The organism is Limnohabitans sp. TEGF004 (assembly GCF_027924965.1).
In the GTDB taxonomy this organism is placed as follows: Bacteria; Pseudomonadota; Gammaproteobacteria; order Burkholderiales; family Burkholderiaceae_C; genus Limnohabitans.
In genome coordinates this window covers 1,188,672-1,650,044 of sequence record NZ_AP027056.1, presented here as the reverse complement: position 1 = coordinate 1,650,044, position 461,373 = coordinate 1,188,672, and the positions used below count along the sequence as shown (strand labels likewise).

General features: G+C 56.0%; 362 protein-coding genes, 11 tRNA genes, 1 other RNA gene, 4 pseudogenes and 1 riboswitch (2 of these 379 running past the window's edge). Of the genes and pseudogenes, 199 read left to right on the top strand and 179 right to left on the bottom strand.

Annotation, left to right across the window (positions count from 1 at the left end; translation table 11 throughout):
- A protein-coding gene (locus LINBF2_RS07825) for a DUF349 domain-containing protein (protein WP_281887981.1) crosses the window boundary here: on the top strand, window positions 1-72 show its 3' end. It extends 2,763 nt beyond the left edge of the window; only the last 72 of its 2,835 coding nucleotides appear in the window; its start codon lies beyond the left edge, outside the window; it ends in the stop codon at window positions 70-72.
- On the opposite strand, the gene LINBF2_RS07820 is transcribed toward LINBF2_RS07825, so the two are convergent.
- The 4 genes from LINBF2_RS07820 to LINBF2_RS07805 are packed head-to-tail and all read right to left on the bottom strand — an operon-like array spanning window position 69 to window position 2,696.
- Entirely contained in the window at window positions 69-905 is an 837-nt protein-coding gene (locus LINBF2_RS07820; protein ID WP_281887979.1) for a UDP-2,3-diacylglucosamine diphosphatase, read from the bottom strand. The two genes, LINBF2_RS07825 and LINBF2_RS07820, sit on opposite strands and share 4 nt — an antisense overlap.
- A gap of 9 nt (window positions 906-914) precedes the next feature.
- Complete coding sequence (locus tag LINBF2_RS07815) at window positions 915-1,421, bottom strand: peptidylprolyl isomerase (protein WP_281887977.1); 507 nt, start codon at window positions 1,419-1,421, stop codon at window positions 915-917.
- 40 nt (window positions 1,422-1,461) lie between these two features.
- Window positions 1,462-2,034: a peptidylprolyl isomerase gene (locus tag LINBF2_RS07810; RefSeq protein ID WP_281887975.1), complete on the bottom strand. Its 573-nt coding sequence runs from the start codon at window positions 2,032-2,034 to the stop codon at window positions 1,462-1,464.
- An 11-nt stretch (window positions 2,035-2,045) separates the two neighbouring features.
- Window positions 2,046-2,696, bottom strand: coding sequence for a tetratricopeptide repeat protein (locus tag LINBF2_RS07805; protein ID WP_281887973.1), 651 nt, complete (start codon window positions 2,694-2,696; stop codon window positions 2,046-2,048).
- Window positions 2,697-2,798: 102 nt separating this feature from the next.
- On the opposite strand from LINBF2_RS07805, the gene cysS reads away from it, so the two are divergent.
- The 6 genes from cysS (at window position 2,799) to LINBF2_RS07775 (ending at window position 8,167) form a co-directional block, all read left to right on the top strand.
- Window positions 2,799-4,172, top strand: coding sequence for a cysteine--tRNA ligase (cysS, locus tag LINBF2_RS07800; RefSeq protein ID WP_281887972.1), 1,374 nt, complete (start codon window positions 2,799-2,801; stop codon window positions 4,170-4,172).
- Between the two features lie 3 nt (window positions 4,173-4,175).
- Window positions 4,176-4,820 carry a DNA-3-methyladenine glycosylase 2 family protein gene (locus LINBF2_RS07795; protein WP_281887970.1) on the top strand — a complete coding sequence of 215 codons (645 nt, stop codon included), beginning with the start codon at window positions 4,176-4,178 and terminating at the stop codon, window positions 4,818-4,820.
- Between the two features lie 21 nt (window positions 4,821-4,841).
- A complete protein-coding gene (locus tag LINBF2_RS07790; protein WP_281887968.1) occupies window positions 4,842-5,816 on the top strand; it encodes an acetyl-CoA carboxylase carboxyltransferase subunit alpha in 975 nt (324 codons plus the stop codon).
- A complete protein-coding gene (tilS, locus tag LINBF2_RS07785; protein ID WP_281887966.1) occupies window positions 5,782-6,747 on the top strand; it encodes a tRNA lysidine(34) synthetase TilS in 966 nt (321 codons plus the stop codon). Before LINBF2_RS07790 ends, tilS begins: the two co-directional genes overlap by 35 nt.
- A 35-nt stretch (window positions 6,748-6,782) precedes the next feature.
- Complete coding sequence (locus LINBF2_RS07780; protein WP_281887964.1) at window positions 6,783-8,051, top strand: aspartate kinase; 1,269 nt, start codon at window positions 6,783-6,785, stop codon at window positions 8,049-8,051.
- Window positions 8,052-8,074: 23 nt separating this feature from the next.
- A tRNA-Ser gene (locus tag LINBF2_RS07775) sits at window positions 8,075-8,167 on the top strand.
- A gap of 226 nt (window positions 8,168-8,393) precedes the next feature.
- Here LINBF2_RS07775 and LINBF2_RS07770 read toward each other — a convergent pair.
- Window positions 8,394-8,933: a hypothetical protein gene (locus LINBF2_RS07770; protein ID WP_281887962.1), complete on the bottom strand. Its 540-nt coding sequence runs from the start codon at window positions 8,931-8,933 to the stop codon at window positions 8,394-8,396.
- 146 nt (window positions 8,934-9,079) lie between these two features.
- Between LINBF2_RS07770 and LINBF2_RS07765 the strand changes: the two genes are divergently transcribed.
- Window positions 9,080-9,646, top strand: a complete 567-nt coding sequence (locus LINBF2_RS07765; RefSeq protein WP_281887960.1) for a TetR/AcrR family transcriptional regulator — start codon at window positions 9,080-9,082, stop codon at window positions 9,644-9,646.
- A 47-nt stretch (window positions 9,647-9,693) separates the two neighbouring features.
- On the opposite strand, the gene LINBF2_RS07760 is transcribed toward LINBF2_RS07765, so the two are convergent.
- Entirely contained in the window at window positions 9,694-10,617 is a 924-nt protein-coding gene (locus tag LINBF2_RS07760) for a spermidine synthase (protein ID WP_281887958.1), read from the bottom strand.
- Window positions 10,618-10,952: 335 nt separating this feature from the next.
- Between LINBF2_RS07760 and LINBF2_RS07755 the strand changes: the two genes are divergently transcribed.
- On the top strand, window positions 10,953-11,996 hold the full coding sequence (locus LINBF2_RS07755) for a S8 family serine peptidase (protein ID WP_281891304.1): 1,044 nt from the start codon (window positions 10,953-10,955) through the stop codon (window positions 11,994-11,996).
- Between the two features lie 130 nt (window positions 11,997-12,126).
- Window positions 12,127-13,521 (top strand): EAL domain-containing protein, encoded by a 1,395-nt coding sequence (locus LINBF2_RS07750; RefSeq protein ID WP_281887956.1) that lies wholly within the window; start codon window positions 12,127-12,129, stop codon window positions 13,519-13,521.
- 1 nt (window position 13,522) lies between these two features.
- On the opposite strand, the gene LINBF2_RS07745 is transcribed toward LINBF2_RS07750, so the two are convergent.
- The 7 genes from LINBF2_RS07745 to LINBF2_RS07715 form a co-directional block, all read right to left on the bottom strand.
- On the bottom strand, window positions 13,523-13,984 hold the full coding sequence (locus tag LINBF2_RS07745) for a hypothetical protein (RefSeq protein WP_146100158.1): 462 nt from the start codon (window positions 13,982-13,984) through the stop codon (window positions 13,523-13,525).
- Window positions 13,981-14,904, bottom strand: a complete 924-nt coding sequence (locus tag LINBF2_RS07740; protein ID WP_281887954.1) for a S8 family serine peptidase — start codon at window positions 14,902-14,904, stop codon at window positions 13,981-13,983. Before LINBF2_RS07740 ends, LINBF2_RS07745 begins: the two co-directional genes overlap by 4 nt.
- A 143-nt stretch (window positions 14,905-15,047) precedes the next feature.
- The gene (locus tag LINBF2_RS07735; protein WP_146100159.1) at window positions 15,048-15,530 is read right to left on the bottom strand and encodes a hypothetical protein; all 483 of its coding nucleotides are present in this window, start codon (window positions 15,528-15,530) and stop codon (window positions 15,048-15,050) included.
- A 60-nt stretch (window positions 15,531-15,590) separates the two neighbouring features.
- Window positions 15,591-17,807, bottom strand: a complete 2,217-nt coding sequence (locus LINBF2_RS07730; protein ID WP_281887951.1) for a CHASE2 and HATPase_c domain-containing protein — start codon at window positions 17,805-17,807, stop codon at window positions 15,591-15,593.
- Window positions 17,804-19,156, bottom strand: a complete 1,353-nt coding sequence (locus LINBF2_RS07725; RefSeq protein ID WP_281887949.1) for a FecR domain-containing protein — start codon at window positions 19,154-19,156, stop codon at window positions 17,804-17,806. The genes LINBF2_RS07730 and LINBF2_RS07725 overlap by 4 nt, the downstream gene beginning before the upstream one ends.
- Window positions 19,134-19,844: a response regulator transcription factor gene (locus LINBF2_RS07720; RefSeq protein ID WP_281887947.1), complete on the bottom strand. Its 711-nt coding sequence runs from the start codon at window positions 19,842-19,844 to the stop codon at window positions 19,134-19,136. The genes LINBF2_RS07725 and LINBF2_RS07720 overlap by 23 nt, the downstream gene beginning before the upstream one ends.
- A gap of 9 nt (window positions 19,845-19,853) precedes the next feature.
- Window positions 19,854-20,690, bottom strand: a complete 837-nt coding sequence (locus LINBF2_RS07715) for a shikimate dehydrogenase (protein ID WP_281887945.1) — start codon at window positions 20,688-20,690, stop codon at window positions 19,854-19,856.
- A 270-nt stretch (window positions 20,691-20,960) separates the two neighbouring features.
- On the opposite strand from LINBF2_RS07715, the gene LINBF2_RS07710 reads away from it, so the two are divergent.
- The 4 genes from LINBF2_RS07710 to LINBF2_RS07695 are packed head-to-tail and all read left to right on the top strand — an operon-like array spanning window position 20,961 to window position 23,590.
- A complete protein-coding gene (locus LINBF2_RS07710) occupies window positions 20,961-21,329 on the top strand; it encodes a polymer-forming cytoskeletal protein (RefSeq protein WP_104801171.1) in 369 nt (122 codons plus the stop codon).
- Window positions 21,330-21,343: 14 nt separating this feature from the next.
- Window positions 21,344-22,387 carry a M23 family metallopeptidase gene (locus LINBF2_RS07705; protein WP_104801172.1) on the top strand — a complete coding sequence of 348 codons (1,044 nt, stop codon included), beginning with the start codon at window positions 21,344-21,346 and terminating at the stop codon, window positions 22,385-22,387.
- Window positions 22,356-22,850 (top strand): polymer-forming cytoskeletal protein, encoded by a 495-nt coding sequence (locus tag LINBF2_RS07700; RefSeq protein WP_281887941.1) that lies wholly within the window; start codon window positions 22,356-22,358, stop codon window positions 22,848-22,850. Before LINBF2_RS07705 ends, LINBF2_RS07700 begins: the two co-directional genes overlap by 32 nt.
- A gap of 35 nt (window positions 22,851-22,885) precedes the next feature.
- Window positions 22,886-23,590, top strand: coding sequence for a transcriptional regulator (locus tag LINBF2_RS07695; RefSeq protein ID WP_281887939.1), 705 nt, complete (start codon window positions 22,886-22,888; stop codon window positions 23,588-23,590).
- 45 nt (window positions 23,591-23,635) lie between these two features.
- Here the strand turns inward: LINBF2_RS07695 and hemH are convergent, their stop codons facing one another.
- On the bottom strand, window positions 23,636-24,733 hold the full coding sequence (hemH, locus tag LINBF2_RS07690) for a ferrochelatase (protein WP_281887937.1): 1,098 nt from the start codon (window positions 24,731-24,733) through the stop codon (window positions 23,636-23,638).
- A gap of 21 nt (window positions 24,734-24,754) precedes the next feature.
- Between hemH and LINBF2_RS07685 the strand changes: the two genes are divergently transcribed.
- Window positions 24,755-25,450 (top strand): HAD-IA family hydrolase, encoded by a 696-nt coding sequence (locus LINBF2_RS07685; RefSeq protein WP_104801176.1) that lies wholly within the window; start codon window positions 24,755-24,757, stop codon window positions 25,448-25,450.
- On the opposite strand, the gene hpnE is transcribed toward LINBF2_RS07685, so the two are convergent.
- The 3 genes from hpnE to LINBF2_RS07670 are packed head-to-tail and all read right to left on the bottom strand — an operon-like array spanning window position 25,403 to window position 28,368.
- Complete coding sequence (hpnE, locus tag LINBF2_RS07680) at window positions 25,403-26,677, bottom strand: hydroxysqualene dehydroxylase HpnE (protein ID WP_281887934.1); 1,275 nt, start codon at window positions 26,675-26,677, stop codon at window positions 25,403-25,405. The two genes, LINBF2_RS07685 and hpnE, sit on opposite strands and share 48 nt — an antisense overlap.
- A gap of 17 nt (window positions 26,678-26,694) precedes the next feature.
- Complete coding sequence (gene hpnD, locus LINBF2_RS07675; RefSeq protein ID WP_281887932.1) at window positions 26,695-27,534, bottom strand: presqualene diphosphate synthase HpnD; 840 nt, start codon at window positions 27,532-27,534, stop codon at window positions 26,695-26,697.
- 45 nt (window positions 27,535-27,579) lie between these two features.
- The gene (locus LINBF2_RS07670) at window positions 27,580-28,368 is read right to left on the bottom strand and encodes a squalene/phytoene synthase family protein (RefSeq protein ID WP_281887930.1); all 789 of its coding nucleotides are present in this window, start codon (window positions 28,366-28,368) and stop codon (window positions 27,580-27,582) included.
- An 87-nt stretch (window positions 28,369-28,455) separates the two neighbouring features.
- Here LINBF2_RS07670 and LINBF2_RS07665 point away from each other — a divergent pair, with 87 nt between their 5' ends.
- The 9 genes from LINBF2_RS07665 (at window position 28,456) to LINBF2_RS07625 (ending at window position 38,855) form a co-directional block, all read left to right on the top strand.
- Entirely contained in the window at window positions 28,456-29,547 is a 1,092-nt protein-coding gene (locus LINBF2_RS07665) for an efflux RND transporter periplasmic adaptor subunit (RefSeq protein ID WP_281887928.1), read from the top strand.
- 7 nt (window positions 29,548-29,554) lie between these two features.
- Complete coding sequence (locus tag LINBF2_RS07660; protein WP_281887927.1) at window positions 29,555-32,674, top strand: efflux RND transporter permease subunit; 3,120 nt, start codon at window positions 29,555-29,557, stop codon at window positions 32,672-32,674.
- Between the two features lie 52 nt (window positions 32,675-32,726).
- Window positions 32,727-32,813 (top strand) — tRNA-Leu (locus LINBF2_RS07655).
- Window positions 32,814-32,875: 62 nt separating this feature from the next.
- Window positions 32,876-34,189, top strand: a complete 1,314-nt coding sequence (tig, locus tag LINBF2_RS07650) for a trigger factor (protein WP_104801182.1) — start codon at window positions 32,876-32,878, stop codon at window positions 34,187-34,189.
- A 20-nt stretch (window positions 34,190-34,209) separates the two neighbouring features.
- A complete protein-coding gene (gene clpP, locus LINBF2_RS07645) occupies window positions 34,210-34,818 on the top strand; it encodes an ATP-dependent Clp endopeptidase proteolytic subunit ClpP (protein ID WP_104801183.1) in 609 nt (202 codons plus the stop codon).
- Window positions 34,819-34,852: 34 nt separating this feature from the next.
- Window positions 34,853-36,124, top strand: coding sequence for an ATP-dependent Clp protease ATP-binding subunit ClpX (gene clpX / locus LINBF2_RS07640; protein WP_104801184.1), 1,272 nt, complete (start codon window positions 34,853-34,855; stop codon window positions 36,122-36,124).
- 57 nt (window positions 36,125-36,181) lie between these two features.
- Entirely contained in the window at window positions 36,182-38,599 is a 2,418-nt protein-coding gene (gene lon, locus LINBF2_RS07635) for an endopeptidase La (RefSeq protein WP_281887921.1), read from the top strand.
- Window positions 38,600-38,656: 57 nt separating this feature from the next.
- Window positions 38,657-38,732, top strand: a tRNA-Gly gene (locus tag LINBF2_RS07630).
- Between the two features lie 49 nt (window positions 38,733-38,781).
- Window positions 38,782-38,855, top strand: a tRNA-Cys gene (locus LINBF2_RS07625).
- Window positions 38,856-38,921: 66 nt separating this feature from the next.
- On the opposite strand, the gene LINBF2_RS07620 is transcribed toward LINBF2_RS07625, so the two are convergent.
- The 3 genes from LINBF2_RS07620 to LINBF2_RS07610 are packed head-to-tail and all read right to left on the bottom strand — an operon-like array spanning window position 38,922 to window position 39,879.
- Window positions 38,922-39,323 carry a hypothetical protein gene (locus tag LINBF2_RS07620; RefSeq protein ID WP_281887919.1) on the bottom strand — a complete coding sequence of 134 codons (402 nt, stop codon included), beginning with the start codon at window positions 39,321-39,323 and terminating at the stop codon, window positions 38,922-38,924.
- Complete coding sequence (locus LINBF2_RS07615) at window positions 39,320-39,616, bottom strand: DUF1330 domain-containing protein (RefSeq protein WP_281887917.1); 297 nt, start codon at window positions 39,614-39,616, stop codon at window positions 39,320-39,322. Before LINBF2_RS07615 ends, LINBF2_RS07620 begins: the two co-directional genes overlap by 4 nt.
- Window positions 39,617-39,627: 11 nt before the next feature.
- Complete coding sequence (locus tag LINBF2_RS07610; protein ID WP_104797795.1) at window positions 39,628-39,879, bottom strand: DUF3297 family protein; 252 nt, start codon at window positions 39,877-39,879, stop codon at window positions 39,628-39,630.
- 80 nt (window positions 39,880-39,959) lie between these two features.
- Between LINBF2_RS07610 and LINBF2_RS07605 the strand changes: the two genes are divergently transcribed.
- Window positions 39,960-40,415, top strand: a complete 456-nt coding sequence (locus LINBF2_RS07605; protein WP_281887914.1) for a hypothetical protein — start codon at window positions 39,960-39,962, stop codon at window positions 40,413-40,415.
- Window positions 40,416-40,548: 133 nt separating this feature from the next.
- Here LINBF2_RS07605 and LINBF2_RS07600 read toward each other — a convergent pair whose 3' ends face one another.
- Window positions 40,549-41,118, bottom strand: coding sequence for a twin-arginine translocation signal domain-containing protein (locus tag LINBF2_RS07600; RefSeq protein ID WP_281891303.1), 570 nt, complete (start codon window positions 41,116-41,118; stop codon window positions 40,549-40,551).
- 224 nt (window positions 41,119-41,342) lie between these two features.
- On the opposite strand from LINBF2_RS07600, the gene LINBF2_RS07595 reads away from it, so the two are divergent.
- On the top strand, window positions 41,343-43,214 hold the full coding sequence (locus tag LINBF2_RS07595; protein WP_281887912.1) for a radical SAM protein: 1,872 nt from the start codon (window positions 41,343-41,345) through the stop codon (window positions 43,212-43,214).
- Between the two features lie 74 nt (window positions 43,215-43,288).
- Window positions 43,289-43,364: transfer RNA gene (locus tag LINBF2_RS07590), tRNA-Gly, on the top strand.
- A gap of 49 nt (window positions 43,365-43,413) precedes the next feature.
- Here the strand turns inward: LINBF2_RS07590 and LINBF2_RS07585 are convergent.
- Entirely contained in the window at window positions 43,414-43,776 is a 363-nt protein-coding gene (locus LINBF2_RS07585; RefSeq protein ID WP_281887910.1) for a hypothetical protein, read from the bottom strand.
- 153 nt (window positions 43,777-43,929) lie between these two features.
- On the opposite strand from LINBF2_RS07585, the gene LINBF2_RS07580 reads away from it, so the two are divergent.
- Window positions 43,930-44,019 (top strand) — tRNA-Leu (locus LINBF2_RS07580).
- 29 nt (window positions 44,020-44,048) lie between these two features.
- Entirely contained in the window at window positions 44,049-44,678 is a 630-nt protein-coding gene (locus LINBF2_RS07575; RefSeq protein WP_104797185.1) for a DUF6806 family protein, read from the top strand.
- Between the two features lie 58 nt (window positions 44,679-44,736).
- Here LINBF2_RS07575 and LINBF2_RS07570 read toward each other — a convergent pair whose 3' ends face one another.
- On the bottom strand, window positions 44,737-46,287 hold the full coding sequence (locus tag LINBF2_RS07570; protein ID WP_281887908.1) for a fumarate hydratase: 1,551 nt from the start codon (window positions 46,285-46,287) through the stop codon (window positions 44,737-44,739).
- Window positions 46,288-46,370: 83 nt separating this feature from the next.
- Entirely contained in the window at window positions 46,371-46,682 is a 312-nt protein-coding gene (locus LINBF2_RS07565) for a c-type cytochrome (RefSeq protein WP_104797187.1), read from the bottom strand.
- A 170-nt stretch (window positions 46,683-46,852) separates the two neighbouring features.
- Here LINBF2_RS07565 and ilvD point away from each other — a divergent pair, with 170 nt between their 5' ends.
- From ilvD to LINBF2_RS07535, 6 genes are all read left to right on the top strand, one after another.
- On the top strand, window positions 46,853-48,709 hold the full coding sequence (gene ilvD / locus LINBF2_RS07560) for a dihydroxy-acid dehydratase (protein WP_281887905.1): 1,857 nt from the start codon (window positions 46,853-46,855) through the stop codon (window positions 48,707-48,709).
- An 18-nt stretch (window positions 48,710-48,727) separates the two neighbouring features.
- The gene (gene lgt / locus LINBF2_RS07555) at window positions 48,728-49,543 is read left to right on the top strand and encodes a prolipoprotein diacylglyceryl transferase (protein ID WP_281887903.1); all 816 of its coding nucleotides are present in this window, start codon (window positions 48,728-48,730) and stop codon (window positions 49,541-49,543) included.
- Window positions 49,544-49,665: 122 nt separating this feature from the next.
- Entirely contained in the window at window positions 49,666-50,334 is a 669-nt protein-coding gene (locus LINBF2_RS07550) for a GntR family transcriptional regulator (RefSeq protein ID WP_281887901.1), read from the top strand.
- A gap of 19 nt (window positions 50,335-50,353) precedes the next feature.
- Window positions 50,354-51,790, top strand: a complete 1,437-nt coding sequence (locus LINBF2_RS07545) for a malonyl-CoA decarboxylase (RefSeq protein WP_281887899.1) — start codon at window positions 50,354-50,356, stop codon at window positions 51,788-51,790.
- Window positions 51,791-51,821: 31 nt separating this feature from the next.
- Window positions 51,822-52,814, top strand: a complete 993-nt coding sequence (locus LINBF2_RS07540) for a tripartite tricarboxylate transporter substrate binding protein (protein WP_281887897.1) — start codon at window positions 51,822-51,824, stop codon at window positions 52,812-52,814.
- A gap of 13 nt (window positions 52,815-52,827) precedes the next feature.
- Window positions 52,828-54,363 (top strand): malonyl-CoA synthase, encoded by a 1,536-nt coding sequence (locus LINBF2_RS07535; RefSeq protein ID WP_281887895.1) that lies wholly within the window; start codon window positions 52,828-52,830, stop codon window positions 54,361-54,363.
- Window positions 54,364-54,504: 141 nt separating this feature from the next.
- Here LINBF2_RS07535 and cphA (LINBF2_RS07530) read toward each other — a convergent pair whose 3' ends face one another.
- Window positions 54,505-57,087 carry a cyanophycin synthetase gene (cphA, locus tag LINBF2_RS07530; RefSeq protein WP_281887893.1) on the bottom strand — a complete coding sequence of 861 codons (2,583 nt, stop codon included), beginning with the start codon at window positions 57,085-57,087 and terminating at the stop codon, window positions 54,505-54,507.
- Window positions 57,087-59,300 (bottom strand): cyanophycin synthetase, encoded by a 2,214-nt coding sequence (cphA, locus tag LINBF2_RS07525; protein WP_281887891.1) that lies wholly within the window; start codon window positions 59,298-59,300, stop codon window positions 57,087-57,089. The genes cphA (LINBF2_RS07530) and cphA (LINBF2_RS07525) overlap by 1 nt, the downstream gene beginning before the upstream one ends.
- A 196-nt stretch (window positions 59,301-59,496) precedes the next feature.
- Between cphA (LINBF2_RS07525) and LINBF2_RS07520 the strand changes: the two genes are divergently transcribed.
- Together LINBF2_RS07520 and LINBF2_RS07515 are read left to right on the top strand one after the other, a co-directional pair.
- Entirely contained in the window at window positions 59,497-61,782 is a 2,286-nt protein-coding gene (locus LINBF2_RS07520; RefSeq protein ID WP_281887889.1) for an ABC transporter ATP-binding protein, read from the top strand.
- Complete coding sequence (locus tag LINBF2_RS07515; RefSeq protein WP_104797197.1) at window positions 61,779-62,258, top strand: DUF1854 domain-containing protein; 480 nt, start codon at window positions 61,779-61,781, stop codon at window positions 62,256-62,258. The genes LINBF2_RS07520 and LINBF2_RS07515 overlap by 4 nt, the downstream gene beginning before the upstream one ends.
- 15 nt (window positions 62,259-62,273) lie before the next feature.
- Here the strand turns inward: LINBF2_RS07515 and LINBF2_RS07510 are convergent, their stop codons facing one another.
- The 6 genes from LINBF2_RS07510 to LINBF2_RS07485 all read right to left on the bottom strand — a co-directional run bounded on the left by LINBF2_RS07510 (window position 62,274) and on the right by LINBF2_RS07485 (window position 69,690).
- Entirely contained in the window at window positions 62,274-63,923 is a 1,650-nt protein-coding gene (locus LINBF2_RS07510) for a phosphoethanolamine--lipid A transferase (RefSeq protein ID WP_281887887.1), read from the bottom strand.
- Between the two features lie 31 nt (window positions 63,924-63,954).
- Window positions 63,955-65,319, bottom strand: a complete 1,365-nt coding sequence (locus tag LINBF2_RS07505) for an MBL fold metallo-hydrolase (protein WP_104797198.1) — start codon at window positions 65,317-65,319, stop codon at window positions 63,955-63,957.
- A 44-nt stretch (window positions 65,320-65,363) separates the two neighbouring features.
- The gene (gene dnaJ / locus LINBF2_RS07500) at window positions 65,364-66,503 is read right to left on the bottom strand and encodes a molecular chaperone DnaJ (RefSeq protein WP_104797798.1); all 1,140 of its coding nucleotides are present in this window, start codon (window positions 66,501-66,503) and stop codon (window positions 65,364-65,366) included.
- Window positions 66,504-66,604: 101 nt separating this feature from the next.
- Window positions 66,605-68,527, bottom strand: coding sequence for a molecular chaperone DnaK (dnaK, locus tag LINBF2_RS07495; RefSeq protein WP_281887884.1), 1,923 nt, complete (start codon window positions 68,525-68,527; stop codon window positions 66,605-66,607).
- A gap of 70 nt (window positions 68,528-68,597) precedes the next feature.
- Window positions 68,598-69,188: a nucleotide exchange factor GrpE gene (gene grpE, locus LINBF2_RS07490; RefSeq protein ID WP_348773704.1), complete on the bottom strand. Its 591-nt coding sequence runs from the start codon at window positions 69,186-69,188 to the stop codon at window positions 68,598-68,600.
- Window positions 69,189-69,339: 151 nt separating this feature from the next.
- The gene (locus LINBF2_RS07485) at window positions 69,340-69,690 is read right to left on the bottom strand and encodes an FKBP-type peptidyl-prolyl cis-trans isomerase (protein ID WP_281887882.1); all 351 of its coding nucleotides are present in this window, start codon (window positions 69,688-69,690) and stop codon (window positions 69,340-69,342) included.
- Between the two features lie 197 nt (window positions 69,691-69,887).
- Here LINBF2_RS07485 and LINBF2_RS07480 point away from each other — a divergent pair, with 197 nt between their 5' ends.
- The 3 genes from LINBF2_RS07480 to arfB are packed head-to-tail and all read left to right on the top strand — an operon-like array spanning window position 69,888 to window position 72,175.
- Window positions 69,888-70,814, top strand: coding sequence for a tripartite tricarboxylate transporter substrate binding protein (locus LINBF2_RS07480; protein WP_104797201.1), 927 nt, complete (start codon window positions 69,888-69,890; stop codon window positions 70,812-70,814).
- A gap of 13 nt (window positions 70,815-70,827) precedes the next feature.
- Entirely contained in the window at window positions 70,828-71,778 is a 951-nt protein-coding gene (locus tag LINBF2_RS07475; RefSeq protein ID WP_281887880.1) for an AEC family transporter, read from the top strand.
- Between the two features lie 7 nt (window positions 71,779-71,785).
- The gene (arfB, locus tag LINBF2_RS07470) at window positions 71,786-72,175 is read left to right on the top strand and encodes an alternative ribosome rescue aminoacyl-tRNA hydrolase ArfB (protein ID WP_104797800.1); all 390 of its coding nucleotides are present in this window, start codon (window positions 71,786-71,788) and stop codon (window positions 72,173-72,175) included.
- A 13-nt stretch (window positions 72,176-72,188) separates the two neighbouring features.
- Here the strand turns inward: arfB and LINBF2_RS07465 are convergent, their stop codons facing one another.
- Together LINBF2_RS07465 and selD are read right to left on the bottom strand one after the other, a co-directional pair.
- On the bottom strand, window positions 72,189-72,530 hold the full coding sequence (locus tag LINBF2_RS07465; protein ID WP_104797203.1) for a zinc ribbon domain-containing protein YjdM: 342 nt from the start codon (window positions 72,528-72,530) through the stop codon (window positions 72,189-72,191).
- A gap of 55 nt (window positions 72,531-72,585) precedes the next feature.
- Entirely contained in the window at window positions 72,586-73,653 is a 1,068-nt protein-coding gene (selD, locus tag LINBF2_RS07460; RefSeq protein ID WP_104797204.1) for a selenide, water dikinase SelD, read from the bottom strand.
- 112 nt (window positions 73,654-73,765) lie between these two features.
- Between selD and LINBF2_RS07455 the strand changes: the two genes are divergently transcribed.
- Window positions 73,766-74,173, top strand: a complete 408-nt coding sequence (locus tag LINBF2_RS07455) for a hypothetical protein (RefSeq protein ID WP_281887877.1) — start codon at window positions 73,766-73,768, stop codon at window positions 74,171-74,173.
- Window positions 74,170-75,138: a CapA family protein gene (locus LINBF2_RS07450; protein ID WP_281887876.1), complete on the top strand. Its 969-nt coding sequence runs from the start codon at window positions 74,170-74,172 to the stop codon at window positions 75,136-75,138. Before LINBF2_RS07455 ends, LINBF2_RS07450 begins: the two co-directional genes overlap by 4 nt.
- On the opposite strand, the gene LINBF2_RS07445 is transcribed toward LINBF2_RS07450, so the two are convergent.
- Window positions 75,114-75,455, bottom strand: coding sequence for a hypothetical protein (locus LINBF2_RS07445; RefSeq protein ID WP_281887875.1), 342 nt, complete (start codon window positions 75,453-75,455; stop codon window positions 75,114-75,116). The genes LINBF2_RS07450 and LINBF2_RS07445 overlap by 25 nt on opposite strands.
- Before the next feature lie 254 nt (window positions 75,456-75,709).
- Between LINBF2_RS07445 and LINBF2_RS07440 the strand changes: the two genes are divergently transcribed.
- Both LINBF2_RS07440 and LINBF2_RS07435 read left to right on the top strand, forming a co-directional pair.
- Window positions 75,710-77,623: a 7TM-DISM domain-containing protein gene (locus LINBF2_RS07440; protein ID WP_281887873.1), complete on the top strand. Its 1,914-nt coding sequence runs from the start codon at window positions 75,710-75,712 to the stop codon at window positions 77,621-77,623.
- Window positions 77,608-78,285, top strand: a complete 678-nt coding sequence (locus LINBF2_RS07435) for a response regulator transcription factor (RefSeq protein WP_104797208.1) — start codon at window positions 77,608-77,610, stop codon at window positions 78,283-78,285. Before LINBF2_RS07440 ends, LINBF2_RS07435 begins: the two co-directional genes overlap by 16 nt.
- A gap of 596 nt (window positions 78,286-78,881) precedes the next feature.
- Here the strand turns inward: LINBF2_RS07435 and LINBF2_RS07430 are convergent.
- Both LINBF2_RS07430 and LINBF2_RS07425 read right to left on the bottom strand, forming a co-directional pair.
- Window positions 78,882-79,127, bottom strand: a pseudogene (locus tag LINBF2_RS07430) (transposase); the annotation flags it as partial.
- A gap of 186 nt (window positions 79,128-79,313) precedes the next feature.
- Complete coding sequence (locus tag LINBF2_RS07425) at window positions 79,314-79,634, bottom strand: hypothetical protein (protein ID WP_281887871.1); 321 nt, start codon at window positions 79,632-79,634, stop codon at window positions 79,314-79,316.
- Between the two features lie 242 nt (window positions 79,635-79,876).
- On the opposite strand from LINBF2_RS07425, the gene LINBF2_RS07420 reads away from it, so the two are divergent.
- Window positions 79,877-80,296 carry a hypothetical protein gene (locus LINBF2_RS07420; protein WP_281887869.1) on the top strand — a complete coding sequence of 140 codons (420 nt, stop codon included), beginning with the start codon at window positions 79,877-79,879 and terminating at the stop codon, window positions 80,294-80,296.
- 17 nt (window positions 80,297-80,313) lie between these two features.
- Complete coding sequence (locus tag LINBF2_RS07415) at window positions 80,314-80,781, top strand: hypothetical protein (protein WP_281887867.1); 468 nt, start codon at window positions 80,314-80,316, stop codon at window positions 80,779-80,781.
- 95 nt (window positions 80,782-80,876) lie between these two features.
- Here LINBF2_RS07415 and LINBF2_RS07410 read toward each other — a convergent pair.
- The 11 genes from LINBF2_RS07410 to LINBF2_RS07360 form a co-directional block, all read right to left on the bottom strand.
- Window positions 80,877-80,952, bottom strand: a tRNA-Asn gene (locus LINBF2_RS07410).
- A 35-nt stretch (window positions 80,953-80,987) separates the two neighbouring features.
- Complete coding sequence (locus LINBF2_RS07405) at window positions 80,988-83,165, bottom strand: TonB-dependent siderophore receptor (RefSeq protein ID WP_281887865.1); 2,178 nt, start codon at window positions 83,163-83,165, stop codon at window positions 80,988-80,990.
- A gap of 21 nt (window positions 83,166-83,186) precedes the next feature.
- Window positions 83,187-85,322: a TonB-dependent siderophore receptor gene (locus LINBF2_RS07400; protein WP_281887863.1), complete on the bottom strand. Its 2,136-nt coding sequence runs from the start codon at window positions 85,320-85,322 to the stop codon at window positions 83,187-83,189.
- A gap of 72 nt (window positions 85,323-85,394) precedes the next feature.
- Window positions 85,395-85,497, bottom strand: a riboswitch (TPP riboswitch).
- A gap of 23 nt (window positions 85,498-85,520) precedes the next feature.
- On the bottom strand, window positions 85,521-86,561 hold the full coding sequence (locus LINBF2_RS07395) for an NAD(P)/FAD-dependent oxidoreductase (protein WP_281887861.1): 1,041 nt from the start codon (window positions 86,559-86,561) through the stop codon (window positions 85,521-85,523).
- 23 nt (window positions 86,562-86,584) lie between these two features.
- The gene (fdxA, locus tag LINBF2_RS07390) at window positions 86,585-86,911 is read right to left on the bottom strand and encodes a ferredoxin FdxA (protein WP_104797227.1); all 327 of its coding nucleotides are present in this window, start codon (window positions 86,909-86,911) and stop codon (window positions 86,585-86,587) included.
- 97 nt (window positions 86,912-87,008) lie between these two features.
- Window positions 87,009-88,307: a GTP-binding protein gene (locus LINBF2_RS07385; RefSeq protein WP_281887858.1), complete on the bottom strand. Its 1,299-nt coding sequence runs from the start codon at window positions 88,305-88,307 to the stop codon at window positions 87,009-87,011.
- 13 nt (window positions 88,308-88,320) lie between these two features.
- Window positions 88,321-89,250, bottom strand: coding sequence for a sulfate adenylyltransferase subunit CysD (gene cysD, locus LINBF2_RS07380; RefSeq protein ID WP_281887856.1), 930 nt, complete (start codon window positions 89,248-89,250; stop codon window positions 88,321-88,323).
- Between the two features lie 22 nt (window positions 89,251-89,272).
- Complete coding sequence (locus tag LINBF2_RS07375; RefSeq protein ID WP_281887854.1) at window positions 89,273-90,028, bottom strand: phosphoadenylyl-sulfate reductase; 756 nt, start codon at window positions 90,026-90,028, stop codon at window positions 89,273-89,275.
- 46 nt (window positions 90,029-90,074) lie between these two features.
- Window positions 90,075-90,446: a DUF934 domain-containing protein gene (locus LINBF2_RS07370; RefSeq protein ID WP_281887852.1), complete on the bottom strand. Its 372-nt coding sequence runs from the start codon at window positions 90,444-90,446 to the stop codon at window positions 90,075-90,077.
- A 38-nt stretch (window positions 90,447-90,484) separates the two neighbouring features.
- Complete coding sequence (locus tag LINBF2_RS07365) at window positions 90,485-92,269, bottom strand: nitrite/sulfite reductase (protein WP_281887850.1); 1,785 nt, start codon at window positions 92,267-92,269, stop codon at window positions 90,485-90,487.
- A gap of 21 nt (window positions 92,270-92,290) precedes the next feature.
- Window positions 92,291-93,082: a sulfite exporter TauE/SafE family protein gene (locus LINBF2_RS07360; protein WP_104797233.1), complete on the bottom strand. Its 792-nt coding sequence runs from the start codon at window positions 93,080-93,082 to the stop codon at window positions 92,291-92,293.
- A 230-nt stretch (window positions 93,083-93,312) separates the two neighbouring features.
- Between LINBF2_RS07360 and LINBF2_RS07355 the strand changes: the two genes are divergently transcribed.
- Complete coding sequence (locus LINBF2_RS07355) at window positions 93,313-95,544, top strand: NADP-dependent isocitrate dehydrogenase (protein WP_281887847.1); 2,232 nt, start codon at window positions 93,313-93,315, stop codon at window positions 95,542-95,544.
- A gap of 134 nt (window positions 95,545-95,678) precedes the next feature.
- Here LINBF2_RS07355 and LINBF2_RS07350 read toward each other — a convergent pair whose 3' ends face one another.
- Genes LINBF2_RS07350 through LINBF2_RS07320 form a run of 7 tightly spaced genes read right to left on the bottom strand, consistent with a single transcriptional unit; the run spans window position 95,679 to window position 101,788 of the window.
- On the bottom strand, window positions 95,679-97,223 hold the full coding sequence (locus LINBF2_RS07350) for a cryptochrome/photolyase family protein (RefSeq protein WP_281887845.1): 1,545 nt from the start codon (window positions 97,221-97,223) through the stop codon (window positions 95,679-95,681).
- A gap of 9 nt (window positions 97,224-97,232) precedes the next feature.
- The gene (locus LINBF2_RS07345; RefSeq protein WP_281887843.1) at window positions 97,233-98,894 is read right to left on the bottom strand and encodes an FAD-binding domain-containing protein; all 1,662 of its coding nucleotides are present in this window, start codon (window positions 98,892-98,894) and stop codon (window positions 97,233-97,235) included.
- Complete coding sequence (locus LINBF2_RS07340; RefSeq protein WP_281887841.1) at window positions 98,891-99,058, bottom strand: DUF2256 domain-containing protein; 168 nt, start codon at window positions 99,056-99,058, stop codon at window positions 98,891-98,893. Before LINBF2_RS07340 ends, LINBF2_RS07345 begins: the two co-directional genes overlap by 4 nt.
- Window positions 99,030-99,377, bottom strand: a complete 348-nt coding sequence (locus tag LINBF2_RS07335; protein ID WP_104797238.1) for a hypothetical protein — start codon at window positions 99,375-99,377, stop codon at window positions 99,030-99,032. The genes LINBF2_RS07340 and LINBF2_RS07335 overlap by 29 nt, the downstream gene beginning before the upstream one ends.
- The gene (locus tag LINBF2_RS07330; protein WP_281887837.1) at window positions 99,374-100,063 is read right to left on the bottom strand and encodes a 4a-hydroxytetrahydrobiopterin dehydratase; all 690 of its coding nucleotides are present in this window, start codon (window positions 100,061-100,063) and stop codon (window positions 99,374-99,376) included. The genes LINBF2_RS07335 and LINBF2_RS07330 overlap by 4 nt, the downstream gene beginning before the upstream one ends.
- Entirely contained in the window at window positions 100,054-100,416 is a 363-nt protein-coding gene (locus LINBF2_RS07325; protein WP_281887835.1) for a DUF2237 domain-containing protein, read from the bottom strand. The genes LINBF2_RS07330 and LINBF2_RS07325 overlap by 10 nt, the downstream gene beginning before the upstream one ends.
- 31 nt (window positions 100,417-100,447) lie before the next feature.
- Window positions 100,448-101,788, bottom strand: a complete 1,341-nt coding sequence (locus tag LINBF2_RS07320; RefSeq protein WP_281887834.1) for a DASH family cryptochrome — start codon at window positions 101,786-101,788, stop codon at window positions 100,448-100,450.
- Window positions 101,789-101,907: 119 nt separating this feature from the next.
- Between LINBF2_RS07320 and LINBF2_RS07315 the strand changes: the two genes are divergently transcribed.
- A complete protein-coding gene (locus LINBF2_RS07315; RefSeq protein WP_281887832.1) occupies window positions 101,908-102,666 on the top strand; it encodes a hypothetical protein in 759 nt (252 codons plus the stop codon).
- Here LINBF2_RS07315 and LINBF2_RS07310 read toward each other — a convergent pair.
- Window positions 102,663-103,655: a MerR family transcriptional regulator gene (locus LINBF2_RS07310; RefSeq protein WP_281887830.1), complete on the bottom strand. Its 993-nt coding sequence runs from the start codon at window positions 103,653-103,655 to the stop codon at window positions 102,663-102,665. The two genes, LINBF2_RS07315 and LINBF2_RS07310, sit on opposite strands and share 4 nt — an antisense overlap.
- A gap of 118 nt (window positions 103,656-103,773) precedes the next feature.
- On the opposite strand from LINBF2_RS07310, the gene LINBF2_RS07305 reads away from it, so the two are divergent.
- The 5 genes from LINBF2_RS07305 to LINBF2_RS07285 are packed head-to-tail and all read left to right on the top strand — an operon-like array spanning window position 103,774 to window position 105,959.
- Window positions 103,774-104,298, top strand: coding sequence for an Rrf2 family transcriptional regulator (locus LINBF2_RS07305; RefSeq protein WP_104797244.1), 525 nt, complete (start codon window positions 103,774-103,776; stop codon window positions 104,296-104,298).
- Complete coding sequence (locus LINBF2_RS07300) at window positions 104,298-104,585, top strand: TIGR03643 family protein (protein WP_281887827.1); 288 nt, start codon at window positions 104,298-104,300, stop codon at window positions 104,583-104,585. Before LINBF2_RS07305 ends, LINBF2_RS07300 begins: the two co-directional genes overlap by 1 nt.
- A gap of 16 nt (window positions 104,586-104,601) precedes the next feature.
- Entirely contained in the window at window positions 104,602-104,799 is a 198-nt protein-coding gene (locus tag LINBF2_RS07295) for a hypothetical protein (RefSeq protein WP_281887825.1), read from the top strand.
- Between the two features lie 19 nt (window positions 104,800-104,818).
- Window positions 104,819-105,196 carry a hypothetical protein gene (locus LINBF2_RS07290; RefSeq protein ID WP_281887823.1) on the top strand — a complete coding sequence of 126 codons (378 nt, stop codon included), beginning with the start codon at window positions 104,819-104,821 and terminating at the stop codon, window positions 105,194-105,196.
- Window positions 105,189-105,959, top strand: coding sequence for a winged helix-turn-helix domain-containing protein (locus LINBF2_RS07285; protein WP_281887822.1), 771 nt, complete (start codon window positions 105,189-105,191; stop codon window positions 105,957-105,959). The genes LINBF2_RS07290 and LINBF2_RS07285 overlap by 8 nt, the downstream gene beginning before the upstream one ends.
- On the opposite strand, the gene LINBF2_RS07280 is transcribed toward LINBF2_RS07285, so the two are convergent.
- The 7 genes from LINBF2_RS07280 to LINBF2_RS07250 form a co-directional block, all read right to left on the bottom strand.
- Complete coding sequence (locus tag LINBF2_RS07280; protein WP_281887821.1) at window positions 105,912-106,373, bottom strand: histidine phosphatase family protein; 462 nt, start codon at window positions 106,371-106,373, stop codon at window positions 105,912-105,914. The genes LINBF2_RS07285 and LINBF2_RS07280 overlap by 48 nt on opposite strands.
- A gap of 136 nt (window positions 106,374-106,509) precedes the next feature.
- Window positions 106,510-107,052, bottom strand: coding sequence for a DUF3833 domain-containing protein (locus LINBF2_RS07275; protein ID WP_104797803.1), 543 nt, complete (start codon window positions 107,050-107,052; stop codon window positions 106,510-106,512).
- A complete protein-coding gene (locus LINBF2_RS07270) occupies window positions 107,052-107,603 on the bottom strand; it encodes a DUF2878 domain-containing protein (RefSeq protein ID WP_104797249.1) in 552 nt (183 codons plus the stop codon). Before LINBF2_RS07270 ends, LINBF2_RS07275 begins: the two co-directional genes overlap by 1 nt.
- 46 nt (window positions 107,604-107,649) lie before the next feature.
- On the bottom strand, window positions 107,650-108,672 hold the full coding sequence (gene arsB, locus LINBF2_RS07265) for an ACR3 family arsenite efflux transporter (RefSeq protein ID WP_104797250.1): 1,023 nt from the start codon (window positions 108,670-108,672) through the stop codon (window positions 107,650-107,652).
- On the bottom strand, window positions 108,669-109,181 hold the full coding sequence (locus LINBF2_RS07260) for an arsenate reductase ArsC (protein ID WP_281887820.1): 513 nt from the start codon (window positions 109,179-109,181) through the stop codon (window positions 108,669-108,671). The genes arsB and LINBF2_RS07260 overlap by 4 nt, the downstream gene beginning before the upstream one ends.
- A 63-nt stretch (window positions 109,182-109,244) precedes the next feature.
- Window positions 109,245-109,760, bottom strand: coding sequence for a DUF6428 family protein (locus LINBF2_RS07255; RefSeq protein ID WP_281887819.1), 516 nt, complete (start codon window positions 109,758-109,760; stop codon window positions 109,245-109,247).
- A 19-nt stretch (window positions 109,761-109,779) separates the two neighbouring features.
- Window positions 109,780-110,106: a helix-turn-helix domain-containing protein gene (locus LINBF2_RS07250; RefSeq protein WP_104797804.1), complete on the bottom strand. Its 327-nt coding sequence runs from the start codon at window positions 110,104-110,106 to the stop codon at window positions 109,780-109,782.
- Window positions 110,107-110,240: 134 nt separating this feature from the next.
- On the opposite strand from LINBF2_RS07250, the gene pstS reads away from it, so the two are divergent.
- From pstS to phoR, 7 genes are all read left to right on the top strand, one after another.
- On the top strand, window positions 110,241-111,272 hold the full coding sequence (gene pstS, locus LINBF2_RS07245) for a phosphate ABC transporter substrate-binding protein PstS (RefSeq protein WP_281887818.1): 1,032 nt from the start codon (window positions 110,241-110,243) through the stop codon (window positions 111,270-111,272).
- A gap of 99 nt (window positions 111,273-111,371) precedes the next feature.
- A complete protein-coding gene (gene pstC / locus LINBF2_RS07240; RefSeq protein ID WP_236657738.1) occupies window positions 111,372-112,364 on the top strand; it encodes a phosphate ABC transporter permease subunit PstC in 993 nt (330 codons plus the stop codon).
- A 9-nt stretch (window positions 112,365-112,373) separates the two neighbouring features.
- Complete coding sequence (pstA, locus tag LINBF2_RS07235) at window positions 112,374-113,228, top strand: phosphate ABC transporter permease PstA (RefSeq protein WP_104797254.1); 855 nt, start codon at window positions 112,374-112,376, stop codon at window positions 113,226-113,228.
- Between the two features lie 18 nt (window positions 113,229-113,246).
- Window positions 113,247-114,023: a phosphate ABC transporter ATP-binding protein PstB gene (pstB, locus tag LINBF2_RS07230; protein WP_104797255.1), complete on the top strand. Its 777-nt coding sequence runs from the start codon at window positions 113,247-113,249 to the stop codon at window positions 114,021-114,023.
- Between the two features lie 13 nt (window positions 114,024-114,036).
- A complete protein-coding gene (gene phoU / locus LINBF2_RS07225; protein ID WP_104797256.1) occupies window positions 114,037-114,738 on the top strand; it encodes a phosphate signaling complex protein PhoU in 702 nt (233 codons plus the stop codon).
- A 17-nt stretch (window positions 114,739-114,755) separates the two neighbouring features.
- Window positions 114,756-115,442, top strand: coding sequence for a phosphate regulon transcriptional regulator PhoB (phoB, locus tag LINBF2_RS07220; protein WP_281887817.1), 687 nt, complete (start codon window positions 114,756-114,758; stop codon window positions 115,440-115,442).
- An 89-nt stretch (window positions 115,443-115,531) separates the two neighbouring features.
- Entirely contained in the window at window positions 115,532-116,809 is a 1,278-nt protein-coding gene (phoR, locus tag LINBF2_RS07215) for a phosphate regulon sensor histidine kinase PhoR (protein WP_281887816.1), read from the top strand.
- Here the strand turns inward: phoR and LINBF2_RS07210 are convergent.
- Genes LINBF2_RS07210 through ppk2 form a run of 4 tightly spaced genes read right to left on the bottom strand, consistent with a single transcriptional unit; the run spans window position 116,806 to window position 119,724 of the window.
- The gene (locus LINBF2_RS07210) at window positions 116,806-117,039 is read right to left on the bottom strand and encodes a hypothetical protein (RefSeq protein WP_281887815.1); all 234 of its coding nucleotides are present in this window, start codon (window positions 117,037-117,039) and stop codon (window positions 116,806-116,808) included. The two genes, phoR and LINBF2_RS07210, sit on opposite strands and share 4 nt — an antisense overlap.
- The gene (locus LINBF2_RS07205; protein WP_281887814.1) at window positions 117,039-118,505 is read right to left on the bottom strand and encodes a CorA family divalent cation transporter; all 1,467 of its coding nucleotides are present in this window, start codon (window positions 118,503-118,505) and stop codon (window positions 117,039-117,041) included. Before LINBF2_RS07205 ends, LINBF2_RS07210 begins: the two co-directional genes overlap by 1 nt.
- Entirely contained in the window at window positions 118,451-118,843 is a 393-nt protein-coding gene (locus tag LINBF2_RS07200) for a diacylglycerol kinase (protein WP_281887813.1), read from the bottom strand. Before LINBF2_RS07200 ends, LINBF2_RS07205 begins: the two co-directional genes overlap by 55 nt.
- Complete coding sequence (gene ppk2, locus LINBF2_RS07195; RefSeq protein WP_281887812.1) at window positions 118,840-119,724, bottom strand: polyphosphate kinase 2; 885 nt, start codon at window positions 119,722-119,724, stop codon at window positions 118,840-118,842. The genes LINBF2_RS07200 and ppk2 overlap by 4 nt, the downstream gene beginning before the upstream one ends.
- A gap of 156 nt (window positions 119,725-119,880) precedes the next feature.
- Here ppk2 and LINBF2_RS07190 point away from each other — a divergent pair, with 156 nt between their 5' ends.
- From LINBF2_RS07190 to LINBF2_RS07180, 3 genes are read left to right on the top strand one after another with little or no spacing between them, the layout of a single operon-like run.
- Window positions 119,881-120,732 (top strand): TRAP transporter TatT component family protein, encoded by an 852-nt coding sequence (locus LINBF2_RS07190; RefSeq protein WP_281887811.1) that lies wholly within the window; start codon window positions 119,881-119,883, stop codon window positions 120,730-120,732.
- A 9-nt stretch (window positions 120,733-120,741) separates the two neighbouring features.
- A complete protein-coding gene (dctP, locus tag LINBF2_RS07185; protein ID WP_281887810.1) occupies window positions 120,742-121,767 on the top strand; it encodes a TRAP transporter substrate-binding protein DctP in 1,026 nt (341 codons plus the stop codon).
- On the top strand, window positions 121,767-123,569 hold the full coding sequence (locus LINBF2_RS07180) for a TRAP transporter large permease subunit (RefSeq protein WP_281887809.1): 1,803 nt from the start codon (window positions 121,767-121,769) through the stop codon (window positions 123,567-123,569). Before dctP ends, LINBF2_RS07180 begins: the two co-directional genes overlap by 1 nt.
- On the opposite strand, the gene LINBF2_RS07175 is transcribed toward LINBF2_RS07180, so the two are convergent.
- Window positions 123,559-124,302: a lysophospholipid acyltransferase family protein gene (locus LINBF2_RS07175; protein WP_281887808.1), complete on the bottom strand. Its 744-nt coding sequence runs from the start codon at window positions 124,300-124,302 to the stop codon at window positions 123,559-123,561. The genes LINBF2_RS07180 and LINBF2_RS07175 overlap by 11 nt on opposite strands.
- Window positions 124,303-124,444: 142 nt before the next feature.
- Here LINBF2_RS07175 and LINBF2_RS07170 point away from each other — a divergent pair, with 142 nt between their 5' ends.
- From LINBF2_RS07170 to lplT, 6 genes are all read left to right on the top strand, one after another.
- Window positions 124,445-125,293, top strand: coding sequence for a GNAT family N-acyltransferase (locus LINBF2_RS07170; RefSeq protein ID WP_281887807.1), 849 nt, complete (start codon window positions 124,445-124,447; stop codon window positions 125,291-125,293).
- Window positions 125,293-126,063: a UDP-2,3-diacylglucosamine diphosphatase gene (locus LINBF2_RS07165; protein WP_281887806.1), complete on the top strand. Its 771-nt coding sequence runs from the start codon at window positions 125,293-125,295 to the stop codon at window positions 126,061-126,063. Before LINBF2_RS07170 ends, LINBF2_RS07165 begins: the two co-directional genes overlap by 1 nt.
- The gene (locus LINBF2_RS07160; RefSeq protein ID WP_281887805.1) at window positions 126,060-127,127 is read left to right on the top strand and encodes a glycosyltransferase family 1 protein; all 1,068 of its coding nucleotides are present in this window, start codon (window positions 126,060-126,062) and stop codon (window positions 127,125-127,127) included. Before LINBF2_RS07165 ends, LINBF2_RS07160 begins: the two co-directional genes overlap by 4 nt.
- Entirely contained in the window at window positions 127,124-127,507 is a 384-nt protein-coding gene (locus tag LINBF2_RS07155) for a hypothetical protein (RefSeq protein ID WP_281887804.1), read from the top strand. The genes LINBF2_RS07160 and LINBF2_RS07155 overlap by 4 nt, the downstream gene beginning before the upstream one ends.
- Window positions 127,508-127,635: 128 nt before the next feature.
- Window positions 127,636-129,057 (top strand): UDP-glucose/GDP-mannose dehydrogenase family protein, encoded by a 1,422-nt coding sequence (locus LINBF2_RS07150; RefSeq protein ID WP_281887803.1) that lies wholly within the window; start codon window positions 127,636-127,638, stop codon window positions 129,055-129,057.
- The gene (gene lplT / locus LINBF2_RS07145; protein ID WP_281887802.1) at window positions 129,050-130,255 is read left to right on the top strand and encodes a lysophospholipid transporter LplT; all 1,206 of its coding nucleotides are present in this window, start codon (window positions 129,050-129,052) and stop codon (window positions 130,253-130,255) included. The genes LINBF2_RS07150 and lplT overlap by 8 nt, the downstream gene beginning before the upstream one ends.
- On the opposite strand, the gene LINBF2_RS07140 is transcribed toward lplT, so the two are convergent.
- On the bottom strand, window positions 130,256-131,449 hold the full coding sequence (locus LINBF2_RS07140; protein WP_281887801.1) for a glycosyltransferase family 1 protein: 1,194 nt from the start codon (window positions 131,447-131,449) through the stop codon (window positions 130,256-130,258). It lies immediately after the preceding gene.
- A gap of 152 nt (window positions 131,450-131,601) precedes the next feature.
- Between LINBF2_RS07140 and LINBF2_RS07135 the strand changes: the two genes are divergently transcribed.
- Window positions 131,602-132,210: a hypothetical protein gene (locus LINBF2_RS07135; protein ID WP_281887800.1), complete on the top strand. Its 609-nt coding sequence runs from the start codon at window positions 131,602-131,604 to the stop codon at window positions 132,208-132,210.
- A 56-nt stretch (window positions 132,211-132,266) separates the two neighbouring features.
- Here the strand turns inward: LINBF2_RS07135 and LINBF2_RS07130 are convergent, their stop codons facing one another.
- Window positions 132,267-133,913 (bottom strand): aminotransferase class III-fold pyridoxal phosphate-dependent enzyme, encoded by a 1,647-nt coding sequence (locus LINBF2_RS07130; RefSeq protein ID WP_281887799.1) that lies wholly within the window; start codon window positions 133,911-133,913, stop codon window positions 132,267-132,269.
- A gap of 89 nt (window positions 133,914-134,002) precedes the next feature.
- On the opposite strand from LINBF2_RS07130, the gene asd reads away from it, so the two are divergent.
- On the top strand, window positions 134,003-134,845 hold the full coding sequence (gene asd, locus LINBF2_RS07125; RefSeq protein ID WP_281887798.1) for an archaetidylserine decarboxylase: 843 nt from the start codon (window positions 134,003-134,005) through the stop codon (window positions 134,843-134,845).
- 3 nt (window positions 134,846-134,848) lie between these two features.
- Here the strand turns inward: asd and LINBF2_RS07120 are convergent, their stop codons facing one another.
- Window positions 134,849-136,081, bottom strand: coding sequence for a DUF4010 domain-containing protein (locus LINBF2_RS07120; RefSeq protein ID WP_281887797.1), 1,233 nt, complete (start codon window positions 136,079-136,081; stop codon window positions 134,849-134,851).
- Window positions 136,082-136,193: 112 nt separating this feature from the next.
- On the opposite strand from LINBF2_RS07120, the gene ppk1 reads away from it, so the two are divergent.
- Complete coding sequence (ppk1, locus tag LINBF2_RS07115) at window positions 136,194-138,323, top strand: polyphosphate kinase 1 (RefSeq protein WP_281887796.1); 2,130 nt, start codon at window positions 136,194-136,196, stop codon at window positions 138,321-138,323.
- A 22-nt stretch (window positions 138,324-138,345) separates the two neighbouring features.
- Entirely contained in the window at window positions 138,346-138,846 is a 501-nt protein-coding gene (locus LINBF2_RS07110; RefSeq protein ID WP_104797805.1) for a histidine phosphatase family protein, read from the top strand.
- Here the strand turns inward: LINBF2_RS07110 and LINBF2_RS07105 are convergent.
- Together LINBF2_RS07105 and ppx are read right to left on the bottom strand one after the other, a co-directional pair.
- On the bottom strand, window positions 138,815-139,252 hold the full coding sequence (locus tag LINBF2_RS07105; protein ID WP_236657739.1) for a hypothetical protein: 438 nt from the start codon (window positions 139,250-139,252) through the stop codon (window positions 138,815-138,817). The genes LINBF2_RS07110 and LINBF2_RS07105 overlap by 32 nt on opposite strands.
- Before the next feature lie 72 nt (window positions 139,253-139,324).
- Window positions 139,325-140,833: an exopolyphosphatase gene (ppx, locus tag LINBF2_RS07100; protein ID WP_281887792.1), complete on the bottom strand. Its 1,509-nt coding sequence runs from the start codon at window positions 140,831-140,833 to the stop codon at window positions 139,325-139,327.
- Between the two features lie 96 nt (window positions 140,834-140,929).
- On the opposite strand from ppx, the gene LINBF2_RS07095 reads away from it, so the two are divergent.
- Window positions 140,930-142,828 (top strand): PhoX family phosphatase, encoded by a 1,899-nt coding sequence (locus tag LINBF2_RS07095; protein ID WP_281887790.1) that lies wholly within the window; start codon window positions 140,930-140,932, stop codon window positions 142,826-142,828.
- Between the two features lie 13 nt (window positions 142,829-142,841).
- Here LINBF2_RS07095 and LINBF2_RS07090 read toward each other — a convergent pair whose 3' ends face one another.
- From LINBF2_RS07090 to LINBF2_RS07065, 6 genes and pseudogenes are all read right to left on the bottom strand, one after another.
- A complete protein-coding gene (locus LINBF2_RS07090) occupies window positions 142,842-144,206 on the bottom strand; it encodes a leucine-rich repeat-containing protein kinase family protein (protein ID WP_281887788.1) in 1,365 nt (454 codons plus the stop codon).
- A gap of 3 nt (window positions 144,207-144,209) precedes the next feature.
- Window positions 144,210-145,514, bottom strand: a complete 1,305-nt coding sequence (gene chrA, locus LINBF2_RS07085; RefSeq protein WP_348773716.1) for a chromate efflux transporter — start codon at window positions 145,512-145,514, stop codon at window positions 144,210-144,212.
- Between the two features lie 113 nt (window positions 145,515-145,627).
- Window positions 145,628-147,271, bottom strand: a complete 1,644-nt coding sequence (mnmC, locus tag LINBF2_RS07080) for an FAD-dependent 5-carboxymethylaminomethyl-2-thiouridine(34) oxidoreductase MnmC (RefSeq protein WP_281887785.1) — start codon at window positions 147,269-147,271, stop codon at window positions 145,628-145,630.
- A 26-nt stretch (window positions 147,272-147,297) separates the two neighbouring features.
- Window positions 147,298-147,570, bottom strand: a complete 273-nt coding sequence (locus LINBF2_RS07075) for an oxidative damage protection protein (protein ID WP_104797267.1) — start codon at window positions 147,568-147,570, stop codon at window positions 147,298-147,300.
- Between the two features lie 56 nt (window positions 147,571-147,626).
- Window positions 147,627-149,201 carry a rhodanese-like domain-containing protein gene (locus LINBF2_RS07070; protein ID WP_281891301.1) on the bottom strand — a complete coding sequence of 525 codons (1,575 nt, stop codon included), beginning with the start codon at window positions 149,199-149,201 and terminating at the stop codon, window positions 147,627-147,629.
- 135 nt (window positions 149,202-149,336) lie between these two features.
- Window positions 149,337-149,819, bottom strand: a pseudogene (locus tag LINBF2_RS07065) (cysteine dioxygenase); the annotation flags it as partial.
- An 85-nt stretch (window positions 149,820-149,904) separates the two neighbouring features.
- Between LINBF2_RS07065 and LINBF2_RS07060 the strand changes: the two are divergent.
- Window positions 149,905-150,465: a disulfide bond formation protein B gene (locus LINBF2_RS07060; RefSeq protein WP_281887783.1), complete on the top strand. Its 561-nt coding sequence runs from the start codon at window positions 149,905-149,907 to the stop codon at window positions 150,463-150,465.
- A gap of 37 nt (window positions 150,466-150,502) precedes the next feature.
- On the opposite strand, the gene argA is transcribed toward LINBF2_RS07060, so the two are convergent.
- Window positions 150,503-151,852 (bottom strand): amino-acid N-acetyltransferase, encoded by a 1,350-nt coding sequence (argA, locus tag LINBF2_RS07055; RefSeq protein WP_281887781.1) that lies wholly within the window; start codon window positions 151,850-151,852, stop codon window positions 150,503-150,505.
- Between the two features lie 68 nt (window positions 151,853-151,920).
- Between argA and hrpA the strand changes: the two genes are divergently transcribed.
- Entirely contained in the window at window positions 151,921-155,991 is a 4,071-nt protein-coding gene (hrpA, locus tag LINBF2_RS07050; protein ID WP_348773703.1) for an ATP-dependent RNA helicase HrpA, read from the top strand.
- 19 nt (window positions 155,992-156,010) lie between these two features.
- Here hrpA and LINBF2_RS07045 read toward each other — a convergent pair whose 3' ends face one another.
- The 10 genes from LINBF2_RS07045 to lptF form a co-directional block, all read right to left on the bottom strand.
- A complete protein-coding gene (locus LINBF2_RS07045; protein ID WP_281887779.1) occupies window positions 156,011-156,655 on the bottom strand; it encodes a nuclease-related domain-containing protein in 645 nt (214 codons plus the stop codon).
- Window positions 156,656-156,692: 37 nt separating this feature from the next.
- Window positions 156,693-157,028: a helix-turn-helix domain-containing protein gene (locus LINBF2_RS07040; RefSeq protein ID WP_281887777.1), complete on the bottom strand. Its 336-nt coding sequence runs from the start codon at window positions 157,026-157,028 to the stop codon at window positions 156,693-156,695.
- On the bottom strand, window positions 157,003-157,284 hold the full coding sequence (locus tag LINBF2_RS07035) for a BrnT family toxin (protein WP_281887775.1): 282 nt from the start codon (window positions 157,282-157,284) through the stop codon (window positions 157,003-157,005). Before LINBF2_RS07035 ends, LINBF2_RS07040 begins: the two co-directional genes overlap by 26 nt.
- Before the next feature lie 176 nt (window positions 157,285-157,460).
- Entirely contained in the window at window positions 157,461-158,417 is a 957-nt protein-coding gene (locus LINBF2_RS07030; protein ID WP_104797278.1) for a cyanophycinase, read from the bottom strand.
- The gene (gene senB, locus LINBF2_RS07025) at window positions 158,414-159,421 is read right to left on the bottom strand and encodes a selenoneine biosynthesis selenosugar synthase SenB (protein WP_104797279.1); all 1,008 of its coding nucleotides are present in this window, start codon (window positions 159,419-159,421) and stop codon (window positions 158,414-158,416) included. The genes LINBF2_RS07030 and senB overlap by 4 nt, the downstream gene beginning before the upstream one ends.
- 7 nt (window positions 159,422-159,428) lie before the next feature.
- Window positions 159,429-160,592, bottom strand: a complete 1,164-nt coding sequence (locus LINBF2_RS07020) for a pyridoxal phosphate-dependent aminotransferase (protein ID WP_281887771.1) — start codon at window positions 160,590-160,592, stop codon at window positions 159,429-159,431.
- Window positions 160,593-160,602: 10 nt separating this feature from the next.
- Window positions 160,603-161,544 carry a CysB family HTH-type transcriptional regulator gene (locus LINBF2_RS07015; RefSeq protein ID WP_281887769.1) on the bottom strand — a complete coding sequence of 314 codons (942 nt, stop codon included), beginning with the start codon at window positions 161,542-161,544 and terminating at the stop codon, window positions 160,603-160,605.
- Between the two features lie 112 nt (window positions 161,545-161,656).
- On the bottom strand, window positions 161,657-162,031 hold the full coding sequence (locus tag LINBF2_RS07010) for a CbiX/SirB N-terminal domain-containing protein (RefSeq protein WP_281887767.1): 375 nt from the start codon (window positions 162,029-162,031) through the stop codon (window positions 161,657-161,659).
- Between the two features lie 6 nt (window positions 162,032-162,037).
- Complete coding sequence (lptG, locus tag LINBF2_RS07005; RefSeq protein WP_104797282.1) at window positions 162,038-163,141, bottom strand: LPS export ABC transporter permease LptG; 1,104 nt, start codon at window positions 163,139-163,141, stop codon at window positions 162,038-162,040.
- Complete coding sequence (lptF, locus tag LINBF2_RS07000) at window positions 163,138-164,244, bottom strand: LPS export ABC transporter permease LptF (protein WP_281887765.1); 1,107 nt, start codon at window positions 164,242-164,244, stop codon at window positions 163,138-163,140. Before lptF ends, lptG begins: the two co-directional genes overlap by 4 nt.
- 24 nt (window positions 164,245-164,268) lie before the next feature.
- Here lptF and LINBF2_RS06995 point away from each other — a divergent pair, with 24 nt between their 5' ends.
- From LINBF2_RS06995 to LINBF2_RS06985, 3 genes are all read left to right on the top strand, one after another.
- A complete protein-coding gene (locus tag LINBF2_RS06995; RefSeq protein WP_281887763.1) occupies window positions 164,269-165,720 on the top strand; it encodes a leucyl aminopeptidase in 1,452 nt (483 codons plus the stop codon).
- Window positions 165,717-166,154, top strand: coding sequence for a DNA polymerase III subunit chi (locus LINBF2_RS06990; RefSeq protein WP_281887761.1), 438 nt, complete (start codon window positions 165,717-165,719; stop codon window positions 166,152-166,154). Before LINBF2_RS06995 ends, LINBF2_RS06990 begins: the two co-directional genes overlap by 4 nt.
- 123 nt (window positions 166,155-166,277) lie before the next feature.
- Window positions 166,278-167,360 (top strand): branched-chain amino acid ABC transporter substrate-binding protein, encoded by a 1,083-nt coding sequence (locus LINBF2_RS06985; protein WP_281891299.1) that lies wholly within the window; start codon window positions 166,278-166,280, stop codon window positions 167,358-167,360.
- 45 nt (window positions 167,361-167,405) lie between these two features.
- On the opposite strand, the gene LINBF2_RS06980 is transcribed toward LINBF2_RS06985, so the two are convergent.
- Window positions 167,406-168,986: a glycosyltransferase family 39 protein gene (locus tag LINBF2_RS06980; RefSeq protein ID WP_281887759.1), complete on the bottom strand. Its 1,581-nt coding sequence runs from the start codon at window positions 168,984-168,986 to the stop codon at window positions 167,406-167,408.
- A 138-nt stretch (window positions 168,987-169,124) separates the two neighbouring features.
- Between LINBF2_RS06980 and LINBF2_RS06975 the strand changes: the two genes are divergently transcribed.
- From LINBF2_RS06975 to LINBF2_RS06945, 7 genes are all read left to right on the top strand, one after another.
- Window positions 169,125-169,316: a hypothetical protein gene (locus LINBF2_RS06975; protein ID WP_146100035.1), complete on the top strand. Its 192-nt coding sequence runs from the start codon at window positions 169,125-169,127 to the stop codon at window positions 169,314-169,316.
- 163 nt (window positions 169,317-169,479) lie between these two features.
- Window positions 169,480-170,523: a rod shape-determining protein gene (locus tag LINBF2_RS06970; RefSeq protein WP_281887755.1), complete on the top strand. Its 1,044-nt coding sequence runs from the start codon at window positions 169,480-169,482 to the stop codon at window positions 170,521-170,523.
- Entirely contained in the window at window positions 170,523-171,158 is a 636-nt protein-coding gene (locus tag LINBF2_RS06965; RefSeq protein WP_281887753.1) for a hypothetical protein, read from the top strand. The genes LINBF2_RS06970 and LINBF2_RS06965 overlap by 1 nt, the downstream gene beginning before the upstream one ends.
- A gap of 104 nt (window positions 171,159-171,262) precedes the next feature.
- A complete protein-coding gene (locus tag LINBF2_RS06960; protein ID WP_281887751.1) occupies window positions 171,263-171,643 on the top strand; it encodes a hypothetical protein in 381 nt (126 codons plus the stop codon).
- Window positions 171,644-171,706: 63 nt separating this feature from the next.
- Entirely contained in the window at window positions 171,707-172,825 is a 1,119-nt protein-coding gene (locus LINBF2_RS06955; protein WP_281887749.1) for an efflux RND transporter periplasmic adaptor subunit, read from the top strand.
- Window positions 172,825-175,929, top strand: coding sequence for a CusA/CzcA family heavy metal efflux RND transporter (locus LINBF2_RS06950; RefSeq protein ID WP_281887747.1), 3,105 nt, complete (start codon window positions 172,825-172,827; stop codon window positions 175,927-175,929). The genes LINBF2_RS06955 and LINBF2_RS06950 overlap by 1 nt, the downstream gene beginning before the upstream one ends.
- On the top strand, window positions 175,926-177,290 hold the full coding sequence (locus LINBF2_RS06945; protein WP_281887746.1) for a TolC family protein: 1,365 nt from the start codon (window positions 175,926-175,928) through the stop codon (window positions 177,288-177,290). The genes LINBF2_RS06950 and LINBF2_RS06945 overlap by 4 nt, the downstream gene beginning before the upstream one ends.
- A 21-nt stretch (window positions 177,291-177,311) precedes the next feature.
- Here LINBF2_RS06945 and LINBF2_RS06940 read toward each other — a convergent pair whose 3' ends face one another.
- The 4 genes from LINBF2_RS06940 to LINBF2_RS06925 all read right to left on the bottom strand — a co-directional run bounded on the left by LINBF2_RS06940 (window position 177,312) and on the right by LINBF2_RS06925 (window position 185,155).
- The gene (locus LINBF2_RS06940; protein WP_104797294.1) at window positions 177,312-177,767 is read right to left on the bottom strand and encodes a RidA family protein; all 456 of its coding nucleotides are present in this window, start codon (window positions 177,765-177,767) and stop codon (window positions 177,312-177,314) included.
- A 58-nt stretch (window positions 177,768-177,825) separates the two neighbouring features.
- Window positions 177,826-178,878 carry a transglutaminase family protein gene (locus LINBF2_RS06935; RefSeq protein ID WP_281887743.1) on the bottom strand — a complete coding sequence of 351 codons (1,053 nt, stop codon included), beginning with the start codon at window positions 178,876-178,878 and terminating at the stop codon, window positions 177,826-177,828.
- A 3-nt stretch (window positions 178,879-178,881) separates the two neighbouring features.
- The gene (locus tag LINBF2_RS06930) at window positions 178,882-181,551 is read right to left on the bottom strand and encodes a circularly permuted type 2 ATP-grasp protein (protein WP_281891298.1); all 2,670 of its coding nucleotides are present in this window, start codon (window positions 181,549-181,551) and stop codon (window positions 178,882-178,884) included.
- A gap of 121 nt (window positions 181,552-181,672) precedes the next feature.
- Complete coding sequence (locus tag LINBF2_RS06925) at window positions 181,673-185,155, bottom strand: transglutaminase family protein (RefSeq protein ID WP_281887741.1); 3,483 nt, start codon at window positions 185,153-185,155, stop codon at window positions 181,673-181,675.
- Between the two features lie 280 nt (window positions 185,156-185,435).
- On the opposite strand from LINBF2_RS06925, the gene LINBF2_RS06920 reads away from it, so the two are divergent.
- The 10 genes from LINBF2_RS06920 (at window position 185,436) to LINBF2_RS06875 (ending at window position 203,945) form a co-directional block, all read left to right on the top strand.
- A complete protein-coding gene (locus LINBF2_RS06920) occupies window positions 185,436-187,142 on the top strand; it encodes a ShlB/FhaC/HecB family hemolysin secretion/activation protein (protein ID WP_348773702.1) in 1,707 nt (568 codons plus the stop codon).
- A gap of 9 nt (window positions 187,143-187,151) precedes the next feature.
- Window positions 187,152-187,718 (top strand): toxin-activating lysine-acyltransferase, encoded by a 567-nt coding sequence (locus LINBF2_RS06915; RefSeq protein WP_104797298.1) that lies wholly within the window; start codon window positions 187,152-187,154, stop codon window positions 187,716-187,718.
- 66 nt (window positions 187,719-187,784) lie between these two features.
- The gene (locus tag LINBF2_RS06910; RefSeq protein ID WP_161499654.1) at window positions 187,785-188,318 is read left to right on the top strand and encodes a porin family protein; all 534 of its coding nucleotides are present in this window, start codon (window positions 187,785-187,787) and stop codon (window positions 188,316-188,318) included.
- A gap of 84 nt (window positions 188,319-188,402) precedes the next feature.
- Complete coding sequence (locus LINBF2_RS06905) at window positions 188,403-195,599, top strand: hemagglutinin repeat-containing protein (protein ID WP_281887736.1); 7,197 nt, start codon at window positions 188,403-188,405, stop codon at window positions 195,597-195,599.
- A complete protein-coding gene (locus LINBF2_RS06900) occupies window positions 195,596-196,171 on the top strand; it encodes a hypothetical protein (RefSeq protein ID WP_281887735.1) in 576 nt (191 codons plus the stop codon). The genes LINBF2_RS06905 and LINBF2_RS06900 overlap by 4 nt, the downstream gene beginning before the upstream one ends.
- Window positions 196,168-197,655, top strand: coding sequence for a hypothetical protein (locus LINBF2_RS06895; protein WP_281887733.1), 1,488 nt, complete (start codon window positions 196,168-196,170; stop codon window positions 197,653-197,655). The genes LINBF2_RS06900 and LINBF2_RS06895 overlap by 4 nt, the downstream gene beginning before the upstream one ends.
- Before the next feature lie 758 nt (window positions 197,656-198,413).
- A complete protein-coding gene (locus tag LINBF2_RS06890; protein WP_161499655.1) occupies window positions 198,414-198,845 on the top strand; it encodes a surface-adhesin E family protein in 432 nt (143 codons plus the stop codon).
- A gap of 110 nt (window positions 198,846-198,955) precedes the next feature.
- Window positions 198,956-201,499 carry a DNA internalization-related competence protein ComEC/Rec2 gene (locus tag LINBF2_RS06885; RefSeq protein ID WP_281887730.1) on the top strand — a complete coding sequence of 848 codons (2,544 nt, stop codon included), beginning with the start codon at window positions 198,956-198,958 and terminating at the stop codon, window positions 201,497-201,499.
- 44 nt (window positions 201,500-201,543) lie between these two features.
- Window positions 201,544-202,989: a circularly permuted type 2 ATP-grasp protein gene (locus LINBF2_RS06880; RefSeq protein ID WP_281887728.1), complete on the top strand. Its 1,446-nt coding sequence runs from the start codon at window positions 201,544-201,546 to the stop codon at window positions 202,987-202,989.
- A gap of 2 nt (window positions 202,990-202,991) precedes the next feature.
- Window positions 202,992-203,945, top strand: coding sequence for an alpha-E domain-containing protein (locus LINBF2_RS06875; protein ID WP_281887726.1), 954 nt, complete (start codon window positions 202,992-202,994; stop codon window positions 203,943-203,945).
- A gap of 73 nt (window positions 203,946-204,018) precedes the next feature.
- Here the strand turns inward: LINBF2_RS06875 and rho are convergent, their stop codons facing one another.
- Together rho and trxA are read right to left on the bottom strand one after the other, a co-directional pair.
- On the bottom strand, window positions 204,019-205,281 hold the full coding sequence (gene rho / locus LINBF2_RS06870; RefSeq protein ID WP_281887724.1) for a transcription termination factor Rho: 1,263 nt from the start codon (window positions 205,279-205,281) through the stop codon (window positions 204,019-204,021).
- Window positions 205,282-205,490: 209 nt separating this feature from the next.
- The gene (trxA, locus tag LINBF2_RS06865) at window positions 205,491-205,823 is read right to left on the bottom strand and encodes a thioredoxin TrxA (protein ID WP_104797308.1); all 333 of its coding nucleotides are present in this window, start codon (window positions 205,821-205,823) and stop codon (window positions 205,491-205,493) included.
- Between the two features lie 70 nt (window positions 205,824-205,893).
- Here trxA and LINBF2_RS06860 point away from each other — a divergent pair, with 70 nt between their 5' ends.
- On the top strand, window positions 205,894-206,547 hold the full coding sequence (locus LINBF2_RS06860; RefSeq protein WP_281887722.1) for a DsbA family oxidoreductase: 654 nt from the start codon (window positions 205,894-205,896) through the stop codon (window positions 206,545-206,547).
- On the opposite strand, the gene LINBF2_RS06855 is transcribed toward LINBF2_RS06860, so the two are convergent.
- On the bottom strand, window positions 206,544-207,416 hold the full coding sequence (locus LINBF2_RS06855) for a formate/nitrite transporter family protein (protein WP_281887720.1): 873 nt from the start codon (window positions 207,414-207,416) through the stop codon (window positions 206,544-206,546). The two genes, LINBF2_RS06860 and LINBF2_RS06855, sit on opposite strands and share 4 nt — an antisense overlap.
- 85 nt (window positions 207,417-207,501) lie before the next feature.
- Here LINBF2_RS06855 and LINBF2_RS06850 point away from each other — a divergent pair, with 85 nt between their 5' ends.
- The gene (locus tag LINBF2_RS06850) at window positions 207,502-207,792 is read left to right on the top strand and encodes a hypothetical protein (protein WP_281887718.1); all 291 of its coding nucleotides are present in this window, start codon (window positions 207,502-207,504) and stop codon (window positions 207,790-207,792) included.
- Here LINBF2_RS06850 and LINBF2_RS06845 read toward each other — a convergent pair.
- Window positions 207,782-208,321, bottom strand: coding sequence for a hypothetical protein (locus tag LINBF2_RS06845; protein ID WP_281887717.1), 540 nt, complete (start codon window positions 208,319-208,321; stop codon window positions 207,782-207,784). The two genes, LINBF2_RS06850 and LINBF2_RS06845, sit on opposite strands and share 11 nt — an antisense overlap.
- Window positions 208,322-208,379: 58 nt before the next feature.
- An RNA gene (ffs, locus tag LINBF2_RS06840) (signal recognition particle sRNA small type) lies at window positions 208,380-208,476 on the bottom strand.
- 35 nt (window positions 208,477-208,511) lie between these two features.
- Here ffs and dnaX point away from each other — a divergent pair.
- From dnaX to recR, 3 genes are read left to right on the top strand one after another with little or no spacing between them, the layout of a single operon-like run.
- Window positions 208,512-210,377, top strand: a complete 1,866-nt coding sequence (gene dnaX / locus LINBF2_RS06835) for a DNA polymerase III subunit gamma/tau (protein WP_281887715.1) — start codon at window positions 208,512-208,514, stop codon at window positions 210,375-210,377.
- 46 nt (window positions 210,378-210,423) lie between these two features.
- On the top strand, window positions 210,424-210,747 hold the full coding sequence (locus LINBF2_RS06830) for a YbaB/EbfC family nucleoid-associated protein (RefSeq protein ID WP_104797314.1): 324 nt from the start codon (window positions 210,424-210,426) through the stop codon (window positions 210,745-210,747).
- Between the two features lie 11 nt (window positions 210,748-210,758).
- Window positions 210,759-211,355 carry a recombination mediator RecR gene (recR, locus tag LINBF2_RS06825; protein WP_104797315.1) on the top strand — a complete coding sequence of 199 codons (597 nt, stop codon included), beginning with the start codon at window positions 210,759-210,761 and terminating at the stop codon, window positions 211,353-211,355.
- A 6-nt stretch (window positions 211,356-211,361) separates the two neighbouring features.
- Here recR and LINBF2_RS06820 read toward each other — a convergent pair whose 3' ends face one another.
- Both LINBF2_RS06820 and gloB read right to left on the bottom strand, forming a co-directional pair.
- Window positions 211,362-212,693 (bottom strand): transglycosylase SLT domain-containing protein, encoded by a 1,332-nt coding sequence (locus tag LINBF2_RS06820; protein WP_281887711.1) that lies wholly within the window; start codon window positions 212,691-212,693, stop codon window positions 211,362-211,364.
- Window positions 212,690-213,472, bottom strand: coding sequence for a hydroxyacylglutathione hydrolase (gene gloB / locus LINBF2_RS06815; protein WP_281887709.1), 783 nt, complete (start codon window positions 213,470-213,472; stop codon window positions 212,690-212,692). Before gloB ends, LINBF2_RS06820 begins: the two co-directional genes overlap by 4 nt.
- Here gloB and LINBF2_RS06810 point away from each other — a divergent pair.
- From LINBF2_RS06810 to LINBF2_RS06795, 4 genes are all read left to right on the top strand, one after another.
- Window positions 213,471-214,259: a methyltransferase domain-containing protein gene (locus LINBF2_RS06810; RefSeq protein ID WP_281887707.1), complete on the top strand. Its 789-nt coding sequence runs from the start codon at window positions 213,471-213,473 to the stop codon at window positions 214,257-214,259. The two genes, gloB and LINBF2_RS06810, sit on opposite strands and share 2 nt — an antisense overlap.
- A complete protein-coding gene (gene rnhA, locus LINBF2_RS06805) occupies window positions 214,256-214,708 on the top strand; it encodes a ribonuclease HI (RefSeq protein WP_281887705.1) in 453 nt (150 codons plus the stop codon). The genes LINBF2_RS06810 and rnhA overlap by 4 nt, the downstream gene beginning before the upstream one ends.
- 96 nt (window positions 214,709-214,804) lie before the next feature.
- Window positions 214,805-216,265, top strand: a complete 1,461-nt coding sequence (locus LINBF2_RS06800) for an efflux RND transporter periplasmic adaptor subunit (protein ID WP_281887703.1) — start codon at window positions 214,805-214,807, stop codon at window positions 216,263-216,265.
- A 20-nt stretch (window positions 216,266-216,285) separates the two neighbouring features.
- Window positions 216,286-219,387, top strand: a complete 3,102-nt coding sequence (locus LINBF2_RS06795; RefSeq protein WP_281887701.1) for an efflux RND transporter permease subunit — start codon at window positions 216,286-216,288, stop codon at window positions 219,385-219,387.
- Here LINBF2_RS06795 and glp read toward each other — a convergent pair whose 3' ends face one another.
- The 3 genes from glp to moaA are packed head-to-tail and all read right to left on the bottom strand — an operon-like array spanning window position 219,388 to window position 222,511.
- On the bottom strand, window positions 219,388-220,671 hold the full coding sequence (gene glp / locus LINBF2_RS06790; RefSeq protein ID WP_281887699.1) for a gephyrin-like molybdotransferase Glp: 1,284 nt from the start codon (window positions 220,669-220,671) through the stop codon (window positions 219,388-219,390).
- Window positions 220,668-221,306: a molybdenum cofactor guanylyltransferase MobA gene (gene mobA / locus LINBF2_RS06785; RefSeq protein ID WP_281887697.1), complete on the bottom strand. Its 639-nt coding sequence runs from the start codon at window positions 221,304-221,306 to the stop codon at window positions 220,668-220,670. Before mobA ends, glp begins: the two co-directional genes overlap by 4 nt.
- A 29-nt stretch (window positions 221,307-221,335) precedes the next feature.
- On the bottom strand, window positions 221,336-222,511 hold the full coding sequence (moaA, locus tag LINBF2_RS06780) for a GTP 3',8-cyclase MoaA (RefSeq protein ID WP_281887695.1): 1,176 nt from the start codon (window positions 222,509-222,511) through the stop codon (window positions 221,336-221,338).
- Window positions 222,512-222,620: 109 nt separating this feature from the next.
- Between moaA and LINBF2_RS06775 the strand changes: the two genes are divergently transcribed.
- Both LINBF2_RS06775 and ppa read left to right on the top strand, forming a co-directional pair.
- Complete coding sequence (locus tag LINBF2_RS06775; protein ID WP_104797323.1) at window positions 222,621-222,764, top strand: DUF3149 domain-containing protein; 144 nt, start codon at window positions 222,621-222,623, stop codon at window positions 222,762-222,764.
- A gap of 94 nt (window positions 222,765-222,858) precedes the next feature.
- Complete coding sequence (gene ppa / locus LINBF2_RS06770; protein WP_281887692.1) at window positions 222,859-223,386, top strand: inorganic diphosphatase; 528 nt, start codon at window positions 222,859-222,861, stop codon at window positions 223,384-223,386.
- Between the two features lie 55 nt (window positions 223,387-223,441).
- On the opposite strand, the gene LINBF2_RS06765 is transcribed toward ppa, so the two are convergent.
- Entirely contained in the window at window positions 223,442-224,617 is a 1,176-nt protein-coding gene (locus tag LINBF2_RS06765; RefSeq protein WP_281887690.1) for a GNAT family N-acetyltransferase, read from the bottom strand.
- Window positions 224,618-224,661: 44 nt separating this feature from the next.
- On the opposite strand from LINBF2_RS06765, the gene LINBF2_RS06760 reads away from it, so the two are divergent.
- A complete protein-coding gene (locus LINBF2_RS06760; protein ID WP_281887688.1) occupies window positions 224,662-226,338 on the top strand; it encodes an NAD+ synthase in 1,677 nt (558 codons plus the stop codon).
- A gap of 37 nt (window positions 226,339-226,375) precedes the next feature.
- The gene (locus tag LINBF2_RS06755; protein WP_104797326.1) at window positions 226,376-226,714 is read left to right on the top strand and encodes a P-II family nitrogen regulator; all 339 of its coding nucleotides are present in this window, start codon (window positions 226,376-226,378) and stop codon (window positions 226,712-226,714) included.
- A gap of 69 nt (window positions 226,715-226,783) precedes the next feature.
- Here the strand turns inward: LINBF2_RS06755 and LINBF2_RS06750 are convergent, their stop codons facing one another.
- From LINBF2_RS06750 to LINBF2_RS06725, 6 genes are read right to left on the bottom strand one after another with little or no spacing between them, the layout of a single operon-like run.
- The gene (locus LINBF2_RS06750; RefSeq protein ID WP_104797815.1) at window positions 226,784-227,371 is read right to left on the bottom strand and encodes a TIGR00730 family Rossman fold protein; all 588 of its coding nucleotides are present in this window, start codon (window positions 227,369-227,371) and stop codon (window positions 226,784-226,786) included.
- Between the two features lie 8 nt (window positions 227,372-227,379).
- The gene (locus tag LINBF2_RS06745; protein ID WP_104797327.1) at window positions 227,380-227,760 is read right to left on the bottom strand and encodes a diacylglycerol kinase; all 381 of its coding nucleotides are present in this window, start codon (window positions 227,758-227,760) and stop codon (window positions 227,380-227,382) included.
- 16 nt (window positions 227,761-227,776) lie between these two features.
- A complete protein-coding gene (locus LINBF2_RS06740; protein WP_281887685.1) occupies window positions 227,777-228,286 on the bottom strand; it encodes an RDD family protein in 510 nt (169 codons plus the stop codon).
- A complete protein-coding gene (locus LINBF2_RS06735; RefSeq protein WP_281887684.1) occupies window positions 228,283-228,942 on the bottom strand; it encodes a DUF3106 domain-containing protein in 660 nt (219 codons plus the stop codon). The genes LINBF2_RS06740 and LINBF2_RS06735 overlap by 4 nt, the downstream gene beginning before the upstream one ends.
- A 6-nt stretch (window positions 228,943-228,948) precedes the next feature.
- The gene (locus tag LINBF2_RS06730; protein ID WP_104797330.1) at window positions 228,949-229,389 is read right to left on the bottom strand and encodes a DUF3619 family protein; all 441 of its coding nucleotides are present in this window, start codon (window positions 229,387-229,389) and stop codon (window positions 228,949-228,951) included.
- On the bottom strand, window positions 229,386-229,952 hold the full coding sequence (locus LINBF2_RS06725; RefSeq protein WP_104797331.1) for an RNA polymerase sigma factor: 567 nt from the start codon (window positions 229,950-229,952) through the stop codon (window positions 229,386-229,388). Before LINBF2_RS06725 ends, LINBF2_RS06730 begins: the two co-directional genes overlap by 4 nt.
- A gap of 262 nt (window positions 229,953-230,214) precedes the next feature.
- Here LINBF2_RS06725 and LINBF2_RS06720 point away from each other — a divergent pair, with 262 nt between their 5' ends.
- The 6 genes from LINBF2_RS06720 (at window position 230,215) to LINBF2_RS06695 (ending at window position 237,298) form a co-directional block, all read left to right on the top strand.
- A complete protein-coding gene (locus tag LINBF2_RS06720; protein ID WP_281887681.1) occupies window positions 230,215-231,987 on the top strand; it encodes an acetolactate synthase 3 catalytic subunit in 1,773 nt (590 codons plus the stop codon).
- A 17-nt stretch (window positions 231,988-232,004) separates the two neighbouring features.
- Window positions 232,005-232,496 (top strand): acetolactate synthase small subunit, encoded by a 492-nt coding sequence (ilvN, locus tag LINBF2_RS06715; protein WP_104797333.1) that lies wholly within the window; start codon window positions 232,005-232,007, stop codon window positions 232,494-232,496.
- A gap of 37 nt (window positions 232,497-232,533) precedes the next feature.
- Window positions 232,534-233,550 (top strand): ketol-acid reductoisomerase, encoded by a 1,017-nt coding sequence (gene ilvC / locus LINBF2_RS06710; protein ID WP_281887679.1) that lies wholly within the window; start codon window positions 232,534-232,536, stop codon window positions 233,548-233,550.
- A 106-nt stretch (window positions 233,551-233,656) separates the two neighbouring features.
- Window positions 233,657-234,460 carry a CDP-diacylglycerol--serine O-phosphatidyltransferase gene (gene pssA, locus LINBF2_RS06705; protein ID WP_104797335.1) on the top strand — a complete coding sequence of 268 codons (804 nt, stop codon included), beginning with the start codon at window positions 233,657-233,659 and terminating at the stop codon, window positions 234,458-234,460.
- A 207-nt stretch (window positions 234,461-234,667) separates the two neighbouring features.
- Complete coding sequence (locus tag LINBF2_RS06700; protein ID WP_281887677.1) at window positions 234,668-236,206, top strand: 2-isopropylmalate synthase; 1,539 nt, start codon at window positions 234,668-234,670, stop codon at window positions 236,204-236,206.
- A gap of 174 nt (window positions 236,207-236,380) precedes the next feature.
- Window positions 236,381-237,298 carry a serine hydrolase gene (locus tag LINBF2_RS06695; RefSeq protein WP_104797816.1) on the top strand — a complete coding sequence of 306 codons (918 nt, stop codon included), beginning with the start codon at window positions 236,381-236,383 and terminating at the stop codon, window positions 237,296-237,298.
- A gap of 47 nt (window positions 237,299-237,345) precedes the next feature.
- Here LINBF2_RS06695 and LINBF2_RS06690 read toward each other — a convergent pair whose 3' ends face one another.
- From LINBF2_RS06690 to aat, 3 genes are read right to left on the bottom strand one after another with little or no spacing between them, the layout of a single operon-like run.
- Window positions 237,346-238,125, bottom strand: a complete 780-nt coding sequence (locus tag LINBF2_RS06690) for an IclR family transcriptional regulator (protein ID WP_104797337.1) — start codon at window positions 238,123-238,125, stop codon at window positions 237,346-237,348.
- Window positions 238,126-238,137: 12 nt separating this feature from the next.
- Window positions 238,138-238,881, bottom strand: a complete 744-nt coding sequence (locus LINBF2_RS06685; RefSeq protein ID WP_104797338.1) for an arginyltransferase — start codon at window positions 238,879-238,881, stop codon at window positions 238,138-238,140.
- Entirely contained in the window at window positions 238,878-239,624 is a 747-nt protein-coding gene (gene aat / locus LINBF2_RS06680) for a leucyl/phenylalanyl-tRNA--protein transferase (RefSeq protein ID WP_104797339.1), read from the bottom strand. Before aat ends, LINBF2_RS06685 begins: the two co-directional genes overlap by 4 nt.
- 286 nt (window positions 239,625-239,910) lie before the next feature.
- Between aat and LINBF2_RS06675 the strand changes: the two genes are divergently transcribed.
- Window positions 239,911-240,774, top strand: a complete 864-nt coding sequence (locus LINBF2_RS06675) for a M23 family metallopeptidase (RefSeq protein WP_161499657.1) — start codon at window positions 239,911-239,913, stop codon at window positions 240,772-240,774.
- Between the two features lie 27 nt (window positions 240,775-240,801).
- Window positions 240,802-241,245, top strand: a complete 444-nt coding sequence (locus tag LINBF2_RS06670; protein WP_104797341.1) for a polymer-forming cytoskeletal protein — start codon at window positions 240,802-240,804, stop codon at window positions 241,243-241,245.
- 63 nt (window positions 241,246-241,308) lie between these two features.
- Here the strand turns inward: LINBF2_RS06670 and LINBF2_RS06665 are convergent.
- Window positions 241,309-241,399, bottom strand: a tRNA-Ser gene (locus tag LINBF2_RS06665).
- 79 nt (window positions 241,400-241,478) lie between these two features.
- Here LINBF2_RS06665 and LINBF2_RS06660 point away from each other — a divergent pair.
- Complete coding sequence (locus tag LINBF2_RS06660; protein WP_104797342.1) at window positions 241,479-243,743, top strand: arginine/lysine/ornithine decarboxylase; 2,265 nt, start codon at window positions 241,479-241,481, stop codon at window positions 243,741-243,743.
- 15 nt (window positions 243,744-243,758) lie between these two features.
- Here LINBF2_RS06660 and LINBF2_RS06655 read toward each other — a convergent pair whose 3' ends face one another.
- Window positions 243,759-244,616 (bottom strand): DNA ligase, encoded by an 858-nt coding sequence (locus LINBF2_RS06655; protein ID WP_104797343.1) that lies wholly within the window; start codon window positions 244,614-244,616, stop codon window positions 243,759-243,761.
- Between the two features lie 62 nt (window positions 244,617-244,678).
- Window positions 244,679-245,491 (bottom strand): enoyl-ACP reductase FabI, encoded by an 813-nt coding sequence (fabI, locus tag LINBF2_RS06650; protein WP_281887668.1) that lies wholly within the window; start codon window positions 245,489-245,491, stop codon window positions 244,679-244,681.
- A 36-nt stretch (window positions 245,492-245,527) separates the two neighbouring features.
- On the opposite strand from fabI, the gene LINBF2_RS06645 reads away from it, so the two are divergent.
- From LINBF2_RS06645 to LINBF2_RS06595, 11 genes are all read left to right on the top strand, one after another.
- The gene (locus LINBF2_RS06645; RefSeq protein ID WP_281887666.1) at window positions 245,528-247,390 is read left to right on the top strand and encodes an extracellular solute-binding protein; all 1,863 of its coding nucleotides are present in this window, start codon (window positions 245,528-245,530) and stop codon (window positions 247,388-247,390) included.
- On the top strand, window positions 247,387-248,421 hold the full coding sequence (locus LINBF2_RS06640; RefSeq protein WP_104797346.1) for an ABC transporter permease subunit: 1,035 nt from the start codon (window positions 247,387-247,389) through the stop codon (window positions 248,419-248,421). Before LINBF2_RS06645 ends, LINBF2_RS06640 begins: the two co-directional genes overlap by 4 nt.
- Complete coding sequence (locus tag LINBF2_RS06635; RefSeq protein WP_281891297.1) at window positions 248,387-249,448, top strand: ABC transporter permease; 1,062 nt, start codon at window positions 248,387-248,389, stop codon at window positions 249,446-249,448. The genes LINBF2_RS06640 and LINBF2_RS06635 overlap by 35 nt, the downstream gene beginning before the upstream one ends.
- A complete protein-coding gene (locus LINBF2_RS06630) occupies window positions 249,445-251,079 on the top strand; it encodes a dipeptide ABC transporter ATP-binding protein (protein WP_281887663.1) in 1,635 nt (544 codons plus the stop codon). The genes LINBF2_RS06635 and LINBF2_RS06630 overlap by 4 nt, the downstream gene beginning before the upstream one ends.
- 138 nt (window positions 251,080-251,217) lie before the next feature.
- Window positions 251,218-251,778 carry a ribosome maturation factor RimP gene (gene rimP / locus LINBF2_RS06625; RefSeq protein WP_104797349.1) on the top strand — a complete coding sequence of 187 codons (561 nt, stop codon included), beginning with the start codon at window positions 251,218-251,220 and terminating at the stop codon, window positions 251,776-251,778.
- A gap of 28 nt (window positions 251,779-251,806) precedes the next feature.
- Window positions 251,807-253,291, top strand: coding sequence for a transcription termination factor NusA (gene nusA, locus LINBF2_RS06620; RefSeq protein ID WP_281887660.1), 1,485 nt, complete (start codon window positions 251,807-251,809; stop codon window positions 253,289-253,291).
- Between the two features lie 24 nt (window positions 253,292-253,315).
- The gene (infB, locus tag LINBF2_RS06615) at window positions 253,316-256,150 is read left to right on the top strand and encodes a translation initiation factor IF-2 (RefSeq protein WP_281887657.1); all 2,835 of its coding nucleotides are present in this window, start codon (window positions 253,316-253,318) and stop codon (window positions 256,148-256,150) included.
- A 19-nt stretch (window positions 256,151-256,169) separates the two neighbouring features.
- Window positions 256,170-256,541 carry a 30S ribosome-binding factor RbfA gene (rbfA, locus tag LINBF2_RS06610; protein WP_104797352.1) on the top strand — a complete coding sequence of 124 codons (372 nt, stop codon included), beginning with the start codon at window positions 256,170-256,172 and terminating at the stop codon, window positions 256,539-256,541.
- 55 nt (window positions 256,542-256,596) lie between these two features.
- Window positions 256,597-257,571: a tRNA pseudouridine(55) synthase TruB gene (gene truB / locus LINBF2_RS06605; protein WP_104797817.1), complete on the top strand. Its 975-nt coding sequence runs from the start codon at window positions 256,597-256,599 to the stop codon at window positions 257,569-257,571.
- Window positions 257,572-257,585: 14 nt separating this feature from the next.
- Window positions 257,586-259,403 carry a translational GTPase TypA gene (typA, locus tag LINBF2_RS06600; RefSeq protein WP_104797353.1) on the top strand — a complete coding sequence of 606 codons (1,818 nt, stop codon included), beginning with the start codon at window positions 257,586-257,588 and terminating at the stop codon, window positions 259,401-259,403.
- A gap of 146 nt (window positions 259,404-259,549) precedes the next feature.
- Complete coding sequence (locus tag LINBF2_RS06595) at window positions 259,550-260,683, top strand: enoyl-CoA hydratase/isomerase family protein (RefSeq protein ID WP_281887653.1); 1,134 nt, start codon at window positions 259,550-259,552, stop codon at window positions 260,681-260,683.
- Window positions 260,684-260,733: 50 nt separating this feature from the next.
- On the opposite strand, the gene LINBF2_RS06590 is transcribed toward LINBF2_RS06595, so the two are convergent.
- From LINBF2_RS06590 to LINBF2_RS06565, 6 genes are all read right to left on the bottom strand, one after another.
- Window positions 260,734-261,651: a CoA transferase gene (locus tag LINBF2_RS06590; protein ID WP_281887652.1), complete on the bottom strand. Its 918-nt coding sequence runs from the start codon at window positions 261,649-261,651 to the stop codon at window positions 260,734-260,736.
- A gap of 7 nt (window positions 261,652-261,658) precedes the next feature.
- Window positions 261,659-262,453 (bottom strand): molybdate ABC transporter substrate-binding protein, encoded by a 795-nt coding sequence (modA, locus tag LINBF2_RS06585; protein ID WP_281887650.1) that lies wholly within the window; start codon window positions 262,451-262,453, stop codon window positions 261,659-261,661.
- A 25-nt stretch (window positions 262,454-262,478) separates the two neighbouring features.
- Window positions 262,479-263,453 (bottom strand): tripartite tricarboxylate transporter substrate binding protein, encoded by a 975-nt coding sequence (locus LINBF2_RS06580; protein WP_281887648.1) that lies wholly within the window; start codon window positions 263,451-263,453, stop codon window positions 262,479-262,481.
- A gap of 16 nt (window positions 263,454-263,469) precedes the next feature.
- A complete protein-coding gene (gene tcuB / locus LINBF2_RS06575) occupies window positions 263,470-264,642 on the bottom strand; it encodes a tricarballylate utilization 4Fe-4S protein TcuB (RefSeq protein ID WP_281887646.1) in 1,173 nt (390 codons plus the stop codon).
- On the bottom strand, window positions 264,629-266,032 hold the full coding sequence (gene tcuA / locus LINBF2_RS06570) for an FAD-dependent tricarballylate dehydrogenase TcuA (RefSeq protein ID WP_281887644.1): 1,404 nt from the start codon (window positions 266,030-266,032) through the stop codon (window positions 264,629-264,631). Before tcuA ends, tcuB begins: the two co-directional genes overlap by 14 nt.
- Window positions 266,033-266,107: 75 nt before the next feature.
- The gene (locus LINBF2_RS06565) at window positions 266,108-267,037 is read right to left on the bottom strand and encodes a LysR family transcriptional regulator (RefSeq protein ID WP_281887642.1); all 930 of its coding nucleotides are present in this window, start codon (window positions 267,035-267,037) and stop codon (window positions 266,108-266,110) included.
- Window positions 267,038-267,123: 86 nt separating this feature from the next.
- Between LINBF2_RS06565 and LINBF2_RS06560 the strand changes: the two genes are divergently transcribed.
- Together LINBF2_RS06560 and LINBF2_RS06555 are read left to right on the top strand one after the other, a co-directional pair.
- Window positions 267,124-267,200: transfer RNA gene (locus tag LINBF2_RS06560), tRNA-Pro, on the top strand.
- Window positions 267,201-267,243: 43 nt separating this feature from the next.
- A tRNA-Arg gene (locus tag LINBF2_RS06555) sits at window positions 267,244-267,320 on the top strand.
- A 16-nt stretch (window positions 267,321-267,336) separates the two neighbouring features.
- Here LINBF2_RS06555 and LINBF2_RS06550 read toward each other — a convergent pair.
- On the bottom strand, window positions 267,337-268,206 hold the full coding sequence (locus LINBF2_RS06550; RefSeq protein WP_281887640.1) for a hypothetical protein: 870 nt from the start codon (window positions 268,204-268,206) through the stop codon (window positions 267,337-267,339).
- Between the two features lie 111 nt (window positions 268,207-268,317).
- The gene (locus LINBF2_RS06545) at window positions 268,318-268,857 is read right to left on the bottom strand and encodes a hypothetical protein (RefSeq protein ID WP_281887638.1); all 540 of its coding nucleotides are present in this window, start codon (window positions 268,855-268,857) and stop codon (window positions 268,318-268,320) included.
- Between the two features lie 124 nt (window positions 268,858-268,981).
- On the opposite strand from LINBF2_RS06545, the gene LINBF2_RS06540 reads away from it, so the two are divergent.
- Window positions 268,982-269,905, top strand: a complete 924-nt coding sequence (locus LINBF2_RS06540; protein ID WP_281887636.1) for a hypothetical protein — start codon at window positions 268,982-268,984, stop codon at window positions 269,903-269,905.
- A 10-nt stretch (window positions 269,906-269,915) separates the two neighbouring features.
- Here LINBF2_RS06540 and LINBF2_RS06535 read toward each other — a convergent pair whose 3' ends face one another.
- The 5 genes and pseudogenes from LINBF2_RS06535 to LINBF2_RS06515 form a co-directional block, all read right to left on the bottom strand.
- The gene (locus tag LINBF2_RS06535; protein WP_281887634.1) at window positions 269,916-270,620 is read right to left on the bottom strand and encodes a glutathione binding-like protein; all 705 of its coding nucleotides are present in this window, start codon (window positions 270,618-270,620) and stop codon (window positions 269,916-269,918) included.
- Window positions 270,621-270,629: 9 nt separating this feature from the next.
- Window positions 270,630-271,892, bottom strand: a complete 1,263-nt coding sequence (locus LINBF2_RS06530; protein WP_281887632.1) for an acyl-CoA dehydrogenase family protein — start codon at window positions 271,890-271,892, stop codon at window positions 270,630-270,632.
- Window positions 271,893-271,918: 26 nt separating this feature from the next.
- Window positions 271,919-273,001 carry a phosphotransferase gene (locus tag LINBF2_RS06525; protein WP_281887630.1) on the bottom strand — a complete coding sequence of 361 codons (1,083 nt, stop codon included), beginning with the start codon at window positions 272,999-273,001 and terminating at the stop codon, window positions 271,919-271,921.
- 13 nt (window positions 273,002-273,014) lie between these two features.
- Complete coding sequence (locus tag LINBF2_RS06520; protein ID WP_281887628.1) at window positions 273,015-273,734, bottom strand: Crp/Fnr family transcriptional regulator; 720 nt, start codon at window positions 273,732-273,734, stop codon at window positions 273,015-273,017.
- An 89-nt stretch (window positions 273,735-273,823) separates the two neighbouring features.
- Window positions 273,824-274,747, bottom strand: a pseudogene (locus LINBF2_RS06515) (3-hydroxyacyl-CoA dehydrogenase family protein); the annotation flags it as partial.
- 174 nt (window positions 274,748-274,921) lie between these two features.
- Between LINBF2_RS06515 and LINBF2_RS06510 the strand changes: the two are divergent.
- Window positions 274,922-275,587, top strand: coding sequence for a glutathione S-transferase (locus LINBF2_RS06510; RefSeq protein ID WP_281887626.1), 666 nt, complete (start codon window positions 274,922-274,924; stop codon window positions 275,585-275,587).
- Window positions 275,588-275,593: 6 nt separating this feature from the next.
- On the opposite strand, the gene LINBF2_RS06505 is transcribed toward LINBF2_RS06510, so the two are convergent.
- The 3 genes from LINBF2_RS06505 to lexA all read right to left on the bottom strand — a co-directional run bounded on the left by LINBF2_RS06505 (window position 275,594) and on the right by lexA (window position 277,569).
- Entirely contained in the window at window positions 275,594-276,601 is a 1,008-nt protein-coding gene (locus LINBF2_RS06505) for a D-2-hydroxyacid dehydrogenase family protein (protein WP_104797365.1), read from the bottom strand.
- Between the two features lie 61 nt (window positions 276,602-276,662).
- On the bottom strand, window positions 276,663-276,899 hold the full coding sequence (locus tag LINBF2_RS06500; RefSeq protein WP_108283855.1) for a hypothetical protein: 237 nt from the start codon (window positions 276,897-276,899) through the stop codon (window positions 276,663-276,665).
- A gap of 13 nt (window positions 276,900-276,912) precedes the next feature.
- A complete protein-coding gene (lexA, locus tag LINBF2_RS06495; protein WP_104797367.1) occupies window positions 276,913-277,569 on the bottom strand; it encodes a transcriptional repressor LexA in 657 nt (218 codons plus the stop codon).
- 95 nt (window positions 277,570-277,664) lie between these two features.
- On the opposite strand from lexA, the gene LINBF2_RS06490 reads away from it, so the two are divergent.
- The gene (locus LINBF2_RS06490) at window positions 277,665-278,570 is read left to right on the top strand and encodes an asparaginase (RefSeq protein ID WP_281887622.1); all 906 of its coding nucleotides are present in this window, start codon (window positions 277,665-277,667) and stop codon (window positions 278,568-278,570) included.
- A gap of 73 nt (window positions 278,571-278,643) precedes the next feature.
- Here the strand turns inward: LINBF2_RS06490 and adk are convergent, their stop codons facing one another.
- The 6 genes from adk to LINBF2_RS06460 all read right to left on the bottom strand — a co-directional run bounded on the left by adk (window position 278,644) and on the right by LINBF2_RS06460 (window position 282,483).
- Entirely contained in the window at window positions 278,644-279,300 is a 657-nt protein-coding gene (adk, locus tag LINBF2_RS06485) for an adenylate kinase (protein ID WP_281887621.1), read from the bottom strand.
- Between the two features lie 66 nt (window positions 279,301-279,366).
- A complete protein-coding gene (gene kdsB, locus LINBF2_RS06480; RefSeq protein ID WP_281887619.1) occupies window positions 279,367-280,128 on the bottom strand; it encodes a 3-deoxy-manno-octulosonate cytidylyltransferase in 762 nt (253 codons plus the stop codon).
- Complete coding sequence (locus tag LINBF2_RS06475) at window positions 280,129-280,311, bottom strand: Trm112 family protein (RefSeq protein ID WP_104797371.1); 183 nt, start codon at window positions 280,309-280,311, stop codon at window positions 280,129-280,131.
- Complete coding sequence (gene lpxK / locus LINBF2_RS06470) at window positions 280,292-281,329, bottom strand: tetraacyldisaccharide 4'-kinase (RefSeq protein ID WP_281887616.1); 1,038 nt, start codon at window positions 281,327-281,329, stop codon at window positions 280,292-280,294. The genes LINBF2_RS06475 and lpxK overlap by 20 nt, the downstream gene beginning before the upstream one ends.
- Window positions 281,330-281,411: 82 nt before the next feature.
- Window positions 281,412-281,837 carry a biopolymer transporter ExbD gene (locus LINBF2_RS06465; RefSeq protein ID WP_281887614.1) on the bottom strand — a complete coding sequence of 142 codons (426 nt, stop codon included), beginning with the start codon at window positions 281,835-281,837 and terminating at the stop codon, window positions 281,412-281,414.
- A gap of 19 nt (window positions 281,838-281,856) precedes the next feature.
- Complete coding sequence (locus LINBF2_RS06460) at window positions 281,857-282,483, bottom strand: MotA/TolQ/ExbB proton channel family protein (protein ID WP_281887612.1); 627 nt, start codon at window positions 282,481-282,483, stop codon at window positions 281,857-281,859.
- Between the two features lie 252 nt (window positions 282,484-282,735).
- Here LINBF2_RS06460 and xseA point away from each other — a divergent pair, with 252 nt between their 5' ends.
- Together xseA and LINBF2_RS06450 are read left to right on the top strand one after the other, a co-directional pair.
- On the top strand, window positions 282,736-284,019 hold the full coding sequence (gene xseA / locus LINBF2_RS06455; protein WP_281887610.1) for an exodeoxyribonuclease VII large subunit: 1,284 nt from the start codon (window positions 282,736-282,738) through the stop codon (window positions 284,017-284,019).
- A gap of 35 nt (window positions 284,020-284,054) precedes the next feature.
- Complete coding sequence (locus tag LINBF2_RS06450; RefSeq protein ID WP_104797373.1) at window positions 284,055-284,636, top strand: Fe-Mn family superoxide dismutase; 582 nt, start codon at window positions 284,055-284,057, stop codon at window positions 284,634-284,636.
- A gap of 88 nt (window positions 284,637-284,724) precedes the next feature.
- On the opposite strand, the gene LINBF2_RS06445 is transcribed toward LINBF2_RS06450, so the two are convergent.
- Window positions 284,725-285,168: a DUF192 domain-containing protein gene (locus LINBF2_RS06445; RefSeq protein ID WP_281891296.1), complete on the bottom strand. Its 444-nt coding sequence runs from the start codon at window positions 285,166-285,168 to the stop codon at window positions 284,725-284,727.
- Between the two features lie 55 nt (window positions 285,169-285,223).
- Here LINBF2_RS06445 and clpS point away from each other — a divergent pair, with 55 nt between their 5' ends.
- Complete coding sequence (clpS, locus tag LINBF2_RS06440; RefSeq protein ID WP_104797375.1) at window positions 285,224-285,571, top strand: ATP-dependent Clp protease adapter ClpS; 348 nt, start codon at window positions 285,224-285,226, stop codon at window positions 285,569-285,571.
- A gap of 114 nt (window positions 285,572-285,685) precedes the next feature.
- On the top strand, window positions 285,686-288,019 hold the full coding sequence (gene clpA, locus LINBF2_RS06435) for an ATP-dependent Clp protease ATP-binding subunit ClpA (protein ID WP_281887606.1): 2,334 nt from the start codon (window positions 285,686-285,688) through the stop codon (window positions 288,017-288,019).
- Window positions 288,020-288,111: 92 nt separating this feature from the next.
- Here clpA and LINBF2_RS06430 read toward each other — a convergent pair whose 3' ends face one another.
- Window positions 288,112-289,659, bottom strand: coding sequence for a helicase HerA-like domain-containing protein (locus LINBF2_RS06430; RefSeq protein WP_281887604.1), 1,548 nt, complete (start codon window positions 289,657-289,659; stop codon window positions 288,112-288,114).
- 68 nt (window positions 289,660-289,727) lie between these two features.
- Here LINBF2_RS06430 and LINBF2_RS06425 point away from each other — a divergent pair, with 68 nt between their 5' ends.
- From LINBF2_RS06425 to rng, 9 genes are read left to right on the top strand one after another with little or no spacing between them, the layout of a single operon-like run.
- On the top strand, window positions 289,728-290,447 hold the full coding sequence (locus LINBF2_RS06425) for a YebC/PmpR family DNA-binding transcriptional regulator (RefSeq protein WP_108282700.1): 720 nt from the start codon (window positions 289,728-289,730) through the stop codon (window positions 290,445-290,447).
- Entirely contained in the window at window positions 290,444-291,736 is a 1,293-nt protein-coding gene (purD, locus tag LINBF2_RS06420; RefSeq protein ID WP_281887601.1) for a phosphoribosylamine--glycine ligase, read from the top strand. Before LINBF2_RS06425 ends, purD begins: the two co-directional genes overlap by 4 nt.
- 55 nt (window positions 291,737-291,791) lie before the next feature.
- Window positions 291,792-292,439: a 1-acyl-sn-glycerol-3-phosphate acyltransferase gene (locus LINBF2_RS06415; protein WP_281887598.1), complete on the top strand. Its 648-nt coding sequence runs from the start codon at window positions 291,792-291,794 to the stop codon at window positions 292,437-292,439.
- Between the two features lie 12 nt (window positions 292,440-292,451).
- Window positions 292,452-293,396 (top strand): oxygen-dependent coproporphyrinogen oxidase, encoded by a 945-nt coding sequence (gene hemF / locus LINBF2_RS06410; RefSeq protein ID WP_281887596.1) that lies wholly within the window; start codon window positions 292,452-292,454, stop codon window positions 293,394-293,396.
- Window positions 293,393-294,004, top strand: a complete 612-nt coding sequence (gene nadD, locus LINBF2_RS06405) for a nicotinate (nicotinamide) nucleotide adenylyltransferase (protein WP_281887594.1) — start codon at window positions 293,393-293,395, stop codon at window positions 294,002-294,004. The genes hemF and nadD overlap by 4 nt, the downstream gene beginning before the upstream one ends.
- Before the next feature lie 5 nt (window positions 294,005-294,009).
- The gene (gene rsfS, locus LINBF2_RS06400) at window positions 294,010-294,813 is read left to right on the top strand and encodes a ribosome silencing factor (protein ID WP_281887592.1); all 804 of its coding nucleotides are present in this window, start codon (window positions 294,010-294,012) and stop codon (window positions 294,811-294,813) included.
- Complete coding sequence (gene rlmH / locus LINBF2_RS06395; protein ID WP_104797383.1) at window positions 294,810-295,277, top strand: 23S rRNA (pseudouridine(1915)-N(3))-methyltransferase RlmH; 468 nt, start codon at window positions 294,810-294,812, stop codon at window positions 295,275-295,277. The genes rsfS and rlmH overlap by 4 nt, the downstream gene beginning before the upstream one ends.
- Before the next feature lie 17 nt (window positions 295,278-295,294).
- The gene (locus LINBF2_RS06390; protein ID WP_281887589.1) at window positions 295,295-295,921 is read left to right on the top strand and encodes a Maf family protein; all 627 of its coding nucleotides are present in this window, start codon (window positions 295,295-295,297) and stop codon (window positions 295,919-295,921) included.
- 24 nt (window positions 295,922-295,945) lie between these two features.
- Window positions 295,946-297,445, top strand: a complete 1,500-nt coding sequence (rng, locus tag LINBF2_RS06385) for a ribonuclease G (RefSeq protein WP_104797385.1) — start codon at window positions 295,946-295,948, stop codon at window positions 297,443-297,445.
- A 9-nt stretch (window positions 297,446-297,454) separates the two neighbouring features.
- On the opposite strand, the gene LINBF2_RS06380 is transcribed toward rng, so the two are convergent.
- Complete coding sequence (locus tag LINBF2_RS06380) at window positions 297,455-298,327, bottom strand: glycosyltransferase (RefSeq protein ID WP_281887587.1); 873 nt, start codon at window positions 298,325-298,327, stop codon at window positions 297,455-297,457.
- Between the two features lie 12 nt (window positions 298,328-298,339).
- Window positions 298,340-300,136, bottom strand: a complete 1,797-nt coding sequence (msbA, locus tag LINBF2_RS06375; RefSeq protein ID WP_281887585.1) for a lipid A export permease/ATP-binding protein MsbA — start codon at window positions 300,134-300,136, stop codon at window positions 298,340-298,342.
- A 93-nt stretch (window positions 300,137-300,229) separates the two neighbouring features.
- On the opposite strand from msbA, the gene tolB reads away from it, so the two are divergent.
- The 6 genes from tolB (at window position 300,230) to LINBF2_RS06345 (ending at window position 304,782) form a co-directional block, all read left to right on the top strand.
- On the top strand, window positions 300,230-301,513 hold the full coding sequence (tolB, locus tag LINBF2_RS06370) for a Tol-Pal system beta propeller repeat protein TolB (RefSeq protein ID WP_281887583.1): 1,284 nt from the start codon (window positions 300,230-300,232) through the stop codon (window positions 301,511-301,513).
- A gap of 30 nt (window positions 301,514-301,543) precedes the next feature.
- Window positions 301,544-302,053: a peptidoglycan-associated lipoprotein Pal gene (gene pal / locus LINBF2_RS06365; RefSeq protein ID WP_281887581.1), complete on the top strand. Its 510-nt coding sequence runs from the start codon at window positions 301,544-301,546 to the stop codon at window positions 302,051-302,053.
- The gene (ybgF, locus tag LINBF2_RS06360) at window positions 302,050-302,781 is read left to right on the top strand and encodes a tol-pal system protein YbgF (protein ID WP_281887579.1); all 732 of its coding nucleotides are present in this window, start codon (window positions 302,050-302,052) and stop codon (window positions 302,779-302,781) included. Before pal ends, ybgF begins: the two co-directional genes overlap by 4 nt.
- A complete protein-coding gene (locus LINBF2_RS06355) occupies window positions 302,778-303,860 on the top strand; it encodes a YeeE/YedE family protein (RefSeq protein ID WP_281887577.1) in 1,083 nt (360 codons plus the stop codon). The genes ybgF and LINBF2_RS06355 overlap by 4 nt, the downstream gene beginning before the upstream one ends.
- 25 nt (window positions 303,861-303,885) lie before the next feature.
- Window positions 303,886-304,644 carry a tRNA threonylcarbamoyladenosine dehydratase gene (locus LINBF2_RS06350; protein ID WP_104797391.1) on the top strand — a complete coding sequence of 253 codons (759 nt, stop codon included), beginning with the start codon at window positions 303,886-303,888 and terminating at the stop codon, window positions 304,642-304,644.
- Window positions 304,645-304,706: 62 nt separating this feature from the next.
- A tRNA-Lys gene (locus tag LINBF2_RS06345) sits at window positions 304,707-304,782 on the top strand.
- Window positions 304,783-304,935: 153 nt separating this feature from the next.
- Here the strand turns inward: LINBF2_RS06345 and LINBF2_RS06340 are convergent.
- Window positions 304,936-305,217 (bottom strand): tetratricopeptide repeat protein, encoded by a 282-nt coding sequence (locus LINBF2_RS06340; protein ID WP_281887575.1) that lies wholly within the window; start codon window positions 305,215-305,217, stop codon window positions 304,936-304,938.
- Between the two features lie 361 nt (window positions 305,218-305,578).
- Here LINBF2_RS06340 and LINBF2_RS06335 point away from each other — a divergent pair, with 361 nt between their 5' ends.
- The 13 genes from LINBF2_RS06335 (at window position 305,579) to LINBF2_RS06275 (ending at window position 383,646) form a co-directional block, all read left to right on the top strand.
- A complete protein-coding gene (locus tag LINBF2_RS06335; protein ID WP_281887573.1) occupies window positions 305,579-337,390 on the top strand; it encodes an Ig-like domain-containing protein in 31,812 nt (10,603 codons plus the stop codon).
- Between the two features lie 3 nt (window positions 337,391-337,393).
- Window positions 337,394-339,364 (top strand): ATP-binding cassette domain-containing protein, encoded by a 1,971-nt coding sequence (locus tag LINBF2_RS06330; RefSeq protein ID WP_281891248.1) that lies wholly within the window; start codon window positions 337,394-337,396, stop codon window positions 339,362-339,364.
- Window position 339,365: 1 nt separating this feature from the next.
- Complete coding sequence (locus LINBF2_RS06325) at window positions 339,366-340,673, top strand: HlyD family type I secretion periplasmic adaptor subunit (protein ID WP_281891247.1); 1,308 nt, start codon at window positions 339,366-339,368, stop codon at window positions 340,671-340,673.
- A gap of 10 nt (window positions 340,674-340,683) precedes the next feature.
- A complete protein-coding gene (locus LINBF2_RS06320; RefSeq protein WP_281891246.1) occupies window positions 340,684-342,060 on the top strand; it encodes a TolC family protein in 1,377 nt (458 codons plus the stop codon).
- Window positions 342,057-343,298, top strand: coding sequence for a glycosyltransferase (locus LINBF2_RS06315; RefSeq protein WP_281891245.1), 1,242 nt, complete (start codon window positions 342,057-342,059; stop codon window positions 343,296-343,298). Before LINBF2_RS06320 ends, LINBF2_RS06315 begins: the two co-directional genes overlap by 4 nt.
- A gap of 3 nt (window positions 343,299-343,301) precedes the next feature.
- Entirely contained in the window at window positions 343,302-343,739 is a 438-nt protein-coding gene (locus LINBF2_RS06310) for a POTRA domain-containing protein (protein WP_281891244.1), read from the top strand.
- 96 nt (window positions 343,740-343,835) lie between these two features.
- Window positions 343,836-345,677, top strand: a complete 1,842-nt coding sequence (locus LINBF2_RS06305; protein WP_281891243.1) for a ShlB/FhaC/HecB family hemolysin secretion/activation protein — start codon at window positions 343,836-343,838, stop codon at window positions 345,675-345,677.
- Window positions 345,678-345,707: 30 nt separating this feature from the next.
- Window positions 345,708-346,178: a hypothetical protein gene (locus tag LINBF2_RS06300; protein WP_281891242.1), complete on the top strand. Its 471-nt coding sequence runs from the start codon at window positions 345,708-345,710 to the stop codon at window positions 346,176-346,178.
- A 9-nt stretch (window positions 346,179-346,187) separates the two neighbouring features.
- A complete protein-coding gene (locus LINBF2_RS06295) occupies window positions 346,188-346,631 on the top strand; it encodes a POTRA domain-containing protein (RefSeq protein ID WP_281891241.1) in 444 nt (147 codons plus the stop codon).
- A gap of 141 nt (window positions 346,632-346,772) precedes the next feature.
- Window positions 346,773-348,497 carry a ShlB/FhaC/HecB family hemolysin secretion/activation protein gene (locus LINBF2_RS06290; RefSeq protein WP_281891240.1) on the top strand — a complete coding sequence of 575 codons (1,725 nt, stop codon included), beginning with the start codon at window positions 346,773-346,775 and terminating at the stop codon, window positions 348,495-348,497.
- A gap of 51 nt (window positions 348,498-348,548) precedes the next feature.
- Window positions 348,549-382,247, top strand: coding sequence for a YDG domain-containing protein (locus LINBF2_RS06285; protein ID WP_281891239.1), 33,699 nt, complete (start codon window positions 348,549-348,551; stop codon window positions 382,245-382,247).
- Window positions 382,248-382,279: 32 nt separating this feature from the next.
- Window positions 382,280-382,798, top strand: coding sequence for a hypothetical protein (locus LINBF2_RS06280; protein WP_281891238.1), 519 nt, complete (start codon window positions 382,280-382,282; stop codon window positions 382,796-382,798).
- Window positions 382,792-383,646, top strand: a complete 855-nt coding sequence (locus LINBF2_RS06275) for a hypothetical protein (RefSeq protein WP_281891237.1) — start codon at window positions 382,792-382,794, stop codon at window positions 383,644-383,646. Before LINBF2_RS06280 ends, LINBF2_RS06275 begins: the two co-directional genes overlap by 7 nt.
- A 41-nt stretch (window positions 383,647-383,687) precedes the next feature.
- Here the strand turns inward: LINBF2_RS06275 and LINBF2_RS06270 are convergent, their stop codons facing one another.
- Genes LINBF2_RS06270 through dapC form a run of 5 tightly spaced genes read right to left on the bottom strand, consistent with a single transcriptional unit; the run spans window position 383,688 to window position 389,836 of the window.
- Window positions 383,688-385,670, bottom strand: coding sequence for an ATP-binding cassette domain-containing protein (locus tag LINBF2_RS06270; protein ID WP_281891236.1), 1,983 nt, complete (start codon window positions 385,668-385,670; stop codon window positions 383,688-383,690).
- Window positions 385,667-386,575, bottom strand: coding sequence for a 50S ribosomal protein L3 N(5)-glutamine methyltransferase (gene prmB / locus LINBF2_RS06265; protein WP_281891235.1), 909 nt, complete (start codon window positions 386,573-386,575; stop codon window positions 385,667-385,669). The genes LINBF2_RS06270 and prmB overlap by 4 nt, the downstream gene beginning before the upstream one ends.
- Entirely contained in the window at window positions 386,572-387,750 is a 1,179-nt protein-coding gene (gene dapE / locus LINBF2_RS06260) for a succinyl-diaminopimelate desuccinylase (protein ID WP_281891234.1), read from the bottom strand. Before dapE ends, prmB begins: the two co-directional genes overlap by 4 nt.
- A 21-nt stretch (window positions 387,751-387,771) precedes the next feature.
- Complete coding sequence (gene dapD / locus LINBF2_RS06255) at window positions 387,772-388,608, bottom strand: 2,3,4,5-tetrahydropyridine-2,6-dicarboxylate N-succinyltransferase (RefSeq protein ID WP_281810231.1); 837 nt, start codon at window positions 388,606-388,608, stop codon at window positions 387,772-387,774.
- 34 nt (window positions 388,609-388,642) lie between these two features.
- On the bottom strand, window positions 388,643-389,836 hold the full coding sequence (gene dapC / locus LINBF2_RS06250) for a succinyldiaminopimelate transaminase (RefSeq protein ID WP_281891233.1): 1,194 nt from the start codon (window positions 389,834-389,836) through the stop codon (window positions 388,643-388,645).
- 41 nt (window positions 389,837-389,877) lie between these two features.
- Here dapC and LINBF2_RS06245 point away from each other — a divergent pair, with 41 nt between their 5' ends.
- Genes LINBF2_RS06245 through def form a run of 5 tightly spaced genes read left to right on the top strand, consistent with a single transcriptional unit; the run spans window position 389,878 to window position 397,803 of the window.
- Window positions 389,878-390,225, top strand: a complete 348-nt coding sequence (locus tag LINBF2_RS06245) for an Hpt domain-containing protein (protein ID WP_281891232.1) — start codon at window positions 389,878-389,880, stop codon at window positions 390,223-390,225.
- Between the two features lie 28 nt (window positions 390,226-390,253).
- Entirely contained in the window at window positions 390,254-393,766 is a 3,513-nt protein-coding gene (smc, locus tag LINBF2_RS06240) for a chromosome segregation protein SMC (protein ID WP_281891231.1), read from the top strand.
- Window positions 393,767-393,781: 15 nt separating this feature from the next.
- Window positions 393,782-395,104, top strand: coding sequence for a cell division protein ZipA C-terminal FtsZ-binding domain-containing protein (locus tag LINBF2_RS06235; protein ID WP_281891230.1), 1,323 nt, complete (start codon window positions 393,782-393,784; stop codon window positions 395,102-395,104).
- A 17-nt stretch (window positions 395,105-395,121) separates the two neighbouring features.
- Window positions 395,122-397,257 (top strand): NAD-dependent DNA ligase LigA, encoded by a 2,136-nt coding sequence (gene ligA / locus LINBF2_RS06230; RefSeq protein WP_281891229.1) that lies wholly within the window; start codon window positions 395,122-395,124, stop codon window positions 397,255-397,257.
- Between the two features lie 9 nt (window positions 397,258-397,266).
- Entirely contained in the window at window positions 397,267-397,803 is a 537-nt protein-coding gene (gene def, locus LINBF2_RS06225) for a peptide deformylase (RefSeq protein WP_281891228.1), read from the top strand.
- Here def and LINBF2_RS06220 read toward each other — a convergent pair.
- Complete coding sequence (locus tag LINBF2_RS06220; protein WP_281891227.1) at window positions 397,800-400,412, bottom strand: [protein-PII] uridylyltransferase; 2,613 nt, start codon at window positions 400,410-400,412, stop codon at window positions 397,800-397,802. The genes def and LINBF2_RS06220 overlap by 4 nt on opposite strands.
- A gap of 12 nt (window positions 400,413-400,424) precedes the next feature.
- The gene (gene map, locus LINBF2_RS06215; RefSeq protein ID WP_108282663.1) at window positions 400,425-401,237 is read right to left on the bottom strand and encodes a type I methionyl aminopeptidase; all 813 of its coding nucleotides are present in this window, start codon (window positions 401,235-401,237) and stop codon (window positions 400,425-400,427) included.
- Between the two features lie 157 nt (window positions 401,238-401,394).
- Here map and purL point away from each other — a divergent pair, with 157 nt between their 5' ends.
- Entirely contained in the window at window positions 401,395-405,414 is a 4,020-nt protein-coding gene (gene purL / locus LINBF2_RS06210; RefSeq protein WP_281891226.1) for a phosphoribosylformylglycinamidine synthase, read from the top strand.
- Between the two features lie 42 nt (window positions 405,415-405,456).
- Here the strand turns inward: purL and LINBF2_RS06205 are convergent, their stop codons facing one another.
- The 7 genes from LINBF2_RS06205 to LINBF2_RS06175 form a co-directional block, all read right to left on the bottom strand.
- Window positions 405,457-406,104, bottom strand: a complete 648-nt coding sequence (locus LINBF2_RS06205) for an MOSC domain-containing protein (RefSeq protein WP_281891225.1) — start codon at window positions 406,102-406,104, stop codon at window positions 405,457-405,459.
- 15 nt (window positions 406,105-406,119) lie between these two features.
- Window positions 406,120-408,117: a U32 family peptidase gene (locus LINBF2_RS06200; protein WP_281891224.1), complete on the bottom strand. Its 1,998-nt coding sequence runs from the start codon at window positions 408,115-408,117 to the stop codon at window positions 406,120-406,122.
- 67 nt (window positions 408,118-408,184) lie between these two features.
- Window positions 408,185-408,967 carry a peptidylprolyl isomerase gene (locus tag LINBF2_RS06195; protein ID WP_281891223.1) on the bottom strand — a complete coding sequence of 261 codons (783 nt, stop codon included), beginning with the start codon at window positions 408,965-408,967 and terminating at the stop codon, window positions 408,185-408,187.
- Between the two features lie 8 nt (window positions 408,968-408,975).
- Complete coding sequence (locus LINBF2_RS06190; RefSeq protein WP_281891222.1) at window positions 408,976-409,245, bottom strand: BolA family protein; 270 nt, start codon at window positions 409,243-409,245, stop codon at window positions 408,976-408,978.
- Window positions 409,242-409,787: a septation protein A gene (locus LINBF2_RS06185; RefSeq protein WP_104797414.1), complete on the bottom strand. Its 546-nt coding sequence runs from the start codon at window positions 409,785-409,787 to the stop codon at window positions 409,242-409,244. The genes LINBF2_RS06190 and LINBF2_RS06185 overlap by 4 nt, the downstream gene beginning before the upstream one ends.
- 7 nt (window positions 409,788-409,794) lie before the next feature.
- On the bottom strand, window positions 409,795-410,202 hold the full coding sequence (gene msrB, locus LINBF2_RS06180) for a peptide-methionine (R)-S-oxide reductase MsrB (RefSeq protein WP_104797415.1): 408 nt from the start codon (window positions 410,200-410,202) through the stop codon (window positions 409,795-409,797).
- Window positions 410,199-411,701, bottom strand: coding sequence for a protein adenylyltransferase SelO (locus LINBF2_RS06175; protein ID WP_281891221.1), 1,503 nt, complete (start codon window positions 411,699-411,701; stop codon window positions 410,199-410,201). Before LINBF2_RS06175 ends, msrB begins: the two co-directional genes overlap by 4 nt.
- A 125-nt stretch (window positions 411,702-411,826) precedes the next feature.
- Between LINBF2_RS06175 and LINBF2_RS06170 the strand changes: the two genes are divergently transcribed.
- The 7 genes from LINBF2_RS06170 (at window position 411,827) to LINBF2_RS06140 (ending at window position 421,330) form a co-directional block, all read left to right on the top strand.
- Complete coding sequence (locus tag LINBF2_RS06170; protein ID WP_281891220.1) at window positions 411,827-413,467, top strand: 3-(methylthio)propionyl-CoA ligase; 1,641 nt, start codon at window positions 411,827-411,829, stop codon at window positions 413,465-413,467.
- Window positions 413,468-413,498: 31 nt separating this feature from the next.
- Window positions 413,499-415,598: a 3-hydroxyacyl-CoA dehydrogenase NAD-binding domain-containing protein gene (locus LINBF2_RS06165; protein WP_281891219.1), complete on the top strand. Its 2,100-nt coding sequence runs from the start codon at window positions 413,499-413,501 to the stop codon at window positions 415,596-415,598.
- Between the two features lie 21 nt (window positions 415,599-415,619).
- On the top strand, window positions 415,620-416,795 hold the full coding sequence (locus tag LINBF2_RS06160) for an acetyl-CoA C-acyltransferase (RefSeq protein ID WP_104797418.1): 1,176 nt from the start codon (window positions 415,620-415,622) through the stop codon (window positions 416,793-416,795).
- A gap of 18 nt (window positions 416,796-416,813) precedes the next feature.
- Window positions 416,814-417,236 carry a PaaI family thioesterase gene (locus LINBF2_RS06155; RefSeq protein WP_104797419.1) on the top strand — a complete coding sequence of 141 codons (423 nt, stop codon included), beginning with the start codon at window positions 416,814-416,816 and terminating at the stop codon, window positions 417,234-417,236.
- A gap of 273 nt (window positions 417,237-417,509) precedes the next feature.
- Window positions 417,510-419,882: a Tex family protein gene (locus LINBF2_RS06150; RefSeq protein ID WP_281891218.1), complete on the top strand. Its 2,373-nt coding sequence runs from the start codon at window positions 417,510-417,512 to the stop codon at window positions 419,880-419,882.
- 15 nt (window positions 419,883-419,897) lie between these two features.
- Window positions 419,898-420,956, top strand: coding sequence for a phospholipase (locus LINBF2_RS06145; RefSeq protein ID WP_281891217.1), 1,059 nt, complete (start codon window positions 419,898-419,900; stop codon window positions 420,954-420,956).
- The gene (locus tag LINBF2_RS06140; protein ID WP_281891216.1) at window positions 420,953-421,330 is read left to right on the top strand and encodes a TfoX/Sxy family protein; all 378 of its coding nucleotides are present in this window, start codon (window positions 420,953-420,955) and stop codon (window positions 421,328-421,330) included. The genes LINBF2_RS06145 and LINBF2_RS06140 overlap by 4 nt, the downstream gene beginning before the upstream one ends.
- A 17-nt stretch (window positions 421,331-421,347) precedes the next feature.
- Here the strand turns inward: LINBF2_RS06140 and LINBF2_RS06135 are convergent, their stop codons facing one another.
- The gene (locus tag LINBF2_RS06135) at window positions 421,348-422,505 is read right to left on the bottom strand and encodes an iron-containing alcohol dehydrogenase (protein ID WP_281891215.1); all 1,158 of its coding nucleotides are present in this window, start codon (window positions 422,503-422,505) and stop codon (window positions 421,348-421,350) included.
- Window positions 422,506-422,544: 39 nt separating this feature from the next.
- On the opposite strand from LINBF2_RS06135, the gene LINBF2_RS06130 reads away from it, so the two are divergent.
- Window positions 422,545-423,495 (top strand): alpha/beta hydrolase, encoded by a 951-nt coding sequence (locus tag LINBF2_RS06130; protein ID WP_281891214.1) that lies wholly within the window; start codon window positions 422,545-422,547, stop codon window positions 423,493-423,495.
- Window positions 423,496-423,506: 11 nt separating this feature from the next.
- Here the strand turns inward: LINBF2_RS06130 and glpK are convergent.
- Window positions 423,507-424,997 (bottom strand): annotated as a pseudogene (gene glpK, locus LINBF2_RS06125) (glycerol kinase GlpK).
- A gap of 29 nt (window positions 424,998-425,026) precedes the next feature.
- Complete coding sequence (locus tag LINBF2_RS06120; protein ID WP_281891213.1) at window positions 425,027-425,791, bottom strand: DeoR/GlpR family DNA-binding transcription regulator; 765 nt, start codon at window positions 425,789-425,791, stop codon at window positions 425,027-425,029.
- 165 nt (window positions 425,792-425,956) lie between these two features.
- Between LINBF2_RS06120 and LINBF2_RS06115 the strand changes: the two genes are divergently transcribed.
- The 9 genes from LINBF2_RS06115 to LINBF2_RS06075 all read left to right on the top strand — a co-directional run bounded on the left by LINBF2_RS06115 (window position 425,957) and on the right by LINBF2_RS06075 (window position 434,839).
- Window positions 425,957-427,030: an ABC transporter ATP-binding protein gene (locus tag LINBF2_RS06115; RefSeq protein ID WP_281891212.1), complete on the top strand. Its 1,074-nt coding sequence runs from the start codon at window positions 425,957-425,959 to the stop codon at window positions 427,028-427,030.
- A 1-nt stretch (window position 427,031) separates the two neighbouring features.
- Window positions 427,032-428,102 carry an ABC transporter ATP-binding protein gene (locus LINBF2_RS06110; RefSeq protein WP_281891211.1) on the top strand — a complete coding sequence of 357 codons (1,071 nt, stop codon included), beginning with the start codon at window positions 427,032-427,034 and terminating at the stop codon, window positions 428,100-428,102.
- On the top strand, window positions 428,099-428,992 hold the full coding sequence (locus tag LINBF2_RS06105) for a sugar ABC transporter permease (protein WP_104797429.1): 894 nt from the start codon (window positions 428,099-428,101) through the stop codon (window positions 428,990-428,992). Before LINBF2_RS06110 ends, LINBF2_RS06105 begins: the two co-directional genes overlap by 4 nt.
- Window positions 428,985-429,797, top strand: coding sequence for a carbohydrate ABC transporter permease (locus LINBF2_RS06100; RefSeq protein ID WP_281891210.1), 813 nt, complete (start codon window positions 428,985-428,987; stop codon window positions 429,795-429,797). The genes LINBF2_RS06105 and LINBF2_RS06100 overlap by 8 nt, the downstream gene beginning before the upstream one ends.
- Window positions 429,798-429,821: 24 nt before the next feature.
- Window positions 429,822-430,130, top strand: a complete 309-nt coding sequence (locus LINBF2_RS06095; RefSeq protein WP_281891209.1) for a DUF2160 domain-containing protein — start codon at window positions 429,822-429,824, stop codon at window positions 430,128-430,130.
- An 88-nt stretch (window positions 430,131-430,218) separates the two neighbouring features.
- Complete coding sequence (locus tag LINBF2_RS06090) at window positions 430,219-431,949, top strand: ABC transporter substrate-binding protein (RefSeq protein WP_104797431.1); 1,731 nt, start codon at window positions 430,219-430,221, stop codon at window positions 431,947-431,949.
- A gap of 76 nt (window positions 431,950-432,025) precedes the next feature.
- Window positions 432,026-433,600 carry a glycerol-3-phosphate dehydrogenase/oxidase gene (locus tag LINBF2_RS06085; RefSeq protein WP_281891208.1) on the top strand — a complete coding sequence of 525 codons (1,575 nt, stop codon included), beginning with the start codon at window positions 432,026-432,028 and terminating at the stop codon, window positions 433,598-433,600.
- 15 nt (window positions 433,601-433,615) lie between these two features.
- A complete protein-coding gene (locus LINBF2_RS06080) occupies window positions 433,616-434,059 on the top strand; it encodes a GNAT family N-acetyltransferase (protein WP_161499661.1) in 444 nt (147 codons plus the stop codon).
- Window positions 434,060-434,116: 57 nt separating this feature from the next.
- Window positions 434,117-434,839 carry a hypothetical protein gene (locus LINBF2_RS06075; protein ID WP_104797434.1) on the top strand — a complete coding sequence of 241 codons (723 nt, stop codon included), beginning with the start codon at window positions 434,117-434,119 and terminating at the stop codon, window positions 434,837-434,839.
- 12 nt (window positions 434,840-434,851) lie between these two features.
- Here the strand turns inward: LINBF2_RS06075 and LINBF2_RS06070 are convergent, their stop codons facing one another.
- Window positions 434,852-435,790, bottom strand: coding sequence for a folate-binding protein (locus LINBF2_RS06070; RefSeq protein ID WP_281891207.1), 939 nt, complete (start codon window positions 435,788-435,790; stop codon window positions 434,852-434,854).
- Between the two features lie 51 nt (window positions 435,791-435,841).
- Between LINBF2_RS06070 and mltG the strand changes: the two genes are divergently transcribed.
- The 5 genes from mltG (at window position 435,842) to LINBF2_RS06045 (ending at window position 440,048) form a co-directional block, all read left to right on the top strand.
- Window positions 435,842-436,843, top strand: coding sequence for an endolytic transglycosylase MltG (mltG, locus tag LINBF2_RS06065; protein ID WP_281891206.1), 1,002 nt, complete (start codon window positions 435,842-435,844; stop codon window positions 436,841-436,843).
- Between the two features lie 25 nt (window positions 436,844-436,868).
- The gene (gene tmk, locus LINBF2_RS06060) at window positions 436,869-437,534 is read left to right on the top strand and encodes a dTMP kinase (protein ID WP_281891205.1); all 666 of its coding nucleotides are present in this window, start codon (window positions 436,869-436,871) and stop codon (window positions 437,532-437,534) included.
- Window positions 437,535-437,547: 13 nt separating this feature from the next.
- Window positions 437,548-438,567, top strand: coding sequence for a DNA polymerase III subunit delta' (locus tag LINBF2_RS06055; protein WP_281891204.1), 1,020 nt, complete (start codon window positions 437,548-437,550; stop codon window positions 438,565-438,567).
- A gap of 9 nt (window positions 438,568-438,576) precedes the next feature.
- A complete protein-coding gene (locus LINBF2_RS06050; protein ID WP_281891203.1) occupies window positions 438,577-439,371 on the top strand; it encodes a TatD family hydrolase in 795 nt (264 codons plus the stop codon).
- A gap of 89 nt (window positions 439,372-439,460) precedes the next feature.
- The gene (locus LINBF2_RS06045; protein WP_236657747.1) at window positions 439,461-440,048 is read left to right on the top strand and encodes an ankyrin repeat domain-containing protein; all 588 of its coding nucleotides are present in this window, start codon (window positions 439,461-439,463) and stop codon (window positions 440,046-440,048) included.
- A gap of 85 nt (window positions 440,049-440,133) precedes the next feature.
- On the opposite strand, the gene LINBF2_RS06040 is transcribed toward LINBF2_RS06045, so the two are convergent.
- From LINBF2_RS06040 to guaB, 8 genes are all read right to left on the bottom strand, one after another.
- Window positions 440,134-441,063: an LD-carboxypeptidase gene (locus tag LINBF2_RS06040; RefSeq protein ID WP_281891202.1), complete on the bottom strand. Its 930-nt coding sequence runs from the start codon at window positions 441,061-441,063 to the stop codon at window positions 440,134-440,136.
- Between the two features lie 36 nt (window positions 441,064-441,099).
- Window positions 441,100-441,516 (bottom strand): hypothetical protein, encoded by a 417-nt coding sequence (locus LINBF2_RS06035; RefSeq protein WP_104797442.1) that lies wholly within the window; start codon window positions 441,514-441,516, stop codon window positions 441,100-441,102.
- 81 nt (window positions 441,517-441,597) lie between these two features.
- Entirely contained in the window at window positions 441,598-442,629 is a 1,032-nt protein-coding gene (gene tadA, locus LINBF2_RS06030; RefSeq protein ID WP_281891201.1) for a tRNA adenosine(34) deaminase TadA, read from the bottom strand.
- Window positions 442,626-443,246 (bottom strand): FMN-binding negative transcriptional regulator, encoded by a 621-nt coding sequence (locus LINBF2_RS06025; protein WP_281891200.1) that lies wholly within the window; start codon window positions 443,244-443,246, stop codon window positions 442,626-442,628. Before LINBF2_RS06025 ends, tadA begins: the two co-directional genes overlap by 4 nt.
- Before the next feature lie 25 nt (window positions 443,247-443,271).
- A complete protein-coding gene (infA, locus tag LINBF2_RS06020; protein WP_104797445.1) occupies window positions 443,272-443,529 on the bottom strand; it encodes a translation initiation factor IF-1 in 258 nt (85 codons plus the stop codon).
- Window positions 443,530-443,616: 87 nt separating this feature from the next.
- Entirely contained in the window at window positions 443,617-444,015 is a 399-nt protein-coding gene (locus LINBF2_RS06015; RefSeq protein WP_281891199.1) for a nuclear transport factor 2 family protein, read from the bottom strand.
- 20 nt (window positions 444,016-444,035) lie between these two features.
- Window positions 444,036-445,652 (bottom strand): glutamine-hydrolyzing GMP synthase, encoded by a 1,617-nt coding sequence (gene guaA, locus LINBF2_RS06010; RefSeq protein ID WP_281891197.1) that lies wholly within the window; start codon window positions 445,650-445,652, stop codon window positions 444,036-444,038.
- Between the two features lie 103 nt (window positions 445,653-445,755).
- Window positions 445,756-447,225 carry an IMP dehydrogenase gene (gene guaB / locus LINBF2_RS06005; protein WP_104797448.1) on the bottom strand — a complete coding sequence of 490 codons (1,470 nt, stop codon included), beginning with the start codon at window positions 447,223-447,225 and terminating at the stop codon, window positions 445,756-445,758.
- Window positions 447,226-447,376: 151 nt separating this feature from the next.
- On the opposite strand from guaB, the gene LINBF2_RS06000 reads away from it, so the two are divergent.
- The 4 genes from LINBF2_RS06000 to LINBF2_RS05985 are packed head-to-tail and all read left to right on the top strand — an operon-like array spanning window position 447,377 to window position 453,283.
- Entirely contained in the window at window positions 447,377-448,627 is a 1,251-nt protein-coding gene (locus LINBF2_RS06000) for a TolC family protein (protein WP_281891194.1), read from the top strand.
- Between the two features lie 16 nt (window positions 448,628-448,643).
- On the top strand, window positions 448,644-449,810 hold the full coding sequence (locus LINBF2_RS05995) for an efflux RND transporter periplasmic adaptor subunit (RefSeq protein WP_281891192.1): 1,167 nt from the start codon (window positions 448,644-448,646) through the stop codon (window positions 449,808-449,810).
- Window positions 449,811-449,815: 5 nt separating this feature from the next.
- Window positions 449,816-452,926, top strand: coding sequence for an efflux RND transporter permease subunit (locus LINBF2_RS05990; RefSeq protein WP_281891190.1), 3,111 nt, complete (start codon window positions 449,816-449,818; stop codon window positions 452,924-452,926).
- Window positions 452,927-452,941: 15 nt separating this feature from the next.
- The gene (locus LINBF2_RS05985; protein ID WP_281891188.1) at window positions 452,942-453,283 is read left to right on the top strand and encodes a P-II family nitrogen regulator; all 342 of its coding nucleotides are present in this window, start codon (window positions 452,942-452,944) and stop codon (window positions 453,281-453,283) included.
- 33 nt (window positions 453,284-453,316) lie between these two features.
- Here LINBF2_RS05985 and LINBF2_RS05980 read toward each other — a convergent pair whose 3' ends face one another.
- From LINBF2_RS05980 to LINBF2_RS05970, 3 genes are read right to left on the bottom strand one after another with little or no spacing between them, the layout of a single operon-like run.
- A complete protein-coding gene (locus LINBF2_RS05980) occupies window positions 453,317-454,336 on the bottom strand; it encodes a DUF6352 family protein (RefSeq protein ID WP_281891186.1) in 1,020 nt (339 codons plus the stop codon).
- Between the two features lie 26 nt (window positions 454,337-454,362).
- The gene (locus LINBF2_RS05975; RefSeq protein WP_281891184.1) at window positions 454,363-454,728 is read right to left on the bottom strand and encodes an RnfH family protein; all 366 of its coding nucleotides are present in this window, start codon (window positions 454,726-454,728) and stop codon (window positions 454,363-454,365) included.
- Window positions 454,725-455,177 (bottom strand): type II toxin-antitoxin system RatA family toxin, encoded by a 453-nt coding sequence (locus tag LINBF2_RS05970; RefSeq protein ID WP_281891182.1) that lies wholly within the window; start codon window positions 455,175-455,177, stop codon window positions 454,725-454,727. Before LINBF2_RS05970 ends, LINBF2_RS05975 begins: the two co-directional genes overlap by 4 nt.
- Before the next feature lie 47 nt (window positions 455,178-455,224).
- Between LINBF2_RS05970 and smpB the strand changes: the two genes are divergently transcribed.
- A complete protein-coding gene (smpB, locus tag LINBF2_RS05965; RefSeq protein ID WP_281891180.1) occupies window positions 455,225-455,701 on the top strand; it encodes an SsrA-binding protein SmpB in 477 nt (158 codons plus the stop codon).
- A 39-nt stretch (window positions 455,702-455,740) separates the two neighbouring features.
- Here the strand turns inward: smpB and LINBF2_RS05960 are convergent, their stop codons facing one another.
- From LINBF2_RS05960 to LINBF2_RS05940, 5 genes are all read right to left on the bottom strand, one after another.
- Window positions 455,741-458,056, bottom strand: coding sequence for a YgiQ family radical SAM protein (locus LINBF2_RS05960; RefSeq protein WP_281891178.1), 2,316 nt, complete (start codon window positions 458,054-458,056; stop codon window positions 455,741-455,743).
- Window positions 458,057-458,120: 64 nt separating this feature from the next.
- Window positions 458,121-458,945: a glutamate racemase gene (gene murI / locus LINBF2_RS05955; RefSeq protein ID WP_281891176.1), complete on the bottom strand. Its 825-nt coding sequence runs from the start codon at window positions 458,943-458,945 to the stop codon at window positions 458,121-458,123.
- A 73-nt stretch (window positions 458,946-459,018) separates the two neighbouring features.
- Window positions 459,019-459,966: a PfkB family carbohydrate kinase gene (locus tag LINBF2_RS05950; RefSeq protein WP_281891174.1), complete on the bottom strand. Its 948-nt coding sequence runs from the start codon at window positions 459,964-459,966 to the stop codon at window positions 459,019-459,021.
- Complete coding sequence (locus LINBF2_RS05945) at window positions 459,963-460,757, bottom strand: ATP-binding cassette domain-containing protein (RefSeq protein WP_108358600.1); 795 nt, start codon at window positions 460,755-460,757, stop codon at window positions 459,963-459,965. The genes LINBF2_RS05950 and LINBF2_RS05945 overlap by 4 nt, the downstream gene beginning before the upstream one ends.
- A 2-nt stretch (window positions 460,758-460,759) precedes the next feature.
- A protein-coding gene (locus LINBF2_RS05940) for an ABC transporter permease (RefSeq protein ID WP_281891172.1) crosses the window boundary here: on the bottom strand, window positions 460,760-461,373 show its 3' portion. Its footprint extends 346 nt past the window's final position; the window shows 614 of its 960 coding nt (coding positions 347-960); the start codon falls outside the window, past its right edge — the gene reads right to left on this strand; its stop codon occupies window positions 460,760-460,762.

The window sequence follows — 461,373 nt, the reverse complement described above, 5'->3', positions numbered from 1 at the left end:
TTGGGTGGTGCATATGACGAAGCTGCAGCGCGTCGTTTGCAAGCTGCGCTGAAGGTGTTGCTCAAGCGTTAAACAACGCTGAGCGGCAACCGACAAAGCCCCCTAGTGGGGCTTTGTTCGTTTTGGCGCAGCCAGCTCAGCACTTCAAGTCGCGGCGGTTGGCTGTCTGCATGCCAATCACTCAGCACCCAACGGCTCAAACCATCGCCTAGGTCGTGTGCCGCAGGCTTGTGAGTGTGGCCATGCAGCAGCACTTGAGCGTCAGCTCCTTTGAGCCACGCGATGGCGGCTTGGCTGTCTACATCGGCATAGTCAGTGAAATCTGCTTGCGTGGTGTGACTGCGTTTGAGTGCTTCGCTTTTGTTTCGCACGTCGCGCGCATAGGCTTGGCGTTCTGTCAAAGGTTTGGCTAAAAAAGCGGCTTGCCATTCGGGCTGGCGCACTTGAGCGCGAAAGGCCAAATAGTCGTGGTCGTCTAAGCACAAGGCATCGCCGTGGCTGAGCAAGATGCGCGTGGGTTGGGCGTTGCCAGTGGCGCCAAGGTCTAACACCGTTGGGTCGCTCAATCCTTGCATGCCGCTGGCTTTGAGTAGGTCTGCGCCCACCAAAAAATCGCGGTTGCCGCACATGAAGTACACGGGCAAGCGTTGCGCCGTGGCCTTGAGCACAGCGATGCACTGCAAGGCGAAGGGGTCTGGGTTGTCGTCGCCCACCCACACCTCAAACAAATCACCCAAGATGAAGAGGGCGTCTGCGGGGGTGTGCGCCATGTGCTGTGCCCACGCATCAAACGTGGCACGCTCATGGGCGTCTAGGTGCAGGTCAGAGATGAAGTCCACACGTTGCCAATGCTGCGGCGCTTGTACGCTAGGCACAGGCTGTGGCAGCAGAGGGGCGGTTGACATGGAAGAGGCTTAGAGCGCCACTGCTTTTTCGATGACCACGTCTTCTTTTGGCACGTCGTCATGGAAGCCTTTGCGGGCTGTTTTGACGGCAGCGATTTTGTCGACCACGTCATTGCCACTCACCACTTTGCCAAACACGGCATAGCCCCAGCCTTGCATGCTGGGTGCTTTGTGGTTCAAAAATTCGTTGTCAGCCACGTTGATGAAGAACTGAGCGGTGGCTGAGTGTGGGTCAGACGTGCGGGCCATGGCCAGTGTGTAGTGGTTGTTCTTGAGGCCGTTGTTGGCTTCGTTTTCGATGGGCTCGTCGCAATCTTTTTGTGTCATGCCGGGCTCAAAGCCGCCGCCTTGCACCATGAAGCCTGGAATCACGCGGTGAAAAATGGTTTTGTCGTAGTGACCTTTGTTCACGTAGTGCAAGAAATTTTCGGTGCACTTCGGCGCTTTTTCAGCGTCGAGTTCGATGGTGATGACGCCGTGGTCCAAGATGTGCAGTTCGACTTGAGGGTTGCTCATGGTGTGTTTCCTTAAATGAAATGAGAGGGCCAAGACTTGCTTAGAGCAGGTTGGCCGATTGGATGATGATGGGGGTGCGTGGCACATCAGACGGGAAGGGGCCGCCAAAGCCAGTCTGTACGCTTTTGATTTTTGTGATGGTGTCCATGCCCGAGACCACTTTGCCAAACACGGTGTAGCCGGGTTGTTGTGGTGTTGGGTCAAGGAAGGCGTTGTCCATCACATTGATGAAAAACTGTGCGGTGGCCGAGTTGGGCACATTGGTGCGCGCCATGGCAATGGTGCCCACGGTGTTACGTGGACCACCTTTGGCCAAGGCTTCACGGCCTTCGTGCTCCACAGGTGGGCGTGTGCGGCGCTCGATGTAGCGTTGGTCATAGCCACCACCTTGCACCATGAAGTTACCAATCACTCGGTGAAAGATGGTGCCGTCATAGTGCTTGTCGCGCACGTATTGCAAAAAGTTGTCGACAGTCTTGGGTGCTTTGTCTGGGTAGATCTCGACCACAAATTCGCCCGCATTGGTGACGAACTTCACGCGGGGGGCGTCTTGCGCGATGGCTGTTTGGGCCAAGCCAATGAAGGCGAGGGCACATAAGACGCGACGTGTCATGTGAACAAATGTCATGGTTTGCCTTGGGTAATTGCGAGAACAGGTGTGAGTCGTTCGATTTTCTGAGTTAAACCGCGTTGTTTGGCATCAATCGCCAAAGACTGTTCGTACGACTGACGCGCCATATTGACTAAGAGATCGCCCATGTTTTCGTGGGCTGCTGCGTAATTGGGATTGGCCCGCAAGGCTGCATCCAGTGAAGCCTTGGCGTTGGGGTAGTCGCCCTTGGCTGCATAAAGCACACCTAGGTTGTTGTGCGGCTCGGCCAGCTCTGGGTAATCTTGAGTCAGGCCCAAATACACCTGTTGCCCCATGTCTGATTGCCCTAGTTGCTCAAAGATGAACCCTTGCCAAAATCGCATTTGCGGATCACGCGGGTTGTTGACCAAACCTTTGTTGACCAGTAGCAAGGCTTGTGGGTACTTGGCTTGGCGCAGCAGCTTGCGGACATCGTTGTGCGGTGTGCTGATCACCATGGGCATCATGGATTGGCCCGGTTGCCAGTCCAATGCTTCCACGCTTTGAGCCTGCGCATTGAATGAACCAAAACCTACAACCCACCCCAGGACCCATGCAGCCACCCATCGGGCTTGTGCGAAGGTTTGACGAGCTGTGGGCGATGCCAAAGACTTGGTTAGGGAGGGAGCGTGAGGGTTTGTCATGTGCTTTGTATACTCATGGCATTGTAAAACAGAGGGTCTCAAGGACTCTTTGGCTTTCACCTCATTACCGACCCTTCTTTGCGGTCATCTCTCGATTCACTCATGACGCTTCGCATTCACAACACGCTCACGCGTGCGCTGGAGAACTTTTCGCCGCTCGAACCTGGCCATGTGCGCATGTACGTGTGTGGCATGACCGTGTACGACCTGTGTCATTTGGGCCATGCCCGTTCGATGGTGGCGTTCGATGTGGTGCAGCGTTGGCTCAAGGCAAGCGGCTATCGTGTGACCTATGTGCGCAACATCACCGACATTGACGACAAGATCATCAAACGCTCGCTAGAAAACGGCGAAACCGTGCGCGGCTTGACCGACCGCATGATTGACGCTTTGCATCAAGACGCCGACGCGTTGGGCATCGAGCGCCCCACGCACGAGCCCCGCGCTATGGACTATGTGCCGCAAATGCTTGCCATGATTGGCACTTTGCAAGACAAAGGCTTGGCCTACCAAGCCAGCAATGGCGATGTGAATTACGCCGTGCGTAAGTTTCCAGGCTACGGCAAGTTGTCCGGCAAGTCGCTGGACGAGTTGCAAGCCGGCGAGCGCGTGGCCGTCGACGATGGCAAGCAAGACCCACTGGACTTTGTGTTGTGGAAGTCTGCCAAAGAGAGCGAACCTGACGAAGTGAAATGGGCCAGCCCCTTTGGTGCAGGCCGCCCCGGCTGGCACATCGAGTGCTCAGCTATGAGTTGCGAGATGCTGGGCCAGAGTTTTGACATTCATGGCGGTGGCGCTGACTTGCAGTTCCCACACCACGAGAACGAAATCGCCCAAAGCGAAGGCGCGAATGGCCAAAAAATGGCCAGCGTCTGGATGCACAACGGCTTCATCAATGTGGACAACGAAAAAATGTCCAAGAGCTTGGGTAACTTCTTCACCATCCGTGATGTGTTGAAAGAGTTTGATGCGGAGACAGTGCGCTTCTTTGTCGTGCGCAGCCATTACCGCAGCCAGCTCAACTACAGCGACGTGCATTTGAACGACGCCCGTGGCGCGTTGAAACGCCTCTACACAGCGTTGGGAACAGTGACGCCTGATGAAGTGACGATCGATTGGGCTGAGCCCCATGCTGCGCGCTTCAAAGCAGCGATGGACGAAGACTTTGGCACGCCTGAGGCGGTGGCTGTGTTGTTTGAACTCGCCAGCGAGCTCAACCGCACACAGTCGGCACAGGCCGCTGGCTTGCTCAAAGCCTTGGGCGGCGTGTTGGGCTTGTTGCAAGACGACCCCAAAGCCTTTGCCCAAGCGGGCGCAGGTGTGGACGAAGACGCCATTCAAGCCCAAATCGCTGCACGTGCAGCAGCCAAAGCGGCCAAGAACTTTGCCGAGGCCGACCGCATTCGCCAAGCCTTGGCCGCCGAGGGCATTGTGCTCAAAGACTCGCCCGTAGGCACCACTTGGGAGCGTGGCTAATTGATGGTCGCCCAAGACAAAATCACCATCGCCACACCCGAGTACTGGGCTGAGGCGTGCAAACACTTGGTCAAAAAAGATCGGGTGATGAAACGCCTCATCCCTCAGTTTGGCGAGGCCTCGTTGCAGTCGCGCGGTGATGCGTTTGTCACGCTGGCGCGCAGCATTGTGGGCCAGCAGGTGTCGGTCAAGGCCGCTCAAACCGTGTGGGACCGCTTTGCTTTGTTGCCTCGCAAAATCACGCCCGCCAATGTGCTCAAGCTCAAGGTGGATGACATGCGCGCCGCAGGCTTGTCAGTCCGCAAGGTCGAATACATCGTCGACTTGGCGCTGCACTTTGACAACGGTGCTTTGCATGTGAAGAAGTGGTCTGAGATGACGGATGACGCCATCATCGAAGAGCTGGTGGCCATTCGCGGCATTGGCCGCTGGACCGCTGAGATGTTTTTGATGTTCCACCTCATGCGGCCCAATGTGTTGCCGCTTGACGATGTGGGCTTGATCAACGGGATTAGCCACAACTATTTCTCGGGCGAGGCGGTCAGCCGCAGCGAAGCCCGAGAAGTGGCTGCGGCGTGGGCGCCATACTGCAGTGTGGCGACTTGGTATATTTGGCGATCGCTAGATCCGCTGCCAGTGTCTTACTGAGCGCTCAAGGAGTAATTAATTTTGGCTAAACGAACTTTCCTCGACTTTGAACAACCGATTGCTGAGCTAGAAGGCAAGATCGAAGAACTGCGCTATGTGCAAAGCGAGTCTGCGGTGGACATTTCTGACGAGATTGACCAGCTCAGCAAGAAAAGCATGCAGCTGACCAAAGACATTTACAGCGACCTCACACCTTGGCAAATCACCAAGATTGCCCGTCATGCCGAGCGTCCCTACACGCTGGACTACATCAACGAGATCTTCACCGACTTCGTAGAAATGCATGGCGACCGCCACTTTGCCGATGACTTGAGCATCGTGGGTGGCTTGGCCCGTTTCAATGGCAATGCGTGTATGGTCTTGGGTCAGCAAAAAGGCCGCGACACCAAAGAGCGCGCTGCGCGTAACTTTGGCATGAGTCGCCCTGAGGGCTACCGCAAAGCTTTGCGTTTGATGAAGACGGCCGAGAAGTTCAAGTTGCCTGTGTTCACCTTTGTGGACACACCCGGCGCTTACCCCGGCATCGACGCAGAAGAGCGCAGCCAATCCGAAGCGATTGGTCGCAATATTTTTGAAATGGCCCAACTCGAAGTGCCGATCATCACCACCATCATTGGTGAAGGTGGCTCGGGTGGCGCGTTGGCCATCAGCGTGGCAGATCAAGTGTTGATGCTGCAGTACTCGGTGTACTCGGTCATCAGCCCAGAAGGTTGCGCCTCGATTTTGTGGAAAACCTCTGACCGTGCCGAAGATGCTGCGGAGCAACTGGGCATCACCGCCCATCGCCTGAAAGCTTTAGGCCTGGTCGACAAAATCGTGAATGAGCCAGTGGGTGGCGCACACCGTGACCCCAAGCAAATGGCGGCTCAACTCAAGCGCGGCTTGAACGACGCGTGGCGCCAAGTGACCGACATGAAGGTCAAAGAGTTGCTCGACAAGCGTTACGAGCGTCTGCAAAGCTATGGCCGCTTCACCGACACCAAAGCTGAACGCTAATTTCCCCACGCTGGACGCGTTCCAGCACTTAGGTCCATTCGCCGTTGCACTCAGCGGCGGGGCCGATTCCACCGCCTTACTCTTTGCTTGTGCCAAACGCTGGCCGGGCAGGGTGCATGCTGTCCATGTGCATCATGGCTTGCAAGCGGCTGCTGATGGTTTTGAAGCACATTGCGTGGCGTTGTGTGAAGGCCTTCATGTTCCACTGGTGGTGCAACGGGTCAACGCAGCTCACGCAGTGGGTGAAAGCCCAGAAGATGCAGCTCGTCAAGCCCGTTATCGAGCGCTGGCTGAGGCACTGAAAAACAACTGGGGTGGACAAATCAAAGACATGGCCTTGGCTCAGCATGCTGATGACCAAGTGGAGACCTTGCTGCTGGCGCTCTCACGTGGTGCAGGCTTGCCTGGTCTGGCATGCATGCCAGCAGTGGCTGAGCGTCATGGTGTGACTTATCACCGTCCTTGGTTGGATGTGCCTGGGGAAGCCTTGCGTGAGGCTCTTAGGGCTGCAGGGCAAGCTTGGGTGGAAGATCCCACCAATACAGACACGCGCTACACACGTAACCGTATCCGTGCTGAGTTGCTGCCAGTGATTGAGCAGGCGTTTCCAGCTTTTAGGCAAACCTTTGCGCGTAGTGCTTCACATGCGGCCCAAGCGCAAACCCTGCTTCAAGAGGTGGCTGAACAAGATTTGCAAATCGTGGGTAATCCACCTGCCATCAAAGCTTTGCAGCAACTCAGTGAGGCTCGGCAATCGAACGTTTTGCGCCTTTGGCTGGCGCTGGAACACTCTCAAGCCAGTGCAGCTCAACTGCAGGCGTTGCTGGTGCAAGTCAAGGCTTGCACCACACGCGGCCACAACATCGATATCAAGGTGGGGCGTGGGTTTGTGCGCCGAGATAGGGCTGTATTGCGTTGCTACAATCTGTAGGTTTTTTGCCCATAACACAACAGTTTTAAAGAAATATGGCATTGATTGTTCATAAATACGGCGGCACGTCGATGGGCTCGACAGAGCGCATTCGCAACGTCGCCAAGCGCGTGGCCAAGTGGGCCCGTGCGGGTCACCAAATGGTGGTGGTTCCTTCCGCGATGAGCGGCGAGACCAACCGTTTGCTAGGCCTTGCCAAAGAATTGGCCCCTTCCAAAGCCGACTCGGCCTACAACCGCGAACTCGACATGCTGGCCTCTACGGGCGAGCAAGCGTCTTCTGCGTTGTTGGCCATTGCTTTGCAAGCCGAAGGCCAGCCCTCAGTTAGCTACGCTGGATGGCAAGTACCGATTCGCACCAATAACGCCTACACCAAGGCCCGCATTGAGTCGATTGACGATGTGCGCGTTCGTGCCGATTTGGACGCTGGCAAAGTGGTCATCATCACGGGCTTCCAAGGCAAAGACGAACACGACAACATCACCACCTTAGGCCGTGGCGGCTCTGACACCTCGGCTGTGGCCGTGGCAGCAGCGCTCAAAGCCAAAGAGTGTTTGATTTATACCGACGTGGATGGTGTGTACACCACAGACCCACGTGTGGTGCCTGAAGCCCGTCGCTTAGAAACACTGTGTTTCGAAGAGATGCTGGAGATGGCATCTTTGGGTAGCAAAGTTTTGCAAATTCGCTCAGTTGAGTTTGCAGGTAAATACAAGGTGCCGCTGCGCGTGTTGTCCAGCTTCACCGCGTGGGACATTGACATCAACGAAGAAGCCAAATCAGGTACGTTGATCACCTTTGAGGAAGACGAAAAAATGGAACAAGCAATCGTATCGGGCATCGCATTCAACCGTGACGAAGCCAAAATCTCTGTGGTCGGCGTGCCAGACAAGCCAGGTATCGCTTACCAAATCTTGGGCGCTGTGGCTGAAGCCAACATTGAAGTGGACATGATCATCCAAAACATCAGCAAGGATGGCAAAACCGACTTCAGCTTCACCGTGCACCGCAACGATTACGCTCGCACAACAGATTTGTTGAAAGACAAAGTGTTGCCAGCCTTGGGCGCATCTGATGTGCAAGGCGACACCAAGATTTGCAAAGTCTCTATCGTCGGTATCGGCATGCGCAGCCACGTGGGTGTGGCCAGCAAGATGTTCCGCTCATTGAGCGAAGAGGGCATCAACATCCAAATGATCTCGACATCTGAAATTAAGACCTCCGTTGTGATCGACGAAAAATACATGGAACTCGCTGTGCGCGCGTTGCACAAAGCTTTCGATTTGGACCAGCCTTCTGCTTAAGTTCAGGCATAATATGCCCTGCTGGAAACGTGACCGAGTGGCCGAAGGTGCTCCCCTGCTAAGGGAGTATGGGGTGTAGAGCCTCATCGAGGGTTCGAATCCCTCCGTTTCCGCCAGCACACCCTAAAAAGCCGTTGTATATCAACGGCTTTTTTATTTTGAAGATACATTCCGACACGATGAGCTGGTGCTTGCGTGGGTGATAGGCATCACTGACTTCCGTAAACACCAAGGTTGACTGCAGTTGACGGTTGTGCAAAATGGCATGACTCAATTTCTTCAGTCACTCAAGGGGCGAACAGATCAGGAGTCTGGTTTCAGGTAATCCCAAGCTCATTAGTATTAAGGAATTCGAACGGTTCGTAACAGCATTTGAAGTGCTCCTAGAACCACCATCGTGCCAAATAAGTCGCCCAAGAACATGACGACAAGTGTGTCCAAGAACTGCTCGTTTGTTCCAATCCAGAAATACCAAAGTTGGTGAATGACTGCGCTTATGAATGCGAAGAAGACAGCTAACTTAAACAGCCCAACGGAGCTGAGATTCGTCATTTCTTTATTTAGTTTCAGGAACACAGAAGCGAACCGCCATGCTATGTAAGGTCCAATACCAGCCAGAGAGCCTGAGATCAGAAGTTTCAGGTAGTTACCGTCAAAATACTGCTGGTACGTTATGAATATTGACGCAATCGCAATACCTAAAGCACCATCCAGCAAAAATATCAGTACAAACGCAAGACGAAGGCCGCTAGGCAGAAAAATCCAATCCACACGATGTGCGTAATTGAGCGATGAACCAATCAAGAGAAAGTTCAATTGGTAGCAAAGAAAATACGCAAGCCCAGTGACAGCTATTATTGAAATTCTGCTTTGAAGTGTCATTTGTAAACTCGTTTACAGCATGATAAATAACTGAAAAACACTGTGTGTATACATTTATTGATGATTGGCAGAGCTCCGGCTGAATTGGTTTACTAACGTATTAGCAAGCTACATTAAAAAATTTTTCAGAGTTTGAAGCTAGGCAAATGAATAGACAAAGTCAGTTTGTAAAAGTTGCTTGGGAGCTTTTTGAACAAAAAGGTTATGCCGAGGTGGGAATGCGTGAAATCGCTGCTCAAGCTGGCTTCACCCCTGTCCAAGCGTATCGCTTAGGTCTTACCAAGGTGGACTTACTCGCCGAAATCAGCATCGCTTTGAGTGATGAGCAGATCAACAAGGTCGCTAAAAAGGCTCGCGTGAAGCCTAGCGAGGACCTTAATGCGTTTGTTTTTCGATACCTCTTGGCGCTTTATGTCTTCGATATTAAGCACATCAAAGTTCGACGTCAGAGTGCTGCTTACGGATGGATGTGGTCTAAGGCATACGAGGAGCGCATTCGCAATCAGGTGACTGAGCTGCTTGGTCCCATTATTGCGGTGTTGACAGAGGCGAAACACCCAGATGTTCCAGCATGCTGCCTTGCTATTTGGGCGCTTTATTACGTTGGCTACCGTAATGCTGTTGTGAACGGCAGCAAGCCAAAGCAGTGCCTTGAATCTATTGCTCCAAGTTTGAAGTTGTTGCTAGTTCACGCAGAGGGCAAGCTGAACTAAACCTCATCAACCCACCGTCTGTTGAAGATTTTTCGCAGCTTACTGCCTCATGTGCAGGAGTCGTGTGATGCCATGGCGTAGGGCGTGAGCGCTTTCAGCCACTTTGTTGCAGGCAAGGGCCAACGTTCTTCGATGGCCTGCGCTTGCAAGCGCAGTGCTTGCTTGTCCTGTGTGCGTGGCGTGCAAAAGGCCAACACAATGGTGTTGCCTGCAGGGGTTGGTTTGAAGGCCCACAGGGCATCTTTGCCAAATGAGGGAGCCAGTTTGTTCATGCTTTGCTTGAAGTGCATGTGGCGCCCAAATAAATTCACAACCAAGCAGCCTTGCGGCGTGAGCAATTGTCTGCAATTGGCATAAAACGCTTCGCTGTCATGCACAGGCCTATCTGCTTCTTGGTCGTAGAGGTCGATTTGTAATACATCGACTTTGTCAAACCATTGTGGTTGGGTCACTGCTTCAGCTGCATCACCGATGGTGACTTGCAGTTTCGAATCATCTGGAGGTAAATGGAACCACTGTCTGCATGTGGTGATCACTTGCGGGTTTAACTCAATGGCTGTGGTTTGCATGTCCAAGTGGTGATGGCAAAACTTGGTCAATGATGCAGCGCCCAAACCCAATTGCATGGCGTGTAAATTTTGAACGTTGTTCAAGTCAGTAAAGAGCAACCAACCCATCATGCGTTGTACATACTCAAGATGAATATCAAAAGGTTTGCTCAGTTTCATCGAGCCTTGTACTGAGGGCGTGCCTAAATGCAAGAAGCGCATATCGCCATAGTCGACGAAGGTGACCGTTGGCAAATCTTCTTGGTGTGGTGCGGTGGTGCTTGTTGTCTTGTGCTTCGGTGTGGAAAAAGCACGGGCTTGTTTTTTAGCAAGAACAGTCCCTATCAACACCGACAAAATGCAGGCCACTAAGCCGTAAATTATTTCAAGCGATGTGAAGGGCAACTCAAAATCTGAAGTCATTCGATTACATAAATCCATGTTCAATGTCCTATTCCACCTTCAGTTGGTGTGGAGAAACAGATCCTTAATGTTTGTTAATCAAGAAAACCATCACTTTTTTCGTGAGTTTCAGTTTCAAAAAATACACAGTTTGCAATCGATATGCTTCACTCTGGATGGGTGAGTGTTCAAAATGGAAACAAGTGTTGTGTAAATTAACCCTATTGATGGAATTGCTGATTTAAACCGCCAAATCTAACATCCTTTCATAAAACATCTTTTTGATGTGTTGAAAGGCGATTCTGGTGTTTGTATGCGTGCGTTTTATTTTTCAAGGTGTCGTCTTCGTGGCTTTTATGGCCGCGAGCACGGTATCCATCGCACAAGATTTGCCTTGGCACTTAGGCGCTTTGAATCCTGCGACACCCGTGGCGCCATCAGCCATCAATACGGCAGGCATCAAACCTGGTCCGCATGAGGTGGTTGTTGCGGTGATTGACAGTGGGGTTTTGTCCAATCACCCTAGCCTTGAAGGTCGTTTGCTGCCTGGGTACGACATGTTGTCACCTCCTTTGAATTTGCGTGGCGCGCGTTCTGCCGATTACGCCCCAGATGCACGTGATGCCAAATGCGGAGAGCGTGTGACCTCTACAACGTTTCGTACCCACGGGACCGAGGTCTCTAGCTTGATTGCAGGGAATGGCAAAGATGGTGTGCGCGGTGTGAATCCCAACGCAAAGATTTTGCCAATTCGTTTGTTTGGGTCATGCCCGATGACACGTGCTGATTTGCTCGATGCCATGGCATGGGCTGGGGGCTTGCCTGTGGCAGGTGTTCCGCAAAATGCCAATCCCGCACGAATCATCAATTTGAGTTTTTCTGGCGGTAAACGCGTGTGTGGTCCAGATTTACAAAATTTGGTAGACCGGTTGGCGAAGAAAAATATCTTTGTGGTGGCGGCTGTGGGGAATACCTTTGGCAAAAAATTGGCAGAGCCAGCCAATTGCGAAGGGGTGATTTCTGTGGGCGCAGTTGATGCAGAGAACAACATCGAGAGCTATTCGGCACTGGATACACGCACTGTGATTTATGCACCTGGCGGCGGTAAAGACTTAAATGGCCATGCACCTTGGCACAACAACAAGTTGAAGGTGGCCTCGTTTGATGTGGATTTCAAGGGTGATGAAACCCATTTAGGGGCTTACCGTGGCGTTGGAACAAGCTATGCCGCACCCCTGGTATCTGGGTTTTTGTCTTTGCTCTTGTCTTCTCGCTTGGATATGAGCCCCGCAGACTTTATGAACGAGTTGCCAAAATTTTCTCGCCCTGTGAATCCGACAGATAAATGCATGGATTGCACGCCCAAGGGCTTGGCGATGCCCCCTGCTGCTTCTAAATAAACTTTTTTGCTCAATATATTTTATGTAAAATAATGTATTCTTTTTTGTTATTTTGACTTAACAAGATTTATCATTGTTCTTACAAATTGATTTCTAAAATTCTTCGAAATCGATTCGAACGGAGAAGGTTATGAGCAAAAAAATCATTAAGTTGGCAGTTCTGGTACCTGCTGCACTTGGCGCTTTGGCGTTAGCTGGCGTTTTGATTTTCAATGCCACTCGACATTTCATTGTTGAGCACAACGAGGCTTTGGTTCACTCTGTCGCGCAAAGTATCTTGCCGGCTTTGCTGGTCAATGACACCCAACAAGTCGATGCTGTGTTGAAAGCCTTGGAAAATTATCCAGGCATCGAGTCGGCTGAACTGGTGAGTGCGCAGGGAGCGTCTATTGCCAGTTATGCAAGGTCGGGAAACGTGTTGGATCCCATGTCTGCTTCGTTTGAGCTGGCTTCAGCGAATGACGACCCCAATCAAATGCATGTCATGGCCCCTATTACGTTCGATAGCTTGATTGTTGCCAATCTGCATATCGGGGTAAATCTGTGGCCCACTTATTTACGTATCATCACTTGGCTGGGTATTTTGTTGATTGTCCCCAGTGTGATTTATGTATTGATTAAGCAGTTGCGTATCAAAGTTCGTTTTGAAAGAGTTGCTGCGGATGATGACGCTGATCGCGGGGGCTCTTCATTTGATGTAGCACATGCCGTGAATGCGGCGATGCAGGATGCAGATCTATCAATCGACTATCAACCGATTCAGCGCATGAGTGATGACGGTGTATTTGGTATGGAGGTGGTGGTGTGTTGGCGCCATCCTTCAGGTCAAACATTGCATGTGTCGCCCTCTGATTTTGTTGGAATGGCGGAGAAAAACAAAATTTGTTTGCCATTTGACGATTGGTTATTGCGTTCCGCATGCACGCAAGCGGTCGCATGGCAGCATCAGTATGGGCCATTGATTTTGGCGATCAATATCACAGAGGCTCAATTCAAAGAGCCAAGTTTTGCGCAGAAAATTCGTGATGTATGTCGTGACACTCAGTACCCCCATCAATTGTTAGAGCTAGAGGTGAACGAGTCCGTCGTGGCCACTAATCCAAAGAAAGCTGCGGCTCACATAGCGGCATTTGCAGAGCAAGGACTGAGTGTCACGATTGACCGATTCGGTTTGAGTGCTCACTCACAAGCGCTACTTGAGGTTTTGCCTGTACACAAAGTGAAGATAGACGGCAAGCTGGTTCAGCGTCTGAACAACGACGCACAAGTCAAAGAATGGGTGAATGCAACCATTCAACATGCATTAGCGCATGATGTTCAAGTTATGACTGATGGACTTGATTTTGGTTGGCAACAGGCGGAGCTACAAAGCATGGGCTGTATCTTGGGGCAGGGCGCCTATTTTTATTCCCCAATGACGGCGGTGGCGTTTGAAAGTCTCTTGTCCAAACGTTCGTTCCGTGTAACGCGTATGCCGAACCTGAGAGAGGCACCTTCTGATTCTGGTGAGTACTCTGCGGCTTAGTTTAGAAGCAGGGCTGGACAGACACCGTGTCATGAGGTTCATCCAAATACCCAACGGCAGGGAAATGCTGGGAGATGCATGACAGCATTTGAACGTCATTGGTGACCAAGTAAAGATGGCTGTGAATGATGGTGCTTTTTCTTGCCAGCGCTTGAATGGTGGATGCTTGCAATCCTAACGATGCCAATGTTGTCGATGTCAGTTTTTCATTGTTTGGCATGAAGCATGCGGATAGTGGGAGCCCTCCTACGCGAACGGTGACGCCAGAGTAAACATCGATCAAATCGCTGATAGACACGCCGATTATTTCGGTCGATGTGCCGAAGGATGCAATTGAAAACTGATTTTCTCTTACATGGGGTACTGCCGTTTTTTCAACTTCAGTGTTTCGTGAGCAATGCCACACCGGATCAGCGACGGTTGAGCAACTTATCAAGACAGAGAAAAGTAAAGGCCATTTCATGGCTGGGTGATTCCTGCATTGGCGGCTAAGCCTTTCGGGGTGCATTCTGCACATTTTTCGATGGGATCAACTTGGCGCAAAAATTTTGGTAGGTCACGCGATAAATCAGAGGGCTGCTTTTGGGGTTGATGCGATAGCCACAAAGAGATGAATCCTGCAACGATGGGAGCCGCAAAACTAGTGCCCACTCCTCGCTCTAAGGCAGCAGATCGTTCAGAACCTAAAAAATCTAAATCATAGGTGGCCACCATCAATTTGTTAATTGCCCAATAGGCGTCAGATGGCAAACGTTTCCCACCTCCAGGGGCATACAAAATGGTGCGAGGGTCCAGGGCTGAATATGTTTCTATCCGATTTTCAGCGTCCACTGCGCCGACGGAAATGACCCCATTGCAATTGGCGGGTTCTGGCAACGGCTTGTGAAAGTTATTGCCTGCCGCAGCCACGACGAAGACGCCTTTTTCGATCACGCGATTGAGCAGACGTTGTAAATCTGCGCCGCATACAGTGAGCCCGCCCGCAATGCTCATGTTGATGACCTTTGCAGGTGTTGGATTGTCTGGAACACCTGCGACAGGAAGCCCAGCGGCCCATGCAATGGCATCTAACAGGTCAGAGCGTGACATGCTGCATGCACCAAATAATCGAATCGGCAAAATTTTTGCCGTCGGATTGACGCCATAGACACCGTCTGTGCCATTTGCGGCAATCAAACTCGCAACCTCTGTGCCGTGCGTTCTAAATGCCCCCGAGATGAGACGTTGGCCGCAACGCGCATCACGTTCATCGGGTCCAAAGTCGGTCGACCGCCCGCCTCGCAAATTATTGGGAGCCGATAGCATGTCATAGCCTGGTAGAAGTTGGCCTTTTAAACTGGGATGCGCTGCGATGACGCCACTGTCAATCACCGCGACCACCACGCGGTGAGGTCCAGGTTTGAGGGCGCTGGTGTTAATGGCTGCTGGCGCTGATGCGCTTTGATTTGCTGCGCCTAAGTGCCAAGGATGGTCGATAGCTGCTGCATTGAATATCGCAGCGAAAGTGAGTGCAGCGAATACAGGCCTTAGAAGCACGGCCCCACAGCCTCTGTGTGGCTGGCCTGAGATAAGTAGCCAATTGCTGGGTGGTGTTTGGTGATGCAAGCGAGCATGGACGATTCGTCAGGCACGGCATGAATGTGACTTTTCATGAGTGCATTGGCGCCCGTCAGTGCTTTGATGGTTGCGGGTTGTGCGCCAATACTTTTCAGGGCTGTGTGGGTCAAGTTTGAGTTAGTGCCTTCAATGACACATGCGGATAGTGGAAGGCCGCCACTCATTTTGATGGGGGTTCCTTGATACACAGCATACAAATCTCTCAAGGACAAACGAATGACCTCTCGTTCAAGTGCCAAGGATGCGAGCGCGAAGTCATCCGATGCATTTGCAATTTGAATTTCGCTTCGAGAACAATGCCAAACTGGATCTGCAAAAGCCAGTTGGCAAGCGAATACGGCCCCAACGGCTCCAATCACCCATTTCTTAAGAATGCAAAGTTGACGCTTCATAGTGCCAAATTGTACAACTTAAGAATTTAAATTTATTGGTTTAATTTGTAAATTGATCACTTAAAGAGCGATTTGTGAGATTTCACAAGGAAGTGTGATTACAACGGTGGCAACGCCGTGCGCAGGGATATGTCGTTCAATGGTTCCTTGATGCTTGTGAATGACGGTGTCCACAAAGTCCAACCCGAGGCCAAATCCTTGCAGGGTTTGCGTTATGTCAATTTCAGAACACACGGCACTGACCAAGTTTGAAAGTACGAGCGTGACTTGAGTGCTTGAGGTTTCTGAGCTTTCGACGTGAAGCGATTGAATCTGAATCGTGCTTTGTGATGGCGAAAATTTGATGGCGTTGAACAATAAGTTGACAAATGCACGTACCAATAAGCGGGTGTTTGCCATAACGAAGAGATGGGAGGTGTGACTTTCATCACTGAGGCAAATGTTTTTGGCGTGCGCCAAATCAGCCACCTGTTCCAAGCTGTCGTTGATCAGGTTATCTAGAGATTCAGATTGAACCTTGTATTGAGTCGCTTCTGATGAGATGGTGAGGATGAAGTCATCCATCATCTGCAATAAAGACTGGGCATGTTGGGTAATTTTTTCGTTTGAGCGGTCTTGTGAGGGGAGCAGTGACAGAATCGATGCGACCGGTGTACGCATGTCGTGTGACAAAAGCTGTAAAGCTCGGTCTCGTTGCTTTTGTGATTGCCGCAATTCTGTGATGTCCATCAACAAGAGCAGCCGCAAACTGCGACCCAGGGGGGCGTTAAGCGACGCTGTTTTGAGGACGAAATCACGTGTCCCGAGTTTGGTTGCGAGTGGTATTAGAACTTGTTGCGGACTATTTTCTGTTTGATTTATGAGGTTTTCAAATGTGTCAGCTGGAAAGTTCAAAAGATTTGTCAATGCCATCAAATGGCAACCGTGACTGAGCTCTGCGTCGAATAGTTGCTGGGTTTTTTGATTGCTCAATAGCAATGCATCGTTCGCATCAAAAATCAATACAACCTCTGGCATCTCGTCGACGATGCTTGACAAAAAATCCAATTCTGAGCGTGCTGATGCCACGGCATGGTCTAGTAATTTGGCATGCTGTAAAACCACTTCGCGTGACGGGTGGGTCGGCGCATTGTTTCGTTCCAGGGGGTGAAGCTCTCGAAAGTCTGCGGCTTTGCCTTGAATCAAGTGAACGATTGCTTCTAACCGGCGCCATGCCCATAAAGGTTGAATTGATAGCGCAATCAACATGAATGGTGTTGGATCAACCCAATAGTCCATGAAGGTGAGTAAGAGATAACTGCCCAGCAAGCTGCCAAACACCATGACCAAAGCCAACCCCAGCGATTCGCGAGGGCTGAGCATGACGAGGCTTTGGAGCATGAGCAGTAATGGCACAAGCGTCAAACCGAAGGTGATCCAAGGCGACGCTTCGTCAATCAGCGTGTGGTTGATGGAGGCATTGAGAACACTGGCCAAAATGGCAACGCCTGGCGTGCTGGCGTTGTTTTTCCCAGAATGCAGTGTGGGGTATCTATCTCCTAGGCTAGGCGCAGTGACACCGATCAAGATGTATTTGTCTTTGAGCAATGTTCGGCTGATGTTGCTGTGGATGGCATCTGTCAAAGAAATAACAGGAAAGCCAACACGTGGATCGACCATTCGAAAGCGTCTGTAATCTGAGTCATGCTTGGATGTTTCGATTGCTTGTGCACCTTTGGCATGGACTGCTAAAGAGAAGTGTGGCCATGTTTGGATGTTGGGTTGAAAACCACGAATCACACCATCCGTGTCAAACGATAAGTTGATATGCCCTAGCGTGGCCACCTCAGCCAGTGGTGAAACGGGGAGCGTGGCCTGCAATGCAGATGGATTAGCCTCGTTCACTTTGAATGCAAGAGGCAACACCACGTTGAACTGTCGCTTGACTTGTTCGGTGAGAGCCGCGTCATCGATTGTTTTGTCTAACAAGAGCAAATCAAATCCAACGGCTTTGGGCCTACAGCAGCTGTCATCGAGTCGGTCCAATAGTTTCACGTACTCTGCACGCTTGAGGGGCCAGCCACCAAGTTCTTGCAGTGAACGGTCGTCAATCGCCACAATCACAATGTTTTGTGTCGATCTAAAACCTTCCCAACGCATGAAGTGGTCGTAGACCACATTGCCTAGGGGCCGCGCCATATCGGCAAATATCAGCAGAGCCAATAAGCCTAATGCAACCACTGTCGTGAATGTCCATTCACGACGCAAGCGTGCTTTACGTTGGCGATGTGCGTTCAAGGTAGATTGGTTTTCAGAGCAATCAGATCAAAGTATCCGGATTGCTTGGTGAGTGTCGATTCGTGGTTGGTATTGCCAGGTGATGAGGTCAGGTAAGACATGTTCCAGGTGTAATGTCCGGCAGGTAAGCCTTCAATCACGAAACGTCCGTTACGAGCTTGTAGCTTTTGGGTAGATACCAATTCTTGTGTGGTACCGAGTGCATGTTTGATGAGGGAAAACGTGATCAAAGCCCCATCTGCCAGTGGCGCATCAAATCTTGCTCGGCAACGTCCAAATTTAATATCACCTGTGACGCTGCAAAAACCATATTGTCGCGAGGGTCCGATGAGGCCGCTTGGAGAGACTGAGGCGAATTGATAAAAAACAGCGTCTTGACTGAGGTTGGTCGCCAACACCTCTGCTGTTGTGATTGTTTGTGAGGTTTGCTCCCCCAATAGATTTGCACTTTTTGTGTTGAGCACCACATAGTGTTTTGCGCTGGGATTTGGTGCGAGTTTGATCGCATGGGTCGGTGGTGTTGCATGAGTCGCTTCTGCGCGTTCGAACACGGGGGCATCGAGCAAATTCTCAATGGCCATTGCCTTTCCCGAACGGTCAAAGGGTAGTCCCTGTCCTTTGGAAACGGGTTGGGATTGGCTATCGCTTATCCCTGTCGCTGCAACTATTCCGCGAACCACTTCGACTTGGCCGACTTGTTCCGTAGGGGCGTAACCCACACGAAATTCGGTGCCTCGTACGCCAGTGACCGATAGCGGGGTTCGCACATCAAATGGTGTTGTGCGTGAGCGGTTTTTGTTCACATCAAGTTCAATGCGACCCCGCACCAATTCGAGTTCAACTTGTGGGCTGGATTCGAGCGCGTTCTTGCGTAGGACAGAGAATTTAACCGCGGCGCTGGAGGGCAGTCGAATGACCGAGCTGTCCTCTAAAAGCATTGACACCTGACATTCAGCAGGTACATCAATGATGGTGCCTTCTGCGAGCACTGAACCAACAGAGAGTGCTTTGGGTGGCGAGCCTGCACGAATCATTCGCGTGCATGAAATGCTAATGATGGTGGCTTGTGATGGGCTTTGTTTGACAAATTCCCTAGGTATTTTGAGGTGCTTTCCCGAGGGTAACAAGTCAATGTGGCGCAAGTGGTTCAAGCTACGAATGACTTCGAGGTTTGCTGCGTCGACGAAAAAGCGTGCTGAAAGTTGCGACAGCGTATCGCCTGCTTGAACTTTATAAATAATCAACGGACGTTGAGCCGCGTTGTCTGCTTGCTGCGCATGAATGGTTGAGAGATAAATTGCACTCAACCCAAGCGCCCACCATTTTTTAAACATCGTTTGTTGTTCCATTCAAGGCCATCAAACGGTACCCAAATCCATAAATAGGTTTGAGTCGCAAGTGGGGGGCTGTTGCTGCGAGGTTTAACTTTTTGCGCAACCAAGAAATATGAACATCAAGCGAACGGGAAAGGGCATCGCCTTCGCCACCCCAAACTTCTTGCATCAAACGTTCTCTGGAGATGGCTCGCTCATGGTTATCGAAAAGAAACAAAGCGAGCTTGAATTCTTTTTCAGACAACGTGATTTGCTGATTTTCAAACCCAACCGAGTTGTCAAGCTTGTTGAATGCATAACCCAATAAGGTGCGAGTGGTGTCGCGGTTGTTGTGCTCAGGGTAGGTGCGCCGTAGCAATGCCGTGATGCGTGCCAAGAGTTCTTGGGGGCGTACAGGCTTGGTGCAGTAATCATCTGCACCTGCATTCAACGCTTCAACGATGTCTTGTTCATCCGTGCGACTCGTCAAAAATAGAACGGGTTCTTTCAGCCCTCGCACATTTCGAATGTGTTTGAGTACTTCAAGTCCAGACATGCGCGGCACTCTCCAATCGAGTATGAACAAGTCAATCGTGTCGCGTCCAACCGCTTTGACCATGTCTGCGCCATTGTTGAAAAGGCTGGTGGTGTGACCTGCTGTTTCAAGGATGGCGCAGACATGTTGCGCAAGATGCGGTTCGTCTTCTAGAAGCCCGATGTACATGTATTCGTTTTAAAAAGTTGCAATGATGAGTTTGCGTAGTTCGGGAGTGACTTCAGGCGTCACGCCAAACCAAGCTTGAAATGCTGGACTGGCTTGATGCAACAGCATCCCGAGTCCGTTGACGGTGGTGTTGCCGCGCAAGCGTGCCGCTTGAAGCAACGGTGTTTCAAGCGGTATGTAAATTGCATCTGAAACCAGCGCATTTGTGGGCAATTGGTCTAAAGAAAGGTCAAGTGGTGCTTCGCCATGCATGCCTTGATTGGTTGTGTTGACGAGCAGGGCCGCACCTGCCAAGGCTTCATGACGCTCAGACCAGTCAAACGATGTGACAGGCGTCCCAAACTCTTGCGCGAGCGCTTGCGCCTTATGGTGTGTGCGATTAAGAAGTCGAATTTCTGTTGCGCCAGCGTCAATCAAACTGACAACAATCGCCCGGGCTGCGCCGCCGGCCCCCACGATGACAATGGGACCTAGGTCGGCGCGCCAGTTGGGCTGCGCATCACGCAAGCTCTGGAGGAAACCAAAGCCATCGTTGTTGAACCCATGAAGTGCGCCATCTGCTTGCACCACGATGGTGTTGATGGCGCCCATGCGTTGGGCGAGCGGGTCAACCCAGTCCATATAGGCCATCGCTTCAACTTTGTGTGGAATGGTGAGGTTGCAGCCCGCCAGTCCTAAGGCTTGAATGCCTCGAATGGCAGCTTCAAGATGGGTTGGAGGAACCGGGAACAAGCCATAAGCGCCATTGAGGTGATGCTTGCGAATCCAGTGGTTATGAATAGCAGGTGAGCGAGAGTGAGCCACAGGCCAACCCATGACCCCCGCCATGGTGAATGTATTGTTCATGATGAGAGAAAAAAGCAGATGCTGAATGGTAGCCAATGCATGGCTGTCTTTTGTTTACATTCACGATGCCGTTGCGTGGTCGTGGATCAGCACTCTGGATGAGAGGAGTAGCTATAGAAGGTTTATCACCTTCGAGGGTTAGGAAGCACATTCAAAAAATACGCTAAGTGGTTGCATTCAATGAATTTTTTTCTACAAATAAACAACAATAAAACTCCAAATATGTAGTTTTTGATAGTTTGTTTGTTAAAATTTGCTCAAGGAGACCATATGTCTAATCAATCTGATTCGCTCGAAAGTGTTGTTATCGGTGACGGTGTCATCGTTAAGGGTACGTTCACTGTTCCCTCAAAAGCCATTATTAATGGCGTGATTGAGGGGGATTTAACTGCAGAAGAAGTCTTGATCGGGCCAACAGGCAAGATCACCGGCCGCGTGTCCGCCAAAGTGATCGATGTGCGTGGCCAGCTCCACAACACCATCATTTCAGAGAAGAGCTTGATCGTTCGCTCAACCGGCAAGATCGCCGGCAAAGTTCAATACTCAGAAATTGAGATTGAAAAAGGTGGCGAGATCGAAGGTACTTTGAGTCAAGATGCCAACGGTCCAGTGGTTCAAGTCGGTGGTTCTGCCGCCTAATTTTTAGCTAAACCATGATGCTGCGCCGGTTCGTTACTGCTGCTCGATTGCTTCCTGGACTTGTGTCTGGTGGCTGGACGCGTCAGTATGAAGATGCGCGCATCATCTTGGAGCAAAACGGTGATCTCCACTACCTGAACATCAGTGGTCGGATGCAACGCATTTTGGTGCGTGGTGGCATTTTGGCGACAGGTGCGATGTTGGCAGCTATCACGGTTTTGTTTGTCACCAGCCTCAGTTTGATGCTGAGTCGTGCCAAGCTAGAACGATCTCATGAAGAGGTGTATCGTGCCTTGCTTAGTAGCGCTTCTGATTCGGAGGGGGCTGAGGTTCTGACCATGAGCGATGAGCAAATGGTTTCTTTGGCTCAAACGATTCGTGACCGCGACATGAGTATTCGTCGCTTTGTTGATACGTCGATGGTGGCGGTTTCGCAAGAAAACGTGACGATGAAGTCTCAGCTTGAGGCGTCTGGTTTGACCGAAAAAATCGTCAAAATCATTCAGCAGAATGCGGCAAACGGTGGCTTTAATTTAGAAGACGATGTCAAAAGCAACCCCTTGCTTCGCGGCAAAGTCGCTGATGAATTGTCGACCAATCGTGGTTTGCGTGAAGTTCTGTATGCGCTGCCTAGCGTTATGCCAGTGCCGAATTACAGCGTGACCTCTGATTTCGGTGTTCGTCGTCACCCGATTTCTGGACAGACGCACTTTCACACAGGTCTGGATATGCTGAGCCAAACGGGAGATGAAAAGGTTCACCCCGTTAAGCCTGGTGTGGTGGTCTTGGCGCAGTTCCATACGCAATATGGCAACACTGTGGTCGTTCGTCATACGAATGGCGTTGAGTCGCTCTACGCGCATTTGGCAAATATCGAAGTGAAATTGGGTGACAAAGTCACTAACGAATCTGTGCTGGGTAACATCGGCAGCACGGGTTCTTCGTCAACAGGTAAGCACCTGCATTTGGAAATCTTGATTGGCGGATACCCAGTCAACCCACAAAAAGTTATACGGACGGCACAATATGTTCAACAAATCCAAAACCAACAACGTTAATCTTTCTCAAGAAAACGCTTCTATGCCAGACATGGAAGAAGAGCAAGTAGAAGCTGTTGCTGAAGAAGAGGTGTCGACGCAACCTGCCGTCGCTGCACCAGCCCAACCAACCAACCAACGTACCAGCATGATGGACATGATCTCAACTGCCGCCACCAAACCTTCGATTTTGAGTGAAGGTTTTTCTTTCCGTGGTGAGATTGCTGCCAAAGGCGCCATCCACGTAGAAGGTGCATTGAACGGCCAAATTCAAGTGGATGAACTCACCATTGGTGCACGTGGTCAAGTCGAGGGTGTTGTGACTTGCAGCAGCTTGCACATCAAGGGTAAGTTCTCTGGCACTGCCACTTGCAATGAGTTGATCGTGACTTCTTCGGCGTCTGTGGATGGCCATGTGGTTTACCAAACTCTGTCCGTTCAAAAGGGAGCCTCTATCAAGGGCGAACTTTTGTTGGTCAAATAAATTACTAATACAGCGTTGCACTTCCTCGTGTGTTTATGAGTCAAGACGAGCTCTCTATCAACGGCGATTTGCTGCGCCTTCGTCGTGAAGCTCGTGGTTGGGCTTTGAGTGACATGGCAATCCGAGCCTGCATGTCCGTCAAGCAAATTCGCCAGTTGGAAGAAGGCGGTATGAGCTCCTTTTACAGCCCTGCGGTTAAAGCAACGGCTGCAAAAAAAGTAGGTGGCTTGCTTGGCATCTCAGTAGATGAGGTTTTCGGTCATGCGTCCCAAGAAGCGTACGTTGAAAGCGTGCCTCAAGACTCAACAACGCCAGTTGAGCCTGTTTCGGCTGTTCAAGATGTGATGATTGAGCTCTCAGAAACAGCGTCTGCGCCAGATGAAGAACCGGTTGTTTTGACGCAATCTGAAGAAAAAAAATCGAAGACGTCACTTTGGGTGATTGCAGGGCTATTTGCTGCTGCGTTGGCTGTTGCTGCTTACATGCAACCGCAAGAAGAGCCAGCTGCGGAACCAGCGCCGCCTTTACAAACCGTACCTTCGGACGCTGTTGACGCCGCCAGTATTGCCGAGTTGCCTGCATCTAATGCATCCTCTGTGGAGGTTAGCGTTTCAACTCCCCAGAAATCTGCATCAGGTTTGACGGCGTCTGCAGCTCCTGTGGCATCGGCTGTTCGCCCTGCTAGTGTGTCGAGTGCCTCTGCTGGACCTGTCGCGCCAGCCAGTAAAGCGGCACCTTAATTGGCCACTGATTTGCAATTAAAAAATCCGCTTTCCAGCGGCTTTTTAGTTTTTGGCGCCTAGCGATAAAGCCTCCTGACGACTGATCGCTAGTTGCCCTGCGTCAGCCGTTTGCATTGGCCATCCAGCCATGTGGGTCACGCTCAGTTCATACATGCCTTGCACCCATGCAGCGCTGTCATTGAGGCATGGGATGTAATGAAACACCTCACCACCTGCATGCAAATAAGCCTCTTGCGCTTCTTGGGAAATTTCTTCTAAGGTTTCTAGGCAGTCACTGGTGAAACCGGGGCAAATCAAATCGACGCGTTTGACACCTTGCTGTGCCAGTGCAATCAGGGTTGGCTCGGTGTAGGGTTCAAGCCACTTCGCTTTGCCAAAGCGCGATTGGAAGGTCACCATGTACTGGGCTTTGGTCAAGCCCAAGGACTCGCCGAGCAAGCGTGCCGTTTTGTAGCACTCGCAGTGGTAAGGGTCACCTAAGTGTAGAGTGCGTTCAGGTACGCCGTGAAAACTCATCACCAAGCGTTCAGCTTGGCCGTGTTCGGCCCAATGCGCGCGTACGCGCTCAGCCAGTGCTTGGATGTAAGCAGGGTGGTCGTGGTAGTGGTTGATGAAACGGAACTCGGGCAGCACACGGCTGCGCAGTCCCCAGTGGTACACCGCATCAAACACGCTGGCTGTGGTGGTGCCTGAGTACTGTGGGTAAGCCGGCAATATCAAGACACGCGTGAAGCCTTCTGCTTTGAGCGCATCAAGTTGGCTGGCAATCGATGGGTTGCCGTAACGCATGGCATAGCGCACAGTCACAGCCTCGCCGTGGGCGTTGAAAACTTCTTGCAAAGCAAGTGCTTGTTTGTTTGTCCAGATCTTGAGCGGCGAGCCTTCGTCTGTCCAAATGGTGGCGTACTTGGCGGCAGATTTGGCCGGGCGCACACGCAAGATGATGCCGTGCAGGATGGCCATCCACACCAAGCGGGGGATTTCCACCACACGGTGGTCGCCTAAAAATTCGGCCAAGTAGCGGCGCACAGCCGGTGCTGTGGGTTCGTCAGGCGTTCCTAGGTTGCACAGCAAAACGGCGGTGCGTGGCGCTTGTCCATGGGTGAATGGCGGTTCGGGATTGAAGGCAGGTTTGAACATGATGAGGTATTCTCGCCCAGCATGCTGAACCTTTCCAAAATACAAGCCATAACCTTAGACCTTGACGACACTTTGTGGCCCGTCTGGCCCACCATCGCCCGCGCCGAGGTGGTTTTGCAAGCGTGGTTGGCGGTTCACGCCCCGCAAACCGCACAGCTTTGTGCAGATGCCGAAGTCAAAAAACGCATCCGAATCGAGGTGAACCAACGCCATGCAGACAAGGCGCACGACTTGAGTTTTTTGCGTCGCGAGTCCATCCGTGAAAGCTTGCTGCGAGCAGGTGATGCGCCGCATTTGGCGGAGGCAGCGTTTGACGTGTTCTTTGCCGAACGTCAAAACGTCACCCTTTATGACGGGGTGCAAGACGCGCTGGCGCGGTTGTCTGCACGCTATCCGTTGGTGGGTTTGTCCAACGGCAATGCCGATGTGTTTCTCACCGAGGCTGCCCCGTATTTCAAGGCGTCTGTGAGTGCCCGTTTGTTTGGTGTGGCCAAGCCTGATGCACGTATTTTTCATGCAGCCGCAGCACAGTTGGATTTGCCTGTTGATGCCGTGTTGCATTTAGGGGATGACGCCACCACCGATGTGTTGGGCGCAATGAATGCAGGAATGCAAACCGCATGGGTTAACACCCAAGGCCATGACTGGCCACACGAGGCCATTCAGCCTTTAACGGTGCGCCACTTGGCTGAGTTGTGCGACCACGTGTTGACCTGAGCGCACGGCCCCTTCAAGGGTGGATGGGTAGGGGCCGCGGATGTAGTCGCCGCAAGCCCATAGGCCATCCGCGATAAAAGGCTCTGGCCTATCCAGCATGGGTGTGCAGGCCAGCGTGGCGCGTTTTTCGACCACGGTTTGCACGATTTCTAAATGGCTGAGCTCTAGCTGTTCGCTGACTTGATCGTGCACCTGCTCGGTGAGCTCATCGCGCTCGGTGTGGCATGCGCTGACCACCGCAGCCAGTAAGCCTTGCTGTTCAGACAGCGCCCCTTTGTCAAACACAAACTGTGCCGGCGCTTGCGCGTCACAGTGCAACGCCACCATGGGCTGCGATAAGCCTTTGAACCCTGGATCTTTGCAATGCAAATACACCGTGGCAATTACGGTGTGCGGCAGCTCAGCACATTGGTAAGCCCACTTCGGAGCAATGTCTGCCGTTAGGCGTGCAGCTTCCCAAGCAGGACATGCCAGAAGTACCGCATTGTCGGGGGATGCCGTGTGTTGCAGCGTTTCAATGTGTGCGGCAGACACACGCGTGCTCAGAAGGATGTCCGCACCACGGGCGCTGAGCCATTGCAAACAAGCATCTGGCAGCAAAGCACCTAAATCCACGCGAGGCACCAGCAGGTCTGAGCTGCCCGTACCTCCTAATAGCGCATCATGCAGCACACGCAAAAACACGGTCGCGCTGGATTCATCCACGGGGGTGTTGAGCGCTGATAAGCAGAGTGGCTCGATGAGTTGCATCATCACACGTTCACTCAAGCGCGAGGCATCGCCTAACTGAGCCACGGTCCATGTGGGGTCGCATTCAAACTGCGCGCGTTGCCATCCCCATGCGGCTTGAATGAGACTGGCTTTGTCTTTGAGAGACCAGCCTTGTGCACGGCCAATACCTGCCATCAGGTTGAGGGGCATGGGCCAATCAGGAAGGCTCAGGCCTTGGCCATCGGCGTAGCGCAAATCAAGCGGTAGGCGCTGCAACAAAGCGCTTGGGTTCAAGCCCACGGTGCGCATCAGTGCCAGCGTGTCGCGGTAGGCTCCAATGAGTACGTGTTGGCCGTTGTCCAAAGGCTTGCCTGCAAAACTTTGTTGCAAACTGCGGGCACGGCCACCTGCGGTTTTTGCGGCTTCAAACAGCTGCACATGCCAGCCTGCTTGCGTTGCGGCTATAGAAGCAGCCAAACCCGCCCAGCCTGCGCCCACGATGGTCAGTTGCTTCATGCTGCCGCCAATGAAGCTTAGAAGCGGCCCAAGGCTTGCATCTTCCAAGCCAGCCAGAGTTTGTGTAGCGGAGTCAGGGCCACACGTTGGGTGAGCACCGGAAACTTTTTGGCTTCGATTTCGCGCAACAAGGTGCGGTAAATGCTGGCCATCATCAGGCCTGGTTTTTGGTGTTTCCAGTCGTTGGCGGGTAAAAGCGCCAAGGCTTCGTCATACAGCGCATGGGCGCGTGCGGCTTGGAATTGCATGAGGGCTTGAAAACGGTCTGAGTCCAAGCGGTTCAAAATTTCGTGGGCTTTCACATCGAACTGTTGCAACTCAGTGACGGGCAAGTAAATGCGGCCACGTAGGGCGTCTTCACCCACATCGCGAATGATGTTGGTGAGCTGAAATGCTTGGCCCAATTTGTGGGCATAGGCGGTCGTCGCTGCATCGGTCTGACCAAAAATCTTGGCTGACACTTCGCCCACCACGCCAGCCACCAAGTGGCAGTAGCGCCTGAGGTTGGGGTAGTCGAGGTACCGCGTTTGCGTGAGGTCCATCTCGCAACCCTCAATCACCGATTGCAGTGAGGCTTCTTCAATGCCGAACTCCGCCACCAAAGGCATGAGTGCTTGTGTCACAGGGTGATTCGGTTTGCCCGCAAAAGCTTGGTGCACCTCGTTGTGCCACCAAGCCAGTTTGCTGGCGGCCACGCCGGGGTCGGTCACCTCATCCACCACATCGTCTACCTCACGGCAGAACGCATAAAACGCGGTGATGGCGGCGCGGCGTTGGGGCGGAAGAAACAGGAAGGCGTAATAAAAGCTGCTGCCCGAGGCAGATGCTTTTTGCTGAACGTAGTCTTGAGGTGTCATGTGTGCCTGATTATCGGGCACGCCTGACCCCTCTTAGTCGCGATTTCACATCCGGATGCAGCGCCAGAAGATGCGAATGAAGTCCGTCTTGTTCAGCGTGGGGCGAGCGAGCTGTGTGTGGTCTTGTGCGTCACCCCGTGCATCCAGCTTGTCCAACATGCGCAAGCCACCTTGCACCACCGCACGCAGCTCCCAGCCTGCAAGCCCCTTGACGCGATGTACCAAGGGCGCTCCCTGCATCATGATCTCGCGTGCAAAACGCAGCTCATTGGGCAAGGTGTGGCCCTCTGGTAAATAGTTGCGACCACGCCTCAAGTCTTCCGCGCGGTCTTGCCATAGGTTAATGAGTTGCAGGGCTGTGCAGATGGCGTCGCTTTGTGCGAGCGATGTTGCGTCGTTCACGCCATACAAATGCAGCATCAAGCGCCCCACGGGATTGGCCGAACGGCGGCAGTAGTCCAGCAGTTCTGCGCGGTTTCGGTAGCCTTGGCCTACGCTGGTGTAGACCACATCTTGCTCGAACGCATCGAGCAGGTCGAACAAGGGTTGTGCGGGGAGTTGGTATTGCTGGACAGCCTGCTGTAGTGGGCCAAACACCGTGGGCCAGCGGATGCTCTGTGTGTTGGCTTGTTTCAGGCAGTTTTGCAGGTCTGCGCGGTATTCACCCAAGGCGTCTAGTCGGTGGTGTGCGGGCTCAAAACCTTCGTCGGCCAAATCGTCGGCTGTGCGTGCAAATTGGTACAACGCAAGGACAGCAGGGCGCAAACGGGCAGGGCACAGCCAAGAGGCGACGGGGAAGTTTTCGTAATGGTCGATGCTTGACATAAGTTCCATCGATTGTCGTTCAGCCTTGTAAATACAAGTTGAACCAAGATCGGCTACATTAATAACCAATCAGTCATTAACGTAAATAAGTACTTTATGGTGTATTCATTTTTACCGGCAGCGCGCTTGGCGCTTGCCGTAGCAGTTCTCGCGACTTTGACCGCTTGCGGCAAAGGTCAGGCGCCTCAAGAGCCTGTGCGTGCCGTGAAGGTCTTGACGGTGGGCGCGTCAGGCTCGGCCGTGGATTTGGAATTTTCAGGCGAGGTGCGTGCGCGTATCGAATCCAACCTGGGCTTTCGCGTGGCTGGCAAAGTGCTGAGCCGTCCGGCTGAAATCGGTCAGCGTGTGAAATCGGGTCAGTTGTTGGCGCAAATTGATCCACAAGACTACCGCATCACCGCTGACGCTGCCGCTGCGCAGCTGGTAGCAGCGCAAACCAACCGCGATGTGGCAGGCGCAGATTTCAAGCGTTACCAAGATTTACATGCACAAGGCTTCATCAGCGCCGCAGAATTGCAACGCCGCGAAGCGACCTATATTTCGGCTCAAGCCCAGTGGAAGCAAGCCCAAGCGCAAAGCTCGGTGCAGGGCAACCAATCGGGGTACACCCGTTTGTTGGCCGATGGTGCGGGCATCGTGACTTCAGTGGATGCCAGTGCGGGACAAGTGGTGGCTGCGGGGCAGCCCGTGGTGCGTTTGGCTTTGGATGGTCCACGTGATGTGGTGTTCTCAGTGCCTGAAGACAAGCTGGGCTTGCTGAAAACGGGGGACAAGGTCAAGGTGCGCCAGTGGGTGGACGGCAAGGTGCTCGAAGCTGTGGTGCGCGATGTGTCCGCCAGTGCTGATTCGGTGACGCGTACGTTTGTGGCCAAAGCGGCTTTGCACAAAGACGCCAACCCCGTGTTGGGCTCCACCGTGACGGTGAGTTTGGTGCTGGGTGTTGAACTGACCCCTAAAACCATCAAGTTGCCCACCAGCGCTTTGCGTCTAGAGGCAGGCGCAACATCGGTGTGGGTGCTTGAACCCAGCACCATGACGGTGAAGGCGCAAGCTGTGGAGGTCAACACGGCGGAAGGCAACGATGCCGTGGTGACTTCGGGTTTGCAAAACGGTGACCAAGTGGTGCTGTCGGGCGTGCATGTGTTGACAGCTGGCCAGAAGGTGTCGATCTTCGGCGCAGCGAAGTGAGTTGAAGATGGACGATAAATTCAACCTCTCCAAATGGGCGCTGGACCATCCCGCGCTGACACGTTATTTGATGGTCGTGCTGATGGTTTTGGGTGTTGCTGCCTATTTCCAATTGGGCCAAGACGAAGACCCACCTTTCACCTTCAGAGCGATGGTGGTGCGCACCTATTGGCCAGGTGCAACGGCCCAGCAAGTGGCTGAGCAGGTCACTGACAAACTCGAACGCACGTTACAAGAAGTGCCGTACGCCGACAAGATTCGCAGCTACTCCAAGCCCGGTGAATCGCAAATCATTTTTCAGCTCAAAGACTCTTCCAAGCCCGGCGATGTGCCCAATGTTTGGTACTCGGTGCGCAAGAAGATTGGTGATATGCGCTACACCTTGCCCCAAGGCGTGCAGGGCCCGTTTTTCAATGATGACTTTGGCGATGTGTATGGTGTGATTTATGCGCTGGATGCGCCAGGTTTCACCCCCGCTGAAGTGAAAAAGTTTGCCGACGATGTGCGCCAACAACTGCTGCGTGTGGCTGATGTGGCCAAGGTTGAGCAGTTTGGGGTGCAAGACGAAAAAATCTTCATCGAAATTCCGCAAAAGCGTTTGGTGCAACTCGGCCTCGATGTGGGCGCTGTGCTGGCGCAACTCAGCCAAGAAAACGCCGTAGAAAACGCGGGCACCGTGCAAGCCCCGCTGGATGTGCTGCAAGTGCGCATTGGTGGTCAGTTTGAAACAGAAGCTCAGTTGCGTGCCATGCCCATTCGCGGCAGTTCGGGCCAGCAGCTCAAGTTGGGCGACATCGCCACCGTCACACGCGGCTATGTCGACCCTGCCACGGTCAAGGTGCACCACCAAGGTAAGCCCGTGATTGCCTTGGGTGTGTCCATGGCCAAAGGCGGCGACATCATTGCGCTGGGCAAAGCCCTGCAAGTGGCGACCACGCGGATTGAAAAAACCTTGCCTGTCGGCGTGAGCTTGGTGCAAGTGCAAGACCAGCCCAAGGCCGTGCAAAAGTCCGTGGGTGAGTTTGTGAGCGTGCTGATTGAGGCGGTTCTGATTGTGTTGGCCGTCAGCTTTGTAGCTTTAGGTTTGCACAAAGGTGGACGCTATGGCTGGTATGTGGACATGCGCCCAGGTTGGGTGGTGGCCATCACGATCCCGCTGGTGTTGGCCATGACGTTTTTGGCCATGAACTACTGGGGCATTGGCCTGCACAAAATTTCGCTGGGCTCGCTCATCATCGCTTTGGGGCTGTTGGTGGATGACGCGATCATTGCGGTAGAGATGATGGTGCGCAAGATGGAAGAGGGCTACGACCGCGTGCGTGCCGCTACCTTTGCGTATGAAGTGACGGCCATGCCCATGCTGACGGGCACGCTCATCACCGCCGCGGGCTTCTTGCCCATTGGTATGGCGAAATCGACGGTGGGCGAATACACCTATGCCATCTTTGCGGTGACGGTGATTGCGCTGGTCTTGAGTTGGTGGGTGTCGGTTTACTTCGTGCCGTATTTGGGCACTTTGTTGCTGCAGGTCAAGCCGCATGGCGAACATGGGGGAGAGCACGAGTTGTTTGATGGCCCGTTCTACCGCCACTTCCGCACGGCCGTGACGTGGTGTGTGGAATACCGCTGGAAAGCGATTGGCATCACCATCCTGATCTTTGTATTGGGCATCGTCGGGATGGGCCGCGTGCAGCAGCAATTTTTCCCAGACTCCAGTCGTCCCGAGGTGTTGGTGGACTTGTGGTTCCCAGAAGGCACCGCTTTCAAAGCCAACGAAGCTGTGACACAGGCTGTGGAGCAGCGCTTGCTGAAAGAGCCGGGCGTGCAAACGGTCAGTACATGGATTGGTTCTGGCGTGCCGCGTTTTTACTTGCCGCTGGACCAAGTGTTTCCTCAGACCAACGTGTCGCAACTGATTGTGATTCCCGACAGCTTGGAGCGTCGCGAATCCTTGCGATTGGCATTGCCTGCCATGCTGGCGCAAGAGTTTCCAGAAGCACGTGCGCGTGTGAAGCTTTTGCCCAATGGTCCGCCTGTGCCATACCCTGTGCAGTTCCGCGTCGTGGGGCCAGATCCCAAAGTCTTGCGTGCACGTGCCGATGAGGTCAAAGCGCAAATGCGCGCCAGTGCCTCTACACGCGGTGTCAACGACAACTGGAATGAGTCGATCAAAGTGGTCCGCTTGGAGGTGGATCAAGCCAAGGCAAGGTCTTTGGGCGTGACCAGCCAATCCATTGCGCAAGCCATGCGTGTGTTGCTGGTGGGGTCGACTGTTGAGCAGTTCCGTGAAGACAACAAACTCATCGACATCGTGTTGCGCCAACCGCTGAACGAGCGTGATGCCATCAGTGACTTGGCCAGCGCTTATGTGCCGACTGCCTCGGGTCGCATGATTCCCGTCACGCAAATTGTGAAGCCGGTGTTTTCCTGGGAGCCAGGCGTGATGTGGCGCGAAGGCCGTGAATACGCCATCACCGTGCAGTGCGACATCATTGAAGGTCTGCAAGGCGCCACGGTCACGCAGCAGTTGTTGCCCGAGTTGAAGAAGCTCGAAGCCAAATGGCTGGAAACAGACACGCAGCTTTACCGCATTGAAGTGGCTGGCGCTGTGGAAGAAAGCTCCAAAGGCTCTAGCTCGATTTCTGCGGGCATGCCCGTGATGTTGTTCATCACCTTCACGCTGTTGATGCTGCAGTTGCACAGCTTTAGCCGAGCCTTGTTGGTGTTCATCACGGGGCCATTGGGATTGGCGGGTGTGGCTGGCGCTTTGCTGCTGCTCAACCGCCCGTTCGGTTTCGTGGCCTTGCTGGGGGTGATCGCCTTGATGGGCATGATTCAGCGCAACTCGGTCATCTTGATTGACCAAATCGAGCAAGACCGAGCCAATGGCGTCCCAGCTTGGGAGGCGATTGTGGAGTCAGCCGTGCGCCGTTTGCGCCCGATTGTGTTGACGGCAGCGGCTGCCGTGCTGGCCATGATTCCGCTCACACGCAGCGTTTTTTGGGGGCCCATGGCCGTAGCCATCATGGGTGGCTTGATCGTTGCCACCGTATTGACACTTCTTGCACTGCCGGCTATGTATGCAGCGTGGTTTAAGGTCGAAAAGCCGTCTAAAATGTCAAGTTGACCGATTTCAAGCGGGTGGTCTTTACAGGCCACCCGTTGTTATTTAGATACCCGCGCGGGTGGCGAAATTGGTAGACGCACCAGGTTTAGGTCCTGACGTCCGCAAGGATGTGCGGGTTCGAGTCCCGCCCCGCGCACCACTTGATTCATAGCAAGCGGCCAAAAAGGCCGCTGCTAAACATGCCAATTTAGGAGAAACCACATGGCCGTGACCGTTGAAACTTTGGAAAAACTGGAACGCAAGATTACTTTGACCTTGCCTGTGGATGTGATTGCCAAAGAAGTGGATGTGCGTTTGAAGCGCGTGGCACGCCAAGTCAAGATTGACGGTTTCCGTCCAGGCAAAGTGCCAATGAATATCGTGGCTCAACGCTACGGCTACTCCACCCAGTTCGAAGTGATGAACGACAAAGTGGGCGAAGCGTTCCAATCAGCCACCAACGAAGCCAAGTTGCGTGTGGCTGGTCAACCTCGCATCACTGAAAAAGAAGGCGCGCCAGAAGGCCAAATGCAATTCGACGCCATCTTCGAGGTGTACCCAGAAGTGAAATTTGCAGACATGGGCGCTGTGGAAGTCGAAACTGTGTCTGCCGAAGTGACAGATGCTGCCATCGACAAAACCATCGACATCTTGCGCAAGCAACGCCGCACATTCGCCCAACGTGGTTTGGACGGTGCAGCCCAAGACAACGACCGCGTGACCATCGACTTCGAAGGCAAGATTGACGGCGAACCCTTCCAAGGCGGCAAAGCAGAAGACTTTCAGTTCTTGCTCGGCGAAGGCCAGATGCTCAAAGAATTTGAAGACGCTGTGCGCGGTATGAAGTCGGGCGAAAGCAAGACTTTCCCATTGAGCTTTCCAGCCGATTACCACGGCAAAGAGGTGGCTGGCAAACAGTCCGATTTCTTGGTGACTTTGAAGAAAGTCGAAGCTGCCAACTTGCCAGAAGTGACCGACGAATTGGCCAAATCTTTGGGCGTGGCTGAAGCCACCGTCGCCGGTTTGCGCGCTGACATCAAGAAAAACTTGGAACGCGAAGTCAAGTTCCGTTTGTTGGGCCGCAACAAGCAAGCTGCGTTGGACGCAGTGGCCACCAAAGCTGAACTCGACCTGCCCAACGCCAGCGTGCAAGCTGAACTCGAGCGCATGGTTGAAGGCGCGCGCGCTGACCTCAAGTCTCGCGGCATCAAAGACGCAGACAAAGCGCCTATCCCTGACGACATCTTCCGTCCGCAAGCTGAAAAGCGCGTGCGTATGGGCTTGGTGGTCGCTGATTTGGTTCGCGCCAACAACTTGCAAGCCACGGCTGAGCAAATCAAAGCGCACATCGAAGAATTGGCCTCTAGCTACGAGAAGCCAGCCGACGTGGTGCGTTGGTACTACAGCGACATGAGCCGTTTGGGCGAAGTCGAAGCCATCGTCATTGAAAACAACGTGACTGACTTCATCTTGTCTAAAGCCAAGGTCAACGCCAAGGCAATTTCGTTCGACGAATTGATGGGTCAGCAAGGCTGATTCACCTACAAGGAAACAACATGAGCGCACTGGATACACAAGCCTTGGGCATGATCCCCATGGTCGTTGAGCAGTCGGGCCGCGGCGAGCGGTCTTACGACATCTATTCACGTTTGCTCAAAGAGCGCGTGATCTTCTTGGTGGGCGAAGTCAACGACCAAACCGCCAATTTGGTGGTCGCACAATTGTTGTTCCTTGAGAGCGAGAACCCCGACAAGGACATCTCGCTCTACATCAACTCTCCTGGCGGTTCGGTAAGTGCGGGTATGTCGGTGTTCGACACCATGAACTTCATCAAACCCCACGTCTCTACGCTGTGCATCGGCATGGCCGCGAGCATGGGCGCGTTCTTGTTGGCTGCAGGCGAGAAGGGCAAGCGTTTCTCATTGCCTAACTCCAAGGTCATGATTCACCAGCCTTTGGGCGGCACACGTGGTCAAGCCACAGAGATCGAAATTCACGCCCGCGAAATCTTGAAAACACGCGAGCAATTGAACAAGATCTTGGCTGAGCGCACAGGTCAGCCCTTGGAAAAAATCCAACGCGATACCGAACGTGATTACTACTTGAGTGCCGATGAGTCCAAAGAGTACGGTTTGATTGATCAAGTGATCAACAAGCGCGCTTAATTGACCCACCGATACGACACACACAAGCACCGACATGGCTGATAAAAAAAGCGCTTCAGGCGAAAAAACGCTGTACTGCACTTTCTGCGGTAAGAGCCAGCACGAAGTCAAAAAACTCATCGCAGGCCCTTCGGTCTTCATTTGCGACGAATGCATTGACTTGTGCAATGAAATCATCCGTGATGAGTTGCCAGGCCTAGAGTCTGCAAAAGACAAAGAAAACGGCAGTGACCTGCCCACGCCCGCAGAAATCAAAGCCAACCTCGACAACTACGTGATTGGCCAAGAGCCCGCCAAGCGCACCTTGGCCGTGGCGGTGTACAACCACTACAAGCGCTTGAAGCACAAAGCCTCGTCCAAGAAAGACGACGTCGAGCTGACCAAGAGCAACATCTTGCTGATTGGCCCCACGGGCTCTGGCAAAACATTGCTGGCGCAAACCATGGCGCGCATGTTGAACGTGCCTTTCGTCATGGCTGATGCCACCACACTGACCGAAGCCGGTTATGTGGGGGAGGACGTTGAAAACATCATTCAAAAGCTGCTGCAAAGCTGCGAGTACGACGTGGAACGCGCGCAGCGCGGCATCGTCTACATCGACGAAATCGACAAGATTTCACGCAAGTCTGACAACCCTTCCATCACCCGTGATGTGTCGGGTGAGGGCGTCCAACAAGCCTTGCTCAAGCTGATTGAAGGCACGATGGCGAGCATTCCACCTCAAGGTGGTCGCAAGCACCCCAACCAAGACTTCTTGCAAATCGACACGACCAACATCTTATTCATTTGCGGCGGCGCGTTTGCTGGGCTTGAAAAAGTCATCGAGAACCGCACAGAAGCCTCCGGCATTGGCTTTGGCGCAACTGTCAAGAGCAAAGAGTCACGCAGCTTGTCTGAAGTGTTTGGCGAGGTTGAGCCCGCTGACATCATCAAGTTTGGCTTGATTCCTGAACTCGTGGGCCGTATGCCTGTGGTGGCTACCTTGGCCGAGCTGACCGAAGATGCTTTGGTGCAAATCTTGACTGAGCCTAAGAACGCTCTGGTGAAGCAGTACAGCAAGCTACTGGCCATGGAAGGTGCTGAGCTTGAGATCCGCCCAGCAGCTTTGCGCGCGATTGCCAAAAAAGCCTTGGCGCGCAAAACAGGTGCGCGTGGTTTACGCTCTATCCTTGAACTGTCTTTGATCGACACCATGTATGAATTGCCTAATTCATCCAATGTCGAGAAGGTGGTGGTTGACGAGGCCACCATTGATGAGAACAAGCCACCTTTGTTGGTGTACCGAGAAGCTGCCAAGAAAGCTTAAAGATTCATCTCGGGGACGGTGCCTAGCACACGTCCCTTTTTTACAGGAAGGCTGACCATGTCTGGACAACCCCCGCTGCCCGCTACCCCTCTTGAACTGCCGTTGTTGCCTTTGCGTGACGTGGTGGTATTCCCGCACATGGTCATCCCCTTGTTTGTGGGCCGACCTAAGAGCATCAAGGCCCTCGAAGCCGCCATGGCTGCTGAGCGTCGCATCATGTTGGTGGCACAAAAAGCCGCAGCCAAAGATGAGCCCTCTGTGGCTGACATGTTCGAAGTGGGTTGCGTGTCGACCATTTTGCAAATGCTCAAGCTGCCCGATGGCACTGTCAAGGTGTTGGTCGAAGGCCAGCAACGCGCCAAGGTGGATGGCATTGAAGATGGTGAGTCGCATTTCACGGCCCACGTCACGCCCATCGAAGTGCTGCCCGCTGAAACCGGCAGCGAAGTCGAGGCTTTGCGCCGCGCGGTGATGCAACAGTTTGACCAATACGTCAAACTGAATAAAAAGATCCCTCCCGAAATTTTGACCTCCATCGCCAGCATTGATGACGCAGGCCGCTTGGCTGACACCATTGCTGCGCACCTGCCCTTGAAGCTTGAGAGCAAGCAAGTCGTTCTTGACTTATCGCCTGTGCGTGAGCGCTTGTCCAACTTGTTTGAACAAATCGAACGCGAAGTCGAGATTCTCAACGTCGACAAAAAAATCCGTGGCCGCGTCAAGCGCCAAATGGAGAAAAACCAACGCGACTTCTATCTGAACGAGCAGGTCAAAGCCATCCAGAAAGAACTGGGCGAAGGCGAAGAGGGCGCGGACATTGAAGAGATCGAGAAAAAGATCAAAGCTGCACGCATGCCTCAAGAGGCACGCAAAAAAGCTGAGGCTGAGTTGAAGAAACTCAAGCTCATGTCCCCCATGTCAGCCGAAGCCACCGTGGTGCGTAACTTCCTTGACGTGCTGGTGGGTTTGCCTTGGAACAAGAAAACAAAAATCAAACACGACTTGGGCAATGCCGAAACCGTGTTGAACGAAGATCACTACGGCCTCGACAAGGTCAAAGACCGCATCTTGGAATATCTTGCTGTGCAACAACGCGTGGACAAGGTCAAGGCGCCTATTCTTTGCTTAGTGGGCCCTCCTGGTGTGGGTAAAACCTCGCTGGGTCAATCCATTGCCAAAGCCACGGGACGTAAGTACGTGCGCATGGCTTTGGGTGGTATGCGTGACGAAGCTGAAATTCGCGGCCACCGCCGCACCTACATTGGCGCAATGCCCGGTAAGGTGCTGCAAAGCCTGACCAAGGTCGGCACGCGCAACCCTTTGTTCTTGCTCGACGAAATCGACAAACTCGGCATGGATTCGCGTGGCGATCCTTCTAGCGCCTTGCTCGAGGTGTTGGATCCCGAACAAAACAACAAGTTTGCTGATCACTACGTGGAAGTCGATTACGACTTGAGCGACGTGATGTTTGTGGCTACTTCTAACTCGATGAACATTCCGCCAGCCTTGCTGGATCGTATGGAAGTGATTCGTTTGTCGGGCTACACCGAAGACGAGAAAACAAACATTGCCATCAAATATTTGCTTCCCAAGCAAATGAAAAATAATGGTGTGAAAGACTCAGAGCTGTCGGTCGACGAAGCGGCTGTGCGCGACATCGTGCGTTACTACACACGTGAAGCAGGTGTGCGTTCGCTTGAGCGCGAAATGTCCAAGATTTGCCGCAAGGTGGTCAAGGCTTTGTTGCTCAAGCAAATGACGCCACAAGTCAAAGTGACGGCTGATAACTTGCCTGACTTCCTGGGCGTACGCAAGTACACCTATGGCCGCGCCGAAGCAGAAAACCAAGTGGGCCAAGTTGTCGGTTTGGCATGGACCGAAGTGGGCGGCGATTTGCTGACCATCGAAGCTGCCATCATGATTGGTAAGGGCACCATCACACGCACCGGTTCACTCGGCGATGTGATGAAAGAGTCTGTTGAAGCCGCTCGCACTGTGGTGCGTAGTCGTGCGCGTCGCTTGGGCATCTCGGAGGAGTTGCTAGAGAAGCGCGACATCCACATTCACGTGCCTGACGGTGCTACGCCCAAAGACGGTCCAAGTGCCGGCGCAGCCATGACCACTGCTTTGGTTTCGGCCCTCACAGGCATCCCTGTGCGTGCAGATGTGGCCATGACGGGCGAGATCACCCTGCGTGGTGAAGTCACAGCCATTGGCGGTTTGAAGGAGAAGCTATTGGCAGCCTTGCGCGGAGGCATCAAGACGGTGTTGATCCCAGAAGAAAACGTGAAAGACCTGCAAGAGATTCCAGAAAACGTGAAGAACGGTTTGGAAATCGTGCCTGTGCGTTGGATCGACAAGGTGCTGGAAATTGCACTTGAGAAGATGCCCACGCCATTGCCTGATGAAGTGCCAGCGGTGGCTGCCGCAGCTGCCGCAGACGCTGTGGCGAAAGCCGAAGCAATCAAGCATTAAGATTTTTCTAGCGCACACCAAAACAGGGTGAAAAATGCGCTAGAATATGCGTCTAATGCGGGAATAGCTCAGTTGGTAGAGCGCAACCTTGCCAAGGTTGAGGTCGCGAGTTCGAGCCTCGTTTCCCGCTCCACATTCGACAAGGGAAGCACACCATGCTTCCCTTTTTCGTCAAAGTGAATGGCGCGATAGCAAAGCGGTTATGCACCGGATTGCAAATCCGTTTAGCCCAGTTCGACTCTGGGTCGCGCCTCCAAACAAAAAGCCGTTACTGCTTGCAGTAACGGCTTTTTTCTTGTCTGTTTAGCCAGCTTGACGGTGCTTATCCAACGTCTGGGTTGAGGTAAGTATTCAAGCGGTAAAGGGCCGCAGCGAATAGGTTAAAGAACAAGACAGACAGTGCAAAGTTGCGATACCACTTGGTTTCATTGTTTGCTTTTTCTTGCGTTAACAAATCCATTGCATGATCCGTACGCGCATGGATGTCCGAACCTTGGTTGCAGATTTGATGCGTTGCATCGTATGGATGTGCTTTGCCATCGGCATTCTTTTCGCAATTGCTCAGCAGCTTGTCTGTGCTGAGGTGCAGTGCCTGCTCTTTATTCAGGGTTTCAGTGAGGTTGGCTAAGTTTGCTTCGTAGCGCCAGTTGGCAATCCAATAAGCTGGCAGTAGGCTGCAAACAAAAAAGACGAGGCCAATTTTTTGAATTCGTGTCAGCTTCATAGGTCGTAACCATCGACCAAAGCCAGCGCTCCTGTGGAGTTGTTGACGCGGTGTTGAAGGATGGCTTGGTAGGCTTCGCTGTTGTACCAAGCTTCAGCAATTTCTCGGCTTGGAAACTCCACCACCACGTTGCGTTCGCCTTGGGCTTGCCCTTCCAATTGAGTGGCATGGCCACCACGGACCAAATATTTGCCGCCAAATGCCGCAATGGTGTGCGGTACTTGTGCGGAATACACCGCATAAGCTTGCGGGTTGGTGACCGTGATTTGGCCGATCAAATACGCCTTACTCATAAGCTGCATTCTTACTTGTAGAAGGCTTCGACTTTGCCTTTGATTTTGATCAGCAGAGGTTTGCCTTTGCGGTCCAGCGTTTTGTTGGCAGGGACTTTGACCCAACCTTCAGACAGGCAATACTCTTCAACATCAAAGCGTTCTTTGTCGTTGAAACGGATGCCAATTTCATATTCAAACACCGCAGGCGCATAGTGCGGGCTGCGTGGGTCGATAGACAAATGATCGGGAAGGGCGGGGCGTTGTGTTGTTGCTTCAGTCATGTGTTGATTTTCCATGATTTAAGTGCTTGTTGATATAGATGCGCTTTGTCATATGTTTGCAAATAAAATCGAGCCACGTTATGTCTAAATATTTACTCATACTTTGCGCGATTGCTTGGTCTCCATTGGGTTGGGCAGGTTGGGTGTTCTTCACCAACAACAGCCATGGGTCTAACGATTACTACTACGCACCGATAGAGGACAAAGGCAAGGTCAAAGTGTTGCGCACATTCACGCAAATGCCGGTGGACGCCAAAGTGCCGTTCCACACGCCTAAAGCCGTGGTGAAGGTGACGTTGTACAACTATTCATCTGAGCAATCGACTTATGAGATCAACTGCCAAGAGCAATCGATTCAGTTGATTGAGCGCATCTTTTACCGCGACATGGTGGGTAAGGTGCCGTTCATCACGCATCAGACGAAAGATGCGTTTATTCAAGGTAGCAATTCAGAATTTGCCAAGCAGTTTATTAAGACGCCACTGCACTTTGACGACATTCGGCACTACCGCATGCACGAGGTCGCTTGTAAATAAAAAGGGGACCGCTCTCGGCGGTGAATTGGAGTCCACACGCGCCCTAAAACTTCGGGCTGGTGGCGAGAGCGATCATAAACCTGAGCAACCTTGAACCCTATATATCGGCCCAAGGTGCCAAGGCTTTAGCGGTTTAGCCAATCAAATCGACACGACCGTCCAGGCTCATCACGCCGGTGATGACGCTCAGCTTGGGATGGCGCTTTTGCACTTGACGACGAAACTCGTTCAAGGCTTCAGCGTGTGATTCGGTTTCAATTTCTTTGTTGGCCACTTTGTCTTCGCCAAATGCCAGCTTGGCAGCGCCGCAATCGCGGTGCGTGATGCCGACCACGCGCTTGATGTGGTGCAAAGACACGGTGATGTCCAAGTTGTCCCAGTAGGCTTTGTGCCAAGCGGAGAACTTGGGGTGCACCGCGCCGATGGGGCCACCAGCGATGACAAACTGGCTGTAGTTGTCACTCAGCTTTTCACGACCAATGCCTTGCAGCAGGCCCATGTATTGCCAGCTTAGGGTGGTGAAGCGTGGGTCAATGCAGTTGACCAACATGGCTTCGTAGTTGCCGCTGGCAGCTTGGGTTTGAAAGGGTGTCATGCCTATCAAACCGCCTGCCACTGTGGCAGCGCTGGCGGCCAAGAAGCCTCGGCGCGAGTGATTGCCGGCCAATTGAAGCGATCCGCAGCAGGCGCAAGTAGGGGTCATGTGGCTCACAGTGGTGTCCTTGTTGTGTTTTAAAAAAGAAAGTTAGCTTTTTGGTTTCGGCATCAAGCCGATGATATTTAGCGATTTTGGTGATTTTTACAGAATTTGCTTTGATTTAACCCCCTGACTCTCCCCATCTAAGGGGGCGTCGATAATGATTGTTCACCATGTCTGAATCTTCTCCCTCCTCCTCATCTTTTCGTGTTCTGAGCCTCATCCCCCCGATGACGCAACTCAACACGCCTTATCCCTCGACGGCGTATTTGACGGGCTTTTTGCGTTCTCAAGGCGTGGATGCCGTGCAAGAAGATTTGGCTTTAGCTTTGGTGCTGGCCTTGTTCACGCCCGAGGGGTTAGCCCAGGTGCGTGGCTGTGCGCTTGCCAAACCCGAGGCCAAACGCACCGCTTGTGTGAACTACTTTTTGGACTATTTCGAGCGTTACCAATCTACCGTTGCTCCCACGATTGCGTTTTTGCAGGGGCGCGACTCGACCTTGAGCCATCGCATCGCAGGTCGGGGCTTCTTGCCTGAAGGCCCGCGCTTTGCCGCACTGGATGCTTATGACGACGAGGGCAGTGGTGACCCCCTGGCTTGGGCCTTCGGTGCTTTAGGTCAGCAAGACCGTGCACGCCATCTGGCCACTTTGTACTTGAACGATTTGGCGGATGTGCTGCGAGATGCCGTCGACAGCCGTTTTGAATTTGTGCGCTATGCCGAACAGCTGGCAGGTAGCCAAGCCACGTTTGAGCCATTGGCACAAGCCTTAGCGGCGGCACCTACCTTGGTCGATGACACGCTAGAAGCGCTGACCTTAGAGGTGATTGCCAAACACCAGCCGCAGTTGGTGTTGTTGTCTGTGCCGTTTCCAGGTGCGGTGTATGCCGCGTTTCGCATGGCGCAGACCATCAAAACGCATCATCCGCAGATCCGCATTAGTTTGGGCGGAGGCTTTGTGAACACCGAGTTGCGTGAGCTGACCGAACCCCGCGTGTTTGACTATGTGGATTTCATCAGCCTAGACGCAGGCGAACGGCCTTTGTTGGCTTTGCTAGAACACTTGCAAGGCAAACGCAGTGTGCAGCGCTTGGTCCGCACCTTTGTGCGTAACGATGAAGGCAAGGTCCAGCTGATGAACTGGGCCGAGCCCGATGTGCCGTTTGAAGACGTTGGCACACCCACATGGGATGGTTTGCCGCTAGACCGCTATTTGTCGTTGCTCGACATGCTCAACCCCATGCACCGTTTGTGGAGTGATGGCCGTTGGAACAAGTTGACGGTGGCGCATGGCTGCTATTGGAAGAAATGCAGTTTTTGCGATGTGAGCTTGGACTACATATCTCGTTACGAAACCGCCTCAGCCATTACGCTGGTTGACCGCATTGAACAAATTGTGGCTGAGACAGGGCAGACGGGCTTTCACTTTGTCGATGAGGCTGCGCCACCTAAAGCATTGAAAGCCTTGGCTGAAGAACTGTTGCGTCGTAAGGTGCATATCTCGTGGTGGGGCAATATTCGGTTTGAGAAAACCTTTACGCCCGAGTTGGCCGAGCTGCTTGCCGAGAGTGGTTGCATTGCCATGTCGGGTGGCTTAGAGGTTGCCTCAGACAGGCTCTTGAGCTTGATGAAAAAAGGCGTGTCAGTCGAGCAAGTGGCGCAAGTCACCAAAGGTTTTTCAGAGGCTGGTATTTTGGTTCACGCCTACCTGATGTATGGCTTTCCAACTCAGACCTTGCAAGACACGGTCGATGCATTGGAGTACGTGCGCCAGTTATTTGAGAACGGTTGCATTCAAAGCGGTTTCTTCCATCGCTTTGCCTGCACGGTGCATTCACCTGTAGGCAAGAACCCCGCTGACTATGGCGTGCAAGTAGTCCCTTTACCTGAGGTGAGCTTTGCCAAAAACGACATTGCTTTCATCGACCCGACAGGGACCGATCATGACACCTTGGGTCGCGGTTTGAAGAAGGCCATTTACAACTACATGCATGGCGTGGGATTGGAGGAGGACGTGCGGCAATGGTTTGAATTACCCAAAGGCCAGTGCCCCAAAAGCACGGTGCCTCGCCACAAGATTGCTAAGGCGCTTGGTTATTGAAAAATTCTTCGTGCCTCGCTCGAAAACCTGTGAATTTGCGATTAGAATAATAGCTTCGGAATTAATCACTCCATGCGGGAATAGCTCAGTTGGTAGAGCGCAACCTTGCCAAGGTTGAGGTCGCGAGTTCGAGCCTCGTTTCCCGCTCCATATTTAAAAGCCCTCAGATGAAAATTTGAGGGCTTTTTCTATTCTGGCTTTACTTCTTAGGTAACGTGCCGCCACTCTTCACGCATTCATCTACAGTTTTGAATTCTGTGAATTTTTTGGTGCGTTCGTAGCTGGGGCTCTTTGGGTCGTGGCAAATGCCTGAGTCAGATTTTTTCACGACGGGTTCTGCTGCAGCGGTTTGACCTGCAGCAGGGCGACCACCGCTTTTGACGCATTCGTCCATCGATGCGAAGCCTGTGAATTTCTTGGTGTTACCGAAAGAGGGGCTGGTTTTGTCGTGGCAAATGCCTGCATCCGACTTCTTAACCACAGGGTCTGCGGCGTGAGCCATGTTCAGTCCCAAGCCAAGCAGGACAGCCAGCAAGAAATGGTGTGTAGTGCGTTGTGTCATGAGCGGTTTCCTTAATAGGTCTTGTACTTTGATGTTTTAAGCGACGCTTAAAAATTTACATCGTCAATATAGACGAAAAAATATCAGAAATCAGTCATGACTTGCCCGAGTCTCAGAGGCCGCTGGCGTAAAATCTGTCTACACAACGACACTGCCCGAGTGGTGAAATTGGTAGACACAAGAGACTTAAAATCTCTCGCTTCCGTAAGGGGCGTGCCGGTTCGATTCCGGCCTCGGGCACCACTGAATAAGCACAAGGAAGGAGTTTCGTCATGGCACGCTACAACGCCGCGTATGAAATCCATGTGCATGGGCTGGTTCCTCTACAAGCCGAAGTCGGCTTAGAACAATTGCAAGACGCTTTGCGCCCTTTGTGGCAATACGCAGGCGCCTCATCCCTCGAAGACGGTGCGACCAGCTCATACCCTGAAGAGCCAGGCATTCGTTTTAACCCCGAAGAACGCACATTGCAAATGTGCTGGACCGTGTCTGGCGACGATGACTTCCGTCAAAGCGTAGATGAGATGTGCATGAACTTGAACGAGCTAACAGCGGCTGGTGCACCGATCGAAGTCACGTTTTACGATAACGACTTTGACGAAGAAGACGAAACCCGCGGCCAAGACTCACGAGATGACTTTGTGATGCTGTTTGTAGGCCCTACGCCCGCCGACATCATGCAAGCTCAACGCGACATGTTGGTCAACGACGTGATTCACCTGATGGAGCGCCACTTTGATGGCGCCGAGCTGGGTGGCGTGGTGAACGAAATCGACAAGCTGTTCTCAGAGCGTTTTGACAACCTCGTGAACTCACTCGATTTGGGCCGTCCACCGCGAGGCCCCAATGGCGGCCACGGTGGTGGCGGTCATGGTGGGCGCAAGCCTCGCCACTTGCACTGATGCTCCAGACATAAAAAAACCGCGCTCAGCGCGGTTTTTTTCATTAGGGCAATGAAACTCAGTTGGACTTGATGCCAATGCCTTTGAACTCACCCGTGGCAATGCGTTTCTCCCACTCGGCTGGGCCGGTGATATGTGCGCTGGTACCGCCTGAGTCCACAGCCACCGTTACGGGCATGTCGACCACGTCGAATTCGTAAATGGCTTCCATGCCGAGGTCGGCAAAGCCCACCACTTTGGCGTGCTTGATGGCTTTAGACACGAGGTAAGCTGCGCCGCCCACCGCCATGAGGTAAGCCGACTTGTGCTTCTTGATCGCTTCAATGGCTGTTGGGCCGCGTTCAGCTTTGCCCACCATCGAGATCAAGCCAGTTTGCGACAGCATCATCTCGGTGAACTTGTCCATGCGTGTGGCGGTGGTGGGGCCTGCAGGGCCCACCACTTCGTCGCCCACTGGGTCAACGGGGCCCACGTAGTAAATCACGCGGTTGGTAAAGTCCACTGGCAACTTCTCGCCTTTGGCCAGCATGTCTTGAATGCGCTTGTGTGCGGCATCGCGGCCAGTGAGCATCTTGCCGTTGAGCAAAATGGTTTGGCCTGGCTTCCAGCTCGCCACTTCTTCTTTGGTGAGGGTATTGAGGTCCACACGTTTGCTTTTTTCTGTGTCGGGTGTCCAGTTGACGTTGGGCCACAGATCCAGCGAAGGGGCTTCCAAATACACAGGGCCAGAGCCGTCCATCACAAAGTGGGCGTGGCGTGTGGCAGCGCAGTTGGGGATCATCGCAATCGGCTTGCTGGCCGCGTGCGTGGGGTACATCTTGATCTTCACATCAAGCACGGTTGTCAAGCCGCCCAAGCCTTGTGCGCCAATGCCCAAAGCGTTGACCTTGTGGTACAGCTCCAAACGCAGTTCTTCGACTTGAGTGAGCTTCTCGCCCTTGCTGGATTTCTCCAGCAACTGGTACATATCGAGGTCGTCCATCAAGCTTTCTTTGGCCATCAGCACGGCTTTTTCAGCGGTGCCGCCAATGCCGATGCCGAGCATGCCAGGAGGGCACCAGCCTGCGCCCATGGTGGGTACAGTTTTAAGCACCCAGTCAACCACGTTGTCGCTTGGGTTGAGCATGTACATCTTGGATTTGTTTTCGCTGCCGCCGCCTTTAGCCGCCACGGTCACGTCCACCTTATCGCCCGCCACGATTTGCGTGAAGATCACTGCAGGGGTGTTGTCTTTGGTGTTTTTGCGGGCGAACTGTGGGTCATCGACCACAGATGCACGCAGCATGTTGTCTGGGTGGTTGTAGCCACGACGTACGCCTTCATTGATGGCGTCTTCCAAGCTGCCGGTGAACCCTTCCCAGCGCACGTCCATACCGACTTTCAAGAACACGTTCACGATGCCGGTGTCTTGGCAAATTGGTCGGTGGCCCAAGGCGCTCATCTTGCTGTTGGTCAAGATCTGCGCGATGGCGTCTTTGGCTGCAGGGCTCTGCTCGCGTTCGTAGGCGCTGGCCAAGTGCGAAATGAAATCAGCAGGGTGGTAGTAGCTGATGTATTGCAGAGCGGCAGCGACCGATTCAATCAGGTCGTTTTGGCGGATCGTGGTCATGGATGAAGTCCTGAAAAAGGCCAGAGGTAAAAACAGCGACTGAGTTTACTCAAAGCCGCTGTCGGAATGCTTTCAGCGTGGGCTTACTTGATGGTCAGCACCCAAGCGGCCAGTTTTTTGGCGTCGGCATCGTTCACTTGGGTGTTGGCTGGCATGGGCACGGGGCCCCATGCACCAGCGCCACCTTTTTGAATTTTGATGGCGAGTTTGTCAGCCGCTGTTTTGTCGTTGGCGTATTTGGCTGCCACGTCTTTGAACGCTGGGCCCACCAGTTTTTTGTCTGTGGCGTGGCAGGCCATGCAGTTTTTAGAGGTGGCCAAGGCCAAGTCTGCCCACGCGGGCGTACACAACGCAATGGCGGCAAATGTTGCGAGTTTTAAGAGTAACTTGTGCATGGCAATACCTCGTCAAAGTTGGTGAAGTGCCTGACCAGTTTAGCGTGCGTGTTGGCTGTACTTATTTTTATGCATATGCCCCGCGGTATGCACTTGTGAGACATGTGGCTGTTTGGCTGTGGGCCATAATCTGCAGACTTTTTAGCTGTTTTACTGACCGGAGCCCACACATGCCTGCTTATCGTTCCAAGACATCCACCGCTGGCCGCAACATGGCGGGTGCCCGCTCTTTGTGGCGCGCCACAGGCATGAAGGATGACGATTTCCAAAAGCCCATCATCGCCATTGCCAACTCGTTCACGCAGTTTGTGCCAGGCCATGTGCATTTGAAAGACTTGGGTCAATTGGTGGCGCGTGAAATTGAGGCCGCAGGCGGTGTGGCCAAAGAGTTCAACACCATTGCGGTGGACGACGGCATTGCCATGGGCCATGACGGCATGTTGTATTCGCTGCCTAGCCGCGACATCATTGCGGACTCGGTGGAATACATGGTCAACGCGCATTGCGCAGACGCCATTGTGTGCATTTCCAACTGCGACAAGATCACCCCCGGGATGCTGATGGCTGCCATGCGCCTGAACATCCCTGTGATCTTCGTGTCAGGTGGTCCGATGGAGGCGGGCAAGGTGCGTTTGGCCAATCCGCAAACGCAAGTCATGGAATTCAAAAAGCTCGACTTGATCGATGCGATGGTGATGGCGGCAGACGACAAAGTGTCGGACGCTGACTTGGCCGAAGTTGAACGCTCCGCTTGCCCGACCTGCGGTTCATGCTCTGGCATGTTCACCGCCAACTCCATGAACTGCTTGGCTGAAGCTTTGGGCTTGGCCTTGCCTGGTAACGGCACTGTGGTTGCCACGCACGCGGACCGCGAGCAATTGTTCAAGCAAGCTGGTCGCACGATCGTGGAGCTGTGCAAACGCTATTACGAGCAAGAAGACGCCTCTGTGTTGCCACGTTCTATGGGCTTCAAAGCGTTTGAAAACGCGATTGCGCTCGACATCGCCATGGGCGGCTCGACCAACACTATTCTTCACATCTTGGCGATTGCCCAAGAAGCGGAAATTGAATTCACCATGGCCGACATCGACCGCATGTCCAAAATCGTGCCTCAGTTGTGCAAGGTCGCACCCAACACCAACAAGTACCACATCGAAGACGTGCACCGCGCAGGCGGCATTATGGGCATCTTGGGTGAGTTGGACCGCGCAGGCAAGCTGCACACCGATGTGGGCACCGTGCTGGGCAAGACCATGAGAGAAGTCTTGGACGAGTGGGACATTGCACGCAACCCATCCGATGTAGTGAAGAAGTTTTACATGGCCGGCCCCGCTGGCATTCCCACGCAAGTCGCCTTCAGCCAAAACACCCGCTGGCCTAGCCTCGACACCGACCGCGCAGAGGGTTGTATTCGTGCCGTTGATCACGCCTTCAGCCAACAAGGTGGCTTGGCCGTGTTGACGGGCAACATCGCTTTGGACGGTTGTGTGGTCAAGACTGCAGGCGTGGACGACAGCTTGCTGGTATTTGAAGGCCCCGCCCACGTGGTCGAGTCACAAGACGAAGCCGTGGAGCACATCTTGAGCGATCAGGTCAAAGCAGGCGATATCGTGGTGGTGCGCTACGAAGGCCCTAAGGGCGGCCCAGGCATGCAAGAAATGTTGTACCCCACCAGCTACATCAAGTCCAAAGGCTTGGGCAAGGCCTGTGCCTTGTTGACCGATGGTCGTTTCTCTGGCGGCACATCGGGCCTGTCGATTGGTCACTGCTCGCCCGAAGCTGCAGCTGGCGGCACGATTGGCCTGGTCAAGAACGGCGACCGCATTCGCATTGACATTCCTAACCGCAGCATCAACGTGTTGGTGAGCGATGACGAGTTGGCCAAGCGCCGCGTTGAGCAAGACAAACTGGGCTGGAAGCCTGTGTTGCCACGTCCACGCAAAATTTCGGCTGCGCTCAAAGCCTATGCCTTGTTGGCCACTTCGGCGGACAAAGGTGCGGTGCGCGATTTGTCGCTGCTCGACTAAGTCACAGGGCAAACACGCATGCTGATTCACCCGCAAATTGACCCCGTCGCCATCGCGCTGGGGCCCATCGCCATTCATTGGTACGGCCTGACTTACTTGGCTGCGTTTGCATTGTTTGTGGGCTTGGGTCACTTACGATTGAAGCACGAACCCTATGCCGCACAAGTGGTGTTGGGTTCGTGGTCGAAGCAAGACGTCGAAGACATTTTGTTTTACGGTGTCATGGGTGTGGTCTTGGGCGGGCGCATTGGTTATTGCGTGTTCTACAACCCCGTGTATTACCTTGAGCACCCGCTCGAAGTGTTGGCCGTGTGGCAAGGTGGCATGAGCTTTCATGGTGGCATGCTGGGGGTGTTTGTTGCCACGGCCGTGTTTGCTTGGCAGCGTCACCGCCCTTGGTTGTGGGTGACTGACTTCATTGCGCCGTGTGTGCCGACCGGCCTGGCCGCAGGCCGTGTGGGTAACTTCATCAACGGTGAGTTATGGGGCAGGGCGGCAGACCCATCGCTGCCATGGGCCATGGTATTTCCGCAAAGCGGTGCGCTGATGGCTCGCCATCCCTCGCAGATTTACCAATTCTTGGGCGAAGGCATTGTGTTGTTCATTGTGTTGTGGCTTTATGCGCGTAAGCCACGCGCCATTGGCGCTGTGTCGGGTGTGTTCATGATTGGCTATGGCAGCTTGCGCTTCATGGCTGAATACTTCCGTGAGCCCGATGCGCATCTGGGCTTGTTGGCCTTGGGCATGAGCATGGGTCAATGGCTGTGCGTGCCCATGGTGTTGGTTGGTGTGGCCTTGTGGCTGCGCGCTGCCCGCCATCCAATCCCCGCTTAATTTTTTTGTATTAAGGGTTAGCCCCTTGAGGGAAAGTCCCTGCGCATCAGGGCTTATTTGTTTGGTCTTGGCTCTCATAATTACGCGTAATTACAGAGCAATCGAAAGACACCCTTACCTTTATGCGCGCGCTTCCCAGCTCTTTGCACGACGATGTGGCTTCACAGCTGCGCAACTACATCTTTGATGGTCAGTTGCGGCCTGGCAGCTTCATCGACGAAGTGACCTTGTGCGAGCTGTGGTCCATCTCTCGCACGCCGCTTCGCGAAGCACTCAAGGTGCTCACGGCCGAAGGCTTGGTGCGACACGAACCCCGCCGCGGTTGCTTTGTGAATGAAGTCACAGAGCAAGACTTGGATGACATCTTTCCCGTCATCGCCATGCTCGAAGGCCGCTGCGCATTCGATGCCACACAACGCGCCACGCCCGCTGATGTGCAAGCGCTAGAGGTTTGGCACCAACGCCTCAAACAGCACGCTGAGGCAGGGCGTATCAACGATTACTACGAAGCCAACTTCGCCATTCACGAAGCCATCATTCAATTGGCCAACAACAAATGGCTGGCGCAAACCATTGCTGATTTGCGCAAAATTTTGAAGCTCGCACGCTTGCAGCAGTTGCATGCGCCCGGGCGTTTGAAGCAAAGTTTGAAAGAACACTTGGCGGTTTTCGATGCACTCAAAGCGGGCAATGCCGCAGGGGCTGATGCCGCTATGCGTGACCATTTGCTGAAGCAACGCGAGGCCTTGCGTGAGCTGGCCTCGACCCAACGCAGTGTGTTGACGGCTTAAACCGAGAAAGAGGAATTGGATGAACGCGACAACTTGGCTCAGCAGCAAACTCAATTTGCTACGTAACTCGGCGCCTGCTGCTGCCGAAGCCTCCAAGCCAGAAGATCGCTCCACGCGCGAACGTTTGGATGCCACCTTGCGTCAAAAGAAAGAGGCCCTGTCGCCCCGTACTTTGCGTCGCACCCTCACGCTCTTACAAGCTGTGGTTGACCCACGTGTCAGCGAAGTCGAGGGCGGTCGCCGCGCCAAGGCCTTGGCCGATTGGTACGCTAAAGCCGAGCCCGCAGAGCGACAAGATTTGTGGCTGCTCATCAGCGAGCAGTTCGGCCCTGATGCCGTCAAAGTGCGCGCCGCACGCGATGACTACGACGCTGCTCTGGGCACCGTGGATGAAGGGCCTGCTGAAATTCGCCTGCGCCGTGCCTTGGTGTCACCGCGTACACGCTTGCTGCAACGCTTTGCGGCTTCTGCGGGCGGCATGCGTTTCTTGGTGGATTTGCGCGCTGAGTTGTTGCCTCACCTCAAAGGCAATAAGCGTTTGCAAGCTTTGGACGCCGAGCTGGAAAACCTGTTCTCAACTTGGTTTGATGTGGCATTCCTTGAGTTGCGCAGCATCAGCTGGGACTCGCCTGCTTCCTTGATTGAAAAGCTCATCAAGTACGAAGCTGTGCACGACATTCGCAGCTGGGCCGATTTGAAAAATCGCCTAGACAGTGACCGCCGCTGTTACGGTTTCTTTCACCCTAGCTTGCCCAATGAGCCTCTGATTTTTGTGGAAGTCGCATTGTTGAACGAGATGGCTAACAACATCATGCCGCTGCTGGATGAATCAGCTGCGCCAGAGGATTTGCAAAAATCGACGGTGGCGATTTTTTATTCCATCAGCAACACACAAGGTGGTTTGAAAGGCGTGAGCTTTGGCGATTCACTCATCAAGCGTGTGGTGGAAACACTCAAAGAAGAATTTCCTAAGCTCAAAACGTTTGCCACCTTGTCGCCCATTCCAGGCTTGCGTCCTTGGTTGTCAAAAAATGCTGCAGAGTTACTAGGCCAACTCAATGAGAAAGAGCTGTCTGCTTTGGGGCGTGAAATCAGTTTTGAGCCTCCCACCGCCAGCCATGTGTTGGCAGCCATTGAACAGCCTCAAGTGTTGGAGGTGTTGTCGGCTAAGTCACCCTTGCGCCAGTTCCTCACGCGTGCGGGTGCGCATTACCTAGGTCTTGGTAAGCAGGGCGAACAAGTGCTAGACCCTGTGGCACGATTCCACTTGGGTAATGGCGCACGCATTGAGCGCATCAATTGGTTTGCTGACCCATCGACCAAAGGCATCAAACAATCGCACGGCTTGATGGTCAACTACCTCTATGACCTCAAGCGTTTAGACAAACACCGCCAACTGCTGGAAAAAGGCATTGCCCCAGCCTCAGGCGATGTAGAAGACATGTATTTCAAGTGAGCTAGTTCAATAAAACCATCAGGAGACACGTATGAAAAATTTCAAAACAACATCCAACCGTCGACAGTGGCTAGCGCTGACTGCTGCTGCATGTGCTGCATTCAGCTTTGGTGCGCAAGCACAGAGCACATGGCCCACCAAACCCGTGACGCTGGTTGTCCCATTTCCAGCAGGCGGTGGTACAGACACATTTGCACGTCCTTTCTCTGCACAGTTTTCCAAGCAAAGCGGCAAGACATTGGTCATTGACAACCGTGGTGGTGCGGGTGGCAACTTAGGCGCAGGCGTTGCAGCCAAAGCTGCGCCCGATGGCTACACCTTGTTCATGGGCGCGGTGCATCACTCAATCGCACCCGCGATGTATCCCAAGCTCGACTACGATTTAGAGCGTGACTTTGTGCCTCTCGCTATGGTGGCCAGCGTGCCACACGTGCTGGTGGTCAACCCCAAGAATGTGCCGGGTGACTTCAAAGCCTTCATGCAAATGGTGCGCAACAACCCAGGCAAGTTCAACTACGGTTCGGCAGGCGGCGGCACCTCGCACCATTTGGCGGGTGAGTTGTTCAAGCTGCAAAGCAAAACTTTCATCACGCACATTCCTTACCGTGGTGCAGGCCCAGCTTTGCAAGACCTGATTGCGGGCAACGTGGACATGATGTTCGACGGTTTGGGATCTTCGGCTCAGCACATCAAAGGCGGTCGCATCAAAGCGTTGATGGTGTCTGGCAACAAACGCAACCCCTCGTTCCCCGATGTGCCCTGCGCAGCTGAACTGGGCATGCCCGACTACAACGTGACCACTTGGTATGGCCTATGGGCGCCCAAAGGTACACCGGCCGATGTGCAAGCCCGCATCATCGAAGAAGTGCGCAAAGCCGCAGTTTCAGACGACATCAAAACCAGCTGGGCGAACAGTGGTGCCGAGTTTCCAAACGTGACGGGCACTCAGTTTGGTAGCTTTGTCACAGGCGAAATTAAAAAATGGGCTGCTGTGGTGAAAGCCTCTGGCGCCAAACTCGATTAACTGAAAACAGACGATGAATCACAACCTGTATGCGGCTTTGCGTGCCGCGTTTCCGAAAGATTTAAACGCAACTGCGATCGAAACAGACGATGGCTTGCACTACAGCTGGTCCGACCTAGAGCGTGCCAGCGCGATGATGGCCAATCTGCTTGACTCGCTTCACATTCCCAAAGGTTCACGCGTGGCGGTGCAAGTGGAGAAGTCGGTCGAAGCCGTCATGCTGTACCTTGCCACCTTGCGTGCAGGCTATGTGTTTTTGCCTTTGAACACGGCGTACCAAAGTGCAGAGATTGAATATTTCATCGGTAACGCTGAGCCCGCTGTGGTGGTGTGTAGCAGCAAGAACTTTGGCTGGGTCAGCAAAATTGCCTTCAAGGCGGGCACGCAAAACGTGTTCACCTTGGACGACAACCGCACAGGTAGCTTGCTAGAGCGCGCGGCACATGGCTCAGACCAACACCAAGTGGTACAAAACAAAGCCGATGATTTGGCCGCCATTTTGTACACCAGTGGCACGACAGGTCGCAGCAAAGGCGCCATGCTTTCGCACGGCAACATGTTGAGCAACGCACAAACCTTGAAAAGCTACTGGGGCTGGAAGCCCGGTGATGTGCTGATTCACGCCTTGCCCATCTTCCATGTGCACGGTTTGTTTGTGGCCATCCACGGTGCTTTGCTCAACGGCAGCAAGATGATTTGGATGTCCAAGTTCGACCCCAAACTCGTCATCGCCAAAATGCCCGAAGCCACCGTGTTCATGGGCGTGCCCACGTTGTATGTGCGCATGTTGGCCGAACCAAGCCTCACCAAAGCCCAAGCGTCGAACATGCGTTTGTTTGTGGCAGGTTCAGCCCCGTTGTTGTTGGAAACATTCAACGAGTGGCAAGAGCGCACAGGTCAAACCATCCTCGAGCGCTACGGCATGAGCGAAACAGTTATGCTCACCTCCAACCCTTATGCTGCTGATGCGCGCTACCCCGGCCAAACCGAACGCCGTGGCGGCACGGTGGGCTTTCCATTGCCCGGCGTGTCCTTGCGCGTGCAAGACGACGAAGGTAAGGCCTTACCCGTGGGCGAAATTGGCGGCATTCAAGTCAAAGGCCCCAACGTGTTTGGCGGCTACTGGCGCATGCCCGAAAAAACCAAAGAAGAGTTCACCGCCGACGGTTATTTCAAAACCGGCGACGTGGGCAAGGTAGATGAGCGCGGTTACGTGGTCATCGTGGGCCGCAGCAAAGACCTCATCATCAGCGGCGGCTACAACGTCTATCCCGCAGAGATTGAGGGCTACATCAACGACATGCCCGGTGTTGCTGAAAGCGCCTTGATCGGTGTGCCGCATCCTGACTTCGGCGAAGTGGGCGTGGCGGTTGTCATTGCCAAACCCGGTGCCAAGGTGGATGCAGACGCGGTGGTTGCCGCACTCAAGTCACAACTGGCGAACTTCAAAATTCCCAAGAAGTGTTTTGTGGTGTCAGAGCTGCCACGCAACACCATGGGTAAAGTGCAAAAGAATTTGCTGCGCGATCATTACAAAGACTTGTTTTAATTTGCCTACCCACACGCTGATGCTGACGGGGCTGTGAGGCAGCCGTCGCACAGCCCTGTCAGCATCAGCGATAGAAAAACAGAAGCACAAACAAAAAAGCCACTCCCAAAAAGAGTGGCTTTTTAATTGAAGCAGAAAAACTTAGCCAGCCAAAGCCGCCGAGTTCACCCGTTGCGTGATGTGCGCCAAAGCCTCGTCCACTTGGTCAATCAAGATCAAGCACAAATCGCCTTTTTGCAAGCGCTCCATCGCACGGTCAATCGCCAAAAACTCACCGTGAATTTCGTCGATATGTGTCGTGCGCTTCGCGCCGTCCAAACCTTGACGCAAGAGCTTCAACACCTCGCCGTCCACACGGCCGCGTTGGCATGCGTCTTGGTACAACACCACATCGTCAAACGCTTCACCAATCAGGCGCGTCTGCTCACGGATGTCTTCGTCACGACGGTCACCCGCACCGCTGATCACCACGCTGCGGCGTTGCGCGGGCAGGTTGGTCACGGCTTGCACAAGTGCCTTGATGGCATCTGGGTTGTGGCCGTAATCGGCAATCACGGTGGCGCCTTTGTAGTCGAACACGTTGAAGCGTCCGGGCACCGCATTGCTGTCGCTTACAAATGTGGCCAAGCCTTTGCAGATGGTTTGCCAAGGCACGCCTATTGCCCATGCCGCGCCGATGGAGGCCATCGCGTTTTCAATTTGGAAGCTGATCGCGCCACCGCGTGTGACAGGAATTTCCGACAAAGGAATGCGCACCGAGTGGCTGCCTTGCATGGCCACGATTTGGTCGTCTTCCACAAACAACACGCGCTTGCCTTGCGCACGGTGCGTGGCAATGACGGGGTGGTGTGAATCCAAACCAAAGAAGGTCACTTGGCCTGGGCACTTGTTGGCCATGGCCGCCACGATGGGGTCGGTGGCGTTGAGCACCGCTGTGCCGGATTCGGCCACGTTTTGCACGATGACGCGCTTCAACACCGCTAAGTCTTCGACGGTGGTGATGTAGTTCAAACCCAAGTGGTCGCCCATGCCGATGTTGGTGACGACTGCCACTTGGCAGCGGTCAAAGGCCAAGCCTTCGCGCAACATGCCGCCACGAGCGGTTTCGAGTACGGCTGCATCCACATCGGGGTGTGCCAACACGTTGCGACCGCTGCGTGGGCCGCTGCAGTCGCCGCTGTCGGTTTGACGGCCGTTCACATACACGCCATCGGTGTTGGTCATGCCCACGCGCAACCCGTTGGCGCGCAGCAGGTGAGATGTCAAACGCACGGTGGTGGTTTTGCCGTTGGTGCCCGTGACAGCAATCACAGGAATGCGGCCATCGCCGCCATCTGGGAACATGGTGGCCATCACGGCCTCGCCCACATCACGGCCTTTGCCGAACGAAGGGCTCAGGTGCATGCGCAAGCCGGGGGCGGCATTGACTTCCACCACACCACCGCTTTGTTCTTCGAGGGGACGCAAGACAGATTCGCACACCACGTCCACACCGCAGATGTCGAGGCCCACCATTTGCGCAGCCGCAATGGCACGCAACGCTACTTCGGGGTGCACGTCATCGGTCACGTCGGTGGCAGTGCCGCCTGTGGAGAGGTTGGCGTTGTTGCGCAGAATCACGCGTGCGCCTTTGGCGGGCACGGAGGTCGCTTCGTAGCCTTGTTCCTTGAGGCGTGCAATCGCGATGTCGTCAAAGCGAATTTTGGTCAACGAGGTGGCATGGCCTTCACCACGACGCGGGTCGGCGTTGACGATGTCGACCAACTCACGCACGGTGTTTTTGCCGTTGCCAATCACCAGCGGAGGTTCGCGGCGGGCGGCGGCCACGAGCTTGTTGCCCACCACCAGCAAGCGGTAATCGCTGCCGGGCAAGAAGCGCTCAACCAGCACCTCTTCTCGGCAAGCGCGTGCAGCCACATAAGCGGCTTTGACGCCTTCTTCGGTGGTCACGTTGACAGAGATGCCTTTGCCTTGGTTGCCGTCGCGTGGCTTGATGACCACGGGCAAGCCGATTTCTTGGGCAGCAGCCCAAGCATCGTCGGGGCTAATCACAGGGCGGCCCAAAGGCACAGGCACACCGGCCGCATGAAGCAACTTCTTGGTGAGTTCTTTGTCTTGTGCGATGGACTCAGCAATCGCGCTGGTGGAGTCAATCTCGGCCGCTTGAATGCGTCGCTGCTTGCTTCCCCAACCCAATTGCACCAAGCTGCCTTCGGTCAAGCGACGGTAGGGAATGCCACGCGCAATGGCCGCGTTGACGATAGAGCCTGTGGATGGGCCCAAGCGAATGTCTTCGTCGAGTTCACGCAGTTGGTGAATGGCGGCGTCGACATCGAAGCTGGTGTTGTTCAGTGCGGCAAGACACAGCTCGTGAGCGAGTTTGATGGCCATGATGCCCACTTGCTCTTCGGTGTATTCCACGGCCACTTGGAACAAACCGTGGTCTGTGGTGGCTGTGGTGCGGCTGAAGGTGACGGGGCAGCCCGCCTCAATTTGCAAATGCAAGGTGGCCGCTTCGAGGGCGTGCGCCATGCTGAGTTTGACCTTGTGGTCGGTGGGTTGCAGGTTGCCGACGCCTGGGAACAAGTTGCGCAAGCGATTTTCGAAATCTGGGTGTTGGCTCAGGTCGATTTCATTCGCATCGCAAGTGGCCATGGCTTCCACGGCAGTGTGACGGGTCCAGAGGTTAGGGCCGCGCAGAGCGCGGATACGAGAGACTTCCATTAGCCATTCATCCTTGCAACGTCTTTGGCAACGTGTTGGTTTTGTTGTCCGAAATTTTTCAAGCCAGCGCGAATCAGTAATGGTGCAATGTCCAGTGCCCAAGCTGCGGCAACAGCAGCGAGCAGCGTGGAAATTTGCAAGCCGTCTTTAAGCAGACGTGCAATCAATTCGAGGTCGAGGTGGAACAGCTGTGTTTCTTGGTCGCCACGCGCCAAAGTCACGTGACCGTCTTTGCAGAACACAGCACGTCCGCCGTTTTGCAAATGGGCCATCAGGGTGGCGTTGTCTTGGGCTTTGGCGTAGTACACCACTTCACCATCGCTCAACTCGGCCAAGGTGGTCACCGCTTCTTCATCCGCATTGAGCACGGCGGCACCTTCGGGTAGCACCAAGTCAACTTGGGTGCGGACCACGGTGCGCATTTGTTCAGGCGTTTGGATGTCGTGTTTTTCAATCAGCGCTGTGTTGGTCTCGGGCATGTTGGTGACCACGCCAATCAAGCAACGGTCGTAGGCCAAGCCTTCGTCCAAGATGTGTGCGGGTGTGGTTTCAAACACGGCGGCATCCAAGGCGCGATTGATGAGCAAACGCTCGGAGGCTTCGAACCCACGCGAGTCGGTTTTGCCCAAGTGCTGTTGGTCCATGTACAAACCATCTTTGCAAGCCAAGCCTGTGCGTTTGCCAGACAGGTGCAACAACCAAGCCACGAGTTGCGATAACTCGGTGGTTTGTTGGCTGCCCACAATGCCCACCACGGGAATGCGGCCAGACTCGTTGGGGCCAAACAAATGTTCGACGATTGCTTTGCCCACAGGGCGGGGTTGGCCTACGGCGGGTTTGACGTGCATCAGCAAGCCTGGGCCTGCGTTGACTTCGATGATGGCGCCTTTGGTTTCTTCCAAAGGGCGAGAGATGTCTTGGGTGACGATGTCGATGCCAGCAATGTCCAAACCAATCACACGTGCGGCGAGGGTGGCCACAGCGGCGACTTCGGGGTGGACCAAATCGGTCACATCGTTGTTGAGGTTGCCGTTGCGTTGCACCACCACGATGCGGCCTTTTTCAGGCACGCTGTCGGGCTTCAAGCCTTGGCGTTGGATTTCGAGCAGCGACATTTCGCCGCGTGGGGTGTGCAAGCGAATCAGGTCGAGCGGGAAGCCTTCAGCGATGCCGCGACGTGGGTCGGTGTTGATTTGGCTGTCGATCAACTGTTCCACCGTTGAAGTGCCATCGCCTGTGATGCAAGCGGTTTCGCCACGTGTGGCAGCCACCACGCGGTCACCCACCACCAGCACGCGGTGTTCGTCGCCGCGCACATAGCGCTCGATCAACACTTCGCTGCCTTCTTTTTCAGCAGCCGTCCATGCGGTGCGCACGCCTTCTTCGGTGTTCACGTCGAGCGACACGCCCCAGCCACGGTTACCGTCGAGGGGCTTGACCACCACGGGCAGACCGATGTCTTGGGCGGCTTCCCACGCTTCATCAGCAGTTTTGACAATTTGTCCTTCAGGCACAGGAATGCCGCACTGTGTGAGCAAGCGTTTGGTCAAGTCTTTGTCGCTGGAGATGCTTTCAGCAATGGCGCTGGTGCGGTCGGTCTCGGCCGTCCAAATGCGGCGTTGCTTAGAGCCGTAGCCCAGTTGCACCAAGTTGCCTTCGGTCAGGCGGATGAACGGCGTTTTGCGTTCCACCGCTGCATCGACGATGCACGCGGTGCTGGGGCCTAAACAGCGCAAGTCGGCAATCTTTTTCAAACGGTCCACAGTGGCCGTGATGTCGAAGGGTTTGTTGTTGGCAGCAGCCATCACGAGCTCACGGGCGGCGAGGAAGCTTTCGCGGCCCAGCTCTTCGTGCTCGGTGCGAAACACCACTTTGTAAATGCCGCGTTTGCTGATTTCACGCGCCTTGCCAAATTCAGCGCGGGCACCAGCCAAGAGCTGCAACTCGATGGAGACGTGCTCCATGATGTGGCCCATCCAAGTGCCGCCGACCAAGCGTGTGAGGAAGCCGCCACGATGGCCTACGCCGCAGTGGTGCTCGACCAAGCCGGGCAACCAACCGTTGATGCGGTCGTTGAAACCATCAATTTTGTTGGAGGGGTGGTCTTCCATCTCACCCAAGTCGATGAGCGCTTCGATGATCGGGCGGTAAGTCCAAATATTGGGCCCACGCAAGTAGTTCATGCGCAGGATTTGAATGTCTTTGAAGGCCATAAATTAGCGGAGGTTTTGAGCGGAGGTTTGGGTGGCTGAAGCAGGGGGGGGAGCCGAGGTCACCACAGCGACCTCCGAGGCTGCGGCGATACAATCATTTGCATACGTGTGGGGGTACAACAAAGTCCTGGCTCCTGCTTTTTATTTTTATCGCCGTCCATCGATTTGCATCGATTGAAGCAGCAAAATTCCAATAATGAATTCTTCTTTATCGGCTTCGACCAAAGTTGTTTTGCCCGAGGGCTGGCAATCTTCAGCGTTTGCACAACTGTCACCTCAAGAAAACGTTCTAGCCTGGCTAGAGGTTGACCTGAACGCCCAATTACATTTTTCGCTAGGGCTGCTAATTGTGACAGACCAGAGGGTGCTTTTTGCCTCCCAAGAGACGGGCTCTACCCCCGTCTGGGACAGCTGGCTACTGGCTGCTGGCATGAAGATGACCCACACCGATCATGCCGGCGTGGGCACCCTGAGTTTGGTGGATGCCATGCACCGCATTGCCAGCTGGCGATTCACCTTGACGCACAACGTCACGGCCATGCGCTTGCAAGAAAAGTTTGCGGAACATCTTGAGGTTTTGACCCATGGCAAGTCCTTGGCCACATCCGCCCAAGCGCGTTGCCCACAGTGCAAATTGCAGCTAGAAAACGTAGGCGATGAGTGCCCCGTCTGTAGCCGCGAACAGCACGCGCCGCTGTCGACCTGGGGCTTGTTCCGCCTGTGGCGCTTTGCCAAGCCTTATCAATGGCGACTGTTGGCAGGCTTCTTGTTGACGCTGGCTTCTACCGCTGCAACTTTGGTGCCGCCTTACCTCACCATGCCTTTGATGGACGATGTGTTGATTCCGTTTCAAAACGGCAAAGACATTGACCACGATTTGGTCTACATGTACCTGGGAGGCTTGCTGGGTGCAGCTTTGCTGGCCTGGGGCTTGGGTTGGCTCAAAACCTACATCTTGGCCTTGGTGTCTGAGCGCATTGGTGCCGATTTGCGCACCACGGCCTATGAGCACTTGATGCGCTTGTCGCTCGAATACTTTGGTGGCCGTCGCACGGGTGACTTGATGAACCGCATTGGCGCCGAAACCGACCGCATTTGCGTGTTTTTGTCGCTGCATTTGCTGGACTTCGCCACCGATGTGCTCATGATCCTCATGACCGCCTCCATTTTAATTAGCATTGATCCCAAGCTTGCTGCAGCCACTTTGCTGCCGCTGCCTTTCATCGTGTGGTTGATTCACACAGTGCGCGACAAGCTCCGCACGGGTTTCGAGAAGATTGACCGTGTGTGGTCAGAGTTGACCAACGTCCTGGCTGACACCATTCCTGGTATCCGTGTGGTTAAGGCCTTTGCCCAAGAGACACGCGAAGCCAATCGTTTTCGCGACGCCAACAAACACAACTTGGCGGTGAATGACCGCATCAACTTTGTGTGGTCCTTGTTCTCACCCACAGTCACGCTGATGACCGAAGTTGGCTTGCTGGTGGTGTGGGGTTTTGGCATTTACTTGGTGTCGCATAACCAAATCTCGGTGGGCGTTTTGGCTGCCTTTTTGGCCTACATCGGCCGCTTTTACACACGCTTGGATTCGATGAGCCGCATCGTGTCGCACACGCAAAAAGCTGCTGCAGGTGCCAAGCGCATTTTTGAAATTCTGGACCATGTGTCCAGCGTGCCAGAGACGGTCAATCCTCAAAACTTACCAACGCCATTGCAGGGGCGCATTGAAATTCAAGATGCCGGTTTCCGCTACGGCAATCGCGCTGTGATTCGCGGCATGAACCTCACCATTCGCCCTGGCGAGATGATTGGCTTGGTGGGCCAAAGTGGTTCGGGCAAGAGCACCTTGGTTAACCTGATTTGCCGTTTTTACGACTTGAGCGAGGGCTCGATCAAACTCGATGGCATCGACATTCGCAACATCGCTTTGTCTGACTTCCGCAGCCACATTGGCATGGTGTTGCAAGAGCCATTCTTGTTCTTCGGTACGATTGCAGACAACATCGCCTATGGTTTGCCAGATGCAAGCCGCGAAGAAATCGTGGCCGCTGCCCGTGCAGCCCATGCGCACGAATTCATCTTGCGTTTGCCGCAAGGCTACGACTCGTTGGTGGGTGAACGCGGCCAAGGCTTGTCGGGTGGTGAGCGTCAGCGCATCTCGATTGCGCGTGCGTTGCTGATCAACCCACGCATCCTCATCTTGGACGAAGCCACGGCGTCGGTGGACACCGAGACTGAGCAAGAAATTCAAAAGGCCTTGGACAACTTGGTGCAAGGACGCACCACGATTGCCATTGCCCACCGTTTGTCCACGCTCAACAAAGCCGACCGTTTGGTGGTGATGGAGCAGGGCGTGGTGGTGGAAGAGGGTGACCACGACACACTCATGGCACGTCAAGGCGCTTATTACCGCCTGTATGAAGCTCAAGCGAAAAATGCAGAAGACGCCGTGGCGCGCGCTTCGACGAAGGAGTCTGTATGAGTACCGTCGTGACACAAAATTTCTCTTTGGCTTTTGACCCCTTCGGCAAACTGGTGGTCACCATGGCAGATGGCACACAACACGTGGGTGCTGTGGTGGCCCGTGCGTTTCCGATTGCCACCCCTGACCAATGCATTTCTATCTTGAGCGCCGAAGGCAAAGAACTGGCCTGGGTCGAGAACCTCAACGACCTTCCCGCCAACGAACGCGACATCGTGGCGCAAGCGCTGCAAGGCCGTGAGTTCATGCCGGAGATATTGCGTTTGGATGGGGTGAACAGCTTTTCCACGCCCAGCGTTTGGCGTGTGCAAACTAACCGTGGTCCTGCGCAGTTGGTGCTCAAAGGCGAGGAAGACATTCGCCGCTTGAGCGCTTCGCGACTCATCGTGGCCGATGCCCACGGTGTGCAGTTCTTGATTCGCGACTTGCCGTCGCTAGACCGTCACACGCGCAAGCTGCTCGACCGTTTCTTGTAAAACGGTTCGAGAGGTTTAACGGCCTTCGCAGGCTGCAAAGAAATCACGCTCGCGCTGGTAGACGCTGGTTTTCACCGCCATCAAACCCAGCACCGAATGAAACAAGTGGTCGTGTGACAGCGGTTTGTCGCGTAGGGTTTGCAAGCAGCGCGTGCTCACATGGCGGAACTGTTCAAAGCCAGGCGATAGCCAAGTGATCATGGGGACTGTGGTTTGTTCAGGCGGCGCTATGTTGTAGGGCAAGCCATGCAAATACATGTTTTTTTCGCCCAAAGATTCGCCGTGGTCTGACACATAAAGCATGGCGGGCGTGCTGATTTTTTCTTGTGCTTTGAGCCAAGTGATCACACGTGACAAGAAATAGTCAGTGAACACAAGGGTGTTGTCATAAGCATTGACCACTTGGGCTCGGTCACATTGCGACAGTGAGGTGTCGGTGCATTCAGGCGTGAAGGTTTTGAATTCTGCGGGCGTGCGCTTGAAGTAGGCGGGGCCATGGCTACCCATTTGGTGCATCACCACCACGGTGCCACGTGCGCGGCGCTCGGCGGGGAGCTTGGCGAGTTCGGCGTCGATGCGCGCGAGCATCACGGTATCGCGACATTCGTCACCTGTGCAGTGCTCAGGCAGTTTGAGGTTGGATGTGTTCACGTGAGGCACGCGCACGCATTGCTCTTTGCAGCCCGATTGGTTATCTATCCACAACACGGCGTAGCCCGCGCGTTGCAACACATCCAGCATGTTTTCAAATTCACTGCCGCGTTTGGCAAATTCGGCACGGCCCAGGTGCGAAAACATGCATGGCACCGATTCCGCCGTGCTCGTGCCGCAGGAGCTCACTTGGCTGAAACTGGTGATGTTTTCTTTGGCGAGCAAAGGGTTGGTGTTGCGCTCGTAACCATTGAGCGAGAAGTTTTGGCTGCGTGCTGTTTCTCCCAGCACAAACACCAACAGCGGTGGTTTTTGTGGCGTGCGGCCGGTGCTTGATGCAATGTGTGCATCCAATCCCAAGCTTTGCATAGGACCGCGGGGCTGATCGGAGGGAATCACCGTCATATCCAGCACGGCGTAGACGCTGTTGAGTGGGTTGATCTGGTAGCGCATCTGGGGGTGGTTGCGCATGAGCGACGAGAAGTCTTTGAAGACCAGTTGCGTCGTGCCAAACGCCAATGCCAATGACACGGCAAACAACCCAGCATTGCGCAGCATTTGTTGCGTCAAGGGCCGTGTGGTCATGGGCTGGCGCCAGAGCCACATGAGCGGTAACACAGCCAAGACTAAAACCGTACCGAGCAATTGCCAACTCAGCTGATCGCGCGCCTCACGCGTGTCGGTTTGAAGCACGTTCACCAGCATCGGTGTGTCAACCACGACGCCATACATCAGCATGTAGTGTGTGGCGAAAGCTGCGAGCAGCACAAGCAAGGTGATGGCGGGTTTGAGCGTGAAGCGCCAAGCCAGCAGTGACAACAAGGCGGCGACCACGCAAGCAATCATCAAGGCGAAAGCTACACCAAACCCCATCCCGTGCCATCCCGTGAGATCGGGCAACGCGAGCAATGTTCTCCAAAGGGCTAAGTTCCCTGCCACGGCCAGCCAAAGGCTGGCTACGACCAACAACTTAGTACTCGTGCGAGCGGTGCGGATAGGAGGTTTTAGAAACATGATGCGCATACGTCTGACGTGTTTAAGGGTTTCAAGTCGGCCACGTGCTGCCATGCTCTGGCACCACGGCACGCCACTTGAGCTCGTGTTCAATGCGCTGACGCAGCATGTCTGAAGCTTCGAGTTCGCCATGCACGACATACACCTGATCTGGCGCATGTTTCATGTGTTTGAGCCAATCTAAAAGCTGCGTGGCATCGGCATGGGCTGAAGACGATTGAAGCTGTACCACTTCGGCATTCACTGCCACCTCTTGCGCATGGATGCGCACGGTCGTCCCGCCTTTGGCCAGCGTGTCGCCGCGCGTGCCAGGTGCTTGGTAACCCGTGAGGATGACCATGTTGCGATGGTCAGGCAGGTAGTGAGCCAAATGGTGCAACACGCGCCCACCCGTGGCCATGCCACTGGCCGACAAAATCACCATGGGGCCATGGCGTTTGGCGAGCGCTTTGGACTGCTCGGGTGTTTCCACCATGGTGGCGATGTGCTTCACTTGGTGCAAAGCTTCGGCATCGAGGCGGTGCGCATCGGGGTGACGTGGCAATAACTCGGTGGTGTGCACCGCCATCGGGCTGTCCAAAAAGATGGGCAAGCTGTGCGGTATTTCGCCGCGTTCTTTGAGAAGGGAGATTGCGTAGAGCAGTGCTTGCGCACGCCCCACCGCAAACACAGGCAACACGGCAACACCGCCACGTGAGGCCACGCGTTTCAAAGCCGGTGCCAGCTCGGCCAGCACATCTTCTTGGGGGTGACTGCGGTTGCCGTAGGTGGACTCAATCAGCACGGTGTCTGCCTCGGGGGGCAAGTCAGGCGCTTTCATGATGAGGTCGTCAGGACGTCCCAAATCGCCGCTGAACAAAATACGACGACCCCCGACTTCTAAAAGAATGCTGGCTGCACCCAAGATGTGGCCTGCCGACGAGAACGTGGCTTTCCAACCAGGGAGTGGCGAAAACGTTTTGCCAATGACTTCTGGGTGTAAAAGGTTCAAGCTCACGATGGCATCGTGCTTGCTGTAAAGCGGCAGGGCAGGCGCGTGTTTGGAGTAACCGTGGCGATTCACAAACGCAGCATCCTCTTCTTGGATGTGGCCGCTGTCTGGCAGCAAGATGGCGCACAAATCGCAGGTGGCCGGTGTGGCATGCACACGGCCTCGAAAGCCTTGGCGATGTAGCAGCGGCAAATAGCCACTGTGATCTAAGTGTGCGTGGGTGAGCAGCACCGCATCCACATCGGCGGCTTCGATGGGCATTGGGTTCCAGTTGCGCAAGCGCAGCTGTTTGTAGCCCTGAAACAGACCGCAGTCGACCAGCAATTTCTTGCCGTCGTGCTGAACCAAGTATTTAGAACCGGTGACCGTACCGGTTCCGCCCAAGAATGTGATGTTGACGCTCATAGGCGAAGTATCCCCTCTTTACGTGACGATACTTCGCGCAGGTCTTAGTTAAAGAAGCGCTTGAGCTTGTCAGCCCATCCACCCTCGGCGGGTGAATGCTTCGCACCACCTTTTTTCAACGACTCATCCAGCTCTTTGAGCAGCTTGCGCTGGTGCTCGGTGAGCTTGACCGGTGTTTCCACCGAAATGTGGCAATACAAATCGCCTGGGAAGCTGGAGCGAATGCCTTTCAGGCCTTTGCCACGCAAACGGAATTGCTTGTCGCTTTGTGTGCCTTCGGGAATGTCAATCGCTGCTTCGCCGGCCAGTGTGGGCACGCGAATTTCGCCGCCCAACGCTGCGGTGGTGATGCTGATGGGCACCGAGCAGTGCAGGTCGTCGCCATCGCGCTCAAAGATGTCATGCTTCTTGACGCGAATCTCAATGAACAAATCACCGGGAGGCCCACCGTTGGTGCCAGGCTCGCCATTGCCGGTGCTGCGGATGCGCATGCCGTCGTCGATGCCGGCTGGGATTTTGACTTCGAGTGTTTTTTGCTTTTTGAGCTTGCCTTGGCCGTGACACATATTGCACGGGTCAGGAATGATCTTGCCTGAACCTCGGCAATGTGGGCAGGTTTGTTGCACGCTGAAAAAGCCTTGGCGCATTTGCACTTGGCCGCTGCCGTGGCAAGTGGTACAGGTCTTGACCGAGGTACCTGGCTTAGCGCCTGAGCCATCACAGGTTTCGCATTCGTCCCAGCCTGGAATTTTGAGCTGTGCGTCTTTGCCATTGGCCGCTTCTTCCAGCGTGATTTCCATGGCGTAGCTAAGGTCGTTGCCACGGTACACCTGACGTCCACCCGGGCCACGACGTTGCTGGCCAAAGATGTCACCAAAGATATCGCCAAAGGCTTCACCAAAACCCGCACCGCCAAAGCCGCCCGCACCACCAGGGCCGCCGCGCATATTGGGGTCCACGCCCGCATGGCCGTACTGGTCGTATGCGGCACGTTTTTCGGGGTCGGACAACATCTCGTAGGCCTCTTTGACCTCTTTGAACTGCGCCTCAGCTTCCTTGGCTTTGTCGCCTTGGTTGCGGTCGGGGTGGTGCTTCATCGCGAGTTTGCGATAAGCCTTTTTGATCTCGTCGTCGTTCGCGCCTTTGGCAAGGCCGAGTACTTCATAAAAATCGCGTTTGGACATGGTGGGGCGTTGCCGTTGTTGGGGCTTGATCAAGACTTCGCCGCGTGTTCACCTTTTCAGGCGAAACGCGGCGAGGTCAGCTCAGAAGTTGAGAAAAGGGTTTAGCCTTTTTTGACTTCTTTCACTTCAGCGTCGACCACGTTGTCGTCGGCTGGTTTGGCTTCAGGGCCGGCGGCTGCGCCACCAGCGGCTTGCGCTGCTTGCATGTCCGCGTAGACTTTTTCGCCCAGCTTTTGTGAGGCAGTCATCAAGGCTTCGGTCTTGGCATCGATGGCGGCTTTGTCTTCGCCTTTCAATGCTTCTTCCACTTCTTTGATGGCGGCTTCGATGGCTTCTTTTTCGCCAGCATCGAGCTTGTCGCCGTGCTCACCCAAGCTCTTCTTCACACTGTGAACAGCGGCGTCAGCTTGGTTGCGTGATTGCACGATTTCGAGTTTCTTCTTGTCTTCAGCAGCGTTCAACTCGGCGTCTTTCACCATTTGTTGAATCTCGTCTTCGCTCAGACCAGAGTTGGCTTTGATAGTGATCTTGTTTTCTTTGCCTGTGGCTTTGTCCTTGGCGCCCACGTGCAAGATGCCGTTTGCATCAATGTCAAACGACACTTCAATTTGAGGCGTGCCACGCGCTGCTGGTGCAATGCCTTCGAGATTGAACTCGCCCAAGCTCTTGTTGCCGGAAGCCATTTCGCGCTCGCCTTGGTAGACCTTGATGGTCACGGCGGGTTGGTTGTCGTCTGCAGTCGAGAAGGTTTGTGCAAACTTAGTGGGGATGGTCGTGTTCTTGGCAATCATCTTGGTCATCACGCCGCCCAAGGTTTCGATACCCAGAGACAAAGGCGTCACATCGAGCAATAACACGTCGGTGCGGTCACCCGACAACACTTGACCTTGAATCGCAGCGCCCACGGCCACGGCTTCGTCAGGGTTCACGTCACGACGTGGCTCTTGACCGAAGAACTCTTTGACCTTTTCTTGCACCTTGGGCATACGGCTCATACCGCCGACCAAGATCACGTCGTCAATGTCGCTCACAGACACGCCCGCATCTTTGATGGCGGTGCGGCAAGGTGCGATGGTGCGCTCGACCAACTCGTCAACCAGTTGTTCCAACTTGGCGCGGTTGAGTTTGATGTTCAAGTGCTTAGGACCTGAGGCATCTGCGGTGATGTAAGGCAAGTTGATGTCTGTCGATGTGGCCGAGGACAACTCGATCTTGGCTTTTTCAGCGGCTTCTTTCAGGCGCTGCAAGGCCAACACGTCTTTGGACAGATCAACGCCAGATTCTTTCTTGAACTCGGTGATGATGAAGTCGATGATGCGTTGGTCAAAGTCTTCGCCGCCCAAGAATGTGTCGCCGTTGGTGGACAACACTTCGAATTGTTTTTCGCCATCAACGTCCGCGATTTCGATGATGGAGACGTCAAACGTGCCGCCACCCAAGTCATACACGGCAATCTTGCGGTCGCCTTTTTCTGTTTTGTCCAAACCGAAGGCCAAGGCGGCTGCAGTGGGTTCGTTGATGATGCGCTTGACGTCCAAGCCTGCGATGCGGCCTGCATCTTTGGTGGCTTGACGTTGTGCGTCGTTGAAGTAAGCGGGCACGGTGATGACGGCTTCGGTCACTTCTTCGCCGAGGTAGTCTTCGGCGGTTTTCTTCATCTTGCGCAGAATTTCAGCGCTGATTTGAGGAGGGGCCAACTTGTTGCCACGCACTTCCACCCATGCGTCGCCGTTGTCGGCTTTGGCAATGGTGTAAGGCATCAAGTCGATGTCTTTTTGAACTTCTTTTTCGCTGAACTTGCGACCGATCAAACGCTTGACCGCGTACAAGGTGTTGCGTGGGTTGGTGACCGCTTGGCGCTTGGCGGATGCGCCGACCAAGATTTCGCCGTCTTCTTGATACGCAATGATCGACGGTGTGGTGCGAGCGCCTTCGGCGTTCTCGATCACTTTGGTCGTGTTGCCTTCCATGATGGCCACGCACGAGTTGGTGGTGCCCAAGTCAATACCGATGATTTTTCCCATGTGTAACTCCAGTAACTTTTAAAAATTCAGATGAGGCGTAGGTGTGGATAACTTCGCCGATTTCAAGTGTTTATTTAGGTGCCGCAACGGTCACCAGGGCGGGGCGTAACACCCGCTCGGCGATCAAGTAGCCTTTTTGCAGCACGGTGACCACGGTGTTGGCTTCTTGCTCAGCAGGTACCACGCTGATGGCTTGGTGTTGCGCAGGGTCAAACTTGGCACCGGCCGCAGGGTCGATGGCCACAATCTTGTTACGCTCCATCGCGCTTTTGAGCTGACGCAGCGTGGCTTCAGCGCCTTCGCGGATTTGCTCAGGCGTGGCGGTTTGCACGGCCAAGCCAGCTTCGAGGCTGTCGAGCACCGGCAGCAAGCTGTCGGCAAAGCTCTCGAGCGCGAATTTGCGGGCTTTAGAGACTTCGTCGTCTGCGCGGCGGCGGGCGTTTTGCACTTCGGCTTGGCCACGCACGTATTGGTCTTGCAGTTCAGCCACTTTGGCTTTTAAGGCGGCCACTTCGGCTTGGGCTGCGGCCAAGGGGTCGAGCGCAGCAGTAGGCTCGGCCGATGTTTGATCGGCGGGCGCCATGCCAGCCATGTGGGACGCCAAATGGTCAGCGGCAGAGTGTGCGGCTGCGGAATCTTTGTTTTCTGTAGGTTCTGACATGCTTTGTAAGGCTTGTTGGAGGGAGATTCAGCGAAGCTGAGGGCATCCAACCCTATTTCAAGAGGGGTTTTGTAAAAAATTTGCAGGGGCAAAACAAAGCGGGGCCGTGCCCCGCTTGTCATCGGCAGTCAAAAACTGCCGTGAACCCAATTTATTCGAGGCCGAGCAGCTCGACGTCGAACTTCAAGGTGGCGTTGGGAGGAATCACACCGCCCGCGCCACGTACGCCGTAGCCCAGCTCTGGCGGGATGATGAGGGTGCGTTGGCCACCAATCTTCATGCCTTGCACGCCTTCGTCCCAACCTTTGATGACCATGCCAGCGCCCAATGGGAAGTCAAACGGGTCATTACGGTCGCGGCTGGAGTCGAATTTGGCGCCTTGCTCACCGTCTTTGTAGAGCCAGCCGGTGTAGTGCACGGTCACGTGCTGGCCAGCAGCAGCTGTTGCGCCGTCGCCCACCACGTTGTCGGTGTATTGCAGGCCGGAAGGGGTCGTGTTCATGGCAAATCCTTGAGGGTCAAAAAACGTAACCCCAGAGTGTACCCAGTGACGTTTGGGGGGTGCAGGCCCCGTGGTTCTTGACGGTGGCGTCAGGCCTTTCATGATGGAAGAGAATGCAATCTTTTGAATTTTGTGGAGAGGTTCCTATGCAAGCTCGTCGCTGCTTTGTTTCTCGTGTGTTGGTTTCATGTCTGCTGATGTGTGGTGCCTTAGGGGCCCATGCACAGTCCTATCCCACCAAGCCTTTGCGCATCGTGGTGCCGTTTGGCGCTGGCGGTGTGGCTGATCTGACCGCACGCACGGTCGCGCAAAAAATGTCGGAAGGCTTGGGCCAATCTGTGGTCATTGACAACCGCCCTGGCGCTGGCGGCATTGTGGCTGCTGAAATGGTGGCCAAGTCGGAGCCCGATGGCTACACCTTGCTGCTCATGTCCAACGCCAACGCCGTGAGCGCCGGTTTGTTCAAAACATTGCCGTTTGACCCTGTCAAAGACTTCACACCTGTGTCGTTGATGGGCACGTTTGATTTGGCCATTGTCACGAGCGCTGAATCACGCTTTCAAACGCTGCCCGAGTTGTTGGCTTGGGCCAAAGCGAATCCAGGCAAGCTCAACATTGGCAGCATCAACATCGGCAGCACCCAGCACTTGACGGCTGAGTTGTTCAAATCGGTCGCCGGTTTGGATGCCCAAGTGGTGCCTTTTAATGGCACACCTGCTGTGATGACCGCCTTGCGTGGTGGTCAAATTGATGTCGCGGTGGAAGTGCTGAGCCCTGTGCTGCCGCAAATCAAAGGCGGCGCTTTGCGCGCCTTGGCCGTCACAGGTCAGAAGCGCAACACGGCTTTGCCACAAGTGCCCACGGCCAAAGAGGGCGGCGTGCCTAATTTGGTCGCCACCTCATGGAATGGGTTGGGCGTACCCGCCAAAACACCGCAAGCTGTGGTGGACCGCTTGAACAAAGAGGTGAATGCCGCTTTGCAAAATCCAGCCGTGCGCCAAAAGCTGTTGGATTTGAATGTGGAACCGCACCCCAGCACCGTGCCACAAGCACAAGAATGGTTGCAAACCGAGATCAAGCGTTGGGGTGATGTGATTCAACGCGCGGGTATTCAAAAGCAATAAACGTCAGCGGCTCATGCTCAACATCCTCACCATCACCGGCCCGATTTATTTGTCTATTGGTCTGGGATTTGCGGCCACCCGTCGTGGGATGTTCAGCAAACTCGATGGTCAGGTGTTGGGCCGCTTTGTGTTGAACTTTGCATTGCCTGCGATGTTGTTCAACGCACTGTCTCAACGCGACTTTGCCGAGGTGCTCAACCCTAACTACCTGATGGCGTACGGTGCGGGGTCGATGTTTTCCTTCGCAGTGGGCTTTTGGGTGTGGCGCATGTGGCGTAAAAAACCACTGACCGAAAGCGGCATGGTCGCGATGGGGGTGAGTTGCTCAAACAGTGGCTACGTGGGCTATCCCATCCTGTTGCAGTTTTTAGGGCCAGCGGCGGGCGTGGGGTTGGCACTGACGGTATTGATTGAAAACTTGGTCACTATTCCACTGGCTTTGGCCATTGCGGAGAGCGGTGAAACCGAGCATGTGTCCTGGCAACACACGGTGCTTCAAAGTTTGAAACGCATGATCAAACTGCCCATGATGCAAGCCATTTTGCTTGGGCTGGTGTTCTCCATGATGGGTTGGCACTTGCCTGAGGTACTGTCGAAAACCGTTAATCTTTTTGCCGCATCTACCGCGGCGATTGCGTTGTTTGTGAACGGTGGTTCTTTGGTAGGGATGCGCGTGGTTGGCTTGATTCAAGAGGTGCGCTGGATTGCGGTGGGCAAACTGGTGCTGCACCCCTTGGCAGTGGGACTCATGCTGATGGTGGTCGGGCCGATTGAGCCTAGCCTCAAAATTTCAGCGGTGTTGTTGGCGGGCATGCCCATGCTGGGCATTTATCCTTTGTTGGCACAGCGTCATGGCCAAGAAGGCTTTTGTGCTGCCGCTTTGTTGGTGACCACCATTGCATCGTTCTTCACCATCAGCCTGATTTTGTGGGCCATGGGTGAGCTGCCTGGCTGGCACGTGTAAGACGCCCATGCACATCAAAGAGTCCGAAGTTGAGGTGACCGCCATCCGTGCCCAAGGCGCGGGCGGGCAAAACGTCAACAAGGTCTCCAGTGCGATTCACCTCCGCTTTGACGTGATGGCGTCTTCTTTGCCCGAGGATGTGAAAGAACGTTTGATGTGCTTGTCAGATCACCGCATCACCAACGAGGGCGTGGTGGTGATCAAGTCGCAAGAGCACCGCAGCCAAGACATGAACCGCATCGAAGCCTTTGCGCGTTTGCTGGAATTGGTGCAAAGCGTGGCCAAGCCGCCCAAAAAACGCAAACCTACCAAGCCCACGTATGCCTCTAAGCTGCGCCGCTTAGACAGCAAAAAAAAGACCTCGGCGATCAAATCGAACCGAGGTCGGGTGCTTTAAGCGCTGCGCGTGTTTAGGCTTTGCGCAGGAAGCAAGCCTTCAACATGTAGTTACCCACATCCATCTTGCAATCCACTTCGTGGTCACCGCCGACCAAGCGAATGCTTTTGACTTTGGTACCCATCTTCAGGGTGGTCGATGAGCCTTTGACCTTCAGGTCTTTGATGAGCACCACCGCATCGCCGTCTTTGAGCACGGTGCCGTTGGCGTCTTTCACCACCGCTTCGTCTTCGTCATCTGCTGCGGCAGCGGCCACCATGGGCCACTCATGCGCGCAATCGGCGCACACGTAGTTATCGCTGTCTTGGTAAGTGTTTTCTTGGCCGCATTGGGGGCAGGCTGGAATGGTTGACATGTGTTTGTTTTCTTTCAGTGAGAGCCGTTTAAATTGATGAGGCCAAGCTGGGTGCTTAACGAATTTGCAGCTTGATGCCGTTGGCCAACGCCGCCGTGATTTCACCCACTTCGCACGCATCACCAAAGCCGTGTTGCTGGAACACCGCCAGCACTTCAGCGACCGATTCGGGGGCGCAAGCCACCAGCAATCCGCCGCTGGTTTGAGGGTCGCTCAACAAGGCTTGGTCAATCGCGTTGCATTCAGTTGAAAGCGAGATCTCACCGCCGTAGGCCTCCCAGTTGCGCCCCGAGGCACCGGTGAGCATGCCTTGCTCGGCCAGTTCGCGCACACCGTGCAACAAAGGCACTTGGCTCATATTCAGTTGCACCGTGTGGTGGCTGCCACGTGCCATTTCTAACGCATGACCCGCTAAGCCAAAGCCTGTCACATCGGTCATGGCGTGCACGCCCGCCAAGGCGGACAGAGCCGCGCCCGGTGTGTTGAGCTTTGTGGTGTTGGCAATCATTTGGGTATAGCCTTCGGGGCTGAGTGCGTTCTTTTTCAAAGCAGCCGACAGCACGCCCACGCCCAGAGGTTTGCCCAAAATCAAACGGTCGCCCACGCGTGCATCAGCATTACGTTTGATGCGTTTGGGGTGCACGAGGCCCAACACCACCAAGCCGTAAATCGGCTCGACCGAGTCAATCGTGTGGCCACCTGCGATGGGAATGCCCGCTTCACGGCACACGCTTTGGCCGCCATCCAAAATCTTGCCGATCGTTTCTGGGGGCAGCACGTTGATGGGCATGCCTACCAATGCCAAGGCCATGATGGGCGTGCCACCCATGGCGTACACATCGCTGATGGCGTTGGTGGCGGCGATGCGGCCAAAGTCAAACGGGTCATCCACGATGGGCATGAAGAAGTCGGTGGTGGCAATCAACGCTTGCTCATCGTTGAGCTGGTACACCGCTGCGTCGTCGGCCGTTTCAATGCCCACCAACAACTGCGGTGGGATGGGCATGGCGCTGGTGCTTTTGAGGATTTCGCTCAACACGCCTGGGGCAATCTTGCAGCCGCAGCCGCCACCGTGTGAGAGGCTGGTCAAGCGAGGGATGGCGGAGGGGAGGGAAGAACTCATGGCAAGGCTTTCGTGAATAGCCTTTGATTTTGCCAGCTACAAGGGCAAACCCATAGAAAGGCCGATTTGCCAGTCTAGTAGGCTGTGCAGCATCAAGAGTCTGGAGATGGGCATGCGTTTTCGTTGGTGGCTGCTGGCCATGTTGTTACCCGCGGTGTTGCCAACTGCGGTGCAAGCAGCGTCTGAGTTGCGTTGCCACTTTGAGGTCAATGCTGAGCGCTTTGAACACAGCTTCGCGCCGGTGTCTGAGCCCTATGCCGTGCAGAGCATCAATTTGGCAGACCGGTTTCGTTTCAAGGCAGTGGTGTTGGGCAACGACACCCGCGTGGACTTGGTCAACTTGTATGTGTCCTACCAAACCGACCGCCAACCCATGGTGTTGCAACACGTGAAGTTTGTGGCCCCCGTGGCGCAACGCCAGCCCACGCCAGATGCGTTGACCGGTCGCGTGGCCTTGTATTCCCCATTTTTGGGCAAAGAGTTGCAGTACGGCTGTGCTTTGCATGCGGTGGCGCCATGAAGTTTTTGCAACCTCTCATTTTGAAAACCGCAGCACTCGGTATGAGTGCTGTGCTGTGCATGAGCGCTGCAACGGCACAAGTACCCGAGCCTTTGGTGTCGGTGGTGTTTGCCGGTGACATCATGCTCGAAGGTGGCCCAGACCGTGCCATTCGCCGAGGGCGTGACCCGTTTGCCGGTGTGGCGCACTTGTTCCACGGCGCAGACATACGCCTTGGCAATTTAGAGTGCGTGGTGGCCACCGTGGGCTCTGTTGAACCCGAAAAGCCGAATGTGTTTCGTGTACATCCACGTGGCTTGAAATATGTGCAACGCCACTTCGATGCGGTGGGTTTGGCCAACAACCATTCGGGTGACTATGGCCCCGAAGCGTTTGCGCAGATGTTGGGCTTGCTCAAAAAATCAGGCTTGGGTTATTACGGCGGTGGCCACAACTTGAAAGAGGCGCACACACCACTCATTTTCGAGCGACAAGGTGTGCGTATTGCCGTACTTGGCTATGACGAGTTTCAACCGCGTAACTTTGAGGCCGACCATGACCGCCCGGGCGTGGCGTGGAGTGAGGACGAGCAAGTGGTGCGTGACATCACAGACGCACGTCGCGTGTGGAAGGCCGATGTGGTCATTCCCGTCATGCACTGGGGCTGGGAAGAGCCGATTGCCAATGCACGCCAACGTGCGTTGGCGAGGCTGATGATTGACGCGGGTGCTGATGCGGTGATCGGTGGGCATCCGCACCAGTTACAAGACACAGACATCTACAAGGGCAAACCAATTTTCTACAGCTTGGGCAACTTCGTGTTTGAAGGCTTCCCTGACAAAGTCAACAATCTAGGTTGGGTGGTGCGTCTCACGTTAGATCGGCAGGGGGTGAGGCATTGGCAGGCACACACCGTGAAGATCGACAAACAAGGCTTGCCGCGTGCTCCTGCACGGCCAACTCAAGGGGAGGTGATCCGTGAGTGAGCCTCGATGAATGCCTCTTTGCCTTGTAGCGGTAGTTCACACAAACCATGGGCGTGCACGGTTTGTTGCTGGTTGTTCACTTGGCTGTATTGCACGGCACCTGTGATGGGGTTGAGTGAGAGCTGAACCCGCTCGACCTTTTGCGGCATGACGTGTTGGTATTGAAAACGCCATTGCTGATTGGTGATGTCCGCGCTCATGCGGCGAATTTTTTGCTGGCTCAACACAGAGGGTTGTGTCGCATAGAAGAATTCAATGTGAGTTTCGCCTTGTATGCGCACGATCAGGTCGTCGTTTTCAGTTCGCTGAATATTCAATTGAAAGGTCTCAATCCTTATTTTTTGACTAACTTGCGCATCCACCACGGTAACTAATGCTTGGCAGGGTGTAACGAATGATGTTTGGGCCAAACTGCTAGTGCAAACCACACACATGCATGCGGCCACTATGCGGTTGAAATTCGTTAACAAAAGGGTCACCGTAATGCGATGCATGTCAATTATCAAAAATAGAATGTAGGTAATTGTAGGCTTTATGCATTCAAGGCGTTAGCATCAAGTCAGAGACCTATATGTATTCACTGATTTCAAAGATATTACGCGCTGGTGCGACCTTGTTGAGCGCTTTTTGCCTCTTATCGCTCGTGTTGCCTACCCATGTGGCTGCCAAAGATTTGGTCTCCGCGCGCAGCTATTGGGAAGACGCGCAAGGTCAGTCCACCTTTGATGATGCGCAAACGCAGTCATACACCTCATATGACGGCATCTTGGCCAAGGGCTACAGCGATTCAGTTTTTTGGCTGCGGCTGAGGGTTGAACCGGTCGCAGCAGTGCAAGCAAGTGAAAAACTTGTACTCCGTGTGCGGCCTTCGTTTCTTGACCAAGTTGTGTTGTTTGATCCTGCAGACACAACGCGAACTGGCCCCGTCAATGCCGGGGATATGACGGCTTGGGCCGAGAGTGAATACCAGTCGTTGAACCACGGATTTTTGATCGCATCTTTGCCACAAGCGCGCGATGTGTATTTGCGTGTCAGCAGCACCAGTACCCTGATGATTCATGTGGAGGTGCTGACCCAGCTTGACGCCTCGCGCTTGGACCATACGCAGGAATTGATCTATTCCGTCAGCACAGGGTTGATCGTGATGTTCTTGGCTTGGGTTTTTGTCAGCTGGCTCAATGACCGCGACCATGTGAACCGTGCGTTCGTGATCAAGCAACTTGCTTCCATTCTTTACACCGTGGGGTACTTTGGTTATTTCCGCGTGTTTTTCGGAGAGTCGGTGTCACCCACGGGTATCAATTTGCTTTTCAATATCGTGGTGATCGCTGCGACAGGGTTGGCGTTTTGGTATGAAACGCACTTCTTGCGAGATTACGAATTACCTGCATGGTTGATGCGCGTTGTGCGATCTTTTTATGTTTCGGCCTTCGTTGCGATGGCTTTGTTGTTCTCTGGCTATACGCGTCTGGCGCTTCAATTCAACATGGTGGTGATTGGTGTTGGGTCCGCTTTTTTACTGATTGCGGTCTTGGTTTTTTTAAGAAATCCACCAAACAAGCAGACCGCTGGTGTTCCGTTTCGTTTCAATCGAAGTACCGTGACGGTGTATTACCTCAGTCTCACCTTTGCGTTGTGGGTGGCTGTTTGGCCTAGCTTGGGTTTTGACGTTGCCACAGAGTACAGCCTGCATAACTTGGTGCTGAATGGTTTCTTTTCAGGTTTTTTAATGACCATTCTTTTGCAGGTGAGGGCGCGTCGTTTTGAGCTGGGTCGCCGTGAGGTTTCCAATGCTTTGTATTTGTCGCAGCAACAAGTGGCGTTTGAGCGACAGCGCCGTGATGAGCAAACGCATTTCTTGCACATGCTGATGCATGAGCTGAAAACCCCCTTGGCCGTGATTGACATGGCGCTGCACACGCACACCGACCCCGAAAAATCCGCCGCCTATGCCAGCCGAGCTGTCGTCGACATGAAAGCCATTCTGGAGCGATGCATTGACGCAGATCAAATCGAAGAAGGCGCTCTAGAAGCCAAGGTCGAGCGTGTGGATGTGGTGCGCTTGGTGAATGAGCTGATCTTCAGTCAAAACATTCAAGCTGAGCGGTTGTCGTTACAAATGCCAGAGGTTCCAGAGGTGCTGACAGACCGCCAGTATTTGCGCATCATTCTGGGTAACTTGCTGGACAACGCTTTGCGATACAGCGATGGTCGAACGCCTGTTGATATTCAGGTTGTGCCATCTGATGGCCCTGACGGTGCGCCAGGTGTTGCGGTGACTTTTTCTAATCGCCCAGGCTTGGCCGCATGGCCAGAACCTAGCAAAGTGTTTCAAAAATACTACCGCAGCACAGGTGCGCAAAGCCAATCGGGTACCGGCTTGGGTTTGTTTTTGGTGTCAAGCTTGGCCAATCGAATTGGTGCGTACTGCCGCTATGCGCCCGATGAAAAACGTGTGAGGTTTGTGTTGTGGCTACCCATTTGAGCATCGTGGTCGTTGAAGACCACCAAGATTTACGCGAACTGACGTGCATGGCCTTGGCCAACAAAGGCCACCATGTCTTGGGCCTGTCTTGTGCCGAAGAGCTAGAAGATGCCGTCAAAGGTAGTTCAGTGGATGTCTTCATCTTGGACTTGAACTTGCCAGGTGAAGATGGCATCAGCTTGGCCAAACGCATTCGCCAAGCCTATCCTTTGGTCGGCATCGTCATGTTGACCGCACGTTCGCAATCCAAAGAAAAAGTGCAGGGCTACGAAAGTGGCGCCGACTTGTACATGACCAAGCCTGTTGACTTTGAGGAGCTGTGCGCTGCCTTGCAAGGGTTTGTGCGGCGTCGTCAGGCTTCACCAGAGGGCGCCTTGACGCTGAGTAAGTTCACACTCACGGGCGCTACTGGCTCGGTGCGCTTGTCGTCCGCCGAGGCTGACATGTTGATGGCTTTTGCCCGTGCCCCTTCCAGCCGCTTAGAAACATGGCAATTGGCGCACATCTTGGGGCTTGAGATGGATGGTCTGAACAAAGCTAGCCTAGAAGTACGTATTGTTCGCTTACGCAAAAAAATGGTGGAAGCGGGCGCACCCAGTAACGTGATTGAGTCCATCCGAAATGTGGGCTACCAGCTCAGCGTGCCGATTCAGATTGTTTGATGCCGTGCGCGCTGAATTCCAAAAACCGCAAGCCCCTTGGCGTTCCGCTAAATCAAACAGCCTTATCAATTCTGTATCGCCAATTTGGAAAGCATCCAATCCGAGTCTTCACTTACAACGGAAAACCAATCGCGAATGCGAATACGAGGGCTTGGAGGCAAGCTCTAAAGCGAGCAGATATCAGTAATTTCCGCTGGCATGATTTGCGCCATACATGGGCATCATGGCAACGTCAGAACGGAACACAGCTTGATGAGTGACAGAAGCTTGGGGGGTGGCTGTCTGAATCTATGGTTCGTCGTTACGCTCATCTGAGCTCAGAAGACATCAGTCAAGCTTCTATGCGAATTGATGCAGCTTTTGACAAACTTAACTTGCCAAAATCGACCTAGAAAAGATTCAGTAGCTGAGATCTACGTGGGATTGAGATATCAAAAACTACGGTGTAGCTGGCTCAGTTGATTAGTGGCGAGACTGATGCGTTTCTTTTTCACGCATTTTGATGAGGTCTGCAGCCGTCAATTCCACATCTTTGCCATCAAGCGATACCAATATGCTGGTATTGGTTTTGATGGCTAAGTCTTGCGCGGAGCGAGCAGCTCTTTGTTCTCGCGTTCAAGCTCCTTGATTCGGTCATGCTCAGCGCTGGTGGTGCCGCCGCGCACGCCGCTGTCGACTTCGTGCTTACGAACCCATTCGTGAAGGGTTTGAGGGGCGCAGCCGATCTTGAGTGCAATTGATTCAATGGCAGCCCATGTGGACGGATATTCGCCACGGTGGTCTTGCAACATGCGAACAGCGCGTTCGCGTACTTCGGGGGAAAAACGATTTGATTTGCTCATAGCTCCATCTTCTCAAAGGTTGGAGCCTCCTCAAAACACGGGGCGATTCACAAGCGCTGATCGCTGAGATGAAGGCGATGCGAGAAGCTGGTTTAAGTCTGCTTGCTATCCATCGCTGGTTGAAAGGCGAGAAGGGCGTCAAACTGGCTTATTCCACCTTAAGGTGCGCCTTGGCAGCCTAATAGATCAACGGGCAGGACGATACCCTATGCGATCGCCATTGTTGTTGTAGATGTTGGTCACGCCGTTCGGCGATTGTGAGGAGTAGCCAATTCGGTTGCCACTATTGTCAAATACGCCATTATTGCTGTTCGCATTGTTTGGGCTATTTGCCCAGTTGTTAGGACTGTTTGCCCAATTGTTTGAGCTGTTAGCCCAGTTGTTCGGACTGTTAGCCCAGTTATTTGGACTGTTCTCCCAGTTTTGGGCAGATGCTGTGCAAGCTGCTATCAGAGATAGTGAAACAACTAATGTTTTTTTCATCTTACGACCTTGAATTTTGTTCATCATTCTGATGATACTAAGTCATCTTGGGAATTGCAACTCGCTTCACCCATCCCTACACGAAGTTACCTCTTTGCTTTAGGTTTTTCAGTGTGGGAACCGACCCTGCCTTGTAGGGACTTCTTCATACATTAAAAGAATTGCATAGCCGAAAGTAGCTTCACGCATTAACGAGTCCTATCGGCTAGATCGTAGTGACTGAGCGTAAGATGGCATTTTGATAATTGCTGATTTATTGAGTCACCATGAAGAAATTTAAAAAGGCACTTACTGGTCTTGTTGCATCGATTACTTTGGTTTGCTGCGCCCCTGTTGGTTTTGCTGGTGAGCCAATGAAGGACATTATTCTCGAATGTAGTTATAAAAGCACGACCGATCTAAAAGATGGTTCTATGTCAGAAACAATTGACACGAAGTTGTTGACAATCAAACGGAGTACTGGTTCTAAGGTGATACTGTCCAAAGAGGGGCTCGGCGCAGAGTTTCGTGGTTCATCTAACGACGCTGTAATTGTGGCGGAAACTCTATATCAGATGGGCAACCTCAACGTGAAAGAGGGCTTCAAAATCAATCGCTACACGGGACAGTTTGAAAATTCCGTTTTGATTGGCAGTGGTGGATTGATGCACCGTGGCGTATGTTCAATGCCTCAAAAAAAGTTCTGAATTAGAAAGTTTTTCTAATGTGTATTGAAAAGTTTTTGCTCATTTTTCAAGGGCTTCTTACTCCTGTCATCGCTGGTATTGCGGCTTACATCGCTTGGCAACAATGGAAAACTAATCAACAAAAACTAAATTTGGATCGTTATGAGCGTCGTCTTAAGATTTATCAGGAAGTCAGACAGATTTTGGGGCGAGTCTTAGGCGCAGGAAAGGCAACTAGCAATGAGTTGGTCGCTTTCATCACTGCAGTATCTGAAGCTGACTTTTTATTCGATGCAGATGTGCCTGCGTATATTGATGAAATATATCGACGAGGTTTAAATCTTTGGTCTTGGTCTGAACAGTATCGAGACTACACCCAACATATCCCAGAGGGCTATGACCACGCCAAGGTGGTGGCAGAGATGCACAAGGAACTTGAGTGGTTTGCAAGTCAACCTAAACCTGCAAAGGACTTGTTCAATAAGTACCTGAGCATCGGAGGGTGAAGCAATGCGGTTACCACTAAACTTCCGACTTTAGTGGTGGAGCAAAGAAAAAGGGGCTACGTTTTCACGTAACCCCTTGATTTCATTTGCCTATTTGGCTCCTCGACCTGGGCTCGAACCAGGGACCTACGGATTAACAGTCCGGCGCTCTACCAACTGAGCTATCGAGGAATACAAAAAATTATAGCGCATTTTTTGCGCCATTTTCAGAGGTGGAACTGAACTGTTGCACGAACGGTTCGTGGTGCCCCTGGGTAGAGGAAATATTGCCCATATTCCTTGGGCGATTCGCGCCAGTAGTGCTTGTTGGCGAGGTTGTGAATCGCCAGTGTCCAAGTAGAGGCTACGCTGTTGGCCTTGGTGTCGTAATGGGTCGTGGCATCAACGGTGGTCCAGGCGGGGAGAATGAGGTTGCCGTCGTCTTTGTTAGTGACATGACGCTCACCTTCGCGAGAGAGGCGCAAGCCAGATCGCAAGCCCGTTACGCTGGCGAAGTGGTATTCAAGCATGCCACGCAAAATGTATTGAGGTACGTTGATTGGTCGCTGACCGTTCAGAGCGCTTTGAACCGTGGCGTTTTCACGTTTGGCATCTAGCCACATGGCGCTGCCGCCGAAAGACCAGCGTTGCAGTGTGTTTTGTGCGCTCAGTTCTAGGCCTTGGTGATGGGCTTGGCCATCTATTTTTCGCGTGCAGCTACTCGCGGTCGTATCGCAAGTGCCGGCATCCGTTGTGGCTGGGCGTGTGATGTCAAACCAAGTCACTTGCCATTGAACTCGTTCATGCTGGTTTTTCAAACCCACCTCGCGCTGCGTGCTGCGAAGTACAGGCAGTGGTTGACCTGAGTTGGTGTAGTTGTTTGAGCTGGGGGCTGATTGCGTTTCTAGGCCTTCGCTGTAGCTCGTATAAATAAGGTAATTCGCATCAAGCTGATGACTCAGCGCCAGCCACGGTGTTGTGACGCCGCGTTCGTCTTTCACCATCGCATCACCGTTGGTCATGATGCTGCTGCGATTGAGTTGTGTATGGCGCAGGCCCAACCAAGCCGCGGTGGCTTTGCTTAGGCTCAGGTGATCGTTGAAGGCAATTTCAGTGCTGTAGTCGCTGGCATTGGTGTTTGGCCAATATTGGGTTGCGCCACTGGGGGAGGTCAAACCACCGTTGGTGCTGTTGGTGCTGCCCAATAACGTGTCTGCCGCGGTGTAGGGCATTTGCTTGATGTAACGCTGTCGCATCACGCTGAATTTGATGTAGTGACTCAACCCGCCAATGTCTGCCTGCCCACTGAGTTCTGTGTGAACAGCTTCGGTTTGACGGCGTTCGTTGTCACTGCGAAAGTCATGGATTTGAAAATTCCCCATGGGTGCGAGGCAAAAACTTTTGGTTTGAGTGCTGCTGCAGCCAGAGGCATAGGTGAGTCTGTCATCTGCGCGCAAACGCTGTGTGCCGTACTGCGTGCGCCACATCCAGCCATCATCTAGCTGGTGTTTCAGTCGCACAGTCCCGGTGAGACCATCAAATACACCAGGTTGTGAGGTGGGCTGACGCGTGATGTTGCGTGTGCCATCCACCGTCGCTGGCAAAACAAATCGACCGTTGTTTGGGTCTGAGCCCAGCACGCTGTAAAAGTTGACGCCAATTTGTTCGTAGTGGCTTTGCTCGAACTCCCATTCCAAGCGATTGCTGCTGTTGATGCGCCAGTCCATCGCCAAGGCAAACAAGTTGCGATAGCCCCGAGTGTCGCGAATGTAGGGGTTGAGGTCCTCGTGGGCGAGGTTGATGCGGTAGCCGAAATCAGTGCCGTCACCAAAGCGCCCACCCAAATCAGCCGAGACCAAACGGTTGTCACCAGGGCCGTAGCTTAGTGTGACATCACGAATGGTTTTGCCTGAGCTAGTGGGGGCGCGTTTGACCAGGTAGTTCACTAAGCCGCCTGGTGAACTGATGCCTGATTGAACGCCACTCGTGCCTTTGAGCAATTCAAGACGCTCTTTGTTGTCCATCGCAATGATGGTTTCAGCAGAGATGGGAAGGCCTTCGCGACGGTAGTTGTAGCGGTTGTCCAGTGCGAAGCCGCGTACGCTGAGCTTGTCCCAATAGGCAGGCAGGTTGTAGCTGTCGCTGACCGAGGCGTCTAATCGAAGTGCGTCTGACACCCGCTGTGCACCGATGTCGCGCAAGGTGGCGTTGCTGATGGAGGTGACGCTGATGGGTAACTCTTGCCGAGTCACACCATCAAAGCCCGATACCAAAATGGGTGGCTCCGCAGTGATAGTGATTTCAGTTGGATTTTGCTGGGCCCAAGCCGATGAGGTGGCGGCAATACAAAGTGCAACAGCACTTTGTACGCGCGGAACTCCAAAAAACCTAGACTTACGATTCATCCTTTTGACTTTACTTGATCTTCAGAGTCGAAATTGGACGCTAGCCCTTAAAGTGCGCGGGGCTCCGGGGTAGAGGTAGTAATGGCCAAACTGTTTGGGCGACTCCCGCCAGTAACGCTTGTCGGCCACGTTATCGATGGCCAATGTCCAAGTGGATGCCACGTTGTTTACTTTTGTATCGTAGTGGGCCGACGCGTCGAGGGTCGTCCAAGCGGGGAGCTGCACGCTGCCATCTTCTGTGACGCGGCGTTCGCCTTCATGTGACACACGTAATGCGTTGCGCAAGCCTGGCACGCTGGCATAGCGGTATTCAGCCATGCCGCGCATGACGAACTTGGGAACGTTGAGGGGGGTTGAGCCGACAACGCCAGTGGTTTGCGTGACATCTGAAATTTGAGCGTGTAACCATTGCACGCTTGTTCCGAGTGTCCATTGGCTCATCTTCGAATTCGCACCTAGTTCTATGCCGCGGTGCGTTTGCTTGCCGTCCAACAGTCGACTGCCGTTGCCATCGTCATAGGCAAGAGGACGTTCGATTTGGAAAATGTTGGCGTGCCATTGCAAAGGGATTTGTGTATTCAGGCTTTTTAGCCCCATTTCTGTTTGGCGGCTTCTTCCGACACCCAGTTGTTGTCCCGCATTGACCCAATAAGTGCTGGTGCTGTTGGGGACTACAAAGTTCTCCACGCCGTGCCCGTGAGATGCATAAACCAAAAAGCTAGAGAGCTTGGTTGACACGCCTAACCATGGTGCATTGATATGGCCTGTGTAACGCATGCTGTTTGGATTTCCTGGGTCATTGCGTTCGCTACTACGATCAAACATCACGTGCCGCAATCCAGCCCAAATTGACGTGCTCTTGGTGAGCTCGACACGATCTTTCAGGCTCAATTCAGTGGCATATTCGCTACGGTTCGAATTGGGGGTCGAGAAATCTGGATTGGGGCTGCTGCTGAATGGCGTTGCGACATTTCCAGACGCCTGAATTTGAGCGTATGACTGATTCGTAGGGAATTTGTCTAATTGACGTTGGCGCAACACACTTGCCACTAGCGTATGTTTAAGTCCACCTGCTTCTAATTGGCCTGAAATCTCGCTTTCTAGTGCATCAGTCAGGCGGCGTTCGTTATTGCTGCGATAGTCGTAAAGCGTAAAGTCGCCATTTCCACAGTACTGTGTGTAATCAGTTGGGCTTGTACAGCCATAACCAAAAATCAAACGATCGTCAGTTTTTAATCGTTGCGCACCATATTGCGTCGTCCATTGCCAACCTGCATCGAGTTCTTGACGTAGACGCACCGAGCCCGTCATCGCATCAAAAACGCCAGGTAATGCCCACGGTTGGCGTGTCAAGTTAATACGTGGATCAACGGGTGCAGGAAGCACACCTCCGAGCAAGCTATATCCATTGATACCAATTTGCTCTCGGTGTGATTGCTCAAATTCAAAATCAATCACAGTGCCTGGCTTAAGGCGCCAGTCCATCGCTAGCGCAACTAAATCGCGTTGGCCTTTGGTGTCGCGAATGTAGGGGTTGAGGTCTTCGTGTGCGACGTTGAAGCGATAGCCAAATTCAGCGGCCTCGCCAAAGCGGCCGCCCAAATCTGCAGCCACTAAACGGTTGTCACCTTGACCGTAACTCATCGTGATGTTGCGAATTTGTTGTTCAGCATTTGTTGGCGCACGCTTGACCACATAGTTCACCAAACCGCCAGGAGAGCTGGTGCCTGCTTGAATACCGCTGGTGCCTTTGAGCAATTCAATGCGTTCTTTGTTGTCCATGGGAATCATGGTTTCGGCACTGATGGGCAAGCCTTCACGGCGGTAGTTGTAGCGGTTGTCTAAAGTGAAGCCACGCACACTCAGCATGTCCCAATAGGCCGGTGAGTTGTAGCTGTCCGTGACCGATGCATCTAAGTGCAAGGCATCAGAGACGCGTTGCGCACCGATGTCTTGCAAGGTTGTGCTGGTGATGGTGGTGGTGGAGAAGGGCAGCTCTTGCGCTGGTACATCACCAAAGCCCGACACGCGCGCAGGCAACTTGTCGGTGATGGTGATTTCAGTGGGGCTTTGTTGTGCCCAAGCGTTGGATGCAATGCAAAACGCCACTGCCGCAGAAATGCGCGTGGCCTTGAAGAATGGCGAATGGTTTGCCATGACGTTTCCTTAAACGTTATGACAGGTCGGCTGACTTTGAAACGAGTGTGTGCTCTGGTGAGTGAAGAGCCTCGTTGTAAGACCAAGCTTCCCTGCGCGAGGATTACCTCAATCAGGTTCAAAGGGACTTTCTCAGTCGAAGTCGGTGACGGCTTCAACACCCCTAGCGGATGCGTTATTGCTAACGCGGTATGGATTTTAAGCGAGTCCGAGCAAGCGGTGCAGCTCGGTCGATGTTGTCGTGTATTGCAACAGGGTCTTTCGTGTGGGGTGCACGATGGCGGCCGCGCCAAAAGCGGCGAGGGTGGCTTCGTGAAAACCGCACAAGATGAGCTTTTTCTTGCCGGGGTAGGTGTTGATGTCGCCCACGGCAAAGATGCCGGGCACATCGGTGGCAAAGGTTTCGGTGTTGACCACCAGTTGCTTGCGCTCCATCGCCAAGCCCCAGTTGGCAATCGGACCGAGCTTGGGCGAGAGGCCCAAGAACGCCAACACATGCTGTGCTGGGCGCTCGATGGTTTGGCCATCCGGCGTGGCCACTTGCACGGCGTGCAGTTGGTTGGATGTGTTCAGCAAGGCGGTGGGTTGGCCGATTTGCAGTTGCAGCTTGCCGCTGGCCACCGCATCACGCATGGCTTGCAGCAGCACGGGCTCGGCGGTGAACACATCGCGGCGGTGCATCAGCGTGACGCTGCGTGGTGCTTTTGTTTCGAGCGTGAGTTTCAAAGCCGTCGCCACGGCAGACTCTTCGCCACCCAACACCACCACGTCTTGGCCTGCAAAGCGCGAGGCATCGCCCAAGCGGTAATGCACGTGTGTGCCTTCAAGTTCTGCTGCGCCTTCGACGGACAGTTTGCGCGCTTGAAATGCGCCCACGCCCGCTGCAATGACCAGCACCTTGCAAACAAAGTACAGGCCTGTGGAGGTGCGAACAGAGATATGCCCATCGTCCAGTCGTTCGACTTCGGTCACTTCTTGGTTGAGATGAAACGTAGGTGCGAAGGGTTTAATTTGCGTTTGCAGTTGCGCCACCAACTCACGGCCCGTGCACACAGGAATGCCGGGAATATCGTAAATGGGTTTGTCTGCGTACAGTTCCACGCACTGGCCGCCAACGTGGGGGAGTGCATCAATGATGTGGCTGCGAATGTCTTGCAGCCCGAGCTGAAAAGCTTGAAATAGGCCCACTGGGCCTGCGCCCACGATGACGGCGTCAGTATGAATCGTGGCTGCCGTCATAGGGGCTATTTGCGCTGAAGTGCTTAGCGCTTGAGTTCGGCGAGCTTGCCGTTTTTGTCTTTCCAAGCGTCCGCATCGGCCATAGGCGCTTTGCGCTTGGTGATGCTTGGCCAGCCGATGAGCGACAACTCAGCGTTGAGCTTGGTCATGTGCTCTTGGCCTTCAGGCACGTCTTCTTCTGCGTAGATGGCGTTCACAGGGCACTCGGGGATACACACCGCACAGTCGATGCACTCGTCTGGGTCGATGGTGAGGAAGTTAGGGCCTTCGCGGAAGCAGTCGACGGGACAAACGTCCACACAGTCGGTGTACTTACATTGGATACAGGCTTCGGTGACAACGTGCGTCATGACAATTCAATCGATGGGTAAAAAGACGGCGCAACACACATGTGTTGCGCCAAGCCTATGATTTTAAACGGGATTCAATTCAGGGCTTTGAGCTGGCTTAGTTCACCAGCACAGCGCCTGAGGTTTTGTGAGTGGCCGTGTCCACCAACACCAGCGCGCCCAAGATGCGCGACTGCTTGAAAGGCAGCGTCACCAAAGGCTCTTGCAGTGCCAAAGTCACGTGGCCAATGGCGTTGGGGGCAAGCTCTGTTGCTTCTTCCTCGGCCAAAGTGTTCACGTTCAGGCGGTGCACCACCCGTTGCACTTTGGCCTTGACCCAGCGGTGGCCGTGCAAAGCCCAGTACACACGGCCCGCCACCAAGGGCTCGTCGTCCATCCAAGCGATGGTGGTGTTGAGCTGGCGTTGGCCTTCTGGACTTCCTTCCGCAGCCAGCAACCAGTCGCCGCGCGACACATCCACTTCGCGGTCCAGCACGATGCCGGCGCTGTGGCCTGCGGCTTTGTTTTGTGGCTCGCGTGTGGCGGACAACACTTGCGACACCACAGCGGTTTGGCCACTTGGGAACACTTTGATGGTTTGGCCTGGCTCAATGGTGCCCGTGGCCACACGGCCCCAGAACACGCGTCGGCCTTGGGTGGTCACACCTGAGTCGTGGAACTTTTCCACCCACTGCACGGGGAAGCTGAAGGCCACTTCGGTCTCAGCTGGCGTGTTGGGCAACTCTTCCAAGATGCTCAGCAGACTAGGGCCTGTGTAGCCGCACCAAGCGGCTTGGTCATTGTTTTCGGTGGTCACCACGTTCCAGCCTTTGAGGGCGGATACGGGCACCATGGCTGTGATGGTGATGCCCGCTTCTTTGGCAAATTTGCGCAAAGCAGCTTCGATGTTTTTGTACGCCAGTGCGGGGTCTTCCACCGCATCGAGTTTGTTGATGGCAAACACGATGGAGGGCACACGCAGCATATTGACCAGCAGCGAATGGCGGCGGGTTTGCGGCAATAACTCGAGTGCTGGATTTTTCCAGTCCAGCTTGATGGCGTCCACCAACACTACGGCAGCATCAGCGCTAGAGGCAGCGGTCACCATGTTGCGGGTGTATTGCTCGTGACCGGGCGCGTCACCAATGATGAACTTGCGTGCTTCGGTGTTGAAGTAGCGGTAGGCCACGTCAATCGTGATGCCTTGTTCACGCTCGGCGCTTAAGCCGTCGGTCAGCAGGGCCAGATCAGTTTCGCCCGAGCGCTGCACACCGGCTAGGTGATCTTGCAGAACGGCTTTAGTGTCCACCAGCAGGCGGCCAATCAAGGTGCTTTTGCCATCGTCGACCGAGCCGCAGGTGATGAACTTGAGGGCGCTTTGAACGTCATTGTTGGTAGTTGTATTTTTTGTCGTCATCTCATTCACCGTCTTAAAAATATCCGTCTTTTTTGCGCTTCTCCATCGAAGCCTCAGATGTCTTGTCGTCCATGCGTGTGGCACCGCGTTCGCTCACGTCGGCGGCCAAGGTCTCGATGACGATTTGCTCAGGCGTAGCCGCGTCGCTCTCGACCGGGCAAGTGCAAGTGATGTCGCCCACGGTGCGGAAACGTACATCGCGAATCTCTACCTTCTCACCGTCTTTGGGTGGCGTGAGTTCTGTCACAGGCACCAACAGGCCGCGGCGGTCCACCACTTCACGCTTGTGCGTGTAGTAGATCGAAGGCAGCGCGATTTTTTCGCGGGCGATGTATTGCCACACGTCGAGCTCGGTCCAGTTGGAGATGGGGAACACACGGAAGTGCTCGCCGGGCTGCAACTTGTGGTTGAACAGGGTCCACAGCTCAGGGCGTTGTGCCTTGGGCTGCCATTGGCCAAAGCTGTCGCGGTGGCTGAAGATGCGTTCTTTGGCGCGTGCTTTTTCTTCGTCTCGGCGTGCGCCACCAATCAGCGCGTCAAAGCGGAATTCTTCAATGGCTTCGAGCAAGGTGACCGATTGGTGCACGTTGCGGCTCTCACCCGGATGGGCCAAGCGCACGGTGCCTTTTTTCATCGAGTCTTCGACGCTGCGCACAATCAGTTCAGCGCCCAATTCCTTAGCGCGTGAGTCGCGGAAGTCCGTCACTTCCTTGAAGTTGTGACCCGTATCGATCATCAACAGTGGGTAAGGGATGCGGCCTGAGCCAAACGCCTTCTCAGCGCACTTGAGCATGACCAGCGAATCTTTGCCGCCCGAGAACAAGAGGGTGGGGCGCTCAAAAGCGGCGGCAACTTCGCGCAAGATGAAGATGGTTTCTTCTTCCAGCGCATCGAGGTGGGTGTTGCTTAAATGGTGCAACTCGTTTTGGGTTTTAGCGTTCATGACGTTTCTCGGTATCTAACTTTTATTTCTTCACGTGCAAGCCGCACTCTTTGGCGGCTTCGTCTTCCCACCACCATCGACCCGCGCGAAACTCTTCGCCTAGGCTGATGGCACGTGTGCAAGGTGCACAGCCCACGCTGGGGAAAAACTGGTCGTGCAGTGGGTTGTAGTCCACGTTATTCGTGGCGATGTAGTGCCACACATCGCCCCAGGTCCATTTGGCCAAGGGGTTGAGCTTGGTCAAATTCTTGGTCGTCACTTCGCTGTCGTCTTGCAACGGTACATCGGCGCGTGCGGTGGATTGCTCTTGGCGCAAGCCGGTGATCCAAGCGCGTTGGCCTTGCAGGGCGCGTGCGAGCGGTTCCATCTTGCGGATGCCGCAGCACTCTTTGCGCAGGGCTATGCTTTTGTACATCGCGTCTTGGCCTTGGTGACGCACAAATTGGATGACCGATTCATGCACAGGGCGATATACGTTGATCGTGGCGCGTGAGGTGGCCTCGGTGCGCTCCAGCAAAGCCAAAGTCTCGGTGTGCAAAGCGCCGGTTTCGAGCACGAACACAGGAATGTCGAGCTGCAAGCTGTTGATGATGTGGGTGATGACCACGTCTTCAGCGCCGAGGCTAGAAGCTTGCGTGACAGGCGAAAACTCAGCCGCTGCGCGTTGCAGCAAGGCTTGGGTTTCAGCAAGCTTGGCAGCGAAGTCGTCGCTGGCGCGAGCATTTAGCGTGGTGGCTTTGGACGTGCCGCCGGACGAGAGAAAAGAGGATTGGCTCATGAAAAGATGCAGCGTGTGTCGGGAGGATTGAAACCGTTCGTGCCGTTTACGCCACTTGAGCGAAATTAGGCACGGGCTGAACGGCATCGCCTTGATAGAAAGCTTTGTAGTGCGTCAACAGCTTTTCGCCGTGTGCTGCGTCTTGGTCATCGCGCAGCACAGCGCTGGAAAAACCACTGCGTTGCATTTGCAGCAATTGGTCAATCAACACATCGCCGTGGGCGCGGATATCGCCGGTGAAGCCGCGGCGTCGCAGCACAAAAGCTTGGCTGAAAGCGCGGCCATCGGTGAACTTAGGGAAGTTCAAATCGATGCGTTCCAAGCCTTCGAGGTCGAGGGTTTGCACGTCCACGTCATTGGCCAAAGCGCGGGCATTGGCACCTTCAGAAGTGTGTTGGGAAATGATTTGCAGGCTCATAGTTCTTCTCGTATCGGGTTCAGGCTGAGGCCGTGTATTTAGTTGGCGCGGGCGGTGGTGTTGCGGGCCGAGTTCGCCGCCGCTTTGAACACATCAAAGCCCACACGGTTCAGCGTTCGTGCAAAGGTCTCGTGGCCTTCGCGCTTGTCACGGTAGGTGTCCAGCACGGCTTCCACCACGTCCACCACTTCGGCGGCTGCGAACGATGGGCCAACCACTTTGCCAGCTTTGGATGGGCCGCTCAAGAACGAACCGTCTGAACCGCCGAGGGTGACTTGGTACCACTCTTGGCCGTCTTTATCCACACCCAAGATGCCGATGTGGCCGCTGTGGTGGTGGCCGCATGAGTTGATGCAGCCGCTGATGTGCAAGTCAATCTCGCCCAAGTCAAACAACTCGTCGAGGTCTTGGTAACGCTCGGTGATGGCTGCTGCGATGGGCAACGAACGGGCGTTGGCCAAGGCACAGTAGTCGCCGCCGGGGCAGGCAATCATGTCGGTCAACAGGTGCACGTTGGCGCGGGCAAAGCCAGCGGCTTTGGCGGCTTGGTACAAGTCGGCCAATTGGTCGATGCGCACCCAAGGCAGCACCAAGTTTTGGTCGTGGTTCACGCGCACTTCGCTGGAGCTGTACTTCTCAGCCAAGTCAGCTGCAATCGCCAACTGGTCGGCTGTCGCATCGCCTGGTGCTTGGCCCAAGCGTTTGAATGACAGGGTCACCACGCGTAGGCCAGGGTTCTGGTGGCTGGTCACGTTTTGTTGCAACCAGCGGGTGAACTCTTTGTCTGCACGGGCCTGTGTCAGTAACGCTTGTTCGGCTTTCTCTTGGGCTTCGTCCGACACCACGTCCACGGGCGGCAGCACAAAGCAGGCGCTCACGCGGTCAAGCTCGACTTGCGGGATGGTGTGGTGTGCGCCGCTCTCCAAGATGCGGTCAAACTCTTCGTTGACTTCGTCAAAGTAGCGTTGGCCTTCGGCCTTCACCAAAATTTTGATACGCGCTTTGTAGATGTTGTCGCGACGGCCCCAGCCGTTGTATACGCGCACCACGGCTTCGAGGTAGTTGATGATTTGGTTCCATGGCAAGAACTCACGAATGACAGTGCCTGTGATGGGCGTGCGGCCCATGCCACCACCCACGTAAATTTTGAAACCCACATTGCCTTCTTCATCGCGCAGCAGGCGCAGGCCAATGTCGTGCCACTCAATCGCAGCGCGGTCTTCGGTGGCGCCGGTGATGGCGATTTTGAATTTGCGGGGCAGGTAAGCGAACTCAGGGTGCAAGGTGCTCCACTGGCGCAGCACTTCGGCGTAAGGGCGTGGGTCGACGTCTTCGTCCACCGCAATGCCGGCACGCTCGTCACTGGTGATGTTGCGAATGCAGTTGCCGCTGGTTTGAATGCCATGCAGGTTGACGCTGGCCAACAGTTCCATCACATCGGCGCTTTTGTCCAAAGGAATCCAGTTGAACTGCACGTTTTGACGGGTGGTGAAGTGACCGTAGTTGGTGGTCAGCTTGGGCGCGTCAATACCGCCAATCTTGTCTTGGGTGCTTTGCGCGCGTTCGATCAGTTCAGCCGATGGCGTGTCGTAGTCGCGGGCGATTTGGGCCAACACGCGCAGCTGTGCGCTGTTGAGTTCGCCGTAAGGCACTGCCACGCGCAGCATGGGGGCGTAGCGTTGCACGTACCAGCCGTTTTGCAAACGCAAAGGGCGGAAGTCATCGTCGGCCAATTTGCCAGCCAAGTTGCGGGTGAGTTGGTCGCGGTACTGCGCCGCGCGTGCTTTGACAAACTCTGAATCGAAGGCGGTGTATTGATACATCTAAGAACTCAAACGAAAAAATTAAGCAAAAACCAACTTGCTGCCAGCCCATGCCAGCAACACAGAAAGAATGGAACGAATCACGCGCTCAGGCGTTTTGTGCATCAGGCGAGAGCCCAACCAAATACCGGGTAAAGAGCCGGTCAGCAGCAGGCCCAACAAAGACCAATCCACCGAACCCAAAGATGCGTGGCCCAAGCCCGCCACCATAGTCAGCGGCACGGCATAGGCAATGTCGGCTGCCACGATGCGTGACAGCGGCAGCTGTGGGTACAGGATCATAAGCACCGTCACGCCAATGGCGCCTGCGCCTACCGAAGTGAGGGTCACCAAGATGCCAATGGCAGCGCCAAACAACACGGGCAGGGCCCAGTGGCGGGGTTGGGTGGCTTGGCGCAAGTTTTCTTCGGCCAGAACCACGGGCGCTTGTTTGCCACGGATCACTTTGTAGAGCATGGCACTGGCGGTCAGCAGCAGGGCGATGCCTAGGGTGAGCGTCATCACTTTTTGCACAGCGGGGTCAGACGGACCAATGTTGTGCAGTACCCACAACGTGGCGCCCGCAGCTGGAATGCTGCCTGCGCACAAGGAAATCACCACGCGCCAAGGCACGATGCGTTGACGCGCAAAGCTGAACGTGCCGCCCGCCTTGGTGAAGGCCGCAAACAGCAGGTCGGTGCCCACGGCCATGTAGGGCTTGACGCCAAAGAAGAAGATCAAGATGGGCGTCATCAGCGAGCCGCCGCCCACCCCGGTCAAGCCGACGACCAAGCCCACAAAGAAACCCGCGAATACGAAACCAAAATCTTGCATGGCATGGACTGTAGGTGGTCTTTATGCCAAAACCAACGATTTCTTAGTTGTACATATATGTCAAATTGGAATAAGGATTTTTCAGCGGGTCGTGGCGTAAGCAAAGCGCAGGGGCGATTGGACTAAAGTCGCGTGGATAATGTTCGCTTTGTTGTGCGTGGTTAACCGCCGCAAAACACAAGAAAACAGTATTTCTTTCACCCTATCCAAATAAAGAATGAGACCGAGCAATGGCTGCTGATAAATCCACAATCGTTTACACCTTGACTGACGAAGCCCCCTTGTTGGCGACCGCTTCGTTCTTGCCCATCATTCGTACCTTTGCCGCGCCTGCTGGCATCGACGTGGTGTCTAGTGACATCTCTGTGGCAACCCGTATCTTGGGTGAGTTTTCTGATCTGTTGCCTGAAGCGCAACGCGTACCGCACAACTTGTCCGAGTTGGGCAAACTGACTTTGAAGCCAGAAGCCAACATCATCAAGCTGCCAAACATCAGCGCCTCTGTGGGCCAGTTGACCGCCGCCATCAAAGAGTTGCAGTCCAAAGGCTATGCCTTGCCCGACTACCCAGAAGCTCCTACGACTGATGAAGACAAAGCCATCAAGGCTCGCTACGCCAAGTGCATCGGTAGCTCGGTGAACCCCGTTTTGCGTGAAGGTAACTCTGACCGCCGCGCCCCTCGCGCTGTGAAAGAGTTTGCTCGCAAGAACCCACACAGCATGGCCGACTGGAGCCAAGCCTCTCGCTCGCACGTGTCACACATGCACCACGGCGACTTCTACCACGGTGAAAAGTCTTTGACCTTGGACAAAGCCCGTGACGTGAAGATGGAACTCATCACCAAGAGCGGCAAAACCGTGATGTTGAAGCCCAAAGTTTCTTTGCTCGACAAAGAAATCATCGACAGCATGTTCATGAGCAAAAAAGCGTTGGTCGAGTTCTATGAGCAAGAAATCGAAGACGCACACAAAACAGGCGTGATGTTCTCCTTGCACGTGAAAGCCACCATGATGAAGGTGTCTCACCCCATCGTGTTCGGTCACTGCGTGAAGATTTTCTACAAAGAAGCCTTTGCCAAGCACGCCAAGTTGTTTGACGAGTTGGGTGTGAACGTGAACAACGGTATGGCTGATCTGTACAACAAGATCGCCACCTTGCCACAAAGCCAGCAAGACGAAATCAAGCGTGACTTGCACGCTTGCCACGAGCACCGCCCAGAATTGGCGATGGTCGATTCGGCCAAAGGCATCACCAACTTCCATTCACCCAATGACATCATCGTGGACGCTTCCATGCCCGCCATGATCCGCAATGGCGGCAAGATGTGGGGCGCTGATGGTCGCTTGAAGGACGCCAAGGCTGTCATGCCTGAGTCCACATTCGCCCGTATCTACCAAGAGATGATCAACTTTTGTAAGTGGCACGGCAACTTCGACCCCAAGACCATGGGCACTGTGCCTAACGTGGGTTTGATGGCGCAACAAGCCGAAGAATACGGTTCACACGACAAGACCTTCGAGATTCAAGAAGACGGCGTAGCCAACATCACCGACTTGGCCACAGGCGAAGTCTTGTTGAGCCAAAACGTCGAAGAAGGCGACATCTGGCGCATGTGCCAAGTCAAAGACGCTGCCATCCGTGACTGGGTGAAGTTGGCTGTGACGCGCGCACGCAACTCTGGCATGCCCGCCATCTTCTGGTTGGACCCATACCGTCCTCACGAGAACGAGTTGATCAAAAAGGTTGACTTGTACTTGAAAGACCACGACACCAATGGCTTGCACATCGAGCACATGTCTCAAGTGCGCGCCATGCGTTACACCTTGGAGCGCGTGAGCCGTGGCTTGGACACCATCTCGGTGACCGGCAACATCTTGCGTGACTACTTGACCGACTTGTTCCCCATCATGGAACTCGGCACCTCCGCCAAGATGCTTTCCATCGTGCCTTTGATGGCCGGTGGCGGCATGTACGAAACAGGTGCGGGTGGTTCTGCACCTAAGCACGTGCAACAGTTGGTGGAAGAAAACCACTTGCGTTGGGATTCATTGGGTGAGTTCTTGGCCTTGGCCGTGTCTTTCGAAGACATGGGCCTGAAAAACGGCAATGCCAAAGCCACTGTGTTGGCCAAGACTTTGGATGCAGCGACTGGCAAATTGTTGGACACCAACAAAAACCCATCGCCCAAAACAGGTCAGCTCGACAACCGTGGCAGCCAGTTCTACTTGGCCATGTACTGGGCACAAGAGTTGGCAGCGCAAACGGAAGACAAAGACTTGGCAGCCAAGTTTGCGCCTTTGGCCAAGAACCTGACCGACAACGAGAAGAAGATCGTCGACGAGCTCAATGCCGTGCAAGGCAAGCCTGTTGACATCGGCGGCTACTACCTGCCCGATGCTAAGAAGCTTGAAGCCGTGATGCGCCCAAGCGCCACGCTGAACGCTGCTTTGGCTAGCGTTTAAGCCTCACAGAGGTTCAGGCCTCTGGCAAGCTTGGCGAGGTAGCCTGACTACCATATCCCTCTAAGCCCCTCAAGCCCAAAAGCTTGAGGGGCTTTTTGCTGAGCGCAAAGTTAGGCGCGAAATTAGACGCTAAGTTAGACCCGAAGTTGTTTGCGGTGTGTCTCTGCCTGCGCGGCAATGGCTTCGCGCTGCTCAGGCGTGAGTCGGTTGAGGTTTTTCAGTTGCATCAACATGCGAGGGTTTTTGGCCAGCATGTCGGTGTGGCGACCCAAGTAATCCCAATACAAAGTGGTGAAAGGGCAGGCGGTGTCACCCGTGGATTCGGCGGGGTTGAAACGGCAGCCTTTGCAGTGGTTGCTCATGCGGTCGATGTATTTGCCACTGGCCACATAGGGCTTGCTGGCCATCAGGCCGCCGTCGGCAAACTGGCTCATGCCCAGCGTGTTGGGCAGCTCCACCCATTCCACGGCGTCTACATAGACACCCAAATACCACTGGTGCACTTGTTTTGGCTCTACACCCAAGAGCAATGCATACAGACCTGTGACCATCAGGCGCTGGATGTGGTGCGCGTAGCCGTGTTGCAGCGTTTGGCCAATGGCATCGCGCAAGCAGGCCATCTCGGTGTTGCCGGTCCAGTAAAACTCGGGCAACGGTTCGTGCGCTTGTTGGGCGTTGCCCTCGGCGTAGTCGGGCATGTGGGTCCAGTAAATGCCGCGCACGTATTCACGCCAGCCCAAAATTTGGCGCACAAAACCTTCCACCGCTTGCAACGGCGCATGGCCATTGTGAAAAGCTGCCTCAGCCGCAGCCAATACCTCGCGTGGGTTGATCAGCTTTAAGTTGAGCGCACACGACAGGTGCGAGTGGTAGAGCCACACTTCGCCTTCCCACATCGCGTCTTGGTACAGCCCAAAGCTAGGCAGTCGGTGCGTGATGAATTCATCCAAGGCCACCAAGGCTTGCGCACGTGTGACGGGCCAACCAAACTGCGCGATGGAGCCGGGGTGATGCGCCAGTTTGTCGTTGACCAAACGCATCACGTCTTGGGTGATGGCGTCGGGTGCGATGCGAGTGGGCAAGGGCAACATGCCCGGACCTTGTTTGCCAAAGCTGCCGCGGTTGTCGGCATCAAAGTTCCATTGGCCGCCAATGGGTTTTTTGCCTTCCATCAGAATGCCATTTTTTTGGCGTAGCTCGCGGTAGAAATATTCAAGGCGCAGCTGTTTGCGTCCTTCGGCATGCGCGGCAAAGTCGAGCACGGTGCTGAAGAAATGTGTGTCGTCTTTGATCTCTAGCGGCAAGTCATGTTGCTGTGCCACAGCGCGCAGGCTTTGCAACACGCGCCAGTCGCCGGGGGCGGTCATCACCAGTTGCTGAGGCTGCACTTTCGCAATGGCTTTGCTCAGTTCACCGGGCAAGGTGCCCGTGTTGTCTGCGTCGTCGAGCTGGCTGTACACCATGGGCCAGCCGCGGGCTTGCAGGTGCTCAGCGAAGTGACGCATGGCGCTTAAGAACACCGTGGTGCGTTGCTTGGACGAGGGGATGTGTGTGGATTCTTCCAGCACCTCGGCCATCCAGAGTGTGTCGTGCGTGGGGTCGAAGTCGCTCAGAGCTGATGCGTCTTCGTCCAGCTGGTCGCCCAAGATGAGGATGAGTCGTTTGCGTGATGTGGTCATGTGGGCTTTTTAAAAATCAAAACCAAGTTGCGCTTTGGCCGCTTGGGTGTTGTCGGCAGAGGCTCGTGTGGCTTTGCGTGAAGGTGTTGAATCTGCACCAGCGCCTGTCCGTGTGCCCCAGTTTTTGCGCGAGGCGTGTTTGTCCACCACGGCTTTCTTGGCAGCTTTGACCTCGTCGGTTTGCCGTCGGCTGTGCAGCAACTGTTTGGCCTCGCGTGTGGCTTGGGCTAAGTCGACGACGGGCTCTGCCAAAGTGCTGCCTGCGTCACGGCCCATGTCGTTGCCCATATTGCTGCCCACAAAAACGCCAAGGTGTGCCTGCATCGTGTGCGGCATGAGCCACGGCTCAAACAGCCAGGTGTCGGGCACTTGGCGCAGGGCGGGCAGCCACTGCCGAACAAAGCGACCATGAGGGTCATGGTCTTGCGCTTGTTTGATGGGGTTGTACACGCGCGTGGTGTTGATGCCCGTGGTGCCCGATTGCATCTGCAGTTGGCTCCAGTGGATGCCTGGCTCGTAGTCCAAAAACTGCGTGGCCAGCCATTCGCCCATGGGGCGCCAATGCAGCCACAGCGGATAGGCTGCCACCGACACCAGCATGGCGCGCATGCGAAAGTTCAGCCAACCCGTTTCGCGCAACATGGTCACACACGCGTCCACCATGGGCCAGCCTGTGCGTGCGGCTTTGAGGGCTTCGAAGTGTGCTTCGTTGAAATCGTGTTCGCGCAGGCCGTCGTAACCGCGGTGCATGTTTCGCCACTCGATGGCGGGCTCGCTCTCTAACTTTTGAATGAAGTGGCAGTGCCAGTACAAACGGCTGATGAAGCCCGTCAAGCCTGCGCGGTGACGGCTGGCGCTGGGGGGAAGCTGCGCGATGTGTGCCCGTGTGTGTTGCACCACTTCGCGCATACTGATGCATCCCCATGCCAAGTAAGCGGACAAACGCGAGCATGCATCGGGCGCCGACAACGGCGACGAAATACCGCCGCGATAGCCCAAGCTGCGTGCGTGCAAAAAACTGTGCAAGGTGTCTAGTGCCAAAGGACGGCCACCGCGTTGGCGCAGCGGTGGGTTGTGTTGCAGATGCGAGGGGGCTTGCATGTGCAATGGCGTACACCATGTGTGACGCGATGTATGGGGCATGGCATGTGGCGATGTGGTCGCGGGTGCGTTGACAGACGGCTGCCAAAACTTCAACTCACCCACATCTTGCACAGGCTCGGCCATGTGCCGCTCCCAAGCGGGTTGCCACAGGTTGCGGTTTTTCAGTCTGCGCACCACGCCAAACTGTGGGTACTCGTGCCAACCCACGTTGTGCGCTTGGCACCAAGCGCCCACCCTCAGGTCGCGTGCGTAGGTAAAACCGTTGCCTGTTTCTTGGTGCGCGTGTATTTGGCGAAAGGGCGCTTGCGCCCAAATGCGGCTCAGCACGTCGGGTAGTTCACCCGTGTGCACTTCAACGCAGCAGCCTTGCAAACGCAGCGCGTCATCCAGGGCTTGCAGGGATTCACGTACAAACTCAAAGTGCTGCAAGGCGGCATCGGGTTGCAGCCACAGCTCGGGCTCCACCACATAAATGCAGCGCACAGGCCCGCGCAGCGCGGCTTGGGCCAGGGCCGCATGGTCTTGCCAGCGCAGGTCTCGCTTGAACCAAACCAGCTCGTAACTCATGAGGCCGTGGCTGATTTGTTTTTGCGGCAAGCGTCCGAGCAGTACAGCACTTGCTCCCAATTTTTAGCCCACGCTTTGCGCCACGTCATGTTACGCCCGCAGGTTTTGCAGGGCTTGCTGGGCAGGCTTTGCTTGTTACCTTTGAATGTGTTTTTCTGAGCCAAGGGGCAGTTCCTCCATCTCGTAGGCGTCGGCCACGTAGGCGGGGCCTTTCATCAACATCACGATCACGCAGCCAATGGCCAGTGTCAGCACCAGTGTCCAGTGCAGCATGACCACGCCGAGCATCACATAAAAAAACTGCTCCACCGCGCGTGCATTTTGTGTGGCGGAATCCAGCCCATCCAACACATACGCACCGGCACTGGCCAGCAGCGGCAGGGCTGTGCCGACGGCCAAAATGAGGTGCAACTTTTTCCAAATTTGCCACTCCAAGCCTGCGGGGGAGCGTTGAAAGCCATCGAGTTTTTGGAGGTACTTCATGGGGTGGTGCTCAGTTGGTCGATGGCTTGGGCGAGGGTGAAATCTTTGTGCGTCAGGCCAGCTGCATCATGGGTCCAAATGCGCACCTGCAGCTGCGTGTAGCTCGACAGCACTTCGGGATGGTGGTCTTGGGTTTGGGCGAGTTGGGCGATTTGGTTGAACCGTGCCACCGCCGCCTCGAAGCTGGGCAGTGTCCAGCTTTTGAACAGGCAGGCCGTGTGGTGCTGTGGGTGCGTGTCTAGCGCCCACCCAGATAGAGAGTTCATCGCCTGTTGCACGTCTGTGGATTCAATTTGGCGCAGGGCGTTGAGCGTGTGGGCATCCACCGATACGCGCACGCCCAGCGCGCCCGAGCCTTGGCGCACGGGTGACTTGCACAAGCCAATGTCCAGGGCTTCTATTTCACGGTAAGCCGCACAGGCTTGGACGATGCGTGTGATGAGGCGCTCCTGTGTTTCGTAATGGCCGTCGGCTGCCAGGCGGTCAATCTCGGCCACCAAGGGGTCGTAATCAAACACATGGGCCATGCCGTCTTGGGCGATCAGCACCAGCGCGGGCGACAGCCACAGCGTGAGGTCAAGCATGTGGGCATCGGGCACCACATCGTGCGGGCCGTACGTACCAATGTTTGTCTTCAGGTGCAGGTCGCGCAGTTCGACGCAAGCAAGGTGTGTGTTCAAGCGCATGACTGCAATTGCTCCAGCGTGACGAATTCAAGGGCTTTGGCGTGCGTGCATTCCAGCACCACAGGCGGGGCCACGCCGGCTTCAAAGGCTTCTTGCCAGCGGCGGGCGCACAAGCACCAGCGGTCGCCGGCTTTGAGGCCCGCAAAGCGGTGTTCGGGGCGCGGGGTGATCAGGTCGTTGCCCCGTTGCAGCGAGAAATCTAAAAATGCTTGCGTGACTTTGGCACACACCACGTGGCTGCCTTGGTCGTGCGCGTCGGTGTGGCAGCAGCCGTCGCGGTAGTAGCCCGTGAGCGGGTCGTAAGAGCAGGGCACCAGGGCAGTGCCCAAAACGTTGCGTGCTTCGGTGGTCATGGTGGGGCTTTCGTGTGTTCTATGGTGGAACTCATTGCCAGAGTGCGCGGTAAGCGCCGTCTGCATCGTAGTCGTGGGCTTGCTTGTCTGGGTTGAAGCGCCTAGACCCTCTGGGGTCGGTGCCGCGACCGCTCAGGTAGAGCCAGTTGCCTTGGTTGTTGTAGACGTCAAAGTCAATCAGTTGCGACTCAAACCAAGCGGCACCGGCACGCCAATCGCAGCGCAAATCGTGGATCAAAAAGCTCGCCAAGTTTTGTCGCATGCGGTTGGACGAATAGCCCGTGGCGTTGAGTTCGCGCATGCCCGCGTCAATGAAGGCGTGGCCGGTGCGGCCCGTGCGCCAGTGCTCAAAGCCGCGTGCGTTGTGGGGGCGTGTGGGCAGTGGCGCGTCGGACAGGCCGCGTTGCCAATACAGGCGCTCGCCGTATTTGAGGTGCAGCCAACGGAAGTGGTCGCGCCACAGCAATTCGAAGCCAATCCAATACGTGCTGTCGGTGGCCCCGTGTTGTGCCTCGAAACTGCGGATGGCAGCCCACGCCTGACGTGCAGACAATGCGCCGGTGGCCAACCAAGGCGACCACTTGGTGGAGTAATCCGCACCCACCAGTCCGTTGCGTGTGGCCTTGTAGGTGTGCGGTAAATCACGGCTGCAGTACTGAGCCAGATGCGCGAGGGCGGTACGTTCACCGCCCTGAAACTCGGGCTGCGACCAAGGAAACGCCGAACGTGGGTCGCGCAAGATCGCGTGCGGGTCTGTGGTGTGTTCCGTGGCATGTTGCATCTCGCGCACCGAATCCAAGGCGGATTGATCTGGCAACGCAGGCATCGTTGTCACCTTGGCCAATGGTTGCGCAGGCGCAAACGTTTGGCGCTCGACCGCACGTCGGAAACTAGAAAACTCGTCGGGCACGTCGTGCGGCTCAAACGGCAATTGGTCGGGCGCCATGAGGGTCGACTGCCACACGGTTTGCACGTCGATGCCACGTTGCTGCAAGGCCTGAATGTGGGCTTCTTCGTAGGGCGCTGCAATGTCTTCGCACACCAAGGTGCTGGCGCCTAGGCGCGTCATCAACTCGGCCAATACCTCGCTGGGCTCGCCGGTGAGGGGCAGTACTTGGCTGCCCAGTGCCACCAGTTGTTCGGACACATCCTGCACGGCCATCGCCGTCCAAGCCAAGCGGTGTGCGCTGGTGCGCACAAAGCCCCAAGGGCTGGTCAGTTGCAGCGCGCTGTCGTGCACATACACCGGCAGCAGCCACGTGCTGTGCTGTTTGGCCAACGCGATGGCTTGGTGTAGGGCCGGGTTGTCGTGCAGACGCAGGTCGTTTCTGAACCAGTAAATCACGCCTGGGGCCGCGGTATGTTGTGTCATGTTTTGATTTTAGAAATGCCTTCCAACCTTTGGTTAGCAATGGCTATCGCAAGGCTCTAGGATCGCGGCTGTTTTCAAAGCGCTCAAGAAACGGACATCGCGTGGCAGAGGATTTAAAAATGGTGCTGCTCATCGGCAGTGCACCCGACGCCGTGCAGGCCAAAGACTGGGATCTGTCGGTGTTTGCACAGCGTGTGGCCATCAACAACGCGTGGCAAATCACACCTGACTGGGACTACTTGGTATACCCCGAAGACTTCGCGCCCGAGCGTTTGCCGCCCACGCCGTTGAAACCCTCTCAGCAACTGATTGCCGCCCCCGAATTTGTGCCGCAGCAAAACCACTTTGGCGGCTTTGTGTATGCGGGCGGAACCATGGCGTTTACCGCGGGGTATTGGGCCTTGGGCGCTTTGAAGCCTGACCTGATGGCGTTCTTGGGTTGTGACATGGTGTACGACGCCACCTCGGGCGAGAGCAGCCATTTTTACGGCCAAGGCACGCCAGACCCTTTGCGGGTGGATGTGACCTTGCAGTCGCTCGAGGCCAAGTCGGCCCGCTTCATGGCGTTGGCACAGGCGCACGGCTGCGCGGTGGTGAATTTGTCGGAGTTGCCCGAATCGCGCTTGTTGTTCCCGCGCGTGGCGAGCTGTGATGTGACCGCGCCGGGCATGCACCAACAACTGCTGCAAGCGCAAAGCGCGTTGATCGACCCAGCAGCCGTTGCACGCGCCTTGCAGGCCGAGCAAGACTTGGGCTACATGGTGCCGTCGGGGCGCTACTGGGAGCACACGGCTGAGTTTGACAAAACCAAACTCAGCGACATTGACAGCTTGTGGTTACAGGTCATCGCAAGCGATCAGGCCGTGACGTTGCGCTAATTCAAAGCCGCGCCTTCATGCAGATCAATCCCCTCATGCGCAGCAATTTTCTCTAAGGCGTTTTCAAACAGCGATCGCGCAGAGCCCGAAATAGAACGCAGGTAGGCGTGCAAGTGGGCGTCTTCTGCGTTGCGGTTCAAACATTCTTGGCTGTATTCCTCAAAGCTGGCGAGTTGTGCAATCAGCTCTGCCACATGGCGCGGGCACTCGCACAGCACATTGGTTGAAATGCCGGCCACGCGGCTGAGGGTGGCATCTGAATATTTGCGTGCCGCGATGACCGCGCCTGTGGTGCCAAATTCCTGCGCACGCACAGGGTCGACAAACAGCACCGATTGCAGCAACTCGGCCAGCTCAATGTCCGAGATGGGTTCGCGTCGCACGATGAGGCCCGAAAACTTCATGGCTTGCACCACGGCCTCGGGCGCAAAGTTGTACACCACGATGGTTTGTGCAAATTGATGTTTGTTGATCAACGCTTGGATGTCTGTGTGCACCGCAGTTTGCAAGGTGTTGACCTTGACCAACAGTACTTGCGGGCGTTGCGCCAATTCGGCGTTGGCGGCGGTGGCCAAGTCGATCAACACGTCGGTGACTTTGATTTGGTTTTGCTTCAAGCCTGCGGCAAACTTTTTGGACTCGATGCGGTTGGCCATACTCATACCCACCACCGCCAGAGACACGGGCTGGCCCGGTACGGCCAAACTTTGGGGCGTGTGGTGCGGCAGGTTGCTCATGCGGCGCAGTTGCTCTAGGTCGAGGTTGGCAATGGTGCTGATGCCATGGCCGTTTTGCGACAACTGTTTGAGCAACAAGGCCTTGGACACATCGTGTTCGGCAAACAAGCGTTGCTTGCCTTCGGTCTTGACAGGGCTGAACGCGCCGTAGCGGGTTTCCCAAATGCGCAAGGTGGACACGGGGATGCCCGTGGTTTTAGACACCGCACCAATGCGGTAAAGGGCGGTTGAGGGAAGGGCGCTGGTGTTCAAAATGATGTTTTTGAGTAGAGGTTGCGTAGATTATGTGTCGATTTATAAGTATTTGTAAATTAAATTGGCTTTTGCGTAGATTAATGCGTCAAAATTCTACGCAACAGGAGTTTGAACCATGATTTCAAAGAAAACCATCAACGCGATCGAGGTCTGTGTGTACCTTGCGGGCCAGCGTCACGCAGGTTATGTCACGACCACCGAGTTGTCGCCCAGGCTCGATTTGTCCATCTCCTACCTCGAGAACATCCTCAAGCCGCTCAAGGCACACAACATCGTGGGGGCCATGAAGGGCCCGGGCGGCGGCTACATGATTTTGGGCGACACCTCGCTGATTTCGATTTGGGACATCGCTTCGGTGTTTGAATGCACCTTGGATGCGCCGTCTTCTGTGCCAGCCAAGACGGCAGACGACCTGCCCGAGGACAAATCAACGCCCGCCAGCTACGAGTTCGGCTTGGAGCAAATCGTCAAAGCCACTCTCAGCAACTTCACCTTGGCCGATTTTGTGGATGAGTCGCGTGACGAAGAAGCCCGCTCGTTTGTGCAAACCATGGGCCGCTTCAAGTTCAAACCCATGGTGGCGCCGCTCATGCCCAAGGCGCCCAACTCAGTGTTTCAGCTCTCCATGATGATGGCCTGATGCAACTCAGCGCTAGCCAACGTCTTGCCAGCCTGAGCCCAGGTGATGTGTCTGCCGTGATTCAAATGGCATGGGAAGACCGCACCACGTTTGAAACCATTCATGAGCGCATGGGCCTGAGTGAGCCCGAGGTGATTCGCTTGATGCGTACCGAGCTCAACCCCAGCTCATTTCGGCTCTGGCGCATGCGCATGAAGGGCCGCACCACCAAGCACCGCGCGCTGCGAAGCCCGGACATGAAGTTTGATGACCATGCCATCGCCGACCACCGTCGCGCCAACTGTTAACCCGTGAAGGATTTGTATGAGTGAAGACCCAAGGTGTTGCGGCACCGGAACTTGCATCATCAGCGCTGACGGTACGTGTTGGTGTGGTCAGCGCTGGGACGGCGAAAAAATGTGTTTTCCAAAGTCAGATGCAGCCACTGCTGTGCATGCCTCAGAGCCGCATGCGCAGCTCGATCCAGAGACGACAAACGGCTCAGCCGATCACGAGGCCTGAGCCGCCTCCAGTGCCCACCATGTCTGTTGCCCACGCACTCAAAACCTTGGCGCTCAACGCCATCGGTGAACGTGTGCGCGCCATCACGGGCGGTTTGTCGTCGCTCATCGTGCAGTCTTTGCATCCGCGGGCGCAAGACATTTTGCAAGTCATTCAGGCCTACCCTGTGGACGTGTGGGACAAGCCTTGGATGGCGCTGATTTTGCAAAGCGCCTTTGATGTCATGCCGCCGTGGGTGCTGGCGCTGTTGCGTCAGCACCCTGCATGTGCTGTGCATAAACACGCCACGCGCTTGGCGGTGCAGCTGTCGGCCGAGCCGGTGCAGTGGATGCTCAACCAACAAGGTGTGTCTGCCATTGCACGCCAACGTGTACAGGGAGGTGCAAGCTATGTGTGATGTGGCGCTTTTTGTGCAAGACGATGTGTTGGCGCACAAGCTGCGACACACACTTGACAGCATGGGCGCGAAGGTGGCGCGCTATGGTGCACTGTCGAATGATTCAATGCGCTGGCGTTCGCGCCACTTGGACCTGATGGTCGTCCACCCCACCCCAACGGTGATGGACTTGGCCAGCACTTTGATGCCGGATCGGTGTGGTGCACAGCGCGCTGCGACTCTCGCGCTGGTGCCAGACCACCACATGGTGTTTGCCCCCGATTTGTTAGATGCAGGTTTTGACCGCTGCCTTCCCGAGTCATTGAATGAGGCCATTTTTTGTGCAGAAGTTCGGGCTTTGACGCGGCGTCGCCAAGGCATGACCGCGTCTGTGTGTCATTACGGCGCGTTGAGTTTCAACCACGCGACGCAGCAAGCATGCGTCTCGGGCGTGGCCTTGGATTTAACGCCACGTGAAGCGCAGGTGTTGGACATCTTGCTCAAGCGCGTGGGGCAAATCATTCCCAAAGAGCGCTTGCTCCAAGACATCGCGCCAGACAACATGGCCTTGAACACCACGGCTGCGGAGGTCTACATCCACCGACTGCGCAGAAAAATCAGTCACGATTTGCTGCCCGTTCGCAACATCAAGCGATGCGGTTACTTTTTGCCGCGCTATGTTGACCTCAGCGACAGCAGCCCATGCCAAGCTGGATTGGCCAAACCTGTGGCGGCTTCAGTCAGGTCTGGGTATGAGCTTGTAGGCCACCATCTTGCCGTGTGAGTCGACTTTGGCGAGCACCATGTCGCCAGAGGCAATGTTCTCGCCCATGAACTCATAAATGTTCACATGGTGGGTCACCAAAACCAGCGCTTGTTTGCCTTTGGTTTTGAGTTGGGCGGCAATGAATTTTTCCAGCTTTTGGTTTTGGGTTTTGGCTCGCGCCATGTCATCAAAAAATGAAGCCAAAGCAGGCTCAACCGTCACAGGCCCCAACTTCAACAGCTCTGCCGTGTCTTTGCATCGGCACCAGGCACTGGTGTGTACGTTGGCAGTTGGCACGCCTTGTTTTTTGAGCCAGTGGCCCGCTGCTACCGCTTGTTTGCGGCCCTCGTTGCTGAGGTTGCGTTGGGTTGTGCAGTCATCCAAGGTGTAGTTGGCAGGGTCGCCAACGCCTGGGGCACGGGTGTGGCGCATCAGCAAAACGTAATCTGGGGATTGCAGTTTGTCTGACAGATCGCTGGCTTGAGCGGAGGTACTTGTTGTTGCGTAAGCCACCACGAGACTCAATGCACACCACAAGCGAAGCATCAATTTTCGAAAGACCACGGTGTCAAGCCCGCTTCGTGAAGGACAGCGTGACATCGCCCAGATGGATGCCCAGCTTGGTCATGCGTGCTTTGTTGAGCATGACGCGGTCGTTCATCAAATACATCCAGTCGTCCATTTGCACATTCAGCACCGTGCCGTCCACGGGCAAGGCCAGGGTGTAGCGCCAGTTGAAAGCGTTGCCTTTGGTCTGGCCTTCGGCCACGCCCACCACATCGCCAGCGGTGCCCACATAAGCGCCATGGCCTTTGTCGGTGAGTTGCCAAATCCGTTTTTCTTTCGTGCCGTCCGAGTAGACAAAGTCTTCGTCCAAGATGCCTTGGTCGTTGTGCCATTGGCATTTCATCTCCACGGTGAAACGCTTGACCACCTTGCCATTGCGGTCGGTGAAGATGCCCCACGCGTCCACCATGCCGTTGAAGTAGGTGCGCAAATCGAGCACCGGTTTTTGGCTGGCGTAATCGTCGACCGTGGGGCTGGCGCAGCCGCTGAGGCCGGCGAGAGCGGTGGTGGCCATGCCACTGAGTAAAAGCGTGCGACGTTGCATCATGGTGTGCCTTTGAGGTTGTCTATGTGAGATGTGTCTGTGCTGGGTGTGAACATGCGCTGAGCCGCATAGACCAACACAGGAAGCGCAAGGCCCCAAGTGATGGCTAACGCGCCTAAGTGAACCGGGGTGTTGTCAAATGATGCGGCGCCCAGTTGTGCCCCAGCATAGTAGGTGAGCGGGCCAAACACCAGCCCCGCCGCTGCTGACAGCCAGAGGGTGTGATTTTGTAAAAACACCAAAGAGGTGTTCAAGGTCATGGCAAACAAAGCCCACAACAGCCACAACCAAAACGGGCTCAAGGGGCCAAGGGCCCAGCCGTAAAAACCAATGACCGATGCCATTTGCAGCAGTGTGTCCACTGCCATGCCAACGACCAGCGCCATCGCGGCAAGCTTGGCCTCTTGCTGAGGCAGGTGTGCAAAGCGCAGGTGCAGCCCAGCCAGCACCAAACCATACAGCAAGGCGGGTATTTCAAAGCCGCGTCCAACCCCCGCGATGCACGCCCACCAAGCGGTTTGAAAACCCAGAATATTCAAAAACAAACGCATGTCGCATTCTAGAAATTCAGACCGACCTTGGGGCGGCGGTGGTCATTCAAGGTGTTCGCTCGTACCAGTCTTTGCTGCGGTTCACCACATGCACCACCAGCAACATCACGGGCACTTCAATCAGCACGCCCACCACCGTGGCCAGCGCTGCGCCTGACTCAAAGCCAAACAAGCTGATGGCCGCAGCCACAGCCAGCTCGAAAAAGTTAGACGCACCAATCAGTGCCGAAGGGCAGGCCACGCTGTGCGATTCGCCCAACGCGCGGTTGAGGTAATAAGCCAAAGCTGAGTTGAACAACACTTGAATGAGGATGGGCACCGCCAACAAAGCAATGACCAAAGGTTGTTTCAAAATCGCCTCGCCCTGAAACGCAAACAACAACACCAGCGTGGCGAGCAGCGCAGCAATCGACCATGGGCCAATGCGTGCCATGACTGCATCGAACTTGTCTGTGCCTTGTGCCAACAGCGCTTTGCGCATCAGCTGGGCCAACACCACCGGAATGACGATGTACAACACCACTGATGTGATGAGTGTGTCCCACGGCACGATGATGGCTGATAGCCCGAGTAAGAACGCCACCAGCGGTGCAAACGCCACCACCATGATGGCGTCATTCAAGGCCACTTGTGACAAGGTGAACAAAGGGTGGCCGTTGGTCAGGCGGCTCCAAACAAAAACCATGGCGGTGCAGGGTGCTGCGGCTAACAAAATCAGACCAGCGATGTAGCTGTCAATCTGGTCTGCAGGCAACAGTGGCGCAAACAAGTAGCGAATGAAAAACCAACCCAGCAGCGCCATCGAAAACGGCTTGACCAACCAGTTCACAAACAGCGTTACACCAATCCCTTTGATGTGCTGACGCACTTCGTGCAAAGCGCCAAAGTCCACCTTGATGAGCATGGGGATGATCATGATCCAAATCAACAAACCGACGGGCAAATTAACCTGCGCGTATTCCAAACTGCCAATCGCTTGAAACAGCTCAGGCTGCCATTGCCCCAAAGCAATACCGACCACGATGCACAAAGCCACCCAAGCGGTGAGATAGCGTTCAAAGAAGTTCATGCATGCACCTGGCTGAGTTCTTTGGCCGTGTGTTGCAACATGGCTTTTTGTAGTTTGTCGGCAGGCAAGTCCACCAATAGTTGCAAGCGTTTTTGAATCAAGTACATGGTGTGGCGAAAGGCCTGCAAGCGGTCTTCGTCTGTGCCCTCTACAGCGGAGGGGTCGGCATAGCCCCAGTGCGCGGTGGCGGGTTGACCGGGCCAGTAGGGGCAGATCTCGCCAGCGGCGTTGTCGCACACGGTGATGACCAGGTCCATGTGCGGTGCATCGGGCTTGGCAAACACGTCCCAGCTTTTGCTGCTGAGGTACGAGGTGTCAATGCCAGCTGACTTCAACACTTGAAGCCCCAGCGGGTTGGGCTGCTGGTTCTCGCGCGGGCTGCTGCCAGCCGAATACGCTTTGAAGCGTGTGCCACTGGCACCGGTGACCATGTGGTTGAGCAAGGCTTCCGACAAGATGCTGCGGGCCGAGTTGTGCGTGCACAGAAAGAGGACGTTCAAGGTGGTCATGATTGATGTGACAGGGTAAAGGTGTGAAAGATAAAGAAGAAGTTTTTCAACCGTGTGTCAGGTTTAGCAGCAACCACTGGTGGGCGAGCAGCATGAACCTGCCTTGACACGTGGCTTATCTGCTGTGGCGATGGGGGCGACAGCGTCTGCAGCCTCAGGTGCTGCGGGTGCGCAGCACAGGTCCATCGCCAAGCAGGCGGTGTGTTTGAGCCCCGTGGTCAAGGTCAAGGTATGTCCATCGCTCCTGCCTGCGGTGACGGGGTATTGCGACACCACGCCTACTTCGTGCTCAATCTCCACAGGCAAGTCGAGCGAGGGCAGTATGTCGCCAGCAATGCGCAAGATGTTGGCGAGCTTGGCTGTTTCTAAACGGTGATCCACATCGCTGTACACCCAGGTTTGCAGCAGGCAACTCTCGGTTTTGCGACGTGTGCCGCCGCAGTCCATGAAGCTCTTGGCCACATGGCCCACTTCGGTGATGTGAAAGTGCGGTGCCACCGTTTCGCCATTGGGCAACACAATGCGCAAGGCTTGTTGTGGATGGGCTTCCAAGAGGCCTAAAAATTGTTCAACGTTCATGGTGTTTCCTTTGAAAAAATTAACAACAGGTTTTCGATGTCTCTGGCACCACGGCGCACGATTGGCCTTGGCAGCAGTCTTGGGTGAGGTAGGTGAGCAAGTCGTTCATGCGTGCAAACTCGGCGCGGTAAATCAGGTTGCGCCCGCTGGCCGTGGCGCTGACCAAGCCCGCGTGGCTCAGGGCTTTGAGGTGAAACGACAAAGCGCTGGGGGCGAGGTCGAGCAAGGCGCTCAAAGCACTGGGTGTCAAGCCCTCGGCACCTGCCACCACCAAAGCCCGAAAGGCGCGCAAACGCTGGCCTTGCGCCAAAGCTGCCAAGGCCTCGACCACGTGAGTTTCTTGAATTTTTTGTTTCTTCATGATTCAATAATACTTGAACTATTGAATCTTTGGCCCCGGCATGAGCTGTCATATATGTCACAGTACCGTCACAATCGCTAGCTAAAGTCACAGCTGTTCTAACCAACTGAAGGAATCACATGAACACGAAACGTACATTCATCAAATCTGTGGCTGCCGCAGCAATGGCAACTTTGGCCATGGGTTCAGCCTTCGCTGCCGACATCACTGGCGCAGGCGCGACCTTTCCATTCCCTATCTACGCCAAGTGGGCTGAAGCTTACAAAGCCGCTACAGGCAACGGCTTGAACTACCAATCCATTGGTTCTTCAGGTGGTATCCGTCAAATCAAAGCCAAGACCGTCACCTTTGGTGCGACAGACGCGCCCATGTCTGGTGAAGACCTCGACAAAGAAGGCTTGGTCCAGTTCCCAGCCATCATCGGTGGCACTGTGCCTGTGGTGAACTTGGAAGGCTTCAAGCCGGGCGAATTGCGCATCACGGGTGCCGTGTTGGCAGACATGTTCTTGGGCAAAGTGGCCAATTGGAACGACCCCAAGATCGCGGCCTTGAACCCAGGCAAAAAATTGCCAGACCAAGCCATCACCATCGTGCACCGCGCTGACGGCTCGGGCACTACCTTCAACTTCACCGACTACTTGACCTCGGTCAGCAAAGACTGGTCAAGCACAGTGGGCAAGGGCGCTGCGGTCAAGTGGCCAGCAGCTTCTTCTGTGGGCGGTAAGGGCAACGAAGGCGTGGCCGCCAACGTGAACCGCGTCAAAGGTTCTTTGGGTTACGTGGAATACGCGTACGTTAAAAAGAACAACATGAACTTCATGCAGTTGCAAAACGCCGACGGCAAATATGTGGCACCTGATGATTTGACATTTGCAGCCGCTGCTGCGGGCGCTGACTGGATGAGCGTGCCGGGTATGGGTGTGTCGATGGTCAACGCCAAGGGCGCCAACAGCTGGCCCATCAGCACTGCCTCGTTCATCTTGATGTACAAGCAACCCACCGACAAAGCGGCTGCTGCTGAAGCTGTCAAGTTCTTTGATTGGGCGTTCACCAATGGCAAGAAGATGGCACAAGATCTCGACTACGTGGCTTTGCCAGATAGCTTGACAACTCAAATCCGCGCCAAGGTGTGGACACAAATTCAAAAGTAATTTGAATTGAGCTAATCAATTCCGTCGGCTTGGTTTGTACACGCCGACGGAATTTTGGCTTTTAAGAAGTAGGGTATTTCTATGAGTCTAGGGTCTGTCATGAGCTCACAAAATTTTTTGCAAGAAGAATCAGGTCAAGCCGTGAGTGCTGACATGGTGGCGGTTGCCAAGAAGCAACGCACGCAAGATTTCTTCTTTCACCGCATCACGCAAGCGTTTTCGTTGCTGGTGTTGGCGGCCTTGTTGGGCATCATCATTTCCTTGTTTGTGAATGCATGGCCCACTTTTCAAAAGTTTGGTTTTCACTTTTTGTGGCATGTCGAGTGGGACATCATCAACGAAGATTTTGGTGCTGCCATTGCCATCGTCGGCACCATGGCCAGCGCAGGCATTGCACTGTTATTGGCCGTACCTTTGGCCTTCGGCGTAGCCGTGTTTTTGACCGAGACCTGCCCTGTGTGGTTGCGTCGCCCCTTGGGCACGTCGATTGAGTTGCTGGCCGCTGTGCCGTCCATCATCTACGGCATGTTTGGCTTGTTTGTGTTTGCCCCGTTGTTTGCCGATTACGTGCAAGTGCCTTTGCAGCAAGTGCTGGGCGGCATGCCTTTGGTGGGCTTTTTGTTTGGCGGTGCCACCAACGGCATGGGCATCTTGGCGGCTGGCATTGTGTTGGCCTTTATGGTGTTGCCGTTTGTGGCTGCGGTGATGCGCGATGTGTTTGAAATCACGCCGCCCATTCTGCGTGAGTCTGCTTATGGCTTGGGTTGCACCACATGGGAAGTGGTGCGCAAAGTGGTGTTGCCATACACGCAAAAAGGTGTGATCGGCGGCATCATGTTGGGTCTGGGTCGTGCCTTGGGCGAGACCATGGCGGTGACCTTTGTGATTGGCAATGCCAACCGCATGCCCACCTCGTTGTTCTCGCCCGGCACGTCCATTGCGTCCGTGTTGGCCAATGAGTTTGGCGAGGCCGAGGCCTTACATTTTTCCACCTTGTTTGCACTGGGCTTCTTGCTGTTTGTCATCACCTTTGTGGTGCTGGCCATGGCGAAGGTGATGATCTTGCGCGCCGAAAAAGCCAAAGGTAACTAAAAGGTTTTTATGGAAATGAACAATCAACTTTATACAAAGCGTCGAATCACCAGCCTATTGGGCTTGGTGTTTTCGATGACAGCGATGGCCATTGGCTTGGCTGTGTTGCTTTGGATTCTCTATGTCTTATTTGCCAACGGCCTGTCCGCACTGGATGCGAACTTGCTCACCAGTGATACACCAGCACCCGGCACCGAAGGCGGTGGTTTGCGCAACGCGATTGTGGGCAGCTTGATGATCGTGGGCTTGACCGTGTTGGTGTCCACACCCGTGGGCATCTTGGCCGGTGTGTACCTGACCGAGTACGGCGACGAAAGCAAAACGGCCGAGCTGACCCGCTTTGTCACCGACATCATGTTGTCTGCCCCCTCCATCGTGTTGGGCTTGTTTGTGTACGCGATTGCGGTGGCCACCGTGGGCAACTTCTCGGGTTATGCGGGCAGTTTGGCTTTGTCACTTATCGCGGTGCCCGTCATCATGCGCACCACCGAAAACATGCTGCGCTTGGTACCCGGCAGTTTGCGCGAAGCCGCATTTGCCTTAGGCGCGCCACGTTGGAAGGTGTCCACCTTCATCACCTTGCGCGCCGCCAAAAGTGGCGTGATGACTGGCTTGTTATTGGCGGTGGCCCGCATCAGCGGCGAGACCGCACCTTTGTTGTTCACTGCGTTGAACAACCAATTTTTCAGCACCAACATGGGCGCACCGATGGCCAATTTACCTGTGGTGATTTTCCAGTTCGCCATGAGCCCCTATGACAACTGGGTGCGCTTGGCATGGGCTGGTGCGCTGCTCATCACATTGACCGTGCTCGTGCTCAACATCTTGGCACGTGTGTTCTTCCGCGACAAAGTCAGCTCGTAATTTCAATTGGATTTAAACATGTCTGAAATCAAAACAGCACCCAAAAACGCCATCGAAGTTCGCGACCTGAACTTCTTCTATGGCAAGTTTCAAGGCTTGCGCAATGTCACCATGGACATTGCCGAGCGCAAAGTGACCGCCTTCATTGGCCCATCAGGCTGCGGCAAGTCCACCTTGCTGCGCACCTTGAACCGCATGTACAGCTTGTACCCAGGCCAACGTGCCGAAGGTGAAATCAACTTTTACGGCCAAAACATTTTGGACCCCAAGCAAGATTTGAACTTGCTGCGTGCCCGCATTGGCATGGTGTTCCAAAAGCCCACGCCGTTCCCGATGACCATTTACGACAACATTGCCTTCGGTGTGCGTTTGTACGAAAACCTCAGCAAAACTGAGATGGACGAACGTGTGGAATGGGCCTTGACCAAAGCAGCGCTTTGGACAGAAGTCAAAGACAAACTCGGCCAAAACGGTTTGTCACTCTCTGGCGGTCAGCAGCAGCGTTTGTGCATTGCGCGCAGCGTGGCGGTGAAGCCCTCGGTCTTGTTGTTGGACGAGCCCACCTCGGCGCTGGACCCTATTTCGACTGGCAAGGTGGAGGAGTTGGTGCACGAACTCAAGGCCGACTACACCATTGCCATCGTGACCCACAACATGCAGCAAGCTGCGCGTTGCAGCGACTACACGGCCTATATGTATTTGGGTGAATTGGTGGAGTTTGGCGAGACCGAGCAAATCTTCTTCAAACCCAACAAAACCGCCACAGAAGACTACATCACTGGCCGCTTCGGCTAATTAGGAGAACACCATGCCAGAAAAACACCTGTCCTCACAGTTTGATTCCGACCTCAACAACATCTCTTCGCACGTGATGGAGTTGGGTGGTTTGGTGGAATCACAAATTCGCCAAGCTGTGTTCGCTTTGTCTCAGTTCAGCCCCGAAGCGGCTGACGATGTGTTGGTGACTGAAAACAAAGTCAACAGCTTGGAAGTTGAAATTGACCGCGAAATCGCATCGGTCATTGGCCGACGCCAACCGACGGCACGCGATTTGCGCTTGCTCATGGCCATGTCCAAAACCACCGCCAACTTAGAGCGTGTGGGCGACGAGGCGGCCAAGATTGCCCGCATGGTCAAGTCCATCATTGAAGGCTCGGCACCACGTTCTTTGCCGTCTAGCGATTTGCGTGTGTCGGCTGATTTGGCTTCGGGTTTGTTGCGCAAAGCGTTGGATGCGTTTGCGCGTTTGGATGTGCCGATGGCGGTGAGCATCTTGCGCGAAGACAACGAAATCGACAAAGAGTTCGACGGCTTTGTGCGCAAGCTCATCACTTACATGATGGAAGACCCACGCACCATTTCGGCCAGCTTGGACTTGTTGTTCATTGCCAAAGCGATTGAGCGCATTGGTGACCATTCCAAAAACATTGCTGAATTCATCATCTACATCGTCAAGGGTGAAGACGTGCGTCACACCCCCTTGGCGGATGTCGAATCGTCAATGAGCTGATTGAAAGTTTTTGGACAATGAAAATTGCACGCGTTTTGGTGGTTGAAGATGAGTCAGCGATTGCTGAACTCATTTCAATCAATTTGCGCCACAACGGCATGCTGCCGATGTTGGCGGGTGATGGTGTGGCTGCGCAAAAGCACATCGACGAAGTGTTGCCTGATGTCATCTTGCTCGATTGGATGCTGCCAGGTCAAAGTGGTTTAGAGCTGGCCCGTCGCTGGCGTGCCGATCCACGTACCAAAACCACGCCGATTTTGATGCTCACTGCACGCGGTGATGAGCCCGACAAGATTGCAGGCTTGGATGCCGGTGCGGATGACTACATTACCAAACCGTTTTCTACCCAAGAGCTGTTGGCCCGTATCCGTGCCGTGTTGCGCCGCCGCGCCCCTGAGCAAGCCAGTGATGTGGTGCGCATTGGTGGCTTGCAGTTGGATGGTTCTACGCACCGTGTCAGCTTCAACGACCAAGGCATCAAGCTTGGTCCCACGGAGTTCAAGTTGCTCAACTACTTGATGCACCACGCCGAGCGTGTGCACAGCCGCAGTCAGCTGCTAGACCGCGTGTGGGGCGACCATGTGTTCATCGAAGAACGCACGGTGGATGTGCATGTCAAGCGTTTGCGCGAGGCTTTGGGTGATGCGGGCAGCATGGTTGAGACCGTTCGTGGCGTAGGATACAGAATCACCCATCAGATCTAAACCGATGCAAGGTTCCTGTGATTAGTCGCTTTCTCTCGTTTCTTTCCCTCTTGGCCTTTGGCGCCGCGATTGGTTTTTCGTGGGCTGTCATGGGGGATCAGCAACTGCGATCACTTTATGTGTTGCTTGGTGCGTTGATCGCGGGCTTGCTTTGGATGTTGGTCGATGCATGGCGTGGCTATCGCGTGCGTTCTTGGTTGCGTCATGGTGATTTGGCCATGGCGCCGCAAATGTCAGGCTGGTGGGGCGTTGTCCTAGATCGTGCCCGTAAGCTCTTACGCGACCGTGAGCGCAACATCAATGCTGGCGAGCAACGACTCAAAGATTTCCTCTCTGCTATTCAAGCCTCACCCAACGGTGTGCTGATGTTGGATGCCCAGGCACAAATTGAGTGGTGCAACCAAACGGCAGCTACTCACCTAGGTGTTCATCCTGAGCGTGATGTCATGCAGCGCGTGGGTAATCTACTTCGCGATCCCATTTTCACGGCCTATATGGCAGTTGAAAATCCTGTGGATCCTGTGGTGATTGCGGGCCATCGACACCGTATGGAGCGGCCTGTGCTCATCTCTGTGCAGCGTCATCGCTATGGCGAAGGAAAGCAGTTGCTGCTCACACGTGATGTCACGTTGCTGGAGCAAGCTGAAGCCATGCGCCGAGATTTTGTGGCCAACGTGTCGCACGAAATTCGAACCCCTTTGACGGTGATGTCTGGCTTTGTCGAAACCTTGCAAACGCTACCACTGACCGCCGACGAGCAAAAACGCTATCTGGCCTTGATGGCAGTGCAAGCCGTTCGCATGCAGGGTTTGGTGGAGGACTTGCTCACCCTCTCTCGCTTAGAGGGCAGTCCGGTGCCTAATTTCTTGAACACAACGCCCTTGATGAGCTTATTGAAAACCTGCGAGTCTGAGGCACGCGGACTCTCCGATGTCATTTCTCAAGGTGCCGCAGCTCAGATTATTCAATTTGAAGTGAATCCTTTGCTTGGCGGTGCATCGTTGATGGGCGAGGCGCGTGAACTGCAAAGTGCTTTGTCCAATTTGGTGAGCAACGCCGTGCGTTACACCCCAGCAGGTGGACAGATCCAGGTCAATGTCGACCAAGGGATTGATGGCAGCTTGTTCATCGCCGTTCGTGACACAGGACCAGGGATCGCTGCAGAGCATTTGCCGCGCTTGACGGAGCGTTTTTACCGTGTCGACCGAAGCCGCTCACGCGAATCGGGAGGCACAGGTTTGGGTCTGGCGATTGTCAAACACGTGATGCAGCGTCACGGGGGTAGCTTGTCGATCACCAGCGAGGTGGGGCAGGGGTCGTGCTTCAAATTAGTTTTCCCATCGACCCGATGGTGCCAGCCCACTTAGGCCGAAACCACGCGGCACTCACCGCAAAAAAAATGGTTGGCATTTAAGAAACGGCGAAACGAGCCACTCGATCTTGGCTTGTGTGTGCCGCATTTGATGCAACTCATCATCTCGCCCGTTCTGCCAGTGCCCTCAAACGGAGAACCATTTTTCTTCTTGCTGTAACGCAAGCCATCGTCTTTGATTTCAGAAGAATCGTGTTTGTGATAAGTCATGTCGGTGTTTCGCATTATTTTTTAAGGCGGCGAGTTTCGAAATGCTTGAGCAAGACGTAGGTGATCAAGCCGATGAACGCTGAGCCCACCAAAAAACCACCGAACGCCAACGGCCAAGGCGTGCCTTCAGTCATCATGGAGAACTCAGACATGCCGCCGACACCAGCCAAAATATTGATAGGCATGAACACCACGCTGAATACGGTGAGCTGATTCACGCGTTTGTTTTGGTTGATGTTGATGAAACCAATGGTGGCGTCCATCAGGAAGTTGATCTTGTCAAACAAGAAGGCGGTGTGGCTGTTCAGCGAGTCAATGTTGCGCAAAATTTGTTTGGCATCAGAGATTTGATCTGGTGTGAGTAAGCGTCCTCGCATTAAGAAACTCAAGGCACGCTGTGTATCCAAAATATTACTTCGGATGCGACCGTTTTGGTCTTCCTCCTCAGCAATGTCTGCCAGTATTCCTGCGGCTTCTTGGTCGGTGATGGCCTCACTCAACACATGGCGACCGACGATCCCGAGTTTGGCGTAGATGTTTTCAAGCGAATCAGCTGACACCTCGACGTCTGCGCCGTACAGATCTAACAAAAGGTCGATGCAGTCGGTGACATAGCCAGGTTGCGTGAGTGCTCTGCGCCGTTGTAAACGAAACACTGAAAGCTCTTCGTTTCGCAGTGAAAATAAAACGCCACCGTGCAAGATAAAGGCAACGGGCACACTCTTGGAGTTGCCATCGCGATCGAATAAAAAATTCGAGTGCAAATGAATGTCGTCGTTTTCTTCCACATGAAAACGTGCACTGACCTCTAGATCTGTTGCTTCAATTGGATCGGGTAACTCAACGCCGAAGTGTGAACCGACAAAAATTCGTTCGGCTTTGGTCGAGTTGATCAAGTCCACCCAAATGGGTTTGGCTCCTTCCAAGTCTTGACGGCCTGAAATGGGGATGCTTTTGAGCCGACCATCGACGAGTTCATACACATTGATTTTGCTGTCTTCAAAATCGGGTTGTCGATCTCCTGCAAGCGCCATTCGCCGCTCATCAGAAATTTCCCAAAGTACATCGTTTTCACGTTCCGTGGGAATCTTGTGCCAAAGCTTCATTGCATCTTCTAATGGCAATGCATCAAGGTAACTTCCGAGTTCGGTCGCGCTTTGTTTGGCAATGAAGTTTTGCAACTCTGCATCATGTTGTTTTTGAAGCAAGGATTCAACAAAATCGTGCTTGTGCATGTGTTGGCTGTGGACCATGCCATCCACTAATTTTTGTTTGTTCAACATATCGATCAAATTTTTAAGAGACATGTAGCGTGATGACTGTTTTATTTCCCTGATGACAATACCGCTTGTGAACTGGCGGCTCATGGTCGTATCTGGTTCCAACAGATGAGGACCAATCGCATCCCTTATGCGCAGGCGTTCTTTCAGAGGTAGCGAGAGAACTTCAAAAACAGAGCGGTTAGCCAAATGCTCATACAAAGAAGAATGCTCAACAGAACAGCTGCGCTCCCTAAGTCTTTGCAACGCTTAGAAAGATCGTGCCATTGGGGGCCAACACGATCAATGGCGGACTCTAAGCCCGTGTTTAAAAGTTCGACTGTCAAAACGAAAATCACCGATCCTGAAAGAACTGAAATCTCAACCCAGTTGTTACCTAAGTAAAACGACAACGGAATCAACACGAAAGCAAGATAAGCCTCTTGCTTGAACGCAGGTTCATGCATAGCAGCTTGCAAACCTTGTATGGAGTAGCCAAATGCATGAATGACACGGTTTAAGCCGCGCCTTTGCTTTTGTAGGTTTTCATGATGGGTCATGGATAGATTTCAGGAACAACCATGTCGTCTGGTACGGGATGGCGGATGTAGTCTGGATTTCGTACACGCGCAGGTAGTTCAATTTCTGGATGTGCGATTTCGTGATAGTTGAAATGCGTCAGCAAGTGATGAATGCAATTTAGACGCGCACTTTTCTTGTCAACTGCTTGCACGACCCACCATGGCGCTTCTGGGATATGTGTGCGTTCAATCATGGTTTCTTTGGCAACGGTGTAGTCTTCCCAGCGACGTCGGCTTTCTAAGTCCATGGGGCTGAGCTTCCACTGCTTCAAGGGGTCGTGAATGCGCCCCAAGAAGCGCGCATGTTGTTCATCGTCCGTGATGGAGAACCAGTATTTGATGAGTGTGATACCGCTGCGTGCCAACATTTTTTCAAACTCAGGCACGGTACGGAAAAATTCTTCGTATTCGTCGTCGTTGCAAAAGCCCATCACACGCTCTACGCCTGCACGGTTGTACCAACTGCGGTCAAACAACACAATTTCGCCCGCAGCGGGCAGATGCGCCACATAGCGCTGAAAGTACCACTGCGTACGCTCGCGGTCGTTGGGGGCGGGTAGGGCAGCTACGCGGCACACGCGTGGATTGAGGCGTTGGGTGATGCGTTTGATGACACCGCCTTTGCCCGCAGCGTCGCGGCCTTCGAACAAGATCACCACTTTTTGTTTGGTGGCCACAACCCAATCTTGCAGCTTGACCAGTTCGCCTTGTAAACGCAGCAATTCGCGGAAATATTTCACGCGGTCTGTGTTGCTGCCTTCTTCGTCGATCGACATTTCAAGCTCTTCGTCCAGCGTGTCCAAGAGGTCATCGCGCAGACGTTGAATTTGTTCTTCATCCAGTTGGTGTTTGTCAGCCATGGTCATTTCCTTTTATGCACATCATGGCAATTCACTGTTTCAGTTTGATGACGCAATGTCATCGAATATTCACATGACAGATCTACATTTTTGAATTCTGTTCATGGCCGACTCTGAAGAGGTGTTCTTATTACTTACTCTCGCCTAATTCCACTTTTGGCTTTTTCACTCTTGTTTTCAGGATGTGCCGTTCGTCCGTTTGTGGTGGACCAAACGGCTCAAGCCCTATCGGCACAACCCATGTCCAGTGAAGATGATTTGCAACTGGCACGTGAAGCCAGTGCTTTTTATCTCAAGTTTTCAGAGTCCATCTTGAAAGAAACACCGGGCCATTTGAAGTTGGCCGAGTCGGTGTCTGCTGGGTTCACGCAATACGCCTATGCCTTCGTCGCGTTTGATGCTGAAAAAATCGATACCAAAAATCCCAAAGTTGCTGCCGACATGCGCGAACGTGCGGCCCGTTTGTATGCGCGTGCACATCGTCACGCGATGACCGCGCTTGAGCGCAGTCACCCAGGTTTTTCTGACGCTTTGCGAAAACCCGATGCCAAGAACCCATTGCAATTGACGAAGGCCCAAGTGCCTTTGGCTTATTGGGCGGCGGCCTCACTCGGTGGTTGGATTTCGATGTCCAAAGATGACCCAGATCTGGTGGCTGATTTACCGCTGTCCATGCGATTGGCCGAGCTGGCTTGGCAAACCGACCCCACGTATGGGCAGGGTGCATTGGCCAGTTTGATGGGCACTTTAGAAGCGGCCAAAGTGGGTGGCTCACGTCCCAAAGTGCAGGCTTATTTCGATCAAGCGATCGTCTTGGGCCAAGGCAAAGAAGCGGGCCCACTGGTGGCCAAGGCCGAGGGCGTGGCATTGCCTGCGGAGGACCGAAAGCAGTTTGAACAGTTGCTGCAACAAGCGCTGGCCATTAGCCATGCGCATCGCAGTTTGCAAAACGAAGTGATGCGCGAGCGTGCGCAATGGTTGCTCTCATCCGTGGATGAACTTTTTTGAAAGATTTGAATGTCTCAATTGATGAAATCGTTTTTACAAGTGTGCGTTGTTGTCGGTTTGGTAGGCAGCCAAACAGCCTGCTGGGCGGCCCCTGACAAGCAGTTGCGCTTGGGGACCTTGGCACCTAAAAATTCGCTGTACCACCGCCAATTGATGGAAGTGGGTGAGGCGTGGCGTGTGGCCCAAGGTGGCAATGCCAAGTTTGTGGTGTATCCCGATGGCAGTCAAGGCGGTGAGACCGAGTTGGCTCGCCGCATGCGCATTGGTCAGTTGCAAGGGGCCTTGCTGTCGGTGGTGGGGTTGCGTGAAATTGAGCCGTCAATTTCGGCCTTGCAATCCATGCCATTGCTGTTCAAGTCGTGGGAAGAGGTGGACTATGTACGCGAAAAAATGCGCCCCGCCATGGAGAAAAAATTCCTCGACAAAGGGTTTGTCGTGTTGGCTTGGGGTGATGCGGGCTGGGTGCGTTTCTTCTCGAAAGACCCCGCCTTCAAACCTGAGGACTATCAAAAAATGAAATTCTTTGCATGGGGCGGTGAGGCCGACCAGCAAGAAATCATGAAGAGCATGGGTTACACGCCTGTGCCCCTAGAAACCAGCGACATCTTGCCGTCGGTGCAAACGGGCATGATCAATGTGGTGCCATCCACGCCTTACTTTGCCTTGGCCAGTCAGGTCTACACCATGGCGCCCAACATGTTGGAAATCAACTGGGCGCCGATCGTGGGTGCATTGGTGGTCACAAAGAAATCGTGGGACGACATGACGCCCGAAGCGCAAGCCGCGGTGCGTGTCGCCAGTGACAAAGCGGGTGCGCAACTTCGTGCCAAAGCGCGCCAAGAAGTCGAAGAAGCCGTGGACGCCATGAAAAAGCGAGGCTTGGTGGTCAACAAGCCCAATGCCGAGCAAATGCGCGCATGGAACGACTTGGCCGAAAAACTCTACCCACGCATTCGCGGGACTTTGGTGCCTGCGGATACCTTTGACGAAGTGTTTCGCCACTTGAAGGCTTACCGCGCAGGCAAAACCAAATGATGGGCCGACTTCTCCGTGGCTTGACGCAGGCCGATGCCGGTCTGGCCGCTTTGGCCTTGGCCTTGATGGCGGTGATTCCGTTGGTCGAAATTTTGTCTCGGCCTTTGATGGGCAAGGGCATTGATAACGCACCGGTGGTGGTGCAGCACTTGGGTTTGATCATGGCCATGTCGGGTGCGATTGCGGCTGAGCGCTTTGGACATTTGACGAGCTTGGGTGTGATGGTGCCGCGTTTGTATGCGCTGGGGCAGTTTGGCGCTGCCGTTGTCTGTGGTGTGTTGGCATGGGCAAGTGGTGCATTGGTGTTCAGCGAAATGTCGGCTGAACAAATGTTGGCTTACGGCATGCCTGTGTGGTGGTTCCAAGCCACGATGCCTGTGGGCTTTGCACTGTTAGGGCTGAAGTTGGGGGCGCGTTGCAGCCAGCAGGTGGGCGCTCAGTTCTTATTCGCGTTGTGTGCGCCTGCGTTGGGCGTTGTCCTCGCTTACAGCTTGGATGGTGAAGCGTTGCCGCTTTGGCCTTGGGTCATAGGTTTGGTGTTGATGCTGTCGTTTGGCGCCCCTATTTTTGCGGTGCTGGGTGGTTTGGCATTGGCCTTGTTTTGGCAAGATGGTTTGCCATTGGCGTCGATTGCTTTGTCGCATTACCAAATCACGGTCAACCCGTCGTTGCCAGCGTTGCCGCTGTTCACGTTGGCTGGGTTGATATTTGCAGGCACAGGGGCTGCACAGCGTTTGGGTGCTGTATTTGTCGCGTTATTTGGTGGCGGTAAAACCGGCACCGTCATTGCCGCCACGGTGTTGTGTTCATGCTTCACGGCGTTCACGGGCGGCAGTGGCGTGACGATTTTGGCCTTGGGTGGTTTGTTGTTGCCCTTGCTGCAAGGCGTGGGCTACCCAGAGCGCAAAGGCATCAGCTTGGTCACCAGCGCCAGTGCACTGGGGGTGTTGTTGGCACCCTCGGTACCACTCATCATGTACGCCATCATTGCGCGTGTGCCGATCAACACCATGTTTTTAGCAGGCATCGTGCCTGCGGTGGTGATGGTGGTGTGTTTGCTTATTTTTGGCGGCTATTTACGCCGCGATGTCATTCGCCCTCGTTCCACAGACGGACCCGCATTCAGCATGGCCACTCTGCGCCATGCGGCTTGGGTGGCGAAGTGGGAGTTGTTGGCGCCCGTCGTGGCGATTGGTTCTTTGGGCACTGGCTTTGCCACGCCCACCGAGAGTGCTGCGCTGACCGCGATGTATGCCGTGCTCACGCAGGCGTGGGCACACCGAGAGTTAGATGCGCAGAAACTCGGCGCGTGTTTGTCGCAATGCACCCAAATCATTGGCGGTGTGATGTTGATTTTGGGCATGGCTTTGGGCTTGACCAATTATTTGGTCGATGCAGGCATTCCAGACTTAGCGACCGAGTGGGTACAAAGCGTCACGCAAAACAAGTGGGTGTTTTTGTTGGCGCTCAATGTGTTCTTGTTTGCCGCAGGTGCCTTGATGGAAATCTATGCGGCCATTGTGGTGTTGGTGCCTTTGTTGCTGCCCTTGGCCATCAGCTATGGCATTGACCCTGTGCACTTTGGCATCATCTTTTTGGCCAACATGGAGATGGGCTTCCTGTGTCCACCTGCAGGGATGAATATTTACTTTGCCTCTGCGGTGTTCAAGCAACCCATTCGTACCGTGGCTGCTTCTGTGGCCCCTGCCTTGGTGGCTATCTTTGTGGGCACCTTGCTGATTTCTTGGCTGCCGCTGTTGGCCACAGGTTTACCAAGTTTGATGGCCACATTTATGCGTTGAGCATTTCCAGTTGATTGCTGACACTGCGATGCGACAAATGCGCCAAGGTTCTGCGCGAATGTCCTTGCGGTGACAGCATCTCACCTGCATGAACTTTGGCATGAATACCTTGAGAAGTCATCACTTGGTGCAGCGACTGCACAAAACCAATGTCATCAATGAAAGCCGCCTTCAAACACAACGCTCCTGTGTGTGGATGAGTGTAGCGAATTGCCAAGGGTTGAATTTGGATATGGTAGTTGATGGCTGCCTCAAATAAATTGGCATGAAACAAACTGACTGCGCGGCCCTCGCTGCTGGTGCCTTCTGGAAAACCTGCGACGCAATAGCCGTGATGCAGTGCGCTTGACACATCATCCACCATGCGACGTGCAGAGCTGGGTGAACCTCGGTCGACAAACACCACGCCGCATGCTGTCGCAATGCTGCCAACGATGGGCCAACGCTTGACCTCAGCCTTTGCCACAAAGATGCTGGGTTGAATGGATTGAATGATGAGCGCATCTACCCAAGACACATGATTGGCCACGAACATGAGAGGGGCCTCAGATTGCTCAATCTGTGTCAGTGCGGTTTCGTGAACAACCTGAATGCCAAGAATTTTTAATGTGTGTTGAGACCAAGCTTTGATTTCTTCAAGCTTGGTGTCGCGGCTCAGTCGCGGGAACTTGACCCACAAAATCCAGAAGGCGCGACCAAAGGCGTGTACGAGTCTTAAATATTTAATCAGCATAGTTGGCTGATGAGCATAGGCTTGGTGTATGACAAATTGGTGAATGTGTGATGCTGTTTTGTCACGAATATTTCACGCAATCTTCGCGGTTAATTCACATGCCCTGATAAGAATCAGCGCATTGATTTACCAAGGAGCAATCATGAAAGAACTGCCAAACCCCACCATGCCGCTGTCGTTCATCGATATGCCTCGGGGGTCGCTTCATCGAAACGATCTTGACGCTCAAAAAGTTTCTGTCACGGCCCAAAAAACTGAAGCTCGCCCAGCCCTGATTGTTGAGTGGGCCAAGCACCAAGACGAGGTGCGTGAGGCGCAGCGTCTGCGTTATGACGTGTTTGCCACCGAGATGGGTGCGCGTTTGAAAGACAGCATTCCAGGTCATGACATTGATTTGTTCGATGATTTTTGTGAACACCTCATCATCCGCGACGATGTGACTGAGCAAGTCATCGGTACCTACCGCGTGCTGACACCTGCACAAGCCAAACGCATTGGCAGCACGTATTCTGATTTGGAATTCGATTTGACCCGCTTGCGTCAATACCGCGAACGCATGGTTGAGTTGGGGCGTAGCTGTGTGCATCCGGATCATCGACATGGTGGCGTCATCATGGCTTTGTGGGGCGCGCTGGCTGAGTTCATGGTGCGTAACAAACTGGATGTGATGATTGGGTGCGCCAGTATTCCCATGCTCCACCAAGGTGTGGTGAGTGGTGAAGTCGCCGCAAGCATTTGGCATCAGTTGAAGAAAACACACCTGGCTGGTGTTGAAAACCAAGTGACACCACGTTTGGCGTTGCCTGTGGAGCAGTGGGAAGTCAACCCTGCATTTGAGCCGCCCGCGCTCATCAAAGGTTATTTGCGTTTGGGTGCGAAAGTGTTGGGCGCCCCTGCATGGGACCCAGATTTCAATACCGCTGACTTGCCGATGTTGATGAAGATCAACGACATGCCGCCGCGCTATCGCAAACACTTCTTAGGCGCTTGATGCATTACAGAGCCATCTTCATCTCCGATTTGCACCTGGGTACACCTGGATGCCAAGCCGACGCTTTGTTGGACTTCTTGAAGGAGAACACCAGCGACTATTTGTATCTGGTGGGCGACATCATTGATGGCTGGCAATTGCGTCGCCGTTGGTATTGGCCCCAAGCACACAACGATGTGATTCAAAAGTTATTGCGCAAGGCGCGTAAAGGTTGCCGTGTCATTTATGTGCCGGGAAACCACGATGAATTTGCACGGCATTTCTTAGACCACCATTTTGGCGGCATCGAAGTGGTGGAAGAGGCTGTGCATAAAACGGCGGATGGTCGTCAGCTCTGGGTGATCCATGGCGACTACTTTGATGCGGTGGTGCAACAAGCCAAGTGGCTCGCGTATGTGGGTGACTATTTGTATGAGTTCACACTCAAGCTGAACCGTTACTTGAACAACATGCGCGGTCGTTTGGGTTTGCCGTATTGGTCGCTCTCGGCTTACTTGAAGCACAAGGTGAAAAAAGCCTTGAACTACGTCACTGATTTTGAGAATGCAGTTGCCCATGAAGCCGCCAAACAAGGCTATCAAGGTGTGGTGTGTGGGCATATCCACCGTGCTGAAATTCGCGATGTGAATGGCGTGTTGTATTGCAACGATGGTGACTGGGTGGAAAGCCGTAGTGCATTGGTCGAGAACGCACAAGGTGAGCTGTCATTGCTGTATTGGAAAACCGAGCCGATGGTTTTAGAAAAACCTCAATTGGCTAAAGCCGCATGAAAATTGCCCTCATCACCGACGCATGGCGTCCCCAAATTAACGGTGTGGTGACTACTTTGGTAGAGCTGGTGGATCAGCTCAACGCCAAAGGTCATGTGGTGGAGGTGATTCATCCTGATTTATTCAAAACGCGGCCTTGTCCCGGTTATGCGGGCATTGATTTGGCCGTCAAACCTTATCCACAGTTGGCACGCCAATTGGATGCATTTGAGCCTGATGTGATTCATGTGGCGACCGAGGGGCCTTTGGGTTGGGCTGCGCGAAAGTATTGCTTGAAGTATGGTTTTCCGTTCACCACGGCATTCCACACCCGATTTCCTGAAGTGTTGAAAGCAGCTTTGCGCATACCGCTTTGGCTAGGTTATGCCATCTTCCGTCGCTTTCATAAACCATCGGCAGGTGTGTTGGTTCCTACGCAAGGTGTGATGCGTTTGTTAGATGCTTGGGGTTTCAAAAATTTACGCAGCTGGACGCACGGTGTAGACATGCGTTTGTTTGGCTATGCAGACACGGTTGCTCAACATCCTGACCTCAATGATTTGCCTCGCCCGATTGCCTTGTATGTGGGGCGTGTGTCGTATGAAAAAAATATCGACAGTTTTTTGGCCATGCCCTGGCACGGCAGCAAAGTGGTGTGTGGTGTGGGACCTCTTGAGAAAGAGCTGAAAGACAAGTTTCACCACGTACGCTGGTTGGGTGTTTTGCCAAGGGATGAGCTGGCTCGTGTGTACGCCAGTGCTGATGTGTTCACGTTTCCCAGTCGCAATGAAACCTTTGGCTTGGTCATGCTCGAAGCCATGGCCTGCGGCACACCTGTGGCCGCTTACCCTGTAGATGGCCCCTTAGAGGTGTTGCGTCCTGATGCGGACTACCCGCACCAACGCAAGGGAGGTGTGTTGCACGAAGACTTGGCTTATGCCAGTTTGGAAGCTTTGAAAGTGCCACGCTCAGAAGCGCGTGTTCAAGCGCTCTCTTTCAGTTGGGATGAATCCACGCGACTGTTTGAGCAGCATTTAGTTCGGATTCGCCGCAACATTTGTGTGGGCGAGGAGGTTCATCCGTGAGCCCCCTCTATTTTTTACCCAACAGCATCAGCGACCCTAGCTTTGAAACTTATTTGCACGATACGCATCGCTTGATGGATTACCGCGATGTCAAAGAGCAGTTGCTACCCAAGCTGATCGAATCTATCGATGCTTTCTCTCAGCACATGCATTGCCGGTTTACTTGCACCAATCGCTTTGAGGGGCAACTCCCTGCCATACGCATTCAGTCGCCTGTGGGCTTTGTGCCAGATGTGATTCATATTGAGTTTCCACACCGTCACGAATCGTTCGTGGTCAAGCAAGCCGGTCAAGAATCGAAGTTGCAGGGGATGGAAAACTTAACCAATCACTTACGTGTCGTTCTGATGATGGGGCTTGCACATTGGCAACCGACGTGAATAACTATTTAAATGCCGCATGACTCTTGGAGTCATTTTTTTTTGCCTGAACGTCATTGAATTGACTTCATTTCTTCTTATTCCTTTCATCATGTTCTGCAACGATGAACGCATTCAGGAGGAAATTTATGCGAGTCACCGTCATCGGTTCTGGTTATGTGGGTTTGGTCACAGGCGCATGTCTGTCTGACCTAGGTTTCAAAGTGGTATGTCTTGACAAGGACGAAGACAAGGTCAAGATGCTGCAAGCCGGCGAGGTGCCTATTTACGAGCCTGGCTTGAAAGAGTTGCTGTCACGCAACCACGCAGAAGGTCGAATTCGTTTCACCACCGATGCGCAGCTGGCCATTGACCATGGCGATATTTTGTTCATTGCGGTGGGCACACCCGCACAAGAGGATGGTTCAGCAGACTTGGCGCATGTGCTGTCTGTGGCTTCCATGGTGGGACGCAATCTCAAAGACTTCAAGCTCATTGTGAACAAATCGACCGTGCCCGTTGGTACAGCTGACCGTGTGCGTGCAGCGGTGAAACACGAGTTGACACAACGCGGCATGTCCAGCGAAATGTTTGATGTGGTGTCTAACCCTGAATTCTTGAAAGAGGGCGCAGCCATTGATGACTTCATGCGCCCTGACCGCATCGTGGTAGGCATTGACGATGGCATTCATCACGAAAAAAGCCAGCGCATGATGGGCGATTTGTACGCCAGCTTCAACCGTCACCATTCACGCACGGTGTGGATGGACGTGCGCAGTGCGGAGCTCACCAAGTACGCCGCCAATGCCATGCTGGCCACACGCATTTCTTTCATGAATGAAATTGCCAACTTGGCCGATGCACTTGGTGCCGATGTAGACCAAATTCGTCGTGGCATTGGTGCAGACAACCGTATTGGTTATAGCTTCTTGTATGCCGGGTGCGGTTATGGCGGCAGTTGTTTCCCCAAAGATACGCAAGCACTGGTGAACACTGCGCAAGCGCTCGGTCAACACATGAGCGTGGTGGGCGCTACGGAACAAGTGAATGAACGTCAAAAAACATTGCTCGTAGATCGTTTGGTCAAACGTCTAGGAAATGACTTGACTGGTCGAAAAATTGCTGTGTGGGGTTTGGCCTTCAAGCCCAACACCGATGACATGCGTGAGGCGCCGAGCCGTGTGGTCATCAAGAGCTTGTTAGAGCGTGGTGCTCACGTCACCGCCTATGACCCTGTAGCTGGTCACGAAGCGATGGTGGCTTTGAGACTTGACTGCATGGGCCAAGAAGCCTTGTTGAACAACTTCACCTTGGTGGCGCATGACATGGATGCTTTGCACGGGGTGGATGCTTTGATGGTGCTGACTGAGTGGAAGAATTTTCATAACCCAGACTTTCAAGCCATGAAGTTGTGCATGCGCACGCCGTACATCTTGGATGGTCGTAATTTGTACAACCCCGATGCCTTGGCCGATTTAGGAATTGCTTACCAAGGTGTCGGGCGTCGCAATGAGTTGATCAACCTCAGCGTTGAACCTGTGATGCTGGAGACGCCCGTACTCAATGCCTAAAGGCTTTTACTTTTTAATTGGTGCCCAGTTCGCCTCGGGCCTCGCCGACAACGCACTGCTCATCCTAGGCATTTACTTTTTGAATGAGCAAGGCTACCCAGGGTGGTGGGCACCTTTGTTGAAGTTCTCGCTGACATTGGCGTATGTGCTCTTGGCATCCGTGGTGGGGCCTTTGGCAGATGCGTTTTCTAAAAGCCGTTTGATGGCGTGCATGAACGCACTCAAGATGGCTGGCGTGTTGCTGCTGTTAGCGGGTGTTCACCCCTTGTTCGCTTTTGCATTGATCGGGCTTGCCGCATCGGTGTATGCGCCTGCAAAGTATGGATTGGCCACTGAGGCTGTGCCTGCACGTTTGTTGGTGCGTGCGAATGCGTGGATAGAAGTGTCGATGGTGCTGTCGGTGATTTTTGGTATTGCCTTGGGTGGCGCATTGACAGGTTTGTCTGAGGTGAGTGCTCCTAGGGGGTTTGCTGTTGCTACCCAAACGTGGCCTGCCATGGCGGTGGTGATGGGGGTGTATCTGACCGCTGCGATGTTGAATGTCGGCCTCTCGCCCATGGACAAACGTGGGGCCATCGAACCTTTGACATGGCACGCGGTACGAATCGGTACGTTTTGGAAATCCAATCAAAAGTTGTGGCGTGACCCGCTGGGTGGGGTGTCGTTGTATGTCACCACCTTGTATTGGGGCGTCGGTGCGGTGATGCAGTTTGCGGTGCTTTTGTGGGCGCAGGGATCGCTGGGTATGACACTCAAGTTCGGTGCGTACTTACAGGCTTTGGTGGCCGTGGGTGTGATTTGGGGCGCCTACATGGCTGGACGGTCATTCAAGCTGCATTCGGCCCGACAGGCTTTGCCTTGGGGCTTGTGGTTGGCGGTGTTGTTGCCGCTGATGGTCACCATTTCAAACCTGTGGCTGGCCATTGCGCTGTTGTTGTGCGTCGGTGTGGCGGGCGGTATGTTGTTGGTACCCATGAATGCCTTGCTGCAATACCGGGGCGTGCAAGTGCTCAGCTCGGGCCGGTCGATCGCCGTTCAGGGCTTCAATGAAAACCTCAGTGTGCTGTTGATGTTGGCTGCCTACAGTGCTTTGTTGGCTTTTGGTATGTCACTGACCTACATCATGCTGCTGTTGGCGGTCATGTTGGTTGCAGGCATCGCGCCGCTTTGCCTGCTGCTTTGGCGTCGATTGCGCTGATTACGCCATCTCGATGGTGCGTTGGAAGATGTCTTCGACTTGTGCCGCAATTTCATCCCAACCCAAATGCGCCACGCTGGCACGTGTGAATTCACGTGCTAGACGCAAGGTGTTGGTCTCTCGGGTGATGTCCACGGCACGTTGGATGTAGGTTTGTGGTTCGTGGCTGTCAACCAGCCAGCCATTTTTGTGATTTGTGACGAAGTCACTGGCGGCTGCACAGTCAAATGCCAACACGGGAGTGCCACTGGCTAAGGCTTCTAAGGTGACGTTGCCAAATGTTTCCGTCAAGCTGGGAAATAACAGCAAGTCCGCGCTGGCGTACAAGGTGCTTAATTGATCGTGGCTACACATGCCCATGAAGATGGCATCTGGGCACTTCGTTTCAGTCAATGCGCGCATGGGGCCATCACCTGCAAACACCATTTTCACGCGTCGGCCTGCAGCGATGAGAGCTTGGTAGGTTTGAATGGTCAGGCCTAAGTTCTTTTCTGCAGCCAATCGACCGACCGACAGCAGCACCATCGTGTCAGGTGTGACGCCCCAGCTGGCTCGCATCACGTCGCTGCGCTTGTCGGGGTGGAACAGGTGAGTGTCCACGCCGCGTGCCACCACTTTGAGGTTTTTAAAACCCATGGTGTCCAGTTGATACTTCATCGCCTGTGTGGGCACCATGGTGAAGGCGGTGCGGTTGTGAAACTTGCGCAGGTAGGCTGCGATGGGTTTGCTTAACCACCCCACGCCGTAGTGTTGGCAGTAGCTGTGAAAGTTGGTGCGGAAATCCGAGGTCACAGGCAAGCGAAGAATGTGTGCCGCTTGCAATGCCGACCAGCTCAGCGGGCCTTCTGTGGCGATGTGGACCAAATCGGGGCGCTTCGTGCTCCAAGCTTTGAGCAGAGCTTTTTTGCTAGGCAAGCCGAGTTTGAGCTGTGGGTAGCGAGGAATCGGCAGCCCGCGCAATAGCAATTCAGACCAGCCCGATTGCACTTGCCCTTCGTCATGTTTGTCTTGACGTGGACGAATCAGTTGAATGGTGTGGTGTCGTAGACCCAAATGATGAACCAGTTTTGCCAACGTCACAGCCACGCCGTTGACTTCAGGGGGCCAGGTTTCGGTCACAACGGCAATGCGCAAGAAGCGTTGTGCGGGTTCAAAGTTTTCAACTGTGATGGGTATGTTGGGTGATCGTTCCATGCAGCCATGTTTGCTGTTGAATTTAACAACTTGATGACATGACAAGAATTTGATGTTTTTATTTCATCTGTCTATTGGTGTGGTTTGTCACCGATTTTTCACATGACAAGCTCATGATTGCGGTGTCTTGAAACACATGAGGAAGAACAGACGTGAAAAACTTTTTAGAAGCCTTGCGTATTCAGCGCTGGGATGACCATCGCTATTACCACCACTGCCGCATCAATCAATCTTTGCATTTGCTCAGTGCGATTTGTTTTTTGATTTCATACGCCTTGTTGTTTGTCAATCCCGCTTGGGCCGCTTTGTTGGCTTGGTTGGTGTCGATGGTGGCGAGGCAATCGGGCCATTTCTTTTTTGAACCCTTGGGCTATGACCATGTGAACGAAGCTAGCAACGATTTCAAGGAAGAAATCAAAGTGGGTTTTAACCTACGCCGTAAAGTGGTGTTGCTCAGCATTTGGGTGTTGTTGCCACTGGTGATTTATTACTTCCCTGGCATGTTGGATGTGGTGCCTACGCATGAAACATGGGTTGAGTTTTCAGAAGCTGTGGGCTACTCGTGGTTGGCCTTGGGCGTGAGTGGTTTGTTGTTTCGCACCATCCATCTTTGTTTCATCAAAGATGTGCAAACCGGTTTGGTGTGGATGACCAAAATTCTCACAGACCCATTTCACGATGTGTATCTGTATTACAAAGCACCTTTGCAGTTGCTGCGTGGTGAGCGTTTTGACCAAAACTTCTTGAACGCAAGCCACTAAACGGCTTCTTTCATACAAGGCGTTCAGGTGAATTCACCTGAACGCCTTTTGTTTGATCACCGCAAAGTGCTTTTTCGGAAAATTGTTTCTTTCAAGATGCTGCGACGGATGTTCTTGTTGGTCAGTTCGGGTGAATGCCACCACCAGCCATCATTCTTCATTTGTGTGGCGGCCATGACAAAGCGTTGCACCACGGTTTCGAAGTCATCGTCGCTGTAGTTCAGGCTGAAAATCAAACGACCTGTGCCAACCCAGCTCAATGCCAAGCCATGGATGCGCAGGTAGTACTGCAGCATCCAGTGGTAGCGACTCGGTTGTGTGTAAAAGAGGGTCCACACGCTCGACATGTTTGCGGCTTGTAAAGGAATTCCGTTCGCTTGCATGACACTGTTGAAGCGTTGTGCCCTTGCATTCCAACGTCCATCTAAACCTTCGTAAATGGCTTGAATGTCAGGTGTTTCTATTTGGTCTAAAAAAGCAGACATAGCACCCATCACCACGGGATGTTCTTTGAAGGTGCCGCGTGCAAAGCAGATGTCAGCAGGGCGGTCTGGGTGGAAACGGTGCATCCATTGTTTTTTGCCACACACCACGCCTACCGGGAAGCCTCCGCCCAGTGTTTTGCCGTAAGTCACCATGTCGGCTTTGACGCCGAAATATTCTTGTGCGCCACCGGGGGCTAATCGAAAGCCTAAGAAGACTTCATCAAATATCAGCACCACACCGTTGTCAGTGCATGCTTGACGCAGCTTATGCAGCCATTCGGTGTAAGCCTGACGGTTGTACGCTGCTTGGCGACTGCCGTCGACCAAGGTGGTATCACCTGGCGCATTGGCGTTGGGGTGTAGGGCTTGTAGTGGGTTGACCAACACGCAGGCAATATCTTTGCGCGAACGAATCACGTCCAAGCTGCGCTCGCTCATCTCGCTGAGGGTGTAGGTTTCGCGCGGAGGCATTGGGTTGCCTGGGCCTGGCTGAACGTCTTCCCACCAACCGTGATAAGCGCCACAAAAGCGCACCAAGTTTTTACGCTTCGTGTGGTAGCGAGCCAAACGTACGGCCTGCATCACAGCTTCAGTACCAGACATGTGAAACGACACCTCATCCATGCCTGAAATTTTCTTGAGGCGCTCTGCATTGCTGGCCACGCATGGGTGATAAGCGCCCAGCGTGGGGCCTAAGCTTTGCGTTTTAGCCAAGCCGTCGGTCATGGTTTTTTTATAAAAATCTGCACCAAACACATTCACACCATAAGAACCAGTCAGGTCGTAAAACGATTGGCCGTCTAAATCGGTCACGTAAACACCCGTGGCTGATTGCAAGAACGATCCCACCTTCAAATGTTCTTGGACCAAGGGGCTGAACTGAAAAGGGACGCGGTAAGCGGAGATGAACTGCATGTCCGAGATGTTCTCTCGCGCTGCTGCTGTGGCTTGAATGCTCAAGGGGTGACGCGCTTTGAGCACTTCGGCGATCTTGAAAAAAGCTTGTCGACGAAGATTTTGTACGTCGAATGGCGCGTTGTCACATTTAAAGAACATTTGCTCATCAAAATGGTAGCCGGGCAACAGGCGGGCCAAACGTTTGGCCATGCGTGAGTGACCTGCCAGCGATCGGTGCTTGGCGCGTGAGAGTTGTAGTCGTCGATAGATAGACGGCGCCAATGTCGCCAATACGCCCAAGCTCATCCAAGTGGTGTTCACAGTCAATTTCCTTGTGTAAGAGATCTACCTTTGTATTTAAATTAAGTGACAAGACGATGAAGATTCGAAATAAATTTCAGAATTGGCTTTTGCAAGAAGACCTCAATTTTTTACTCACCAACCGAATTCCACGCATCACGCTGACGCGCTTCATGGGGTGGTGGAGTCAGTTGCGCCATCCTTGGATTGTCAAAAGCTCCATTGCTGTGTGGCGTTGGTTCACCGATTTGGATTTGAGCGAATCCAAGCAGCAAACATTTGCCAGCTTGCATGAATGCTTCACGCGTGAACTGCGACCAGGCTTGCGCCCCATTGATGCGGATCCGGCCGTGATGACTTCACCGTGCGACTGCATCGTGGGGGCATGTGGCGAAATTCGTGACGGCATGGTCTTTCAAGCCAAGGGCTTTCCGTACACCTTAGACAGCTTGCTGAGTTCTGCGGAGCTGGTGCAACGCTGGCCCCGCTTGTTAGAAGGCGGCACATTTGTCACCATGCGCTTGACCAGCAGCATGTACCACCGCTTTCATGCGCCTAGTGATGCGCATTTGAGCCAAGTGACGTACATCTCGGGGGATACATGGAACGTCAACCCGATTGCTTTGACGCGTGTGAAAGAGTTGTTTTGTAAAAATGAGCGTGCTGTTTTACAGATGGAAACGGGCAGTGGCATGCCGTTCTTGATCGTGCCTGTTGCAGCGGTGCTTGTTGCCAGCATGCGTTTTCATGCGGTGGATGTGCTGTTGAACCTTCGCTACAAAGGGCCAAACGACATCCCATGTGACGCGAACTACGTCAAAGGACAAGAGATGGGGTGGTTTGAACACGGCTCGACCATCTTGGTCTTTGTGCCACCAGGTTTTGCCTTGGCGAATGGGATAGAAAATGGCAAACGCATTCGCATGGGAGAGCCGTTACTCCAAGTGCTTTGAGGCTTATGGAAGGATGAACATGCAAGCCATTGCGGCCATGAGCATCATTCCTAAGCCACAGGCCATGCGGTGACCGTAACCTCGGCTACCGCTCACATACGATAAAAATATTTTCGAAGTGGCACTCGAGGCCAAGATCGCCATGACACCCCATCGTGCATAAGCAGATTGAATCGGGTCCTGATGACTGAGTTGCGCAATGCTCACTGCCGCTGCATGAATTTCAACCAATCCCACAAGGGTGGATGTGACGAAGGTGCCCGAATCACCCATGAGGTCTCTGAGCCAAGCAGAGCAAAGCGTGACAGCACTGATCGTGATGGCGATGACCAAGGCGTGCGTTGCTTTGAATGCGTGATGGGTCGATGGCAGTGACACTCCCTCTTGGGTTGGTGTGTGATGTATGAGGTACCCAGAAAATAAAATTAAGGCCGTGCATCCTGCGACGAGTGGCCACTTGATGGAGAGCATCAACTCTGGGCCGCTGGCCGCAAGCACCAACGTGAACAGAAGGAGTGAGGACAGGGTAGAAAGCAATGCTGAGGCGCTTGCGATCGCGTCAAGCTCAGGGTTTTCATGTGCTTTTCGTGCGTAGGTTGCGACAGCCACCGTGGAGGAAATGAAGCCCGTGAAAAACCCAGCCAGTGGCAAGCCCCAGCGCACACCCGACGCACGCATACAAACGTGAGCCACGATGCCAACGCTCATGATCAACACAACAATCTTCCACATGGCATATGGGTTGAGCGCATGCCACGGATCAATTGCTGTGGTCGGTAAAAGAGGCAGAACCACCAAGGCGGAAGCGCACAGCATCAGCGCATCTTCCAATTCATGTTCAGTCAATATTTCTTGACTGAAGCGTCGCAATGGTTTTTTGACAAACAGCAAACACGCCACAACAACGCCGATGGCTGCAGATAACGAGGCATCTTGCATGGCAAGCCCCGACAGAACCAGGGTGAGAAGCAGCGCAAATTCACCCGTCATCCCTGGGTCTTGCTGCGCCGAATGCCGATAACCCATGGCAATCAACACACCTGTGATGAGCAAGGCGATGACAAACGTCGTTGGCCCGATGCTGAAGGTGAGGGCGCCCAATAAACCCACGATCGCATGTGTGCGTACACCTGCTTTCATCACGCCCGGTTTGTGCAAACGTTCGCGAACCGTGCCAATCAACATGCCAATGCCTAGGGCTGTCAGCAGGCCAATGAGTGATGCATTCCAATTCATCTGCGTATCTTAATGAGTGCGTGAATGGATGTGAATTAACGTAATCGTCATAAATGTCACACTTTTGTCACGATAAATTGTCATACTCAATTGCAGTTAGACAGGTAAAAAAATGACGACAGTTGCCACTGGCAAAGAGCCGCACACACACAAGACTTCAAAGATTCAATGGCTAGACCGTGATTTGAGTTTGCTCGCCTTCAATGAGCGTGTGCTCGATTGGGCAAAGCGAGCCGATGTGCCCTTGCTCGAGCGCTTGCGCTACTTGTGCATCGTGTCCTCCAACCTCGATGAGTTCTTTGAAGTGCGCGCCGCGCTGCACCACAGTGTCGAGCATCCCAAAGCCCCTCTAGATGCCGCCGGTACACATGCACAGCACTCACTCAGCAAAGTGGCGCATGCTTTGGTGGAAGAGCAATACACGCTGTACAACGATGTGCTCATGCCTGCGTTTGCCAAAGAAGGGGTGCGCATCTTGTCGCATGGCGAGCGCACGTTGGCGCAGCACCAGTGGGTGAAATCCTTTTTTGAGCGTGAAGTGCGCCCCTTGCTGTTGCCTGTGGGTTTAGACCCTGCACACCCTTTTCCGCAAGTGGCCAACAAGTCGCTCAACTTCATCGTGCGTTTGTCGGGCAAAGATGCGTTTGGTCGTGACAATGAAATTGCGATTGTCAAAGTGCCACGCAGTTTGCCGCGCCTCATTCCATTGCCAGAAAAACTTTCGGGTAAACGTCAACTGTTTGTGTCGATTTCCAGCGTGATTCGTGCGCATTTGAAAGACCTGTTTCCGGGGCGCGATGTGGGGCAGTTTTCACAGTTCCGTGTCACGCGCCATTCGGATTTGTCGGTAGACGAAGAAGACGTGAAGAACCTTCGCACGGCACTGCGCAAGGGATTGGTACATCGCAATTACGGACAGGCTGTGCGCTTGGAGGTGTCTTCAGGTTGTTCAGAGCATTTGTCTGAATTTTTGTTGAAACAGTTTGAGTTGCCGCACTCAGCCCTGTACCGTGTGCATGGGCCTGTGAACTTGGTGCGTTTGAATCAGTTGATTGATTTGGTGGACAACCCCAAGTGGTTGTTTCCGCGTTACAACGCCAGCTACCCGCAACAGATGGTGACCAGCGGTTCCATTTTTGACCGCTTGCAAAGTGGCGATGTGATGATTCACCAGCCCTATGAAAGCTTTGATGGGGTGCTGGCCTTTTTGCGTGAAGCTGTGCGCGACCCCGATGTGTTGGCCATCAAGCAAACCATTTACCGCACCGGTGCCGATTCAAGCCTGATGGAGTTGCTACGCGAAGCGGTGCAGCGCGGCAAAGAGGTGACGGTGGTGGTGGAGCTCAAGGCGCGCTTTGACGAAGAGGCCAACATCAACTGGGCTGAGAAGTTGGAATACATCGGTGCACAAGTGGTGTACGGTGTGGTGGGTTTGAAGACCCATGCCAAGATGCTCTTGGTCACGCGCCGCGAAGGTCGCAGCATTCGCCGCTACGCCCATTTGTCCACGGGTAACTACAACCCACGCACGGCCAAGCTCTATACCGACTTGAGCCACATCACCTGCGATCCCAAGCTCACGCAAGACGTGGAGAGTGTGTTTAACCTGCTGGCCAATCAAAGCAAGATTCCGCGCTTGAACAAGCTGATGATTGCGCCATTCCAGTTGCAACGCAGCTTGATCGACAAGGTCGAGAAAACAGCGCAAGCCGCTGCGCAAGGTGTGGCCAGCCGCATCATCTTGAAGATGAACACGCTCACCGATGAAAAGCTGATGGAAGCGCTGGTGCATGCCGGACAGGCCGGGGTACAGATTGATTTGATCATTCGTGGTGCGTGCATGTTGCCCGCGCAGCGCCCGGGTGTGACTGACAACATCCGTGTGCGCTCCATCATTGGTCGCTTCTTAGAACATTCGCGCGTGTTTTATTTCCGCACTGGCAATGACGAGTCTTTGTATTTGTCGAGCGCCGATTGGATGAATCGCAACATGTTGCGCAGGGTTGAGTTGGCATGGCCCGTGGAAGATGCGGCCTTGCGCCAACGTGTGATTGACGAGTGTTTGGTGGCTTATCTGCACGACAACGTGGACGCATGGAGCTTGAATGCCGATGGGCAGTACACGCGTGTGCAAGTGGCTAAACCGAAACGCACCTCGACCAGAACGGCTCAACCTACAGCATCTGTGCCATTGCACGGGGCGCAAGCCGCACTGATGGCGCTGTATGCGGCTAAGCCGTGAGGCCGTGAACGAAAGGCAAACCATGGATTTGATTTTGTGGCGTCACGCAGAAGCAGAAGTTGCTCCAGAAGGGGGTGACGACTTATCGCGCTCACTCACCAAAAAAGGCGAGCGTCAAGCCATGCGAATGGCTGCGTGGTTAGACCGTCATTTGCCAGAAGGCACCCGGGTGTTGGTCAGCCCTTCACGGCGCACCCAGCAAACGGTGGCGCCTTTGGGACGTAAATTCAAATTGCGCGATGAATTGGTGCCTGAAACATCCGTGGAGGATGTGCTGCACCTTTTGAAGTGGCACCCTGAAACTGGGCCGCAACTCAAAGGCCCAGTGCTGTTGGTCGGACATCAGCCCTATTTGGGTGAGCTAGTGGCCAAGCTACTGGGAATGCACGAGCACACATGCCCTGTGCGCAAGGGCGGTGTGTGGTGGCTGCGCACCCGCCTACGCGACGGTCAACCCCAAACGGTGTTGCTGACCGTCGCCTGTCCAGAACTTACTTCGAGTTCTTGGGACGACCGGTCTTGATGGTCGGCACGTTGTTCAAAGCAGCTTTGAACTGAATGTCGCTCATGGCGGCGAGGGCTTTGACGCCAGCACGCAGCAATTCGCTTTTCTTCACAGCTTGACCGAGTTTGCCAGCGCGAACCTTCAGGCTGTCAACCACCACGTATTCATCTTTAGGAATAGTGAAGCTGTCGCGCACCAGCTTTGGCTTTTTGACTTTGGCAGGTTTGACGGCTTTGACTGGCTTTGCTGGTTGAGGTGTGGCCACTTTCACTGGGGCTTTTTTGACCGCAGTTTTACGCACAGGCTTTGTAGCCGCTTTTTTCACCACGGGTTTTTTCACTGCGGGCTTCTTGGTGGCGGGTGTTGTGGCAGCGCGTGACTTCACGGCAGCTTGAACGATGGTTTTCTGAGCGGTGGTACTCACTGTTTTTTCCTTGTGAATTAAAAGAATAAACAGTTTATACCGTTTAAATTAAAACGCCTACTGTCATATATGTCATGGTTTCGTCACAAACTCAAACCCCCATGGTGCTTTGGCCCACGATGCACTTTCTTGTCTGAGTAAGTGGGCCGACTGTGGATAGTCTTGTGCCCAGGAGGCGGAGGCTGTCAGTGTGATGCGATGCTTGTGTTCATCACAGTCCAAGCGCAGTGCCAAATGCTCTGGGTCTTTGCGTGCGTGGCACAGAATCAGGCTCACACGCAAAGCCATCAGCATCTTGGCGAATTGGTCCTCTTGCAATTCATCTTCAAGCTTTTTCAATTTGCCGCGTTGGCCCAGCACCAGCAAACCTAAGCGGTGTAGTTCTGGCATGCCAAAGCCCAATAAGTCAGCGTTGTCCAAGATGTAAGCGCCGTGCTTGTGGTAATCGCTGTGTGAGATGGCCACGCCCACTTCATGCAGTTGTGCGGCCCAGCTCAGCTTGCGGCACAAGCGCTCTAGTGTGTCAGCGTCGTTGTCTTTGGGTTTGACGTGCATCTGTTGCAACAGATGCACCGCCACACGGCCAACGCGCAGGCCTTGGGCGTTGTCTACCGCGAACTTCGTTGCCAAGCGTTGGATAGATAAATCGCGGGTGTCGGTGTCGTGGTCTTCACGCTCCACCATGTCAAACAACACGCCGTGTCGCAAAGCGCCTTGTGCCACATGCAAGGTCTTCACTTGCAGCAAGTTCATCAAAGCACGCAGCACGCTCACGCCGCCGCCAATCACTGCGCGACGGTCGTCTTTGAGGCCTTCGAGTTGCACCTTGTGGGCCAGGCCAGCGCGCACCAAACACTTCACCAGCCAGTCCAAACCCTCTAAGCTGATTTCGTTTTCAGGAAAACCGGCCAAAGCCAAAATGTCCGCCACCGCACCCACAGTGCCCGATGCGCCATAGGCCTTTTGCCATTGGGTGCGTGGGTAGGTGGAGAGGGCTTCTTCCAGCACGGCTTGTGCGGCAATTTCGGCTTTTTTGAATGCTTGCTCGGTGAATTCCCCTGTGGGGAAATACTTCATCGACCACGCGACGCTGCCCACGCGGAACGAGGCAGTTTCGGTGGCTTCCAAGCCTTGGCCCAACACCAACTCGGTCGAGCGTCCGCCAATGTCGACCACCAGGCGGCGCTCGTTGCTGCTGGGCAGCATGTGGGCCACGCCTTGGTAAATCAGACGGGCCTCTTCGGTGCCTGCAATCACCTCGATGGGGAAGCCCAAAATTTCGCAACCCTTTTTCAAAAAGGCTTCACGGTTTTTGGCTTCGCGCAGGGTTTGTGTCGCCACGGCGCGCACCTGTGATTTTTTGAAACCCGACAAGCGTTCGGCGAACCGAGCCAAGCAATCCCAGCCGCGCTGCATGGCTTCGTCGGTGAGGTTGCGATCAGCGTCTAAACCATTGCCTTGTCGCACGGTTTCTTTGAGGTAGGCCACACGTTGAATTTGTCCGTGGTCGTAGCGACCGATTTCAAGGCGAAAGCTGTTAGAGCCCAAATCAATCGCTGCGAGGAGTGTGCCGTGTTTCATAAAAACAATATTACCGTTTATTTGTGACGAAAATATGTCACAGCTTTGTCATGAACGGGGCTTAAAGTTTGCATCACTTCCTTCACTGAGGCTGCTATGAATACCTTTGACGAAAACGACCAACGCAACCATCCTCGTCCGGATGACACAGATTTCAGCCACATGGTGAACACGCTGTTGAGCCGCCGCCAGCTACTGGGCGCAGCAGGGGCGGGCATGGGCTTGTTCTTGGGCGGCCAAGGTTTGGCGCAAGCTGCCAACGTCGGCAAGAACGTAGGCCCACGCATCGGCTTCGCGCCGATTGCTGCTAATTCTTTGGACACCATCACCGTGCCTGCAGGCTACCAATGGCGCGTGTTGGCGTCGTGGGGTGACGCCATCCTGCCCGGTGGCACGGCGTTTGACCCAGCCACGCGCGGCACAGCCATCAGCCAAGGCTTGTCCATCGGCGACAACAACGATGGCATGAGCTTTTTCAGCTTGGGCGCAGACCATGGCGTGATTGCGGTCAACAACGAATACGCCAACTACGAATACCTGTTTGTCAACGGTCGCTGCAGCAGCATCGAAGACACACGCAAGGCCCAAGCTGCCCACGGTGTGAGCGTGTTTGAAGTGCATCGCGTGGGCGGTGTGTGGAAGTTGCAACCTCAGGCTCGCCTGAACCGTCGCATCACGGCCAACACCGAAATGCGTTTGAGCGGCCCCGCCGCAGGCAGCGCTTTGTTGAAGACCCAAGCCGACCCCACAGGCACCGTGGCCTTGGGCACGTTCAACAACTGCGCCAATGGCCGCACGCCATGGGGCACGTACTTGACCTGCGAAGAAAACTTCAACGGTTACTTTGGCACTGCCGAGACCTTGTCCGACAACGCAGCTTTCAAACGCTATGGCATCAGCGCCAAAGGTGCGGGTTTGAACTGGCATCCCTTTGATGGTCGATTCGATTTGGCCAAGAACCCCAACGAACCCAACCGCTTTGGTTGGGTGGTTGAGATTGACCCGATGGACCCCACCAGCACCCCCATCAAGCGCACGGCCTTGGGCCGCGTCAAACATGAGAACGCCGAAGTGGTGGTGAATGCCGACGGCCATGTGGTGGTCTACATGGGGGACGATGAAAAGGGCGAACACATTTACAAATTTGTCTCGGCCAAAAAGTTCGATGCCAAGAATCCAAAAGCCAATCGCGATTTGCTGGACGAAGGCACCTTGTACGTAGCGCGCTTCACCACGGTGGACGGCCAAGCGCAAGGCGAGGGCGAATGGCTAGAGTTGACCCACGGCAAAAATGGCTTGACGGCAGAGGCGGGTTTCAAAGACCAAGCCGAGGTGTTGGTCCACACGCGTTTGGCTGCCACCGTGGTGGGCGCCACCACCATGGACCGTCCTGAGTGGATAGCTGTGCATCCCACACAAGCGCAGGTGTACGTGACCCTCACCAACAACAGCGACCGAGGCACCAAGCCCAACCAAGCGGTGAACGGACCCAACCCACGGGCCAAAAACGTGTACGGCCAAATCGTGCGTTGGACGCCTAAGGGCAACGACCACACGGCCAACTCATTCACGTGGGACATCTTTGCCTTGGCAGGTAACCCCACGCTGCACAAAGACGCCTATGCAGGCTCGGCCAACATCACGCCTGACAACATGTTCAACAGCCCTGATGGTTTGGCCTTTGACCGCGATGGCCGTTTGTGGATTCAAACCGATGGCGACTACAGCAACGCCAAAGCCTTTGCGGGCATGGGCAACAACCAAATGTTGTGTGCCAACCCTGTGACGGGTGACATCCAACGTTTCTTGGTGGGGCCAGTGGCGTGTGAAATCACAGGCATTGCGTTCACGCCTGACCAGAAAACGATGTTTGTGGGCATTCAACACCCCGGTGAAAAGTTGGTGCCTTCGCACTTCCCGCAGGGGGGCGATGCGGTGCCGCGTTCATCCATCATCGCCATCTCACGCCGCGATGGCGGCGTGGTGGGCGGTTAAAGCTTTACGCGTTTCAGTGGCTCAAGGCCTCTAGCTCGGCGCACACCTGTGCCAAGCTAGGGCGCTGGGCGGGTGTGTCGTGCAAGCACTGCTGCGCGATTTTTTTCAAAGTTTGAAATTGCTTAGTCTGTGATGAAGGCGTCACTGCGTTGGCTTCTGCCTGCGCATGAATGGACGTGGCATCGCATTGCTCAGCCAGTTCTTCTAGCAAACAACCCAACGCACGCACTTCGAGTTTTTCCAAACCTTGTGCGAGTGCTGCATCGTTCACATCAAAGAACGCCGCTGCACCAAAGTCGCTCAGCAGCGCATCACCTTCTGCGGTGTGCAAGATGTTGTGCGCGTACAAGTCGCCGTGCACGATGCCGCGCGTGTGCAAGTGCTGCGTGGCGGATGTCATGCCAATGGCCATGCGCAGTGTGGCGTGCCAGCTCATGCGTTTGCCATTCGGGTACACATCGCGTGTGCAGCTCTCAAGGCTAGGTGGTCCTGCGAGGTTGCCAAACTCTGGCGCAATCAGGGGCATGACCAAGGCTTGTTGGTTGGCTGGATGCTCGGTCACCCGTGCCATGGCCGACACCACATGCGGATGCGCACCTGCGTGCATGCACGCCGCCATTTCGCAGTCGGGCAAGCCATCGCTGGTGACGGCGCCTTTGAATAGCTTCACCGCTACGGTTAGCTCACTTTCGTCTGTGCGCAGCGTGGCTTGATGAATCACACCTGAAGCACCTTCGCCTAGTTGGTGTTGCACACGCAGGCGCGGCCATTCAATGTGAGGTGTGGGCGCATTGGCCAAAGCGCGTGCTTCTAGTGCGTGTGTGAATGGGTTGCCCGCAAACGCCAACCATGTGAGACGCGGCATGTGCAACAACCAATCTGGCAACTCTGTCAGTTGATTGGCTGAAATGCGCAGCAACTCTAGGCGTGTGCAGTGGGCCAGTTCAGAGGGCAAGTGACGCAGCTGGTTGCCTGCCAGCATCAGCTTTTGCATGTGCGTGCATTGCCCAATCTCAGCAGGCAATTCAGTCAGCGCGTTGTCGGTCAGGATGAGCCAACGCAGCAGTGGTGGCAAAGCCTTGGGCGACACGTGTGCGATGCGGTTGGCTTTGAAGCCCACCATGCTGAGCTGCTGACATTGGCCCAGCACTTCGGGCAATTCGGTGAAGGGGTTGTCCGAGCAAAAAATCACGCGCAGCTTATGTAGGCGTGGCAGATCGTCGGGCAGGGTGCTGAGTTGGTTGCCCGATAAATCTAAGATTTCCAGCGAGTCGGCCAACTCAAAAATTTCACGTGGAAATTCGGTTAGGCCACAGCGCAGTTGCAGGCGTGTGATGCCTGCCAGTTCGCCGCTTCGCAGTTGTTCAAGGGTGTGCATGTTTTAAAGAGGAATGAGCTTGACGGTCAAACCCACCAAAGCGCAAAAGGTGATGACTTCCATCACGCTGCGTTTGTATTTGAACAAGGCCACTGCCGCCGCGATGGCAATGAGTGCCGAGCGCACATCCAACGCGCCTGCAAAACCTTCGGGCCACAACAGGTGGTAGCCAAAGAACAAAGCGAGGTTGAGCACCACGCCCACCACAGCTGCGGTGATGGCGGTGAGGGGCGCGGTGAATTTGAGGTTGCGGTGCGTGCTCTCGACCAAGGGACCGCCTGCCAAGATGAAGATGAACGAGGGCAAGAACGTGAACCACGTCACGAGGCACGCGGCCAATGCGCCTGCGGCCAACAAGCTCTCAGGCCCGAGCAAGGCTTTGACATAGCCACCGATGAAGGCCACAAAGGCCACCACCATGATGAGTGGACCCGGTGTGGTTTCGCCCAAGGCCAAGCCGTCCATCATTTGCGTGGGCGTGACCCAGCCAAACTGACCCACCGCACCTTGGTACACATAGGGCAACACGGCATACGCGCCACCGAAGGTGAGCAAGGCCGCTTTGGTGAAGAACCAGCCCATTTGCGTGAAGCCGTGTTCCCAACCGAACACCGCACACAGCACGCCCATGGGTAGAGCCCACAGCAAGGCGCCTGCCAACAACACTTGCGCCAAACCTGCAAAGCTGAAATGCGCGTGTGCAGGTGGTGGCGTGTGGTCGTCAATCAAAGCCGGGCCATAAGAAGCGTTGGCAGCACCATGACCACCCCCTGTTTGAAAGGTGTGTGGCGACACGCGGCCGCCCACATAACCTACAGCAGCGGCCACACCCACGATGAAAGGGAAGGGCACATCCAGCGCAAAGATGGCCACAAACGATGCCGCAGCGATGGCCCACAAAGTGTTGTTCTTCAAAGCACGCGAGCCAATGCGATGCGCCGCTTGCACCACGATGGCCGTGACCGCAGGCTTGATGCCAAAGAACAAACCGGCCACCCAAGGCACATCACCGAAGGCGATGTACACCCACGAGAGCGCAATCAAGATGGCCAATGACGGCAACACAAACAACGCGCCCGCCACCACACCGCCCCAGCGCTTGTGCATGAGCCAGCCGATGTACGTGACCAGCTGTTGGGCCTCTGGGCCGGGCAACACCATGCAGTAGTTGAGCGCGTGCAAAAACCGTCGCTCTGATAACCAACGGCGGCGCTCCACCAGCTCTTGATGCAGGATGGCAATTTGTCCCGCAGGCCCACCAAAGCTAATGAAACCGAGCTTGAGCCAAAACCAAAAGGCTTCGGCCATGCTCACGGCAGCTGGTGCTACTTGTTCAGTTGCATCTTTTGTTGTGGGTGTGTCGTGTGAGGTTTGGGGCATGGGCGGGCGATTAAGAGTGTCGTTATGTGCAATGCGTCAGCTCAGGCTTTCGGCTTGAACCGTGTGGCATCTAAAAACTTGGCCAGTCGCGCCTCAATAGGCAAGGGCTCGCCATGCCATTGTGCGGCCAGCAATTCGCCGCACAGCAAGCCCAGCGTCAAACCGCGCGAGCCCATGGCCGCATTCATGTACAAGCCCTCGGGTGTGTTGGGCACGCGGCCTGTCATGGGTAAGCGGTCATGCACGCCACAGCGCATACCAGCCCAGCCATGCACACGTGGGGCTTCTGAGCCAACGGTGGCAAACAAGGGGGCGAGTGCGGCCGCGGTGTCCGGCTCTAAAGCTCGCAAGCGTTCTAAGTTTTCTGCGTGGTCGGCATCGAGCAAGCGCGCGTCGCCGTTGATGCGGTCATACGTGGCTCCGGTGTACCAAGCGGGGCCATCGGGCGAGGTGATGTCGTGCACAAAACTGCCATTGCCGTTCACGGGTGTGGCGGGCATGTACGAACCTGCGGGCACATCGGCCATTAAGCCCCAAGACACTTGGCCGCGCAGTGGGTTGATGCGTGGGGCACTGCCATCTTCAGTGGCGGTGGCAATCAGCGCTGCAGAGCCAGGGCCTGCGGCCAACACCACGCGTGATGATTCAGCCAGTACCTTGCCGTCTTCAAGCACTTGCCATTTGGAAGCGTTGGTGTTTTCAACTGGCGTGACGCATTGCAAAGCGTCCACTTTGGCGTGGCCTTGCCAACGAATGTTCGGGTGGTCGAGCAAGGCACGCACCAATTGCGCAGGTCTGAGCCACGCGCCGTGTGGGTGCCAGTACGCATCGTCAGGGGCGGGCAGTGGTGCTTTGTGTGTCCAGTCGTTCGCGGTGTGGGCGTGTTCGTGGAGCCAGCTCAGTGGCACACCGCCGCGTCGGGTTTTGCCGGGCAGGCGGCGTTCGCGCACACCGGTGCAGCCCCAATCCACGCCTTCGGTCAGCAGCCCGCGCATGGTTTGTTCCATCAGCCGCAAGCCCGCACGCGAGAGGCGTGACACGCCGCTGTCGTCATGCGAGGTGTGTGGCGCCACCACGCCCACGGGCAAGCCTGATGCGCCGGATGCGGGTTCGTTACCTGCTTCGAGCACCGTCACTTGCCAGCCGCGTTCTGCCAATGCGCGTGCGGTGCCTGCGCCTGCAATGCCTGAGCCAATGATGGTGACCGTTCGTTCATCCAACGTAGGCGCATCGACAGGGGGGATGCACGGACCTATGGGATATGCGTGCAGTACTTCGGCAAACTCGGGCCATGCGTCGTGTGGACCTATGCAGAGGGTCAGCATCAAGCGAGCATCGCGGTCGTGCCAGAAATGGTCGTTGGGGACCGTTTCAACGCTTGGATCAAGCTGGGTCTTCGAGTGTGTGTGGCGTGCAAATCGCAAGCGGTGTATGCCGGGCAACAAACCCCAGAATTGCTCAGCCAGCTGTTGGGCGAGGGGCAACAGTTCGGGGTGTGATGCAGCGGCACTGAGCAGTGCATCCGCTTGTAAAGGCTGAACCGTGTGCGCCACCACATGTAAGTGCGTAGGGCGTGCATCATCAGCCGTCCAGCTGTGCCACAGACGTAGAAAAGCCAGCTCGTCAAAGCTGGCTTGGGTGTGGCACCAGCTACTAAAGCCGTGCCATGCGTTCTCGCTGACCACGCAGGGTTGCGTTGAATGCGGAGCGATTAAGCGCTTGGTGGTACGTAGCCTTGCACGGCGTCCGCGCCGTCGCCAAAGAAATGTTTTTCCATTTGGCGCTTGAGGTATTCACGGGCGCGCAGGTCGGCCAAGTTCAAACGGTTTTCGTTCACCAACATGGTTTGTTGCTTGATCCAATCAGCCCACGCTTGCTTGCTGACGCTTTCCCAAATGCGCTTGCCCAGCTCGCCTGGGTACGGTGGCAAATCGAGGCCCTCTGCTTCGGTGCCGAGTTTGATGCATTGAACGGTGCGTGACATGTGATGTGCTTCTCTGTGATCAGGGTTAAAAACTTCAGGCGAGACTGTAGCAATATTTAAATCACCCTGAAATGGTGGGTGCCATCGCGGGCCAGCTGTTCGACCAAACCAAATTCCCAGTCGAGGTAGCCCTGCATGGCTTCCACTGGGTTGTTGGTGCCCTCGTAGGGACGGCGGTAGCGGTCCACGCGCTCCACGGCCATTTGGTGGTCGCCGGTTTGAAGTTTGCCCCCTGCGGCGAGCCATGCGGCATTGCCGCCTTCAAGCCACACCACCTCAATGCCTGCTTTGACAGCCGCTTGCACATCGGCTGCGGCAAAGCGTGACACGCTGCCGTTTTGGCAGGTCAGCACATAGCGGTGGCCTTTGTGCGCGGCAGCGAGCGAGTCTTTGAGCTGCGTGCGCAGCATCCACCATGCGCTGTGGATGTGGCCTTGGATGTATTGTGCGCTGGTGCTGAAGTCGAGCACCACGGTGTGGCTGTTGCGGTCGGCCAACCAAGCTTTGACTTTGGCCACATCGACAGCGGGCAGTTTGCCTTGCGGGTCTGGCAAGCGCAAAGGCGGCACGTCGGTGTGTTTGAAGTCTTCAGCGGTGAGGCTTGCCACCACATAAACCTCCCAACCCATTTGGGCTAACCACGAGGCAGACATGTTGGCGCGCGTGCCGTCGGTGTCGCACAGCACCAAGCGCGCGCCGCGCACGGCGGCTTGGTGGTCGGTCTCTTGCACCAGTTGGCCGCCTGGGGCGCTGCGTGCACCGGCCACATGGCCTGCTGCGTATTCTTCGGGTGTGCGCACATCAAAGAAATACGTGGTCCGTGTGGGGTCGGCCAACCATGTGTTGAGCTCATCCAAACGCACGCGTTTCACACCGGCGCGCATGGCCACCGCAAATGCGCTGGCAGCGGCTTTGGCTCGGGTGGCGTCGTCCACCTCGGGGAAATGATCGCTCGCACCTTTGACCAGCTCTTGGCCTGCCAAGGTCCAACCAATCGTGCCGTTGCGCAGGGCGCTCACGGGGTTGGGAATGCCTGAGTTGATGAGCGACTGCGTACCAATGATGCTGCGCGTGCGGCCCGCACAGTTCACGATGATGCGCGTGGTGGCATTGGGCGCGAGTGCGCGCGCACGCAATACCAGCTCGGCCCCAGGCACGCTGATGCCGCTGGGAATGCTCATGGTTTGGTACTCGTCAAAACGGCGTGCGTCCATCACCACCACATTGGCTTTGGCATCGATGAGGGCTTTGACTTCTTGCGCGGAGAGCGACGGCGTGTGACGCTTGGATTCGACCAACTCACCAAACGATTTGCTGGGCACGTTGACATCGCGGAACACTTCGCCGCCTGCGTCTTGCCAGCCTTGGAGGCCACCGCTGAGCAAATGCACATTCGTGTAGCCCATGCGTTTCAAGGTGCGGGCAGCGGGCAGGGCGAGGTCGTCGCCATTGAAGGCCGTGCCGTACACCACGATGAAGGTGTCTAGGCGCGGGATGCGTGTCCAGGCATCGGCTTCGATGCGGCCCAGTGGCAGGTTGGCCGCGAACAGCGGGTGGCATTGGGCGAAAGGGTCTTCCTCACGCACGTCGAGGATGGCGATTTCTTGACGTTGCAAGAGGGTTTCGCGAATGCGGGCGTAAGCAGCGAGGGGAAATTCAAGTGGCGCTTCAACCTTGGCATTGCTGTAGCCAGAAATGAAATCTTTCACCGTGCCATCTTCATGAAACACATGGCGGCTGACCTCGCCAATGTTGGCGCCATACACATGGATGCTGATGGAAGTTTGGTCGGCGAATGCATTCCACACGCGGTGCACATCGCCAATGGTGGGCGACACGGCTTCGACATGGCCGGGCTCTAAACGGGTTGGCTCGCCGCTGGGCTGCCATTTGCCGTGTGCGTTTTTGGCAAAGTGTTGGCATAGCTCGGCACCGCGCAGCATGCCAATCATGCCCCACACGGTGTGGTCGTGGATGGGCGTGGCTTGGCCTGGGCCCCACACAAAGCTCACCACTGAAAAGCGGTCATCGGGGTCGGCGTAGAGTAAAAACTGTTGGTAACGCTCGGGGTTGAGCTGGGCGTATTCTTCAGGTAGCCAATCGTCGTGTGCCACCAACTCGGCCAACAGCGGTTTGCCACTCGCCAAAATGGCGGCTTCGTCGGTGGTGCTTTTGAGCAGTGCGTCGAGTTGGTTGACGAAGTTGTGTAAACGGGGTGTATCAGCGAGCGGTGGTGTACGTAAAGTCATGGCGTGTCTTTGGTTTTTTGGCGCTTGGGCCATTGCCACCATTGTTTCACAGCGACAATTGAATCTAGTCCTTTTGGAGACCGATGTGCACGTAGAACTTTTGAATCACCCTCGCCGTGTTTGGCTTTGCATTGCCCTGACCTGTTTGGGTTTGTTGTCGTTCGGCATGTATTTGCAGCATGTGGTGGGCTTGGAGCCTTGCCCCATGTGCATCGTGCAGCGCTATGTGATGGTGTTGATGGGTTTGGTGGCTTTGCTGGGTGCGGTTTTGTCGGGCCGTACCGCATCGTTGACGGTCGGCAGTGTGTTGGTGTTGTTGGCTGGTGGCGGTGCTTATGTGGCGGCCCGCCAAACTTGGTTGCAGTGGTACCCGCCCGAGGTGGTGTCATGTGGCCGTGACTTCTACGGCATGATCGAAACCTTCCCGCTGCAACGTGCCATCCCCATGATTTTTAAGGGCGGTGGTGATTGCTCAAACGTGGATTGGACTTTCTTGGGGGGCTCGATTGCCAACTGGTCGTTTGTGGCGTTTGTGGGGTTGGGGTTGTTGGCCTTGGCCGCCTTCATCCGCTTGCTGTCTCAGCCTGCGCCGAGCATCAGAGACGCCAGCGACTCCAGCGACTCCAGCGAAGGCGTGACACCCTGAGCTGACAATAAAAAACGGGGCTTGTGAGCCCCGTTTTTTATGCCAGCTTCTTCACCAAGACCAAACTCCTGCGGTCGGTGTTGTATTTGCGTTTGCGTGCCTCGGGCAACCAGTCGGGATCAACCTGTACAAAGCCGCGTTTCAAGAACCAGTGCTTGGTGCGCGTGGTCAACACAAAAATGCTCTTGAGGCCTTTGTTGCGCGCGCGTTGTTCGATGCGCTTCAACACCTTCTCGCCATCGCCTTGACCTTGCGATTGGGGGGACACAGTCAGTGCCGCCATCTCTGCCGTTTGGGCTTCAGGGTAGGGGTAGAGCGCCGCGCAGGCGAAGATCACGCCGTCATGTTCGATGACGGTGTATTGGCCCACGTCGCGTTCAATCTCGTTGCGGTCACGCTTGACCAAGGTGCCGTCTTTTTCAAACGGCTCAATCAGTTGCAAGATGCCGCCCACGTCTTCATGTGTGGCTTCGCGCAGGCTCTCCAGCTTCTCGTCCACCACCATGGTGCCGATGCCGTCATGCATATACACCTCTAGCAGCAGCGAGCCATCCACCGCGAACGGCAAGATGTGGCTGCGCTCCACGCCCGTCTCGCAAGCCTTCACGCAATGCTGCAAGTAAAACGCGATGTCAGAGGGGTCTGTGGTGTGGGGCAGGGTGGCCAGCAGTTGTTTGGCGGCGTCCAACGGCAGTTCGGTGTCGATGGGGTTGTCTTCGCTTTCGGGCTCCATGGGGCGAATGCGAATGCCCGGTGTCTCCGTCACAAACAGCAGTTTGTCAGCTTGCAAAGCGGTGGCCACCGATGTGGCCACTTCTTCCATGGTCAGGTTGAACGCTTCGCCCGTGGGCGAGAAGCCAAACGGCGAGATGAGCACCATCGAACCCGAGGCGAGGGTTTGGGTGATGCCCGCCACGTCAACCTTGCGCACGAGGCCCGAGTGTTGAAAGTCCACCCCGTCCAAGATACCCACAGGGCGAGCGGTGATGAAGTTGCCTGAAATCACGCGCACCGTGGCGCCGGCCATGGGCGTGTTGGGCAAGGCCTGGCTGAACGCGGCTTCAATTTCAAAGCGCAGTTGGCCTGCTGCCTCTTGCGCGCAGTCGAGGGCCACGCCGTCGGTGATGCGCATGCCGTGTGAGTAGTGGGGCACATGGCCTTTGGCGGCCAGCTGTTCGTTCACCTGTGGGCGAAAGCCGTGGACCAGCACAATGCGAACGCCCATGCTTTGGATGAGCGCCAAGTCTTGCGCCAAGTTGGGCAGCTTGCCTGCAGCAATGGCCTCGCCCGCGATGCCGACGACAAAGGTCTTGCCGCGATGCATGTGGATATACGGCGCGACCGAACGGAACCAAGGCACAAAAGTGAAGTCAAAAACGGCGGACATGTGGGCTGGTTTGTGGCGTGTAAAGGGTTGAGCGTTCTCGGTGTGAGCCGGACGGGGATAATTGCGGATTGTCACCCAAGTTAGCGCCTGTTTTGTCTACCCTAAGCCCCCAGTCTTTCCCGTTCAAGATTGAATTTCCAGAATCGTTGCCCGTCTCGGCCAGGCGCGAAGAAATCATGGCCGCCATGCAGGCGCATCAGGTCATCATCGTGTGCGGCGAAACTGGCTCGGGCAAAACCACGCAACTGCCCAAAATGGCGCTCGCTCTGGGGCGCGGACAAGGCAGGGAGCTTGGCCCCAACTCCAAGCCTGGTCAGCGCAAACAAATCATCGGCCACACCCAGCCCCGCCGCATTGCCGCCAGCTCGGTGGCCAAGCGCATTGCCGAAGAGCTCAAAACCCCGCTGGGCGACGTGGTGGGTTTCAAGGTGCGCTTCCAAGACCGCCTGAGCAAAGACGCGTCGGTCAAGCTGATGACCGACGGCATTTTGCTGGCCGAGACGCAAAACGACCCGCTGCTCAAAGCCTACGACACCATCATCATTGACGAGGCTCACGAGCGCAGCCTGAACATTGACTTTTTGCTGGGCTATTTGCGCGAAATCTTGCCGCGCAGGCCTGACCTGAAAATCATCGTCACCTCGGCCACGATTGATGCCGATCGCTTTGCGCAGCACTTTGCTTCAGCCAAAGGGCCAGCGCCGGTACTGATGGTTTCGGGCCGCACCTTCCCCGTCGAGATGCGCTACCGCCCGTTTGAAGAAAAGCGCGACTACGACCTGAACAACGCCATTGCCGACGGCGTGGACGAGCTGTGGAGCAACCCATCGCAGCAGGGTGACATCTTGGTGTTCTTGCCGGGCGAGCGCGAAATTCGAGAAGCGGCAGACCACCTGCGTGCCCACCTGAGTCACAGCCCCGTCATGCGCAGCGCTGAAGTGCTGCCCTTGTTTGCGAGGCTTTCAACTGCTGAGCAAGACCGTGTGTTTGACACACGTGGTGGCCGTCGCATTGTGCTGGCCACCAACGTGGCCGAAACCTCACTCACCGTGCCTGGCATTCGCTATGTGATTGATGCAGGCACGGCACGCGTCAAGCGCTACAGCTGGCGCAGCAAGGTGGAGCAGTTGATGGTGGAGCCCATCAGTCAAGCCGCAGCCAACCAACGCGCAGGCCGTTGCGGCCGTGTGGCCAACGGCATTTGCATTCGCTTGTATGACGAGGTGGATTTCAACGGTCGAACCAAATTTACCGACCCCGAAATTTTGCGTTCATCGTTGGCCGGTGTGATCTTGCGAATGAAGTCGCTGCACCTCGGTAACGTGGAGCAGTTTCCGTTTCTCGAAGCGCCGCGCCCCAAAGCGATTGCCGATGGCTACCAGTTGCTGAGCGAACTCGGCGCAGTGGATGACGACAACGAACTCACGCCCATGGGTAGTGAGCTGTCGCGCCTGCCACTCGACCCCCGCGTGGGCCGCATGATTTTGGAAGCACGTGAACGTAACGCTTTGGACGAAGTGCTCATCATTGCCTCGGCCCTGAGCGTGCAAGACGTGCGCGACCGCCCGATGGAAGCGCAAGCAGCGGCTGACCAAGCACACGCCAAGTTTGACGACGACCGCAGCGAGTTCAGCGGCTACCTCAACCTGTGGAAGTGGCTAGAAAATTCGCGCGGTGGTAAGCCGCATTTGCCTGCCAGCATGAAGCAGCAAATTGCGGTAAAGCAGCCGCAAAGCAAGCAGGGCGCAGTGAAGGTGGGCATGACGGGCGTGCCGACCGAGCACAAGCTGAGCAACCGCCAATACGAAGCGCTGCTGCGCCAAAACTTTATCAACGTGCGCCGCGTGCGCGAGTGGCGCGACACGCACACCCAGCTGCTGACGGTGGTGACCGAACACAAATGGCGCATCAACACCTTGCCCGCCAGCTACGAGCAATTGCACTTGTCGATGTTGGCAGGTTTGCTGGGCAACGTGGGCTGCAAACTCGAGGATGACGAAGCGTATCTGGGTGCTCGCGGCATCAAGTTTTATCGCCATCCCGGCGCACACTTGCGCAAGAAACCGGGCCGCTGGATTGTGGTGGCCGAGTTGGTGGAAACCACGCGCTTGTTTGGCCGAGGCATTGCCGCTATGGAGCCACAGTGGCTAGAGCAGGTGGGCGGCCATCTGCTGAAAAAACAATTGCTCGACCCGCATTGGGAAAAGAAAGCGGGCGAAGTCAAAGCGTTAGAGCGTGCCACTCTGTATGGCTTGGTGGTCTACAACGGCCGCCGTGTGAGTTACAGCAAAGTCGATATGGTGGGTGCGCGCGAAATTTTTATTCGCGAAGCATTGGTGGCGGGCGAGCTTGACACCAAGCTGCAATTCCTTGCGGCCAACCAAAAGCTCATCGCGCAAGTGGAAGAGCTAGAACATAAATCGCGCCGTCAAGACGTGTTGGTGGACGATGCGTTGATCTACGCGTTTTACGACCAGCAGCTGCCCACCGATGTGTGCAGCTTGGTCACGCTGGAGCATTGGTATCGCGAAGAAGTCAAACGTCAGCCCAAGCTCTTGTGCCTGAGTCGTGAAGAGTTGATGCGCCACCAAGCGGCTGGCATCACCACGCAGGCATTTCCCAAAACATTGCGCATGGGCGGCGTGGACTGCTCGGCTGACTATTTGCATGAGCCTGGTGACGCCAAAGACGGCCTGACCGTGACTGTGCCGCTGTTTGTGTTGAACCAAGTGAGCGAAGAACGCGCTGAGTGGTTGGTGCCGGGCATGCTGAACCAAAAAATTCACGCCTTGCTCAAAACCTTGCACCAGCGGCCTCGCTCGCGCCTAGTGCCGCTGCCTGAGAGTGCGGCGCGTTTGACCGAGGCTTTGTCGTCAGACACGGTGTTTGGCGCTGGTCCATTGGTGGATGCTTTGCTAAAGCTGGTGCGTGATGCCACGCAAGTGGATGTGAAGCGTGCGGACTTTAAGGTGGACATGTTGCCGCCGCATTTGTTCATGAACTTCCGTGTGGTGGATGAGCATGGGCGGCAGTTGGGGCATGGGCGCAATTTGGGTGCTTTGAAGGCTGAGCTGGGTAGCCAAGCGCGGGGGGCGTTTCAGGCGTTGGCTGCGCTTAAAGGTGTGGGCACACTAAGCTCTGGTGTCGTCGTTGAAGGGGCTGCGGCGTCGGCTGATGGAGAGCAGCGGGCTCCTCATGCCTCACAGAAATCGTCACCCGCTGCTCTCCATCAGCCGACACCTTCTGGTCGTGGTGCGTCTGTTGCTCGTTCTGCCGCTTCTTCTCCTGCGGATCAGCGTTACACCAGCTGGACTTTTGGTGAACTGCCTGAGCTGATGGAAATCACCAAAGGCAAACAAACCCTCATTGGTTTTCCGGCGTTGGTGGATGTGGGTGACGCCGTGTGCATTGAAGTGTTTGACGAGCCCGAAGTAGCGGCCACCAAACACCGTGCGGGCTTGCGTCGTTTGTTTTCCATTCAAATCAAAGACGCGCTCAAGTACCTTGAGAAGAACTTGCCCGACCTGCAAAAAATGTCGGTCGCGTACATGAGCTTGGGCACTTCGGATGAGCTCAAACAACAAATACTGGATGTGGCTTTGGACCGCGCCTTCTTGCTCGACCCATTACCTACCAGTGAGGCTGATTTCAAACGCCGCCTGGAAGAAGGCCGTGGCCGACTGACGCTGATCGCCAACGAAATAGCACGCTTAGCCAGCACCGTGCTGACCGAGTTTGCAGCCGCTAGTCGTAAAGTGAAAGACACCAAAATCAGCCCCGACAGCGTGGCTGACGCTGCGCAACAGTTGCAACGCTTGGTGGGCAAACGCTTCATCGCCGACACACCCTACACACAGCTGCAGCACTTTGCGCGTTACCTCAAAGCCGTGGTGCTGCGCCTAGACAAACTGCGCGCCGATGCGGCACGCGATGCCACCAAACTGGCTGAACTCAAACCGCTGGACCAAAAGTATTGGCGCTTGGTGGCCGAGCGCAAAGGTGTGACCGATGCGCGCATGCAAGAGTTCAGGTGGCTACTGGAAGAGCTGCGCGTGAGCTTCTTCGCGCAAGAGCTGCGCACGCCCCAGCCGGTCAGTGTGAAGCGGCTGGATAAGGCTTGGCAGCAGTTGAGTTATTGAGACCAATGATGTGGCATTGTTAATTTTTGCCACTGTGGCGATGCTCTAAGTTTTTAACATGCTCTAGGTCTATTTCTCGGCTAACTGCAAGACGCGCTGTTTCTATTCGACCAACGCAGAACTGCAAGCGGTTTACTGACATTGCTTCATCGACGTGGTTTCGCAGATATTTAATCAGTTCAGAGGCGGTGAACACACCAGGTGGAATGTCAGTTTTGAATTTGGCGTTCCCTGTAAAAACTACCAAAGACTGAACGCAACTTGATGGCAAAAAATCGAGGATGTTTTTTACTGCTTCGACATGCCGCATGTTTTGAAAAATTGGATTTTGGAATTTGAATTTTTGGCGATACAGAACCTGTGTCCAAGTCGCTTGTTTTGCATTTGCAAATATCCAACCGTTGTAATGCTTCGTCTCTATGACGAACACACCAAAGCGAGATACCAAAATATGGTCAATTTGCGTCGTTCCGTCCTTGAGTTTCAAGGTAATGTGGTTCAGCAGGTGATAGTCTGGGCCATTGAAATTTGATTGAAGCTCACGGGAAACGAGCGCCTCTCCTCTGTTTTGAAAAGTAGACGTTCGGTAGCGAGCGTGGAAGCGCCCAAGTGCATAGCTAATTGCAAGCGCAAGTGCGATAACTAAATACAGTTTGGAGGTCATTTATTTAGAGTGGCTTCAACTTCAACAATGCGCATATTCAGTGCAAAGCAGCCAACGCCGCCTCAGGTGCTTTGTCCAGCACTTTAAGCAGCGCCTTGGCCGCGCCAGTTGGGCTGCGCTTACCCTGTTCCCAGTTGCGGATTGTTTCCAGCGACACATCAATGCGTGTGGCAAATTCGGCTTGGCTAAAGCCCAAGCGGCGGCGCACGCGGCGGGCAAACTTCGCTGCGTCTTGCATGGCTGCAGAATCGTCTTCAGCTGCATGCTGTGCAATTTGTGTTTCAGTGGTGGCGTCAAGCTTGGCCGTGTTGACCCTGCCCACGCGCTTTGCGCTGGGAATGTTGGGTTCAATCTTCATGCGTACCGTTTTCATAGTGCTTGGCCTCTCGTGCATTAGCTTTGCGAGCTGAGATGATGCGTGTGGCTTGCGGGCGAGGGGTGTAGACCACCACAAATATCCGCGAGTCGATTGCGCCTAGCAACTGAAAGCGCTCTTCGCCGTAGCTGTGCCTCATGTCTGCGCGGATGAGGCGGTTCGGGTCAAAGAAGGCTTGGGCTGCGTAGGCAAAGTCAAAACCGCGTTCGTCAAAACAAGCCTCGTTTTTGATTTCATCCCACTCGAAATTCATGGTAAGTGTAGGCCATTGGCCGACCTTTGGCAATCTTCCCAAATTTGCTTTGGGCTAGGTCGGTTTGAGGGCCGTTTGTCATTGAACAGGCTAGGGGTTGTAACCGTGCGTGGTGTCTAACTTTGTAAGCGGCTATGACGTATCTCGCTCACACACCTGCCGCAGTGCGCTTGAGCTTACCCCCGCATCGCCCCCGTCTTGGCCAGCACCGACAAAGCATCCCAAAACGGCACAGGCGGTTTGCGGTTCTTGGGGGCATTGGCCAGCACATAGCGGCTGCCTGCAGGTAGCAGGTGCAGTTGAAGCCCGAGCATTTCGAGTTTGTCGCCGTCTTCGGCTTTGTCAAAGTTGCTGCGCATGCGGCGCGGGTCGACCAGCGTGACGGCGCCGCGGCCCACAATTTCTACCGATTGATTGGGCTCAATGACCAAGGCCGTGTCTTCGTCAATGCCTACGCCCAAAAGGTCGGGGCGTTGTGCCAAGGCCGAGAGCAAGCGGCTCAGGCGATGGCGCTGCGAGAAGTGTTGGTCCACGATGGCGTTGGGCATGAAGCTCAGACCGATGTCCATGGACACCACGTCTTTTTGTGGTGAAGGTGTGGGCGCGCCTTCGGCCAGCATGTGGCGCGACATCACCGCAGCGCCTGCGCTGGTGCCTGCAATGCAGGTGCCGTTCAAGTGAAACGCACGGTGCATGGCTTGTGCGGCAGGTGACTCCCACAGGCATTGCATGAGTCGGTTTTGGTCGCCCCCTGTGATGAAGATGCCATCGGCTTCGGCCAACATGTTGACCACGTTGGGTTCTGAGGCTTCGTCGCGGGTGAGCATGGGCACCACCTCGCAGTTGAGTGCGCCTAGGTCTTGAAACACAGCTTGGTAACTGGCCCACACGATGTCGGGCACGCCGCTCGCGGCATTGATGACACGAATTTTGGCGTTGGGGCCGCCGCTGAGTTCAAGAAACTTGCGCAGGATGATGCGATCTTGTTTGCGGTCTTCCGCCCCGCCAATGATGACCAGGCGGCCCTGTGTTTTGATGGTTTGTGCAGCAAGGCTCAAGGGCAAAGAGCTGGCGGTCAGCAGGGCCAGTTGACCCAGTTTGCTCAGCCACTCACGTCGGTGCATGGTGTTCATACAGGTTTCAGCGCAGATGTGATGAGCGCGCACAAGTCGGCTTGTTCGCGCTCAGGTTGAAACAGCGCGGCCCGCGTTTGGCAGGCGTGCGTGAGTTTGGCCAATAAACCATCTGTTTGATTTTGGGTTTGCCTGCATTCGCGCAGCAGAGCGGCCAGTTGTTGGGCGTTGCCGGGTTCAAAGTAACCGGGGTAGTCAGTGCCCAACATGCCCACATTGCCCGACACGCGTGAGGCCAACACAGGTGTGCCACTTAACACCGCTTCCATGATGACGTGTGCGCCGCCTTCGATGCGGCTGGTGTGTACCAACACATGGGCACGTTGAATGCTGCGACGCGTTGGCACAGAGGGCATCTCATTCAGCCAGCGGTAGTGCGGGCATTGGCTGGCGGTTTGTTGGGCTTGCGTGGCCAAAGTGGGGTCAAGTGAACGGCCAATGTGGTCTATAAAAATGGCGTCATCCGCTTGCAGCGCTTGTGCGGCTTGCCAGAGCACTTGCGGCGATTTTTCATCGCGCAAATGTCCCACCATGACCGCACGCAAATGCGCTTGGGTTTTGTTGGCGGGGGGCAAGGGTGTGCTGGATTGATAGATGACGTGCGCTTTGTGGCGCAGCGCTTCGGGCAAAGCTTGCAGACCTTGCTCTTGCAGCACAACCAAATGGGTGGCTAGCTGCAATGAGCGTTGGGCGTCGGCATCGTGCTGGATGTCTTGGTACAAGTCTGTGCCTGTCAGGACCAACACCAAGGGGTGCGTGGGGTGCGCATGTGCCCATGCGGCCACCGAGGGGGCAGAGCGACGCGCGTGCAAGGCCACCAACACATCGGCAGTGATGTCGGCGGGCTTGCTGTCGGGCCAGACCGGGCTGATGCGCGTCTGAAAAGTTGTAGACAACATGCGAGCCCAGCGTTGGGCGGTTTGCCAGTTGCCGTTGTTGGCATCGGCTAACGCGGGCGTGACGAGGCAGATTTTGGTCTTTGGCGTGTGTGTAGGTTTAGGCATGCAGGGCTTACAGACGCGCCAAACGACCGAGGGCGAGCTTCAAGGTCTCATCCTTTTTGGCGAAGCAAAAGCGCACCACGCGTTGGTCAAAGCCATCGGCGTAAAAGGCCGACAGAGGAATAGCGGCCACACCAATTTCAGAGGTGAGCCACTTGCAGAAGTCAGCTTCGCTCAGGTCTTTCTCAGGCACACCCAATTTGTCGATGCGCACGCACTGAAAGTAGCTGCCTTCAGAAGGCAACAACTCAAACTTGGTTTGGGCCAAACCTTGGCGAAACAAGTCGCGCTTGGCGGCGTAGAAGGCAGGCAGTTGTAAGTAGGGCTGTGGGTCTTTGAGGAAGGCAGCCAAACCGTGTTGCACCGGTGTGTTGACGGTGAATACGTTGAACTGGTGCACCTTGCGGAACTCGGCGCTGTAGGCCGCAGGTGCTGCGACGTAGCCAATTTTCCATCCCGTGACGTGGAATGTTTTGCCAAAGCTCGACACGATGAAGGCACGCTCTGCCAAGCCGGGAAAGCTAGAAGCACTCAGGTGCTTCAGTGGTGCGTAGACCATATGCTCGTACACCTCGTCGCTGATGAGCACGATATTGGTAGGTGCGAGCAACTCTTGAAGCTTGAGCATTTCCTCGCGCGTCCACACGGTGGCGCTGGGATTGTGCGGGCTGTTGACGATGATCGCGCGGGTCTTGGGCGTGATGACCGCTGCGATTTTGTCGAAGTCGGGGCGGAAGGTGCCGGGGGTGAGCGGCACGCGCACGGCCACGCCGCCCGCCATGTCGATGTTGGGGATGTAGCTGTCGTAGCAGGGCTCAAGCACGATCACTTCGTCACCCGCACGCACCACCGCCAAGATGATGCTGAGGATGGCTTGTGTCGCACCCGCCGTGATGGTGATTTCGTTGGTGGCGTCGTAGCGGTATTGGTAAAGCGACTCAATCTTGTCAGCCACGGCTTCGCGCAGCGCGGGCACGCCGGTCATGGGCGGGTATTGGTTGAGGCCGTGGGTCATGGCGTCGTTCACGCAGGCCACGAGCTTGGGGTCGCAGTCAAAGTCGGGGAAGCCTTGGCCGAGGTTGACGGCGTTTTTCTCAGTGGCCAAAGCCGACATGACCGTGAAGATGGTGGTGCCGATTTTGGGGAACTTGGTGTCGAGGTGCGGTGTGGTCATGTTGCGTGGTTCACATGTTGAAGTCGGTGGGGTGGCCGTCGAGGGCCTTCATGATGAGGTTGCGATCGAGACGGTCGCTCAAGAGTGCAGCAAAGTCATACACAAAGTGGCGAATGTAGGCGCTGCGCTTGAACGCAATGCGCGCCACGTTTTTGCCAAACAGCAGCGAGGCGGGGCGTGCAATCAGGTCGTTGTCCAAGCCGTCTTTGACTGCCATCTCGGCCACGATGCCCACGCCCAAACCTAAGCGCACATAGGTCTTGATGACGTCTGAGTCAATCGCTTCGAGCGCGATGCGTGGCGTCAAGCCTTTGGCGGCAAAGGCTTTGTCGATGCGGGTGCGGCCGGTGAAGGAGGGGTGGTACGTGATGATGGGTTCAGCTGCCAAGTCTTCCAGAGTGATGCGCACTTTGCCCGCGAGTGGGTGTGATTTTGGGATGACCAACATGTGTTCCCACTCGTAGCAGGGCAGGGTGATCAGCTCGGGGTATTCAGAGAGTGACTCGGTGGCAATGCCAATCTCGGCCACTTCGTCCATCACCATTTGCGCCACTTGTGCAGGCGCGCCTTGGTGCAGGCTGATGTTCACATTGGGGTAGGCCTCGCGCAGTTTGGCCACGGGCACGGGCAGCACGTAGCGTGCTTGGGTGTGGGTGGTGGCGATGGACAAAGTGCCGCTGTCTTCGGCGCTGAACTGTTCGCCAATGCGTTTGAGGTTGCCCACTTCACGCAAGATGACTTCGATGCTGCGCAGCACATGCTGGCCCGGTTCGGTCACGCGCTTGAGGCGTTTGCCGTGGCGCGAGAAGATTTCGATGCCCAGCTCTTCTTCCAGCTCAATGATGGCCTTGGACACGCCAGGCTGGGAGGTGTGGAGCGACTTGGCCACCTCGGTGAGGTTGAGGTTGCGGCGAACGGCTTCTTGGACGAAACGGAACTGGTGTAGGTTCATGGCTTGGCTTTGTAATTGGCCATTCATTATGCCTTGAGCATCTAACTAATTGATTCTTTATGCTTTCGCGGTGGCCGTGTGCGTCCGTTTAGCCATCAGAATCCAGTCTCGCTCAGGGCGCGTTGTTGGCTTGGCCTAGTGCAATATCGGCCAGCAAGTCGAGCAGCGCATGTTGCTCACCCACAGCTGGTTGGCAACCGATGTCAACGCTCGGGTGTGCAGCCTTCAGCGCGGTGATGAGTTCAGGTAAGTCTTCGCGTGCATGTCGACCCACGCCCAAAAACATGGGCACGACGCACAGGCTGGTGGCGCCTTCAGCCACCAAAGCATCGGCCACATGGGGCAGGTCGGGCTCGGTCAGCTCCAGGTAGGCGCATCGCACCACGGTGTTGGGCGAGCGATGGGTGATGCGTTCAGCCACCGCTTGGATGGGCTTGTGCCACAGGGGGTCGCGTGAGCCGTGGGCAAACAAAATGATGGCGTGCATAAAACCTTATTGGCGAATGACCAGCCAGCCAAAAGCGGCCAGCGAAGCAAGTGTGTAGAGCATGCCGGGTGCTGCGGCTGCAAACCACGGTGCCCAGCTGTTGATGTTGCCGATGTAGCTGAACACGTTGTTCAACAAAAAGAAGCTGATGCCCGCCAATACGCCACCAAACACATGGCTCGCAATGTTGCCGCTGCGGAAATGCAAATAAGCAAAAGGCAGGGCCAGCACTACCATGACGAGGCAGCTCAAGGGGTAGAACACTTTTTTCCAGAATTCAATCTCAAAGCGCTGCGTGGTTTGACCATTGGCACTCAAGTGCTGGATGTATTGAAACAAATCAATCGTGCCCATACGTTCAGGCTTGAGCAGGGCGACCGACACCATTTCTGAGTTGATGCCTGTGGCCCATGTTTGCGAATCGGCGTGGGTGCGTTCCAAGACAGATTCACCCGTTTTGTTGCGGCTCAGCTGGTTGCGTTCGACTTGTTGAAGGGTCCAGGCGTCGTTGTTGGTCAGCAGGCCATCGCGCGCTTTGATCAAGGCCACCCACTGACCGTCTTTGTTGAATTCAAAGATTCGAATACCGCTGGGGTTACCTTCTGGGGTGAGGGTGGTGACATTCACTGCAAAACTGTTGTCACCTTGGCGCTCACGCAGCCAAGCCCCCGTGTTGCCCACTTTGATTTGACCTAAGTAGCGCGACTTCAGCAATTGGCCATAGCGGTCACACAGCGGTGATAAATAGTCTCCCACTGCAAACGTCAGCACCACAAATGCCAAGCCTAAACCCAGCAAGTTGCGCAAAGCCATGAAAGGACCTAATCCGCTGGTGCGCAAAATCGTGAATTCAGAGCTTTGTGCCAAACGGGCCATCACAAAAATAGTGCCGATCAGCACCGTGATGGGGAGCAATTCGTACAAGTGGCTGGGGATCAGAAGCAAGACATAAGTCAGGGCATGTTTGAGCTGATAAGCACCGCCGTTTTGGCCTACACCTTGAAGCTCGTCTACAAAGTCAAAGAAGAAGAACAAACCCAAAAAACCAAGGGTGACAAAGCCCACAGCCACGAGCACTTCACCGTAAATGAGGCGTCGCAATGTTTTCATGGGCGCACCTCCGGTTGCGGTGTTGAGGTGGGTAGCCATTGGCGCCAGCTCCAGTTGTTGTGGCGCACCGTCAGCCAAAGCAATGCCGCACACAAAACGCCGCCATGCAGTGCAAGTAAGAAAGGGGCAAATTGCACTTTGCCCAAGCTGATCCAGCTTTGACCGAGGTTGATGAAGTTGTAATAGACCACAAAAATGAACAACGCCAAGGCCAAGTTGCCGCTGCGTCCAACACGGTGGTTGGCGCTGGTGATGGCCAGTGCGATGACCACAAAGTTCCAGGCAGCCATGGCCATGCCCAGTCGCCAGGACAGTTCACCTAAATTGTTCGGCGTCGGCGACTGAATCAGCTGGAGGGTGCTGGTGGCTTTTGCGGGAATGACAGAGGCAGCCTTGACGTCTTGTCCAATGCGCGTGCCATAGACCTTGAACTCGCTGATTTTGATTTCAGCTTCACCCACGGTTTGTTCCACCCGTTGGCCAACATCCAAAATCAAAAAACGATCTTCGTCGATGGTTTCAATGTGGCCCGCTTTGGATGAGGTCATGGCTTGTTTGCCATGGTCTGTCGACGAAATGAAAACGTTTTTACCTTGTTTGTTCTCGACACTGTCTTTGTCCACAAAGAACACACGCAGGCCATTGGCCGATTCTTGGAATTGGCCCGGAGACACGCGTTCTAGGTCACCCCGGCGCTCGAAGCGTTCTTTGAGTTCGCTGATCTGTTGGTTTGACCATGGCCATACCAGTAGCACCAGTACGCCGACGGTCAACAGCATGGGCCAGGCAAAACGCAACATGGGCGTCAGGAATGCACGCAGACCTTTGCCGCTTACAAGCCAAATGACCATTTCGCTGTCAAGGTAAGTGCGTGACAACGTGCCCACAGATGCGATGAACAAGCTCATGGTGAGCACCGTGGGCAAGTGACCCAACATGGTGTAGCCCATGACCAAGCTGATCTCTGCGGGGTTGACGCTGCCTTGTGAGGCTTGGCCCAGTGTACGGATCAGCATGATGGTCATCACGATGGTGACCAGCACCACCAGCGTGGCACCAAAGCTGCGAGCCAGCTCATTGCGAATAGAGGAATGGAATAACATCAGCGACAGAGGAAAAACACAATTATGAACTTCGAGCTCAAGACCCTAGATTTACACGCTGCAGTCACGCATAAAACCGATGCGTTGATTATCTTGGTATCTGCCAAGGACAAGCCGACCAAAAGCGTTTTGGCCCAACTTATTTCAGAGGCACGCAAAAGCGGTGATTTGGACGAGTCGCCCGCCAAGCTGCTGAGCGTGTGGCACCCACAAGGCGTGAGCGCGATGCGCTTGGTCTTGGTCTCCAGTGGTGACGGCAGTGCGCGCGTGGTGCGTCAAGCCGTGACTGCGGCTGTGGCCTCGCTCAAAGCCGCCAAGCCTGCTCACATCACCGTGTGTTTGGCCGATGCCAGCGCACACCGCCTGCAAGCTGCAGCCCAAGCTGTGGCTGACACCAGCTATGTGTACACCGCCACCAAGCCATCGGCCAAAGCCTCGGGCTTGAAGCGCGTGGTTTTGGCTTTGCCCACTGCCGAAAAAACCAAAGCAGCCAAACACGAATTTGACCTGGCCCGCGCCCAAGTGGCCGGTGTGGCCTTGGCCAAAGAGTGGGGCAACCGTCCCGCCAACCACGCCACGCCCACACATTTGGCGGATGTGGCCAAGGCCTTGGGTAAAAAGGCGGGCATCCATTGCCAAGTGCTCGGCCCCAAAGAGATCGAAAAACTCGGCATGGGCTCCTTCGCCGCAGTGGCGCGTGGCTCGGTTGAGCCTTTGCGCTTCATCGTGTTGCAATACAGCGGTGCAGCTAAAACTGTGGCACCGACCGTGTTGGTGGGCAAGGGCATCACGTTTGACACGGGCGGTATTTCGCTCAAGCCAGGCCCTGGCATGGACGAGATGAAGTTCGACATGTGCGGTGCCGCCAGCGTGCTGGGCACGTTTGAGGCGTTGTCGCACTTGAAGCCCGCCATCAACGTGGTGGGCCTCATCCCCACTTGCGAAAACATGCCAGACGCATCGGCCTTAAAGCCCGGTGATGTGATCACCAGCATGAGCGGTCAAACCATTGAGGTGCTCAATACCGATGCCGAAGGCCGCCTGATTTTGTGTGACGCCTTGACGTACGCCACACGCTTCAAACCCCGTGCGGTGATTGACATTGCCACGCTCACCGGCGCTTGTGTGATTTCGCTGGGTCATGTGCGCAGTGGTTTGTTCTCGCCTTCGGACGACTTGGCCAATGCCTTGTTTGCCGCAGGTGAAGCCGCGCTGGACCCTTGCTGGCGCTTGCCTTTGGACGAGGAATATGCAGAAGGCCTCAAGTCCAACTTTGCCGATGTGGCCAACGTGGCTGGGCGTGATGGCGGCTCGATTACTGCCGCCAAGTTCTTGCAGCGTTTTGCCAAAGACTACCCATGGGCGCATTTGGACATCGCAGGTTCTGCTTGGAAGAGCGGCGCTGCCAAAGGTGCGACGGGTCGTCCTGTGGGCTTGTTGTTGCAATACTTGTTGAGCACTGCCAAAGCGAAATGACCGAAATCGCTTTTCACTTCAACGCGCCCGACAAACTGGCCTATGCCTGCCGCTTGCTGCGCAAGGCCGTGGCCAGTGGCGCACGTGTGGTGGTGACAGGTGCGCCTGCTTCCTTGCAAGCACTCGACACCTTGCTGTGGACGTTCTCGCCACTGGAGTTTGTCGCGCATTGCCGCGCAGGTAGCCCTGCTGAGCAGTTGATGTCGTCCCCCGTGGTCTTGGCCGCACAAATTGAGGGTGGCCCTGAGTTGCCTCATCACCAAGTGCTGTTGAATTTGGGTAACGAGGTAGCGGCGGGCTACGAGCGCTTTGAGCGCACGATTGAAGTGGTCACGTTGGATGACGAAGACCGCCAGCTGGCACGCCAACGCTGGAAACACTATGCCGATCGTGGGTATTCCATCACGCGCCATGATTTGAAATTAAGGGATTGAGAAACTTTCTTTGTTTTGGAGTTACGATTAAAAACCGTTATTTCAAACCCAAGGAGTTCTTGCATGCATTTCTCTTTCAAATTGACAGCCGTTGCAACGTTGGCCGCCATCAGCAGTTTGGCCATGGCGCAAGACCAAGTGGTCAAGATCGGCCATGTCGGCCCCGTCAGCGGCGCCATCGCGCATTTGGGCAAAGACAACGAATACGGCGCACGTTTGGCCGTTGAAGAACTCAATGCCAAAGGCGTGAGCATCAATGGCAAGAAAGTGAAATTGGAGTTGGTGGCTGAAGACGATGCGGCTGATCCCAAGCAAGGCACAGCCGCCGCGCAAAAGTTGGTGGACGCCAAAGTCAGCGGCGTGATTGGCCACTTGAACTCAGGCACAACCATTCCAGCCTCCAAGATTTACAGCGACGCAGGCATTCCCCAAATCTCCCCATCCTCGACCAACCCCAAGTACACCCGTCAAGGCTACAAAACAGCTTTCCGCGTGGTGGCGGATGACGTTCACTTGGGTGGCACTTTGGGCCGCTATGCCGTGAACGAACTCAAAGGCAAATCCATTGCCGTGATCGATGACCGCACAGCTTACGGCCAAGGCGTGGCTGAAGAGTTTGAAAAAGCTGTCAAGGCTGCAGGCGGTAATTTGGTGGGCCATGAGTTCACGACCGACAAAGCCACAGACTTCATGCCTATCTTGACCACACTCAAGGGCAAGAAGCCAGACATCATCTTCTTCGGTGGCATGGACGCCGTGGGCGGCCCGATGATGAAGCAAATGAAATCACTGGGCATCAAAGCCAAGTTCATGGGCGGCGATGGCATTTGTACCAACGAAATGATCAAGCTCGCGGGTGACGCCATGGCCGATGGCCAAGTGGTGTGTGCTGAGGCTGGCGGTGTGGATGGCGCTTTGAAGAAGGGCATGGACGACTTCGGTGCCAAATTCAAGAAACGCTTCAATGACGACGTGAAGCTGTATTCACCTTATGTGTATGACGCGGTCTTTGTCATGGTGGATGCCATGCAGCGCGCCAAGTCCAGCGATCCAGCCAAGTACTTGCCAGAACTGGCAAAGACAACAGGTTTCAAAGGCGTGACAGGCACTATTTCGTTTGATGCCAAAGGTGACATCAAGAACGGCGCCTTGACGCTGTACACCTTTAAGGCTGGCAAGCGCGATCAAATCGCGGTGGTGCGTTAAAGCCGCAATGCCACCCACTCAAAAGCCACCCTCGGGTGGCTTTTTTTATGGTTGCTTGGGGAGGTATTCGAACACCAGGTATGCGAAAGGTTTGTCCAGCGGGAAGCGAATGCCTTGACTCTTCACGGTGATCGTGATGGGGTCGGCTTTTTGCCCCTGTGCTTCTAACCACATCTGCATGCGTTGTGGGCAATCAGTGACGGCAGGTGTGCTCACAGGGCCGAGAGGACAGAGCAACACGCCTGCGCGTGTTTGCCAATCGGGCAAGGGGTTGACGGTGGCTGGGAATTGATCTGGCACCTCGGGCACCACGCGCAAGTCCTGGTCACCGTAAAAGGCCAGCAAAGCACTTTCTGCCCATTGGCCACCAACCCATTGGAGCTGCACGTTGGGGTGGCGCTCTTGCCATGTTTGAAGCACAGCCGCGGCAGCTTCGCGCCTTGGCAGGTAGTGGTTGTCGTTTCCTTCGTTGGCTTGGTGCCAAGCGTACCAAGGGCTGACCAACACCACGACAACAAACCAGGCCATCAAGCATTTGAGCAAACGCTGGGTGATGTATTCGCTTGCCTTGTCATCTTGGTTGAGGTTGCGCAACCAAAGCAGGGAAAAGCCGTAACCAATCGGAATGGCCCAAGGCAGAGAGAGCTCCACAAAACCGGTGATTCCAAATATCAGCGTGATGGCCCAAGGCAGCATGGCCAACCAAAAAAAACTATCGCCCCAGCCTTGAGGGCGCCATGACAACCACATCCGAGTGGGCAAGGTGCGCAACGCCTGCCAAATAGACACGTCTTTTGCTGCACTCAGCGCCGTGCAAAGCAGCCAAGGCACCAGCCAATAGGCCACGGGCGCAACCGCAAATTTGCTTAAAAGGCGCCAGTTGGTGCCGCCTGTGCTGCTTTGTTCGCCCACGTAATGTAGGGTGACGAATTCATGGGACCGCAGCCATTCGATGTGGGGCAACAAACTCAAACCAAAGACAAGCAGTGTCAACCATGGTTTAGGTGTCATGAACCAAGCACGTCCTGGTGCTGAGGCAAAGGCTGCCAAGAAAAGCGCCAGCAAGAACACGCCGCTGTAGTACTTGCCCAGCATGGCCAGGGCGGCTAACACGCCCAACGCCATTGACCACAGCAAGCCCGAGCGCCCAGTTTTCTGAATGCTGTGCACCCAAGCAACGGCAACCCAAGGCCAAACACTTAGCAAAATCGCATTGGCGTTGAATTTGACGGCCAGGGTGCTGTAAGGAAACGCCATGCTTAACAAAATCACTGCAGGCAAAGCCAGATCATGTCTGTCTATGGCTTGTGCCAAGCGGTAAACACCCAGCAGGCCGATGGCGACGTTGAGATAAGACAGCAGGTGGTAGGCCATGTCTGTGGTTGGAAAAACAACAAACCACGCGCCCGTGACCCAGGCAAACAAAGGCGGGTGCTTGGCACTGCCCCAAGCCCAGTTTTGACCCCAGGCATAGTTTTCCAGCATGTCGGCGTAGCTGTCTAAATTGGTGTCGGCAATGCCATGGGCGACGACCCAAGCCAACACGTGGATGCCCAACACCCACCAAATCCATGTGTTTTTTGATATTTTTTCTAGATCAAAGCGGGGGTGGACAGCGTTATTCAAGGTTTTTTGTCACAAAAGTTAATGAAAAATTATAAGTAAATCAAGGACTTATGTTTTCTGTCGTTTTTTTTTAGAAAGCGTGTACACCAAATGTAAAGCTGAGGCGTTGATTCTTCACTAAGTTCTTTGGAGCCTAAATTGGATAAATCAGTAGTTCAGATCGAATCGCCTAATGTTGCCGTGGAGCGCCGCTTCAAAATCGTGTCTTGTGAGAAGACTGGCATCAAAGCGACGTTTGATCGAATCCGCGCCCAGCTGGCTCAAGAAGCTGAGCAGCGCAGCCGTCCTGCTTCACGGATGTATTCAGGATTTCGTGCGGTCAAAGCTTAATTCGATACACCTATTTCAAAGGCGCCTTGATGGCGCCTTTTTTATTGCTACTAATTGACTATTTTCTCTTTAAATTCAAGGGTTTATACACCTTGAAGCGTATGGACGACGAGGGCGGGCTTCTCGATAATTTCGCGCGACGCCTGTTCTACGTGAGGTTATTTTGTTTTCTAAATTTACGAAGTTTTTTTCGACGGATATTGCTATCGATTTAGGCACAGCCAATACCTTGATTTACACCAAAGAACACGGCATCGTGCTCGATGAGCCTTCTGTGGTGGTGTTGAAAAAAGACGGAAAAGTTCATGGCAAAACCACGGTGTTGGCCGTTGGCAATGAGGCCAAAGCCATGTTGGGGCGCGTGCCCGCAGGCATCGAGGCCATTCGCCCGATGAAAGACGGCGTGATTGCCGACTTCACCGTGACCGAGGTGATGCTCAAGCACTTCATCAAGCTGGCTCACCCGCACATGTTGTTCAAGCCCAGCCCGCGCATTGTGATTTGTGTGCCTTGTGGCTCCACTCAAGTGGAGCGCCGTGCCATTCGCGAATCTGCCCTGGGTGCTGGGGCCTCTGAGGTGTATCTGATTGAAGAGCCCATGGCTGCAGCCATTGGTGCGGGCTTGCCCGTGACTGAACCGTGCGGCTCGATGGTGGTGGACATTGGTGGCGGTACCACGGAGGTGGGCATTGTGTCGCTGGGCGGCATGGTTTACAAAAACAGCGCGCGTATTGGTGGTGACAAGTTTGACGAAGCCATCGTCAACTACATCCGCCGCAACTTTGGCATGTTGATTGGCGAGCAAACAGCTGAGCGCATCAAGAAAGAAATTGCAACCGCGTTCCCCACTGGCGAGGTGAAGGAAATGGAAATCACGGGCCGCAACTTGAGCCAAGGCATTCCACAAAGCTTCACCATCAGCTCCACGGAAATCTTGGAAGCGCTGACCGACACCTTGAACAACTTGGTGTCTACCGTCAAGATCGCTTTGGAGCGCACACCGCCTGAGTTGAGCTCAGACATTGCTGAGCGCGGCATCATGCTCACGGGGGGCGGTGCTTTGTTGCGTGACCTAGACCGTTTGATTTCCGAAGAAACAGGCTTGCCTGTGTTGATTGCCGAAGATCCGCTCACGTGTGTGGCGAGGGGTTGCGGTTTGGCGTTGGAGCAGTTGCACAGCGTCAGCGGCATCTTCACGGCGGATTGATGGGGTTCTTGTCAAAGGCGCAGGGGCTTTGGTCTCTGGCGGTTTGCGGCTGGCTTGGTGTGTTCTTGGTCATGTCGATGCCCGCACAGGCAGCTCGTACGGCACAGCTGCCGGATGTCTCGGGTGATGCCTCGCGCATGGTGTTCAAAGCAAACAGAAAAAACAAAAAAGAACCCAGTTGCCAGCTCACACTGATGCACGTGTACACCAGCAAGTTCAACAAGAAGTTCACGCAGTTTGCGTTCACGGGTTCGGTGGTGGCCAAACGTGAAGTGGGCAAACCCATGGTGCTGTCAGTCATTGGGCAAAACCATCAGCTCGCCCCTGGCGGCAAAGGCATCCAACCGTTTCCAATTCCCCGCATAGAGCTAGGTGTCGAGGACGTCAGCGTGCGGCGGTTCACCGGACACAAAAGCAGTTGCAAAAAAAGCAGCGTGTGCGCTGAATACAAAGACAGCAAAAAGAACGAACTGCAAACTTGGGTGGGTGATGACGCAAAGAACCTTCACCTGCTATTTCCCTTGGTCACCAAGCAACCGTCTGTGGTGATCGATTTGTCTAAGTTTCCTGCGGCGGGTCAAGACGGCACAACGCCATTGGCTCAATTTAAGCGCTGCGCCGCTGATTTGCGCTAATTCCATCAAAGCCTTGCTTCATCAAGGCTTCATCTGGCTGGTTTAAGATGACCAGCGTAATGCAGCAAACCTCCCTCTTCAAAACGATGTGCCTTCATATGGCCATGGCGCTGGTTGCCTTGTTGGCAATTGGCCCGTTTTTGCACGCGCATTACGGTGCGTCTCAGGTGACCGGTTTGCATGTGGCAGGCATGAGTTCCGTGTCGCTGTCTGCTGAACCTGCATTGACCATGACCAGCTTCAGCCAAGACGATGAGCCAGAGTCTGCGGCTGTGGGTGTTGAAACTTCTTATGCACGCCAAGCCGCGTTGGATGTGGAGGAGCAGCAGCAAAGCGTGTTGATCCTCACCGTCTTTGTCATGGCTGCGCTGATTCAGCGCGTGGTGTCTTTCTTGCTGGCGCCAGGCACGCAACGTGCCGGCCGTCCTTCGTTTCTTGCCGGCTTTCCGCCGCTGCCGCACGCACCTCCTGCATTTCACTTCTAATTTTTAACGCGTGTACACCTGGTGTGTGCACCGCCTCTTGGTTTGTGATGTGTGGAGTTGGTGATGTTCACTTCTTTCAAGTTTTTCCTTCGTGGCTTTGTGTCCTGCTTGTGGTTGGCAGTGATGGTCAATGCCTTGGCGCAAGTGGCGCCATCCGCAGCCAATGCATCCGTGTTGCTGCTGCTGAATGCCAAACAACAAGCCAGCCTGGGTGTGCAAGTGGCAGCAGTGCAGGCCTCGACAGGCGGTCAGCTGCTGGCCAGCGCCACGGTGGTCATGCCACCCGGCAAAGAGTTCACGGTGTCTGCGCCGTATGCGGGCCAAGTGTCTCGGTTGTTGGTGGGCGTGGGCGACACGGTCAAGGCGGGAGCTGCTTTGGCGCACTTCACCAGCCCCATGTTGGGCGATGCACGGCGCTTGTTGAATGAAGCTTCGCTCGATTACAAAAACGCCTCTGCCGCCGCACAGCGCGACCAAGCCATGTTCGAGGAGGGCATCATCCCTGCCGTGCGTTTGCAACTGAGCCGCTCTAAGCAAGAGGCTGCACAAGCGCAGCTGCATGCACGCGAGGCCGAGCTGGTCGCCGCAGGCATGCGCTTTGATGCCAACACGGGCTACGCCACGGGCACGCTCAAAGCGCCGCTGTCGGGCACAGTGTCTGAGGCTTTTGTCGCGGTCGGCCAACGCGTGGAAGTGGGCGCGATGTTGTTCAAGTTGGCGGACAGTTCGCAGTTGCAACTCGACCTGCAGCTTTCATCTGATAAAGCTGCGCAGCTGCAAGTAGGTGACGAGGTCAGCATTGCCTCGCGCAACGCCAAAGCCAAGCTCATCGGCGTGAGCCGCGCGGTGGATGCCAGCCAATCGGCACGCGCACGTGCCACCGTCACAAGCCGAGGCAGTTTGCAAGCGGGCGAGTTGGTGTCGGTCACCGTGCATGCCAAAGGCAAAGCAGGTGCCGCCAAGCCTGATTCGCAATGGCTGGTACCCGCACGCGCCGTCACTCAGTGGCGCGGCAAGCCGTGGTTGTTTGTGGCGAACGACAAAGGCTTTGAAGCGCAAACGGTGAATGTCATTTCGTCCACCGACGACTTGTCGTTGATCGAGACCGCGTTGCCTGCAGGCAGTAAAGTGGCGGTCACAGGCATCGCTTCCTTGCGCGCCTTGTTACAAAAGGACGAGTGATGTTTGAACACCTCATTCGTTTGAGCCTGCGTTTTCGCAGCCTCACGCTGGCGTGTGCTGGCTTGCTGTTTGTTGCAGGCACGTACGCGTGGCTCAATTTGCCGATTGATGCCTTCCCCGATATCTCGCCCACGCAGGCCAAAGTGATTCTCAAAATTCCAGGCATGACGCCCGAAGAGGTCGAGCAGCGCGTGGTCAAACCCATAGAGCAAGAGCTGCTGAGCATCCCCAACAAACGCATCGTGCGTTCTATCTCGAAGTACGGCATTGCTGACATCACCATCGACTTTGACGAAGGCGTGGATTTGTATTGGGCGCGCCAACAAGTGTCTGAGCGCTTGGGCTCGGTCATGCGCGATTTGCCAGCCAGTGTGAGCGGTGGCTTGGCGCCCATCACTACACCGCTGAGCGAGGTGTACATGTTCACGCTTGAAGGTGACTTCGGCTTGGCCGAAAAACGCCGCGTGCTCGACTGGGTGATTCGCCCCGAGCTGCGCACCATTCCCGGTGTGGCCGAAGTCAACTCGCTTGGCGGTGAAGTGCAAACCTTCGAAGTCATTCCCAACACCGCCAAGATGGCGGCGATGGGTGTGAGCATGACCGACTTGCGTCAAGCCTTGCTCGCCAACAACAGCAACGATGGTGCAGGCCGTTTGACGGCTGGCGAAGAAGCCTTGGTCGTACGCGTGGAAGGCGCAGTGAAAACGTTGGACGATTTGCGTGCGGTGCGCTTGACCACCACGCGCAACGCACGCGTGCAGCTCGACGACGTGGCCACCGTCACGCACGGCGCACTCACACGCTACGGTGCAGTCACCCAAGATGGCCAAGGCGAAGCGGTCGAAGGCCTGGTGCTGGGCATGCGCGGTGTCAATGCCCGTCAGTTGGTGAACGCGGTCGATGCCAAGTTAGCCGATATGGCCCCGCGCTTGCCCAAAGGCATGACCGTGAAAACTTTTTACAACCGAGGCGAGTTGGTCACGCGAGCCGCAGACACGGTCATTCATGCGTTGATTGAGGCCGCGGTGTTGGTGTGCATCACCTTGTATGTGTTCTTGGGCGGCATGCGCGCTGCCGTGGTGGTGGCCGTGGCTTTGCCTTTGTCATTGCTGAGCACCTTCATGTTGATGCGTGGTTTTGGCTTGACCGCCAACTTGATGAGCTTGGGTGGCTTGGCCATTGCGCTGGGCATGTTGGTGGACGCAGCGGTGGTGGTGGTGGAAAACATCGAAACCGCATTTGCATCGCACCCAAAAGGCCACGCCTTGTCGAAAACCGAAATTTTGCTGAGTGCTGTGCGTCAGGTGGTCAAACCCGTGGCGTCTGGCGTGCTCATCATTTGCGTGGTGTTTTTGCCGTTGCTGAGCCTTGAAGGCTTAGAAGGAAAGCTGTTTGCACCTGTGGCCGTGACCATCATCATGGCGTTGGCTTCGTCGCTGCTATTGGCGTTCAGTGTGATTCCTGCTTTGGCATCGATGGTGCTGAAAGAAGAGGGTGCGCACGAGCCTGTGGTGATGCAAAAAATCCATGCCGCGTATCTGCGTTTGCGCGAACGCGTGTGGGCCAAGCCGCAGTGGTTGTATGGTGTGTCTCTGGCCTCGTTGGTCGTGGCTGCCGTGCTCTACAGCTTCATTGGCAAAACCTTCATGCCCACCTTGGATGAGGGCGACATCTTGGTGCAGTTGCAAAAGCTGCCTTCGATTTCACTCGAAGCCTCGCTGGAAATTGACACCCGTGTGCAGCAAGCCATTTTGGACAACGTGCCCGAAGTCAAGTCAATCGTCGCCCGTGCAGGCTCTGACGAGTTGGGGCTAGACCCCATGGGCCTGAATGAGACCGACACTTTCTTGGTGCTCAAGCCCAAAAGTGAATGGCGCGGCAACAAAGACGACATCGTCGATGCGCTGCGCGTGGTGTTGGATGGTTTTCCGGGCTTGGTCTATGGCTTCACCCAGCCGATTGAAATGCGTGTGTCTGAAATGCTCACAGGCACACGCGGCGATGTGGCTATCAAAATTTTTGGCACAGACCTTGGTAGCTTGAACGAAGCTGCTCATCAAGTTGCCGATGCCGTGCGCACCATCCCCGGCGCTGCCGAAGTGATTGCGCCTAAGGCAGAGGGCTTGCAATACGTCTCTGTAAGTTTGAACCGCACCACCATGGGCCAAGCGGGCTTCAGTGTGGAGGCCTTGCAGCAAGCCTTGAAAAACCAAGTCGAAGGCGAGTCACTCGGCTACGTGTTGCAAGACGGTGTGCGCATGCCGCTCACCTTACGCGGCAACGAGGCCACGCGACAAAGCCCAGAAGCGTTTAAAAACTTGCAGCTTGCTGCACCCGATGGCCGTGTGTGGGCCGCCAGTGCCTTGGCTGACATTCGCTTGGTGGATGGCCCCATCCGTGTGGACCACGAGCAAAGCGCGCGCTTCACCAGCGTTCAGGTGTCGGTGGATGGTCGCGATTTGACGGGCTTTGTGGCCGATGCCAAAAAGGCGGTGGCCGCCTTGAAGCTGCCCAGCGATGTGCGCATTGTGTGGGGCGGTCAGTTTGAAAACCAGCAACGCGCGGCAGCGCGTTTGGGGCTGGTCATTCCTGCGGCCATGGTGCTCATCTTCACCATCTTGGTGTTCACCTTTGGCTCGGCCATTCAGGCGGGCATCATCTTTTTGAACATCCCGTTTGCGTTGGTGGGCGGTGTGGTCGCACTCGCGGTCTCGGGCGAGTATTTGTCAGTACCTGCATCGGTGGGCTTCATCGCGTTGTTGGGCATTGCGGTGCTCAATGGTGTGGTGATGGTGACGCACTTCAACGAACGCTTGCTCGATGGCGAAGCGATGGACGTGGTGGTGCGCCTAGGCACCGAGCGCCGTTTGCGCCCTGTGTTGATGACAGCGGTCATCACCGCGCTGGGCATGATCCCGTTGTTGTTTGCCACGGGGCCTGGCTCAGAAATTCAACGGCCCTTGGCGATTGTTGTGACGGGTGGTTTGCTCAGCTCCACCTTGCTGACTTTGTTGCTGCTGCCCAAATTGTTTGAACGCTTTGGTGGGCTGGATGGCGTGCCGTGGCATGCGCTCACGCGCCTCTTGCATTGGAGGAAGTCATGAAACGTTTCGTGAAATTTGATGTTGTAGCCTTTGTCGCCGCTTGCACTTGCGCCTTGATGATGGGGGTGGCTCATGCACAACAGCCTGCCGTTTCAGCAACCGTTGCATCGTCTGCTGCTACGTCATCAGCTTCTGGCGCGGCCTCAGCGTCGACTGCGATATCACAGCTTTTGCCTTATCTCCCGGCTGAAGCTGCGGTGAAAGACGCCTTGCTCAGCAGCCCCTTGATGCAAGCTGCGCGCGCCAAAAAGGAAGCAGGTACAGCTCGCGCTCAGGGCATTGACTCAGGCTCCGCCGAGTTCACCTTGCGCAGCACTTCGCAGCGTCGTCGCGAGGTGGCCACAGGCGCGCAGTTGCATGAGTCGATGGTGAGCATCGAACGCCCTGTGCGTTTTTGGGGCAAGCGTGGCATGGACGCCGACCTCGCCACGCAAACCCAAGCCTTTGCCGACATTGAATACGCCGATGCCATGCACGAAGGCGCGCGCGAGTTGATGCGTTTTTGGTTTGCTTACCTGCGTGCGTTGGCTGACCAAAAGAATGCGGTGACCACCTTTGATTTGGCCGCCAAAATGCAGCGCCTCACGCAAGTGCAGCTCAAGCATGGCGAAATTTCGCAGCTCGACGCAGAGCTGGCCAATGCCGAGTTTGAGCGCATCACCGCAGCACGTTCGGTGGCCGATGCACAGTTGGCCTCCAGTGCGTCAGCGTTCACGCGTCGCTATGCAGGCATGGTGTTGCCCACGCACATGCCTGTGGCTTTGCGTTTGGATGCATTTCCTAAATTGCCTGCTTTGACCGACACCATGGTTGCCATGCGTCAAGAATTCTTAGATAAAAACCACGAACTCAACATGATGCGTGTGGACGCCCAACGTTTGCGCCTCGCCGCTGACCGCGCGACGCGTGACCGATTGCCTGACCCCACATTGGGCGTGTTCAGCGGGCGCGAGCGGGCAGGGGCTGAAACCATTTCGGGCGTGATGTTCTCCATGCCGTTCCCCAGTGCCTCGCGCTTTCATCACGCGACTGCGTTGGTGGCCGATGCACAAGCGGCCAGCGACAAAGTGTTGCTGGCCGAGCAACAACTGGGCGCCATGTTTGACAGCATGTGGATTCAGTTTCAACACAAACGCACAGCCGCCGACAACTTGAAATCTGCGGCCCAACGTCAAGCCTTGGCCGCAGAAAAATCGGTCAAGGCCTACACCTTGGGCGAGGGCAGTTTGTCGGACGTGTTGCTGATTGCGCGCCTCGCCAGCGACAACCTCAATGCCGCTGAGCGCATGCAGCTAGAGGTGGTGGAATTGCTGGCGTTGATTCGTCTAGATCTGCACCAGATCTGGGACTTTGACGAATGATTCGTTAACGGAATAAGCCGCTTAGGCGAGTTCGGCAATCAGCTCAATTTCCACACAAGCACCCAAAGGCAGTTGCGCCACGCCAAACGCGCTGCGTGCGTGCGTGCCTTTGTCGCCAAACACTTGGCCGATGAGTTCGCTGCAACCATTGGTCACCAAGTGGTGCTCGGTGTAGTCGGGGCTGGAGTTGACCAAGCTCATTACTTTGACGATGCGCTTGACCTTGTTCAGGTCGCCCACGGCAGCGTGCAAGGTGCCCAACAAATCCACAGCCACAGCGCGTGCGGCTTGTGCGCCTTCGGTAGTTTGCATGGTTTTACCCAGCTGACCAGTCCACACCTTGCCGTCTTGTTTGGCAATGTGGCCGCTCAAAAACACCAAGTTGCCTGTTTGCACAAACGGCACATAGGCTGCAGCGGGCACAGCCACGGGGGGCAGGGTGATGTTCAGGGTTTGGAGTTTGTCGTAAACGCTCATGTTGGATTCCTTGTTTGAATCCAGTGATTTTAAGAGCGCTCACAGCGCGTGACTGAGGTCAGCGTGCTTCGCTTTGGCTTTGTGATTGGCTTTGCGACTGACCTTGCGATTGACTTTGGGTTTGTGATTGCGACTGTGTTTGCGTTTGCACAGAAGCTGCTGCCAACTCAGAAGCCGGTTGCACCGTCACAGCAACTTCCAACGTGTGGCTAGCTCCGCCATGAATCACGCCGCGCACAGGCGATACATCCGCGTAGTCGCGGCCAATGGCCAAGGTCACGTAGTCGATGCCGGGCGAGCTGAGGCCCCAGCGGTTGTTGGTGGGGTCAAGGTCAAACCATTGGCCGTGGGTGGCAAGTGCGCCGGTCTTGGCGGTTTCAGCTGCGTCGTCTAAATCGTTGGGTACATAAACCGACACCCATGCGTGCGAGGCATCGCTGCCTATCAAGCGGGTTTGGCCTTCAGGTACTTCGGTTACCAAATAGCCGCTCACATAACGTGCGGCCAAACCTTGTGTGCGCAAGCAACCGATGAGGATGTGCGCAAAGTCTTGGCACACGCCTTTGCGGCTTTTGAGGGCTTCGAGCGCAGGCGTGTTGATGTCTGTGCTGGCGGCCTCATACGTGAACTCTTGGTGAATGCGCGTCATCAAATCGCACGCGGCTGCCAGCACGGGGCGAGCGGGCACAAAACTGGCACGCGCATATTCGGCAAAGTCGGGATGCGGCTGCATATAGGGCGAGGCAAACACGTATTCGGTAGCCGCGTCCCACGCAGCGCCCGAGTGATACACAAAGTGTTCGCGCACGTTTTCCCAGGCGGGCGTGGTCAAGGCTTGCTCGGGTGGGTAGGCGATGAAGTGGGTGTCCACCGTGCTCTTGGCTGTGATGCTGAGTGTGTCGTGCACCACGGGCAGCGAGAAGAAAGTGCGGTTGTTGCCAAACACATCCACATGCGTGCTGGTCGCTGCTGGTGTGGGTGTGATGTGCAGCTCGGCGTGTTGCACCGTTTGTGCAGCATCGCTGCGCGGCAGCAAATGCGCCATGTGCTGCGCGGTGTTGACCTGCGGCACATAGTGGTAAGTGGTGGTGTGGGTGATGTACAGCAACATGGCTCAGGCCCCCACGCTGTCGGCGTCGTCGGTGTGGCTGAAATAACGCGCGGTGATGGCGTCCGACACCTGCCACGCGGCTTGCATGCACTCGGTCAGGCAAGCACGTAGGTTGGGGTGATGGCCTGCATCGTTAGATGCGCAGAGCTGTTCTAAATCGGTATTTTTCAAAGTGGGTACCAAGCGGGCCAGTGCATCGGGTTCTCCCATCGGCGTTTTGGCCAACTTCGACAAACGTCCGCGCAGCGCACGCGCCACCCAAGCCAGCGAGCGTGGGTTGTCGTTGTCTTGCACCAACAGCTCGATGAGCGGGGCCAGTTCGCGGCTTTGTTGGTACTGCGCTTGGAAGGTGATGGTGCTGTCAAACAGCGACAACAAAGCTGCAAAGTGCGAGCTGTTTTCGTCTGCGCTGTGCGCTTCGTCAGCCGCGCCTTCAAACGCGCCCACTTCCACCGCCAAGTCGAGGGCTGACGACAAAAAGCCCAAGCGCTCCACATGGCGGCCGATGCTCAGAAGTTGCCAACCGTCATCGCGTGTCATGCGGTCGGTTTGTGCGCCGGTGATGGCCGCGAGTGCCGAGCTAGCAGCATCGAGGGCTTGCATGGCTTGCACGGCTGAGAACTCGCGTGGCGAACCTGCTCGTGCGCAATCGGCGCTGAACTGGTCCACACAATGCACGATGGCGTTCCAGTGCTCGGGCGACAAGCGTTCGCGCAGCGATGAAGCAGCTTGATGGAGCGCTCGCAAGTTGTAGCCCACGCTGGTGCTGTGGTCGTCTTGGTCGAGGCAGGCAATGAGTGTGCGTTCGAACACGCGGCGGCGTGCACCCATGCTGGGGGTGCTGGTGGCTTTGTCGTCAGTGGCAGCGTGCGCGGATGGCACACCCACAGGCACCAAGCCTTGGCGTTGGGTGAGCAATTGCAACCACGCCCACAGGCTGCGTGAGGCGGGGTCTTCGCCGTTCAGTGCTTCGATGCACAGGCGTACCAAGCGCACCATGTTTTCGCTGCGCTCTGTGTAGCGACCTAGCCAATACAAGTTTTCTGCGGCACGGCTGGTGACCATGCGCTCGCGGTGTTTGAAGTTAGAGGCCAAGTTGTACTTGGGCAGCAAGCTGCTGCGGTCCACATCGGCTTCGGTTTGTACCCACACATCGGCGCTGCTGCCGCCGCGTTGCATGGAGGCAATTTGTGCATCCGGTGCTGCAATGCGCGCCAAACCACCGGGCAACACACGCCACGCATCTGGGCCATCGCCAGCGCTGTTGCGCAAGGCAAACACACGCAGCATGACCGAACGTTGCACCACGCCTTCGGTGGTGTTTTTCCACGTGGGCATTTGCGACAGTGGTGAGTAGGCCTGCAAGGTGTAGCGGTCGGGCTGGCGGGTGATGCGGCCCACCCATTCGTCGCGTTGTGCTTGGGTGAGTGTGCGACCGAGCGTTGCATCAAACGTGCCGTGCGTGGTCGAGCCCGGGTAGGTGGGCTTGATGGCCATGTGTTCAAGTCGCGGCAACACTGACGCCAAGGCCGCGCGTTCGCCACACCACCAAGTGTCGAGTGCCGGCAGTTGCAGTTCTTCGCCCAACAGCTTTTCGCTGAGTGCGGGTAAGAAGCCCAACAAAGCGGGCGACTCTAAAAATGCCGAGCCCGGCGCATTGGCCACCACCACATTCCCTGCGCGCACGGCTTGCAGCAAACCGGGAATGCCCAAGGTGGAGTCAGCGCGCAACTCCAACGGGTCTAAGAACTCATCGTCCATGCGCTTGAGCAACACATGCACGGGCTCTAAGCCGCGCAAGGTGCGCAGGTACACACGCTCGTCGCGCACGGTCAGGTCATGGCCTTCGACCAAGGTGAGGCCCAAATAGCGGGCGAGGTAAGCGTGTTCGAAATACGTTTCGTTGTAGGGCCCAGGTGTGAGCAAGGCCACGTGTGCATTCGCCCCTTCAGGGCTGTGCGCCTTGAGCGACTCCACCCACACACGGTAGGTGGCCGCGAGGCGCTGAATGCTCATGGCCTCAAACGCTTGCGGAAACTGGCGCGAAATGAGTAAGCGGTTTTCTAACAAGTAGCCCAAGCCCGAAGGCGCTTGCGTACGTTGCGACACCACGGCCCAGTTGCCGTCAGGCCCACGCGCCAAGTCAAACGCCGCGATGTGCAAATGTGTCCCACCCACAGGCGCCACGCCATGCATGGCGCGCAAGTAGCCAGGGTGGCCCTGCACCAAGGCGGGTGGAATCATGGCTTCGCGAATCAATTGCTGCGGGCCATACACATCGGCCATCATGCGCTCGAGCAAACGTGCGCGTTGCTTCACGCCCACTTCAATCTGCTGCCAGCTGTCGGGGGTGATGATGAGGGGGAACAGGTCCAAAGCCCAAGGCCGCTGTGGGCCACCTTGGCTGGCATACACGTTGTAGGTGATGCCGTTGTCGCGCACTTGGCGAGCGAGGGTTTGGGTGCGGCGGTCGAGGTCGTCTAGGCCTGTGCTGCCGAGCTGGTCAAAAAAGGTTTGCCAGGCGGGGCTTAAATCGGGTTCGGCTTCTGGAGCAGGCGTATGCGTAGGCGTAGTTTTAGGCTCTGCCATTGGCTGCACAAGCAGTGGCGAACACTTGCCTTGCAGCTCATCAAAGTGCCCGCTGTCGGCGGAATGCGCAAGGCCCTTCACCACGTCCAGCAAACGCGGTGTAGCAACAGACTCAGAGAGGGATGAAGAAGGCTTTTGCACAGTGGCTGCATTGTCTCACCGCCTTTGGGTTGTGGCATTGCGAAGTAGTAGAAGCGTGGTGTTCTTAGTCGCGTCGCAAATCCAGCGTGAAGGGGAACTCTTTGCTGGCAGGCACCCCCACGGTGGCTTGAGGCACATCCAATTTGCCCGGCGTGTGGGCCAGCGGGAAGAAGCGCGACAAGCGGCGGCTCTCAGCCTCATACGCGTTGACAGGAAAGCTGTCGTAGTTGCGTCCACCCGGGTGCGCCACGTGGTACTGGCAGCCGCCCACTGAGCGCTTCATCCAAGTGTCCACAATGTCAAAGGTCAGTGGCACATGCACGCCAATGGTCGGGTGCAAGGCAGAAGACGGAGCCCATGCGCGGTAACGCACACCGGCCACGTATTCGCCCACGGTCCCTGTGGGTTGCAAAGGCAAGGGGCGGCCATTGACGGTGATGGTGTGGCGGCTCGGGTTGAGTCCTGCCACATGCACCTCAATGCGTTCGAGCGACGAATCCACATAGCGCACCGTACCGCCGCTGGAGCCTTCTTCGCCCATGACGTGCCAAGGCTCCAAGGCGTTGCGCAACGTGAGGTTAATGCCCAGTGTTTGCAAATCGCCCACGCGAGGGAATCGGAATTCAAAGTGAGGGGCAAACCATTCGGGGTCGAACTGAAAACCACAGTCGCCCAACTCGGTCAGCACATCGTCAAAGTCCGCTTTGACGAAATGCGGCAGCAAGAAGCGGTCGTGCAGCTCGGTGCCCCAACGGGTGGCGGATGCTTTGTAAGGCTGCTCCCAAAAACGAGCGACCAAGGCGCGCAGCAAGAGCTGCTGCACGATGCTCATGCGTTCGTGCGGTGGCATCTCAAAAGCGCGTAGTTCGAGCAAGCCCAAACGTCCGGTGGACGAATCGGGCGAGTAGAGCTTGTCGATACAAAACTCACTGCGGTGGGTGTTGCCTGTGACGTCAATCAGCAAGTTGCGCAGCGTGCGATCCACGATCCACGGTGGCATGTCATCGCCAAACTTGTCGCGGTTCTTTTGGATTTCGGCCAGCGCAATTTCAAGTTCGTAAATTTGGTCGTTACGTGCTTCGTCCACACGCGGTGCTTGGCTGGTGGGGCCAATGAACATGCCGCTGAACAAGTAGCTCAATGAGGGATGGTTGTGCCAATACAAGATGAGCGAGGCCAACAGTTCTGGCTTGCGCAAAAACGGGCTGTCCGCAGGCGTGGCCCCGCCCATGACGATGTGGTTGCCGCCGCCTGTGCCGGTGTGTCGGCCATCGGTCATGAACTTCTCGGCAGACAGGCGCGATTCAAACGCGGCTTTGTACAAGAACTCGGTGTGGTCCACGATTTCCAGCCAGTTGTGGGCGGGGTGGATGTTGACCTCAATCACACCGGGGTCAGGCGTGACTTGCAGTACTTTCAGTCGCACATCGCGTGGGGGCGGATAGCCTTCCAACACAAGGCGCACGCCCAACTCTTCCGCCGTGGCTTCGATGGCGCTGAGCAGCTCTAGGTAGTCTTCCAAGTCGCCGAGTGGCGGCATGAACACATAAATCAAACCTTGTGGGTTTTCCATCGCCTTCAATTCAACGGCGGGGCCGTTGGCACGCGATGGGTCACGCACTTCCACGCAAATGGCGGTGCGGGTAATCCAATGCGCCGATTGGTCTTTGGCTGGCACAGGGTGCGGGGTGCCCGGCACAAAGCCGTCTTGACCCATGCCCGTTTGCAGGCCCACCGTGCCGCCTTGGGCTATGCCGCCGCCCGCCACATGCGTGTTGATGTGGTGGTCGTAATGTGTGTGGCGTGCGTGGTGCGAGTACTGCGCACGCAAGGCCGCCGCGTGGGGCAGGGGCTTGCGCTCAGCAAAGTGGTCTTGCTCAATCGCGTAGGGGTAGTCGGCTTGGCTGACCCACGGTAGTGAGTCGAGTGGCAAGCGCAGGCCCATGGGCGAGTCGCCGGGGACGAGGTACATGCGCTCGTCGCGCAAGAACCAAGGGCCGGTGCTCCAACGCGGGCCGCCTGCCACTTCGCCAGCTTTGAGAGGCAACACATAGCCCACGGTTTTGTCTAGGCCTTGGCTGAACACACGGCGCAGGCGCACGCGCTCCATCTCATCGTCGAGCTTGGCATCAAACGGGTCCACGTTCACAGGCAAGCGGCGCTCACGCCACAGGTAGTACCACGTGTCTTCATAGCCGGGGGTGATGTATTGGTCGTCCAGCCCCAGTTTGTGCGCGAGGGTTTGGGTGAAGCGTTGCGCGTCTTCGGTGGTGTATTGGCTTGGCACACGTTCGTCGGCAAACAAATCGGGGTTGTGCCAACAAGGGTGGCCGTCGGTGCGCCAGTAAATGCCCAGCGCCCAGCGCGGCAACTGCTCGCCCGGGTACCACTTGCCTTGGCCGAAATGCAAGAAGCCGCCATCGCCATATTCGGCACGCAGCTTGTGCACCAATTCGGTGGCAAAGCCGCGTTTGGTCGGGCCCAGTGCATCGGTGTTCCATTCTGGTGCGTCGCGGTCGTGCACGGTGACGAAGGTGGGCTCGCCACCCATGGTCAGTCGCACATCGCCTTCCACCAATCGGCGGTCCACCTCGTCGCCCAAGGCCAGCACCTCCATCCATTCGTCTTCGGTGTAGGGCTTGGTCACGCGTGGTGATTCAAGCACGCGGGTGACTTTCATCTCGTGGCCAAATTCCACCTCGGCTTCGTCTACCAAGCCTTCAATCGGTGCAGCGCTCGATGGCTGTGGTGTGCAAGCCAGCGGAATGTGGCCTTCGCCAGCCAGTAAGCCCGATGTGGGGTCAAGGCCAATCCAACCTGCGCCGGGCAGATACACCTCGCACCATGCGTGCAAATCGGTAAAGTCCACCTCGGTGCCGCTGGGACCGTCGAGCGACTTCACATCGGGGGCGAGTTGAATCAAATAGCCAGAGGCAAAGCGGGCTGCCAAACCACAGTGACGCAGCAAATTCACCAGCAACCATGCGGTGTCGCGGCACGAGCCGCTGCGCAGGGTGAGCGTTTCTTCGGGCGTCTGCACGCCGGGTTCCATGCGGATGGTGTACGCAATGTCTTCGTGCAGCTTGCGGTTGATCTCCACCAGAAAGTCGATCGTGCGAATGGGCTCACGCTTGAGCGCTTTGAAATCGATGCACTTGAAGTAGTGCTTGAAGTTGGGCGTGAAGCGGTTGGTCACCAAGTAGGGTGCCAGCTCTTGGGCCGAGGTCACGCCGTAGGCGAAGGGGAACTTTTCGGCGTGTGGTTCGAGGAAGAAGTCAAACGGGTTGTACACCGCCATTTCCACCACCAAGTCCACCGTGACTTTGAACTCGGTCGTCTTCTCATGAAACACCAAGCGGGCTTGGTAGTTGGCGAATGGGTCTTGCTGCCAGTTGATGAAATGCTCGGGCTCGACCTTGAGTGAGTACGAAATCACGTTGCTGCGGCAGTGCGGGGCAGGGCGCAGGCGGATGACCTGTGGGCCTAACTCAACCAGTCGGTCGTAGCTGTATTGGGTGACGTGGTGAAGTGCGGCATGGATAGACATGTAGTTTGTCTAGCAAAACACGCGCCAAGGCTGATGCGCCAAAGAGGTGCATGTTTTGGATGCATGTGCATGATTTGTATTGCTGTGCGTGCTCAGGGCTTGGTTGTGTTTTAAACAGCATGCTAATTTTTAATTAAAAGTAATTGCTAAATTATTATTGATGGATATTATGGGTAATAAATAGTTAATTTAAAGAATGACTTGCATGCTTCATTATTCAGCACAGCTCTTAGTACTAAGACGTGGACAACAAGTTGCGAGTCTAGTGACTGTCTTATGTTTGTCCATCAATGTCTCCGCCCAAATCACTTCCGCACAAGAGGGTGATCTTGGCATTCGTAACCTGCAAGAGTTGCAGAGACAGCAGCAACAAGACCAGCAATTGAGGCAGCAACTTGAGCGCACCTCAGATGTTCGACTGTCTGTCCCAGAAAAATCGACTTTGCAGACACTGCCCATCGAAACGCCTTGCTTTTCGATTCAGCGTCTTCAACTTCAAAACAGCTCGGGCGTACCGCTACCTGAGTTCGATTGGCTGCTTGAGCAACTCACTGCACTCGACGCGCCCGTCTTTATTGCGCAATGCGTTGGCGCACAAGGTGTAGCTTGGTTGATTGATCGGGCGCAGAAAGGTTTGGTAGATCGTGGTTTTGTCACCTCACGGGTTCTAGCCAGTCAGCAAGACATGAGCCAAGGCACTTTGGCGCTCACACTGATACCTGGACGCATACGTGCCATTCGACTTGCAGATCCTGTAGACCCACGCGTTAATTTGAGCAATGCCCTTCCTATGCAAGCGGGCGACATCCTCAACTTGCGTGACATTGAACAAGCCTTAGAAAATCTTAAGCGTGTGCCCACGGCGGAAGCCGATATTCAAATCGAGCCTGCACAAGGTGACGGTGCTCAGTTGGGGGACAGTGATTTGGTGGTTTCGTACCGTCAGCCTTTTCCCTTCAGGCTTACTGTCAATGCGGATGACAGCGGCACCAAAGCCACAGGTCGATACCAAGGCAGCGTGACCGTCAACTACGACAACGCACTCACCCTCAATGACTTGTTCTATGTCACCAACACCAATGGCATGGGCGGCGGTGACAGTGGACCAAGAGGAACGCATGCCAACACCATCCACTACTCAATGCCAATGGGGTACTGGACATTGGGGGCGACATCTAGCGCCAGTAGTTACTACCAAACTGTGGCCGGACTGAGCCAAAGTTACGTTTACCGAGGCACCAGCGAGAACAATGAGATCAAGCTCAACCGTTTGTTGATGCGCGATGGCAAGCAAAAACTCAATCTGGCAGTCCGTGCATTCCAGCGCAAAAGCAATAACTACATTGATGACACAGAAGTCAATGTGCAACGCCGTGTGGTGGGTGGTTGGGACAGCATACTCAATCACAAAGCCTTCATCCAAGATGCGACGCTTGAAAGCAACCTAACTTATAAGCGTGGTACAGGTGCATTCGGTTCAATCCCAGCGCCTGAAGAGGCTTTCAATGACGGGACTTCGCGTTTTGCCTTGGTCATTGCCGATGTCAATTTGACCTTGCCTTTCAAGGTGGTCGGGCCAAATAATGAAGTGCAGCGCATTCGCTACAACGGCTCTTGGCGCATTCAAAAAAACAGAACCCCACTGACGCAACAAGATCGTTTTGTCATTGGTGGTCGTTACACCGTACGTGGTTATGACGGTGAATCTGTATTGAGTGCGGAACGTGGCTGGTTCTGGCGCAACGACTTGAGCTTTACCTTGGGCGACAGCGGCCAAGAGTTTTATTTAGGCTTAGATACAGGGCAAGTAGGTGGCCCCAGTAGCGAACTGCTCGTCGCGAAAAGACTGACAGGTGCGGTATTGGGTTTACGTGGCTCAATTCAAAAACTGAATTACGATTTTTTCATTGGCGCACCTGTCAATAAACCCGATAACTTCAAAACATCAGGAAGCACAGCAGGTTTTAGCCTGAGTGCGAGTTTTTAAGAGCGCGCGATGCAGTACGGAAATTTAATCATTACCGCACCTGCGCTGAATGCGCCTGGACACAGTGAGGCCGAAATATTTGGCTCCATCGTGTGGCTTGCTATGCATGCAAACAATAAAAATCGCTTGCCCCTCCAAGAGTTATCACAGTGGTTGTTGCCAGCGCTAAGAACTCAGCAGTTCATTCTGGCAAGTGAAAACATAGATGGACAAATACGCCCTGTGGCCTACATGTCATGGGCGAATCTAACGGCTGAAATCGAAAGTCGCTATGTGGACAACCCCGACGAAGGCTTGAGCCCTCAAGAGTGGGCTGTCGGTGACCGCATGTGGGTAATCGACTGGATGACCCCGTTTGGACACAGCAAGGTATTTCGACGTGCTGTAGGTGCCGCACTCACAGGCTGCTGTTTTAAGTCCTTGTATCACCGCGGTGGTGACAGAGGTTTTCGTGTGATGCTTTTTCGAGGTGACCACGTCTCTCTTGTGCAAGCCAAACAGTGGTGGAAAAACCGCCCCATATTAGCCCGTAGGGCAACCCAACTCGAAGACGAAGTCAATCGAACTTCGTCTTAGGAGCGCATCGAAAACATCGGTGTGATTGCAACGTGGCAAATGTCACATTTACTTGAAAGACTAAAAATGAAAAATTCTAAACACGCATTGGTTGCACTGTTGGCAGCAGTGTCAGCAGTTACCGTTTCTGCTCAATCCATGGCTAATCAAGGCTACTACGGTGAGGTAGGTTATCTAGCGTTAAATCTGAAAAATGAAAACAACGGTTTTGACGCCACACCTAAGCTGGCACGATTTACTTTTGGTAAAGAGATTGATAAAAATTTATCAGTTGAAGGCAGTTATGCATTTACTGTTTCCAAAGATTCGTCTGTGGTTGGAGGTACAAATTACACGGCTAAAGCAACTGCATTCGGTGTTTCTTTAAAACCAAAAATTGAAATTGCCAAAGACGTTGAAGCTTTTGCTCGCATTGGCGCGACTCATTCCAAATATGAAGATGAAGCATCAAGTGTGTCCAAAACCAAGGTGTCCTACGGCATCGGCATGCAAGCTCAATTCACCAAAGATGTCTACGGCCAAGTAGATTACATGAACTATTACAAACAAGACGGTTTATCAGCCAAAGGCTTCACCGTCTCTGTGGGTACGCGCTTCTAATTTTGTAGGTGTTATCAATGGCGAACGAAATTTGTGTTCGCCATTGAATTGAGTTTGAGATATTGACAGCAAGGGGTTGACGCCATGAACAAGAATTTATTCCGAATCATTTTCAACAAACGACGTGGGCAGCTCATGGCTGCGGCAGAAACTTCATCCTCTCAGGGCAAAGGTTCTATAGGGGAATCTGTTGCCTCAGGTCATACAGCAATAGTAGACAATGCAACCGTCAGTATCAGTGCTCTCAGCTTTGCTGTGTTGTGTGCGCTAGGTGCGGTACTTTGGGCATTGCCTACAACCAACGCTCACGCGCAAGTGGTGGCTTACCGTAATGCGCCGGGCAATCAACAACCGACTGTTCTGCAAACCGCCAACGGTGTCCCTCAAGTGGACATTCAAACGCCCAGTGCCGCAGGCGTGTCACGCAACGTATACAGCCAGTTTGATGTGCAGAGCAATGGCGTCATCCTCAACAACAGCCGCACCAGCGTACAAACCCAACAAGGTGGTTGGGTACAGGGTAATCCGTGGTTAGCAACGGGCAGTGCCCGTGTCATTTTGAATGAGGTGAATTCATCCAATCCCAGTTACCTGAATGGATACGTGGAAGTCGCTGGGCAACGTGCCGAGGTAATCATTGCCAACCCCTCGGGCATCAGCGTGAATGGAGGTGGCTTTATCAACACCAGCAAAGCCACACTCACCACGGGTACACCTATCGTCAATGGCGGCAGCTTAGATGGCTACCGTGTGCAAGGTGGCAATATCAGCATCAATGACAACGGTTTAGACCTCAGTACCACAGACTACTCCGCAATTCTTGCCCGTGCTGTACAGGTCAACGCAGGCATTTGGGCGAATGAACTCAAGTTGGTCACAGGTGCCAACCAGATTGACGCTTCCAGCCTTGGAGCCAACACAACACCTGTCACAACCACCATTGCAGGCACAGGCGCATTACCCACTTTTGCGCTGGACGTGGCCCAAATTGGTGGCATGTACGCAGGCAAGATTCACCTCATCGGCACCGAGCAAGGCTTGGGCGTTCGCAGTGCGGGGACGATTGGCTCCACGGGTGGCGACTTGGTATTGCAAAACAATGGTTGGTTGACAACGACAGGCACACTGCAAGCCAGTGCGAATCTGCAAATCACCACACAAGGCAACATCACTAACAGTGGAGCAATCTACGCAAGTAACGATCAAACACTCAGCGCAACGGGCAGCGTCACTAACAGTGGCGTCATCGCAGCACAAGGCAACACCAGCATCACAGCCAACAGCCTGAGCAGCACCTCAGCAAGCGTTGTGGGTGCAGGCATTAAAACTGATGGAACAGTAGCCAGCAATGGAAATTTGAATGTCACCACAACCCAAAGCCTCACGGCCAATGGTCAAAACATAGCTGCAGGCAATATCACGCTCACAGGCAGCAGTGTTGACTTGTCTGGCAGCCAGACCAGTGCCAAAAACGCAGAAATTACAACATCTGGCAATCTAAACACCGCAAATGCCACAGTAGTTGCCAGCCAAACCCTGACTGTATCTTCTGCAGACTTCAATAATGCGGGAGGTACGTTAGCAGCAGGCCAAGCAGCGAATTTGCAAACTAATGCGTTGAACAACGATGCTGGCTTGATACAGGTAGGCGGTGATTTGGTCATCAACACCCACGACCAAACATTTACAAACACCAATGCCGCCAACTACACCAGCAGCAATGCGGCTCTCAACGGTAAAGGCGGCATTGCAGCTCAAGGCACGACCACGCTCAACACAGGTGACCTTAACAACGATGCAGGTTACATCGGTAGCAAAGGCGCGCTCACAGCAACCAGCGCCAACATCAGTAACCAAAACGGCCAAATTCAAGGGCTCGATCACCTCACCCTCACAGCACGTAACGGCGGCACCACAGGGTTGATCAACAACACCAGTGGCCTCATTCGCAGTGCAGCCACCGCAAGCTTGAATGCGGGTGAAGTCAACAACGGCAGCACCAGCGGAACTAACCAAGGCCTTGAAGGTCAAGATGTCAGCATTGCTACCGCCAAGCTCAACAACAACACCGGTGCCATTCGGGCCAACCATGACGTGTCTGTTACCAGTGCTGGCACGGCAGACAACACCTCGGGCCTCATCAGTGCAGGCAACGCGCTGACCTTGCAAGATGTGCAGGCTCAAGCCAGCCGAACACTGGCCATCACCAACACAGATGGCATGCTGATTGCCGACAAAACCCTTACAGTGGTCGCTAGTAGCTTGGGCGGTGATGGCAAAGTGCTCTCTAAAAACGATCTCAGTGTCACGCTCAATAACGATTTCGGCAACAGTGGGCAAGTCATTGCCAACCGCAACGCCACACTCACCACCAGCGGCAATGTGAGCAACAGCGGCAAACTGCAAGCAGGCAATACGCTCAACCTCACGGCCAACAACATTGACAACGCAGTAACAGGCGAGATATCGGCCAATACCACCCAAGTCAATGTCAGCAACACCTTGACCAACCGAGGCTTGATTGACGGTGTGGATATGCAAGTTAACGCGGGTACGGTGATCAACATCGGCACAGGACGCATCTATGGCGACCACCTCAGAATTGCAGCGGTTAACCTCACTAACGACACCGAAACCATTGCAGGGGTCACCAAAGCAGGCACGATTGCAGCGCGTGATCGTCTAGACCTTGGCATCAGCGGTGTATTGACCAACCGAGAGCATGCTCTTATTTACAGCGTTGGCGACATGGCAATTGGTGGAGCGTTAGACGCTAATCATCAAGCAACTGGATCTGCGACAACGTTAAATAACAACAGCGCAACGATTGAGGCAGGCCGTCACTTAAGCCTTTCTAGCGTCACGGTTAACAACACTAATGACCACTTTGCTTACGAAATCAGAGTGGCGACTACAGAGTTAGACGTTCGAGAAGATATCAATTCTGGTTTATATCGGGTGTTTACACGCACCACTTATTTGCCATATCAAACTGCCAGTGATCCTGCGCAAATTCTGGCAGGCGGTGACATCAAGCTGAATTCATCCAACGCCACCAACTATGCCAGTCACATTCTGGTTGGTGGTGCATTGAATATTGGTTCCTCTACGTTTGCAAATACAGACGTGATGGCCACCAAGAGCATTCGAGATGTTGGAACGACTTACACCCTGGTGCATGTGCCAGGCTCTGGTATTTGCGGAAAAATCTCAATCAACTGTGTTCATGCCCATGACGAATGGCAAACAGGCGCTTATGACAGCACTGCCAACAGCACAGTCTCCGTGGCGCAAGTCACTGCATCCAGCAATAGTGGCGTACAGGTGGGCGTGCGCACTCAAGCTGCAGTTTCGGGTAGTACCAGTGGCGCAGGGTCTGCCAATGCACGCAATGGGGCCGTGTCTCCGACGACACTACCCACAAGTAGTCTGTACAAGAACAACCCATCGCTCACGTCTGCTTATTTGATTGAAACAGACACCCGTTTCATTGATCGAAAACTTTGGCTAGGCAGCGACTACATGACGCAGAGCTTAAGCCTTGATCCCACAGTCACCCAAAAACGCTTGGGCGACGGTTTCTACGAACAAAAGCTCATCCGCGAGCAGGTGGCAGAGCTGACAGGCCGCCGCTTCTTGGCCGACTACACCAGTGACGAACAAGAGTACAAAGCGCTGATGACCAGCGCGATCACGTTCGGCCAGAAATACAACTTGCGCCCCGGCATTGCATTGACTGCTCAGCAAGTGGCCCAACTCACCAGCGATATCGTATGGCTTGTGGAGCAAACCGTCAGCCTGCCTGATGGTTCTAGCCAAAAGGTGCTTGTCCCGCAGGTGTATGTCAAAGTCCAACCCGGCGATTTAGACGGCAGCGGCGCATTGCTCGCAGGCAAAGACGTGAACATCAACCTGAGTGGTGATTTGACCAACAGCGGCACCATCGCAGGGCGAAACGTGGTTAGCCTCACTGCTGAAAACATCAACAACTTAGGCGGGCGCATTGGCGGCGACGATGTGAGTGTGGCCGCACGACAAGACCTCAACAACATTGGCGGCAACATAGGTGCAGTCAACAGTCTGAGTACGACCGCAGGGCGAGACTTGAATATTCAAACCACCACCCAGAGCACCAACATACAAGTTGGCTCAGCCAACTTCAGTCGAACAGGTGTTGACCGTGTGGCGGGTTTGTACGTCTCGGGAGCAAACGGCACATTGGTGGCCAGCGCTGGACGAGACTTGAATATCGTGGCAGGCGTAGTAGCAAATGTAGGCAGCGGTGCAACCAGTCTGAGCGCGGACAACAACTTCACCCTTGCGTCTGTCCAAACTGGCGAACAAAACAACATCACTTGGGATGCGGACAACCACTTGAACTACGGCAATACGCAAACCGTGGGCAGCACCATCAATGGTGGTGGCAATGTCAACCTCAAAGCAGGCAATGACCTCACAGCTTCAGCCGCCAACGTTCAGGCCACCAAAGCACTGGGCGTACAAGCTGCAGGCAGCGTCAACATCTTGGCCGGAGAGAACACCACCAACTTAGACGAAGCGCATAAAACATCGAGCGGCGGTGGTTTCTTGGGCGGGTCAACCTTGGTGACACGTAATGTCAGCAACACCAGCTCAGCAGTTGGTAGTAATTTTGGTGGTGGCACGGTAGACATAGCGGCCAAGACCAAGGACATCAATGTCAAAGGCTCTAATGTGGTGAGTGATAGCGGAACCACGCTCACAGCAGGTGGCAATGTCAACATTGAAGCAGCGCAGAACACCAGTCAGCAAAGCAACTACAGCCAAGAAACCAAGTCTGGCTTCAGTATTTCGAGTATTGGGACTAATCCAATCGGAGTGAGCTACAGCAAAACCAAACAAAGTGATGACAGCCAAAGCACCAGCACCACCGTAGCGGCCAGCACCGTGGGCAGCGTAGGCGGCAACCTCAACATCACCGCAGGCGATCAGTACAAGCAAGTGGGCAGCGATGTGCTCACACCAACGGGAGATATCAACATCACCGCCAAGACTGTAGATATTCAAGAAGCGCGCGAAACAAGCAAACAAAGCACGGAGCAAAAGTTTGAACAAACCAGCATTTCCGTTGGTTTAAAAGGCGGCATCATTGACAGCGTCCAAGCCACCACGCAAGCCGTGCAAGCTGCCAAAGACAGCAGTAGCAATCGCAACCGAAATCTTAATGCGCTCATCGCGTTCGGCAAAGGCTCTGACGCCTACGAACAAGGTAAAGTCACGCAGGACGCGTATGACAAAAATGGGGTGATGGGCAAACCTGGGGAGGATGGCAAAACTCAACCCGGTGCAGCCGCAGCCAGTGGCATCAAAGTCAGCGTAAGCATTGGCAGCTCTAGCAGCCAAAGCAACAGCACCACCACCAGCGATACAGGCGCAGGCTCTACCGTCAAAGCCGGTGGCAATGTAAACATCAAAGCCACAGGCCAAGGAGCAGACGAAGGCAACTTGACCATCCAAGGCAGCAATGTGTCTGCAGCCAAGGATGTGAACTTAAGCGCCACCCAAGACGTCAACATCCTCGCCAGCGCAGACACCGAGAGCAACCGCAACAGCAACAAAAGCAGCAGCACCAGCGTGGGCGTGAGTGTAGGCATTGGTCCAGGCGGCGCAGGCCTAAGCCTAGACATTGCTGCCAGTCGTGGCAAAGGCCAAGCCAACAGCGACAGCACCACGTACAACAACAGTCATGTGAGTGCAGGCAACACGGTCAACATCACCAGCGGTGCAGACACCAACCTCAAAGGCGGTAACGTCAAGGCAAACCAAGTCAAGGCAGAAGTGGGCGGTAATCTCAACCTAGAAAGCTTGCAGGACACAGCGACCAGCCAAGCCAGTCAAAAATCCACAGGCATAGCGCTGAGCATCCCCATCGTGGGTACGGGCGGCAGTGCGAGCTTCAGCCAGAGCAAACAAAACAGCAACAGCAACTACGCAAGCGCGAATGAGCAAAGCGGTATTAAGGCGGGTGATGGTGGATTCACCATCAACGTGCAAGGCAACACCGACCTAAAAGGTGCAACAGTTACAGGCAGCAGTGACGCCAGTAAAAACAGCCTTACCACCAACACGCTGACAACAAGCGACATCAGCAACAGCATGAGCGCCAGTGCCAGCAGCAGTGGCGTGAGCGTGGGCACGAACATGATGGATGGCAAATACGCGATGGCCAAAGCCATAGCTGGCAATGCATTGAACAACGGCAGTGCCAACCAAAGTGATGCAAGCACCACGACCAGCGCGATCAGTGGGGCAAAGGTGACAGTAGGAAACAAGACCACGGACACCAGTAAAGAGCAACTGACAGATAGCAATGGCAAGGCGGTGAGTACAGACACGAGCAACACCAACAGAACCTTAGCCAAGGCAGATGTTGCGAGCTTGCAGAAGTCGGCGCAGGATCAGCAGGCGGGGAATATGCTGGTACTTCAGGCGGCTGTTGCATTTACTGATCAGGCGTTCAAAGCGTCTTTTTTGGATCAAGCCAAGATGTACAAAAAAGTACCTGTGACTGATGACAAAGGCAACACCACTGTCCAATGGCAAGAAATGACCCCAGAGGAGAAGGCCAAGATAGAGCCAGGCTCGCGCATTGCCAACAACGGCATTTTTAACGGCGGACCGAACGACCCTAAGCCTGCACAAGACCTAGCAGAGCAGAACAGTTCTGGCGCGGCGGATTACTTGGTGCACTTCCCGCAGGCAAACACTTTGGTGGCTGAGTTGCTCGTAGCGGGTTATCAGAAGTTTTTAGAAAACGGTACAACAGGCCTGACCAACGCGACACAACAGAACGTAGATTTAATAAAACAAACTGGCGGTGACATTACATTGGATGGTCATAGCCGAGGCGGCATGACTGTGGGCAACGCATTGACAGCCGTGCAACAGCAGGGGGGCGCAGGTGGAAAAACGAATGTGAACTTGTTTGGCTCGGCCTACAACGCACAGGATGCGGCGAATACAGTTAATCAAATTACTAACGGTACTGGGGAAGTCAAACAATCGACCAACAACTATGACTTTATTGGTCGAATCCTTGGCGGCAATGCAGGTACAGGCGGCACGATTCCTCCAGGCAGCAGCGCTCTTGAAGAGGTGATTAGGACGATGGGGGGTGCTGCAACGGTGCATAACTGTTATGGGGCAGGTAAAGCGGAGTGCACGGATCGCTTCGGTAAAGACAATGTGGCCCCACCCTTGGTACCTGTTTTACCGACCAACACAGGCGGTAAAAAGCCATGAGTCGTCTGGTTGTTTTTTTAGTGTTTTTTGGCTTGAGCGGGTGTATTTCGAATATTAATAGACCTCCTCCAGCATGGTGGATCGGATTTTCTGGAGATGGTGGAAGGGAAGCTGACATCCGAGCGGCCCTGTTGGAATGTGGCTCCAACGTGCCTGGAGACTCTGTTGAATTTAGCGCACCAGATGGGAAGGGGTTCCTTTTGCCACAGCAGGGGCTAAACGAGATCATCCTAGTCCAGCGATGCATGCGGAATGCGGGGATTCCTTATGTAAGAGACAGTTGTACCCGCTGGAAAGACCTTCCTGCATGTAGTCCTGATGCCGTGATCCCAGTACGCAGCGTTGCCAATCGTCTTAATAGCCCCTTCTGTCAACTCGTTCCTAGGGCCGAAATCTGTCAGCCAGATTACGACCCATCTAAAGTTGAGCCGAATACGCAGAAAAACCCAAACCCTAAATCTATATCCATTGCACCCTCGATAGACCCTGCAATAAAACTTCAAAACCAAGTTCAAAAAGACAGTAACGCGCAAATGAATCAACTGTTGCAGGGCACAGGCGGGCGTAAATGATGTTGACCGCCAGCCGAGGGCAGGCCCGAGCCAACAGCGACATCAACAACAGCATGAGCGCCAGTGCCAGCAGCAGCGGTGTGAGCCTGGGCACCAACATGATGGACGGCAAATACGCGATGGGCAAAGCCATAGCGGGCAATGCTTTGAACAACGGCAGTGCCAACCAAAGTGATGCAAGCACCACGGCCAGCGCGATCAGCTCAGGCAGCATCGCCGTTGGTGGCAAAACCACCGACACCAGTAAAGAGCAACTGACAGATAGCAATGGCAAGGTGGTGAACACATACACGAGCAACACCAACAGAACCTTAGCCAAGGCAGATGTTGCGAGCTTGCAGAAGTCGGCGCAGGATCATCAGGCTAGCAATATGTTGGCGTTTAATGCGGCAACGGCATTCACCGACGAAGCCTACCGAACCATGTACAAAGCGGGGGCACAAATGTACAGAGTGCCCCCTGGGTGCAGCGACAAGAGTTGTGCCGTTGCGCTGACAGAGCAAGAAGCTATGGCGCTTAAAACTTCGCCACAAGACGGCAAAGTTCACATCAGCAACAACGGCATTTATAACGACCTAGACGGCGCTGTGAAATACGCGCAACAAAACGGCGGCACCATGAACGAAGACGGCAGCAAAAACTACAGCAACAAGCCAGAGAACCAATACATCATCTTTGCACCTGTAGCGAATAATGCCTTGTCTGAGCTCATCATTGCGGGCGTGCAAAAAAGCGGCGCAACGCCCTACGTCGGGTTGACCAACGCAGAAGAGCAAACCGCCAAGATCGTGCAACAAACCGCGCAGCAAGGTAATGCCATAGTGATTGACAGCCATAGCAGAGGGACATTGACCACAGACAATGCTTTGCAGTCCATCAATAACCAAGGCGGTATGAAGGATGCGGCCGCCAACACCATCCAGCCCAAGATTGAGCTGAACAACTACGGCGGTGCGCAAAACAACGAAACGGGCAACCAGACGTTGCAGCAAGTTACAGGCAATGAAAATGCGCAGATCAATTCGGTGGTTCATCCGCGCGACCTAATTGGAAAAACGCCAGTGATCGTGGGTGGAAATCAAACAAATGATGCCTACGCGAGTGTGAGCGCAGATGGAACCAAGAGCGTTGTGACAGCGAAGCCCGATGAAGAGCGCGGGCCTATTGCAAATTTACTCAACACATTGTTTGGGACGGTTAGTCCGCATAACTGTTATGGGACGGCGGGCAAAGAGTGCCAATCACAGTGGAGCAATATTCCTGAGAGTAATTCACCCAAGATAACCAACCCAGACTACAAAGCGCCTGTCATGATTCCGCAATACCAACAGGTTGACAAACTTGCACCGCAAGTTCAACAGAGCAGTAATGAGCTGATGAATCAGTTGTTGCAGTCGTCGCCCGCAATCGCAACACCCATGACACCATCGCAGCAGTCAAATGACAAACTCGAAACTTTGAAGAACTTCAAACAGGAGCAATGAAATGAAATTGCTCTGTTTGATGCTGGCCGCCGCCAGTATGGCTAGCGCTTGTACGCCTCATGGGTTTAGGCCACCACCCTCGGATGAGGAAGCAATGACTAGTAAAAATCGTCCAGCTGTTGCCCAAGTGCGTCAGGCGTTGAATGAATGTGGTGATCTCCAACCCATAAAACGACAAGAAGGGGAATCATTAGATAACGCAAGAACGCGAGTCGTTGAATGCATGTTCCAAAAGGGGTTTTATTTCAAATCAGGATGGGGAGGCCCTTGCTCAGATCCAAGTTACCGAGCAGAGTTGCCCGCATGTCAAAACGCTCCTATTCGCGCACGTAACAACTACTACGGTCAATGAGTATGAAGCCCTTTTATTTGACACTGGTTGTAGCCAGTTCGGTTGCAGCGTGCGGACTGAGATCTCCTGGGCCATCAGATGAATATGCGTGGACAAATCGTAACCATGCAACACCTGAACAAGTGCGTCCCGAATTGTTGCAGTGTGGTAATCCGCCTGTGGTAGTCGCTCCATCAACTGAGCCAGCGATCAAACTTCAAAACCAAGTGCAAAAAGACAGCACCGCGCAGATGAATCAGCTATTGCGAAGTGATGTTCGTAAATGATGTGTGGCATTTCCCCAAGCCTCTAGGCATGTTTCATAGTGCAGTCTGGCTTGCGCGCCAAAGCAGTGCGCTTTTTTGCTCAAGTTTTCTGTAGCCCCGCCGATACCCTAGGCAAGTCAGTTTTATCTTTGATACACATCATGCGCTCACGCCACCTTTCTGTTGTTGCTTTCGTGCTTACCAGCTTGCTGGCTTGGGCTGCGCCTGCGTCTGCCGAATGGAGCGAGTTGGTGAAGGAAGACGAAGCCACGTACTACTTTGACAAAGAAGCTGTCATGCCCGTGCACGTGTCGCGTTTTGCTTGGGTGTTGACCGATTTGCCCAAGGCTGAAAAAACTCCCACGGGCGAAAGCTACAAGTCGATGATGTTGCGCGTGCGCATGTATTGCAAGAACGACACGGTGGTGCGCCTGTCTGTGAGCTACTTTGACAAGCAAATGGGCAAGGGCAAGGAAGTGGCCTCGGACGATGTGCACGAATGGCGTCCACGCGAATACCCGATTCGCCCCAACACTTACCTCGCCGCTTTGAAGAAAGAAGTGTGCGGCGGTTCTAAAGCTGCTTCGGGCTAAGCCCCAGCCGACAACCCCTTGGATGCGAAGCCCCTGCCGAATGGTTGGGGCTTTTTAACTTGTGAGTGGGCATCGCCCACGTGCCGCAAAGTTAGGTCGAACATGCGGCCATGTTTTCTGTCATCACACCTTTGGCCTTGGGCTGGATTGCGGGCACGGCTTTGCAGTTGCAGCAGGGGCAGCTGTGGGCGGGTGAGGTGTATTGGGGCTTAGCTGCGGCTGCGCTGATGTCGGCATATATCGCAACGCGCATCGATGCTTCGCGTTTTGCATGGGTTCGCAGTGCCTCAGTTTTGCTCTCGCGTGCGTCGGCTGGCGCAGGGGTGCAAGCTGTTGTTGGGTTTGCACTGCTGGCTGCGTTATCGGCTGTGATGGCATTCGCCCAAGCAGGCGCACGCGCCAGCCACTATGTGCAAAGCACTTTGAACCCCGCGATCGAAGGACGCACTTTGCAAGTGGTGGGCATCGTGGCCAACTTGCCGCAGCGCACCGAGGACAGTGCGCGCTTTCGCTTTGAAGTGGAGTCGGCTCGCGACAGCGATGGCGCACGGGTGCAGCTGCCGCCGCAGTTGCTGCTGGGTTGGTATGGCAACCGATTGAATGGCAGCGATGACAATGTGCAAGCGCCTCCCGCAGACTTGCGCCCCGGAGACCGTTGGCAATTGGCGGTGCGCCTCAAAGCCCCACACGGCCACATCAACCCACATGGTTTTGATTACGAGCTGTGGCTGTGGGAGCAGGGCCTGCAAGCCACGGGCTATGTGCGCAACGGGGCCAAAGACGCGCCCCCGCTGTGGTTAGGCAGCACATGGGCGCATCCCGTGGAGCGGATGCGTCAGCGCGTGCGCAGCGCCATTGATGCGCGGGTGGCAGACCGATCTATGGCCGGCATTGTGGCTGCCTTGTTGGTGGGCGACCAAGCGGCGATTGAGCGTGCGGATTGGGATGTGTTTCGTGCTACGGGTGTGGCGCACCTGATGGCGATTTCGGGTTTGCACATCACGGGCCTTGCGTGGCTGGCGGCGTTGTGCGTGGGGTGGTTCTGGCGCCGCAGTGATGTGTGGTCGCCTCGCAAGCCTTGGAGCTTGTGGCTACCTGCACCTATCGCCGCCAGTGCGTGTGCCGCAATGGTGGCGCTGGCGTATGCGGTGTTCACCGGCTGGGGTGTGCCCGCGCAGCGCACGGTATGGATGCTGGGTGTGGTCACGCTGCTGCGCGTGTATGGTTTGCGTTGGCCCTTGATGCAGGTGTGGCTGACCGTGTGCGCGGTGGTGCTGGCGCTAGACCCGTGGGCGCTGATGCAAGCAGGGTTTTGGCTCAGCTTTGTAGCGGTGGGTGTGTTGTTTGCCTCGGGCTCGCATGCGCCTGTGGAGACGTCGGCGCACTCTGATGCGCTGAATGTTTTTGACGAGTCGACAGAGCAAAACAGTCAGCCAAATAGGCGAGGGCGCTTGCTTGCAAATGCATGGGCTTCAGCGCAGCGTATGTGGCGCGAGCAGTGGCTGATGAGTGTGTGTTTGGCTCCGCTGACTTTGCTGCTGTTTCACCAAGTGTCCGTCGTGGGTTTGTTCGCCAACTTGTTAGCTGTGCCGTGGGTGACCTTGGTGGTCACACCGCTGTGTTTGCTGGGGCTGGTGTTGCCATTCGCTTGGAGCGTGGCGGCTGAGGCTTTGCAGTGGTTGGTGTGGCTGCTCAAAGCGTGCGCGGGTGTGTCGTGGGCGCAATGGTCGGCACCTGCTGCACCTTTGTGGGCTGGGGCAGCTGCGCTGGTCGGCATGGGTACGTGGGCCATGCGCTTGCCCATGTGGTTGCGGTGCTTTGGCGTGGCCTTGGTGTTGCCCGTGCTCAGCTGGCAAACACCGCGCCCAGCACACGGCACGTTTGAACTGGTGGCGGCCGACATGGGCCAGGGCCATGCCGTGTTGGTGCGAACGGCCACACACAGCTTGCTGTACGACACAGGCCCGCGCTACTCGGCCGAGACCGATGCAGGTCAGCGCGTGCTCGTGCCGCTGCTGCGTGCATGGGGTGAGCGGCTAGACCGCATCGTCATCAGCCATCAAGACAGCGACCACAGCGGCGGCGCACCTGCGGTGATGGCCATGCAGCCGCAAGCGGATGTGTTGACGTCGATTGCGCCTGAGCATCCGCTGCAACAGTTGGGTGTGATGCAGCGCTGCGAACGCGGGCAGTCGTGGGTCTGGGATGGTGTGCGGTTTGAGATGTTGCACCCGAGCGCTGCTGACTACGAGCGCAAGCTCAAACCGAATGCGCTGAGTTGTGTGCTGCGCGTGAGCGCGCACAACACATCTGCATTACTCGCTGGCGACATCGAAGCCGCGCAAGAGCAAGACCTGCTGCAAAGCGGTCAAGCCCTGCAAGCTGATTGGCTGCTGGTGCCGCATCACGGCAGCGCCACTTCGTCTACGCAAGCTTTTCTGGATGCAGTGCAGCCCAGCGTGGCCATCGTGCAAGCGGGCTATCGCAATCGCTTTGGTCATCCAAGACCTGATGTGTTGAGGCGTTACAGCGATTTAGGGGTGCTTGTGGTGCAGACACCCCGTTGTGGTGCGTCGACATGGCACAGTGAGCAACCCAAGTTGGTGCAATGTGAGCGAAATCAAAGACAACGCTATTGGCAACACGTATTCTGAGAGCTGGCATCCAACTTGCGTAAGAGGTGCTAGGAGTTCCCACGATGCACAAGTTTGATGAAATGTATGCCCAGCTGCCGTTTGTGGACAGCGCGGTGCGCCCCCACTACAGGAACTACTTGGACTGGCTCAAGCGCCAAGATCCACAGACCATGCGTGACAGGCGCGAAGAAGCCGAGATGATTTTCCGTCGCGTCGGCATCACCTTTGCGGTGTACGGCGACAAAGACGAAGACGGCGCAGGTACTGAGCGACTCATCCCGTTTGATTTGATCCCTCGCATCATCCCCGCCCACGAGTGGACGAGCATGCAAAAGGGCTTGGTGCAACGTGTGAACGCGCTCAACATGTTCATTCACGACGTGTATCACGAGCAAGGCATTCTCAAAGCCAGCATCATCCCCAGCGAACAAATTTTGAACAACGCGCAGTACCGCCCCGAGATGCGTTGGGTCGATGTGCCGCACAAGGTGTATTCACAAATCAGCGGCATCGACATCGTGCGTGCGCCCGATGCCCAAGGCAATGGCGAGTACTACGTGCTTGAAGACAACTTGCGCGTGCCCAGCGGTGTGAGCTACATGCTAGAAGACCGCAAGATGATGATGCGACTCTTCCCCGAGTTGTTCAGCCAACACCGCGTGGCCCCTGTGGCGCATTACCCAGACTTGTTGCTAGAGACTTTGCGTGCCAGCAGCCCATCCACCACCGACGATCCCACCGTGGTGGTGCTGACGCCCGGCATGTACAACAGCGCCTACTTCGAGCACGCCTTCTTGGCGCAACAAATGGGTGTGGAGTTGGTCGAAGGCCAAGACCTGTTTGTGAAAGACAACTTTGTTTACATGCGCACCACACGAGGCCCTAAGCGAGTGGATGTCATTTACCGCCGTGTGGACGATGATTTTTTAGACCCCAGCGTGTTCCGCTCAACATCGACATTGGGTTGTGCCGGTTTGATGGATGTTTACAAAGCAGGCCATGTGAACATTTGCAACGCGGTGGGCACCGGCATTGCCGATGACAAATCCATCTACCCCTATGTGCCGCAAATGATTGAGTTCTATTTGGGCGAGAAGCCCATCCTCAACAACGTGCCCACGTTCCAATGCCGCAAGAAAGAAGACCTCGACTACACACTGGCGCATTTGAGCGAGCTGGTGGTGAAGGAAGTGCACGGCGCTGGCGGCTATGGCATGTTGGTGGGGCCAGCCGCCACCAAGGCTGAGATTGAAGAATTCCGCCAAGTGTTGCTGGCCAAACCCGATGGCTACATCTCGCAACCCACGCTGAGTTTGTCGAGCTGCCCCACCTATGTGGAGAGTGGCATCGCGCCGCGTCACATCGATTTGCGCCCCTTCGTGTTGAGCGGCAAGACCGTGCAAATGGTGCCCGGCGGCTTGACCCGCGTGGCGCTGAAAGAAGGCTCACTGGTGGTGAACTCGTCCCAAGGCGGCGGCACCAAAGACACATGGATTCTTGAGGTTTAACAATGCTGAGCCGTACCGCTGACCACCTGTTTTGGATGTCCCGCTATACCGAGCGGGCCGAGAACACCGCACGCCTGCTGGACGTGAACTACCAAACCTCTTTGCTGCCTCAGTCCGCCGAAGTGGCGCTGTTGGGCTGGGAAGGCTTGCTGTCCATCAGTGAGTTGTTGCCTGCTTACCAAGCCCGTCATGGCGACATCACGCCACAACGCGTGATGGAGTTCATGGTGAAGGACGAGAACAACCCGTCTTCCATCATCTCGTGCTTGCGTGCTGCGCGTGAAAATGCACGCGCTGTGCGCGGAAGCCTCACCACCGAAGTGTGGGAAACGCAAAACCAAACGTGGTTGGAACTCAACCGTATCTTGAAGAGTGGTTTGCTCGAGAGCGACCCGGGTGAGTTTTTTGAATGGGTCAAGTTCCGCTCGCACCTCTCACGCGGCGTGACCGTGGGCACCATGCTGATGGACGAAGCCTTGCACTTCATGCGCTTGGGCACCTTCCTTGAGCGCGCCGACAACACCGCACGTTTGGTGGATGTGAAGTTCCACGCCGTGCATGGCGACTTGTTTGCCGATGGCAGCGAAAAAACGCAGCAACACGACTTCTACCACTGGAGCGCGATTTTGCGCAGCGTGTCTGGCTTTGAGATTTACCGCAAGGTCTACCGCGATGTGATTCACCCCGAGCGCGTGGCCGAGTTGCTGATTCTTCGTGCTGACATGCCACGCTCGTTACATGCGTGCTTGAACGAAGTGGTGAACAACATCTCGATGGTGTCGGACGACCGCTCGCTAGAAAGCTATCGCCGTGCGGGCAAGCTGTGCGCTGAGATGGAGTTCAGCCGCATTGAAGAAATTCTGGCGAATGGTTTGCACGCTTATCTCACCCAGTTCTTGGATCGCGTGAATGAAATTGGCGCGAGCATCAGTCGGGAGTTTTTGGTGCCGAATTAATCGGTAGCCAGCCAACTAAAAAGGCGTCAGCGGATGCTGACGCCTTTTGGCATCGTGCGGTAGCGAAAGCGGATTAACCGCCGCGACGCATCATGTCGAAGAACTCGACGTTCGACTTGGTCGCCTTCATGCTCTTCAAAACCATTTCCATGGATTCGATTTCGTCCATGTTGTACATGAACTGGCGCAGGATGCGGGTCTTGGACAAGATCTCGGGTGGCAGCAACAGCTCTTCGCGGCGGGTACCGCTGCGGTTGAGTTGAATGGCTGGGAAAACGCGCTTTTCGTACAAGCGGCGGTCAAGGTGAATTTCGCAGTTACCCGTGCCTTTGAATTCTTCAAAAATCACTTCGTCCATGCGGCTACCGGTGTCCACCAACGCAGTGGCGATGATGGTGAGCGAGCCACCTTCTTCCACTTTGCGGGCTGCACCAAAGAAGCGCTTGGGGCGTTGCAAGGCGTTGGAATCTACACCACCTGACAACACTTTGCCCGATGAAGGCACCACGTTGTTGTAAGCGCGGGCGAGGCGGGTGATGGAGTCGAGCAAGATGACCACATCTTTTTTCAGTTCCACCAAACGCTTGGCGCGTTCGATCACCATTTCGGCCACGTGTACGTGGCGAGCGGCTGGTTCGTCAAACGTTGACGCAATCACTTCTGCTTTGACCGAGCGCTGCATTTCAGTCACCTCTTCTGGGCGCTCGTCCACCAGCAACACCATCATGTGGGCATCGGGGTAGTTGGCGGCAATCGCGTGGGCGATGTGCTGCATCATCACGGTCTTACCGCTCTTGGGCGGGGCGACGACCAAGGCGCGTTGGCCTTTGCCGATGGGCGCAATGATGTCGATGATGCGGCCGGTGATGTTTTCTTCACCCTTGATGTCGCGCTCAAGCTTCATCTGTTCGCGTGGAAACAGTGGGGTCAAGTTTTCGAACATGACCTTGTGTTTGTTGTTCTCAGGCAGATCGTCGTTGACTTTGTCGAGCTTGGTCAGTGCAAAGTAGCGCTCGCCGTCTTTTGGGATGCGCACTTCGCCTTCGATCATGTCGCCGGTGTGCAGGTTGAAGCGGCGCACTTGGCTGGGGCTGATGTAGATGTCGTCGGTGCTAGCGGTGTAGCTGGTGTCGGGACTACGCAAGAAGCCAAACCCGTCGGGCAAGATCTCGAGCACACCATCGGCAAATACTTGTTCGCCAGCGCGGGCGCGCTTTTTGATGATGGCAAACATCAGCTCTTGCTTGCGCATGCGGCCCGTGTTTTCGATTTCGAGTTCTTCGGCTTGTTTCAGCACTTCAGACACGTGCAGTGCCTTGAGTTCGTTCAGATGCATCTTGGGACTCCAGTAGGGAGTTCGTTAAAAAATTGGGGTGGGGAGGTCGGAGCGAGGAGAGAAATACCTCTGGACCGGAATTCAAGCCCTGATGGGGAGCCGAGTAGCCTCATGGGCTGCAAGGTGAATTCGAAATGGATTATGGCAGGAAAAAAGCCCGCAGACTGAACAATCTGCGGGCTTTCTAGAACTAGGCGTTTGGCGGTGAATTAAGCCAATTGCTGGTTGATGAAGTCGGTCAACTGGGCTTTGCTCATGGCGCCCACTTTGGTGGCCGCCAATTGGCCGCCTTTGAACACCATCAGGGTAGGAATGCCACGGATGCCCAATTTGCCTGGGATGTCGCGGTTTTCGTCCACGTTCATCTTGGCGATTTGCAGCTTGCCCTCATAGGCAACAGCCACTTCGTCCAAGATGGGGGCAATCATTTTGCAAGGACCGCACCATTCTGCCCAATAGTCCACCAAGACGGGCTTGTCAGCTTGCAGAACGTCTGCTTCAAAGCTGGAGTCGGTGATGTGTTTGATCAAATCGCTGGCCATGGTTTTATTTCCTCTTTCAATTGGCGATAGAGCTACAGTTGGGGCATTGTGGCAGAAACCAAGTACCCCCATGAAAACTCTCACCATTGATGTTGTCTCCGATGTTGTGTGCCCCTGGTGCTATGTGGGCAAACGTCGCTTAGAACGTGCTTTGGCACTTTTGGCAGTTCAGCACCCAGAGGTGGACCCAGAGGTGCGCTGGCACACCTTTCAGCTCAACCCCGACATGGCGCCCGAAGGCATCGCCCGTGTGGACTATGTGAGCAACAAATTTGGTGACGAAGCCACCGCCATTTACGACCGCGTGGCCGCCGTGGGCAAAGAGGTGGGCATTGCGTTTGCGTTCGACAAAATCAGCCGCCAACCCAACACTGTGGTGGCGCATAGCCTCATTGCGGTGTCAGAGCCTGGCCTGCAACAAGATGCGATGGTGGAAGCCTTCTTCAAGGCCTATTTCTTAGAAGGCAAAGACTTGACCGAGGCCGCCGTGCTGATGGACATTGCCGAATCCGCAGGCATGGACCGCGCGGTGGCTGAAGCGCATTTGCAAAACTCTGCCTTGCACAGCCAAACCATTGACAGCGACAAGGCGGCGCGTGAAATGGGCATCACCGGTGTGCCGTTTTTCATCTTCAACCGTCAAGTGGGCTTGTCGGGTGCGCATGAAGCGGAAACCTTGCTGCAAGGCATGGTGGAGGCGATGAACGCCGCCACCAACGATTAATTCTTCTCGATCAGTTGCGGTGTGGTTGGCTGCGCGGCCGCTGCCACGCGGTAGATGAGGTGGTAGACCAAGCCCACAAACACGCTGCCTCCCACGAGGTTGCCCAAAATGACGGGCACCAAGTTGCCCAGCATGCCTGCCATGCTCAGCGCATTGCCCGCCACGCCAAGGGCGTTGGCTGCAGCAACTGGCTCAAAGTATTGAATGATCAGCGCGAGCTGCATGAAATACATATTGGCAATGCTGTGCTCAAACCCCGCCGCCACAAAAGCGGTGATGGGGAAGACGATGGCAATCACCTTGTCCATCACGCTGCGACCGGCAATGGCCATCCATACCGCGATGCACACCAGCACATTGCACAGCACGCCACGGAAGAAGGCTTCGTGCCAAACCAAGTTTTGTTTGGTTAGGGCAATCTTCAGCACCGTGGCACCGATCGCGCCGCCATTCGCATGTGTGTGGCCGCTCAGGTACACCAGCAGGGCTAGGCCCGTGGTGCCCACAAAGTTGGCGGCGCATACCCACAGCCAGTTGCGCAGCACTTCGCGGGTGGTGATTTGCCCATCCGCCCAAGCCATGGCCAGCAGGTTGTTGCCTGTGAACAGCTCAGCTCCGGCAATCACCACCAAGATGAGGCCGAGGCAAAACACAAACCCACCCAAGAGCTGACTCACGGCAAAGCTCAGGCTGGCATCTGATTTGACGATGACAAAAAACAAGCCGCCCAAACCAATGAAGGCGCCGGCCAACAAACCCAGCATGACCAAGGGCGGGGTGGCCATGTGCGCCTTGGCCACGCCCACGGTTTCAACTTTGAGAGCAATCTCTTTGGGGGCGTAGGCATCAGAGCCAAACAGTTCAGGCATAGGTGTCATGGTGAGTGTTGATTTGTCGAATTTACTACTTGAACTGGCAGAATTAACGCACTCTTTGTTTTTTCGGAGCCTCTATATGTCTCAGTCATCTTCCAACATGGTTCGCGCCTTGGTCTTGCGCGAGCTCGAAGCGGGCAAACGTGACGATGGGCTGTGGCTGCAAGCCATGTCCGAATCGAAGATGGACCAAGCCAAAGCGCAGGTGCGCTATGTCGAGCTGCGCACACAAGCCATGCAGGGCGATGTGAAGGGCTTGCTGATCAAGCAAATACGCGGTGCTGTGGCGCAAGACAGTGGCAGCAGTGGTGTGCGTCTTGGCAACGCCAGCTTGGCCGAGTACCTCTCAGCGAAAACGCTTAAAAAGTAATGCCGCGCAGTTTGGGCGGAAGATCAATCGCGGGGTAGCGCTTGGTAGCTTTGACCTGTGAGTGCTGAATCGACTGCATCAGCTCAGTCTGTGCAGAAGGATCGGGCAGCTTGAACACGTTTCCCAAACCAATTTGAATGGCCGCTGCTTTGCGTTGCAGCAACTGCGCCGTCATCATGTGGGTGTAAGTGTCTTTGGCACTGTCTGACCAAGATTCCCACTCTTCACGGAATGTCCTGATGTGCGCGCGCAAAAACTTGTTCAGCTCTTTGGCATCCACTTCATCTTGCACGGTGGCGTGTGCTTTGTCGATGAAAGGCTGAAGCGCATCGGGTTCTTTGGGTGTTTCTGGTTCAGAGGGTGGGGCGGCCGCAGGCGCTGCGGTCTCTGGTGCTTGGGTGGCAGCAGGTGGCGGTGTGGGTTCGGATGCGGGTGCGGGCACAGCTTCAACAGGCGCGACAACGGCCTCGGGCACTTCGGGCGTGCTTGAGGTTGCGTCGGGTGTTGCTTCTGAGGTTTCTTCGGCCATCACACCTGTATCGGCAGGAGTTGAGGATTTCTTTAGCGGGTAAAGAAAAAAAGATGAAGGTGACGGGCCCGACCCTCAGCACTGGCTCCACAGTTAGGGCTGCTCGGTTCCCCGCCTGACCCAGTTGGCCGCTTCACCATGTGAGGAGGCCCGTCGAGGTCTATTGTAGGTCACATAGAATGCTTGGCTTATGTCTTACCTCGTGCTCGCCCGCAAATATCGCCCCAAAACCTTCACGGAGATGGTGGGGCAAGAGCACGTCGTGCAGGCGCTCACCAATGCGCTGACCACCCAGCGTTTGCATCACGCGTATTTGTTCACCGGCACACGCGGTGTGGGTAAAACCACCGTGTCGCGCGTGTTGGCCAAATCGCTCAATTGCCAAGGCTTAGACGGCACAGGTGGTATCACCGCCAACCCCTGCGGTGTGTGCCAAGCCTGTACCGACATTGATGCTGGCCGCTTTGTTGATTACACCGAGTTGGACGCGGCTTCCAACCGTGGCGTGGACGAAGTGCAAAGCTTGCTGGAGCAAGCCGTTTACAAGCCTGTGCAAGGCCGCTTCAAAGTCTTCATGATTGACGAGGTGCACATGCTCACCAACACCGCGTTTAACGCGATGTTGAAGACGCTTGAAGAGCCGCCTGAATATTTGAAATTCGTGCTCGCCACAACCGACCCGCAAAAAGTGCCAGTCACCGTGTTGTCGCGCTGCTTGCAATTCAACCTGCGCCCTATGGCTCCCGAGACTGTGCTGGAGCACTTGGGCCATGTGTTGGGCCAAGAGAACATTGAATCTGAGCCCCAAGCCTTGCGTCTGTTGGCCCGTGCTGCGCGTGGCTCCATGCGCGATGCGTTGAGTTTGACGGATCAAGCCATTGCCTACGGTGGCGGTCAGTTGCAAGAAGTAGCGGTGCGCCAAATGTTGGGCAGCGCCGACCGCTCGCATGTGTTCCGTTTGATTGAGGCCTTGGCACATAGCGACGGTAAATCGGTGGTCGAAACTTCAGAAGCCTTGCGCGTGCATGGCCTGAGCGCCGCAGCCACGCTAGAAGACATGTCGATGGTTTTGCAACGCATGGCTGTGTTGCAAGCTGTGCCTGACATGGGTGAGGGCGATGCCGCAGACCCCGAAGCCGCCGAGATGGCGCGTTTGGCGGGTGTGATGCCACCCGACGAAACACAGCTGCTGTACAGCCTGAGTTTGCATGGCCGACAAGAGTTGGGTTTGGCCCCTGACGAATACGCTGCACTGACGATGGTGCTCTTGCGATTGTTGGCATTCAAGCCACAAGCTGCAAACTCTGCTTCTGCTTCGGCTGAAAAAAAAACTCTAATTAATCCGCAACGTGCCGCTTCGGCACCAGCACCGGCTGCTGCCCCAGCTGCGTCCATGCAGCCCGCTGCATCGCAAGTGCCTGCGCCTGCGCCTGGCCCCCCCGAGCCCCAGCCCGCAGCCCCCGTGCAGGCCTTGCCCGTGCGTGACATGCAACCACGCGAAGTGGCTCCTTGGGAAGACGACCCCAGCTACGACCCCGACGGTTCAGACAGTTCCAGCTACGACCACGACTCAGACGCTGCTGTGGTGGCCATGCCCGTGCGCCAACAAGCCGAGCCCAGCGCTGCGCTTGAACCGCAAATGCCCACCACCGAAGTGCCGCAGATCGTGGCCACACCCGAAGGTGAGTTTTGGCACAAGTTGGTGATGGACATGTCTGCCGCCGAAACCATCAACGCCTTGGTGCGTGAGTTGGGTTTGCAGTCACAACTGGTGGCACGTGACACCGACACTTGGATGCTGCGCGTCGAGCGCGAGTCCCTCAACAGCACCACCAGCCGCGAACGTTTGCAAAAAGCACTCGAAACCGCGGGCTACCCCGTGCGCCTGACAGTGGAAGTGGGCCGCGTGCAAGACAGTCCTGCCAAGCGCAATGCGGCCGCTGCAGCGCAACGCCAAGCAGGGGCCGAGGCCATCATCCTCAACGACCCGTATGTTCAAAGTTTGATGCGAGACTACGGCGCCAAAATCGTGCCGGGCAGCATCAAGCCGCTTTAACTTTAAGTCCAACCGCTTTATTTTTTAGTTTGTAAAAGGGAAACACATGTTCAACAAAGGACAACTCTCGGGCCTGATGAAGCAAGCCCAGGCCATGCAAGAAAACCTGAAAAAGGCACAAGACGAATTGGCGTTCGTTGAAGTCACGGGCGAATCTGGTTCAGGTTTGGTCAAGGTTTTGATGACTTGCAAGCACGATGTCAAACGCATCACCATCGACCCAAGCCTGCTGGCTGACGACAAAGACATGCTCGAAGACTTGGTGGCTGCCGCCTTCAACGACGCGGTGCGCAAAGCCTCTGAGACCAGCGAAGCCAAGATGAGCAAGCTCACCGCTGGCTTGCCACCTGGCCTGAAACTGCCGTTCTGATCGCCCCAAAGATGAGCGACACGTCCGTGCTTGAAGGCCTGATTCAGGCCCTGCGTCGTTTGCCCGGCGTGGGGGTGAAATCGGCCTCGCGCATGGCGTACCACCTGCTGCAACACGACCGGGAGGGGGCCGAGATGATTTCTCAGGCCTTGCACCAAGCAGCAAGCCAAGTGCAGCATTGCGAAAGCTGTCATACCTTCACCACCCAACCTGTGTGCGATACCTGCTTGGACGACGGGCGCGACACCACCCGCTTGTGCGTGGTCGAAACCCCCGCAGACCAATCAGCCGTAGAGCGCACAGCGGCTTATAAGGGCCAGTACTTTGTGCTCATGGGTCGCATCAGCCCCTTGGATGGTTTTGGTCCCAAAGACATTGGGCTGCAAAAGCTGATTGAGCGAGCCAGCGACGGCGTGGTGAAAGAGGTCATCTTGGCCACCAATTTCACTGCCGAGGGCGAGGCCACAGCCCATGTGCTGGGCGAGGCTTTGAAGAAGCGCGGTGTGCAAGTCACACGCCTAGCCCGTGGTGTGCCTGTGGGCAGCGAGCTGGAGTATGTGGACTTGGGCACCATTGCCCACGCATTGGTGGACAGGCGCGACGCTTAAAGTAAATTATTTCTTGGCGACCTTGGTGTCGCCTTTTTTATCGCCTTTGGCTGACGCTTGCTTTTTGCCAGAGCTCTTGCTCTCTTTGGCCGAAGCCAGCTTTGAGCCCTTGGCGTTCTTGCCACCTTTGCCCGCAGCTTTGCGTTTCGCAACAGCTTCGGGTGACAAGTCAAGCTTACCGTTGTCCGCGACTTGTGCTGTGACATCACCCAGCATGTTGGCGCTGCGTGGCACCAACAGGGCGGACCCTGCTTTGATCAGCATGCGGGGCGGGATGTTGTTGACCGCGCGGAAGTCTGCTTCGTTCATGTTCACGCGCTTGGCGGCATCCGCCACTTTCATGGTGGTGGGCGCTACCCACGCAGTCCACGTGGCCATACGGCCCAAGGTCGATGCCTCGTAGTTGCGTTGGAACACTTCCGCGTTGTCCCAAGGCAGCAAGATGTTGGGCGAGCCTGCAGCCAGCAACACAGGGCGGTGGGCCGATGGGTTCAGGGCCTTGAAGTCTTGTTCAGAGATGTCAGCCAGCTTGGCCGCCACGCTCACGTCCATGTCGCGGCGCAGGGGCACGCTTTGGAAGTAGGGGTGGTTAGGAATGCTGGGCAGCACCACGCCGTACTGGGGCGGGTTGCCCACAATATTTTTCATGGCTTGCAGCTTGGGCACGTACATGCGTGTTTCCATCGGCATGTTCAAGTCGGTGTAGCCGGTGGGCAAGCCCGCACGTTTGTTGCGCGCAATGGCTTTGCCCACATTGCCTTCGCCCCAGTTGTAGGCTGCCAAGGCCAAATGCCAGTCGCCAAACATCTTGTGCAGGCGCTCAAGGTAGTCGAGTGCGGCGCGGGTGGAGGCTTGCACATCGCGGCGGTCATCGCGGAAGGCATTTTGTTTGAGGTCAAAGCTTTTGCCTGTGGCGGGCATGAACTGCCACATGCCGCTGGCACGTGCGCTAGACACCGCTTGCGGGTTGAAGGCGCTTTCGATGAAGGGCAGTAAAGCCAGCTCTGTGGGCATCTTGCGCGCTTCGAGCTCTTCAACGATGTGATACAGGTATTTGTTCGAGCGCTCGGTCATGCGCTGCAAGTAGTCAGGCTTGGCCGAGTACCACTGGGTTCGGTCGTTAGCCAACTCGTTTTCGAGGTTGGGCATTTGGTAGCCCTTCCGGATGCGTTCCCACAGGTCGTTGGGCAAGTTCAGTTGTGCCACGCCATCGCGTTTGGCTGTGCCTTTGGCAATTGGGCTCAGTCCTTCGGTGTTGGTGCTGCTTTGTTCAGACAAACTGGCGCAGCCCGTGAGCAAGACGAGGCTAAGGCTGAATACGGCGAGTAGAAATCTCATTTGAAATCGTTCTTCCATTCGCGAAGGGCTGCAAACACAGCCACGTCGTCGGTTTGTTCGAGCGCTGAGAGCCCAGCGTGCTGTGCAACAGCGTGTCGCACAAGGGGGTGTCGAGCCCGTAAAAACGGGTTGATTTGCAATTCCATGCCAAGCTGGGCGGGTAGGGTGGAAACACCTTGAGCCCTGAGTTGTTGGCAGTGTGCTGCGTAGGTTTGCAAGTCGGTGTTGCTAGGTTCTACGGCGAGCGCAAATCGCAAGTTAGAGAGAGTGTACTCGTGGGCGCAGCACACCTGTGTAGACGCAGGGAGTGAAGCTAAAAGGTCTAATGAGGCCAGCATTTGTGCGGGCGTGCCTTCAAAAATACGTCCGCAGCCGCCGGAGAACAAAGTGTCTCCACAAAACAGCACAGGGCTTTGTGGGGCCTGGGGTAAAAAGTAAGCCACATGGCCTGCGGTGTGGCCCGGTACATCCAGCACTTGCACGGTTTGGCCCAGCAGTTCAAGTGCATCACCGTGCATGACGGGGGTGAAAGGCACGGGCACCTCTTCGCGTGCGGGGCCAAAGACCTGAGCGCCAGTGACAAGCTGCAATTCGCGCACGCCGCCCACATGGTCTGCATGGTGGTGGGTGACTAGAATCGCGGCAAGTTTCAGACCTCCTTGGGCCAGCGCTTGCAACACAGGCGCCGCGTCACCGGGGTCGACCACCACGGCCATTTGGTTTTGTTGCCACAACCACAGGTAGTTGTCAGAGAACGCGGGCAGTGCAATCAGCTTCATGTCATCCACACCTTTAAAAAACGATAGTTTGCCTGACTGGCTGGCGTCTCCCGCTGGGCAGTATTTGTGCGCTTGGGAACAAACCTATTTAGACCGCGCTGTGGCGGATGTGTTTGGCTTTCACGCCTTGCAACTCGGATTTCCCGCGCTCGATGCGCTGCAGGCCAACCGCATGCCGCACCGCTGGCTGGCCAGTGACACACACCCAGAGCCTTGGCCTTTGGGGCGTGATGTGGTGCTGACCAATTACGAAGCCTTGCCTTTTCCCGGTGCCAGCTTGGACTTGCTGGTGTTGCCCCACACGCTGGAGCTGAGCTACGACCCACATGCCACCTTGCGCGAGGTCGAGCGCGTCTTGGTGCCCGAGGGGCGTGTGGTGATTTGTGGCTTCAACCCCAATAGCCTGTGGGGTTTGAGCAAAAGCTGCAAGCGTGGTTTTTCGCAGGTGGGGGATTTCATCGGCCAACGCCGCTTGCGTGACTGGCTGCAACTGCTGAGTTTTGAGGTGGAGTCCACCAGCTTTGGTTGCTACCGCCCGGCGGTGAAAACTGAGCGTTGGCTCAATCGCTGGGATTGGATGGACGAGGCGGGCGTACGTTGGTGGCCCATCTTGGGTTCGGTCTACGGCATGGTGGCGGTCAAGCGCGTGCAGGGCATGCGCCTGATGTCACCCGCATGGAAAAAAGCGGTGCCGCGAGCTGCGGTCGTTGTGACCTCTGCTTCAAGTGCGGCAAACAACACGGCGGTGCATTCGGTGGTCAGCACCGCCTCCAAAGGAATGGCATGAACACGGTAGAGATATATACAGATGGGGCCTGCAAGGGCAACCCTGGCCCTGGGGGCTGGGGCGCCTTGTTGCGTTCGCCCTCAGGTCAAGAAAAAGAACTGTTTGGTGGCGAGCTAGAGACGACCAACAACCGCATGGAGTTGATGGCCGTTATCGAAGCCCTGCGTGCCTTGAAGCGGCCCTGCGTTGTGGCCTTGTATTTGGACAGCGAATACGTGCGCAAAGGCATCACCGAGTGGATTCACGGCTGGAAAGCCCGTAGCTGGCGCACCGCAGCCAAGCAACCCGTGAAGAATGCAGACCTGTGGCAACAACTCGATGCTTTGACCCATCAAGGTGACCACGACATCGTGTGGCACTGGGTCAAAGGCCACGCGGGTCATGTGGACAACGAACGTGCGGACGGTTTGGCTAACCGAGGTGTGGAATTGGCCCTGTCGGGTCGGTGACAGCCTGTGTGAAGGCTAGGTAAATTTGGCATTTTTGAAACCCGTCGCTGGTACATTGCACGATTGGTTTAAATACGACTTAAAAGAATCTCACTCATGGCCTCCAAAAAGATGTATTCCGTTGTGGCAGTCGTTGGCATTGGGGTGGCCTCGACCTTGGCTTGGTGGTTGCAAGCGCCCAAGTCTGATGCTGGCGCTGCGACGGGCGTGCGTCCCAGTGGCGTTGAAATCACCCAAGTCAAAAAACAAACCTTGCGTGACGATGCCGAGGCCGTGGGGACTTTGCGTTCATCACAAAACGTGATGCTGCGCCCCGAAGTGGCGGGCCGTGTGTTGTCGTTGGGTTTTGCCGATGGCGCGCGTGTGCGCGCTGGCCAAGTGTTGGTGCAAATGGATGACACCTTGCAACGCGCGGAGGTGCAGCAGTCTCTAGCCCAGATGTCGATTGCCAAGGCCAACCACAAACGCAACCAAGAACTGGTGGCGCAAAACTTCATCGCCCAGCGCTCACTCGACGAAAGCGCAGCGGCCTTGCAAGTGTCAGAAGCGCAACTGGGTTTGTCCTGCGCACGCTTGGATCGCATGCGTTTGATTGCGCCGTTCAATGGCGTGGTCGGTATTCGCAACGTCAACGTGGGTGACTACGTGAAAGATGGCGCGGATTTGATCAACCTTGAAAACATCGGCAGCTTGTATGTGGACTACCGCTTGCCCGAGCGCTACCAAACCAAGGTGATGCCAGGCCAAACGATTGAGGTCAAACTCGATGCGTTCAGCGGCCGATTGTTCAAAGCCAAGGTCGAAGCGGTGGACCCTTTGATTGACGCGAATGGCCGCTCCATCGGCGTGCGTGCGGTGTTGGCCAATACGGCGGGTGAGCCCATCGCTGCTGCGGGTGGCAAAGGCCCAGCGGCACAGGCGTCCAGCGCGCCCGTTGCCTCGGCTTCAACCCCTGCCGTCGCTGCCAAACCGGCGGCCTCTGCACCCGTGGTTGCCTCTGGAGCGATGCGTGGTGTTGCTTTGCCTTCGCCTCAGAGCTTGGGTTGTCCCAGCAATGCGTTTGATCGCACACGCATAAATGCCGGTGGTGAGCAAAACGGCCCCTTGCGCCCGGGCATGTTTGCGCGTGTGACAGCTGTGTTTGCTGTGCGGCCCAACGCCTTGATCGTGCCGGAAGAGGCCATCGTGCCGCAAGGCGGTAAACAGTTTGTCATCAAAGCTGTGGCTCCTTCTGAGTTGCCTGCACCTGCTGCTAGCGCTGCGGCAAGTGCACCTGTTTTGCCGCCCGATACCAAACTGGTGTCTCAGCGCGTAGAAGTGAAATTGGGTCTGCGCCGTGGTGGCCAAGTGGAGATCACCGAGGGCTTGGCTGAAGGCGACACCATCGTGGTCGCCGGTCAGCAGCGTTTGCAAAAAGACGGCTCTCCCTTGCGTGTGGTGGAGTTGGGTCGTGGTCCAGCCAACCCGGCATCAGCGCCTGCCTCTGCATCAGGTGCAGCTTCTGGTGCATCGGGGGCTGATGCCGCCAGTGCCGCCTCTCAAGCCGCCAGCCGCTAATCCGAACGCAAAGAGCTCACATGCAATTGCCTGAGATATCCATTCGCCGCCCGGTGTTCGCCACCGTGCTGTCGCTGCTCATCGTGTTGGTGGGGGTGGTGTCGTTCACCCGTTTGAACGTGCGCGAGTACCCCAAGATCGACAACCCCGTGGTGACGGTGGAGACCAAATACACCGGCGCGTCCAGCGCGGTGGTGGAGTCGCAAGTGACCAAGGTGTTGGAGGATTCTCTTTCTGGTATCGAGGGGGTGGACGTCATTACCTCCATCAGCCGCCAAGAGCAAAGTCAAATCACCATCAACTTTGTGTTGTCGCGTGATGCCGATTCAGCCGCCGCCGACGTGCGTGACAAAGTCAGCCGCGTGCGCCAACGTCTGCCGCAAGGCATTGACGAGCCGGTGATTGCCAAGGTCGAGGCTGATGCCTTCCCCGTCATTTGGTTGTCATTCAGCGCTGACACCTTGAACGTGTTGCAGCTCACCGACTACGCCAACCGCATTGCCAAGCCCATGCTGCAAACCGCGCCGGGTGCGTCGGATGTGCGTGTGTACGGCGAGCGCAAATACGCCATGCGCATTTGGTTGGACCCAGACCGCTTGGCTGCTTACAAGCTCACCACGCAAGATGTGGAAGATGCCCTGCGCCGCTCCAACGTGGAAGTGCCTGCTGGCCGCATTGAAAGTAAGCTGCGCGAATTCAACGTCAGCACCTCCACCGATTTACGTACGCCACAAGAGTTCAATGCGGTGGTCATCAAGTCAGTCAATGGCATTCAGGTGCGCATTGGCGATGTGGCGCGTGTCGAACAAGGCCCACAAGCCGAACGCACAGCCACGCGTTTGAACGGCAAAGAAGCTATCACCTTAGGCGTGATTCGCAACGCCACGGCCAACCCGCTGGACTTGAGTGCCGCCGTGCGCAACATGATCCCGAAGATCCAAGACAACTTGCCGCCAGGCGTTGCGATTGAAGTCGCCAACGACAACTCGGTGTTCATTGACCGCTCCATCAAAGCGGTGTACCAAACCATTGTGGAAGCTGCCATTCTGGTGGCCTTGGTGATTTTTCTGTTCTTGCGCACCTTGCGTGCGTCCATCATTCCGCTGGTCACCATCCCCGTGTGTTTGATCGGCACGTTTGCATTGATGGCCATGTTTGGCTTCACCGTGAACACACTCACCATGCTGGCGCTTGTGTTGGCGATTGGTTTGGTGGTAGACGACGCCATCGTGGTACTAGAAAACATTTATCGGCACATTGAAGAGGGCATGTCCCCGTTTCATGCCGCCATCAAAGGCGCCAAAGAAGTGGGCTTTGCGGTGGTGGCCATGACCATGACCTTGGCCGCGGTTTACGCGCCATTGGCGTTCACGCCGGGACGCACGGGCAAGTTGTTCACCGAGTTTGCGCTGGCCTTGGCCGGCTCGGTGGTGGTGTCTGGCTTTGTGGCCTTGACGCTCACACCCATGATGTGTTCCATCATGCTCAAGCACAACCACAACCCCAGCTGGTTTGACCGCACCATGGAGCATCAGCTGCAACGCATGTCCAACGCTTATGGACGTTTACTGGAATGGACGCTGTCACCCGGCGTGTTTTTTGGACGCGCCATGTCGCGCCGTTGGTTCGTGGTGGCCGTGATGGTGCTGGCCGGCATTGGCACTTGGACCTTGCTCAAAACCACCAAGAGTGAATTGGCCCCCATGGAAGACCGTGGCGTGATCTTGACTGTCATCAACGGACCCGATGGCGCGACGATGGACTACACCACGCGCTACACCATGGCCCTTGAAAAAATGGCCGACAAATACACCGAGTTCGACCGCATCTTCACCGTGGTGGGTAACCCTACGGTGGCGCAAGGCAACGTGTTTTACCGCGCCAAGCCTTGGGAAGATCGCAAGAAAACCACACTCGAAATTGCACGCGACATGACACCCGCTGTGGCTGGTTTGCCTGGTGTGACGGCGTTCCCCATCACACCACCTTCGCTGGGCCAGCCGTTTCGCGAGCGTCCTTTGAACTTCGTGATCTTGACGTCGGACAGTTACCAAAACCTCGCGCAAGTGGTGCGCAGTTTCCAAGAAGAAATTGCCAAGAACCCAGGCATCGTCAGCGTCGACACCGACCTGCGTTTGAATAAACCCGAAATCAGCATGGAAGTGGATCGCGAGCGCGCCGCTGACATGGGCGTGCCGGTGGACCAAATTGCCCGCGCGGTGGAAACCATGATGGGTGGCCGACAAGTCACGCGTTACAAGCGCGAGGGCGACCAATACGACGTGATTGTGCAAACCGCGCCCACAGGCCGTGACACGCCTGACGACATCGAACGCGTGTTTGTTCGCGGCAAAGGCGAGGCCATGATTCCGCTGTCCGCTTTGGTGAAGATCAAAGAGGTGGTGGTGCCGCGTGAGCTGAACCACTTCAGCCAGCGCCGCAGTGCATCCATCAGTGCCAACTTGGCACCGACGTACTCCTTGGGTGAGGCGATCACTTTCATGAATGCCACGGCGCAAAAAGTACTCAAGCCCGGTTACTCCACCGACCTCAACGGCACCTCGCGTGAGTTCGTCAAATCATCGGGCTCGTTGGTGATTGTGTTTGTGCTGGCCTTGCTGTTCATCTTCTTGGTGTTGGCCGCACAGTTTGAAAGCTTTGTGGACCCACTGGTCATCATGCTGTCGGTGCCGCTGTCGATGGTGGGCGCTTTGTTGGCGCTGCAGTTCAGTGGCGGCACGCTCAATGTGTTCAGCCAAATTGGATTGATCACCTTGGTGGGCCTCATCACCAAACACGGCATTTTGATTGTGGAATTTGCCAATCAGTTGCGTGAAGAAGGCATGGAGTTGTTCGCCGCTGTCACGCAGTCAGCCACTTTGCGCTTGCGCCCGATTTTGATGACCACAGGTGCGATGGTGTTGGGTGCAATTCCGTTGGCCCTGGCCAGTGGCGCAGGTGCTGAAAGCCGCAAGCAAATTGGTTGGGTGATTGTGGGTGGCATGAGCTTGGGCACCTTGCTCACCATCTTTGTGGTGCCCACCATGTACACCTTGTTGGCGCGCAACAAGGTGCCGGGCGCCATCACCATCCGCCATGAAGATGAGGACGTGGGTGCGTAATTAAATAGCGCCCTCAAACATCAACACATCTACTTCGTCGCCCACCGCGACATTGCCTTGCGCGTGATGCAGCACGATGAGGCCATTGCCTTGCACCATCGAGCTCAGCACGCCTGAGCCTTGGTTGCCAGTGGTGCGCACTTGTAGCGTGCCGTCGGGCGCGCTGCTGACAAACCCACGTTGGTATTCGGTGCGACCTGCTTTTTTGCGCAAGGGCTCAAGGCTCTTGGCGCGCAACAGTGGCGCTGGTTGTGCGGTGCTGCCCATCATGCGCAGCAGTGCAGGGCGCACAAACGCAAGGAAGGTCACCATCACCGCCACGGGGTTGCCGGGCAGGCCAAACAACACCGACTTGCCAATGCGGCCCACAGCCATGGGGCGGCCTGGGCGCATGGCGATTTTCCAAAACGCCACGTCACCCAACTTTTTCATCATGGCTTTGGTGAAGTCGGCTTCACCCACGCTCACGCCTCCGCTGGTGATGATGGCATCAGCCTCTTGTGCGGCTTTGGCAAACGCAGCTTCTAACAGGGCAGGGTCGTCACGCACCACACCCATGTCAATCACTTCGCATCCCAAGCGTGTGAGCAGGCCAAACACGGTGTAACGGTTGCTGTCGTAAACAGCGCCTTCGCGAGGGGCTTCGCCCAAGCTCAGCACTTCGTCGCCGGTGGAGAAATAGGCCACACGCAAACGGCGGTGCACGCGCACGTCGGGGAGACCAAGGCTCGCGATCAGCCCTAAGGCAGCTGGCGTGAGGTGTTGGCCTGCTTTGAGTGCAGGCTCACCTTGCATCAGGTCTTCGCCTAGCAAGCGGCGGTTGTCGCCGGCTTTCAAGATGTTGGGTGGGATAGTGACGTTGGTCACATCGTGCGCGTTGTCGATGTGGCAGAACTCTTGCGGCACCACGGTGTCTAAACCATCGGGCAGGATGGCGCCCGTCATGATCTTCAAGCACTCACCCGCGTTGACCTTGCCTTGCCAAGCTTTGCCCGCCAGTGCGGTGCCCACCACGCGCAGCGTGAGCGGCTGATAGGCTTTGAGCTGCTCGGCATCAAACGCAAAGCCATCCATGGCCGAGTTGTTGTGGGCAGGCACGCTGATGGGGGAGATGACGTCTTGCGCCAGCACGCGTCCCAGTGCATCAAACAAATACACGTCTTGAGACTCGTCTGCTGACACGGGCTGTACGAGTTCATGCAAGAACGCGTTGACTTGGTTCACGCTCAAGGCTTGTGGGTCGTAGCCTTGCAGGGCGGCGGCGATGTCGTCGATGCTTTTCATGGCGCGGCGTTTTCGAGGGCTTGCAGTTCGTTCAAGGTGTTGACGTTGGCAAACGCCAGCGGGTCGTCACCCGGGGCGTCAAAGGCTACGACCACGGTGTTGTGCTGTGCGGTCCACGCATCAATCTTGCGGCCACCGGTGTGGGTGAACTTGACCAAGCTTTCGGAGAGCTCAATCTTCATCAAGCAAAACACAGGTTGCGTGCGAATTTGGGTTTGGCCTTGGTCATCGGTCTCGGGTGCTGCGGCCATGGCGATGTCGGCGTTTTCGCGCACCATGGCTGCGGCCAAGCGCTCGGCCAGGTCGAGTGGCAGGCGAGGGGTGTCGCAGGGCACGGTCAGCACATAGGGCGTTTCGGCGCGCTCTAGCCCCACCAGAAAGCCAGACAACGGGCCAGCAAAGTCTGCGGAGGCATCGGGCCAGACAGAGGACCCAAATGACTCGTAGGCCGAGAGGTTGCGGTTGGCGTTGACCATCACGCTTTCGACTTGAGGGCCTAAGCGCATGAGGGTGTGCAAGGCCAAGGGAATGCCGTTGAAGTTTTGCAAGCCTTTGTCCACGCCGCCCATGCGACTGCCTCGGCCTCCTGCCAAGATGAGGCCGGTGATGTCTTGGGGAGCGATGGTGTGTGTCATGTGGGGTGGGGGAATTGGATAGGTTGGGCTTAGCCGCCGATGTAGCTCATCTCTACGCGGCGTGCCGTCGATGAACCGTTGGAGGCGCTGTCCGCAGGCATGGAGGCCCGCAGCTCGGAATAGCGGTCGTCACGCTTGTGCCAAATGTGGCCGATGGCCGAGGCAAGATCTGCATCTGTGGCGTCTGCTCCGCGCATGAGGCTGCGCAAGTCGTAGCCCTGCGTGGCAAACAAGCACAGGTAGAGCTTGCCTTCGGTGGAGAGTCGGGCGCGGTTGCAGTCGCGGCAAAACGCTTGGGTGACGCTGCTGATCACACCCACTTCGCCCAAGCTTGGGTCAAATACCCCTGCGGCATTGGCATAGCCCCAACGTTGTGCGGTTTCACCGGAAGCGCTGGCCTCTAAAGGCACGAGTGGGAATTCTTGTTGGATGTGTTGAATGACATCGGCAGAGGGCAGCACATCGTCCATGCACCAGCCATTGGTCGCACCCACATCCATGTATTCGATGAAGCGCAGCGTGATGCCGCTGCCTCGGAAGTGGCGGGCCATCGGCAAGATTTGGTCGACGTTGGTGCGGCGCTTGACCACCATGTTGACTTTGAGCCCGGTCAACTGGCCGTTGGCGTCTAGCCCCAAGCCCGCGTCTTTGGCCGCAGCAATGCCGTCGAGCACATCGGACACGGGAAAGTCCACATCGTTCATGGCACGGAACACAGCATCGTCCAAGCCGTCAAGGCTGACCGTCACGCGGTTCAAGCCTGCGTCTTTGAGTGACTTCGCTTTGCGGGCCAAGAGCGAGCCGTTGGTGGTGAGGGTGAGGTCTAGCGGCGTGCCATCCGGCGTGGGGATATTGGCCAACTGGTCCACCAAGATTTCAAGGTTCTTGCGCAGCAGAGGTTCACCACCAGTGAGGCGAATTTTGCGCACGCCATGAGCTACGAATACTTTGGCAAGGCGGGTGATTTCTTCAAAGTTCAGCAAGTCGCTGTGGGGCAGGTAGGCGTAGTCTTTGTTGAACACCTCTTTGGGCATGCAGTAGTTGCAGCGAAAGTTGCAGCGGTCGGTCACGCTGATGCGCAAGTCGTGCAGGGGGCGGCCCAAGCTGTCACTGAGCAAACCGTCGGTTGCAATGGGTTGCAGGGGGACAGTGGCCGCTAAGGCGAGGAGCCGTTGATCGACCAAGGGGATAACGCGTTCAGACATAGCCTTGATTTTGCCTGAGCCACGAATCCCCTAAGCCTTGATGTAGATCAGTGTGACAAGCGCTGAGACGGTGCAAAGTAGGGGTATTGCAATTGATAGGAGTAACCCCATGAAAGCTTGGATTGACCTTTTTTCGACCGACTACGGCCTGATGAGCGTGGCTGTGATTGTTTTTATCTTGGCCATGGCTGTGTACTTTTTGCGCGTTTTCCTAGGGTTGATGGACGAAACGGGCAAAAGCACCCACGAATAAAGGTTTCGTAGGCAACTCAGAGACGCAAGCCCCGTGAAAGTAAAATCGGGGTTAATCCTCTGAGTTTCTTTTTTAACTTTTATAACAAGACACCATGTCCCTGAATAAAGTCACCCCCGGTAGCAAAGTTCCTGAAGCCTTCAACGTGATCATCGAAATTCCGATGAACTCGGATCCTGTGAAGTATGAAGTCGACAAAGAGTCTGGCGCTCTGTTTGTGGATCGCTTCATGGGTACGGCCATGCATTACCCCACCAACTACGGCTACGTGCCACAAACCATCGCGGGTGACGGCGACCCTGTGGACGTGTTGGTGATGACACCTTTCCCATTGCCACCTGGCGTGGTGGTGCCTTGCCGTGCGTTGGGCATCTTGTTAATGGAAGACGAAGGCGGCGTGGACGGCAAAGTGTTGGCTGTGCCCACTGAAAAAATCTTGGCCCGTTACAGCAACATCAAGTCATTGGCTGACATCCATGAGTTGCAGTTGCAACAAATTGCCCACTTCTTTGAACACTACAAAGACCTCGAAAAAGGTAAGTGGGTCAAGGTTAAGGGCTGGGAAGGCATTGAGTCTGCCCACAAAGAAATCTTGGACGGTATGGCCAATTACAAGAAGTAATTTTTGGTTGTGTCCATCTAAAGCCCGCTTATGCGGGCTTTTTTATGTCCGTTCTTTATTGAGGCTCATGACGTTTGAAGGGGCTGCGCTCGGCCAAGTGGTCGAGGTAGTTGTCGACCCCAGCCGTCTCGCGTTCAAGAAAACGTTCCACCGCATCGGCAAACGCAGGGTGCGCGAGCCAATGCGCGCTGTAGGTAGGCACGGGCATGAGGGCGCGGGCCATTTTGTGTTCGCCTTGGGCGCCGCCTTCAAAGCGTTGCACGCCATTTGTGATGCACCAGTTGAGTGGTTGGTAGTAGCAGGCTTCAAAGTGCAGGCAGTCCACGCGTTCTAGTGCGCCCCAGTAGCGGCCGTAGGCGACAGCGGTTGGCTTGCCTAGGTCTTGCACTGCGACCAGGCTGCTGGCGATGGGGTGGCCATCGCGCTCTGCTACAAACAGCACCCAGTTGTGAGGCATGTCGTGTTGCATGTGCTCAAAGAAAGCACGGCTCAGGTAGGGCGCATTGCCGTGTTCGAGGTAGGTGCGTTCGTAGCACTGGTAAAAAAAGCCCCAGTCTTCGCTGCCGATAGCCGCGCCCACCGAGGTGCGAAACGTCACGCCAGTATCAGCAACGCGGCGGCGTTCTTGTTTGATCTTTTTGCGTTTCTCTTGGGACAGGCTCGCTAAGAAGGCATCGAGGCTTTCAAAGCGTTGGCCTTGTAGATCGACGTTGTGCCAATGGAATTGCACGGTTTGGCGTTGCATCAAGCCAAGGGCGTCACAGGCATTGCGGTCGTCGGGGCTGGTGAAGAGGAGGTGCAATGAAGATAGCTCGTGCTGTTGGGCTACATCCAGCATGGCTTTGAGCAAGGCTTGACGAGCTTTGTCATCGGTTGCCAGCAAGCGTGAGCCCGGCACAGGCGTGAAGGGCACAGCACAGGTGGCTTTGGGGAAGTAGCTCAGGCCATGGTCGGCATAGGCGTTGGCCCATGCCCAATCAAACACGTATTCGCCGTAAGAGTGACCTTTGATGTAGAGCGCGCCTGCGGCAGCCAAGGCCTCGCCCAGCCAAAGCGTGACAAATTGCGGCGTCCAGCCGGTGTCTGGTGTGGCACTGCCGCTGGTGTGCAAGGCCGCGAGGTAGGCGTGCCGCATGAAGGGCGAGGGCGCGTCTTGTTGTGCCAGTAAAGCATCCCACGCTTGAGCGGGGATATCTAGCGGGTTTTCGTGGACGCGAATGACATAATCCATTTTGTTTTTAGACCTGTTTTACTTTGGACGATGTGCCTGCTGCCATGACTCTCAAAATTTGTGTTGCTCAGTTGAATTTCGTGGTGGGTGACATGGCGGGTAACGCCCAGAAAATCATCGATTGCGCCACGGCAGCTTATCAAGACGGCGCACGTTTGGTGCTGACGCCGGAGCTGTCTTTGTGCGGCTATGCGGCTGAAGATTTATTCCTCCGCCCCTCATTCATTCAAGCTTGCGATGATGCCCTGAAAACGGTGTCCGCTGCTCTGAGCGGGTTAAAGGGCTTGCATGTGGTGGTAGGTCATCCATCGGGTGGTGACGAGCGCACGCGCTCGGTGTCGGTGCAACGCCGCTTCAACATGGCGAGCGTGGTGTGTGAGGGCCAAGTGGTGGTCGCTTACGCCAAACGCGAGCTACCCAACTACCAAGTGTTTGACGAGCGCCGCTATTTCGTAGCCGGCGACAAGCCTTGTGTGTTTGAGGTCGCTGGCATAAAAGTGGGTTTACTGATTTGTGAAGATGCTTGGTTTGATGTGCCCGCTGCAGACGCCAAAGCGGCGGGTGCTGAGCTGTTGGCTGTGATCAACGCGTCGCCCTTTCATGTGGGCAAGGGCGACGAGCGCGAGCAAGCCATGAGACGCCGTGTGCAAGCCACATGCTTGCCTTTGATTTATGCGCATTTGGTGGGTGGCCAAGACGAGGTGGTGTTTGAAGGGCGTTCGTTTGCGTTCAACGCCGATGGCGCGTTGGCTGGGCGTGCGCCTAGCTTTGACGTGGCAACGTTCACGGTCGATGTGGTGCGAGGCAAATCAGGGTCGCATGGTGGTCTGCATTTGTCGGCGCCTGTAGCTGAAGACGGCTCACTCGAAGCCGACTTGTGGCATGCCTTGGTGCTGGGTGTGCGTGACTACATCGGCAAAAACGGGTTCCCTGGTGCTTTGTTGGGTCTGTCTGGCGGTATCGACTCGGCCTTGGTGTTGGCTATTGCGGTGGATGCCCTGGGCGCTGACAAAGTGCGTACCGTGATGATGCCGTCGCCGTACACCGCTGAAATTAGTTGGGTTGATGCCCGCGACATGGCCAAGCGCTTGGGTGTGCGCTATGACGAGGTGTCCATCGTGCCGGAGTTTGAGGCTTTCTTGGGTTCGCTCAAAGCCGACTTTGAAGGCACGCAGCTCGATACCACCGAAGAGAACATTCAAGCCCGCATTCGCGGCACGTTACTGATGGCCTTGTCCAACAAGTTTGGTTCCATTGTGCTGACCACTGGTAACAAGAGCGAGATGGCCACTGGCTACTGCACGCTTTACGGCGACATGGCCGGTGGGTTTGCCGTCATCAAAGATGTGGCCAAGACCTTGGTGTTCAAGCTGGCGCGTTGGCGCAATGCCCACGACCCATACGGTACGGGTACCGAGCCCATCCCTGAGCGCATCATCACACGTCCGCCCAGTGCCGAGTTGCGTCCAGACCAAACTGACCAAGACAGCTTGCCAGCGTATGAGGTGTTGGACGAGATCGTGTCGCGTTTCATGGAGAACGACCAAAGCTCGGAGGACATCATCGCCGTAGGCTTTGCGCGTGTCGATGTGGAGAAGGTGACTCGACTGATCCGTATCAACGAATACAAACGCCGCCAATCGCCTGTGGGGATTCGCGTGACCCACCGCAGTTTTGGCAAGGATTGGCGTTATCCTATAACCAATAAGTTTCGCGCCTGACCATAGGCCTTTTCATTGAACCCCAAGGACTCGAACCATGAAGCAAATCACAGCCGTTATCAAACCATTCAAACTCGAAGAAGTGCGCGAAGCATTGGCCGAGTGTGGTGTGACGGGTTTGACCGTGACCGAGGTCAAGGGCTTTGGTCGTCAAAAGGGTCACACCGAGTTGTACCGTGGCGCTGAGTACGTGGTGGATTTTTTGCCCAAAGTGAAAATTGAAGTCACCGTGAAAGCCGCAGACGTGGACAACTGCGTGGACGCCATCGTGCGCGCAGCTCGCACAGGCAAGATTGGTGACGGTAAAATCTTCATCACGCCTGTGGAGCGTGTGGTGCGCATTCGCACAGGTGAGTTGGACGAAACCGCTATTTGATTCCGATTCGTCGCTCGCAAATGCAAAAGCCGCAGCCTGTGAAGGTCTGCGGCTTTTTTCTTGATCGGGTTACAGGCCTGCTAGTTTAGGTTCAGGTGAAAAGCCTGCGGCTTGTACCAGCTCTTGTAGCAATGCTGTTGGCTCTGTGCCACTGCGAATCAAGTCCATTTGCCAATCGTTCAAAAAGCCTTGGGCGACGCTGTTTTGCGCAAACTGCAGCAAGCCGTCGTAATAGCCTTGGGTGTTGAGCAAGCCAATGGGCTTGTCGTGGTAGCCCAGCTGGCGCCAGGTCCACACTTCAAAAAATTCTTCAAAGGTGCCAATGCCGCCGGGCAGGGCCAAGAACACATCGGCGCGTTCGGCCATCATGTGTTTGCGCTCGTGCATGGTGTCCACCACATGCAGCTCGGTGCAGGCTGTGCGCGTGTTTTCTTTGGTTTGCAAGGCTTTGGGAATGATGCCTACCACGCGTCCGCCCGCATCGGCTGTGGCCTGGGCTACCAACCCCATCAAGCCGTTGTTGCCACCGCCGTATACCAATTGACCGTTGTGTTGGCCAATCCACGTGCCTACTTGGCGTGCCACATCGGCGTATTCGGGCTGGATGCCATTGCGTGAACCGCAGTAGACGCACACAGAAAACGCAGGCGTATTCATGGGTTCTTTCAAGCGGAAAAGTTAGCGTGGATGGCGGCCGCCCAAACAGCGATGCATAGCAACAAGCTCAATAGCACGGCTGCGCTGCCTGTGTCTTTGGCACGTTTAGCCAGTTCATGCCATTCAGGGCCAATGCGGTCAATGGCAGATTCGATGCCGGTGTTGAGTAGTTCAACCACCATGACCAGCACAACTGTGCCGGCCAGCAGTGCTGTTTCTTGCCAAGTTTTACCCACATAAAAAGATAAAGGTACCAAGACGAAGGCGCCGATGGCTTCTTGGCGAAATGCTTTTTCGTACCAAGCAGCTTTCAGGCCGCTGAGCGAGTAGCCAAAGGCATACCAAACGCGATTGAGGCCAGTTCTGTTTTTTTGTGGATTTGCACTCATGAGATGAACTGTAACGTTAGGCCTTGTGTTTGGCTGGGGCAATAGGCGGTGCCGTGACCAAGCGCGTACCGGCAAAAACGTCGTGCCAAAACTGGCGCTGCGGGTGAAAGCGGCTAAGCAAGGCCCACACAGCCACCCAGCCGACAAACAACACGGTCGTCTCTGCGCCAGTCAGTGCGTAAGGGGCCAAGATGGCGAGAGGGGGGATGAACCAAATCCAACTCAAGGCGTAGCGTACAAAGGCACGTTTTTGGGTGAGGGCTTCGCCTTGGGTGTCAACCACACGGATATGCCAAGTTTTCATGGCCAAAGTTTGGCCTTTGTGGCCAAACCAGGTGAAGTAAATGCCGACGACCAAAAATAAAAAGGCTTGCAGTCCATGGCGGTTGTCTAGCGCATGGCGTGACTGGCTGAGGGTGCTGAACAAATAGCCCGAAATGAACAGCACACCAAACAAAAGCAGCCCCTCATAGAGCCAGCAAGCCATGCGACGCGGCAGGCTGGGGGCTGTCAAGTCCGAGGTCATTGGAGTGTGGTGGTGCTTTCAGTCGTTGCGCTGGCCGGCGCTGAACTGGGGAGGGGTGTGGGCAGCAACGTGGCTGGTGCGGCTTGGTCGGTTGCGATGCGTGGCAGGGCTTTGTTGGCACTTGCTGCAGGTGGTGGGGTTAACTTCGCAGGTGACACAGGTTTGACCGCAGGTGCCGCGCCCTTGACGGGTTGGGTGGGTTGCTGTGCGGCCAACTTTTGCTTAGCTTCTGGTGAGAGGGCTTGATACGCTTCCCACTTGGCTTTCTTATCGTCTTGCAGCAGCTGCTTGGCATCGGCGTAATTCAAACGTGCAGCTGTGCGTTGTTGTGGGCTAAGTGCCGCCCATTCACGCATACGGCCTTGCACGGTCGATTGTTCGTCGGTCGTGAGTTGTCCAAAGTTTTGTGAGATCGCCAGCCATTTGCGCTTGTGTGGCTCAGTCATGGTGGGCCACAGTTGAGACAAGGGAGCTAGTGCTTGTTGTTGCGACTCGGTCAAGTCCATCCACAAAGGGCGGCCAGGCAGACTGGGGGGGGGGGTGGTAGCTACGGCTGAAACTGTTTGTGCGCAGACCCGTCCGCTAACAAGCAACACAGCACCGCTCAACAAAAGTTGGACGGCGAGTGCGGCACTGAGCGAACGCTTGAATGTCATGGGTGTTTATTCTTTCGATTCGCTGGCTGTGATGGGGTTCTTCAAGAACTGAAGAAAGCCCGGATCAGCGTAGGCAGCTGGGGGGAGGTCGTCCACGAGCAAGGCCGAATCAATTTCGGCCAATTCGTTGGCACGGTCATCGTCCATGATGTTTTGGATCAGCGCCAAGCCTGCGATCAAAGCAATCAGTGGCAGCAAGGAGGCCAAACGGCTCCAAATGTTCAAGCCTTCATCGCCGCCAAAATTCAATAGAGCTGCACCATTTTGGTGAGCCACGGCCGTGCTGGTTTGCAGGCGTGTTTGGGGTTTCAGGCGTGCGGCAACGGCACGGGTGCGTGCGGCGCGCAGGCGCTCGGAGATGTCGTGCGGCAGTTCAAGGCTGGCGGAATTCAGGCGAGCAGCAATGCGCAAGCCAAATTCATCTTGGGTATTTGCGGTATGTGTCATGGTTGAATTCCTTTTTCTTTGAGCGCTTTGCTGAGTGCCAGTACAGCCCGAGAGCAATGTGTTTTGACGCTTCCTTCAGAGCAACCCATAGCAGCAGCTGTCTCTGAAACATCAAGATCCTCCCAATAACGCAGCAGGAAGGCTTCTCGTTGACGCGCTGGCAAATTTTGTATTTCTTCTTCGATCTCGTGGACGTTGGCGATGCTGGCGAAGTTGTCTTCGGCGCTTTGCGTGGTTTGGCTGTCGTTATCGACAGCCAAGGCCTCTAACAGGTCAAATTCGCCGTCATCTTTGTCAGAGTCGAAGTCACTGAAATTGCTGAACAGCGCTTTGCGTGTTTTGTTACGCCTGAACCAGTCAAGCGTGGTGTTAGACAGAATGCGATGAAACAGCATGGGTAGCTCTTCGGCAGGCTTGTCGCCATAGTGCTCGGCGAGCTTCATCATGCTGTCTTGCACGATGTCTAGGGCCGCTTCTTCATCGCGAACGTGATAGACCGAGCGCTTGAAGGCTCGCTTCTCAACGCTTTTTAGGAAGTCTGACAGTTCTTGTTCGGTGGCCACTGACGAATGGGTTCAAGTTTGAATCGGGCGCGATTATGGCACCCGCCAAGGCTTTTTGCGTGCTTAAGACTGAATCTGGCTCAGGAAGGTGCCATAATCTCGGGCTGCAATTCGACAAAAAAGGCAAACGGGTCTGGGTCCGGCGCGAACCATGCGTCTATGGCTGAAGGTCCAAAGTTTCGATGCTGCCCCACAAGGGTTCGCCAAGAAGCACCCAAGGTTTTTCGTTGACGAAATTCACTCAGGTTAAAAGGTACAAAAAATGGATAACTCAAAGTCGGAATCGCATTCCGCAGCCGCCACTGGCGGTCAAGCACAAGAATTGATGGGTGCCGAGATTCTCGTCAAGGCCCTGCAAGCTGAAAACGTCAAGCACATCTGGGGCTATCCCGGCGGTTCAGTTCTCTACATCTACGACGCGCTGTACAACCAAAACACGATTCAGCACGTGTTGGTTCGTCACGAGCAAGCGGCGGTTCATGCAGCTGATGGCTATGCCCGCGCCACAGGTGATGTGGGTGTGGCCCTCGTGACTTCAGGGCCAGGTGCTACCAACGCGGTGACCGGCATTGCGACGGCCTACATGGACAGCATTCCCATGGTGATCATCACCGGTCAAGTGCCCACGCACGCGATCGGTTTGGATGCCTTCCAAGAGTGCGACACCATTGGCATCACGCGCCCCATCGTCAAACACAATTTCTTGGTCAAAGACGTTCGCGACTTGGCCTTGACGCTGAAAAAAGCGTTCCACATCGCTCGCAGCGGCCGTCCTGGTCCTGTGGTGGTGGACATTCCAAAAGACGTGTCTTTCAAGAAGACCACGTACGAAGGCTATCCAGCTGAAGTACAAATGCGCTCCTACAACCCTGTGCGCAAAGGCCACGGCGGTCAAATTCGCAAGGCGTTGCAGTTGCTGATGGCGGCTAAGCGCCCTTACATCTATACCGGTGGCGGTGTATTGCTGGGCAACGCTTCGCAAGAGTTGCGCACCTTGGTCGACATGCTGGGTTACCCCGTGACCAACACCTTGATGGGTCTCGGCGCTTACCCTGCAAGCGAGCCGAAGTTCCTGGGTATGTTGGGCATGCACGGCACGATGGAAGCCAACAACGCCATGCAAAACTGCGATGTGTTGCTGGCTGTTGGCGCTCGTTTCGATGACCGCGTGATTGGCAACCCCAAACACTTTGCGCAAAACGAACGCAAGATCATCCACATCGACATTGATCCTTCCAGCATCTCCAAGCGTGTGAAGGTCGACATCCCAATCGTCGGCGATGTGAAAGACGTGTTGGTCGAGATGATCGACATGATCAAAGAATCTGGCTTGAAGCCCGACGCGGCCGCATTGGCTTGCTGGTGGGAAACCATCGAAGCTTGGCGCAAGCGCGACTGCTTGAAGTACGACCGTGAAAACACCACCGTCATCAAGCCGCAGTACGTCATTGAAACACTGCACAACATGACCAAAGGTACTGACACCTACATCACGTCTGACGTGGGTCAGCACCAAATGTGGGCTGCACAGTACTACGGGTTTGACGAGCCACGTCGCTGGATCAACTCAGGCGGTTTGGGCACCATGGGCGTCGGTATTCCTTACGCCATGGGTATCAAACTGGCCAAGCCTGACAGCGAAGTGTTCTGCGTGACAGGCGAGGGCTCGGTGCAAATGTGTATCCAAGAACTCTCGACTTGCTTCCAGTACAACACGCCCATCAAGGTGTTGGCACTCAACAACCGATACCTCGGGATGGTGCGCCAGTGGCAAGAAATCGAATACGAAGGCCGCTACAGCAGCAGCTACATGGACGCGATTCCTGACTTCGTGAAATTGGCGGAAGCCTATGGTCACGTGGGCATGCTGATTGAACGTCCTGAGGACGTCGAGCCAGCTTTGCGCGAAGCTCGCCGTCTGAAAGACCGCACGGTGTTCATCGACTTCCGTACCGACCCCACCGAGAACGTGTTCCCGATGGTCAAGGCCGGTAAGGGCATCACCGAAATGCTGCTTGGCAGCGAAGACCTGTGAACGGGAAGGATGACACCATGAAACACATCATTTCCCTGATGCTTGAAAACGAACCCGGCGCTTTGTCGCGCGTGGTGGGTTTGTTTTCTGCCCGTGGCTACAACATTGAATCTCTGACCGTGGCGCCTACCGAAGACGCCAGCTTGTCACGCATGACCATTCAAACACATGGTTCGGACGAGGTGATTGAACAAATCACCAAGCACTTGAACCGTTTGATTGAAGTGGTCAAAGTGGTCGACCTAACCGAGGGCGCTTACACCGAACGCGAGCTGATGCTTGTGAAGGTGCGTGCTGTTGGCAAAGAGCGTGAAGAGATGAAACGCATGGCCGATATCTTCCGTGGCCGCATCATCGATGTGACTGAGAAGAGCTACACCATTGAGTTGACGGGCGACCTGTCTAAGAACGATGCGTTCTTGGAAGCGATTGACCGCAGCGCAATTCTCGAAACCGTTCGCACGGGCGCATGTGGCATTGGCCGCGGCGAACGTATCTTGCGCGTTTAAATTTCAACCCTTTCAAAGTATTTTTTAGGAGAACCCCGTGAAAGTTTTTTACGACAAAGATTGTGATCTGTCCCTGATCAAAGGCAAAACTGTAGCCATCATCGGCTACGGCTCACAAGGCCACGCACACGCCCAAAACTTGAACGACAGCGGCGTCAAGGTCGTGGTTGGTCTGCGCAAGGGTGGCGCATCTTGGGACAAAGTCGGCAAAGCTGGCTTGACAGTCATGGAAGTGAACGACGCAGTGAAAGCTGCTGACGTGGTCATGATCTTGTTGCCTGACGAAATGATCGCCGAGGTGTACAACAACAATGTGGCTCCTCACATCAAGCAAGGCGCTTCGTTGGCATTTGCCCACGGCTTCAACGTGCACTACAACCAAGTCGTGCCACGCGCCGACTTGGACGTGTGGATGGTGGCGCCAAAGGCCCCAGGTCACACCGTGCGCAACACGTACACCCAAGGTGGTGGCGTGCCTCACCTCGTCGCTGTGCATCAAGACAAGAGCGGCAAAGCCCGCGATTTGGCTTTGAGCTATGCCATGGCCAACGGTGGCGGCAAAGCCGGCATCATCGAAACCAACTTCAAAGAAGAAACTGAAACCGACTTGTTCGGCGAGCAAGCTGTTCTGTGCGGTGGTGCGGTTGAGCTGATCAAGATGGGTTACGAGACTCTGGTGGAAGCCGGTTACGCCCCTGAAATGGCTTACTTTGAGTGCTTGCACGAGTTGAAGCTGATCGTTGACTTGATCTATGAAGGCGGCATCGCCAACATGAACTACTCGATCTCGAACAACGCCGAATACGGCGAGTACGTGACCGGTCCTGAAGTGATCAACGCACAAAGCCGTGAAGCCATGCGTAACGCTTTGAAGCGCATTCAAGACGGCGAATACGCCAAGATGTTCATCCAGGAAGGTCGTTTGAACTACCCAAGCATGACCGCACGTCGTCGCAACACTGCCGATCACCAGATCGAAGTGGTGGGCAGCCAATTGCGCGCCATGATGCCTTGGATTGCGAAGAACAAGCTGGTTGACCAAACCCGCAATTAAGCTTTTGTGGATTGCATCGACAAAGGCCACTTCGGTGGCCTTTGTCATTTTTGTGCCTGATTGACGCTACGCTTACACTCTAGGTCTAATTTTCGGAGCTAAACGAATGACAGAACAACCAGATCAAATAGAAGAGTTTGTGCCACGCAAGCCTAGCAAGGGCGTTTATGTTTTGCCCAATCTGTTTACCTTGGCCGCATTGTTTGGCGGTTTTTACGCCATCGTGATGGCGATGAATGGCAACTACGAGTTGGCAGCGATTGGCGTGTTTTGCGCCCTGGTGCTCGACAGTCTAGATGGGCGTGTGGCGCGTATGACCAACACGCAAAGTGCGTTTGGCGAGCAAATGGATTCTTTGGCCGATATGGTGTCGTTTGGTGCTGCGCCTGCCTTGATCTCGTATGAATGGGCACTCAAAGGTTTGGGCCGTTGGGGCTGGGTGGCTGCATTCGTCTACATCTCTTGTGCTGCACTGCGCTTGGCGCGTTTCAATGTGAATACGGCGGTGGTGGATAAACGCTTCTTTCAAGGCTTGCCTTCGCCTGCCGCTGCGGCATTGGTGATGGGTTTTATGTGGCTGATGACCGAGATGGGTGTTTCTGGTCCTGAGGTGGCTTGGCCCATGTTTGCATGGTGTTTGTATTCCGGTTTGACGATGGTCACCAACGTGCCGTTTTACAGCTTCAAAGATGTGCAGATGAAGCAAAGCGTTCCGTTTGTCGTGATTGTGTTGTTGGCCTTGACCATCGCTGTCATCACCATTCATCCACCGATTGTGTTGTTTGCTTTGTTCATGTTCTACGGTTTGAGCGGTTATGCCTTGTACGCATGGCGCCGTGCCAAAGGCATGCAAACCAGCCTCATCAGCACCTCCACCGATGAGCCCGATGAAGCCGGCTTGCACAAATGAGACACCCTGCGCCGCAAAGGGTTTGGCTTTGTGCTAAATTCTGTGCATGAAAAATTTTTTGCTGTTTCTACTGCTTCCATCCCCAAACGGGCGGAGTTGGTAGCGCACGCGCAAACCCCACAAGGCCCGTATGCACTCGCAGCGGGCCTTTTGCTTTGGGGTTAAACCAAACGTTGCAAGTTTTTTAGGAATCCAGGAGTCCTGACCATGACCGATAAGCTCATTATTTTTGACACCACTTTGCGTGACGGCGAACAGTCGCCCGGCGCCTCAATGACGCGCGATGAGAAACTGCGCATTGCCCGTCAGCTCGAGCGATTGAAGGTCGACGTGATTGAGGCTGGTTTTGCTGCCAGCTCGAACGGTGACTTCGAGGCAGTGCAAGGCATTGCCAACGCCATCAAAGACTCCACCATTTGTTCGTTGTCTCGTGCGAATGACCGCGACATCAGCCGTGCAGCCGAAGCGCTCAAAGGTGCGAACAGCGCGCGCATCCACACCTTCATTGCCACGTCGCCGTTGCACATGGAGAAGAAGTTGCGCATGTCACCTGAGCAAGTGCTCGAGCAGGCCAAGCAGTCGGTGCGCTTTGCCCGTAACTTGGTGGGTGACATTGAGTTCAGCGCGGAAGACGGCTATCGCAGCGAAATGGATTTCTTGTGCCGTGTCGTTGAGGCTGTGATTGCTGAAGGTGCCACTACCATCAACATTCCAGACACCGTGGGTTACGCCATTCCAGAACTCTACGGCAACTTCATCAAAACTTTGCGCGAGCGTGTGCCTAACTCTGACAAAGCCATTTGGTCCGTGCATTGCCACAACGACTTGGGCATGGCCGTGGCCAACTCGTTGGCGGGTGTGAAGATTGGTGGCGCACGTCAGGTCGAGTGCACGATCAACGGTTTGGGCGAACGTGCCGGTAACTGCTCGTTGGAAGAGGTGGTCATGGCTATCAAGACCCGTCGCGATTACTTTGACCTCGCCATGAATATCGATGCCAAACAAATCTTGGCAGCAAGCCGAATGGTCAGCCAGACCACTGGTTTTGTGGTTCAGCCAAACAAGGCGGTGGTGGGGGCGAATGCCTTTGCTCATGCGTCTGGCATTCACCAAGACGGCGTGCTCAAAGCGCGTGACACCTACGAAATCATGCGTGCAGAAGATGTGGGTTGGAGTGCCAACAAGATCGTCTTGGGCAAGCTCAGTGGCCGCAACGCTTTCAAGCAGCGCTTGGAAGACTTGGGTGTGCAGATGGAAAGCGAGGCTGACATCAATACAGCCTTTGCCAAGTTCAAAGAGTTGGCAGATCGCAAGAGCGAAATCTTTGATGAAGACATCTTGGCTTTGGTGAGCGAAGAGGCCGTCGGCAACGCCAGTGAGCAATTTGCTTTTGTGTCTTTGTCGCAGCACAGCGAAACCGGTGAGCGTCCACACGCAAGCGTGGTGTTTACCGTCGGCGGCAAAGAAGTCAAGGGCGATTCAGATGGCAACGGCCCAGTCGATGCTTCGCTTAAGGCAATTGAGTCACACGTCAAGAGTGGCGCTGAAATGGTGCTGTATTCGGTCAATGCCATCAGCGGCTCGACAGAGAGCCAAGGCGAAGTGACGGTGCGTTTGCAAAACAGCGGTCGCGTGGTCAATGGCGTGGGCTCTGATCCTGACATCGTGGTGGCTTCAGCGAAAGCTTATTTGAGCGCCTTGAACAAGCTGCAAAGCAAATCTGACCGAGTGGCTGCACAAGGCTAAATTACAAAAAACGATATACCGTATCAATTTTGTCAAATAAGTCACGCAAGTCATTGATCTTGCGTGACTTTTCTTGTTAAACTCAAAGCAATTGTGTTTTTCAAGCTTAAGGAACGCCACTTGAAACGACTGCTGATTGTTACCTCGCTTGGTTTGCTGACTTCTTTGTGCACCATGCACGCCCAAGCCGCGACAAACCAGAAAAAGCCAACTGTCCAAAAAACAAAGCCATCCGTGGTGAAAACGCATGTGCGTCACGCCAAAGCGTTTAAGGCAGCACCCGCAGTTCCATCATTTGGTCAAAAAGCAGGCTTGCATGCCACCAGCGATATGTTGGATTTGAAGTCCAGCGTAGCTTATGTGATTGATCAAGATACACACGAAGTACTGCTCAGCAAAAACGACCAAGCCGTTTTGCCAATTGCCTCAATCACCAAGTTGATGACAGGTTTGATCATCAGCGAAGCCAAATTACCAATGGACGAATCCATCACCATCACGCAAGATGATGTGGATACCGAAAAGGGCAGCAGCTCACGTTTGCGCGTGGGGGCAACCTTGACCCGTGGTGAGTTGCTCCACTTGGCTTTGATGGCCAGTGAGAATCGTGCAGCCCATGCCTTGGGCCGTACCTATCCAGGCGGCATGCCCACATTTGTTGGTTTGATGAACGCCAAAGCTGCTCAATTGGGGATGCGTGACACTCGTTATGTGGAGCCGACAGGGCTTTCAAGTCAAAACCAATCCAGCGCTAAAGACCTGGCCACTTTGGTCGGCAATGCTTACCACGACATCACTGTTCGTGAGCTGTCGACCTCACCAAGTCACAAGGTGGAAGTTGGGAACCGCACGTTGCAGTACAACACCACCAACCGGTTAGTCAAAAACCCAAACTGGGACATTGGCCTGCAAAAAACAGGTTATATCTCTGAAGCAGGTCAATGCTTGGTGATGCAAGCCAAGGTTTCTGGCCGTAAGCTGATCATGGTGTTCTTGGACTCTGCAGGTAAATTAAGCCGTATTGCAGATGCTGAGCGTGTGCGCAAGTGGGTTGAAACGAACCATAGCGCTACTGGTCGCCCGCAAACTTAAAGAGTTTTAGCTTGTTCAAAAGCCAGCATCTATGCTGGCTTTTTTGTTTACGCTTGGTTTTCTTTGTAGCCTAGTGCGTGTGAGATGGCTTGCGTAGTCGCTTGAAGCTTAGGAAGCCATTCCTCATCAAGTCGATCTGCTGGTGCAGAAATGGATAAACCTGCAACAAGCTTGCCTTGGTCGTCATAGATGCCAGACGCCATGCATCGCACCCCTAGCTCTAGCTCTTCGTTGTCTCGCGCGACACCATATTGACGCGCTTTGGATAGTTCACGTTCCAAGGCTGGCAATTGGGTCAAGCTATTGCGCGTTTGGCCACTCAGGCCTGTGCGTGTGGCGTAGGCGCGAACGCGCTGAGGGTCGTCCATGGCCAAAAACAGCTTGCCGACTGAGGTGAGATGCAGAGGTGCTCGTCCGCCGATCGCTCGCACCACTTGCATGCCCGATCGTTCACTGAAAGCTCGCTCAACGTACACGATTTCGTCGCCTTGGCGAACACTGAGGTTGACGGGCTGCTGGATGAGCTTGTGGAGTTCACGCATGGGCTGGAAAGCCACATCGCGCACGTTTAAGCGACCTTTCACAAGATTGCCCAGCTCAAGCAGACGCATGCCGAGGCGATAGCTGCCCGCTTCGGGGCGATCAACAAATCGGCCCACTGCCAAGTCGTTCAAGATGCGATGGGTGGTGGAGGGGTGAAGACCTGTTCGTTCGCTGATTTCTTTCAGTGAAATGGCTTCTTCGCGCGAGGCGAGTACGTCAATGAGCGTGAACATGCGCTCAATGACTTGAATGTTGGGCGTGGTGGGCACAGTGGTTTTACGCATGATCCAATTTTATCATGTGAAATTAAAGTTCAACCATTCATCATTTACTAAGCGCTGGTGGGGTTTGAAGTCGGCTTTGTATTTCATTTTGGGACTGTCTTGAATCCAGTAACCCAAATAGGCATAAGGCATATTCAGGTGCTTGGCTTGTTCAATTTGCCACATCACGTTGTAAGTGCCGTAACTGGTGTTGGGCTCGGGTTCATAGAAGGTGTAAACAGCAGATAAGCCATCACTGAGAACATCCACAATCGAGACCATTTTTAAAACACCTCTTTCTCCGTTGGGGAGGGGTTCTCGAAACTCGATGAGCCTTGTATTGACGCGACTTTGCAGCAAAAACTGTGTGTATTGTTCGGTGCTGTCCTCATCCATGCCTCCACCGGTATGGCGCAAGGTTTGGTAGCGCAAATACATGGCGTAATGTTCTGGATCAAAACCCAGTTTCAGAATGCGAACTTGCAGTTGTTTGTGTTTTGTCCAAGCGCGGCGCTGGCTGCGTGTGGGTGTGTAGGCTTGTGTGTCAACCCGCAAAGGCATACAAGCTTGGCAGTTGTCGCAGTAAGGCCGATAGGTAAATGAACCACTTCGGCGAAATCCCTCTTTGACTAAGTCTGCGTAAACGTCATCGTTGATCAAGTGACTGGGTGTTGCGACTTGTGAGCGCGCTGTTTTTCCCGACAAGTAGCTGCAAGGGTAGGGCGCCGTGGCATAAAACTGCACGGTTTGAAAAGGTAACTCGTTCTGGTTTGTCAAAGCGAGGCTTTCTGCGTTAGCAAGAGCGTCCAGTGTGCGGCCTCAAACGTCCATGCCCTGTTTACTTGTTTGGGCGCTTCTCGCACGAGACCTAAAAAATCTGATCGTGGCATTTCTTTCGCGCCCAAAGACGCTAAATGCTTGGTATTTTGTTGGCAGTCTATCCAAGTTAAACCTTGAGCGCGAGCAAAAGCTACCAGTGCCGCCAAGGCTATTTTCGAGGCATCCGTTTGGTGCGCAAACATAGATTCGCCAAATAGTGTGTTTCCAATCGATACGCAATACAAGCCGCCCACAAGCTCGCCATTGATCCAAGTTTCTATGCTGTGTGCAAATCCGGCTTGGTGCAAAGCGATGTAGGCGTCAATCATTTCTTCAACAATCCAAGTGCCTGGTTGCCCCTGGCGCGGTGTCTGTGCGCAATGGCGAATTACATCCGCGAATGCGGTGTCAATGCGGATTTGGCACACGGGATTGGCGATGAAGCTGCGTAAGGTTTTGCGTAGTGAGCGGTGAAGCTTGAATTCTTCGGTCTGCAGCACCATTCGTGGGTCTGGTGACCACCACAAAACGGGTTGTCCTTCGCTGAACCAAGGAAACATCCCTTGCTGATAAGCCTCGCACAAACGCGTGACGGATAGGCCGCCAGCTGCTGCGACCAATCCAGCCAATGAGCTGCCTTTTTTTTGTGCAGTTTCTGGCGGTGGCAATGGCGCGTTGACTTCTAGCCAAGGGATATTCATTGCTGAAATTTTAATCAGTTTTGATTTTTAAAAAATACGTTTAAAGAGATGGAGTAGCGCAATGGAATTAACTTTTTCTCAGGAGGAGTTCTTTGTCATTGCTGGTATTTGCTCCTAAAAAATTAAGTGACTTTTGAAGAGAGAACTACCTACAATTCTTGTTTGACTGGCGAGGGTATTCGCATAAGTCTCGATAAGTTTTCCGGAGCCATCTATGCAACTAATGTGGGTATCAGGACCCACCGCCTCAGTGCGGACCATTTCCATTACAGCCAAAAAGGTGCTGATGGCTGTGTGCGTCTCTGCGTTTGTGTTGGTGGCTTTTGGCGTGTTGTTGCACTTCATTGGTTTTCGAATTGCGATTGAGATGAGCCCTAGCTTGGCACGAAGCATGGGTGGCGTTACCACTGAGGCCGAGCAGCAGAAGGTGGAGGCGGTTTACCGTGAGCGTTTGGACAATTTGCGCCAAACCATGAGCTCAACAGTCCAAGAAATTCGTCAGTTGGAAAGCCTGAAGAATAAATTCATGGAAGTGGCTACCCCCATCAACTTGCGCGACAAATACAGCAAAAAAGAAGAAGCACGTGGCGGTCCTTGGATTGCGCCACGCTTTCAAGCATCTCCTTCGCGTGACTTGAATCAAGATTTCGTTTCCGCCATTGATGAGTTCGGCCAAACACAAGCCGCAGTCAAGAATTTGACCCAGAACTGGTCAGCGCAACTGAGCTGGTTGCACGCTTTGCCCACAGGTATCCCCATGGGTAAAGACTTTCGCGTGACCAGTGGCTTTGGCATCCGTAACGACCCCTTCACAGGGCAGTTGGCCATGCATGAAGGTCTGGACTTCGTCGCAGATATTGGCTCTCCTATTGTGGCGACGGCTGCAGGAACCGTGATCCGTTCGGGCTGGGATGCTTCTTATGGCAATGTGGTTGAAGTGAGTCATATCGAAGGATTTACAACCCGCTATGCCCACTTGAGCAAGCGCATGGTTGAGGTCGGCCAAAAGGTGCAACGAGGTGAGACCATTGCCCAGTTGGGCAGCACAGGCCGCTCTACGGGGCCACATCTGCATTATGAAGTGATGCGCAATGATCGCGTCTTGAACCCCACGCAGATGTTGACGCAAACCACAGCCAGTGCCCAATGAGCGAACTAATTATCTAAAAGGCCTGACATGTTTGAAAAATTAAAAGATAAGTCGTTGTCGCCATCGCAAGAACGTTTTGACACCATCATTGGTCGCACGACCCAGATTTACGGTCGTTTGGTTTTGCTAGACAGTGTCCGCATCGATGGCAAGGTGGTGGGCAATATTGAGACCACCAAAGATAACAAGGTCACTGTTGCCATTGGCAAAACAGGCGAAGTCTCGGGTGATATCACCGCCCATCGCGTCATGGTTGCAGGCAAGGTTGAAGGCAATATTTATGCGGCCGAACGTGTGGAGTTCCACAAAGACTCCATCGTGCAGGGCGATATCTCGTATGGTTCGATTGCGGTTGAACATGGCGCGCGCTTGTTGGGCTTGGTCATTCAAAACCCTATCAGTTCGGCTGCCGCAAACAGCAATGCAGATGCGAAGAGCGTGATTAAGAAGGCGCAAGAAAGCAGTAGCTAAGTCGCATCTGGCCATGCTTTAAAGAAAAAGCCCCTGCTGATAAAACAGCAGGGGCTTTTGTTTTGGCGGAGCAAGAGGGATTCGAACCCTCGGTGGGCTATTAACCCACACACGCTTTCCAGGCGTGCGACTTAAACCACTCATCCATCGCTCCGAAGCCTTACATTGTAGCAGCGGGCGAGTACACTTCGGCGCTATTGTTTTGTTCAAGCTTCAAACGCTCGGAGTCCCGCATGAAATTTCGCTTCCCCATCGTCATCATTGACGAGGATTTTCGTTCTGAAAATACGTCAGGCTTGGGCATCCGTGCGCTGGCCGAAGCGATTGAAGGCGAGGGCTATGAGGTCATGGGCGCCACCAGCTATGGCGACCTGAGCCAGTTTGCGCAACAGCAGTCGCGTGCTAGTGCGTTCATCTTATCGATTGACGATGAAGAGTTCACACCTGGCCCTGACCTTGATCCTGCCGTGTTGAACCTGCGTAACTTTATCGAAGAAGTGCGCCGTAAAAACGCCGATGTGCCAATTTATGTTTACGGCGAAACTAAAACATCGCGTCACTTGCCTAACGACATCTTGCGCGAGTTGCATGGCTTTATTCACATGTTTGAAGACACGCCAGAGTTTGTCGCGCGTCACATCATCCGTGAAGCTAAAAGCTATTTGGAGAGTGTGCAGCCGCCATTTTTCAAAGCCTTGCTGGATTACGCCGAAGACGGTTCGTATTCATGGCATTGCCCTGGTCACTCAGGTGGCGTGGCGTTCTTGAAGAGCCCTGTGGGCCAGATGTATCACCAGTTTTATGGCGAAAACATGTTGCGTGCCGACGTGTGTAACGCGGTAGAAGAACTCGGTCAGCTGCTGGACCACAACGGTGCGATTGGTGAGAGTGAGCGCAATGCTGCCCGCATCTTCAACGCGGACCATTGCTTCTTCGTGACCAACGGCACGAGCACCTCGAACAAAATCGTGTGGCACCACACCGTGGCGCCTGACGATGTGGTGGTGGTAGACCGCAACTGTCACAAGTCGGTGTTGCACGCCATCATCATGACCGGTGCTGTGCCTGTGTTTTTGAAGCCCACGCGCAACCACTACGGCATCATTGGCCCGATTCCACAAAGCGAGTTTGAGCCCGCCGCGATTCAAGCCAAGATCAAGGCCAACCCTTTGCTTAAAGGTGTGGATGCCAAGAAGGTCAAGCCGCGCGTGTTGACCCTCACGCAGTCTACTTACGACGGCGTGTTGTACAACACCGAAACCATCAAGAACATGCTCGATGGCTACGTGGCTAACTTGCACTTTGACGAGGCTTGGTTGCCCCATGCGGCGTTCAATCCGTTTTATGGCACCTACCACGCCATGGGTAAGAAGCGCGAGCGCCCCATGCACTCGGTGGTGTACGCCACGCAATCAATTCACAAGCTGTTGGCTGGTATCAGTCAAGCCAGCCATGTGTTGGTGCAAGATTCGCAAAAAACCAAGTTGGACCGTCACCTGTTCAACGAAGCGTATTTGATGCACACCAGCACCAGCCCACAGTACAGCATCATTGCCAGCTGTGACGTGGCCGCCGCGATGATGGAGCCCCCCGGTGGCACAGCCTTGGTCGAGGAAAGCATTGCTGAAGCGTTGGATTTCCGCCGCGCCATGCGCAAGGTGGACGACGAATACGGCAAGGACTGGTGGTTCAAAGTCTGGGGCCCCGATGAGCTGGTCGACGACGGCATTGGCCGCGCTGACAGCTGGATCATCAAAGGCAAGGGCAAGTCGTCTAAGTGGCATGGTTTTGGCAACTTGGCCGATGGCTTCAACATGTTGGACCCCATCAAGGCCACCATCGTCACGCCAGGTTTGGACCTCAACGGCAAGTTCGATAAAACAGGTATTCCTGCCAGTATCGTCACCAAGTTCTTGGCCGAGCATGGCGTGATTGTGGAGAAGACGGGCCTGTACAGCTTCTTCATCATGTTCACCATTGGCATCACCAAGGGCCGCTGGAACTCGTTGCTCACCGCGTTGCAGCAGTTCAAAGACGACTACGACCGCAACCAACCCATGTGGCGTGTCCTGCCCGAGTTCTGCCAAAAGCACCGCGCTTATGAGCGCATGGGCCTGCGCGACTTGTGCCAGCACGTGCACACGCTCTACGCCAAGTACGACATCGCACGTTTGACCACCGAGATGTACCTGAGCGACTTGACGCCTGCCATGAAGCCCAGCGACGCCTATGCACAAATCGCCCACCGCAACACCGAGCGCGTGCCTGTGGACGATTTGTTGGGGCGTATCACCACCAGTTTGGTCACGCCATACCCACCGGGTATTCCGTTGCTCATTCCGGGCGAAGTGTTCAATAAGAAGATCGTGGACTACCTCAAGTTCGCCCGCGAATTCAACTTGCAATGCCCTGGCTTCGAGACCGATATCCACGGCTTGGTTGAGGTGGTCGGAGACGATGGCGTGAAGCGCTACTACGCCGATTGCGTCAAAGCCTAACGCTCGCTGCAGGCCTTAGCGTTCCACCGCAGGTCTGATGCGCACAAAACTGGCAAAGCGCGGGACGCCTTGGTCAGTCAAACCGCGATAGCGATAAGTCACCCACTGGCCCACGTCCGGTGGGTTTTCTCTTTGGGCGTCTGTGTACCCTGTGCCAAGCTTGAACCGCAGCCCTTGCGGTGTTTCTACCCACAAAGCGCCTAGACGTTGGGCGTGCTTGCCTTGACCCGCTTCATGGCTGACCACCTTGGCTTCCGCATCCGCGTGCAGTTTGACTTTCAGCACATCGGAATTTCTGCCGCTTTGGTACAGACTGCTGCCAAGGTGCAGCACCAAGCCTTCGCCGCCAGCTTGCACGGTTTTGCTCAACATGGCCTTCAATGCTGCATGCGACGGCACCTGGCTTTGCGTCACGGCTTGAACCCAAGGTTTGCCAATCTGCTTGACGATGTTTTGATAGCGCACGATGCGCTCTGCGAACGCTTGGGTCGGTGTATGGGCATCAAATATCATGAATCGCATGGCGCGCCATGCGCTGTCGGATGCCTGTTTTTGTTGAATCACAGAAGCCGCTTGCTCAAACTGCCCCAGCCCTGCCCAAAGCTCTCCCTCGAACGGCTGCGTAGGCCAAGTTTGTACAAACCAGTTGGGTGGGTTGAGTGCTTTGCCGCTTCGACTCAAGAGTTGGCGGCCATCCCAGTAGCCTCGTATGCCGTCGTATTTTTCGCTCACCCAATAGTCGGTGAGCTTTTCATTGCCCTGATACAGGTTAGCCAGCCACATCGCGGGCGGCTGTGTGGCCAGTGCAGGTAAGGAGGCGAGGCTGCCGAGGCAACCCAAGGAGAAGTGAGAAAGCAAATTGCGGCGTTGCATGGTCGTCTCCTTGGGGCCTACAGCCCGCATATGTGGCCACCCGCGTGGCCAGGAGCGCCAGCTTACTCGGCTACAGGCTCGGCAATGCCACCTACAACTTGGCTAAATCCGCCGTCCACATAGGTAATTTCGGCAGTTACGCCTGCAGCCAAGTTGGACATCAAGAACGCAGCTACGTTGCCCACGTCTTCGATGGTCACGTTGCGGCGGATGGGCGAGGCTTCGGCCACCACGCTCAAAATCTTGCCAAAGCCTTTGATGCCGCTAGCCGCCAAGGTTTTGATGGGGCCGGCGCTGATGCCGTTGGCGCGCAGGTTGCGGCCTTTGGCGCCCAAGGATTCAGCCAAGTAGCGCACAGACGCTTCAAGCGAGGCTTTGGCCAAGCCCATGGTGTTGTAGTTGGGCACGGTGCGGATGGCACCCAAGTACGACAGGGTCAGCACGGCTGAGTTGTCGTTGAGGTAGGGCAGAGCGGCTTTGGCCATCGCGGGGAAGCTGTAAGCGCTGATGTCGTGTGCAATGGCAAAGCCTTCGCGAGACAAACCATCGAGGAAGTCGCCCGCAATAGCTTCGCGTGGGGCGTAGCCAATGGAGTGCACAAAACCGTCAAACGTGGGCCAATGGGTCGACAGATCTTTGAACATTTGGTTGATTTGGTCATCGCTGCCCACATCACAATCAAAAATCAGTTTGGAGTTGAAGTCTGCGGCAAACTCTGTGATACGGTCCTTGAAGCGCTCGCCCACGTAGCTGAACGCCAACTCGGCACCTTGGTCGTGGCAAGCTTTGGCAATGCCATAAGCGATGGAGCGGTTGGACAACACACCCGTGATGAGAAGCTTTTTGCCAGACAGGAAACCCGTTTTTGTACTCATGTAAATCTCTCCAAAAAAATCTTGCAGAATTGTCGCATGCGTAGCTTCCTCATTTTGTTGGCGTTTTGGTGCTCTAGCCCCTCGTGGGCGGGGCACGCTTACGCGCAATTTGGAGACATCAAATACCCCGCTAATTTCAAAAACTTTGACTACGTCAACCCGATTGCGCCCAAAGGCGGTGAGCTGGTGTTGGTGCCACCTTCTCGTTTGTCGAGTTTTGACAAATACAACCCGTTCACCCTCAAGGGCAATGCCGCACCAGGCCTTAGTGGTTTGGTGTTTGAATCGCTCTTGACAGGCACCATGGATGAGCCCACTACGGCCTACGGTTTGTTAGCTGAAGATGTCAGCGTTGCATCTGACCGCCGCTCGGTAACGTTTAAATTACGCAGCCAAGCGCGCTTTCACACAGGCGAAGCCGTGATGGCCGACGATGTGAAATATTCATTTGAGCAACTCATCAGCAAGCAAGCAGCACCACAGTTTCGAACGCTATACGCCGAGGTGGTAGGCGTGACGGTGGTGGACTCTCGCACCGTGCGCTTTGATTTCAAGCGCGCCAACCCAGAGCTGCCCTTGATCGTAGGCGGCATGCCTGTGTTCAGCCGCCAATGGGGCATGGAGAACGGTGCTCCCAAACCTTTCGACAAAATCGTCACAGATACGCCGATCGGAAGCGGGCCCTACAAAATTGGCCGTGTCGTGTTTGGTCGTGATGTGACTTACGAGCGCGACAACAACTACTGGGCGCGCGAACTCAATGTGCGCAAAGGTTTGTTCAACTTTGACCGCATCACCTATCGCTTGTACAAAGACAACACCGCACAGCTCGAAGGATTCAAGGCGGGCGAATTTGATTTGGTGCAGTCCTTCATTGCGCGCGAGTGGGCGAGGGGCTACACAGGTAAGCAGTTTGTCAACCGCGCCCTGATGAAAAGCGAGTTCAAGCACGGCAACGCAGGTGACTTTCAGGGCTTCATGTTCAATACCCGCTTGCCCAAATTCAAAGATGCCCGCGTGCGCGAAGCCATTGCCTTGGCGATGGACTTTGAGTGGATGAATCGTCAATTGTTTTATGGCGCTTACCAGCGCGTGCGTGGCTACTTTGTGGCCAGTGATTTTGAAGCCACTGGCATGCCTGATGCTGCTGAGTTGGCCTTGCTCACGCCTTTGCGTGACAAACTTTCGCCGAATGTGTTCAAAGATGCCGTGCCGCAACCATCGCGCACCTCGCTCGACCCCAAGTCGGGTGAAACCTTGCGTGACCATTTGCGCCGTGCCAAGGCCTTGTTGGCAGAGGCGGGTTGGACCTACCGCGATGGCGCACTGCGCAACGCCAAGGGCGAGGCATTCACCGTTGAGTTTTTGGATAACTCGGGCGCCATGGGCCGTGTGATCACGCCGTACGCCAAGAACTTAGAAAAGCTCGGCTTTCAGGTGAACTACAAAGTCATTGACTTTGCGATTTTGCAAAAGCGTCTTGATGTGTTTGATTTTGAAATCATCAGCAACCGCATTGTGGGCAGCGAGTCACCGGGCACTGAGCTGATGGAGCGTTTTGGATCCAAGGCTGCCACTACCGAAGGCTCGGGTAACTTCATTGGCATTCAAGACCCTGCGGTGGATGCTTTGCTAGAAAACGTGACATCTGCCAAAACCCGTCCTCAGCTCATCACGGCGGTGCGTGCGTTAGACCGCGTGCTGCGCCACGGCCACTACAGCGTGCCGCATTGGTATGGCGGTGTCCATCGAGTCGCATGGCGCAACGGCCGCTTTGAGTTGCCTGCCGTTATGCCGCGCTACTACCAACCCGAAACATGGGCCTCTTCCACTTGGTGGGCCACCATTGACAACCGTGCCACCTTGGCGGCCATCAAAAGAGCGGAGCGTGCGCCATGAGTTCGTACATCCTCAGACGTTTGTTGTTGATGATTCCCACCTTGTTCGGCGTGCTGCTCATGACCTTTGTGGTCATTCAGTTTGTGCCGGGGGGTCCTGTTGAGCAAATGGTGTCGCAGCTGCAAGGCCGCGACAGTGGCGGCGAGGGCGCTGCCGTGGCAGGCGCTGGCTACCGTGGCCGCCAAGGCGTGGACGCTGCGCGCATTGAAGAAATTCGCCAGCAATACGGCTTTGACAAACCGCCAACCGAGCGCTTTTGGCAAATGCTCAAACAGTTCGCCGTGTTCGATTTGGGCAAAAGCTTTTTCTATCCCAAAACCGTGTGGGAGTTGGTGAAGGAGAAAATGCCTGTCTCCATCAGCTTGGGGCTGTGGACCTTCCTCTTGAGCTACCTCATCTCGGTGCCCTTGGGTGTGGCCAAGGCCGTGCGTGCGGGCTCGTCGTTTGATTTGGTGACCAGTCTTTTGGTGCTGGTGGGCTTTGCCATTCCTGGCTTTGTGCTGGGTGTGGCTTTGCTGGTGGTGTTTGGTGGCCAGTTGCAGTGGTTTCCGCTGCGTGGCTTGACCTCGGCCAATTGGGAACAGCTCACTTGGGGCGCGCGCATCACCGACTACTTGTGGCACATCGTGCTGCCCGTCACCTCCAGCGTCTTGGGTGCTTTTGCGGTGACCACCTTGCTCACCAAAAACGCCATGCTCGAAGAGATTCGCAAGCAATACGTGCTCACTGCGCGCGCCAAAGGTTTGTCTGAGCGCCGTGTCATTTGGAATCATGTGTTTCGCAATGCACTCATTCCCTTGGTCACAGGTTTTCCTGCCGCCTTCATTGGGGCGTTCTTCACGGGTTCGTTGTTGATTGAAACGCTGTTCTCGCTCGATGGCTTGGGCTTGCTTAGCTATGAGAGCGTCATGCGCCGAGACTACCCCGTGGTGTTGGGAACTTTGTATTTGTTCACGCTGATTGGCTTGGTCACCAAGCTCATCAGTGACCTTTGTTATGTATGGGTGGACCCGCGTGTCAAATTCGACTGAAGCCTCTTTGTCGCCTACGCAGCGTGCTTGGCTGCGCTTTCGGCACAACCGCTTGGGCTTTTACAGCTTGGTGTTGTTTGTATTCTTCTTCGGCTTGAGTCTGCTGGCTGAAGTGCTGTGCAACGATAAGCCCTTGCTGGCTCGCTACAACGGCAGCTTTTACATGCCCATCGTGCACAACCAGCCCGAGACAACCTTCGGTGGCGACTTTGATACGCCTACCGATTACCTCGACCCGTTTATTCAAGCTCAGTTCGACAAGCCCGGCAACTGGGCCTTGTACACGCTCGTGCCTTACCACCACAGCACCTTGAACTACTTTGCTGCCACGCCCAACCCCGCGCCACCCTCAGCGGACAACTGGTTTGGCACAGACGACCGCGGTCGCGATGTGCTGGCACGCTTGCTCTACGGTTTTCGCATCTCGGTGTTGTTTGCTTTGGCGCTGACTTTGTTTGGTACGGTCATCGGCATCTTGACGGGAGCCTTGCAAGGCTTTTTTGGCGGCAAGACCGACTTGGCCATGCAGCGCTTCATCGAGGTGTGGAGCGCTATGCCTGAGCTTTACTTGCTCATCATCTTCTCGGCGGTGTTTGATCCGAGCATCACCTTGCTGCTGATTTTGTTGGGGCTGTTTGGTTGGATGGGTTTGTCCGACTATGTGCGGGCTGAGTTCTTGCGTAACCGTCAGCTCGACTATGTGCGCGCTGCGCGTGCCTTGGGCTTGTCCGATGCGCAAATCATGTGGCGTCATGTGCTGCCCAACAGCTTGACGCCGGTGGTGACATTCCTGCCGTTTCGTATGAGCGCGGCCATTTTGTCGCTCACCTCCTTGGACTTTTTGGGTTTGGGCGTGCCGCCGGGCACACCCAGCTTGGGCGAACTGTTGGCGCAAGGCAAAAACAACATCGATGCGTGGTGGATTTCTTTGTCCACTTTCGCCGTGTTGGTCGTGACTTTGATGTTGCTGACCTTCATGGGTGACGCGCTGCGCGATGCGCTGGACCCCCGAAAGGCACGCTCATGAGATTGCCTTTGCTTCAAGTGCGCGATTTGCGCATTGGTTTTCATGCAGAAGATGTCGTCAAAGGCATCAGCTTCAACCTAGATCTTGGCGAGAAGCTCGCCTTGGTGGGCGAGTCGGGCTCCGGTAAAAGCGTGACCGCGCTGAGCTTTGTCAAACTGCTCGAAGGTGCGCGCGTGTCGGGCCGCGTGCTGTGGACGGCGCAGGATGCGGACACGCTTGCGCCAGAAGCCACCGACGCACCGCACACGCACGACTTGGTCAAACTCAGCGAGCGCGAGCTCATCAACATCCGCGGTCAAGACATCGCCTTTGTGTTCCAAGAGCCCATGACGGCTTTGAACCCTTTGATGATGGTGGGCGACCAAATCGCGGAAGTGTTGGAACTCAAACGTGGCATGACACGCGAAGAGGCCTGGCACGAAGCTGTGGAGTTGCTCAGCCTCACAGGCATCCCCGAGCCCGTTCGCCGAGCCAGCGCGTACCCGCACCAGCTCTCAGGTGGTCAGCGCCAACGCGTGATGATCGCCATGGCTTTGGCGTGCCGCCCACGCTTGTTGGTAGCCGATGAGCCCACCACCGCGTTGGATGTGTCGCTGCGTGCGCAAATTTTGGATTTGCTCAGCGACTTGCAAAAACGCTTTGGCATGGCGGTGTTGCTCATTACGCATGATTTGAATACCGTGCGCTACTTTGCCGACCAAGTCTTGGTCATGGAAAAAGGTGTGGTAGTGGAGTCGGGTGCGGTGGATGTGGTGTTGACTTACCCCACGCACCCTTACACCCAAAAACTGATCAACAGCCAGCCCCCGCGTGAGGTGGTGGAAGCCAAAAGCAATGCGCCTGTTGTCATGCAAGCCAGGGCGTTGCGCGTGAGCTACCCCATCCGCCGAGCCGGTTGGCGCGGTTGGTTCAAAGGCGGCCAGTTTGTGGCGGTGCAGGGCGCTAGCTTTGATTTGTGCGCGGGCCAGACCTTGGGCGTGATTGGCGAATCGGGGTCGGGCAAAACCACCTTGGCTTTGGCCGCGCTTGGGTTGATGCCTTGCGAGGGGGCTCTCACCATCGACGGCGTTGCTTGGCAAGGCAAAGCGGGGCAAGATTTGCCGCTGCGTCGCAAGGTGCAAGTGGTTTTCCAAGACCCGTTCTCGTCCTTGTCTCCGCGCATGAACGTGCAAGAACTCGTGTCTGAAGGGCTGACGCTACACGCACCTCAATTGGACGATTTGGGCAGGCTTCGCCGCATTTTGGTGACCTTGGCTGCGGTGGGTTTGACCGAAACCGAGTTCCCCGGTTTGCTACAACGCTACCCGCATGAGTTTTCGGGTGGTCAGCGCCAGCGCTTGGCGATTGCCCGAGCTTTGGTGGTTGAGCCGCAGGTCTTGGTCTTGGACGAGCCCACCAGCGCCTTGGACGCCACCACGCAGCTTCAAGTGCTGCAACTTTTGCAAAAGCTACAGCGCGAGCGGGGTTTGAGTTATTTGCTCATCACCCATGATGTCTCGGTCATCCGCGCCATGGCCCACCATGTCATGGTCATGCAGGCCGGCAAGGTGGTTGAAGCAGGGACGTTTGAGCAAGTGCTGAACAATCCGCAGGCGCCTTACACAAAGATTTTGGTAGGGGCCGCAGCCTAAAAATACCGTTTATCCTTTGATAATCAAGCATTTAGGCGCTACAATAAGTGCTTCACGACCAAACGGGCGGGTAATTACCGCTCGTTTTTTTTGGTCGTTTGTTTTTTGAACACTTGATTTAGAAGGCTATTTTCCGACGTGAGTTTGCAGCAAACCGTAGAACAAACAGTGACCGGCTTAGGTTACGACCTGGTAGAGATTGAACGCTCCGCCGGAGGTCTCTTGCGCATCACGATCGATATGCCTTGGACGGCTGACACCCCTGTTCAGCCCATCAATGTGGAAGATTGCGAGCGCGTCACGCGCCAACTGCAATTTGCATTGGAAGTCGATGGCGCCGAATACGCTCGCCTTGAAGTGTCTTCCCCCGGTATTGACCGCCCCTTGCGTCACCAAGCGGATTTCGAGCGTTTTTTAGGCGAAGAGGTGGACCTCACGCTCAAAGCGCCCATTGGCGCTGCAGCAGCAGGCCAAGTGTCTGCCACCCGCAAAAAATTCCGTGGCACTTTAGAACGCACCGACGATGGCGCAGGTTGGCAAATCACGTGGCGTGATGAAGTCAAGGCCAAGCCGGGTCAAAAAGTGAGCCCCAAAAGATTAGCCGAAATGCCAGTGCACGCACTGGGTTTCACGCTGGACGAGCTGCGAGAAGCGCGTCTGGCTCCGATTGTGGATTTCAAGGGCAAAAAGCCCCGTTGAACATAGGTAAGAGAAGGAGTAACCGATCATGAACCGCGAAATGTTGATGTTGGTCGAGGCAATCTCGCGCGAGAAGAACGTCGAGCGCGATGTGGTGTTTGGCGCCGTTGAGTTGGCGCTGGCCCAAGCCACCAAAAAACTGTACCAAGGTGAAGTGGACATTCGCGTCGCGATGGACCGCGACACTGGCGAGTACGAAACTTTCCGCCGTTGGTTGGTGGTGCCTGACGAAGCCGGTTTGCAAAACCCAGAAGCCGAAGAGATGCTGATGGACGCCCGCGAGCGCGTGGCTGATGCCGAAGAAGGCGAATACATCGAAGAAGGCATCGAGTCTTTGCCGATCGGCCGTATCGGCGCGATGGCGGCCAAGCAAGTGATCTTGCAAAAAATCCGTGATGCTGAGCGCGAAATGTTGCTCAACGATTTCATGTCGCGCGGCGACAAGATTTTTGTGGGCACGGTCAAGCGCATGGACAAGGGCGACCTGATTGTTGAGTCCGGTCGCGTTGAAGGTCGTCTGCGTCGCAGCGAAATGATTCCGAAAGAAAACTTCCGTAGTGGTGACCGCGTGCGCGCCATGATCATGGACGTTGACCTCACCTTGCGTGGCGCTCCCATCATCTTGTCGCGTTCTGCACCTGAGTTCATGGTCGAGTTGTTCCGCCACGAAGTGCCAGAAATCGAACAAGGCATGCTTGAAATCAAATCTTGCGCCCGTGACGCTGGTTCACGCGCCAAGATCGCTGTGATCTCTCATGACAAACGCGTGGACCCCATCGGTACTTGCGTCGGCGTACGTGGCACCCGTGTGAATGCCGTGACCACCGAACTCGCAGGCGAGCGCGTGGACATCGTGTTGTGGAGTGAAGATCCGGCGCAATTCGTGATTGGCGCTTTGGCTCCTGCCAACGTCAGTTCCATCGTGGTCGACGAAGAGCGTCACGCCATGGATGTGGTGGTGGACGAAGAAAACCTTGCCATTGCCATCGGTCGCGGCGGTCAAAACGTGCGTTTGGCTGCTGAATTGACAGGTTGGAAAATCAACATCATGGACGCGGCTGAGTCTGCTCAGAAGCAAGCTGACGAAACCTTCAGCATCCGTGAATTGTTCATGGCCAAGTTGGATGTGGACCAAGAAGTCGCTGACATCTTGATTGAAGAAGGCTTCACCAGCCTCGAAGAAGTGGCCTACGTGCCCTTGCAAGAGATGTTGGAAATTGAAAGCTTTGACGAAGACACCGTCAACGAGTTGCGCACACGTGCCAAGGATGCGCTGCTCACCATGGAAATTGCACGCGAAGAGAGCGTCGAAGAAGTTTCGCAAGATTTGCGCGACCTCGAAGGATTGAATGCGGAGTTCTTGCCCCAGTTGGCTGAGAGCGGCGTACACACCCGTGACGATTTGGCCGATTTGGCCGTAGACGAGCTCACAGCCATTACCGGCCAAAGCGAAGAAGAGGCCAAAGCCCTGATCTTGAAGGCACGTGAACATTGGTTCACGGGTCAAGAGTAATGGTCATGGCGAGGAAGATCAGATATGTCCAGTACGACCGTAGCCGAGTTTGCCAGCGAACTCAAAAAACCAACCGACACCCTGCTTGATCAACTCAAGGCAGCCGGTGTTGCCAAAGCTTCTGCCAGCGATGTGCTGACAGAAGGCGACAAACAAATGCTCTTGAGCCATTTGCAAGCCAGCCATGGCACTGCATCGCCCGAGCGCAAGAAAATCACCTTGGTCAAGAAATCGACCACGGAGATCAAACAAGCCGACGCCACAGGCAAAGCCCGCACCATCCAAGTAGAAGTGCGTAAAAAGCGTACCTTCGTCAAACGCGATGAAGACGAGAGCACAGAAGTGCAAGCAGCACCTGCTGCAGTGCAAGAGCCTGTTGTGCCCGTGATTGACCATGCCGAGCTGGCCCGCCGTGAAGAAGAAGCACGCCGCCAAGCCGAGCTGATCCGTCGCCAAGAAGAAGAGCTGGCTGAAAAACGCCGCCTGCGCGAAGAGCAAGAAGCCAAAGAGCAAGCCAAGCAAGAAGCTGCCAAAGCCAAGGCGCAAGCCGAAGCTGCTGTGGTAGCTGAGACTGCTGCGCCTGAAGCTAAGGCCGAAGCAGCAGAGCCCGTGGTCGACGTCAAAGCGCAAGCCGCTGAAGCCGCCCGTGTGGAAGCTGCAGCGGCCTCTAAAGCTCGTGCCGACGAAGATACTGCTCGTGCTGCCGATTTGGACAGCCGTCGTCGCAAAGCTTTGGCCGAAGCCGAAGCCATTCGCTTGATGATGAGCACGCCACAAAAGCAAATGGTGGCCAAAAAGCCTGAGCCCACACCTGATCCCAAAGCCATCAAAGGCACTTTGCACAAGCCTGCCGGTACACCCGGTGCTGGTGCACGTCCTGGTGCACCCGCTGCGCCTGGTACAGCTGCGCCTGGCAACAAAGAAGTCAAGAGCGCCAAGTTGTCTTCCAGCTGGGCCGATGAACAAGCCAAAAAGAAAGCCATCAAAACACGCGGTGACGCGAGTGGTGGCGTAGGCCGCAACAGCTGGCGTGGAGGCCCCAAAGGCCGCCGTGACCGCGACCGTGATGACGACCGCGCACCACAAGCAGCGGTCGAAGCACGCGTGCTGGAAGTGCACGTGCCCGAAACTATCACCGTGGGCGAGTTGGCCCACAAGATGGCGATCAAAGCCTCTGAAGTCATCAAGCAGTTGATGAAGCTCGGCCAAATGGCCACCATCAACCAGCCTTTGGACCAAGACACCGCCATGATTTTGGTGGAAGAGTTGGGACACAAAGCGGTGGTGGCTGCACTGGACGATCCAGAAGCCTTTACCGAAGAAGAAGCATCAGGTCACCAAGCTGAGTCCTTGACACGCGCCCCTGTGGTGACGGTCATGGGCCACGTGGACCACGGTAAAACTTCTTTGCTCGACTACATCCGTCGCGCCAAAGTCGCGTCGGGCGAAGCCGGTGGCATTACCCAACACATTGGCGCGTACCACGTGGAAACTCCACGCGGCATGATCTCGTTCTTGGATACGCCCGGTCACGAGGCCTTCACGGCCATGCGTGCGCGCGGTGCCAAGGCAACCGACATCGTCATCTTGGTGGTGGCGGCTGATGACGGCGTGATGCCGCAAACCAAAGAAGCCATCAAGCATGCAAAAGCAGCGGGTGTGCCGATCGTGGTGGCGGTTAACAAAATTGACAAACCCGGTGCCAACCCTGAACGCGTCAAAGGCGAACTGGTGGCTGAAGAAGTGGTGCCTGAAGAGTTCGGTGGTGATTCACCGTTCTGTGAAGTCTCCGCCAAGACCGGTGCTGGCATTGACGAGTTGCTGGAGCAAGTGCTCCTGCAAGCCGAGGTGCTTGAGCTCAAAGCGCCTGTCGACGCCATGGCCAAAGGCTTGGTGATCGAAGCGCGTTTGGACAAAGGTCGCGGTCCTGTGGCCACAGTGCTGGTTCAGTCCGGTACGCTGAATGTGGGCGACGTGGTTTTGGGCGGTCAAACCTATGGCCGCGTGCGCGCCATGTTGGATGAGAACGGCAAGCCGATCAAGTCTGCTGGCCCATCGATTCCTGTTGAGATTCAAGGTCTCACCGAAGTGCCGCAAGCGGGCGATGAATTCATGGTCATGACCGACGAGCGTCGTGCCCGCGAAATCGCTACCTACCGTGCAGGCAAGGTGCGCAACACCAAGCTGGCCAAGCAACAAGCGTCGAAGCTGGAGAACATGTTCTCCGACATGACGTCTGGCGAAGTCAAGCTGTTGCCCATCATCGTCAAGGCCGACGTGCAAGGTTCGCAAGAAGCTTTGGCTGCGTCGTTGCTCAAGCTGTCGACCGCAGAAGTCAAAGTTCAGTTGGTGTACGCCGCAGTGGGTGGCATCAGCGAGAGCGATGTCAACTTGTCTATCGCTTCTAAGGCTGTGATCATTGGCTTCAACACACGTGCTGATGCTGGTGCGCGCAAGTTGGCCGAGAACAATGGCGTGGACATTCGTTACTACAACATCATTTATGACGCTGTGGACGAACTCAAAGCGGCCATGTCCGGCATGCTCACACCCGACAAGAAAGAAGAAGTCATCGGTACGGCCGAGATTCGCCAAGTGCTGCGCGTCAGCAAGATTGGTGCGATCGCGGGCTGTATGGTCACCTCCGGTTTGGTACGCCGCAACGCCAAGTTGCGTTTGTTGCGCAACAACGTGGTCGTCTTCACCGGCGAACTCGACAGCTTGAAGCGTTTCAAAGACGACGCCAAAGAAGTCAAAGAAAACTTCGAGTGCGGTTTGACCATCAAGAACTACAACGACATCGTCGAAGGCGATGTGTTGGAATTCTTCGAAATCAAAGAGGTGGCACGTACGCTGTAAAGCGTCAGTGCAATGAAGCATGGCACGTAAACCGACCAGCACCCCCAACCGCAGCTACCAAGTGGCCGACCAGATCCAACGTGACCTGGCCGAGTTGATCGCGCGTGAGTTGAAAGACCCACGCGTGGGCATGGTCACGCTACAAGGTGTGGAAGTGACGCCCGATTACGCCCATGCCAAAGTGCATTTCAGTGTGTTGAATGGCGACCCTGTGAAAACAGGTGAGGGCTTGAACCAAGCTGCGGGTTTCCTGCGCAACGGCTTATTCAAGCGCTTGCACATCCACACCGTGCCTACTTTGCACTTTGTGTACGACCGCACGCCTGAGCGTGCGTCAGACATGAATGCGCTGATTGCCAAAGCAGTCGCTAGCAAAGCCAAGGACGATTGAACGCATGAACGCCGCAGGGCAGACATCAGGGAGCAACGAAGCTCCCCGTTCACGCATGCCGCGCGTGCGGGTGCAGCGTCGCCCTGTGCATGGTGTGTTGCTGTTGGATAAGCCCATTGGTTTGTCCAGCAACGATGCGCTACAAAAAGCCAAGTGGCTGTTACGGGCTGAAAAAGCCGGCCACACTGGCACGCTCGATCCATTGGCCACTGGTGTGTTGCCATTGTGTTTTGGTGCAGCGACCAAATTTAGTCAGCTCCATTTGGATGCTGACAAAACCTACGAAACCACAGTGCGCTTAGGTATCAAAACCAGCACTGCGGATGCCGAAGGTGAAGTTATTTCAGAGCGTCCCGTCACTTGCACCGTGGGTCAAGTGGTGGAAGTGCTGGACCGTTTCATGGGCCCGATCACGCAAGTGCCGCCCATGTACAGCGCCTTGAAAAAGGACGGCAAAGCTTTGTACGAATATGCGCGTGCGGGTGAAACCGTTGAGCGCGAGCCTCGCCATGTGGTGATTCACGATTTAGAGCTGCTCGAGATGCAGCTCGAGGGCGATGCACCGTTTTTGCGTTTGCGTGTGACCTGCAGTAAGGGCACTTACATCCGCACCTTGGGCGAAGACATTGCCGAAGCTTTGGGTTGCGGTGGTCACTTGAGCGCTTTGCGTCGTGTGGCTACTGGCCCCTTTGAAGAGTCAGCCTGTGTGACCTTGGAAGACTTGGGCGCCATGGACGAGCCACAACGCGAAGCGCGTTTGATGCCAGTGCAGTCGCTCTTGGGCGATCACACGGTCGTCACATTGGATATTGAAAATGCAGGTCGCTTTTTGAGCGGCGTGCGTCGTCGCGGTACTTGGCCAGACCTTGACCGTGTGAGTGTGTTTGGGGAACAACCGCACGCTTTGCTGGGCAGTGCTCATGTCAAAGCTGGTGAACTGATTCCGGGACGGTTGTTGAGTCCCCTTGAAATTCAACAAATTTTAGAAAGTTCGTCTGTGAACCAGCCCGCATTGGCTGAGCAGGCATAAAGGAAGAGAGAAGCATGAGTAAGCAAATTCGCAACATCGCCATCATCGCCCACGTTGACCACGGTAAAACCACCATGGTTGACCAATTGCTGCGTCAATCTGGCACCTTCGCCGACCACGAAAAAGTGGTGGACACCGTGATGGACAACAACGCCATCGAACGCGAACGCGGCATCACGATTCTGGCCAAGAACTGTGCTGTGAGCTGGGAAGGTACACACATCAACATCGTTGACACCCCTGGTCACGCGGACTTCGGCGGCGAAGTGGAACGTGCCTTGTCGATGGTGGACGGCGTTGTGTTGTTGATCGATGCGCAAGAAGGCCCCATGCCTCAAACCCGTTTCGTGACCAAGAAAGCTTTGGCTTTGGGCTTGAAGCCCATCGTCGTGGTGAACAAAGTGGACAAGCCTGGTGCGAACCCAGACAAAGTGGTGAACGCCGCTTTTGACTTGTTCGACAAACTCGGTGCAACCGACGAACAACTCGACTTCCCCGTGGTGTATGCCTCAGGTATCAACGGCTGGACTTCTCTTGAAGAAGGCGCGCCAGGCGAGCAGTGGGGCCCAGACATGTCGGCCTTGTTCAACACTGTGTTGAAGCACGTGCCTCCACAACAGGGTGACCCTGCTGCGCCCTTGCAATTGCAAATCTCAGCGCTCGACTTCTCCACCTTCGTGGGTCGTATCGGCGTGGGCCGTATCAGCCAAGGCACTGTCAAGCCAATGATGGACGTGATGGTCATGGAAGGCCCAGATGGCTCAGCCGTCAAAGGTCGCGTCAACCAAGTGTTGAAGTTCCAAGGTTTGGATCGCGTGCAAGCCACAGAAGCCGGCCCTGGCGACATTGTGTTGATCAACGGTATTGCTGACTTGAACATCGGCGTGACGGTGACAGACCCTGTCAACCCAGCACCTTTGCCGATGCTCAAGATTGACGAGCCAACACTGACCATGAACTTCTGCGTGAACACCAGCCCCTTGGCCGGCCGTGAAGGCAAATACGTGACCAGCCGTCAGCTGTGGGACCGTTTGCAAAAAGAATTGCAACACAACGTGGCTTTGCGTGTGAAAGAAACCGACGAAGAAGGCGTGTTTGACGTTGCCGGTCGCGGTGAATTGCACTTGACCATTTTGTTGGAAAACATGCGCCGCGAAGGCTACGAGTTGGCTGTGTCTAAGCCACGCGTGGTGTTCCGTGACATCAATGGCGAGCGCCATGAGCCTATCGAATTGGTGACCGCTGATATCGAAGAAACCCATCAAGGCGGCGTGATGCAAGCCTTGGGCGAGCGCAAAGGCGAACTCGTCAACATGGAGCCCGATGGCCGTGGCCGTGTGCGTTTGGAATACCGCATTCCAGCCCGTGGTTTGATTGGTTTCACCAACGAGTTCTTGAACTTGACACGTGGTTCAGGTTTGATCTCCAACATCTTCGACAGCTACGAGCCACATAAAGGTGACATCGGCGGTCGTAAGAACGGTGTGTTGATCTCTATGGACGACGGTGAAATCTTCACCTACGCTTTGGGCAAGTTGGATGACCGTGGCCGTATGTTCGTCAAGGCGAACGACCCCGTTTACGAAGGCATGATTGTGGGTATCCACAGCCGTGACAACGACTTGGTGGTGAACGCCACACGTACCAAACAGCTCACCAACTTCCGCGTGTCTGGCAAAGAAGATGCGATCAAGATCACGCCTCCGATCGACCTCACACTCGAATACGGTGTGGAATTCATCGAAGACGACGAGTTGGTCGAAATCACGCCTAAGAGCGTGCGTCTGCGTAAGCGCTTCTTGAAAGAGCATGAGCGCAAGCGCAATAAGTAATTCACTTTTTTGCACGAAAAGCCGAGGCCTGCCTCGGCTTTTTTACGCCTAGACTTTTTACATGTCGCTTGGGTTCATTTGTGTTGCGAGACCAGCATTGGAATTCATGAAAATACGAATAACTAATTTGAATGAGGAGAGCCACCATGTCCACTTACACCACTGATGTTCATGCTGAACGCGTGGGCCATTTAGGCTTCATCACGCTCAACCGCCCCAAGGCTTTGAATGCTTTGTCACTGGCTATGGTGCGCGAGCTGAATCACGTGTTGCAGCAGTGGCAAGACGATACACAGGTGATGGCTGTGGTGGTGCGAGGCAGCAACAAAGAAGGCCTCTTCGGTGCGTTTTGTGCAGGAGGTGACATTCGGTACTTTCATGAAGCAGCATTGAGTGGTGACGTGACGCTGGAAGACTTCTTCACTGAGGAATACAGCCTCAACCATTTGATTCAAAACTATCGCAAGCCGTACATTGCTTTGATGGACGGCATTGTCATGGGCGGCGGCATGGGCATCAGCCAAGGCGCTGCGCTGCGGGTGGTGACTGAACGTACAAAGATGGCCATGCCCGAGACCCACATTGGTTTGTTTCCGGATGTGGGGGGCGGTTACTTCTTAGGCCGCTGCCATGGCCCCAAGTGCCCAGACCACATGGGCGAGTATTTGGCGCTAACAGGCTATGTGCTGCGCGGTGGTGAATCGCTGCATGTGGGCTTGGCTGATGTGTGTGTGGACTCGGCTGCTTTGCCTGCGCTGTGGGATGGTTTGCGTCAGCAAGACTGGGTCAGTGGCGATGCTGTGACGGCTTGGCTACGTGAGCAATGCAAGACAACAACAGAGCAAGCCTTGGCCACAGTGCCAGCTTGGCAAAACGCACCCATCGATCAGGTGTTTGGCTTAGCCACGGTGGCTGAGATAGAGCAAGCCCTGCAAGGTTCAGATGAATGGTCTGTGCAAACTTTGAAGGCCTTGCACCATCAGTCGCCCTTGATGTTGTGTGTCACGCTAGAGCAAATTCGCCGCGGTCGCCAAATGAGCCTCGCAGAAGACTTGCGAATGGAGCGCGACATGGTGCGTCATTGTTTTCAGACCGACCATCTGTTACGTCGAGGTGTGAGCAGCGAAACGGTGGAGGGTATTCGCGCTTTGGCGGTTGACAAAGATCACACACCCAAATGGCAACCCGCGCGCATCGTTGATGTCACACCTGAGATGGTGCTGCCGTTTTTTGAAAGTCCTTGGCCCGCATCTGCGCATCCCTTGCGCCATTTGAGTTGAGCCTAGCCGCAGCGTTGGCGGCGTAGGTGGGCAGGGCAGTGAGGTGCTGCTTAACGCGGCAGCGTGTGCAGTGGAATGTCTTTGCTGCTAGCCAGCTTGTCAAGTTGTGCGCGGGTTTGCGACGCTAAGAACTGGGCAATCGATTCATGCGTGCTGCGTTTGTGCATTTGCGTAGCGGCTTGTTTGGGTAAGCCTGCAGCCTCGCACAAACGCATCGCAAAGTGCGGCTCTAGGGCAGCCAAGGCTACGCGTCCGTTTTTGCAAGGGTAGACCTTGTAGCCAGCGTGTGCGCCGCCCACATCGCCATTAGGCACTGTGAGCCCCCATGCACGCGGCAAGGCGAGGTAAGTCGATGCATCGCACAACGCGACTTCGTGGTAAACGCCTTTGCCATGCGCTTTGCCTGGTCGTTGACGCAACAGCAATGCTTGCAGCACCGCTTCGGTGGTGAATAAAGAGCCACCCATGTCTGCATATAAGCTGGCTGGCATCTCTAAACCATTCACCAAGCCGCTGTCTGCTTGGTAGGTCAGGTCATGTCCGGCTTCTTCAGCGCGTTCGCCTGGGGCACCCACGATACTCACGACGCACAACGTGGGGTAGCGCTTGTGCAATTCTTTCCAGGCGAGGCCAAGTTTGACCAAGGCTGAAGGACGGAAGGAGGTGATGAGCACATCGGTTTGCGCCAGTTGTTTGTGCAGCGCAGCTTGGCCACGTTCAGATTTCAAATCGGCTTGCAACACCTTCAAACCTTGGTGCATCACCTCGTAAGCAGCAGGTTTGTAGATGCCCATGGGGTCTGCGGTACTCATGCCTTTAGGTGCGAGCGGTTCGAGCTTGGTGCACTTGGCGCCCATGGCCTGCAGCCGCATCACAGCGGCTGGGCCTGGCAGGTTCAAAGCGAGGGTGAGAACGCGCACCCCTTTGAGGGGGGCGGCAGAGGAGGGTGTGGAATGTGCAGCTGTCATGCCCCCATTATCGGGCGGCGACGGGGTCTAAACCGGTTTGACGAATCGTCTCAGCGACTTCGGGGGATTGGAAGAATTTAATCAGTTGTTTGGCTGTGTCTTGCTCGGTGGAGCCTTCAATCAAGCCTGCTGAGAAAAAGATGGTTTGCTGCACAGACTCGGGCAAGGTACCGATGAAATCGAGTTCTTTGAAATAAATCAACTCGCTCACTTGCTGAAAGCCCAGCTCGGCATCGCCGCGTGCCACGACGGCGCCCACGCGTTCACTCATGATTTTCTTGGCTTTGTCTTTGAGTTGTTCAGCCACACCGAGTTTTGGAAACAATTCTGTGGACAAATACGTGCCACTGGCGCTGGCTGAGTACGCGATGGACTTGGCGTTGAGCAAGGTTTGTTTCAAAGCCTCAACCGTGCTGATGTCTGGTTTGGGTGTGCCTTTGCGAACGGCAGCACCGATTTGCGAGCGAACCAAATCCACACGGCTGCCAGGGATGACATTTCCTTTTTTAATCATCGCCTCTAAGCCGCCGTCCGACAAAATAATCAAATCAAATTTCTCGCCGCGCGAGAAGCGCGTCGGGATGGCGTCAGGTGCATTACCCACCGACGCACCATAAGAGCTGATGACTTTGTGACCGGTTTGCTTTTCAAATTCGGGCACGAGCTTTTTATAGGCTTCGGTGAATGCACCCGAGGTGATGACGCGAATTTCTGCGGCTTGCGCCACTTGCGAGGCTGCAAGGAATACACCAAGGCCAACCAGTAACAGGCGGCGAGTGATGTTGTTGGGTGTGAATGTCATGTGTTGTCTCCGTCTGTTTTTTTATTTATTCGCCTGTGATTTTTCGTTCACGAATCACACGGCCCCATGTGGCCGACTCTTTCGCCATGTATTTGGCTAAATCATCACGCGAGCCGGGTTGGGGCATGAGACCGTGGCTGTTGAGCTGGTCGACCACATCGGGAGACTTCAAGACTTTGACGAGTTCTGTGTTCCAGCGGTCCAAAATGAGTGCAGGCACTTTGGATGAGGCGACAAACGCGTACCAGTTGGTGGCGCTAAAGCCTGGGTAGCCGGATTCGGCCACGGTTGGAATCTTGGGCAATTGCTTCAAGCGTTGGGCGCCCGTGCTGGCCAAAGGAATGAGCTTGCCCGTTTCGATGTAGGCCTGTGAGGTGGAGTAGGTCGAGAAGTAAGCCGCAACACGGCCACCCAGCAAATCTTGTAAGGCGGGGGCGCCCCCTTTGTAGGGCACGTGGACTGTGTCAATGCCCGCCATGTCGTCTAGCAATTCACCCGCTAGGTGAGAGGCCGAGCCTGGGCCGGTTGAGGCGTAGTCGAGCTTGTTTGGATTTTTCTTGGCGTACGCGATGTATTCGGCAAAGGTTTTGATGCCAGTGCCTGAATGCACGACTAACACGTTGGGAAAGTTCACGCCCATGGTGATGGGCGAGAGGTCTTTGACGGGGTCATAAGGCAGTTTCATCATGTGCGGTGCAATGGTGAGAGGGCCCACAGAGCCAAACAAAATTGTGCTGCCATCGGCAGGACCATTGGCCGTAAATTGATGTGCAATATTGCCGCCTGCGCCGCCACGGTTGTCAATCACCACAGAGGCGCCAATGTTGTCGCCGAGTTTTTTGGCGATGATGCGTGCCGCCGTGTCAGCTGCGCCACCTGCTGCAAAGCCCACCACCATCGTGATGGTTTTCTTAGGCGGGAACTCTTGTGCGTGGGCTGCGAGTGCTGCAAAGCCGAGTGCCAACAGCGCGCAGGTGTTGATGAAAGTACGTTTGTTCATATTGATCTCCTTCAAGTTATTCGCTACCCACACCGATGGGGTTGGGTTGTCGTTTTTCTACTGCGAAGCGCAGCAAAGCTGCGGTTCTAAAAATACCGTGTGCAAATTTGCCGTAGGGTAGGGTGGCAAACAAGGCCATCACCACGCCTAAGTGAATCGCCAGCAATGCGGGCATCGCTGCATTGCCTCGACCTAGCCACAAAGCCAATCCGCTCAAGCTGGTGAAAAACAACAAGGCAATGAAGCCCAAGTCCATGGGTTTTTGTGCAGCATCCCCATGCATGGGGTGGCGATGCAAATTGAGTTTGAACAAACCCGCTGTTCCCAGTAGCAAGCTCACGCCGCCAATAGCACCCAAAATCTTTGGCAAGCTGGGCAAGTCATATGGTGCGACCCAGCCGAATGCGTAGTGATACACCGTGGCCAAACTGGTGGCTGCAAAGCACAGCATGAAGCCATAGAAGGTGAGGTGGTGTGCTCGACGGCGCGAGAGTGTGAAGGCATCGTCTTCGTTGTTACAACCTTCGCCGTGGCCACCATCCAGATACTTCAAGCGCAACACGGCATGTGTGGCTTCGTTTGTTGCTGGTGAGGTGAGTGCAGCGCCGCTGGTGGCGGGTGTGATGTCACGCCAGAAGCGTCGTGCGCCGAGCGCTAGCGCTAATGTCGCAAACAAAAACACAGGCGCAAACAAACTCACCAAGAGGTTATGCGGGAACAGGTTGTAAAAGTTGCCGCCTAAGTTGTTAGGCCACAAGGTGTCATTCATCTGCAAGGCCAGCAGCAAGAACAGTGACAAGCCCGCGGCCAGTGCCAAAGACACAGTGAGTCCATTGCGTTTGTAGAGTGCGCCTAAGGCGGGTGGCCATGCGTAGTCTGCATAGGTTTGTCCTCGCACTTGCGCCATGGCTTGCGGCACGTTGACGGCAAACTCATGCGGTGGTGCGTATTGGCAGGCATGCAAACAGGCGCCACAGTTGTGGCACAGGTTCGCAAGGTAATGGATGTCTGCTTTGCCAAATTCCAAACGACGCGTCATCGCAGGAAACATGGCGCAAAAGCCTTCGCAGTAACGGCAGGCATTGCAAATTTGCAGCTGTCGCGCCACTTCGGTTTCAGGCGCAGACATCATGGCGTCGCCATTGGCCAAAGCGCGTGCATCGCGGGTGAGGGCATCAAGCGTTTGCATGTGTCACCTCCTTGGAAGCTAAAGCAGCTTGCATGCCCGCGATGCGGCCAAACGCTGTGCCAATCGACATACCCACACCGGCGGTGTAGCCCTTGCCCAGCACGTTGCCAGACATCATTTCGCCCGCCACAAAAAGGTTATTGCTGGGGATATCGTTAAATCGCACAGCCGCTGTTTCATCGGTCTTGAGGCCTAGGTAGGTGAAGGTGATGCCAGGGCGCAAGGCGTAGCCGTAAAACGGGCCTGTGTCGATGGGGCGAGCCCAGTGTGTTTTGGCAGGCGTCACGCCTTCGGTGTGGCAGTCGTCCAAGCTGGTGTGGTCAAACGTGCCGATGCGGCACGCGCGGTTGTAATCGTTGAGCGTTTGCATGAAGGTGTCTGTGGGCAAGCCGAGTTTTTGAGCCAGCTCAGGCAAGGTGTTGGCTTGCACGCCGGGGAAAACGGGGGGCATGAAGCGGCCAATGGCCTTGGCATCGATGATGGAGTAGCCAATTTGCCCCGGCTGCTGCGCCACCAATCGCCCCCAAATGGCGTAGCGCTTGGGCCAGAAATCTTCGCCTTCGTCGTAAAAGCGTTGGCCATCGCGGTTGACCACCACGCCGAGCGACACGCAATCAATGCGTGTGCAAATGCCACCGTCATACAAGGGGGCGCGTGCATCAATCGCCACCATGTGGGCTTGGGTGGGGTCACCAATGCGGTCTGCGCCATGCGCCAACAGGTGCTTGAGTAATACGCCTTGGTTGAATTTCGTGCCACGAATCAAGAAGTTGTCGGTAGGCCATTCACCGCACTCGTTTTGTCCCCATGCTTCGCGCAGCCATTCGAGGTTGGACTCGAAGCCGCCAGCGGCCAATACGCAACTTTTAGCCGTGATGCGTTTGTTGCCCACGTAGGCTGCCACGAATTGACCATTTTGAATGTCGAGTTTGTCGACGGGTGAGCTGTATCGAATTTGCACGCCTAATTTTTCAGCGCTGCGGTAATACGCATTGACCAAAGCTTTGCCGCCGCCCATAAAAAACGCATTGGTGCGTGCCACATGCAAGGCGCCTGAGAGAGGTGGCTGAAAGTGCACGCCGTGTTTGCGCATCCAATCGCGACAGGTGGAAGATGCACGGATGACCAAGCGGGCTAGTTTTTCGTTGGTGATGCCACCTGTGACTTTGAGTAAGTCTTGCCAATACTCTTCTTCTGGATAAGCGTCGACCAGCACGTCTTGTGGTGCATCGTGCATGCAGCGCAGGTTACGGGTGTGTCCTGAATTGCCACCGCGCCATTCTCGGGGTGCAGATTCAAGCATCAAGACAGAGGCTCCGCCTTCGGCGGCCATCAAGGCAGCGCAGAGGGCTGCATTGCCCCCGCCGATCACTAAAACGTCTGGAGACATAACACTGGTTTGAATTGTCATGTCTTTGAGTGTCGGCTCAAATGGTTATATTAAGAAGTGAAATATCTGGTTTGATTATGTCGATTTACGCATCAATCTGGATTTTGACTTTTGAGGGGCCGGGTGTTCTTTTTGAATCAATTGAAAGAAGGCCTGAGCCGCTGGTGAAAGGCTAGTGTTTTTGCGACGTAACAAGGTTACTTTGCGCTTTACGACAGGCCCTGTCAACGTGATTTTGCGCACATGGGCTCGGTCACCTTCGAGCAGAGTGGACGAAGGCAGAATGGCGCAGCCTACGCCGGCAGCGACCAAATTGATGGCCGTGGCGTGGTGCTGCACCTCGTAACTACCATTGAGCCGAATGCCATGCTTGGCGAGTTGGTAGTCCATAAAAACACGGGTGGCCATGAAGTTACTCACCACAATCAAGTCGGCCTCGCGCATGTCTACCCAAGTGACCATGTTTTTTCCTTGGAGCGGGTGTGTGTCAAGGCAGATGAACACCAAGGGGTCGTCAAACAAGGGCGTTTCAACCAAGTCTGGGTGTGTTTCGCCATTCACTGCAATGCCAATCTCGGCTTGGTGGTTGAGCACGGCTTGGCGTACCTCGTAAGATGCAGCGTCCAACAACCGGATGCGGTTACCAGGGCAGACATCGGCATATTGGCGAATCAATTGGGGCAGCATGTGCGCAGCCATGCTGGGTACGCAGGCGAGGGTGAAATTACCTTTGGCGTGCTGCGACATGTCTTTGAGGCGGCCGACGGCAGAGGTCATCTCATTCACGATGGTGCGTGCTTGGGGCAAGAAATCGCGACCAACCGCAGTCATCTCGACACGCCGTGTGGTTCGGTCGAGCAGTTTCAAGCCCAAATAGGCTTCGAGTTTTTGCACGCGGCGCGTCAGTGCGGTCTGCGTGATGTGCAGTTGTTCAGCGGCTTTGTTGAAGCCACCGAGCTCTGCGGTCACCACGAAGGCTTGGATGCCATCAAAATCAATTTTCACGGCTCAATTGTGAATCAATGCGGTCTGTAGATTTTCCTAGGGGGTGATTCGGAAAACGGGCAATTTGCGGGTTACAATAACGGCTTCGGGGCGTAGCGCAGCCTGGTAGCGCATCTGGTTTGGGACCAGAGGGTCGTAGGTTCGAATCCTATCGCCCCGACCACAAAAGCAAAAAAGGCCTCGTTCATCGAGGCCTTTTTTCATTTCTGTCCGTAGCTCAGTTGGATAGAGCAACAACCTTCTAAGTTGTGGGTCACAGGTTCGATTCCTGTCGGACAGGCCAATTTTTTCAGCCGTTGTCAGTTGAACAGCCAATCAGGGTGCAGCACAACGTAGCAGTGTTTTTCACCCACAAACTGCCCATCAGGACTCACACAAAAATTAGCTCGGCGAAACTTCTTTTCGTCCGTCAGCACATACGAGCGGTACACCTCTTTGCTTTTGATTCCGGTCTTGTCCTTTGGGAACAGCATCATCAATCGCGTGGAGCCACATTCACCCATCTTGATGCACTCTTTCTCGGCCTTCACATCGGTATAAAACTCAATGTAAACAGCACCCGGGAATTTGGTGTTGGCTTTGGCAATCTTGATCATGCAGGGCATGTCTTGCGCACGCGGCAAGCCCATGCGATCGGCGAAGGTGTTCATTTCGGCCAGTATCTGCTCTTGGAACTTGGGCTTGATGGTCTTGTAGCAAACAAAGTAGTCGGCAAACTTATTGGTAAAAATTACCGGCGTTAACGGGCGGTTGTTGCCATCGAGCTTGATGACAGCAGAGTCGTACACCGCACTGACCGCTGGAGCCGCAGGCTTTTTGACGTCTTTGCCATGGCCGCCACCGTGGCCATCGTCTTTTTTCTTCTCGTCCTTCTTAGGCGGAGCGCCGTGGCCGTCGTCCTTCTTTTCTTCTTTCTTAGGCGCGCCATGGTCATCTTTTTTGCCGTGGTCGTCCTTCTTTGGCGGCTCTGGCGGTTCAGGTGGTTCGGGGAAAGGGGCTTTAGGGATAGTTTCGGGCTCTTCAAACTTAGGCTTGGCCACGCGCTTGTACACATAGCCGCTGCGGCCAGGCTCACCCGCTTCTTCGACGTAGTCGAACTTCGGCTTAGGCGGCTCTTCTTTGGCTGCAGGCTTTTTAGGCGGGTCACTAGCCAAGGCTGGCGAAACCACAAGGTTTGTCAGAACAAGAACGGCAGCAAAGAGTGTGGAGGAGAGAAAACGCATATCCCTAGAAGATCGACTGTTCAAGGGGAGGCTTTAGCCCAGCAGGCAAAAAAGCTTTTACTGGACTGTGTAGCAGGTGGTGTCCGTGTGCAGCTTGCCTTTATCGGTCACGCATTGCTGAGAAATCAGCTTGCGAGACATATCTGACAAGAAGTAAGACCGATACAGCACCTTGTCTTTTGGAATGAGGCTGATGCTGCGAAACACGGGGCATTGTTCGTTGCGCACGCAAGCTGTGAGACGTTGCTGGTTCACATAGAGGTGAATGTTGATGCGCCCAGGTGTGAGGCTTTTGTCTGTGCCAATGCTGACCACGCACGCATCACCTTTGACGAATGGCAGTTCAACTAATTCGGCAAAGTAATTCATCTCTGCCACGATCAATTCTCGAAACCACGGAGCCACGATGCCGTTGCAATCAAAGTAGTCCAGCTTGGTGGTATGAACCAAAATTTCTGTGTAGGGCCGATTTTTGGGGCCCAGCAACAGCATGGGCTCAGCGCCAGATTGCGGCGGACGAGCAAGCAGAGCACGTGATGCTGTGGGTTTGTCTTGCGCGAGCACGCCCGTCCAAACAGACAGGAGCAAGCAGGTCAACAGGAAAAACTTCTTAAACATGACGTCTTATGAATCGGTTGGAACAGGGGTAACTTTATCAGTTTGTGGTTGGCACTTGTAGATCTATCAAGTAAAGTGAAACAGTGTCGATTTCAACGTTGTGATGAAACCCAAATCTTTACTCTTATATCTGTTTTTTTCTACCTTGATGCTTGGGTGTGGCGGCGGTGGAGGTGGTGGCGATGGTTCAAATTCCAGCGTTATGACCTATGTAAAAACCATCACAAGCTTTAGTACGACAAGCCACCCTTTAACTTCCCCTAAGTTAATGACTTTCTCGGGGACTGGATTTCTCACGGTGGCCGATAGTGCTTCTGTTGTGACATTCAACACGGCTTCTGGTAGCGTGGTATCAAACTACGCGGTGACGAATCCGTTTGGAGTCGCTGTGAAGCCAGGCTCTAATGATGTTTATTACACGGGTGGTAGCGCTGGCAATCAAGGTGTATTTTTAAATGGGCAACCCATTTCGATACCCAATACGGGGGCTAATTTGTACGGTATTGCTTTTACAACTGCTCAGGATTGGTATGTTGCTAAGGTTGCAGGTTCTATTTTGATCTATCAGAACACCAGTCAAGGTACTCCTGTTTCGGTTCCTGTTCCAGGTGGTTTTCCCTCTGCATTGGTTGCAAATAACGGATTGATCTATGTTTCACTATCTGGAGCAGCGGCTTCCATCCTCAGCTTTAATCCTGCCAATACAGGTGATGCCAATCACGGATTTACGGTGCTTCCATGGGGGACATTTGACTTTCCAAATGGCATGGCGATTAATGGCGATTATGCTTATATCGCCAACGCGGGTGATTTAAATGGCGACAATGGCTATATCAGCCGAGTCAAAATTAGCGATGGAACCAAAGAGGTTTTTGCGAGTTCGTCGATCGGTGTTTGGCAAACGACGGGCGTTGGATTTTGCGGCCCATCGGGACTTGCGATTTACGATAAATATCTTTATGTGAGCAATGGCACTTGCACAAATGCGGTCAATGAAAAACAAATTTTGAAAATCAAGCTGCCATAGCCCGTGACCGTCAGCGTTTGGCGAACTGTGTTGACCCAAACAAAATATCTTTAGCCTTGTCATTCGTCAGTGGCTTACGCAAATCCGCCAATACTTGCACACCACGCTGGACCGCAGGTCGAGCTGCAATCAAATCAAACCAAGCTTTGAGGTGAGGGTAGTCGGCCCAATCAATGCCTTGGTTTTGCCAGCTGCGTAGCCACGGGAAGATGGCAATGTCGGCAATGCTGTAGCTGTTGCCACCAATGAATTTGCTGTGCTGCAAACGGTTGTCCATCACACCGTACAAGCGCTTGGCTTCGTTGGTGTAACGGTTGTAAGCGTAGTCAATTTTCTCAGGGGCGTAGATGCGAAAGTGGTGCGCTTGGCCCAGCATGGGGCCCACGCCGCCCATTTGAAACATCAGCCATTGCAGCACTTCAAACTTGGCGCGGTCGCTCTTGGGCAGCAGCTTGCCCGTTTTAGAGGCGAGGTACAACAAAATGGCGCCCGATTCAAACAGGCTGATCGGCTTGCCGTCGGGCCCGTGTGGATCGACGAGCGCAGGGATTTTGTTGTTGGGGCTGATCTTCAAAAACTCAGGTGTGAATTGATCTCCTTGACCGATGTTGACGGGGTGGGCCAGCCAGTCGCGTCCCAATCGCAAACCACACTCTTCGAGCATGATGTGTACTTTGTGTCCGTTGGGCGTAGGCCATGAGTAAACGTCGATCATCTGTGTTCCTTAGCTGCCGCGGGTGATGGGCATGTCAATGTCTTGTTGCGCACTGTTGATGTGCCGCGCGAGTTCGAGTTTAGCGATGGATTGGCGATGTACCTCATCGGGGCCATCGGCCAAACGCAACCAGCGTTGCGTGCAGTAGGCGTAGGCCAGTGGAAAGTCGTCCGAGATACCCGCTGCGCCGTGGGCCTGAATGGCCCAGTCAATCACTTGACTGGCCATGTTGGGTGCAATCACCTTGATCATGGCGATTTCTGCGCGTGCTTCTTTGTTGCCCACGGTGTCCATCATGTAAGCAGCTTTGAGGGTCAGCAAGCGCGCTTGCTCAATCATGATGCGTGCGTTGGCAATGCGCTCATGCCACACGCCTTGGGTGGACAGAGGTTTGCCAAATGCAACACGGCTGTTGAGGCGCTTGCACATCAACTCCAAAGCGCGCTCTGCGGCGCCAATGGAGCGCATGCAATGGTGAATGCGTCCTGGGCCTAAGCGGCCTTGGGCAATCTCGAACCCTCGGCCTTCGCCGAGCAACAGGTTTTCAACTGGCACACGCACGTTGGTGAGGGTGACTTCCATGTGGCCATGCGGCGCATCGTCGTAGCCAAACACGCTCAAGGGACGCACCACTTTCACGCCAGGTGTGTTGGCAGGCACCACCACCATGCTTTGTTGCGCGTGCTTGGGTGCTGTGGGGTCTGTTTTACCCATCACGATGTACACCGCACAGCGTGGGTCACCTGCGCCAGAGCTCCACCACTTGGTGCCGTTGATGACGTATTCATTGCCCTCGCGAACAATGCTGCATTGGATGTTGGTGGCGTCTGACGAAGCCACGGCAGGCTCGGTCATCAAAAACGCTGAGCGAATATCGCCACGCAGCAAAGGCTCCAGCCACTGCACTTTCAGCGCTTCGCTGGCATAGCGCTCGAAGGTTTCCATGTTGCCCGTGTCGGGGGCGGACGAGTTAAACACCTCGGCAGCAAAGGGTACGCGGCCCATAATTTCGCACAGGGGCGCGTATTCCAAATTGCTCAAACCCTCGGGCACGCGTGGGCTGTGCGGGATGAATAAATTCCAAAGATCTGCGGCGCGTGCTTTGGGCTTGAGTTCTTCCACCAACTCGGTGGGAATCCAGGCATTGCCTTTGGCGCGGTTGGCGGCAATTTCTTCAAAGAAACGTTGCTCGTTGGGGTAAACGTATTCGTCCATGAAGGCGAGCAAGCGTACTTGTAGGCCTTTGACTTTGTCGCTGTAATCGAAGTTCATGGTGTGTTCCTTGTTTCGTTTTTCTTTTAGGCTTGTTGTGCAAATCGCCATGCCAACTGGGCCATCGGGCGCGCACCTGCTCCGTTGGCTTTGGCTTGGTCGCTAGACGCTGTGCCAGCTTCCACGCGTTTGGCGATGCCTTGCAAGATGGCCGCGATGCGGAACATGTTGTAGGCGAGGTAAAAATTCCAGTCGGCTTTCAAGTCTGCTGGTGTGGCGAGGCCTGTGCGGTCGCAATAGCGGTGGATGTTTTCGCTTTCGCTGGGAATGCCGAGCGCTGCGATGTCCACACCGCCAATGCCTCTGAAGGTGCCGGGTGAAATATGCCAGCCCATGCACAAGTAGCTGAAGTCGGCCAGCGGATGGCCCAGTGTGGACAGCTCCCAATCTAGCACTGCCAATACGCGTGGCTCGGTGGGATGGAACATCAAGTTATCCAGCCGATAGTCGCCGTGCACGATGCTGACTTTGCTGTCGTCTTTGGCGCTCGCGGGCATGTTGGCAGGCAGCCATGCCATGAGCTTGTCCATCTCGTCGATGGGCTGGGTGACAGAGGCCACGTATTGCTTGCTCCATCGACCAATCTGGCGTTCAAAGTAATTGCCGGGGCGGCCATAGTTTTCAAGTCCACGCTCTGCAAACTTGACCGTGTGCAGGGCTGCGATGACGCGGTTCATTTCATCGTAAATCGCACCACGTTCTGCGTTCGCCATGCCCGGTAAGGTTTGGTCCCACAGCACACGCCCTGGTACAAACTCCATCACATAAAAGGCACGACCGATGATGGACTCGTCTTCGCACAGTACATGCATTTGCGGCACGGGCACATCGGTGCCGTGCAAGCCTTGCATCACTTTGAACTCGCGTTCAATCGCGTGGGCCGAAGGCAACAACTTGGCCACGGGGCCAGGCTTGGTGCGCATCACATAGCTCTTGGCTGGGGTGATGAGTTGGTAAGTGGGGTTGGATTGCCCGCCCTTGAACATCTCTAGCGAGATGGGGCCTTCAAAGCCCGGCAGATTGGCGCTCAGCCACGCTGCCAGTGCTGCGGTGTCTATGCGGTGCGCCGCTGACATGGGCTGGGAAGTATGTGCGTCGTCCCGGCTCATGCGTGGTCTCCAGTCAGTGGTCGGCTTCGCTGATCTGTAGCAAAGCGTCGCGGTTGCGAATCACCAAGCCACCCGGCTCGATGCGAATAGCTTCCTCGCGTTCCATGGCTTTGAGTTCTTGGTTCACGCGTTGACGTGATGCGCCCAAGAGCTGTGCGAGTTCTTCTTGCGCCAGATGCAAACCAATGCGAATCTCTTGAGCGTTGGTCAAGCTCTGTACACCGTAACTGCGTGCCAAGTGCAAAAGTTGTTTGGCTAAGCGTGAGCGCAGCGGCAGTGTGTTGAGGTCTTCTACCAAACCGAACAGCTGGCGAATCCGACGTGCTTGCAAGCGCAGCATGGCGTCGTAAAACTCCACGTGCTGGCTGAGAATCTTTTGAAAGTCCGCTTTGGCCACGCACAAGATGGAGGTATCGCCGTGTGCATACACATCGTGTGTGCGACGGTCCCCATCCAGAATCGCCACGTCGCCAAACCAAATCCCAGGTTCCACATACGTGAAGGTGATCTGCTTCCCCGACAACGAAGTCGAGCTCACGCGCACCGCGCCGCGAGCACACGCCATCCACTCGTCGGCTGAGTCGCCACGGGCTGCGATCAAGTCGCCGTCTTTGCATCGTTTGACGTATGCGCATCGAAGAATGTCGTGCCTGAGTGAAGGTGAAAGAGATGAGAACCAACGTCCTGCGTTGATGGCCTCGCGTTCTTCGATGTTAAGAATAGGATCGTCCATAGCCTGTCTTTTGTGTGACCTGAAAGTGAAAGTTTGTCACTCCGGAGACCCACTGTGTCTGCGGGTTTCGAGTGAGGGTTGAAGGTGGGTTAGCTTTCGGTGTGCATCAAGCTCAAGCCCAATGCGCCACGTCGGCGCAGCCATGGGCTGGGGCGGTAACGCGTGTCGCCGTAAACAGTTTGTACGTTGAACAGCACTTCCAAAATTTCGGTGGGGCCGTATTTGTTGCCCATGGTCAACGGGCCCATGCTGTGGCTCAAATCTGCTGCGCCTGTGGCTTCGAGTTCTTCGGGTGTGCACAAGCCTTGCTGGCACATGTCACACGCAATGTTGATGAGGTTAGCCACCACGCGTTGCGTCACAAAACCGCCGCTGTCGCGAATCACGGTCACGGCTTTGCCATCGCGCGCAAACAGTGCGTGTGCAGCGTCGCGCATGTCAGCGCGTGTCGCAGGGCTGGTGGCCAGCACACGGCGGTGGGTGAGCTTGTCGTCAATCAACATGTCGATGCCGACCGTGCGAGCGGGGTCTAAGCGTTCCACGATGGCCACGGTGGTCACATCAAAACCCAAAGGGGCGACGATAGACAGCGCTTGCGCGGAAGGCGATGCACCCGTTTCAATCTTGGCGCCCAAGTCTTTGAGCAACTGCAGCAGTTCGGGGCGACGCATGGCGCGGGTGGATACCCACACTGGTGGCATCTCTGACACGGTAGGTGTGGCTACTTCGGCTGGCATCTGTGCTTCGCCGTTCACGTAGGTGTAAAAACCTTCGCCTGTTTTTTGGCCCAGTTTGCCTGAGCTGATGCGTTGCACGGCTAGGTTGCTGGGGCGGAAACGTGGCTCGCTCAAGTACTGTTGGTAAACAGAACTGATGGCCTCGTGTGCCGCATCAATACCTGCGATATCGAGGAGTTGGAAAGGGCCAAGCTTGAAACCTGCTTGGTCGCGCAAGATGCGGTCAATGGTGGCAAAGTCGGCCACGCCTTCAGATGCGATTTGCAGCGCTTCTGTGGCGCCTCCCAAAAAGCCTATGGTTTTGTAGATGGAATTCATAGCAAAGATTATGGCCGAGCATGCCTGGCTTTTTGAGTTGCGCTTAGGTGACTTGGCCTATGCCCCTTCAAGCCTGCGCTGGTAGCGGCTATGCCAGAATCAATTTGACTTTCAACCTCTAGGAGTGCCTTCATGACCCTCAAACTCTGCGGCTTCGCTGTCAGCAACTACTACAACAAGCTCAAAATCCAGCTGCTTGAAAAAGCTGTGCCGTTTGAAGAGGACTTGGTGTGGGTCAACCCCGTTGAGCCAGCCACCTTCTTGCGCTCGCCCATGGGCAAAGTACCGTTTTTAGAAACCCCACAGGGCTGCATCAGCGAATCAGCGGTGTGCGCTGAATACATTGAACAAGCCTACCCACATCACCCACTGATGCCCACCGATGCATTTGAGGCGGCCAAGGTGCGCGAAATCATCACCTACCTAGAGCTGCATGTCGAATTGGTGGCGCGTGAGCTGTACCCACAGGCTTTCTTTGGTGGGAAGGTGGATGAAGCGACGCAGGCGAGGGTACGCAAACAGCTCGCCAAAGGCGTGGAAGGCTTGGCTAAGCTGTTGAAGTTTTCGCCCTATGTGGCGGGCGACACCTTCACACTGGCCGATTGCTCCGCCATTGTGAATTTGCCTCTGGCTTCCATGGCCTCGAAGGCTGTGTACGGCGAAGATCTGCTGGCCCACTTGCCCGTGAAAGCCTACAGCCAGCAAATGGCCGAGCGCGCTTCGGTACAAAAAGTCAACGTCGACCGCAAAGCCTGCATGGCTTTGATGGCTGAACGCATGGCCAAGAAAAACAGCTAAGCCAATTTACCGGCGTACTTGCAGTGCGCCGGGGTTGACGATATTGGTGGGCGTGCCTTTGATGAAGTTCACCACGTTGTCAAACGCCGTGCCAAAGTACATCTCGTAACTGTCTTGCTCCACATAGCCAATGTGTGGTGTGCAAATACAGTTTTCCAAGCGCAGTAGCGCTTGGCCTTGCATGATGGGTTCGCTTTCAAACACATCAATCGCCGCCATGCCGGGGCGGCCGCGGTTGAGTGCTGTGATCAGTGCGTCGGGCTCGATCAACTCAGCGCGTGAAGTGTTCACCAATAACGCAGTGGGTTTCATGCGACCCATGTCTGAGAGCTTCACAATGCCACGAGTCTCGTCGACCAAGCGCAGATTCAGAGTAAGAACGTCTGATTCTTCAAAGAATGCTTCGCGCGAGATAGCCACATTCAAGCCATCTTTGGCAGCTCGTTCGCGTGAGGCCTCGCTGCCCCACATCACCACCCTCATGCCAAATGCTTTGCCGTAGCCTGCTAACAATTGCCCAATCTTGCCGTAGCCCCAGATGCCCAAGGTTTTACCGCGCAACACTTGACCCAACCCAAAATTGGTGGGCATAGAGCCTGCTTTGAAGCCTGACTGCTGCCAAGCGCCGTGTTTGAGATTGCTGATGTATTGGGGCAGGCGGCGCATGGCAGCCATGATCAAAGCCCACGTCAGTTCGGCGGGCGCAATAGGTGAGCCCGAGCCTTCGGCCACGGCAATGCCGCGTTCAGTGCAAGCTGCCACATCCACGTGGCTACCGATCTTGCCGGTTTGAGAAATGAGTTTGAGCTTGGGAAGTTTGTCTAGCAACTGGCGATTGATGTGTGTGCGTTCACGGATCAACACCAGCACTTCGGCATCACGCAGTCTGACAGACAACTGGCCAACACCTTTGATGGTGTTGGTGTAAACCTTGGCTGGAAAGGCTTCTAATTTTGACGCACAAGCGAGCTTGCGCACGACATCTTGGTAGTCGTCGAGGATGACAATATTCATCCCCCGATTGTGCCTTGCAGCACGGGGCTTCACGCGTGGCGCGTGAGCCCGATTGCAAATATCAGTGACGGTTTTCTAGCTCGGCCAAACGGTCGAGTTCGGCACACACATCCGCCATGCGACCCGAGATGACCATGCGGCCAGCTTGGCTACGGCTGTGTTGGGCTTCCATCACGCGTGCAACGCGCAAAGGCAAAGGGCGACGGGTGCTTTGCAGGGCTTGTGCGGGCATGAAGCCGCGAACCACATTTTGCAGAGGATTGAGGAGGCGGTAAGCGCCAAAAAGTGCGAGGCTCATGGTCGTTCTTTCTTTACATCATCATGGTGTTACGGATCAGGCCAACGGCCAAACCTTCAATTTCAAAGGGCTCGCCAGGTTCGACCACAATGGTTTTGAAGTCGGGGTTTTCTGCGAGTAGCTCAATGTGGCTGGCGGTTTTGCGAAAGCGCTTAACAGTCACGTCTTCGCCCAAGCGGGCCACCACGATTTGGCCGTTTTTGGCGTCGCGTGTGGATTGCACAGCCAACAAGTCGCCGTCCATGATGCCTGCGTCGCGCATGGACATGCCGCGCACACGCAGCAAATAGTCGGGCTTGCGTTGGAACAAGCTGCTTTCTACAAAATAAGTTTGGTCCACATGCTCTTGCGCCAAGATGGGTGAGCCAGCAGCGACTCGGCCCACGAGCGGCAGAGAGAAGCCTGAGGGCGAAGCGCTGAAACTGCTTTCTTGGTAGCTGCGTTGGTTGCCACCCTTGAGGCGAATGCCGCGAGAGGTGCCGCTCACCAGTTCGATGGCGCCTTTACGGGCCAAGGCTTGCAAATGTTCTTCAGCGGCGTTGGCCGATTTGAAGCCAAGCTCTGCGGCAATTTCTGCACGAGTAGGGGGCGAACCGGTGTTGGCAATGGCAGACTGGATAAGCTCCAGAATCTGTTGCTGACGGGCGGTTAGTTTTGGCATTTCAATCATCGGTTCGACTCCTGCACAATGTGTGTCTTGCGGTGTGCAACTGTTTACACATCCAGTAACTGTATTTTTAACCAGCTTTTTGAGTTTGGCAAGCTATGAATGCAAAAAAAACTAAAAAAATCGTTGTTTTAGCCACAGGCGGGACGATTGCGGGCTTGGCAAGCGATGCCGCCAAGCCTCAAACCTACACGGCTGGCCAAGTGGCCGTGGCTGATTTATTGCAAGGCGTTGCCCATGATGGCGTTGAGCTGTTGAGCGAACAAGTGGCCCAAATCGACAGCAAAGACATGTCTTTTGCGGTGTGGCAAAGCCTGTTGGCTCGTGTGTCGCACTACTCAGAACAAGACGATGTGCAAGGCGTGGTCATCACCCACGGCACTGACACACTTGAAGAAACCGCCTACTTTTTGCAAGCCGTCTTGCAGCCCACCAAGCCCGTGGCCATCACCTGCGCCATGTTGCCCGCCAATGCGCCTGACAGCGATGGCCCCGGCAACCTCAAAGACGCTTTAACTTGGGTGCAACAGCCCGCGGCATCAGGTGTGTCGGTGGTGTGCGCAGGCCAAGTGCATGCGGGCAATGCTGTGCAAAAAAGTCATAGCCACCAGCGCAACCCATTCACCTCGCAAGCGGGTGTGATGCACCCCGCCGTGTTACGTGTGCCTAGCGTGGCGCAGGTGGTGGCTTGCCAGCACTGGCCGCGTGTGGAGCTGGTGTTCAACCATACAGGCGCCGATGGCCGCTTGGTACGCGCGCTGACGGCACACGATGCGCCGCAGGGTTGGGTGGTGGCTGGCACGGGCAATGGCACCTTGCACCACGACTTAGAAGCTGCTTTGCTGGACGCGCAAAAGCAGGGTGCGCAGGTGTTGCGTGCGTCGCGCTGTGCTCAGGGCGGTGTGCAGTCGCGTGAGGTTGATGTGTTACCACATGCGGGGGGCTTGACGGCTGTGCAGGCTCGCGTGGCTTTGTTGATGCATCTTGTGGCGCAGCAAACATAGTCAAAACAAGTCGCCAACAAAAAAGCCGCTCGACAGAGCGGCTTTTCTTTACAAGCGTGATGCTCGACGCGAATTAAGCGGCGAGGGCTTGGAACGCGCGTTCTTTGATTTCTTCCACAGAACCTGTGCCGCTGATGGCGCGGTACTTCGGTGCAGCAGCAGCGTCGGCCTTGGCCCAGCTAGAGTAGTAGTCCACCAAAGGACGGGTTTGGGCGTTGTACACGTCCAAACGCTTTTTGACCGTCTCTTCTTGGTCGTCGGCGCGTTGCACCAAAGGCTCGCCCGTCTCGTCGTCTTTGCCATCCACTTTGGGGGGGTTGAACTTGACGTGGTATGTACGCCCAGAAGCAGGGTGTGAGCGGCGGCCGCTCATGCGCTCGATGATGGCATCAAACGGCACATCGATTTCCAACACGTAGTCCAGCTTCACGCCAGCCGCCTTCATGGCGTCGGCTTGTGGAATGGTGCGTGGGAAACCGTCAAACAAGAAACCATTGGCGCAATCGGCTTGCGTGATGCGTTCTTTGACCAAATTGATGATGAGGTCATCGCTGACCAAACCACCTGCATCCATCACTTTTTTGGCTTCGATGCCCAGTGGTGTGCCTGCTTTCACAGCGGCGCGCAACATGTCGCCGGTGGAAATTTGAGGGATGCCGTATTTTTGGCAAATGAAGGTGGCCTGTGTACCTTTACCGGCACCGGGGGCGCCCAACAAAATCAGTCTCATGCTTGGTCCTAATGGTCTACGTTTTATTACTTACTCGAGGATATCACGGGCTTCCCTTCGAAACCCTTACGCTGCTTGGCTTAGCAGCGCACGCACACGCGCCAAATCTTCGGGCGTGTCCACGCCGGGGCCTGGGGAATGGTCGGTGATGTGCACCGCAATGCGGTGACCGTGCCACATGGCACGCAGCTGTTCGAGCGACTCGGTCACCTCAATCGGCGCTTGCGCCAGTTTGGGGAACTCGCGCAAAAAGCCGACGCGGTAGCCATACAGGCCCACATGGCGCAGCGGCGCGGGACTTGGGAGTGTGGTGATACCTTGCGCGAATCCATCACGCCACCAAGCAATCGGTGCACGACTGAAGTACAGCGCGGTGTTGCGGGCATCGAGCACCACTTTCACCACATTGGGGTTGGCAAAGTCTTCCACGCTCTCAATGGCGTGGGCGAGGGTGCTCATGCTGCAGTCGCTGCGTGTTTGCAGCAGCTGGGCGGCGGCGTCAATCGAAGCGGGGTCAATCAGGGGCTCATCGCCTTGCACGTTCACCACCACATCGGTGTCTTGCAGGCCCAGCAAGTCGCAGGCTTCGGCCAAACGGTCGCTGCCAGAAGGATGGTCGGTGCGGGTCAACACGGCATCAATGCCATGCGCTTGGCAGGCAGCCACGATGCGGGCGTCGTCAGCCGCCACCACCACGCGTGATGCGGCAGACTGTTTGGCGCGTTGCGCCACGCGAACCACCATGGGCAAACCGGCAATGTCGGCGAGTGGTTTGTCAGGCAAACGCGATGACGCCATGCGCGCTGGAATGAGAACGCAAAACGACATTTAGGCTTCCAGCTCGGCGTCGGTCAGGGGGCGGGCTTCGTTTTCGAGCAACACAGGAATGCCGTCGCGCACGGGGTAAGCCAAGCGCGCGCTGCGTGAGATGAGCTCTTGCGTGTCGCGTTTGTATTCAAGGGGGCCTTTGGTCACGGGGCAGACCAAGAGTTCAAGCAGTTTGGTGTCCATGGGGTGATGATAACTTTGCGTGTTGTACGGCTGCGAGGTGCGCGTCAATCGCGGCCAAGAGTTCGGGGGGTAAGGTGGTGTGTAGCGGCACAGCCCACGCTTGTGGGTGATGTGCCCAGAGTTTGACCGCATCTTTTTCGGTGCAGAGCACATCGCCTTGTGAGGTGTCGATGTGCAAAGCTTGTAGATCCGCGTGGTCGGGCAAGGCTTGGGTATGCGCCACATTCATGCCTTGTTCGCGCAGCATGGCAAAAAACACCTCAGGCTTGGCAATGCCCGCCAAGGCTTGCACGGGCGTGTCCCACCAGCTGCTGAACGAGCGTTGGGTGCCATCGGCTTGCAGCGCATAGTCAGCCAAATGGCGCTGCACAGCAAATTCGTTCGGGCCTGCTTCGCCTGATGTTCTCAAGACCCAGCAAGGCACATTGGGGCTCAGCGCTTGGCGCGGCCACGTCTCGCGCAGCGGGCCAGCGGGTAATAAGTGGCCGTTGCCCACGCCGCGTTCGTCAAACACGCACAGCTCTAGGTCGCGGGCCAAGGGCCAGTGTTGCAGGCCATCGTCACATACCAGCACTTGCACATCGCGGTGCAAACTCAACAGCGCTCGACCTGCATCCACACGGCTGTTGCCTACAAACACGGGCACTTGGCAGCTGCGGGCAATCAGCAAAGGCTCATCGCCCACGTTCTGTAATTGGCTTTTAGGTGACACAGCCAGCGTGCTGGATGTTTTGCGGCCATAGCCGCGGGACAACACGCCCACGCGCAAGCCTTGCGCTTTCAAGTGGTTGACCAAGGCCATGGTGATGGGTGTTTTGCCCACGCCTCCCACCATCACATTGCCCACCACGATGACGGGCACGGGCAAGGTGGTCTGTTTGTAAAAACCGTGTTGATAAAGCCTGCGGCGAATCGCCACAAGACCTGCAAACAACCAACTGATGGGGAGTAAAAAAAAGACCAACACTTGGCCCAATGCATTCGAGCGATCAGCACCATGACCGTTCCAAGCGTGCATCAAAGCTTGGCTCAGCGTCTGCTTTAGTGTTTGCCTCAAAGTTGGGGCTGTCTCAGTCGTACTGCGGTCGCCGCTCATGGCGTCAGTCGGCTTTGCCGCCGGACGACTGGGCAGCGAAGGTGAGTTGGTTCAAACCATTGCGGCGAGCCGCCTCCATCACCATCATCACCGATTGGTGGCTGGCTTGTGCGTCAGCACTGATGATGATCATAGGGCTGTCCATGCTTTGGGTGGCTTGGGCCAGCGCTTGGCTCAGGCCTTGTACATCGCGGGTGTTGACCAAGTTGCGGTTCACGCTGAACTGGCCTTCGCTGTTGATGGACACCACCACCTCATGCGGTCGCTCTTGCGGTGCTGCGGCATCGGCCACGGGTAAATTCAGCTGCAACTCGGTGAATTTGCTGTAAGTCGTGGAGAGCATCAAGAAAATCACCACCACCAACAAAATGTCGATGAACGGGATCAGGTTGATCTCGGGTTCGGGGCTTTTCTCGCGATGAAATTTCATGGCCATGGTGTGGCGCCGGTTATTTCAAACGTGCGCGCATGGCGAGCAAGTGGCGCATAAAGCGCTCGGCATCCAGCTCAAAGCCCAGCACATACGCATCGACACTGCCACGCAGGTAGCGCCAGAACATCAAGGCGGGAATGGCAATGATCAAACCAAATGCCGTGTTGTACAGCGCAATCGAAATGCCCTGTGCCAGTTGCACGGGGTTGCTGGTGCCTGGGGCTTGCGAGCCAAAAATATCAATCATGCCAATGACTGTGCCCAGCAAACCCAAGAGTGGCGCGGCTGAAGCAATAGTGGCCAAGGCCACCAAATGCTTTTCCAACTCATGCGCTGCTTTGCGGCCAGCAGATTCCATGCTGGAGCGCAAGTCTTCGGCGCTGATCAGCGGCTCGTCTTTCATGGCGTGCAAGCCAGAAGCCAAAATGCGGCCCAACACAGAGTGGTCGTGCAACTGCTGCATGGCTTCTTCCGATGGCAGGTTGTCGTGGGAGGCTTTGAGCGCTTGCTCCAGCAAGCCTTCAGGGGCCACCAGGTGGGGGCGAAGGCTCATCATGCGTTCGATGACCAAGGCCAATGCCACGACAGAGCAGATCAAAAGGGGCCAAATCGGCCAGCCAGCCGCTTGTATGATGGTGAACAAAGCCAACACTCCAGAGAATTTTGTGTGTGCCAATTATGGCCTAGCGGCCCATCCACATGATCTGTGGATAACTTTGGGGATAAGCTTTGCTACCCCCCCTCAGATGCCGCATGAATGGGGCGATTCAACAAAATGATCGAAAAATGGGCGTTAAAAATCTCTTTTAAATCAAAGACTTGCTACGCAGGTTGGTGATTTTCTCAGTTTATTGTTTAAAACGATCTGGAAATATTTTTTGTGGATGAGTCTTCAATGCAACCCTCGGAATCGCTAGGTTTGGCGCCACGCATTTGGGCAGTTGGTGCCCTGTGCCGCGCCGTTGCTGACGTCTTGGACAGTCGTTTTAACCCCGTGGCTGTTCGGGGCGAGATTTCTGGCTTCACACGCGCGGCCAGCGGGCATTGCTACTTCACTCTCAAGGACGCAAGCGGGCAGCTGCGTTGCGCCATGTTCAAACGTGCCGCCCAAATGCTCGACTTTCGTCCTGTGGACGGCGAACTGGTCGAAATCAAGGGCCGTTTGGGTGTATATGAGCCACGTGGTGAGCTGCAAATGGTGGTCGAACACATGCGCCGTGCGGGGCAGGGCGCGTGGTTTGAGCAGTTTTTAAAACTCAAAGCCAAGCTCGAAGCCGAAGGCCTGTTTGACGCCGAGCGCAAACGTCCCCTCAAAACCATGCCGCGTGGCATTGGTGTGGTCACCTCACTGGGCGCCGCAGCCTTGCATGATGTGGCCACGGCCTTGCAACGCCGTGTGCCACACATCCCTGTGGTGCTTGCGCCGTCCTTGGTACAAGGTCCAGATGCGCCGCCCACCTTGGTGCAAGCCTTGCAGCAGCTCAGCCAGCAGCCCAACATCGACGTCATCTTGCTGGTGCGTGGCGGCGGTTCGATGGAAGACCTCTGGGCTTTCAACGACGAAAACTTGGCAAGAGCCATCGTCAGCAGCCCTGTGCCGATCATCAGCGGCGTGGGGCACGAAACCGACTTCACCATTGCCGATTTCTGCGCCGACCTGCGTGCTCCTACGCCCACCGCTGCCGCCGAAATGTGCGCGGTGCCGCACGCGGAGTTGTTGTCCAACCTGCAGCTGTGGGGCAATGCCCTGCAAACCATCGCGCACCGCCAGCTTGACACCCAAGAGCAACGCCTAGACCGCGCCCAAGCCCGTTTGGGCCGCCCGTCTGAAGGTCTGAGTACTGAAAAAATGCAGCTCTTGCGCCTGCAGCAGCGTCTGGGCCAAGCCGTGCAAACTCGCACCCAACGCTGCCACAACGAACTGGCCACACTCACCAGCGGCCTAGCCCGTGGCGTGCAGCAAACCCCCGCCACAGCCCGCGAACGCTTGCACCGCGCGGCGTTGCGCCTGGAACTGCTTGACCCCAAATTGGTGCTGCAACGTGGTTTTGCGTGGCTCAGCGATGCCGATGGCCAAGCCATCACCTCGGTGGCGCAGACCTCAGAAGGCCAAGCTTTGGATGCAACCCTTGCCGATGGCGTGGTTGAATTACGGGTTGCTGCACCCACACGCATTTAGTTTTTACAATTCACGTTTTTACACAAGAGGACTTCATGGAACACACGCTCCCCGCACTGCCTTACGCCATCGATGCATTGGCCCCTCACTACAGCCAAGAAACTCTCGAGTTTCACCATGGCAAGCACCACAACGCCTACGTTGTGAACTTGAACAACCTGCAAAAAGGTACCGAGTTTGAAGGCATGGCCCTGGAAGAAATCATCAAGAAGTCCAGCGGCGGTGTTTACAACAACTCAGCCCAAATCTGGAACCACACCTTCTTTTGGAATTGCATGAAGCCACAAGGCGGCGGCGAACCCACAGGTGCATTGGCTGCAGCCATCAACGCCAAATTCGGCAGCTACGCTGCATTCAAAGAAGCCTTCGTCAAGAGCGCCGTGGGCAACTTTGGTTCTGGCTGGACATGGTTGGTCAAAAAGGCCGACGGTTCTGTGGACATCGTCAACATGGGCGCTGCCGGCACTCCGTTGACCACTGGCGACAAAGCCTTGTTGACCGTGGACGTATGGGAACACGCCTACTACATCGACTACCGCAATATGCGTCCTAAGTTCGTTGAGACTTTCCTCGACCACTTGGTGAACTGGTCTTTTGCTGAAAGCAATTTCGCTTAATTCAGCTTGTTTTGGCGGGCTGTGAGGCCCGTTGAAATGTCAAAAAGCCGCCTGGATAGGCGGCTTTTTTGTGGGCGGGCGCAAGCGTTCAGGGCTTAAACACAACGCCACGCAAGCGGCTGCCAGCGTTCAGTCCCTTTTTGGTAAACCAGCCTTGGTGCATTTCCAGCACAAAACGCACCGGCTTTTCAGAGCAGTGTGAATCGGTGGTTTGCGGCTTCATGTCTGCCAAATTCACGATGGTGCCGTCATCCGCCACAAAAGCAGCAGTCAACGGCAGCAGGGTGTTTTTCATCCAAAAACACTGTGTGGCGGCTTGCTCAAACACAAACAACATGCCTTCGTGTTGCGGCATCTCTTTGCGAAACATCAGGCCCGTCTGACGCTGTGCCTCTGTTTGCGCCACTTGCGTGTCGATTTGAAACATGCCTGCTTGCAGCTTGATGCGGGGCAGGTTGGTTTGGGGGGTGTCCTGGGCCAAAGCCGAGAAAGCCAAGCCAGAAAAGAGGAGGGGCAGCAAAGCGCGTTTCATGCGTGAGACTGTATCCGAGGTCATGAGTGCTTTCGTGCCTCGATAGAATGACCTAATGCCAACTAAAAAACCCACTCCCAAAGTCCAACTGCCCGACCGTGACGATGGCGGATCGGTCGTTTTAGAGCGCATCACGCAGCGCACCAAGCCGCCGCAGATGTTTCAGGTGCTGATGCTCAATGACGATTTCACGCCCATGGAGTTTGTGGTGATGGTCTTGCAAGAGTTTTTCAGCAAAGACCGCGAACAAGCCACGCAAATCATGTTGCAAATCCACTTGGACGGCAAAGGCGTGTGCGGCGTGTACAGCAAAGACATTGCCGCCACCAAGGTAGACCAGGTGATGGACGCGGCCCGCAAGTCTGGCCACCCCTTGCAGTGCGTGGCTGAGCCCATTGAATAAGCCTCAGTTCAAAAAAGCACCTATCGTTTGCACTAAACAAACAGGCCTATTGAATAAACGGGTTTTGTTTCCATATACATTTGAATCTCAGATGCAAGCACCGAAGGAAAACACATGATTGCCCAAGAACTAGAAGTCAGCTTGCACATGGCCTTTGTCGAGGCCCGTCAACAACGACACGAATTCATCACCGTCGAGCACTTGCTGCTCGCTTTGCTGGACAACCCCAGCGCCGCTGAGGTGCTGCGTGCTTGTTCAGCCAACATCGACGACTTGCGTAAGTCCCTCTCTAACTTCATCGCTGACAACACCCCACAGGTGTCGGGCACTGAAGAGGTGGACACACAGCCAACGCTGGGTTTTCAGCGCGTGATTCAACGCGCCATCATGCATGTGCAGTCCACAGGCAATGGCAAAAAAGAAGTAACTGGCGCAAACGTTCTGGTAGCGATCTTTGGTGAGAAAGACTCACACGCTGTGTACTACCTCCACCAACAAGGCGTGACACGCTTGGACGTGGTGAACTTTATTGCCCACGGCATTAAAAAGAGTGACCCACCTGAAGCCGTCAAAGGCAATGAGTCAAGCCAAGCCGAGCAGGAAGAGGGCGGTGCAACTTCTGAAAAGAACGAGAAGGCTTCACCACTCGAGCAGTTCACCCAAAACCTGAACCAAGCGGCCAAAGACGGCAAGATTGACCCGCTGATTGGCCGCGAGTACGAGGTGGAGCGCACGATTCAAATCCTGTGCCGTCGCCGCAAGAACAACCCATTGTTGGTGGGCGAGGCTGGCGTGGGTAAAACCGCGATTGCCGAAGGTTTGGCATGGCGCATCACCCAAGGTGCTGTGCCAGAGATCTTGTCCGAAGCCATCGTGTATTCACTCGACATGGGCGCATTACTGGCCGGTACCAAATACCGTGGCGACTTTGAGCAACGCTTGAAGGGCGTGATCAAAAACTTGCAGAGCAAGCCCAACGCGATTTTGTTCATCGACGAAATCCACACGCTGATTGGCGCGGGTGCTGCTTCGGGCGGCACGTTGGATGCGTCTAACTTGTTGAAGCCTGCGTTGTCGAGTGGTCAGCTCAAGTGCATTGGCGCAACGACCTTTACCGAATACCGTGGCATCTTCGAGAAAGACGCTGCTTTGAGCCGTCGTTTCCAAAAGGTAGACGTGGTCGAGCCGACTGTTTCTGAAACCGTGGACATTCTCAAAGGCCTGAAGTCGCGCTTTGAAGAGCACCACAACGTCAAGTACGCCGTGGCTGCGCTGCAAGCCGCTGCTGAGTTGAGCGCCAAGTACATCAACGACCGCCAATTGCCAGACAAGGCGATTGACGTGATTGACGAAGCAGGTGCGGCACAACGCATCTTGGTGGCGTCTAAGCGCAAGAAAACCATTGGCAAAGCTGAGATTGAAGACATTGTGGCCAAGATTGCGCGCATTCCGCCCGCCAATGTGTCTAACGACGACCGCAGCAAGCTGCAGACTATTGAGCGTGATTTGAAGAGCGTGGTGTTCGGTCAAGACAAAGCACTCGAAGTGCTGGCGTCTGCTGTGAAGATGGCTCGCTCAGGTTTGGGCAAGTCTGACAAGCCGATTGGTGCGTTCTTGTTCAGCGGCCCCACAGGCGTGGGCAAGACCGAAGCGGCCAAGCAGTTGGCCTACATCATGGGCATCGATTTGGTGCGCTTTGACATGTCTGAGTACATGGAGCGCCACGCTGTGAGCCGCCTGATTGGCGCGCCTCCCGGCTATGTGGGCTTTGACCAAGGCGGTTTGCTGACCGAAGCAGTGACCAAGAAGCCGCATTGCGTGTTGTTGCTGGATGAGATTGAAAAAGCCCATCCCGATATCTTCAACGTGCTGTTGCAGGTGATGGATCACGGCACGCTGACCGACAACAACGGCCGCAAGGCGGACTTCCGCAACGTCATCCTCATCATGACGACAAATGCGGGCGCCGAGACCATGAATAAGGCCACCATTGGCTTTACCAACCCTCGCGCTGCGGGCGACGAAATGGGCGATATCAAGCGCTTGTTCACGCCAGAGTTCCGCAACCGCTTGGACGCCATCGTGGGCTTCAAGGCCTTGGACGAAAACGTCATCATGCGCGTGGTCGACAAGTTCTTGCTGCAACTCGAAGGCCAGTTGGCTGAGAAGAAAGTCGAAGTTACCTTCAGCGACACGCTGCGCAAGCACTTGGCCAAGAAGGGCTTTGACCCACTCATGGGCGCACGCCCTATGCAACGCCTCATCCAAGACACGATTCGCAAGGCTTTGGCCGACGAACTGCTGTTTGGTCGCCTCACCGATGGTGGCCGCTTGAGCGTGGACATTGACGACAAAGAAGAAGTGCTGCTCGACATCACACCTTTGCCTAAGAAGGAAAAGGCCGCGAAGGGCGAGCACACGGCTTCTGAGGAGCAAGCGGCAAGCTAAGCTTGTCGCTCGGTTGCTGGCTCAACTGTTGAAACAAAAACGCCGTCTGTGTTGCCACAGGCGGCGTTTTTCATTGGGCTGTCGATATCGGCTTAGCGCTTGCGCCCACCCAAAATACTGCCCATCACCCCACGCACAATCTCGCGGCCCACAGCCGAGCCGATGTTGCGCACGGCAGACTTGACCATCATTTGCGCCAAGCCTTGGCGTTGACCGCCACGCGGGCCGGTGGAACCAAACAACGCGTCGCCCAAGCCAGAGAGCACTTGGTCTGTCACAGTGGCTTGTGCTGGTGCTTGACCAGCGGGGTCGGATACGGTTCCTGCAGAAGCCCCAGCTGTTGAGGGCGAACCACCAGCTGCAGGCGCAGTACCTTTGAGGCGTTCATAAGCGGATTCACGGTCCAAGGTCTGTTCATACACCCCAGCCACCAACGAATTGGCCAGCAAGGCCTGGCGTTGCTCTGGGGTGATGGGGCCAAGTTGGCTGCCGGGCAGCAACACATAGACCTGTTCCGTCTCGGACGGGCGGCCTTTGGCATCCAGCAAACTCACCAAGGCTTCGCCTACGCCCAGCTCGGTGATCGCTTTTTCAATGTCTAGGCCCTCTTTACCGCGCATGGTCTGCGCAGTGGCTTTGACAGCTTTTTGGTCACGAGGTGTGAAGGCACGTAAAGCGTGTTGCACGCGGTTGCCCAGCTGGCCCAGCACGGTTTCGGGCACGTCCAGCGGGTTTTGGGTGACAAAGTACACGCCCACGCCCTTGGAGCGAATCAGGCGCACCATTTGCTCAATGCGCTCCAGCAGCACTTTGGGCGCTTCGTTGAACAGCAAATGCGCTTCGTCAAAGAAGAACACCATCTTAGGCTTCTCGACGTCGCCAATTTCTGGCAGCTGTTCAAACATCTCCGAGAGCATCCACAGCAAGAACGTGCCGTACAGGCGTGGAGCGTTCATCAGCTTGTCGGCGGCCAACAAATTGATGACGCCCATGCCACGCGCATCGGTTTGCATGAAGTCTTGGATGTTGAGCATGGGCTCGCCAAAAAAGACATCACCGCCTTGGGCTTCAATCTCTAGCAAGGCGCGTTGAATGGCGCCAATGCTGGCGGCGCTCACGTTGCCGTATTCGGTGGTGAAGTCGCGTGCGTGCTCGCCCACATATTGCAGCATGGCGCGTAGGTCTTTGAGGTCAAGGAGCAGCAAACCTTGGTCATCCGCGATTTTGAAGACCATGTTGAGCACACCAGCTTGTGTGTCGTTCAGGTTGAGCATGCGGCCCAGCAAAAGCGGCCCCATGTCGGTGATGGTGGCGCGTACGGGATGCCCCGACTTGCCAAACACATCCCACAGCGTGGTGGGGCAGCCAATAGGCACTGGGGTGGGCAGGCCACGTTCTTGGATGGCGGCTGCAAGCTTAGGAGGAATGTTGCCAGGCTGACTGATGCCGGCCAAGTCGCCTTTCACGTCTGCCATGAACACGGGCACGCCGATTTTGGAGAAGCTTTCAGCGAGTGTTTGCAGCGTGACTGTTTTGCCTGTTCCAGTAGCCCCCGTGATGAGACCGTGGCGGTTGGCTAAGGCTGGCAACATGTGGCATTCAGTCGTATTGCGGCGTGCAATCAGCATCGGTTCGGCCATCGAAAGTTCTCCATCACTTGAAAAGTAAAATAACCAGATAAGGTTAATTCAATTCAAGAGGATTTCTGATGGCTGGCCACAGTAAATGGGCAAATATTCAACACCGCAAGGGGCGTCAAGACGAGAAGCGCGGCAAGATTTGGACACGCATCACGCGTGAAATCATTGTCTCTGCCCGCTTGGGCGGTGGCGACCTGAGCCTGAACCCCCGTTTGCGTTTGGCCATTGAAAAAGCCAAGGCGGCCAACATGCCCGCCGACAACATCAAACGCAACGTCGACAAAGCCACAGGCAACCTCGACGGCGTGGTGTACGACGAGATTCGCTACGAAGGCTACGGTGTGGGCGGAGCCGCCATCATCGTGGACACCATGACAGACAACCGTGTGCGTACCGTTGCTGAAGTGCGCTTTGCCTTCAGCAAAAACGGCGGCAACATGGGCACTGAGGGCTCAGTGGCGTTTCAATTCAAGCATTGCGGCCAATTGGTGTTTGCACCGGGCAGCAATGAAGACCAAATCATGGAAATTGCGCTCGAAGCGGGCGCGGACGATGTGATCACCGATGACGACGGCGCGATTGAAGTGCTGACGCCACCTGCCAGCTTTGAGGCTGTCAAAAACGCTTTGGAAGCTGCGGGCCTCAAGCCCGAAGTGGCCGAGGTGACTTACCGTGCAGACAACACCATCGAACTCGAGGGTGATGACGCTGTGAAGATGCAAAAAATATTGGACGCGCTAGAAGACCTTGACGATGTGCAAGAGGTCTATCACAACGCAGCACTATGAACGTACTAGTTATTGGCGGCGGTGGCCGCGAGCACGCTTTGGCGTGGAAGATTGCCCAATCCAACAAGGTGCAAAAAGTGTTTGTAGCTCCCGGTAACGGCGGCACAGCACGCGACAAGCGCTTGGCCAACATCGACATCACCGATGTCAAAGCTTTGCGCGAGTTTGCCCAAAGCAGTGGCGTTGAGTTGACTGTGGTTGGCCCTGAAACGCCATTGGCAGCAGGTGTGGTGGACGAGTTCCGCGCGCACGGCATGCGCATTTTTGGCCCAACCAAGGCCGCAGCGCAGCTGGAAAGCTCTAAGGCTTTCAGCAAGGCGTTCATGAAGCGCCACAACATCCCCACGGCGGAATACGAAACTTTCACCGACGCACAAGCCGCGCACGATTACGTCAACGCCAAAGGCGCGCCGATTGTGGTGAAGGCCGATGGTTTGGCTGCAGGCAAGGGCGTTGTGGTGGCCATGACCGCTGCCGAGGCCCACGAAGCAATTGATTTCATGTTGCTCGACAACAAGTTGGGTGTGAGCCACAACGAAGGTGGCGCGCGCGTGGTTATTGAAGAGTTTTTGCAAGGTGAAGAGGCCAGCTTCATCGTCATGTGCGATGGCAAAACCGTGTTGCCTTTGGCCACCAGCCAAGACCACAAGCGTTTGCTGGATGCCGATCAAGGCCCCAACACCGGCGGCATGGGCGCGTATTCGCCAGCCCCCGTGGTCACACCTGAGGTGCATGCCCGCGCTATGCGCGAAATCATTTTGCCCACCATCAAGGGCATGGAAAAAGACGGCATTCCGTTTACCGGCTTCTTGTATGCGGGCTTGATGATTGACCCACAGGGCCATGTCAAAACTCTTGAGTTCAACTGCCGCATGGGCGACCCCGAAACCCAGCCCATCATGGCGCGCCTGAAAACCGATTTGGTCGATGTGCTGATGGCGGCCACTGCCACCAATGCCGAGACTCGCTTTGACGACTTCGAGCTGGAATGGGACCGCCGCACCTCAATTGGTGTGGTGTTGGCCGCACACGGCTATCCCCTAAGCCCCCGCAAGGGCGACACCATCACCGGTTTGCCGCAAGACACCGACGATGTGGTGGTGTTTCATGCCGGTACGCAAATGGCCGACGGCCAAGTGGTCACCAGCGGTGGCCGCGTGTTGTGCGTGACGGCTTTGGGCGGCACTTTGAAGTTAGCGCAGCAGCAGGCCTACGACACCATCAAGGGCATTCACTTTGATGGCGTGCAGTACCGCACCGACATTGGCTACCGCGCGATTGCGCGCTAAGCGTTTCAATAACGCCGACGCTAGTCCTCATTCAACCGATTGCTCATAAAAACAGATGACCGAATTCACCAAACCCATGCCCGTGCAATGCAAGCCTCAAGCGTGGGCCGCTTGGTTGGTCAAGCTGATGGGGTGGAGGATCGAGTTTGATGGGCTGCCCACCAAACAAGGCGTGCTCATTGGCTATCCGCACACCAGTAACTGGGACTTCATCACCATGATGCCGGCCAAGTGGGCGATGGGTTTGCCGATTCAATTTTTCGCCAAAGAGAGTTTGTTTCGTATTCCGTTGTTTGGTCGCTGGATTCGGTTCATTGGCGCTGTGCCGATTGACCGCTCGTCGCCTAGAGGCGTTGTGGGTGAGATGGTTGATTCTTTGATACGACACAAGCAAAACGACGAAATCCTTTGGATTGGTTTGTCGCCCGAAGGCACACGCAAGCTGACCGACGGGTGGCGCAGTGGCTTTTACCAACTGGCTTTGGGGGCTGACGTGCCTTTGCTCATGCTGCACATTGATTACGGCAAGAAGCTAGCCAAAGTGACGGACTTCATGCGTTTGACGGGCGATGTGCAAGCGGATTACGCACACATCGCCAAGGTGTACGAAGGCGTGCAGGGCTTTCATGTGAACCAAGCGGCCCCCATTCGCCCTTTGCCAGCACGCACGACTGCGAATGGCAACACTCAGACAAACCGCTAACTTCACCACACGATGACCGCAACTACCCAAGACCCTAGCCACGAACACGTTGTAGCTGCTGCGCGCGACTACCTGATTGGCCTGCAAAGCCGCATCACCAGCGCGATTGAAGCCAAAGATGGCCAAGCCAAGTTCTTAGTGGACAAGTGGGAGAAGGGCCCGGGCGAGCAGTTGCAGGGCAACGGCATCACCCAAATCTTAGAAAACGGTCCCGTGTTTGAGCGTGCTGGCTGCGGCTTTTCGCATGTGCGTGGCCCTAAGCTGCCGCCTTCTGCCACGCAGCACCGACCCGAGCTTGCTGGCGCGCCGTTTGAGGCCATGGGCGTGTCGCTGGTGTTTCACCCGCGCAACCCCTATGTGCCCACTGTGCACATGAACGTGCGCATGATTGTGGCCACGCCTGCCAATGGCAAACCTGTGGCGTGGTTTGGTGGCGGCATGGACCTCACGCCTTACTACGGCTATGCCGAAGACGCCAAGCATTTCCATCAGGTCTGCCACGACGCGTTGCAGCCCTTTGGTGACGAGCTTTACCCACGCTTTAAAACTTGGTGCGACGAGTACTTTTGCAACAAGCACCGCAACGAGCAGCGCGGTATTGGCGGCATTTTCTTTGACGACTTTTCAGAACTTGGCTTCGAGCGCAGTTTTGAAATGCTCAAGAGCGTGGGCGATGCCTTCCTAGAGTCGTATTTGCCCATCGTGGACCGCCGCGTGAACACACCCTACGGCGAGCGCGAGCGCGAGCATCAGCTTTACCGTCGTGGCCGCTATGTAGAGTTCAACCTCGTGTGGGACCGTGGCACACACTTTGGCCTGCAGTCTGGCGGGCGCACCGAGTCGATTCTGTTGTCCATGCCGCCGTTGGTGAGCTGGTCTTATCAGCACCAGCCTGAAGCCGGTACACCTGAGCATGCTTTGTTGCATGACTTTTTGGTGCCGCGAAATTGGCTTTGAATCACACCAAGCGCCTAGGCATCTTTGGTGGTTCGTTTGACCCGCCGCACATCGCGCACCTTGCTCTAGCCAAGCACGCGATAGAGCAGTTTGATCTTGCTGAACTGCGCATCATCCCCACGGGGGACGCATGGCACAAGGCTCACACCCTCACGCCATCGCCACACCGACTGGCAATGACGCGTTTGGCTTTTGCCGATGTGGCGCAAACGGTGGTGGATCCGCGTGAGATCGACCGCGAAGGCGCCACCTACACGTTTGACACGCTCCAAGAGCTAAAAGCTGAGCAGCCAGAGGCCGATTTGTACCTGTTCATCGGTGCAGACCAAGCGAATGCCTTCAAAACATGGCATCGTTGGCAAGAGATTTTGGGCCTTGCTACCGTAGTTGTCGCAGATCGGCCTATTGAGGGGCAGGGCGGCAAGGCCAGTCAGTGGCACAATGCGGTATCCCCCGACGTACAACGCTTGGACATGCCAAGCCTGAATGTGAGTGCCACCGAGATTCGTGCGCACGTTGCCCATGGCACACATGCAGACACCAAGATGCACGCGTGGTTGCCTGCCGCTGTGCAGCACTACATTGAAAAACACAGCCTTTACCGATAAATCAGATGACCGAAACCTCCGCCAAAAAAGATGTCCAAAAATTGCAACGCACCGTCGTGGATGCGTTGGAGGACGTCAAAGCCCAAGACCTCGTGGTGTTTGACACCGAGCACTTGTCCTCGCTGTTTGAGCGCGTCATCGTGGCGTCTGGTACATCGAACCGTCAAACCAAAGCGTTGGCCGCCAGCGTGCGCGACAAAGTGCGCGACGCCGGTTTTGGCAAGCCTCGCATCGAAGGCGAAGACAACGGCGAGTGGATCATCGTCGACTGCGGCGCTGTGGTGGTGCACGTCATGCAGCCCACCATCCGTGGTTACTACAACCTCGAAGAAATTTGGGGCGAGAAGCCCGTGCGTTTGAAGTTTGGTGCACCAAAGCCTGTCAAAGCAGCCGAGCCTGAAGAAGCACCCGCCAAGAAGTCGGCAGCCAAAAAACCAGCAGCCAAGAAAACAGCCGCCGGTGACAAGAAGCCTGCTGCTCGTGCAACCTCCGGTTCACGCGCTGATTCGAGCTCACGCACCTCTTACACGCGCAGCGATGCAGCCAAGCCAGCATCGCGCAGCACCTCGACACGCGGCCCAGTCAAAGCGGCACCTGCTAAAACGACAGCTGCTAAATCAGCACCAGCCAAAACTGCAGCAGCCAAAAAGCCAGCTGCAGCGCCAGCCAAGTTGCCTGTCAAGACCGTGGGCCTCAAAGGTGCCAAGTCAACCGCCAAAGCCGCAGCACGCAGCGCCTCGACCACGGCTGGTAAGCCAACGGGCAAGCGTCCTCCAGCCGCTAAAAAGACCACCGCCCGCAAAGCATGAAGCTGTGGGTCGTCGCAGTCGGCCAACGTGTGCCCGACTGGGCGCAAACCGCTTGGGACGATTACGCCAAGCGGTTTCCGTCTGAGCTGAAGGTCGAGCTCAAGGCCGTCAAAACCGAGCCGCGCAGCTCTAAAACGCTAGACACCATTTACGCTGCCGAGCGCGAGCGCATCGAAGCCGCAATCCCGCGCGGCTGTCGCATCGTGGCCTTGGATGAGCGCGGCACCAACCTCACCACCGTGGCCTTGGCCACCAAGCTCAAACACTGGCAGCTCGAAGCCGACGATGTGGCCTTGGTCATTGGCGGGCCTGATGGCTTGTGCCCCGAGTTCAAAAAACAAGCACACGAACGCATCCGCATTTCAGACCTGACCCTGCCGCACGCCATGGTGCGCGTGCTGTTGGTGGAGCAGCTCTACCGTGCGTGGTCGATCAACGCCAACCATCCTTATCACCGCGAGTGAAGCCGCTAGAGCTATTTATGTCTGACTCCAAATTCGTTTATCTCGCCTCGCAAAGTCCACGCCGTCGCCAACTGTTAGAACAGCTGGGTGTGCGTTACGAGTTGCTGTTGGCCGACGAACAAGAAGATGCCGAAGCGCTAGAGGTTGTGTTGCCCAATGAGGCCCCACGCGCTTATGTGCAACGCGTGACCTTGCTGAAGCTTGAGGCAGCACTCAATCGCATGAAGCGCCGTGGCTTGCCGCTGGCCCCGGTGCTGTGCAGCGACACCACGGTGGCTTTGGGCAAGACCATTTTGGGCAAGCCTGATGACACCAAACATGCGGCACAAATCCTCGGCGCTTTGAGCGGGCAAACCCACCGTGTGTTGACCTCAGTCGCTATGGGCACGCTGTCTAAAGCGGGCAAGCCGCTCAAAACCGAGCAGGCGCTGAGTGTGTCCAACGTACGTTTTGCGGCTTTGACGCGTACACAAATTCAAAACTATGTCGCCAGCGGCGAGCCCATGGGCAAAGCCGGCGCATATGCGGTGCAGGGAAGGGCCGCTGCGTACATCGAGCACATCAGCGGCAGCTACTCTGGCATCATGGGGTTGCCCATGTTTGAAACCGCGCAGCTGTTGCGCGAGTTTGGATTCAAGGTCTAACCCCTTTTACTTGCGGACCTTCACATGCAACAAGACATCCTCATCAACTGGTCGCCCCAAGAAACCCGAGTGGCCATTGTGGAAACGGGCGCCGTGCAAGAGCTGCACGTTGAGCGCACGCTAGAGCGTGGCTTGGTGGGTAATGTGTATTTGGGCAAAGTGGCTCGCGTGTTGCCTGGCATGCAGTCGGCCTTCATCGATATTGGCCTTGAGCGTGCTGCGTTCTTGCATGTGGCCGACTTGATGAGCAGCGTCGCAGCCCGCCACGCCGACGACAAGGGCGAGCCAGCACCGGTTGTGCCCATTGAAAAACAAGTGTTTGAAGGCCAGTCACTGTTGGTGCAAGTCATCAAAGATCCGATTGGCACCAAAGGTGCACGGCTTTCTTCGCAAATCAGCATTGCGGGCCGCTTGTTGGTATTTTTGCCGCAAGACCAACACATCGGTGTGTCGCAAAAAATTCCGTTTGAGCAACGCGAGTCCTTGCGCCAACGCTTGCAAGCTTTGGCCGAAACCGCCGCGCAAGATGGCAAAACAGGTAACCAAACGGGTGGCTTCATTCTGCGCACCAACGGCGAAGACGCCAGTGATGCTGAGCTGGGTGAAGACATTGCCTACCTGCGCAAAACGTGGGCACGCATCAAAGAAGCTTCTACCCGTTTGCCCCCTAAATCCCTATTGCACCAAGACTTGAGCCTGCTGCAGCGTGTGTTGCGCGACTTGGTGAGCGAGACCACACAAACCATCCGCATTGACTCGGCCGAGCAGTTTAAAAAACTGCAAACCTTCGGCCAAGAGTTCATGCCCAGCGCGGTGGACAAGCTGCAGCTGTACAAAGGCGAGCGTCCCATCTTTGATTTGTTCAACATCGATGAAGAAGTGGGCAAGGCCTTGGGCCGCCGTGTGGACTTGAAGTCTGGCGGCTATCTCATCGTGGATCAAACCGAGGCCCTGACCACGGTGGACGTGAACACGGGCGGCTTCGTGGGCGCACGCAACTTTGACGAAACGATTTTCAAGACCAATCTAGAAGCCGCAGGTGCGATTGCCCGACAACTGCGTTTGCGTAACCTAGGTGGCATCGTGATTGCCGACTTCATCGACATGACGCGTGAAGACCACCGCGATGCGGTGTTGGCCGAGTTTCGCAAGCAGCTCGCCCGTGACCGTGTGAAGACGATGGTGAGCGGCTATTCGGCGTTGGGCTTGGTGGAGATGACCCGCAAGCGCACCCGCGAATCACTGGCCCACATGCTGTGCGAGCCATGCCCTGTGTGTGACGGCAAAGGCAGCGTGAAAACCGCACGCACTGTGACGTATGACATCTTGCGCGAGATCTTGCGTGAGGCCCGTCAGTTCAATCCGCGCGAGTTCCGTGTGATTGCATCGCCCGATGTGATTGACATCTTGCTGGATGAAGAAAGCCAGCACTTGGCTGGCTTGAGCGACTTCATTGGTAAGCCTATTTCTTTGCAGGCTGAAGGTGCGATGTCGCAAGAGCAGTACGACATCGTCTTGCTCTGAACGCTTGAACTAAGCAACGAGCTTAAAGTGCTTGCGGCTGAAGTCCAGCCCAAATGCCTTCTCAAGCTTCATCAACCAGCGGTGACGTTTCTCACGCTTGGTCAGCTTGTAGTTCGGGTCAATCGTGAAGCTCTTTTCTGCCGAACTTTCTAGCCAAGGCTTGACCAGCTCAGGGTGCGTGCCCGTGAACGGCTGCAACACCTGCGCATCAAACTCGCTGTAACGCACGGTAGGTGCGCCATGCGACCAAAACTTACTCACTTGGTCCAGCTTTTTTTGCATCGCCTCGTGGCTGCGCACCCAGCCGTAGTGGTAGATGTGGGCATTGGCCAAGGCCGCTTGTGGGTTGCGGCCTTTTTTGTGGTCAGCCGTAATGAGCCAATACTGGCCATCGGGTGCATACGAGCGGATGGTGTTGCGAATCAGGCGGCACTCACGGCGGTACCACGCGGGGCTATTAGCCACAAAATCGGGCGTGCCGTAGAAGTGGAAGTAGTCAAACACAAAGGCTTCGACAGCGGGGTTATGGTGGTGCTTGTCCACACTGGCGCGGATGCTGGCCAACTCGGCCTCGTGCACCACCTCGTCGCCCTCCAGGTAAAACGCCCAGTCGCCTGTACAGGCAAACTGCGCGATCATTTTTTGCTGGGCGTACACAAAGCCACGGTCGGCCATGCGTTCGTTCCAGATGGTTTCAATCACGCGAATTTTGGGAGAGCCAATGGCGTGAATCCGCGCCAAGGTGTCGTCGTTGCTTTTGCCGACAACCACCACAAACTCATCGACCAAGGGTAAGAGTGAGCGGATCGAGGCTTCAAACGGGAAGCCTAGCTCTACGCCGTTGCGAATGAAGGTGAAACCGCTGATGGATGCTTGACTCATAAATGCAGTGCGTTAAATGGTGGAGGTGTCAGCAAAATGGTTGTCGGCACTTTGTGCGGCCACTTTGTACAACGCGGCATACGCGCCGCTTTGGGCCATGAGTTGGCTGTGCGTGCCGGTTTCCACAATGCTGCCGGCTTGCATGACCACAATCAGGTCGGCATGCTCGATGGTGGACAGGCGGTGTGCAATGACCAACGAGGTGCGACCTTGCATGAGCACATTCAGCGCGTCTTTCACCAGTTGCTCTGAAGCGTTGTCCAAAGCCGATGTGGCTTCGTCCAAGATGAGGACAGGCGCATCTTTGTAAATGGCACGGGCAATGGCTAAGCGTTGGCGTTGGCCGCCCGAGAGTTGGGTGGCGTTGTGCCCGACCAGTGTGTTTTCTTGGTGGGGCAGTCCGCGCACAAAGTCGCCGAGGTTGGCTGCTTCTAGGGCGCTCCACACGCGGGCGTTGTCTACAGTTTCACCGAGTGCAATGTTGTGAGCGATCGAGTCGTTGAACATGATCACATCTTGACTCACAAACGCCACTTGGCGTCGCAAACTGGCGAGCGACCAGTCTTTGAGCGGCACGCCGTCTAGGCTGACTTGGCCTGAACTGGGGTCAAGAAAGCGTGGCAGCAAATTGGCCAAGGTCGTTTTACCCGAGCCCGATGGTCCAACAAAAGCCACGGTTTGACCGGGTTGGATGGTCAGGCTCACGCCGTTGAGGGCGGGGGACGTGGCAGACGGGTATTGCAGCGTGACGTGGTCAAAGCAAATTTCGCCTTGGGCGTGCGCACTGGTGTGTGTGCCTTGGGTTTCATCGGGGGCGAGGTCGAGCAAATTCAAGCCACGTTCTAATGAGGTGACGCCGCGTGTCAATGTGCCCGCCACTTCAGACAAATGTTTGATGGGCGAAATCAGCATCAACATGCCAGTGATAAACGCCGCAAACGAACCCACTGTCACGCTGGATGTGCCGCTGTCTGCGCTGCTTTGCCACAAAGCCACAGTGATCACCCCAGACAAAGCCAAGGCTGCCAGCATTTGAATGAGCGGTGTCATCACAGAATTGGCAACCACCGCCTTGAGCGCCAATTGACGCAATTTGTGGTTAAACGCCCCGAACTTGGTGATTTGGCTGTCTTGCGCGTTGTGCAAGCGCACCATGCGGTAGGCCAGCACGTTTTCTTCCACCACATAAGCCAGCTCATCGGTGGCGTCTTGGCTGGCACGCGTGACGTTGTCAATTCGGCGTGAGAGGTTTTTAACCACCCAAGCAATCGGCGGGAAGATGGCAAACACAATCAGGGTGAGCTTCCAGTTGAGCATCAGCAAGTAGCCAAGCAAGGCCAGCAGCGTGACCAAGTCTTTGGCAAACGACAGCATGGTGGAGACGAGCAAGCTTGCACCGTTGTTGACTTCGTAGACCATGGTGTTGGTCAAGCCACTGGTGTGTTTGTCGGCAAACAGTTGAGGGGCAGCGCGCAGCAGCTTTTCAAACAGGCGTTGGCGCAAACGCTCCATCGAGTAATTGGTCACACGGGCCAAGCAATAAGCGGCAATAAAACCTGCAAAGCCGCGCACACCAAACAAGAGCAATAAAACAGCGGGGATTTTCCAAAGCTCTAGCGTTCCACGGTCAAAACCGTTGTCAAGCAAAGGTTTCATCAGTGCTGGAATGGCGGGCTCTGTGGCCGAGCCGATCAGAATGCCCACAATGCCGAGTGCCAGCGCACCAGGATGACCTGAAAACCAAGGCGCCACGCGTTTGAGCCTTTGAAATAAGGAATCAGACGGGGTTGATGGGGCGGTGGTGGTCATAAATTCTTCACGTGGCAAGAAAGGCAATACAGAGCATTATCGCCACTCGTTCGCCACTAAAATCAGCGGATTCATTTGGCTACCTCTCTCACTATGACACGTCAATTTTTTCGCTTCACACTTGGGCTTTTGACCGCCGGCTTGTTGGCCTTGCCAACGTGGGCGCAGTTCCGAGTGGAAGTGTCGGGCGTGGGTTTGACCCAAGTGCCTATTGCCTTTGCCCCCTTGCGTGGTGAAGAAACATCCCCCCAAAAGATTTCAGCCATCGTGCAGGCCGACCTGGAGCGTAGCGGCCAGTTCCGTGGCATCACCGCTGGTGTGGTGACAGACGAAACCCAACGCCCCGACATCAGCGCCATGCGCCAAAAGGGCGCCGATGCCTTGCTAACCGGCAGCATCAGCCGCATGGCAGACGGTCGCTATGACGTGCGCGTACGCTTGTGGGACGTGGTACGCGGCCAAGACCTAGGCGCCATGAGCTACACCGTGGTGACGGGCGATTTGCGTTTGGCGTCTCACCGCATTGCTGACTTTGTGTACGAAAAACTCACCGGCGACAAAGGTGTGTTTTCCACCCGCATTGCCTACGTGACAAAGACTGGCAACCGCTACAACCTGTGGGTGGCTGACTCGGACGGCGAAAACGCCCAGTCTGCCCTGGCTAGCCCTGAGCCCATCATTTCGCCCAGCTGGTCACCCTCTGGCGGTCAATTGGCTTATGTGTCGTTTGAATCACGCAAGCCTGTGGTGTATGTGCATGATGTGTCTACCGGCAAGCGCCGCGTGATTGCCAATTTTCGTGGCTCCAACAGCGCGCCTAGCTGGTCGCCCGATGGGCGCAGCTTGGCTGTGACCTTGAGCCGCGATGGCGGTTCGCAATTGTTTGTGATTGATGCCAACGGTGGCGAGCCCCGCCGTTTGACACAATCGGCTGGCATCGACACTGAGCCCGTGTTCGCCCCCGATGGCTCTGCCATTTACTTTGTCAGCGACCGTGGCGGTGCGCCTCAGATTTACCGCATGCCTGCGTCTGGCGGCCCAGCCAACCGTGTGACCTTCAATGGCACATACAACATTTCACCTGCCATCAGCCCTGATGGCCGTTGGTTAACCTACATCTCTCGCATTGGCGGCGCGTTTAAGTTGCATGTGATGGACATTGCCAGCGGCAACGTGGCAGCCATCACCGACAGCAACCGCGACGAGCGCCCCAGCTTTGCGCCCAACAGCCGTCTGATCGTGTACGCCACCATCCAAGATGGCCGTGAAGCCTTGATGACCACCACCTTAGATGGCCGCATCAAAGCCCGCTTGTCTGGCCAAGGCGGTGACTTGCGTGAGCCCAACTGGGGCCCGTTCAGCAAAATCTTGCCTTAATTTATCTCTCTCTTTTTGGAACACACATTTATGAAAAAACTTTTGTTACTGGCTTCTGTAGCCGCAGTTTTGGCGGGTTGCGCTTCTGGTGTCAAGCTGGATGACGTGCAAGTGGATGACCGCTCTGGCGGCGCTTCAGGCCAAAGCAGTGTCAATGGTTTGAACTCACGCAACCTTGGCGCCATGGAAGGCATCAAGCAAGGCCCTGTGGGCGTGGAACACATCATTTACTTTGATCTTGACAGCTACACCGTCAAATCTGATTACCAAACCGTGTTGGATGCCCATGCCCGCTACCTGCGCGCAGATCGCAATCGCCGTGTGAACATTGAAGGCCACACCGACGCACGTGGTGGCAGCGAGTACAACTTGGCTCTGGGCCAAAAGCGTTCAGACGCTGTGCGTCGCTCCTTGTCGGTCTTGGGCGTGCCCGAGAGCCAAATGGAATCGGTGAGCTTTGGCAAAGAAAAGCCAGTGGCCCAAGGCTCTGACGAGTCTGCTTACTCACAAAACCGCCGTGCTGCGTTGAACTACCAATGAAACTGAACCCTTCTTTTTCTATCCGCGCTGTGGCCCTGGCCGCAGGTGCGCTGTTGAGCTTCAATGCCACGGCTGCGTTGTTTGAAGACACCGATGCACGTCGCGCCATTCTCGAGTTGCGTGAGCGCGTCGAGCGCCAAGGTGAGGAAATTCAAAACTTCCAGCGCAGCTTGCTGGAGCAGCAAAACCAGTTCGAGGCTTTGCGTACCGAAACAGCACGTTTGCGTGGAGAAAAAGAAGAGTTAACGCAAGAATTACGTCGCCAGCAGGAGCTGTCTCAAGGCGTGGACGACCGCTTGAAGAAGTTTGAACCCACCAAGGTCAAGGTCGATGGCGTGGAGTTTGTGGCCGACCCCGCAGAAACCAAAGCCTACGAAGATGCCTTGGCCATCTTCCGCAAAGGCGAGTTTGGCGCAGCCAGCGCGGCGTTCAACGATTTCATCAAACGCAACCCCAAGAGCGGCTACGTGGTGCCTTCGTTGTTTTGGGTGGGCAATGCCCAATACGCCAACCGCGACTACAACAACGCCATCAAAAACTTCAACACTTTGTTGAGCAAAGCCCCGAACCACATGCGTTCTGCAGACGCCATGTTGTCTGTGGCTAATTGCCAGTTGGAGTTGAAAGACATCAAGGCTGCCCGCAAAACCTTGGGCGATGTGGTGAAAACCTATCCACACACCGAGGCGGCCTCTGCGGCCTCTGAGCGTTTGGCGAAACTCAAGTGACCGAGCTAGTCACGCTCACCAAAGAGGTCCTTGGGGCCTTTTTTTTAGGTGGCTTGCTTTTGGGTGTCATCAGCCAACGCACCCACTTTTGCACCATGGGCGCCATTTCCGATGTGGTCAACATGGGCGACTGGACCCGCGCACGCCAATGGCTGTGCGCGATTGGCGTGGCAATGATTGGCTTTGCCGCATTGGCAGACTTTGGCCTGATTGACCCCAGCAAAACCTTGTACGCCAGCCCGCGCCTGATGTGGCTGTCCATGCTGGTGGGCGGTTTGATGTTTGGCTACGGCATGGTCATTGCGTCGGGTTGCGGCAACAAAACCTTGGTGCGCATGGGCGGCGGCAACCTCAAATCACTGGTGGTGTTTGTGGTGATGGGCGTCAGCGCGTTTGCGACGCTCAAAGGCATCACAGCCGTGGTTCGCACCAACACAGTGGACACCGTGTTTGTAGATATGCCTGCGGGCGCTCATCTGAGCGTGTTGGGTATTCCTCATTTGGGCTACATCTTGGGTGCGCTTGTGTTGCTGTGGGTCTTGCGGCACAAAGACTTTTGGACGTTTGACAGCCTATTGGCTAGCTTCGGCGTGGGTGGCTTGGTGGTCGCCATGTGGTGGGTCAGTGGGCATTTGGGCTTTGTGCCCGAGCATCCAGAAACCTTGGATGCGGTGTACTTGGCCACCAACTCTGGCCGCATCGAAGCACTCAACTTTGTCGCACCTGTGGCCTACACCCTAGATTGGCTGATGTTTTACAGCGACGCGTCCAAAGTGCTGAGCGTGGGCATTGCCGCAGTTGCAGGCGTGCTAGTCGGTTCGGCCATCTCGGCGTTGCAAAGCAAAACCTTTCGCTGGGAAGGCTTTGCCAATCCACGCGACCTAGGCCAACACTTGCTAGGCAGCGTGTTGATGGGCGTGGGTGGTGTGACCGCCATGGGCTGTACTTTCGGTCAGGGCTTGAGCGGTATTTCTACATTGAGCCTCAACTCCGTCGTCGCTTTGGCCGCCATCGTGCTGGGGGCTGTGGTGTCTTTGCGCCAGCAAGCTGCACGCCTAGAGCGCACCGCCTGTGAGTGAACCTGTTGTGACGCCGTCTTCCGCGATGGACCGCCGTTTTGGTGGCTTGGACCGCTTGTATGGTGTGACCGGTGCCGCCAGCATTCGCGCGGCGCACGTGGTGGTGGTGGGCGTGGGTGGAGTGGGCTCGTGGACGGTGGAAGCCTTGGCGCGCAGTGGGGTGGGGCGCTTGACCCTGATTGACCTCGACAACGTGGCCGAATCCAACATCAACCGCCAAATTCACGCGCTGGACGACACCGTCGGTATGGCCAAGGTCGAAGCCATGCGTCAACGCATTGCGCACATCAACTCGGATTGCGTGGTGACGTGCATTGAAGATTTTGTTGAGCCTGGCAACTGGCCTGGCATTTTGAATGGCGTAGACGTTGATGCTGTCATTGACGCCTGTGACCAAGTCAAAGCCAAAACAGCGATGGCGGCTTGGGCCATCAAACACAAAGTCTTGTTCATCACCGTCGGGGCCGCTGGCGGCAAACGCTTGGCGCACAAAGTGGACATTGATGATCTGTCCAACACCAGCCACGATCCACTCTTGGCCAAGCTGCGTTACAACCTGCGCCGTGAACACGGCGCTGCGCGCGAGGGCAAAAAAATAGGTGTGGCGTGTGTGTTCAGCCGAGAGGCTGTTGCACCGCCAGATGCCAGTTGTGACGTGCAAGGTGACGGCTCATTGAACTGCAGCGGCTATGGTTCTGTGGTCAGCGTCACGGCCACGTTTGGTCAATGCGCAGCGAGCTGGGTTTTTGATCAAATTTCTTCACGCGCATTGCCAAAACACTAAAAAATGCGTTATACTTTTAGGCTTCGCAGGGTACGAAACAAACATTAAATACGCTGCGTGATGGGACCATAGCTCAGTTGGTAGAGCAGCGGACTTTTAATCCGTTTGTCGTGGGTTCGACCCCCGCTGGTCCCACCAAAAATCTTAAAAGGACTTAGAGAAATCTAAGTCCTTTTTTCATTTCCGAAACGATTTTCCATATTTATTCAAAATTAGCAGAAATACGATTAATCTTATGTAAACATTAGAGAGCTCAAGAAACCACCGAGGAGGAGCGGTGGTTTTTGAGGCTCAGGCCGGCGTGGCGTCGCCAGACAGGTAGCTGGCGTAATTGTTCGTCAGCTGGTCGTAGGCGTTGGCTGCATCGCTGAACAAGTTTTGCTTTTGCAGCAACCAGCCGTAGTTGAACCAAGCCACGTGTTTGTGTTCATCTTTGCCATGCTGTAGCCATTGGCGATATAAATCAATGGCTTCTTGGTATTGGCCAGCGGCTTGAAGCATTTCTGCAGCCTGTGTGAGTTCGCTCAGCGTAAAACTGGTCAATTTGGCGCCCGAAAGATATTGGTTGGTCATGTTGATCGCTCCTGTGAATTATTCCAATTCATATTAAGCAGAATTTATGCCAGAAATTGTTAGCTATTAATGTTTCAAAAATCTCTTTTGGAAAGTCTGTGAGATGTCAAATTAACCTACAGATTTTTTGAGTTTTACTTTGTCATTGATACACATGTAGGTTTTTGTAGGTATTTATTGGCTCTTATTTTTCATTTTTTTGTCAAATAATTAATTCCTTAATATTATTTTTATCGGTTTGCGTTCTCAAGTTTTGTAGACAAGGGTCGATTTCGACGATGACTCCTTGAATAACGTTGTTTTAGGCCTGGTAGTTGCTACCCAAGGGGTTAGACCAAAGTAAAACTAGAAAACATCCGACATGGAAAAGAAAACACTCATTGACTTGATTTCAGGTCTATTTGCCAAAACGCCAGTGAAGCTGGCCGCACAAAAGCACCCGATTCAAGAGTGGTTAGACACGGAAGGTCTTGTTTTTCAGCAGGGCAGTGATTTGGTGCGGATCAACGCTGACGGGCAAACTGAAAGAATTGATGGATTTTTTGGCAGCTTGGGCGGATTTGCCGAACTTGAGCTGCTTTTCCCAGAGCAATTGGCGCAATTAAAAGCGCGAATGGATGGCGCTCGCGCTTCAGAAAGTTTTCAACTGGCGCAAGCACAGCCGCTGGATAGCGACGTTCAAACCGATAGCGGTCAAGCAACCCCTATTCCGAAGGCCGATGCCTTGGTTGCCAAAGTAGCCGAGGTCAGTGGTACGGCGACCGTGGTCCGAAACGGCACGGTGTTGCAGCTCAATTTTGGAGACGCAATTTATATCGGAGACATCGTCACGACCGATAGCAACGCCAAAATCAAATTGACTTTGATCGATGCGGCACAGCCGGATAGAGCCGGCAGCTCGGCGCAGTTGGGCGACCAAACCCGTGTCATGGTCACCGGACAAATCATTGCGGCTGATGCGGGAAACTTTTTTCAAGTCAACCTCAAGGTCGATGGCGGCGTGCTGTCGGTTGATAAACCGAACGACACCGCTATTCAAGTTCAGGTCTACACCCCTGCAGGACAGCTTCCTGTGCCACAAACAGGTCTCAATGTGGTGGTTCAGGCCAACACGGGGCAAACTGCTGTCAGCACCTTATCACCGCCCATTTCAGGCACATCATCTGCCGTCAGTGCCAATGTGATCGGCGTTGACGGTAACCCTAGCCAGTTGCAGCTCAGCACGACCCCTGTGGTGATTGGTCAAGCCCCTGCGCCTCAACCCGTCATTCAAGCCATCGCTCCTGTTGTTTCGGCTAACCCGCAAACTTCGTCATCTGGCGCAACCCTTGTTGATAACGCCGCGACCACTACTGCAGCTACGACATCTACAACGGCACCGACTCAGCGAGTTGCGACAACGGTCAACGCAGAACAGGCCGATGCGCAGCCCTTTCAGACCAGCAGTTCGCCGTCCGCCTTGGTTGGCGCGATCACGGGCGTGAGTCCATTCAGTCCTTTGACTGGTAACAATTTGGCCGCGCCGATTTCATCGCCCGTCGAGTCCAATCCTTTGTCTGCCATCGCGGCTTCCGCGCTGCAGTCGGGTGCAGGCAATGTCGTTCAAGCTGGTAATGCGATCGCTCCGTTTGTGGGCACGCCTGTGGTGGCCCCAAAAGCCAGCAACGAGATCACACCGCCAATCATCCCCAAAGTCAGCATTGCAGCGGACTACATGACGGTTGACGAAGCGCCGCCAACCGAGGCAGAGCCATTGGTCGGCGGAGAAATCGCATTCACGGTGACGCTCTCATCACCGACCAGCTTGATTGTCAGCTTTGGCGTGAAGATTGAGGTTTACAGCGGTAACACCCTCATCGCGGATGACCGTTTGGGAAACCAGACCTACGCATGCACGGTCAAACCGGGGCTCAACACCTTCAACTTCACGACGGATATTCAGCGAAACACGACGCGTAACGAAGCTGTGACGGTCAAAGCCACACTGGTGGATTTGCTCAACTGTGTGCCCGATGCCCCTGACACCATCCAGTCCCAGTTGACATTGGTTGATGACAAGCGTATGGATGTGGTCATCACCGGCCCCACAACCATGACCGGCAACCAAACCTCCGAAGAGTTTGTAGGCGGTGCGGCCAATGACACTGTGTCAGCCGGTGCAGGGTCTGACGTGATCGACGGCGGCGCAGGTGCAGACAGCATCGACGCGGGGACGGGCAATGACCAAGTGGTGTTGGACATCACCGACACGATTGATGGCGGTATAGGCATAGACAGCTTGGTGGTCAAGACGGCCACCTTGAACTTGAGTGGTGTGACCCCGCATGTGAGCAACATGGAGGTGATCAACCTCACGCAAGACGAGCAAGCCAACCAAGTGGTGTTGAGCAAAGCCTTTGTGGAAGCAATGGGCGGCGCCAATGCCGTGGTGAGCATCGAAGGCGGTGCCAACGATGTGTTAAACCTGGCCAACACCAGCCCTAGTGAAACGATTTGGTTCCGAGATCCAACAGCCGATGTCTCGGCCACCTCAACCACACCGGCGTACACAGCGTATAAGAGTGGCACGACCACGGTGTTGGTCAACAGCGCCGTGCAAGTGGCAGGCGTTGCAGTCACGAGCGCAGAGGGCACAACAGACACCTTGTTGAGTGGACCTGGCAACGACACCATCACCGGCAGCGGTGCGGATGTGTTGGACCTTGCACACCGACCTGGGGTGAGCACAGCGCAGGAAGTCAGTGAACCCATGACGGTGAACTTGGCCACAGGTGTGGCCAGCGATGCCAGCGGCTTGCTGGGCACCGATACCTTGGTGGGCATTCAAAACGTGAGCACCGGCAAAGGTGCTGACTCGGTGGTGGGCAGCAGTGCGGCCAACACCATCGTGACAGATTTGGCCAATGACACCGTGGGCAGTGCAGACACTATCAGCGCAGGAGCGGGCGACGACATCGTCATCGCCGGTGCAGGCTCTGACATGATCGACGGCGGCGCAGGTGCAGACAGCATCGACGCGGGGACCGGCAATGACCAAGTGGTCATGGACATCACCGACACGATTGATGGCGGTACAGGCGTAGACAGCTTGGTGGTCAAGACCAGCAGCTTGGATTTACGCGGCGTCACGCCCCACGTCAGCAACGTTGAAGCACTCAACCTCGCGCAAGACACTGGCGCTAACCAAGTGGTGCTGACCAAAGAGTTTGTGGAAGCAATGGGTGGTGCCAGTGCAGTCGTGAGCATTGAAGGCGGGGCCAACGACAAGCTAACCTTGGCCAACACGGCCTCAGATCCATTGACCCCCATTTGGTTCCGTGATCCAAGCGCAGACGTCACTGGCACAGCGGGTAACCCCAGCTACGTGGCCTACAAGAGCGGCACTACCACCGTGATGGTCAACAGCCTCATGCCACCCGTGGGCAACACCCTGACGGGCACTTCGGCGGCTGAAACCATTCAAAGCGGCCCCGGCAACGACACGATCACCGCCAGCAGCGACGATGTGTTGAACCTCGCGCAAACCATTGACGCCACCGGTCCCGTGGCCGTGACCGGCAACTTGACGGTGAACTTGGCCACAGGTGTGGCCACAGATGCCAGCGGCTTGCTGGGCACAGACACCTTGGTGGGCATTCAAAACGTGAGCACCGGCAAAGGTGCTGACTCGGTGGTGGGCAGCAGTGCGGCCAACACCATCGTGACAGATTTGGCCAATGACACCGTGGGCAGTGCAGACACTATCAGCGCAGGAGCGGGCGACGACATCGTCATCGCCGGTGCAGGCTCTGACATGATCGACGGCGGCGCAGGTGCAGACAGCATCGACGCGGGGACCGGCAATGACCAAGTGGTCATGGACATCACCGACACGATTGATGGCGGTACAGGCGTAGACAGCTTGGTGGTCAAGACCAGCAGCTTGGATTTACGCGGCGTCACGCCCCACGTCAGCAACGTTGAAGCACTCAACCTCGCGCAAGACACTGGCGCTAACCAAGTGGTGCTGACCAAAGAGTTTGTGGAAGCAATGGGTGGTGCCAGTGCAGTCGTGAGCATTGAAGGCGGGGCCAACGACAAGCTAACCTTGGCCAACACGGCCTCAGATCCATTGACCCCCATTTGGTTCCGTGATCCAAGCGCAGACGTCACTGGCACAGCGGGTAACCCCAGCTACGTGGCCTACAAGAGCGGCACTACCACCGTGATGGTCAACAGCCTCATGCCACCCGTGGGCAACACCCTGACGGGCACTTCGGCGGCTGAAACCATTCAAAGCGGCCCCGGCAACGACACGATCACCGCCAGCAGCGACGATGTGTTGAACCTCGCGCAAACCATTGACGCCACCGGTCCCGTGGCCGTGACCGGCAACTTGACGGTGAACTTGGCCACAGGTGTGGCCACAGATGCCAGCGGCTTGCTGGGCACAGACACCTTGGTGGGCATTCAAAACGTGAGCACCGGCAAAGGTGCTGACTCGGTGGTGGGCAGCAGTGCGGCCAACACCATCGTGACAGATTTGGCCAACGACACCGTGGGCAGTGCAGACACCGTGGACGGCGGACTGGGTGCAGACACCATTCGCACGGGCGCAGGCAACGACCAAATCACCTACAACCCCAATGCCAGCATTGATGCAGGCACGGGCATTGACACCGTGCGCATGGGTGCGTCCGTCATCAACATGACCACGGTCACTGGCAGTTTGGCCGGCGTGGAAGTGCTGGACTTGGACAACAGCACCGACACGCGACTGACCTTGAGCTTAGACAACGTCAAACAAATGGCTGGGCAAACAGCCCCTATGGTGACAGTGGAAGGCAATCTGGGGGACTCCATCACGCCGCTGTATGACTGGACGTATTCCTCGTTGGACAACACAGGCAAATACCAGATCTACACAAGTGGCACAGCCAAACTCTACATTGACACCGTTGTTTCAGTGATCGGTGAAGTGGTAGACAACATCGATCCTTCGACGTCCATGACACTGTTGGGTCATGGGCTCGGCGACACCTTGACATCGTCCAGCGCATCCGACACCTTGGATGGTGGTGCAGGGCGTGACGTCTTGGTCGGTGGCTATGGCAATGATGTGTTGGTGTTTGACATCAACGACACCAGCGTCAGCGGTAACCAAGGCGTGGACATTCTTGCGGTGCGCGATGCCACCGCTGACCTGACTGCTTTGACAGGTGTGTTCACCGGCTTGGAAGCGATTGACTTGCGTGGTTACGACAGCAACACCCTCACGCTCAATCCAGCCGCGGTGCATCAAATCACGCGTGCCGACGTTGGGCAAGCCAGCACAGACATCGTCACCATCAACGGTGACAGCGAAGACAACTTGGTGTTGGTCGGAAGTTGGACCTCGGTCGGCAGCCCCGAACTGGTGGGGTCCACGGCTTACCAAACCTACACTGGCACCTACACCGACCCTGCGACCAGCACGTCGTATCCGGTCACCTTAAAAGTAGACACACGTGTCAACCTGTTCCAAAGCATCGGGGCAACAACAGGGGCTGACTCAGTGCCAGGCGCCGCCGCCAATGAATTCATTTCCGGCGGTGCAGGCAACGACACCATCGACGGCGGCGCAGGCGATGACGTGCTGCGCGGCGGCACGGGCAACGACTCCCTCGTTGGTGGCGCGGGCAACAACACCGCAGACTTTGGCGATGCCACGAATGGCGTCATCGTCAACCTCGGAGGGGGGACGGCGCCCACCACATTCAACGGTCAAACCGTCAGCGTCAGCAGCGGCTCGGCCCAAACTTTGGCCAGCACAGCCCAAGTCGTCAACACACCTGGCACCGCCAATGCGGCGGAAACCACCAGTGTCACGTTTGTCGATTTGGCCGCAGGACAAGCGATCACCGTCGGGGGGGTGACCTACACCGCCCCAGTGGGCGGTGCAACGGCGTCCACGGTGGCCACCGCATTTGCCAGCATTGCAGCCGGAGCCACCAGCGCGGCAGCCAACACAGCAGGCACATTGAGCGGCTTTTCATCCGCCACGGCCACGGGCAACACGGTGGTGTTCACCAGTAGCACAGCAACAGGCGATGTGACCAACCTCGTGGTCACAAACCCCATCGAAACAGACAGCCTGTCGCAAATTGAAAACCTCTCAGGCAGCACCAAGAGCGATTACCTCATTGGTAGCGGCAATGCCAACAAACTCTCCGGCGGCGATGGCTCTGACACCTTGGATGGTGGCGCGGGCAGCGACACCTTGTTGGGTGGTTCAGGCGCCGACTCTGTGCTGGGCGGTACAGGTAGCGATTGGGTCGACGGTGGCAGCGGTGATGACATCATGGATGGTGGCGCCGATGCAGACACCTTGCTCGGTGGCACAGGCGCTGACAGCGTGCTGGGCAGTGCTGGCAATGATTCCGTGTCAGGCGGCGAGGGCGACGACACCCTCAGCGGCGGCGCAGACGCAGACACCTTGAGCGGTGATGCGGGCATCGACAGCTTGCTAGGTGGCTCAGGCAGTGACCTGTTGGATGGCGGTGAAGGCGCCGACATTTTGGATGGCGGTGATGATGCCGACACCCTGATTTACGATGCCAATGACCTGTCCGTCAGCGGCGGCTCTGGCACTGACACCTTGCTGGTGTCCAAGCAAGCCGAAGTCGATCTGTCGACGGGGCCCGCTTTCAATGGCGTTGAAGCTGTCAGCATGGCGGGCGAAGGCGCCAACAGTCTGATTTTGACCTTGGACGCCTTCAAACGCACGGGGGGATTGGCATCGGGTGTTGTGGTTCAAGGTGAAGACTTAGACACCTTGGTGCTCTCGGGCTCATGGATCAAGACTGCTACGGTGGATGCCGACAACTTGATTCAGTACACCATCACAGACACCACCGTCACGCCCAACGTCACCTACATCGCCAAGGTCAATCCAGACATTCAGGTGGTCAAACGCATCACAGGCAGCGGCTTGCTGGAAGGCACCTCTTCTGGCGATTTGGTCAGCGGCAGCGCCAGTGCCGACTCTATCAACGCAGGTGGCGGCAACGACACCGTGTTGGGTACGGGTGGCAACGACACCATCTTGGGTGGCGTTGGTACCGATACCTTGGACTACTCCACGGCCACGGGCAACATGATCATTGACCTTGGCGCCAATGGCGCCATGGGCAGCACCATCGATCCGACGTTGTCGTCGGTGGTCGGCAGCCAAGGCAGTGACGCCATCTCTGGTTTTGAAAACATCTTGGGTGGCCAAGGCGCAGACACCATCTTGGGCAACCAAGAATGGAACAGCATCGAAGGTGGTGCGGGGAACGACAGCATTTCCGGCGGCGGCGGCCAAGACACCTTGATCGGCGGCAGTGGCAATGACCTGCTCGATGGGGGTGAAGGCCCTGACGTCATGGTTGGTGGGACGGGCAATGACACCTTGGCGGGTGGCGTTGGCATCGACTTGGCCGACTATTCAGCGGCCACTGGCAATCTCACCATCAACTTGGCCAGCGGAACCAGCATTGACACATCAACGGGTGGCTTGGGCACAGACGTGCTGCAAGACATCGAAAACATCACTGCAGGTTCGGGTGATGACGCTGTCTTGGGCTCGGCTGACGCCAACATCATTTTGGGCGGTGAGGGCGCAGACACCATCACCGGTGGTGCGGGTAGCGACACCCTCACGGGTGGCGCAGGCATTGACACCTTGGACTACTCGACCAACACCTCGGCACAGGGCGTGGTGGTCAACCTCAACACCAATACCGCCAACGATGGCTTAGGGGGCACTGACACCCTGTCCGGCTTTGAATACGTGGCAGGTGGTGCGGGTGGTGACAGCGTGACTGGAAACACGGGTGATAACTTCTTGGCTGGTAACGACGGCCTTGACTACATCGACGGTGGCGCTGGCAACGACGTGTTGACAGGCGACACGGGTGAAGACACCTTGATCGGTGGCGCAGGCGACGACGTGTTGCTGGGCGGTGTCGATGACGACTGGTTGCGTGGTGGTACCGGCAACGACAACTTGGTGGGCGGCGCCGGCAGCAACGACACCGCAGACTTCTCGGACGCGACCACGGCGGTCACGGTCAGTTTGGTCAATGGGGCAGGCGTGGCCTCGGCCCCTGGCAGCACGGGCGTCGATCAACTGTCGGGCATTGAAAACTTGGTCGGCGGCTCTGCCGGTGACACCTTAGCAGGCGACACCGCGGCCAACATCATTTCGGGTGGCGATGGCGCTGACTCTGTGTTTGGTGGCCTTGGCGCTGACACTCTCAAAGGCGGTGCAGGCGGTGACGCCGACACCATCGACGGCGGTGATGGCATTGACATGCTGGACCTGCGTGAACTCGCAGGCCCCATAGCCGTCAACTTAGGCACACGTCAAGTCGCTTCCAGTTTGGGCAGTATTAGCGGTGGTACGTCCAAAGGCGACGGCACCGACACGATCGCGAACATCGAAAACCTCATCGGCTCAGGCAGTGGTGACACCATGGTCGGCAGTGCCGGCGACAACGTGTTGGATGGCTCAGGCGGCGGTGATGTGATCGATGCAGGCGCTGGCAATGACCGCGTCGTCTTTGATGAAAACGATGCCAAAGTGCTCGGTGGCGTAGGTGCCAACGATGCGTTGGTGATCAATGGTGAAAACACCTTGGTCGATTTGACGCTGGTGCAAGACAGCACCTTCTCGGGTTTTGAAGTTCTCGACTTGTCGTCCACGGGCAACCAGTCTGTCAAGCTCTCTGAGGCCGACGTGTTCGCCCTCACGCGCGGCAGCGCCGAAATCACCTTCCCCAGCTTGGCGGCAGGTCAAACCTTTACCTTGGCCGGGCTCACTTACATCGCTGAGGTCGCCACCAGCGCGGCCCAGTTGGCCACGGCTTTTTCGAGTTTGCAAAACGGTGCGACCACGGGCCCTGGTACGTCCACGGGAACCTATACCGGCAGCTTTTCAGGGTTTTCCACGGGCTTGGTCGAGGGCAGTACCCTGACCGTGTCGGGCGCGACATCGACCGACAGCGTCAGCGATTTGAATCAATCCAGTGGCAGTGGTCACCTCATCGTCACCACACCGGGTGCCGCATCACCGGCCACCACCGAAACCACGGCTGTCACCTTTGTGGCCATGAAAGAGGGCGAAACACTCACCCTCGCAGGCCTGACCTTCACCGCCCCTGTGGGCGGCGCGAGCGGCGCCGAAGTGGCCACCGCATTTGCCAGCCATTCCAATCATTTCTCAAGCAGCACCGCCCCTTTGAGTGGCGCACTCTCTGGCTTTGCCAGTGCGGCGGCGCTTGGCAGTACGGTGGTTTTCACCAGTGCAACGGCAGACAGCGACGTCACAGATTTGCCTGTGTCAGGCACTGCGTCAGTGCTGAACATGACTGCAGACAGCACGAACCTTGGGGCCGTTGCTGTGAATACCGCAGGTAGCGCAAGCACCGCCGAAACCACCACCATCACCTTTGCCGCACTCACTGTGGGGCAAACCATGACCGTGGGTGGCGTGACTTACACCGCGCCTGCGGGCGGCGCCACTGCCGCCACTGTGGCCAGCTACTTTGCAGACCCAGTCCGAAATATCAGTGGGTTTACCGCCAGTACAGCGCAAGGCAGCACCGTGGTGTTCACCAGCAACACCGCCACGGGTGATGTCACCAACCTCACGGTGGCAGGCACTGCCAACAGCACCGTCATTGCGGCCAGTCCACAGGGGCAATCTCTGCAAGTGCAGACCCGCAACGGCACACTGACCACGCCAGAAACCAGCACCTTCAGTTTCACCGACTTGGCCGCGGGCCAAAGCGTGACCTTGGGCAACGAAACCTATACCGCACCGTCCAACGTGACGGCTGCCACCGTGGCGGCTTATTTCGCCGCACACGCACCCACCGGTTTCACCGCGGGAGCTGCACAAGGCAACACCTTGGTGTTGACCAGCACCACAGCCTCCACCGATGTGGCAGATTTGAGCGTCAGCACCAGCGGTGGTGTGCCCGTCACACAGATGTCCACGTCAGAACAAAACGCCATCATCATCCAAGGCACCGCCAATGATGGCGTGCGCTTGGTGGGCGGCTGGACGCGCGTGGAAGACATCAGCCACGCGCCTGTCCTTGAAACGATTGGCGGCGTCACCTACGCCGTCTATGAATCCAGTGCCTACACGCCTTTGGCGACGGCAAGCAATCCCAACCCCACAGCAGAGCCCTTGAAGGTGTATGTGCCCTACAGCACCACCGATGCCACGAAAACCATCACACCGGGTTTGCTCATCACCTCGGGCGAAAGCGCCGATGTGCAAGCGGGTACCGCGGGTGACGACGAATACCGTGGCAATGGCGGTAGCGACCAGTTCAGTGCGGGCTTGGGTAACGACAGCCTCGACGCAGGCACGGGCGATGACATCATGGCCGGCGGTGGTGGCAATGACACCGTCTTGGCAGGCACCGGCAACGACGTGATTTACGGCGGTGACGCCACCAATCCGTCTGCATCGGGCAACGACTTCATTGACGGAGGCGACGGCAACGACTCAGTCATTGCGGGCGATGGCGACGATGACGTGCTGGGTGGGGCAGGCGCCGACACCGTGCTGGCCGGTAGCGGCAACGACTCGGTCGATGGCGGTGACGGCACGGACTCTGTCTCTGGCGGGGAGGGCAATGACACCTTGATCGGCGGGGCAGGCGATGACGCCTTGGCTGGCGGCGCTGGCAATGACAGCATCGACGCTGGTATTGGCAACGATGCCCTCTACGCCGATGCTGGTAACGACACCCTTGAGGGTGGCAACGGCATCGACATTCTGGACTTCAGCGCGGTGCGCATGAGCCCCGTGGTGGTCACCACCCTTGGCAGTGCCACCACCACAGAGCTCACCACCGTGACCTTTGCAGATCTCGCAGCAGGCGAGACGCTGAGCTTGGGCGGCATCACCTACACCGCCCCAGTGGGTGGTGCAACGGCGGCCACCGTGGCTTCCGCTTTTGCGGGACTTGCGGCGGGTGCGACGGTCAACGCGGGCAATATGAGCGGCACCTTGGTGGGGTTCTCTTCTGCGTTGGCAGGCCCCAACACCGTGGTGTTCACCAGTGCCGTTGCCAACAGCGATGTGACCAACCTCAGCGTTGGCGGCAGCGTCAGTGTGGACGCGCAAACCGCCCATGCGATGCAAACAGGCGTGCTGGCCATCACACGCGATGGCACGGCCACGACAGCTGAAAACACCACCCTCACATTCACGGATGTGGTGGCAGGCCAAACCTTGACCTTGGGCAACATCAGCTACACCGCACCCGTGGGCGGCGCCACCGCCAACACGGTTGCCGCTTACTTTGCCAGCCATGCGCCCACAGGCTTCACGGCGGGCAGTGCGCTGGGTAACACCTTGGTGTTAACCAGCACCATGGCACAAGGCGATGTGGTCGATTTGAAAATTGGCGGCACTGCGCCCAACACATCTTTGCCAAGTAGCACCATCAACTTGGCCACCGGAATTGCTAGCAGCAACCAAACAGGCACTGACACACTCAGCAACATCGAAAACGTCACAGGCAGTGCCGGGCGAGACTTGATCACCGGCTCCTCTTTGAGCAACGAAATCATCGGTGGTGCAGGTTCTGACACCATCTTGGCGGGCGACGGCAATGACTGGATCTTGTTCGACGCGACCGATGCACAGGTCGATGGCGGGGGTGGTAACAACGACATGTTGGCCATCCAAACAGCCAACACCACAGTTAACTTTGACACGCTGAACACACAGCTGTCAGGCATTGAAGAAATTGATCTCACAGGCCACGGCGTCCAGAACTTGGTGCTGACAGCGGCCAATGTGTTTGACCTCTCAGACACCACCAACGTGCTCAAAATTCACGGTGGTGTGGGTGACACGGTGGCCTTGGCAGGCAATTGGATTGCCGCGACTGCGCAGCCCGTGATCTACAACGGTGAGTCTGCGGTTCAGTACAGCCGTTACACCTTGTATGACCCCGTCACTGACAGCACGGCCACCGTCTTGTTGGCGCCAGGCGTGGCTTTGTCTATCTCCTATGTGGGTACCGCAGGCCCTGACCAACGCACTTACAACCCAACCGATGCGATGGTCGACGGCAGTGGCGGTGATGACACCCTGACCTTTGCCACCACGGCCACCAACCAAGTGTTGGACATGGCTGACAGCAGCAATCGCCCTGACATCCGCAACATGGAGACCATCGATATCTCTGGCGGTGGTACCAACTTCATGGCCTACAGCGCAACCAGCGTCGGGGCCATGTCCAATTCTTCTGATGTGGTCACGATTGATGCGGCCGAAGAGCACCTCATCGTCACCACACCCGGCACAGCCACCACGACCGAAACAGCTTCGGTGACATTCGCCGACATGGCCGCAGGCGAAACGATCAGCTTGGGTGGTTTGACCTACACAGCACCTGTGGGTGGCGCAACTGGCGCTCAAGTGGCTGCTGCGTTTGCCAGCCGTGCCAGCAGTTTTTCGACTGGTACAGCACCGCTCGGCGGCACTTTGACGGGCTTTAGCAGCTCAGCCGCGCAGGGCAACACCGTGGTGTTCACCAGCGCTACGACGGACACCGATGTCACCAACCTCAGCGTGGCTGGCACATCCAAGAGCGATGCACGTACCGCTGACGCAACCCAAACGGGCATGATTGTGGTGACCCGTGATGGCACAGCCACGACCCGAGAAAACACCACCGTGAACTTCACGACTGTGGTGGAAGGGCAAACCGTCACCTTGGGCGATGTGACCTATACCGCCCCCACGGGCGGTGCTTCCGCAGCCACTGTGGCGACCTACTTCACCACCCACGTGCCGACGGGCTTTACCGCTGGTACGGTGGTGGGTAACACGCTGGTGTTCAGCAGCACGAGCGCGACCGGTGATGTCGCCGACCTGACGGTCGGTGGCACAGCCCCCAACACCTTGGTCATGAGTGACACCGTCTTCATTGACAGCACTTTGGTGCCCAGCACACCTGCCACCACCGTCATCGGCGGTGTGACGTATGACCTCTACACCAGCGCAACCGATCCGAACGTTGTTTTGCGTGTCGACCAAGCCGCCGACGTGGTGCAAGTCGTGGCCGTCAGCAATGGCGCGGCCAATACCCCTGCGTCAGGAACGCAGTTGGTCCGTGGTGACTCCGGCAGCAACACCTTGGATGGTGGCGCGGGAGAAGACATTCTCAAAGGTGGCGCCGGTGCAGACGCCATGGTCTTTGATGTCAATGACCTCTTGATCGATGGCGGCGATGGCGCAGACAGCCTCAAAGCCACAGGCAACATTGACCTGACACTGATCGCCAACGACCGGGTGCGCAACATCGAGTCGATTGACTTGGGCACCAGCAGCGGCAACTACGCCGTGACCTTGACCGATGCCGATGTGGCCGCCATGAATGCCGACCGAACTGCGGTCATTCAAGGCGGACTGGGCGATACAGCCAATGTGATTGGTGAGTGGGTTCAGGGCGAAACTGTCACCGACAACAGCGTGAGCCCACCCGTCACTTATGTGGTCTACAGGCTCAACGACGCCACCCTGAAAATTCAACAAGGTGTGGTCGTGAACTACACCGGTACCGATGGCCGAGACCTGCTCACTGCAGGTGCTGGCAACCAAGTCTTAGACGGTCGCATGGGCAGCGACGTGCTCAACGGCGGCGCAGGCTCTGATGTGATGATTGGCGGCCGTGGCGAAGATGTGTTCGTCTATGACTTGGAAGACACCAGCTACACCGGTGGTATTTTGGGCGGCTTGGACAACGAAAACGACACGGTCAAAGTGGCCGGCGGTGGCGTGACGGTTGACCTGTCCAGCTCGACGGGACACTTGGTGGTGACCAGCCCTGGATCTGCGTCACCTGCAAAAACTGAAACGACCACAGTCACCTTTGTGGCCATGCAAGAGGGCGAAACCCTTAGCTTGGGTGGTTTGATTTACACCGCGCCCGTGGGCGGCGCGACGGGCGACCAAGTGGCGGCTGCATTTGCCAGCCATGCCGTCAACTACGCAGGAGCTAGCGCACCGCTCAGCGGCACACTCGCCGGATTTGCCAGCGGTGCGGCCGAAGGCAATACCGTGGTGTTCACCAGCAGCACCGCCAACAGCGATGTCACGGACCTGCCGCTGGGAGGCACTTCTTCTGTGTTGAGCCTCACCACTGGTGTGTCTAACGCAGGCGTGGTGGTGGTCAACACCCCAGGTACAGCCAGCGAAGCCGAAACCACAGCCATTACCTTTGCAGACATGACGGCAGGTCAAACTGTGGAAGTGGGCGGCATGATTTACACCGCCCAAAGCGGTGGCGCAACAGCGGCACAGGTGGCCGCCTTCTTTGCAGGACTCACGATCAGCGGTTACACCGCTGGAGCTTCTGTGGTGGGCAACACGGTGATCTTCACCAGCATCACACCCACGGCCTACATCACCAACTTGTCGGTCAGCGGCACCATGCCCGTCACCTCCTTGGTGGCAGGGCCCCAAGGCCCAACGCTCAGCGGTGTTGAGACCTGGGACATCACAGGCAATGGCGACAACACCTTGGTGGTGGGTGCGGACCAGGTTCGCGACATGTCCGATTCGACCAACACCTTGATTGTGTCTGGCAACGCTGGGGACGTGGTCCGTCTGGCGGGTGACGGCTGGATGACCCGAGGCTCTGAACAAGTGCTGGGTATCACCTACAACAAGTACACCAACTTTGCCAGCGATGGCACACCGGTCACAGTGCTTTTGGCGCTGCAAGTGGCCAAGGGTGACCAGATCATTGGTGACGGCATTCACTTAGACATCACCGGTGGCACAGGTTCGGAAGATATTCGCGGCTACCCCAATGCGCCACGCAACGAAACCATCAACGGTGGTGCAGGGGCCGACTTGGTCGATGCCGGTGCAGGCGATGACACCATCATCTACGACGCCAAAGACATCACCCTCGCTGGAGGCTTGGGCGACGATGTGTTGGACCTCAATGCCAGTGGTCCGTCTTTGCTGGACTTGATGGAGCCTGGACGCCCCGTCAACGGCGCTTTGCACCCGACGCTCAAGAGCATCGAAAAATTTGACCTCACCAATGGCAGTGCAGACATGGTGGTCATTAGCCCAGCCAGTCTGTATGCCATGGGCAACGCAGGCCACACGCTGACTTTGGACATCGACGCCAGCGACCGCATCTTCCTCGACGGCTTGCCCAATTGGGGGGTCACGACCGGCGTTGCAGGCTACGACGAATACACCATCAGTTACACCCCAAGCGGGGGTAGCGCCACGACCTTGAAAGTCAAGGTCACAACTGGCGCGACGGTTCAAACGGTGACACAAGGCACCTCCGGCGCAGACACCACTCCATCTACCACTGGCAGCGATGTCATCAAAGCAGGCGAGGGCAATGACACCCTGACGGGCGGCCTTGGTGCCGACCTGATCGAAGCCGGCGCGGGCAACGACGTGGTGACTTACGACGTGGGCGACTGGCATCAGTTTGGCGGCACGGGTGACGACACCTTGGTCATCAACACCTACACCACCAATGGCCTTGCCAGCGGTGCACCCATTGCCGATCTGACCACGCGTGCAGGCACGCAAGTCAAAGGCTTTGAGGTGATTGACCTGTCAGCTGCAGGCGGCCAAGCTGTCAAGCTCGATGAAAACGCGGTACTTGCTTTGTCAGACACTGGCCGCATCACGGTCAAAGGCACGGCGGCTGACCAGTTGTCGCTGTACGGCGGTTGGGCTTACACCGGAGTGGATTCGGATGCTTCGGGTGCCATTTACAAGGTGCTGCAAAAAGGCAATGCCTTCATTTCAGTCTCGGACGAGGTGCAACTCAAGATCACCAACGAACTGGGCGGCACGGTCAATATTTATGGCCCCGGTGCCGATGTGATCGACGTCTGGGGTGCTGCTAGCGGTCCTGACTACATCGCCAACGGCGCGATGACGGGCGATGGTGACGACATCATCACCGTGCACGACATGAGCTTCTCGGCGATCGACGCTGGCCGTGGCAACGACACCATCAAGTTTGCATTTGCAGGCGACGTCAACACCTCACTGTTGCCGCCTACCGGCTTGACCAATGTGGAGGTGTTTGACCTCACCACCAATGCCGCGGGTAACAAGCTGATCTTGACGCCAGAAAAACTGGCCACCATGACCGATGCCGACAACTTGTTGGTGGTCAAAGGCACATCACTCGACTCGCTGATGCTCTACGGCCAGTGGAGCATGTCTTCGGATGTGAGCTACAACGGTGAGACCTATGCGCAAGTCATGTCTGTCACCACCACCGGTGAAGAAGTCAAGGTGTACTACACCAAAACCATCACCAATGTGGTGATTGACAACCCACCCACGCCGCAAATGAGCACCTTCTCGGTGGCCTACAACGACGGCACCTACTTGGTCAGCAAAGGCATTGATGCCTATGCGGGTTGGAAGGTCGACAACGCAGGTGATGTCAACAAGGACGGCGTAGACGATGTGATCGTCAACACCGCAGGTGCCGCGTATTTGGTGTTTGGTTATGCCGAGCTGGCGGGTCAAATTGACCTGACCAACATTGGCAGCAAAGGCATCAAGATTTCGGGCATTGATTCGACCAGTTTGGTGGCGCTGAACAACGCCACCAACACGGAAGCAGGAGGCGGTAACTACTTGCTCAGCAATGGCGCTCAATCCACGTATGCCACTTATGAGTACGGTTTGACGGGGATCGGCGACATCAACGGCGACGGTTGGGACGACATGGCGGTGAACACCGCTGGTAACCAAGTGAAGGTGATCTTCGGACGCAGCAGCTGGAGCGACATCAACTTGGCCAGCTTTGTCACCAGCAGCAGCAATGGCTTCACGGTCGATGCCAGTTCGTTGGCCTCAGCGACTAACTACAACGCGCTGGAAGACAGCTTGAGCAAGCTCACCATCCAAGGCGTGGGCGATGTCAACGGCGATGGTTACCAAGACTTCGCGCTTGGCAATAGCTTTGCGGGCTATGGTCGCGTCAGCTTGGTGTTTGGCGGCGCGGACGCCACCAACCTCAACCTCAGTGCCATGGGCAGCCGAGGCGTCAACTTCCTGTCTGACGGCACCAACAAAACCAACATCGGTTCGGACATCGCCAAAGTGGGCGACATCAACTCCGACGGCTTTGACGACATCGTGCTGGGCGGCCCCACGCTCACGGGCATCACCTTGAATAACGTGACCGACTACAGCGGTGCCAGCTTCGTGGTGTTTGGCAAGGATGAAGGCTGGGCGGCCAACACCACCGTGGTCTATCACAACAACGACAGCTTTGCACCGGTGCTCTACAACACAGACAGTGGCACAGGTCAAGCGGTCAACCCCAGAGACAACCAAACCGGTGTCTCCACCGCCAACAACTTGGTCATGCGATTTGACGAAGTCGTCACCGCAGGTGCCTCGCGCGCGGCGCAAGCCTATGTGTTGCTTTACAAATCTGACGGCACGCTGGTCGAGAAATTTGACGTCTTCACAGGGCAGGGCAGCAGCGGCGGTACCATGTTCCTGAGCGGGGCACAAATTGATATCAACCCGTTCAAGAATCTTTCAGGCAGCACCAACTATTACCTGAAGGTGGACCCCCTCGCGTTCAAAGATTTGTCTGGCAATTACTTTGCGGGCATTGACAGCAGCACGGCGATCAACTTCACCACAGCGGCGGCACCTGCTACTGATGCGGTAGCTCCCACGCAAACGGGTTGGAGCTTCACGGTGTATGCCTATGACCATTACGGTGACTACTACTGGACTGGCACCAACTACGACTACGGCACTCAAAATAACGTTTACCCCTCGGTCAGCCGTTCAGATTATTGGTTGGACGCCACGCAGATTGGCTACGTGCCCACCGCACCGATTCAATCGGCGTACAGCAGCGACAACGATGCAACGCTGTTCAACCTCAACATCACGCTGAGCGAAGCCGTCAAGCCCTATGGCCATGTGCTGCTGCAACAACAAACCAGTTTCACACCTGAGACGGCCACCGTCACCTTTCAAGATTTGGGTCAAGGTAAAAAAGTTACCTTGGCAGGCTTCACTTTCACAGCGCCTTCGGGCGGTGCCACAGCTGCCGAAGTCGCGGCCGCGTTTGCCAGTTTGGCAAATGGCGCAGTCGGCGTTGCGAACCAAGAAACCTCAGGCACGCTGTCGGGTTACACCACTGGCACCGTGGTCAATCACCCCGCCGTGGGTTCGGCACCGTCCTACGTCACCGTCACCTTCACCAGCACTAAAGCGTTTGGTGATGATGTGACGGATTTGACGGATGCTGGCAACGGCACTACGCCAGTCGTGATCGACGTCACACAAAGTACGAAGAGCTTTGTCACCACCGAATCGTTTGATTTGCAAACAGGTCTGAGTGACCAAGGTGGTGTGATTTCCTCGCAGGCCAATACCGTCACCAACTACAACAGCTTGACGCTGAGCTTGGGAACGACATTCAAAGCCAGTACGCAGTACCGCATCGTCTTGGACGAGCTACAAGATGCGGCGGGCAACCAGATTGGCAGTGTCGATGCACAGGGTAACTTTTTGCCCAAATCGACCACGTTTGTCACCACGACAGACACGGTGGCCCCCAATCTGTACAACTGGAACACCACAGGCGTGGGCTATTCCCCCACCAGCTTGGGTGCGAGTTTCTACAACACGCAAACCAGCGTGTCGGTCACACGTGATGTGAGCTTCGTCTCGCCTGAAACCCTCAAGTTAGGGACGGGGGGCTTCATCCTGTTGCAGGTCAAAGGCAACACCCTCAACACGTTGGCCAATGTCACTGCAGGCAACAACACCTTGGACAACACCAAAGTGGTGGAGCGTTTTGATGTCAGCACCGCCGTCGCACAAGCCGATGGCAGCTACACCATCACAGGTCAGCACTGGAGTGCTACTGCCAACAGCGGTGCAGGTGGCTGGGTCAACGGCACGGGCGTTTTGACGCTGGACAACAAAAACATCACCATCAACCCCGAAAAAGCTTTGGGCTACAACGCCAGCTATGAGGTGATCTTGCAGCCCTACACCGATGCACAGTCGGTGGTCCATCAACCCATGATGGACATCAATGGCAATGTGGCCACAGGCTTGAGCACTCCCAACAGCTCGATTTACTTCAGCACTTACACCAACCTCATCACCGTGTCTGGTGGCAATGCGGTGGACAACGCCACCACCGTGGGCTTGAACGACAACTTGGTGTTGACCTTCTGCGAAAACATGAAGGCGGGCACCGACAACACCACCTTGAAGCTGTTCCTCAAACAAGACGGCACCGGCACCTTGTTTGAAACCTTCACCATCAATGCCAACACCAACACGGCTGTGGGCAACTACGGCGGTGTCGTGACCTTCAGTGGTAACAAAGTCATCTTGAACCCTGGCTTGGCGCTCGACCGCGCCGCCGATTACTACATCACGGTGGATGCAGGCGCCATCAAGGGCGCTGAATCGAACGTGGCCTTCAGTGCCACGAACATGGGCAACATCAGTTCGCCGTTTTACTTCACCACCGAAGCCGCAGCACAAATCGACCCGGGTTACCAGCTGTCAGGCACTGCCCAAAGCCCAGATTTCGACTACAACGCGGGCGCTTGGGCTGGCCAAATGGCAGGCATGCAGGTCGAAGCCGCCGGCGACGTCGACGGCGATGGTGTGATGGACTACATCTTTGGTTCGTCCAACTACGTCTACGACCCCTCTATTCCCGATGACCCCAACTTGGTGGGGACAGACCATGTGGCCAAAGGCTTGTTCTATTTGGTGTTCGGTCAGGCCGGGCAATGGACGGATTTGACAACCCTCGATCAGCTTGAAATTGCAGGCCGTGTGGTGGCGTTCTACGGCACGTCCATCAACCAGTTGATTCGTGCCACCGAGTTCGGTGACCTGAACCACGATGGCTACAACGACCTGATCCTCACAGCCGGTGGTCAAAACCCGGTTGTGGGCGACAACACCGCCAGCGACACCGCCGACACAGACAGTGGTGCCTTGTTCGTGGTGTACGGCAAAGACCGCGCCGACTGGGACCCGATGATGAGCGTCGACAACTTGGGTGACGACGGTTTGATCATCACAGGTGGTTTGCCGCAAGACCAGTATGGCTTCTCGGTGGCTGCCGGTGACTTCAACAACGACGGCTTCGTCGACATCTTGTCGGGCATGCCCACCAACCAGCGCGATGGCTACAGCTCGGGCGAGGCCTTCATCATCAATGGGGGTGATTTCACCGATTCGTTGATGCAAACCGGCACCTCAGGCAACGACTTGTTGATTGGTGACTTCAATGCCAACCGATTGGCTGGCGGCTTAGGCAACGACACCATCCACAGCTTGGGCGGCGCGGACATCATCCGTGGTGGCGGTGGCAACGATGTGTTGTCAATCTCCAAACTCGATTTCATCTTGATCGACGGTGGCACTGGCACGGACACTTTGCAGCTCAAGGGCCACGGCATGGACTTGGACATGACGGGCTTTGCAGGCTCTAGCTTGCGTAGCTTTGAAACCATCGACCTCACAGGCGACGGTGAAAACCACCTGACCCTGAACTACCGCGAAGTGGTGCTCTTGCTGGAACGCCAGATGACCACCGCTTACGGCACTTACACCGAATTCACCATCAAGGGCAGCAACCAGAGCTCGGTCACGCTTGAAGGCCCATGGGCCGTGATGGAAACAGTCACTGACGCGAACAGTGTGACGTGGGTGCGTTACGCCCTTGAGGGTATTTACGTCAAAGTGCAATCTGCGGTCACTGTGGACTTGGTGGACTGGGTGATTCCTTTCCAAGGTGCCACCATCGACTTCGCGCAGACCACCAACGCGGTCAGTGTCAACCTGTCAAGCGACACGGTGTTGGGCGCCAACGGCACAGACACCGTGCTTGCCTCAACAGCGATGGATGTGTCGCGCACGGTCAACACCTTGACCTCGATTGAAGCGGCTCAAGCGGGCAACGGCCATGATCTGATGGTCGGTAGCCGTCATGCCGATACGTTCCTCACTGGCTCTGGCAACGACACCGTACGTGCAGGGGCGGGCGGTGACACCGTGTGGGCTGGCGCTGGCAATGATTCGGTGTTGGGCGACAGTGCCAACTACGATGCCACCGCCGGTGGCCAAAACTGGGCCGATGTCTTGTCTGGTGAATCAGGCAGTGACACCTTGCAGGGCGCCAGCGGCAACGATGTGTTGCAAGGCGGCACCGGCGCTGACACCTTGTACGGCGGTCTCAACACCGTGTCTGTGGTGGGTTCTGGCAACGACGTGCTGGATGGCGGCACAGGCAATGACACCTTGTACGGCTCGGATGGCAATGACACCCTGTTGGGTGGCGATGGCGCAGACTCGCTTTGGGGTGGCGATGGCGCCGACTCCTTGGTCGGCGGCGCAGGCAACGACACCCTCAAAGGTGAGGCCGGTGACGATGCATTGGTCTACGACGCCAACGACCAAATCGACGGCGGCGATGGTTACGACACCCTGCGCATGGCCGATGAAGTGCGCGACCTCAGCAACAGCACGGCGGTGAGCAAAATTGAAGCGATCGATCTGCGCGGCAATGGCGCACAGTGGTTGCGCCTTGGCTCTGCCACGCTCAATGCGATGACGCTCAACGGCGCCACGCTGAACGCCTTGACCATCCATGGCGATGTGGGTGACACCTTGCTGCTGGGCGGCACGGTGGTCTGGCAACAAGCGGGCAATGTCAGCCTCAATGGCGTGCGCTACAAAGCTGCTGAAATTTACGACAGCACCACCCTCAAAGCTGTGGTGCTGGTCAGCAGCAATGTGGAGGTGGTGCTCGACGCCACAGCGCCTAGCTACGCAGGTGCGTATCTTGGCGGCAGTGCAGTTGTTGAGCCCTACACCACGCCTTTCACCATGGCCAACGAAACCGTGGCTGGCCAAGGTGGTGACGACCATCTGTACCAATCCCTCGGCAATGAAACCTTGGATGGCAGCGATGGTGTCGACACGCTCGACTTCGCCACCCAAACCGGCAACGTGTATGTGAATCAAAGCGCCAGCCAATTCACGGTGCGCGGCATCACGGTGGCTGCGGGTACAGCCGTGGACGGCTTTGGCGATGTAGACACCTTGACCAGCATTGAGCACCTCATGACGGGCTCGGGCAACGATGTGGTGTATGACGGCAGCAAAGCCAGCCGCATCTTCACCCATGCGGGTGCAGACCTGATCGTGGCTGGTGACGGCAACGACACCGTAGATGCAGGCTCTGGCGCTGACACGGTTCAAGCCGGTGCCGGCAATGATTTGATTGAAGGCGGTTTAGGCCACGACAGCCTGTTGGGCGAAGCCGGCAACGATACCTTGCGCGGTGGTTCGGGCAATGACACCCTCGACGGTGGCACCGACACCGACACCTTGGACTACAGCGGCCAAACCGAAGCCGTGGTGGTCAACTTCAGCCAAGAAATTCAACGCGGTGTGGCCGCTGGCCGCGCCAGCGATGGCCAAGGTGGCACAGACACCTTGCTCAACCTCGAAGCCGTCATCGGCGGTTCGGGCGACGACGTGATGTACGGCAAATCGGGCCGCACCACCGTGTTGGTCGGCGGCGTGCGCTTCATCGCGGACGTCGCACAACTCACCGACTTGGCTGCCAACCCGACTTTGGTCATCGTGTCTCAGGGCACGACCACGGCTGCGGCCAAGATCACGGTGGGTGGTATTGCTTTCACGGCCGATGGCAAATTTGCCACCAACTTGAGCTCCAGCTCAGTTCTGTCCGGCATCAACAATGCCGCTACAGGCGGTGTCATGACCCTTGATGGTGGCCTTGGTTCCGACATTTTGGTGTCGGGCAGTGGCGGCGACAGCTTGGTCTTTGACAAAGCCGATGTGTCGATCAAAGGCGGTAATGGCACGGACACCTTGCTCATCCAAGATGCAGATGTCGACTTCACGCAAACTTGGCAAATGCCAGCAGTGTCTGGCATTGAAGTCATTCGCTTCAACACCGAGTCGCCTCAAAGCATCACCTTGGACAAAGCCGCGGTTCACCGCATGGCGGGGACTGCACGTACGCTGACAGTGGAAGGCGGTATCGAAGATGCGGTGCTGATCGATGCCGACCTGGGCAGCGCAGACACCGTCACCCATGCAGGTTACAAAACCTACACCGCCACCTACAACGGCGACAGCGTGACTGTGAAAGTGGCCACCACGATTGGCACACAAGTCGCAGGCGCACAACTGCTCAAAGGCACCCAAGCGGACAACACGCTCACGGGCAGCGGCACCACCGCCGAGGCACTTTGGGGCTATGCCGGCCACGACACCCTCAACGGCGGTGACGGTGCAGACACCTTGAACGGCGGCTCAGGCAACGACAGCTTGGTGGGTGGCCTCGGGGTCGATTCACTCGTGGGCGGCGTGGGTAACGATACCTTGGTGGGCGGCATCGAGCAAGACACCTTGCTGGCAGGTGAGGGCGATGACACCCTCGTCTGGGACGTGGCCTACAGCGACAGCAACAACAACCAAAGCGTCTCCAACGTCAGCTTGCGTGCCAAAACAGCCGACGCCTCAGTGGATGGTGGCGCGGGTTTTGACACCTTGCAAATGGGTGGCAGCAGCTTCGACTTCACACTCAGCGGCGGTACTACGGGCATCAGCAACCTAGAGCTGATCGATCTGCGTGGGCGCAACGCAAGCACCGTGGTGCTCAACCGCGAAGCCGTGGCCGCCTTGGCCGACACCAACAAGGTGTTGCGCATTGATGGCGACATGGGCGACAAGCTGGTGCTCAGCGATTGGGGCTTTTGGACCTACGCGGGCGAAGCCCAAATCAACGGCGGCGGCGCCAAGATTTACACAGCCACCTATGGCGGTTCGACCGTCACGGTGCAGTTCTCGAACAACCTGAGCTTCATTGACAAAACAACCAACCCAGCCAACACAGATTTGTTGCTCAAGGCCTTGGATGGCACAGCGTTGGTTGCCGGTACAGCTGCAGCGGGTACCGCGTCTGTGCCTCCCGCAGGCGTGACCAGTGTCACGCCCCTGACGGCACCCACCACCTATTTGAGTGGCACTGTGAGCGGCACCAACGGTGACGATGCTTTGACCTTGGGCGCACGAACCGCCGCGGTCACAGGCGGTACGGGTACCGACACCCTGACGGCGGAGTTGGCATACACAGACTTGACCGTGGCCGTCAAACCCAGCATCACGAGTGTGGAAGTTATTGAGTTGGGTGACAACGCCAGCGGCTTTGGCCATGCCTTGCGCTTGAACATGGCGCAAATCACAGCCATGACCGACACCAAGGTCTTGCGCATCGAAGGTGACTGGGGTGACACCCTAGATCTGGCCGATGGCAATTGGAAACTCAGCGCAGAGACCTTGGCCTCTGGCACTTACATCAAGTACGTGCATTACACAGACGCCAGCATGGTGGTCTATGTGGACCCCAAGGTCAAAGTGATCTATGCCTCGGCTTGGGCCAATGCCGACACCACACTCGCCACCATCACAGGGTCAGCGGTGGACGAGGTGTTCCGAGGTCATGTGACGATCAACCAAACCATCGATGGTGGCGCTGGTTCAGACACGGTGGATTACGCCAACGCGGCACCCGTCACGGCTAACTTGATCACTGGCAAAGTCAATGAGGGGTCTGCGGGTGTTCTAGACACCTTGTTGAACATCGAAAACATCATCACAGGCTCAGGCAGTGACTTGCTGATCGGCAACAGTGCCAACAACTTGCTCAACGCAGGCACCGGCAATGACAACGTTTACGGCGGCGCAGGCAACGACACGCTCATGGGCGTGGGCGGTGCCGACAAGCTGTATGCCGGCTCAGGCAGTGACTTGATTTACTTTGACACCGCAGCCAGCGTGATTGACGGTGGCGCAGATGACAAAGTGGGCCATGCGCATCGTGTGGTCATCTCGCAGGGTGCCACAGGCACGCGCACAGAAACGGCGACGGTGACTTTCACCGACATCGCGGCCAATCAAACGTTGCTGCTAGGCGGGCTAACCTTTACTGCATCCAGCACGGGTGCGAAGGCTGCAGACGTGGCCACTGCATTTGCGACAGGCACTGCTGTCACGGGCACGGGTACCTTGACGGGTGCGCTCACGGCTTTCACAGCCACCGCGGCTGGCAATGGCGTGGTGGTCTTCACCAGCAGCACCGCCACAACTGACGTGACCGATCTGGCCTTGGGCGGCTCGGTGGACGTTGATGTGCGTACCGTTGACAGCAACAGCGGTCTGATCGCCATCACGCGCGACGGCGCTACAGGCACACCGTCGACGGCTGACAGCACTACCGTGACATTTGCCGACATGGTGAGCGGTCAGTCCATCACCTTGGGCGGCTTGACATTCACTGCATCTGCCGCTGTGACGGCAGAACAAGTGGCTGGCGTGTTTGCATCGTTGGCCAACGGCGGTACCGGCGCAACTGTGACCGGCGGCGCCACCACAGACAGCCTGACAGGCTTCACATCCGCGGCAGCTGTGGGCCGCACAGTGGTCTTCACCAGCACCACAACAGGCAATGTGACAGACCTCATCACGACGAAAGACGTCAGCACAGACGTGTTGGCAGTGGCAGACCGTTACCTCGACTTCACCGCCGAAACTGGCATCACAGGCATTGAGGTGATCGACCTTCAAATCCGTGGCAGCGGTGTCAGTAACACCATCAAGCTGGATGCAGAGACGGTGGTCGCCATGACCAACGCTAACAAGACGTTACGCGTGGATGGCCAAGTGGGCGATGTGGTGATGTTCGCCAGTGGCGAAACGTGGGCTAAAACCAGCACCACACTCAACACCCTGACTTACGACGTTTACACCCACGCCTCAACAGGCGCGGTGGTTCAGGTGCAGCAAGGCATCAGCCAAGACGTGGTGCGGGGCTCGGGTAACTCTGGACAAGCATTGACAGGTGGTGCAGGCACCAGCTCTTTGTTGGACTACTCCAACTTGACAGGCAGTGTGTTTGTCAACCTCTCGGCAGACAACAATTTGTGGACGGGCAGCTCTTATGTGGCAGCGGCGACAGCGCAGCGCTCAGACAGTGGCACACAGACAGACACCTTGTCTGGCATCGAATGGCTCAAAACGGGCAGCGGTGCAGACCGTGTCTACATCTCAGGCGCAGACGCTAGCTGGGTCGATTTAGGCGATGGCAACGATGTCATTACCAACCGGAATACCGGCACAGGCAACGGCGCACTGACCTTGATGGGTGGTGCAGGCAGTGACAGCTTGAGCTACGGCTCCGTCACAACCAACATGACCCTGGATTTGGTGGCAGGCACCAGTGTGATGAACGGGGTGACCGATGTCATCCGCGAATTCGAAACGTTCAGCACGGGCTCTGGTGCTGACACGATTTACGACAGCAGCGATGCGCATGGCCTGTACGCAGGCGCTGGTAACGACACGATTGACGGCCAGGCCGGCAACGACATCATCGACGGTGGTGAGGGCAACGATTCCATCTTTGGTGGCGAAGGCGCCGACAGCGTGACAGGTCGCTCGGGCAACAACGCCATTTGGGGTGGCGCAGGCGCTGACGCTTTGTATGGCCAATACTCTTCATTCGACATCGTCGACAGTGGCACCAACTACATCGATGGTGGCGCTGACAACGATGTCATCTGGGGTGGTCGTGGCAATGACACCTTGCTCGGCGGCGATGGTTCTGACGTGATTCATGGGGGTGGCGATAGGTACAACTATGACTACCGCAACTCTTTGGAGTGGACTGGTTCGGGAACAGACACCATCGATGGTGGTGCTGGCAACGACACCTTGTATGGCAATGACGGCAATGACTTGATCATTGGTGGAACCGGTGATGACCGCATGGGGGCTTACATCACCTCCGATTACATCAACGATTACACCTACGACACCTACTACTATGAGGCAGGTAACGACACCCTGCAAGGCGGTGATGGCACCGACACCATCATGGGTGGTTTGGGTGACGATTTGCTCTACGGTGGTGATGGCAATGACGTGTTGGGCAGTAATTTGCACGAACATGGCAGCGACACCTTTGTGGGCGGCCTGGGCAATGACACGATTTACGGTGGTGACTACGCCAGCGTGTCGGTCGATAGCTACGCCGGCTATTACTACGGCCGTGTGCTTGGCGGCGTCGACACCCTCGACTACAGCGCCTCCACCTATTCCGTGCAAGTCAACTTGGACGATGAAGCGCACAGCATTGCGGGCGCCAACCTGGCCGTCAACACAGCCAAGGATGGCTTGGGTGGTACCGACGCCATTTATGGCATCGAAAACGCGTATGGCGGTTTGTCCAATGACATCTTGCTGGGTTCAGCCGGGGTCAACTGGCTCAAGGGCAACGAAGGCAACGACACCTTGTGGGGCGCCGAAGGCGCCGACACGCTGGAAGGCGGCACGGGCAACGATATGTTCGTTCTTGACAGAGCCGACACCTCGGTGCTCGGCGGCGCAGGCACTGACACCTTGGTCACGCGCTATGTCAATACCGACCTGACCAACACCACCTTGTTCAGCGTCACCCTCAAAGACATCGAGGTGGTGGACCTCAGCGGGGCGCACGACATCGTGGCCAATACCGCCAACGTGGGCAGCAGCTTGGTTCTGAACCAAGCCAGCGTCTACAACATGACCACCGACGTCAGCCTCACGCACACGCTGACGATCGAGGGTGTCGCCGGTGACAGCGTGTTCTTTGCGGACCGTTCGCTCTGGACTCAGGACGCGGCCAGCTACAGTGGCTACCGAAAGCTCACATCTTCGTACACCCTGACAGGCACCACCTACAGCTTGGTGGTGATGGTGAAAGAAGATGTCAGCACCGACGTGGTTCGCGGTGTGGCCGCCACGGCTGAAACACTGGTTGGCACAGATCAGACCACCAGCAGTGCAGCCGATTTGGACAAATCGATGGTTGACTACGCCGACCGCATCGATGCGGTGCGCGTCAACTTGGGCAGCGTGCGCTACAACGGTGTGGATGCACGCACCGTGGTCAGCACTGCCACCAGCACCGTGGGTTCGGGCGTGGACGTGGACACCTTGCAAGACCTGGATGGCACGCTCAGCAAAATCGAATGGGCCAAAACGGGCTCGGGCGACGACGTGCTCATCGGCTCCAGCGTGGCCAACCGCCTGGAAGGTGGTTTGGGCAACGACTGGCTGCTGGGTGGTCTGGGCAATGACACCTTGGTGGGTGGTTTGGGCACGGACACGGCCGATTTCTCAGATGCCAGTGCAGGCGTGACGATCACACTCAATGCGGACAGCCTTGGCTCAGCGGTGTTCACTGACACCAGCAACAACGATGCGCTGTACAGCTTCGAAAACGTGCTGGGCAGTAGCTATGCCGACAGCATCACCATCAACGACAGCAGCATCGTCACCGATACCAATGCCAACTGGATTGATGGCGGCGCAGGCATTGACACCATCTTGGCGGGCGGCGGCAACGACACCCTGATTTACGACGCAGCCGATGCCACCGTGGACGGCCAAGTCGGCACCGACACTTTGGTGGTGCGCGATGCCGCGCTTGACCTTACTGCTGCAGGCGTGAGCGGCACGCAGATCAAAAACATTGAAGTGATCGAGATGCGCGGCACGCAAGGCGGCAAGCTCACCTTGAGCGTTGTGGCCGCAGCAGCCATCTCGACCACCAGCGATGCTTTGACGGTCTATGCCGATGACCAAGACGTCATCGAACTGGTGGGTACTTGGACCATGGGTGCCAACACCGTGGAAGGTGGTTTGGTCTATCACAACTGGACGGGGACATCGACTTCGCCCGCAGCGAGCGCCACCTTGAAGGTGTCTGCTGAGGCCTCCTTGCGCTTGATCGGCACAGCCAACGCCGACACCGTGACTGGCACAGCCAACACCGACCTCATTTGGGGCTTGGACGGCAATGACTCTCTCACTGCAGGTGCAGGCGACGACACCTTGGTGGGCGGCGCAGGCAACGACAGCTTGGTGGGCGGCGACGGTTTGGACACCGTCGACTACAGCGCCTCGACAGGCCCCGTCACGGTCAACTTGACGACCAATACGGCCTCTGGCGACGGCACCGACAGCTTGACCACCATTGAACGTGTGATTGCCACGGTGGGCGCCGACAGCCTGACGGGCAGCGCCAACGCCGATTGGCTCGATGGCAATGCAGGTAGCGACAGCCTCAGCGGCGCAGCGGGCGACGACCACCTCTATGGCCAAAGCGGCGAAGACACCTTGCTGGGTGGCGACGGCGCCGACGTGCTGGAGAGCGGAGCCGACAATGACTCGCTGGATGGCGGTGCGGGGGCGGATGCCTTGTATGCACAGGCAGGTAACGACACCTTGGTCTACGACGCACTGGACGGCTTGGTCGACGGTGGTGAGGGCCTAGACACCTTGTTCATCAGCGACGCCGCGGTCGATCTGGTGCGTGGCAGCCATCCCGTCATCCAAGGCATTGAAGTCTTGGACCTCACCCGTGTGGCCACCAACAACCTGACCTTCGATGTGGCCGCTGTGCGCGCCATGTCGGGAACCACCAACCAGTTGCTCATCAATGCCGATGTCACGGACACCATTGGCCTGAGCGACTACGCGGGCTGGAGCGTCAGTAGCAGCTACGACATCGGCAACGACGTGACGACCAAACAATTCACCCAAGATGGCGTGATCTTGAAGATCGTCAGCTCGGGCGACACCACTGCGGCGAATCACGACGCCACACCAGCTGTCGCTGATGTCAAAGACCTCACGCCTCAATTCCGTGTGGACACCATTGAGTTGGGCATGTCAGTAGACGCCCAAAGCAACAGCCACTTGGTGGCGGTGGGCGACGTCAACCAAGACGGCTTCATGGACTTTGCGATGCGAGACGCCGATGTGAACACCACCTCGGCTGCCTATGTGTATCGCGATCGTCGTTACTACGGCTCTCCGAACTACGTATGGACCGGCGGTACATCGTTGAGTTCTTACACCTACACCTCGGGTGACGTGTATGTGGTCTTTGGCTCTGCAGGTGGTCTGGGTAGTTTGCAAATTACGCCAAACGAAGCGCCAAGTGGCAGCACGGCTGGTTACATCAAGCTCACGTCAAACGCCTCAGCACACGAAGGTTTTGGCGGTGGTTTGGGCACTTTGGGTGACTTTGACGGAGACGGCCAATCTGACCTCATGGTCACAGCACGCGGTGCGAATTCGTACACCTACAACATTGGGGATACCTATGGCTCAGATGGCTGGTCAAGCCCTGACTCATGGACGACCTCCAGCGAAGGACGCCTGTATGTGTTTGATGGCGGCAATGCGGTGTTCACCGATCGCCTGTCCGGTAGCGTGACGCAAACCACGCTGAGCACCAACGGCACAGGCAGCATTGGTCAAGCCAATGCCTTGCCGACCACGTCAAGTGGGTATGCCTTGTACGAGGACGCTCGGTCTTACGACCCGCAGTACGCCACCGACGTACCAAACGTACAAACCACCTACACCTACAGCACCAGCGCCACCAGCGCAGATGTGGTGTACACCGGCGGTAGTAGCTACGCGTCGCTGGGTTCTGGCTGGGCCCCCGTGTCCATGGGCGACTTGAACGCCGACGGCTTTGACGACTTCATGGCTGGCGCCAATGCACAAATCTACTTTGGCCACGCCAATGTGGGCTCGGGCTTCAATGCCTCAGCCTCTGGTTTGGGAGCCGCGGTCGATTTGGGTGATGTGAGCCGTTATGCCAATGTGGGCGACATTGACGGCGATGGGTTTAACGACATGATGGTGTCGCTCTCGGACGCGACCAATTACGTCGTGTACGGTGGCGCCAACGCAGCCAACTGGGTGACACCAGCCAGCTGGGCCAGCGGCACAGGCAGCAGCACCGCACCACGCATGACCAAGGTGGTTTCTGAGACGGGCATCGTGCTCAATGGCACATATTCGTCACTGGGGGATATCAACGGTGACGGCTTTGATGATCTGTTGCTCTCAGCCAATGGCAACTCGAATGACCCCAACGACTTCAACGCCAAGAACAACGGCGGTCTGTACGTGGTCTTTGGTCAATCAGGGCACTGGAACAACGGTGACTTGAAGCTGGCTGATTTGGCCGCCAACAAGCAGGGCTTCCGCATCACGGGTGCCGTTGACTTTGACTCTGCAGGCCAGTACAGCTGGACTGGCGTGGGCGACATGAACGGTGACGGCTTGGACGACTTCATCTTCCAAGCCCCTGGCGACAACGAATCGGGCAACGCAGGCACGACCTCGCTGGGCTCGTCTTACCTGATGTTTGGCCGTCAAGCGGGCTGGCAAGACATCAGCTTGTTGGAAATGCAGGACTACGGCATTCAGCTGCTGCGCACGGGCAATGGCTATTGGACGGCCTTGGGCGACGTGGACGGTGACGGCTACGACGACGTCAGCTTGACCAATGCCAGCACCAACATGCAGATCTTCTACGGTGACTCCTTCCTCACCGGCGACAGCAACATCGCGGTCAAACACGTCGAAGGCACGTTGGGCGAAACCTTGTTGGCCGATGCCATCAAGATCCCAAGCAACGCCAAAGGCGCGGACCGCCTGATTGGTAACGCTGGCGACGACACCTTGGTGGGCAACGGCGGTGCCGATGTGTTGCTGGGTGGCGCGGGTGACGATTTGCTCAAAGTCTCTTATGCCGACAACGACCGTGGGTCCATGATCGATTTCTTCAAGATCGATGGCGGCACGGGAATTGATACCTTGGAATTCACCGCCACAGGAACGATGGATTTCACAAGCCTACGCAACGACTTGGTCGAAAACGTCGAAATCTTCAAGCTCGGAGCAGGAAATCAGAACATCACGCTAAACCATATGGATGTGCTGTCGATCACAGGGGGGACCAATACGGCAATTGACAACTCTACCTATCAGAAAGGACATGTTCTGGTCGTCGACGGCTCAGCAGGTGACACCTTGAATCTTGTGGGCGGTTGGACTTCGACAGCAGTGGCACAAGTGAATGTGAGCGGATTTACCGGTCACAGCTTCTCGGTGTACCAGCACGGCAGTGACAACCTCTACGTCGCCATCTCCGATGGCATCGATGCGGCTTCCAGACATATCAGCTAATTTATGAAAAAGGAATTCCTTGGAAGCTCCGATGAGAAGGGCAGCAAACGCGCATGGCTTGGCCTTGAGTGGTTGAGCCAACTCTCGGGCTCGGGTTCGACACGTGCATGGTCGCATCTCGACAAGGAATACCTTCGAACTAAAAAGCAAGAGGTGGGCGAGGCTTTGAAGCTCGCGGGCGATGAAACCCGCAAAGGGCTCAAGTGGGGTTGGCATTTCGTGGCCGACTCAGACAAAGGGGCCGCGCACAACCTGCAGAGCCTGCCCGATGTTCAGGCCCAGCAAGACTGGTTGCGTGAATTGCTTTGGCCCTATCGCAATGCCTACCGCCAAGCACTGGCGCTGTCATTTGCCACCAACATCTTGGGGCTGTTTGCAGCTGTCTTCAGCATGCAGGTGTATGACCAAGTGGTGGGCCACGAAGGCTATTCCACGCTGGCGGCGCTGGTGATTGGCATGGCCATTGCCATCGTGATGGACCATGTGTTTCGTGCGGGCCGTTCGTTGCTGCTGCAACGCATTGGCGCGCGTGTGGAGGTCGAACTCGCGCGTGAGACCCTGCAGCGCATGCTCAACTTGCCCACCTTGGCACTGGAAGCGCGCTCGCCAGGGTTTTGGCAAGCGGTTTACCGCGACATTGAAATCGTGCGTGCCACCTGCTCGGGCGCGACAGCCATGCTGGTGATTGACTTGCCCTTTGTGCTGCTGTCATTGCTGGTGATTGCCTTTGTGGCGCTGCCTTTGCTCCCTGTGGCCTTGCTCACCATTGCCGCATTCGTGGCCTTGGCATGGCATTCGGGACGTGTCACCCGTGGCGCGAGTGAGACGGAGCGCGAGCAGTTGGTGAGCCGTGACATGGTTCTCAACGAACTCGCTTCTGTGCGTTTGAGCCTCAAAGCGTTGGGGGCCAACGAATCGGTCCACCGTCGCTGGGAAGACCACTATGCCAAGTGGCTGAACGAATCTTTGGCGCGCAGCCGCGAGGCGGACCATTTCCGTGAACTCGCGCACGCCATGACCACCGGCAACTCGGTGCTCACCACCAGCATTGGCGCCTTGGCCATCTTGAACCAGCTCATCACCATGGGCTCTTTGATTGCCACCAACATGTTGGGCGGGCGCATGGTTTCGCCCTTGATTCAATTGGTGGGCCAATGGCGAACCTTTGGCCAATTCCGCGCCGCCAAAAAGCGACTCGACACCTTGTTGTCAGCGCCACAAGACCGCAGCGAAAGTGTGATTGCCTTGCCTCGCCCTGTGGGTGCGATGCGCTTGGAAAGCGTGACCTTTCAATTCCCCGGTTCTGAAAACGCATTGCTCGAACCCATCTCGGGTGAAATTGGCCCATCTGGCTTACACGCCATCGTGGGGCCCAACGGCAGTGGCAAGACCACGTTGTTGAAAATCTTGCGGGGCTTGTACCCTCCAAGTGCTGGCCGCGTCTTGATTGACGGAGCCGATCTGCACCAGTTCACCCAAACCGAGCTGGCCCAGCGCATGGGCTACCTCTCGCAAACCAACCAGCTGCTGTCGACTTCTATTCGCGACAACATCGCCTTGGCCAACCCCGATGCCAGCGATGAGCAAATCATCCGAGCCGCCGAGCGTTCATGCGCGCACCACTTCATCATTGACCTGCCCGATGGCTACGCCACCCAAGTCGGGGAGGGGGCGCAACGCTTCTCAGCCGGTCAGACCAAGCGCATTGCCATCGCGCAAGCCTTGCTGAATGACCCACCTGTGCTCTTGCTCGATGAGCCGACGGCTGAGCTCGACCGTGAGTCCGAGCTGCGTTTTGTGCAAACCCTCAAGCAATTGGCCAAGGAGCGCACCGTCATCGTGGTCACGCATAGTCCTTTCTTGCTCAGTCACTGCAATGGCATTTTGGTGATGAACAAAGGCAAGTTGATGGCGGCAGGGCCCGCCACCGAGATTCTTCCCAAGTTAGGTATGAATGTTGCAAGCAACGCCTGACATGTCAAAAAATTCACAACATTTATCGTTAGACCGCGTCTTGCATGACCTGGGTGAACCGCGCTGGCGCGCTTCCCAGCGTCGGTTGCTGGCTTTCTTTGTGGTCATCTTTTTGTGGACCCTCATCGGCAGGGTTGACCGCGTCGTGACCGCACCCGGCAAAGTGATTCCCTTTGACAAAGTCAAAGTAATTCAGCATTTAGAGGGCGGCATCATCAAAGAAATCGTGGTGCGCGAGAACCAAGAAGTCAAAGCAGGCGACCCCTTGGTGCATTTGGACCTGGCATCCAGCAGCATCAACAGCGGTGAGATGAATGCCCGCATGGCCTCACTCAAACTGGCCAAGATCCGCTTAGACGCAGAGGCCGTGGGCACAGATCCCGTTTGGCCTGAGGACTTGGCTGCCAAGTTTCCGAACCTGATCGAAGTGGAAACCAACAGTTACCACAACAAAAAAGACGAACGCCGCAGCTCTCTGCAAGCGTTTGACAACATCGTCACGCAGAACCGCCAAAAGCTGGCCGAATCCCGTGAACGCCTGGCGGCACTGGAGGCCAGCATCAAGATTTCTAGGCAAGAGGTGGCCATCTCTGCCGACTTGGTCAAAGACAAACTCACCTCACAACTCGAGCACTTCCAGCGCCAAAGCAACTACGAGCGCCTGAGCGGTGAAATTGCCTCTTTGCGCCAATCCATCACGGGTTTGCAGGCGGGCATCAGTGAATCCATGGCAAGGCGCCAGCAAGAAGAGTCGCGTTTCAACCGCGAGTCATCGAGCGAAGCCGCCGACATGGAGCGAAAAATGGCCAGCCTCTCAGAGGAGCTCAACCGAGCCCATGACCAAGAAGACCGTTCGGTCATTCGCGCCCCGATTGACGGCGTGGTCAAAAACGTGCGCTTTCAAACCTCTGGCAACGTCATCAAGCCCGGTGAACCCATCATGGAAGTGGTGCCCGTCAAAGACCAATTGGTCATTGAAGTCAAGCTCAGCCCGAGCGACCGTGGCTACATCAATCTCAAACAAGACGCACTGGTCAAGATTTCAACCTATGACTATTTGCGCTATGGCGGCCTGAGTGGCACGGTCACTGGCATTGCCGCTGACACAGACCTGGGCCGCAACGAAGAACAGTTTTATCGCGTGGTCGTCAGCACAGACAAATCATGGCTTGGCAGTCACCAAGGCCAGTACCCCATCACACCCGGCATGGTGGGCGAGGTCGATATCAAGGTCGACACCCAATCCATCATGTGGGCGCTGCTGAAACCTGTTTTGAAGCTCAAAGCAGACGCGTTCAAGGAAATTTGAGAGAGTTCATATGAAAAAGCACATCATTTCAATCGCCATTGCCTGCCTCGGTTCGCAATCCATTGCCGCTGACTTGCAGTCTGAGTTGATTTACCTGCGCGACAACCACCCCATGCTGCGAGCCACCAGCTTTGCGGTCACCGCAGCCGAAAAACGTGAAACGGCCGCCAAAGCAGGCTGGTTGCCCAAGGTGGATGTGGGGGCTGAAAGTGGCTCCGAAAAAATCACCACCACCCCTTACGCCTCGGGTCAGCCCAGCTCCACCCCACAAGCCAGCGACTTGCAACGCAAAAAGCAATCTGTGACGGTGACGCAAAACCTGTTCAACGGGGGGCGCACCTTGGCCACCACGGGTGTCGCCAAGATTGAACGCCAGATGAAAGACGCCGACCGTAGCGCCACCTCACAAGAGGTGCTGCTCGAAGCGATCACGGCCTACATCAACGTGTTGAAAAACAAAATGCTCATCAGCTTGAGCGAAATCAACGAAGAGACGACCAAGCGCCAGCTCGAGATGGAGAAGCAACGCGTGGAGCGTGGCGGTGGTGTCATCGTGGACGAGTTGCAAGCGGCTACCCGTCTGCAAATCGTGCGCGAGCGCCGTGTGATTTACGAGCAGGGCTTGCGTGATGCCGTCTCGGGCTACGAACAGGTGTTTGGCAAAAGCCCCGACCTGAAGTTATTTGAAGATGTGGACATCATCAAATCTCGCATGCCTGCCTCTGTCGATGCGGCGACTGACGAAGCAGCCGAAAACAACCCCCGACTGGCAGGCGCAAGACTTGCCACCGAGCGAACCTATCGACTCATCAGCATGGAAAACGCTGGCTTCATGCCCAACGTCGACTTGGTGGGAACCCATAACCGCGAACGCGATGCAGGCCAGCTTTACCGCAAAGACGAAGACTCTGTTTTGCTCAAGATGAGCTGGAACATCTTTGCGGGTCGCGAGACCATCAGCCGCGCTCAAGCGGCTGCCTATGACTACCGTGAAAGCGCTGAAAAAGAGAAGAACGTCAACAACAAGACCAAAGAGTCCGTGCGTGTGGCGTGGAACCAATACAAAAAAGGCCTGGAGCGTTTGGATCTGTTGGAATCTGCGGTCAAAACCTCACAAGGCGTGATGCGCGGTCGTAAGCGTTTGCGTGACGCAGGCAAAGAAACCGCGTTGGCTGTTTTGGACTCTGAGGTTGAACACTTTGGCCTGCTGGCCAACAAAGTCAACGCCTCGATGGATGCGAAGTTGGGCAGTTACCGACTGTTGAGCGCATTGGGCAAGCTGGACATCGAGTCACTGAACTTGGACCAAGGCAAGTTCGAAATCCCAATCCAGTCGATTGACAAAGCGGTCAAAGAGCTGGTCGGTAACGAGCTGTTGGTGCGATGAAGATCTTATTCATTCATCAAAACTTTCCTGGTCAATTTCTACACCTCGCGCCGGCTTTGGTCAAAGACGGCCACGAGGTGCATGCATTGGTACTCAAAAAAGAGGTGCCCGCCGAATGGATGGGCGTGCGCATGCACGCTTACCACCCCAGCAAAGGCACGGCCACTGGGGTTCATCCATGGGCCTTAGATTTTGAAACCAAGCTCATTCGAGGCGAAGCTGTGTTTCGCAAATGTTTGGAATTGAAGGCGCAAGGCTTCACCCCAGACGCGGTGGTGGCACATCCTGGCTGGGGCGAGAGCCTGTTTGTCAAAGATGTGTGGCCCCAGACCAAGCTGGGTCTTTACTGTGAACTGAACTACACCGAAAAAGGCAACGATGTGGGGTTTGACCCCGAGTTCTTAAGCACAGACCCAGGCGATGCTTGTCGACTTCGCGTGAAGAACATCAACAACGTCATGCACTTTGACATGGCGGATGCGGCCATCTCTCCCACCAACTTTCAGGCAGATACCTATCCTTGGCCCTTCCGAGGAAAGATCAAAGTCATGCATGACGGCATTGACACCAAGGTCATTGCTCCCAACAACTTAGCCACATTTGCACTGCGCTCGGGCCGCGTGTTGGGCCGTGATGACGAGGTCATCACCTTTGCGAATCGCAACTTAGAGCCTTACCGTGGCTATCACGTGTTCATGCGTGCCTTGCCCAAATTGCTGCAAGAGCGCCCCAATGCGCAAGTGGTCATCGTGGGTGGTGATGGCGTGAGTTACGGCAAAGCGCCACCCGGCAAGACCAACTGGAAGCAGGTCTTCATCGATGAAGTCAAACCGCTGATCGATGACAAAGACTGGGCCCGTGTTCACTTTGTTGGGCACTTGCCGCACAACCAATTTGTGAGCTTGCTGCAAGTCAGCACCGTTCACGTGTACCTGACGTATCCCTTTGTCGCGAGCTGGAGTTTGCTCGAAGCGATGAGCGTGGGTTGCGCCATTGTGGGCAGCGACACAGAGCCGGTCAAAGAGTTCATTGAGCATGACAAACACGGTTTGCTCATGCCGTTTTTTGACCAAGAGGCGCTGATCCATCAGACCGTTCGGTTGTTAGACGACGCCGACCTTCGACAACGTCTGGGTCAAGAGGCGCGCAAAAAGATTCAGTTTTATTACGACATGCATTCCATTTGTCTACCCAAGCTCATTAAGTGGGTCGACTTTTTATCTCACGTGAGGAGTTGATCTATGAAACGACACGCTTATTGCCTTTTGTGTGCACTGGTTGTGGCCAGCGGCGCAACACAGGCCAACGGTTTCTCGCCCGATGCCGGCAGCCTGATGGCCAACCATCAAGACCTGCTGTCATCACGCACAGCCCCACAGCAGGAGGGCTTTGCGCTGGAGTACTACCCCAAGCTGCGATGGACAGATGACTTCAGCGTCCAAATTGACAGCATCACCATTCAAGGCAACTCCTTGGTACCAAACAACAAGCTGCAAGTGGCGGTGAAAGACTTTGTGGGCAAACGTGTGTTGGTCGATAAGTTGTCTGTTGTGAGCGCGGCGATCGCCAAGGCTTACAGAGATTCGGGCTACAGGGTCAAAGCCTATATCCCCGATCAGTCTTTTTCTCGTGGACGTTTGGTCGTGCAAGTCATCGAAGCCGATCCGATCAGCCGTTGATCCTCAGGATCTTCAGAAAACACACCTGGTGTCGATTACACGACACGAGCATTGGCATAGGGCGTGCTTAGCTCTAGCCACACTGAATTCTTATCCATGAAAAAACTACCAGTCCTTCTGACCCTCACTGCTGCCAGCGTCGGCATTTATTTGGCCTTGGATGCCACGGGTCAGCTCGACAGTTTTCGAAACGTACCGCCCACACCCGTGGTGGCGTCGGCGCCCGTGCCAGACATGGTGGAAGAAATCAAGGCGGCTGATGAACCTGTGCCAGAGTCGGTGCAAGCACAAGCCAGCGCGCCTGCCGCTGCGCCAGTGACAGCGCCAGCGGCTGCCCCAGTTTCAGTGGCCAAGGTGAAAGCGCCTCAGGCGCAAGACATCAAGCTCATTGTTCGTGAGATTAAATTTGAAGGCGCAACAGCCTTCAGTCAAGCCGAACTCAAAGGCGTGGTCAGCGAGTTTGTGGGCCAAGAGCTCACCATTGAACAAGCGATGGCCATTCCGGCGCAGATCTCTAAGCACTACCAAAACCACAACATGGTTGCGCGTGCGACCTTGGTGGGTGCTTTGGCGCGTGAAGATGGGGTGCTCAAAGTGGGCGTCATCGAGAGCCAAATCAAACCCGCACAGCTCGACAAAGCGCTGACCACCATGGTGACACCAGAGCCCATGCCCATGCACATGCTGTCACCGCCGCCAGTAACGTCAGCGCCTGTGCCAGCCCCAGCGCCTGTGGCTGTCTCGCAAGTGGCGAAACTAGAAGTCAGCGAAGATGCCAGCGTGGTGACCAAGTTTGCAGAGATGTCGCCCAACGTGCCGATGCCAAGCCCCAAATCGGGCGAGAGCCAAGAAGATGCCGAAACGGCATTCATCTTGAAACAATACGCCCACAAGTCCCGCCAGTACGAACTGCTGTTTGACAACTATGGTTACTCTTCCACAGGCAGCAACCGCATCGGGGCTGGCTTGGTATGGAATGACACCTTGTCCAAAGGCGACACCTTGTCGTTGCAAGGCTTGAAGTCGCAAGGCAGCCAATACCTGCAAATGGCCTACAACTGGACCACCGGCTTGGATGGCCTCAAGCTTGGCGCGAACCTATCTAGCTTCAATTTCGATGTGGTCAACGACTTGCAAAACGCGGTCAACCTCAGCGGTGACGGCATCAAAAAGGGCCTGTTATTGGCCTACGACCTGGTCAATAGCCCCAACCAGTTGAGCACTTTAGGATTGCATTACGACGTCAAGTCCATCCACACCACAGCCGCCACCTTCACCGATTCGGCCTACTACGACACCAAAGTCATGGGCATCAAGTTCAAAGGCTTTGAGCGCGAGATGGTGCCCGGCGGTGCGGTCTTCTCTTACGACGCTATGTTCTCGAAGGGCACGGTCGACATGGCGGGATCGCCCAACGAAGCCGCCGATCTCAGTGGCGAACAAACGGCGGGAGAGTTTTCCAAGTTTCGTTTGAGCGCTTCGGTATTCCAGCCCTTGGGTGGTGTCCATGCGTTTTATACCGGCTTGACGCTTCAACGCGCCAGCAAGAACCTCGATGGCTCTGAAAAAATCTACTTGGGTGGCCCTTTGGGCGTGCGAGCTTACGGGGTCGGCGAGGGCATGGGCAGCGATGGCGAGTTGGTGACTTTTGAATTCAGGCAAAAACTCACGGCCAACACCACGTTGTCTGAGTTCTATGACCGTGGCCATGTGCGTGCTTGGCACGATGGCAGCGCACCAGGTGCACCTGCCAACAACAGCGCCACCTTGCAAGGTTATGGCCTGAGTCTGACGCACCGCTTGGATACGGGTGCCACCCTCCGAGGCACTTGGGCCCACCGCCTTGGCGATGAGCCTGACACCGCCGCCATGCCACGCGGCCACAGCGGCCAATACGATCGCAACCGCTTCTGGGTCTCGCTGGAGTCACGTTTCTAAAACTGATGCGCGCACAGGAGAGAATGAGGCATGAAATTCAAGCTCGCCTGTCTTGCCCTGATTCTGGTCTCCCCACCGCTGACTGCCGCTGAACCTTGGCCCAGCTTCGACGAGGTCCGAAGCCGCTTTCGAGACACCAACGACATGGGTCGCGTGTCTTACCTCTACCGTCGGTGTGCGGCCTTGCAGCTCAATGTGTCGGCGCTCTTGGTGCGCAAAAAACAAAGCGACATGGCCAAAAAATACGAAAGCTTGGCCAACAACTACATGGTTTTGTCTGAGCGTGTGGACGTTGAACTCGACCGCAAGCAGGGGCGCAAAAGCAAAAAAACCATGGAAACCGTTTCTCTGGCTGTCAAACACTTGTCTGAAAGCTACAGCCAGCGCATGAACGACAACTGGGTCAAGCATGGCGCTCATATTTCAGGGGACCAGGTGCTGGAAGCCGAATTGGCCGAATGTGTCGACGTGGACCAATTTGTCAAAAGCTTTAAAAATTAAGGGCACCACATGGTGAACACAACATTTATGCGTCCCATCACGGTGCTGTGCTGGTGCGCGGCGGGGATGGTGCAGGCTCAGACCTTGCCAGATGCAGGCGCTTTGATGCGCCAAAACGAGCAAATGCTCAAGTTCGATCAAACCCAGCGTCAGGCGCAACGTCTTGAGTTGCTGCCACCCGCGATGACCTTGACACAGGCCAGCCTCGTGAACCCAAAGAAGATTAAGTTCTTAGGCGCCAAGTTGCTGTCGAGTGACCAGCTCCAAGCGATCGCTCAGCCTTATCTTGTTCGCCCGCTGAACCAACACGAGCTGGAGCATTTGACCGATACGGTGACTCAGGCTTATCGCCGCTCAGGTTGGTTGGTGCGTGTGTATATCCCTCAGCAAGACCTTTCTCAATCTGAACTGACGGTTCAAATCCTAGAGAACATGCCGTCTAGCGCGCGATAAAGCCTACAAACCCCTACAAAACCGTCAAAAAACAGCAAGGCACAGAACTTGCATTAAGACAACCCTTATGGTTGTTTTAGTACGCATTTTGTGAAATTAACTCGGTCGCGAATCATTGCTGCGATTGTTTTCCTGTGTCTTTTGGGTGGGGCGTTAGAGATCTACGACCCCGTTGTACCCAAAAACGCAGGCACAGTCCTGCGCGCGATTGAAGAAAAAACCGATCTGCCCGTCACCGAGTGGGCCGAGGCGGTCACTGGCAAATCCTTCGCCAAACCCAAGCAGCCACGCAATTTGGTCGATGCCGCCATGGACAAAATGGTGGAGCAGCAGGAGGTCGAACAGGCCGCCAAAGCACTCATCACGCTCAAAACCATCCAGTTCACTGGCGTCACGATTCTGGGCGACATGGAGCTCAAGGGCATCGTCGAACCCTTCATCAACAGCCCCATGACCTACGAGCAAATGCTCGAAATCGGCATGGTGGTCGAGTCGTACTACCGCAAAAACAACTACTTGGCCCGCGCCATCCTGCCGCCGCAAGACCTGAACGAAGGCGTTTTGACCGTCGACGTCATTGAATCCGTGTTCTCCAAGGTCGAAATCGAGCAAGAACTCGCTGACTTGCCCAACACCCAAGCCCACGTCACCGCGCTGATTGAATCCCAACAAAAACCAGGCGAGCCGCTCAACACCCAGTCACTGGGCCGCGCTTTGGCCTTGGCCAACGATGTGCCAGGCGTCAACGTGCAAGGCTCGCTGCGCCAAGGCCGAGAGGCTGGCGAAACCGAGCTGTTGCTCAAGCTCTACCAAGGCCGTACCCGTCAAGCTGAACTCAGCATTGACAACGCGGGCTCTCGCTCAACAGGTGCCATCCGCACCCTCATCACCCTCAATTGGTTCAACCCCAATGACTTGGGCGACTTGCTCAACGTCGTGGCTGTGCACACCCAAGGCAGCAATTACGCCCGTTTGGCCTACAGCCTCCCCGTCGGAACCGATGGCTGGCGCATGGGCTTGAACACATCCGCCATGAGCTACGAAGTGGTCGTTGGCGAGCAGGGCATGGTTGGCGCTTTTGGTAGAGCCGTCACCAAAGGCATGGAATTCATCTACCCACTCTTGCGTGCAGATGACCGCAGTGCAACTGTCACCCTTGCCGCAGATACCAAAAAGTTCCAAAACACCTCAGCCCAAGGGCTGATCATGTCTGACTACGAAGCCAAAGTCATGTCGGCGCAAGTCTCTGGCTTCTACCGTGACATCAACCCAGGCGGCGGAACGGGAACTTATGCGTTACAGCTTTCGCACGGTGACATCAACCTCGATGGCTCCTTGAGTCAGCAAACCGACAAAAACACCGTCAAAACCGAAGGCGTCTTCAACAAAATTCGCCTCAACGGCACGTGGCAGCAGCCCATCACGGCAAGAACATCCGCCTTTGTTTCCTACACAGGCCAGTTGAGCGACAAAAACCTCGACTCCTCCGAAAAAATGCAGCTTGGCGGCATGAACGGCGTGCGCGCCTACCCAACTGGCGAAGGCTCTGGCTCTGACGGCCAAATGGTTCAGCTCGAACTCCGACAACAGTTAGAAAACGGCATCAACATGGCCGCCTTCTACGACTGGGGCCAAGTCTGGCTGCAACACGACCCCAACTACCCAGGCGGTCCGCAACACAACCTCAATACCTACAAAGGCTTTGGCGCCAGCATCGGGTACACCACCGAAGATGGCATCAACATCAAAGCCACATGGGCAAGAAAGATTGGCAACAACCCCAATCCCAACCCCATCAACGGCAACGACCAAGATGGCACGCGCGATCGCAACCGCTACTGGCTGCAAGTCACTCTACCTTTCTAGCGCGTGAAGAAAAACTCAAGAAGTCCGCCGTCATTCCGAATCGGAATTGCAATGCCGCGCTTCGTAGAAACACGCCCCATCGATTCAGATGTCGTTCGACGTCTGGGTGGCCGCACGCCTGCGCGATTTGCACTTTCGCGCGTCTATCTATGTGTGTCGGTCAACCTTCTGGGCACGCTGGGTTTGTTCTCGGCGCCTGTGTTGGCGCAAACCACGGGCGCGCCCGTGGTCGCCACCCAGCTCCCAAGCGGAGGCCAAGTGGCAGCAGGCCAAGCCAGCATCAGCCAATCGGCCACCACGCTCAACATCAACCAAACCAGCCAAAGAGCCGTGGTTGACTGGACCAGCTTCAACATTGGCAAAGACGCCACCGTCAACTTCCAGCAGCCCAACGCCCAGTCCGCCACGCTGAACCGCGTCATGGACACCCAGCCCAGCCAAATCTTGGGGCGCATCACTGCGCCGGGCCAAGTCATCTTGGTCAACCCTGAAGGCGTGTACTTTGGTAAGTCGTCTAGCGTCGATGTGGGCGGTTTAGTCGCCACAACACATCAAGCTGCAGCCCAAGACTTCATGAACGGCCAGCTCAAGCTCACCCGCAACGGCGCCACGGGCAAGGTTGAAAACGAAGGCGAGCTGCGCGCCGCACTGGGCGGCTACATCGCCATGCTCGCGCCGGAAGTGCGCAACAACGGCGTCATCGTGGCCAACCTCGGCACCGTGGCAATGGCCGCAGGCGAAACCTTTGAGCTTAAATTTGACGGAGGCGGCGCCCTGAGCCGCGTCATCGTCACTGCCGCCGCCATCAACACCTTGGTGGACAACAAAAGCGCCATCAAAGCCCCAGGCGGCCTCATCATTCTGTCGGCCCAAGCTGCCAGCCGCTTGCAAAGCGGCGTGATCAACAACAGCGGCACCATTGAAGCCACAGGTTTGGTGCGCCGTGCAGGCCGCATCTTCCTTGAAGCCAGCAGTGCTATTTTGAACAGCGGCACCCTCAACGCCAACGCCACCGGCGGGCTCAACGCTGGACCTGCGGGCACCGTCAGCCTGAATGCCCCTGATGTTCAGAACAGCGGCACGGTCACAGCTAACAACGTAACAGCCACTAACTTAGCGGCAAGTTCTTTCCCCGACAGCGGCAACCTGGCGGCAGAAATTGGCCGCATCCAAATCAGCGCCGACACCTTCACCCAAACCGCCACAGGTTTGTTGGACGTGTCCGCCATTGCCGCCCAAGCCGGCAACATTGACATCGTGGCCGCACAGGCCATTGCCGTCAGTGGCCGCATCTTTGCCAACGGCGTGGTGACCGACCCCGCCCACATTGTGGCCAACGCCTTGGGCGGCACCATCCAACTGCAAGCCTCCCGCCGCGTGGACCTGGCCACCGCCGTGCTGGACGCATCGGGCGAGGGCGGCGGTGGGCGCATCCACATTCAGGCCGATGGCGTGCCGACGCCTATCAATAACCCAGCCGACAACTCCAACCCAACCCCCATCAAGGGCGCCGTGCTGCTCAGCACCAACACCGTGCTGCGCGCCAACAGCGCCCGCGCCTATGCGGGCCGCGTGGAGGTGGAGGGCGATGACATCAGCCTAGACACCGGCACCCTGATCGAAGCCAAAGGCGCCACCGCTGGCGGCACCGTGCTGGTGGGCGGCGACTGGCAAGGCAGCGGCACGATGCGCCAAGCCACCACCGTGGCCCTGAGTGCCGACAGCACCATTGACGCCAGTGCCACCGACAACGGCGATGGGGGCAAGGTGGTGTTGTGGAGTGATGTGCACAACGCCAGTTCGTTGACCTACACGGCAGGTAATCTATTTACTTATGGCGCTGGCAGCGGCAAAGGCGGGCGCATTGAAACATCCGGCGCAGTTCTGACGGTCTTTGGCAATGTGCAAGCGGGCGATGATGGCCTGTGGCTCTTAGACCCGTTAGACATTTATGTTGGGGCTAGTTATGGCAGTGTCTTGAGTTCCACGCTCTCGAGTGCGTTGAATTCCAGCAACGTGATACTCGATGCAACCGGTGCATCCATCTCGTGTACGGGGGTGGCTTGTTCAGCGGGCTCTGGCAGTACCGGCAATATCTTTATAGGTGGTGCGGTCACATCTACCAGTAATAAAACGCTCACGCTCAAGGCTGGTAAAGACATCTTCATCAATGCGCCCATCACGGGCACATCGGGCTTGAACCTGGACTTTCAAGCCAGTGCTGGCTCGGTACAAATCAACCAAACCGTCAACGTGAGCGGCTCTTTGTCGGTCACCAGCAGTGGCAAGTTCGTCACAGCGTATGACACCAGCATCACCGCCAACGCCGGTATCACCAAAGTAGCCGGCGGTGGACAGACCTCCTTAGGTGGCAACCTGACCACCACGACAGGCAACATCGCCATCAATGGCGATTTGCTCATTCGCAAAGACCTGACCTTGACCACCACCACGGGCAATGTGTTGGTCACAGGCACGATTGACAGCATCGCGACCACGGCCCAAACCTTTACCACTTCCACGGCAGGCACATCCAGCAGCACAACATGGACGGCACCAACGGGTGTGTCAGATGTTGAAGTATTGGTCGTCGCGGGTGGCGGTTCAGGTGGTTGGGGCTTGGCTGGCGGCGGTGGTGCGGGTGGCTACATCTACAACGCCAACTACGCCGTGAGCGCTGGCACGGGCTACAGCCTGACAGTGGGTGCAGGCGGCGCCCGAGTTGTCACTCTGGGTCAGCCAGCCAACGCGGGTGCTAACTCGGTGTTCGGTAGTGGTTTGACTGCCATTGGCGGCGGCGGTGGCGCGGGCGTACTCAACTACACAATTCCAAGTTCAGCCGGAGGCTCCGGTGGTGGTGGCTCTTGGTACTACGACTCATACAACATCGGCACTCCTAACAGTGCAAGCTCTGCCTTAGGGCAGGGTAACTCGGGCGGCAACTACACAGCTGGAACCACAGGCGGCGGCGGCGGCGGCGGCGCATTGACAGCCGGTTCTGTAGGCCCAAGTGGAAGTGGTGGCAACGGTATTGCCTTTGGTATTTCTGGCACATCTGTAACTTATGCAGCTGGCGGTGGCGGTGCAGGTGGTGGTATCGGCGGAAGCAGCGGCGTGGGCGGTGCGGGCACCCTGTTAGGTGGTTCCACAGCAGCTGCTGTCGCGAACACAGGCAGCGGTAGCGGTGGTGTGAACCAACACAGCGGTGCGGCTGTGACTGCACCTGGCGCAGACGGTGTGGTCGTCGTTCGCTACAAAACAACCGGCAACTCATCGCTGACCATCAATACAGGCGGTTCGCAAGGCATGCTGTATGGCGCTGTCAACCTAGGCGCTGGTAGCCTGACCAAGCAAGGTACGGGTAGTCTTTCGCTTCTTTCATCTAGCACTTATAGCGGTGGTACCACCATCAGTGCTGGTACTTTGGGCTATTACGCAAACGGTGCATTTGGCACGGGTACCCTCACAGGCGCAGGCGGTACGCTTCTGCTGGGTCGAGCCATCACCACATTCAGTAACAACATCAACCTCACTGGCAACATGACTGCCGCCTTTGACAACAAAGTGGATTACCTCATTGTTGGTGCCGGTGGCGGTGGCGGCGGTGATGGCGGCGGCGGCGGCGGCGGCGGAGCCATAGTGAGCCAAACCGGAATTGATATTGGTTCAGCCTTGTCGCTGACGGCCACCGTTGGTGTCGGCGGCACTGAGGGTGCTTGGGCTACAGGCGCTAGCGGCGGTGCAGGTGGTAATTCCAGTTTGAGTTTCGGTGCTTCAACCTCCACAGCCACGGGTGGTGCAGGTGGTATCACAGGTCCTAACAAGGCAGGTGGTGCAGGTGGCTCGGGCAATCAGTCCACCAGCAACGGCGGCGCAGGCGGTGCTGGAACGAGTGGCAGAACAGGTTTGAGTGGTACTAACGGTCCAACATCCAACATCACGGGTACTTTGACAAATTACGGCGGCGGTGGCGGCGGCGCCATAACGTTCACCGACTCGGGCGTCTTTACAGGTGGCGCTGGCGGCGCGGGGGGAGGTGGCGCGGGCACATCTATTGCAAACAATGCGCCGTCATCATGGTCTGTAGCGGGCGCAGCCAATACCGGTGGTGGTGGTGGCGCAGGCACCGCAAGTTACCTCGCCACCGGCGTTGGCGATGCCACTGGCTATCGAACACCCGGCGCCAGAGGTGGCTCTGGCCTTGTGGTTGTTCGTTACATCGGCAGCAGTGCAGGCACCGGTGGCACCGTCTCAACCGGTACAGATGCGGCATTGGGTTACACCTTGCACACTTTTACGACAACCGGTAGCGGCACCCTTGCGCTCAATGCACTGTCTGCTACCTTCAGCGGCACCATCAGTGGTTCAGGCTCGTTCACAGCCAATCCATCGGCCGGTGGCAAGTTCAACTTCACCGGCACCAACACCTACACAGGCGCCACCACCATCAGCAGCGGCACCTTGCAAATCGGTGGGGCTGGCTCATTAGGCTCGGGCAACTATGCCGCCAACATTGCCAACGCAGGTACGTTTTTATATTCATCTTCCGTGAATCAAACGCTGTCAGGTGCGATGACGGGCACAGGCGCATTGGTTAAAGACACCAGTGCAGCCTCCACACTCACCTTGTCGGGTGTCAATAACTACACAGGCGTGACGACCATCAATGCCGGCACCTTGAAGATCAATTCCACAGGCAAGATCTATTTGACCGACATCACCACTAATTTGTATGTCAATTCAGGTGGCGTGCTTGATGTCTACAGCTCGATATGGGACGGCAGCTTGGGGCGTTTGCGCTACGACTCGCCTAACTTAGTGATTAACGGCGGCACCATGCGCTACTCGGGGCCAACGGGCGGCGACTGGCGTTCATTCACAGTTGGCAGTTTAGGCGCCACCTTTGATAACCCAACTGCAGGGGTAAGTTGGAACTTCACCCAAGGCTCGGAAACCACGCCAATTTCAGGCAACCTCAAATTCACAGGTGCTGGCAATATCTCGATGGGACAGAACCTGACAGGAAGTGGTTACACCATCACCAAAGAGGGTGCGGGTACTTTGACGCTAGGCGGTACGAATAGCTACACAGGCCTCACCAGCGTCAACGCAGGTACGTTGTCGGTCATCAGTTCTAGCGGTTTGGGTGCCGCCGCAGCTGGCACCGTAGTCGCGAATGGTGCGACTTTGCAAATTTCTGGGGGTATTTCGTTAGCCGAGGGCCTGGCTCTGTCTGGTGCCGGTGCATCATCTGGCGGTGCATTGCGCAACCTGTCGGGTACCAACTCGGTCACGGGCTTGGTCACCCTCGCGGGCGATACCAAAATTCAATCCGATGCGGGCTATCTCACACTCATGCCAGCCTCGGGCAATGCCATCACGGGCAATTACAGCCTCACGTTTGATGGTGCGGGCGCTACCTCAGTGGGCGGACTGGGCATTTCTAGCGGCTCAATCACGAAATTGGGCTTGGGCCGTGTGAACCTGTTGGCAGCTAGCACCTACAGCGGCGACACAACCGTCAGCGCAGGTACTTTAGGGGTTTACAACAACACAGCACTTGGCACCAGCTTGGTCAAGCTGGCCGCAGCTTCAAGGCTCCAGCTGGGTAACGTGACCTTGGCTAATGACATTGAGCTGGTCGGCGATGCCACCATTGCTACAGGTGTGGATATGCAATACCTCGTCGTTGGCGGCGGTGGCGGCGGTAGCAACACCTCATGGGAGAGATATCCCGCCGTTGGTGGCGGTGGTGCAGGTGGCCAAGTGGTCAGTGGCTATGGCATTGATTGGGGCCAATACGCCATCACGGTCGGTGCTGGCGGCGCTCAAACAGTGACGGGTGGCGCATCGTCTATTGGCAGCGCCGTGACAGCGGCAGGTGGTGCTGGCAGTGTCTATGCCGCCAACGTGGCTGGCGCTGGCGCTGGCGGTGCTGCTTCAGGTTACACGGGTGGTCCGGGCGTGACCAGCGCCATCACCAACACAACAGCCACATACGGCGCTGGCGGTAACGCCAACAGCCCCGTAGCGGGCACAGCCAACACGGGTAACGGCGGTGGTGGCGCGTATTCCACCAATACAACCTATAACAACGGTGCCAGCGGTGGCTCTGGTGTGGTCGTGGTGGCTTACGCTGGTAGCAGCGTGCTCACCACGGGTGGCACGGCCAGCGTCATCTCCTCTGGCGCCATGGCGGGCATGGTGGTGGTGACATTCAATGCCTCGGGCACGTTGGGCATGAACAGCATCAACAGCACCTTGTTAGGCCGCATCAGCGGCGCTGGTGCGCTGACCACCAACGCCACTGGCGGCAAGATCAACTTGATGAACGCCAATACCTACACCGGTACCACCACCCTCAGTGGTGGCACCTTAGGGTTGTACAACGCCTCGGCCATCAGTGCTGGCGCTTTGACGGCGGCTAACAACACCACGTTGTTGCTGGGTCGCACCCTCACGGGCTTGACCAACAACATCACCCTCAACGGTGCGGTCACGGTGGCTTATGACGCCAATGTGGAATACCTTGTGGTGGCAGGTGGCGGCGGCGGTGCCGGTGCTTATGACTCTGGCCCTGGCGGCGGTGGCGGTGCGGGCGGCTTGCTGAATGGCATCCAAGCATTGAGCGGCACCAGCTACGCTGTGTCCGTCGGTGCCGGTGGCACTGCGGGAGCGACCTCAGGCAACGGCGGTAATGGTGGCAACTCAAGCATTGGCTCCGCTGTGGTGGCCATTGGCGGCGGCGGCGGTGCTCAGCGTACCAGCGGTTTAGCTGGCGGTAGTGGTGGCGGCGGTAGCCGCTCATTTGGTGGCTCTGGTGGTGTGGGCGGCGCTGGCACAGTGGGCCAAGGTAACAGTGGCGGAACCACCACCACCACCAACCGTGCAGGCGGTGGTGGCGGCGCAGGGGGTGCCGGAGGTGGCGGTGCCGCAAGCGGCACGGGTGGCCTAGGCTTGGCGATTGATATTTCTGGTCAGTCCGTGACTTACGCCACGGGTGGCGATGGCGGCAGCGGAACGACAGCTAGTGCGGGTGTCGCTGCAGTCAGCAACCTGGGTAACGGTGGTGGTGGTGCATCTTTCAACACCACTGGTGGTCGGGTGGGCGGCGCCGGTGGCTCAGGTCTTGTAGTGGTGCGCTATTTAGGCACAGCTGCAGGAACAGGCGGCATAGTGGCTGCGGGCACGGGCCGTGCCTTGGGCTATACCGTTCAAACCTTCACCTCGAATGGCACATTGACTTTGGGTGCGCTAGAGGCCACCTTCAGCGGCAACATCACCGGCACGGGCTCGCTCACGGCCAACCCAGCGTCTGGCGGTAAGTTCACTTTCACGGGGACCAATAGCTACGCAGGCAGCACCACGCTCAGTGCGGGTACCTTGCAAGTGGGCACAGGCGCAACAGCAGGCTCTTTGGGGGCATTGAATGCCGCTGTCATCAACAACGGCACACTCATTTTTAACCGCAGCGATGCCCTGAGCTACTCGGGCTTGTTCAGTGGCACGGGCGCTTTGACGGTGGCAACGGGTGGCCTCACGCTCGCAGGCGGGGCCACCTACACGGGCCTCACCACGCTGTCGTCTACAGCCACGGCCAGCAGCGTCACCTACACCAACAGCGCCGTGCCCAGCACCAGCGGCTTTGCAGGCAAGGGTGCAGTCACCATCCAGCCAGCAGCCAACGGCACTTTTAGCAGCGCGGTCAACACCAACATCTACAGCTTGGCCAGCACGCTCACGGGCTTTACCTTGGGCAGTAGCACGAACACGCAGGCTGTGACGGTAGGTTCGGCTATCAGCATTGCGGGCCCCATTGCTTTGTATGGTGGCAAGATCACGCTCAACGCCGACCTCACGGCTGGCGCCACATCTGGCAGCGGCATTGTGTTGCAAGGTACGCAAATCGTTCAGGCGGCAGGGGTGGATGTCGCCACCAGCGGCGCAAACATCTCTTACGCGTTAACCAACAGCCCTTGGACCTCGGCAGCAGATTACGGCATCTATCTCTCAGGCACATCCGCCAGCAAAGCCACCCTCAATGCAGCAGGGGGCGATGTGTCCATGACGGCCAGCTATGCCACCACGGGCACATCAGGCGGATACGACAGGCTGATGGAGTTTGATTACGCCAGCATCAAAACCAATGGCGCAGGCACCATCACGATTACCAGCGATGGTTCAAACAATGGCAACACTGGCGCGACCGACGTTTGGGCCATTGGTTTCAATACATCCACAGCCGGTACAGGGCTGATTCAGACAGAAAACGGCGCGATCACGCTCACTGGCACGGCTGGTAAATTGAGCGGCAACTCTCGTGGCATCGTGGCTCAAACCTCCGCCCTGAGCATTCTTTCTGCCAGCGGTGCTATTACCTTGAAAGACATTCAGCCTGCAGGCACAACCGGTTCTTACGGTGGAATGTATTTGAGAGCTAGCAGCACGGGCGCACATTACTATGGCGGCGATGGAACGACCGTGCTGACCGGCACGTCAACCGCCAGTTCCTCAGACATCACGATTCAGTCTGACAAAGTGGGCTTTGTGGCCAACGGTAGCTACAACGTCAATATGGTCACAACGGGTGATGTCGTGGTGGAGCCGGTGGGCAATGCGTTCACAGCTGACGTTGATGCCACGGCATTGAGTATTTCGGGCAACCCTTCGAGCGTACGTGTTGGTAAGACCACCAACACAGGCAACGTCACACTAGGTTCTGCCATTACGGCGTCGGGACCTATCAGCGTGTACGGCGGCAATCTCACCGTGAACCAAGGCCTCATCAGCACCGCTGCTGGAGAGCGCATCTTGCTCAATGCAACGGGCAACATCACCACGGCTGCCAACCTGACTTTCAGAACCAATAACGGTGATTTGGTTTTCTGGAGTGACAGGGCCGCAAGCAATGCAGGTGCTATCACGCTGGGCAATGCCAATACGATCAACACGGCCAATGGCTTGACCACCAGCGGCCTCTTGGTAGGTGGCCGTATTGTGTTGGCTGGTGGCGCAGACACCGATGCCGACGGCATACCCGACGGCTATGCTTCATCCAGCACGCTATCAGGTGTGAGCTTGGGCACAGCGGCAACAGACACGCTCACCTCGATGTACTCCGGCGGTGGTGATGTCACGATTCGCGGTAAGACTACAGGAACAGGCCTCTCTTCAGGTTTGTATCAGTACGGCAAGTGGCTGTTGAATTCAGGCAAGGGCGCCATTGTGTTGGATGCGAACAGTGCCAATTTCTATGGCTTGAATTTTGTTCATCCATCGACAAACTCGGCGAGCACCGGTAAATACTTGCAGCTGATTTCCGATAAGACCTCTGGCACGGCCATCTCCATTACGGGCGTATCGAGTTCCAACTATGGCGTGGTGTTCAACTATGAAAACCCCAAAGAAGTATTGGCCACAGGCGGTGGAGACATCGTGATCACTGGGACTGCAGGTGGCAACTACGGCCTGTTCTTCCAAAACACAGATGTCTTATCCACAGTTGGCACCATCACAGCTAACGGCGGCACACGCGGCATCACAACGCCAAGCGGCATGCGTTTAGCAAGTCGCAGTGGTACCACCATCACCAGCAGCACGTCCAATGTGCTGTTGATCGGCGATACGTTCAACTTCGGTGGCGCAACTCCCGTCCTCACCAGTGGCACGGTGAAGGTGCAGCCATTTGGCACCAGTTTTTCGAGCGCGCAAACTTTTACCAATGCCACTTATGGCAGCGCGGTGTCTGAGTTGACCTTGGGTAAGCCAGGTAATACCGCAGACATCACGATTGGCTCAGCCGTTAATGTGGCTGGACCTGTCAGTGTTTATGGTGGAAACATCACGGTCAACAACAGCTTGACCAGCACGGCTTCTGGCGCAGATATCTTGCTAAGGGCCACAGGCAACATCACCTCAATTGGCGATGTCAGCTACACCACCAACGCAGGTGACATCACCTTTTGGAGCGACAGCGATGGCTCGGGTGCTGGCTATGTCTATGTGCAAGACCGCAACATCATCGACAGCCGCACCAGTGCCAACCGCACCAGCAGCTTGATCAGCACAGCCAGCGGTGGCGGCGCCATTACCTTGGGTGGTGGCAGTGCCAGCACCACCTTGGTTTCGGGCACTGTGGTGCCTACTGGCTATGCCGTGGATAACTCGGGGGCTGCACCAGCTGGCGTGTCCTTGGGCTACTTCAACGTGAGTCACAACAGTGGCACATCGTTGTACTCGGGCGGCGGCAACATCACAGTGCGCGGCAAATCGACGGGTTCATGGTCTGGCGACTCGACCGGTATCAAAGCGATTGAAGGCTTGACGATGGATGCGGGCACCACCGGCAACATCACGCTGGACGGCGTGGGTGGCAACAGCGGAGCTACGTATTCGTCAGGTATTTATCTGAATTATTTGGGTAGTGCACCCACCGTTGGCACCTTGTTCAAGACCAAGGATGGCAACATCTCATTGACAGGTGTGGGTACGTTGGCAACCAACAAGCGAGGTATTTTGTTCATTGGCAGTGCTTCTAAGTCGGTTACGGTAGAAGCAACAGGCACCGGCTCAGTAACCCTAAACGGCAGTGGTGCCAACACAGACATTCAGTTATCCAGCGCTAGTATTTTGGCGGCCAGCGGCGCCATCAACATCACGGGTTTTGGTGCAGGCACATTGCAGGCCGACACGGCAGTCACAACGATTGGCTTCAAGGCATTGAGCGATGTGACCAGCTCGACCAGCAACATCACCATCACCGATGACAGTTTGAGCCTGACGGCGAGCAAGGGCTTGCAGTTGAACACCACAGGCAAGGTCACGGTACAGCCTTACAGCGATAGCTTCAGTTCTACGGTGACGTGGCCCATCACAGACTTTGCGGTTTCTTCGGGTGTGACAGGGCTGACGATTGGTAAAGAAACGGTTAGCACCACTCGAACCGACACGGTGACGATGGGTGGTTTGACCAGCATCAAAGGCCCCATCTCGGTGTATGCCAACACCATCAACGTGAATGCCAATTTGGACACCAGCACAGGTGGTGCCAACGGCGACATCTTGCTCAAAGCCAGCGGCGCCATCACCCAAGCCAGCAACGCATCGGTCACCACCAACGGCGGTGATGTGACGTATTGGGCCGATAGCGATGGTGCCAACGGCGGCTATGTGTGGTTCAAGTCGGGCAGCAGCGTCACCACCACCACGGCAGCCAACATCGTGGTGTCAGGCGGCAACGTGGCTGATGTGGCAGCACTCAGCACCAGCGGCTACGCATCGGGTATGACCACGATCATGGGTAACGGGGTGACTTTGGATGGCGTATCGCTTTATTCGTTTGGCGGAAACATCACCATTCGCGGCAAGAGTGCCACCAACTACACGGCTTATCTCAGTACCGAGAGCCCTGCCATGTCAAACGCCAACGGCATTCGCGCGCACAGCAATGTGACGGTGGACGCAGGTTCGGGCAAATTAAGCATGTGGGGCTATGGGCAATCGTCCTCGGGGTCTAGCAACGGCATTGAGCTCAGTATGTCGGCTGGCTCGAGCTCGGTTTACAAATCTTCTTCTACGGCGGCAGATGCCATCACTTTCAATGGTGTGGCCAGCAATGCCACAGCCAGCGATGCATGGGGCGTTTATCTTTGGGCTTATTCCAGCATTCAAGCCAGCAACGGTGGTGGTATCAGCATCACGGGTAGCGGCGCTAAAAACTCAGGTGTGGTGGTGCCAGCAGGTGCAGCGGTGCTGTCCACGGGTGGTCCCATCACGCTGACGGGTGGTGGTTATGCATCAGGTTTTAACGCGGTCGACATTGCGGGTTATGTGGGCCTGAAAGCGGGTATCAACACAGGCGCTTCCACATCTGACATCACCCTTGTGGGCGACAAGTTTTCGCTCACGGGTAACGTAGCCTCAAGCGGCAAGTTGACCCTCAAGCCTTACACCACAGGTGCCACGATCGGTGTGGGCTCAGGCTCAGGCACATTGAGCCTGGCCAACAGTTTGTTCAGCGGCACATCGGTGTTCAAAGACGGTTTCAGCGCCATCGTGTTGGGCGCGACAGACGCGGGTGACATCACCGTAGGTGGTGCCAACAGCTTTGTGGACAGCGTGAGCATGGTGACCGGCGGCAATGTGACGATCAACTCAGGCGCCACCATCACCGACAGCCAAAACAGTGGCTACATCGCACTGGCGGCTACAGGCAACTTCATCAACAACGCGGGTGCTTCTGCACTCAGTACCACGGGCTCCAGCAGCCGTTGGTTGGTGTACAGCGTGGCACCCACCAACGATGTGTTTGGCAGCTTGAACAGTGCCAACGGTGCGGTGTGGAATGCCAGCTACGCCACCATGGCGCCGTCTGCTGTGACCGCTACGGGCAACCGCTATTTGTTCACGGGTACGCCGTCGGTCACCGTCACGGCCAGTGCCACGAAGATTTATGGCACCACGCTCACGGCCGCCGATGTGTTGGGTTTGACCAGCAGCTCGGGCAGTTCGCCTGTGTACACCTTGCCCACTTTGGCTGACGTGTTCAGCGTGAACCCCACCGTGTCGTCGTTGGGCTTGGTGGCCACGGCCTCGGTCAGTGGCGGGCCTTATGCCATCACCGTGGCGCCGGGCACATCGACCGGTAGCTACACCATCACCTATGCCACGCCCGGCACCATCACGGTCAACCCCAAAGCGTTGACGGTGACGGGCACCACCGTGGCCAACAAAGCCTACGACGCCACCACCAGCGCGGTGCTGACCGGTGGCAGCTTGGTGGGCGTGGTCAACAACGACGCCTTGACTTTGGTGCAAGCAGGCACATTTGCCAGTGCCAATGTGGGCACGGGCTTGGTGGTGACAGCGGCTGACAGCATCACCGGTGCGATGGTGGCCAACTACACGCTGACCCAGCCCACGGGCTTGAGCGCCAACATCACCAAGAAGGCCTTGACCATCACGGCCAACAACGATGCCCGCTTTGCAGGCCAAACCGACGCCACTGGCTATTACGGCGTGAGCTATGTGGGCTTTGCCAGCGGCGAGAGCAGCAGCAACCTCACCACCTTGCCCACCATCGCACGCAGCAACAGCAGCGTGGGCACAGCGGGCAGCTACACCGGTGTGTTGGTGCCCTCGGGTGCGGCGGCGACCAACTACAGCTTTAGCTATGTGAATGGCAACTACACCATCGTTGGTGCCAATGAGTTGTTGGTGCGCTTGGGCACGGTGAGCAATGTCTACGCCACCACGCCCACTTACAGCGTGACCGAAGCCAAGTACATGCTGCCCAACAACGGCGTGGTCGACTTGCTCAACACCGGCGCAGGCAGTGCCAGTGTGAGTGGGGCAGGGCAGGTGACCATCACCGACACCAGCGGCGCTTCGGCCACGTTCAACGCCGTGGCTTTGAATGGCACCAAGAGCACCTCAGGCTGGCTGAATGTAGGCACGTATCAGTGGGCCGCAGACCCCGCCAGTGTGGTGTTGTCGAGCGGGGTGAACTTCAACAACACAGTCAACGTGGTGGGCTCACAAACGGTGACCACCAAGTTCTTTGCGCCCACGCCCACCATCAGCAAGGTGTATGACGGCACCACCACCATCGCCGGTTTGTCGGGCACGCCGATTGGTGTGGTCACGGGTGACGTGGTGACCATCAGCGGCGCAGGCGCGTATGCCAATAAAAACGTAGCCACCAACAAAACCTACACCCTCAGCAACATGGCCCTCAGCGGCACCGATGCGGCCAACTACGGCCTGACCACGGGCAGCAGCCTCACCGCGAACAACGGCACCGTCACGGCCAAAGCCATCACCGTCACAGGCATTGCCGCCAACGACAAGGTGTACGACGGCACCAACACAGCGACCTTGAACACAAGCAATGCCGTGTTCAACGGCATGCTGGCGGGCGACGCGCTGACCGTGGCTGCCACCGGCACCTATGGCAGCGCCAACGTGGTGTACAGCGGTGCTGCTTTGGCGGCGCAAGTGGTGGCATTCACCAGCACCTATGGCGGGGCAGACGTGAACAACTACAGCTTCGCGGGCAGCCCTACCACCACCACTGCCAAGATCACCCCCAAATCGCTCACGCTCACAGGCGTGGCAGCAAACGACAAAACCTATGACGGTGGCGTGGTGGCCACCATCGGAAACTTTGGCACGCTCAGCGGCGTGTTGGCAGCAGATACAGCCAACGTCAGCTTGGTCACCACAGGCGCTTCGGCCACCTTTGCCGACAAAAACGTGGCCTACAGCGGCAGCACCGTCATCGCCAAAACAGTCACCTTGACCGCGTCGAGCTTAGGGCTCTCAGGCACCAAAGCTGGCAACTACGCCATCGTGGGCAACCTCACAGCCAGCGCCAAAATCAACCCCAAAGCCGTGACCGTGTCAGGCATTGCCGCCAACGACAAGGTGTACGACGCCACCACCAGCGCCACCGTCAGCACCGCCAACGCGCTGTTCAATGGCCAAGTGACGGGCGACGACTTGCATGTGTCTGCCACCGGTGTGTTTGCTGCCAAGACAGCAGGCACGGGCCGCACCGTCAACCTGACCAGCAGCTACAACGGCACCGACTTGGCCAACTACACAGTCACCGACCAAGCCACCACCACGGCCACCATCACGCCCAAGGCGTTGACCGTGTCGGGCTTTGTCGCCAACAACCGTGTGTACGACGGCGGCTTGGTTGCCACGGTCGATGCCTCCAATGTGTTTTTGGCGGGTCTCATCAGCGGTGATGTGGTCACGGCTTCGGCCACCGGTGCATTTGCCGACAAAAATGTGGGCACAGCCAAAACCGTCACGCTCACCAGCAGCTACGCCGGTGCCGACAAAGACAACTACGCCATCACCGACCAAGCCACCAGCACAGCCAACATCACACCCAAGTCGTTGACCATCAGCGGTATCACAGCGGCTGATAAAACGTACGACAACACCACGTCCGCTGATGTGTCCGTGTTGGGTGCGGTGAAAACGGGCTTGGTGTTGAATGACGTGGTCAACGTCACCGCCACTGGCGTGTTCAGCGATGAGAACGCAGCCACAAGTAAAACCGTCACGCTCACCAGCAGCTACAGCGGGGCTGATGTGGGCAACTACACAGTCACCTCACAGGCCAGCACCACCGCGCACATCGCGCCGCTGGATGTGCAACTGCCCGCTGATGCCAGCTTGAGCAAGGTGTATGACGCCACCACCTTGGTCGCACCTGCTTTGTCGGGCAGTGCCACAGGCTACGGCAGCTTGGCCGTGACCAGCGCCAACAACAGCCAGCGCTACACCGATGCCTTGGCGGCAGATCAGTTGCTCTCAGGTGGCATGACCTTGACGGGTCGCCCCGTGTTCAGCAGTGCCGATGCAGGCACCGTGTCGGTGGACCAAGGCAGTGTGCAGCTCACAGGCGCACGCGCGGCCAACTACCGTTTGGTGTGGGCGGCATCGAGCGCCACCATCACGCCAGCGCCTTTGACCGTGACGGCCAACAACGATGCGCGTTTCTATTCGCTGGCCGATGACACCAGCTACGCGGGTGTGCGTTACAGCGGTTTTGTGGGTGGACAAACGTCGGCGGTGTTGACAGGCACTGCGGCAGTGACGCGTGACCGCAGCGTTCAATTGTTGGCAGACGCCAACAGCGTGGACACACAAGACGCAGCTGGCCCTTACGCCAGCAAGTTGGTGCCCGCGGGCGTGACGTCCAACAACTACAACATCACCTTCGTCAACGGCAACTACACCATCGTGCCCGTGGGCCAGTTGTTGGTGAAGGTAGCCAACATCAGCGCGATTTACGGCAGTGCGCCCACTTACACACTGACGGCGGCGGGCTATATGTCGTCCACCACAGTCGGCAGTGTCACGACATACCAAGTGACTGATTTGTTGGGGTCGAATTACGCCACGGTCAGTGGTGCACAAGTGACCGTCACCGATGGGTCTGCCACAGTGGGCAGCTTCACGCTGGGCGCAAGCAACCGTGTCAACAGCACATCGGGCACGCTGAAAGTGGGCTCGTACACCGTGGGCGCCACGGCCATCAGCACAACAAGTGGCAACTTCAGCAACACCATCAACGTGGTGGGTGGGTATGAAGTGACGCCCAAGGCAGTCACGGCCAGCGCCACCGGCGTGACCAAGGTGTACGACGGCAACACCGCCGCAGGCAGCTACACCTTGGCGCCTGTAGGTTTGGAGAGCGGCACGGTCAACAGCGTTGTTGTGACCGACACCGTCACCCTCAGTGGCGTGGGCACCTATGCCAACAAAAACGTGACAGGCGCAGCCGACAAAACCTACACCTTCACCAGCTTGGCATTGGGCGGTGCAGACGCCCCCAACTATGTGTTGACCGATGGCAACGGCACAGCCGCTAGCACCTTCACTGGCACAGATGGCGAAATCACGCCGCGTGCACTGACCGCCTCCTTCACAGGCGTGAACAAGGTGTATGACGGCGCCACCACCGCCACCGTGACCACCACCGACGACCGCGTGGCAGGCGACACCTTGACGATCAACCGCAGCGCTGACTTCGACAACAAAAACGTGGGCACCGCCAAAGCCATCAGCGTGAGCGGTGTGAGTTTGGGCGGCACCGACGCCATCAACTACACCGTGGCCGCCACAGGCAGCGCCAGTGCCGACATCACACCGCGTGCTTTGACCCTCAGCTACACCGGCGTCAACAAGGTGTACGACGCAGGCACCACCGCCAGCGTGACCACCGCAGACGACCGCGTGGCGGGTGATAACTTCATCGTCAACTGGACAGCCGCCTTTGCCGACAAGAACGTGGCCGGTGGCAAAACCATCAGCGTGACCGGTGTGAGCTTGAGCGACCCATCAGGCGTCACATCGGTCGATGCGGGCAACTACACGGTGGCCGCCACGGGCAGCACATCCGCCAACATCACCCCACGCGTGCTGACGGTGAGCTACACCGGTGACAACCGCGTGTACGACGGCGGCACAGTGGCCACCGTCGCCACCAGCGATGACCGACTGAGTGTGGGCGCGTCCTTGGATGACATCGTCATCAACCGCGCAGCCAGCTTTGCCGACAAAAACGTGGGTACCGCCAAAGCCGTCAGCGTGAGCGCTGTGAGCCTGAGCGGCACAGATGCCAACAACTACAGCGTGGTGGCCACGGGCAGCGCGACAGCCAACATCACACCACGCGCTTTGACGGTGGCGTACACCGGTGTGACTAAAACGTACGACGGTTTGCTAGACGCCAGCGTGACCACCAGCCTGACCTCGGCCAACGGCTATGTGAACGGCGACGTGTTGACGGTCTCTCGTACCGCCAACTTCGTTGACAAAAACGTGGCGTATGACAACGCCAGCAACGTGGCGCCCGTGAGCATCAACGTCACAGGTGTGAGCCTAGGCGGCACCGATGCGGCCAACTACAGCGTGGCCAGCACCGGCAGCGCATCGGCCACCATCACGCCCAAGGCTTTGTCTGCGGCGCTGACCGGCAGCATTCAAAAAACCTATGACGGCAACACGGATGCCGCGTTGACCTCGGCCAACTACACACTCACAGGTTTTGTGACGGTGGGGGGTGTGACCGAAGGCGCCTCCATCACCCAAACGCTGGGCGCTTACAACAGCCGCAACGTGTTGGAAGCCAACAGCGTGACGGCCACGTTGGCTGATGCAGACTTCACGGCCAACAACGGCACCACGCTGAGCAACTACACCTTGCCCACCAGTGCCACAGGTGCGGGCAGTATTGGTCTGCGCAACTTGACCGTGGGCTACACCGGTGTGAACCGCACCTATGACGGCACCGCCGTGGCCACCGTGACCACCACCGACAACCGTGTGAGCGGCGATGTGTTTGACATCAACCGCACGGCCAGCTTTGCCGACAAGAACGTGGCCGCAGGCAAAACCATCAGCGTGTACGGCGTGGCCTTGGCGGGCACCGATGCCACCAACTACTTGGTGTCGGGCACTGGCAGCACATCGGCTGATGTGACGCGTTTGGACTCGGTCACTTGGGTGGGCGGCGCGACGGGTGAATGGTTCAACCCAGCCAACTGGGCGGTGACAGGTAACTTGTCGCTCACCGGCGTGGTGCCCGATTTGAACAACGTGCGAACCGTGCTGGTGCCCAGTGGTGCAGGCGGTGCCGCCATCAGCTTTGATGACAGCGTGGCAGGCCGCAGCGCGGGTGCCTTGTCGGGCATTGTGTTGGTGGACAGCATTACGTACCAAGACTCGGTGGCGTTGAGCAACCTGAATTTCAAGAACGGTTCTTTGGTGGTCAACAACAACGCCACACTCGGCGGCTTTGAAAGCGCAGCAGGCACCACCTTGACCGTGGGCGGCACCTTGGGCTTAGACATCGCAACGGGCGCCACACAAACCATGGCGGGCTTGTTCAACGGTGCAGGCAGTTTGAGCAAAGCCGGTGCAGGCACTTTGGTGATGACCGGTGGCAGCGCGTATACCGGCACCACTACCGTCAGCGCAGGCACCTTGCAAGTGGGCAACGCCACCACCACGGGCAACTTAGGCAGTGGGAACATCGTCAACAACGCCACTTTGGTGTTCAAGCGCAGCAACGCCATTGGCATTGCCAATGTGATTTCGGGCACGGGCGTGGTCAAACAAGAAGGTGCAGGGGCTTTGACGCTCAGTGCCACCAACACCTACACCGGCGCTACCTATGTGAATGCAGGCAGCTTGGCCATCAGCAGCGATGGCAACTTAGGTGCCGCGCCCTCCAGCACGCAAGCCGCACAACTGGTGGTGAACAACGCGACCTTGTATTTCTACCCCGTGTTCACCACGGCCACCAGCACCCACCGTGGTTTGACCTTGGTGGGCAGCAGCACCCTCAACACCGCGACCGACAGCAGCGTGACATGGGCAGGCCCCATCACCGGCACCGACTTGAACAAAGTGGGCGCAGGCACGTTGAAGTTGACCGGCGCCAACACCTACGCCGCGACCACCGTGAGCGCAGGCACCTTGCAAATTGGCAATGGCGGCAGCACAGGCACCTTGGGCACAGGCGCGGTCACGGTGGTGGACACCTTGGCGTTCCATCATTCAGCGGCTACCACGGTGGCTAACGCCATGTCTGGCGCAGGCAGTTTGAGCAAACTCGGCAGCAACACGCTCACCCTCACAGGCGCGCAAACCTACACCGGCGCAACCGATGTGGCCGGCGGTTTGGTGTTCCAAAACGATGTGGCACCCACCACCAGCGGTTTCACAGGCGCTGGCACCGTGACGATTGAGCCAAGCAGTGCGTCCTTTACCGCGGCATCGTTCACGCCCAGCTACACATTTGCCAGCAGCATTTCTGGATTGACGCTAGGAAAACCGGACTCAACGACCAATATCACGTTGGGTTCTAACTTGACCCTGTCAGGCCCCCTCAAAATTTACGGCGGCACGATTGACATCAACGGCAACCTCAACACCACGGCGGGTGGCAACGCGGGCGATGTGTTGCTCAAGGCTTCGGGCAACATCGTGTTGGGCAGTGGCAAGTCCATCACCACGACCGGCGGCGATGCGCTGTTGTGGGCCAACAGCGACAGCTCGGGTGCTGGCAATATTTCTTTGGGCAGTGGTGCATCGGTGCAAACCAGCGGTGGCAACTTGGTGTTGGCGGGTGGTGCTGACGATGGTGCCAATGGCGGCACTGCCAACGATGGCACACCCGATGGCTATGCCCGTGGTGTGGGCACCGCTGGCATTTCGACCACGGGCAGCTTTAGCTTGAACTCGGGTGCGGGCGCCCTGATGTTGCGCGGTTCGTCTGACTTGAAAGTGGGCGTGTTGTTGTCAGCCTCGACCTCTGGCAACCTCACCACCACCAGCGGCCGTATGGATGTGGTGGGTGTTGTCGACGCTGCTGCAACACCAAGCGACACACAGATGGGTGTTCTCACCACAGGCGGTGGCACCCTCAACATCACTTCTGTCACAGGACTGATCAACCTCAGCGGTGAAGCTACGCGCTACGGCGTTGCCTTCGGGGTGAACAGTACATCACCCTACGCATCAGATACGCTGACGCAAACGGTCATTCAGTCTGGCAACACCACGGCCAATGCCATTTCGATCGTGGGCACAGGCACAAGTGGTGGCAGTCATGGCCTGTCGCTGCGCGGCGCGTCTACCAAAATTTATGCCACCGCCGCGTTGGGTGGTATCACGCTGAGCGGTGTGTCAAGCAATTGGAGCTCGGCCATTTATAGCCCGGTGGACGTGTTGGCCGTCTCAGGCCCCATTCGTTGGCTCAACTCGGATGCCACCAATGGCATCTATGCGGCCACCACACCCATCACCTTCGGTTCTAAGTCGGGGGTGACGGGCTTAGACACCAGCGCGTCGGATGTGACGGTTTATTTGAAGCGCCTTGAAGGAACGCCCCAATTTGCGGTGGGCACCACAGGTGCGGTCAACGTGCAAGGTGTGGATGGCACGGGGTCGTTTGTCCAAGCTTTCAACAGCAGTCAGTTCGGTTTGAACGCCAACGGCCAAACGATGAGTGGCTTTGTCTTTGGCAGCCCGTTGAATACACAAGCGTTGACGATCAACCAAGCGTTGACTGTCAATGGCCCCATCACCGTTTACGGCGGAGCACTGGCGATCAACGCGCCGCTGACCGCGACCAACAGCACCGTTAAGCTGACGGGCACCACCATCACCGATGGCGCATCGGGCTTCATCACGGCAGACAAACTGGCTTTGCTCAGCGGCGCGGTGACCTTGGACCACACCAGCAACAACGTGGCCACCTTCGCCGCCAGCGGTGTGAGCAGCCTGACGTATGCGAACAGCGGCGCCATGACGATTGGCACGGTCAACCCCACGGGCGTCACAGCCACGGGTGATGTGCGCATCGAAACACTCAGCGGTGATTTGACGGTGGCTGCCGATGTGGTGACCACCAGCACCACCGCCAATGCCGTGTTGCTCAACGCGGGCAAGAGCACTGCAGCGGGCACAGCAACGGGTGGCAACGTTCTTATTTCAGGCACGCCCACGATCACGGCGGGCACAAACGGCGTGATTCGCTTGATGGGTGGCAGCGTGTCGGGCAGCACCGGTTTGACCACCTTGGTGGGCAGTGGCACAGGCCGCTTCCGGTACAACTCGGACGAATCAGCCGTCCGTTACACCTGGGCTTTGAGCCCCAATGTGGTGAACGCGATTTACCGCGAGCAACCCACGGCGACGACCCACATCGACAGCCTCACCGTGACGTATGGCTTTGACCACACGTTGACCCTGACTGGCTTGAAACCCGATGGCACATCTGCGTTGTCTACGCTGCGCACAGCAGTGAACGGTGACGAGAGCGTGTCGGGCTTGGGCGTGATCATTGAAGGCGCAACGTATTCGACAGGCACCAAGTTGAACTATCGCGCCACGCCTTACACCTTGACCGATGGCTTGGCCAAGTTGGGCTATGCCACTAGCCAAACCGGTGGCAGCCAATTGACGGTGCAAAAGAAGAGCGTCGACTTGGTGGGCTTCATCGTGGATAACAAGGTGTACGACGGCAACACCACCGCCACCTTCAGCGGCACAGTGAGCTTGGCTACGTTGGAAACCAATGACGTGGTGAGCTACACCTCGGCCACGGGCACGTTTGCAGATCGCCATGTGGGCACCCAACAAGTGGTGGTGAGTGGCGTGGTGTTGGCCGGTGCAGACAAAGACAACTACACCGTCAACACGGTTTCGGGCAACGCCAATGCCACGATTTCTCAGTTGGCTTCGGCCACTTGGGTAGGGACAGGGGCTGGCATTTGGTCCGACGCGTCCAACTGGGCTGTGACCGGTGCCTTGGGTCAAACAGGCGTGCTGCCTGACGGCGGCAACGTCGGTGTGGCGGTGTTGCCCAGCACGTTCGCCGGCACATTGACCAGCAGCTACGCCCACGCACATGAGGGCAAGATTCAAATCAACGGCGGCACTTTGGCTGTGGCTTCGGATGCCCATTTGGGCGCAGTGCCAAGTACAGCCGTGGCCGACAAAATCACACTCAACGGCGGCACCTTGCAAGCCACAGACACATTCACGCTCAACACCCACCGAGGCATCACCTTGGGTAGCAGTGGTGGCACGTTCAGTGTGGATGCGTCTAAGAGCGTGAACTACGCCGGCATCATCGCGGGCACGGGTGGTTTGACCAAGTCGGGTTCGGGCACGTTGACCTTGACGGGGGCCAATACCAACTATTCGGGTGTCACCACGGTGTCCACTGGCAATTTGATTGTGGGTGGTGCTGCCAATGCCTTAGGCACAGGCAGTGTGTCTGTGGCGAGTCGCTTGAGTTTTGACACCACAGCGCCCGTCTCATACGCCAACGCGTTCAGCGTGACAGGCAGCGGCATTTTTGAAAACATCGGTAGCAATGCCATCACGACCACGGGTGGCATCAATACCAACTTGTCGACCACCGTGGTGGTGGACGGCGGCAGCGCAGGCTTGACTATCGCCAACGTGATGACGCCGAGAGGCTCAGGTGCCAGCTACTACATCAAGGGCGATGTGACCTTCACGGGCCACGACATGAGCAGCTTGGTGGTGCGTGCCGCAGGTGAGGCCACGGCCAAGTTCACCTTGACCAATGGCGTGAGTTCTTTCAATCTTTGGTTCATTGGCAGTGACACGGCCGCCAATGCCATGAACATTGATGTGGCTTCGGGCGTGACTGTCACTGAAGATGCGACACAAGGTGCAGCTAGCCTGTATTACAAAAACATCACGGGCGCAGGCACCTTGTTCATGGGCGGCGCGAACAGCACCACAGGCTACGTGTTGGGCGACTCAACCATTGCCAATTTGAAGGGCAGCGGCAGCAAAACCATCAGCATCGGCAATGGCGGTAGTGCAGGGCGATTGCTCTCAGGCAATGTGCAAGCCACGGGTGGTTTGTTGCTCAACTCGACCACCGACTACACCTTCACAGGCGTGCACAGCGTGGGCAGCTTGACCAAGCAACAGGCCAACACGGTCAAGCTCACGGGTGCCAACACATCGACCGGTGCTATCACTGTGAGCGCCGGTATCTTGCAAGTGGGTGATGCAGGCACTGCGGGTTCGATCACCGGCAACGCAGCTGTGGCAACTGGTGCAGGCTTGGTGTTCAGCCGCTCAGACGCAGCCGCGTACGTGGGCAACATCAGCGGTGCTGGCACGGTGACCAAGCTGGGTGCCAATGTGCTCACGCTCACCGGCACACACACCTACACCGGTGCCACAGCCACGGGCGACGCAGGCGGTGGCATTGTGTTTACCAACAACACCTTGCCCGTGATACCCGGTGCTTTCACAGGCAATGGCACTGTGACGATTCAGCCCGTGTTGGCAGGCAGCTTTGGCAGCACTTTATCGAGCAGTGCTTACAGCTTTGGCAGCTCGCTCACAGGTTTGACTTTGGGCCGTGATGGCAACACAGCCACCGTCACCGTCAATGCACCGTTGACCATCAATGGCCCCATCAGCCTATACGGCGGCACCCTCAACTTGAGTGCAGATATCACCAGCAGCGCAGCCAATGCCGCGATGTTGTTCAAGTCGGCCGGTGACATCAACCAAGCGGCCAATGTGGATGTGCTGACCAACGGCGGCAGCACGGTGTATTGGGCCAACAGCGATGGCGGCAACAGCGCAGGCATGGTGTTGCTCGATACAGGCGCGACCATTACCACCGTGGGTGGCCATGTGTGGTTGGGTGGTAGTGCTACACCTAACGGCCAAAGCACATGGCACGGCTTGACCGTGGGTGATGGCTATGCCGCCAGCGGTACATCGGTGGCGTTTGCAGGTGGTGTTAATTGGCTGGGCGGCATTGTGCTCAAGCGCAGCCAAATTTCTTCTGGCGGTGGTGATGTGTCGTTGTACGGCTATGGCGCTGCAAGTGGCTCTGGCTTTGTGAACTTTGACAACTCGACGATCAACTCAGGCACGGGGCAGATTTTGATCAACGCCAAGTCGTCAGGCATCGTGGCTTTCTTGCCAGGCTTGCACCCCGCTGCATTACCCAATGCGGTGTTTGAGTTGCGCTCTGCCAATACAGGTGCGGATGCGATTCGTGTCATCACCGATGCCGTGGCCACCAACGACCCAGGTGCGGTGATTGAAGGTAACTTCCAAATGAATGCCACGAACGGTGGCGGTGTGACCTTGTCTGGTCGCGCCAAAGCCGGTGTGGCTGGTCTGCAAGTGGGTAGCCAGTGGGGCGGTGGTGTGATGAACGCGCTGTCAAACACGGGTGATATTCGCATCGATGCAGGTACTAACAGCATCAGCTTTCAAAACGCCGCCAGCGCCATTTACTTGGGCTCTAAAGCTGGCAGTGCGGTGACGTCTGCCACAGGCAATATCTTGATGACAGCCGACAGCTTGTCGCTGGCCAGTGCGTTGACCTATGCCAACACCACTGGCAGCTTGACGATTGCACCCACCTCGGCCAGCTTCACCAGCGCAGTCAACAGCACTGGCTGGGTGTTGGGCTCTGGCTTGAGTGCACTGACGGTGGGTAGCCTGACAAACACAGCCAACATCACTTGGGCTTCAACCAACACCGTCAATGGCCCCATCAGTATTTACGGCGGCAACATCACGCTCAACAGCGCCATCGGCACAAGCAACACCAGCACCGGTGATGTGTTGTTGCGTGGCGCAAACGTCAACAGCACCTACAACATCAGCTTGGCCACAGGCCGCACGCTCACGCTGGACCACAGCGGTAGCAGCAGCATTTTGTCGGGCATCATTTCTGGCGCTGACGCCAACTTGGTGAAGCAGGGCGCAGGTGCCATGTATTTGCGTGGCGTGAATACCTACAGCGGCCTCACCACCATTGACGCAGGTTTCTTGGCGCTGGACCAAACGGGTTCCATCGTGACTGATGTCGTCAACAACGGCGGCTTGGGCTTCAACCAAACAGCGGACTACACCTTTGGCAAGACCATCAGTGGCACGGGCTACTTGGTTAAGTACGCAGCCAACACGCTCACACTTAGCGCGGCCAACACCTACACCGGTGTGACCAACTTGCAAGGTGGCACCTTGTCTGTGTCTAGCTTGGCCGATGGCGGCGTGGCCAGCAACATTGGCCAGTCCACCAACGCGGCAGCTAACTTGGTCATCAACAACGCCACGCTCAAGTACACAGGCGCCGCCACCAGCACCGACCGTTTGTTCACCTTGGGCGACAGCGGCGCCACGGTAGATGCTTCAGGCACAGGCGCTTTGGTGTTCACCAATACCGGCGCGTTGGCCTACAGCAGTACAGCGAATCGTTTGCTGACCTTGACCGGCAGCAATACTGGCGAGAACACCATGACTCCCGTGTTGGCCAACAACGCAGGCATCAGCAGCTTCACCAAAGCCGGCACGGGCAAGTGGGTCATGCAAGGTGCCAACACCTACACGGGCGTCACCACTATTTCAGGCGGTACTTTGAATGTGGGTGATGGCACTGACGCTTCTGCCTCCTTGGGCACCAACACCGTCAGCCTTGCCGCAGGCACCACACTCAACTTTGACCACAACGCCGATGTGACGGTGGCCAACGCCATCAGCGGCGCAGGCCAACTCAACAAACGCGATGGCCACACACTCACCCTGACTGGCGTGAACAGCTACACCGGTGCCACAGGCGTGGGCAGTGCAGGGGGCGTCGTGTTTGCCAACAACACAGCACCCGCCACATCAGGCTTCACAGGTTCAGGCACGGTGACGATTGAGCCCACCAGCAGCTTTGCCAGCGCGGTGACAGCCAACTACACCTACGACACCGCGCTCAGCGGTTTGACGTTGGGCAAGTCGGGCAACTTGACGAACATGACCTTGAACAGCTTGGTCGACATTGCAGGCCCCATCACGGTGTATGCGCCTGTTATCACGGTGAACCAAGCGCTCAGCAGCACAGGCGGCTTGACGCTCAATGGCGCTTCTGTACTCAACGGCGGCACCATCAGCACCACAGGCGCGCAGACTTATAACGGCGCAGTCACCTTGGGTGCGGCCACTGTGCTTGCTAGCACTGGCAGTGGTGCCATCACGTTTGGCAGCACGCTCAATGGCGCGCACACCTTGGCGGTGAACACCGCAGGGGCCACCACCTTTGTGGGTGCAGTGGGTGACAGCGCTGCGTTGACCAGCCTCAGCACCGATGCGGTTGGCACGGTGGTCATCAACGGCGGCGCAGTCAACACCACGGGCTTGCAAAGCTTCGGCGAAGCGGCCATCTTGGGTGCGGCCACTGTGCTGACCAGCACAGGCAGTGGCGCCATCACGTTTGGCAGCACCTTGAACGGTGCGCAAACCTTGGCCGTCAATACATTGGGTGCGACCACCTTCACAGGTGCTGTGGGTCACAGCGCTGCATTGACCAGCCTCACCACCGATGTGGGCGGCACCGTGGCCATCAACGGTGGTTCGGTGAACACCACTGGCGCACAAAGCTATGGCGAAGCCGCCACCTTGGGTGCGGCCACTGTGTTGACCAGCACAGGCAGTGGTGCCATCACGTTTGGCAACACCTTGAATGGCGCGCAAACTTTGGCCGTCAATACATTGGGTGCGACCACCTTCACAGGTGCTGTGGGTAACAGCGCTGCATTGACCAGCCTCAGCACCGATGTGGGCGGCACAGTAGCGATCAACGGTGGTGTGGTCAACACCACGGGCGCACAGATCTACAACGAAGCAGCCACCTTGGGTGCAGCCACTGTGTTGAGCAGCACAGGCAGTGGTGCCATCACGTTTGGCAACACTTTGAACGGCGCACAAACCTTGGCCGTCAATACATTGGGTGCGACCACGTTCACAGGCGCAGTGGGTGGCACCACAGCGTTGACCAGCCTCAGCACCGATGCTGGTGGCACCATGGCCATCAATGGTGGTGTGGTCAACACCACGGGCTCGCAAAGCTATGGCGAAGCGGCCACCTTGGGCGCGGCCACCGTGCTGAGCAGCACAGGCAATGGCGCAATCACGTTTGGCAACACTTTGAACGGTGCTCACACCTTGGCTGTCAACACATCGGGCGCGACCACGTTCACAGGCGCAGTGGGTGGCTCGGTGGCGTTGATCAGCCTCAGCACGGATGCAGGGGGCACTTTGGCCATCAACGGTGGCGTGGTGAACACCACAGGCGCACAAAGCTACGGCGATGCAGCCACCTTGGGTGCAGACACAACGCTCACCAGCACAGCAACTGGCGCCATCACGTTTGGCGGCACGCTCGATGGCGCGAAGAACTTGACGGTCAACACCTCGGGCATCACCACCTTTGGTGGCGCTGTGGGTGGTACTACTGCCTTGACCAGCGTGACCACCGATGCAACTGGCAGCGTGGTCATGAGCGGCGGTAGCGTGCGCACCACAGGCGTGCAAACCTACAACGACGCGTTGAATTTGGGCGCGGCCACCACGCTGCAAGGTGTGAATGTGGCCTTGATGTCCACTGTGGACGGCGCTCAAGCACTGACCCTCAGCGACAGCGGCACCACAGTGTTGGGCGGCATCATCGGCGGCACCACGCCGTTGCTGAGCTTGACCACCGATTCGACCACCACGGCAGCGGGCGAAACCCAATTCAAAGCAGGCAGCATTCACGTCACCACGAACGCGGTGTTCAACGACATCGTGAAAGTCTTCACTGACGTGGCCGTGCAAACCGGCGGTGATTTGAAGTTCATGCAAACCGTCAACGGTGACACGGCCAACACGCGCAGCTTGACACTGGACGTAGGTAGCTCGGGCAACATCACCGTGCAAGGTGTGGTGGGTGGCAGCGCAGCGCTCAAAACCTTGGAAGTGGTCAACAGCAACACCGCCACGTTCAACAGCGCCGTGACCACCGGTACCCGCGTGGTGTTGACCGACACCGTGGATGCCCATGCCATTGCCTTCAACGCTGGCCTGACCACGCCTACGTTCACCGTGGCCGCTCAACCATTTGCGCTGACCCTGCGTGGCAACATCGCCGTGGCCAATGGCATCCACCTCGCCAACACTGGCGCTTTGCAGTTGGACGGCACACTCAGTGCGCCCAACCAAGCCATCACGCTGGGCCAAGCAGGGCAGACCACCACCTTGTTGGCCAACACCCGTTTGGACAGTGGCACAGCCACCACCACCGTTAACGGCAGCTTGAGCGGCAGCGGCTTTACCCTAGACTTTGCCAGCCCAGTGAGCTTCAGTGGCCCCAGCGCTTTGACTGCCAGCACTGTCACTTTCAGCAAGGGTGTGACCGCCGCAGGTGATTTGACAGTGAACGGCGCCACCGTGGTGAACGGCGGCAGCGTCAACGCTGGTAGCCACACCCAAACCTACAACGGCAGCGTGACCGTGGGTGGTGCTGCGACGACCAACACCACCTTCACCGGCGTGGGCATGACATTTGGCAGCACCCTAGATGGCACATCACGCGTGGTGGTGGCTGACAGTGGCAACACCACGTACACCGGTGCCATTGGCTCTGTGACGGCACCTGCGCACTTTGAAACAGACGCCGCTGGTAGCAGCACGTTCAGCGGTGGCTTGGTGCGCACCAGCAGCCCTAACTCGATTTACATCGCCGACGATGCAGTGGTCACAGCGGCCAGCACCACGTTTGACACCACCAACAACGGTGCCTTGGCAGCAGGGGCCAACATCACGTTTGCCAAGACGCTCAATGGCAGCACCAACAACGCGCAAGCGGTGACGATCAACGCGGGCACGAATGGCGTTGTGCTGGTCAGCGGTGCGATTGGCAACACAGCGCCGTTGAGCACTTTGACCTTGACCAACAGCAATGGCGCCACCTTCAACAGCGCTGTGACCACAGGCACCAGCGTGGTGTTGAGTGACACCGTGGCTGGCCAAACCATTCGCTTTGCCGACAACTTGAGCACGCCTGTGCTGACCACCACAGCCAACGGTTACCACCTTGAGTTGCTGGGTACAGCCACACACGTGAGTGCAGCCAACACAGCCACGACGTTCTTGAACACAGGCAATTTGGTGTTGGGCAATGCAGTGGGTGACACGCTGACTTTTGCCGGTGGCTTGACCGCTACTACACCTGCGGCTGTTCAAGCAGCGGGTACTGTGAACACGACCAACGCAGTGATGAGCTTGGGCGACAGCAACACCGCGCTCACGCTCACAGCGGATGTGGCCCTCCACACCGCCGGCGGCAGCTTGACCTTGGGTGGCTCGGTCAACGGCACCACAGCCAACACCGAATCGCTCAGCTTAAATGCTGGCACCACCGGCGCTGTGAGCGTGACAGGTGCGGTGGGACAAACCACCTCACTCAAAACCTTGACGTTGACCAACAGCAATGGCGCCACCTTCAACAGCGCTGTGACCACTGGCACCAGCGTGCTGTTGAGTGACACCGTGGCTGGCCAAACCATTCGCTTTGCAGACAACTTGAGCACACCTGTGCTGACCACCACAGCCAACGGTTACCACCTTGAGTTGCTGGGGACAGCCACACACGTGAGTGCAGCCAATACCGCCACGACGTTCTTGAACACAGGCAACTTGGTGTTGGGCAATGCAGTGGGTGACACGCTGACATTTGCTGGTGGCTTGACCGCTACTACACCTGCTGCTGTTCAAGCAGCGGGTACTGTGAACACGACCAACGCAGCGATGAGCTTGGGCGACAGCAACACCGCGCTCACACTCACAGCGGATGTGGCCCTCCACACCGCCGGCGGCAGCTTGACCTTGGGTGGCTCGGTCAACGGCACCACAGCCAACACCGAATCGCTCAGCTTGAATGCAGGCACCACCGGCGCTGTGAGCGTGACAGGTGCGGTGGGACAAACCACCTCACTCAAAACCTTGACCTTGACCAACAGCAATGGCGCCACCTTCAGCAGCGCTGTGACCACAGGCACCAGCGTGCTGTTGAGTGACACCGTGGCTGGCCAATCCATTCGCTTTGCAGACAACTTGAGCACGCCTGTGCTGACCTCCACAGCGCACGGTTACCACCTTGAGTTGCTGGGTGCAGCCACAAACGTGAGTGCCGCCAACACAGCTACGACGTTCTTGAACACAGGCAACTTGGTGTTGGGCAATGCTGCAGGTGACACGCTGACATTTGCCGGTGGCTTGACCGCTACTGCACCTGCTGCTGTTCAAGCAGCGGGTACTGTGAACACGACCAACGCAGCCATCGTGTTGGGCACTGCGCCTGTGACGCTGACTGAAAACACCAGTTTCAACGCAGGCAGCGGCCTCATCACGTTGGGCGGCACGGTGGATGGTGCTTACAGCTTGGTGCTCAACAGCACAGGCGTCACAACCTTGGGCAGCGCTGTGGGTGACGGTGCGGCACTGAGCAGCATCACCACCAACACAGGCGGCACCGTGGTGATTCAAGGGGGCCGAGTGACCACCACAGGCGCACAACGCTACGCAGAGCTGGTGACCCTGAGTGGCAACACCACGCTCACGGGTTCTGCCATCCGATTTGACGATGCGGTCACAGGCACAGGCAGTTTGAATGTGGTGGGCGCCACCACACTCAACGGCGCCACCGTGACCACGCATGGCGCACAAAGTTACGACGGTGCGGTGACCTTGTTGAAGAACACGGTGTTGGATGCAGATGCTGCACTCGTGACCTTCTTGAGCACTGTGGATGGTGGCTTTGATTTGACTGTCAACACCACAGGCACCACCAGTTTTGGTGGTGACATCGGAGCGGGTACAGCGTTGACCCGCCTGACCACCAATGCGGGTGGCATGGTGTTGATCGACGCGGCCACGGTACGCACCACCGGTGCTCAGACCTTCAACGAAATTGTGAGCTTGCAGCGCAGCACCACGTTCACTGGCAGTGTGGTGACGTTCAACGATGCCGTAGTGAGCGCAGGTGATGTGAGCGTGGTGGGCGCAGCCGTGTTGAACGCAGGCACCATCAGCACCTCGGGCGCGCAAAGCTACGGCGGGGCCACCACATTGATGCGTGACACAGTGCTGACCGGTGGAGCGGGTGGGGTGAGCTTTGTAGGTGCTGTCGATGGTGCTTATGCCTTGACCATCAACACCCGTGGCGACACCACGTTCCTCGACACCGTGGGCGCCACGCACGCTTTGACGAGCTTGACCACTGACGCCTCCACCGCTGGCCGCGTGCTGATGAGCGGCGGCAGCGTGACCACCACAGGCGCACAAAACTATGGCGAAGCGATGGTGTTGGGTGCCAACACCACCTTGACCAGCACGGCTTCGGGTGACATCAGCTTTGGCAGCACCCTGAATGGGGCGTACGGCTTGACCCTCAACACGGCAGGGGTGACGCGCTTCAGTGGTGCGGTGGGTGCTGGCAACGCATTGACCCGCTTGACCACAGACGCCCCAGGCTCTGTGGCGATGGATGCCGGGGAGGTGACCACTTCTGGGGCACAAACCTACAACGACGCGATGCGCTTGCTCAGCCACACCACGCTGACGTCGGGCGCTGATACCTTGCACTTTGTGAGCATTGCAGATGGTGCATCGTCCTTCGATTTAAATTTGAAGGCAGCCACCGCACTGGCGTTGGCAGATATCGAGATTGGCGGCAACTTGCACGTGACCACCCAGGCGACGGGTGTGACGCAACAAACAAGCACCCATGTGTGGGTGGGCGGCACCAGCACATTCACGGCAGACACAGGCACCCAGCAAGACGCAGCACTGAGCAGCACAGACAACCGCTTGACCGGCTTGCTCACGCTCAACGAAACGAACAACGGCTCATGGCGCAATGTGGCAGTGAAGGTCACTGCACCGCTGTCGTTGGCGCCGTTGCAAAGCGGTGGCTCGGTGAGTTTGGCCACGCAAGGCGCAGCGCTGACCACCAGCAGCATCTCCACCTCGGGCAGCGTGAGTGTGGACACACGCGATAGCTTAGGCGTGGGCGGCGCGTTGTCTTTGGGTGCCGCGACGGTGACGGGCGATGTGACGGTGCAAACTGGTGGCGGCAGCGTGGCGCAAACGGGGCAGTTTGTGGTGACGGGCAACACATCGGTCACAGCAGGCACAGGCACCATCACCTTGCTCAATGCCTTGAATAGTTTTGGTGGCACGCTGGCCTTGCAAGGCACCTCCACCTCCGTCGCGACCAGCGGCGATTTGCAATTGGCCCGTGTGAACAACACAGGCCCCATGGTGTTGCGCGCGCCCAGTGGCTCGATTGACCTAGGCTCGGCCTTCATCACGGGAGGGGATTTGACCTTGGTCAGCCGTGATGACATGAATTTGGGCGGTGCCAACATCACGGGTAGCTTGAACATGAGCAGCACCCAAGGCACGGTGTCGTTTGGCCAAGCCACTGTGACAGGTAGCCTGACAGCGACCACCGATGGCCAGCAAGTGGACTTGGGCTCTGCCAATGTGGGCGGTAGCTTGAACGTGCAAACCAACGGTGGTGACGTGGTGCAACAAGCGCCTACCAACAGCACCCCCAATGCAGCCTTGCGTGTGACGGGTGCCACCAACATCAATGCAGGCACAGGCAATGTGACCTTGCCCAATGTGCCTAACCAGTTTGGTGGCGTCATCAGTTTGCAGGCCAACGATGTGCAGTTGGTCGGCAGCAACAACTTGATCTTGGGCCCCAGCACCATCACAGGCAATGCACAGGTGACAGCCGCCACAGGCAACATCACGCAAACCGCACCTCTGAGCGTGGCGGGCACCAGCGCCTTGTCCGCCACTCAAGGCGACGTGACGCTAGACCAAGCCAATACCTTGACGCAAACCGTGACGGTGAGTGCGATGAACGCCACCCTAAACACCAACACCGCGCTCGCTTTGGGTGCCAGTACCGTGACTGGCAATTTGGCAGCGACTGTCGCGGCGGGTGACATCACCCAAACAGGCCCCTTGGTCGTTGCGGGCACGAGTAACTTGGCTACGCCAGCAGGCAACATCACGCTGACCGATGTCGCCAACAGTTTTGGTGACCGCGTGTCGGCCAGCACGCCGCAAGCCTTGAAACTCACGGCCAGCGGCCCCTTGAGCATGGGCGAGGTGAGTGTGGGCTTGACCACCGATTTACAAAGCCAAGGCCAGTTGGACTTGGGCACGAACTCGATTTACACCGGCAAGCTCATCGCCAAGAGCGGGGGATTTGACATCATCCAATCGGGCCCGTTGAAAGCTGGCAAAGACGTGGACTTTGATGCGGGCAATGCCAAGATTGACCTGTTCAACCCCAAAAACTTGTGGCTGGGTGCGCTGTACTTCAAGGGTGGGATCATCATGATCAACCACCCACAGTTGATGAATGCGGTGAACTCAGGCGTGCTGATGGTGCGCGCTGAAACCACCGTGGTCAGCACGGTGGCAAGCGTACGCGCAGGTGGTGATGTGGTGAATGCACCGCTGCGCGTGGCAGGCAGCACAGGCAGCAGCACGGTGTCCGTGGTGGTCAACCGTGCACCGAGCACATCCCAAACCGGTGTGATTCAAGTGCAGGTGTCTCCAGAGGCCGCTTCACCCGGCAAGAGCTTTAGCTTTGCGCTGGATCCTCACGCCGTGGCGGGCCACACGTCCGATGCGCCTGTGAAGATGTCACAAATGGATGGCAAGCCACTGCCCAACTGGTTGCGCTACGACGCGGCTAACAAAACGTTCACTGCCAATGAAGTTCCGGCAGGTGCGTTCCCAATTCAGATCAGAATTTCTGTGGCAAACACAGAGTCCGTGGTGATGATCAACGAAAAGCCGCCAGGGCAATAAAGCGCGTTCTTGGTCCCCTAGAATTTCGCGCTATGACCGAAGCTCTGTTCGTTTTGTATTTCGTGATATTGGTGGCCACGCTTGTCATCAAGACCCCCATCATCCGGGGACCATGGCTGTTTTTGTTGCGCGCATTTTTTCCGAATTGGAAGTTCTTTCATGCGGTGGGCTATGTGCCGCATCTGTATGCACGCTCTGCCGTGCAGCTGGCTTCGGGCGAGATGCAATGGTCAGGCTGGGTGCTGATTTACCCACGCCACTTGCGCCGCTTGAGCCACTTGGTGCACAACCCCGACACCAACATTGGACTAGCCCAGCAAAACATGGTGGACCACTTTTGGGCCGACTTGCATGACTTGCCCGAGGGCGAGGACCCACGCAGTTTGGTGAGCTACAAAATGATGCAGCGCTTAGTCGATCAAGTGCTGCGTGCGCATGATGTGAACTTCACGCATCGCCAGTTTGAACTGCGCATGGTGTTGGATGGCCGAAGTGACAACGTGGACACGCAAGTGATGATGACCTCGCCTGTGGAGGTGGCCACATGTTGATGGCGACTTTCATTCAAGCTTGGATAGAAGCTTTGGTCGAAGCGCCCACCTTGATGGCGATTCGCGCGACCGAGTTGGTGTTTGCGTGGAGCTTGGCCCTTCAAACGCTGGAGTATTTGCGAATGGGCAAGTACACCGCTGACGATGCGTTTTGGTCTTGGCCCTTGCAACGGGCAGATATTCCCAATGCGCCCATACGTGCTTTGTTGGATGTGCTGTTCAAGCCGCGCATGCACCAGCTGCATTTGTTGCTGCGCCTGTGTGCCGCTGTGTTGTTGGCAGTGCAGGGCGCTTCGTTGCCGTTGATTGGCTTTTTGTTTGTGGGCAACTTGCTCATCCTCATCCGTTGGCGCGGTGCGTTCAACGGCGGCAGCGATTTCATGACCTTGGTGGTGCTCACGGGCTTGCTCATCTCGCAAGTGGTGGGCGCGTTGGGTAATGCAGAGCTGGGCTGGCAAGCAGGCTTCTGGTACATCGCCATTCAAGCCATCACGTCTTACTTCATGTCGGGGGCGGTCAAGTTGCTGCGGCCTGAATGGCGCAATGGCTCGGCCATGACCATTTTTTTGAACGGTGCCATTTATGGGCCGCTGTCTGCCACGCATCCCTTGCGCAACAAGTGGCTGGCGATGATGGGCTCGTGGGGCTTTATCGTGTGGGAAATCTTGTTTCCTTTCAGCTTGCTTGACCCACGACTCGCCGCTGTGTTTTGCGCCGTGGCGGCCTTCTTTCACTTCTTGGTGTTTTGGTTCTTTGGTTTGAACCGATTCTTCTGGGCCTGGCTGTGTTCGTTCCCCGCCATCATTTGGTGCAGCGCGCAGTTCAGTGCACGCGTGTTGGGTCTGTGACACCACGTCAAGCGCACCATCTCTGATGCGCTTGAAGGTGTTTAGGCCATGGCAGCTTCTATGGCATCCATCGCTTCGGTCAGCTCTAGCCAACGCACTTCTAGCGCTGCCAACTCGTCTTCCACAGCTTTGAGGCGTTTACCTGCTTCTGCAATGTCAGCAGGAGGCAGGGGCGTGGCGAGTTTGTCGTGCAACGCGGTTTTCTCAGACTCGAGCGTGGCCATTGATTTCTCAATGCCATCCATCTCTTTTTTCAACGGGCGTTTTTTCTCGTTGATCTCTTTGCGCAGCTGAGCGTCTTCTTTGCGAACAACTTCAGCCACAGGCTCAACAACAGCAGGTTTGAGCGCCGCTGCGTTGGCCGCAGCCACAGCTTCAGCACGCAAGCGTTTGCCTTCGTCCAGCAGGTAGCGTTGGTAGTCGTCCAAGTCGCCGTCAAAGGGTTCGACGCCACCGCGTGACACCATCCAGAACTCGTCACACACAGCACGCAGCAAGGCGCGGTCATGGCTGACCAGCATCACGGTGCCTTCAAATTCGTTCAGCGCCATGCTCAGCGCTTCGCGTGTGGCCAAGTCCAAGTGGTTGGTAGGCTCGTCCATCAGCAAGAGGTTGGGGCGTTGCCACACCAACATGCACAGCACCAAGCGGGCTTTTTCACCACCGCTCATGCTGCCTACGGCTTGCTTGACCATGTCGCCGCCAAAGTTGAACTGGCCCAAGAAGCTGCGCAAGTCTTGCTCGCGTGTGGCTTGGCCGGCCAGCTTGCCGTCGATGGTGAGTTTTTTCGCCAACGCAATCATGTGGTCGAGCGGGTTGTCTGCGGGGTGCAACACGTCGAGTTCTTGCTGCGCAAAGTAGCCGATGTTCAGGCCTTTGCCCTCGGTCACTTCGCCGCCCAAAGCGCCCAAGTCACGCGCAATGGTTTTCACCAGCGTCGATTTACCTTGGCCGTTGGCACCCAAGATGCCAATGCGTTGACCTGCCAACACCGAGCGGCTGACGTTTTGCACGATGACCGTGGGTGGTGTGCCCGCAGGCGCGTCGGCAGGGGCGGGGTAGCCCACGCTCACGCCTTGCATGCTCAGCATGGGGTTGGGCAAGTTGGCAGGTTCTTTGAACTCGAAGCTGAAGTCGGCATCGGCCAACAACGGCGCAATTTTTTCCATGCGGTCCAAAGCCTTGACGCGGCTTTGCGCTTGCTTGGCTTTGCTGGCCTTGGCCTTGAAGCGTGCAATGAACTTTTGCAAATGCGCAATCTTGTCTTGCTGTTTGGAGAAAGCGTTTTGTTGCAGCTCCATTTGCTCGGCACGCATGTCTTCAAACTTGCTGTAGTTGCCGCCGTAGCGCACCAGCTTGCCTGCGTCGATGTGCAGGGTGACGTTGGTCACCGCATCTAAAAATTCGCGGTCATGGCTGATGACCACCATCGTGCCTTCGTAGCGTTTGAGCCAAGCTTCGAGCCACACCAAAGCGTCCAAGTCCAAGTGGTTGGTCGGCTCATCTAGCAGCAACAAGTCAGACGGGCACATCAGCGCACGCGCCAATTGCAAACGCATGCGCCAACCGCCGGAGAAGCTGTTCACAGGGTTGTCGAGCTCGGTCGTTTTAAAGCCCAGGCCCAAGATGAGTGCTTGTGCGCGTGACTGCGCATCGTGCTCGCCCGCGTCGTACAGCGCCATGTAGGCGTTGCCCAAGCGTTCGCCGTCTTCGGTCGTTTCTGCGGCAGCCACTTCGGCGCGTGCGTCGTTCAGCACGGTGTCGCCTTCAATCACAAACTCGGTCGCGCTTTGCTCGGTCTCGGGCATGTCTTGAGCCACTTGCCCCATGCGCCATTGCGTGGGGATGTAGAACTCGCCTGAGTCCTCCTGCAAGTTGCCGTTGAGCAAAGCAAACAGCGAAGATTTGCCTGCGCCGTTGCGGCCCACCAAGCCTACTTTTTCACCGGGGTTGAGGGTGACGGTGGCGCCTTCGAGCAACACCTTGGCACTGCGGCGCAAGGTGACATTTTTAATCGTGATCATTTGTTATTTGCGCCTTCGACAATTGCCTGGCGTGTGAGGAGTAAGACCTGGTCGTCACCAGCACTGGTCGATAGCCACACGACATCTAAATGAGGGAAGGCTGCTTCAAAGTAATCGCGTTCGTGGCCAATTTCTAAAACCAAAACCGCGTGCTCGCTCATGTGTGCTGGGGCGTCGCGCAGCATTTGGCGAATAAAGTCCATGCCGTCATCGCCGCCGGCCAAAGCAAGCGCGGGCTCGGCTTTGAATTCAGCGGGAAGTTCGGACATGCTTTGTGCGTTCACATAAGGTGGGTTGCACAGAATCAGGTCAAACACACCATCGGCTTGGGCCAAACCATCCGATTCGGCCAGCGTCATGCGGCCTTCAAGGCCGTGACGTTCGATGTTGATGTGGGCCACAGCCAAAGCGTCTTTGGACAAGTCCAGGCCTTGCACCGTGATGTCTGGAAAAGCGAGTGCAGCCAAGATGCCAAGGCTGCCGTTACCCGTGCACAGGTCGAGCACGCGTGTGGTGTTGGGGTCTAGCCAGGGGTCAATGCTGCCTTCGGCCAAGACTTCGGCAATGAGCGAACGCGGCACGATGGCGCGTTCGTCGATGTAGAACGACACGCCTTGCAACCACGCTTCTTGCGTGAGGTAAGCCGCAGGCTTGCGGCTGGCAATGCGGTGCTCAATGAACGCTTGCACGCTGGCCACTTGGGTGGCGGGCAGTTCGAGGTTGTGCACTTCATCTGACACATCGGTGTCGAGCGGCAAACCCAGCTTCCACAGCACCAGCCATGCTGCTTCGTCGGCGGCGTTGGTGGTGCCGTGGCCGAAGCTCAAATTGCCTGCAGTGTGGGCAGCATCAAGCTGCTGCGCGCTCTGTGCAATGAGCGCGCTGAGTGTGAAAGATGGGTTCATTGTGCGGACGTGTTGGCCTGTGAGGCCAAGCCGTGCAGCTGTTCCAGCACACGGCGATAAATGTTTTTCAGGGGATCCAAATCAGCCACGGCCACAAACTCGTTGATTTTGTGAATGGTGGCGTTGGGTGGGCCAAGCTCAATGACTTGCGGGCAGACTTGCGCAATGAAGCGCCCGTCGCTGGTGCCGCCGGTGGTGGACAGCTCGGTGTCAATGCCAGTTTCGTCGTGGATGGCGCGTTGAACGGCGCCCACCAAATCACCAGGTGTGGTGAGGAAGGGTAGGCCGCCAATGGTCCATTTGAGGTCGAACTCTAAGCTGTGTTTGTGAAGCACCGCAGTCAGGAGCTGTTGCAATTGCTCAGGCGTGGATTCGGTGCAGAAGCGGAAATTAAAGTCCACCACACATTCGCCAGGAATCACGTTGCTCGCACCTGTGCCTGCGTGGATGTTGCTCACTTGCCAGCTGGTGGGTGGGAAGAAGTCGTTCCCTTGGTCCCATTCAATCGCTACCAAATCGGCCAACGCAGGGGCCAACAAATGGATGGGATTTTTGGCGAGTTGTGGGTAAGCAATGTGGCCTTGCACGCCTTTGACGGTGAGCTTGCCGCTCATCGTGCCGCGGCGGCCGTTTTTGATCATGTCGCCGGTGCGCTCCACGGATGTGGGCTCACCCACGATGCACCAGTCGAGTGTTTCGCCACGGGCCTTCAAGACTTCGCAGACTTTGACCGTGCCATCAAGTGCTGGTCCTTCTTCGTCGCTGGTTAGCAAGAAGGCGATGTTGATGTTGGCATCGGCTTGAGCGGCAGCAAACTCTTCACACGCCACCACCATCGCTGCCAATGACGCTTTCATGTCGCTGGCACCACGACCAAACAATTTGCCGTCGCGGTGGGTGGGGGTGAAGGGGTCGCTGGTCCATTGGTCGATGGGGCCGGTGGGCACCACATCGGTGTGGCCTGCGAACACCAGTATTTTGGCGCCTGCGCGTGCGCTGCGTTTGACAGCCCAGAGGTTGCTAACGCGAAACGTGTCTGGCCCGCTGTCGATGCGCTCACACTCAAAACCGATGGGCGCAAGCCTTGCGGTGATGATGTCCAAACAGCCCGCGTCCTCGGGTGTGACCGAAGGGCGCGAGATGAGTTGCTCGGTGAGCTGGAGTGTGCGAGACATCGATATGACCTGTGCGAAAAATTAGTCGCGCAACAAGTCGTTGATGCTGGTCTTCGAGCGGGTTTGTGCGTCCACGCGCTTGACCACGATGGCTGCGTACATGCTGTAAGGCGCGCCGTTGGCAGCGACTTTAGGAATGTTGCCTGCCACCACCACAGAGCCAGAAGCCACGCGGCCGTAGCTGATTTCGCCGGTGGCGCGGTCAAAGATGGGGGTCGATTGACCGATGAACACGCCCATGCCGAGCACCGAGTTTTCTTCGATGATGACGCCTTCCACCACTTCAGAGCGAGCGCCGATGAAGCAGTTGTCTTCAATGATGGTGGGGTTGGCTTGCAAAGGCTCCAACACGCCGCCAATGCCCACGCCGCCAGACAAGTGCACGTTCTTACCGATTTGTGCGCATGAACCCACGGTGGCCCATGTGTCAACCATGGTGCCGCTGTCCACATAGGCGCCGATGTTCACGTAAGAGGGCATCAAAATCGCACCCGCAGCCACAAAGCTACCGCGACGTGCCACAGCTGGTGGCACCACGCGCACGCCAGCGGCTTTCATTTCTTCTTCGCTCAGGTGGGCAAACTTGGTGTCCACTTTGTCGTAGAAGGCCAAGTCGCCAGATTTCATGACGCGGTTGTCGTTCAAACGGAAAGACAACAACACAGCTTTCTTCAGCCATTGGTGCACGGTCCATTGACCCACGCCTTCACGGGTGGCGACGCGCAAGCGGCCAGCGTTCAATTCGGCAATCACGTGGTTCACGGCATCGCGCACTTCTTTGGAGGCGTCGGTCGCGCTGATGTTGGCGCGGTTGTCCCAAGCGTTGTCGATGACGTGTTGGAGTTGGTGTTGAGTCATGGTTGTCTTCTCTACGTTGAAATTAAGAATGAAATCAGGAATGGGTGTTTTTGATAAACGCCACGATACGTTGCGCGGCTTCTAAGCATTCGGCGGTTTCTGCCACCAAGGCCATGCGAATTCGACCAGCGCCGGGATTGAAGCCTTGGGCATCTCTGGCCAAGTAGCTGCCCGGCAACACTGTCACATTGTATTGAGCCAGCAAGTCGCGGGCGAAGGCTACGTCGTCCCCACCAGGAACCGCAGCCCACAGGTAAAAACCAGCGTCGGGCAAGCGCACATCCATCACCGCTTCAAGCAGTGGGGTCACAGCCGCAAACTTTTGGCGGTATTGCTCACGGTTGGCCACCACATGGGCTTCATCGTCCCATGCCGCTATGCTGGCAGCTTGCACCATGCCGCTCATGGCTGAGCCGTGGTAGGTGCGATACAGCAAGAACTGTTTGAGGATGTTGGCGTCGCCCGCCACAAAACCGCTGCGCATGCCCGGCACATTGCTGCGCTTGGACAAGCTGGTGAAGGCCACCAAGTTTTTAAAGTCGGTGCGGCCCAGCTTGGCGGCGGCTTCCAGGCCACCCAAAGGCGCATCTTCGCGGAAATAGATTTCGCTGTAGCACTCGTCGCTGGCAATCACAAAGCCGTACTTGTCGCTCAAGGCAAACAGCTTTTCCCAGTCGCTCATGGGCATCACAGCGCCCGTGGGGTTGCCGGGTGAGCACACAAACAAGAGTTGGGTTTTGGCCCAGACCTCGGCAGGCACGCTGTCCCAGTTGACGTTGAAGTTGAGCGCAGGGTCGCTGGGCGCGTAATAAGTTTGTGCACCTGCCAACAGTGCAGCGCCTTCGTAGATTTGGTAGAACGGGTTGGGGCAAACCACCACTGCGTCACGCGTGGGGTCAATCACCGTTTGCGCAAAAGCAAACAAGGCCTCGCGTGAGCCGTTGACGGGGAGCACTTGCGTGGCGGCGTCGAGCTTCAAGCCATAGCGGCGCTGCATCCAGTTCACGCACGACTCGCGCAGCGCTGGCAAACCAGCGGTGGCAGGATACGCAGCCAACTGGGCGGTGGCTTTGGCCAAAGCATCCAACACCAACTGCGGCGTGGCATGGCGTGGCTCGCCAATGCCTAGGCTGATGGGCGCATACGCGGGGTTGGGTGTGACGGTGGAGAAAAGTTGCTTCAGCCGCTCAAAAGGATAGGGCTGCAGACTCGAAAGAAGGGGGTTCATGGCTGCTATTATCCCCGCGCTCTGTGATCAATCTGAACCTTATGTCTATATCTCCCTTGCTTGACCTGACCCGTGCCAAAGAATTTGCCTTCGAGGCCGACCAATTGCGCGAGCTGGTGGTGACATTTGAGCAAAGCTTGGTCCAAGAAATGGCCATCATCCAAGCCGGTTTGGCATCTGGTGACGCCTTGAAGGTGGAGCATTCGTTGCATGCCCTGAAAGGCTTCATGCCTTTGTTTGCTGCGGAGTCTTTGGCCCAAGCCATGACTGACCTGTACCAAACCAGCCGTGAGAAGCCGCTGGACGTGACAGGCCCCATATTTACTGCATTAGTACCTAGTTTGGAGGCCTTGCTGGTCGAAGTTCGCGCGTGCCTCAGCGCTTTATGATTCAGGCTGTGTCTAGAGAGGCTTTTCAGTGCGTCTGAATTCAATCAAGTTATCGGGTTTCAAGTCCTTTGCGGAACCCACCAATTTCTTATTGCCCGGCCAATTGGTCGGCGTTGTAGGTCCCAACGGTTGCGGCAAATCCAACATCATGGATGCCGTGCGCTGGGTGCTGGGCGAGTCCAAAGCTTCCGAGCTGCGTGGCGAGTCCATGCAAGACGTTATTTTCAATGGCACGACCACCCGTAAAGCGGCCAGCCGCTCGAGCGTGGAATTGGTGTTTGACAACGCCGACCACCGTGCGGGCGGCCAATGGAGCCAGTTCCCAGAAATCGCGGTCAAGCGTGTGCTGACGCGTGATGGGGGCTCTAGCTACTACATCAACAACCAACCTGTGCGTCGCCGTGACGTGCAAGACGTGTTCTTGGGCACAGGTTTGGGCCCACGCGCCTACGCCATCATTGGTCAGGGCACCATCAGCCGCATCATTGAATCTAAGCCCGAAGAACTGCGTTTGTTCTTGGAAGAGGCTGCGGGTGTTTCCAAATACAAAGAGCGCCGCCGCGAAACTGAAAACCGCCTGAGCGACACCCGCGAAAACTTGACCCGCGTGGAAGACATCTTGCGCGAGTTGAATGCCAACCTTGAAAAGTTGGAGAAACAAGCCGAAGTGGCTCAGCGTTACCACGCGCTCAACGCCGATGTGACGCTGAAGCAGCACCAGCTGTGGTTCTTGCGCCGCGCCGAGGCCGAAGCCGACCAAGTGGGCATCAAAACCCAAGCGGACAAAGCGGTGAACGACCTAGAGTCGCGCATTGCCGATTTGCGCCACATCGAAGCCGACCTAGAAACCGTGCGTCAAGCCCACTATGCAGCGGGCGACCAAGTGAACCAAGCGCAAGGCTCGTTGTACGAAGCCAGCGCCGAAGTGGGCCGTTTAGAAGCCGAGATTCGCTTTGTGGTGGAAGGCCGCCAACGCGCCGAAGCCCGCCTGATTCAAATCAAAGAACAAACTGCGCATTGGGCGTCACAGTCCGAAACAGCACAACAAGAGATTGAAAACCTGGCCTCCATGGCCATGGACGGTGAAGAAAAAGCCGTCATGCTCGCCGCGCAAGTGGAAGAGCAGGCCATGCAACTGCCCGAGTTGGAAGAAGCCTTGCGCATCGCCCAACAGCGCAGCAACGAGCAACGCGGCAGCGTGGCTCAAGTGCAGCAACAAATTCAGGTGTTGGCTGCAGACCAGCGCAACATCGAAGAGCAAAGCCGCAACCTCAACGCCCGCCAAGAGCGTTTGAGCGCTGACAAAAACGCCTTGGCCGCACCCGATGAAGTGCGTCTGAACAACCTCAAAGAACAGTTGCAAGAGGCGCAAGCCCACGCCGAAGTGACGGCTGCGCAACTGGAAGAATTGCAAGCCAATGTGCCTGTGCTCGACGAAGCCCGCCGCACGGCGCAACAAGCGGTGAACGACGAGCAAGCCAAGCAAGCCGATTTGTCTGCTCGTTTGGAAGCCCTCAAAGCCTTGCAAGAAAAAGTACAGACCGACGACAAACTCAAGCCTTGGTTGGCCAAGCACGGCTTGGATGGTTTACAAGCTTTGTGGAGTCGCATCCACATCGAAGCCGGCTGGGAAAACGCACTTGAAGCTGCTTTGCGCGAGCGTATGGCTTCGCTCGAAGTGTCTCGCTTAGACATCGTGCGCGCCTTCCAAACGGATGTGCCGCCCACCAAGCTGGCTTTCTACACCGCACCTAGCGCGGCTGCTCCAGACGCACAAAGTGCGTTGCCAAAGCTTTCAGACCTATTGCGTTTGAACGATGCCGGCCAAAAAGCCTTGTTGACTGACTGGCTCAACGGCTGCTTCACAGCACCTAACCTCGACGAAGCTTTGGCCAAGCGCAGCAGCTTGCAACCAGGTCAAGTCATTTATGTGCCGAGCGGTCACGCCATCAGCGCACACAGCGTGAGCTTTTATGCGCAAGACAACGCGCAGTCGGGCTTGTTGGCACGTGCCCAAGAAATTGAAAACCTCGACAAGAGCAGCAAGGCGCAAATCTTCATCGCCGATGAAGCTCGCAACACCTTGGTGCGTGCTGAGGCGGCTTACAGCGAGTCATCGCAGCGCTTGATCAGCATCCGTGCTGAAGCCACCGCTGCCCAATCCACCGCGCATGAGCTGCAAGTGGAGACTTTGCGCCTGAGCCAATTGGCCGAACAAACCCGCGCACGCAGCGAGCAAATCAGTGGTGATTTGTCCGAGGTCGAAGCCCAATTGGCCGACTTGCAAGAACGCCGCGCCACCGCAGAAGCCCGCTTTGAAGAACTGGACATGCAATTGGCCGACAGCCAAGAGCGCCATGCCCAGCTTGACGAAGCCGTCATCAACGCCGAGCGCCGTTTGAACGACAGCCGCGAGCAACAACGCAGCTTGGAACGCCAAGCCCAAGAAGCCCAGTTTGCCCAACGCAGCTTGGCCACACGCGAAGCCGAACTCAAACGCATCATCGACACCGCTACGCAACAAGCCGCTTCGGTGTCAAGTGAAGAAGCGCGTGTGCAAGAAGACCTCACACGTTTGACCGATGCCGCAGCACAAGCTGGCTTGCAAAACGCGTTGAACATCAAAATGGAGCGCGAAGCCGCTTTGGCCGCCAAGCGCAGCGAGTACGACGACCTCACCACCAAACTGCGTGCCAGCGACGAACGCCGCTTGCAGCTCGAGCGTGAGTTGGAGCCCTTGCGCCAACGCATCACCGACTTCCAACTCAAAGAGCAAGCCGCTCGTTTGGGTTTGGAGCAATACACCAATCTCTTGACCGAGGCACAAGCCGACCTCGAAGCTGTGTCAGCCTCCATCCTCGCCAACAACGTGCGCTTGGGTGGTTTGCAAGGCGAGATTGACCGCTTGCACCGCGAGATCACCGCTTTGGGCGCTGTGAACTTGGCCGCGTTGGAAGAGTTAGCCAGTGCCAGCGAACGCAAGCTGTTCTTGGACGCGCAAACCAAAGACTTGACCGACGCGATGAACACGCTGGAAGACGCCATTCGCAAGATCGACGGCGAAACCCGTGAGCTCTTGGGCGGCACGTTCAAGATCGTGAACGAACACTTTGGCCGCATGTTCCCCGAACTCTTTGGGGGTGGCAATGCCCGCTTAGTGATGACAGGCGACGAAATTTTGGACGCTGGCGTGCAAGTGCTGGCCCAGCCTCCCGGCAAGAAAAACCAAACCATTCACTTGCTGTCGGGCGGCGAAAAAGCGCTGACTGCAATTGCTTTGGTCTTTGCGATTTTCCAACTCAACCCAGCACCGTTCTGTTTGCTGGACGAAGTGGACGCGCCTCTGGACGACGCCAACACCGAGCGCTATGCCAAACTGGTGTCGAGCATGTCCAAAGAAACCCAATTCCTTTTCATCTCGCACAACAAGATTGCTATGGAAATGGCCGAGCAACTCATTGGCGTGACCATGCAAGAACAAGGCGTTTCACGTATCGTTGCAGTGGACATGGAGTCCGCTGTGTCCATGGTGGATGCTTGATAGAAAAATAAGAACATGAGTACTCTTCAAATTGGTTTAGCAATTGCTGGTGGCGTGGTTCTCGCGGGTGTGGTGGCACACAGCACATGGACTTCGCGCAAAAACAAGCCACGTCAGGCTGAACCGCTGCCACAAGAAAAAAACATCGAGCCAGCCGCCTATACGCCTGATTACGGTCAGCCCCAAGAGCCATCGTTCGATGCCGCTCCTAGCGTGAGCTTTGACATGCACCATGAGCCTGAAGTGATTGCGCCCGTGCCGACGCCCACGTACCAAACGACAGGCAGCCTTGACCCCGTGACCGACATGGCGCGCAGCATGATGGAAGAGGCCACGGCCCATGCGCAGCGCGTGCCTGATGAAGCTGAGTTGGCCCGTATTGCAGAAAGCAAAGCCGCCGCTTCCAAAGTTGCAGAAGAGCGCGCCAAACAAAAAGCCGCACAAGCTCCTGTCATGAAGCCCGTTGTGGCCCAAGTGATGGAGTCTGCCGCCTCTGACTTGCCTCAGCCCGAAAAACGCCCCGCCTTAGATGCGTTGATTGACGTCATCGCCGCGGTTGAAATTGACCATCCCGCTTCTGGTGATGCCGCTTTGCAGGCCATGCCCGCCACACGCCGTGTGGGCAGCAAGTTATTCAGCTTGGAAGGCCTCAACACTGAAACCGGTTTGTGGGAACACCCACGCAACGGCCAACGCTACAGCGCGTTTCAATCGGGTGTGCAGTTGGCCAACCGCACCGGCCCCTTGAACGAAATTGAGTTCTCTGAGTTCGTCACTAAAACTCAACACTTCGCCGACACCATCAACGGTGCACCTGAGTTTCCCGACATGCTCGAGGAAGTGGCCCGCGCCCGTGAACTCGACAGCTTTGCCAGCGCCCACGATGCACAACTGAGCTTCACCTTGAAGGCCACCAAGGCCGCATGGAGCCCCGGCTACGTGCAACAAAACGCCGCGCGTTTGGGCTTTATCGCTGGTGTCTTGCCAGGCCGCATGGTGGTGCCCGCCCCCGTGCATGGCCTGCCCGCCATCTTGGGTTTGACCTTTGACTCGCAAGCCGCGATGTCGGAAGACCCCACGCAATCCGCCATTTACGAACTTGCCTTGTCACTCGACGTGCCACAGGTGGACCGCAAAGAAGAGCCGTACGCCCGCATGATTCAAACCGCCTACGAACTGGCGCGTGTGATGGACGGCGCAATCTCTGATGACAACGGACAGCCCTTGTCTGAGACCGCCATCGGCGCCATTGCCCGCGACTTGCTGGCGTTGTACGACACGCTCGATGCGCGTGACTTGTCGGCAGGCTCGCCGCAAGCGCGCCGCTTGTTCAGCTAATTTCAAGGTCACGCAGCATGAGCACCGCTGACTTATTTGGCAGCGATGCCAACGCCCGTGTAGGCGGCTCAGCCGCTAATCCTTCGAACGGTAACGACGTTGCAGCCCGCGCCGCCGAACTGCGCGAACAACTTCACCACCACGGTCACCAGTACTACGTGCTGGACGCGCCCACTATCCCTGATGCCGAATACGACCGCTTGTTCAAAGAGCTGCAAGCGATTGAAGCTGCACACCCCGAGCTGCTCACCCCAGACTCTCCCACTCAACGTGTGGGCGGCAAGCCGCTTGACAGCTTTGCCAGTGTCAAGCACGTGGTGCCCATGCTCAGCATTCGCACCGAGACCGACACCGAAGCCAGTGGCGCAGAAGCCTTTGACACACGCATCCGCAAAGAGCTGGCTTTGGCCGAAGCCGACCCGTTGGTTGACTATGTGGCCGAGCTCAAGTTTGACGGCCTCGCTATGAGCCTGCGCTACGAAAACGGCGTGCTGGTGCAAGCCGCCACACGCGGCGATGGCGAAACGGGTGAAGACGTCACACAGAACATCCGCACCATTGGCCAAATCCCGTTGCGCTTGTCTCACGACGCGCCCAAGGTGCTGGAAGTGCGCGGCGAGGTCTACATGGCCCGTGGCGACTTTGAAGCCTTGAACGAGCGCCAACGTGCTCGCATCGCCGCAGGCGAGAAGGGCGAAAAGACCTTTGTGAACCCACGCAACGCTGCTGCCGGTGCTGTGCGTCAGCTTGACCCCACCATTGCCGCGCAGCGCCCTTTGAGCTTCTTTGCTTATGGCTTGGGTGACATCACGCCTGTGGAAGATGGCGGGCCCACGTTCAACACGCATTTCGATTTGTTGATGAGTCTCAAGAAATGGGGCTTCCCCGTGGCCGCGCAAACCGCGTGTGTGCAAGGCGCGGCAGGCTTGGTGGACTTTCACCAACGCATGGGCCAAGCGCGTGATGCGCTGCCGTTTGACATTGACGGCGTTGTCTACAAGGTCAACAGTTTGGCTGCGCAGCGTCAGCTCGGCTTTGTCACCCGCGAGCCCCGCTGGGCCGTGGCCCACAAATACCCCGCGCAAGAACAACTCACCACCGTGCAAGCCATCGAGGTGCAAGTGGGCCGCACGGGCAAGCTCACCCCCGTGGCCAAACTCGCACCCGTGTTTGTGGGCGGCGTGACTGTGACTAACGCGACGCTGCACAACGAAGACGAAGCCCGCCGCAAAGACGTGCGGGTGGGCGACACCGTGGTGGTGCGCCGTGCAGGCGATGTGATTCCAGAAGTGGTGTCTGTCGTTTTAGAGAAGCGCATGCAAGACGCGCAAATCTTCACCATGCAACACGAATGCCCCGTGTGCGGCAGTCCAGCCGTGCGTGAAGAAGGCGAGGCCGATTACCGCTGCACAGGCGGCCTGTTTTGCAGCGCACAGCGCAAGCAAGCTATCCTGCACTTCGCACACCGACGCGCCGTTGAGATTGAAGATTTGGGCGACAAGCTGGTGGAGCAACTGGTGGATGCGGGTGTGGTCAAGACATTGCCCGACCTGTACCGCATGGGCTTTACCGCTTTGGTCACGCTGGAGCGCATGGCTGAAAAATCGGCCAATAACGTGCTGGCCAGCATTGAAAAATCCAAACAAACCACGCTGCCACGCTTTTTGTTTGGCCTAGGCATTCGCCATGTGGGCGAGGCCACTGCCAAAGAGCTGGCACGTCACTTCGGCAAGATGGACGCCATCATGGACGCCACCGTCGACCAACTGCTGCAAGTGGCAGACGTCGGCCCCATCGTGGCACTGAGCCTGCGCACCTTCTTTGACCAGCCGCACAACCGCGAAGTGGTGGAGCAGCTGCGTGCTTGCGGTGTCACATGGACCGAGTGCGAACCTACAGCGGGCGCAAGCTTGCCGCTGGCAGGCCAAACCTTTGTGCTGACCGGCACACTGCCCACACTCAGCCGCGATCAAGCCAAAGACATGCTTGAAGCCTTGGGCGCCAAAGTGGCAGGCAGTGTGAGCAAGAAAACGCATTGTGTGGTGGCCGGTGCAGAGGCGGGCAGCAAGCTCGACAAAGCGCAAGAGTTGGGCATCAAGGTGCTCGACGAAGCTGGCTTGTTGGCCTTGGTGGCTGAACACGCAGCTGAATAAGGACACGACATGGCCGTTCGCGAGATCTTGAAAATGGGCGACGAGCGTCTGCTTCGTATGGCGCAACCCGTGAAGGCTTTCAACACGCCAGAGTTGCAAGCACTGCTCAAAGACCTCGACGACACCATGCTGGCCGCCAACGGCGCTGGCTTGGCCGCGCCGCAAATTGGTGTGGATTTGCAAGTGGTGGTATTTGGTTCAGGCGAGGTCAACCCACGTTACCCCGATGCGCCTGTGGTGCCGTACACCGTGCTCATCAACCCTGTGCTCACGCCCCTTGGGGATGAGGAAGAAGAGGGCTGGGAAGGCTGCTTGTCAGTACCGGGCCTACGAGGTGTGGTGCCTCGTTTCAAACGTTTGCGTTACCAGGGCTTTGACGAAACAGGCCTGCCGATTGACCGCACGGTCGAGGGCTTTCATGCGCGGGTGGTGCAACATGAGTGTGACCACCTCATTGGCAAGCTGTACCCCATGCGCGTGCGCGACTTCTCTCGCTTTGGCTACACCGATGTGTTGTTTCCGGGCTTGGACGACGCGGACGATTAAGCCTGCAAGGCGGCGAGCAGTTCCGTCTCAATTTCCAGCTGCGCTCTGTTTTGCTGCAAAGCCGCGCCGTCAATCAAGAACGTGTCTTCCACGCGTTCGCCCAAGGTGCTGATTTTGGCCAGCAACAAGTTCACCTTGTGGTTGGCCAACACACGCGCCACGCTGTAAAGCAGGCCCACGCGGTCGCTGGCTGAGATGCTCAACAACCACTTTTGCGCACGTTCGTCGGGCTGCAAGGTCACACGCGGCGCGATGGGGAAGCTCTTGACGCGGCGTGACACGCGGCCTTTGCCGACCGTTGGTAAGGGTTTGGCTTCGACGATGGTTTCAGTTAACCCCGTCTCCACCATGTTGATGAGGTTGCGGTAGTGCTCTTCAAAATGGCTGCTCACCACTTGGAAGGTGTCTAGCGCGTAGCCGTTGGTGGCGGTGTGCACTTTGGCATCCCAAATGTTGAAGCCCGCTTGGTCAAAGTAGCCGCAGATGCGCGCAAACAAATCTGCCTGGTCAGGTGAATACACCATCACCTGCAAGCCTTCGCCCACGGGAGACAAACGCGCACGCACGGTCACACCCATGGGGGTGTTTTGCGCTTTGGCAATCGACAAGCTGCGCGAGAGCTGGCGTGTGTGCCAGGCAATGTCGGCGGCATCGTGGCGCATGAAGTAGCCCACGTCTAAGGTAGCCCATAAATCTTTGTGGGCCTCAAACGGCAGCGCATACAGCGCGAGCATGGTGAGGGCTTCGGTTTTACGAATCTCAACTTCAGCGGCTGCATCCGGCGCACGGCCACCTAAAGCGCGGGCGGTGTAGCGGTACAAGTCTTCCAGCAGCTTGCCTTTCCATGCGTTCCACACCTTGGGGCTGGTGCCGCGAATGTCGGCCACCGTCAGCAGGTACAGCGCAGTGAGGTTGCGCTCGTTGCCCACGCGTTTGGCGAAGGCTTGAATCACATCGGGGTCGCTCAAGTCTTGTTTTTGGGCGACGTTGCTCATGGTCAAGTGTTCGCCCACCAAGAACTCAATGAGCTTGGCGTCTTCTTTGTCGATGCTGTGGTCACGCGCAAATTTGCGCACTTCACCACGGCCCAGTTGTGAGTGGTCGCCGCCACGGCCTTTGGCAATGTCGTGGAACAACGCGGCTGCAAACAAGATCCAAGGCTTGTCCCAACCCGCAGCGAGTTGCGAGCAAAACGGGTATTCATGCGCATGCTCGGCCATGAAGAAGCGGCGCACATTGCGCAGCACCATCAAGATGTGTTGGTCCACGGTGTAGACGTGGAACAGGTCATGCTGCATCTGGCCCACGATGCGACGGAAGGGCCACAGGTAGCGGCCGAGCACCGAAGTTTGGTTCATCAAGCGCACCGCGTGCGTCATGCCGCTGGGGGCCTGCAAGATGCGCATGAACATCTCACGGTTCACCGGGTCTGCGCGGAACTTGCCATCCATCAAGGTGCGAGCGTTGTACAGCGCTCGCAGCGTGCGAGCCGACAGACCGCTGATGCCCACCGTGGATTCGTACAACCAGAAGGTTTCCAGAATCGCGTGTGGGTTGTTCATATACACGTCGTCGCTGGTCACTTCGAGCATGCCTGCCTTGTCGGCAAAGCGCTCGTTGATGGGACGCAGCTCGTGTTGGTTGCTGCTCAGGCGTTCTTCGATGTTGAGCAACAAAATTTGGTTGAGCTGGGTTACCGCTTTGGCCGCCCAGTAATAGCGCTTCATCAGCGCTTCGCTGGCCACGCGGGCGTTCAGCGTGCCGTCTTCTTCCACACCCAGCCCCAAGCTTTGGGCGACGGCGTGTTGCAAGTCAAACACCAAGCGGTCTTCGCGGCGTTTGGCCGCCAAATGCAAGCGTGTGCGGATGAGTGCCAAGGCGTCTTCGTTGCGTTTGAGTTGTTTGACTTCAAAGTCTGTCGCCAAGCCTTTGCGGCCCAAGCTCTCCCAGCTGTCACCCAAGCCTGCGGCTTTGGCTACCCACAGCACCACTTGCAAATCGCGCATGCCGCCTGGCGATTCTTTGCAATTGGGTTCTAGCGAGTAAGGCGTGTTTTCGAACTTGGCGTGGCGTTGACGCATCTCGGCGGTCTTGGCCACAAAGAAAGCTTTGGGGTCAAGCGCGATCGCGTAGTGTTTTTGGAAGGTTTTGAACAGCTTCACGCTGCCCACCAAAAAACGCGCTTCGAGCAACGAAGTTTGCACGGTGATGTCTGCAGATGCTTCTTGCACGCACTCGGTCACGGTGCGCACGCTGGAGCCAATTTCTAAGCCTGTGTCCCAGCAACTGCCGATGAATTTTTCAATCTTGGCTTTGAGCGCGTCGTCCTTCTCGGGCGATGTGCCATCGGGCATGAGCAAAAGCACATCCACGTCTGAGTATGGAAACAACTCACCACGGCCATAGCCGCCCACTGCCACCAAGCACAACTGCTGGTCAAAGCCTGCAGCGTCCCAGAGGTTACGTAAGGTGTCGTCAGTCATGCTGCACAGCTTGTGCAACAAGGTTTTCACGCTACGTGGGGTGGTAATTGATTTGGAATTTGGTTGGGACGCGGCCAGCAGCAATGCCGCCTTGTCCTTTCGGTAAAGGTTAGCCAAGGCGTTCATCGCAGGGGGTGCTTAACAGCAGGTGGTGGTCACAAAGTCGGGCAGGGCGGGGCTACCGTCGGACAGGGTCAACACTTCGTAGCCCGTGGGCGTGACGAGGATGGTGTGTTCCCACTGAGCTGACAACGAGTGGTCGCGCGTGACGATGGTCCAGCCGTCGCCCAGCTCTTTGATGTCTTTCTTGCCCGCGTTGATCATGGGCTCGATGGTGAAGGTCATGCCTTCTTGCAGCGTCTCACCTGTGCCGGGCTTGCCGTAGTGCAGCACTTGCGGCTCTTCATGGAACACCTGGCCAATGCCGTGGCCGCAAAACTCGCGCACCACAGAGAAGCCGTGGCTCTCAGCAAAGCGTTGAATCGCAAAGCCAATGTCGCCTAAACGTGCGCCAGGCTTGACCTTGACGATGCCGTGCCACATGGCTTCGTACGTCAACTTAGACAAACGCTTGGCCGCGATAGACACATCGCCCACCGAGAACATGCGGCTGGTGTCGCCATGCCAACCATCTTTGATGACGGTGATGTCGATGTTGACCGTGTCGCCCTTTTTCAGCGGCTTGTCATTGGGAATGCCGTGGCACACCTGATGGTTGATGGAGGTGCAGATGGACTTGGGGTAGGGGTTGTCACCGCTGGGGTTGTAGTTGAGCGGGGCGGGAATGGCCTGCTGAACTTGCGTGATGTAGTCGTAGCAGAGCTTGTCGAGCTGGTTGGTCGTCACGCCCGGCACCACGTGCGGGGTAATGAAATCGAGAACTTCGGAGGCCAGTTTGCCCGCGATACGCATGCCTTGTGCGCCTTGGGCGTCTTTGATGGAAATGGTCATGGGCTAGATTATCCCATCCGTCGCAAAACACGTCTCTGTCACCCTGAATTGTGTACAAAACACCATCGCTAGCCACGTAAAATCTAACCTTTTGCCGACCAGCCCCAGTCAGCGGCCCGGCCCGATTCGATTTCCGTCTTTTTCTCAAGGCTCCCTCGTGTCCCTGCACATCAGCATTTTCGAAGGCGGCAACGCCCTCAGCGATTTCCGTGTTCAACAGCTCTTGCCCCGTTTGGCGGCAATCTCCCCGCAAATCCAAGGCCTGAGTGCCCGCTTTGTGCATTTGGCTGCAACCGAGGCCACGTTGGATGCCGCTCAGCAACAAACACTGGCTGCTTTGCTGACTTATGGCGAGCCTGCTCACGTTGCCCCCGTAGGCACCTTGCTGGTGGTCACGCCACGTTTTGGCACCGTGTCGCCTTGGGCATCAAAGGCCACCGACATTGCGCACAACTGCGGTTTGCAGCTCAAGCGCATTGAGCGCATCACCGAGTTCCATATTCAGCTCAAAGACGGTTTGCTGAGCAAAGCCGCCCTCACGCCTGAGCAACTGGCTGCCGTAGCCGATGTGTTGCACGATCGCATGACCGAATCTGTCATGCGCACACGCGATGAAGCGTTGGGCTTGTTCACCGAACTGCACCCCGCACCGATGGAGCAAGTGGATGTGCTGGGCGGTGGCGAGGCCGCATTGCAAGACGCCAACAAGCGATGGGGCTTGGCTTTGGCCGAGGACGAGATTGCGTATTTGGTGAATGCGTTTACCCAACTCAAGCGCAACCCCACCGATGTGGAGCTGATGATGTTTGCGCAAGCCAACAGCGAACACTGCCGCCACAAGATTTTCAACGCCGAGTTCACCATTGACGGCGAGGCGCAATCGCACAGCCTGTTTGGCATGATTCGCCACACCGAAAAAACCAGCCCGCATTACACGGTGGTGGCTTATTCGGACAACGCCTCCATCATGGAAGGCCACCAGGTAGAGCGCTTCATCGCCACCAACAATGGCAAAGACCTGCCTCAGTACGAAAAAGTATCGGCCACCAACCATGTGTTAATGAAGGTCGAAACTCACAACCACCCCACAGCCATTTCGCCTTACCCCGGTGCTTCCACCGGCAATGGCGGAGAGATTCGCGACGAAGGTGCAACAGGCCGAGGCTCCAAGCCCAAAGCGGGTATGTCTGGCTTCACCGTGTCGAAGCTGTGGGATAGCAAACTGGGCCGCCCCTCACACATGGCCAGCCCTTTGCAAATCATGACCGAGGGCCCTTTGGGTGGCGCTGCGTTTAACAACGAGTTTGGCCGTCCCAACCTGACCGGCTACTTCCGCGAATACGAACAAGACGTGGCTGGCGTGACACGCGGCTACCACAAGCCCATCATGATTGCGGGTGGCTTGGGCGTGATTGACAGCGAACAAACCAAGAAGATTGAGTTCCCTGCAGGCAGCTTGTTGATTCAACTGGGCGGCCCCGGCATGCGCATCGGCATGGGGGGCAGCGCCGCCAGCTCGATGGCCAGCGGCACAAACGCGGCTGAACTGGACTTTGATTCGGTGCAACGCGGCAACCCAGAAATCGAGCGCCGTGCGCAAGAGGTGATCAACCATTGCTGGGCGCAAGGCGCGGCTAACCCCATCCTCGCCATTCACGACGTGGGCGCGGGTGGTTTGTCCAACGCATTCCCAGAACTCACCAACGACGCAGGCCGTGGCGCACGCTTTGATTTGCGTGCTGTTCCGCTGGAAGAGTCAGGCTTGGCTCCCAAAGAAATTTGGTCGAACGAAAGCCAAGAGCGCTACGTGATGGCGATTGCGCCCGAGTCGCTCGAACAATTCCAAGCCTTCTGCGAGCGCGAGCGTTGTCCATTTGCGGTGGTGGGTGTTGCGACTGAAGAGCGTCATCTGACTGTTGCCAATGAAGATGCGGTGCTGGCTCACCACATAGGTGAAAGTTCAGAGGCGGCAGTCAATATGCCCATGAACGTGCTGCTGGGTAAACCACCCAAAATGCACCGCGATGTGACGCGTGTAGAGCGCACCAGCGCCCCCATGGACCTGACTGGCGTGAGCTTGCAAGAAGCTGTGATCAACGTGTTGAGCCACCCCACAGTGGCCAGCAAGCGTTTTCTCATCACCATTGGCGACCGTGCCGTGGGTGGTTTGACACATCGTGACCAAATGGTTGGCCCATGGCAAGTGCCAGTGGCCGATGTGGCCGTGACCTTGGCCGATTACCAAAGCTTTGCGGGTGAAGCCATGAGCATGGGCGAGCGCACGCCGCTCGCGTCGCTCGACGCACCGGCCTCAGGCCGCATGGCGGTGGCTGAAGCCATCACCAATTTATTAGCCGCTCCGTTTGAGTTGCCACGCGTCAAGCTCAGTGCCAACTGGATGGCCGCTTGCGGCGAGGCTGGTGAAGACGCTGCGTTGTACGACACCGTCAAAGCCGTGGGCTTAGAACTCTGCCCTGCCTTGGGTATTTCCATTCCTGTTGGTAAGGACAGTTTGTCCATGCGCACGCAATGGAGCGAGAACGGCGACACCAAAAAAGTCACCTCGCCGGTGAGTCTGATCATCAGCGCGTTTGCGTCCATCCCCGATGTGCGTGGCACGCTCACGCCGCAGCTCAACAACACGGACGACACCACCTTGGTGTTGGTGCAGTTGGGCTCTGGCAAGCGCCGCATGGCCGGCAGCATCTTGGGCCAAGTGCTGAACCAAGCAGGCGACCAAGTGCCAGACCTCGACGATGCACAAGACTTGGTCAAACTCGTCAATGCGGTGAACGCACTGCGCGCACAAGGCAAGATCTTGGCGTACCACGACCGCAGCGACGGTGGCTTGATAGCCGCTGTGTGCGAGATGGCTTTTGCAGGCCAAGTGGGCGTGGCGCTGAATGTGGACATGCTCATCACCGAAGGTGACGGCATCAACGATAGCCGTGCCGAATACGGTGACACCAAAAACTGGGCTTCACAGGTAAGCGCCCGTCGCGAAGAGCTGACGCTGCAAGCCTTGTTCAACGAAGAGCTGGGCGTGGTGCTGCAAGTGCGCACGTCTGAGCGCAACGAGGTGATGCAAACCTTGCGTGAGCATGGCTTGTCCAAGCACAGCCACTTTGTGGGCAAGACACGCCCCCAATCGTCCACCATAGCCAAAGGCAAGGGCGAGATCAGCGTGTGGCGCGACACCAAAGAAGTGTTCGTTGGCAAGCTGGCCGACCTGCACCAAGTGTGGGATAGCGTGAGCTGGAAGATTTGCCAACAACGTGACAACCCTGCGTGTGCCGATGCAGAGCACGCCGCAGCGGGCAACCCAACAGACCCCGGCATGCATGTGCATTTGCCAGCGGGTATCAGCGACAACGTGGCAGCCCCCTTCATCAACTTAGCCGCTAAACCCAAAGTGGCGGTGCTGCGTGAGCAGGGCGTGAACTCACACATTGAGATGGCGTATGCGTTTGCCGAAGCTGGCTTTGACGCCTACGACGTGCACATGACCGACCTGCAAACTGGCCGCGCCAAGCTGCAAGACTTCAAAGGTTTGGTGGCTTGCGGTGGCTTTAGCTACGGCGACACCTTGGGCGCTGGCATTGGCTGGGCACGCAGCATCACGTTCAACCCCGTGTTGTCTGAACAAATGCAGCAGTTCTTTGCACGCACCGACACCTTTGGCTTGGGTGTATGTAACGGCTGCCAAATGTTTGCAGAGTTGGCCGACATCATTCCTGGCGCAGAACACTGGCCACGCTTCACCACTAATCAAAGCGAGCGCTTTGAAGCACGTTTGAGCATGGTGGAAGTGTTGGAATCACCGTCTCTGTTCTTCGCAGGCATGGCCGGTGCACGTTTGCCGATTGCCGTGGCGCACGGCGAAGGTTTTGCCAACTTCCAAGCGCGCGGCAACGCTGCCCAAACCATTGGCGCTATGCGTTTTGTGGACAATCACGGCCAAGCGACGATGCAGTACCCGTTCAACCCCAACGGCAGCTTGGCAGGTCTAACAGCTGTCACCACGGCAAACGGCCGCTTCACGGCCATGATGCCGCACCCCGAGCGCGTGTTCCGCAACGTACAAATGAGCTGGACCGACTTCGGTGCATCGGGTGGCGTGGATGCGTTCAGCCCTTGGATGCGTATGTGGCGCAATGCGCGTCAGTGGGTGGGTTGATTCACTCACGCCAATCAAAAAACGCAGCCACGGCTGCGTTTTTTATTTCATCAAATAGCTCACCCGCTGCTTGATTTTGTCTTGCCACACCTTGGCAATGTCGGGTGTTTCGGATAGCTGGCTTAACGCATCAAGATCAGGGCGATGCTCACGCCAAAGCGTCATGGCTTGATGCAGAGTAGGGGCTTGGCTTGCGGCCTCGTGCAACACCAAACTGTCGTTTGGGTTGACCGTGCCGGTTTGCAACACCCGCCAATACCAACCCGTGAGCAGATGTTGGTCAATGAACAAAGCCATGCCGTCGCAGCCAAAGCGCTCATCAATCTTCCAGCAAGGGTTGCGTGGTTGGCAGACTTGAATCAGTGCTGAACCGAGTTGCCACACATCACCTAAATGCACATCGTGCTCGTCTAGTTCAGACGTGGCAATGTTTTCGCCCATGCTGCCGGGCACGAGCAAGGGGGCTACATCGGCAAACTGTGCGGCCAGCTTGGCGTAGTGCGTGCTGGGGTAAAGATGCACGGCTTTTTCGGGGCCACCGTGTACACGCAGGTCAGCGTGACTGTCGCCAGCAAAACCTTCAACACCCAATTCAATCGGGCCTTGCACCTGTGTTTTGTACATGGCCGTGGGTCGGCCTGACACGGGCAGCGCTTGCACTTGGCCGATGAAGAGCGAGACCTTGGCCATTCTGGAGGCTGAGCTTTAAGGACGCGTTTTGTAAAACGTGATGGGCGACTCAGCCATCTCTTTGATGCGCTGGTTGAGCACCGACTTTTTCATCTTGCCCACCACATGCATCTCACACGGCTTGCAGTCAAAACGCAAGGTGAGTTTTTCGCTGCCGTTGATCAGCATCAGCGGCTCAGCCTTGACCGTGCCTTGCACACCTGTGACGCCTTTGGCTTGCTTGGGACACAAGCTCATGCTGAAACGCACACAGTGTTTAGTGATCATCAGGCTGGCTTCGCCTAGTTCTTCGTGGCTCTCATAAGCAGCCTCAATGACTTTCACACCGTGTTTTGCGTAAAAATCGTGCGCTTTTTGGTTGTAGACGTTGGCCAAATACGTGAGCGAGTCTTCGGGGTAACTCACGGGTGGCTCAACGGCTGCGGCGCGTTGCGGGCGGTCATAGGCCTTCAGGCGCACAAGTTCCAACTGCTCCACGGCATCGCGGCGCAATGCGTTGAGTGACGAGGCCGGCACAAACCAAGGCTGGCTGATATTGATTTGCAGGTTGAGCACTTCAAACACGGTTGCGCCAAACTTGCTCAAGTGCTCGCGCAGGCTGGCGTCGTTGCGCACCGCGTCTTTGGCGAGTTCTTTGGTGCAGCTCAGAGTCGCGCTGGCCGTGTGGCCGTCTTCATCGGTGAGCTTGAGCTCGAACCCTTGCGCTATTTCAGAAAACTCCACCCATGCGCCAATGCGGCGTTCGCTGGATGTTTTCTCAAGCCCGCGCACCCAATCCATGTCGCGATTGCGGTTGATGACCATGCCCGCACGCAAATCGCGAAAGCCTTCAATCGGGTCTTTGGGGTACAAGCGCCACACGCCTTTTTTGGGGCTAGGCTCTGCGCGGTTGATGGCCACGCCCACCAGTTCTTTTTGCAGGTCGTAGTAGCACAGGCCATCACCGTTGTGCAGCACAGCGGCTTTGTCATAGGGCTGCACTTCCAGCCAATTCGGGCCTGTGCCCATCACTTCGCCCAACACAATGCCCGGGTTCTTGGGCGAGTCAAATGCGCCGATGTCCTCTTTGCGGCCTTGCACAAAGTAGTCGGTGAACTCGCGGTTGAAGTTTTGTTCGGGGTTGGGCGAGAAGTACAACGTGGTGTTGCCGCTCGATGCGCGGCTGAGTGGGGGGCGCTCAGGATCGGCCGAGTATTGGCGCGCTTCAATCAGTTCGTCCATCAACACGCGGTAGTGGCCGGTGATGTTCTTCACATAAGCCATGTCTTTGTAGCGGCCTTCGATTTTGAAGCTGCGCACACCCGCATCCACCAAGGCAGCGAGGTTTTCGCTTTGGTTGTTGTCCTTCATCGAGAGCACATGCTTGTCGTGTGCGATGAAGCGGCCTTGGGCATCGGTGACGTGATAGGGCAGGCGACAGGCTTGGCTGCAGTCGCCACGGTTGGCGCTGCGTCCTGTGTGGGCGTGGCTGATGAAGCATTGGCCGCTGTAGGCCACGCATAAAGCGCCGTGCACAAAAAACTCTAAGTTGCATCGTTCAGCATCGAGCACATCGTGGATGGCTTTGATTTGCGGCAGGGTCAGCTCGCGGGCCAACACGATTTGTGAGAAGCCCACGTCTTGCATGAACTTCGCCTTCTCAGGCGTGCGAATGTCGGTTTGTGTGCTGGCGTGCAGCTGGATGGGCGGCAAGTTCAGTTCCAAAAATGCCATGTCTTGCACGATCAGCACATCGGCACCTGCGCGATACACATCCCACGCCATTTTTTGCGCAGCTTCTAGCTCGTCGTCACGCAAGATGGTGTTGAGGGTGATGAAGATTTTGCTGTTGAAGCGGTGCGCTTCTTTGCACAAGCGCTCGATGTCTTGCAGGGTGTTGGAGGCGCTGGCTCGCGCACCAAAGGCCGGAGCGCCGATGTAAACCGCGTCTGCGCCGTGATGAATGGCGGCAATACCGATGTCGGCATCACGGGCGGGGGCAAGCAGTTCAAGTTGGTGGTTGAGCAAAGACATGGCGTTAATTATCTAGATAAAACAAAAGCGGCCCGAAGGCCGCTGTGTGCATGGGGCAAAGGCGAGATTACTCGACCTTAGCTTTGGCGCGCAGTTCTTGTTGGAAAGCGGCCATGCGTTGTTGTGTCATTTGTTGGACGATTTGTGGCTTCACATCTTCGAGCTTAGGCAACTGGGCTTCGCGCACATCGTCCAAACGGATGATGTGGAAACCAAACTGGCTTTGCACGGGGGCAGACACTTGGCCTTTGTTCAAAGCCACCATGGCGTCAGAGAATTCTTTGACGTAGTTGCCAGGAGCAGCCCAATCGAGGTCACCACCGTTGGCGCCTGAACCTGGGTCTTTGGATTGCTTTTTGGCGATGTCTTCAAACTTACCATTCTTTTTCAGGCTGGCGAGGATGGCTTCTGCTTGGGCTTGTGTTTCCACCAAGATGTGACGAGCACGGTACTCTTTGCCGCCGTTGGCAGCCACGAACTTGTCGTATTCGGCTTGCACATCTGCGTCTGTGACCGCAGAAGTCTTTTGGAATTCAGCAAACAACTCGCGAATCAAAATAGTTTGACGGGCCAACTCGATTTGAGATTTGTATTCTTCAGTTGCATCTAAGCCGCGCTTTTGTGCTTCTTGCATGAAGATTTCGCGAGCGATGACTTCTTCTTTGATTTGGGCTTCCACCTCAGGGGTGATCGGGCGGCCAGAGCGCGCCACTTGCTGAGCCAATGCTTCAGCACGGGCGGTCGGCACAGCCTTGCCGTTGACGATGGCGATGTTTTGCGCGTTAGCGCCCATGCTCAAAGCTGCGAACGCAGCGGCTGCAACGGCGGTCCAAATCATTTGCTTTTTCATGTCAGGTCTCAGGGGTTTTCTATGACTTCAATGGCCAAGGCATGCAAGCCCTGATCGATATATTCTTGCAACGCATCATACACAAGGCGGTGGCGTGAAACCCGCGATTGCCCTGTAAAAATGTCACTTTGAATGCGTACGCGAAAGTGTGTGCCAAACCCGCTGTCGTTGGCCCCCACATGGCCTGCGTGCGCCGCACTTTCGTCTAAAACTTCAACAAAAGCGGGGTTTAGGCGTTCTTGTAATCGCTGTGTCAGGGCTTGTGCGGTGATGTTCACGCTGAGTCCTCAGGCTGCTCTTTGATGAAGCGACTCATGTAGACGCCTTGAGCCACGACAAACACCAACATCAAGCCCAAACCGCCAAAGAGTTTGAAACTCACCCACGTGTCGGTGTCAAAGTGGTTGGCCACCCAAATGTTGATGCAGCCCATGACTGCAAAGAAGCAGGCCCAGCTGTGCAACAACACGCCCCAAGCGTGTGCAGGCAACGCCACCTGAGCACCCATGAGTTGCTGGATGAAATTGCGCTTGAACACAAAGTGACCGACCCACAAAGCACTGCCCATGAGCCAGTACAAGACGGTGGGTTTCCACTTGATGAAGGTCTCGTCTTGGGTGAGCAGCGTGGCGCCGCCAAACACCACGATGACGCCAAGGCTGACCCATTGCATAGGTTCTACAAAACCATTTTTGTAACGCAAATAGCCAATTTGAACCAAGGTAGCGGCAATGGCCACAGCCGTGGCGGCCATGATGCCCCACGCTTTGAAGGTGCCAAAAAACAAAAGGATGGGGAAGAAGTCGAGCAATAATTTCATAAACGCTTTATTTGTTAGGCACGAAGTCTAACGAAGCCGAGTTCATGCAATAGCGCAAACCGGTGGGGGCAGGGCCGTCGTTGAACACATGGCCCAAGTGCGCACCGCATTGGCTACACACGGTTTCCACACGCACCATGCCGTGGCTGGTGTCGCGGTGCTCGGCAATCGCTTCTTCGCTGGCCGCGGTGTGAAAGCTGGGCCAGCCGCAGCCTGCGTCAAACTTGGTCGACGCATCGAACAGTTTGGCGTCACAACACATGCAGTGGTAGCTGCCTGGGGCCCAATGGTCTTCGTATTTGCCGGTGAACGGACGCTCGGTGGCGGCTTTGCGTGTGACCTCAAAGGCCACAGGTTCTGCGTTTTTGGCGGCCAGCAGGTCGCGCCATTCTTGTTCGGTTTTTTGGAGGGTCATGAGGAGCAGCTGATTTCGATGGATGAAGCCCATTCTGGCGCAAGGCCAGCCCAAGCTTCGTAGGTGGGGTGTTCGTCAAAGGGGGCGTGTAGCACTTGCAGCAGGTCTTGCACCATCGCAAAGTTGCCTGCCTTGGCTTGTCGAATGGCCAGCTCGCCCAAGTGGTTGCGCAAAATGTATTTGGGGTTGGTGCGCAGCATGGCGTCGCCTGTGGCTTGGCGGTTGGCCGCGCCTAAGCGCTCTAGGTAGCGAGCGCACCAAGCATCAAACACTTCGCGGTGCAGAAAGATGTCACGCACAGGTTCAAACGCATGGGTGTTGTGGGCTGATTCGAGTACCGCAATGCTGAGCCTGCGCCAAAACACGGTGTAGTCCACGCGGTCTTGTTGCAGGGCTTGCAGCAAGTCTTCCACCAAGGCGCGGTCGCCCTCGTGTGCGCCGCTCAGGCCCAGCTTGTTGCGCATGCGCTGGTCCATCGCTTCGGGAAAGGCTTGTTTGTAGCTTTCCAGTGCAGCCAAGGCGGGAGCTTGTTCGTCAATCAACGGCATCAGGGCTTGACCTAGGCAGAACAAATTCCAGTAAGCAATTTGCGGCTGACGTGCGTAGGCATAGCGACCTTGATGGTCAGAGTGGTTGCAAATGTGGTTGGCGTCAAAACCGTCTAAGTATTGGAACGGGCCGTAGTCGAGCGTTAGGCCGAGGATGCTCATGTTGTCGGTGTTCATCACACCGTGGCAAAAGCCAACGGCTTGCCATTGAGCCATCAGGACGGCGGTGCGCTGGGTGACTTCGTGTAGCAAGGCCACATAGCGCTCAGCGCCTTGTTTGTCTTGTAGCGCGGGGAAGTGTGCTGTCACCAAATGGTCGGCCAAGGCGCGCAGTTCTTCGATTTGGCCGTTGGAAGCGAAATGCTCGAAGTGCCCAAAGCGCACAAAGCTAGGTGCTACGCGTGTCACGACGGCGGCGGTTTCTACTTCTTCACGTCGCACATGGGCGGGTGAGCCGGTCACGCACAAAGCCCGCGTGGTGGGAATACCCAAGCCATGCATGGCTTCGCTTGCCAAAAACTCACGAATGCTCGACCTCAACACCGCCCGGCCATCGCCACGGCGAGAGTAGGGCGTGGGGCCTGCGCCTTTGAGCTGAAGCTCTTGCAGGCCACTGGGCGTTTGCACAGAGCCAAGATTCAAGGCACGTCCATCGCCCAGCTGACCAGCCCATTGGCCAAACTGGTGGCCGCTGTAGACGCTGGCGTAGGTGGGCTGGTTGGCGACTAGTCGGTTGCCCGTGAACAGCTCTAACGCTTCTTGCTGCTGCCACAAGTCATCTGGCAAGGCCAGTTCATTGCGCAATGCCTCGTTGCAACCAACCCAATGGGCTGCAGGCAACGGTGTTGGATTGGTTGGCGTCGCGAAGGCTTCGCCCAATGAAGCAAACCCAGACCCAGACGCACGCATCCAAGGTAGATCGGCAATCGGAAGGTCAGGGTGGTGAAACATGGCCTGCATTGTCTCGGGTTATCCATAGGCTGGTTTTTTGTGGGCTTTCCCGAAAAATACACAAAGACTTGGCACAATACAGAAAAAAGCACGATCGTGCGGAAAAGTAAAAACAAGGAGACACCATGCTAGGACTGATGCAAAACCAACCGCTGCTCATCTCAAGCCTGATTGAGTTTGCAGACAAACACCATGGCGATGGTGAGGTGGTGTCACGCCGCGTCGAGGGCGATATTCATCGCTACACCTGGTCTGATGTGGCGCGCCGCTCGCGCCAAGTGGCCAATGCACTCGACGGTATGAAACTGGGTTTCAGCGACCGCGTGGCCACCATCGCTTGGAACGGCTACCGCCACCTTGAGCTTTACTTTGGTGTCAGCGGTTCAGGCCGCGTGTTACACACCATCAACCCACGCCTGCACCCAGAGCAAATTGCGTGGATCGTCAACCACGCTGAAGACCAAGTGCTGTGTTTTGACATGACCTTTTTGCCCATCGTTCAAGCCGTGCACAGCAAGTGCACATCAGTCAAACATTGGGTGGCGATGTGCGATGCGGACAAACTGCCAGCAGACACGGGCATTCCTAACCTCATCAGTTACGAAGCTTGGATGGGCACTCAAAGCACCAGCTACCAATGGCCGGTGTTTGACGAGAACACGGCATCAAGCATGTGCTACACCAGCGGCACCACGGGCAACCCCAAGGCAGCGCTGTACAGCCACCGCTCCACCACCTTGCACGCCTACGCAGCAGCTTTGCCCGATGTGATGTGCATCTCTGCGCGTGATGCCATCCTTCCAGTGGTGCCTATGTTCCACGTCAATGCTTGGGGCATCCCCTACAGCGCAGCGCTCACCGGTGCCAAGCTGGTGTTTCCAGGCCCCGGCATGGACGGCAAATCGGTTTACGAAATGATTGAGAACGAAGGCGTCACCTACGCCGCTGGCGTGCCCACGGTGTGGCAAATGTTGCTCGGGCACATGAAGCCCCATGGCTTGAAGTTCTCTACCTTGAAGCGCACCGTCATTGGTGGCTCGGCTTGCCCACCCGCCATGATTGATGCCTTCCGCGACGACTACGGCGTAGAGGTGTTGCACGCTTGGGGCATGACCGAGCTCAGCCCCTTGGGCACTTTGTGCACACTGAAGAATAAGCACCTTAAGTTGCCCAAAGAAGAGCAAATGAAATTGCTGATGAAGCAAGGCCGTGCGATTTACGGCGTCGACATGAAGATCGTCAATGACGCTGGCGACGAGCAACCTCACGACGGCAAAGCCTATGGCGACTTGTTGGTGCGCGGCCCTTGGGTGGTAGCCAACTACTACAAAGGCGAAGGCAACCCGCTGGTGAAAGACAAAGACGGGCAAGACTGGTTCCCCACAGGCGACGTGGCCACCATCGACGCCGATGGTTTCATGCAAATCACCGACCGCAGCAAAGACGTCATCAAGTCGGGCGGCGAATGGATCAGCTCCATCGACATTGAAAACATTGCCGTGGCTCACCCCGCTGTGGCCATGGCCGCTTGCATTGGCGTGGCGCATCCTAAGTGGGACGAGCGCCCCATCGTGGCCGTGGTGAAAAAGCCCGACGCACAAGTGAGCCGTGAAGAACTGCTGGCTTTCTACGAGGGCAAGACTGCCAAGTGGCAAATCCCAGACGACGTGGTGTTTGTCGATGCCATCCCGATTGGGGCCACGGGCAAGATGCTCAAAACCAAATTACGCGAGCTGCTCAAAGACTACAAGCTGCCCACCGTTTAACCCGACCAATTCGTTTAATGAAGGAAATGCAATGAGTGCAGACTACCAAGTACACGGCGATGTTGCTGTGATCACTTTGAACAACCCGCCAGTCAACGGCATGGGGCTCGAGACCCGCCGCGCCGTTGTGGCAGGCATTGCGCAAGCGCAAGCTGATGCCGCGGTGAAAGCGGTGGTCATCACCGGCCACGGCAAAGCCTTTTCGGGTGGTGCAGATGTGCGTGAATTTGGCTCACCCAAAGCCTTCCAAGAGCCCAATTTGTTGAGCGTGATTGCTTGCGTAGAAAACTGCAGCAAGCCCGTGGTGGCCGCCATGCACACCGTGGTGATGGGCGGTGGCTTAGAGCTGGCTCTGGGTTGCCATTACCGCATTTGCGCACCGGGCACCAGCATCAGCATGCCCGAAGTAAAGCTCGGCTTGATTCCTGGCGCAGGCGGCACACAACGTTTGCCACGCGCGTTGGGCGTAGAGCCCGCGTTGAACATGATCGTGAGCGGCGAAGCCATCAAAAGCGACATGCTCAGCATGTTGCCTGGCCAAAAGCTGTTTGACCAAATGGCCATGTCGCCACAAAGCCTGATGGACGAGGCTTTGGCCTACGCCCGTGAAGTGGCTGATGTGCGTCCACTGCCCAAAGTGCGTGACTTGCCTTGCAAGCATCCACTGGGCGACGCGTACTTTCAGTTCGCACGCAACATGGTCAAAGGCATGGCCAAGAACTACCCAGCGCCACCCAAAGCGGTGGACGCCGTGGAAATGGCCACCAAGAAGAAGTTTGACGAAGGCATGATGTACGAGCGTGAGCAGTTCATCAACCTCATGTGGACGCCTGAGAGCCGTGCTTTGCGCCACTTGTTTGGCGCACAACGGGCGGCCAGCAAGATTGCCGATGTACCCAGCGACACACCAGTGCGTGACATCAAACTCGTGGCCATCATTGGTGCAGGCACCATGGGCGGCGGCATTGCCATGAACTTCTTGAATGCAGGCATTGCAGTCAAGATGATTGAAACCAAGCAAGAAGCCTTGGACCGTGGCGTAGCCACGATCAAGAAAAACTACGAAGACCGCGTCAAAAAAGGCAAACTCAAAGAAGACAAAGCAGCCCAGCGCATGGCGCTGCTCAGCACCACACTGAGCTACGACGACATCAAAAATGCCGACCTCGTCATTGAAGCCGTGTTTGAAGACATGGGCGTCAAAGAAGCGGTGTTCAAACAACTCGATGCTGTGATGAAGCCGGGCGCGATTTTGGCGTCCAACACCTCGACCTTGGATCTGAACAAAATCGCCAACTTCACCAAGCGTCCGCAAGACGTGGTGGGCTTGCACTTCTTCAGCCCCGCCAACGTGATGAAACTGCTCGAAGTGGTGCGTGGCAAAGACACCGCCAAAGACGTGCTAGCCACCGCGATGGACGTGGCCAAGAAAATCAAAAAAATTGCCGTGCTCTCAGGCGTGTGCGATGGCTTCATTGGCAACCGCATGATTGACCAATACGGTCGCCAAGCTGGCTTTTTGCTGGACGAAGGCTGCACCCCTGCGCAGGTGGACCGTGCCCTTGAGAAATTTGGCTGGGCCATGGGCCCATTCCGCATGGGTGACTTGGCAGGCAACGACATTGGCTGGGCCATCCGCAAACGCCAATACGCAGAAAACCCCACACGTCGCTACAGCAAAACAGCCGACCTGTTGTGCGAACAAGGCCGCTTTGGTCAAAAGACGGGTGCGGGCTGGTACGACTACAAGCCAGGCAAACGCGATGCGATCCCGAACAAAGACGTGGAGGCCATGATTGCGAAACACCGCGAATCGCTCGGCATCAAACCGCGCAAGATCAGCGACGAAGAAATCGTGCAACGCCTGAACTTTGCTTTGGTGAACGAAGCTGCCCACATCTTGGCGGAAGGCATTGCCAGCAAGGCCAGCGACATCGACATGGTCTACATCAGCGGTTACGGCTTCCCCATCTTCCGCGGTGGCCCTATGAACTATGCCGACGAGTTGGGCCTGTTTAACGTGGTGCAAGCCATGCAGCGCTTTGCCACCAACCCCCACGATGACGCCGAGTTTTGGAAGCCAGCACCTTTGCTCGCCGAGCTCGCCGCCGAAGGCAAAACCTTCAACTGAACACAGAATTAAGGAATCCCTATGACCAACGCTGTCATCGTCTCTACCGCCCGCACACCGCTTGCCAAAAGCTGGAAGGGCTCTTTCAACATGACCCATGGCGCGACCTTGGGTGGTCACGTCGTCAAACACGCCATTGCACGCGCCGGCATTGAAGCCGCCGAGGTGGACGACGTCATCATGGGCTGCGCCTTGCCCGAAGGCGCAACCGGCACCAACATTGCCCGCCAAATCGCACTGATGGCTGATTGCCCTGTGTCGGTGTCGGGCATGACCATCAACCGTTTTTGCTCTTCAGGCTTGCAAACCATTGCCACCGCCGCGCAACGCATCATTGCAGGCGAGGGCGATGTGTATGTGGCCGGTGGCGTGGAAAGCATTTCGTGCGTGCAACAAGAGATGAACCAACACATGTTGGTCGACTTGGCATTGCAAAAGAAAAAGCCAGAGATGTACTGGAACATGCTGCAAACCGCTGAACATGTGGCCAAGAAATACAACATTGGCCGCGAAGCCATGGACGAATATGGCGCACGCAGCCAGCAACGTGCTTTTGCTGCGCAATCGGCTGGTTTGTTTGATGCAGAAATTGCCGCCATCACTGTCAAAGCCGGTATTGCCGACAAAGTGATGGGCTTGATGACCAAGCAAGTCACGGTCAGCAAGGACGAGGGCATTCGCGAAGGCTCCACCGTCGAAGCTTTGGCCAACCTCAAATCAGCCATGCCCGGTGGGTTGATTTCTGCCGGTAACGCCAGCCAGTTCTCAGACGGCGCAGGCGCTTGCGTAGTTATGAGCGAAGAGCTGGCAAGCAAACGCGGCCTGAAACCTCTTGGCCGCTTCCTCGGCTTTGCCGTGGCAGGTTGCGAGCCAGACGAAATGGGTATTGGCCCCGTGTACGCCATCCCCAAAGTACTCAATCGCTTAGGCCTGAGTGTGGGTGACATTGACCTGTGGGAACTCAACGAAGCCTTTGCCGTGCAAGTGCTTTACTGCCGCGACAAACTGGGCATCCCCGATGACCGCCTCAACGTCAATGGTGGTGCGATTGCGGTGGGCCACCCCTACGGCGTGAGCGGCCAGCGCTTGGTAGGCCACGCCCTGATCGAAGGCAAACGCCGTGGCGCCAAACGCGTGTGCGTGACCATGTGTATCGGCGGCGGCATGGGTGCTGCGGGTATCTTCGAAGTTCTGTAACACCTCAAGGAGAACACCATGCAAGAAAGCTTTGGCGCCTACATCCCGTTTGTCGACCATTTGGGTTTTGAGCTGGTGTTCTTTGATGAAGGACAGTCCGAGCTGCGCTACACCCCCGAGCCTGAGCACATGAACTCGTTCAATGTGACGCATGGCGGGGCGGTGATGACACTGCTAGACGTGACCCTGGCCACGGCAGCCCGCAGTGTGGACAAAGGCATGGGCGTGGTCACCATCGAGATGAAAACCTCGTTTATGCAGCCTGCAAAAGGTACTTTGACTGCCAAGGGCCGTTTGATGCACCGCACGGGCAGCATGGCATTTACAGAAGGTACGTTGTACGACGCAGAAGGCAAAGCATGTGCCCACGCGACGGCAACTTTTAAGTACGTGAAGCGTGAAGCTGCCCCCACGCAGCTGCACGAAATTCCTACGGACTGAGGTTCTTCTTACGTTGAGATAGCTTCATCTCTTTAGCTCGGGGTTGCGGCGGGCCTAGCACGCTTACATCACACCTAATCCCGCGAATTAGCACGTTAACTCGCCTTAAAGCCAGTGGGTTGGGGTGAGCCAAGGCGGCGCCATTCGTCGCGCAGCGATGTAAGCCGTCTTGGCTTACCACAACCCAGGCCAACGAAGGGAAGCTATGTTTTCAAGCACCCTAGAGAGCTAAGGCAAAATTGCCCGCTTTAGCGAATTCGACTGACTGAAAACATGCAAAAAATTACCCGCCAACTGGCGGACGAAATCAAGATCTCCGAAGCACAAGTGCGCTCTGCTGTTGAGCTGCTTGACGGTGGTGCCACCGTGCCCTTTATTGCCCGTTACCGCAAAGAAGTGACTGGCGGCTTGGACGACATTCAGCTGCGCGAACTCGAAGCGCGCCTGAGCTATCTGCGCGAGCTAGAAGACCGCCGCGCTGCCGTGATCAAGAGCATTCAAGAGCAAGGCAAGCTCACGCCAGAGTTGTTGGCTGCGATCGAAGCTGCGCCCACCAAGCAAGAGCTGGAAGACATTTACTTGCCGTTCAAACCCAAGCGCCGCACCAAGGGCATGATTGCCAAAGAAGCGGGCTTGGAGCCACTGGCCGACAAGCTGTTTGCCGACCCCACGCTCAACCCCAATTTGGAAGCCGAAGCCTTCATCCTGCCCGCAGGCAAGATTGAAGGGGCCGACTTCTCATCAGTGGCCGCTGTGCTGGATGGCGTGCGCGATTTGTTGAGCGAGCGCTGGGCCGAAGACGCAACATTGATTCAAAGCTTGCGCGAGTGGCTATGGGCCGAAGGTTTGTTCCGCAGCAAGATCGCTGCCGGCAAAGACGAAAACAACCCCGACGTGGCGAAGTTTCGCGACTACTTTGATTACGACGAACCTATTGGCCGCGTGCCATCGCACCGAGCATTGGCCGTGTTCCGTGGCCGTGCATTGGAAATGCTCGACGCCAAATTGGTTCTTCCCGTCGAGCCAGAACCCGGCAAACCCAGCTTGGCTGAAGGCAAGATTGCTTTGCACTTGGGCTGGAGCCATTCCAGCAGGGCAGGGGACGACCTGATTCGCAAATGCGTGGCATGGACATGGCGCGTGAAGCTCAGCCTCTCCACCGAGCGCGACTTGTTCACGCGTCTGCGTGAAGAGGCCGAGAAGGTCGCCATCAAAGTGTTTGCCGACAACTTGCGCGACTTGCTGCTGGCAGCACCTGCTGGACCACGCGTGGTGATGGGCCTGGACCCTGGCATTCGCACCGGCGTGAAAGTGGCCGTGGTCGATGCCACTGGCAAGCTGGTGGAAACATCTACCGTTTACCCACATGAGCCTCGTAAAGATTGGGATGGCTCGCTCTACACCTTGGCTAAATTGGCCGAGAAACACGGCGTGAACTTGATTGCCATTGGCAACGGCACAGCCAGCCGCGAGACTGACAAACTGGCGGGCGAGCTCATCAAACTCATGGCGAAGCATGACGCGAGCAAAGTCATCGACAAAGTGGTGGTCAGCGAAGCCGGCGCGTCGGTTTACAGCGCCAGTGAATACGCCAGCAACGAAATGCCCGATGTAGACGTGAGCCTGCGCGGCGCGGCCAGTATTGCGCGCCGCTTGCAAGACCCCTTGGCCGAGCTGGTGAAGATTGACCCCAAGTCCATCGGCGTGGGCCAGTACCAACACGATGTGAACCAAAGCGAACTCGCCCGTACGCTTGAAGCCGTTGTGGAAGACTGCGTGAACAAAGTGGGCGTGGACCTGAACACCGCCAGCGTGCCTTTGCTCACCCGCGTGTCGGGGCTTAGCACCACCACCGCCAAAGCCGTGGTGCGTTGGCGCGAAGCCAATGGTGCGTTTGCCAACCGCCAGCAGTTGCTCAAGGTCACGGGCCTAGGCGCGAAAACGTTTGAGCAAAGCGCAGGCTTCTTGCGCATTCGCGATGGCGACAACCCGCTGGACATGACCGCGGTTCACCCTGAAACCTACGCGACAGTCGAACGAATCATGGCTCACACTGGCAAGCCCGTGGCCGAGCTGATGGGCCGCGCAGACATGCTCAAAACTTTGAAGCCCGAGCTGTTTGCCAATGACACCGTGGGGGTGATCACCGTCAAAGACATCTTGAGCGAACTCGAAAAGCCAGGCCGCGACCCGCGCCCCGATTTCAAAGTGGCCAAGCTGCAAGACGGCGTGGAAGATATCAAAGACCTGAAGGTCGACATGGTGCTTGAAGGCACGGTCAGCAACGTAGCCGCCTTTGGCGCGTTTGTCGATTTGGGTGTGCACCAAGACGGCCTCATTCACGTGAGCCAACTCAGCAACAAGTTCATCACCGACGCGCGCGAAGTGGTGAAGACCGGCGACATCATCAAGGTGAAAGTGCTGGAAGTGGACGTGGCCCGCAAACGCATCAGCCTGACCATGAAGATGGACGCTGCACCTGCGCGTAAAGATGGCCCACGCGATAACCGCTTTGAACACGCAGGCCGCGACAACCGTCAACGTGGTGGCGGCAGCTACAGCAGTGGCTACACGGCACCACCGCAAGCGGCGGCAGGTTCGGCCATGGCGAGTGCATTTGCCAAGCTGCAAGGTTTGAAGAAGTAATCACAAGGCCACGCGTTGAAAGCCCTGCACATCTACGCTGGCCCGAAAGCCATGGCCCACATCGAGGCCAATGGCTTGAAGCCCGAACACATTGGCGTCATCCCCGCTGCGGCAGGTGGGCCCAAGGGTTTGATACTCGGGCCACTGGACCGTTTTTTGTTTGGCGAGTGGTTGCCGCAAAGCACACAGCCCATCGACCTCGTGGGCGCGTCCATCGGTGCGTGGCGCATGGCCACGGCGTGTTTGGACAATCCCGTGCAAGGCTTTGAACGCCTGTCGCACGATTACATCCACCAAGAGTACAAAGTACCCGAGGGTCAAAAGCGCCCCAGCGCAAAGCAGGTGAGCGACGAGTTCAGTCAAACCCTGCAAGCGTTTTATGGCGGCCATGTCAACGAAGTGCTCAACAACCCGCGCTATCGCTTGCATGTGGTGACCTCGCGTGGCAAACACATCCTGCACCACGAGCACCCGCTGCTCACGCCCTTGGGCTACGCAGGTGCATATCTGTGTAATGCCGTGCAACGCAAAGCCATAGGCGCGTGGCTAGAACGCGTGGTGTTTTCTAGCCGTGGTGAGTTGCCGTTTAATACGGCCGACTTTGTCACCCAACACATGGCGCTGAACGAGCGCAATTTCATGGCCGCGCTGCAAGCCAGTTGCTCCATCCCATTTGTGCTGCAAGCCGTGCACGACATTCCCGATGCGCCTTCCGGCGCGTATTGGGATGGCGGCATCACCGACTACCACTTGCACCTCAACTACAAGGGGCTTGTGCTGTACCCACACTTTCAAAAAGCTGTGGTGCCTGGCTGGCTAGACAAAGCCCTGAAGTGGCGACACAAAGCCACCCCGTTTTTAGACAACACCATCGTCTTGGCCCCCAACCCCGAGTGGGTCAAAACACTGCCCAACGGCAAGCTGCCAGACCGCAGTGACTTTGTGAGCTATGTCTCTGACTTTGAATGCCGGGTGAAGGTGTGGAAAGAGGCCGTGCTTGCGAGTGAGCAGATGGCACAAGAGTTTGCCGACTGGGCTGCACATCCCAGCATGGCTGCTGTGCAGCGTCTTTGAACAAGCAAATTGTGCGCATGAACGAATCCATCGACTACCTGCACGAAGTCTTTGATGCATTCGGTCCCATCCGCGCTCGCCGCATGTTTGGTGGCTGGGGCATTTATCACGATGGTTTGATGTTTGGGCTGTATGCCGCAGGGCGTTTGTATTTGAAGACCGATGCGCACAACGTGGCGCAGTTTGAGGCGGCGGGGTCTGAGCCGTTTACGTATATGCAACGCAACAAACCGGTGAAGCTGTCCTACTGGTCCGCCCCCGAGGCCGTGCTGGATGAGCGTGAGCAGGCTGAGGTGTGGGGACGCACCGCGTTTGAGGCGGCGCTTCGCACGCAAGCAGCCAAGATGAAGCCCAAGGCGAAGCAGGCTAAGTAATCTACGCTTGCGCGACCTTACATCGCCGCTTGCAGCATCGAGCGGTATTCCTGCGCCGTGGCCAAGCGTGGGTTAGTTTTGTGGCAATGGTCTGCCATGGCACCTTCGATGATTTTGTCAAACCATGCAGTTTTAACGCCCATCTCGGCCAAGCCTTTGGGTAAACCTAACCGGGCATTCATGGCGTTGATGGCTTGGGCAATGGCCTCAGCCGCTTCGAGCGGGTGGTGTATTTCGCCCAAGCCCATCGCATAGGCCATGCGCTGCATGCGGCGCTCTTTTTGCACCGACTCGGCTTGCGCATTGAAGCGCACCACCGCAGGCAAGAACATGGCGTTCAAGGTGCCGTGGTGCAAACGTGGGTTCACACCGCCCAAACTGTGGCTGAGCGAATGCACGCAGCCCAAACCTTTTTGAAACGCCATCGCTCCTTGCATGGAGGCGCTCATCATGTTCAGGCGTGCATCGCGGTCTTGGCCATCGTTGGTTGCGCGTTCGATGTGCGCCCAGCCACGTGTGAGGCCGTCAAGCGCAATGCCGTCAGCAGGTGGATTGAACGGCGCTGCCATGAAGGTTTCCATGCAGTGGGCAATCGCGTCCATGCCGGTGGCAGCGGTGAGGGCAGGGGGCAAACCGAGGGTGAGTTCTGGGTCGAGCAGGGCAGCCTTGGGCACCAAGTGCCACGAGTGAAAACCCAGCTTGCGCCCATCGTCCACGATGACGATGGCGCCACGCGCCACCTCGCTGCCCGTCCCCGCCGTGGTGGGCACCGCAATGATGGGTGACACCGCGGGCGTGATTTTGAGCGAGCCGCCTTCGATGGTGGCGTAGGTTTTGAGCGGGCCTTCGTGCGTGGCAGCGATGGCCACGCCCTTGGCGCAATCGATGGAAGAGCCGCCGCCCACGGCAATCAAACCATCGCAGTGATGAGCGTGATACACCGCGACAGCGGCGCGCACGGCGGCCTCGTTGGGGTTGGATGGCGTTTGGTCAAACACCGCGACTTCGAAGCCCTGCAACGCGTCTAGCGCTTTTTGCAAAATGCCCACGGCTTTCACGCCTTGGTCACTCACGATGAGTGGTCGTTTGATGTTGGCCTTCTCACACTCCGCCCCAAGGGTCGCGAGCACGCCAAAGTCAATCTGGATGTTGGTGAGGTAGAGGATTTGAGCCATGGCACACTATAAAAGCCATAGCCACAAAAGCAAACCCAGATGAGTCACCCACGTAACCCGCAAAGCCTGTTGACCCCCGCCATGCGTGATGTACTGCACGCCATTGCCAAAGCAGGCCGTCCGCCGATGGCACTGCTGATGCCTGAGCAAGCCAAACAAGCCTATGCCTTGGGCGCTGGCGTGCTGGAGGTGAACTCACAAAAAATGGCGCGTGATGACACACTGCACATCCCCACCCGCGACGGGGCGACACTGCGCGCCAAGCTGTGGGCCGAACACGCAAAACCTAACTTACCCGTGCTGTTGTACTTTCATGGCGGTGGCTTCACCGTGGGCAGCCCCGAAACGCACGAGGCCTTGTGCAAACACTTGGCCCACTTGGCACACTGTGCCGTGGTGTCGCTGGACTATCGACTCGCACCTGAATACACATTTCCCACCGCGCACAACGACGCATTCGATGCGCTGCAATGGCTAGCCACCAATGCAAGCAGCCTAGGTTTAGACGCCACACGCATTGCCGTTGGTGGCGACAGCGCTGGCGGCACACTCACTGCGGCCACTGCCATTGCCGCGCGTGATGCAGGCATTGACCTGAAGCTGCAACTCATGTTCTACCCCGGCTGTTCGCCGGAGCACATGGCCTCAAGCCACACCTTTGAAAAAGGCTTTTTGCTAGAGAAAGCCAGCATCGAATACTTCTACGGCCACTACATGCCCAACGCGGAAGACCGTCACGACCCACGGTTTTCACCTCTGTTGGCTGACGTGTCGGGCGTGGCCCCCGCATGGCTGGGCTTGGCCGAGTGCGACCCATTGGTCGATGAAGGCGTGACCTACGCCGACCATCTACGCTTGGGCGGCGTGGCTGTGGACTTAGAAATTTACAAAGGCGTGGTGCACAGCTTCATCCAAATGGGCCGCGTGATTCCTGAAGCGCTGACGGCGCACCTAGATGCCGCGCGCGCTTTGCGGCACGCGTTTGCATGAGCGCGTTAGGCTCAAAGCACTGTTTTACGAACCGCGTGTTCCCATTGCGCCATCAAATCGGTCGCGTAGTCAGGCGTGCGCTGCGGGCTAAAACGACGCTCCACACGCCACAGTTCGCTCAATTCATCTGTGCTGCTATAAACCCCCGTGGCTAGGCCTGCCAGATAGGCTGCACCCAGTGCTGTGGTTTCTACGACTTCAGGGCGCACCACATCAATGCACAATAAATCAGCTTGGAATTGCATCAACAAATCGTTCACACAAGCCCCGCCATCCACACGCAGTTCACGCACTTGGGCAACACCCGCCAAGGTCAAATCACGACTCATCGCTTGTAGCAAGGCAGCACTTTGAAAAGCAATGCTCTCTAATGCGGCTCTAGCAATATGCGCTACCGTGCTGCCGCGTGTGAGACCTGTGATAGATCCTCGTGCATCCGCGTGCCAATACGGTGCCCCCAACCCCGTGAATGCAGGCACCACCATCACACCACCGGAGTCCGGAACGCTTTCAGCCAAAGCTTGTACCTCACTGCTGTGACGAATGGCCCCCAAACCATCACGCAACCACTGCACCACTGCACCGCCCACAAAAACGCTACCTTCGATGGCAAATTGCGGTTGCGCCGTCGCTTGTGCAGCACTGGTGGTGATCAATCCATTTTGTGAGCGCATGCCATCAGCCCCCGTGTGCATGAGCATGAAGCAACCCGTGCCGTAGGTGTTCTTCACCATACCTGCACTGAAGCAAGCTTGCCCAAACAGGGCACTTTGCTGATCTCCAGCAACACCCCCGATAGGAATGGCATGTCCCAGCAAATCGGCACGCACTTCGCAGTACTGAGCACTAGAAGCCTGCACGGTGGGCATCATGACCTCAGGTATGCGCAGGGCCGCCAACAGCTCAGCATCCCACTGGTTGGTGTGGATGTTAAAAAGCATGGTGCGAGAGGCATTGCTCACATCGGTGGCGTGTACCGCACCCCCGCTGAGTTGCCACATCAGCCAGCTGTCGACTGTGCCAAATAGCAACTCACCACGTTCAGCTTGGGCACGCGCTTGGGGCACATGATCCAAAATCCATTGGAGTTTGGTTCCCGAAAAATAAGCATCGACCAGCAAACCTGTTTTGGCTTGGATGGTGTCGCTCAGGCCCTGCTCACGCAAGGCCACACACGCAGGTTCGGCTCGGCGGTCTTACCAAACAATCGCGTTGTAAATGGGTTGGCCTGTGTTTTTATTCCACACCACGCTGGTTTCGCGTTGGTTGGTGATGCCAAGCGCGCCTACATCACGGGCGCTGATGCCAGCTTTAGCCAGCACTTCTTTGGCGGTTGCCAACTGGGTCTGCCAGATTTGCATAGGGTCATGCTCGACCCAACCAGGATTGGGATAAATCTGCGTGATCTCTTGCTGAGCAATCGCCACGATTTGCCCGAGTTGGTTGAAAACAATGCTGCGTGAGCTAGAAGTGCCTTGGTCAAGGGCAAGGATGTAGGTCATGTGTTCTTCTTTCTTGGCGAAAAGTTCGTTCACTCAGCGATGTGCAGTTGTACTTGTGCTTCAGTAAGCAAGGCGCCAAAAGGCGAGGGTGGTGTGGCGTCTGTGAACAAACGATCAATCTGTGAAATCGCGCCAACCTCGACCATGGCTGGTCGGTTGAATTTGCTGTGGTCTGCTGCTAACCACACCTCTCTGGCGTGAGAAATGATGGTTTGTGAAACTTTGACCTCTCGGTAGTCGTAATCGCGCAAAGAACCATCCGATTCAATACCAGAGATGCCAATCAAAGCAATGTCCACTTTGAATTGACGAATGAAATCCACCGCAGCCTCACCGACGATGCCTTGATCCCGACCTCGCACAACGCCCCCCACCACGATCACTTCACTATTGGGGTTGGAACTTAGGATGCTGGCCACATTCAAATTGTTGGTGATGACACGCAAACCTGTGTGCCGCAACAAGGCACGTGCAATGGCTTCTGTGGTGGTTCCGATGTTCAAGATTAACGAACAGTCGTTAGGCACGGCGGCTGCCACGCTTCGTGCGATCCGCGTTTTAGCTTCTGAGTTGAGGTTGACGCGCTGCTGGTGGCCAATGTTCTCAGTGGTTGAGCTGGGAACACGCACGCCGCCATGAAAGCGCGTGAGCTGCCCCGTCTCCGCCATGCGCTGCACATCACGGCGCACCGTTTGCAAGGTCACACCTAATTTTTCAGCCAGTTGTTCGACCGTCACAGAGCCAAGCTCTTGCACAACTTTGAGCAAAGTAATTTGTCGTGGATTGGAATTCATAGATTCTGATTTTCATGCACAAACGAAGAGTCATCACTTTAAACCGAACTAAAACGAACATTCAAAGGGTAATTACCGAGCAAAAAAAGAAAAGTATCGAACAATAATGAATCTATCAAAAAGCGATACAGATCGTCGACGAACTCAAAGCGTAAAGGTGGTGTGATGCAGTTGTCTCTCGAAGGTGTCAGCAAAAAAGTCGGGCCTCAAACCTGGCTTTACGACATGAGCCTAGCGCCTCGCAGTGCCAATGTAACGGTGCTGCTAGGCGCCACCCAAGCGGGCAAGACCAGTCTGATGCGCATCATGGCGGGTTTGGATGTGCCCAGTTCTGGTCGTGTGCTGGTGGATGGACAAGATGTGGTGGGCGTTCCTGTTCGCGAGCGTAATGTCGCCATGGTCTACCAACAGTTCATCAACTACCCATCGATGAAAGTACGAGACAACATTGCTTCGCCCATGAAGCTGCGTGGCGACAAAAACATCGCCCAACGCGTGCAAGCCTTGGCCGAAAAACTTCATATCGACATGTTTTTAGACCGCTACCCCACGGAGCTGTCTGGTGGCCAGCAACAGCGTGTGGCCTTGGCGCGTGCATTGGCTAAGGGAGCACCGCTGATGCTGTTGGATGAACCCTTGGTCAATCTCGATTACAAGCTACGCGAAGAATTACGCGAGGAGTTGGGCGCATTGTTTGCCAGCGGTGACTCCACTGTGATTTACGCCACCACCGAACCTGCTGAAGCTCTGCTACTGGGTGGTTATACCGCCGTCATGGATGCAGGCGAGTTATTGCAATACGGGCCTACAGCCGAGGTGTTTCACAACCCTAAATCTTTACGCGTGGCACGGGCCTTCAGTGACCCGCCCATGAACTTGATGAATGCAACACGGCAATCAACGGGTGTTCAGTTGCTGGGTGGGCCGCTGATGGCGTTGACGTTGCCGTCCACCGCCACGCCCCAACTCACCTTGGGAATGCGAGCCAGCGCGGTTCGCACCCATGCACAAAGCGGCGACATCGCCATCGGTGGGCGTGTGGAATTGGCTGAAATTTCAGGCTCAGACACCTTCGTGCACGTCGCCACAGGCATGGGTAATTTAGTCGCGCAACTCACGGGTGTTCATTACTTTGATTTGGGAGCGCAGATTCAGGTGTATGCGAATCCGATGCAAATGTATGTGTTTGATGCGCAAGGCATGTTGCTGCTTGCACCTACTCGCACGAAGGGACACTGAGATGGCGCGGATTGACCTCGATTTGGCACACGCCTACAAAGCCAACCCACAACACGACAGCGACTACGCGTTGCTCCCCTTGAAGATGACGTTTGAGGATGGTGGTGCGTACGCTTTGCTAGGCCCTTCTGGCTGTGGCAAAACCACCATGCTCAACGTGATGTCTGGCCTGCTGACCCCATCACAAGGCCATGTCCTGTTTGATGGGCGTGATATGACTCACGCAACGCCGCAAGAACGCAACATCGCACAAGTGTTTCAGTTCCCTGTGATTTACGACACCATGACAGTGGCAGAAAACTTGGCATTTCCGCTGCGCAACCGTCAATGGCCCAAAGACAAGATGGACCAACGCGTGGGCCAAATTGCCGAGATGCTAGAAATGAGCGGCCAACTCAACCAGCGTGCCGCGGGTTTATCGGCAGACGCTAAACAAAAAATATCTCTGGGCCGAGGGTTGGTGCGCCCAGATGTATCGGCGGTGTTGTTTGATGAACCCTTGACGGTGATTGATCCACACCTGAAGTGGCAACTGCGTCGCAAGCTTAAACAAATTCACCATGAACTCAAGCTGACTTTGATTTATGTCACGCACGATCAAGTGGAAGCATTGACGTTTGCCGATCAAGTGGTGGTCATGACACGTGGGCGAGCCGTGCAAGTGGGCTCACCCGCTGACTTGTTCGAGCGGCCTAGCCACACATTTGTTGGCAACTTCATTGGGTCTCCTGGAATGAATTTTTTGCACGCCGAGGTGGATGCATCCGGTTTGCGTGTGGGCTCACATGTACTCGACGCTGCTGCAGCATTGCCGTTGGGCGGCATTAAATTGGGCATACGTCCTGAATATGTGGCATTGGCAGATGCCCAAACGCCAGGTGCTTTGCCCATGCTGGTGTCGCAAGTTCAAGATGTAGGCACACACAACATCGTCACCGCAAGCCTCCATGGCCAAACCGTCAAAGCACGTTTATCGACGGACAGTGCATCTGTACAAACCGGTTCAACCGTGTGGCTACAAGTTATGGGTGCCCATACATGCTTTTATAAAAACGAGGAGATCGTGGCATGAGCACGACCACCAAACCCGTCAACCAGAAAGCCTGGTTTTTGATTTTGCCCGTGTTGTTGTGCGTCGCGTTTTCGGCCATCTTGCCTTTGATGGTGGTGGTCAACTACTCGGTGCAAGACATCATTTCCACTGACCGTCGCGTGTTTGTGGGTACCGAATGGTTTGCTGCGATCATGCGAGACGAAGAGTTACACGGCGCGTTGTTGCGCCAATTGATTTATTCTTTTTCGGTGTTGGCTGTGGAGTTACCGTTGGGCATTCTGTTGGCCTTGTCTATGCCTGCAACGGGTTGGAAATCGTCGGCGGTGCTGGTCATCGTGTCGCTGTCCTTGCTGATTCCGTGGAACGTGGTGGGCACCATTTGGCAAATCTTTGGACGCACCGACATTGGCTTGATGGGCGCAGCGCTTCAAGGCATGGGCATTGCCTACAACTACACAGGCAACGCCAACCATGCTTGGTTCACCGTCTTGTTAATGGACGTTTGGCATTGGACGCCATTGGTGGCGTTATTGGGATACGCCGGTTTGCGCTCTATTCCTGATGCGTATTACCAAGCCGCGAGTATTGACGGCGCCAGTAAGTTCGATGTGTTCCGCTTTGTTCAGTTGCCCAAGATGCGCGGCGTCTTGGTGATTGCGGTGCTGTTGCGCTTCATGGACAGCTTCATGATTTACACCGAACCCTTTGTGCTGACCGGTGGCGGCCCCGGTAACTCGACCACGTTTTTATCGCAATTTTTGACACAAAAAGCCGTGGGGCAATTTGACCTAGGGCCTGCTGCGGCTTTCTCGTTGATTTATTTCTTGATCATTTTGTTGTTCTGTTTTGTTTTGTACAACTGGATGCAGCAAGTCGGTACAGAGCCGAAGGAGGGTGGACATGCATAAAGCAAAATTTCAAAAGCGCACAGTTTTTCTGTGGCTCTATCTTGTATTTGCTTTGCTGCCCATTTATTGGATGGTCAACATGTCATTCAAGACGAACAACGAAATCTTGGCGGGCTTCACCTTGTTCCCCGAGCATTTCACGTGGGCCAACTACGAAACCATCCTGACCGATCCGGCTTGGTACTCGGGCTACATCAACAGCCTGATTTATGTGGCGATGAACACCGTGATGTCGCTCATCGTCGCTTTGCCTGCCGCTTATGCGTTTTCGCGCTACAGCTTTTTGGGCGACAAGCATGTGTTCTTTTGGCTCTTGACCAATCGCATGACGCCACCCGCCGTGTTTTTGCTGCCGTTCTTTCAGCTCTACAGCTCGGTCGGTTTGATGGACACACACTTGGCCGTGGCGCTGGTGCATTTGCTGTTCAACGTGCCGCTGGCAGTGTGGATTTTGGAAGGCTTCATGAGTGGCATTCCCCGCGAGATCGACGAGACGGCCTACATCGACGGCTACTCGTTCCCGCGGTTTTTTGTGCAAATCTTTTTGCCCTTGATCAAAGCGGGTGTGGGCGTGGCGGCGTTCTTTTGCTTCATGTTCAGTTGGGTGGAGTTGTTGTTGGCACGCACCTTGACCAGCGTGAATGCCAAACCGATTGCCGCCACCATGACGCGCACCGTCTCGGCCTCGGGCATGGACTGGGCCACCTTGGCCGCAGCGGGTGTGCTGACCATCGTGCCTGGCGCCATCGTGATTTGGTTTGTTCGTAACTACATCGCCAAAGGTTTTGCGATGGGTCGCGTTTGATGCGGCTTCAAGAGGAGAACTGCAATGTTTGAATGGATGGCGTGGACCACCCCTGTGGCCGTATTTTTTTCTTGCATCGGACTGATGATCACTGGGATGACTGTCTGGGAAATGAAATCACCCACCTTGATGCGCAAAGGTTTTTTGCCCATGCAAACTACACGAGGCGATCGCCTGTTCATTGGCCTGTTGTCTGCCGCTTATGTGAATTTGGCATTTGTCGGCATCAGCGGTTGGTTGGCTCAAGTTTTGTCGTTGGAAGCTGATCCATCGATTTGGTTCAGCTTTGTCCTCTCCATGGTTCTTCTCGGTTGGATCATGCGCAAAGGCTGACGCTCGTTTTCTAGAAAAGGACGGCTTGTTTCCCCCTGGAGCCGAAAGCACCTTCACACAGGGGTATCAAAAAAATGAGGAGATAGATATGAAGTTGCGTTACAGCGTCGTCGCAGTGGCAGTTGCCTGCTCACTGTCGTCTCAAGGTTGGGCTGATGAAGCTGCTGCCAAGAAGTGGATTGACAGCGAATTCCAGCCCTCGACCTTGAGTAAAACCCAGCAAGCGGCTGAGATGAAGTGGTTCATTGATGCGGCGAAGAAACTTCAAGCCAAAGGCGTGAAGGAAATCTCAGTCGTCTCCGAAACGATTGCCACTCACGAATACGAATCAAAAATACTGGCCAAGGCCTTTGAAGAAATCACGGGCATCAAAGTTAAGCACGACCTGATCGGCGAGGGCGATGTGGTGGAAAAACTGCAAACGTCCATGCAGTCAGGCAAGTCCATTTACGACGGTTGGATCACCGACTCCGATTTGATCGGTACACACTACCGCTACGGCAAGATCATGAACTTGACCGATTACATGAAGGGCAACGGCAAAGAGTGGACCAACCCCGGCATCGACATCAAAGACTTCATCGGCACCAGTTTCACCACAGCACCGGACGGCAAGCTGTACCAATTGCCCGACCAACAATTCGCCAACTTGTATTGGTTCCGCGCCGACTTGTTTGCCAAGCCTGAACTGAAAGCCAAGTTCAAAGCCAAATACGGTTACGAGTTGGGTGTGCCGCTCAACTGGAGCGCTTACGAAGACATCGCCGCCTTCTTCAGCAACGATGTAAAAAACATCGATGGCAAAGCCATTTACGGCCACATGGATTACGGCAAGAAAGACCCCTCGCTGGGTTGGCGTTTCACCGACGCTTGGCTGTCCATGGCTGGCTCGGCTGACATCGGTATTCCTAACGGCAAGCCCGTGGACGAGTGGGGCATTCGCGCCTCGGCTGATGGTTGTACACCTCAAGGCGCATCGGTCGCGCGCGGTGGTGCCACCAACTCACCAGCTGCTGTTTACGCCCTCACCAAGTACGTGGACTGGATGAAGCAATACGCGCCCAAGGAAGCCATTGGCATGACCTTCGGCGAAGCCGGCCCTGTGCCTGCACAAGGCCAAATTGCTCAGCAAATCTTCTGGTACACCGCCTTCACGGCCGACATGATCAAGCCAGGTTTGCCTGTGGTGAACGCCGATGGCACACCGAAGTGGCGCATGGCCCCAGGCCCCAACGGCCCGTACTGGAAGCAAGGCATGCAAAACGGCTACCAAGACGTGGGTTCATGGACCTTCTTCAAAGGCCATGACGAAAGCAAAACTGCTGCAGCGTGGCTCTACGCCCAGTTCGTGACTGCCAAAACCACGTCCTTGAAAAAGACCATCGTGGGTTTGACACCGATTCGCGAGTCCGACATCCAGTCCAAAGCCATGACCGACATGGCACCTAAATTGGGTGGTTTGGTGGAGTTCTACCGCAGCCCCGCACGCGTGGCTTGGACGCCCACCGGCACCAACGTGCCTGACTACCCCAAGCTGGCTCAGTTGTGGTGGAAAAACGTGGCCGTGGCTGTGACCGGTGAGAAAACACCGCAAGCCGCGATGGACAACTTGGCCAACGAAATGGACGATGTGATGGCACGTTTGGAGCGCTCCGGCATGGCCGTGTGTCCACCCAAGCTCAACGCCAAATCTGACCCCAACAAGTGGCTCAGCGACAAGGGTGCACCTTGGAAGAAATTGGCGAATGAAAAGCCAAAAGGCGAAACCATTGCGTACGACTCATTGTTGAACGCATGGAAGAACGGCAAGGTCCGTTAAACCAGATGGCCGTGTGGGTCACACACTCACACGGCCTTTTTTTGTTCGTTCTTGATTGATGGAGCGTTAGATTTCTATGCCAACCCAAGCACAGCCGCAGCTGACACGACGTGAAGATCTGTTGGCGCAGCTTGACCCTCAAGCGGTGTATGACATCGCCATTGTGGGTGGCGGTGCAACTGGTTTAGGTTTGGCATTGGATGCGGCCGCACGCGGCTACCGTGTAGTTCTTGTCGAATCGAATGATTTTGCAAAAGGCACATCATCGCGATCAACCAAACTAGTGCACGGAGGTGTACGGTATTTGGCGCAAGGCAATATTGCTTTGGTACGAGAAGCGTTGCACGAACGCAGCACACTTCTACACAATGCACCACACATCGCGCAACCACTCTCATTTGTGATGCCGTCTTATGCGTGGTGGGAGAAACCTTTTTACGGGATTGGTTTAAAAATTTACGATGCTTTGGCTGGCAGGTCTGGCCTTGGCGATACAGAATTCTTGTCATGTGAAGAGACCTTGGCGTATCTTCCCTCTGTGCAAGCAGATCGCCTCAAAGGCGGCGTGAAGTATTGGGATGGCCAATTCAACGATGCCAAATTGGCATTGGCGTTGGCACGCAGTGCGGCACTCGAAAGTGCATTGCTGTTGAATTACATGCAAGCCAAATCTTTGCTGTACTCAGATAAAAAAGTCTCGGGTGTGCGATGCCAAGACACGCTCACGGGGGCTGCGCATGACATTCAAGCACGTTGCGTGGTCAATGCCACAGGGGTCTGGGTCGATGCTTTGCGTGCGCAAGATGGGGATGTACAAGCGATGGTGGCACCGAGTCAAGGTGTTCACATCGTGGTGGACAAAAAATTTCTACCAGGCCATGCCGGTTTGATGATTCCCAAAACAGCCGATGGCCGCGTGCTGTTTGCAGTGCCTTGGTTGGGTAAAGTTATTTTGGGAACAACAGACACGCCTCGACATGACTTGGCCAAAGAGCCGTTGGCTTTTGAGGAAGAAATTGATTTCATCCTGAACGAATCTGCGCGTTATTTGCGAGATGCTCCTCAGCGAAGCGATGTTAAAAGTATTTGGGTTGGCTTGCGTCCACTGGTCAAGCCCCCCGAGAAAACAGGCCAAAACACCAAAGCACTGAGCCGTGAACACACCGTACTGGTCAGTGACTCAGGCCTCGTCACCGTCACAGGAGGCAAATGGACAACCTACCGAGCGATGGCTGAAGATGTTCTTCAAAAATGTTTTGACAGCACGTTACTCATGCCCAAAAGTAGGTCGTGCACCGAAATACTCAAATTAGTAGGTGCAGAAAATTTGAGTGATTTACCCATATCCATCTGTGAACCGGAAGGATTGCATTCGTATGGCAGTGAACAGACTTGGGTACAACAATTACCCGGTCACCAGACTTGGCTAACCGATGGGTTGAGCGAAGCGATGGTGCGATTTGCTGCTCGCTATGAATATGCGGTTCATGTCGAGGATGTACTGGCAAGACGCTCTCGCTTGCTGTTCATCGACGCGCGATTGGCGATGCGCATCGCACCAACAGTGGCAGCCATTTTGTTTTCAGAAACAGGCATTGATCCAGACATTCAAGGTTTTTTGGATTTAGCAGCGCAGTACACGCTGAACTAATTCGACAATATGGGCATGAAAACTGCCCCCACCATTACCCTCGGTCGCTGGCAAACATTGCATCAAGCTGCGCAATTCATCCGCACAGAAGTGTTTGTCAAAGAGCAAGGCATCGCCCCAGAAGACGAATGGGATGCAGACGATGCCACCGCTTTGCACGCGGTGCTGTTTGATGTGACTGGACACCCCCTGGGCAATGCCCGCTTGCTACAACCATCAGTCAATGTGGCCAAGGTAGGGCGCATGGCCGTGCTGAAAGAAGCCCGTGGCCACGGCTATGGTGCTCGCCTGCTAGAAGCCTTGGTGTCAGAGGCACGTCGACGCGGCAACAAAGAAGTACGCCTGAGTGCGCAACGCAGCGCTGAAGGCTTTTATGCAGCCTACGGGTTCAGCATCGTGGGCGAGCCGTTTGACGAGGTGGGTATACCGCATGTGGAGATGCGATTGAACTTGGTGTGACGGTCGTTTCAACCGTGTGAAAATACGCGCAATTAAAACTTTAAGAAACATTTCCTTATGAAAATCGCGCACCACTTCTTACCTGTGACTTTGGCTATCGCAAGCTCAATGGCGCTTAACACCCAAGCCATGGCGGGTGATTTGAACAACGTCAGCGCTCTCAGCCAAACCGAGTTTTTAGCATTGAGCAAAGACTTGGCGGCAGCCACCAGCACCAAGGCGATTGAACCAGCTGCGCCATTGGGCCTGACAGGTTTTGATGTCAGTGCGTCAACCACGATGACACAAACAAAAGCGGGCGCTGCTTGGCAAACCGCAAGCGGTGACAGCATGAACAACCTGATTCAAACCAAGTTGTCGGTTAGTAAAGGCTTGCCTGGTGGCTGGGATGTGGGCGGCTTTGTGTCCAAAGTGCCTTCGACCAATGTGTCGGTTGCTGGTGTTCACGTGAAATACGCCTTGCTTGAAGGCAATGCCATCACGCCCGCCATTGCCCTGCGCGGCAGCCACAGCCGCATGGGTGGCGTGTCAGGCATGGAGCTCAACAACACGGGTCTGAATGTGTTGATTTCCAAAGGCTTTGTGGGCTTCACACCTTACGCGGGTGTGGGCACGGTTTACTCCAATGCCAAAGCCACAGGCAAGAGCGATGAAAGCTTCACACAAAGCAAATCGTTTGTGGGCGTGAGCTGGAACGTACTGCTGGTCAATCTCTCGGCCGAGTACGACCGCACGGGCAAGAACGCATCGGTGGGCTTGAAGGCTGGCGTGCGTTTTTAAGCACGCGGCAGCTTAAATATCCTCACGCAAAGCGTAGGGCAGTGGCAGCAGGCTCAGCACTGGGCCATCTGCCGCCCCCAAATGCAAGCTGCTGTTTTTAGTGGCACTGAGTTGCAACTCAAGCACCGCCACATGGCTTGCGCCATCGCTGGCGGCTTGTGCCACCAAGCCGCATGGCTGCGTCGCGTCTAAGCTAGAAAACACTTCTTGACCCGCGGTGAACGGTGCCGCACTTTGCGCAATGAACCCACGGCGCTTCAAGGTGCCACGGAACTGGCTACGGGCCACCACCTCTTGACCGGGATAGCAACCTTTTTTGAAGTTCACGCCATCGACTGATTCGTAGTTGAGCATCTGCGGCACAAAGGCTTCGAAGGTGGCCAACTCGACCCATGCAATACCGCTCATCACTTCACCCACTTGCCACAGGTTTGCGCTGAGGGCTGGACCTGTGGGCGCTGCCACGTCTTTGGGCGCGAGCCAAAAAGCGCGTGGTTGACCTAGGGCAGGGTAGAGGGTTAGTACGTCGGCAGCATCCGCTACGTGGCGTTGCCATGCGTCTGCGGATGCACCATTCAATGCCGCCAGCGCTGCATCACCTGCCAGACCGAGCAACTGAAATTCATCACTGGCATCGCTCAGCTTGGCCTTGGCACGCAGCACAAACATCGACAAGCGTTTGACGGTTTGAGCCATCAGGTCTTTGCGGCAAATCAGCAGCACTTCTTCGGCGGAACGTTTGTAAACCACAAAGCTTGCTTGCATGCGGCCCTTGGCGTTGCAAAAAGCGGCCAAGCGGCATTGGCCTTCTTTCATCAACAGCACATCGTTGGTGAGTTGGTTGTGCAAAAAGCTGGCGGCGTCTTCACCCGCAGCGCGGATGATGCCGAGGTGGGGCAGGGGGGCGATGCCGTTCAAAGGCGCGGAGGTTGCAAATGTGGTCTGTGACATAGGGTGAATTATCATGCTCGCTTGATTAACGTGATTGGACATAGGGTTGTGATGCGGCTCATCAAGCGAATCTTTTGGACGGTGTTGAGTCTGGCCCTGTTGTTGTCAGCGGTCTCTGGCTGGTGGATGTTGACCCCCATGTCGATGCCCACGCCCACTGTGGACGTGTCCATTGAGCCGCAAACCCCTGTGCGCGGCATTGCCCAAGCGGTGGTCGATGCGGGTGTGGATGTGCCGCCCGTGGTGCTGTATGCGTTTTTCCGCGCCAGTGGCCAATCGCGCAAGCTTCGAGCGGGCAGCTACGAGCTGAGCCAAGGCAACACGCCGCTTGATTTGCTGCGCAAGCTCACCCGTGGTGAAGAAAGCCTCAAAGCCATCAGCCTGATCGACGGCTGGACATTCCGCCAATTCCGCGCTGCGTTGGCCAAAGCAGAAGGCCTCAAACACGACACCAAAGGCCTGAGCGATGACGAACTCATGGCCAAGCTGGGCATGCCGGGTGTGGCCCCTGAAGGCAGGTTTTTCCCAGACACCTATACCTACGGCAAAGGCACGTCTGAGCTGCATGTGATGGAACGTGCAGCCAAGGCCATGACCAAACAACTGGCCGCCGCATGGGGCAAACGCCAACCGGACATTCAAATCAAAACGATCGATGAGGCCTTGATTTTGGCCAGCATCGTTGAAAAAGAAACTGGCCGCGAAAGCGACCGCACCACCATCAGCCGTGTATTTCACAACCGTTTGGCCATCGGTATGCCTCTGCAAACCGATCCCACGGTGATTTACGGCATGTTCGACAACTTCGATGGCAACCTGCGCCGTGCAGACTTGCGCACTGACCACCCGTGGAACACCTACACCCGCAAAGGCTTGCCGCCTACGCCCATCGCCATGCCTGGGCGCAACGCGCTCAAGGCCGCCGTGCAGCCTGCGCCCAGCAATGCGTTGTACTTTGTGGCCAAGGGCGACGGCACGAGCTACTTCAGCGCGACGCTGGATGAGCACAATGCCGCAGTCAATCGCTACCAACGCAAAGCTGCTGGTCAGTGATGTTGAACAGGCAAAATAGCGGGCTATGACAAAAACAGGTCTGTTCATCAGTTTTGAAGGCATCGACGGCGCGGGCAAGTCCACGCACATCGATGGCTTGGCCGCGGCGTTCAAAGCGCAGGGCCGCCAAGTCACGCTCACCCGCGAGCCCGGCGGCACACCTTTGGCCGAAAAGCTGCGCGAGATGGTGCTGCACGATGCGATGGACTCGCTGACCGAAGCCCTGCTGATCTTCGCGGCCCGCCGCGACCATCTACGCAACGTGATTGAGCCCGCGTTGGCGCGCGGCGACGTGGTGCTGTGTGACCGTTTCACCGACGCCACCTTTGCCTACCAAGGCAGCGGCCGTGGGTTTGATTTGGGTATGCTCAAACAGCTTGAGCAATGGGTACAAGCGATTTCCACTGACGCAGTCAGCCCTTCAAGCAAAGGCTTTCGCCAACCCGATGTGACGGTGTGGTTTGAGCTTGACCCAGCCATTGCCGCTGTGCGCCTAGCCGGTGCACGTGTGCCCGACCGGTTTGAGGCGCAACCCGTTGAGTTTTTCCAAAAAGTGTCTGACGGCTATGCCGCCCGCGCCAGAGCCGACGCACAACGTTTTGTCCGCCTAGACGCCGCCCAAACCCGTGAAGCCGTTTGGCAGCAACTGCACCTCAACTTTGTGCAGCGCGGCTGGTTGAGCGCCAATTGATGGCTAGCGTCGCATGACAGAGACCACCACACACGCTAGGCCTGTCTTGAGCCCATGGCTACAAGGCCAACTCACCACCTTGCTAGAGCGACGCGGCCACGCCTGGCTGCTACAAGGCCCATCGGGCTTGGGTCAATACACACTGGGCCTAGAACTGGCCCGTGCTTGGCTGTGCGAGGCACCCACGAAGCAGGGCGCTTGTTACCAATGCCGCAGCTGCCACGCGGTTGATGTGCGCACCCATGCCGACCTGCGCACACTCATGCCGGAAGCTTTGGCGCTTGAACTCAGCTGGCCCTTGGACGAGAAAACTCAAAAAGAGTTAGACGACAAAAAGCGCAAGCCCAGCAAAGAGATTCGCGTCGAAGCCGCTCGCGACATGGTGGCTTTCAGCCAGCAAACCCGCTCAGGCGGATCGACCAAAGTGGTGTTTGTCTACCCAGCTGAACGCATGAACCATGTGACGGCCAACACAATTCTTAAAACCCTCGAAGAACCGCCAGGCGAATGCCGCTTTGTACTGGCCAGCGAAGCCGCTCACCAGCTGCTGCCCACCATCCGCAGCCGTTGCCAAACCCACACCATGGTTTGGCCCACTGAAGCCGAGGCTTTGAGCTGGCTACAAGCCCAAGGCGTACCAGCGGCAGATGCAGCCGTGTTGCTGCGCGCGGCCGGAGGCCGACCCGAGGATGGACTCGATCTAGCCAATACCGGACTCAAAGCCGCACACTGGGCAGCCCTGCCCAAGGCCGTCATGCGCGGCGATGTGGGCGCAGTGTCAGACGCTACACCATCGCAAGCCATCGCCATGCTGCAAAAGCTGTGTCACGACCTGCTGGCTTTGCGCACGGGCGCTGAACCACGTTTTTTTATGGCGGCAGATTTGCCAGCTGCGGGCACGGTTAGTTCACTCACCCAATGGTCCAAAGACCTGATGGATGCCGCCCGCACGTCTGAACACCCCTACAACGCAGGCCTCATGTTTGAAGCCTTGGTGGCACGTGCGCAAACGGCCCTGCGCGCCAAAGATTAAAAGAAAACCATGTTCACCGATTCCCATTGCCACCTGAATTTTCCAGAGCTGGTTGAAAACATCCACACCATCCGCGACGACATGGCCAAGGCCCAAGTCACGCGCGCTTTGGTCATCAGCACAACACTCGAGCGTTTTCCTGAGGTGCACGGCTTAGCCACGCAGTTCGACAACTTTTGGGCCACCGTGGGCGTGCACCCCGACAACGAAGGCGTGCAAGAACCCACGCTCGATGACCTGTTGACCCGCGCTCAACTGCCCAAAGTAGTGGGCATTGGCGAAACTGGGTTGGACTATTACCGCTTGGGCGAGCGCACCGTTACCGACATGGAATGGCAGCGCAACCGCTTTCGCATCCACATCGAAGCCGCGCAGCAAACCCAGCTGCCTTTGGTCATCCACACCCGCAGCTCGTCGGCAGACACCGTGGCGATTTTGAAAGAGCAGGGCGAAAACGGCTCAGCCGGCAGTGCAGGGGGCGTGTTTCACTGCTTCACCGAAACCGCAGACGTGGCCCGTGCAGGCTTAGACCTTGGCCTGTACATCTCGTTCTCCGGCATCTTGACCTTCAAAAATGCCCAAGACTTGCGTGACGTCGCGCAATTTGTGCCGATGGACCGCATCTTGATTGAGACTGACAGCCCTTATTTGGCCCCTGTTCCTCATCGAGGCAAGACCAATAATCCATCGTTTGTGCCGTTTGTTGCGCAGCAGATTGCAGAAATCAAAGGCATGACAGTGGAAGCCGTGGCTGAGGCCACCAGTCGCAACTTTGACCAACTTTTCAGCGGTGTTCTTAAATGAGAAAATACTTTAAGTATTTTTTTTATCTATATGTTTTTATTGGGTATTCTTTATCCAATGCAGGTTCGTATGATGATTTTTTTGCAGCAATGCACCTGGACCGAGCCGATGTGATTCAGAAGCTCCTAGTGCGAGGTTTTGACCCCAATACACCTAACGAGAAAGGTGTTGCAGGCCTGTTGGTCGCCATCCAATCAGAAGCGCCCAAATCAGCCTTGACTTTGGCGAAGCACCCACAAGCCAACCTGAATGTCCAAAACCAGTTGGGCGAAACACCACTCATGCTTGCAGCAATTAACAACCATCTAGAACTAGCCAAAGTGTTAATTCAGCGTGGCGCAGAAGTCAACAAAACAGGCTGGACACCCTTGCATTACGCGGCCACACGTGGCCATCGTGAAATGATGCGTTTGTTGCTAGACAACGATGCCTACATTGACAGCGAATCCGCCAATGGCACAACACCTTTGATGATGGCAGCTTATTCAGCGCCGCCTTTGGCTGTGAAGTTGCTGCTGGAAGAAGGTGCAGACCCCACGCTCGTCAACAACGGCAACGCATCTGCCTTGGACTTGGCTGTGCGTGTGGACCAGCCACAAAGCGTTTTCTATATCAAAGCATTCACCGAAGCTTGGTACATCCAAAATCCAATCAAAGAAGAGAGCGCCACCAAGTGAACGCAAGAACCGCAGATCTACGCGGTTTTCTTTGTTTATTTAACTTTACATAATATACATCGTATCAAACAATACAGATTTCAAATCAATGATCAGCATGTGCCCAAAGCAATAAGGCATCACGATCTTCCACCACCAAGTCAATCTTTTCGCCAACGGGTAAACAGAGCTTGGTTGCGACATGGCCAAACGGCAAATCAGTTAGTACGGGCGCTTTGATTTGCGCGCGCAGCCAATCGACGACGCTTTGAAGTTTGAAGCCTTTGTCGTGTGGCGTGAGCTTGTAGCTGTTGAACTGACCCAACACAATCGCTTTTTGATCAGCCAATACGCCTGCATGCAACAGCTGCGTCAGCATGCGTTCAACACGGTATGGATGTTCACCCACATCTTCTAAGAACAACACGCCATTTTTAATTTGGGGGAAATAGGGCGTGCCGAGTAAAGAAACCAATACAGCCAAATTACCACCCCAAAGTACGGCATCGCGTGCCCATACACCAGGGCGGCGTGTCTCATTAGCTGCAGCGCAAGCTTTAGACAATTGCCAACCCGCGCCCTCGCCCTGGCCGCTGACCATGTCGTCAAAACAAGCCTCCATGATGTCGTCTGGCTGCTCTGCACCAAAGTCTTCGCCCAAGGCGGGCCCCGCCCAAGTGACCGCCCCAGTTTTGGCAAGCAGTGCATTTTGAAAAGCCGTGAAGTCGCTCAAGCCCACAAACTGCGTGCCTTTGGCAATGGCTTTGGCCACTTGTTTGTATTTGATGGCTGGCAAGATGCGTGTGAGGCCGTAACCACCGCGTGAAATCAAGGCCACATCTGCGCCACTATCGGCTGCGCGATGGATGGCTGCTAAGCGAGTGGCATCGTCACCGGCAAAACGGGTGTGGCTGCTGAGTGCGTCAGCATCAAGCTCTACCTCGTGGCCGAGTTTTTTCAGGCGTGCCACGCCACGTTTGAAAGCTGCTTTGTCGCGCACCGCGCCGCTGGGAGAATAGATGTAAATATGAGCCATCCCTCCATTGTCGCGGCAAATTTAGGCGTGATTCACTCAACCACGTCTGTAATGGAGCAAGCGACCTCGATACGCACTCAGGTCGTGCAAAGGCTCATTGATGATGATTTCCGTCACGCCAAAACCCATGTTCGCCATGTCTTTGTGAAACGCGCTGCGGTTGCCACGGTTGGGGTCAATGATGAGCACTTCAGCGCCCTCTGCTGCATGCTGTTGGATAAAGCCCGACAACTGAGCCGGGTGGCTGCGCTCATACAACACATCGCTGGCGATGAGCAGGTCAAACGCACCTAAGCCTTTGTTGGACCTGCCCCAGTTACCCGTTTCGTAATGCAAGGGTGGCAATTTGTTCAACAACACATTGGCTTTGAGGAAAGTCTCGGTCAACGGGTGGCAATCGCTGGCGGTGATGTTGCCCTCGCGACGGTGCACCACCAAACTGGCCAAACCCAAGCCGCACCCAAGCCCCTCCTCCTACACCAACCCTCTGAAACTTCACTTCGTAACCGATGGTGGGTGTGGCGTTAGACATGCTTAACTTCGTTTCGGCGGTGGCGTGGATACAGGTGCCATCAGCAAGGTGCTCAAGGCACGAGGACCTGCCATGTGGCCACGGTCTGGATATGGCGCATCGCGCAAAGCAGCGGATAGCTCGGGTGACTCGACCCAATGGATAGGCAATTGCAAATTAGCCAGCAAAGGTGCCATCACACGCGGTGCATGCAAAGCCGACGGCGCGGGCTGTACGCTAGCCAAAAACTCGCGCAGCACTTGTGCGTGCCACGCCAAGCGATGCGTAGCGATTTTTTTAGGCTTGTCAGACAGGCCAAACCCAGGCAAGTCCAAAGCGATCACAGGCTCTGCCGATTGCAGTTGCGGCGCATATTGCACGCTCCAGTCGTCGAGCCCATGCAGATACACATGCGGTGAGGCTTGGGCTTGTGTGTTGCTGGTGCGGTTGTCAAACCAATGCAAACGCAAGCCGTCTAAAGCGGGTAAGTCAGCCGTGAAATGCGACAGCGCAATTGGCACATCCAAACTGGAAAATGCAGCGTCTGAAGTGCGCAAAGCATCTTCACGCAAAGGTACTTTGCTCAGCTGTTGCTGAGCACGGCGTTGTTCAAAAAAGCCTTGCAGCAGTGCCGCACATTCGTGGGCCAACACCCCGCCGGTCACTTGGGTTTGGTGGTTGATTTGTTCGTGCGCAAACAGATTGAGTACCGAACCCGCTGCACCTGTTTTAGGCTCGGTCGCGCCAAACACCACGCGCTTGAAACGCGCATGCAGCGCCGCGCCGCTGCACATGGCGCAAGGCTCTAGCGTCACATACAAGGTGCAGTCGTCCAGTCGGTAGTTGCCCAGCGCTTGGGCCGCAGCGCGCATAGCATTTACTTCGGCATGCGCTGTGGGGTCATGGCTGGCCAACGGTGCGTTGTGGGCCGAGGCAATCACCTGCCCTGCCCTCACCACCACCGCACCCACCGGCACTTCACCGGCATCGGCAGCAGCTTGCGCTTGGCGCAAGGCCAGCTGCATGAAGCCGATATCTTCAGGCGAATGCGTCATGGCTGCACCATGCCGAGCTTGACCATCCATTCAGCCAAAGCTTGCTCATCCGCGCTGCCCTGCGCATAGGCAGCATGCATGGCCGCGTGTGATTCGGGGCGGTGTTGGTTGAGTTTGAGCTTGCATTGCAGCTCGGTGATGCACAACTCAAACGCTACGATGGCGTTGAGCATTTTGTGTTGGTAGTCTTCACCCAAACCACGCCACTGCGCGGCATAAGGCGGCTCGTGGTCACCAATGAGTTGTTTGAGTAAGCGGTCTTTGGCAGCAGGCTCTTCTACCAATGTGGCATCAACCTTGGCATGCACTGCCAAGTAGCTCCACGTGGGCACGCGCGTGAGGTCTGGATACACCTTGGGCGACATATAGGCCTGCGGACCCATGAAGGTCACCAGTGCTTGGGGGCGCGACTGCAAATAACGCCAATGCGGGTTGGCCTTGGCACAGTGGCCCAGCAACACGTGCTGGCCATTGGCTTGTGTCAAATGAAGGGGAATGTGCGTGACGGCTGGAAAACCATCGTCGTCCACACTGATGAGGTTTGCAAACGGATGCGCTCGCATGAGAGCGAGCGCATGTGCCTCATCTTTGGCTTTGAACTGCGGGGGCAGGTACACGCCAAATTACCGCGTGGCGGCTTGTTTAAAAACGACGTTTGACCGCTGGGCCTGGACCCTTGCCTTCGATGTGGCGGAAGGTCACACGGGCTTTGTTCATGTCGTAAGGCGACAGTTCAACCGTGACCTTGTCGCCTTCGATGATGCGGATGCGGTGCAGGCGCATTTTGCCGGCGGTGTATGCGATCAGTGAGTGACCGTTTTCCAGGGTGACGCGGTAGCGAGAGTCGGGCAAGACCTCGGTCACGACACCCTTCATTTCGATCATTTCTTCTTTTGCCATGTACTCAGTGTTCTCTAATTTAAAAATTCAAGCCCAAATCGGGCAATTGCTAGCAGCCTCAGATTGTAGGCCGTTTGAAGAGCGGCTTTAGGCCTGGGTGGGCTGGCCGACAAAGGCCTTGTTCGCAATCTTCCAGCCGTCTTTGGTTTGCAGCAGCACGAAGTAGTCGGTAAAAGTCATAGCACCGTGCACAAGCGTGACGCGAGCGCTGGCGGCTGAGCCAGCCACTTCGATCCAATCGATGCTTCGGCGACGCGTTGCTTCGTCCGCCGCTGGCTTACCCCCAAAGCGTTCGCAGTAAATGTCGAGCGGCCAAGAAGTAAACACGCCTTCACGCATGGATTCAATGTGAGCGGTGGGCAAAAACGCCAGCCGCATATAGCTTGCGTCGTCGTGCGCATGACCCAAAAAATATTGCTCAATCGGCGCGCAGGCTGCAAGCTGCTCTGCCGTCAGTGTCGAATTGCTTTGGCTTGGATGTGTCATTTCAAGGTGTCCTTACGGAGTTATTCCCACTCAATAGTGGCCGGTGGCTTCGATGAAACGTCGTAAGTCACGCGGTTGATGCCACGCACTTCGTTGATGATGCGGCCAGACACTTTCTTCAGCAACGCATAAGGCAACTCGGCCCAGTCTGCGGTCATGAAGTCGCTGGTTTGCACGGCGCGCAAGGCCACCACGTAATCGTAGGTGCGGCCATCGCCCATCACGCCCACGCTCTTGACGGGCAAGAACACGGTGAAGGCTTGGCTGGTCAAGGCGTACCAAGATTTGCCAGTGGCTTCATCTTTGAAGTTGTGCAGCTCTTCAATAAAGATCGCATCGGCACGACGCAGCAAGTCGGCGTATTCCTTTTTCACTTCGCCCAAAATTCGCACGCCCAAGCCTGGGCCTGGGAACGGGTGGCGGTACACCATGTCGTGCGGCAGGCCCAAAGCCACGCCGAGTTCGCGCACTTCGTCTTTGAACAATTCGCGCAATGGCTCCAACAACTTCAAGCCCAACTGCTCGGGCAATCCGCCCACGTTGTGGTGGCTCTTGATCGTCACAGCTTTTTTGCTCTTCGCACCGCCGGACTCAATCACGTCTGGGTAAATCGTGCCTTGGGCCAAGAATGTGGCACCTTTGTGGCCGCCGTCACCTGCTTTGAGTTTGGCCGCTTGTTCTTTAAACACATCCACAAACAAGCCACCGATGATTTTGCGTTTGGCTTCTGGCTCACTCACGCCCGCCAATTTGCCCAAGAACAGGTCGCTCGCGTCCACGCGAATCACATGGGCGTGCAACTTGCCCACAAACATGTCCATCACCATGTCACCTTCGTTCAGGCGCAACAGGCCGTGGTCCACAAACACGCAGGTGAGTTTGTCGCCAATGGCGCGGTGAATCAGCGCTGCGGCCACGGATGAATCCACACCGCCCGACAGGCCCAAGATGACTTCTTCGTCACCCACTTGTTTGCGAATGGCTGCCACAGCTTCTTCGATGTAGTCGCCCATGATCCAGTCTGGGCGCGTGCCGCAAATATCCAACACAAAGCGGTTCAACAAAGCTTGGCCCTGCACCGTGTGCGTCACTTCAGGGTGGAACTGCACCGCGTAAAACTTGCGCGCTTCATCCGCCATACCAGCGATGGGGCAAGCTGGCGTAGACGCCATGACCTTAAAGCCTTCGGGCAACTGGGTCACCTTGTCGCCGTGGCTCATCCACACTTTGAGCATGCCGTGGCCTTCGGGCGTGTTGAAGTCTTCAATGTCTTTGAGCAATTCGGTGTGGCCGTGGGCTCGCACTTCGGCATAGCCAAACTCGCGGGTGGTGCCAGCCTCTACCTTGCCGCCCAACTGAGTGGCCATGGTTTGCATGCCGTAGCAAATGCCCAGCACGGGCAGGCCCAGCTCAAACACGGCGTCAGGCGCACGGTCATCCACCTCGTACACGCTGGCGTGGCTGCCTGAAAGGATGATGCCCTTCAGATTGCCGTCTTTGGCGTATTCGCGTACCCAGTCGCTGGTCACGTCGCAAGGATGAACTTCACAAAACACATGGGCCTCGCGCACGCGGCGGGCGATGAGTTGGGTGACTTGAGAGCCGAAATCGAGGATGAGGATTTTTTGGTGCGACATAAATAAAAAAGGGCCGTCAAATGGCCTAGCTGGATATTGTCTCAAAAAACAAAGCCACCCCGAAGGATGGCTTTCTAGGGAACACTTAAAGCTTATTCAGCTCTTATTCGGCGCGATAGTTAGGCGCTTCTTTGGTGATTTGCACGTCATGCACATGGCTTTCACGAATGCCCGCTGCCGTGATTTCCACAAACTGAGATTCTTCGTGCATGGCTTCGATCGTGGCGCAACCGCAGTAGCCCATGCTGGCGCGTAAGCCGCCAGCCATTTGGTAAATGATGGAAACGACCGAACCCTTGTAAGGCACACGGCCCTCAATCCCTTCGGGCACCAGCTTGTCGGCGTTGGGGTTGCCGGTGCTGGACTCTTGGAAGTAGCGGTCGGCACTGCCCTGCTGCATGGCACCGATCGAGCCCATGCCACGGTAGCTCTTGTAGCTGCGACCTTGGAATAACACGATTTCGCCCGGCGCCTCTTCGGTCCCCGCAAACATGCCGCCCATCATCACCGTGCCCGCGCCTGCTGCGATGGCTTTGGCAATGTCGCCGCTGTAGCGAATGCCGCCGTCGGCAATCAGTGGCACGCCTGTGCCTTTGAGGGCTGTGGCCACACTGTCCACCGCCATGATTTGCGGCACGCCCACACCTGCCACGATGCGGGTGGTACAGATAGAACCAGGACCAATGCCCACCTTCACGCCGTCCGCACCAGCTTCGACCAAAGCCAAAGCAGCTGCACCCGTGGCGATGTTGCCGCCGATGACTTCGATGTGGGGGTAGTTTTGTTTGACCCAACGCACGCGCTCGATCACACCTTTGCTGTGGCCGTGCGCGGTGTCCACCACGATGGCATCCACGCCAGCACGAGACAAGGCCTCGACCCGTTCTTCGGTGCCCTCGCCCACACCCACCGCAGCGCCTACGCGCAGCTTGCCTGCGGCATCGCGTGCGGCGTTGGGGAAGTTGAGTTGTTTGGTGATGTCTTTGACGGTGATCAGGCCTTTGAGCTCAAACGCATCATTGACCACCAACAAACGCTCGAGCTTGTGTTTGTTCAACAGGTGCTTGGCTTGCTCGGGCGTGGTGCCTTCAGGCACGGTGACCAAGCGCTCACGCGGCGTCATGATTTCGCTGACACGTTGGTCGTAGCGGGTCTCAAAACGCAAATCGCGGCCGGTGACGATACCGACCACTTTGCCGCCATCGCACACGGGAAAGCCTGACACACCCAGCTCTTCCGACAGGGCCATCACTTGGCGCACGGTGGTTTCGGGGGTGATGACCACGGGGTCACGCAACACGCCCGATTCATAACGCTTGACCTTGGCCACTTGGGCCGCTTGCTCTTGCGCGGTGAGGTTTTTGTGCACGATGCCAATACCGCCCTCTTGGGCAATCGCAATCGCCAATCGCGCTTCCGTGACCGTGTCCATGGCCGCAGAGACCAAGGGCAAGTTCAGACGGATGTTGCGGGTGAATTGCGTTGCGAGGGACGTGTCCTTAGGCAGGACTTGAGAGAACGCGGGGACGAGCAGAACGTCGTCAAAAGTGAGGGCTTTGCCAAGCAGGCGCATGTTGATAGCTCCAAAAACAGCATTGTACGTAAGGGGTAAATACGACTTGTATACAGCAGCAAGATTGAACTATTCCTTAATGAATGGATGGCATTGACGCTTCTACGACAATGCCGTATCAATTTGCAAAATCTGCACAAAGGTGATTCGTTTGACATCGCACCCAAAACAACAACTGACCGCCCTGCTGCTGTGTATCTCTGCCACTTTCGGGAATTTAGCGTGTGCTGAATCTGTGAAACTCAACTTGCCAGATTTAGAAAACATGATGTTCACCCAAAGCCCTGCCTTGCGCAGCGCGACCAACGCCGTGGACGCAGCGCGTGCAGCCGTGGACACCGCACGAACCATCCCCAACCCACAAATTGAAGTGATGAACGGCACACGCAAGCCGCGTCCTGGTTACACGGACACACATGCGAACGCCAACCTGAAATCTATCAGCTTGACCCAAGACTTAGACATGCCTTGGCACCGCTTCCCCCGCGTGGACGGTGCGCTGGCCGGGCTAAGCGCAGCCCAAGCCAACGAACAATCATTCAGAGCCGACATGCGGGCCCAATTGCGTTTGCGCTACTACGACTTGGTCCGACGCACAGCTGAAAACCGCGTGGCTCGCGAAGACGTGAAGTTGATGGAAGGCATTCACAAACGCATTGAGTTGCAAGTTGAGACGGGTGAGAAAGCCAAGTTCGAACTGGTCAAAGCCAACGCCGAATTGTTGAACGCTCAAAAAATGCAAGAGTCCGCCACGTTGCGTGTGCGCCAGTCACGTGGCGCTTTACGTGCTTTGGTGGGCGTGACCTTGCCCGAAGCATTTGAGGTTCAAGAGCAAACCCACACGTTTGCGCCCCCTGCCCCGCTGAATGAAGTGCGCGACGCTGTGTTGAAAACCAACCCTGAACTTCAACGCACCCGCGCCGAACGCCAACAACTGGATCGCAAGCTGAGCGAAGAAAAATCTTTGCGCTTCCCCAAGTTTGCGCTGCGCGCAGACCAAGACAACGATCCTGAATGGCGCAGCAAACGCGTGGGCGTGGCGATGAACCTGCCCTTGTGGGACTGGCGTGGCGGCCCTGTGGGTGAAGCCGCTGCCAAGCTCTCGCAAACAGACAACCAACTGGCGTACCAAGAATTCTCTTTGCTGCAATCGCTGGAAGCGGCGTATCAGCAATACGACATTGCCAACGCACAAGTGGTTGCCCTAGAAGGCGGCATCGTTCGCCATGCAGCCAATGCTTTGCGCATTGCGGAGCTGGCCTACAAAGCTGGTGAGAAAAGCTTCTTAGATGTGATGGATGCGCAACGCGTCTACCGAGCCGCACGCAACGAACTCATCACCGCTCAGTTTGAGCTGGCCAGCGCTTGGGCCGAAATTGAACGCCTGCGCGCAAACACCTGATCACAAGAAGGTTTCCATGTATTTCAACCATCTCACATTGCGCACACTCACGGGCCTGTTGTTGTGTAGCGCCTTGGCTTTGTCGGCTTGTAAAAAAGCCACGGTGCAAGAAGCCACCAGTACCGAAAGTGATGCCATGCGCGTGTTTGCGCCTGAAAGCTTGAAGGCGCAAATTCAAGTCGCTGACGTGGTCAGCTTCGAGTTGTCTGACACGCTGCGCGTGGCCGGCCAAATTGACTTTGACGAACAAGCCCTCACCCGCATTGGCGCCAGTGTCACAGGCCGCGTGACCCAAATTCATGCACAGCTGGGCAACGTGGTGAACAAGGGCGACACACTGGCCTTGATCAACAGCAGCGAACTGTCGGGCTCGCAGCTGGCTTACCTCAAAGCACGCTCAGAAAAAGAGCTGCATCGCCGCAATGTGGAACGTGCCAAAACGCTGTTTGATGCAGACGTCATCAGCGCGGCGGAGTTGCAACGTCGTGAAAACGAATACGAAATTGCCTCGGCAGAAACGCGTGCAGCCCAAGACCAGTTGCGCGTGCTGGGCGTGAGCGCCAAAGCCATCGAGCGTCTGGCATCAACCGGCACCATAGACTCTGTGGCCAGCGTGGTGGCCACCATCAAAGGTGTGGTGGTCGAGCGAAAAATTGCCGCTGGCCAAGTGGTGCAACCCTCCGATGTGTTGTTTGCCGTGGCCGATTTGAGCCGTGTCTGGGCCGTGGCCCAAGTGCCAGAGCAGCAAATCAGTCAAGTCAAAGTGGGTCAATCGGTGAGCATCGAAGTGCCAGCCCTTGCCAATGAAAAACTGGTGGGCAAACTCATTTATGTCGGCCAAACCGTCAACCCGGACACCCGCACCGTGCTGGTTCGCACAGAGCTGGACAACAGCAGCGGTCGCCTCAAGCCATCCATGTTGGCCTCGATGTTGATCGAGTCCGCACCTGTGCCGCGCGTGGTCGTACCCATCACGGCGGTGGTGCGACAAGACGAAGTCGACCACGTGTTCGTGGAAGAGTCCAACAGCTACTTCCGCCTCATTCCCGTCAAGCTGGCGGCCGAGCAAAACGGCCAGCGCGTGGTGTTGGAAGGCCTCAAGCCAGGCATGCGCATCGTCTCAGAAGGTGCGTTCCATTTGAACAACCATCGCAATCTCGCTGAGATGGAAAACGGGGGCTAAGCACCATGTTGGAATCTCTCGTTCGCGCTGCGCTCAAGCAGCGCTTGGTGGTCTGCGTCATTGCCGTTGTCTTTTTGTTCTTTGGCTTGCATGCGGCCACCAAACTCTCGGTCGACGCTTTTCCAGACGTGACCAACGTACAGGTGCAAATTGCCACCGAAGCACCCGGTCGCTCGCCTGAAGAGGTTGAGCGGTTCGCTACTGTTCCCATCGAAGTCGCCATGACGGGCTTGCCCGGCTTGACCGAGTTACGCTCGCTCAACAAACCCGGTTTGTCGCTCATCACCCTCGTGTTTACCGACAGCACCAGTGTTTACTTTGCGCGTCAGTTGGTGATGGAGCGTTTGATGGAGGTGGGCCAACGCTTGCCCGCAGGCATCACCCCCGTGCTGGGGCCTGTGTCCTCAGGACTGGGCGAGGTTTACCAATACACGCTAGAACACGCCAACGATGGCAACCGTGAACTGAGCGAAGAAGAACTCACCCAACGCCGCGTGGTGCAAGACTGGGTGCTGCGCCCATTGCTGCGCTCGATTCCTGGCGTGGCCGAAATCAACTCGCAAGGCGGTTACGTCAAGCAGTACCACGTGCTGGTGAACCCCGAGCGTTTGCGCCATTACCGCATCAGTTTGTCTGAGGTGTATGACGCTGTCTCACGCAACAACGCCAACTCCGGTGGCGGTGTGCTACCCCAAGCGGCAGAACAATATTTGATTCGTGGCGTGGGCTTGATTCAAGGCGTGAACGACCTCGGCCAAATCGTGTTGAAAGAAATCAACGGCACACCGGTGTACATGCGCGATGTGGCCGAAGTCAAACTCGGCCACGATGTACGCCAAGGCGCACTCATCAAAAATGGCACCACCGAAGCGGTGGGCGGCATTGTGATGATGATGACGGGCGGCAATGCCAAAGAAGTGGTGAGTCGCATCAAAACCCGTGTGAAAGAGATCAACGACCGCGGCATGTTGCCCAACGATTTGAAGGTGGTGCCCTACTACGACCGCTCAGAGCTGGTGGATGCTGCGCTGTGGACCGTCACCAAAGTGCTGATTGAAGGCGTGGTGTTGGTGGTGATTGTGTTGTTCCTATTTTTGGGCGATGTGCGCTCCTCACTCATCGTGGTGGCCACTTTGGTGCTCACGCCTTTGCTCACCTTCATGGCCATGAACAAGCTCGGCATTTCTGCCAACCTCATGTCACTGGGTGGCTTGGCCATTGCGATTGGCTTGATGGTGGACGGCTCGGTGGTGGTGGTGGAAAACGCCTACGCCCGTTTGGGCCGTGCGGCTGAGTTGGGCGAAAGCAAAGTGCGCGGCATTTTGAATGCGGTGCTCGAAGTGGCCACACCTGTGATTTTTGGCGTGGGCATCATCATCTTGGTGTTCTTGCCCTTGATGACTTTGCAGGGCATGGAAGGCAAGATGTTTGCCCCCCTCGCCTACACGATTGCCATTGCACTGGCCGTGTCACTGGTGCTGTCCATGACTTTGTCGCCTGTGTTGTCCTCGTATTTGCTCAAGCCCCCCGAAGGCGATGGCGACCACGACACACCGCTCATCAAAGCGCTCAAGTCACGCTACTTGAAGTTGCTGGACTTGGCCATGTCCAACCAAAAACGCACGGTGCAGGTGTCGCTGGCCACCTTTGTGTTGGCTGTGCTGATACTGCCCTTCTTGGGCACGGCGTTCATTCCTGAAATGAAAGAAGGTTCGGTAGTGCCCGGCATCAACCGCGTACCCAATATTTCATTGAATGAATCCATCAAGATGGAAATGCAGGCCATGAAGTTGGTCATGACGGTGCCCGGCGTCAAATCTGCCATCTCAGGTTTGGGCCGTGGTGAATCGCCTGCCGACCCACAAAGCGTGAACGAATCCACGCCCATCGTCAGCTTGAAGCCTCGCAGCGAATGGCCTTCGGGCTGGGACCAAACCGACATCACCAACGCGATGAACGACAAGCTCAAGGTCTTGCCCGGCGTACAAATTGTGATGGCACAGCCCATCTCCGATCGCGTGGACGAGATGGTCACCGGCGTGCGTTCAGACATCGCGGTGAAAGTGTTTGGCGACGATTTGGATGACCTCAAACGCGTGGCCAACCAAATTGCCAAAGTGGCGCAAACCATTCAAGGCGCACAAGACTTGCGCGTGGAGCGCATCTCGGGTCAGCAGTATTTGCAAATTGACATTGACCGCCAAGCCATTGCACGCATGGGTCTGAACGTGTCGGATGTGAATGACATGATCGAAACCGCGATTGGCGGCAAAGTGGCCTCCGAGGTATTTGAAGGCGAACGTCGCTTCTCTGCCGTGGTGCGTTTGCCTGAGCGGTTTCGCGACAACATTGAAGCCATCTCCAACATCATCCTCAACTCGGCCAATGGCGCGCAAGCCCGCTTGGCTGACATGGCCAAGATTCAGGTGCTCGATGGCCCAGCCCAAATTTCACGCGAAATGGCCAAGCGCCGCATTGTGGTGGGCATCAACGTGAAAGATCGAGACCTCGGCAGCTTTGTGAAAGAGCTACAGGCCAAGGTCGACAGCAAGGTCAAGCTGCCTGAGGGCTATTACTTGGAATGGGGCGGCCAGTTCCAAAACATGGAACGTGCCTTGGGCCACTTGAAAATCATTGTTCCCATCACGGTGGCGGCGATTTTCTTCTTGCTGTTCTTGCTGTTCAACTCGGTCAAGTTCGCCACGCTGATCATCACAGTGCTGCCGTTTGCGTCGGTGGGTGGCGTGATTGGCTTGTTTATTTCTGGCGAGTATTTGTCAGTCCCTGCATCTGTGGGTTTCATTGCGCTTTGGGGCATTGCGGTGCTCAACGGTGTGGTGCTGGTGTCGTACATCCGCAGCTTGCGTGAAGGCGGTATGTCCGTCAAAGACGCGGTGCTTGAGGGTGCACGCCAGCGCTTCCGCCCCGTGATGATGACCGCCACGGTCGCCATGCTGGGCCTGATTCCGTTCCTTATTTCAGATGGCCCCGGCTCTGAAGTGCAGCGCCCCTTGGCCATTGTGGTGATTGGTGGACTGATCACCTGCACCTTGCTGACCTTGGTGGTGGTGCCCACGATTTATCACTGGTTCGACGAAGCCGAACCCGAAGCTTGAGTGAAAGAAAACGACATGAAAGAAATCAAAGCCATCATTCGCCCTTCCAAGCTGCCCACCTTGCGCGAAAAACTGCGCAGCTTGCCTGGCTTTCCGGGCATGACCGTGAGCAAGGCAGAAGGCTGCTCGGCACCCAGCCTGCACACCCCTGCAAATTTGAAAGAAGAGCTAACAGACTACACACCCAAAGTACGCATTGAAATTGTGTCGCCTGATGAGATGTGCGACAGCATCGTGGACCTGATTGTTCACACCGCACAAATCGGCCAAATTGGCGATGGTCTGGTGTGGGTCACCGATATCACGCGCGCGGTGTTTTTGTACAAGTCGGTCGCGGGGCCGATTGAGCGCCCCTGACAACGCAAGCCAAGCCTCAGTGCTTGGCTTTTTTTATGAGCGCTGTGCCAAAGGCAAATTCAGCAACAAGTTTTGCGGCTTAAGCTTCAAACGCTGATTGGCATCCACCGCCATGGCCAAGTACACGGGCTTGCCGCGCACCTCGGCCAACATGTCGTTGGGCTCCACGAATTCCAACTTGAACAAACACAGCAAGCGTTCCATGCGTTCAGCATCCACCTCTTTGCCTTGGTAGAGGTCGTTCAACACACCGCTGGCTTGGGCATCTAGGCCCACATGCCATACCCAATGGTCGTCGTTGATCTCGCGCTCGGTTTGGATACGCACCTGCACACCTAAGAAGTGTTGCACCCACTTGGCCAACACCTCACACAGCGCATTCAACGCAGGCTGGCCGCGGTTGAGGCTGACCACCCAATCAAAACTCTCGCTACGGGGCCAATACGCGTCTTGGTTGTCCTCGTTGAGCACATCCAAGTCCACGCTGCGCAGTTTGATGCCGCCTTGCTTGAGCAATTCACCAATTGAGCCAAAGCCACTTTGTGTGGCGTGGCGCTCGACCGTTTCGTCGTCAGCCGCCATGACAGAACCGTCTTCCAGCACGGTGATCTTTTGGGTGTGCATCAGCATCTCGGCCACACGCGCTTGCATGGCCGTGGGCGCTTCGCCCAAGACATGACGCAACAAGATGTGGGTGATGTGCTGCACCAGCAAGGGCGGCACATCCACGCCCTCGCCTTTGAACAAGGCGATGTAGCTGGCTTCTAAGGTAGGCAGCGTGGTGATGCGCTGGCGAAAGCGCAACCACACGGCGTAGTTGTCGGCGGCGTCTTTGTCTTGCAGCTCAGCCAGTTCTTGCGCGGGCACTTCTCGGCGCGGCTGCTCTACCAAGCTGTGGTGCAGCGCCACTTCGGCGGCACATGAGCTGGCAATGGGAGCCAGCTCAGGACGCTCTAAGAGAAAGCGCAAAAAGTCGTCCGTCACCACCAAGTGGCCGGCCTCATTGGATGTGAGCAGCGAATAGCCACAGGTGGGCCAGAGAGGATTTGTCATGGTTGTTTGCCTGAGTTTGGCTACGCTTAGTAGCCGGGCTTCGCGCCCGCGCGGCGCTTAGAGAACAAGCCTGCGCGGCTGGTGCCTTGTTTTTGGAATCGCTCACGACGCGCTACCTTTGGGTCAACGGTCAAAGCACGGCAAATTTCAATACGGTCTAAATCGCGCAACACATGGTTGGGCGTTGTCTTCTTGCCCCAAATGCACACGGTAAAGGCTTCGGGCTGGCTCAAGTCAATCTCTGGACATTCAGCCAGCATGCCGCTTTGTTGCAAGGCTTGCATCACCGTCACGCCAGCGCTGAGTGGCAACACGAACTCATGCACCACACGGGGTGCGGGCGAATACATCACGGTGATGTGGACGGTGGCATTCACGCTGTCAGTACTCACGCGACGTACACCTGCTCTGCCCGCTTCACAAACGCGTCCACCAAGGTGGCGGCGATTTTGTCGAACACGGGGCCTACCAAGGCGCCAAACATGCTCTCGAAGGCGTAGTTCAAGGTCAGCTCAATGCGGCAAGCGCGTTGGGGCTCTTGGGTGTTGGGGTCGAGCAGCGGATGGAAATCCCAGGTGCCATCCAAATGCTTAAACGGGCCATCCACGAGTTCCAACTTGACTTGGCGGCCTTCGATGTGCACGTTGCGTGTGGTGAAGCTTTTGTGAAAGCCACCAAAGGTCATACCCACTTGGGCTGTCGCACCATCGGCATGGGTTTCGAGCACTGCAGCGCGGTCGCACCAAGGCAAAAACTCAGGATATCGGGCCACATCAGTAACCAGCGCAAACATTTCTTCAGCGCTAAACCAGATAAGAACGGACTTGTGTACGGTTTTCATAGAATGGTCCACATTGTAAGAAGCTCTACTGTCCCCACATTACCTAAATGGCTACCAAAAAACCTGCAACTCAATCGCGCATCGCTGACAACAAAAAGGCGGCGTACAACTACTTCTTCGAAGAAAAGTTCGAGGCAGGCATGGTGCTGGAAGGCTGGGAGGTCAAATCTGCCCGAGAAGGCAAAGTGCAGCTCACCGACGGCTATGTGGTGGTGCGCAATGGCGAGTTGTTTTTGATCGGCTGCCAAATCAACCCACTGCACACAGCGTCCAGCCACGTCAACCCAGACAATGTGCGCACAAAAAAGCTGCTGCTGAAAAAAGACGAGATCAAACGTCTCATCGGCAAGGTCGAGCAAAAAGGCCACACCCTCGTGCCTATCAACCTGCATTGGAAAAACGGCAAGATCAAATGCGACATCGCGCTGGCCAAAGGCAAGGCTGAGCACGACAAGCGCGACACCATCAAGGACCGCGAAGGCAAGCGCGAGGTGGAGCGTGCGATGAAGTCGCGCAGCCGCTAAACACATCTGTCTGAGCGGTTCTCGCTCAGACTTCTCACATCAACGGTTGGGTTTTCGCTTGGCGACGTTGGCGCTGGGTTTGCCTGCGCCATTCACACGTGGTGGCAAACCTGTGTGCTGGGTGAGCACACGCCCCTTGGTAGGCGTAGCCGTGCTGTTCTTGCGACGCGCACTGGTGTAGCCACCATCCGTCAGAGGCTGGAAGGTCGGAATCAAATGCTGCTTGCCATTGCCAATCAGGTCGGCACGGCCCATGGCCTTCAAGGCCTCACGCAACAAAGGCCAGTTGTTCGCATCGTGGTAGCGCAGAAAAGCTTTGTGCAAACGACGGCGACGCTCGCCGCGCACGATGTCCACGCTCTCACTGGTGCGCGTCACGCGGCCCAAGGGGTTGCGGCCTGAGTGGTACATGGCCGTGGCCGTGGCCATTGGGCTGGGGTAGAAGGTTTGCACTTGGTCGGCGCGAAAGCCATTGCGCTTGAGCCACAGGGCCAAGTTCATCATGTCTTCGTCGCTGGTGCCAGGGTGGGCGGCGATGAAGTAAGGCACGAGGAACTGCTTCTTGCCCACTTCTTCGCTGAACTTGTCGAACATGGTTTTGAAGCGGTCATACGAGCCGATGCCGGGTTTCATCATCTTCGACAGTGGGCCACCTTCGGTGTGCTCAGGCGCAATCTTGAGGTAGCCACCCACGTGGTGCTGCACCAGCTCTTTCACGTACTCAGGCGACTTGACGGCCAAGTCGTAACGCAGGCCTGAGCCAATCAAGATTTTCTTGATGCCCTTGAGTGCACGCCCACGGCGGTAAATGTTGATGAGCGGTGTGTGGTTGGTGCCCAAGTTTTGGCAAATGCCGGGGTACACGCAGCTGGGCTTACGGCAGGCTGCTTCAATCTCTGGGCTTTTGCAACCCAAGCGGTACATATTGGCGGTGGGGCCACCGAGGTCGGAGATGACGCCGGTGAAGCCAGACACTTTGTCGCGGATGTCTTCAATCTCGCGAATGACCGACTCTTCACTGCGGCTTTGGATGATGCGGCCTTCGTGCTCGGTGATGGAGCAAAACGTACAACCCCCAAAGCAACCACGCATGATGTTGACGCTGAAGCGAATCATCTCCCACGCGGGGATTTTGGTGGCGCCATCGTGGCTGCCGTTCTCATCCGCATAGGCAGAATGTGGGCTGCGCGCGTACGGCAAGTCAAACACGTGGTCCATCTCTGCTGTGGTCAGCGGGATGGGCGGTGGGTTGACCCACACATCACGCGCGGTATGGCCTTCGCCGTGGGCTTGCACCAAAGCACGGGCGTTGCCGGGGTTGGTTTCTAAGTGCAGCACGCGGTTGGCGTGGGCATAAAGGATGGGGTCTGACTTGACTTGTTCGTACGCGGGCAGGCGGATCACGCTGCGCTCGCGTGGAGGCACTTTGAGTTTGCCTTTGCCTTGGAACGCTGGGTTCGGTACAAAGTTAATGACTTTTGCACCGACCTGCGCATTGGCGGCATCCGCCACCGCATTGGCCTCGTCTTCACGCGCACAGGTTTCACCCTGCGCTTTGGCTTGCTCGCTCACCATCAAATACGGATTGACGTGGGCCTCCACCCTGCCCGGCACATCAATGCTGGACGAGTCAATTTCAAACCAGCCTTCTGGCGTTTCGCGACGCACAAAGGCGGTACCGCGCACATCGGTGATGTCTTGCACCGGCTCTTTGGCAGCCAAGCGGTGGGCGATTTCCACAATCGCGCGCTCGGCGTTGCCGTACAGCAGCAAATCGCATTTGCTGTCCACCACGATGGAGCGGCGCACTTTGTCGGACCAGTAATCGTAATGCGCAATGCGGCGCAACGAGCCTTCAATACCACCCAACACGATGGGCACATCGTTGTAGGCTTCTTTGCAGCGTTGGCTGTACACCAGTGCGGCGCGGTCGGGGCGCTTGCCACCCACATCGCCTGGGGTGTAGGCGTCGTCGGTGCGAATTTTGCGGTCAGCGGTGTAGCGGTTGATCATCGAATCCATGTTGCCGGCGGTCACGCCGAAAAACAGGTTCGGTTTGCCCAGCGCTTTGAAGGGGGCAGCACTTTGCCAATCGGGTTGGGCGATGATGCCCACGCGAAAACCTTGGTTCTCAAGCATGCGGCCAATGACGGCCATGCCAAAGCTCGGGTGATCCACATACGCGTCGCCGGTGACGATGATGATGTCGCAGCTGTCCCAGCCGAGCTGTGTCATTTCCTCGCGCGACATCGGTAAAAACGGGGCCGTGCCAAAACGGGCCGCCCAGTATTTGCGGTAACTGGTCAGCGGCTTGGCGTTGCGGGGGAAAAGGGAGACGTCGGCGTAGGCATTCATGAAGGGCATAAGTGTACGGGTTAGCCCCTTCCCTTCGGGTTTTAGGGGCTATCGGCCCAAGCCTTTAAGGCAGCGCCTGCACCGTGAGCGGCGCGTCCCACAGGTGGGACATGACGGCTTGTGCCTGCGCCACATCGCCTGAGGTGAAAAACTGCACGTGTCCTTGCTGGCTTGCGCTAGACAAACTCCCGTTGTTTGCCAAACGACGGGCCAACTCTCGGGCCACAGCCTCGGCAGGATCGAGCAACGTCACGCCCTCACCCGCAACGCGTTGGATGGTGTCGCGTAAAAACGGGTAATGCGTGCAGCCCAGCACCAAGGTGTCTGCGCCCTGCTCTAGCAGCGGCGTGATGAACTGGCGCACCAGGCTTTCAGTTTCAGCGCTGTGCAAATCGGCGCGTTCGACTTGCTCCACCAAACCGGGGCAGCCTTGCAGCAAGATGCGTTTGTCCGCGCCATACAACTCAACCAGCTTAGCCACCGCCGCGCTTTGCACGGTTTGGCGCGTGGCCAACACGCCCACCACGCCGCTGCGCGTCAGTGCCACGGCGGGCTTGATGGCGGGCTCAATCGCCACCACGGGCAAATGCGTTTGTTCGCGCAAGGTTTTGGCGGCCACCACCGTGGCCGTGTTGCAAGCGATGGTGATGCCCTTCACGCCTTGCTCGGCCAACCAGTTGCCCACAGTCAGCGTGCGTTGGGTGATGTGCGCTTCAGATTGGTCGCCATACGGGGCGTGACCGGAGTCCGCCACATACACCAAGTGCTCATGCGGCAGCGCAGCGCGGATGGCGCGCAAGACGGACAGGCCACCGACACCCGAATCAAACACGCCAATGGCGCCTTGAAATGGGCTCGCTGTCGTGGATGAGGCAATGGGCTGGGACATGGTCCGAAGGTGCAGAAACTGGGTTGGGGTGAATCAACAATCTTGCACATTCTCGCCGAGACGAAGGCGGCTGTTAAAGCGCCGCGTCTAAGGTCGCTATATCGGGAGGTTGGCAGCCGACACGGCTGCAATTGATGGCGGCAGCCACCAAGGCGCGTTGCAAGGTTTCAGGCACACGTTGCATGGCAAGGCTGTTGTTGTTCAAGGTGTCGTGCCGTACCCAATCTGCCAAGCAACTGCCCCAAAACGTGTCGCCTGCGCCCACTGTGTCTTTCACATCCACCACGGGCGCTGCGCCTTGTGCATGTGCATCACCCACTTGCAAATAAGCGCCTTGCGCACCAAAGGTCAACGCCACACGCGAGCAACCTTGGGCCATCCAATGCGTCGCCAAGCTGGAGGCATTGGCCAAAGACACCTCTGCAAAACCGAGCAGTTCTAAATCTTCGTCACTGGCTTTGAGCCAATCGGCAAGGGCCGCCACTTCACGCACGGCTTGCAAGTACGCAGGCACATCATGGGCCACGCGTAGGCGCAGGTTCACGTCCACGCTGATGATCCAACCCAAACGCTTGGCAGCCGCAACGATTTGCAAGACCTTGTGGTGCTCGGGTGGCATGGCCATGAGCGAGCCCGTGTGCAAGATACCTGGCGGCGACGCCTCTAACAAAGCCACCACATCAGCCACTTGGTAGTCACGGTCGGCCACGCCTTCACGGTAAAAACCGTAACTGGGTTGCCCCTCATACACTTGCACCACAGCCAGCGAGGTGGGCAAGGCCGAGCGCGGCAACAAGCTGCGTGCATGGTTGGCTTGCAAATGGTCGAGCAATGCTTGGCCAAATGCATCCGTCGACAACGGTGCAATGAACCCCACCGACGCACCTTGCAGCGCTGTGGCGCAAGCCAAGTTGTAAGGGCTGCCACCCAAGTGCGGCACCAGCGAGCCATCGGGCTGCGCCATGCAGTCCATCAAGGCTTCACCCAGCACCCAGACCGGCGTGTGTGATGCAGTGCTCAAGCCAAGCACTCCGCAGGAATGTCTTCGGGCTTCATCGCGCCCGTCATCACAGCCACGGTGTCACTCATGCTGATGTTTTTCGGGTTCAACACGGCGGCACGCTTACCCAATCGAGCCACATGAATGCGATCAGCAATTTCAAACACATGGGGCATGTTGTGCGAAATCAGCACCACGGGCAGGCCTTTGTCGCGCACGCGGCGAATCAGCTCAAGCACCATATTGCCTTCTTTCACGCCCAGCGCAGCCGTGGGTTCATCCATGATGACCACGTGCTGCGCAAATGCTGCAGCGCGGGAGACAGCCACGCACTGACGCTGACCGCCAGACAAGGTTTCTACCGCTTGGGTCATCGAGCGAATGCCCACCTTGAGGTCGTTCATGCGCTCAATGCTTTCTTGCAGCATTCGCTTTTTGTCCAGCATGCGCAGCACGTTGCCTGCAAAGCCGGGACGACGAATTTCGCGGCCTAAAAACAAGTTCTCGGCAATGCTCATCGCAGGCGCGACTGCCAAATCTTGGTACACGGTTTCAATGCCTGCGCGGCGCGCGTCGATGGGCGATTTGAAATAGATAGGGTTGCCATCCAAAGAAATCATGCCTTCATCAGGCACCGTGGCGCCCGACAAACATTTGATGAGTGACGACTTGCCCGCGCCGTTGTCGCCAATGACCGCCAAAATTTCGCCTGCGCGCAGCTCAAAGTCTGCACCGTCCAACGCGGTCACTTGACCGTAGCGTTTGACCAAACCTTTGGCCGACATGACGATGTTGTGTTGTGTGCCGCTCATGATTAGCGTGCTCCCTTGCGTGAGAGTTGATCTGTGGCCACAGCCAAGATCACCAAAATACCTGTGACCAAAATTTGATAAACCGACGACACGCCCATGAGCGTGAGGCCGTTGCGGAAGACGCCAACAATCAACGCGCCGACCAAAGTACCCAACACAATGCCACGGCCACCAAACAAACTGGTGCCGCCCAACACCACGGCGGTGATGGCATCTAAGTTTTCGGTTTGTCCTGCATTGGGGTCACCCGCGCCTGTGCGCGCCACACCCAACATAGCGGCCAGCCCGTAGCAAAGCCCTGCCAAGACATACGCACCCAACAGCACTTTTTCTGTCGGGATGCCTGTCAAACGTGTGGCCTCAGGGCTGTTGCCCACGGCGTACACATGTCGGCCTGCTGCGGTTTCACGCAACGCAAACCAAGTAAATAAATAGAGACCGAGCATCATCACCACGCCGTAGCTCACGGTCGCGCCACCCAATGAAAATGTGTTGCCCAGCCAGTTCATGCCAGCAGGAATATCGGTCACGGTTTGTGAACCTGAATAAAGCTGCGTGATGGCAAAGGCAATGTTCAAGGTGCCCAAGGTCACGATGAAAGGCGGTAATTTGATGC

What these genes read in the sequence shown, in the direction of transcription:
- LINBF2_RS07820 (WP_281887979.1), bottom strand. Translation starts at nt 905, where the DNA reads ATGTCAACCGCCCCTCTGCTGCCACAGCCTGTGCCTAGCGTACAAGCG.
- LINBF2_RS07815 (WP_281887977.1), bottom strand. Translation starts at nt 1,421, where the DNA reads ATGAGCAACCCTCAAGTCGAACTGCACATCTTGGACCACGGCGTCATC.
- LINBF2_RS07810 (WP_281887975.1), bottom strand. Translation starts at nt 2,034, where the DNA reads ATGACACGTCGCGTCTTATGTGCCCTCGCCTTCATTGGCTTGGCCCAA.
- LINBF2_RS07805 (WP_281887973.1), bottom strand. Translation starts at nt 2,696, where the DNA reads ATGACAAACCCTCACGCTCCCTCCCTAACCAAGTCTTTGGCATCGCCC.
- cysS (WP_281887972.1), top strand. Translation starts at nt 2,799, where the DNA reads ATGACGCTTCGCATTCACAACACGCTCACGCGTGCGCTGGAGAACTTT.
- LINBF2_RS07795 (WP_281887970.1), top strand. Translation starts at nt 4,176, where the DNA reads ATGGTCGCCCAAGACAAAATCACCATCGCCACACCCGAGTACTGGGCT.
- tilS (WP_281887966.1), top strand. Translation starts at nt 5,782, where the DNA reads ATGGCCGCTTCACCGACACCAAAGCTGAACGCTAATTTCCCCACGCTG.
- LINBF2_RS07780 (WP_281887964.1), top strand. Translation starts at nt 6,783, where the DNA reads ATGGCATTGATTGTTCATAAATACGGCGGCACGTCGATGGGCTCGACA.
- LINBF2_RS07770 (WP_281887962.1), bottom strand. Translation starts at nt 8,933, where the DNA reads ATGACACTTCAAAGCAGAATTTCAATAATAGCTGTCACTGGGCTTGCG.
- LINBF2_RS07765 (WP_281887960.1), top strand. Translation starts at nt 9,080, where the DNA reads ATGAATAGACAAAGTCAGTTTGTAAAAGTTGCTTGGGAGCTTTTTGAA.
- LINBF2_RS07760 (WP_281887958.1), bottom strand. Translation starts at nt 10,617, where the DNA reads ATGACTTCAGATTTTGAGTTGCCCTTCACATCGCTTGAAATAATTTAC.
- LINBF2_RS07755 (WP_281891304.1), top strand. Translation starts at nt 10,953, where the DNA reads ATGGCCGCGAGCACGGTATCCATCGCACAAGATTTGCCTTGGCACTTA.
- LINBF2_RS07750 (WP_281887956.1), top strand. Translation starts at nt 12,127, where the DNA reads ATGAGCAAAAAAATCATTAAGTTGGCAGTTCTGGTACCTGCTGCACTT.
- LINBF2_RS07745 (WP_146100158.1), bottom strand. Translation starts at nt 13,984, where the DNA reads ATGAAATGGCCTTTACTTTTCTCTGTCTTGATAAGTTGCTCAACCGTC.
- LINBF2_RS07735 (WP_146100159.1), bottom strand. Translation starts at nt 15,530, where the DNA reads ATGAAGCGTCAACTTTGCATTCTTAAGAAATGGGTGATTGGAGCCGTT.
- LINBF2_RS07725 (WP_281887949.1), bottom strand. Translation starts at nt 19,156, where the DNA reads ATGGAACAACAAACGATGTTTAAAAAATGGTGGGCGCTTGGGTTGAGT.
- LINBF2_RS07720 (WP_281887947.1), bottom strand. Translation starts at nt 19,844, where the DNA reads ATGTACATCGGGCTTCTAGAAGACGAACCGCATCTTGCGCAACATGTC.
- LINBF2_RS07715 (WP_281887945.1), bottom strand. Translation starts at nt 20,690, where the DNA reads ATGAACAATACATTCACCATGGCGGGGGTCATGGGTTGGCCTGTGGCT.
- LINBF2_RS07710 (WP_104801171.1), top strand. Translation starts at nt 20,961, where the DNA reads ATGTCTAATCAATCTGATTCGCTCGAAAGTGTTGTTATCGGTGACGGT.
- LINBF2_RS07705 (WP_104801172.1), top strand. Translation starts at nt 21,344, where the DNA reads ATGATGCTGCGCCGGTTCGTTACTGCTGCTCGATTGCTTCCTGGACTT.
- LINBF2_RS07700 (WP_281887941.1), top strand. Translation starts at nt 22,356, where the DNA reads ATGTTCAACAAATCCAAAACCAACAACGTTAATCTTTCTCAAGAAAAC.
- LINBF2_RS07695 (WP_281887939.1), top strand. Translation starts at nt 22,886, where the DNA reads ATGAGTCAAGACGAGCTCTCTATCAACGGCGATTTGCTGCGCCTTCGT.
- hemH (WP_281887937.1), bottom strand. Translation starts at nt 24,733, where the DNA reads ATGTTCAAACCTGCCTTCAATCCCGAACCGCCATTCACCCATGGACAA.
- LINBF2_RS07685 (WP_104801176.1), top strand. Translation starts at nt 24,755, where the DNA reads ATGCTGAACCTTTCCAAAATACAAGCCATAACCTTAGACCTTGACGAC.
- hpnE (WP_281887934.1), bottom strand. Translation starts at nt 26,677, where the DNA reads ATGAAGCAACTGACCATCGTGGGCGCAGGCTGGGCGGGTTTGGCTGCT.
- hpnD (WP_281887932.1), bottom strand. Translation starts at nt 27,534, where the DNA reads ATGACACCTCAAGACTACGTTCAGCAAAAAGCATCTGCCTCGGGCAGC.
- LINBF2_RS07670 (WP_281887930.1), bottom strand. Translation starts at nt 28,368, where the DNA reads ATGGAACTTATGTCAAGCATCGACCATTACGAAAACTTCCCCGTCGCC.
- LINBF2_RS07665 (WP_281887928.1), top strand. Translation starts at nt 28,456, where the DNA reads ATGGTGTATTCATTTTTACCGGCAGCGCGCTTGGCGCTTGCCGTAGCA.
- LINBF2_RS07660 (WP_281887927.1), top strand. Translation starts at nt 29,555, where the DNA reads ATGGACGATAAATTCAACCTCTCCAAATGGGCGCTGGACCATCCCGCG.
- tig (WP_104801182.1), top strand. Translation starts at nt 32,876, where the DNA reads ATGGCCGTGACCGTTGAAACTTTGGAAAAACTGGAACGCAAGATTACT.
- clpP (WP_104801183.1), top strand. Translation starts at nt 34,210, where the DNA reads ATGAGCGCACTGGATACACAAGCCTTGGGCATGATCCCCATGGTCGTT.
- clpX (WP_104801184.1), top strand. Translation starts at nt 34,853, where the DNA reads ATGGCTGATAAAAAAAGCGCTTCAGGCGAAAAAACGCTGTACTGCACT.
- lon (WP_281887921.1), top strand. Translation starts at nt 36,182, where the DNA reads ATGTCTGGACAACCCCCGCTGCCCGCTACCCCTCTTGAACTGCCGTTG.
- LINBF2_RS07620 (WP_281887919.1), bottom strand. Translation starts at nt 39,323, where the DNA reads ATGAAGCTGACACGAATTCAAAAAATTGGCCTCGTCTTTTTTGTTTGC.
- LINBF2_RS07615 (WP_281887917.1), bottom strand. Translation starts at nt 39,616, where the DNA reads ATGAGTAAGGCGTATTTGATCGGCCAAATCACGGTCACCAACCCGCAA.
- LINBF2_RS07610 (WP_104797795.1), bottom strand. Translation starts at nt 39,879, where the DNA reads ATGACTGAAGCAACAACACAACGCCCCGCCCTTCCCGATCATTTGTCT.
- LINBF2_RS07605 (WP_281887914.1), top strand. Translation starts at nt 39,960, where the DNA reads ATGTCTAAATATTTACTCATACTTTGCGCGATTGCTTGGTCTCCATTG.
- LINBF2_RS07600 (WP_281891303.1), bottom strand. Translation starts at nt 41,118, where the DNA reads ATGACCCCTACTTGCGCCTGCTGCGGATCGCTTCAATTGGCCGGCAAT.
- LINBF2_RS07595 (WP_281887912.1), top strand. Translation starts at nt 41,343, where the DNA reads ATGACGCAACTCAACACGCCTTATCCCTCGACGGCGTATTTGACGGGC.
- LINBF2_RS07585 (WP_281887910.1), bottom strand. Translation starts at nt 43,776, where the DNA reads ATGACACAACGCACTACACACCATTTCTTGCTGGCTGTCCTGCTTGGC.
- LINBF2_RS07575 (WP_104797185.1), top strand. Translation starts at nt 44,049, where the DNA reads ATGGCACGCTACAACGCCGCGTATGAAATCCATGTGCATGGGCTGGTT.
- LINBF2_RS07570 (WP_281887908.1), bottom strand. Translation starts at nt 46,287, where the DNA reads ATGACCACGATCCGCCAAAACGACCTGATTGAATCGGTCGCTGCCGCT.
- LINBF2_RS07565 (WP_104797187.1), bottom strand. Translation starts at nt 46,682, where the DNA reads ATGCACAAGTTACTCTTAAAACTCGCAACATTTGCCGCCATTGCGTTG.
- ilvD (WP_281887905.1), top strand. Translation starts at nt 46,853, where the DNA reads ATGCCTGCTTATCGTTCCAAGACATCCACCGCTGGCCGCAACATGGCG.
- lgt (WP_281887903.1), top strand. Translation starts at nt 48,728, where the DNA reads ATGCTGATTCACCCGCAAATTGACCCCGTCGCCATCGCGCTGGGGCCC.
- LINBF2_RS07550 (WP_281887901.1), top strand. Translation starts at nt 49,666, where the DNA reads ATGCGCGCGCTTCCCAGCTCTTTGCACGACGATGTGGCTTCACAGCTG.
- LINBF2_RS07545 (WP_281887899.1), top strand. Translation starts at nt 50,354, where the DNA reads ATGAACGCGACAACTTGGCTCAGCAGCAAACTCAATTTGCTACGTAAC.
- LINBF2_RS07540 (WP_281887897.1), top strand. Translation starts at nt 51,822, where the DNA reads ATGAAAAATTTCAAAACAACATCCAACCGTCGACAGTGGCTAGCGCTG.
- LINBF2_RS07535 (WP_281887895.1), top strand. Translation starts at nt 52,828, where the DNA reads ATGAATCACAACCTGTATGCGGCTTTGCGTGCCGCGTTTCCGAAAGAT.
- cphA (WP_281887893.1), bottom strand. Translation starts at nt 57,087, where the DNA reads ATGGAAGTCTCTCGTATCCGCGCTCTGCGCGGCCCTAACCTCTGGACC.
- cphA (WP_281887891.1), bottom strand. Translation starts at nt 59,300, where the DNA reads ATGGCCTTCAAAGACATTCAAATCCTGCGCATGAACTACTTGCGTGGG.
- LINBF2_RS07520 (WP_281887889.1), top strand. Translation starts at nt 59,497, where the DNA reads ATGAATTCTTCTTTATCGGCTTCGACCAAAGTTGTTTTGCCCGAGGGC.
- LINBF2_RS07515 (WP_104797197.1), top strand. Translation starts at nt 61,779, where the DNA reads ATGAGTACCGTCGTGACACAAAATTTCTCTTTGGCTTTTGACCCCTTC.
- LINBF2_RS07510 (WP_281887887.1), bottom strand. Translation starts at nt 63,923, where the DNA reads ATGTTTCTAAAACCTCCTATCCGCACCGCTCGCACGAGTACTAAGTTG.
- LINBF2_RS07505 (WP_104797198.1), bottom strand. Translation starts at nt 65,319, where the DNA reads ATGAGCGTCAACATCACATTCTTGGGCGGAACCGGTACGGTCACCGGT.
- dnaJ (WP_104797798.1), bottom strand. Translation starts at nt 66,503, where the DNA reads ATGTCCAAACGCGATTTTTATGAAGTACTCGGCCTTGCCAAAGGCGCG.
- dnaK (WP_281887884.1), bottom strand. Translation starts at nt 68,527, where the DNA reads ATGGGAAAAATCATCGGTATTGACTTGGGCACCACCAACTCGTGCGTG.
- grpE (WP_348773704.1), bottom strand. Translation starts at nt 69,188, where the DNA reads ATGTCAGAACCTACAGAAAACAAAGATTCCGCAGCCGCACACTCTGCC.
- LINBF2_RS07485 (WP_281887882.1), bottom strand. Translation starts at nt 69,690, where the DNA reads ATGAACACGACCCCTTCCGGCCTGCAATACACCGACAACGTGGTGGGC.
- LINBF2_RS07480 (WP_104797201.1), top strand. Translation starts at nt 69,888, where the DNA reads ATGTGTGGTGCCTTAGGGGCCCATGCACAGTCCTATCCCACCAAGCCT.
- LINBF2_RS07475 (WP_281887880.1), top strand. Translation starts at nt 70,828, where the DNA reads ATGCTCAACATCCTCACCATCACCGGCCCGATTTATTTGTCTATTGGT.
- arfB (WP_104797800.1), top strand. Translation starts at nt 71,786, where the DNA reads ATGCACATCAAAGAGTCCGAAGTTGAGGTGACCGCCATCCGTGCCCAA.
- LINBF2_RS07465 (WP_104797203.1), bottom strand. Translation starts at nt 72,530, where the DNA reads ATGTCAACCATTCCAGCCTGCCCCCAATGCGGCCAAGAAAACACTTAC.
- selD (WP_104797204.1), bottom strand. Translation starts at nt 73,653, where the DNA reads ATGAGTTCTTCCCTCCCCTCCGCCATCCCTCGCTTGACCAGCCTCTCA.
- LINBF2_RS07455 (WP_281887877.1), top strand. Translation starts at nt 73,766, where the DNA reads ATGCGTTTTCGTTGGTGGCTGCTGGCCATGTTGTTACCCGCGGTGTTG.
- LINBF2_RS07450 (WP_281887876.1), top strand. Translation starts at nt 74,170, where the DNA reads ATGAAGTTTTTGCAACCTCTCATTTTGAAAACCGCAGCACTCGGTATG.
- LINBF2_RS07440 (WP_281887873.1), top strand. Translation starts at nt 75,710, where the DNA reads ATGTATTCACTGATTTCAAAGATATTACGCGCTGGTGCGACCTTGTTG.
- LINBF2_RS07425 (WP_281887871.1), bottom strand. Translation starts at nt 79,634, where the DNA reads ATGAACAAAATTCAAGGTCGTAAGATGAAAAAAACATTAGTTGTTTCA.
- LINBF2_RS07420 (WP_281887869.1), top strand. Translation starts at nt 79,877, where the DNA reads ATGAAGAAATTTAAAAAGGCACTTACTGGTCTTGTTGCATCGATTACT.
- LINBF2_RS07415 (WP_281887867.1), top strand. Translation starts at nt 80,314, where the DNA reads ATGTGTATTGAAAAGTTTTTGCTCATTTTTCAAGGGCTTCTTACTCCT.
- LINBF2_RS07405 (WP_281887865.1), bottom strand. Translation starts at nt 83,165, where the DNA reads ATGAATCGTAAGTCTAGGTTTTTTGGAGTTCCGCGCGTACAAAGTGCT.
- LINBF2_RS07400 (WP_281887863.1), bottom strand. Translation starts at nt 85,322, where the DNA reads ATGGCAAACCATTCGCCATTCTTCAAGGCCACGCGCATTTCTGCGGCA.
- LINBF2_RS07395 (WP_281887861.1), bottom strand. Translation starts at nt 86,561, where the DNA reads ATGACGGCAGCCACGATTCATACTGACGCCGTCATCGTGGGCGCAGGC.
- fdxA (WP_104797227.1), bottom strand. Translation starts at nt 86,911, where the DNA reads ATGACGCACGTTGTCACCGAAGCCTGTATCCAATGTAAGTACACCGAC.
- LINBF2_RS07385 (WP_281887858.1), bottom strand. Translation starts at nt 88,307, where the DNA reads ATGACGACAAAAAATACAACTACCAACAATGACGTTCAAAGCGCCCTC.
- cysD (WP_281887856.1), bottom strand. Translation starts at nt 89,250, where the DNA reads ATGAACGCTAAAACCCAAAACGAGTTGCACCATTTAAGCAACACCCAC.
- LINBF2_RS07375 (WP_281887854.1), bottom strand. Translation starts at nt 90,028, where the DNA reads ATGAGCCAATCCTCTTTTCTCTCGTCCGGCGGCACGTCCAAAGCCACC.
- LINBF2_RS07370 (WP_281887852.1), bottom strand. Translation starts at nt 90,446, where the DNA reads ATGAGCCTGCAAATCATTTCCCAACACACTTCTGAAGGTGCCAATGCC.
- LINBF2_RS07365 (WP_281887850.1), bottom strand. Translation starts at nt 92,269, where the DNA reads ATGTATCAATACACCGCCTTCGATTCAGAGTTTGTCAAAGCACGCGCG.
- LINBF2_RS07360 (WP_104797233.1), bottom strand. Translation starts at nt 93,082, where the DNA reads ATGCAAGATTTTGGTTTCGTATTCGCGGGTTTCTTTGTGGGCTTGGTC.
- LINBF2_RS07355 (WP_281887847.1), top strand. Translation starts at nt 93,313, where the DNA reads ATGGCTGCTGATAAATCCACAATCGTTTACACCTTGACTGACGAAGCC.
- LINBF2_RS07350 (WP_281887845.1), bottom strand. Translation starts at nt 97,223, where the DNA reads ATGACCACATCACGCAAACGACTCATCCTCATCTTGGGCGACCAGCTG.
- LINBF2_RS07345 (WP_281887843.1), bottom strand. Translation starts at nt 98,894, where the DNA reads ATGAGTTACGAGCTGGTTTGGTTCAAGCGAGACCTGCGCTGGCAAGAC.
- LINBF2_RS07335 (WP_104797238.1), bottom strand. Translation starts at nt 99,377, where the DNA reads ATGAAGTACCTCCAAAAACTCGATGGCTTTCAACGCTCCCCCGCAGGC.
- LINBF2_RS07330 (WP_281887837.1), bottom strand. Translation starts at nt 100,063, where the DNA reads ATGCGCTTGAACACACACCTTGCTTGCGTCGAACTGCGCGACCTGCAC.
- LINBF2_RS07325 (WP_281887835.1), bottom strand. Translation starts at nt 100,416, where the DNA reads ATGACCACCGAAGCACGCAACGTTTTGGGCACTGCCCTGGTGCCCTGC.
- LINBF2_RS07320 (WP_281887834.1), bottom strand. Translation starts at nt 101,788, where the DNA reads ATGACACAACATACCGCGGCCCCAGGCGTGATTTACTGGTTCAGAAAC.
- LINBF2_RS07315 (WP_281887832.1), top strand. Translation starts at nt 101,908, where the DNA reads ATGGTGCTGCTCATCGGCAGTGCACCCGACGCCGTGCAGGCCAAAGAC.
- LINBF2_RS07305 (WP_104797244.1), top strand. Translation starts at nt 103,774, where the DNA reads ATGATTTCAAAGAAAACCATCAACGCGATCGAGGTCTGTGTGTACCTT.
- LINBF2_RS07300 (WP_281887827.1), top strand. Translation starts at nt 104,298, where the DNA reads ATGCAACTCAGCGCTAGCCAACGTCTTGCCAGCCTGAGCCCAGGTGAT.
- LINBF2_RS07295 (WP_281887825.1), top strand. Translation starts at nt 104,602, where the DNA reads ATGAGTGAAGACCCAAGGTGTTGCGGCACCGGAACTTGCATCATCAGC.
- LINBF2_RS07290 (WP_281887823.1), top strand. Translation starts at nt 104,819, where the DNA reads ATGTCTGTTGCCCACGCACTCAAAACCTTGGCGCTCAACGCCATCGGT.
- LINBF2_RS07285 (WP_281887822.1), top strand. Translation starts at nt 105,189, where the DNA reads ATGTGTGATGTGGCGCTTTTTGTGCAAGACGATGTGTTGGCGCACAAG.
- LINBF2_RS07280 (WP_281887821.1), bottom strand. Translation starts at nt 106,373, where the DNA reads ATGCGCCACACCCGTGCCCCAGGCGTTGGCGACCCTGCCAACTACACC.
- LINBF2_RS07275 (WP_104797803.1), bottom strand. Translation starts at nt 107,052, where the DNA reads ATGCAACGTCGCACGCTTTTACTCAGTGGCATGGCCACCACCGCTCTC.
- LINBF2_RS07270 (WP_104797249.1), bottom strand. Translation starts at nt 107,603, where the DNA reads ATGCGTTTGTTTTTGAATATTCTGGGTTTTCAAACCGCTTGGTGGGCG.
- arsB (WP_104797250.1), bottom strand. Translation starts at nt 108,672, where the DNA reads ATGAACTTCTTTGAACGCTATCTCACCGCTTGGGTGGCTTTGTGCATC.
- LINBF2_RS07260 (WP_281887820.1), bottom strand. Translation starts at nt 109,181, where the DNA reads ATGACCACCTTGAACGTCCTCTTTCTGTGCACGCACAACTCGGCCCGC.
- LINBF2_RS07255 (WP_281887819.1), bottom strand. Translation starts at nt 109,760, where the DNA reads ATGAACGTTGAACAATTTTTAGGCCTCTTGGAAGCCCATCCACAACAA.
- pstS (WP_281887818.1), top strand. Translation starts at nt 110,241, where the DNA reads ATGAACACGAAACGTACATTCATCAAATCTGTGGCTGCCGCAGCAATG.
- pstC (WP_236657738.1), top strand. Translation starts at nt 111,372, where the DNA reads ATGAGCTCACAAAATTTTTTGCAAGAAGAATCAGGTCAAGCCGTGAGT.
- pstA (WP_104797254.1), top strand. Translation starts at nt 112,374, where the DNA reads ATGGAAATGAACAATCAACTTTATACAAAGCGTCGAATCACCAGCCTA.
- pstB (WP_104797255.1), top strand. Translation starts at nt 113,247, where the DNA reads ATGTCTGAAATCAAAACAGCACCCAAAAACGCCATCGAAGTTCGCGAC.
- phoU (WP_104797256.1), top strand. Translation starts at nt 114,037, where the DNA reads ATGCCAGAAAAACACCTGTCCTCACAGTTTGATTCCGACCTCAACAAC.
- phoB (WP_281887817.1), top strand. Translation starts at nt 114,756, where the DNA reads ATGAAAATTGCACGCGTTTTGGTGGTTGAAGATGAGTCAGCGATTGCT.
- phoR (WP_281887816.1), top strand. Translation starts at nt 115,532, where the DNA reads ATGGGGGATCAGCAACTGCGATCACTTTATGTGTTGCTTGGTGCGTTG.
- LINBF2_RS07210 (WP_281887815.1), bottom strand. Translation starts at nt 117,039, where the DNA reads ATGCGAAACACCGACATGACTTATCACAAACACGATTCTTCTGAAATC.
- LINBF2_RS07200 (WP_281887813.1), bottom strand. Translation starts at nt 118,843, where the DNA reads ATGACCCATCATGAAAACCTACAAAAGCAAAGGCGCGGCTTAAACCGT.
- ppk2 (WP_281887812.1), bottom strand. Translation starts at nt 119,724, where the DNA reads ATGGCTGACAAACACCAACTGGATGAAGAACAAATTCAACGTCTGCGC.
- dctP (WP_281887810.1), top strand. Translation starts at nt 120,742, where the DNA reads ATGTCTCAATTGATGAAATCGTTTTTACAAGTGTGCGTTGTTGTCGGT.
- LINBF2_RS07180 (WP_281887809.1), top strand. Translation starts at nt 121,767, where the DNA reads ATGGGCCGACTTCTCCGTGGCTTGACGCAGGCCGATGCCGGTCTGGCC.
- LINBF2_RS07175 (WP_281887808.1), bottom strand. Translation starts at nt 124,302, where the DNA reads ATGCTGATTAAATATTTAAGACTCGTACACGCCTTTGGTCGCGCCTTC.
- LINBF2_RS07170 (WP_281887807.1), top strand. Translation starts at nt 124,445, where the DNA reads ATGAAAGAACTGCCAAACCCCACCATGCCGCTGTCGTTCATCGATATG.
- LINBF2_RS07165 (WP_281887806.1), top strand. Translation starts at nt 125,293, where the DNA reads ATGCATTACAGAGCCATCTTCATCTCCGATTTGCACCTGGGTACACCT.
- LINBF2_RS07160 (WP_281887805.1), top strand. Translation starts at nt 126,060, where the DNA reads ATGAAAATTGCCCTCATCACCGACGCATGGCGTCCCCAAATTAACGGT.
- LINBF2_RS07150 (WP_281887803.1), top strand. Translation starts at nt 127,636, where the DNA reads ATGCGAGTCACCGTCATCGGTTCTGGTTATGTGGGTTTGGTCACAGGC.
- lplT (WP_281887802.1), top strand. Translation starts at nt 129,050, where the DNA reads ATGCCTAAAGGCTTTTACTTTTTAATTGGTGCCCAGTTCGCCTCGGGC.
- LINBF2_RS07140 (WP_281887801.1), bottom strand. Translation starts at nt 131,449, where the DNA reads ATGGAACGATCACCCAACATACCCATCACAGTTGAAAACTTTGAACCC.
- LINBF2_RS07120 (WP_281887797.1), bottom strand. Translation starts at nt 136,081, where the DNA reads ATGAATTGGAATGCATCACTCATTGGCCTGCTGACAGCCCTAGGCATT.
- ppk1 (WP_281887796.1), top strand. Translation starts at nt 136,194, where the DNA reads ATGACGACAGTTGCCACTGGCAAAGAGCCGCACACACACAAGACTTCA.
- LINBF2_RS07110 (WP_104797805.1), top strand. Translation starts at nt 138,346, where the DNA reads ATGGATTTGATTTTGTGGCGTCACGCAGAAGCAGAAGTTGCTCCAGAA.
- ppx (WP_281887792.1), bottom strand. Translation starts at nt 140,833, where the DNA reads ATGAAACACGGCACACTCCTCGCAGCGATTGATTTGGGCTCTAACAGC.
- LINBF2_RS07095 (WP_281887790.1), top strand. Translation starts at nt 140,930, where the DNA reads ATGAATACCTTTGACGAAAACGACCAACGCAACCATCCTCGTCCGGAT.
- LINBF2_RS07090 (WP_281887788.1), bottom strand. Translation starts at nt 144,206, where the DNA reads ATGCACACCCTTGAACAACTGCGAAGCGGCGAACTGGCAGGCATCACA.
- chrA (WP_348773716.1), bottom strand. Translation starts at nt 145,514, where the DNA reads ATGGCCGAAGCCTTTTGGTTTTGGCTCAAGCTCGGTTTCATTAGCTTT.
- LINBF2_RS07075 (WP_104797267.1), bottom strand. Translation starts at nt 147,570, where the DNA reads ATGTCACGCACCGTTCAATGCATCAAACTCGGCACCGAAGCAGAGGGC.
- argA (WP_281887781.1), bottom strand. Translation starts at nt 151,852, where the DNA reads ATGTCCGCCGTTTTTGACTTCACTTTTGTGCCTTGGTTCCGTTCGGTC.
- LINBF2_RS07045 (WP_281887779.1), bottom strand. Translation starts at nt 156,655, where the DNA reads ATGACCTCCAAACTGTATTTAGTTATCGCACTTGCGCTTGCAATTAGC.
- LINBF2_RS07040 (WP_281887777.1), bottom strand. Translation starts at nt 157,028, where the DNA reads ATGAAAACGGTACGCATGAAGATTGAACCCAACATTCCCAGCGCAAAG.
- LINBF2_RS07035 (WP_281887775.1), bottom strand. Translation starts at nt 157,284, where the DNA reads ATGAATTTCGAGTGGGATGAAATCAAAAACGAGGCTTGTTTTGACGAA.
- LINBF2_RS07030 (WP_104797278.1), bottom strand. Translation starts at nt 158,417, where the DNA reads ATGAACACCATGCACCGACGTGAGTGGCTGAGCAAACTGGGTCAACTG.
- senB (WP_104797279.1), bottom strand. Translation starts at nt 159,421, where the DNA reads ATGCCTAAACCTACACACACGCCAAAGACCAAAATCTGCCTCGTCACG.
- LINBF2_RS07020 (WP_281887771.1), bottom strand. Translation starts at nt 160,592, where the DNA reads ATGACCACACCGCACCTCGACACCAAGTTCCCCAAAATCGGCACCACC.
- LINBF2_RS07015 (WP_281887769.1), bottom strand. Translation starts at nt 161,544, where the DNA reads ATGAACCTACACCAGTTCCGTTTCGTCCAAGAAGCCGTTCGCCGCAAC.
- LINBF2_RS07010 (WP_281887767.1), bottom strand. Translation starts at nt 162,031, where the DNA reads ATGCACGCCATCATTTTGTTTGCCCACGGCTCACGCGACCCCCTGTGG.
- lptG (WP_104797282.1), bottom strand. Translation starts at nt 163,141, where the DNA reads ATGAAAACATTGCGACGCCTCATTTACGGTGAAGTGCTCGTGGCTGTG.
- lptF (WP_281887765.1), bottom strand. Translation starts at nt 164,244, where the DNA reads ATGTTATTCCATTCCTCTATTCGCAATGAGCTGGCTCGCAGCTTTGGT.
- LINBF2_RS06995 (WP_281887763.1), top strand. Translation starts at nt 164,269, where the DNA reads ATGAACTTCGAGCTCAAGACCCTAGATTTACACGCTGCAGTCACGCAT.
- LINBF2_RS06990 (WP_281887761.1), top strand. Translation starts at nt 165,717, where the DNA reads ATGACCGAAATCGCTTTTCACTTCAACGCGCCCGACAAACTGGCCTAT.
- LINBF2_RS06985 (WP_281891299.1), top strand. Translation starts at nt 166,278, where the DNA reads ATGGCGCAAGACCAAGTGGTCAAGATCGGCCATGTCGGCCCCGTCAGC.
- LINBF2_RS06965 (WP_281887753.1), top strand. Translation starts at nt 170,523, where the DNA reads ATGGGGTTCTTGTCAAAGGCGCAGGGGCTTTGGTCTCTGGCGGTTTGC.
- LINBF2_RS06960 (WP_281887751.1), top strand. Translation starts at nt 171,263, where the DNA reads ATGGCGCTGGTTGCCTTGTTGGCAATTGGCCCGTTTTTGCACGCGCAT.
- LINBF2_RS06955 (WP_281887749.1), top strand. Translation starts at nt 171,707, where the DNA reads ATGTTCACTTCTTTCAAGTTTTTCCTTCGTGGCTTTGTGTCCTGCTTG.
- LINBF2_RS06950 (WP_281887747.1), top strand. Translation starts at nt 172,825, where the DNA reads ATGTTTGAACACCTCATTCGTTTGAGCCTGCGTTTTCGCAGCCTCACG.
- LINBF2_RS06945 (WP_281887746.1), top strand. Translation starts at nt 175,926, where the DNA reads ATGAAACGTTTCGTGAAATTTGATGTTGTAGCCTTTGTCGCCGCTTGC.
- LINBF2_RS06940 (WP_104797294.1), bottom strand. Translation starts at nt 177,767, where the DNA reads ATGAGCGTTTACGACAAACTCCAAACCCTGAACATCACCCTGCCCCCC.
- LINBF2_RS06935 (WP_281887743.1), bottom strand. Translation starts at nt 178,878, where the DNA reads ATGTTGCTGTACATCACCCACACCACCACTTACCACTATGTGCCGCAG.
- LINBF2_RS06925 (WP_281887741.1), bottom strand. Translation starts at nt 185,155, where the DNA reads ATGTCTATCCATGCCGCACTTCACCACGTCACCCAATACAGCTACGAC.
- LINBF2_RS06915 (WP_104797298.1), top strand. Translation starts at nt 187,152, where the DNA reads ATGCAGTACGGAAATTTAATCATTACCGCACCTGCGCTGAATGCGCCT.
- LINBF2_RS06910 (WP_161499654.1), top strand. Translation starts at nt 187,785, where the DNA reads ATGAAAAATTCTAAACACGCATTGGTTGCACTGTTGGCAGCAGTGTCA.
- LINBF2_RS06905 (WP_281887736.1), top strand. Translation starts at nt 188,403, where the DNA reads ATGAACAAGAATTTATTCCGAATCATTTTCAACAAACGACGTGGGCAG.
- LINBF2_RS06900 (WP_281887735.1), top strand. Translation starts at nt 195,596, where the DNA reads ATGAGTCGTCTGGTTGTTTTTTTAGTGTTTTTTGGCTTGAGCGGGTGT.
- LINBF2_RS06895 (WP_281887733.1), top strand. Translation starts at nt 196,168, where the DNA reads ATGATGTTGACCGCCAGCCGAGGGCAGGCCCGAGCCAACAGCGACATC.
- LINBF2_RS06890 (WP_161499655.1), top strand. Translation starts at nt 198,414, where the DNA reads ATGCGCTCACGCCACCTTTCTGTTGTTGCTTTCGTGCTTACCAGCTTG.
- LINBF2_RS06885 (WP_281887730.1), top strand. Translation starts at nt 198,956, where the DNA reads ATGTTTTCTGTCATCACACCTTTGGCCTTGGGCTGGATTGCGGGCACG.
- LINBF2_RS06880 (WP_281887728.1), top strand. Translation starts at nt 201,544, where the DNA reads ATGCACAAGTTTGATGAAATGTATGCCCAGCTGCCGTTTGTGGACAGC.
- LINBF2_RS06875 (WP_281887726.1), top strand. Translation starts at nt 202,992, where the DNA reads ATGCTGAGCCGTACCGCTGACCACCTGTTTTGGATGTCCCGCTATACC.
- rho (WP_281887724.1), bottom strand. Translation starts at nt 205,281, where the DNA reads ATGCATCTGAACGAACTCAAGGCACTGCACGTGTCTGAAGTGCTGAAA.
- trxA (WP_104797308.1), bottom strand. Translation starts at nt 205,823, where the DNA reads ATGGCCAGCGATTTGATCAAACACATCACCGACTCCAGCTTTGAAGCA.
- LINBF2_RS06860 (WP_281887722.1), top strand. Translation starts at nt 205,894, where the DNA reads ATGAAAACTCTCACCATTGATGTTGTCTCCGATGTTGTGTGCCCCTGG.
- LINBF2_RS06855 (WP_281887720.1), bottom strand. Translation starts at nt 207,416, where the DNA reads ATGCCTGAACTGTTTGGCTCTGATGCCTACGCCCCCAAAGAGATTGCT.
- LINBF2_RS06850 (WP_281887718.1), top strand. Translation starts at nt 207,502, where the DNA reads ATGTCTCAGTCATCTTCCAACATGGTTCGCGCCTTGGTCTTGCGCGAG.
- LINBF2_RS06845 (WP_281887717.1), bottom strand. Translation starts at nt 208,321, where the DNA reads ATGGCCGAAGAAACCTCAGAAGCAACACCCGACGCAACCTCAAGCACG.
- dnaX (WP_281887715.1), top strand. Translation starts at nt 208,512, where the DNA reads ATGTCTTACCTCGTGCTCGCCCGCAAATATCGCCCCAAAACCTTCACG.
- LINBF2_RS06830 (WP_104797314.1), top strand. Translation starts at nt 210,424, where the DNA reads ATGTTCAACAAAGGACAACTCTCGGGCCTGATGAAGCAAGCCCAGGCC.
- recR (WP_104797315.1), top strand. Translation starts at nt 210,759, where the DNA reads ATGAGCGACACGTCCGTGCTTGAAGGCCTGATTCAGGCCCTGCGTCGT.
- LINBF2_RS06820 (WP_281887711.1), bottom strand. Translation starts at nt 212,693, where the DNA reads ATGAGATTTCTACTCGCCGTATTCAGCCTTAGCCTCGTCTTGCTCACG.
- LINBF2_RS06810 (WP_281887707.1), top strand. Translation starts at nt 213,471, where the DNA reads ATGTCATCCACACCTTTAAAAAACGATAGTTTGCCTGACTGGCTGGCG.
- gloB (WP_281887709.1), bottom strand. Translation starts at nt 213,472, where the DNA reads ATGAAGCTGATTGCACTGCCCGCGTTCTCTGACAACTACCTGTGGTTG.
- rnhA (WP_281887705.1), top strand. Translation starts at nt 214,256, where the DNA reads ATGAACACGGTAGAGATATATACAGATGGGGCCTGCAAGGGCAACCCT.
- LINBF2_RS06800 (WP_281887703.1), top strand. Translation starts at nt 214,805, where the DNA reads ATGGCCTCCAAAAAGATGTATTCCGTTGTGGCAGTCGTTGGCATTGGG.
- LINBF2_RS06795 (WP_281887701.1), top strand. Translation starts at nt 216,286, where the DNA reads ATGCAATTGCCTGAGATATCCATTCGCCGCCCGGTGTTCGCCACCGTG.
- glp (WP_281887699.1), bottom strand. Translation starts at nt 220,671, where the DNA reads ATGAAAAGCATCGACGACATCGCCGCCGCCCTGCAAGGCTACGACCCA.
- mobA (WP_281887697.1), bottom strand. Translation starts at nt 221,306, where the DNA reads ATGACACACACCATCGCTCCCCAAGACATCACCGGCCTCATCTTGGCA.
- moaA (WP_281887695.1), bottom strand. Translation starts at nt 222,511, where the DNA reads ATGTCTGAACGCGTTATCCCCTTGGTCGATCAACGGCTCCTCGCCTTA.
- LINBF2_RS06775 (WP_104797323.1), top strand. Translation starts at nt 222,621, where the DNA reads ATGAAAGCTTGGATTGACCTTTTTTCGACCGACTACGGCCTGATGAGC.
- ppa (WP_281887692.1), top strand. Translation starts at nt 222,859, where the DNA reads ATGTCCCTGAATAAAGTCACCCCCGGTAGCAAAGTTCCTGAAGCCTTC.
- LINBF2_RS06765 (WP_281887690.1), bottom strand. Translation starts at nt 224,617, where the DNA reads ATGGATTATGTCATTCGCGTCCACGAAAACCCGCTAGATATCCCCGCT.
- LINBF2_RS06760 (WP_281887688.1), top strand. Translation starts at nt 224,662, where the DNA reads ATGACTCTCAAAATTTGTGTTGCTCAGTTGAATTTCGTGGTGGGTGAC.
- LINBF2_RS06755 (WP_104797326.1), top strand. Translation starts at nt 226,376, where the DNA reads ATGAAGCAAATCACAGCCGTTATCAAACCATTCAAACTCGAAGAAGTG.
- LINBF2_RS06750 (WP_104797815.1), bottom strand. Translation starts at nt 227,371, where the DNA reads ATGAATACGCCTGCGTTTTCTGTGTGCGTCTACTGCGGTTCACGCAAT.
- LINBF2_RS06745 (WP_104797327.1), bottom strand. Translation starts at nt 227,760, where the DNA reads ATGAGTGCAAATCCACAAAAAAACAGAACTGGCCTCAATCGCGTTTGG.
- LINBF2_RS06740 (WP_281887685.1), bottom strand. Translation starts at nt 228,286, where the DNA reads ATGACCTCGGACTTGACAGCCCCCAGCCTGCCGCGTCGCATGGCTTGC.
- LINBF2_RS06735 (WP_281887684.1), bottom strand. Translation starts at nt 228,942, where the DNA reads ATGACATTCAAGCGTTCGCTCAGTGCCGCACTCGCCGTCCAACTTTTG.
- LINBF2_RS06730 (WP_104797330.1), bottom strand. Translation starts at nt 229,389, where the DNA reads ATGACACATACCGCAAATACCCAAGATGAATTTGGCTTGCGCATTGCT.
- LINBF2_RS06720 (WP_281887681.1), top strand. Translation starts at nt 230,215, where the DNA reads ATGGATAACTCAAAGTCGGAATCGCATTCCGCAGCCGCCACTGGCGGT.
- ilvN (WP_104797333.1), top strand. Translation starts at nt 232,005, where the DNA reads ATGAAACACATCATTTCCCTGATGCTTGAAAACGAACCCGGCGCTTTG.
- pssA (WP_104797335.1), top strand. Translation starts at nt 233,657, where the DNA reads ATGACAGAACAACCAGATCAAATAGAAGAGTTTGTGCCACGCAAGCCT.
- LINBF2_RS06700 (WP_281887677.1), top strand. Translation starts at nt 234,668, where the DNA reads ATGACCGATAAGCTCATTATTTTTGACACCACTTTGCGTGACGGCGAA.
- LINBF2_RS06695 (WP_104797816.1), top strand. Translation starts at nt 236,381, where the DNA reads ATGCACGCCCAAGCCGCGACAAACCAGAAAAAGCCAACTGTCCAAAAA.
- LINBF2_RS06690 (WP_104797337.1), bottom strand. Translation starts at nt 238,125, where the DNA reads ATGCGTAAAACCACTGTGCCCACCACGCCCAACATTCAAGTCATTGAG.
- aat (WP_104797339.1), bottom strand. Translation starts at nt 239,624, where the DNA reads ATGAATATCCCTTGGCTAGAAGTCAACGCGCCATTGCCACCGCCAGAA.
- LINBF2_RS06675 (WP_161499657.1), top strand. Translation starts at nt 239,911, where the DNA reads ATGGCTGTGTGCGTCTCTGCGTTTGTGTTGGTGGCTTTTGGCGTGTTG.
- LINBF2_RS06670 (WP_104797341.1), top strand. Translation starts at nt 240,802, where the DNA reads ATGTTTGAAAAATTAAAAGATAAGTCGTTGTCGCCATCGCAAGAACGT.
- LINBF2_RS06660 (WP_104797342.1), top strand. Translation starts at nt 241,479, where the DNA reads ATGAAATTTCGCTTCCCCATCGTCATCATTGACGAGGATTTTCGTTCT.
- LINBF2_RS06655 (WP_104797343.1), bottom strand. Translation starts at nt 244,616, where the DNA reads ATGCAACGCCGCAATTTGCTTTCTCACTTCTCCTTGGGTTGCCTCGGC.
- fabI (WP_281887668.1), bottom strand. Translation starts at nt 245,491, where the DNA reads ATGAGTACAAAAACGGGTTTCCTGTCTGGCAAAAAGCTTCTCATCACG.
- LINBF2_RS06645 (WP_281887666.1), top strand. Translation starts at nt 245,528, where the DNA reads ATGCGTAGCTTCCTCATTTTGTTGGCGTTTTGGTGCTCTAGCCCCTCG.
- LINBF2_RS06640 (WP_104797346.1), top strand. Translation starts at nt 247,387, where the DNA reads ATGAGTTCGTACATCCTCAGACGTTTGTTGTTGATGATTCCCACCTTG.
- LINBF2_RS06635 (WP_281891297.1), top strand. Translation starts at nt 248,387, where the DNA reads ATGTATGGGTGGACCCGCGTGTCAAATTCGACTGAAGCCTCTTTGTCG.
- LINBF2_RS06630 (WP_281887663.1), top strand. Translation starts at nt 249,445, where the DNA reads ATGAGATTGCCTTTGCTTCAAGTGCGCGATTTGCGCATTGGTTTTCAT.
- nusA (WP_281887660.1), top strand. Translation starts at nt 251,807, where the DNA reads ATGAACCGCGAAATGTTGATGTTGGTCGAGGCAATCTCGCGCGAGAAG.
- infB (WP_281887657.1), top strand. Translation starts at nt 253,316, where the DNA reads ATGTCCAGTACGACCGTAGCCGAGTTTGCCAGCGAACTCAAAAAACCA.
- rbfA (WP_104797352.1), top strand. Translation starts at nt 256,170, where the DNA reads ATGGCACGTAAACCGACCAGCACCCCCAACCGCAGCTACCAAGTGGCC.
- truB (WP_104797817.1), top strand. Translation starts at nt 256,597, where the DNA reads ATGCCGCGCGTGCGGGTGCAGCGTCGCCCTGTGCATGGTGTGTTGCTG.
- typA (WP_104797353.1), top strand. Translation starts at nt 257,586, where the DNA reads ATGAGTAAGCAAATTCGCAACATCGCCATCATCGCCCACGTTGACCAC.
- LINBF2_RS06595 (WP_281887653.1), top strand. Translation starts at nt 259,550, where the DNA reads ATGTCCACTTACACCACTGATGTTCATGCTGAACGCGTGGGCCATTTA.
- LINBF2_RS06590 (WP_281887652.1), bottom strand. Translation starts at nt 261,651, where the DNA reads ATGACAGCTGCACATTCCACACCCTCCTCTGCCGCCCCCCTCAAAGGG.
- modA (WP_281887650.1), bottom strand. Translation starts at nt 262,453, where the DNA reads ATGACATTCACACCCAACAACATCACTCGCCGCCTGTTACTGGTTGGC.
- LINBF2_RS06580 (WP_281887648.1), bottom strand. Translation starts at nt 263,453, where the DNA reads ATGAACAAACGTACTTTCATCAACACCTGCGCGCTGTTGGCACTCGGC.
- tcuB (WP_281887646.1), bottom strand. Translation starts at nt 264,642, where the DNA reads ATGCAAACGCTTGATGCCCTCACCCGCGATGCACGCGCTTTGGCCAAT.
- tcuA (WP_281887644.1), bottom strand. Translation starts at nt 266,032, where the DNA reads ATGTCTCCAGACGTTTTAGTGATCGGCGGGGGCAATGCAGCCCTCTGC.
- LINBF2_RS06540 (WP_281887636.1), top strand. Translation starts at nt 268,982, where the DNA reads ATGAAACCCAAATCTTTACTCTTATATCTGTTTTTTTCTACCTTGATG.
- LINBF2_RS06535 (WP_281887634.1), bottom strand. Translation starts at nt 270,620, where the DNA reads ATGATCGACGTTTACTCATGGCCTACGCCCAACGGACACAAAGTACAC.
- LINBF2_RS06530 (WP_281887632.1), bottom strand. Translation starts at nt 271,892, where the DNA reads ATGAACTTCGATTACAGCGACAAAGTCAAAGGCCTACAAGTACGCTTG.
- LINBF2_RS06525 (WP_281887630.1), bottom strand. Translation starts at nt 273,001, where the DNA reads ATGAGCCGGGACGACGCACATACTTCCCAGCCCATGTCAGCGGCGCAC.
- LINBF2_RS06520 (WP_281887628.1), bottom strand. Translation starts at nt 273,734, where the DNA reads ATGGACGATCCTATTCTTAACATCGAAGAACGCGAGGCCATCAACGCA.
- LINBF2_RS06510 (WP_281887626.1), top strand. Translation starts at nt 274,922, where the DNA reads ATGACCCTCAAACTCTGCGGCTTCGCTGTCAGCAACTACTACAACAAG.
- LINBF2_RS06505 (WP_104797365.1), bottom strand. Translation starts at nt 276,601, where the DNA reads ATGAATATTGTCATCCTCGACGACTACCAAGATGTCGTGCGCAAGCTC.
- LINBF2_RS06500 (WP_108283855.1), bottom strand. Translation starts at nt 276,899, where the DNA reads ATGAGCCTCGCACTTTTTGGCGCTTACCGCCTCCTCAATCCTCTGCAA.
- lexA (WP_104797367.1), bottom strand. Translation starts at nt 277,569, where the DNA reads ATGATTGAAATGCCAAAACTAACCGCCCGTCAGCAACAGATTCTGGAG.
- LINBF2_RS06490 (WP_281887622.1), top strand. Translation starts at nt 277,665, where the DNA reads ATGAATGCAAAAAAAACTAAAAAAATCGTTGTTTTAGCCACAGGCGGG.
- adk (WP_281887621.1), bottom strand. Translation starts at nt 279,300, where the DNA reads ATGAGACTGATTTTGTTGGGCGCCCCCGGTGCCGGTAAAGGTACACAG.
- kdsB (WP_281887619.1), bottom strand. Translation starts at nt 280,128, where the DNA reads ATGTCGTTTTGCGTTCTCATTCCAGCGCGCATGGCGTCATCGCGTTTG.
- LINBF2_RS06475 (WP_104797371.1), bottom strand. Translation starts at nt 280,311, where the DNA reads ATGGACACCAAACTGCTTGAACTCTTGGTCTGCCCCGTGACCAAAGGC.
- lpxK (WP_281887616.1), bottom strand. Translation starts at nt 281,329, where the DNA reads ATGCACGCTTGGAACGGTCATGGTGCTGATCGCTCGAATGCATTGGGC.
- LINBF2_RS06465 (WP_281887614.1), bottom strand. Translation starts at nt 281,837, where the DNA reads ATGAAATTTCATCGCGAGAAAAGCCCCGAACCCGAGATCAACCTGATC.
- xseA (WP_281887610.1), top strand. Translation starts at nt 282,736, where the DNA reads ATGCAACCCTCGGAATCGCTAGGTTTGGCGCCACGCATTTGGGCAGTT.
- LINBF2_RS06450 (WP_104797373.1), top strand. Translation starts at nt 284,055, where the DNA reads ATGGAACACACGCTCCCCGCACTGCCTTACGCCATCGATGCATTGGCC.
- LINBF2_RS06445 (WP_281891296.1), bottom strand. Translation starts at nt 285,168, where the DNA reads ATGAAACGCGCTTTGCTGCCCCTCCTCTTTTCTGGCTTGGCTTTCTCG.
- clpS (WP_104797375.1), top strand. Translation starts at nt 285,224, where the DNA reads ATGCCAACTAAAAAACCCACTCCCAAAGTCCAACTGCCCGACCGTGAC.
- clpA (WP_281887606.1), top strand. Translation starts at nt 285,686, where the DNA reads ATGATTGCCCAAGAACTAGAAGTCAGCTTGCACATGGCCTTTGTCGAG.
- LINBF2_RS06430 (WP_281887604.1), bottom strand. Translation starts at nt 289,659, where the DNA reads ATGGCCGAACCGATGCTGATTGCACGCCGCAATACGACTGAATGCCAC.
- LINBF2_RS06425 (WP_108282700.1), top strand. Translation starts at nt 289,728, where the DNA reads ATGGCTGGCCACAGTAAATGGGCAAATATTCAACACCGCAAGGGGCGT.
- purD (WP_281887601.1), top strand. Translation starts at nt 290,444, where the DNA reads ATGAACGTACTAGTTATTGGCGGCGGTGGCCGCGAGCACGCTTTGGCG.
- LINBF2_RS06415 (WP_281887598.1), top strand. Translation starts at nt 291,792, where the DNA reads ATGACCGAATTCACCAAACCCATGCCCGTGCAATGCAAGCCTCAAGCG.
- hemF (WP_281887596.1), top strand. Translation starts at nt 292,452, where the DNA reads ATGACCGCAACTACCCAAGACCCTAGCCACGAACACGTTGTAGCTGCT.
- rsfS (WP_281887592.1), top strand. Translation starts at nt 294,010, where the DNA reads ATGACCGAAACCTCCGCCAAAAAAGATGTCCAAAAATTGCAACGCACC.
- rlmH (WP_104797383.1), top strand. Translation starts at nt 294,810, where the DNA reads ATGAAGCTGTGGGTCGTCGCAGTCGGCCAACGTGTGCCCGACTGGGCG.
- LINBF2_RS06390 (WP_281887589.1), top strand. Translation starts at nt 295,295, where the DNA reads ATGTCTGACTCCAAATTCGTTTATCTCGCCTCGCAAAGTCCACGCCGT.
- rng (WP_104797385.1), top strand. Translation starts at nt 295,946, where the DNA reads ATGCAACAAGACATCCTCATCAACTGGTCGCCCCAAGAAACCCGAGTG.
- LINBF2_RS06380 (WP_281887587.1), bottom strand. Translation starts at nt 298,327, where the DNA reads ATGAGTCAAGCATCCATCAGCGGTTTCACCTTCATTCGCAACGGCGTA.
- msbA (WP_281887585.1), bottom strand. Translation starts at nt 300,136, where the DNA reads ATGACCACCACCGCCCCATCAACCCCGTCTGATTCCTTATTTCAAAGG.
- tolB (WP_281887583.1), top strand. Translation starts at nt 300,230, where the DNA reads ATGACACGTCAATTTTTTCGCTTCACACTTGGGCTTTTGACCGCCGGC.
- pal (WP_281887581.1), top strand. Translation starts at nt 301,544, where the DNA reads ATGAAAAAACTTTTGTTACTGGCTTCTGTAGCCGCAGTTTTGGCGGGT.
- ybgF (WP_281887579.1), top strand. Translation starts at nt 302,050, where the DNA reads ATGAAACTGAACCCTTCTTTTTCTATCCGCGCTGTGGCCCTGGCCGCA.
- LINBF2_RS06350 (WP_104797391.1), top strand. Translation starts at nt 303,886, where the DNA reads ATGGACCGCCGTTTTGGTGGCTTGGACCGCTTGTATGGTGTGACCGGT.
- LINBF2_RS06340 (WP_281887575.1), bottom strand. Translation starts at nt 305,217, where the DNA reads ATGACCAACCAATATCTTTCGGGCGCCAAATTGACCAGTTTTACGCTG.
- LINBF2_RS06335 (WP_281887573.1), top strand. Translation starts at nt 305,579, where the DNA reads ATGGAAAAGAAAACACTCATTGACTTGATTTCAGGTCTATTTGCCAAA.
- LINBF2_RS06330 (WP_281891248.1), top strand. Translation starts at nt 337,394, where the DNA reads ATGAAAAAGGAATTCCTTGGAAGCTCCGATGAGAAGGGCAGCAAACGC.
- LINBF2_RS06325 (WP_281891247.1), top strand. Translation starts at nt 339,366, where the DNA reads ATGTCAAAAAATTCACAACATTTATCGTTAGACCGCGTCTTGCATGAC.
- LINBF2_RS06320 (WP_281891246.1), top strand. Translation starts at nt 340,684, where the DNA reads ATGAAAAAGCACATCATTTCAATCGCCATTGCCTGCCTCGGTTCGCAA.
- LINBF2_RS06315 (WP_281891245.1), top strand. Translation starts at nt 342,057, where the DNA reads ATGAAGATCTTATTCATTCATCAAAACTTTCCTGGTCAATTTCTACAC.
- LINBF2_RS06310 (WP_281891244.1), top strand. Translation starts at nt 343,302, where the DNA reads ATGAAACGACACGCTTATTGCCTTTTGTGTGCACTGGTTGTGGCCAGC.
- LINBF2_RS06305 (WP_281891243.1), top strand. Translation starts at nt 343,836, where the DNA reads ATGAAAAAACTACCAGTCCTTCTGACCCTCACTGCTGCCAGCGTCGGC.
- LINBF2_RS06300 (WP_281891242.1), top strand. Translation starts at nt 345,708, where the DNA reads ATGAAATTCAAGCTCGCCTGTCTTGCCCTGATTCTGGTCTCCCCACCG.
- LINBF2_RS06295 (WP_281891241.1), top strand. Translation starts at nt 346,188, where the DNA reads ATGGTGAACACAACATTTATGCGTCCCATCACGGTGCTGTGCTGGTGC.
- LINBF2_RS06285 (WP_281891239.1), top strand. Translation starts at nt 348,549, where the DNA reads ATGCCGCGCTTCGTAGAAACACGCCCCATCGATTCAGATGTCGTTCGA.
- LINBF2_RS06280 (WP_281891238.1), top strand. Translation starts at nt 382,280, where the DNA reads ATGACCGAAGCTCTGTTCGTTTTGTATTTCGTGATATTGGTGGCCACG.
- LINBF2_RS06275 (WP_281891237.1), top strand. Translation starts at nt 382,792, where the DNA reads ATGTTGATGGCGACTTTCATTCAAGCTTGGATAGAAGCTTTGGTCGAA.
- LINBF2_RS06270 (WP_281891236.1), bottom strand. Translation starts at nt 385,670, where the DNA reads ATGATCACGATTAAAAATGTCACCTTGCGCCGCAGTGCCAAGGTGTTG.
- prmB (WP_281891235.1), bottom strand. Translation starts at nt 386,575, where the DNA reads ATGAACCCATCTTTCACACTCAGCGCGCTCATTGCACAGAGCGCGCAG.
- dapE (WP_281891234.1), bottom strand. Translation starts at nt 387,750, where the DNA reads ATGTCTCGCACACTCCAGCTCACCGAGCAACTCATCTCGCGCCCTTCG.
- dapD (WP_281810231.1), bottom strand. Translation starts at nt 388,608, where the DNA reads ATGACTCAACACCAACTCCAACACGTCATCGACAACGCTTGGGACAAC.
- dapC (WP_281891233.1), bottom strand. Translation starts at nt 389,836, where the DNA reads ATGAACCCCCTTCTTTCGAGTCTGCAGCCCTATCCTTTTGAGCGGCTG.
- LINBF2_RS06245 (WP_281891232.1), top strand. Translation starts at nt 389,878, where the DNA reads ATGTCTATATCTCCCTTGCTTGACCTGACCCGTGCCAAAGAATTTGCC.
- LINBF2_RS06235 (WP_281891230.1), top strand. Translation starts at nt 393,782, where the DNA reads ATGAGTACTCTTCAAATTGGTTTAGCAATTGCTGGTGGCGTGGTTCTC.
- ligA (WP_281891229.1), top strand. Translation starts at nt 395,122, where the DNA reads ATGAGCACCGCTGACTTATTTGGCAGCGATGCCAACGCCCGTGTAGGC.
- def (WP_281891228.1), top strand. Translation starts at nt 397,267, where the DNA reads ATGGCCGTTCGCGAGATCTTGAAAATGGGCGACGAGCGTCTGCTTCGT.
- LINBF2_RS06220 (WP_281891227.1), bottom strand. Translation starts at nt 400,412, where the DNA reads ATGAACGCCTTGGCTAACCTTTACCGAAAGGACAAGGCGGCATTGCTG.
- map (WP_108282663.1), bottom strand. Translation starts at nt 401,237, where the DNA reads ATGACCATTTCCATCAAAGACGCCCAAGGCGCACAAGGCATGCGTATC.
- LINBF2_RS06205 (WP_281891225.1), bottom strand. Translation starts at nt 406,104, where the DNA reads ATGGCCAAGGTCTCGCTCTTCATCGGCCAAGTGCAAGCGCTGCCCGTG.
- LINBF2_RS06200 (WP_281891224.1), bottom strand. Translation starts at nt 408,117, where the DNA reads ATGTCTTTGCTCAACCACCAACTTGAACTGCTTGCCCCCGCCCGTGAT.
- LINBF2_RS06195 (WP_281891223.1), bottom strand. Translation starts at nt 408,967, where the DNA reads ATGAAAAAGCAAATGATTTGGACCGCCGTTGCAGCCGCTGCGTTCGCA.
- LINBF2_RS06185 (WP_104797414.1), bottom strand. Translation starts at nt 409,787, where the DNA reads ATGAAATTATTGCTCGACTTCTTCCCCATCCTTTTGTTTTTTGGCACC.
- msrB (WP_104797415.1), bottom strand. Translation starts at nt 410,202, where the DNA reads ATGACCCTCCAAAAAACCGAACAAGAATGGCGCGACCTGCTGGCCGCC.
- LINBF2_RS06175 (WP_281891221.1), bottom strand. Translation starts at nt 411,701, where the DNA reads ATGTTTCACCACCCTGACCTTCCGATTGCCGATCTACCTTGGATGCGT.
- LINBF2_RS06170 (WP_281891220.1), top strand. Translation starts at nt 411,827, where the DNA reads ATGCTAGGACTGATGCAAAACCAACCGCTGCTCATCTCAAGCCTGATT.
- LINBF2_RS06165 (WP_281891219.1), top strand. Translation starts at nt 413,499, where the DNA reads ATGAGTGCAGACTACCAAGTACACGGCGATGTTGCTGTGATCACTTTG.
- LINBF2_RS06160 (WP_104797418.1), top strand. Translation starts at nt 415,620, where the DNA reads ATGACCAACGCTGTCATCGTCTCTACCGCCCGCACACCGCTTGCCAAA.
- LINBF2_RS06155 (WP_104797419.1), top strand. Translation starts at nt 416,814, where the DNA reads ATGCAAGAAAGCTTTGGCGCCTACATCCCGTTTGTCGACCATTTGGGT.
- LINBF2_RS06150 (WP_281891218.1), top strand. Translation starts at nt 417,510, where the DNA reads ATGCAAAAAATTACCCGCCAACTGGCGGACGAAATCAAGATCTCCGAA.
- LINBF2_RS06135 (WP_281891215.1), bottom strand. Translation starts at nt 422,505, where the DNA reads ATGGCTCAAATCCTCTACCTCACCAACATCCAGATTGACTTTGGCGTG.
- LINBF2_RS06130 (WP_281891214.1), top strand. Translation starts at nt 422,545, where the DNA reads ATGAGTCACCCACGTAACCCGCAAAGCCTGTTGACCCCCGCCATGCGT.
- LINBF2_RS06120 (WP_281891213.1), bottom strand. Translation starts at nt 425,791, where the DNA reads ATGAATTCCAATCCACGACAAATTACTTTGCTCAAAGTTGTGCAAGAG.
- LINBF2_RS06115 (WP_281891212.1), top strand. Translation starts at nt 425,957, where the DNA reads ATGCAGTTGTCTCTCGAAGGTGTCAGCAAAAAAGTCGGGCCTCAAACC.
- LINBF2_RS06110 (WP_281891211.1), top strand. Translation starts at nt 427,032, where the DNA reads ATGGCGCGGATTGACCTCGATTTGGCACACGCCTACAAAGCCAACCCA.
- LINBF2_RS06105 (WP_104797429.1), top strand. Translation starts at nt 428,099, where the DNA reads ATGAGCACGACCACCAAACCCGTCAACCAGAAAGCCTGGTTTTTGATT.
- LINBF2_RS06100 (WP_281891210.1), top strand. Translation starts at nt 428,985, where the DNA reads ATGCATAAAGCAAAATTTCAAAAGCGCACAGTTTTTCTGTGGCTCTAT.
- LINBF2_RS06095 (WP_281891209.1), top strand. Translation starts at nt 429,822, where the DNA reads ATGTTTGAATGGATGGCGTGGACCACCCCTGTGGCCGTATTTTTTTCT.
- LINBF2_RS06090 (WP_104797431.1), top strand. Translation starts at nt 430,219, where the DNA reads ATGAAGTTGCGTTACAGCGTCGTCGCAGTGGCAGTTGCCTGCTCACTG.
- LINBF2_RS06085 (WP_281891208.1), top strand. Translation starts at nt 432,026, where the DNA reads ATGCCAACCCAAGCACAGCCGCAGCTGACACGACGTGAAGATCTGTTG.
- LINBF2_RS06080 (WP_161499661.1), top strand. Translation starts at nt 433,616, where the DNA reads ATGAAAACTGCCCCCACCATTACCCTCGGTCGCTGGCAAACATTGCAT.
- LINBF2_RS06075 (WP_104797434.1), top strand. Translation starts at nt 434,117, where the DNA reads ATGAAAATCGCGCACCACTTCTTACCTGTGACTTTGGCTATCGCAAGC.
- LINBF2_RS06070 (WP_281891207.1), bottom strand. Translation starts at nt 435,790, where the DNA reads ATGTCACAGACCACATTTGCAACCTCCGCGCCTTTGAACGGCATCGCC.
- mltG (WP_281891206.1), top strand. Translation starts at nt 435,842, where the DNA reads ATGCGGCTCATCAAGCGAATCTTTTGGACGGTGTTGAGTCTGGCCCTG.
- tmk (WP_281891205.1), top strand. Translation starts at nt 436,869, where the DNA reads ATGACAAAAACAGGTCTGTTCATCAGTTTTGAAGGCATCGACGGCGCG.
- LINBF2_RS06055 (WP_281891204.1), top strand. Translation starts at nt 437,548, where the DNA reads ATGACAGAGACCACCACACACGCTAGGCCTGTCTTGAGCCCATGGCTA.
- LINBF2_RS06050 (WP_281891203.1), top strand. Translation starts at nt 438,577, where the DNA reads ATGTTCACCGATTCCCATTGCCACCTGAATTTTCCAGAGCTGGTTGAA.
- LINBF2_RS06045 (WP_236657747.1), top strand. Translation starts at nt 439,461, where the DNA reads ATGCACCTGGACCGAGCCGATGTGATTCAGAAGCTCCTAGTGCGAGGT.
- LINBF2_RS06040 (WP_281891202.1), bottom strand. Translation starts at nt 441,063, where the DNA reads ATGGCTCATATTTACATCTATTCTCCCAGCGGCGCGGTGCGCGACAAA.
- tadA (WP_281891201.1), bottom strand. Translation starts at nt 442,629, where the DNA reads ATGACGCATTCGCCTGAAGATATCGGCTTCATGCAGCTGGCCTTGCGC.
- infA (WP_104797445.1), bottom strand. Translation starts at nt 443,529, where the DNA reads ATGGCAAAAGAAGAAATGATCGAAATGAAGGGTGTCGTGACCGAGGTC.
- LINBF2_RS06015 (WP_281891199.1), bottom strand. Translation starts at nt 444,015, where the DNA reads ATGACACATCCAAGCCAAAGCAATTCGACACTGACGGCAGAGCAGCTT.
- guaA (WP_281891197.1), bottom strand. Translation starts at nt 445,652, where the DNA reads ATGTCGCACCAAAAAATCCTCATCCTCGATTTCGGCTCTCAAGTCACC.
- guaB (WP_104797448.1), bottom strand. Translation starts at nt 447,225, where the DNA reads ATGCGCCTGCTTGGCAAAGCCCTCACTTTTGACGACGTTCTGCTCGTC.
- LINBF2_RS05995 (WP_281891192.1), top strand. Translation starts at nt 448,644, where the DNA reads ATGTATTTCAACCATCTCACATTGCGCACACTCACGGGCCTGTTGTTG.
- LINBF2_RS05990 (WP_281891190.1), top strand. Translation starts at nt 449,816, where the DNA reads ATGTTGGAATCTCTCGTTCGCGCTGCGCTCAAGCAGCGCTTGGTGGTC.
- LINBF2_RS05985 (WP_281891188.1), top strand. Translation starts at nt 452,942, where the DNA reads ATGAAAGAAATCAAAGCCATCATTCGCCCTTCCAAGCTGCCCACCTTG.
- LINBF2_RS05980 (WP_281891186.1), bottom strand. Translation starts at nt 454,336, where the DNA reads ATGACAAATCCTCTCTGGCCCACCTGTGGCTATTCGCTGCTCACATCC.
- LINBF2_RS05970 (WP_281891182.1), bottom strand. Translation starts at nt 455,177, where the DNA reads ATGAAAACCGTACACAAGTCCGTTCTTATCTGGTTTAGCGCTGAAGAA.
- smpB (WP_281891180.1), top strand. Translation starts at nt 455,225, where the DNA reads ATGGCTACCAAAAAACCTGCAACTCAATCGCGCATCGCTGACAACAAA.
- LINBF2_RS05960 (WP_281891178.1), bottom strand. Translation starts at nt 458,056, where the DNA reads ATGAATGCCTACGCCGACGTCTCCCTTTTCCCCCGCAACGCCAAGCCG.
- murI (WP_281891176.1), bottom strand. Translation starts at nt 458,945, where the DNA reads ATGTCCCAGCCCATTGCCTCATCCACGACAGCGAGCCCATTTCAAGGC.
- LINBF2_RS05945 (WP_108358600.1), bottom strand. Translation starts at nt 460,757, where the DNA reads ATGAGCGGCACACAACACAACATCGTCATGTCGGCCAAAGGTTTGGTC.